General features: G+C 62.5%; 380 protein-coding genes, 3 tRNA genes, 1 other RNA gene and 33 pseudogenes (2 of these 417 cut by a window edge). 157 read left to right on the forward strand and 260 right to left on the reverse strand.

Annotated features, from left to right (window positions below; genetic code table 11):
• Positions 1 to 2,778 carry the 5' portion of a hypothetical protein gene (locus IPK59_19965; protein MBK8160937.1) on the reverse strand. Its footprint begins 3,120 nt before the window's first position, so 2,778 of the gene's 5,898 nt are visible here — the first part of the coding sequence; it begins with the start codon at positions 2,776 to 2,778; the stop codon falls past the left edge of the window.
• Positions 2,779 to 3,360: 582 nt separating this feature from the next.
• Here IPK59_19965 and IPK59_19970 point away from each other — a divergent pair.
• A complete protein-coding gene (locus tag IPK59_19970; protein ID MBK8160938.1) occupies positions 3,361 to 3,624 on the forward strand; it encodes a DUF1488 family protein in 264 nt (87 codons plus the stop codon).
• Positions 3,625 to 3,641: 17 nt separating this feature from the next.
• Here the strand turns inward: IPK59_19970 and IPK59_19975 are convergent, their stop codons facing one another.
• The 11 genes from IPK59_19975 to IPK59_20025 all read right to left on the reverse strand — a co-directional run bounded on the left by IPK59_19975 (position 3,642) and on the right by IPK59_20025 (position 16,265).
• Positions 3,642 to 5,564 (reverse strand): AsmA family protein, encoded by a 1,923-nt coding sequence (locus tag IPK59_19975; GenBank protein MBK8160939.1) that lies wholly within the window; start codon positions 5,562 to 5,564, stop codon positions 3,642 to 3,644.
• 146 nt (positions 5,565 to 5,710) lie between these two features.
• Positions 5,711 to 7,642 carry a helix-turn-helix domain-containing protein gene (locus IPK59_19980; protein MBK8160940.1) on the reverse strand — a complete coding sequence of 644 codons (1,932 nt, stop codon included), beginning with the start codon at positions 7,640 to 7,642 and terminating at the stop codon, positions 5,711 to 5,713.
• A 128-nt stretch (positions 7,643 to 7,770) separates the two neighbouring features.
• Complete coding sequence (locus IPK59_19985; GenBank protein ID MBK8160941.1) at positions 7,771 to 9,267, reverse strand: sugar ABC transporter ATP-binding protein; 1,497 nt, start codon at positions 9,265 to 9,267, stop codon at positions 7,771 to 7,773.
• Complete coding sequence (locus IPK59_19990; protein ID MBK8160942.1) at positions 9,264 to 10,271, reverse strand: hypothetical protein; 1,008 nt, start codon at positions 10,269 to 10,271, stop codon at positions 9,264 to 9,266. The genes IPK59_19985 and IPK59_19990 overlap by 4 nt, the downstream gene beginning before the upstream one ends.
• A 35-nt stretch (positions 10,272 to 10,306) precedes the next feature.
• Positions 10,307 to 11,206 (reverse strand): SMP-30/gluconolactonase/LRE family protein, encoded by a 900-nt coding sequence (locus IPK59_19995; protein ID MBK8160943.1) that lies wholly within the window; start codon positions 11,204 to 11,206, stop codon positions 10,307 to 10,309.
• Complete coding sequence (locus IPK59_20000) at positions 11,203 to 12,360, reverse strand: ABC transporter permease (GenBank protein MBK8160944.1); 1,158 nt, start codon at positions 12,358 to 12,360, stop codon at positions 11,203 to 11,205. The genes IPK59_19995 and IPK59_20000 overlap by 4 nt, the downstream gene beginning before the upstream one ends.
• Positions 12,361 to 12,440: 80 nt before the next feature.
• Entirely contained in the window at positions 12,441 to 13,253 is an 813-nt protein-coding gene (locus IPK59_20005) for a sugar ABC transporter substrate-binding protein (protein MBK8160945.1), read from the reverse strand.
• Positions 13,250 to 13,429, reverse strand: a complete 180-nt coding sequence (locus IPK59_20010) for a hypothetical protein (protein MBK8160946.1) — start codon at positions 13,427 to 13,429, stop codon at positions 13,250 to 13,252. The genes IPK59_20005 and IPK59_20010 overlap by 4 nt, the downstream gene beginning before the upstream one ends.
• Before the next feature lie 26 nt (positions 13,430 to 13,455).
• Positions 13,456 to 14,490, reverse strand: a complete 1,035-nt coding sequence (locus tag IPK59_20015; GenBank protein MBK8160947.1) for an ABC transporter permease — start codon at positions 14,488 to 14,490, stop codon at positions 13,456 to 13,458.
• Entirely contained in the window at positions 14,483 to 15,430 is a 948-nt protein-coding gene (locus IPK59_20020; protein ID MBK8160948.1) for a 3-keto-5-aminohexanoate cleavage protein, read from the reverse strand. Before IPK59_20020 ends, IPK59_20015 begins: the two co-directional genes overlap by 8 nt.
• Before the next feature lie 37 nt (positions 15,431 to 15,467).
• Positions 15,468 to 16,265 carry an SDR family oxidoreductase gene (locus IPK59_20025; GenBank protein MBK8160949.1) on the reverse strand — a complete coding sequence of 266 codons (798 nt, stop codon included), beginning with the start codon at positions 16,263 to 16,265 and terminating at the stop codon, positions 15,468 to 15,470.
• Positions 16,266 to 16,690: 425 nt separating this feature from the next.
• On the opposite strand from IPK59_20025, the pseudogene IPK59_20030 reads away from it, so the two are divergent.
• Positions 16,691 to 17,570 (forward strand): annotated as a pseudogene (locus IPK59_20030) (DMT family transporter).
• Between the two features lie 128 nt (positions 17,571 to 17,698).
• Here the strand turns inward: IPK59_20030 and IPK59_20035 are convergent.
• From IPK59_20035 to IPK59_20090, 12 genes are all read right to left on the reverse strand, one after another.
• A complete protein-coding gene (locus tag IPK59_20035) occupies positions 17,699 to 18,727 on the reverse strand; it encodes a proline racemase family protein (protein MBK8160950.1) in 1,029 nt (342 codons plus the stop codon).
• A gap of 64 nt (positions 18,728 to 18,791) precedes the next feature.
• The gene (locus IPK59_20040) at positions 18,792 to 19,487 is read right to left on the reverse strand and encodes a GntR family transcriptional regulator (protein ID MBK8160951.1); all 696 of its coding nucleotides are present in this window, start codon (positions 19,485 to 19,487) and stop codon (positions 18,792 to 18,794) included.
• Between the two features lie 98 nt (positions 19,488 to 19,585).
• Complete coding sequence (locus IPK59_20045; protein ID MBK8160952.1) at positions 19,586 to 20,671, reverse strand: ABC transporter ATP-binding protein; 1,086 nt, start codon at positions 20,669 to 20,671, stop codon at positions 19,586 to 19,588.
• Positions 20,672 to 20,682: 11 nt separating this feature from the next.
• A complete protein-coding gene (locus IPK59_20050; GenBank protein MBK8160953.1) occupies positions 20,683 to 21,471 on the reverse strand; it encodes an ABC transporter permease in 789 nt (262 codons plus the stop codon).
• Positions 21,471 to 22,391, reverse strand: a complete 921-nt coding sequence (locus IPK59_20055) for an ABC transporter permease (protein MBK8160954.1) — start codon at positions 22,389 to 22,391, stop codon at positions 21,471 to 21,473. The genes IPK59_20050 and IPK59_20055 overlap by 1 nt, the downstream gene beginning before the upstream one ends.
• A 107-nt stretch (positions 22,392 to 22,498) precedes the next feature.
• Positions 22,499 to 23,632, reverse strand: a complete 1,134-nt coding sequence (locus tag IPK59_20060) for an extracellular solute-binding protein (protein ID MBK8160955.1) — start codon at positions 23,630 to 23,632, stop codon at positions 22,499 to 22,501.
• A gap of 169 nt (positions 23,633 to 23,801) precedes the next feature.
• Complete coding sequence (locus IPK59_20065) at positions 23,802 to 25,454, reverse strand: choline dehydrogenase (GenBank protein MBK8160956.1); 1,653 nt, start codon at positions 25,452 to 25,454, stop codon at positions 23,802 to 23,804.
• Positions 25,451 to 26,488, reverse strand: coding sequence for a Gfo/Idh/MocA family oxidoreductase (locus IPK59_20070; protein MBK8160957.1), 1,038 nt, complete (start codon positions 26,486 to 26,488; stop codon positions 25,451 to 25,453). Before IPK59_20070 ends, IPK59_20065 begins: the two co-directional genes overlap by 4 nt.
• A complete protein-coding gene (locus IPK59_20075; protein MBK8160958.1) occupies positions 26,481 to 27,056 on the reverse strand; it encodes a DUF1349 domain-containing protein in 576 nt (191 codons plus the stop codon). The genes IPK59_20070 and IPK59_20075 overlap by 8 nt, the downstream gene beginning before the upstream one ends.
• The gene (locus IPK59_20080) at positions 27,056 to 28,552 is read right to left on the reverse strand and encodes an aldehyde dehydrogenase family protein (protein ID MBK8160959.1); all 1,497 of its coding nucleotides are present in this window, start codon (positions 28,550 to 28,552) and stop codon (positions 27,056 to 27,058) included. Before IPK59_20080 ends, IPK59_20075 begins: the two co-directional genes overlap by 1 nt.
• 38 nt (positions 28,553 to 28,590) lie before the next feature.
• Positions 28,591 to 29,499, reverse strand: coding sequence for a dihydrodipicolinate synthase family protein (locus IPK59_20085; protein ID MBK8160960.1), 909 nt, complete (start codon positions 29,497 to 29,499; stop codon positions 28,591 to 28,593).
• A 117-nt stretch (positions 29,500 to 29,616) separates the two neighbouring features.
• On the reverse strand, positions 29,617 to 29,817 hold the full coding sequence (locus IPK59_20090) for a hypothetical protein (GenBank protein MBK8160961.1): 201 nt from the start codon (positions 29,815 to 29,817) through the stop codon (positions 29,617 to 29,619).
• A 382-nt stretch (positions 29,818 to 30,199) separates the two neighbouring features.
• Between IPK59_20090 and IPK59_20095 the strand changes: the two genes are divergently transcribed.
• Positions 30,200 to 38,722, forward strand: coding sequence for a glycosyl transferase (locus tag IPK59_20095; GenBank protein MBK8160962.1), 8,523 nt, complete (start codon positions 30,200 to 30,202; stop codon positions 38,720 to 38,722).
• Here IPK59_20095 and IPK59_20100 read toward each other — a convergent pair.
• The 5 genes and pseudogenes from IPK59_20100 to IPK59_20120 all read right to left on the reverse strand — a co-directional run bounded on the left by IPK59_20100 (position 38,719) and on the right by IPK59_20120 (position 49,923).
• Positions 38,719 to 38,874: a hypothetical protein gene (locus IPK59_20100; GenBank protein MBK8160963.1), complete on the reverse strand. Its 156-nt coding sequence runs from the start codon at positions 38,872 to 38,874 to the stop codon at positions 38,719 to 38,721. The two genes, IPK59_20095 and IPK59_20100, sit on opposite strands and share 4 nt — an antisense overlap.
• A 67-nt stretch (positions 38,875 to 38,941) precedes the next feature.
• Complete coding sequence (locus tag IPK59_20105) at positions 38,942 to 40,816, reverse strand: hypothetical protein (protein ID MBK8160964.1); 1,875 nt, start codon at positions 40,814 to 40,816, stop codon at positions 38,942 to 38,944.
• A gap of 32 nt (positions 40,817 to 40,848) precedes the next feature.
• Complete coding sequence (locus IPK59_20110; protein MBK8160965.1) at positions 40,849 to 46,236, reverse strand: cadherin domain-containing protein; 5,388 nt, start codon at positions 46,234 to 46,236, stop codon at positions 40,849 to 40,851.
• Positions 46,237 to 46,328: 92 nt separating this feature from the next.
• Positions 46,329 to 47,765, reverse strand: coding sequence for an HlyD family type I secretion periplasmic adaptor subunit (locus tag IPK59_20115; protein ID MBK8160966.1), 1,437 nt, complete (start codon positions 47,763 to 47,765; stop codon positions 46,329 to 46,331).
• Positions 47,752 to 49,923, reverse strand: a pseudogene (locus IPK59_20120) (type I secretion system permease/ATPase). Before IPK59_20120 ends, IPK59_20115 begins: the two are co-directional and overlap by 14 nt.
• A gap of 1,105 nt (positions 49,924 to 51,028) precedes the next feature.
• Here IPK59_20120 and IPK59_20125 point away from each other — a divergent pair.
• Positions 51,029 to 51,331, forward strand: a pseudogene (locus IPK59_20125) (NAD(P)-dependent oxidoreductase).
• A 429-nt stretch (positions 51,332 to 51,760) separates the two neighbouring features.
• Here the strand turns inward: IPK59_20125 and IPK59_20130 are convergent.
• The 12 genes from IPK59_20130 to phnG all read right to left on the reverse strand — a co-directional run bounded on the left by IPK59_20130 (position 51,761) and on the right by phnG (position 62,047).
• Entirely contained in the window at positions 51,761 to 53,056 is a 1,296-nt protein-coding gene (locus IPK59_20130) for a hypothetical protein (protein ID MBK8160967.1), read from the reverse strand.
• A 49-nt stretch (positions 53,057 to 53,105) separates the two neighbouring features.
• Positions 53,106 to 53,897, reverse strand: a complete 792-nt coding sequence (locus IPK59_20135; GenBank protein ID MBK8160968.1) for a putative DNA-binding domain-containing protein — start codon at positions 53,895 to 53,897, stop codon at positions 53,106 to 53,108.
• Positions 53,894 to 54,757: a DUF692 domain-containing protein gene (locus IPK59_20140; protein MBK8160969.1), complete on the reverse strand. Its 864-nt coding sequence runs from the start codon at positions 54,755 to 54,757 to the stop codon at positions 53,894 to 53,896. Before IPK59_20140 ends, IPK59_20135 begins: the two co-directional genes overlap by 4 nt.
• A gap of 106 nt (positions 54,758 to 54,863) precedes the next feature.
• The gene (locus tag IPK59_20145; protein ID MBK8160970.1) at positions 54,864 to 55,118 is read right to left on the reverse strand and encodes a hypothetical protein; all 255 of its coding nucleotides are present in this window, start codon (positions 55,116 to 55,118) and stop codon (positions 54,864 to 54,866) included.
• A gap of 1,049 nt (positions 55,119 to 56,167) precedes the next feature.
• Positions 56,168 to 56,755 carry a phosphonate metabolism protein/1,5-bisphosphokinase (PRPP-forming) PhnN gene (gene phnN / locus IPK59_20150; protein MBK8160971.1) on the reverse strand — a complete coding sequence of 196 codons (588 nt, stop codon included), beginning with the start codon at positions 56,753 to 56,755 and terminating at the stop codon, positions 56,168 to 56,170.
• Positions 56,756 to 56,764: 9 nt separating this feature from the next.
• Positions 56,765 to 57,460 carry a DUF1045 domain-containing protein gene (locus tag IPK59_20155; GenBank protein ID MBK8160972.1) on the reverse strand — a complete coding sequence of 232 codons (696 nt, stop codon included), beginning with the start codon at positions 57,458 to 57,460 and terminating at the stop codon, positions 56,765 to 56,767.
• Positions 57,457 to 58,158: a phosphonate C-P lyase system protein PhnL gene (phnL, locus tag IPK59_20160; GenBank protein MBK8160973.1), complete on the reverse strand. Its 702-nt coding sequence runs from the start codon at positions 58,156 to 58,158 to the stop codon at positions 57,457 to 57,459. Before phnL ends, IPK59_20155 begins: the two co-directional genes overlap by 4 nt.
• Positions 58,159 to 58,160: 2 nt before the next feature.
• Positions 58,161 to 58,940 (reverse strand): phosphonate C-P lyase system protein PhnK, encoded by a 780-nt coding sequence (gene phnK, locus IPK59_20165; GenBank protein ID MBK8160974.1) that lies wholly within the window; start codon positions 58,938 to 58,940, stop codon positions 58,161 to 58,163.
• Positions 58,937 to 59,818: an alpha-D-ribose 1-methylphosphonate 5-phosphate C-P-lyase PhnJ gene (locus IPK59_20170; protein MBK8160975.1), complete on the reverse strand. Its 882-nt coding sequence runs from the start codon at positions 59,816 to 59,818 to the stop codon at positions 58,937 to 58,939. The genes phnK and IPK59_20170 overlap by 4 nt, the downstream gene beginning before the upstream one ends.
• Positions 59,815 to 60,906 (reverse strand): carbon-phosphorus lyase complex subunit PhnI, encoded by a 1,092-nt coding sequence (locus tag IPK59_20175; protein ID MBK8160976.1) that lies wholly within the window; start codon positions 60,904 to 60,906, stop codon positions 59,815 to 59,817. Before IPK59_20175 ends, IPK59_20170 begins: the two co-directional genes overlap by 4 nt.
• Before the next feature lie 2 nt (positions 60,907 to 60,908).
• Entirely contained in the window at positions 60,909 to 61,526 is a 618-nt protein-coding gene (phnH, locus tag IPK59_20180; GenBank protein MBK8160977.1) for a phosphonate C-P lyase system protein PhnH, read from the reverse strand.
• Positions 61,523 to 62,047, reverse strand: coding sequence for a phosphonate C-P lyase system protein PhnG (gene phnG / locus IPK59_20185; protein ID MBK8160978.1), 525 nt, complete (start codon positions 62,045 to 62,047; stop codon positions 61,523 to 61,525). The genes phnH and phnG overlap by 4 nt, the downstream gene beginning before the upstream one ends.
• Positions 62,048 to 62,182: 135 nt before the next feature.
• On the opposite strand from phnG, the gene phnF reads away from it, so the two are divergent.
• Positions 62,183 to 62,914, forward strand: a complete 732-nt coding sequence (phnF, locus tag IPK59_20190; protein MBK8160979.1) for a phosphonate metabolism transcriptional regulator PhnF — start codon at positions 62,183 to 62,185, stop codon at positions 62,912 to 62,914.
• 10 nt (positions 62,915 to 62,924) lie between these two features.
• Here the strand turns inward: phnF and IPK59_20195 are convergent, their stop codons facing one another.
• From IPK59_20195 to IPK59_20210, 4 genes are read right to left on the reverse strand one after another with little or no spacing between them, the layout of a single operon-like run.
• Positions 62,925 to 63,587 carry a class I SAM-dependent methyltransferase gene (locus IPK59_20195; GenBank protein MBK8160980.1) on the reverse strand — a complete coding sequence of 221 codons (663 nt, stop codon included), beginning with the start codon at positions 63,585 to 63,587 and terminating at the stop codon, positions 62,925 to 62,927.
• Positions 63,584 to 64,417: a phosphonate ABC transporter, permease protein PhnE gene (phnE, locus tag IPK59_20200; GenBank protein MBK8160981.1), complete on the reverse strand. Its 834-nt coding sequence runs from the start codon at positions 64,415 to 64,417 to the stop codon at positions 63,584 to 63,586. Before phnE ends, IPK59_20195 begins: the two co-directional genes overlap by 4 nt.
• The gene (locus IPK59_20205) at positions 64,410 to 65,258 is read right to left on the reverse strand and encodes an ATP-binding cassette domain-containing protein (protein ID MBK8160982.1); all 849 of its coding nucleotides are present in this window, start codon (positions 65,256 to 65,258) and stop codon (positions 64,410 to 64,412) included. Before IPK59_20205 ends, phnE begins: the two co-directional genes overlap by 8 nt.
• Before the next feature lie 11 nt (positions 65,259 to 65,269).
• On the reverse strand, positions 65,270 to 66,166 hold the full coding sequence (locus IPK59_20210; GenBank protein MBK8160983.1) for a phosphate/phosphite/phosphonate ABC transporter substrate-binding protein: 897 nt from the start codon (positions 66,164 to 66,166) through the stop codon (positions 65,270 to 65,272).
• Between the two features lie 240 nt (positions 66,167 to 66,406).
• Between IPK59_20210 and IPK59_20215 the strand changes: the two genes are divergently transcribed.
• The 3 genes and pseudogenes from IPK59_20215 to IPK59_20225 all read left to right on the forward strand — a co-directional run bounded on the left by IPK59_20215 (position 66,407) and on the right by IPK59_20225 (position 68,724).
• On the forward strand, positions 66,407 to 67,567 hold the full coding sequence (locus IPK59_20215; GenBank protein MBK8160984.1) for an alpha-D-ribose 1-methylphosphonate 5-triphosphate diphosphatase: 1,161 nt from the start codon (positions 66,407 to 66,409) through the stop codon (positions 67,565 to 67,567).
• A gap of 68 nt (positions 67,568 to 67,635) precedes the next feature.
• The gene (locus IPK59_20220) at positions 67,636 to 67,860 is read left to right on the forward strand and encodes a hypothetical protein (GenBank protein MBK8160985.1); all 225 of its coding nucleotides are present in this window, start codon (positions 67,636 to 67,638) and stop codon (positions 67,858 to 67,860) included.
• Positions 67,861 to 68,314: 454 nt separating this feature from the next.
• A pseudogene (locus IPK59_20225) lies at positions 68,315 to 68,724 on the forward strand (hypothetical protein).
• Here IPK59_20225 and IPK59_20230 read toward each other — a convergent pair.
• Together IPK59_20230 and IPK59_20235 are read right to left on the reverse strand one after the other, a co-directional pair.
• Positions 68,638 to 69,441 (reverse strand): annotated as a pseudogene (locus tag IPK59_20230) (class I SAM-dependent methyltransferase). The pseudogenes IPK59_20225 and IPK59_20230 sit on opposite strands and share 87 nt — an antisense overlap.
• Before the next feature lie 116 nt (positions 69,442 to 69,557).
• The gene (locus tag IPK59_20235; protein MBK8160986.1) at positions 69,558 to 69,962 is read right to left on the reverse strand and encodes a helix-turn-helix domain-containing protein; all 405 of its coding nucleotides are present in this window, start codon (positions 69,960 to 69,962) and stop codon (positions 69,558 to 69,560) included.
• 77 nt (positions 69,963 to 70,039) lie between these two features.
• Between IPK59_20235 and IPK59_20240 the strand changes: the two genes are divergently transcribed.
• The gene (locus IPK59_20240; protein MBK8160987.1) at positions 70,040 to 70,684 is read left to right on the forward strand and encodes a cation transporter; all 645 of its coding nucleotides are present in this window, start codon (positions 70,040 to 70,042) and stop codon (positions 70,682 to 70,684) included.
• A gap of 31 nt (positions 70,685 to 70,715) precedes the next feature.
• Here the strand turns inward: IPK59_20240 and IPK59_20245 are convergent, their stop codons facing one another.
• From IPK59_20245 to folE, 12 genes are all read right to left on the reverse strand, one after another.
• Complete coding sequence (locus IPK59_20245) at positions 70,716 to 71,726, reverse strand: nickel/cobalt transporter (protein MBK8160988.1); 1,011 nt, start codon at positions 71,724 to 71,726, stop codon at positions 70,716 to 70,718.
• Positions 71,717 to 72,394 (reverse strand): DUF1007 family protein, encoded by a 678-nt coding sequence (locus IPK59_20250; protein ID MBK8160989.1) that lies wholly within the window; start codon positions 72,392 to 72,394, stop codon positions 71,717 to 71,719. Before IPK59_20250 ends, IPK59_20245 begins: the two co-directional genes overlap by 10 nt.
• Before the next feature lie 139 nt (positions 72,395 to 72,533).
• Positions 72,534 to 73,928, reverse strand: coding sequence for an ABC transporter ATP-binding protein (locus IPK59_20255; GenBank protein MBK8160990.1), 1,395 nt, complete (start codon positions 73,926 to 73,928; stop codon positions 72,534 to 72,536).
• On the reverse strand, positions 73,925 to 74,719 hold the full coding sequence (locus tag IPK59_20260) for an ABC transporter permease (protein ID MBK8160991.1): 795 nt from the start codon (positions 74,717 to 74,719) through the stop codon (positions 73,925 to 73,927). The genes IPK59_20255 and IPK59_20260 overlap by 4 nt, the downstream gene beginning before the upstream one ends.
• Positions 74,716 to 75,642, reverse strand: coding sequence for an ABC transporter permease (locus IPK59_20265; protein ID MBK8160992.1), 927 nt, complete (start codon positions 75,640 to 75,642; stop codon positions 74,716 to 74,718). Before IPK59_20265 ends, IPK59_20260 begins: the two co-directional genes overlap by 4 nt.
• A 5-nt stretch (positions 75,643 to 75,647) precedes the next feature.
• On the reverse strand, positions 75,648 to 77,153 hold the full coding sequence (locus IPK59_20270) for an ABC transporter substrate-binding protein (protein ID MBK8160993.1): 1,506 nt from the start codon (positions 77,151 to 77,153) through the stop codon (positions 75,648 to 75,650).
• A gap of 78 nt (positions 77,154 to 77,231) precedes the next feature.
• The gene (locus tag IPK59_20275) at positions 77,232 to 77,744 is read right to left on the reverse strand and encodes a GNAT family N-acetyltransferase (GenBank protein ID MBK8160994.1); all 513 of its coding nucleotides are present in this window, start codon (positions 77,742 to 77,744) and stop codon (positions 77,232 to 77,234) included.
• 29 nt (positions 77,745 to 77,773) lie between these two features.
• Positions 77,774 to 78,139 (reverse strand): hypothetical protein, encoded by a 366-nt coding sequence (locus IPK59_20280; protein MBK8160995.1) that lies wholly within the window; start codon positions 78,137 to 78,139, stop codon positions 77,774 to 77,776.
• Between the two features lie 13 nt (positions 78,140 to 78,152).
• Complete coding sequence (locus IPK59_20285; GenBank protein ID MBK8160996.1) at positions 78,153 to 79,361, reverse strand: GTP-binding protein; 1,209 nt, start codon at positions 79,359 to 79,361, stop codon at positions 78,153 to 78,155.
• A gap of 14 nt (positions 79,362 to 79,375) precedes the next feature.
• Entirely contained in the window at positions 79,376 to 79,609 is a 234-nt protein-coding gene (locus IPK59_20290) for a hypothetical protein (GenBank protein ID MBK8160997.1), read from the reverse strand.
• A 110-nt stretch (positions 79,610 to 79,719) separates the two neighbouring features.
• On the reverse strand, positions 79,720 to 80,214 hold the full coding sequence (gene hisI, locus IPK59_20295; GenBank protein MBK8160998.1) for a phosphoribosyl-AMP cyclohydrolase: 495 nt from the start codon (positions 80,212 to 80,214) through the stop codon (positions 79,720 to 79,722).
• The gene (gene folE, locus IPK59_20300; protein ID MBK8160999.1) at positions 80,207 to 80,857 is read right to left on the reverse strand and encodes a GTP cyclohydrolase I FolE; all 651 of its coding nucleotides are present in this window, start codon (positions 80,855 to 80,857) and stop codon (positions 80,207 to 80,209) included. The genes hisI and folE overlap by 8 nt, the downstream gene beginning before the upstream one ends.
• On the opposite strand from folE, the gene IPK59_20305 reads away from it, so the two are divergent.
• From IPK59_20305 to IPK59_20340, 8 genes are all read left to right on the forward strand, one after another.
• Positions 80,857 to 81,405, forward strand: a complete 549-nt coding sequence (locus IPK59_20305) for a transcriptional repressor (GenBank protein ID MBK8161000.1) — start codon at positions 80,857 to 80,859, stop codon at positions 81,403 to 81,405. The two genes, folE and IPK59_20305, sit on opposite strands and share 1 nt — an antisense overlap.
• Positions 81,305 to 82,618, forward strand: coding sequence for a GTP-binding protein (locus IPK59_20310; protein MBK8161001.1), 1,314 nt, complete (start codon positions 81,305 to 81,307; stop codon positions 82,616 to 82,618). Before IPK59_20305 ends, IPK59_20310 begins: the two co-directional genes overlap by 101 nt.
• Before the next feature lie 23 nt (positions 82,619 to 82,641).
• Positions 82,642 to 82,920 carry a hypothetical protein gene (locus tag IPK59_20315; GenBank protein MBK8161002.1) on the forward strand — a complete coding sequence of 93 codons (279 nt, stop codon included), beginning with the start codon at positions 82,642 to 82,644 and terminating at the stop codon, positions 82,918 to 82,920.
• Positions 82,921 to 83,733, forward strand: coding sequence for a metal ABC transporter ATP-binding protein (locus tag IPK59_20320; protein MBK8161003.1), 813 nt, complete (start codon positions 82,921 to 82,923; stop codon positions 83,731 to 83,733).
• Complete coding sequence (locus IPK59_20325; protein ID MBK8161004.1) at positions 83,730 to 84,605, forward strand: metal ABC transporter permease; 876 nt, start codon at positions 83,730 to 83,732, stop codon at positions 84,603 to 84,605. Before IPK59_20320 ends, IPK59_20325 begins: the two co-directional genes overlap by 4 nt.
• 17 nt (positions 84,606 to 84,622) lie before the next feature.
• Complete coding sequence (locus tag IPK59_20330; GenBank protein ID MBK8161005.1) at positions 84,623 to 85,621, forward strand: zinc ABC transporter substrate-binding protein; 999 nt, start codon at positions 84,623 to 84,625, stop codon at positions 85,619 to 85,621.
• Positions 85,622 to 86,048: 427 nt separating this feature from the next.
• Entirely contained in the window at positions 86,049 to 86,225 is a 177-nt protein-coding gene (locus IPK59_20335) for a hypothetical protein (GenBank protein ID MBK8161006.1), read from the forward strand.
• Between the two features lie 124 nt (positions 86,226 to 86,349).
• Positions 86,350 to 87,312, forward strand: coding sequence for a GTP-binding protein (locus IPK59_20340; protein ID MBK8161007.1), 963 nt, complete (start codon positions 86,350 to 86,352; stop codon positions 87,310 to 87,312).
• A gap of 907 nt (positions 87,313 to 88,219) precedes the next feature.
• Here IPK59_20340 and IPK59_20345 read toward each other — a convergent pair.
• Together IPK59_20345 and IPK59_20350 are read right to left on the reverse strand one after the other, a co-directional pair.
• On the reverse strand, positions 88,220 to 89,341 hold the full coding sequence (locus IPK59_20345; GenBank protein MBK8161008.1) for a hypothetical protein: 1,122 nt from the start codon (positions 89,339 to 89,341) through the stop codon (positions 88,220 to 88,222).
• Positions 89,342 to 89,453: 112 nt separating this feature from the next.
• Positions 89,454 to 89,878: pseudogene (locus tag IPK59_20350) on the reverse strand (hypothetical protein).
• A gap of 193 nt (positions 89,879 to 90,071) precedes the next feature.
• Between IPK59_20350 and IPK59_20355 the strand changes: the two are divergent.
• Positions 90,072 to 91,082, forward strand: coding sequence for a recombinase family protein (locus IPK59_20355; GenBank protein MBK8161009.1), 1,011 nt, complete (start codon positions 90,072 to 90,074; stop codon positions 91,080 to 91,082).
• A 520-nt stretch (positions 91,083 to 91,602) separates the two neighbouring features.
• Here the strand turns inward: IPK59_20355 and IPK59_20360 are convergent.
• Positions 91,603 to 91,677, reverse strand: a tRNA-Gln gene (locus tag IPK59_20360).
• A 318-nt stretch (positions 91,678 to 91,995) separates the two neighbouring features.
• On the opposite strand from IPK59_20360, the gene IPK59_20365 reads away from it, so the two are divergent.
• The gene (locus IPK59_20365; protein MBK8161010.1) at positions 91,996 to 92,355 is read left to right on the forward strand and encodes a peptidoglycan-binding protein; all 360 of its coding nucleotides are present in this window, start codon (positions 91,996 to 91,998) and stop codon (positions 92,353 to 92,355) included.
• Between the two features lie 9 nt (positions 92,356 to 92,364).
• Here IPK59_20365 and IPK59_20370 read toward each other — a convergent pair whose 3' ends face one another.
• Positions 92,365 to 92,871, reverse strand: a complete 507-nt coding sequence (locus IPK59_20370) for a thioesterase family protein (GenBank protein MBK8161011.1) — start codon at positions 92,869 to 92,871, stop codon at positions 92,365 to 92,367.
• A 272-nt stretch (positions 92,872 to 93,143) separates the two neighbouring features.
• On the opposite strand from IPK59_20370, the gene IPK59_20375 reads away from it, so the two are divergent.
• From IPK59_20375 to IPK59_20430, 12 genes and pseudogenes are all read left to right on the forward strand, one after another.
• Complete coding sequence (locus tag IPK59_20375; protein ID MBK8161012.1) at positions 93,144 to 94,742, forward strand: ABC transporter substrate-binding protein; 1,599 nt, start codon at positions 93,144 to 93,146, stop codon at positions 94,740 to 94,742.
• A 76-nt stretch (positions 94,743 to 94,818) separates the two neighbouring features.
• Positions 94,819 to 95,829: an ABC transporter permease subunit gene (locus IPK59_20380; protein MBK8161013.1), complete on the forward strand. Its 1,011-nt coding sequence runs from the start codon at positions 94,819 to 94,821 to the stop codon at positions 95,827 to 95,829.
• Between the two features lie 10 nt (positions 95,830 to 95,839).
• Positions 95,840 to 96,737 (forward strand): annotated as a pseudogene (locus tag IPK59_20385) (ABC transporter permease subunit).
• A 12-nt stretch (positions 96,738 to 96,749) separates the two neighbouring features.
• Positions 96,750 to 97,766 carry an ABC transporter ATP-binding protein gene (locus tag IPK59_20390; GenBank protein ID MBK8161014.1) on the forward strand — a complete coding sequence of 339 codons (1,017 nt, stop codon included), beginning with the start codon at positions 96,750 to 96,752 and terminating at the stop codon, positions 97,764 to 97,766.
• Positions 97,766 to 98,799 (forward strand): annotated as a pseudogene (locus IPK59_20395) (dipeptide ABC transporter ATP-binding protein). Before IPK59_20390 ends, IPK59_20395 begins: the two are co-directional and overlap by 1 nt.
• A 559-nt stretch (positions 98,800 to 99,358) precedes the next feature.
• Entirely contained in the window at positions 99,359 to 100,249 is an 891-nt protein-coding gene (locus tag IPK59_20400; GenBank protein MBK8161015.1) for a VacJ family lipoprotein, read from the forward strand.
• A gap of 5 nt (positions 100,250 to 100,254) precedes the next feature.
• Positions 100,255 to 100,854, forward strand: a complete 600-nt coding sequence (locus IPK59_20405; protein MBK8161016.1) for an ABC transporter substrate-binding protein — start codon at positions 100,255 to 100,257, stop codon at positions 100,852 to 100,854.
• A 171-nt stretch (positions 100,855 to 101,025) separates the two neighbouring features.
• Positions 101,026 to 102,093, forward strand: a complete 1,068-nt coding sequence (locus tag IPK59_20410) for an FAD-binding oxidoreductase (protein MBK8161017.1) — start codon at positions 101,026 to 101,028, stop codon at positions 102,091 to 102,093.
• A gap of 585 nt (positions 102,094 to 102,678) precedes the next feature.
• Complete coding sequence (gene ugpC / locus IPK59_20415; GenBank protein ID MBK8161018.1) at positions 102,679 to 103,743, forward strand: sn-glycerol-3-phosphate ABC transporter ATP-binding protein UgpC; 1,065 nt, start codon at positions 102,679 to 102,681, stop codon at positions 103,741 to 103,743.
• Positions 103,744 to 103,820: 77 nt separating this feature from the next.
• Complete coding sequence (locus IPK59_20420; GenBank protein MBK8161019.1) at positions 103,821 to 105,134, forward strand: carbohydrate ABC transporter substrate-binding protein; 1,314 nt, start codon at positions 103,821 to 103,823, stop codon at positions 105,132 to 105,134.
• A gap of 272 nt (positions 105,135 to 105,406) precedes the next feature.
• The gene (locus tag IPK59_20425; GenBank protein ID MBK8161020.1) at positions 105,407 to 106,336 is read left to right on the forward strand and encodes a sugar ABC transporter permease; all 930 of its coding nucleotides are present in this window, start codon (positions 105,407 to 105,409) and stop codon (positions 106,334 to 106,336) included.
• Positions 106,336 to 107,218 (forward strand): annotated as a pseudogene (locus tag IPK59_20430) (carbohydrate ABC transporter permease). The gene IPK59_20425 and the pseudogene IPK59_20430 overlap by 1 nt, the downstream one beginning before the upstream one ends.
• Positions 107,219 to 107,225: 7 nt before the next feature.
• Here the strand turns inward: IPK59_20430 and IPK59_20435 are convergent.
• Entirely contained in the window at positions 107,226 to 107,720 is a 495-nt protein-coding gene (locus tag IPK59_20435; GenBank protein ID MBK8161021.1) for a winged helix-turn-helix transcriptional regulator, read from the reverse strand.
• A 138-nt stretch (positions 107,721 to 107,858) separates the two neighbouring features.
• Here IPK59_20435 and IPK59_20440 point away from each other — a divergent pair, with 138 nt between their 5' ends.
• The 3 genes from IPK59_20440 (at position 107,859) to IPK59_20450 (ending at position 109,981) form a co-directional block, all read left to right on the forward strand.
• Complete coding sequence (locus tag IPK59_20440) at positions 107,859 to 108,407, forward strand: PAS domain-containing protein (protein ID MBK8161022.1); 549 nt, start codon at positions 107,859 to 107,861, stop codon at positions 108,405 to 108,407.
• A gap of 80 nt (positions 108,408 to 108,487) precedes the next feature.
• Complete coding sequence (locus tag IPK59_20445; GenBank protein ID MBK8161023.1) at positions 108,488 to 109,459, forward strand: GNAT family N-acetyltransferase; 972 nt, start codon at positions 108,488 to 108,490, stop codon at positions 109,457 to 109,459.
• Between the two features lie 126 nt (positions 109,460 to 109,585).
• Positions 109,586 to 109,981: an MAPEG family protein gene (locus IPK59_20450; GenBank protein MBK8161024.1), complete on the forward strand. Its 396-nt coding sequence runs from the start codon at positions 109,586 to 109,588 to the stop codon at positions 109,979 to 109,981.
• A gap of 203 nt (positions 109,982 to 110,184) precedes the next feature.
• Here IPK59_20450 and IPK59_20455 read toward each other — a convergent pair whose 3' ends face one another.
• From IPK59_20455 to IPK59_20500, 10 genes are all read right to left on the reverse strand, one after another.
• Positions 110,185 to 110,934 carry a hypothetical protein gene (locus IPK59_20455; GenBank protein MBK8161025.1) on the reverse strand — a complete coding sequence of 250 codons (750 nt, stop codon included), beginning with the start codon at positions 110,932 to 110,934 and terminating at the stop codon, positions 110,185 to 110,187.
• Positions 110,935 to 111,135: 201 nt separating this feature from the next.
• Positions 111,136 to 113,277, reverse strand: coding sequence for an SAM-dependent DNA methyltransferase (locus IPK59_20460; GenBank protein ID MBK8161026.1), 2,142 nt, complete (start codon positions 113,275 to 113,277; stop codon positions 111,136 to 111,138).
• A gap of 913 nt (positions 113,278 to 114,190) precedes the next feature.
• On the reverse strand, positions 114,191 to 114,496 hold the full coding sequence (locus tag IPK59_20465; protein MBK8161027.1) for a hypothetical protein: 306 nt from the start codon (positions 114,494 to 114,496) through the stop codon (positions 114,191 to 114,193).
• 350 nt (positions 114,497 to 114,846) lie between these two features.
• Positions 114,847 to 116,148, reverse strand: a complete 1,302-nt coding sequence (gabT, locus tag IPK59_20470; protein ID MBK8161028.1) for a 4-aminobutyrate--2-oxoglutarate transaminase — start codon at positions 116,146 to 116,148, stop codon at positions 114,847 to 114,849.
• A gap of 204 nt (positions 116,149 to 116,352) precedes the next feature.
• On the reverse strand, positions 116,353 to 116,535 hold the full coding sequence (locus IPK59_20475; GenBank protein MBK8161029.1) for a hypothetical protein: 183 nt from the start codon (positions 116,533 to 116,535) through the stop codon (positions 116,353 to 116,355).
• A gap of 481 nt (positions 116,536 to 117,016) precedes the next feature.
• Entirely contained in the window at positions 117,017 to 117,934 is a 918-nt protein-coding gene (locus IPK59_20480) for a hydroxymethylglutaryl-CoA lyase (protein ID MBK8161030.1), read from the reverse strand.
• Positions 117,931 to 119,913: an acetyl/propionyl/methylcrotonyl-CoA carboxylase subunit alpha gene (locus tag IPK59_20485; GenBank protein MBK8161031.1), complete on the reverse strand. Its 1,983-nt coding sequence runs from the start codon at positions 119,911 to 119,913 to the stop codon at positions 117,931 to 117,933. The genes IPK59_20480 and IPK59_20485 overlap by 4 nt, the downstream gene beginning before the upstream one ends.
• Positions 119,914 to 120,078: 165 nt before the next feature.
• Positions 120,079 to 120,861, reverse strand: a complete 783-nt coding sequence (locus IPK59_20490; GenBank protein MBK8161032.1) for an enoyl-CoA hydratase/isomerase family protein — start codon at positions 120,859 to 120,861, stop codon at positions 120,079 to 120,081.
• A 6-nt stretch (positions 120,862 to 120,867) separates the two neighbouring features.
• A complete protein-coding gene (locus IPK59_20495) occupies positions 120,868 to 122,472 on the reverse strand; it encodes a methylcrotonoyl-CoA carboxylase (GenBank protein ID MBK8161033.1) in 1,605 nt (534 codons plus the stop codon).
• On the reverse strand, positions 122,460 to 122,762 hold the full coding sequence (locus IPK59_20500; protein MBK8161034.1) for a hypothetical protein: 303 nt from the start codon (positions 122,760 to 122,762) through the stop codon (positions 122,460 to 122,462). The genes IPK59_20495 and IPK59_20500 overlap by 13 nt, the downstream gene beginning before the upstream one ends.
• 418 nt (positions 122,763 to 123,180) lie before the next feature.
• On the opposite strand from IPK59_20500, the gene IPK59_20505 reads away from it, so the two are divergent.
• Positions 123,181 to 125,454 carry a PAS domain-containing protein gene (locus tag IPK59_20505; GenBank protein ID MBK8161035.1) on the forward strand — a complete coding sequence of 758 codons (2,274 nt, stop codon included), beginning with the start codon at positions 123,181 to 123,183 and terminating at the stop codon, positions 125,452 to 125,454.
• Between the two features lie 6 nt (positions 125,455 to 125,460).
• Here IPK59_20505 and IPK59_20510 read toward each other — a convergent pair whose 3' ends face one another.
• On the reverse strand, positions 125,461 to 126,957 hold the full coding sequence (locus IPK59_20510; protein MBK8161036.1) for a caspase family protein: 1,497 nt from the start codon (positions 126,955 to 126,957) through the stop codon (positions 125,461 to 125,463).
• A 263-nt stretch (positions 126,958 to 127,220) separates the two neighbouring features.
• On the opposite strand from IPK59_20510, the gene IPK59_20515 reads away from it, so the two are divergent.
• The 8 genes from IPK59_20515 to IPK59_20550 all read left to right on the forward strand — a co-directional run bounded on the left by IPK59_20515 (position 127,221) and on the right by IPK59_20550 (position 137,107).
• Entirely contained in the window at positions 127,221 to 128,360 is a 1,140-nt protein-coding gene (locus IPK59_20515; protein ID MBK8161037.1) for a DUF2336 domain-containing protein, read from the forward strand.
• Positions 128,357 to 129,937 carry a PAS domain S-box protein gene (locus IPK59_20520; GenBank protein ID MBK8161038.1) on the forward strand — a complete coding sequence of 527 codons (1,581 nt, stop codon included), beginning with the start codon at positions 128,357 to 128,359 and terminating at the stop codon, positions 129,935 to 129,937. Before IPK59_20515 ends, IPK59_20520 begins: the two co-directional genes overlap by 4 nt.
• Before the next feature lie 135 nt (positions 129,938 to 130,072).
• The gene (locus IPK59_20525) at positions 130,073 to 131,254 is read left to right on the forward strand and encodes a DUF2336 domain-containing protein (GenBank protein ID MBK8161039.1); all 1,182 of its coding nucleotides are present in this window, start codon (positions 130,073 to 130,075) and stop codon (positions 131,252 to 131,254) included.
• A gap of 353 nt (positions 131,255 to 131,607) precedes the next feature.
• Complete coding sequence (locus IPK59_20530; GenBank protein MBK8161040.1) at positions 131,608 to 133,200, forward strand: peptide ABC transporter substrate-binding protein; 1,593 nt, start codon at positions 131,608 to 131,610, stop codon at positions 133,198 to 133,200.
• A gap of 102 nt (positions 133,201 to 133,302) precedes the next feature.
• Positions 133,303 to 134,220, forward strand: coding sequence for an oligopeptide ABC transporter permease OppB (oppB, locus tag IPK59_20535; GenBank protein MBK8161041.1), 918 nt, complete (start codon positions 133,303 to 133,305; stop codon positions 134,218 to 134,220).
• Entirely contained in the window at positions 134,213 to 135,106 is an 894-nt protein-coding gene (locus IPK59_20540) for an ABC transporter permease subunit (GenBank protein MBK8161042.1), read from the forward strand. The genes oppB and IPK59_20540 overlap by 8 nt, the downstream gene beginning before the upstream one ends.
• Before the next feature lie 13 nt (positions 135,107 to 135,119).
• On the forward strand, positions 135,120 to 136,112 hold the full coding sequence (locus IPK59_20545; protein ID MBK8161043.1) for an ATP-binding cassette domain-containing protein: 993 nt from the start codon (positions 135,120 to 135,122) through the stop codon (positions 136,110 to 136,112).
• On the forward strand, positions 136,109 to 137,107 hold the full coding sequence (locus tag IPK59_20550) for a dipeptide ABC transporter ATP-binding protein (protein MBK8161044.1): 999 nt from the start codon (positions 136,109 to 136,111) through the stop codon (positions 137,105 to 137,107). Before IPK59_20545 ends, IPK59_20550 begins: the two co-directional genes overlap by 4 nt.
• Positions 137,108 to 137,110: 3 nt before the next feature.
• On the opposite strand, the gene IPK59_20555 is transcribed toward IPK59_20550, so the two are convergent.
• The gene (locus IPK59_20555; protein ID MBK8161045.1) at positions 137,111 to 137,371 is read right to left on the reverse strand and encodes a DUF2312 domain-containing protein; all 261 of its coding nucleotides are present in this window, start codon (positions 137,369 to 137,371) and stop codon (positions 137,111 to 137,113) included.
• A gap of 263 nt (positions 137,372 to 137,634) precedes the next feature.
• Here IPK59_20555 and IPK59_20560 point away from each other — a divergent pair, with 263 nt between their 5' ends.
• The 3 genes from IPK59_20560 to IPK59_20570 all read left to right on the forward strand — a co-directional run bounded on the left by IPK59_20560 (position 137,635) and on the right by IPK59_20570 (position 140,353).
• Positions 137,635 to 138,453, forward strand: a complete 819-nt coding sequence (locus IPK59_20560; GenBank protein ID MBK8161046.1) for a DMT family transporter — start codon at positions 137,635 to 137,637, stop codon at positions 138,451 to 138,453.
• A gap of 116 nt (positions 138,454 to 138,569) precedes the next feature.
• Positions 138,570 to 138,902, forward strand: a complete 333-nt coding sequence (locus tag IPK59_20565; GenBank protein ID MBK8161047.1) for a hypothetical protein — start codon at positions 138,570 to 138,572, stop codon at positions 138,900 to 138,902.
• A complete protein-coding gene (locus tag IPK59_20570) occupies positions 138,899 to 140,353 on the forward strand; it encodes a chemotaxis protein (GenBank protein ID MBK8161048.1) in 1,455 nt (484 codons plus the stop codon). Before IPK59_20565 ends, IPK59_20570 begins: the two co-directional genes overlap by 4 nt.
• A gap of 9 nt (positions 140,354 to 140,362) precedes the next feature.
• Here the strand turns inward: IPK59_20570 and IPK59_20575 are convergent, their stop codons facing one another.
• The 3 genes from IPK59_20575 to IPK59_20585 are packed head-to-tail and all read right to left on the reverse strand — an operon-like array spanning position 140,363 to position 142,603.
• A complete protein-coding gene (locus IPK59_20575) occupies positions 140,363 to 140,659 on the reverse strand; it encodes a DUF1244 domain-containing protein (protein ID MBK8161049.1) in 297 nt (98 codons plus the stop codon).
• A 13-nt stretch (positions 140,660 to 140,672) separates the two neighbouring features.
• Complete coding sequence (locus IPK59_20580) at positions 140,673 to 141,800, reverse strand: carboxylate-amine ligase (protein MBK8161050.1); 1,128 nt, start codon at positions 141,798 to 141,800, stop codon at positions 140,673 to 140,675.
• Positions 141,797 to 142,603: an N-formylglutamate amidohydrolase gene (locus IPK59_20585; protein MBK8161051.1), complete on the reverse strand. Its 807-nt coding sequence runs from the start codon at positions 142,601 to 142,603 to the stop codon at positions 141,797 to 141,799. The genes IPK59_20580 and IPK59_20585 overlap by 4 nt, the downstream gene beginning before the upstream one ends.
• A 131-nt stretch (positions 142,604 to 142,734) precedes the next feature.
• Here IPK59_20585 and IPK59_20590 point away from each other — a divergent pair, with 131 nt between their 5' ends.
• Genes IPK59_20590 through pyk form a run of 3 tightly spaced genes read left to right on the forward strand, consistent with a single transcriptional unit; the run spans position 142,735 to position 146,454 of the window.
• Positions 142,735 to 143,673: an EamA family transporter gene (locus IPK59_20590; protein ID MBK8161052.1), complete on the forward strand. Its 939-nt coding sequence runs from the start codon at positions 142,735 to 142,737 to the stop codon at positions 143,671 to 143,673.
• A gap of 36 nt (positions 143,674 to 143,709) precedes the next feature.
• Positions 143,710 to 145,020, forward strand: a complete 1,311-nt coding sequence (locus IPK59_20595) for a glycerate kinase (protein ID MBK8161053.1) — start codon at positions 143,710 to 143,712, stop codon at positions 145,018 to 145,020.
• Positions 145,021 to 145,035: 15 nt separating this feature from the next.
• Entirely contained in the window at positions 145,036 to 146,454 is a 1,419-nt protein-coding gene (gene pyk / locus IPK59_20600) for a pyruvate kinase (protein ID MBK8161054.1), read from the forward strand.
• Positions 146,455 to 146,464: 10 nt separating this feature from the next.
• Here the strand turns inward: pyk and IPK59_20605 are convergent, their stop codons facing one another.
• The 5 genes from IPK59_20605 to IPK59_20625 form a co-directional block, all read right to left on the reverse strand.
• Positions 146,465 to 149,137: a DUF2339 domain-containing protein gene (locus IPK59_20605; GenBank protein ID MBK8161055.1), complete on the reverse strand. Its 2,673-nt coding sequence runs from the start codon at positions 149,135 to 149,137 to the stop codon at positions 146,465 to 146,467.
• Positions 149,138 to 149,237: 100 nt separating this feature from the next.
• A complete protein-coding gene (locus tag IPK59_20610; protein ID MBK8161056.1) occupies positions 149,238 to 149,819 on the reverse strand; it encodes a sel1 repeat family protein in 582 nt (193 codons plus the stop codon).
• Complete coding sequence (locus IPK59_20615; GenBank protein ID MBK8161057.1) at positions 149,816 to 149,956, reverse strand: hypothetical protein; 141 nt, start codon at positions 149,954 to 149,956, stop codon at positions 149,816 to 149,818. Before IPK59_20615 ends, IPK59_20610 begins: the two co-directional genes overlap by 4 nt.
• Positions 149,925 to 151,547 carry a L,D-transpeptidase family protein gene (locus tag IPK59_20620; GenBank protein ID MBK8161058.1) on the reverse strand — a complete coding sequence of 541 codons (1,623 nt, stop codon included), beginning with the start codon at positions 151,545 to 151,547 and terminating at the stop codon, positions 149,925 to 149,927. Before IPK59_20620 ends, IPK59_20615 begins: the two co-directional genes overlap by 32 nt.
• A gap of 183 nt (positions 151,548 to 151,730) precedes the next feature.
• Complete coding sequence (locus tag IPK59_20625; protein MBK8161059.1) at positions 151,731 to 153,797, reverse strand: hydantoinase/oxoprolinase family protein; 2,067 nt, start codon at positions 153,795 to 153,797, stop codon at positions 151,731 to 151,733.
• A 300-nt stretch (positions 153,798 to 154,097) separates the two neighbouring features.
• Between IPK59_20625 and IPK59_20630 the strand changes: the two genes are divergently transcribed.
• The 7 genes from IPK59_20630 to IPK59_20660 all read left to right on the forward strand — a co-directional run bounded on the left by IPK59_20630 (position 154,098) and on the right by IPK59_20660 (position 161,353).
• Positions 154,098 to 155,465, forward strand: coding sequence for a hypothetical protein (locus tag IPK59_20630; GenBank protein ID MBK8161060.1), 1,368 nt, complete (start codon positions 154,098 to 154,100; stop codon positions 155,463 to 155,465).
• Positions 155,466 to 155,504: 39 nt separating this feature from the next.
• Positions 155,505 to 156,743: a FecR domain-containing protein gene (locus tag IPK59_20635; protein MBK8161061.1), complete on the forward strand. Its 1,239-nt coding sequence runs from the start codon at positions 155,505 to 155,507 to the stop codon at positions 156,741 to 156,743.
• A 110-nt stretch (positions 156,744 to 156,853) separates the two neighbouring features.
• Entirely contained in the window at positions 156,854 to 158,071 is a 1,218-nt protein-coding gene (locus IPK59_20640) for a FecR domain-containing protein (protein ID MBK8161062.1), read from the forward strand.
• Positions 158,072 to 158,092: 21 nt separating this feature from the next.
• Positions 158,093 to 159,688: a gamma-glutamyltransferase gene (gene ggt / locus IPK59_20645; protein ID MBK8161063.1), complete on the forward strand. Its 1,596-nt coding sequence runs from the start codon at positions 158,093 to 158,095 to the stop codon at positions 159,686 to 159,688.
• 287 nt (positions 159,689 to 159,975) lie between these two features.
• A complete protein-coding gene (locus tag IPK59_20650; protein MBK8161064.1) occupies positions 159,976 to 160,539 on the forward strand; it encodes a DUF882 domain-containing protein in 564 nt (187 codons plus the stop codon).
• Positions 160,540 to 160,621: 82 nt separating this feature from the next.
• Entirely contained in the window at positions 160,622 to 160,771 is a 150-nt protein-coding gene (locus IPK59_20655; GenBank protein ID MBK8161065.1) for a hypothetical protein, read from the forward strand.
• A 54-nt stretch (positions 160,772 to 160,825) separates the two neighbouring features.
• Positions 160,826 to 161,353: a hypothetical protein gene (locus IPK59_20660; protein MBK8161066.1), complete on the forward strand. Its 528-nt coding sequence runs from the start codon at positions 160,826 to 160,828 to the stop codon at positions 161,351 to 161,353.
• 175 nt (positions 161,354 to 161,528) lie between these two features.
• On the opposite strand, the gene IPK59_20665 is transcribed toward IPK59_20660, so the two are convergent.
• Both IPK59_20665 and IPK59_20670 read right to left on the reverse strand, forming a co-directional pair.
• Positions 161,529 to 162,356: a hypothetical protein gene (locus tag IPK59_20665; protein ID MBK8161067.1), complete on the reverse strand. Its 828-nt coding sequence runs from the start codon at positions 162,354 to 162,356 to the stop codon at positions 161,529 to 161,531.
• Positions 162,357 to 162,367: 11 nt separating this feature from the next.
• Entirely contained in the window at positions 162,368 to 163,168 is an 801-nt protein-coding gene (locus IPK59_20670; protein ID MBK8161068.1) for a carbonic anhydrase family protein, read from the reverse strand.
• A gap of 204 nt (positions 163,169 to 163,372) precedes the next feature.
• Here IPK59_20670 and IPK59_20675 point away from each other — a divergent pair, with 204 nt between their 5' ends.
• The gene (locus IPK59_20675; GenBank protein ID MBK8161069.1) at positions 163,373 to 165,394 is read left to right on the forward strand and encodes a response regulator; all 2,022 of its coding nucleotides are present in this window, start codon (positions 163,373 to 163,375) and stop codon (positions 165,392 to 165,394) included.
• Positions 165,395 to 165,429: 35 nt separating this feature from the next.
• On the opposite strand, the gene uraD is transcribed toward IPK59_20675, so the two are convergent.
• Both uraD and IPK59_20685 read right to left on the reverse strand, forming a co-directional pair.
• On the reverse strand, positions 165,430 to 165,951 hold the full coding sequence (gene uraD, locus IPK59_20680) for a 2-oxo-4-hydroxy-4-carboxy-5-ureidoimidazoline decarboxylase (protein MBK8161070.1): 522 nt from the start codon (positions 165,949 to 165,951) through the stop codon (positions 165,430 to 165,432).
• Positions 165,948 to 167,156 carry a urate hydroxylase PuuD gene (locus tag IPK59_20685; GenBank protein MBK8161071.1) on the reverse strand — a complete coding sequence of 403 codons (1,209 nt, stop codon included), beginning with the start codon at positions 167,154 to 167,156 and terminating at the stop codon, positions 165,948 to 165,950. Before IPK59_20685 ends, uraD begins: the two co-directional genes overlap by 4 nt.
• Positions 167,157 to 167,277: 121 nt before the next feature.
• Between IPK59_20685 and IPK59_20690 the strand changes: the two genes are divergently transcribed.
• Positions 167,278 to 168,201 (forward strand): LysR family transcriptional regulator, encoded by a 924-nt coding sequence (locus IPK59_20690; GenBank protein MBK8161072.1) that lies wholly within the window; start codon positions 167,278 to 167,280, stop codon positions 168,199 to 168,201.
• Between the two features lie 51 nt (positions 168,202 to 168,252).
• On the opposite strand, the gene IPK59_20695 is transcribed toward IPK59_20690, so the two are convergent.
• The 11 genes and pseudogenes from IPK59_20695 to IPK59_20745 all read right to left on the reverse strand — a co-directional run bounded on the left by IPK59_20695 (position 168,253) and on the right by IPK59_20745 (position 179,606).
• Complete coding sequence (locus tag IPK59_20695; protein MBK8161073.1) at positions 168,253 to 169,335, reverse strand: BMP family ABC transporter substrate-binding protein; 1,083 nt, start codon at positions 169,333 to 169,335, stop codon at positions 168,253 to 168,255.
• Positions 169,336 to 169,420: 85 nt separating this feature from the next.
• Entirely contained in the window at positions 169,421 to 170,347 is a 927-nt protein-coding gene (locus tag IPK59_20700) for an ABC transporter permease (GenBank protein MBK8161074.1), read from the reverse strand.
• Positions 170,347 to 171,423, reverse strand: a complete 1,077-nt coding sequence (locus IPK59_20705; protein MBK8161075.1) for an ABC transporter permease — start codon at positions 171,421 to 171,423, stop codon at positions 170,347 to 170,349. The genes IPK59_20700 and IPK59_20705 overlap by 1 nt, the downstream gene beginning before the upstream one ends.
• Positions 171,413 to 172,990: an ABC transporter ATP-binding protein gene (locus IPK59_20710; GenBank protein ID MBK8161076.1), complete on the reverse strand. Its 1,578-nt coding sequence runs from the start codon at positions 172,988 to 172,990 to the stop codon at positions 171,413 to 171,415. Before IPK59_20710 ends, IPK59_20705 begins: the two co-directional genes overlap by 11 nt.
• A 73-nt stretch (positions 172,991 to 173,063) precedes the next feature.
• Positions 173,064 to 174,074 (reverse strand): xanthine dehydrogenase accessory protein XdhC, encoded by a 1,011-nt coding sequence (xdhC, locus tag IPK59_20715; protein ID MBK8161077.1) that lies wholly within the window; start codon positions 174,072 to 174,074, stop codon positions 173,064 to 173,066.
• Positions 174,071 to 176,217, reverse strand: a pseudogene (locus IPK59_20720) (molybdopterin-dependent oxidoreductase). Before IPK59_20720 ends, xdhC begins: the two are co-directional and overlap by 4 nt.
• On the reverse strand, positions 176,204 to 177,649 hold the full coding sequence (gene xdhA, locus IPK59_20725) for a xanthine dehydrogenase small subunit (GenBank protein ID MBK8161078.1): 1,446 nt from the start codon (positions 177,647 to 177,649) through the stop codon (positions 176,204 to 176,206). Before xdhA ends, IPK59_20720 begins: the two are co-directional and overlap by 14 nt.
• A gap of 3 nt (positions 177,650 to 177,652) precedes the next feature.
• A complete protein-coding gene (gene uraH, locus IPK59_20730) occupies positions 177,653 to 178,003 on the reverse strand; it encodes a hydroxyisourate hydrolase (protein ID MBK8161079.1) in 351 nt (116 codons plus the stop codon).
• A 172-nt stretch (positions 178,004 to 178,175) separates the two neighbouring features.
• Positions 178,176 to 178,430, reverse strand: a complete 255-nt coding sequence (locus tag IPK59_20735; protein MBK8161080.1) for a hypothetical protein — start codon at positions 178,428 to 178,430, stop codon at positions 178,176 to 178,178.
• Entirely contained in the window at positions 178,427 to 178,990 is a 564-nt protein-coding gene (locus tag IPK59_20740; GenBank protein MBK8161081.1) for a CoA pyrophosphatase, read from the reverse strand. The genes IPK59_20735 and IPK59_20740 overlap by 4 nt, the downstream gene beginning before the upstream one ends.
• Before the next feature lie 103 nt (positions 178,991 to 179,093).
• Positions 179,094 to 179,606, reverse strand: coding sequence for a DUF1285 domain-containing protein (locus IPK59_20745; GenBank protein ID MBK8161082.1), 513 nt, complete (start codon positions 179,604 to 179,606; stop codon positions 179,094 to 179,096).
• Between the two features lie 72 nt (positions 179,607 to 179,678).
• Here IPK59_20745 and IPK59_20750 point away from each other — a divergent pair, with 72 nt between their 5' ends.
• Genes IPK59_20750 through IPK59_20765 form a run of 4 tightly spaced genes read left to right on the forward strand, consistent with a single transcriptional unit; the run spans position 179,679 to position 186,521 of the window.
• A complete protein-coding gene (locus IPK59_20750) occupies positions 179,679 to 180,722 on the forward strand; it encodes a MoxR family ATPase (GenBank protein MBK8161083.1) in 1,044 nt (347 codons plus the stop codon).
• A 23-nt stretch (positions 180,723 to 180,745) separates the two neighbouring features.
• On the forward strand, positions 180,746 to 181,660 hold the full coding sequence (locus IPK59_20755; GenBank protein MBK8161084.1) for a DUF58 domain-containing protein: 915 nt from the start codon (positions 180,746 to 180,748) through the stop codon (positions 181,658 to 181,660).
• Positions 181,657 to 184,440, forward strand: a complete 2,784-nt coding sequence (locus IPK59_20760; protein MBK8161085.1) for a DUF4159 domain-containing protein — start codon at positions 181,657 to 181,659, stop codon at positions 184,438 to 184,440. Before IPK59_20755 ends, IPK59_20760 begins: the two co-directional genes overlap by 4 nt.
• Entirely contained in the window at positions 184,437 to 186,521 is a 2,085-nt protein-coding gene (locus IPK59_20765) for a hypothetical protein (protein MBK8161086.1), read from the forward strand. Before IPK59_20760 ends, IPK59_20765 begins: the two co-directional genes overlap by 4 nt.
• Positions 186,522 to 186,525: 4 nt before the next feature.
• Here the strand turns inward: IPK59_20765 and IPK59_20770 are convergent, their stop codons facing one another.
• Complete coding sequence (locus tag IPK59_20770) at positions 186,526 to 187,002, reverse strand: hypothetical protein (GenBank protein ID MBK8161087.1); 477 nt, start codon at positions 187,000 to 187,002, stop codon at positions 186,526 to 186,528.
• 280 nt (positions 187,003 to 187,282) lie between these two features.
• On the opposite strand from IPK59_20770, the gene IPK59_20775 reads away from it, so the two are divergent.
• Positions 187,283 to 187,561 carry a hypothetical protein gene (locus IPK59_20775; protein MBK8161088.1) on the forward strand — a complete coding sequence of 93 codons (279 nt, stop codon included), beginning with the start codon at positions 187,283 to 187,285 and terminating at the stop codon, positions 187,559 to 187,561.
• 14 nt (positions 187,562 to 187,575) lie between these two features.
• Here IPK59_20775 and IPK59_20780 read toward each other — a convergent pair whose 3' ends face one another.
• Entirely contained in the window at positions 187,576 to 188,082 is a 507-nt protein-coding gene (locus IPK59_20780) for an Lrp/AsnC family transcriptional regulator (protein ID MBK8161089.1), read from the reverse strand.
• Positions 188,083 to 188,436: 354 nt separating this feature from the next.
• Here IPK59_20780 and trxB point away from each other — a divergent pair.
• Positions 188,437 to 189,404: pseudogene (gene trxB, locus IPK59_20785) on the forward strand (thioredoxin-disulfide reductase).
• A 91-nt stretch (positions 189,405 to 189,495) separates the two neighbouring features.
• Positions 189,496 to 190,392, forward strand: coding sequence for a LysR family transcriptional regulator (locus IPK59_20790; GenBank protein MBK8161090.1), 897 nt, complete (start codon positions 189,496 to 189,498; stop codon positions 190,390 to 190,392).
• A 6-nt stretch (positions 190,393 to 190,398) separates the two neighbouring features.
• Here IPK59_20790 and IPK59_20795 read toward each other — a convergent pair whose 3' ends face one another.
• Complete coding sequence (locus tag IPK59_20795; protein MBK8161091.1) at positions 190,399 to 190,656, reverse strand: YqaE/Pmp3 family membrane protein; 258 nt, start codon at positions 190,654 to 190,656, stop codon at positions 190,399 to 190,401.
• Positions 190,657 to 191,386: 730 nt separating this feature from the next.
• Here IPK59_20795 and IPK59_20800 point away from each other — a divergent pair.
• A complete protein-coding gene (locus IPK59_20800; GenBank protein ID MBK8161092.1) occupies positions 191,387 to 192,139 on the forward strand; it encodes a DUF1194 domain-containing protein in 753 nt (250 codons plus the stop codon).
• A 66-nt stretch (positions 192,140 to 192,205) separates the two neighbouring features.
• Here the strand turns inward: IPK59_20800 and IPK59_20805 are convergent, their stop codons facing one another.
• Complete coding sequence (locus IPK59_20805) at positions 192,206 to 192,991, reverse strand: transporter substrate-binding domain-containing protein (GenBank protein ID MBK8161093.1); 786 nt, start codon at positions 192,989 to 192,991, stop codon at positions 192,206 to 192,208.
• Between the two features lie 332 nt (positions 192,992 to 193,323).
• Here IPK59_20805 and IPK59_20810 point away from each other — a divergent pair, with 332 nt between their 5' ends.
• Positions 193,324 to 194,493, forward strand: coding sequence for an MFS transporter (locus IPK59_20810; GenBank protein ID MBK8161094.1), 1,170 nt, complete (start codon positions 193,324 to 193,326; stop codon positions 194,491 to 194,493).
• Here the strand turns inward: IPK59_20810 and IPK59_20815 are convergent.
• Complete coding sequence (locus tag IPK59_20815) at positions 194,490 to 196,598, reverse strand: HAMP domain-containing protein (protein ID MBK8161095.1); 2,109 nt, start codon at positions 196,596 to 196,598, stop codon at positions 194,490 to 194,492. The two genes, IPK59_20810 and IPK59_20815, sit on opposite strands and share 4 nt — an antisense overlap.
• A 279-nt stretch (positions 196,599 to 196,877) precedes the next feature.
• Between IPK59_20815 and IPK59_20820 the strand changes: the two genes are divergently transcribed.
• Positions 196,878 to 197,393, forward strand: coding sequence for a PAS domain-containing protein (locus IPK59_20820; GenBank protein ID MBK8161096.1), 516 nt, complete (start codon positions 196,878 to 196,880; stop codon positions 197,391 to 197,393).
• Positions 197,394 to 197,406: 13 nt separating this feature from the next.
• Here the strand turns inward: IPK59_20820 and IPK59_20825 are convergent, their stop codons facing one another.
• A complete protein-coding gene (locus IPK59_20825; protein ID MBK8161097.1) occupies positions 197,407 to 198,090 on the reverse strand; it encodes a TetR/AcrR family transcriptional regulator in 684 nt (227 codons plus the stop codon).
• A gap of 214 nt (positions 198,091 to 198,304) precedes the next feature.
• On the opposite strand from IPK59_20825, the gene IPK59_20830 reads away from it, so the two are divergent.
• On the forward strand, positions 198,305 to 199,405 hold the full coding sequence (locus IPK59_20830; protein MBK8161098.1) for an HlyD family secretion protein: 1,101 nt from the start codon (positions 198,305 to 198,307) through the stop codon (positions 199,403 to 199,405).
• Between the two features lie 82 nt (positions 199,406 to 199,487).
• Positions 199,488 to 201,028 (forward strand): annotated as a pseudogene (locus IPK59_20835) (DHA2 family efflux MFS transporter permease subunit).
• On the opposite strand, the gene guaD reads toward IPK59_20835, so the two are convergent.
• Positions 201,022 to 202,323 carry a guanine deaminase gene (gene guaD, locus IPK59_20840; protein ID MBK8161099.1) on the reverse strand — a complete coding sequence of 434 codons (1,302 nt, stop codon included), beginning with the start codon at positions 202,321 to 202,323 and terminating at the stop codon, positions 201,022 to 201,024. The pseudogene IPK59_20835 and the gene guaD overlap by 7 nt on opposite strands.
• A 92-nt stretch (positions 202,324 to 202,415) precedes the next feature.
• Complete coding sequence (locus IPK59_20845; protein MBK8161100.1) at positions 202,416 to 203,111, reverse strand: DUF2272 domain-containing protein; 696 nt, start codon at positions 203,109 to 203,111, stop codon at positions 202,416 to 202,418.
• A 96-nt stretch (positions 203,112 to 203,207) separates the two neighbouring features.
• Here IPK59_20845 and rlmH point away from each other — a divergent pair, with 96 nt between their 5' ends.
• The 6 genes from rlmH (at position 203,208) to IPK59_20875 (ending at position 209,753) form a co-directional block, all read left to right on the forward strand.
• Positions 203,208 to 203,678 (forward strand): 23S rRNA (pseudouridine(1915)-N(3))-methyltransferase RlmH, encoded by a 471-nt coding sequence (rlmH, locus tag IPK59_20850; GenBank protein MBK8161101.1) that lies wholly within the window; start codon positions 203,208 to 203,210, stop codon positions 203,676 to 203,678.
• Between the two features lie 148 nt (positions 203,679 to 203,826).
• Positions 203,827 to 205,428, forward strand: a complete 1,602-nt coding sequence (locus tag IPK59_20855; GenBank protein ID MBK8161102.1) for a 2,3-bisphosphoglycerate-independent phosphoglycerate mutase — start codon at positions 203,827 to 203,829, stop codon at positions 205,426 to 205,428.
• A complete protein-coding gene (locus IPK59_20860) occupies positions 205,425 to 206,717 on the forward strand; it encodes a peptidoglycan DD-metalloendopeptidase family protein (protein MBK8161103.1) in 1,293 nt (430 codons plus the stop codon). Before IPK59_20855 ends, IPK59_20860 begins: the two co-directional genes overlap by 4 nt.
• Positions 206,718 to 206,732: 15 nt before the next feature.
• Complete coding sequence (locus tag IPK59_20865) at positions 206,733 to 208,130, forward strand: S41 family peptidase (GenBank protein ID MBK8161104.1); 1,398 nt, start codon at positions 206,733 to 206,735, stop codon at positions 208,128 to 208,130.
• Between the two features lie 15 nt (positions 208,131 to 208,145).
• Positions 208,146 to 209,258 (forward strand): divergent polysaccharide deacetylase family protein, encoded by a 1,113-nt coding sequence (locus IPK59_20870; GenBank protein ID MBK8161105.1) that lies wholly within the window; start codon positions 208,146 to 208,148, stop codon positions 209,256 to 209,258.
• A 6-nt stretch (positions 209,259 to 209,264) separates the two neighbouring features.
• Positions 209,265 to 209,753, forward strand: a complete 489-nt coding sequence (locus tag IPK59_20875; protein MBK8161106.1) for an RNA pyrophosphohydrolase — start codon at positions 209,265 to 209,267, stop codon at positions 209,751 to 209,753.
• Positions 209,754 to 209,815: 62 nt separating this feature from the next.
• On the opposite strand, the gene acs is transcribed toward IPK59_20875, so the two are convergent.
• From acs to tsaD, 6 genes and pseudogenes are all read right to left on the reverse strand, one after another.
• Positions 209,816 to 211,753: an acetate--CoA ligase gene (acs, locus tag IPK59_20880; protein ID MBK8161107.1), complete on the reverse strand. Its 1,938-nt coding sequence runs from the start codon at positions 211,751 to 211,753 to the stop codon at positions 209,816 to 209,818.
• 253 nt (positions 211,754 to 212,006) lie between these two features.
• Entirely contained in the window at positions 212,007 to 214,262 is a 2,256-nt protein-coding gene (locus IPK59_20885) for a methyl-accepting chemotaxis protein (GenBank protein ID MBK8161108.1), read from the reverse strand.
• 3 nt (positions 214,263 to 214,265) lie between these two features.
• Positions 214,266 to 215,693, reverse strand: a complete 1,428-nt coding sequence (locus IPK59_20890) for a cell envelope integrity protein CreD (protein MBK8161109.1) — start codon at positions 215,691 to 215,693, stop codon at positions 214,266 to 214,268.
• A 129-nt stretch (positions 215,694 to 215,822) separates the two neighbouring features.
• Positions 215,823 to 216,236, reverse strand: a complete 414-nt coding sequence (locus IPK59_20895) for an EVE domain-containing protein (protein MBK8161110.1) — start codon at positions 216,234 to 216,236, stop codon at positions 215,823 to 215,825.
• A gap of 10 nt (positions 216,237 to 216,246) precedes the next feature.
• The gene (locus IPK59_20900) at positions 216,247 to 216,537 is read right to left on the reverse strand and encodes a YciI family protein (protein MBK8161111.1); all 291 of its coding nucleotides are present in this window, start codon (positions 216,535 to 216,537) and stop codon (positions 216,247 to 216,249) included.
• A gap of 37 nt (positions 216,538 to 216,574) precedes the next feature.
• A pseudogene (tsaD, locus tag IPK59_20905) lies at positions 216,575 to 217,635 on the reverse strand (tRNA (adenosine(37)-N6)-threonylcarbamoyltransferase complex transferase subunit TsaD).
• A 92-nt stretch (positions 217,636 to 217,727) separates the two neighbouring features.
• Here tsaD and hemC point away from each other — a divergent pair.
• The 4 genes and pseudogenes from hemC to IPK59_20925 all read left to right on the forward strand — a co-directional run bounded on the left by hemC (position 217,728) and on the right by IPK59_20925 (position 222,592).
• Positions 217,728 to 218,699 (forward strand): hydroxymethylbilane synthase, encoded by a 972-nt coding sequence (gene hemC / locus IPK59_20910; protein MBK8161112.1) that lies wholly within the window; start codon positions 217,728 to 217,730, stop codon positions 218,697 to 218,699.
• Positions 218,700 to 218,708: 9 nt separating this feature from the next.
• Positions 218,709 to 219,425 (forward strand): annotated as a pseudogene (locus IPK59_20915) (uroporphyrinogen-III synthase).
• 1,501 nt (positions 219,426 to 220,926) lie between these two features.
• Positions 220,927 to 222,462, forward strand: a complete 1,536-nt coding sequence (locus tag IPK59_20920; protein ID MBK8161113.1) for a hypothetical protein — start codon at positions 220,927 to 220,929, stop codon at positions 222,460 to 222,462.
• 55 nt (positions 222,463 to 222,517) lie between these two features.
• Positions 222,518 to 222,592, forward strand: a tRNA-Thr gene (locus IPK59_20925).
• 108 nt (positions 222,593 to 222,700) lie between these two features.
• Here IPK59_20925 and IPK59_20930 read toward each other — a convergent pair.
• From IPK59_20930 to IPK59_21025, 20 genes and pseudogenes are all read right to left on the reverse strand, one after another.
• Entirely contained in the window at positions 222,701 to 223,168 is a 468-nt protein-coding gene (locus tag IPK59_20930; protein MBK8161114.1) for a hypothetical protein, read from the reverse strand.
• Between the two features lie 7 nt (positions 223,169 to 223,175).
• Positions 223,176 to 225,224 carry an NAD-dependent DNA ligase LigA gene (gene ligA / locus IPK59_20935; GenBank protein ID MBK8161115.1) on the reverse strand — a complete coding sequence of 683 codons (2,049 nt, stop codon included), beginning with the start codon at positions 225,222 to 225,224 and terminating at the stop codon, positions 223,176 to 223,178.
• A gap of 53 nt (positions 225,225 to 225,277) precedes the next feature.
• Positions 225,278 to 226,957 (reverse strand): annotated as a pseudogene (gene recN / locus IPK59_20940) (DNA repair protein RecN).
• Positions 226,958 to 226,974: 17 nt separating this feature from the next.
• The gene (bamD, locus tag IPK59_20945) at positions 226,975 to 228,093 is read right to left on the reverse strand and encodes an outer membrane protein assembly factor BamD (protein ID MBK8161116.1); all 1,119 of its coding nucleotides are present in this window, start codon (positions 228,091 to 228,093) and stop codon (positions 226,975 to 226,977) included.
• Between the two features lie 206 nt (positions 228,094 to 228,299).
• Positions 228,300 to 230,096 carry a cell division protein FtsZ gene (ftsZ, locus tag IPK59_20950; protein MBK8161117.1) on the reverse strand — a complete coding sequence of 599 codons (1,797 nt, stop codon included), beginning with the start codon at positions 230,094 to 230,096 and terminating at the stop codon, positions 228,300 to 228,302.
• 40 nt (positions 230,097 to 230,136) lie between these two features.
• A complete protein-coding gene (ftsA, locus tag IPK59_20955; GenBank protein ID MBK8161118.1) occupies positions 230,137 to 231,393 on the reverse strand; it encodes a cell division protein FtsA in 1,257 nt (418 codons plus the stop codon).
• A gap of 21 nt (positions 231,394 to 231,414) precedes the next feature.
• Positions 231,415 to 232,428, reverse strand: coding sequence for a cell division protein FtsQ/DivIB (locus tag IPK59_20960; GenBank protein MBK8161119.1), 1,014 nt, complete (start codon positions 232,426 to 232,428; stop codon positions 231,415 to 231,417).
• Positions 232,416 to 233,339, reverse strand: a pseudogene (locus IPK59_20965) (D-alanine--D-alanine ligase). Before IPK59_20965 ends, IPK59_20960 begins: the two are co-directional and overlap by 13 nt.
• A 17-nt stretch (positions 233,340 to 233,356) precedes the next feature.
• Positions 233,357 to 234,313, reverse strand: a complete 957-nt coding sequence (gene murB, locus IPK59_20970; protein ID MBK8161120.1) for a UDP-N-acetylmuramate dehydrogenase — start codon at positions 234,311 to 234,313, stop codon at positions 233,357 to 233,359.
• On the reverse strand, positions 234,313 to 235,743 hold the full coding sequence (locus tag IPK59_20975) for a UDP-N-acetylmuramate--L-alanine ligase (GenBank protein ID MBK8161121.1): 1,431 nt from the start codon (positions 235,741 to 235,743) through the stop codon (positions 234,313 to 234,315). Before IPK59_20975 ends, murB begins: the two co-directional genes overlap by 1 nt.
• On the reverse strand, positions 235,743 to 236,885 hold the full coding sequence (murG, locus tag IPK59_20980; protein ID MBK8161122.1) for an undecaprenyldiphospho-muramoylpentapeptide beta-N-acetylglucosaminyltransferase: 1,143 nt from the start codon (positions 236,883 to 236,885) through the stop codon (positions 235,743 to 235,745). Before murG ends, IPK59_20975 begins: the two co-directional genes overlap by 1 nt.
• Positions 236,882 to 238,006 carry a cell division protein FtsW gene (locus tag IPK59_20985; GenBank protein ID MBK8161123.1) on the reverse strand — a complete coding sequence of 375 codons (1,125 nt, stop codon included), beginning with the start codon at positions 238,004 to 238,006 and terminating at the stop codon, positions 236,882 to 236,884. The genes murG and IPK59_20985 overlap by 4 nt, the downstream gene beginning before the upstream one ends.
• Positions 238,003 to 239,400, reverse strand: coding sequence for a UDP-N-acetylmuramoyl-L-alanine--D-glutamate ligase (locus IPK59_20990; protein ID MBK8161124.1), 1,398 nt, complete (start codon positions 239,398 to 239,400; stop codon positions 238,003 to 238,005). The genes IPK59_20985 and IPK59_20990 overlap by 4 nt, the downstream gene beginning before the upstream one ends.
• A 7-nt stretch (positions 239,401 to 239,407) precedes the next feature.
• Positions 239,408 to 240,514 (reverse strand): phospho-N-acetylmuramoyl-pentapeptide-transferase, encoded by a 1,107-nt coding sequence (locus IPK59_20995; protein ID MBK8161125.1) that lies wholly within the window; start codon positions 240,512 to 240,514, stop codon positions 239,408 to 239,410.
• Positions 240,515 to 240,544: 30 nt separating this feature from the next.
• The gene (locus IPK59_21000; GenBank protein ID MBK8161126.1) at positions 240,545 to 241,978 is read right to left on the reverse strand and encodes a UDP-N-acetylmuramoylalanyl-D-glutamyl-2,6-diaminopimelate--D-alanyl-D-alanine ligase; all 1,434 of its coding nucleotides are present in this window, start codon (positions 241,976 to 241,978) and stop codon (positions 240,545 to 240,547) included.
• Positions 241,975 to 243,432 carry a UDP-N-acetylmuramoyl-L-alanyl-D-glutamate--2,6-diaminopimelate ligase gene (locus IPK59_21005; GenBank protein ID MBK8161127.1) on the reverse strand — a complete coding sequence of 486 codons (1,458 nt, stop codon included), beginning with the start codon at positions 243,430 to 243,432 and terminating at the stop codon, positions 241,975 to 241,977. Before IPK59_21005 ends, IPK59_21000 begins: the two co-directional genes overlap by 4 nt.
• Before the next feature lie 4 nt (positions 243,433 to 243,436).
• Positions 243,437 to 245,365: a penicillin-binding protein 2 gene (locus tag IPK59_21010; protein MBK8161128.1), complete on the reverse strand. Its 1,929-nt coding sequence runs from the start codon at positions 245,363 to 245,365 to the stop codon at positions 243,437 to 243,439.
• On the reverse strand, positions 245,362 to 245,943 hold the full coding sequence (locus tag IPK59_21015; protein MBK8161129.1) for a hypothetical protein: 582 nt from the start codon (positions 245,941 to 245,943) through the stop codon (positions 245,362 to 245,364). Before IPK59_21015 ends, IPK59_21010 begins: the two co-directional genes overlap by 4 nt.
• A complete protein-coding gene (rsmH, locus tag IPK59_21020) occupies positions 245,940 to 246,896 on the reverse strand; it encodes a 16S rRNA (cytosine(1402)-N(4))-methyltransferase RsmH (GenBank protein MBK8161130.1) in 957 nt (318 codons plus the stop codon). The genes IPK59_21015 and rsmH overlap by 4 nt, the downstream gene beginning before the upstream one ends.
• Positions 246,893 to 247,399: a division/cell wall cluster transcriptional repressor MraZ gene (locus tag IPK59_21025; GenBank protein MBK8161131.1), complete on the reverse strand. Its 507-nt coding sequence runs from the start codon at positions 247,397 to 247,399 to the stop codon at positions 246,893 to 246,895. The genes rsmH and IPK59_21025 overlap by 4 nt, the downstream gene beginning before the upstream one ends.
• 504 nt (positions 247,400 to 247,903) lie before the next feature.
• Between IPK59_21025 and IPK59_21030 the strand changes: the two genes are divergently transcribed.
• On the forward strand, positions 247,904 to 248,878 hold the full coding sequence (locus tag IPK59_21030; GenBank protein MBK8161132.1) for a sel1 repeat family protein: 975 nt from the start codon (positions 247,904 to 247,906) through the stop codon (positions 248,876 to 248,878).
• A gap of 19 nt (positions 248,879 to 248,897) precedes the next feature.
• Here IPK59_21030 and rnpB read toward each other — a convergent pair.
• From rnpB to IPK59_21075, 9 genes and pseudogenes are all read right to left on the reverse strand, one after another.
• An RNA gene (rnpB, locus tag IPK59_21035) (RNase P RNA component class A) lies at positions 248,898 to 249,331 on the reverse strand.
• A gap of 50 nt (positions 249,332 to 249,381) precedes the next feature.
• Positions 249,382 to 250,358 (reverse strand): annotated as a pseudogene (locus IPK59_21040) (phosphoribosylaminoimidazolesuccinocarboxamide synthase).
• 76 nt (positions 250,359 to 250,434) lie between these two features.
• Complete coding sequence (locus tag IPK59_21045; protein MBK8161133.1) at positions 250,435 to 251,304, reverse strand: hypothetical protein; 870 nt, start codon at positions 251,302 to 251,304, stop codon at positions 250,435 to 250,437.
• Between the two features lie 108 nt (positions 251,305 to 251,412).
• A complete protein-coding gene (locus tag IPK59_21050; protein MBK8161134.1) occupies positions 251,413 to 252,528 on the reverse strand; it encodes a DSD1 family PLP-dependent enzyme in 1,116 nt (371 codons plus the stop codon).
• 3 nt (positions 252,529 to 252,531) lie between these two features.
• On the reverse strand, positions 252,532 to 253,203 hold the full coding sequence (locus IPK59_21055; GenBank protein MBK8161135.1) for an N-acetylmuramoyl-L-alanine amidase: 672 nt from the start codon (positions 253,201 to 253,203) through the stop codon (positions 252,532 to 252,534).
• Positions 253,204 to 253,205: 2 nt separating this feature from the next.
• Positions 253,206 to 254,087, reverse strand: coding sequence for an EamA family transporter (locus tag IPK59_21060; GenBank protein ID MBK8161136.1), 882 nt, complete (start codon positions 254,085 to 254,087; stop codon positions 253,206 to 253,208).
• 22 nt (positions 254,088 to 254,109) lie between these two features.
• The gene (locus IPK59_21065) at positions 254,110 to 254,490 is read right to left on the reverse strand and encodes an EamA family transporter (GenBank protein ID MBK8161137.1); all 381 of its coding nucleotides are present in this window, start codon (positions 254,488 to 254,490) and stop codon (positions 254,110 to 254,112) included.
• Between the two features lie 109 nt (positions 254,491 to 254,599).
• Positions 254,600 to 254,992: pseudogene (locus tag IPK59_21070) on the reverse strand (DMT family transporter).
• Between the two features lie 182 nt (positions 254,993 to 255,174).
• Positions 255,175 to 256,485: an ammonium transporter gene (locus tag IPK59_21075; protein ID MBK8161138.1), complete on the reverse strand. Its 1,311-nt coding sequence runs from the start codon at positions 256,483 to 256,485 to the stop codon at positions 255,175 to 255,177.
• A gap of 395 nt (positions 256,486 to 256,880) precedes the next feature.
• On the opposite strand from IPK59_21075, the gene IPK59_21080 reads away from it, so the two are divergent.
• Entirely contained in the window at positions 256,881 to 257,462 is a 582-nt protein-coding gene (locus IPK59_21080) for a heme NO-binding domain-containing protein (GenBank protein ID MBK8161139.1), read from the forward strand.
• Positions 257,459 to 258,688: a hypothetical protein gene (locus tag IPK59_21085; GenBank protein MBK8161140.1), complete on the forward strand. Its 1,230-nt coding sequence runs from the start codon at positions 257,459 to 257,461 to the stop codon at positions 258,686 to 258,688. Before IPK59_21080 ends, IPK59_21085 begins: the two co-directional genes overlap by 4 nt.
• Here the strand turns inward: IPK59_21085 and IPK59_21090 are convergent.
• Positions 258,651 to 259,466 carry an alpha/beta hydrolase gene (locus IPK59_21090; protein ID MBK8161141.1) on the reverse strand — a complete coding sequence of 272 codons (816 nt, stop codon included), beginning with the start codon at positions 259,464 to 259,466 and terminating at the stop codon, positions 258,651 to 258,653. The two genes, IPK59_21085 and IPK59_21090, sit on opposite strands and share 38 nt — an antisense overlap.
• Before the next feature lie 152 nt (positions 259,467 to 259,618).
• Here IPK59_21090 and IPK59_21095 point away from each other — a divergent pair.
• Positions 259,619 to 260,190: pseudogene (locus tag IPK59_21095) on the forward strand (GNAT family N-acetyltransferase).
• Here the strand turns inward: IPK59_21095 and IPK59_21100 are convergent.
• A complete protein-coding gene (locus IPK59_21100; GenBank protein MBK8161142.1) occupies positions 260,187 to 260,795 on the reverse strand; it encodes an FMN-dependent NADH-azoreductase in 609 nt (202 codons plus the stop codon). The pseudogene IPK59_21095 and the gene IPK59_21100 sit on opposite strands and share 4 nt — an antisense overlap.
• Before the next feature lie 125 nt (positions 260,796 to 260,920).
• Between IPK59_21100 and IPK59_21105 the strand changes: the two genes are divergently transcribed.
• Positions 260,921 to 261,844, forward strand: coding sequence for a LysR family transcriptional regulator (locus IPK59_21105; protein MBK8161143.1), 924 nt, complete (start codon positions 260,921 to 260,923; stop codon positions 261,842 to 261,844).
• Here IPK59_21105 and IPK59_21110 read toward each other — a convergent pair.
• The 8 genes and pseudogenes from IPK59_21110 to IPK59_21145 form a co-directional block, all read right to left on the reverse strand.
• The gene (locus IPK59_21110) at positions 261,834 to 262,229 is read right to left on the reverse strand and encodes a rhodanese-like domain-containing protein (GenBank protein ID MBK8161144.1); all 396 of its coding nucleotides are present in this window, start codon (positions 262,227 to 262,229) and stop codon (positions 261,834 to 261,836) included. The two genes, IPK59_21105 and IPK59_21110, sit on opposite strands and share 11 nt — an antisense overlap.
• 59 nt (positions 262,230 to 262,288) lie before the next feature.
• Positions 262,289 to 262,654 (reverse strand): VOC family protein, encoded by a 366-nt coding sequence (locus tag IPK59_21115; protein MBK8161145.1) that lies wholly within the window; start codon positions 262,652 to 262,654, stop codon positions 262,289 to 262,291.
• Between the two features lie 28 nt (positions 262,655 to 262,682).
• Positions 262,683 to 263,542: pseudogene (locus IPK59_21120) on the reverse strand (helix-turn-helix transcriptional regulator).
• Between the two features lie 77 nt (positions 263,543 to 263,619).
• Positions 263,620 to 264,165, reverse strand: coding sequence for an MOSC domain-containing protein (locus IPK59_21125; GenBank protein MBK8161146.1), 546 nt, complete (start codon positions 264,163 to 264,165; stop codon positions 263,620 to 263,622).
• A protein-coding gene (gene prfB / locus IPK59_21130; GenBank protein ID MBK8161147.1) for a peptide chain release factor 2 occupies positions 264,162 to 265,290 on the reverse strand; the annotation gives its coding sequence in 2 pieces (ribosomal slippage) (positions 264,162 to 265,220 and positions 265,222 to 265,290; 1,128 coding nt in all). The genes IPK59_21125 and prfB overlap by 4 nt, the downstream gene beginning before the upstream one ends.
• A 670-nt stretch (positions 265,291 to 265,960) precedes the next feature.
• Positions 265,961 to 268,348, reverse strand: a pseudogene (locus IPK59_21135) (penicillin-binding protein 1A).
• A 253-nt stretch (positions 268,349 to 268,601) separates the two neighbouring features.
• Positions 268,602 to 269,363, reverse strand: coding sequence for an ion transporter (locus tag IPK59_21140; GenBank protein ID MBK8161148.1), 762 nt, complete (start codon positions 269,361 to 269,363; stop codon positions 268,602 to 268,604).
• Positions 269,364 to 269,389: 26 nt separating this feature from the next.
• Positions 269,390 to 270,832, reverse strand: a complete 1,443-nt coding sequence (locus IPK59_21145) for an N-acetylmuramoyl-L-alanine amidase (GenBank protein ID MBK8161149.1) — start codon at positions 270,830 to 270,832, stop codon at positions 269,390 to 269,392.
• 487 nt (positions 270,833 to 271,319) lie between these two features.
• On the opposite strand from IPK59_21145, the pseudogene IPK59_21150 reads away from it, so the two are divergent.
• Positions 271,320 to 271,589 (forward strand): annotated as a pseudogene (locus tag IPK59_21150) (S1 RNA-binding domain-containing protein).
• A 354-nt stretch (positions 271,590 to 271,943) separates the two neighbouring features.
• Positions 271,944 to 274,609: pseudogene (locus IPK59_21155) on the forward strand (Rne/Rng family ribonuclease).
• Positions 274,610 to 274,749: 140 nt separating this feature from the next.
• Here IPK59_21155 and IPK59_21160 read toward each other — a convergent pair.
• The gene (locus IPK59_21160) at positions 274,750 to 275,982 is read right to left on the reverse strand and encodes an EAL domain-containing protein (GenBank protein ID MBK8161150.1); all 1,233 of its coding nucleotides are present in this window, start codon (positions 275,980 to 275,982) and stop codon (positions 274,750 to 274,752) included.
• A gap of 157 nt (positions 275,983 to 276,139) precedes the next feature.
• Positions 276,140 to 276,808, reverse strand: coding sequence for a transglutaminase-like cysteine peptidase (locus tag IPK59_21165; GenBank protein ID MBK8161151.1), 669 nt, complete (start codon positions 276,806 to 276,808; stop codon positions 276,140 to 276,142).
• A gap of 245 nt (positions 276,809 to 277,053) precedes the next feature.
• Here IPK59_21165 and IPK59_21170 point away from each other — a divergent pair, with 245 nt between their 5' ends.
• Positions 277,054 to 279,144 carry a PAS domain-containing protein gene (locus IPK59_21170; protein ID MBK8161152.1) on the forward strand — a complete coding sequence of 697 codons (2,091 nt, stop codon included), beginning with the start codon at positions 277,054 to 277,056 and terminating at the stop codon, positions 279,142 to 279,144.
• A 50-nt stretch (positions 279,145 to 279,194) separates the two neighbouring features.
• On the opposite strand, the gene IPK59_21175 is transcribed toward IPK59_21170, so the two are convergent.
• On the reverse strand, positions 279,195 to 280,664 hold the full coding sequence (locus tag IPK59_21175; protein ID MBK8161153.1) for an alpha/beta hydrolase: 1,470 nt from the start codon (positions 280,662 to 280,664) through the stop codon (positions 279,195 to 279,197).
• 299 nt (positions 280,665 to 280,963) lie between these two features.
• Here IPK59_21175 and IPK59_21180 point away from each other — a divergent pair, with 299 nt between their 5' ends.
• The 9 genes from IPK59_21180 to IPK59_21220 are packed head-to-tail and all read left to right on the forward strand — an operon-like array spanning position 280,964 to position 289,515.
• Positions 280,964 to 283,603: a YdbH domain-containing protein gene (locus IPK59_21180; protein ID MBK8161154.1), complete on the forward strand. Its 2,640-nt coding sequence runs from the start codon at positions 280,964 to 280,966 to the stop codon at positions 283,601 to 283,603.
• A 39-nt stretch (positions 283,604 to 283,642) separates the two neighbouring features.
• Positions 283,643 to 283,888: a YnbE family lipoprotein gene (locus IPK59_21185; protein MBK8161155.1), complete on the forward strand. Its 246-nt coding sequence runs from the start codon at positions 283,643 to 283,645 to the stop codon at positions 283,886 to 283,888.
• Between the two features lie 17 nt (positions 283,889 to 283,905).
• On the forward strand, positions 283,906 to 284,256 hold the full coding sequence (locus IPK59_21190) for a YdbL family protein (protein MBK8161156.1): 351 nt from the start codon (positions 283,906 to 283,908) through the stop codon (positions 284,254 to 284,256).
• 48 nt (positions 284,257 to 284,304) lie between these two features.
• Positions 284,305 to 285,246 (forward strand): MoxR family ATPase, encoded by a 942-nt coding sequence (locus IPK59_21195; GenBank protein MBK8161157.1) that lies wholly within the window; start codon positions 284,305 to 284,307, stop codon positions 285,244 to 285,246.
• Positions 285,247 to 285,250: 4 nt separating this feature from the next.
• On the forward strand, positions 285,251 to 286,486 hold the full coding sequence (locus IPK59_21200; GenBank protein ID MBK8161158.1) for a VWA domain-containing protein: 1,236 nt from the start codon (positions 285,251 to 285,253) through the stop codon (positions 286,484 to 286,486).
• Positions 286,483 to 286,809 carry an XdhC family protein gene (locus IPK59_21205; protein MBK8161159.1) on the forward strand — a complete coding sequence of 109 codons (327 nt, stop codon included), beginning with the start codon at positions 286,483 to 286,485 and terminating at the stop codon, positions 286,807 to 286,809. The genes IPK59_21200 and IPK59_21205 overlap by 4 nt, the downstream gene beginning before the upstream one ends.
• Positions 286,806 to 287,480: an XdhC family protein gene (locus tag IPK59_21210; protein ID MBK8161160.1), complete on the forward strand. Its 675-nt coding sequence runs from the start codon at positions 286,806 to 286,808 to the stop codon at positions 287,478 to 287,480. Before IPK59_21205 ends, IPK59_21210 begins: the two co-directional genes overlap by 4 nt.
• Positions 287,477 to 289,108 carry a molybdopterin-binding/glycosyltransferase family 2 protein gene (locus IPK59_21215; protein MBK8161161.1) on the forward strand — a complete coding sequence of 544 codons (1,632 nt, stop codon included), beginning with the start codon at positions 287,477 to 287,479 and terminating at the stop codon, positions 289,106 to 289,108. The genes IPK59_21210 and IPK59_21215 overlap by 4 nt, the downstream gene beginning before the upstream one ends.
• The gene (locus tag IPK59_21220) at positions 289,105 to 289,515 is read left to right on the forward strand and encodes an iron-sulfur cluster assembly scaffold protein (GenBank protein ID MBK8161162.1); all 411 of its coding nucleotides are present in this window, start codon (positions 289,105 to 289,107) and stop codon (positions 289,513 to 289,515) included. Before IPK59_21215 ends, IPK59_21220 begins: the two co-directional genes overlap by 4 nt.
• Before the next feature lie 117 nt (positions 289,516 to 289,632).
• On the opposite strand, the gene IPK59_21225 is transcribed toward IPK59_21220, so the two are convergent.
• From IPK59_21225 to ftsE, 4 genes are read right to left on the reverse strand one after another with little or no spacing between them, the layout of a single operon-like run.
• Positions 289,633 to 290,343, reverse strand: coding sequence for a 1-acyl-sn-glycerol-3-phosphate acyltransferase (locus tag IPK59_21225; GenBank protein ID MBK8161163.1), 711 nt, complete (start codon positions 290,341 to 290,343; stop codon positions 289,633 to 289,635).
• Positions 290,340 to 291,086 (reverse strand): YdcF family protein, encoded by a 747-nt coding sequence (locus IPK59_21230; GenBank protein MBK8161164.1) that lies wholly within the window; start codon positions 291,084 to 291,086, stop codon positions 290,340 to 290,342. The genes IPK59_21225 and IPK59_21230 overlap by 4 nt, the downstream gene beginning before the upstream one ends.
• Positions 291,087 to 291,107: 21 nt before the next feature.
• Positions 291,108 to 292,043, reverse strand: a complete 936-nt coding sequence (locus IPK59_21235; GenBank protein MBK8161165.1) for a hypothetical protein — start codon at positions 292,041 to 292,043, stop codon at positions 291,108 to 291,110.
• Positions 292,043 to 292,786 (reverse strand): cell division ATP-binding protein FtsE, encoded by a 744-nt coding sequence (ftsE, locus tag IPK59_21240; protein ID MBK8161166.1) that lies wholly within the window; start codon positions 292,784 to 292,786, stop codon positions 292,043 to 292,045. The genes IPK59_21235 and ftsE overlap by 1 nt, the downstream gene beginning before the upstream one ends.
• Positions 292,787 to 293,057: 271 nt before the next feature.
• Here ftsE and IPK59_21245 point away from each other — a divergent pair, with 271 nt between their 5' ends.
• Together IPK59_21245 and IPK59_21250 are read left to right on the forward strand one after the other, a co-directional pair.
• Positions 293,058 to 293,834, forward strand: coding sequence for a zinc-ribbon domain-containing protein (locus IPK59_21245; protein MBK8161167.1), 777 nt, complete (start codon positions 293,058 to 293,060; stop codon positions 293,832 to 293,834).
• Between the two features lie 399 nt (positions 293,835 to 294,233).
• Complete coding sequence (locus tag IPK59_21250; protein ID MBK8161168.1) at positions 294,234 to 294,614, forward strand: response regulator; 381 nt, start codon at positions 294,234 to 294,236, stop codon at positions 294,612 to 294,614.
• A gap of 74 nt (positions 294,615 to 294,688) precedes the next feature.
• Here the strand turns inward: IPK59_21250 and IPK59_21255 are convergent, their stop codons facing one another.
• From IPK59_21255 to argH, 4 genes and pseudogenes are all read right to left on the reverse strand, one after another.
• Positions 294,689 to 297,190 (reverse strand): TIGR02302 family protein, encoded by a 2,502-nt coding sequence (locus IPK59_21255; protein ID MBK8161169.1) that lies wholly within the window; start codon positions 297,188 to 297,190, stop codon positions 294,689 to 294,691.
• Positions 297,191 to 297,202: 12 nt separating this feature from the next.
• Complete coding sequence (gene lysA, locus IPK59_21260; GenBank protein ID MBK8161170.1) at positions 297,203 to 298,534, reverse strand: diaminopimelate decarboxylase; 1,332 nt, start codon at positions 298,532 to 298,534, stop codon at positions 297,203 to 297,205.
• Between the two features lie 27 nt (positions 298,535 to 298,561).
• Positions 298,562 to 298,732 (reverse strand): lipoprotein, encoded by a 171-nt coding sequence (locus tag IPK59_21265; protein ID MBK8161171.1) that lies wholly within the window; start codon positions 298,730 to 298,732, stop codon positions 298,562 to 298,564.
• 2 nt (positions 298,733 to 298,734) lie between these two features.
• A pseudogene (argH, locus tag IPK59_21270) lies at positions 298,735 to 300,149 on the reverse strand (argininosuccinate lyase).
• Between argH and IPK59_21275 the strand changes: the two are divergent.
• Positions 300,139 to 300,711, forward strand: coding sequence for a TlpA family protein disulfide reductase (locus tag IPK59_21275; GenBank protein MBK8161172.1), 573 nt, complete (start codon positions 300,139 to 300,141; stop codon positions 300,709 to 300,711). The pseudogene argH and the gene IPK59_21275 sit on opposite strands and share 11 nt — an antisense overlap.
• 12 nt (positions 300,712 to 300,723) lie before the next feature.
• Here IPK59_21275 and IPK59_21280 read toward each other — a convergent pair whose 3' ends face one another.
• The 6 genes from IPK59_21280 to IPK59_21305 all read right to left on the reverse strand — a co-directional run bounded on the left by IPK59_21280 (position 300,724) and on the right by IPK59_21305 (position 305,026).
• Positions 300,724 to 301,245: a hypothetical protein gene (locus tag IPK59_21280; protein ID MBK8161173.1), complete on the reverse strand. Its 522-nt coding sequence runs from the start codon at positions 301,243 to 301,245 to the stop codon at positions 300,724 to 300,726.
• 17 nt (positions 301,246 to 301,262) lie between these two features.
• On the reverse strand, positions 301,263 to 302,138 hold the full coding sequence (locus tag IPK59_21285) for a 3-hydroxybutyryl-CoA dehydrogenase (GenBank protein MBK8161174.1): 876 nt from the start codon (positions 302,136 to 302,138) through the stop codon (positions 301,263 to 301,265).
• A gap of 82 nt (positions 302,139 to 302,220) precedes the next feature.
• Positions 302,221 to 303,156, reverse strand: a complete 936-nt coding sequence (locus IPK59_21290) for an electron transfer flavoprotein subunit alpha/FixB family protein (protein MBK8161175.1) — start codon at positions 303,154 to 303,156, stop codon at positions 302,221 to 302,223.
• A 10-nt stretch (positions 303,157 to 303,166) separates the two neighbouring features.
• Positions 303,167 to 303,919 (reverse strand): electron transfer flavoprotein subunit beta/FixA family protein, encoded by a 753-nt coding sequence (locus IPK59_21295; GenBank protein MBK8161176.1) that lies wholly within the window; start codon positions 303,917 to 303,919, stop codon positions 303,167 to 303,169.
• Positions 303,920 to 304,268: 349 nt separating this feature from the next.
• Positions 304,269 to 304,829: a cob(I)yrinic acid a,c-diamide adenosyltransferase gene (locus tag IPK59_21300; GenBank protein MBK8161177.1), complete on the reverse strand. Its 561-nt coding sequence runs from the start codon at positions 304,827 to 304,829 to the stop codon at positions 304,269 to 304,271.
• Positions 304,830 to 304,834: 5 nt separating this feature from the next.
• Positions 304,835 to 305,026, reverse strand: a complete 192-nt coding sequence (locus IPK59_21305) for a twin transmembrane helix small protein (GenBank protein ID MBK8161178.1) — start codon at positions 305,024 to 305,026, stop codon at positions 304,835 to 304,837.
• Positions 305,027 to 305,132: 106 nt separating this feature from the next.
• Here IPK59_21305 and IPK59_21310 point away from each other — a divergent pair, with 106 nt between their 5' ends.
• Entirely contained in the window at positions 305,133 to 305,966 is an 834-nt protein-coding gene (locus IPK59_21310; GenBank protein MBK8161179.1) for an aldo/keto reductase, read from the forward strand.
• Positions 305,967 to 306,148: 182 nt separating this feature from the next.
• A complete protein-coding gene (locus IPK59_21315; GenBank protein MBK8161180.1) occupies positions 306,149 to 306,649 on the forward strand; it encodes a GNAT family N-acetyltransferase in 501 nt (166 codons plus the stop codon).
• Here IPK59_21315 and IPK59_21320 read toward each other — a convergent pair.
• Entirely contained in the window at positions 306,639 to 307,949 is a 1,311-nt protein-coding gene (locus IPK59_21320) for a methyl-accepting chemotaxis protein (GenBank protein ID MBK8161181.1), read from the reverse strand. The genes IPK59_21315 and IPK59_21320 overlap by 11 nt on opposite strands.
• Positions 307,924 to 308,448 (reverse strand): PAS domain-containing protein, encoded by a 525-nt coding sequence (locus IPK59_21325; GenBank protein MBK8161182.1) that lies wholly within the window; start codon positions 308,446 to 308,448, stop codon positions 307,924 to 307,926. The genes IPK59_21320 and IPK59_21325 overlap by 26 nt, the downstream gene beginning before the upstream one ends.
• 406 nt (positions 308,449 to 308,854) lie before the next feature.
• Here IPK59_21325 and IPK59_21330 point away from each other — a divergent pair.
• Positions 308,855 to 309,357: pseudogene (locus tag IPK59_21330) on the forward strand (GNAT family N-acetyltransferase).
• Positions 309,358 to 309,704: 347 nt separating this feature from the next.
• A complete protein-coding gene (locus IPK59_21335) occupies positions 309,705 to 313,127 on the forward strand; it encodes a class I SAM-dependent DNA methyltransferase (protein MBK8161183.1) in 3,423 nt (1,140 codons plus the stop codon).
• A gap of 270 nt (positions 313,128 to 313,397) precedes the next feature.
• Here IPK59_21335 and IPK59_21340 read toward each other — a convergent pair whose 3' ends face one another.
• The 13 genes and pseudogenes from IPK59_21340 to IPK59_21400 form a co-directional block, all read right to left on the reverse strand.
• The gene (locus tag IPK59_21340) at positions 313,398 to 313,850 is read right to left on the reverse strand and encodes a PAS domain-containing protein (protein MBK8161184.1); all 453 of its coding nucleotides are present in this window, start codon (positions 313,848 to 313,850) and stop codon (positions 313,398 to 313,400) included.
• Between the two features lie 39 nt (positions 313,851 to 313,889).
• On the reverse strand, positions 313,890 to 315,296 hold the full coding sequence (locus IPK59_21345) for an FAD-binding oxidoreductase (GenBank protein MBK8161185.1): 1,407 nt from the start codon (positions 315,294 to 315,296) through the stop codon (positions 313,890 to 313,892).
• A 41-nt stretch (positions 315,297 to 315,337) separates the two neighbouring features.
• Positions 315,338 to 315,589 carry a DUF2061 domain-containing protein gene (locus IPK59_21350; protein ID MBK8161186.1) on the reverse strand — a complete coding sequence of 84 codons (252 nt, stop codon included), beginning with the start codon at positions 315,587 to 315,589 and terminating at the stop codon, positions 315,338 to 315,340.
• A gap of 102 nt (positions 315,590 to 315,691) precedes the next feature.
• Positions 315,692 to 316,507, reverse strand: a complete 816-nt coding sequence (locus IPK59_21355) for an aminotransferase class IV (protein ID MBK8161187.1) — start codon at positions 316,505 to 316,507, stop codon at positions 315,692 to 315,694.
• Positions 316,504 to 317,935, reverse strand: a pseudogene (gene pabB, locus IPK59_21360) (aminodeoxychorismate synthase component I). The gene IPK59_21355 and the pseudogene pabB overlap by 4 nt, the downstream one beginning before the upstream one ends.
• A 51-nt stretch (positions 317,936 to 317,986) precedes the next feature.
• Entirely contained in the window at positions 317,987 to 320,497 is a 2,511-nt protein-coding gene (locus tag IPK59_21365) for a PAS domain S-box protein (GenBank protein ID MBK8161188.1), read from the reverse strand.
• A 5-nt stretch (positions 320,498 to 320,502) separates the two neighbouring features.
• Positions 320,503 to 321,036 (reverse strand): alpha/beta hydrolase, encoded by a 534-nt coding sequence (locus IPK59_21370; GenBank protein ID MBK8161189.1) that lies wholly within the window; start codon positions 321,034 to 321,036, stop codon positions 320,503 to 320,505.
• Positions 321,037 to 321,400: 364 nt separating this feature from the next.
• On the reverse strand, positions 321,401 to 321,784 hold the full coding sequence (locus tag IPK59_21375) for a LysR family transcriptional regulator (GenBank protein MBK8161190.1): 384 nt from the start codon (positions 321,782 to 321,784) through the stop codon (positions 321,401 to 321,403).
• A gap of 3 nt (positions 321,785 to 321,787) precedes the next feature.
• A pseudogene (locus IPK59_21380) lies at positions 321,788 to 322,940 on the reverse strand (acyl-CoA--6-aminopenicillanic acid acyltransferase).
• 75 nt (positions 322,941 to 323,015) lie between these two features.
• A complete protein-coding gene (locus tag IPK59_21385) occupies positions 323,016 to 323,738 on the reverse strand; it encodes a gamma-glutamylcyclotransferase (protein ID MBK8161191.1) in 723 nt (240 codons plus the stop codon).
• Between the two features lie 140 nt (positions 323,739 to 323,878).
• Positions 323,879 to 324,862, reverse strand: a complete 984-nt coding sequence (locus IPK59_21390; GenBank protein MBK8161192.1) for a 3-keto-5-aminohexanoate cleavage protein — start codon at positions 324,860 to 324,862, stop codon at positions 323,879 to 323,881.
• A gap of 28 nt (positions 324,863 to 324,890) precedes the next feature.
• Entirely contained in the window at positions 324,891 to 325,631 is a 741-nt protein-coding gene (locus tag IPK59_21395; protein ID MBK8161193.1) for a GntR family transcriptional regulator, read from the reverse strand.
• An 18-nt stretch (positions 325,632 to 325,649) separates the two neighbouring features.
• Positions 325,650 to 326,975, reverse strand: a complete 1,326-nt coding sequence (locus IPK59_21400) for an aminotransferase class III-fold pyridoxal phosphate-dependent enzyme (protein ID MBK8161194.1) — start codon at positions 326,973 to 326,975, stop codon at positions 325,650 to 325,652.
• 171 nt (positions 326,976 to 327,146) lie between these two features.
• Between IPK59_21400 and IPK59_21405 the strand changes: the two genes are divergently transcribed.
• From IPK59_21405 to IPK59_21420, 4 genes are read left to right on the forward strand one after another with little or no spacing between them, the layout of a single operon-like run.
• Complete coding sequence (locus IPK59_21405) at positions 327,147 to 328,199, forward strand: ABC transporter substrate-binding protein (protein ID MBK8161195.1); 1,053 nt, start codon at positions 327,147 to 327,149, stop codon at positions 328,197 to 328,199.
• Between the two features lie 28 nt (positions 328,200 to 328,227).
• Entirely contained in the window at positions 328,228 to 329,487 is a 1,260-nt protein-coding gene (locus IPK59_21410; GenBank protein ID MBK8161196.1) for an ABC transporter permease, read from the forward strand.
• Positions 329,487 to 330,296, forward strand: a complete 810-nt coding sequence (locus IPK59_21415) for an ABC transporter permease (GenBank protein MBK8161197.1) — start codon at positions 329,487 to 329,489, stop codon at positions 330,294 to 330,296. Before IPK59_21410 ends, IPK59_21415 begins: the two co-directional genes overlap by 1 nt.
• Positions 330,293 to 331,138 (forward strand): hypothetical protein, encoded by an 846-nt coding sequence (locus tag IPK59_21420; GenBank protein MBK8161198.1) that lies wholly within the window; start codon positions 330,293 to 330,295, stop codon positions 331,136 to 331,138. Before IPK59_21415 ends, IPK59_21420 begins: the two co-directional genes overlap by 4 nt.
• A 170-nt stretch (positions 331,139 to 331,308) precedes the next feature.
• Here the strand turns inward: IPK59_21420 and IPK59_21425 are convergent, their stop codons facing one another.
• From IPK59_21425 to IPK59_21510, 18 genes and pseudogenes are all read right to left on the reverse strand, one after another.
• A complete protein-coding gene (locus IPK59_21425) occupies positions 331,309 to 331,683 on the reverse strand; it encodes an energy transducer TonB (GenBank protein MBK8161199.1) in 375 nt (124 codons plus the stop codon).
• 69 nt (positions 331,684 to 331,752) lie between these two features.
• Positions 331,753 to 332,142 (reverse strand): hypothetical protein, encoded by a 390-nt coding sequence (locus IPK59_21430; GenBank protein ID MBK8161200.1) that lies wholly within the window; start codon positions 332,140 to 332,142, stop codon positions 331,753 to 331,755.
• A 10-nt stretch (positions 332,143 to 332,152) separates the two neighbouring features.
• A complete protein-coding gene (exbD, locus tag IPK59_21435) occupies positions 332,153 to 332,614 on the reverse strand; it encodes a TonB system transport protein ExbD (protein MBK8161201.1) in 462 nt (153 codons plus the stop codon).
• A gap of 8 nt (positions 332,615 to 332,622) precedes the next feature.
• Positions 332,623 to 333,594: a tonB-system energizer ExbB gene (exbB, locus tag IPK59_21440; GenBank protein MBK8161202.1), complete on the reverse strand. Its 972-nt coding sequence runs from the start codon at positions 333,592 to 333,594 to the stop codon at positions 332,623 to 332,625.
• A 101-nt stretch (positions 333,595 to 333,695) separates the two neighbouring features.
• On the reverse strand, positions 333,696 to 334,904 hold the full coding sequence (locus IPK59_21445) for a PepSY domain-containing protein (protein ID MBK8161203.1): 1,209 nt from the start codon (positions 334,902 to 334,904) through the stop codon (positions 333,696 to 333,698).
• A gap of 14 nt (positions 334,905 to 334,918) precedes the next feature.
• The gene (locus tag IPK59_21450; GenBank protein ID MBK8161204.1) at positions 334,919 to 335,599 is read right to left on the reverse strand and encodes a Fe2+-dependent dioxygenase; all 681 of its coding nucleotides are present in this window, start codon (positions 335,597 to 335,599) and stop codon (positions 334,919 to 334,921) included.
• Between the two features lie 95 nt (positions 335,600 to 335,694).
• Positions 335,695 to 338,229, reverse strand: coding sequence for a TonB-dependent siderophore receptor (locus IPK59_21455; protein MBK8161205.1), 2,535 nt, complete (start codon positions 338,227 to 338,229; stop codon positions 335,695 to 335,697).
• Between the two features lie 166 nt (positions 338,230 to 338,395).
• Complete coding sequence (locus tag IPK59_21460) at positions 338,396 to 339,334, reverse strand: DUF4880 domain-containing protein (protein MBK8161206.1); 939 nt, start codon at positions 339,332 to 339,334, stop codon at positions 338,396 to 338,398.
• Positions 339,335 to 339,418: 84 nt separating this feature from the next.
• Positions 339,419 to 339,928 carry an RNA polymerase sigma factor gene (locus IPK59_21465; GenBank protein MBK8161207.1) on the reverse strand — a complete coding sequence of 170 codons (510 nt, stop codon included), beginning with the start codon at positions 339,926 to 339,928 and terminating at the stop codon, positions 339,419 to 339,421.
• An 86-nt stretch (positions 339,929 to 340,014) separates the two neighbouring features.
• Positions 340,015 to 341,475: an efflux transporter outer membrane subunit gene (locus tag IPK59_21470; GenBank protein MBK8161208.1), complete on the reverse strand. Its 1,461-nt coding sequence runs from the start codon at positions 341,473 to 341,475 to the stop codon at positions 340,015 to 340,017.
• An 8-nt stretch (positions 341,476 to 341,483) separates the two neighbouring features.
• Positions 341,484 to 343,478, reverse strand: coding sequence for a MacB family efflux pump subunit (gene macB, locus IPK59_21475; GenBank protein ID MBK8161209.1), 1,995 nt, complete (start codon positions 343,476 to 343,478; stop codon positions 341,484 to 341,486).
• Between the two features lie 121 nt (positions 343,479 to 343,599).
• Entirely contained in the window at positions 343,600 to 344,877 is a 1,278-nt protein-coding gene (locus tag IPK59_21480) for an efflux RND transporter periplasmic adaptor subunit (protein MBK8161210.1), read from the reverse strand.
• Between the two features lie 157 nt (positions 344,878 to 345,034).
• Positions 345,035 to 345,852, reverse strand: a pseudogene (locus IPK59_21485) (sulfite exporter TauE/SafE family protein).
• A 225-nt stretch (positions 345,853 to 346,077) separates the two neighbouring features.
• Entirely contained in the window at positions 346,078 to 346,776 is a 699-nt protein-coding gene (locus IPK59_21490) for a fumarylacetoacetate hydrolase family protein (protein ID MBK8161211.1), read from the reverse strand.
• Between the two features lie 68 nt (positions 346,777 to 346,844).
• Positions 346,845 to 347,597, reverse strand: coding sequence for an ABC transporter permease subunit (locus IPK59_21495; protein MBK8161212.1), 753 nt, complete (start codon positions 347,595 to 347,597; stop codon positions 346,845 to 346,847).
• 8 nt (positions 347,598 to 347,605) lie between these two features.
• Positions 347,606 to 348,406: an ABC transporter ATP-binding protein gene (locus tag IPK59_21500; GenBank protein MBK8161213.1), complete on the reverse strand. Its 801-nt coding sequence runs from the start codon at positions 348,404 to 348,406 to the stop codon at positions 347,606 to 347,608.
• Positions 348,393 to 349,154, reverse strand: a complete 762-nt coding sequence (locus IPK59_21505) for an ABC transporter permease subunit (GenBank protein MBK8161214.1) — start codon at positions 349,152 to 349,154, stop codon at positions 348,393 to 348,395. The genes IPK59_21500 and IPK59_21505 overlap by 14 nt, the downstream gene beginning before the upstream one ends.
• A 74-nt stretch (positions 349,155 to 349,228) precedes the next feature.
• Positions 349,229 to 350,203, reverse strand: coding sequence for an ABC transporter substrate-binding protein (locus IPK59_21510; GenBank protein MBK8161215.1), 975 nt, complete (start codon positions 350,201 to 350,203; stop codon positions 349,229 to 349,231).
• Between the two features lie 174 nt (positions 350,204 to 350,377).
• On the opposite strand from IPK59_21510, the gene IPK59_21515 reads away from it, so the two are divergent.
• Positions 350,378 to 351,112: a FadR family transcriptional regulator gene (locus IPK59_21515; GenBank protein ID MBK8161216.1), complete on the forward strand. Its 735-nt coding sequence runs from the start codon at positions 350,378 to 350,380 to the stop codon at positions 351,110 to 351,112.
• A gap of 69 nt (positions 351,113 to 351,181) precedes the next feature.
• Here IPK59_21515 and IPK59_21520 read toward each other — a convergent pair.
• Together IPK59_21520 and IPK59_21525 are read right to left on the reverse strand one after the other, a co-directional pair.
• A pseudogene (locus tag IPK59_21520) lies at positions 351,182 to 352,639 on the reverse strand (histidine ammonia-lyase).
• A 99-nt stretch (positions 352,640 to 352,738) separates the two neighbouring features.
• On the reverse strand, positions 352,739 to 353,629 hold the full coding sequence (locus IPK59_21525; protein ID MBK8161217.1) for a LysR family transcriptional regulator: 891 nt from the start codon (positions 353,627 to 353,629) through the stop codon (positions 352,739 to 352,741).
• 92 nt (positions 353,630 to 353,721) lie between these two features.
• On the opposite strand from IPK59_21525, the gene IPK59_21530 reads away from it, so the two are divergent.
• From IPK59_21530 to IPK59_21565, 8 genes are all read left to right on the forward strand, one after another.
• The gene (locus IPK59_21530) at positions 353,722 to 354,528 is read left to right on the forward strand and encodes a phytanoyl-CoA dioxygenase family protein (protein MBK8161218.1); all 807 of its coding nucleotides are present in this window, start codon (positions 353,722 to 353,724) and stop codon (positions 354,526 to 354,528) included.
• Positions 354,529 to 354,619: 91 nt separating this feature from the next.
• Positions 354,620 to 355,411 (forward strand): transporter substrate-binding domain-containing protein, encoded by a 792-nt coding sequence (locus IPK59_21535; protein ID MBK8161219.1) that lies wholly within the window; start codon positions 354,620 to 354,622, stop codon positions 355,409 to 355,411.
• A 247-nt stretch (positions 355,412 to 355,658) separates the two neighbouring features.
• Complete coding sequence (locus IPK59_21540) at positions 355,659 to 355,748, forward strand: potassium-transporting ATPase subunit F (protein MBK8161220.1); 90 nt, start codon at positions 355,659 to 355,661, stop codon at positions 355,746 to 355,748.
• A 14-nt stretch (positions 355,749 to 355,762) separates the two neighbouring features.
• Complete coding sequence (gene kdpA / locus IPK59_21545; protein MBK8161221.1) at positions 355,763 to 357,490, forward strand: potassium-transporting ATPase subunit KdpA; 1,728 nt, start codon at positions 355,763 to 355,765, stop codon at positions 357,488 to 357,490.
• A gap of 12 nt (positions 357,491 to 357,502) precedes the next feature.
• Entirely contained in the window at positions 357,503 to 359,554 is a 2,052-nt protein-coding gene (gene kdpB / locus IPK59_21550) for a potassium-transporting ATPase subunit KdpB (GenBank protein MBK8161222.1), read from the forward strand.
• 11 nt (positions 359,555 to 359,565) lie between these two features.
• On the forward strand, positions 359,566 to 360,135 hold the full coding sequence (gene kdpC / locus IPK59_21555) for a potassium-transporting ATPase subunit KdpC (protein MBK8161223.1): 570 nt from the start codon (positions 359,566 to 359,568) through the stop codon (positions 360,133 to 360,135).
• Between the two features lie 59 nt (positions 360,136 to 360,194).
• Entirely contained in the window at positions 360,195 to 362,894 is a 2,700-nt protein-coding gene (locus IPK59_21560) for a sensor histidine kinase KdpD (protein MBK8161224.1), read from the forward strand.
• Positions 362,891 to 363,589 (forward strand): response regulator transcription factor, encoded by a 699-nt coding sequence (locus tag IPK59_21565; GenBank protein ID MBK8161225.1) that lies wholly within the window; start codon positions 362,891 to 362,893, stop codon positions 363,587 to 363,589. The genes IPK59_21560 and IPK59_21565 overlap by 4 nt, the downstream gene beginning before the upstream one ends.
• Positions 363,590 to 363,643: 54 nt before the next feature.
• On the opposite strand, the gene IPK59_21570 is transcribed toward IPK59_21565, so the two are convergent.
• Complete coding sequence (locus IPK59_21570) at positions 363,644 to 365,158, reverse strand: pentose kinase (GenBank protein MBK8161226.1); 1,515 nt, start codon at positions 365,156 to 365,158, stop codon at positions 363,644 to 363,646.
• A gap of 167 nt (positions 365,159 to 365,325) precedes the next feature.
• On the opposite strand from IPK59_21570, the gene IPK59_21575 reads away from it, so the two are divergent.
• From IPK59_21575 to IPK59_21595, 5 genes are read left to right on the forward strand one after another with little or no spacing between them, the layout of a single operon-like run.
• Entirely contained in the window at positions 365,326 to 365,946 is a 621-nt protein-coding gene (locus IPK59_21575) for a glucose-6-phosphate isomerase (GenBank protein ID MBK8161227.1), read from the forward strand.
• Positions 365,943 to 366,893 (forward strand): shikimate dehydrogenase, encoded by a 951-nt coding sequence (locus IPK59_21580; protein MBK8161228.1) that lies wholly within the window; start codon positions 365,943 to 365,945, stop codon positions 366,891 to 366,893. The genes IPK59_21575 and IPK59_21580 overlap by 4 nt, the downstream gene beginning before the upstream one ends.
• 7 nt (positions 366,894 to 366,900) lie before the next feature.
• Positions 366,901 to 367,851: an oxidoreductase gene (locus IPK59_21585; GenBank protein ID MBK8161229.1), complete on the forward strand. Its 951-nt coding sequence runs from the start codon at positions 366,901 to 366,903 to the stop codon at positions 367,849 to 367,851.
• Entirely contained in the window at positions 367,841 to 368,698 is an 858-nt protein-coding gene (locus IPK59_21590; protein ID MBK8161230.1) for an MBL fold metallo-hydrolase, read from the forward strand. Before IPK59_21585 ends, IPK59_21590 begins: the two co-directional genes overlap by 11 nt.
• A gap of 1 nt (position 368,699) precedes the next feature.
• The gene (locus IPK59_21595; GenBank protein MBK8161231.1) at positions 368,700 to 369,560 is read left to right on the forward strand and encodes an SIS domain-containing protein; all 861 of its coding nucleotides are present in this window, start codon (positions 368,700 to 368,702) and stop codon (positions 369,558 to 369,560) included.
• Here IPK59_21595 and IPK59_21600 read toward each other — a convergent pair.
• The 6 genes from IPK59_21600 to IPK59_21625 are packed head-to-tail and all read right to left on the reverse strand — an operon-like array spanning position 369,557 to position 375,679.
• The gene (locus IPK59_21600; GenBank protein MBK8161232.1) at positions 369,557 to 370,189 is read right to left on the reverse strand and encodes a cysteine hydrolase; all 633 of its coding nucleotides are present in this window, start codon (positions 370,187 to 370,189) and stop codon (positions 369,557 to 369,559) included. The genes IPK59_21595 and IPK59_21600 overlap by 4 nt on opposite strands.
• Before the next feature lie 32 nt (positions 370,190 to 370,221).
• A complete protein-coding gene (locus IPK59_21605) occupies positions 370,222 to 371,043 on the reverse strand; it encodes an N-formylglutamate amidohydrolase (GenBank protein ID MBK8161233.1) in 822 nt (273 codons plus the stop codon).
• A gap of 14 nt (positions 371,044 to 371,057) precedes the next feature.
• On the reverse strand, positions 371,058 to 371,945 hold the full coding sequence (locus tag IPK59_21610) for a branched-chain amino acid ABC transporter permease (protein ID MBK8161234.1): 888 nt from the start codon (positions 371,943 to 371,945) through the stop codon (positions 371,058 to 371,060).
• A gap of 1 nt (position 371,946) precedes the next feature.
• Entirely contained in the window at positions 371,947 to 372,654 is a 708-nt protein-coding gene (locus IPK59_21615) for an ABC transporter ATP-binding protein (protein MBK8161235.1), read from the reverse strand.
• 32 nt (positions 372,655 to 372,686) lie between these two features.
• The gene (locus IPK59_21620; GenBank protein MBK8161236.1) at positions 372,687 to 373,850 is read right to left on the reverse strand and encodes an ABC transporter substrate-binding protein; all 1,164 of its coding nucleotides are present in this window, start codon (positions 373,848 to 373,850) and stop codon (positions 372,687 to 372,689) included.
• A complete protein-coding gene (locus IPK59_21625) occupies positions 373,847 to 375,679 on the reverse strand; it encodes a branched-chain amino acid ABC transporter ATP-binding protein/permease (protein ID MBK8161237.1) in 1,833 nt (610 codons plus the stop codon). The genes IPK59_21620 and IPK59_21625 overlap by 4 nt, the downstream gene beginning before the upstream one ends.
• Positions 375,680 to 375,903: 224 nt before the next feature.
• Here IPK59_21625 and IPK59_21630 point away from each other — a divergent pair, with 224 nt between their 5' ends.
• From IPK59_21630 to IPK59_21645, 4 genes and pseudogenes are all read left to right on the forward strand, one after another.
• Positions 375,904 to 376,791 carry a MurR/RpiR family transcriptional regulator gene (locus IPK59_21630; GenBank protein MBK8161238.1) on the forward strand — a complete coding sequence of 296 codons (888 nt, stop codon included), beginning with the start codon at positions 375,904 to 375,906 and terminating at the stop codon, positions 376,789 to 376,791.
• Positions 376,792 to 376,823: 32 nt separating this feature from the next.
• A pseudogene (locus IPK59_21635) lies at positions 376,824 to 378,107 on the forward strand (glutamine synthetase).
• A 20-nt stretch (positions 378,108 to 378,127) separates the two neighbouring features.
• Positions 378,128 to 379,441 carry an aspartate aminotransferase family protein gene (locus IPK59_21640; protein ID MBK8161239.1) on the forward strand — a complete coding sequence of 438 codons (1,314 nt, stop codon included), beginning with the start codon at positions 378,128 to 378,130 and terminating at the stop codon, positions 379,439 to 379,441.
• Between the two features lie 28 nt (positions 379,442 to 379,469).
• The gene (locus IPK59_21645) at positions 379,470 to 382,514 is read left to right on the forward strand and encodes an aminotransferase class III-fold pyridoxal phosphate-dependent enzyme (protein ID MBK8161240.1); all 3,045 of its coding nucleotides are present in this window, start codon (positions 379,470 to 379,472) and stop codon (positions 382,512 to 382,514) included.
• A 34-nt stretch (positions 382,515 to 382,548) separates the two neighbouring features.
• Here the strand turns inward: IPK59_21645 and IPK59_21650 are convergent, their stop codons facing one another.
• A complete protein-coding gene (locus IPK59_21650) occupies positions 382,549 to 383,307 on the reverse strand; it encodes a DUF861 domain-containing protein (protein MBK8161241.1) in 759 nt (252 codons plus the stop codon).
• A gap of 282 nt (positions 383,308 to 383,589) precedes the next feature.
• Here IPK59_21650 and IPK59_21655 point away from each other — a divergent pair, with 282 nt between their 5' ends.
• The 3 genes from IPK59_21655 to mgrA all read left to right on the forward strand — a co-directional run bounded on the left by IPK59_21655 (position 383,590) and on the right by mgrA (position 386,788).
• On the forward strand, positions 383,590 to 383,979 hold the full coding sequence (locus IPK59_21655) for a GFA family protein (protein ID MBK8161242.1): 390 nt from the start codon (positions 383,590 to 383,592) through the stop codon (positions 383,977 to 383,979).
• 337 nt (positions 383,980 to 384,316) lie between these two features.
• On the forward strand, positions 384,317 to 385,681 hold the full coding sequence (locus IPK59_21660; protein MBK8161243.1) for a HAMP domain-containing histidine kinase: 1,365 nt from the start codon (positions 384,317 to 384,319) through the stop codon (positions 385,679 to 385,681).
• 69 nt (positions 385,682 to 385,750) lie between these two features.
• Positions 385,751 to 386,788 (forward strand): L-glyceraldehyde 3-phosphate reductase, encoded by a 1,038-nt coding sequence (gene mgrA, locus IPK59_21665; protein ID MBK8161244.1) that lies wholly within the window; start codon positions 385,751 to 385,753, stop codon positions 386,786 to 386,788.
• On the opposite strand, the gene IPK59_21670 is transcribed toward mgrA, so the two are convergent.
• Positions 386,789 to 387,595: a DUF72 domain-containing protein gene (locus IPK59_21670; protein ID MBK8161245.1), complete on the reverse strand. Its 807-nt coding sequence runs from the start codon at positions 387,593 to 387,595 to the stop codon at positions 386,789 to 386,791.
• Between the two features lie 149 nt (positions 387,596 to 387,744).
• Between IPK59_21670 and IPK59_21675 the strand changes: the two genes are divergently transcribed.
• The 10 genes from IPK59_21675 (at position 387,745) to IPK59_21720 (ending at position 399,148) form a co-directional block, all read left to right on the forward strand.
• The gene (locus IPK59_21675) at positions 387,745 to 388,905 is read left to right on the forward strand and encodes a LytTR family transcriptional regulator DNA-binding domain-containing protein (GenBank protein MBK8161246.1); all 1,161 of its coding nucleotides are present in this window, start codon (positions 387,745 to 387,747) and stop codon (positions 388,903 to 388,905) included.
• A gap of 188 nt (positions 388,906 to 389,093) precedes the next feature.
• The gene (locus IPK59_21680; protein ID MBK8161247.1) at positions 389,094 to 389,966 is read left to right on the forward strand and encodes a xanthine dehydrogenase family protein subunit M; all 873 of its coding nucleotides are present in this window, start codon (positions 389,094 to 389,096) and stop codon (positions 389,964 to 389,966) included.
• 4 nt (positions 389,967 to 389,970) lie between these two features.
• Entirely contained in the window at positions 389,971 to 390,483 is a 513-nt protein-coding gene (locus tag IPK59_21685) for a (2Fe-2S)-binding protein (protein ID MBK8161248.1), read from the forward strand.
• Complete coding sequence (locus IPK59_21690; protein MBK8161249.1) at positions 390,480 to 392,888, forward strand: carbon-monoxide dehydrogenase large subunit; 2,409 nt, start codon at positions 390,480 to 390,482, stop codon at positions 392,886 to 392,888. Before IPK59_21685 ends, IPK59_21690 begins: the two co-directional genes overlap by 4 nt.
• 25 nt (positions 392,889 to 392,913) lie before the next feature.
• Positions 392,914 to 393,786 carry a MoxR family ATPase gene (locus tag IPK59_21695; protein ID MBK8161250.1) on the forward strand — a complete coding sequence of 291 codons (873 nt, stop codon included), beginning with the start codon at positions 392,914 to 392,916 and terminating at the stop codon, positions 393,784 to 393,786.
• Positions 393,787 to 393,856: 70 nt separating this feature from the next.
• Positions 393,857 to 394,975 carry a VWA domain-containing protein gene (locus tag IPK59_21700; GenBank protein MBK8161251.1) on the forward strand — a complete coding sequence of 373 codons (1,119 nt, stop codon included), beginning with the start codon at positions 393,857 to 393,859 and terminating at the stop codon, positions 394,973 to 394,975.
• An 11-nt stretch (positions 394,976 to 394,986) separates the two neighbouring features.
• Complete coding sequence (locus tag IPK59_21705; protein ID MBK8161252.1) at positions 394,987 to 395,814, forward strand: XdhC family protein; 828 nt, start codon at positions 394,987 to 394,989, stop codon at positions 395,812 to 395,814.
• A gap of 11 nt (positions 395,815 to 395,825) precedes the next feature.
• The gene (locus tag IPK59_21710; GenBank protein ID MBK8161253.1) at positions 395,826 to 396,494 is read left to right on the forward strand and encodes a carbon monoxide dehydrogenase subunit G; all 669 of its coding nucleotides are present in this window, start codon (positions 395,826 to 395,828) and stop codon (positions 396,492 to 396,494) included.
• A gap of 322 nt (positions 396,495 to 396,816) precedes the next feature.
• Positions 396,817 to 397,980 carry an acyl-CoA desaturase gene (locus IPK59_21715; protein MBK8161254.1) on the forward strand — a complete coding sequence of 388 codons (1,164 nt, stop codon included), beginning with the start codon at positions 396,817 to 396,819 and terminating at the stop codon, positions 397,978 to 397,980.
• Between the two features lie 178 nt (positions 397,981 to 398,158).
• A complete protein-coding gene (locus IPK59_21720; protein MBK8161255.1) occupies positions 398,159 to 399,148 on the forward strand; it encodes a phosphate acetyltransferase in 990 nt (329 codons plus the stop codon).
• Between the two features lie 346 nt (positions 399,149 to 399,494).
• Here IPK59_21720 and IPK59_21725 read toward each other — a convergent pair.
• From IPK59_21725 to IPK59_21735, 3 genes and pseudogenes are all read right to left on the reverse strand, one after another.
• Positions 399,495 to 399,587: transfer RNA gene (locus IPK59_21725), tRNA-Ser, on the reverse strand.
• A gap of 148 nt (positions 399,588 to 399,735) precedes the next feature.
• Entirely contained in the window at positions 399,736 to 400,443 is a 708-nt protein-coding gene (locus IPK59_21730; GenBank protein ID MBK8161256.1) for a glutathione S-transferase N-terminal domain-containing protein, read from the reverse strand.
• A 13-nt stretch (positions 400,444 to 400,456) separates the two neighbouring features.
• Positions 400,457 to 401,085, reverse strand: a pseudogene (locus IPK59_21735) (glutathione S-transferase N-terminal domain-containing protein).
• A 213-nt stretch (positions 401,086 to 401,298) separates the two neighbouring features.
• On the opposite strand from IPK59_21735, the gene IPK59_21740 reads away from it, so the two are divergent.
• Positions 401,299 to 401,694: a PaaI family thioesterase gene (locus IPK59_21740; GenBank protein ID MBK8161257.1), complete on the forward strand. Its 396-nt coding sequence runs from the start codon at positions 401,299 to 401,301 to the stop codon at positions 401,692 to 401,694.
• 12 nt (positions 401,695 to 401,706) lie between these two features.
• Here the strand turns inward: IPK59_21740 and IPK59_21745 are convergent, their stop codons facing one another.
• Both IPK59_21745 and IPK59_21750 read right to left on the reverse strand, forming a co-directional pair.
• The gene (locus tag IPK59_21745; protein ID MBK8161258.1) at positions 401,707 to 402,147 is read right to left on the reverse strand and encodes a DUF962 domain-containing protein; all 441 of its coding nucleotides are present in this window, start codon (positions 402,145 to 402,147) and stop codon (positions 401,707 to 401,709) included.
• 166 nt (positions 402,148 to 402,313) lie between these two features.
• Positions 402,314 to 403,090: an enoyl-CoA hydratase/isomerase family protein gene (locus tag IPK59_21750; protein MBK8161259.1), complete on the reverse strand. Its 777-nt coding sequence runs from the start codon at positions 403,088 to 403,090 to the stop codon at positions 402,314 to 402,316.
• Between the two features lie 163 nt (positions 403,091 to 403,253).
• Between IPK59_21750 and IPK59_21755 the strand changes: the two genes are divergently transcribed.
• From IPK59_21755 to IPK59_21765, 3 genes are all read left to right on the forward strand, one after another.
• Positions 403,254 to 404,591, forward strand: a complete 1,338-nt coding sequence (locus IPK59_21755; GenBank protein MBK8161260.1) for a redoxin domain-containing protein — start codon at positions 403,254 to 403,256, stop codon at positions 404,589 to 404,591.
• A gap of 98 nt (positions 404,592 to 404,689) precedes the next feature.
• A complete protein-coding gene (locus IPK59_21760) occupies positions 404,690 to 405,370 on the forward strand; it encodes an orotate phosphoribosyltransferase (GenBank protein MBK8161261.1) in 681 nt (226 codons plus the stop codon).
• Between the two features lie 65 nt (positions 405,371 to 405,435).
• Positions 405,436 to 406,338, forward strand: a complete 903-nt coding sequence (locus IPK59_21765; protein ID MBK8161262.1) for a hydrogen peroxide-inducible genes activator — start codon at positions 405,436 to 405,438, stop codon at positions 406,336 to 406,338.
• A gap of 15 nt (positions 406,339 to 406,353) precedes the next feature.
• On the opposite strand, the gene IPK59_21770 is transcribed toward IPK59_21765, so the two are convergent.
• The 3 genes from IPK59_21770 to IPK59_21780 form a co-directional block, all read right to left on the reverse strand.
• Complete coding sequence (locus IPK59_21770) at positions 406,354 to 406,812, reverse strand: PAS domain-containing protein (protein ID MBK8161263.1); 459 nt, start codon at positions 406,810 to 406,812, stop codon at positions 406,354 to 406,356.
• A gap of 126 nt (positions 406,813 to 406,938) precedes the next feature.
• Positions 406,939 to 407,415 carry a PAS domain-containing protein gene (locus IPK59_21775; GenBank protein MBK8161264.1) on the reverse strand — a complete coding sequence of 159 codons (477 nt, stop codon included), beginning with the start codon at positions 407,413 to 407,415 and terminating at the stop codon, positions 406,939 to 406,941.
• A 75-nt stretch (positions 407,416 to 407,490) separates the two neighbouring features.
• Positions 407,491 to 408,453: an aldo/keto reductase gene (locus tag IPK59_21780; protein MBK8161265.1), complete on the reverse strand. Its 963-nt coding sequence runs from the start codon at positions 408,451 to 408,453 to the stop codon at positions 407,491 to 407,493.
• A 233-nt stretch (positions 408,454 to 408,686) separates the two neighbouring features.
• Here IPK59_21780 and IPK59_21785 point away from each other — a divergent pair, with 233 nt between their 5' ends.
• Together IPK59_21785 and IPK59_21790 are read left to right on the forward strand one after the other, a co-directional pair.
• Positions 408,687 to 410,099, forward strand: coding sequence for a hypothetical protein (locus IPK59_21785; protein MBK8161266.1), 1,413 nt, complete (start codon positions 408,687 to 408,689; stop codon positions 410,097 to 410,099).
• Positions 410,078 to 410,605, forward strand: a complete 528-nt coding sequence (locus IPK59_21790; protein MBK8161267.1) for a hypothetical protein — start codon at positions 410,078 to 410,080, stop codon at positions 410,603 to 410,605. Before IPK59_21785 ends, IPK59_21790 begins: the two co-directional genes overlap by 22 nt.
• 24 nt (positions 410,606 to 410,629) lie before the next feature.
• Here the strand turns inward: IPK59_21790 and IPK59_21795 are convergent, their stop codons facing one another.
• Positions 410,630 to 411,637 carry an FkbM family methyltransferase gene (locus IPK59_21795; protein ID MBK8161268.1) on the reverse strand — a complete coding sequence of 336 codons (1,008 nt, stop codon included), beginning with the start codon at positions 411,635 to 411,637 and terminating at the stop codon, positions 410,630 to 410,632.
• A 230-nt stretch (positions 411,638 to 411,867) separates the two neighbouring features.
• Between IPK59_21795 and IPK59_21800 the strand changes: the two genes are divergently transcribed.
• Complete coding sequence (locus tag IPK59_21800; protein MBK8161269.1) at positions 411,868 to 413,124, forward strand: hypothetical protein; 1,257 nt, start codon at positions 411,868 to 411,870, stop codon at positions 413,122 to 413,124.
• A gap of 25 nt (positions 413,125 to 413,149) precedes the next feature.
• On the opposite strand, the gene IPK59_21805 is transcribed toward IPK59_21800, so the two are convergent.
• The 20 genes and pseudogenes from IPK59_21805 to IPK59_21900 all read right to left on the reverse strand — a co-directional run bounded on the left by IPK59_21805 (position 413,150) and on the right by IPK59_21900 (position 428,651).
• Positions 413,150 to 413,986, reverse strand: a complete 837-nt coding sequence (locus tag IPK59_21805; protein ID MBK8161270.1) for a methyltransferase domain-containing protein — start codon at positions 413,984 to 413,986, stop codon at positions 413,150 to 413,152.
• 71 nt (positions 413,987 to 414,057) lie between these two features.
• Positions 414,058 to 414,963: a methyltransferase gene (locus IPK59_21810; protein MBK8161271.1), complete on the reverse strand. Its 906-nt coding sequence runs from the start codon at positions 414,961 to 414,963 to the stop codon at positions 414,058 to 414,060.
• The gene (locus IPK59_21815) at positions 414,960 to 416,249 is read right to left on the reverse strand and encodes a DUF4910 domain-containing protein (protein MBK8161272.1); all 1,290 of its coding nucleotides are present in this window, start codon (positions 416,247 to 416,249) and stop codon (positions 414,960 to 414,962) included. Before IPK59_21815 ends, IPK59_21810 begins: the two co-directional genes overlap by 4 nt.
• Positions 416,250 to 416,350: 101 nt before the next feature.
• Positions 416,351 to 417,112, reverse strand: a complete 762-nt coding sequence (hisF, locus tag IPK59_21820) for an imidazole glycerol phosphate synthase subunit HisF (GenBank protein ID MBK8161273.1) — start codon at positions 417,110 to 417,112, stop codon at positions 416,351 to 416,353.
• A gap of 10 nt (positions 417,113 to 417,122) precedes the next feature.
• Positions 417,123 to 417,737: an imidazole glycerol phosphate synthase subunit HisH gene (gene hisH / locus IPK59_21825; GenBank protein MBK8161274.1), complete on the reverse strand. Its 615-nt coding sequence runs from the start codon at positions 417,735 to 417,737 to the stop codon at positions 417,123 to 417,125.
• A gap of 24 nt (positions 417,738 to 417,761) precedes the next feature.
• Positions 417,762 to 418,910, reverse strand: a complete 1,149-nt coding sequence (locus tag IPK59_21830) for an N-acetyl sugar amidotransferase (protein MBK8161275.1) — start codon at positions 418,908 to 418,910, stop codon at positions 417,762 to 417,764.
• Positions 418,911 to 418,921: 11 nt separating this feature from the next.
• Positions 418,922 to 419,923: a UDP-N-acetylglucosamine 4,6-dehydratase (inverting) gene (pseB, locus tag IPK59_21835; protein ID MBK8161276.1), complete on the reverse strand. Its 1,002-nt coding sequence runs from the start codon at positions 419,921 to 419,923 to the stop codon at positions 418,922 to 418,924.
• A 223-nt stretch (positions 419,924 to 420,146) separates the two neighbouring features.
• Complete coding sequence (locus tag IPK59_21840) at positions 420,147 to 421,031, reverse strand: SMP-30/gluconolactonase/LRE family protein (protein ID MBK8161277.1); 885 nt, start codon at positions 421,029 to 421,031, stop codon at positions 420,147 to 420,149.
• A 153-nt stretch (positions 421,032 to 421,184) separates the two neighbouring features.
• On the reverse strand, positions 421,185 to 421,793 hold the full coding sequence (locus IPK59_21845) for a sigma-70 family RNA polymerase sigma factor (protein MBK8161278.1): 609 nt from the start codon (positions 421,791 to 421,793) through the stop codon (positions 421,185 to 421,187).
• Between the two features lie 206 nt (positions 421,794 to 421,999).
• Positions 422,000 to 422,236 carry a hypothetical protein gene (locus tag IPK59_21850; protein ID MBK8161279.1) on the reverse strand — a complete coding sequence of 79 codons (237 nt, stop codon included), beginning with the start codon at positions 422,234 to 422,236 and terminating at the stop codon, positions 422,000 to 422,002.
• 111 nt (positions 422,237 to 422,347) lie between these two features.
• The gene (locus IPK59_21855) at positions 422,348 to 422,779 is read right to left on the reverse strand and encodes a hypothetical protein (protein ID MBK8161280.1); all 432 of its coding nucleotides are present in this window, start codon (positions 422,777 to 422,779) and stop codon (positions 422,348 to 422,350) included.
• A gap of 29 nt (positions 422,780 to 422,808) precedes the next feature.
• Positions 422,809 to 423,066 (reverse strand): hypothetical protein, encoded by a 258-nt coding sequence (locus IPK59_21860; GenBank protein MBK8161281.1) that lies wholly within the window; start codon positions 423,064 to 423,066, stop codon positions 422,809 to 422,811.
• A 52-nt stretch (positions 423,067 to 423,118) separates the two neighbouring features.
• Positions 423,119 to 423,274 (reverse strand): DUF1328 domain-containing protein, encoded by a 156-nt coding sequence (locus IPK59_21865; protein MBK8161282.1) that lies wholly within the window; start codon positions 423,272 to 423,274, stop codon positions 423,119 to 423,121.
• A 368-nt stretch (positions 423,275 to 423,642) separates the two neighbouring features.
• Positions 423,643 to 424,026: a hypothetical protein gene (locus IPK59_21870; protein MBK8161283.1), complete on the reverse strand. Its 384-nt coding sequence runs from the start codon at positions 424,024 to 424,026 to the stop codon at positions 423,643 to 423,645.
• A gap of 38 nt (positions 424,027 to 424,064) precedes the next feature.
• Positions 424,065 to 424,319, reverse strand: coding sequence for a CsbD family protein (locus IPK59_21875; protein MBK8161284.1), 255 nt, complete (start codon positions 424,317 to 424,319; stop codon positions 424,065 to 424,067).
• 97 nt (positions 424,320 to 424,416) lie between these two features.
• A complete protein-coding gene (locus tag IPK59_21880; GenBank protein ID MBK8161285.1) occupies positions 424,417 to 424,626 on the reverse strand; it encodes a CsbD family protein in 210 nt (69 codons plus the stop codon).
• Between the two features lie 122 nt (positions 424,627 to 424,748).
• Positions 424,749 to 424,994 (reverse strand): MoaD/ThiS family protein, encoded by a 246-nt coding sequence (locus tag IPK59_21885; GenBank protein MBK8161286.1) that lies wholly within the window; start codon positions 424,992 to 424,994, stop codon positions 424,749 to 424,751.
• Between the two features lie 9 nt (positions 424,995 to 425,003).
• Positions 425,004 to 427,293: pseudogene (locus IPK59_21890) on the reverse strand (xanthine dehydrogenase family protein molybdopterin-binding subunit).
• 2 nt (positions 427,294 to 427,295) lie between these two features.
• Positions 427,296 to 427,790, reverse strand: coding sequence for a (2Fe-2S)-binding protein (locus tag IPK59_21895; protein ID MBK8161287.1), 495 nt, complete (start codon positions 427,788 to 427,790; stop codon positions 427,296 to 427,298).
• Entirely contained in the window at positions 427,791 to 428,651 is an 861-nt protein-coding gene (locus IPK59_21900; GenBank protein MBK8161288.1) for a xanthine dehydrogenase family protein subunit M, read from the reverse strand.
• Positions 428,652 to 428,885: 234 nt separating this feature from the next.
• Between IPK59_21900 and IPK59_21905 the strand changes: the two genes are divergently transcribed.
• Complete coding sequence (locus IPK59_21905; GenBank protein MBK8161289.1) at positions 428,886 to 429,374, forward strand: gluconokinase; 489 nt, start codon at positions 428,886 to 428,888, stop codon at positions 429,372 to 429,374.
• 19 nt (positions 429,375 to 429,393) lie between these two features.
• Here the strand turns inward: IPK59_21905 and IPK59_21910 are convergent, their stop codons facing one another.
• From IPK59_21910 to IPK59_21925, 4 genes are all read right to left on the reverse strand, one after another.
• Positions 429,394 to 430,344: an ABC transporter permease gene (locus tag IPK59_21910; protein MBK8161290.1), complete on the reverse strand. Its 951-nt coding sequence runs from the start codon at positions 430,342 to 430,344 to the stop codon at positions 429,394 to 429,396.
• Between the two features lie 9 nt (positions 430,345 to 430,353).
• A complete protein-coding gene (locus IPK59_21915) occupies positions 430,354 to 431,334 on the reverse strand; it encodes an ABC transporter permease (protein ID MBK8161291.1) in 981 nt (326 codons plus the stop codon).
• On the reverse strand, positions 431,327 to 432,874 hold the full coding sequence (locus tag IPK59_21920; protein MBK8161292.1) for a sugar ABC transporter ATP-binding protein: 1,548 nt from the start codon (positions 432,872 to 432,874) through the stop codon (positions 431,327 to 431,329). Before IPK59_21920 ends, IPK59_21915 begins: the two co-directional genes overlap by 8 nt.
• 82 nt (positions 432,875 to 432,956) lie before the next feature.
• Complete coding sequence (locus IPK59_21925) at positions 432,957 to 434,105, reverse strand: ABC transporter substrate-binding protein (protein MBK8161293.1); 1,149 nt, start codon at positions 434,103 to 434,105, stop codon at positions 432,957 to 432,959.
• Between the two features lie 258 nt (positions 434,106 to 434,363).
• On the opposite strand from IPK59_21925, the pseudogene IPK59_21930 reads away from it, so the two are divergent.
• The 7 genes and pseudogenes from IPK59_21930 (at position 434,364) to IPK59_21960 (ending at position 441,894) form a co-directional block, all read left to right on the forward strand.
• A pseudogene (locus IPK59_21930) lies at positions 434,364 to 435,377 on the forward strand (LacI family DNA-binding transcriptional regulator).
• A 400-nt stretch (positions 435,378 to 435,777) separates the two neighbouring features.
• A complete protein-coding gene (locus IPK59_21935; protein MBK8161294.1) occupies positions 435,778 to 436,392 on the forward strand; it encodes a hypothetical protein in 615 nt (204 codons plus the stop codon).
• A complete protein-coding gene (locus IPK59_21940) occupies positions 436,389 to 437,606 on the forward strand; it encodes a hypothetical protein (GenBank protein MBK8161295.1) in 1,218 nt (405 codons plus the stop codon). Before IPK59_21935 ends, IPK59_21940 begins: the two co-directional genes overlap by 4 nt.
• On the forward strand, positions 437,578 to 438,534 hold the full coding sequence (locus tag IPK59_21945; GenBank protein ID MBK8161296.1) for a MoxR family ATPase: 957 nt from the start codon (positions 437,578 to 437,580) through the stop codon (positions 438,532 to 438,534). The genes IPK59_21940 and IPK59_21945 overlap by 29 nt, the downstream gene beginning before the upstream one ends.
• Positions 438,531 to 439,844 carry a DUF58 domain-containing protein gene (locus IPK59_21950; protein MBK8161297.1) on the forward strand — a complete coding sequence of 438 codons (1,314 nt, stop codon included), beginning with the start codon at positions 438,531 to 438,533 and terminating at the stop codon, positions 439,842 to 439,844. Before IPK59_21945 ends, IPK59_21950 begins: the two co-directional genes overlap by 4 nt.
• A gap of 8 nt (positions 439,845 to 439,852) precedes the next feature.
• Positions 439,853 to 440,902 carry a stage II sporulation protein M gene (locus tag IPK59_21955; protein ID MBK8161298.1) on the forward strand — a complete coding sequence of 350 codons (1,050 nt, stop codon included), beginning with the start codon at positions 439,853 to 439,855 and terminating at the stop codon, positions 440,900 to 440,902.
• 74 nt (positions 440,903 to 440,976) lie between these two features.
• Positions 440,977 to 441,894: an RDD family protein gene (locus IPK59_21960; protein ID MBK8161299.1), complete on the forward strand. Its 918-nt coding sequence runs from the start codon at positions 440,977 to 440,979 to the stop codon at positions 441,892 to 441,894.
• A gap of 24 nt (positions 441,895 to 441,918) precedes the next feature.
• On the opposite strand, the gene IPK59_21965 is transcribed toward IPK59_21960, so the two are convergent.
• From IPK59_21965 to IPK59_21975, 3 genes are all read right to left on the reverse strand, one after another.
• Complete coding sequence (locus tag IPK59_21965) at positions 441,919 to 442,701, reverse strand: hypothetical protein (GenBank protein MBK8161300.1); 783 nt, start codon at positions 442,699 to 442,701, stop codon at positions 441,919 to 441,921.
• A 152-nt stretch (positions 442,702 to 442,853) separates the two neighbouring features.
• The gene (locus IPK59_21970; protein ID MBK8161301.1) at positions 442,854 to 443,903 is read right to left on the reverse strand and encodes a lipid A deacylase LpxR family protein; all 1,050 of its coding nucleotides are present in this window, start codon (positions 443,901 to 443,903) and stop codon (positions 442,854 to 442,856) included.
• A gap of 223 nt (positions 443,904 to 444,126) precedes the next feature.
• Positions 444,127 to 445,146 carry a zinc-dependent alcohol dehydrogenase family protein gene (locus IPK59_21975; protein ID MBK8161302.1) on the reverse strand — a complete coding sequence of 340 codons (1,020 nt, stop codon included), beginning with the start codon at positions 445,144 to 445,146 and terminating at the stop codon, positions 444,127 to 444,129.
• 169 nt (positions 445,147 to 445,315) lie between these two features.
• Here IPK59_21975 and IPK59_21980 point away from each other — a divergent pair, with 169 nt between their 5' ends.
• From IPK59_21980 to IPK59_21990, 3 genes are all read left to right on the forward strand, one after another.
• A complete protein-coding gene (locus tag IPK59_21980) occupies positions 445,316 to 446,233 on the forward strand; it encodes a LysR family transcriptional regulator (GenBank protein ID MBK8161303.1) in 918 nt (305 codons plus the stop codon).
• Between the two features lie 120 nt (positions 446,234 to 446,353).
• On the forward strand, positions 446,354 to 447,562 hold the full coding sequence (locus IPK59_21985) for an efflux RND transporter periplasmic adaptor subunit (protein MBK8161304.1): 1,209 nt from the start codon (positions 446,354 to 446,356) through the stop codon (positions 447,560 to 447,562).
• A gap of 11 nt (positions 447,563 to 447,573) precedes the next feature.
• Entirely contained in the window at positions 447,574 to 450,741 is a 3,168-nt protein-coding gene (locus IPK59_21990) for an efflux RND transporter permease subunit (GenBank protein MBK8161305.1), read from the forward strand.
• A 125-nt stretch (positions 450,742 to 450,866) separates the two neighbouring features.
• On the opposite strand, the gene IPK59_21995 is transcribed toward IPK59_21990, so the two are convergent.
• The 11 genes from IPK59_21995 to IPK59_22045 all read right to left on the reverse strand — a co-directional run.
• A complete protein-coding gene (locus IPK59_21995; GenBank protein MBK8161306.1) occupies positions 450,867 to 451,640 on the reverse strand; it encodes an SDR family oxidoreductase in 774 nt (257 codons plus the stop codon).
• A gap of 47 nt (positions 451,641 to 451,687) precedes the next feature.
• Positions 451,688 to 452,473: an L-iditol 2-dehydrogenase gene (locus tag IPK59_22000; GenBank protein MBK8161307.1), complete on the reverse strand. Its 786-nt coding sequence runs from the start codon at positions 452,471 to 452,473 to the stop codon at positions 451,688 to 451,690.
• Positions 452,470 to 453,474 (reverse strand): ATP-binding cassette domain-containing protein, encoded by a 1,005-nt coding sequence (locus IPK59_22005; GenBank protein MBK8161308.1) that lies wholly within the window; start codon positions 453,472 to 453,474, stop codon positions 452,470 to 452,472. The genes IPK59_22000 and IPK59_22005 overlap by 4 nt, the downstream gene beginning before the upstream one ends.
• A gap of 25 nt (positions 453,475 to 453,499) precedes the next feature.
• Complete coding sequence (locus IPK59_22010; GenBank protein MBK8161309.1) at positions 453,500 to 454,330, reverse strand: carbohydrate ABC transporter permease; 831 nt, start codon at positions 454,328 to 454,330, stop codon at positions 453,500 to 453,502.
• A 4-nt stretch (positions 454,331 to 454,334) separates the two neighbouring features.
• Complete coding sequence (locus IPK59_22015) at positions 454,335 to 455,207, reverse strand: sugar ABC transporter permease (GenBank protein ID MBK8161310.1); 873 nt, start codon at positions 455,205 to 455,207, stop codon at positions 454,335 to 454,337.
• Between the two features lie 190 nt (positions 455,208 to 455,397).
• Positions 455,398 to 456,708, reverse strand: a complete 1,311-nt coding sequence (locus IPK59_22020) for a sugar ABC transporter substrate-binding protein (protein MBK8161311.1) — start codon at positions 456,706 to 456,708, stop codon at positions 455,398 to 455,400.
• Between the two features lie 166 nt (positions 456,709 to 456,874).
• Positions 456,875 to 457,828, reverse strand: coding sequence for a sugar-binding transcriptional regulator (locus tag IPK59_22025; GenBank protein MBK8161312.1), 954 nt, complete (start codon positions 457,826 to 457,828; stop codon positions 456,875 to 456,877).
• Positions 457,829 to 457,832: 4 nt separating this feature from the next.
• Positions 457,833 to 458,525: an HAD family hydrolase gene (locus IPK59_22030; protein ID MBK8161313.1), complete on the reverse strand. Its 693-nt coding sequence runs from the start codon at positions 458,523 to 458,525 to the stop codon at positions 457,833 to 457,835.
• Positions 458,526 to 458,602: 77 nt separating this feature from the next.
• Positions 458,603 to 459,640 (reverse strand): Gfo/Idh/MocA family oxidoreductase, encoded by a 1,038-nt coding sequence (locus IPK59_22035; GenBank protein ID MBK8161314.1) that lies wholly within the window; start codon positions 459,638 to 459,640, stop codon positions 458,603 to 458,605.
• Positions 459,637 to 460,935 (reverse strand): hypothetical protein, encoded by a 1,299-nt coding sequence (locus tag IPK59_22040; protein ID MBK8161315.1) that lies wholly within the window; start codon positions 460,933 to 460,935, stop codon positions 459,637 to 459,639. Before IPK59_22040 ends, IPK59_22035 begins: the two co-directional genes overlap by 4 nt.
• 122 nt (positions 460,936 to 461,057) lie before the next feature.
• On the reverse strand, positions 461,058 to 461,373 hold the 3' portion of the coding sequence (locus tag IPK59_22045) for an acylneuraminate cytidylyltransferase family protein (protein MBK8161316.1). It continues 377 nt past the right edge of the window; 316 of the gene's 693 nt are visible here — the last part of the coding sequence; its start codon lies off the right edge, out of view; it ends in the stop codon at positions 461,058 to 461,060.

Here is a 461,373-nt window from a genome sequence, read left to right on the forward strand (position 1 = left end):
GACCACCGGGCCGCCGAAGAGGACCTGGTTGTCGACGAAGACGGTGATCTGGTTATCGACCACCGCGACCTTCAGTGTCATGTCGGCATTGAAGCGATAGCCGCCGACTTCGCTCGCCAGTACGGTTTCGACGCTGTCCTGCACCTTCACCAGTTCATGGGTGTTGGTTTCGGCATTCAGCACCAGGCGGTAGTGATTGTTGACATCGGTGTAATAGAACACCACGCCCACGCCGTCATTGTCAGTCGAGGTGATGCCGGTCTCAAAGACATAGTCGTGCCAGGTCTTGGCCGCGGCATCGCCCCAGACGAGGATGTTGCCGTCGCTGTCGGACTGGTCATAGAGGGCACCTTCCGGGGCCGGCATGCCGGCTTCCGCTGTGTCGCGGGCAAAGACGGTGCCCTTGACGATGAAGTTGCCGGTGGCGCCACCCTCACCGATGGTGAGCGAGGCGACGCCGAAGGTCGGCGACAGGGTTTCATTGTTGAAATCGAACTGGACCGAGGCCGGGGTGGGTGCGGCATCGAGAATACCCCCCGCCTTGGCCGTGCCGAGGGTCGCGATCTCCGCATCGGTGAACAGCTTATCGGTCACCAGCACGCTGTTGACATAGAGATCGCTGGTTTCGCCGTCTTCGTCGGTGAACAGCAGCAGGCCGGTGCCGGCATCGAGGCTGAAGCGGGCGGCATCCACTGTCTGCGTGCCGATCTTCACGCCTTCGACATACTTGCTGAGAGTGAGCGAGCCGTCGCCATTGTCAGTGAAGGTGACGGCGACGCGCTGCCAGACGCCGTAGGTGAAGCCGGCCGGGTAATTGCCGCTGATGCCGACGCCGCCGACGCCGTTGCCGATATCCTTCACGAAGAAGTCGCCGTCGTCATTGTTGTTCACATTGAGCTGGAACAGCGACGTATAGCCGGCGTGATTGACCGGGATCAGGATGTCGAAGACGATCGAATATTCCGGCACCTTGTAGCCCGCGGGCAGGCCGAGGTTCGGGTTGAGCACGAGCTTCTCGGTCGGCACCAGGGCGTTGACGAGGGCCACGGTATCGTTGCCGCCGGGCACTGCCGGGATGCCGAACTCAGCCGGCGTGCCGATGGTGATGACGTCGGCGCCGTCCTGGGCCGGCTTCACCCAGCCATCGGCGTTGCCGTCGTTGAAATTCTCGACCAGCAGCGTGTCGTCGCCCTGTACCACGGTCAGGAACCCGTCGGTGGTGACATGGTCTTCGCTGTCGGTGATGCGCAGGGTCAGCTGATGCTGGCCGACGCCCAGTTCGACGCTCGGCTTCTCGCCGGTCGCGATCACATTGCCGTCTGCATCCAGCCATTCATAGCTGACGATGTCATTCTGCGGATTGAGCGATTGCGAAGCATCAAGCAGCACCACGGCCTTATCGGCACCGGCCGGCGCGTCGACGAACAGATCGTCGCCGGCGCGGGCTTGCGCCAGAACGTCCGGGGCGCCGACATCGACATTCTCGAACACTTCCTGATGGCCACGATAGGGGCCGGTCAGGCCATCACGATCCAGCTCTTCCTTGATGCGAAAGCCATCGAGATAGTCGTCGAACTCGGTGAAATAGGTTTCCGTGGTGATGCGGTTATTGTCGGGATCGATCGTCACCAGGCGGATGGCGCCGTTGCCGCCGCGATTGCCCAGCGCCTCGTTGCCGTTGCCGGTGATCTCGCGCGAAACGCCGTTCTGGTAGTTCACCAGCATCTCGAAGGTCGGCGTGCCGTATTGCGATTCGACGACATTGGTCTCGGCGCCGTCGCCGAAGATGTGGCCGGAGAAGGTGAACGTGATGTTGGGATATTTCGACAAGAGTTCCCGATAGACCGTCTCGCCGTCATTGGCACCTTCGGGATCGCTGCCCATGCCGTAATCATAGCCGGCGCCTTCGTCATAGATGGGGGCACCCAGCGGGTCGTGCTGGCCGGCGAAGTTGGTCAGCGAATGCGAGGCGAGGATGACGCGGTGGTCGAGATGGGCGTCAAGCACGTCGCCGGCCCAGCGGATAACGTCGTCGCGCGGGCCGAACTCCAGCGAAAGGACCAGCCATTTGGTGCCGTCCGGCGCGGTAAAGGTGTGATAGTTGTTGGCGCTGCGGTCAGGTTCCTGGTCATAGACGCCACCAAACGTGTCACTGACAGCGGCCTGTTCCTCGGGCGAGAAGCGGTCGTCGAGATAATAGGTCGAATGATCCGCCGCCGACCCGCCCACTGCCTGGTCATGGTTGCCCGGCAGCAGCGAATAGGGAATGACACCGTCGAGGATGCGCAACGCCGGCTCGGCGACATTCCATTGCGATTCGATATTGTTGTCGGTGATGTCGCCGACATGGACCATGAACTGGATGTTGTGACTCTCTTTGTTGTCGACCAGCCACTGCGTCATGTCGGAGAAGATGTGGTTCAGTTCCGGATGCGAGGTGTAGTTCTGCGTGTCCGGAAAGACCGCGATGGTATAGGCGTTCTCGCCGGCAACTCGAACGCGGAAATCATCATAGACGCTTTGACCGTTGGTGTCGGTGGCGATAACACGTATATCCGAATGACCGAGCGCGCCCGGTTCGATGGTCAGAATGCCGCTTTCATCGATATTCGCGCCGGTGATCACCTCGCCGTTCGAGTTCTGAAGCGAATAGGTATGGCCGGCGCCACCAAACGCAGCATTGAGATCGATCGTCCCCGCGTTGCCGCCCGGATGAAGCATCAGATCCATGAGAACGCGTTGCGGAACGGCGGTGGTCAGCAGGGCTGAATCGGGCATATCTGGGAGTCCTTTTGATGTCGATTGCGCAAATGAAAGCAAGCGGCCTGAAAAATTGGCGAACGCACCCGTGCCCCACTGAGAGGTTTTTCAACGCATCTAACTGGAAGACTGGATCGCTCTGCAGGATTGATAAAATTGATTCGGAAATTTGTGTGTTAATGTTTCGTTAGGCAAATATTACCAATGCAATTCGTTCAATAAAGCGAACGCGATAAGGTGCTGCGCGTTGCCAACCTCACAATCGCGATCAGCCTCCCAAATGCCTATAGCGGGATGGCGATCTGCTTCCGCGCAAGGGCCCCAGATCGCCATGGCCGCCACGCTTCCGATCACCTCCCGGTGCTGGCCGAGTTAGCCTTCTCTGATGCCGAGTAAACCCGTCCGACAATCGATACCGAAAGGCGGAGCGCTGCTGCCAGTATCTGCCATCACGGAAATATCACAAATACGGCTTAGCTACTGCGGTGAAACGAGAAATGCCAACACCGCCACCTGTCGCCCAAACCATCGCGTAGGCGCGCATTGCGAGGGTGCCGGTCAGACTGCATACTTCTCGCTTGAGATCCAAGGGAGGGACTGTTGGCACTGACATTTCTCAACGAGACTCCGGTCTACAATCCCGACCGTGAAACTCTGCGCATGGTTGGCATTGCCGCATCCGGGCATGTCGTCTGCCGTGTGACAAAGCCCGCCATCCTCGCCTGCGAACAAGTGGCCGAGGCTTCGCCCACGCAATTGCTGGAAATCTTCTCCAGGCATCGAGACCTCTTCGAGAAGACGGCGCAGCAGAAATACCTCACCGGCGGACAGCAGCCGGACGGATCGATCCTGATCGGTTCCTGAACGGTCGCATCGGCGCCCTAGTTCTGGGGTGTGGTCGTCAGGTTGCCCAGCAATTGCGCGCAGGAAACATCCTCAGCATTGCCTGGTTCGATCAGCGGAATCGGCACACCCTTGCCGATCGAGATGTCCGGGTTGCGGATCTTGCCTTTGAGGGCGACTGGCGCATCGATGTCGAGCAGGCTGAAATCCTTGGCATCAGCTTCGATTTCCATGTCGATCACCTGGGTCCGAAGATTGGCATGACCGCGGACATAGAGGACCGAATCCGTGGTATCGACAATGAAGCGATCGAAGGCGGCGTCGCCCTTGTTGAGCACGATCCGCCCAGCGCCGCACCGGATCGGCACCTTGGCATCCTCGGTCACGTAGAGAATGAGCGCCTGACCAATATCGAGACCGGCCAGTTCGACTAGCAGCCAGCTGAGTGAGCCGCCTTTCATGCCGAGCCAGATATCTCCCTCTCCGGTCCCCATCACCTCGGCCAGCGATCTCCCGGCACCGGTCAGGTTGATCTGTGCATGTACCTTGCCATCTGTCGTGTCGAAATAGGGCGAGCCCTTGAAGAAGGCCCCAAGATCGAGATTGGAGAGGGCAAGATCGGCGCTGACTGTGGGCTGCTCCTGGCGTGCATTGAGCACCATCTCTCCCTGCACGATGCCGTTGGCGACACCCATCTTCAGCGGATTAAGCACGGCGCGACCGTTAGCGACCTTGACTCGGCCGTTGAGCGATTGAATGGGCAGATAGTTCGGCGCGCGAACCGTCTTCGCATCTAGGGTCACATCCATGTCCATGACGCGCAGTTTCTCTATCTTCAGCGGAACATGAGGAAACAGCTCGTCATCGGCCTCCAATTGCGCGGCACTCTGCTCCTGCTGCGCGGACGCGGATTCCTTTCCGTCGGTCCCTGGCGGCAGGCCGATGAGGGGACCGAGATCATCGAAATCGAGGGATTTCGACATCAACTTGGCGGTGAGGAAAGGCCGTTCTGGCACGTAATCGATTTTAACGTCGCCGGCTAGATCGCTGTTGCCGACGATCCCGGCCATCTTCTGGAACTGCCAGACCTCGCCCTTGCGCGTGAGATGGCCAGATAGCTTGTAGGGCGGCGTTGAAGGAGCCGGCACGCCGAGAACCGGAAAAATCTCGGCAAGATCCGGCCCTGCCAGTTTCATCTGAAGATCCGCCCCCTCCATCTTGAACGGGTCGTCGATCTTGCCGTCGACTTCGACCGAGGTCTTCCCGAAATCGATCGACAGTTCGAGCGGATATGGCTTGTGAGACTCCTGCAATTGTCGAATGGAACCGCCGGCAAAATCGACCTTCAGCGGTTTACCTTCGAGTTTCCCGGTGGCGTGGAATTCGACCTGATTGGTCCCTGACGCCTCGCCGGCACCGATCCTGATATCGCCGGTGAGCGCCAGGTCGCGCTGCCGGTCCAGAAAGGAGATCTTGCCCTTCGTGATAACGAGCTTGTTGATCGTCGGCGCCTCGGACCGCTCATCCGGCGCCGCCACCTCGGCTACGGTGGCGACCGCGGGGTTTTCTCCGAAGCTCCAATTCTTGGCGCCTTCCGCACTGCGTTCGAGGATGATGATGGGGCTCATGAGCTCGATGTTCGGGAAGACGAAATCGCCCAACAGGATCGGCAGGATCTCAACCTGGAAGTCCATCGACTGGGCCTCCAGCATGTGCGGCTTAGTGCCCCATTCGGCATTGGCGATTTTCACCTCCTTCAAGCTGACGTGCGTGGTCCACCCCCAATCGATTCTGGTATCGGCGATGCTGGTCTCGCGTCCAAGCGCAGCCCCCAGGCGCGTCTGCGCCTCATCCCGCAGCAGATCGGACTGCAGCACAGCATAGAGCGACACGCCGGTCAGCATCAGCAGGGCCACGATACTGCCAAGGATGATCGCCGCGATCTTGATGAACCTGCGCATCTGCCGCCTTCCTTGGGACGGATTGTCCCAATCTCACAATGCGGATCGCGCCGATGGGTTCCCCATAAACGTAGACGGCCCGCTGGCATGATGTTCCGAGCTGGGAACTCAGGGGCCAGCAGCGAGGCAGCCGGAACAATCCCCAGTCACGTCAGGATCGCGTTCAGCCTCAGCGCCACATGCAACTCGAGCGCCTTGACGGGGTCGTCCCATCCCCCCGTGATTTCGCGCAGTGTGTCGAGGCGCTGCCGCATGGTGTTGACATGTACTCCCAGGGTTGCCGCCGCGAGCTTGATATTGTGCTGGCTGTCGAAATAGCAAAGCAGCGTCTGCTTCAGCAATTCGCGCTGGCGAGGCGCCCGCGCCTCGATCGGCTCCAGCATTTCCTCGAGATATTTCGCAAGGCGTCGCGCATCACCAGCCTCGAACAGCTTTGCGAACATGTTCACGTCCGATTGATCAACGAACCGATCGAGCCGCTTCATATTGCGCAGCACGTGAAAAGCCTGGTTCATGCGGGCGAAATGATAGCCTGTCTGGCTGAGATCCGTGAACTGTTCCGACAGAATGCCGCCGGCCTCCCAGCCATTGCGCTTCTTCGTGAGGTTGTGCAGGAACGTCCGGATTGCCTCTTCCGGCCCGATGGCCAGATAGGTGTCGTCCAGCAGATCGACAAGGGCGTTGAGCTTGGCAGCACTTTCCCGGATGCGCGCTGTCTGATCTGCCCGGTCAAGCCCCGTGAGGACAATCTGTGCCAGCATGACCGGCGACTCCGTGCGCAGCCCGAGGCGATCCCGCACCGCCGAGATGGTAGATTCGTCGGGCGGCGAAACCATGACGACGTGCCGCAGCAAGGTCGAGGATGCGATCAGCTTTTCGGTTTCCCGCCTTTCATTCCACAGCTTGGCTATGGAGAGGGCAACTGTGCTGCGCTCCAGATTGCGGATCTCGATCGCGTCCAGTTCGCCCTGGTTGCAGATCACAAGGCTCTCCGCGCGCTCGGTGCCGCCATGCAGGACTATCGCACGGCATTGCTCATCGCCCTTGTTCACCACCAGGACCGCGCGGCCAGTGTGTCTGGATTGCGAATGCGCGTTGATTAGCAGCGCCGGCTCGACCTTGGCTGCCTTGAGGTCGCCCGCCAGATACCCACCATAGGTTTCAGCTACGAACTCCTCGCTGATTTCCAGCTGCTTGTCATAGAGGAAGACGGCGCCGTTGATCCGGCTCGCCATCCGTTTGAGAAAATGCTGCAGCTCGGCGCCTGACGCTAGCAGGTGAGTCATTTCGTCATGCGCGGCAGCCGACGCTTCGACACGCTGAATATGCTCGATCAGAGCATTGCGGTTCCGCTCCGCCTCGCCCAGCGCCTCGCTGAGCATGATGAACAGGTTGGCATTCCGCATGGCGACACCGGCGTGCAGTGCGAAAGATCCGAGAACCGATATCTCACGGCCAGAGAGCTTGCGGCCATAGCGATCGGCCACGAACAGGAACCCCAGGACCTTGTCTTCCGACAGGATCGGGAAGCCGGCGAGCGAGACGATGTTCTCGGTCCGGAACACGCGGTCAAGCTCCGGTAGATGCCGGAAGCGCCGATCATTGAGGTAGTCCTGGGTCTCGAAGAAGCTCTTTGAACTGAGGATCAGGCTGACGGCGCCGTATTCGACCCGGCTGGTCATGCCGGCCGTCGCCGGCGACAGATTTCCCTCCGCCGTGACGGTGCGAAACAGACCGCTCTCCTCGTCCAGGATCGTCACCCAGGCCACATTCGCGCTCACTAGGCTGCGGGCGCGCGTGACGATGGTCCGCAGCAGGTCCTGGACCGCTAGGGTGCTGGAAAGATCATGCGTCGTCTCGATAAGGAGGTTGAGGCCACGTTCAGCCAGGGCATGGCCGCTGATGATGCGCCTGATCGCGTTCACATGGCTCTGCAGGCTCTCGAATTGCTCGGCCTCGCCGGGTCGCGTCGACCGCGCCTTCATCCGCTCCAATGCGGCATCGATCTCCGCGTCGCCGCCCCCGAGCGCCACTTTTTCGAGGACCGACAGTGCGTCGGCAAACTGGTTTTGGGACACGGCTTGGCTCCAAGTCAAACTTGGCGGCGCCGCACGAGCGGCTCGGGATGTATCACTATCCCAAACAAGCCGTGTTTTCCAGGAATGTCGGATTTGTCATGGGTATGGGCAACCGCCCCACTCCGGGGTCAATGGATCGCGGCTTGCAGGATCTTGGCGGCGCTGGCTTCGGCGCGGGAGAAGTCTGCCGCGATTGTCCCGCTCTTGGCCACGAGAATTCGGTCGGAAAGATCCAGAATTTCTGGCAAATAGGACGATATGAGGATGACACCGACGCCGCTGTCGGCTAGGCGACGGATGATCTCGTGGATCTCGGCGATGGCGCCGACATCGACACCGCGCGTTGGCTCGTCGAAGATGATGACCTTTGGACTCTGGACCAGGGACTTCGCAATCACGACCTTCTGCTGGTTGCCGCCCGACAGATACAAGACGGATTGATCACCGCCGATGCTGCGGATCGACAGTCGCTCCGCCCATTCCCGCGCGATACTCCGCATCCTCCCAAGCGGGGCCAGCGCCTTGCCACGACCGCACTTTGCCAGCCAGCCGAGACCGATATTCTCCGAAATGCTCAGCGTCTCGAAGAATCCATCCAGCTTGCGGTCTTCGCTGACATAGGCGATGCCGTCCGCGATGGCTCGTGATGGCACGCCGTAGCGGATTTCCCGGCCATCCAGCCAGATACGACCGCCGCCGAAATTGCGCTTGGTATGCCCCATGATCACTCGGGCGACCTCGCTCCGGCCCGAGCCGATCAGTCCGGCAAGACCGGTGATCTCGCCTGGAAACACCGAGAAGGACATGTTGTTGACGACATTGCCCAGTCGAATGTTCTCGACCCTCAGGATTGGCAGGGCGGAGGAGGAACGACGCCCGGCGACGGGCACACTCGGCCGCGCCGAGATATCCTCGCCGATCATGTGATGGATCAGGCGCTGGCGATCGAACGCGCTGGCCGGTGCCGTGACCGTCAGTCGCCCATCGCGCAGCACCGAAATCCGGTCGGCATGCAGCAGCGCTTCCTCCAGCGCGTGGCTGATGAAGATGATCGCGACACCCTGTTGCCGCAAGGATTTCATCAGCTCGAATAGATGCTCCGTCTCTTCCGGCGTCAACGCGGCGGTCGGCTCATCGAGGATGATGACCCGCGCTTCGTTGAGAACGGCTCGGGCGATTTCGACCATCTGCCGTTTGGCCGCCGACAGCGAGCCGGCCAACTGTGCCGGATCCACGTTGAAATTGAGCCGCTGGAGAATCTGCCGGGCGGCACTCCGCACTTTGCGAACCGAATTGAACATGCGCTCGCGCCCCAGTATCATGTTCTGGGCCACGGTCAACTGCGGCACCAGGCTGGTCTCCTGAAAGACCATGGAGATGCCGCAATTCTTCGCATCCTTGGGCGTGGCGAAAGTCACCGGTTGGCCCGCGAACTTCAGCACGCCTTCGCTCGGCGAGATGACGCCGGCGATCAGCTTGCACAGTGTGGACTTTCCGGCGCCATTCTCGCCGGCCAAGGCATGGATCTCACCGGGATAGAGCTCGAAGCTGGCGTTATCAAGCGCCGAGATGCCACCATATTTCTTAGTAACGTTCTCCAGCGAGACGATGGGCTTGCCGGTCATGACACGGCGCCTTCTGGACCGAGATGGAGAATTTCGCCGCTGGCCTGGCTGACCGCGATGATATCCCCATGCCAGGACAGCGCATCGGTGATCGCATGCCGCCGCCCGTTGGCGCGCGAATGGGCGGATCTGACGGGCAACAGATGGCGATCCAACTCGATCACCAGCCCATAGGAGAAGGACGGAGCCCAGGGCTTGACCTCGCCGAAGAGGCGCGTGGCCCCGAGTTCGATCGGGAAATCATGGCTGAAGTCCGGCTTGAGGCGGGGCGAGATCCAGTTCCTGGGATCGATCGTTGCCGTCATCTCTGCAACAAAGGCCGGCTCCGTCTTCAGGAACTCGATCAGCGGATCACGCCTTGCGAGACAGGCCATCACATAACCAGAATTGGTCCGACGCAATCGTCCAGGATAAGCTGGATAGCCGGACTGGCGGGGTCGGCCGGTCGTCTCGACGATGCGGGCCAGTTCCAGTTCGGTGACGAGGACGTTGCCCTCGTCATCCTGGCTGATGCCCATCGGGCAATGCAATCCACTGGCAAGGACATTCACCCTGCCTACGGGCCTGACGACCGAAACCTGCCCGCGCGGCGTCGCATCCCACGGCGCCAGCGAGAGCGGGGCTTCGTCGGGCTTGTATCCAGTGTCGACGACCGCAAGCTCAGTTTCCGACAGGAACAGACAATCTGCGGCATGACCTGGTGCCAGAGACAACGACCAGGACGAAGAAACGTCTCCTGCCTGATCGAGAACCAGCACCGCGCCATCTGCGCAGCCAACGGCGACCAGGCCGCCAGGGCTGCAGCAAAGCGCTGTCACCGGGCTATCAAAGGTACGCCACAATCTTGGCGAGGCACCCCATTTCTTCAGGGCATGGAGGCTGTTGCCTGAGCTGAACAGCAATTGTTCATCCCGGGTGACGGCAAGTACGGCGGGAGCCGCCACCGCCAAGCCGGGCGCTTCGTCAACTCGGCTGTTGGGGCCTAGCACCCCTTCCAGCGTCATGGCGGGCGCTTGTTGCGGTCTCGATCGGAAAAACGTCACTCGCTCCTCCCCCAATAGCTGGCTGGCCCGGTCCAGTTCCGGTCGGCACCATCGAGCGGCAGGCGGCCGATCTTGTCGTTGGTGACGCCGCCGAGATAGAGCGCGCCCTCGTGTTCCCGCATCGAGGTGATCATGTAGAGCGGCCCGTCCGGCGCGTCCCATAGCGCATCGACGATCCGGCCCGACGCATCGATCTTGAGCACACCGCCGATATTGAGGTTGCCGAACAGCCAGTTGGTGGGCGGCACCCTTCGCGTCATGCGGCGCCGCAGATCGGGATACTTCATCGCCTGGTCGAAGACCGGATTGCGCGTACCGGCAAGCGCTATCCAATAGCCGCCATCGCTGGCGCGATTGATGTTGTCGGGATAGCCCGGCAGCCCCCGCACGAAGACACGGGGTCCCGCTGCGAGATTGCCAAGATCGAAGATCAGGATCGAACAGGTCCAACTGCTGGCAACCAGCAGATGCTTGGCGTCGTGAGTCACGCAGACACCGTTGGGAAAGATCAGATTGTCGCAGACGGTGCACGTCTTGCCGGTGCCGGGATCGTAGCTCAGCAGCCTTCCATTCGGCCGTCCCTCAAGCAGGTCCAGCCCCCAATCCTCGATATCGTAGCGCTTGGTCGCATCGGTGAAATAGATGGTTCCATCGGGGGCGATATCGAGATCGTCGGCCATGCGGATGGTGGTGTCGTCCTGGACGCTGAAGAAACTGCGCCCGGTCTGGTCCGTCAGCAATTCGACTGTACCATCCATCGCCACACGCACCAGTCCCCTCCCGGCGACACAGACGACGATGCGGCCGGCGCGGTCGGAGGCCATCCCCAGGGGCCTGCCACCGATCCGCGCGAAGACGCTCACCTCGGCATAGTCGGGCGCCAGCAAGCGCATCAAGCAGCCGTCCCGCGTCCCGCAATAGATATTGCCGGCAGCATCCAGCAGCACATCTTCCGGCCCGTCCAGTTTGCCCGCGGCCAGGATCTCGGCCCCGCGCAGCCTTGGTGCCACCTCATGCGGCATTGGAACTTCACATCGATGGCGATGATGACGACGATGATGGCGCCGAGGCTGAACTGAACAAAATCGCCCCTGAACCCCGCATTGATCAGGACATTGTTGAGGATGTAGACGGTGGCAAAGCCGATCATCACCGCGACCACCGGCCCCCGGCCGGGCACGAATCCGCCGAGCCCCACCACCAGCGCTGTGAGGGCGAAGAATTCGAGACCGATTCCGGTATCGGCGCCGATGCTGTTCTGCCGCGCCGCGAACAGAAAGCCGGCCAGGCCCACGATCAGTCCCGCCAGGGTATAGGCAAGGAACGCAGTCGTTTTCACCTGGATACCGCCGTGTCGGGCTGCCTTCCGGTTGCCGCCGACGGCCAGGATGTGCCAGCCGAGTCGCGTCTGGCGGAACATGACAAAGACCAGGATCGCCACCAGAAGCCAGATCCAGAATCCGATCGGCATCGACAGGAGTTTCTCGAACCCGACCCAGTCCCACAGATCGTCCACGCGGGCGCTGGTCGAGATCTCCACCAATTGCGCCTGGGAGGCGAGCGTAAACAGGCCGCGCGTGGTGATCATGGTACCGAGGGTGGCCAGCAAGGCGCCACAGCCGATCAGGCCGGCAAGAATCCCGTTGACGCTACCGATCAAGGCGCCGGTCGCCAGGCTGACGCCAAGAACAGCCGGCACCGGTAGATCAAGGATGTGGAAACAGAACAGCGCAGCAAAGGCCGACATGGCGAAATTCGATCCGACCGATAGATCGATCCCACCCACGGCGACGACGATCAGCAGCGCTAGCACGACAAGGCCACCATCGGCCGCATATTGGGCGAGGTTGCGCAGGTTGGCAGGTGCAAAGTAATCCTCGGTGGTCAGCAAAATGCCGATCACGACACAGGACAAGGCCAGGAACGGGATCGCACCTTCGACCCAACCCTTGGAGAGGATGTCGGCCAGGATTCTGCGCGGCGACAGCACGAACAGCGGCACCGCTTGCTTCGGTAGATTGGAAAAATCGATCTCGGCTGACATGTCCATGCTTCACAATCTCGAACGTGCGGGGGGCCGTCTGACCCCCCGCACGTCTCTACCACGACGTTCGATATCGGACCCGGCGATCACATCTTCCAGCAAAGGCTCGATGCGTTCGGGTCACCAGCCTTGATGATCTTCATCGGCGATTCGATCGAGAGCATCGAACCATCCGCTGCGGCAGCCCCCTGCAGCAGAAGATCGATCACCGTCGCGGCATCACGGCCCTGGCCATCTGCGTCATAGCTCCACACGCGATGCAACACCTTGTCCTCGACCGCCTTGCAGGTGACGTCGTCACCGCCGCCCGTCGCATAGACCAGGACCTTGTCCGAAAGGCCCGCATCCTTCACGGCCTTTCCGGCGCCCATCGTATGCACATCCCAATGGCCGAAGATCGCGCAGAGATCGGGATGCTGCTGCAACACGGTAGCCGTGATGGCTCGGGCCTTCTCCGGCTCCCAGTCCGAGGCCTGATTCGAGACGACCTGGATTTCCGGATGTCCTTCAAAGACCTTGAACGCCGCCTCGTTCATGATCACGCTGTCGGCCGCAGTCAGCTGGCCGGGGATGATCGCCACCTTGCCGGACTTCCCACTACCGGCGCCGCATTCCTTGACGATGTCCTCGGCGATTTCGCGGCCAATGCGATCCCAGTTGGCGCCGACAAAGGCGCTGGAGGGCTGGTTGGATTGCAGGTTGATCTGCAGCACTTTGATACCGTCCGCTTCCGCCTGCTTGATCTGGCGTGCCAGCAGCTGCACCGTCGGATTGTGCGCCACCAGGACATCGGGCTTTTCGCTGATGGCCTTGGCAAGCAATTCCGACATGGCGCCGGTATTGAACGCCGCATCGCGGATATCGAAGCTGTAGCCGTAGAGCGCCGCATGTTCCTTCATCCGTCGCGCCCAGCCTTCCGTGAGCGAGATACCCAGGAAATGGGCACGAAGATCACCTTCTTGCCCTTGATGTTGCTGTCGGCAAGCGCCGGCGCATTCAGCGACAATGCGATGCCGACACCCACCAGTGCGCCGATGCAGGTCCTGACCAGGTTACGTCCCAAGCGATGTTGCATGTTTTCCTCCTTGCGTTTCTAGCGTTTTATAGATCGCCCACGGTGTCGGTCTCGATTTCCCGTGGATTGAGATATTTGTCGACGATGATGGCGAGGATGAGGACCAGACCCTTCAGCATGTCCTGGGTCTGGGTCGTGAAATCGAGCAGCGTCATCCCGTTGCGCAGCACGGCGATCAGGGTGACGCCGACAATGATGTTGCGAATGCCGCCGCGCCCGCCGCGCAGTGGAATGCCGCCGCGCCCGCCGCGCAGTGGAATGCCGCCCAGCACGACGACCAGGATCACCTCGAACAGCAGGCTGCCATTCGTGACGGTGCGGAAATCGACGGCGCCGCTCGCTGCCGAAATCACCAGCCCAGCGAGCAAAGCCGTGAGGGCCGCGAAGACATAGACCAGCACGGTTGTCGGCCGCACCGGCAGGCCGGTGAGACGCGCCGCCTGGAAATTGTCGCCCATGGCATAGGTGATGCGGCCGGCCACCGTGTAGCGCAGGAACAGCCATGCCGCCACGAGCGCTGCGATCATCAGGGCGACCGGCACCGGTACGCCCGGCACGATGTCTCCCGCCAGGAAAATGACGGCCGGGTTGGTCTTTGGCAGCAGCAGCAGAAACTCGCCGCGCAGAATGGCAAAGCGGAACAGGCCCGTGATCAGCATGGCGGAGGCGAGGGTGGCCAGCATCGGCGGAATTTCGACATAGGCGATCAGCCAGCCGTTCACACCGCCCACCAGGACCATGGCCAGCACCGTCAGCAGCAGCCCGGCTGCGGCGGGAACACCTGGGCCGATCAGGATGCTGAAGGTGGCGGCACCGGCGACCATCTGGGCGATCAGGGAGAGGTCCAGCCCGCCTGAGATGATCACCACCGCCATGCCGCAGCTCAGGATCACCAGCGACGCGGAGTTGGCAAGGATGACCCGGAAATTGCCGACGGTCGCAAATCCCTCCGTCAGCACGGAAAAGGCCACGATCAGCAGCAGCGTCACGCCGATCACCACCATCTCAAGCAGGCTGCCCTTGCGGCGGTCGGTCTTGATGGTTGCGGCGATATCAGTCACGGAAGCTCACCTTGTCAGCACCCTTGGTCCTGAGGATCGCGCGCGCTTCGTCCGGGCTGGCAATCTCCAGGGACAATTCCTCCAGAATGCGCCGGATCTTCAGCACCTGATCTGCGCAGGTAGCGGCCAGCAAGCCGCGGCCGAGATAGAGGCTGTCCTCGAGACCGACACGCACATGCCCGCCCATGATGGCGCCCATCGTCACGAGCGACATCTGGTGTCGCCCCGCGCCGAGCACCGAGAATTCGTAGTTCTCGCGCCCGAACAGGCGGTCGGCCGTGCTCCGCATGAGATACAGATTCTCCGGATCGGCATTGAGGCCGCCGAGAATCCCCAGAACGCATTGCAGGAAGAAGGGTGGCTTGACCAACCCCTCTTCGGCAAGATGCGCGAGATTGTGGAGATGGCCCACATCATAGCATTCAAATTCGAAGCGCGTGCCGTGGGCGTCGCCCAAACGCGCGATAACCGACTTCATGTCGCGGAACGTGTTGCGGAAAATGAGATCTTCGGACCCCTCGACATAGGGTTGTTCCCAGGGGCACTTCCAGGTGATGATGCCGCGACCGGCCCGGTTAAAGGCGAAGTTCATCGAGCCCATGTTGAGCGAACACAGCTCCGGCTTGCCCTTCAGGGGATAGGCGAGGCGTTCCTCCAGCGTCATACGCGTACTGCCGCCGGTGGTGATGTTGACGATCGCATCCGTCTGCGCAGCGATCCTTGGCACGAACTGGTCGAAAATTTCGGGACTAGGTGTCGGGCTGCCATCCAGCGGGTTGCGGGCATGAAGATGCAGCACCGCCGCGCCGGCTCGCGCCGCTTCAATGGCTTGCTCGGCGATCTCCACGGGTGTCACCGGCAGATGTTCGGACATGGTCGGTGTATGAACCGACCCGGTCACCGCACAGGTGATGATGACTTTGCGTTTGCTCGACCTCATGTCCCGCTATCCGCCGTCCCCGTTCCAAAACCAGGCTTCACAGATATTCGACGTTGCCGTCGACGCTGATGGCCTGCGCCGTGATGTTGCGCGCCAGGTTGGACGCCAGAAAGAGCGCCAGATGCGCCACATCTTCGGCGTCGACCATCCGCCGCAATGAAATTTTCTTGAGATAGGAGTCCCGCATCTCCTCGAAGCTGACGCCGAGCGCGCGGGCCCGATCGGCGATAACGCCGTCCATGCGCGCGCCATTGACCACCCCCGGCAGGATGGCGTTGGCGCGGATGCCGTCGGGTCCAAGCTCGACAGCCAGCGATTTCACGAGGCCGACAAGCCCCCATTTGGTCGCCGCATAAGGCGTCCGATACCCGTAACCGAGCCTCCCCGCCACCGAACTCATCACCAGAATGGATGGATTGCGCGCCGACTTCTTCAGCAGCGGAACGCAGCGATTGAGAAGGTAGAAATGGGACTTGAGATTGACGTCGATGATGCGGTCGATGTCACGATCCGCGTAGGTCTCGATCTCGCCGGTCGGGCCGGCGATCCCGACATTATTGACCAGTACGTCCAGCCCACCCAGCCGAGCTGAAACTTCGTCGAGGACCCGGTCGGCATTTTCCGACGTCGCCGCGTCGCCGGCCGTGCCGGTCATAGCAATGCCGCCCGACAAGGTGTCGTGGAGCGCCTCTTCGCTGACATCGGTGATGTGGACCCGAGCCCCCGCCGCGGCGAACATCTCTGCCACCACCCGGCCGATGCCGCCGCCCCCAGCGGTGACCAGTACCCGGAAATCGCGGACGTCGATTGTCTGTAACCGTTCCCCTGTCGCCACGTCGCACCATTCTAAAAGGGCTTGTTTGTGACTGCTGGGTGGTAAGTAACTGATTTATTTGAAAGATACTATGTTATATAAATACATATCATGATAATACTTATGTGTGTTTCATCCATTTCTTATCACGCCCTTCTGTCAGGGGCCGGTTGGAATGCCTCGGCTGCAACCGGCCGACTCAGGGCCTAACCCGGTTCTCTTCGGGGAGCATGGTGAGATCGTCATTCAGTCATCACCCTGTCACCGCGGCGACAGGAGCTGGCAAAGGAGAGTGAAATGAGCTGGCAGGGGCGCCTGGGATCGCAGCCCAGAAGACGGCGAGCCTCACCTATTGAAATGATGCATCTGTCGATCCTTCCTGGCTTGGAACGAGGCACGCGGTCGCGCCTGTGGCCTAAACCCGGATTCACGGCTAGAAAGCTGGGATGAAATCCAAAGCACACGGCTACATTTTCGCACTCGCGGCCACCACGATCTTCTCCTTCCAGGACGCCGTCTCGAAGCATCTCGGCGACCACTATTCACCGATCTTCATCACCATGATCCGGTATTGGGCGTTCGGCGCCTTCTGCATATTGCTGGCGTCGCGGAAGCGGGGCAGGGCCTGAGAGCGGCGGCCACCACGACGCGCCCGGCGCTCCAGATCTTGCGGGGTGTGCTGCTTGCGACGGAGATCATGATCGTCATCACCGCCTTCGCACATGCGGGTCTGGCGCATTCGACCGCCGTACTGTCGGCCACGCCGCTCGTGGTCACCTTGCTCTCGATCCCTTACTCGGCGAACATGTCGGGTGGCGACGCTGGTCGGCGATTGTGGCCGGGCTGATCGGCGTGTTGCTGATTCTCAGGCCCGATGCCACTGGTTTTCTGGATCCCTGGCTGCTACTGCCGGTCCTCTGCTGCTTCATGTATGCGATTTATATAATTGCGACGCGGCTGGTCAGCCGAACCGATTCATCGGCAACCAGCTTTTTCTATATTGGCGTCGCCGGCGCGGTCACGGCTACCCTGGTGGGGCCATTCTTCTGGAGCGACCTCGAAGGCTGGGACAAGGCCTGGATGGGCCTCCTCTGCATCACCGGCATGACCGGCCACTATCTGGTGATCCGCGCCTATGAACTTCTCGATGCTTCCGCCGCCCAGCCCATTACCTATCTCGGCTTGGTCTATGCTTCATTGTTCGGAGTGTTTCTCTATGGCGAAACGCTGACCTGGAACACCGTGGCCGGCTCGATGATCGTCGTCGGCGCCGGCATTTTCACGTTCTGGCGGGAGTATGTACGCCGCCATCAAGCCTCGGACTGAGCCACGCCAAACCGCCGTAGAACCGAATGAGAGGGACAGGCAACCATCGCATCTCCGGACCGGAAGCTCCGGCATGTGCGCAATGTCACGGGCGGCTTCACCGACAAATTGTTCGGGGTCGCCCAACCTCACGCAAACCAGGTGTCGGACAGGCGATACCCCTCCGGGAATGGATCTTCCGGATCGACCCCGTAATGACTGACGCCCGTCAGCCAAGCGCGGCCCGACACTTCCGGGATGACCGCGGGCACGGCACCGGACCTGGTCGTTTCCAGGATGCGGCAATCGAACACCGTGTCGAGGATCGAGGTGTGGCGGAATTTCTCGCCCACCGCGAGCTCACCGCGCGCATGGAGCAGCGCCATCCGCGCCGAGGTGCCCGTTCCGCAGGGACAGCGGTCGAGCCGCCCCGGTGAGACGACGACTGCATTCTTCGAAGTCTTGACGCCGTCAATCACCTCCATCGGTCCGGCGAATTCGGTCTGGTTGATCGTGTGGATCTCCGGATTCTCCGGGTGCACCGAGGGCAATTGCACGGCCGCCGCCGCCTTGATCCGCTCACCGAGGCCGATGAGGTCGCGCGCCTCGTCCCGCGCCAGCGTCACGCCAACATCCTGCGCATTGATGATGCAATAGATCATGCCGCCATAGGCGACATCGACACGAAAGCTGCCCAATCCCGCGACCTCGATCATCCTGTCTCGGTGCATGACGAAGGACGGGATGTTGCGGAACGAGACGCGGCGGCATTTGCCGTTGACGCAGTCCGCCCGCACCTCGACCAGCCCGGCCGGCGTATCGACCCGCACGATCGTCTCCGGCTCGCGCATGGGAATGATGCCGGCCTCCAGCGCCACCGTCACCGTACAGATGAGGTTGGAGCCCGACATCGGCACGAAGTAATCAGATTCCATCACGATCATGCCGATGTCGGCATCCTCGCGGATAGGCGGCGTGATGAGATTGACCGCGGCGTTGACACTGCCGCGCGGATCGAACAGCAGCATGTTGCGCAGCCAGGCACTGTCGCGCTCCAGATTCACCATGCGCTCGAACATCGACCGTCCCTTGGGCGGCAGCACGCCGCCGGTGATGACGCGGCCGACCTCGCCTTCCGCATGGGCGCCGACAACGGTGATGACACGGTCCAGTTTCATGGTGCGACCCTTTGAGATCAGTGATGGGCGGCCGCCGACACGGCCGAATGGACGAGCGACCGCGTCAGGCCGGGCGGCCGACCCAGGCGTTCTGCTTCAGGCCGGAAATGACATCGTCCCGCGCCTCGGAGATATGCTTCTTGAGCAGCCGGCTGGCACCCGTCACATCGCGCGCGGCATAGGCATCCATCAGCGCGTTGTGATCGTCCATGGCGCGGGCCTGGGCTGACTTCGCATCGATCTGCAAACGCAGATATCGATCGGCGGAACTGTAGAGAGACTGCAACACAGCGAGGGTCCGTGGCCGGTTGGCCGGCAGCGACATCGCCGTGTGCAGCGCCCAGTTCAACCGGCTGAGCTCCGCCGGCTGCGCACCGGCGGCCAGCGCGGTCTCGTATTCGGCCAAGGCCACGCGCACCTTCGCAATGTCCTCAGCCGTCGCCTTCTCGATCGCGCGCTTGAGCATGAAGGGCTCCAGCAGCAGGCGCGAATCGAAAATGTCGACCGCGTCATCGATGGTGAGCGACGCCACCACGGCACCGCGATGGGTGTGGATGACCAGCAACCCCTCACCTTCGAGCTGGACCAACGCCTCGCGCACGGGGATACGGCTGACGCCGAGTTCGGCCCCCACCGCTTCCTGGCGGATCTGATGCCCGCCCGGATAGATACCGGACACGATCCGCTGCCGGATCGTGTCGGCCACCGACGATGTCACGGTGTTGCGTTTGACGCCCGGTTCTGCCGCTGGCCTAGCCATTCCTCGACTCGCTGCAATGATCGCGCAAATTGGATATTGGAGTCATTATTGCCATCATAACCCCATGTTTCGCAAGGATCACCGATCACACCAAGGCGTCATGCAACCGGCAGGACCGTGACACTTTCAGCATCCCAGAAAACCTGCGTCGTCTCGCCCACATGGGGCAGCCTGGCACGCGGCGAGCGCTGCACCTGGACCCGCATGCGCGAGCCGTCGGCGAGGCGCATCGCATAGAACGACCGGCTGCCGGTGAAGACGACATCCTCGATGACACCGCTGGCCGATTGCCGGCGCGCATCCTGGCCCTGGTCGAACGACACGGCTTCCGGCCGCAGCGAGACGGCGACCTTCGCGGTAGCGCCGGCACTCATCGATTCGCTGGACAGGAATCGCCCCGCCCCCGTCTCGACCAGCGTGCCGTGCCCGTCGGACGAGACGACCCGCCCTTCAAAGATGTTGATCTCGCCCAGGAACTTCGCCGCGAACAGCGATTTGGGTTTCGCATACATCTGCTCCGGCCGGTCGATCTGCACAATGCGCCCCTTCTCCATCAGCACCACGCGGTCGGACAGGATCATCGCCTCATCCTGGTCATGGGTGACGTAAACGAAGGTAGCGCGTGTCTCGGCATGGATGCGCTTCATCTCGGCCAACATATGCTGTCGGATCTTGAGATCGAGCGCTGCCAGGGGCTCGTCCAGCAGCAGCACCTTAGGCTCATTGACCAGAGCGCGCCCCAGCGCCACGCGCTGGCACTGTCCGCCGCTCAGTTCGTCGATATAGCGATTGGCAAAGCTCTCCAACTGCACGATCTGCAGCATGCGCTGCACGCGGGCGCGCATTTCGTCCCGCGCCATGCCTTTGACCTTGAGGCCGAAGGCGATGTTCTCGAACACGTCGAGATGCGGGAACAGCGCATAGCGTTGGAACACCATGTTGACCGGCCGCCGCTCGGGTGGCAGATCGGCCACATCCTGGCCGTCGATGCGAATGATCCCGCCGCTCAGGTTTTCGAAACCGGCGATGAGCCGCATCAGGGTCGTCTTGCCGCAACCGCTCGGCCCCAGCAGCGTGATGATCTCGCCCGGCATGATGGCAAGATCGATATCGTGCAGCGCCTGGAACGACCCGAAGCGTTTCTGGCCGCCGGAAATCTCGATGATCGGAATCTGTGCGGTCATGTCGCTTTCCTTCAGGAATCGGTGCGGTCGGTGATGGCTGCGTTCCGGCGCAACCTTCCCACCATCCAGGCACCCAGCAGGATGAGGATCGAAAACAGCAGGGCGAGAGTCGAAATCGCGTTGATGAGCGGCGTCACGGTCCGGCGCATCATCGACCAGATATACATGGGCAAGGTCGTCTCGGTGCCGGACACGAAGGAGGTCAGCACGAATTCATCGAACGAGATGGCGAGCGCCAGGATCGCACAGGAGACCAGCGTGGGTGCAATCAACGGCAGGGTGACCCGGGCAAAGGTCTGCGACTGTGTGGCGCCGAGATCCCGCGCCGCTTCCTCCAGCGACGGGTCGAACAGCGTCAGACGCGCCTTCATCGCGACCACCAGGATCGGCAGGGTCAGCAGCACATGGGAAATGACGATGGTGACCGCGGACAGCGAGATGCCGAGTTCGGCAAACATCACCAGCAGTGCCACACCCAGGAACAGGCCCGGCAGCGCGATCGGCGTGATCGACAGCAATTCAAGAACGGCCCGTCCACGGCGCTTCAGGCGCAGCCAGGCAAGCGAGGCGCCGGTGCCCAATATCAATGTCACCACCGCCGTCCAGAGCGCGATCCACATGCTCTTGACGAGCGCCGAGCCCAGCTGAGCGTCGGAAAATACCTGGACATACCAGCGCAGGCTGAACCCGGCGAAGGGGAAGGACAGCGACGGCGTCGCGTTGAAGCTGAACAACACGATGATCAGCAGCGGCGCCAGCAGGAAGGCGAGTGTCGCAAACACCACGATGCGCAACAGGATCATGACACGACCTTCTGTGTCGCCAAGGTCCGCTGTTCCGCATGCTGCGTCACCGGCGCCTGCTTCGGTGCGCGCTTCTCCAGCGGCCGTCTTTTGACAGACAGCCCGGTCAGCCGGCACAGATAGAGGATGCACAGATAGACGCCGATTGACACCAGGAACATCAGGAATGCCTGTGCTGCCCCCAGCGGCCAGTTACCGGTCTTGCGGAACTGATCGGCGATGAGCAGGCCGGTGGTCTGGCCGGAGGCGCCACCCAGCATCTGCGGCGTCACGTAATCCCCCGCCACCAGGATGAAGGTCAGCATGAATGCGCCGATCAAACCGTTGACCGCATTGGGCGCGATCACCCGGAAGAAGGCGCCGAGGAACGAAGTACCCAAATCGCGGGCGGCGTCGATCAGATCCTTCTTGATCTCGCTCAGGGTCGAGACCACCAGCAGGATCGAGAACGGCAGATAGATATGGATGAGCGTGATGGCAACGGCGAAGGGGCTGAACAGGAACGCACTCACCGGCGTGTCGATGATGCCCGTCTGCAGCAGCACGGTATTGATCAGCCCGTTGGTGCCCAGCAACGTACGCCAGGCATAGATCCGCACCAGATAGCTGGAAAACCAAGTGATGAGGATCGCATAAAGAATGATCCGCGACTTGCTGACATAGGCCAGGTAATAGGCCACCGGAATGGAGAGCAGCAGGGTCACCGTGGCCGTCACCAGTCCGATGACGATTGCGTTCCACGTCACCTTCAGGAACAGCGGCGAGGTGACCGAATTGATATAGTTGGTGAAGACGAAATCCGGCGTGATCTTGAACGAGGCCGAGGTCCAGAAGCTGTAGACGAACAGCAGCAGTCCCGGAATGACGAAGAACAGCAGCATGTACAGCACAGCTGGCGCCGCCAGAAAACTACCGATGCGATGTGCAGAATGCCGCAAGTGTCTTTGCCTTCAAATTGTGTGACCATGCAACGGACCGCCGGCATCGCCGGCGGCCCCTCGCATCTTATCGCAGTTGCCAGAGGTTACATCCCGGCTTTGAAACCTTGCCAGGCCTGTATCCAGTCGTCATAGGTCGCATGCGTCCCGTCGCTTTCCAGCGGCGGAATGCCCGGCAGACCGGCCGCGAACATGGCATCGATCTGGGAATAGTCGATCCGCTTCTGCGATTTCTCATCCATCAGCGCGACCGCCTTCTTGGAGACCGGCGCCTGCACGACAGCCATCGCCACCTTGGCCTGGACTTCCGGGCTGAGCGCCTCGTTCATGAAGGCCTGCGCGGTTTCGACATTGTCGGCCGAGATCGGCAGGAACCAGGCGTCGACCCACAGCACCGGCCCTTCTTTCGGAATGGCCATCTCCAGCGTAACACCCTGTGCCACGGTCTGGTTCAGGATGGAGGGATCGGCGCACAGAACGGCCACGACCTCGCCCGACACCATGAAGTTGACGAGATCGCCCTGGTTGAGCGCGATCAGACGGGCCTGGTCGCGGTATTTGGTGAGCTCGGTAAAGGCAGCGCTCAGCTCGTCCTTGGTCAGCAACGGATATTTGTCGCCCAGCCCCGCAACACGCGCCGCAACCGGCCAGGTGCTGACCGTATCGTCCATGATGGCGATCTTGCCCTTGAATTTTGGGTCGAGCAGGTCGGTGTAGGATTTCGGTGCTTCGGTTGCCGTCGGATTATAGAGGATGGTGTTGAAACCCCACAGATACGGCGCCCCCCACAGCTTTCCGTCGGAGAACCAAGTCGGCTTGTTGTAGAACACATCGAACAGATTATCGGGGTTGTAGTTCGGCACCTTCGAGGCGTCGATCGGCTTCACGATCTTCATCGTCTTGATATAGAGGTCGCTATAGGCCTGATTGTATTCAGCAAGATCGATCGGCGGCGGATTACCGGCGATGAACTTGGTCTGCACATCATCCTGCACGGCGATCGATGTCGAGGTGACGGTGACGCCGTTCGCTTCGCGCCAGGCCGCAAGCTCGTTGGTGAGGTCATAGCCTTCCCACGCCATCACCTGCAATTCGCCACCGACGGCCGCCTGTGCCGGCGTCGAGAACAGGCGACCGAAAAAGACGCCCGATGCCAGACCCGTCATGCCCAGCACGGCATGGCGCCGCGACAGATTCAGTCCTTGGTTTTCTTTGGTCATAACTCACCTCCCTCTTTTCATGATGTGACTTGAAACGCGGTTCTTGGGTAAGTTTCATATCCAGTATATTGGATACAATAACAAAGCCGAGTCAATCCCGATGGGTTATCTTGGCGTCGATTCCCGAAACGTCTAACTCCTTGTTAACATGCCACTATGTCGGAAGCGCCTAGCTTCTGACGACGACGCCCTGGTCGGCATAGTCCAACGAAATTGCCGCCATCGCGGGCCGCCCGCGCACCGCATCCGACAGCTTCTCGGCGATCATCGTCGTCGGGCAATGCAGGTTGCCGCTGGTGATCCGCGGCATGATCGACGCATCGATCACGCGTAAGGCTTCCACGCCGTTGACCTTCCCCGCCGCATCGACCACCGACAGATCGTCCGCACCCATCCGGCAACTAGCGCAAGGGTGATACTGCGTGCCCACATTCGCCTTCAGCCAGGCCAGTACCTCAGCATCAGTTTGCTTGCGCAGGCCGGGATTGAGCGCTTCACCGCGCATGTCGTCCCAGCCGCGCTGCTGGATGATCTCGTCGGTATGCCGCACGCCGTCGATGAGTTGGCGCTGATCGCGCGGGTCGGAAAGATAGTTCACGACGATCCTGGGCAGGATGCGCGGGTCGGCGGATTTCAGTGTGACGGCGCCTTTGCTGTGCGGCCGCATCAGGCAGGTCTGGTATTGGAAACCTTCCTCGATATTGACCTTGCCATGCATCAGCTCCCCCAGCATCGGCAGAAATTCGTGCTGAATGTTGGCATAGTCCATATCGGCGCTGCTTTTGAAGAAGGTGCCGACCTCCCACAGATTGGTGATGCCGAGGCCGGAACGCAGGAACATCCATTGCGCACCGATCAGGCCCATCTTCAGCATGTTGAGATTCATGGCCGGCGAAATGCCGGAACGCGATCCGCGATAGCGCACCGACACCGCACAATGGTCCTCGAGGCCCTGCCCGACACCCGGCACATCCGCCACGCAGGCGATGTTTTGCTCAGCCAGGTCGGCCCGCGCGCCTATGCCCGACAGCAACAGCAGATGCGGCGAATTGAACGCACCTCCGCACAGGATGACTTCGCGGTCGGCCTCGACATGATGCTTCGTGCCGTCGACCTCGTATTCGACGCCCACAGCGCGCTTGCCGTCAAAGGTGACCCGGTGGACCAGCGTGTTCAGCTTCAGCTCGACATTGCCTTTCTTTAGCGCAGGCCGCAGATAGGCGCGGCCACCGCTCGCCCGGATCCCGTTGTCGATATTGGCCTGGTAGATGTGCACACCTTCCTGGCGGAAGGCGTTGTAATCAGGATTGAGCGCATGCCCCGCCTGCTGGCCGGCTTCGAGAAAGGCCTGAAACACCGGCAGATCGCCCTTGAGCGTGGTGATGCCCATCGGTCCCTCGCCGCCGCGATAGGCGGTTTCGCCGCCGTCATAGCGCTCGAGTTTCTTGAAGTAGGGCAGGCAATGGGCATAGGACCAATCGGGCAGCCCCTGCGCCGCCCAATTGTCGAAGTCGCGCGGATTGCCGCGCACATAGACCATGCCGTTGAGCGAGCCGGACCCGCCCAGCATGCGGCCGCGCAGGTGGATCATCGTCCGGCCATCGAGCGCTGCTTCCGGCCCGGTCTCGAAATTCCACACGCGCTTGGCATCGGTCAGCGGATAGGACATCGCTGCCGGCATGCGCACATAGATCGAATTGTCGCTCGGTCCCGCCTCCAGCACCAGCACGCGTGTGTTGCAGTCTTCACCGAGCCGTGCCGCGACGACCGATCCGGCCGCACCTGATCCGACGATCACATAGTCATAGGCCTTGCGGGTCATGTGCGCACCCCGCTCGCAAATTGCGGAACCGCAACCTTCTGTCCCGTGCGGCAGGATTCACGCACGGCCAAGGCCGTCGCCAGCGATCGTACGCCATCCCAGCCTGTGGCCGTCGGCGAACCGCCATCCAGCACCGCCGCGTTGAACTGCGAAACCGTGCCTTCGTAGAGATTGACCGGTGTCACCGGGATCTCCGTCATCTCCTTGCCACGCCGCAGATAGACGTGACCCGACGGCGCCTCGTCCATGATCCCGCGGCCATAGATACCGCCCTCTGAACCATGGATCTCCAGCGCCGTTTCATGATGGGCGAAGGCATAGCCTTCATGGGAATAGGCGATGAGATCGTTCTCGAACCTGATGACTGATTGCGTCTGGTCCTCGACCCCGTTCTGGCCGATCAGGCTCGACGCCTTCATCGACATCACCTCCTGCGGTTCGAGGCCGAGCGCAAAGCGCAGCGCATCGACATTGTGGACGGTGAGGTCATAGATGACACCACCCTGGCTCGGATCCGTCGTGCGCCAGGTCTGCAGTTCCACCGGCAGATATTCGCAATACATCGCGCGGGCCGCCAGCGGCTTGCCGATGGCCCCGCTCTTCACCAGATCGCGGATCGCGATATGCGTCGCCGCCGCGCGCATGTGATGGTTGGTTGCCATGACAACGCCGGCCTTTTCGCAGGCCACCGCCATCTCGATCGCCTCGTCGAGTTCGAGGCTGAGCGGCTTCTCGCACAGCACATGCTTGCCGGCGGCAGCTGCTGCCACCGCGATCTCCCGGTGCCGGGCATTCGCGGTCGAGATATAGACCGCGTCCACCCCGGCATCGTCCCAGACGCCCTCAAGGGACGTCACGACCTTCGGGATGCCGAATGCCTGGGCGAAGTCCTCGCCCCGCGCCTGGTCGCGGCTCATCAGGCTGACCAACTCGCCCCGGTTGCTCGCCTTGATGGCGCCGGCGACCCAGGATCGAGCGATCTGGCTCGCCCCGATGATCGCCCAGCGGACCGAGTTTCGGCTGTTGCTAGTCATGCAATTGCCTTGCGATCGCCGCGCCGACAATCAGGTTCCTGAACAACACTTCGAAGCCTTCCCGCTCCGGCGAGCAGCACATGATGCCCACCTGGATCGTCTCCCGCGGCGGCAAATAACCCAGCCGCGCGATCTTCCAAGCGCCCTCGGAATCGACATATTGGACCCGGATGGATTCGGCATGACGGGTCAGCCGAATCCGGATTCCTGATGGATTTACAGGGCATTGGAACAGCGACCAATCCGACTGGCCATTGGTGATCACGACCGACAGATGGAGCGCACCGTCGGTGAACTCGACCCCCGTCTTGACCCAATGCGTCTCATCCAACCGCGCCATCAGGCCCGCCTGGTCATAGAGATGGTCGTACTGCCCCACCACCGTGACCTCGGCCGAGAAATCGCCTGTCACAGTTTTGTGCAGAAAGTGACCGCTGTGCCGTTGAAATCCATAGAACGTCTTGTGCCAGAAATCGGTCGCATTCTTGGTGCGGACGAACAGATCCTCGCCACGCAGCTCGCTGTGCAGCGGTGGGTTGAGCCAGGTGAGATCGGCAAAATTGGTCATCAGACCGCCCACCAGACACTCTTCGTGCGCGAATACTGATCCAATGACTGAATGCCCTTATCCTTGCCGCCGAAGCCGGAGGTCTTGAAGCCGCCGAAGGGGGTCGTGAAATCACCCTCGCAGAATGCATTCACCGCGACAAATCCGGCATCCAGTTCCGCCGCCGCATCGCTGATTGACTTGCCGTCCTTGCCAAAGACATAGGCGCTGAGGCCATAGATCGTGGCATTGGCGCTGGCAACGGCGTCGGCGACCTCGTCATAGAAGCGCACCGAGAGGACCGGCCCAAAAATCTCGTCGGTCCAGGCCGGCGAGGTCTCGGCCACATTGAAGAAGACGACGGGCGAGACCAAGCGTACCGAGTTGCCGGTCAACGCCGCGCTTGAGATGATCAGATCATTGTTGTGGCGCTTTTCACTATCGATCGCGCGGTCGACCTTGGCGGCATGGATGTCGCTGACCAGCGGCCCGATGCGGGTCCGGGGATCGAACGGATCACCGATCGGCCACTCCGCCATCTTGTTTGCGAGGAGCTCACGCACCTCTGCCTCGCGGGCGCGGGGGGCGAGAATGCGGGAAATGGAGGAGCAGAGCTGGCCGGAATTCATAAGGAAGCCGGTTGCAATTTCATCACCCACACGGGCGAGATCGGCATCGGGCAGAATGATGGCGGGATTCTTGCCACCGCATTCGAGCGAGATTTCCTTGAGATTCGATTCCGCCGAATAATGCAGGAACTGCCGACCCGTCGCGGTCGAGCCGGTGAAGTTGATGGCTGCCACATCGGGATGGAGGCCGAGCGCCCTGCCCGCTTCCTTGCCGGTGCCCGGCACGACGTTGATGACGCCTGCCGGAAAGCCGATCTCCGTCGCGAGCTGTGCTAACCGGATCGTGGTGAGGGGCGTGTCATCAGCGGGCTTGCACACGACGGTGTTGCCGGCCGCAAGTGCCGGACCCAGTTTCAGCGCCAGCGTCGTCAGCGGATAGTTCCAGGGGAGGACAATGCCGACGACACCCTGCGGCTCCCGCGCGATCTGCACAAGGACACCATGGCGCCGCGTCGGCGCCATGTCATAGGCGGTCTCGACCAGACTCGCATACCAGCGCAGGACGCCGACCGTGGTCGGCACATCATCGTTCAGTGCATGCTGTATGGGTTTGCCGACATCGAGGCTTTCCAGCAGCGCGAATTCCTGGCCCTGCGATTCGACGGCATCCGCGAGCTTGCGCAGCAGAGATGCGCGGCCTTGATGGCCCATCTCGCGCCAGGGCCCTTTCAGCGCCTGCCTTGCCGACTGCACGGCGGCGTCGACTTGCGCCGCATCCGACATCTCGACCGCGGCAAGCACCCGGCCGTCATAGGGCGAGAGATCATTCTGGCGTGCAAGCCCCTTGCCGGAGACAAGCCTGCCGCCGATCCAGGCCGCGTTGAGACGCGCCGCGATGTCGCGGACGCGGTCAATGTCAGCAACAGTGATGGATAGACCCGCATGCATGGCGAAAGACGTCTCCGCAGGAGAGATGGATAGAGGAATCAGGCAGCGCGACGTGCGCGCGCTTCCAGCTGCTTGATGGTCTTGTTGATGACCTCGGTGACGCGGGCGCGCTCCTCGCCCGCCAGGGCTAGACGCGGTGCGCGGGTCCATTCCGGCGCGCCGTAGACCAGATGCTCAGCGAATTTTATGTACTGCACCAGCTTGACATGGGTATCGAGATGAAAGGCCGGCGTCATGATGTGATAGATCTCGCGCGCCTCGGCAAACTTGCCTTGGGCACACAGGTTGAAGATGCTGACGCATTCCTTGGGCCAGGCATTGGTCATGCCGGAGACCCAGCCGATGGCGCCCAGCGCCATGCTCTCGACAATCTGGTCATCGACGCCGCAGAAAATCTGATAGCGGTTGCCGAGCTCGATATACATGTCGGTGACGCGGCGCACATCGCCGGTCTCTTCCTTCACCGCAACGATAGTCGGCAGGTCGGCGAGTTCCTTGAGGATCGCCGGCGTGACGTCGACCCCATAGGCGATCGGGTTATTGTAGATCATGATCGGCAGATCGCTTGCCTTGGCGATGGCGCGATACCAATTCGCCGTTTCACGCGGGTCGGATTTATAGGCAATACTGGGAAACACCATCAGGCCTTCGGCGCCATAACTCTGGAAATTGCGCGCGGCGGTCGCCGCAACCTCGGTGGTGATCTCGGCAAGACCAGAGAGCAGCGGCACCCGGCCGGCGACGACTTCCTTCGCTGCGCGGATGACGCGCTCCTTCTCCGCCGGCGCAAGCGAGGCGTTTTCGCCCAGCATCGGCAGAACGATGACACCCGAAACGCCGGCATCGATCAGGCGATTGAGGCTCTCCTGCGTCGCCTTGATATTGATCGATCCATCCTGATCGAGCTTGGTCGTCACCGCCGGGAAAACCCCTGTCCACTTTGTCATCGAAGCACCCTTCTGCCTTTAGCGGCGTTCTCCGCTGCGCTGATATTGGATCCAATCTACAATATGAAATAAGAATGGTCCAGAAAATTTTTTAGACTCTCTCAATATCTGAGAACATCAGAAATCACTTAAGTCGTTGATATTAATATAGATATTTTCACCATCGAATGTTCCTTGCTTCACAAATTGCATCCAATATTCAATTAAAGCAGACAATTTTTTCACACCTAGGCGAGTGCTGAAGGAACAGATTTGCCGCAGGCTGACAGCGCGTGCCCCGTTCTGCAGTGTTGGCGATAGACCCAAGCCGTTGCGCATTCGAGCCCTCCCGCGAATGAACCGGTCGTCACTGAAATGCCCATGCCGTCAGCAGATATCTGCGGCTCGCGTGGATTGTGCGGGCCAGCGCCCGAGAGAACTCTATGCCCGAGATAATTGCCCGGCATGGCTCAAAGTATGACAGTATCTATGAAGCAGATCTCAACACCTCCCGCGAAGCAGGTTTGAGAGCATTGGATAGCCGACATTCTGCGGCACAAACGGGCTAATCACGGGCGACGGCAGAATTGTCGTTCGCGGGCAATCTCTCGCCAATCGACGCATCTGGCATCTGCATCGCCGGCAGTAAGTCACCCACTACACGACCTGAGGAACAGATGGCGCCCGCCCTTTGCCTTTCTCAGGCGAAAAAGGGAACATTTTGATCGCATCCTTCCTTGCTTCGTTCCGAACTGTCGGTAGTTACTCGCCCTGGGACAGCGATGTGCCGATCCGCGAAGAACTCTTCAGCGTCGATCGACTGGAGCAGCACGCCGAAACGCTGGCCGCGGCCCAAGCCATCTCGGTCAAATCGCGCCGCGTCCCCTCCTTGGTTCGGCGTCTGACGGCCAATGCCGCAATCTTGCTGGAGGCCCATCAGACGATCGCGACCGCGCTCGATCAAGGCCGCTTCATCACGCCGGCCGCCGAATGGCTGGTCGACAACTATCACGTCGTCGCAGCCCAGGTGCGTGAAGTTCAGACCGATCTGCCGGACGGGTACTACCGCTTGCTGCCAAAACTCGCGGATGGCCCCTTTTCGGGATATCCGCGGGTCTTCGGAATTGCCTGGGCCTTTGTGGCGCATACTGACAGCCATTTCGATGCAATCGCTTTGCAACGCTTCGTCCAGGCCTATCAGCGCGTCCAACCATTGACGATTGGCGAACTATGGGCGATCGCCATCACGCTCCGTATCGTTCTTGTCGAAAACCTGCGTCGCTCCGCCGTTCGAATCCTGACCGCCCGGGCCGGACGTGAAGAGGCCGACGCATTGGCAGATCGCCTGCTCGGCACCAAGGATATCGAACCGGAAGCCGTCGAAACCGTCCTCGGACCGCTGGATGGGCCAATGCTGCCACCAGCGCTCGCGGTCCAACTCGTCCAGAGACTGCGCGATCAGGACCCAAGGGTAACACCCGCCTTGGTATGGCTGGAGACGCATCTCGCTCGATGGAACACGTCATCCGAGGTGATCGTCCGCGAGGAACAGCACCGCCAGGGTGCATCAAATCTGACCGTACGCAATATCATCACCAGCATGCGGCTGGTTTCCGCCGTAAACTGGTCGGAACTGGTCGAGAGCGTCAGCCTTGTTGACGCCATCCTGGGAAGAGATAGCCAGTTCCAGCAGATGGACTTTCCCACGCGCAATCTCTACCGGACCGCCATCGAAGAACTGTCACGTGGATCGCAGGTTCCGGAAATTGATATCGCGACCCACGCCCTGGTACTTGCCGCCACCTCCAGATCGCTTTCGACTGCCGTCGGCAGTGGGTCGCCGCGACGGGCGGACGAACCCGGATTCTATCTGATCGCCGACGGTCGTGACGCCCTCGAATCCGCGATCGGATTCCGCCCTCCACTGCGGTTGCGGCTGCGACGCTTCCTGGTGGAGCGTGGCATCGGCGGCTACGTCGCCAGTACGATTGCTCTTGCCTTGCTCCTCCTCGCCCTGCCCATGGTCGCGATCGCTGGCTATCCCATCAGTGGTTGGATGACGACCCTGCTGATATGTCTCGGCTTCATGCCGGCACTTGATCTCGCCACCGCTCTGATCAACCGCGACGTCACCAAAGGCTTCGCGCCCGTGATCCTGCCGGGCATGGAACTGGCCGACGGCGTTCCAGATCATCTCCGCACCATGGTTGTCATTCCAACTTTGCTCACCAGCCCTACGGCCATTGCAGAACATATCGAACGCCTGGAAATCCACTACCTGACCAGCCCAAAGGGTGCGCTCCATTTTGCCTTGCTGTCCGATTGGAAGGACGCCGCCACCGAGCAGACTGGGAAAGACGCGGCACTTCTTCAGATTGCCGTTGACGGTATCGCAACACTCAATCGCCGCTATCCCGATGGCAGTTTTCTCCTCCTGCACCGTCGGCGGCTCTGGAACGAACCGCAAGGTCGATGGATGGGTTGGGAGCGCAAGCGCGGCAAGCTGCATGAACTCAATCGTTTGCTACGCCTGGCGACAGATACCAGCTTCATGGGCATCGGCGGTCCGCTCCCGATCGTTCCCCAGGGTGTCCGCTATGTCATCACCTTGGATTCCGATACCAGGCTGCCGCGCGAAGCTGTCCGACGACTGATCGGCAAGATGGCACATCCCCTCAATCATCCGGCATTCGATGGTGCCTGCGGCCGTGTCACGGAAGGCTACGGCATCTTGCAACCGCGCGTGACGCCCTCTTTGCCGATGGGCCGGGAGGGATCGCTGTTCCAGCGCATCATCTCCGGGCCCGGTGGGATCGATCCCTATGCGACTGCCACGTCTGACATCTATCAGGATCTGTTCGGCGAGGGTTCGTTCACGGGAAAGGGAATCTATGACCTGGACGCGGTGGACACCGCCCTGCTGGGTCGCATTCCGGAAAACACCGTGCTCAGCCACGATCTGTTCGAGGGCATCTTCGCCCGCGCTGGCCTTGCCTCCGATATCGAGGTCGTCGAAGAGTTTCCTGCCCGCTATGACGTGGCCGCGGCGCGTCAGCATCGCTGGGTGCGGGGAGATTGGCAGTTGCTCCCCTGGCTGCTGCGTCACATCCGCCACGCCAAGACAGGGCAGCGCGACGCACTTTCGGCCATTGGCTTCTGGAAGATGGCGGACAATCTGCGGCGTTCCCTCGCAGCACCTGAAATTCTTGCCGCGCTGATTGTCGGATGGACATTGCCCCTGCCGGCGGCCGCGATCTGGTCATTATTTCTGTTGGCGACCATCGCAATGCCGCCACTTGTCCCACTGCTTGCCGCCATCTTTCCCCAGCGCCTCAACGTCACGCCACGTAGCCATCTGCGCGCGTTGGGCAGCGATTTTCGCCTGACGATCCTGCAGGTCGTCAGTCACATCGTCTTTCTGCCGCATCAGGCTTGGTTGATGTCTGACGCGATCATACGCACGTTGTACCGGGTCTATGTCAGTCGGCGAAACCTGCTTGAATGGACGACCGCCGCCCAGGGAAAAATCGATCGCCAGTTAACGGTCAGCGGCTTTTTTCGGCAAATGGCAGGCGGCGCGATACTCGCCGTCGGAGCAGCCCTTGTCATCTGGCTGACGGCCTCGCCTGCCTGGTCGATCGCCCTGCCGATCATCCTGTGCTGGGCTGCGTCACCCGCTGCGGCATATTGGATCAGCCTCTCGCCCCGCGACGCTGGCCGTCTGGCAATCCCCGCGTCGGACGCGCTGACCCTGCGGCTCATCGCCCGCCGGACCTGGCGCTACTTCGAAGCCTTCGTCACGGCCGACGATCACATGCTGCCGCCGGACAACTTCCAGGAAGATCCGAAGCCAGCCCTCGCCCATCGCACATCGCCCACCAATCTTGGACTCTACCTGCTTTCCACCGTCAGCGCGCGGGACTTTGGCTGGTTGGGTTTGTGCGAGACCACCGAACGGCTGACTGCGACGCTCACCACCATGGAGTCGCTGGAGAAATACCGTGGACATTTCTACAATTGGTACGACACGCGCGATTTGCGTCCGCTCGATCCCAGATATATTTCGACTGTCGATAGCGGTAATCTTGCCGGGCACTTGATTGCCCTCTCCAATGCCTGCCGCATTTGGCGGGAACAGCCCCGCCTGGATACGAGGCAACTCTTTGACGGCCTCTCCGACGATCTGCGGCTGGCGCAGGAGGCTCTACGCGCGCTCAATCAGGACGCATCGCTCGACCATACATTCGCGGCATTGGTAGATCATATTCGACGCGGCCGGATCGAGCCCGACGTCACGGTTACCATTCTCACCGACATGCTTTCACTGACGATTGCCGCGCGATCAGAGGCTGAGACGCTGGGTGACCATGTCGATCTCCTTTTCTGGATCGATTCGCTGCGGCGCGCCATCCACGCTCATCTCCAGGACCTCACATTGTCAGCCGAGGCCGCGGATGCTTGCGAGGATGAGCTCACGGGGATCGAGGAGATGTCGCGACGTATGGCCTTTGCCATGAACTTCTCGTTCCTCCTCGACGAGGAACGAGAGCTGCTCTCCATCGGCTATCTGGTGAATGATGGCAAGCTCGATCCCAGCTCTTACGATCTCCTGGCATCGGAGGCTCGTTTGTCCAGCCTGTTCGCCATCGCCAAGGGCGACATCCCGACCAGCCACTGGTTCCGGCTTGGCCGAACTGTCACACCCATCGGGTCCGGCGCTGCCTTGATCTCGTGGTCGGGGTCGATGTTCGAGTATCTGATGCCGTCCCTCGTCATGCGCGCACCCGCGGGCACATTGCTGGAGCGCACCAATCGCCTCGTTGTCCGCCGTCAGATTGACTACGGCAAGCAGTTGGGCTTGCCGTGGGGTATCTCGGAATCCGCATACAATGTCCGCGATCTGGAATTCACCTATCAATACTCGCCATTCGGCGTTCCCAGTCTCGCCTTGAAGCGAGGGCTTGGAGAAAACGCCGTCATCGCTCCTTACGCGACGGCCCTCGCACTGATGGTTGACCCGGCAGCCTCGCTGCAGAACTTCACCCATCTCGCCAGCATCGGTGGCTTGGGACGATATGGCTTCTATGAAGCTCTGGACTTTACCCGTAAGCGCCTGCCCATCGGAGAAGACGTTGCCATCGTTCGCGCCTTCATGTCCCATCACCAGGGCATGAGTATCGTTGCCGTCGCCAATGCCCTCTTTAACGGCGCCATGCGATCTCGGTTTCATGCGGAGCCGGTCATCCAGGCATCCGAGCTTTTGTTGCAGGAACGAACCCCCAGGGACGTCGCCCTCGAGCGACCGAAAATCGAGGAAATCGCACCACTGGGCAGGGGCCTGGATTTCCCGCCCGCCAAGAACCGCCGTTTCAATTCTCCGCACAGTATCATTCCGGAGACACATCTCCTTTCCAACGGCCGCTATGCCGTGATGCTGACATCCGCCGGCTCCGGCTACAGTCGCTGGAAGGATCTTGCGGTCACCAGGTGGCGCGAAGACGTCACACGGGACGATTGGGGCAGCTATATCTTCCTGCGTGACGCTCAGAGCGGCAAGAGCTGGTCGGCCAGCTACCAGCCCAGCGGCATCGCGGCTGACCGATATCGTGTCGCTTTCTCGGAGGACCGGGCCGAGATCCAGCGCCGCGATGGCACGCTGACGACAACCCTGGAGGTCGTCGTGTCCGGCGAAGACGACGCGGAAGTGCGCCGCCTGTCCATCACGAACACCGCCGGACCGACACGGGTAATCGACGTCACGTCCTATCTTGAGCTGGTGCTGGCACCCCAGGCCGCGGACGCGGCTCATCCGGCTTTCTCCAAGATGTTTGTTCAGACCGAGTATCTCGCTCATTTAGGCGCCTTGATCGCCACGAGGCGGCGGCGCTCACCCTCGGAGCCGGAAATCTGGGCAGCCCAGATCATGGTTGTTGAGGGTGAAACACTGGGTGAATTGCAGGTCGAGACCGATCGCGCGGTATTCATCGGACGCGGCAACAATCTTCGATCGCCCATCGGTGTGACGGAAGAATCCCTGTCTGGAACAGTCGGTACCGTGCTCGATCCGATCTTCGCCATGCGTAGACGCCTGCACATCGACGGCCGCAGCACGGTTCGGGTGGCCTATTGGACGATCGTTGCGTCCTCCCGGCAGAAGCTGCTCGACCTTATCGACCGACACCAGGATGCCAACGCCTTCCAGCGCGCCGGGACCCTGGCCTGGACGCAGGCGCAGGTCCAGTTGCGGCACCTCAATATCGATCCCGAAGAGGCGAACACCTTCCAGCAGCTCGCCAGCCATCTGCTTTATGCCAACAACGCCTTGCGCCCTGCCGAGGAGATGATACGTCGCGGCAGCGGGCCGCAATCTGGCCTTTGGCAGCATGGCATTTCCGGCGATGCGCCGATCGCCCTGCTCCGCATCGACGACATCGAGGATATCGCTGTCGTGCTTCAGGCACTCCGGGCCCATGAATATTGGCGCATGAAGCAGATTTCGGTTGATCTGGTCATTCTCAACGAACGGGCGACGTCCTACACCCAGGACCTCCAGCTGGCGATCGAGGCTGCCGTCCGGGCGAGCCAATCGCGCCCGACGCCGGGCGAGACGCCGGGCCGCGGATCTGTCTTTGCGCTCCGCGCGGACATCATCTCGATCGAGGCCCGCAGCCTGCTGGCAGCCGTCGCGCGCATTCTTCTGATCGCGCGGCGCGGAAAATTATCGGCGCAACTCGACCGCATCAAAGCGATGCCGGAACCGGCGGAACCAAGGAAAACCGAAACCCGCGCCCCGGTTGCCGACGATCTGCCGGAACGCGACCCGGACACATCCACGCTGGAGTTCTTCAACGGTTTGGGCGGCTTCTCCGACAATGGCCGGGAATACACGGTCCTTCTGCAGGCCGGGCGGACAACACCGGCACCCTGGATCAACGTGATCGCCAACCCCCACTTTGGCTTCAACGTCGCCGCCGAGGGTACCGGCAGCACCTGGTCAATCAACAGCAGGGAACATCAGTTGACGCCCTGGTCGAACGATCCGGTGAGCGATCCCGCCGGCGAAGCGATCTACATCCGCGACGAGGAAAATGGCGGCATTTGGGGACCGACCGCCCTCCCCCTGCACCGCCACGGAGCGCGTTACACCGCCCGTCACGGCCGCGGCTTCAGTCGTTTCGAGAACACAACTCAGGGGATAGCTGCGGATCTTTTACAATTCGTCCCACTCGCCGATCCCATCAAAATATCCCGGCTGAAACTGACCAACACCACCGACCGCATTCGCTACCTGTCGGTAACGTCTTATGTCGAATGGATTCTGGGCGCACAGCGAGGCACGACGGCACCCTTCATTGTCACCACGATCGATCCTGAAACCGGCGCGCTGTTCGCGCAGAACGGCTGGAATGCCGCGTTCCAGAACAGGGTCGCCTTCGTCGACCTTGCCGGGACACAGACAGAATGGACCGGAGACAGGCGCGAATTCCTCGGGCGCAATGGCACTCTTCAGTCACCTGCCGCATTGAATAACGGTCTGGTACTCTCGGGCAATGTCGGCGCCGGCTATGATCCATGTGGCGTCCTCAAATCGGATATCGAGCTGGCACCCGGTGCCAGCCGCGAAATCACCCTTGTTCTAGGTGATGCCGACAACGGCGCGGCGGCGAAAGAACTCGTCAAGCGCTATCGCGCCGTTGACCTAGACACGGTCTTTCAAGAGGTCGCCCATCACTGGGACGATGTGCTGGGCACGATCCAGGTCAAGACGCCTGACCGCGCCATGGACATCATGCTCAACGGCTGGATGCTCTACCAGACGCTGGCCTGCCGCTTCTGGGCACGCTCCGGCTTCTATCAGGCGAGCGGCGCCTTTGGCTTTCGTGACCAGTTGCAGGATGGCATGGCACTCGCCATGACCAGACCTGATCTCACGCGCGCGCATCTGCTGCATGCCGCGGGCCGCCAGTTCCGGGAAGGCGATCTTCAGCATTGGTGGTTGCCGCCCCTGGGACAAGGTGTGCGCACAAGGATTTCAGACGACCGTATCTGGCTGGCCTACGCCACCGCGCAGTATATCGACACGACGGGCGACCGAACCGTTCTGGACGAGATAGTGCCGTTCCTGGATGGACCGGCCCTGGCGGCCGGAGAGCATGATTCCTTCTTCCAGCCGATGACGTCGGAGGACAGGGCCTCCCTTTACGAACATTGTGTCCTGGCCCTCGATCGCAGCCTAGAAACGGGCGCACACGGCCTGCCCTTGATCGGCACCGGCGATTGGAATGACGGCATGAACCGGGTCGGCGAGGACGGCAAAGGCGAAAGCGTCTGGCTTGGCTGGTTCCTTTACGCGACACTTATCGCCTTCGCCGATCTCGCTGTCTCGCTCGGCGATCTGGCACGCGCCGGGGCCTGGCGGTCTCACGCCAAGGATCTGCAGGCAGCCTTGGAAACTGAAGCCTGGGACGGGAATTGGTACAGGCGCGGCTATTTCGATGACGGCAGCCCCCTTGGTTCCGCCCTCAGCACCGAATGCCGGATCGATTCCATTGCCCAGTCCTGGGCGGTTCTGTCAGGTGCCGCGGCGACGGATCGGGCCAATCGCGCCATGGCCTCGCTCGAGGAACATCTGATCAAGCCAGAGGACAAGCTGGCCCTGCTGTTCACGCCACCTTTCGATCATTCGCTGCCGGATCCCGGTTACATCAAAGGCTACCCGCCCGGCATCCGCGAGAATGGTGGCCAGTACACCCATGCCGCAACCTGGACCGTGCTTGCCCTGGCGAAACTCGGCGATGGCGACAAGGCGGCACGCCTCTTCAACCTCCTCAATCCGATCAATCATGCAGGCACCGCGGCCGAAGTCGGGCGCTACAAGGTGGAACCCTATGTTGTGCCCGCGGATGTCTATTCGGTGGCGCCGCATGTCGGTCGCGGCGGCTGGACTTGGTACACGGGATCGGCGGGGTGGCTTTATTGCGCCGGGATCGAAGGCATCCTCGGCATCAGGCAGCGTGGCGCCGACCTGCTGATCGAACCCTGCCTACCAAAGGACTGGCCTGGATTTGAGGCCACCGTCAAGGTCGGGTCGGCCAGCTACAACATTGTCGTCTCGACGTCCACAGAAGGTCGCGACAGCACCCCACGTGCAACGCTGGACGGGCGCGACTTGCCTGACAGCCCCATTCGAGTGCCATTGACGGACGACGGTGCAAGCCATGCGGTATGCGTGTTTCTGACTTAGAACGACCGCACTTTCGCCTGGCCTGATGTCATCCAGTTAGGAAGGGCCTGCAAAAAAAGCCGGCGATTCATGACGCTGCGCAACGCTGCAGACATAGACATGCCGAGGCGTTCCTGAAGCTCGGCGCGGCGCTCATCCTCCACGCTCTCCATTCAGCCCTCTACCTTCCTAACTTGGAGATTGGATGGGATGGCCCCCTTCGGCCACCCCATCTCCTTCTCAGTGCCAACTGACGGCAAGTACCGGCGCCAGTGCCTGCTTCGTCGTGTTGTCGAGATTGATTTGGCCGACCGGCGGTGGCGTAAAGCTCGCCATCGCCATAACCAGCTGCTCGACATCGGCCGTAGTTGCAAAACGGCCATCGGCCAGCTGCACCTGATCGAGCTTGTAGCCCGTCCCCGCGTACCAGCCCTGTATAGTGGCTCGGTCATCTGTCCCCACGACAGACACCATCAGATCATCCCCATTTCGACTGAACCAAAGCTGGTCATTTGCAACCGATGCAGCAATGACGAGGGCATCTGCTCCACCGTCGGTGTCATAGGACTGGATCAGGTCCTGGCCCGTTCCCCGGCCGATCTGATAGCGGTCCGCTCCATCACCGCCGACCAGCGTATCGTTGCCAGCCCCGCCGATCAGAAGATCGTTGCCGTCAAAGCCTTGCAACGAGTCATTGCCGCCTGCGCCTGAGAGATACTGATTGGCGGACGATCCCGTGAGGATGTTGTCGCCGTCATCACCTGCAAGGATTGTCCCATCGCTATAGGTCCGTGTGGTGATAACACCGCTCGACCCCGTATAGCTGACGGTGAATCCGCCATTGGGGAGAGCCGTCACGAACGGCTCCGTGCCGCTCGATGCGACCAGCAATTCGCCGCCGACCTTGGCCCCCGTCGCGTCATAGCGCTGGGCGTAGGTCGAGCTGACACCACGCCAGACGATGACATAGCCGCCATCGCTCAGCCCCGCGACCTGCGGCTGGTACTGGTTCCCGGCAACTGTCGTGTTGACCAGGAACTCAGCCCCGACTGCCGCCCCCTGCGCCGTATAGCGCCGGGCATAGACACCCCAGCCATCGCCATCCTGGTTGTTGTACGACCCCCACACCGCCAGGAACCCACCATCGGACAGCGCCGTCACCGCCGGCGTGGTCTGGGTGTCGGTACCGCCCGAGTTGATCAGGAAATCCCCACCACCCACCTGGTTGCCCGAGGCATCGAAGATCTGGCCGCGGATATTCTGGTTGCCGGCCGAGTCATCCGACCACACCACTGCAAAACCGCCACCGGTCAACCCGATGATGTCCGGCTGCGTCTGGTTGGAGGCTGTTGTTGTGTTTATCAGGAACGTCGTCCCGATGGTCGAGCCATCGGCCGCAAAACGTTGACCGCCAATACCGGTGCTGCTGGTATCGATGCCCGGGAGATGCCAGGTCAGCACATAGCCGCCACCCGACAGGGCCGTGATCGACGGTGTCTGGTTGACCACGCCCGAGGCCGCTTGCACCCACAATGCGCCAACCGCCGCACCACTGGCGTCATAGCGCTGCAGGTCGATCGTGTTGTTCCCCGTCGCCCGCGCCGTCACGAAGCCACCACCGGGCAGCGCCGTGACGCCCATCCCGCCACCGGACGAGTACACGCTGTTCAGGCTGAACTCCGCCCCCAGCACCTGACCCGCCGCATTCAGGAAACGTCCCTTCACCGCACCACTATTCAGCCATGTCACCAACTGACGACCATCCGACAGCGTCGTCACCGTCGAGTTTGTGCCCGACGTCGAACCCGACACCGCCGTCTGGTTGAGGAAGCCGGTGGCGATGACCACGACACTGCTGAGAGGCTCGACTTCGAGGTAGAAGGCCTCGCTACGAGTCAAGCCGCCGGCATCCGTCGCAGTAACGGTGATCGCCACATGCGGCTCAGCAGCAAGATCCAAGCTAACGCCGACTTTGAGTTTCAACTTGCCGTTAACAACCTCGAATCTACTATCAGAGACCACGAAGCTATGAGTGTCCCCGACGTCGGGATCCGCTACGCTCAACGTTCCGACCTCTGCGCCCGGGCTCGTTTCCGGTACGGTCAGCTTGGACAAGGCAATCGCCGTCGGAGCCTCATTGACATTGCTCACCGCAATGGCAAATGCCTGTGTCTTCGAAAGCCCCCGCCATCCGTCGCCATTACTGTGACGTTAACGCTTGGGGCCGACTCATAGTTAAGGCTGATTCCGTCCTTCAGCTTCAGCTGATTGGCTACTACTTCAAAGCGGCTATCGGAGACGCTGAAACTGTGCGTGTCCCCAGCATTCGGATCGCTGACGGCGAGAGTCCCGACCACAGCACCGACATCATTCTCAGCCACCGACGCATTTGAAAGAGCGACAAGGGTCGGCGCATCGTTCCCATCCATAACCTGAATGGTAAAGCTACGCGTCACAAATAGACCACCGGCATCGGTCGCCTTTACTGTGATATTGTGACTCGTAGCAGTTTCAAAATCGATGAGCGTACCATTGGCAACACTTACGATGCCGGTCACTGCATTGATGGTGAACCGACCGCCCGCATTGTCGGTAAGGCTGTAGGTCAGCGTGTCTCCCAGATCAGCATCGGTTGCCAGAGCGGAAATGCCAACCAGGACTCCTGCGGCACTCTCTTCAACTACCGCATTTGGTGCGGAATTGGCGTCGATTAGATTGAAGGGAGATGCATTCGTGTTCGTGACGCCGAAAGTCCGCGTATGAATGACCCCACCAGACGCGGTCCAACTGACAACGAAGCCGCCGCCCGGCAACGCCGCCACAAACGGCTCCGACCCACCGGCGCCAGGTGTGTCTATGCTGAACTCGCCGCCAATCTTCTGACCCGCCGCATCGTAGCGCTGCCCATAGACCCCGCTGCCCGTGGTCGAGTACCAGACAACGGCGAACCCGCCATCGGTGAGGCCGGCTGTCTGCACGTGATATTGATTGCTGGCGATCGTCGTGCTGATCAGAAACTCGCCACCAACTTTCTGGCCGGTGCTATCGAATCGCTGACCATAGACGCCCCAATCGTTGGGCAGATCCTGACCATAGGAGTTCCAGACGGTAACAAAACCTCCATCCGAAGTCGCCGCAAGGGCCGGCGCGAATTGATCGGCAGTGGTCGTCGTGTTGATGAGAAAGCTGCTGGTGCCAATTTGCTGGCCCTGGGCATTGTAGACTTGGCCCCTGACGTCCCCATTATTGGTACCATAGTCGCTCCATACGGTGACGAAGCCACCGCCCGCCAGAGCAATCACGTCGGACAACGATTGATTGCCGGTGGTCAGGTTGTTGATCGAGAATACCCCACCGACCGGCGTTCCACTACTGTCGAACTTCTGGCCGGCGATGCCGGAACCATTTGCATCGGCCCCGCTTGCTCCCCAGACCACAATGTAACTGCCATCGGAGTAGCTCGTCACTGAGACTCGGTCTTGATAGATCGCATACCCATAGGTACTGCTGACAACAGACGCGCTGAGTGTCCAGGCGGTTCCGATCGGTTGATTGGTCGAATCATATCGCTGCACGCGGAGCTGGCCGCTTGTGCCAACTTGCGCTGTCACGAAGCCGCCGCCGGGTTGACTGGCGACGGCACTGAAGCCAATGGCAGTCCCCAGCGAGAACTCGGTGCCCAAGGCGACACCCGCCATGTTGTAGTAACGGCCTTTGGCTCCGCCGCTGGTGAGCCAGGTTACCAATTGGCGACCATCCGACAGCAGTGTGACACTTGAACGGCTGCCGCCGCTTGCAACTATGACATCGGCGCCGGGGCCAGATTGCTCGGTTGCGTTGACCACACTGATTGTAAAGACTTGCGCCTTGCTCAGAGCACCTGAATCCGTCGCCGTGATCGTCACCGCGACACTTGGTTCGGTCTCGAAGTCAAGGCTAATGCCAGATTTCAGTTTCAGCTTGCCGCCCACAATCTCGAACCGATTGTCCGAGACTGACAAACTATGCCTATCCCCGGCATCGGGATCGAACACGGTCAGCGTGCCGATTTCGGCGCCGGCAATGTTCTCGATGACATATCCGTTTGACAAGGAAATCGCTGTCGGCGCCTCATTGACATCGGTCACCGCGATGCTGAATGTCTCGCTCCTCGTAAGACCGCCGGCATCCGTCGCTACCACGGTGATGTTGTGGTTTGTCGCTGCCTCATGATCGAGCAAAGCACCGTTCGCCACCGTCACCACGCCGGTTGCGGCATTGATCTGGAACCGGCCGCCGGCATCGTCGCCGAGGCTATAGGTCAATGTATCACCCGAATCCGGGTCGCCCGCCAATGCCGTGATGCCGACGACCGTTCCGGTCGCTGCGTTCTCGGCAACACTGTTCGTCATGAAGTCATCGTCGACCAGTGTTGCCGGGGCCTCGTTGACATTGTTGACCGCGATCAAGAATGTCTCGCTCTTGGTCAGACCGCCGGCATCCGTCGCTACCACGGTGATGTTGTGGCTCGTCGCTGCCTCATGATCGAGCAAGGCACCGTTCGCCACCGTCACCACGCCGGTTGCGGCATTGATCTGGAACCGGCCGCCGGCATCGTCGCTCAGGCTATAGGTCAATACATCACCCGAATCCGGGTCGCTCGCCAGCGCCGTGATGCCGACCACCGTCCCGGTCGCTGCGTTCTCGGCAACACTGTTCGTCGTGGTGTCATCGTCGACCAGTGTTGCCGGGGCCTCGTTGACATTGTTGACCGCGATCGAGAATGTCTCGGTCTTGGTGAGACCGCCGGCATCCGTCGCCACCACCGTGATGCTGTGACTCGTCGCCGCTTCAAAATCCAGCAGGCCACCATTGGCAACCGTCACTACACCCGTCGTCGCGTCGATCTGGAACCGGCCGCCGGCATCGTCGCTCAGGCTATAGGTCAATACATCACCCGAATCCGGGTCGCTCGCCAGCGCCGTGATGCCGACCACCGTCCCGGTCGCTGCGTTCTCGGCAACACTGTTCGTCATGAAGTCATCGTCGATCAGTGTTGCCGGGGCCTCGTTGATATTGTTGACCGCGATCGAGAATGTCTCGCTCCTGGTTCGGCCACCGGCATCCCCCGCCACCACCGTGATACTGTGGCTCGTCGCCGCCTCACGATCGAGCAAAGCACCGGTCACCACCGTCACTACACCCGTCGTCGCGTCGATCTGGAACCGGCCGCCGGCGTCGTCGCCCAGGCTATAGGTCAATGTATCACCCGAATCCGGGTCGCTCGCCAGCGCCGTGATGCCGACGACCGTCCCGGTCGCTGCGTTCTCGGCGACACTGTTGGTCGTGAAGTCATCGTCGACCAGTGTTGCCGGGGCCTCGTTGACATTGTTGACCGCGATCGAGAATGTCTCGCTCCTGGTCAGACCGCCGGCATCCGTCGCCATCACCGTGATGCTGTGACTCGTCGCCGCTTCAAAATCCAGCAGAGCTCCGTTCGCCACCGTCACCACGCCCGTCGTGGCGTCAATCTGGAATCGACCACCGGCGGCGTCGCTCAAACTGTAAGTCAGGGTATCGTCAGCGTCCGGATCGCTTGCCAACGCCGCAATGCCAACAACCGTCCCTGTCGCAGCATTTTCATTCACGGCATTGATCGCTGTATCGCTGTCGGAGAGCAAGGCAGGCGCCTCGTTCACATTGGTGACGGAGATGTTGAAACTCTCGCTCCGGCTAAGGCCACCGGTATCCGTCGCGACGACGGTGATGCTGTGACTTGTTGCGGTCTCGTAATTGAGCAAACCACCGTTCAAGACTGTCACCACGCCGGTGGTTGCGTTGATCTGGAATCGCCCACCCGCATTGTCGCTTAATGAATAGGTGATCGTATCGCTGACATCCAGATCTTCCGCCAGCGCTGTGACGCCAATGACTGTGCCATTGATGGCATTCTCGGCTACCGTGTTCGTTCCAGTGTCGCCGTCCGTCAGCGAAATCGGCGCCAGACTCAATTGGGTACCGAGACTGTCGAACGATCGGCTGCGGATGGTGCCGTCGGACGACTGCCAAGTGACGGTAAAGCCGCCATCGGCGTCTGCCGTGATCGACGAGAGATTTTGCCCGCCGGCAAGATATGTATTAACAGTGAACTCCGTCCCCAGCTTTTCCCCGGACGTACTGTATCTTTGTCCAGATATATTGTATTCACCGGTCTTCGCGCTGTCCCAGGTCACCACGAAAGATCCATCCTTCAAGACCGTGACCGATGGGTTCCATTGATAGTCGGACAGCCCGGTATTCACCCTGAAATTGCTGATGACCGGCTGGCCGGCGGAATTGAAGACGCCAGCATAAATGTCCTGTGCCGAACCATTGACTGTCTCAAGCGAAAACCAGGTCGCCACGAAGCCGCCATTTGGCAGAGCTGACACACTGACGGTGCCCTCATTGCTGCCGGAGACATTTGCCAACGCGATTTCATTGCCGATCTTCACGCCGCCGGCGGTATAGATCTGTGCCTTGACGTCATACTGGCTAGCGATCGCGCCGCTTTGCCACGTGATGATGTAATTGCCATTGCTGAGTGTCGTGACGATCGGAAGGATCTGATAATCGCCCGTGACCTCATTGACCTGGAAAGATGATCCCACCGGCGCACCGGCACTGTCGAAATGCTGCGCACGAATCCCGTCATAGAGACCATCGCCGCCATAACTGTTCCAGGCAACGACACTGCTGCCGTCCGCAAGCACCGCGATGGATGCACGATAATTATAGCTGCCAAGGCCATTGGAAGCGCCGGCACCGGCATAGGGTGAGACGCCTGTGATCGTCTCGACGTGATCGACGCTGCCGCTGGCACTGTAGCGCGTTACCGACAAGATCGTGCCTGTGATGCGGGCTGTCACGAAGCCACCATTCGGCAACAAAGCAACATTGACCTTGCCGCTGGAAGAACCGAGTGGCAGCACGCCGGTAACAGCCTGTCCGTTCGCGGCGATAATCTGCCCTTTGACCGTCCCGTTCTCGTTCCAGGTATAGAGATGATGGCTATTTGCCAGGGTGACGACGTTGGCAAATTGCGCGCCCGCCGCAGTAGCGATGATCTGCTCAGCCGATCCAAACAGCAGTGGATTGCTGACCTGAACGACACTGGCGGGCAATGGGTCGTCCCCTAGAAACCGGATTTGATCTACATCGGCCAGGATATCGACGCCGTCCGGCGAACCGGACCGCAGATCCGTGACCTGGACCGTGCCATTGCCGAGATCCACGATCTGATAATCGGCAGAATGGCCGCTGAACACCGCAATATCGAAGCCACCGCCGCCTGTTAAACTGTCATTGCCGGCACCACCGACCAAGACATCATTGCCGACTCCACCAGCCAGCTCATCATTGCCCGCATCTCCCATGACGACATCGTTGCCATCGCCGCCATCAAGGCTGTCGTTTCCGAGCCCGCCGGTTAGCAAATCGTCTCCGCCGAGACCGCTCAGCGTGTCATCCCCGTTCGTGCCCGTCAGAGTGTCGTTGCCCGATGTACCTACGGTCATGATGTCCTCATATCATTGGGTCTAAGCGATACTTTTCATTGATAGAAAGACGATGCTTCAATTTCGAAAGTAGTGACAAATGAGGGGTGAAATCATCTCTCCCTCCCGGCCTCACCGCCCATGCGCATGAGCGGCGAGAGCACGAACTCGATGAGCTTCCTTGTTCCGGTCTTGATCTCGACCGCGGCGACCATGCCGGGGGAGAGTTGGACGTTCTTGCCGTCCACATTCATCACGTCTTTTTCGAGGCGGATGCGGGCGGTGTAGATGAGGCGCGGCGGCTGGCCGGCACCGCCGGGTTGTTCGACCGCGTCGCCGGAGATGGTGGCGACATGGCCCGTCAGGGTGCCGTAGCGGGTGAACGGGAAAGCATCGAGCTTCACGACCGCTTCCTGGCCCTCTGCCACGAAGCCGATGTCCTTGTTTTCGATCTCCGCTTCAATCTCGATGCCAGCATCCTCGGGCACAATGACCAGGAGGGGCTTGGCTGGCTCGACGACGCCACCGATGGTGTGAAGCTGCAACTGCTGCACCGTACCGGCGACTGGGGCGGTGAGACGCTGCAGGGACTGGCGCTGGGTCGCCTTCTTCAATTCCTCGGTCAATTGCGCGACCAGGCTCTCGGCTTCGGTCAATTCCTTGAGGCGGTCGCGGTCGAACTCCTCCTTCGCCTGGGCGATCTGGCGCTGGATGGTGGCGAGGGCCGCATGGCCTTCATTGGCCTTGGCCACCGCCATCTTGCCCTCGCCTTCGAGGGCGATCAGCTCCTGCTGCATCTCGAGGAATTGTTGCTTGGGCGTCAGGCCCTTTTCAAGAAGGCCGCGGCGGGCTTCCACCTGTTCGCGCTTCAAGGGCAATTGCGCTTCGATTTTGGCGATCTCGGCCTGGGCACCCATCGCAATGGCGCGCTGGCGCTCCAGCTCACGCGCAAGGGCCGCCAGCTTCTCCGCCTGCTCGCCCAGTTGCGTCGCTCGGAAGGAACGGGCCAGAGCAACGGTCGCCTCGTCGTAACCGGATTCCCCGCCGGACGGGGCATCGAGGATCTCGCCGCCGGGCAAGCCAAGGATCGAGCGCAACCTGGCGACGTCGAGGCGCTGACGGTTGAGTTCGCTCGCCAATCGGTCCGTATCGGCGCCGGTCGAGGTCGAATCCAGTTCCACCAGCAAATCGCCCTTGGTGACCTTCTGCCCTTCCTCGACCGCGATCCGGGTTACCACCCCGGTCTCAAACGCCTGGATGAGCTTGGTGCGGCCTGAGGGCACGATCTTGCCCTGGCCCACCGCCACGATGTCGATCTCGCCGACACAAGCCCACAGGAGGGCGATGGCGACGAAGCCGGAGATGGCCAGCGCCACGGCGCGCCCCAAGGGCGAGGGCGGCGTTTCCAGCACCTCGACCGCGGCGGGCAGGAACTCGTGCTCGTAGCCGTCGGGGGCGAAGATGCCGCCGAGGCGGCCCATCGCCTTCCGGACGCGGGAGGCGGGAAGAGCGACGACGTTATCGGCTGTGGTCGCTTCACTGGGCGGCATGCTGCCCTCCCTGCGGCTGCACGACCGGCATCGCTGCCTGTGCATCGGCCGCCTGATAGCGATAGAGTTGGGCATAGCGGCCATTGCCGCGCAGCAATTGCTCGTGGCTGCCATCCTCGACCAGCCGCCCCTTCTCGATGGTCAAGATGCGGTGGCAGGCGCGCACCGCCGAGAGTCGGTGGGCGATGATCAGCACCGTGCGGCCCTTGGCGATCGCCGCCATATTGTCCTGGATGATGCGCTCCGATTCATAGTCAAGTGCCGAGGTGGCCTCGTCGAAGATGAGGATCTTCGGGTTGGTGACCAGCGCCCGGGCGATCGCCATGCGTTGGCGCTGGCCGCCGGAAAGGCTGGCGCCACGTTCGCCCAGCACGGTGTCGTAGCCCTGGGGCAGTTCCAGGATGAAGTCATGGGCGCCGGCAAGCTTGGCCGCCGCCACCACGCGCTCCATCGGCATGCCAGGATCGCTGAGGGCGATGTTCTCGCGGATCGAGCCGCTGAAGAGCACGTTTTCCTGCAGCACAACGCCGATCTGTCGCCGCAGCCAAGCCGGATCGATGAGGGCGAGGTCCATGCCGTCGACCATCACCCTTCCCCGCTCCGGCACGAAGAGGCGCTGCACCAGCTTGGTCAGCGTTGATTTGCCTGAGCCGGAGGAACCGACGATGCCGATCATCTGCCCCGGCTGGATCTCGACGCTGAGGTCGGACAGCACCTCCGGCGCGTCCGGCCGATAGCGGAAGATGACATGGTCGAAGGTGATGCGGCCGGTGAGGCTGGGTGGTGTTGCCTTGTCCGCCCGGTGCAGGGGCTCCGTCGGCGCATTGAGGATGTCGCCCAGCCTACTCACCGAGATGCGCACCTGCTGAAAGTCCTGCCACATCTGGGCAAGACGCAGCACCGGCCCATGCACCTGGCCCGCCAGCATGTTGAAGGCGACCAGGGCACCCACAGTGAGATCGCCGTTCAGCACCGCCTTGGCGCCGAGATAGAGTGTTAGCAGCACTGTCATCTTATTGATGAGCTGCGCTGTCTGGCTCGCGGTGTTGCCGAGCTTGGTGACCCGGAAGGCTGCCGAGACATAACCGGCGAGCTGTTCCTCCCAGCGCCGCTGCATGCGGGGCTCGACCGCCATGGCCTTCGCCGTCTCGATGCCGGTCACGGTCTCGACCAGGGAAGACTGGTTCTCCGCCCCGCGCGCGAACTTTTCATCGAGCCGTCGGCGAAAGATCGGCGTCACCAGCAGCGAGAGGACCACATAGGCCGGGATCGCGGCCATCACCACCAGCGTGAGGGTCGGGCTGTAATACCACATGACCGCCAGGAATACGGTGGTGAATACCAGGTCGATCACCAGAGTGAGCGCATTGCCGGTGAGGAAGGAGCGGATGTTCTCGAGCTCACGCACCCGGGCCACGGAATCACCCACGCGCCGCGCCTGGAAATAGGCCAGCGGCAGCGACAGCAGATGGCGGAAGAGCTTCGCCCCCAGTTCCACATCGACCCGGTTGGTGGTGTGGCTGAAGATGTAGGTGCGCATGCCCCCCAGCAGCACCTCGAACAGCGAGATGACGGCAAGCCCGATCACCAGCACGTCCAATGTCGTGAGGCCGTGATGCACCAGCACCTTGTCGATGATCACCTGGAAGAACAGAGGGGTCACCAGCGCAAAGAGCTGCAGCACGAAGGAGGCAATCAGCACCTATATGAGGATGCGCTTGTATTTGAGGATCGCGGGGATGAACCAGGCGATGTCGAACTTCGTGAAGGTCTCGGAAAGCGAGGCCCGCTTGGTCATCAGGAGCAGGCGGCCGGTCCAGCTCTTCTCCAGCTCCGCGCGCGTGAGTGCAATCGGCCGGTTCTCCTCCGGATCGTGCACCAAGGCCTTGGCTTCGTCGCCCTCGCTAGATGCGACTTTCGCGAGAACAAAGAACCGTCCGTCCTTGGTCTCGGCGATGGCGGGCAGTGGTGTTTTGCCGAGTTTCTGCCAGTTTGACGCGACCCAGCGCGCCTTGAGACCGGATTCCCGGGCGGCGCGAAGCAGGTCTGAATCGGTGAGCCCGTTTGGACCCGGCGCAAAGCGATGTGACAGCGCGTTAGGATCGACCGCCATGCCGTGGAAGCGCAGAAGGAGAACAAGACAAAGTAGCCCAGTATCAGAGGCTTGCTGGATATCCGCTGCCGCGACACCCGATTGATCCGGCGCTGCATCTGCGACCACGCCCTACCCCCGTCTGGCGATTCGACGCGGAACCTCTTCCACGTTTTGTGTCGCAAAATATGTCTGAATACCTAGGCTCGAGCAAGCAAGAATTCTACTCAGACGCGATCCATCGACAAATCGTCACGTACAAGATGTGGCAAATATCCACAATCAATGCGAGAATTATAGGTGCATTTGATAAGTATTCGCCCGATACAAATGTACAATTCATCGCCTGCCCGCGGATAGCGATCGCGATCGCCCACCAACGCGTCTTGCCGCCTGCGGCAATCCACCCATCAATTTCAGAGTGTCCGACTGGTGATTCCAAATGGGAGCTGTAGCGGCACAAATGCGCCTCAGCCCTGGGCGACGCACTATGTTCGTTGCGCCAGCCAGCAACAATCCATGATCTTCGCCGGTTGCATCCCGCCGGCCTTTGTTAGGTATTCAGCAGAAGTTCGATTTGATCTCACCCTACCAACCTAATTCGCTGGGAAATACTCGCGCCGAAACAAGCACTCGGCCTCCCTTACGTTGTTGCTGCCAGAATAGCCGATCCCACTTCCATCGCAGATGATTGTGGCACCGCCCCGCAATCGCGCTCGCCCAGCCGGAAGTGCGTTGGGATCTAGATGCATCAAGACCGGATAGCTACAGCAGTGATTATCGGGCCTTGGAATGGTTGCATCATCCACCGAAGACTCGGTGCCGGGCTGACATTCCGAGGTCGCCCCACTGGCGTTTCCTGCAGTTGACATAGTTGGATAGTGACCTCTGGGGAAAGAAGCCGCCTTGGCGCCGGCTGACAATTGACCATGCTTGTCAACACTGTTCACCGTTGGCGCCGCCATTTCTGTTATGCTGGCAGCACGTGATGTGCACTGCGGTAAGCTCATCTAGTAATGATCTTCGCTATGTGCGGCGCTCGCCTGCACATTCTCAACGTGCAATCAAACCGGAGTAGAATCGCATGTCGGGCTCGGTCATCGGCTTTGTCGGCATCGGCCGCATGGGTGCGCATATGGCGCCTCGCCTGCACGCGGCCGGCTAAAGGCTCTGTACTTTCGACACCAACGCAGCGGCACCGACTGAGTTTGAGACAAACGACGCCGTGGCGGTTGCCTCGGCCCAGGAGGTTGGCGACCGTGCTGGGACGGTATTCGTCAGCCTGCCGACGCCCGATATCGTCCATGCGGTCGTCCTCGATGAAAACGGGGTGTCTAAAGGATCGCGCGTCAAGACCGTGATTGATCTTTCGACCATTGGCCCAGGCATGGCGACGCGCGTTTCCACGGCCCTCGGGGATAGGAACATCGCCTGGTTGGACGCCCCCGTCAGCGGTGGGCTCGCCGGCGCCTGAGGCGGCAAGCTGGCATTCATGGCCTCTCGGCCCAAGGCAAGCTTCGATACATTGGAGCTGGTTCTGTCCAATTTTGGCAAATTGTTCTTCGTCGGCGAGAAGGCGGGGATCGATCCGAAAGTCCTCCTCGACATCATCAATTCTGGCAGCGGCCGCAACAGCGCCACCCAGGACAATTTCCCCCGCTCCTTCCTGACGGCCGGAAGCCGATCGATCGGGCGAGGCGCACTGAACACTGAAGGTCAGTCCAGATTGTGTTCGGACTTGGACCTCTCGTCAGGCGCGTACCATTCCTTCAGAGAACCTGGCGGATCAAGTGTACCGATCATCGCTCTTGCTAGCGCAATACGCTCCAGAAGCTCTGCGCGACGCCCGATTTTCAGATTCTGCAGGCGTCTCTTGGATCAATCTGAGGCCGGCAGTTCCACCTTATCGCCCTTGCCCAATCGGCGGCCATTCCACTTTATCGCCCCAGACAATGCTCTGGCGAACAACGGCAAGTGGCGCTGTGTCATCGTAGTGAATGGCACCGTCCTTCCCTAAGCTCACACCGAGATCCCGCCACACCTGATCGAGGTCCAGCGGATGGTGCCCATAAACATATTTCTGCGCCAGGGAGTTCAACACCCCCGTATGGCCGGTCGCCGCCTCGCAGGCCGACAACATGGTCGCGGTTAGCCAGCGCTGGCGCACATCGGCGCCCTCTTTGAGAACCGCTCGGAGGCAATCTTCCGTGCCGACCCGACCGCCGCTGCGATGGCGCAATTGGATATCCGCCAGCAATAGGAACAATGCGCCACCCCAATAGGAGCGCCGTGATGGGGCTCTATTGAGCCCGGTTTCGGTCAGGGCCGGCAGGCCGCGCTGCATGTTGAGAAGCCATTCCTGCCAGACCGCATCCTCGTTCTTCCAGCCCGCGCGTGCCCGCAGGATCGGTTCAAAGTAGGTGGCGATGCCTTCATTGAGCCAGATTCCGGTATCACGCATAAGCGGCGATCCCAGATGCAGGAACTCATGCACCAGAACCCATTCATCATATAGCTGGCTGAGACTTGTCTCGGCACCGAGCAGCAACAATATCGTCGCACCACCACCAGCCATCACGCGGCCGAAGGGCAGGCCCTTCTTGCCGGTAACCGGGATGATCGCGACCAGCGCCGGGGCAACCGGCACGGCACCCCAGAAGCGTCGGTTGCTGGCGGCCACGTCACCGATCCAACGTCGCAGCTCTTCTTGCGACAGGGCAATGGGCGCATCGAGCGTGGCGACCTGCATATCGCTTTCTTCGGCGAGGGAAAAATGCTCGAACTGGCCGAGCACCCATTCACCCGCGTCTTCGACATCGCCGGACCGCAGAACAAACGCACCGCTCGAATCCTGTGGCAGCGCAATCGCAAAATCGGCGCCGTCCATCGCCTTTATGTGCAGGCGCAGGTCAATATCCCCGGGCTGTGGAATCGGCAGGATCGCCGACGGCGACACCAGCAGCGACCGCCCGATCCGCAGGGCACCATCATAGTCATCGCTCTGCGCGGCAAACGCCGCCAGGTCGATGTGAAAGTGCGCCGTCTCTGCGGCCGCCACCTTCCGGGTTATGAAAGCTGAGGCTGCGGAGTCGGCAACGCGCAACCCATCAAGCGAGACCTCATCCGCGCAGGTGATGGTGATATCCAGAGAATTGGCGGCGACGCCGTGCACGATGATTTCATAGTCGCATCCGGCCATCTCTGCCTGCGCCGGGAGCGCCGTCAATGACAACAGGGCGCCAAAGAGGCTAGACCGAAACGGTGGCATCGTGCGCAATCTCGGCCACCAAACCCCGATCGAGCCAATCCTTCAGGATTTCGGCGCTGCGCACGGCCGCAGCGGGATGACGGCAATGATCGGACAAATGCTGGCACATGACCCCGAAGGTCGCGCCGTCGCGTATCAGATCGAAGGCCGCTGCTTCGTCGTCAGCCACAGGACGATACTGAACGTCTTCATCTTGACGCCAGACGATCCAGCGTTGGCCGATTTCCCTGGCCGCCGGCATCTCGCCGGCGTCATGCAGGATGGCTCGGCGCAGTTCGCCGATGGAAGAATCCGCGACCAGGTCGCTCACTGCATCGGTAAAGGTCAGTCGGAGGGATTCCCAGGCAGTTGGCGGCAGCGCCAGGATATCGGTCATCGTGACGGCTATCTGATCGCGTGCGTCGAAAGCCTGCGCCACGGCCCAATCGAACCGCGCCATTCCGGCCGCCAGCGGCTGCGCCTCGACCGGAAATTGATCGAGATGACTTGCGATGCCACGGCCGAGCCAGCGCAATGATGGATGACGTGACGGGTTCGCAGCTAAATAGTCGCGGCTCAGCCGATCGAAGGCATCAGCGCCGAGCAAGCCGCAAAGACCCGGAAAATCATTGGCCAGGGCCTCGACCAGCCGGGCCCAATAACCGTGCCGGTAGACATGGAGCAAATCGGATTCTCCGATCCGCGCATTTCCCCTGACTTGCTCAACGATGGAAGTTGAACACCCAAGGAGAAAATTCTGAAAATCCGTCTGGGTACGGTCGAGCGACGTCATGCGACCCGCCCCACGCGCGCGGCCAAGGCCGACTTCTGAGTGCTGCGCGCCCGGTCGAGTTCAAGAATGAGGTCGTTCAGCGGCGGAATGTGATCATCCCGCTCGATCATCGTCGCCACTGCGCCGAATCGCGCCACCGCCTCGGCATAGAGATCCCAGACTGCGTCGACCACATCGTGATCATGCGTGTCGATGATGTGGCTTCCGTGGTTCTCATGACCAGCCAAGTGAATCTGACGCACGGTATCGGGCGGGATCGCGTCCAGAAAAACCAGCGGATCGAAGGAATGGTTGAAAGCATTGACATAGACGTTGTTGACATCAAGCAACACGTCGCAACCGGTGCGGCGCGACAACTCGGCGATAAACTCCCACTCCGGCATTGCCGAATGGACATAGGTGACATAGCTCGACGTATTCTCAAGCAGGATCTGCCGGTCGAGATACGCCTGCACGGCATGAACACGTGCTGCTACATGATCTAGCGCTTCTTCGGTAAACGGCAGTGGCAACAGATCATGCATGTTGAGCCCGGCAATGCCGGTCCAGCACAGATGGTCCGAAATCCAGGCGGGCTCCAGGCGCGCAGCCAGGCCTTTCAGATCCTTGAGAGAGTCAAAGTCCAGTGGCTCGGTCGAGCCAATCGACAGGGAGACGCCATGCATCACCATGGGGTAGCGCGCTCGGATCTCCATGAGATGGCGCAATGGCCTGCCGCCGCCGATCATGTAATTTTCAGAGATGATCTCGAACCAGTCGACCCGCAGGTCGCCGTCGGGTGACCCTGCCAGAATATCGGCATAATGGGTGGACCGCAGTCCCAGCCCAAATCCGGCAAGATCAGACCGCCGACCAGGCATTTTAACGCTCATCCGCGCATCGCATACCGCGCTCCCGCATCAGAAAAATGGCATGGGTGGGCATCGGAAACGGGGATTCCGAAACCCACCCATGCAACGCGCTGCGTTATTCCACGACCATGCCACCAGCACTGGTGCAGGCTTCGGCGCTCGGCTGCTCAACCCAGCCGTGACCTTTGCAGGAGTTCTGACCCTTGCAGGAATTGCTGGCACTTTTGCACGAACCTTGGCCCTTGCAGGCATTGATTCCGGAACAATGCACGGCGTCGGCATGAGCGGGCGCCGTCGTCAGGGTAATCGTGCCACCGGCCAACAGAGCCATAGCGGCCGCGGCGATCGTGGCGGAGGTGAGCTTGGTCATCGCTGTCATGTAAGTCTCCCTTGGAGTATTGCGCATTTTCGCGGGCCAATTCTTGGTCCCGAAGGCATCCGGGAACCTGGCTCCGGGGGCCTTGAAGGGGTTTTCGTCGGCAGGTGGGAGTTTGTTACATGCCCTTGCCATGCTGCCGCCGGCAGCAGCTCGAGGCCAACGACGTAATGGTCCCGGCACGTCAAGACCTCTTCCTCCGCACAAACCCTGGATCACTCGATCACGCATTCCTCCAGTATCAGACGACGGGGTTCCCGGAGGCTGTCCCCCTCTCGGTCGTTGGCAGGCGTCAGCTTTTGAAGCTGCATCAGAGCCGGAAATTATTCGAACCTCAACGACGCCAAACAGCCATGTCGGCGTGATTCCTTCGGATTCCTGATGATCAGGGAGAGACGCGCTTGTCCTCAGTCGAATGCGGCAGCGAACTCGGCGGGCACGCAGCGACGCCCGTAGAAGACGCCACCGCGGAAAAAATGTACCAGCTGGCCATAACGAGGCACCCGCCTTATCGACAAATGGGGCCGGACGATCCAGGTTTGCCACAGCGATTTGCCACACCTTTGCGACTGACCGCAGAGCGACGAACTCGGACCCTATCAATTTCAATTGGTTGGCTGAAAAACTGGCTGTGCTGGCAGTCCGAGACGAACCGACCTCTGGCTCGTTTTCCCTGTTTTTCAGGGAATAAACAGGGAACTTCGCCAAATTGGCGTTCCTGCGCCGACCCCGAGCATTTTATTGCCAAATGCCATATGGTTAGCACCGTATTCCCTATCGCGCCGAACAGGGAGATTCTGCCAAGCTACAGGGGGCCCGTTCGCGGAAACAGGCAAACGAATGTGAGCATCCGACGGTGACACGGTTGCTTGACGTCCTCTGGGACCAATCTTCTTCGTTGCGTTGATACAGGTGACGAAGAAGGAGGCGGCAATACGGCATGGGCTGCTAGACCGTCGCTGCGCGCTTCGTCATTTTGTCCCATCATATGGCTATCTGAGACAATGGGCCGATCTCGACCGTCAATATCCTATCACCTGGGTTCAACTTCGCTCGTTGATACCCGGCAACCGCCGGATCACATCCAGGAATGCCTCGCTGGCGCCGGATATAGGGCCATCGTTTTGAATGACCTGGAGTGTCGGGTGCTGGACCGTCAAATGACCGGCCCGCGCGATCCGTGCGGCAATCTCGTCGGCGCTTTCCCGGCCCCGCGCAAGCAACCGCGCTTGAAGCAGGATCGGGTCGACTACGATCAGGATAGGAAGCGCGGTCGGGTAGCGGCCCACTGCTTCCGGGAAATGGGCACGGGAGCCGTTCACAATGACATGCCGCCCGGAACGCAGGCTGTCGTCAATCTCACGTCCGATGCCATACTCGAGCCCGTTCGCCGACCATGACATCGCAAAATCACCGGCCAGCTGACGTGCCGCAAAACAGGCTGGAGAAAGCGCCAGATGCCTCTCACCCTTGGTCTCCGGCGGACGCGTGATGTAGCGCTGCGCGATGACAATGCAATCATCGCGCCGCTCTGCCAGTCTCTCCCTGACATAGTTGATCAGGCTGTCTTTGCCGGACCCTGACGCCCCCATGACATAAATCAGGCGGCCAGCTTCAGCGGGTCTGCGCATGCCCGGCGCCTAAGCCTTCAGTGGATAGCGATCGATGATGCGAAAGGGCTCGCTGCGATCGGCTTGGGCAAACAGGCAAAGATCGGCGATTCTGATCGGCCCCGCCAGAACCGTGGCGAACAATTCCGCAAGTGCATCGCCGAGCTTCCGGCGCAGCGCATCATCGGCGATCCCATCGGTCAGCGTGACATGGAAGCGGTACTGGTCCAATACATAAGGATATCCCCATTCAGCGACGAGGACCTGCTGTCGTGGCGTGAGGCAGGTTGAGAGGCGTTGCGTGGTTTCCTCCGCCAGAGGGGTCGCTCGAAACCGATCGAAATGGCGCACGCATTGCGCGGCAAGATCCTGTGTTTCCCTGGCAGCATTCGTGGGGACCAAGGCCAGGAACTTGCCGATAACCGACAACTCCATTCGGTCAATTTGTATTGCCGAGCGCGTCGCAGCGAATTTGGCGAGCGCATCTCGCAGATCCGCTTCCTGCAGTCTGGGCACCAAGCGAAACGGCGGCTTGAGCGTTGCGTGAAGACCGTAATGGCGCGGTGCCGCGGTCAGGGCGCGCAACAGGTCGGGCGAGAGGTCGGGAATCCGCGGCTGCGGCAGAAGGCACCCGCTCGCGGCATCGCGGCCAAGCCAGGCATTCCCGATCAGTTGCAGCGCTTCGCCCAGGCGTGGCGCGAAATAGACGGCATAGCGCGGTGTCATGCCGCCGCCTTGAAAGGTGCCAGTTCAAATAAGTGATCACACACCCTGGCGCGGATTGCGGCGTCATGGAAAATGCCGACGATCGCGCGACCTTGCGCCTTGGCCTCCAGGATCATCTCCGCGACGATGGCACCGTTCTCAGCATCCAGGGCAGCCGTCGGCTCGTCCAGCAACAGGATCGGAAAATCGGCAATGAATCCGCGCGCGATATTGACGCGCTGTTGCTCGCCACCCGAGAATGTCGACGGCGCCAATTCCCAAAGCCGTTCCGGAATGTTGACCCGGCGCAGCAGGATCGCGGCCTGTTCCCGCGCCGCGCCATCGGCGACGCCGCGCTGGCGTAACGGTTCAGCGACAATATCGAGGGTGGCCACGCGCGGTATCACGCGCAGGAACTGGCTGACATAGCCGAGACTGCGCTGCCGCACCGCCAGAATTTCGCGTGGCGCCGCGCGTGCCATATCCACCCAGCCACCGTCATGGCGTACACCTATCGTGCCGCGATCGACCCGGTAATTGGCGTAGAGCGCCCGCAGCAGGGTTGATTTCCCGCAGCCGGACGGACCGTGCAGCGCAATGCAGGAACCGAAATCGACGCTGAGCGAAAGTTCCTGAAAGACGCCGAACTCCACATCGCCCTGGGTATGGAGGCGGAAGCTCTTCGCGATACCGCGAACATCGATGGCTTGGTTTATCATGGTCAGGCCTGAAGCACGGAGGATACCAGTAACTGGGTGTAGGGATGCTGCGGATCGTCGAGGACCTGATCGGTGAGACCGGATTCCACCACCCGCCCGCGCTGCATCACCATCAATCGGTGCGCCAGCAGCCGGACGACCGCAAGATCATGGGTCACCAGCACGACGGACAAATGCAGGCGAGTGACCAGCCCGCGCAACAGATCGAGGAGACGCGCCTGAACCGACACGTCCAAGCCACCCGTCGGTTCGTCCATGAATACAAGGCGAGGTCCGGTGACGAGATTGCGGGCAATCTGCAGTCGCTGCTGCATGCCACCGGAAAAGGTCTGCGGCAGATCGTCGATGCGCGCCGTATCGATCTCGACTCGCCCCAGCCAATCCAGCGCCTTATCCCGGATCTGGCCATAATGGCGTTCGCCGACCGCCATCAGGCGTTCACCGATATTGGCACCCGCCGTGACCCCCAGGCGCAAGCCGTCGCGCGGATTCTGATGCACCATGCCCCAATCGGTGCGGATCAGGAAACGGCGCTCCGCCTCGCTCAATGCATAGAGATCGACCAAACCATGATGGCGCCGGTCATAGAAAATCCGACCGGCACTCGGCTGCAATCGCGCCGACAGGCAATTGAGGAGCGTGGTCTTGCCTGAACCGGATTCACCGACGATGCCGATGATCTCGCCCGGCCACAGATCGAATGACACGTCGAGGCAACCAGCGCGGTCGCCATAGTAGTGGCTGACATTCTGGACACTGAGCAGCGAATGATCGGATGTCATTCCGCCGCCTCCGACGCATCAACCGTCTGAGGGGCTGCTTCGCGGCGGTCAGCACAGTAATCGGTGTCAGAACAGACATACATGCGAGTACCCAGATCGTCGGTCACGATTTCGTCCAGAAACGAATCCCTTGCGCCGCAGAGAGTACAGGCATGATCCCATGTCTGAACTTCAAAGGGATGGTCGTCAAAATCGAGACTCTTCACCTTGGTGAAAGGCGGCACGGCATAAATGCGCTTCTCTCGCCCGGCGCCGAACAACAACAATGCGGGATTGTTGTCGAGCTTGGGGTTGTCGAATTTCGGGATCGGCGAGGGTCGCATAATATAGCGATCATTGACCCGGACCGGATAATCGTAAGCCGTGGCAATGCGACCCAGCAGGGCGATATCCTCATAGAGGCGGACATGCATGATGCCATACTCGCCCAAGGCATGCATCTTGCGCGTCTCGCTCTCGCGCGGCTCCAGCCAGCGCAACGGTTCCGGGATCGGCACCTGGAAAACCATGATCTGGTCCGTCCGCAGCGGCTTCTCGGGGAAGCGATGGCGGGTCTGGATGACACTTGCCTCCTCGGTCCGCGACGTCGTGGTAACGCCCGTCGTCTTGGCAAAGAAACTGCGGATCGAGACGGCATTGGTGGTGTCATCGGCGCCCTGATCGATAACCTTGAGCGTATCGTCGCGGCCGATGATGCTGGCCGTCACCTGAATACCCCCCGTCCCCCAGCCATGCGGCATCGGCATCTCGCGCCCGCCGAACGGTACCTGATAGCCGGGAATTGCCACGGCCTTCAGGATCGCGCGGCGGATCATCCGCTTGGTCTGTTCATCGAGATAGGCGAAATTGTATCCCTCAGCTTCGGATGGCTCGCTCATTCTGCGGCCTCCTGCCTTTCGGCGCGCAGGGCACGCAAGGTGCCGAGTTCAGCCTGGAAGTCGACATAATGCGGCAGTTTCAGATGCTGCACGAAACCGGATGCTTCCAGATTGTCGCAATGATTGAGGACGAATTCGGCATCCTGGGCCGGGCTGTCGGTCGCCTCGCCGAGTTCCGCCGCACGCAGGGACCGATCGACGAGGGCCATCGCCATCGCCTTGCGCTCGCCCTGGCCGAAGGCGATTCCATAGCCACGGGTGAACTGTGGCAGTGTCTGGGCGGTGCCCTTGAATTGGTTGATCATCTGGCATTCGGTGAGTTCGACCTCGCCGATATCGATCGGAAAGGGCAGTTCCTCCGGCTGGATCTCGACCGATACCGCACCCATGCGAATCTCGCCGGCAAAGGGATGGCTTCGGCCATAGCCCCGTTGTGTCGAATAGCCAAGGCCGAGGAGAAAGCCCTCATCGGCACGCGCCAGGGCCTGCAGGCGCGCATCCCGGTCCGCCTGAAACGCCAAAGGCTCGCGCGTGAGATCAGCAATTGTATCGCCCGAGCCGATATCAACCTCCGGCGCCAGGATTCCTTCCGCTGCCAAAATGTCCGTGACGCGCGGCATCGGCGGGATTGGCGCTGGATTGTGGATCGACGGCTGTTGCGGTGGCGGAACATACGACCCTTCGGCGGCCAGGGCGAAATCGAGCAGACGATGAGTGTAATCGAAGGTTGGACCGAGCACCTGGCCACCCGGTACATCCTTGAAGGTCGCTGAAATGCGCCGCCGCACCGCCATCCGGCCGGTATCGATTGGCAAGGTGTGCCCGAGACGCGGCAAGGTCGTGCGGTAGGCGCGGATCAGAAAAATCGCTTCGACCAGATCGCCGCGCGCCTGCTTGATAGCGAGGGCGGCAAGATCCCGGTCATAGAGAGCCCCCTCGCTCATCACACGGTCGACCGCAAGAGACATCTGCAGTTTGATCTGGGCAATCGACAGTTCGGGCACCGCGGGATCGCCGCGCCGTTCCTCGGCCAACAGCTGATGTGCTGCCGCGATGGCCCGTTCACCACCCTTGACGGCCACATACATGATCAGGCCTCCACTGGGCGGGTTACCGCGACGGTCGAGCGCGGCAAGGCCACAATTGCGTTGTCGTGCACCAGAATCGTATCGAAGCCGAGCGGGAAACGATGCTGGTTGACGGCGAAGGCTACCCAGAACGCTTCATCCAGGCCGCGCGCCGACAATTCCGTGGTGCCGTCGACACCAGGCCCTCGAAGTATGTGCCACTGCGCGCCGTCAAACCCCGCCACCTGGATAATCAACGTTGCCCCGCGCTCGGGATATTCCGCATCGCCATGCGGGAGACGCGACAGGTCCGGCAGTACATTGCCATCAGCGATCAACGTGAAAGCGGCTTCATCCATTTCGGCCAGCGGCGCGCCGGTGTGAAAAGCGATATGCTGCCGCGCGATAGTCAGCGTGGGGCCATCGAGGCAAAACGACGTATCGTGATCGAGCAAGGCCAGGCACAAGGCAATGCTGGCCGCGTTGAGACCCACTGGCGCCGGCGACAAGGGATCCAGCGTCACGACGCAGCCCGGACGCGACACAGCCTGCAGGATCTGGCGAAAGATCCGCTGGCTATCATCGACCGGGTCGGCGAATCCTTCGAGCATCAAGAGGCCGCCTTGACCTTGCGCCATCATGCCGGATTCTCCCCGCGCACCAAGGTGAAGAACTCGACTTTTGTCGGCGCTGATTTGTCGACCCGCCGGCGCGCGCGCGCCGCCTGTTCAGCCGACAGTGGATCGATCGCCAAGGCAATCAGCCGCTCACCGTGATCAGGATCCTGGAGAAGCACATCGATCAGGGCCGCCAGACGCGCCTCATTCTTCTTGCGTCCACTCATATAGGCGCAACCGAGCCGGCCATCGGCCAATTGCAGGGTGCAGCGGGTCATCGTGATCTCACTGAAATTGAATACCTGCCCGGTGCCGCCCATGCGACCGCGCAGCATCGTCATGCCGATCTCGGGTTGGCGCAGCAGGCGCGGCGTCGCATGGTCACCGATCACGCCCTCGATCGCGCCGCGAATAGCCTCAAGCTCGGCGAGGCTGGCCCGCGCCAACACAGCCAGCCAGCGCCGTCGCGCCGCTTGCGCGGGCGACAATGGGCTGCCATCGCGGCATCGCACTATTTCGTCGTCTTTGATACCGGATTCACGCATCACGCCATTGCCCGTCTCTGCCGATGCTCGACAACATCAAAATTTGTCTAGACATCTATATCTATTACGCTACGATCCAAACAATGATCTGTCAAAATCCGATTGTTGACCCTTTTGTGACATTGCCACCAAGGAATGCCGCTCATGGAAATCACGCGCGAAGCTGGCTTGTCCGTCTGGCGACAGATTCAGCAGATCATCGAAAGCGAAATCCGCGAGAAGCTCTATGTCCCTGGCACGCGGCTGCCGACCGAAGCCGATCTTGCCAAGCGCTTCCAGGTCAACCGACATACTGTCCGCCGCGCCCTGTCGCGGTTGGAGGAACGGGGATTGCTGCGCACGGAACAAGGACGCGGTACCTTCGTGCAGGAAGCGATCATCGACTACAAGGTCGCCAGCCGCACGCGCTTCAGCGAAAATCTGACCAAGCAACACCGTGCGCCCAACCGCACCCTGCTCGCTGCCATGGACATGCCCGCCCCGACAGAGGTTGCGCGAGCCCTTCGCATCCGGCGCGGCGCGCCGATCGTCTATCTTCTGACCACCGGCGAGGCAGACGGTCGTCGCATCAGCGTCTCGGCACATTATTTTCCCAAGCCCCGGTTCGATGGCATCGCCGAATTAGTGGCCGAAACTCGCTCGATCAGCACTGCCATCAAGCGTTTGGGGATCGACGAGTTCACGCGGGAAACAACCCGTGTTCTCGCCCGCATGCCGACGACCGAGGACGCGCGCCAGCTGGAAATGCCCAGGAACCGCCCGATGGTGGTCACCGAAGGCATCAATATCGACGCCGATGGCGTGCGGATCGAATTCAGCGTCTCGCGCTTCTGCAGCGATTGGGTGCAGATCGTCGTCGAACCCTGAACCATTAGCCTCATAGCCGATCGGCGACCAGGTGCCAGTGATAGCTGCCGGGCTTCTGGTGCGGCCGGTCGATCAATGACTGCAGTTCGAAGCCTTGAAATAGATCGATGAGTTCGGCGGCGTTGCAATAGAAATGCGGATGCGCCTTGTCGCTCTCCTCAGAGATGACGAAGGTATTCGGCGCCACCTCCTCGCCCTTTCCATAGCGACCATTCCGCTTGGAGAGCATCGTCCCCTGATAGATGCCGCCGGGCTTCAGGACGCGCCGGATCTCATCCAGGCATTGCCGGACCACGTCCCGGTCACCGTGATAGATGACGTTCCAGGCGAGCACATAGTCGCAACTCGCATCCGCCAGGGGCAACGCCAGCATGGAACCCTCCCGAAAATCGATGTCGAGTTTCTCGGCCGCAGCCTGGGCGCGGGCGAAGTCGAGACCGCTCGCACTCCCGTCCAATGCCGTGACACGGCATCCCAGCCGCGCCAAAGCCAAGGCATGGCGACCAACGCCGCAGCCGATATCCAGCACCGTTTCAGGCCCGGTAGCGGTGACCGTCGCTATCACCTCTGCCTCCGGTTCCAGCCAATCGACGCGGCCGGCGTCGATCGACCAGCGTCGATCCCATTCCGCGACGGCTGTCGCCAAGGGATGGAGGGCAGATTCCGACGTCATGTCGATGGCCTCAGGATGCGCTGACGCAGCATGGAGCTCAGCCGTTCCACCACCAAGACCAACAAGAAGACGCCGATGATGATGGTTGCCGCCTGGTCGTATTGGAAAAGGTCCATGGCGACCTTGAGCTCGATGCCGATGCCGCCGGCACCCACCAGCCCCAGTACGACCGAGGCGCGCGTGGCTTTCTCCAGGGTGAAGAGCGCCGAATTGATCATGGATGGCATGGCGGCGGGCAATACCGCGGAGAAGACAATGCCGGACTTCCGGGCTCCTAGGGCCGTCAAGGCTTCCTGTGGCCCCTTGTCGGTTTCCTCCATCGCTTCGGCGAAGAAGCGACCGCAGAAGCCGATCGCATCGACGACCAGGGTCAGCATGCCGGCAAAAGGGCCGAGACCTACCGTCACCACGAAGAACAATGCCCAGACCAGGTCCGGCACGGTGCGAAACAGGGCGGTCAGCCAGCGCGCCATATAATAGAGGCCGATATGGGGCGTCAGGCTGCGCGCCGCAAGAATGGCCAGCGGCACGCTCAGGATGACGCCGATGACAGTGCCGGCGAAGGCCATCTGGAACGTCTCCAGCATGGAGACGCCGACCGATTGAATGCGGGCCAGGCTGGGCGGGAACATCTCGCCCACCAGCCGCGCCATATTGGGCAGGCCCTCGACGAACGACCGAACAGAAATGTCGCTGCCCTGGAGCGAGAACAGGAAGAAGCCACCTGCCGCCACATAGAGCGCAAACATGCCAGCACTGGGCCGCATGAGCCGCGGCGGCGGCGTCACGCCCGGCCGCAGGATCGGTGCCGCCAAGGTGGTATCACTCATAGACGCCTCGCAGATCCCTGGCATCAAGTGACGCCGACATTGCATCGATATCGATCCGCCCACCGCGCAACGCCACGACCCGGTCGGCAAAGCGCAGCGCGTGGTTGATATGATGCGAGGTGAACACCAGCGTCAGGCCCTGCTGGCGGATCAGCTCGGCAAAAAGCTCCATCACTTCTTCGCCAGCACTGGGATCTAGGCTTGCCACGGGTTCATCGGCGAACATCAGTCGGGGGCGCTGCATCAGCGTGCGTGCGATCGCCACGCGCTGCGACTGTCCGCCAGAGAGCTGGTCGGCCCGGCGACTGGCGAAATCGGCGAGGCCCACCAGATCCAGGCAGTGCATTGCCTCGTCGCGCAGCGCGCTGGGCGCCATAAAATGAAACCAGCCCCGTGGACCGCTGACGCGCGATTGCGCACCGTGCAGGACGTTGCTCAGCACCGAAAGCTGGCCAACCAGATTGTGGCGCTGGAAGACGAAGCCGATCTGGGCGCGCAGACGCCGCAGGGCACCTTGATCAAGGGCGCGAACATCCTCACCCAACAGGTGAATGCTGCCACCACTGGGTTCGATAAGACGCAGACAGCAGCGGAGCAAGGTCGATTTGCCGGCGCCGTTGCTGCCGATCAAGGCAACCGCCTGTCCGCTCGGCACCACCAGAGACACACCATCGAGGACGGTCGTGGTGACCTGATATGATTTCCGGAGGTTGCTGATATTGAGCTCGATCGCCGCCGTGGCGCCGCGAGCGTGGACGCCATCCAACGGGCGGCGAACCGCTGCGGCATAGGCCGCAGCGATCCGTGGTTTCCCCGTTCTGGCGACGGATGCGACCGTCATGGCCAATGCCCCTATTGGCCGACGAATTCAGCGTATTCAGGATAGCCGATGGTCGCATACATACGGCGGACATAATCGTAGTCCTTGTCCTCGATCGAGGCCAGGAAGTGCATGCCCTTGTACTTCTGGGTGTCCTCACCCTTCAGCAGGGCCTCGATGAGCGCAGGCTGATTGTCGATGAAGGCCTTGCGCACCTTGTCGATCATGGCCGGATCGACATGCTTGCCGGCCAGCACCGGATCGTTGGGCAGGTCGCGGCCACGGGCGATGACCTTGAATGCGGTATCGGGGAATTTCGCCCGCACGCTGGCAAGATGGGTCGCATTCATGCCGATGGCCGCGATGTCACCCTTGATCAGGCTTTCAACGGCAACATTGCGGCTGACATGAAGCGGCTCGATATCCTTCATCGGGTCTACGCCGAAATCGGCCAGCACCTGCATGGGACCGATATGGGCCGAGGTAGAACCGATATCGCCAAAGGCGACTTTCTTGCCCTTGAGATCTTCGGGGCCGGCAATCGGGCTGTCGGCCAGTGTCACGATCATGGCGAAGTAATCCGGACGTTGAAAGCCAACCACTACCTGGGCGTCGGTCCGTTTCTTGAAGACCACATATTCGGCCGGTCCGGTGAGGACGAAGTCGACCTGTTCAGCGCGCATCGCCTCGACGGCGGCGGTGCGGCTGCTGACTGGGGTGAATTTGATTTCATAGCCCGTGGTCTGGGCAAGAGTCTCTGCCAAGGCGCCATACTCGCGCTGCAGGTCCTCAAGACCGGCGATGTCGGTCACGGCGAAGCGAATGGTGTCGACAGCTTGGGCGAAATTCGCCTGCACCAGCAAAGGCAAGGCCGCAGCGGCGGCAAGCACGGCGCGGCGCGCATATTTGGTCCCGGCAAGACAGATCATAGCGGCTCCCTTTCAAAACATCCCAGCGGCACAATTCCGTGCCCCGCCAGAGCATGGGAGCGACACGTGACTCCTTTAAGACTCCGATGTTTCAACAATGTGACGACCGGTAGACAAGCCGGAACCCAGTCCAAGAAATCGCGCCAGACGTCGATTCTTCTCGATCCTTTCGCTGGATCATCCCGGGGAAAGTCCCGATCATCCCGACATCAATTGGGATCGATGATGGAGTTGAGTGTGATGGATTTTGTGATTGCCGGCGGCAGTGCCATGCTGCCCGATGGAACGATCGCACAGGCCGATCTGCGGGTGTCGGCCGGGAAGATCGTCGCCGTCGGCCAATCGGACAGCGCATCAGCGCGTCGCTGGCGCGCGGATGGTCTCATGGTGCTGCCCGGCATGATTGATTTGCATGGCGATGCCTTCGAGCGCCAACTGATGCCGCGGCCCGGAGTTCGCTTTGCCGATGACATGGCATTGCTCGATACCGACCGGCAGCTTGTCGCCAATGGCATCACCACGGCCTATCATGGTCTCACCTATAGCTGGGAACCCGGCCTGCGTGACGCCGATTCCGCCAGGCGATTTGTCATGGGCCTGCGGCAATTGCGCCCGCGCCTCTCCTGTGACACCCGCCTTCATCTTCGCTTCGAAACATTCAACCTTGATGCGATCGATGAGGTTATCGGGTGGATCGAGGCCGGCCTGATCGACCTTCTGGCCTTCAACGACCATACCGACGATATCGCCGAGAAGCTCTCAGACCGCCACAAGCTGGCGGCCTATGCGTCGCGGACGGGCCTCACCGGCGACGACTTCGCAGAGATGCTGCGGCAGACCAAGGCACGGGCCCCGGAGGTTCCGGCGTCCATGCTACGCCAGTCGGATGCCGCGCGCGAAGGATCCCTGCCGATGGCATCTCATGACGATATCTCGCCGGAGATGCGAGCCGGTTATCTGGCACTCGGCTGCCGCATCTGTGAGTTTCCGCTGGATCGGTGCACGGCGCGGGCAGCACTCGATCACGGCGGCATTACCATTCTGGGCGCTCCCAATGTGGTCCGTGGCGGGAGTCATGCAGCACGGCTCGGGGGTCGGGAAGCGGTCGCCGAGGGCCTCTGCAGCGTCTTGACCTCTGACTACTATTACCCTGCCCTGATGAACGCGGCGTTTACGCTGGTCAATCTGGGCCTGGCGGATATCGGCACAGCGTGGAACCTGGTTTCAGCGAATGCCGCCGATGCGGTCGGCCTGGCGGATCGCGGCCGGCTGGCTGCCGGTCAACGCGCCGATCTTCTGCTGGTTTCGTGGGAGGCCGGCAGCCTCCCTCGACTCATTGCCACCTTCGTCAACGGCGAAGCCGTGTTCACCGCGGACAACCCGCTGCGCATGATTGCCTGACCGCGCTTCCCACGGCCGCCTCCAGCACCGATCGGTGGTTCATCCTTGACGCCGCCGCCGTCAATGCCTTGGACAGCACCGGCATCGCGGCCCTGGGCAGCATCCGAGGCGATCTCCCCAGGCGCAGACTAGCCTTCGGCAACGCAGATGTGAACAGCGAGGCCAAACACATCGTCGAGCGGGCCGGACTCCAGGACTGGCTGGGCCAGCAGATGCTGTTGCCGAGCGCCGAGGCCGCCGTTGCGGGGTTCGAGGCCGTCGGCCTGAGCGATACGTCAAAGAAGAGCGGATGACTGACTACGCGGTCAGGATCCCCCTTCTAAAGCGCACCAAGGAGACACCGAAGAATAAGAACGTGGTCGCAGCGACACTGCAAAGCTGCGGCCCCTCGTGTCTCAACACTCTGACGACGGACAGTCACCGAGTTGCCTATGCGGCGAGGAAGTGTGTGGCTGTGCTGGCAGTCAGAGGCTAACTAGTCTCTGGTCGGTTTCCCTGCTTTTCAGGGAAATAACAGGGAATACAGTCAAATTAGCTCGTACGAGCCGGCTCAGATATAGCTTTTGCCGTCTGATTTCAAGCTGTTAGCCAGCCAACTCCCTAGCCAAAATAACAGGGAATTAATGGCGGGCTTCAGGGAGGACCTACGTTAGAGCAGCCAATTTCGTAAGTTCCGGTGCTGGCGCGGTTGTTTGGCCGCCTCTAAGGCTGCTCTCCTTCACTGCGGCGATATCCCCTCCGTAGTAAATGACAATGCCGAGACTGAAACCGGAAAGTCAGCGGAACTTGAAGCTTTCTGGCGGCCCAACCGGTCGCGGCGACTAAATTGGCGGCATTGTGGTCACCGCGGGAATCGAAGAGATCACCATCGCCGAGCGTTTCGAACGCGCGAACGATGATTACGCCTCGATCCTTGTGAGGTCCTGGCCGACCGTTTCGCCGAGGCGATGCACCAACGCGTACGGCGCGAGTTCTGGGGCTATGCGCCGGATGAGACATTCCTCCCTGACGAGCTGGTGGGGAGCCTTACCGCGGCATTTACACCGCCGCCGCGGGTGCTGCAAAGCAGATCATTTCGACGCCTTTCTGCCAAATACAACGTAGTTGTCGAAGTGCTGCCACGCCGTCCCAACTTCCACGAAACCGCCGCTGCGTAGGGCGGCGAGGTGAAAATCGACCGGACAATCCTCCCCGCTCGCCGAGCGCTTCGGCGGTCGCGTCGCGAAGAAAGCATCGCGACGTTGCTTCAGGGCTGCCAGTCGCGGCGTCGCCTCCGCGCGGTTCCACCAAGCTTCCCAATCATCCTCTCCGCGGTCAACGGCCGCCTGCTCGACACGTTCGCGGAGCGCCTGGGCAACATCGGCGAGGGTCGACCAGCGACTGTCGAAGCGCATATGGTCACCGTTCATGAGAATCCCGCCTGGAGCCAGCAACTCGCCAGCTTCGCCATAGAACTCGACCAAGTCACCCGGCGATAGCCAATGCAGGGCCGTCGTCGAGACGATCGCGGCCGGCGCGCTTCCGCACAGCGATTCAACCGCCGTTGCCACGCCTTGCCGCCAGGCGGAATTGGAAAGATCGGCCTCGACGATACGCACCCTGTTTTCGTGGCCTGCCAGCGCGACTCTTGCGATTTCGAGCAGCATGACATCCGCATCCACGGCGATGACCTTCGCGGCCGGAAAGCGGTCGAGGAGGCGTCGGCTCAGGGAACTCGGCCTGCAAGCGGCGTCGATCGCCGCGAACCCGTCCTCGAAGGCCTGCTCCAGAATTTGAAACATGGCTTCAAACCGTGCCTCGCGCTACTCGATATAGCCTTCCTGCTGCCGATCCCAGCGCTCGAGCAAAGCGATTATCTCTTCGTCAGCCGACATAAAAATCCTCTTCAGACTTCGCCCGCGCTGGCATCGCTGTGCCATAGTTGCATGAAGGGCCATGTTCACTAACTGATGGCCGCCGCATGCGCCGCCATCCATTTGACTGCCTCAATCTAGTCTCGTGGCGCCAGCGCTTCCAGGATGCGGCACTCTGCAATCCTGCCGCTATGGCATTGCCGGACCAGCGCGTTGAGTTCGCGCCGCAACTCCTTGAGGTCGGCAATCTTGCGATCCACGTCGGCGAGGTGCCCGCTCGCGATGGCATCGACGCTCTCGCAGGATTGCTCCTTCTGGTCGGCCAAACCAAGCAGATTTCGCACCTGCTCGATCGAGAAACCGAGATCACGGGCGCGCCGGATGAAACTGAGGCGGTTGAGATGGCCGGTTTCATAACTTCGATAATTGCCCGCGGTTCTCTTCGGCTTGGGCAGCAGTTCGACTCGCTCGTAATAGCGGATCGTTTCAACCTTGGTGTCCGTGGCGGCCGCCAATTCGCCAATGGAATAGCTTTGCCTCATCTCTTGACCCTGTAGTTGCTACAGGGTCCATATATAGGGCCTGTGCCCGGAATTGACCAGTAGAACCGAGGATAATCATGGCGGGTTGCTGCGCGAAGGATCATTGCTCCGAACAAGCCGCTAAGGCATTGAACAGCACCGTCTGGCGACGCGCCCTCTGGATCGCGCTCTTGGTGAATGGCGGAATGTTCGCGGCCGAGATGGTCGCCGGCCTGGCCTCGGGCTCGGCGTCGCTCCAGGCGGACGCGCTCGACTTCCTGGGCGACGCCGCCACCTACGCGCTCAGCCTTGGCGTGGCGGGGCTGGGCCTTGCATGGCGAGCCGGCGCGGCACTAGTCAAGGGCTGGGGCCTGTTGATGCTCGGCTTGTGGGTCATCGCGTCAACGGGTTGGCATGCCTATTTTGGCACCCTGCCCGAGGCCCAGATCATGGGCGTCGTGGGGTTTGTGGCGTTGGTGGCAAACGCTGCCATCGCATTGATGCTCTATCAGTTCCGGACCGGCGATTCCAACATGCGCTCGGTCTGGATCTGCTCCCGCAATGACGTGATCGGCAATATCGCCGTCATGGGCGCTGCTGCTGGCGTATTCGGCACCGGCACCAGCTGGCCGGACCTGATCGTGGCGGCAATCATGGCCAGCCTCAGCATGAGCGGCGGCTGGCAGATCCTGCGCCAGGCTCGTACCGAGCTCAACACGGCGCGGCGCGCGGCCGCGGGCTAGGAGCAACTGACGAACCACGGGAAACTGCCCGCTAAAGCAGCGGGTGCTGCTGCAGCATGAGTGCCGATTGCAGCAGGGCCAGGCCCGCCGCCAGGATCACTACGCCACCGAAGACCGCGATGGCGTCGAGAATGTTGGCGATCCCGGTGGATTGCACCGGAAGATTGCCCATCACCCCCAGGATCATCTGCCGGGCATAGACCGACAGGGCGGCAAGAGCGAAGACGGTGAGCCCTGTCCCCAAGGACATGGCGAGGACCGCCCAGATGCCGGCGAGGGGAAGGTTCATGGCATGGGCCGCCAGCAGGACCAGGATCGCGCCGCTGCAGGGGCGAATGCCGACGGAGAGGACCAGGGCGAAAAAGGTTCGCAGCGACAGCGGTTGGGCGAGATCGCTTCTGGTCGGGCCGTGGGAATGGCCGCAATGCGCGCAATCGTCGTGATCAGGATGGCTGTGACCATGTCCATGATCCTGATGGTGATGATGATGCCCGTGGTGGGCATGGCCGCCGCCTTTGCGGCGGAAGATCCGGCGCAACCTTGAAACCACCAGCATCAAGCCGACGATCGAGATCAGTCCGTAACTGATGGCCTCGAAGGTGATGGCCGTCGTCTCCGCCCGCCGAAGACTGAAGTCGAGGAGACTGACGGTAGCATAGACGAGGACGATCGCCGTCAGGCCCTGCACCAAGGAGGCAACCATAGACAACAGGACACCGCGCCGGAACTCGCTTTCCTGGGTGAGCAGATAGGTCGAAATCACGATCTTGCCATGACCGGGCCCAGCGGCGTGGAAGATGCCATAGAGAAAACTGAGAGTAATGAGACTCCAGGTGGCGGCCCCCTGCCGTTCGGCAACGGCATGCATGGCGGCGGTCAGCTGTTGATGCAGCGCACGCTGGATCTCGGCCACCCTGATCAGCAGCCGCGCCCAGAGATCGCCGCCGGCGCCGGCGTGAGATGCATTGAGGTGGATCACCACGGTCGCCACCAGCACGCCGACGAACAGCGCGCCAAGGAACACACGAAGCCTCACTGGCATGTGACGATCACCCGTTCGGCGAAGATGGCACCGAGCGACACGTCGGGCGGCGCATTTCGGTCCAGTGCCGCCGCCAGCAGGGAATCCTCGGCCGTCGGGCTTGGCGACTTGATTTCACCGAGGCATTTCTCGGCACCCTTGCCCCGGAACGCGATCAAATCACCTTCCAGATGCAGCATCTCGATATAATAGGTGGGATCGAAGATCGAATAGGACACCTCGTTCGTTTTGAGGTCGACCGGCTGTGCCAGCGGCAGGATGAATTGCAGCCACAGGCGCCCCTGGCGCATTTCGGTCTTGAAAGACGTCACCGTCCCGAGATCGAGACGCTTCTCCGCCGCCCGCACCTCGGTGAAGTAGTTGTAGTCTTTGAGGTTGTGCAGGTTCTCGTTGGCAAGTTCCTTCAACTGCGCCTCCAAATCCTTGCCTTGCTTCTGCCAATCGTCGAGGACGAAGAGTGTATAATATTCATCGAACAACCATTCCTCATCGATGGCGGTCATCTTGCCGGTCTCGTCCAGCACCACCGTGCTGCGCACATCGATCCAGGCATGCGGGTGCGCCATGGCGGGCGTGAAGGACGCGTTTACCAGGCATATCAACAGCCCCAGCAGAACCGAGCGCAGGATGAAGGCTTGCAGGGACGAAAAGCGTTGGTACGGCTTCATTTTGTAGCAGAGAATCCAGTGCGGGTTCCGCCCACGACGGAACTCGAAAGATGCTAGACTGAATTCCCGGGTGTCTGAAGCGGTAAAAAGACGGTTCTATCCCCCTCCTTCGGGCGCGGATTGCCGCAGGTAAGCTGGTTTACTTGGTTTCGGAAAGAGCCAGAGTCGCGTCGGCCATTTTCCCGAGCAACGCCAAATCATGACTGACCAGAATGATGGCGCAGCCACCGTCGGCAAGGTCGCCCAATACGTCCATGACCGTCTTCTGCGTGATCGGGTCGAGCCGGGATGTCGGCTCGTCGGCGAAGATCAGTTTCGGATGGGTCAGCATCACCCGGAGCAGCGACAATCTTTGCAGCTCACCCCCGGATACCTGATCGGGAAAACGATCCAGCAGGATCGGGAACAGGCCGAGGCGATCCATGAGGCTGGCTATGTCGGCATCGCTGCTGCCAAAGCGCTTGGCCACATCGTTGATGGTCTGCTTCAGAAATCGCCTCGGCGGAAACGCCGCGACCGGATCCTGGTACAGCTTCTGGCGCGCAATGCCCTGAATTTCGGCTTGATACGTCATGCGCCCGGCGTCAGGAGCGTGCAGCCCGAGTATGACGTCACCCAAAGTCGACTTGCCGCAGCCGGACGGCCCCGATATGCCGAGGATCTCCCCCGCCTTGATCTCGAAGGCGAGATCCCGTGCCAGATTCCGGCCGCCACGGGCGAAGCCGAGGCCGGTCGCCGTTGCCACAGGCTGCCCCGATCTGGTGGATCGTTTCGGCCAATGCACCGGATCGGACTGGACCAGGTGTCGCGTATATTCCGTCTGGGGGTTGTCAAACAGATCGGCGGTGGCATTGGCTTCCACCACCCGGCCATCGCGGATCACCATGGCCCGGCCGCCGATCATTTGTGCCAGCGCCAAATCATGGGTAATCACCAGAAGGCCACCCGTCGCCCCCATGCCACTCAACAGCAGGCGCGCCACCTCGTCGCGGCGCGCGGCATCCAGGCCCTTGGTCGGCTCGTCGGCGATGACGATGTTCGCCCCGCCCGCCCGCGCGGCAGCAAAAGCGACGCGCTGCGCCATGCCGCCGGAAAGCTGATGCGGATATTTGCCGCCCGCCCCGGCGAGATCCAGGGAAGTAAGATCGGATTCTGCGCGATCCGCTGCCGCCGGGCCGGGGAAACCGCCCACCAGTTGATGGACTTCCGCCACCTGTTTCTGCGCGCGCATCAGCGGGTCAAGGGAAAGCCAGGGCTCCTGGGGAAGAACGGATACGCGTCGGCCCCAGAGGGCGCGGAACCCGGCGGGTTTCGCGGCATCAAGCTGCCGGCCGTCGATCGACACGGTCCCCTCCGCCCAGAGATCGTCCGGCAGCGTTCCCATGATGGCCTGCACGAGGAGGCTCTTGCCCGACCCGGTTTCTCCCAGCACCACGAGTGGCTCGCCAGGCTCAAGAGTGAGAGAAACGGGGTGCAGGATGGTGTCGTTTCCGGATGTCGATACCGAGATCGCGTCCACATGCAGCAAGGTCATGAGCGATTGCCCACGATCAGGATGAGGCTCAAAAGCAAAGTGAAGATGGCGAGCACGGGTGTCAGCAGGGCCATCGGCGCCTCGCGCCAGTACGGCAGCAATTCGACCATCATGAGGCCCAGTTCCGGTATCGGCGCGCGCATGCCGACATTGACAAAGCCAAGGGCCGCAATCGCCATGATCGCCGTGGCCATCCCGAAGGCACCGACGGTGAGCATGACCGGCGCGATTTCCGGCCAGAGGTGATGGCGGAACACATAGCCCGGTCCGAAACCGAGCAGGCGCGTTGCCTGCACCGCGGGCGAGGCCAGCACCGACCTTGCCGTCGCGCGCGTCAGCCGGAAGAACTCGACCCAGAGAACCAGCGACAATCCAGCCCAGAAGCCGAGCGCCGTTCCCGGCACGATGGCAAGGACGATGAGGATCATGAGCAGGCCCGGCAGGGCCAGCAGGGAATCGGCTACAAGGGCAAGGACCCGGTCGATCCAGCCACCGCGCGCGGCCGCCACGGCACCCAAGGCCAGGCCAGCCGCACCAGCCGTCAGCACCGCCGCGACGGCGATCAGCGGGGACAGGCGAAGCGCATGCGCCAGGCGGTGATACAGGGATCTGCCAAGATGATCGTATCCAAACGGTCCGGCGGCATCCGGCCCGGCCAGGGATTTGACGAGGGATTGCGACAATGGATCGCCCGGCACGATGCTGGGCGCAATCAGCGCGAACCCGACCACGGCCGCCAGCAGCACCGCGCCCACATATCCGGGTGCGGCAAATCTTGACTTTAAAATCATGCGGCACCCCGGGGGTCGATCCGGCGCAAGGCCAAATCGATGATTGTGTTGACCAGGACAAAGCCCAGCCCCAGAACCAGCGCCGTCCCCTGCACCATCGGCACGTCGCGGGAAAACACGGCATGCACCAAGGCATGACCGATGCCCGGCCAACCGACGATGCTTTCCACGACCACGACACCTTCGACGAGTGTCACGAATTGCAGGCCAAGATAGGTCAGAAGCGGTACCGACACATTCCTTAGGCCATGCCGCCACAGAACCTGTGACCGCGACAGCCCTTTCCATTCGGCAAAGTGCCAGTAACTGGATCTCGCGACCTGTTCCGTCGCATCGCGGGCAACGCGCGCGGAGACGGCCGCAAGGCCGAGGGCAAGAGCCAACGCCGGAAGAAGGAAGTGGCGGGCCTCGCCATAGCCGGCGGCCGGCAGCCAGCCCAGTTCGACGGCCAGGATCACGATGAGGACCAGCGCCATCAGGAATTGCGGGGTCGCCTTGAAGGCGGTCGAGACCGTAAGGAGAGCTCTATCCGTGATCCCGCCAGGACGGAGGCCAGCCAGAATCCCGATCGGCGGCCCGATGAAAATGGAGAGCAGGACAGCGGCGATCGCCAGCTGCAGCGATGCGCCGAGTTGGTGAATGATTTCTTCCATGACGGGACTGCCGGATACCAGCGAGACGCCGAAATCCAGGCGCGCGAGGTCGCCCATCCATCTCGCAAGCGCCGGGAGGGCCGAACCATTCAGGCCCAGCTCCTCCCGCACGGCATCGGCCGCCGCTGCGTTCACGTTGTCATAGCCATAGCGACCGGCGGCGATCCGCCAGGCGGCATCTCCCGGCAGTGCCCGCATCATGGCGAACGTCGCAATGCCGACGATGAGGGCTACCATGAGCGCCTGGAACAAACGTGACAGCAGCGGCATTGTGGTCAATCCGCCCAGGTAATATCCGAGAGACCGAAACTCCGCTCCCAGGGATCGATGCGGGCACCCTTGATGGTGTTCGAGACGGCAAGGGTCTGCTGGTACCAGGCGATGGCAATGACCGGCAATTCGGCCTGGAGGATGCCGGCGATCTTGGCGCGGGACTCGTCGCCGCCATCGCCGCGGGCAAGGCCCTTGGCCAGGTCGACGATTTCGGTGTTGTTCCAGCCCATGGCGCCCCAATCCCCGTTCGGCGCGTAATCCTGGAGTACCGTACCGATCGGATCCGGAACCAGTGCGAAGTTGCGCGCCACCAGCCCCAGTTCAAGGGTCCCGGCGGCATGACGGGCCGGAATCTCGGACGAATTGGTGCTGTCGATCTTCACCTCGATGCCGATCTGCCGAAACTGCTGCTCCAGCACGGCAGCGACGAGCGGCAATTCTGGCCGGTCCGGATAGGTGGTGAGGACCAGCGAGAAGCGTTCGCCATCCCGCTCAAGGATACCGTCCGGCCCGGCCTTCCAGCCTTGCGCTGCCAGCATCTCGGCGGCCTTGGCCGTGTCATAGGCAAGCGGCTCCAGCGCCGTCACATGCCAGCCGCCGACCGACGGCGGGAACAGCTGCGTCGCGGCGGCGGGATAGCGCAGGATGGCCATCGCCAGGCCGGGCCGATCGATGGCAAGGCTCAGGGCCTGGCGGGCCTCGACCGTGTTCAGCTTGGGATGCGCGGCGTTGACCTTTAGCATGAGAGACCGCGGGACATCCGCCTTCAGAACGTTGACCTTGTCGGATTGGGAAAGGCGGGTATAGCTCGCCGGATCCAGGCCATAGACGAATTCCGCGTCACCCGATTCTGCCATGAGGGCACGGGTCTCAGCGCGCCCGACGGCGGTATAGCTCGCCTTCTCGATCTGGGGCTTCTCTCCCCAATAGGCCGGGAAGGCTTCAGCCGTCACCGATTGCGGCGGCGTCATCGTGACGACGCGATAGGGTCCCGTGCCGATGGCATTGACCGCCTGACCATCCGGCCCATAGGCGGCAGGTGCCAGGATCTGCGAGCGGTACTCGGCGAGATATGCCGGCAAGGCGGCCAGCGGCTCCTTCAACGTGACGATCAGACTGCCGTCGCGTGCGGTGATATCGGCGATCAGCGCCTTCTCCAGTAGCCCGGGCTTGGCTTTGGCGATGTTGAGCGCATTCGCCGCCGCCGCCGCGGTCAGCGGCGTACCGTCGTGGAACTGGACGTCCGGTCGGATGGAGAACGACCATTCCAGTTTGTCGTCACTGACCTTCCATTCGGTTGCGAGACCGGGATAGAGCCTGCCTTCGCTGTCGGCGTTCACCAGGGTCTCGACAATGCCCATGTTGGTGAAGATCGTACCGCTGGTGGTCGGGTCGGCCGACACGACCTCGAATGCCGCGACGACATCCAGCGAGCCATCGCCGGCGGCCCAAACCGGTGTCGACAGGGACAGAAGGACGGAAAGCGAAGCCGCAAATTTCAGATTCATATCAGGTTTCCTGTTCATTTCAGACTGTTATAGAAAGTCAGTTCCTATTCAGATATTCGGGCGGATGAGCCGAGAAACTTATTGATGAATTTCTTTCCGCAGCGCCTTTGTCATGTCGATCATCTCAATTTCCAGTCCACCTCGTGTCTTCCACTGGTGAGTGCCAACCCGTTCATAGCCTTTGGATTCGTAAAACTTGCGACCCGATCGACTCGCTTTGATCTGCACTCTTTCGGCACCCCGCGATTGCATCTCTTGTTCAGCGCGCTGCAAAAGCGCGCTTCCCAGACCCCGACCTTCAGAATTGGGCGAGACATAAAGTCCAGTCAGTTCGTCACCGTGATAGGAGGCGAATGCACAGACAATTCCGTATTCGCCCGCTGCAACCAGGAATGTCTCGCCCTCTTCTTTGATGCAGCGAATGTAGAAGTCGGGCGAGAGTCCGGCCGCCCAACTCCTGGCCTCTTCGAGCGTGTAGGATCGACTGCCCAGTTCAAGAATTGAACTCTCATGCACGTGATGTATGGCTGGGGCATCATCCAGACTTGCAATCTGTATAGTAAATTTACGAGACATTTCCCCATCACCCATGGAATGACCGGCAGGTATCTTTCTGAACTTCACGTCAGGTAAAGCGAGCTCGCGCCACGCTTCCGATCTCGAATCCGCTGAATGATATGACGACGAAGATGGCTGGGGATGCTTTGTCTGTTCGGCCAATGCAGGGGGCATCCTGCAAGCCGGCACTCTGCTGCAACCTCGCGCCCGTTTTCATATCGATGCTGGTCCAGTTCGTTCCAGCCATCAAACTCTCGGTAGTTGCAGGCATTCCCGGCAACGGCATCCTGGAAGCCCCTGTAGAAAGCCGGGTGCAGCAACACGCGGCGCGCCCGTTCCCAGGTTTTTGCGCCCTTGAACTGGTCGTTGGTCGTGAGCCAGCCATCGTTCTGGCTTAGGCGACGAATTGCAGTATCTTGGACTTGCATGACCGCGCCGCGCTCAGGCTACCGACCAGACGGGGAACGGATCGGACAGCTCGCGCCAGGCGTCCGGCTTCATCCCGCCCTCATCCACGAGGCATTCATCCAGTTGCCGACGGATCGAAGCCTCGTCCATATCGGTGCCGATGAAGACGATCTCCTGGCGCCGATCGCCATAGGCCTTGTCCCAGTTCTTCTCGATGGCCTGCCGCCAGGTCGGCTCCGTCGGCCATCGCTCGGCTGGTACATTCACCCACCAGAAACCCATGGCCGATGTCTGGACAAGGGCGCCGGCCTGGCTGAGCTCGCCGACCCAGCGCGGCCGTGTTGCCAGCCAGAAATGTCCCTTGGCGCGGACGACACCCGGCCAGGGGCGATTGATGAATGCGTGCAGGCGCTCCGGATGGAATGGCCGGCGCGCGCGATAGACAAAGCTGCGGATGCCGTATTCCTCGGATTCAGGCTTGTGATCGGCGAAACCGTGCAATTCCTTGAACCAGAGCGGATGCTCCTGGGCTTTCTCATAGTTGAAGCGGCAGGTATGCAGGATCCGGTCGAGCGGCGCCCGGCTCATATTGGTTTCCACGAGATCCGCGTCCGGGTTGAGGGCGCGGATGATCTTCCGTGCCGTGGCAAGCTGGTCGGGTGTCGCCGACTCCACCTTGTTCAGAATGACGACATCCGCGAACTCGATCTGGTCGACGAGCAGATTGACCAAGGGCCGATTGTCGTCCGGGCCCAGGGATTCGCCGCGATCCGCCAGGAAATCACTGGATGCGTAATCCTTCAGCAGGTTGACGGCATCGACCACGGTCACCATCGTGTCGAGACGAGCGACGTCGCTGAGGCTGACGCCAGCTTCGTCGCGGAAGTCGAAGGTCGCAGCAACCGGCAGCGGTTCCGAGATGCCGGTGGATTCGATCAGCAGATAGTCGAAGCGGCCTTCGCCGGCCAGCCGTCGGACCTCCTGGAGAAGATCGTCCCGCAAGGTGCAGCAGATGCAGCCATTGCTCATTTCGACGAGTTTTTCGTCGGTGCGGGAAAGATCGCTGCCGCCGCGGACGAGATCGGCGTCGATGTTCACCTCGCTCATGTCATTGACGATGACGGCGACACGCTTGCCATCGCGGTTGTTGAGCACGTGGTTGAGCAAGGTCGTCTTTCCGGCACCAAGGAAACCGGAGAGGACGGTGACGGGAAGTCGTTCGTCTACAATCGGTCGTTTCATGAGATTGCCTTATGTCAATGGGCGTTGCCAGGTCCGGTGGCGTCGGCCAGAACCTCGTCTGCGAGCTTGTTCAAGAGGAAGGCGCACTTCTGGTGACCGAATTCGGCGACCAGCCGGGGCAGGATTTCCACGAGCAATGCCGAGGTGATGGCCGAGGCGGGGAGTGCGGACTTTTCGGCCCGCGCGATGGCATCGGCGAGGATGTTCCGCGCCGGAATGAACTGAGCGGGCACCTCGGTGCCAGGCACAGTGCTTTCCGGCAATGATGTTTTCTTGCGCCCCGCCTTTGTCGTTGATTTCGAACCAGGTCTTTGTTCTCGGCCAAATGGCCCACGAATATGTTTCATGTTTTGGCCTGTCATAGAATGGTGGGATTGTCGGCATCCCCATAGACATCAGAGGGGTCGAAGAGCTTCTGCTGCTCCTGGAAACGCAACGAGACCGGCCGGTCGGCGGGAAGGCCGAGATCGACGGACCGGTAGAAACAGGATCGGTAGCCGACATGGCAGCTGCCGCCGATGCCGCCCACCGCCACGCGAGGCCAGACGCTGTCTTGGTCGTCATCGATTCTCATCTCGACGATCTTGTGAACCTGGCCGCTGCTGGCGCCCTTGTGCCAGATGCGCTGCCGCGTGCGGCTCCAGTAATGGGCCTCGCCCGTATCGATGCTGCGGATGAGGGCCTCGGCGTTCATGTAGCCGAGCATCAGGACTTCGCCTGACGTGGCGTCCGTCACGACGGCGGGGAGCAGGCCTCGCTGGTCGAATTTGGGCGCTAGGACGCCACCTTCCTCGACCTGCGCCACGGTGGCGCGGATGGCGAGCCAGGGTGACCAGCGGCTGTTGTCAGCCATGTTTCGCCCCCATGCCATACCCGGTCAGCATGAGGAATTCCTGGCGCGTGGCAGCGTCGGTCCGGAACGTGCCGAGCATCCGGCTGGTCACCATTGAGACACCGGGCTTCCGGATGCCTCTGGTCGTCATGCATTGATGCGCGGCCTCGATGACGACCGCGACGCCGTGCGGTTGCAGCGCCTTGAACAGGGTGTCGGCGATTTGCGCCGTCAGGGCTTCCTGGATCTGAAGCCGCTTCGCGAACACCTCCACCAGCCGCGCAAGCTTGCTGATGCCGATGACGCGCCCTTTGGGCAGATAGGCCACATGGGCCTTGCCGATGATGGGCACCATATGGTGTTCGCAATGGGATTCGACCCGAATGTCCCGCAGCAGGACCATTTCGTCGTAATCCGACGTCTCGGCAAAGGTCGTCGCGAGAGAGTCCTGCGGATCGCTGTCATAGCCCGCGAAAAACTCCTCATAGGCGCGCGCGACCCGGGCCGGTGTGCCGCGCAACCCTTCTCTGTCGGGATCGTCCCCGGCCCACGCAATCAGTGTGCGGACGGCTGCCTCGGCAGCTTGACGGGTCGGGCGGGGCCGCCCAGCGACCTCTTTCAGGCGGTCAGGCGGGCGGCCACTTGAGATAACGGGTAGGTCCATTGTCTACAGGCATGTCATTGTTGCTCTTTGATACGTTATGTTATAACATTACATCGCAAGTCAAGGAGGCGCTTATGTCGCGGGATCGTCCTTCCAGCGGCTCGGCAGAGGCAAAATCGGAAAGCATGGCCGAGATGCCTGCTTTGTCGAGCCGGACGCGGGAGGCCGCTCTGGAGGTTCTGAGGGACGCCCGGATTCCGCTTGGCGCCTATCACCTGATTGACCGAATGGAGGGGAGATTGGGGCGTAAAGTGGCTCCCCCCACGATCTACCGGGCGCTGGAATCGCTCCAGGCCCAGGGGCTGGTGTCGCGGATCGAAGCCCCCAGCGCCTATGTTGCATCTTCGCATCCCGGCGAGGTTCGGAGATGCGTCTTCTTTGTCTGTGGCGAATGCAGCCACTCAGTCGAAATCGAAAATCCAGTCCTCGACAACCTCCTTGCCCAGGATGCCGATCAATTGGGCTTCCGCATCGCTCGGCGGGTTCTGGAACTGGAAGGTACCTGCGCCAGTTGCCAGCAGCAAAAATCGGTGGACCGCGGAGACTAGCGTGAACAAGAAACTGAAGAGTGACCTCGTCGATCTGGAAAGATTGGCGACACCGATTTCCCTGCTGACCGGATTCCTGGGCAGCGGCAAGACCACCGTGCTCAACCACCTGCTGGGGCAGCCGGATTTGTCCAGCACCGTGGTGATCATCAATGAATTCGGCGAGATCGGCCTGGATCACGAGCTCGTCGAAAGCACCAGCGAGGAGATGGTCCTCCTGCAGAGCGGCTGCCTCTGCTGCACCATCCGAGGCGATCTGGTCGATACCATCCACGCGCTGATGCGGCGCCGAGTGAAGGGCGAAATCCGCCCATTCGAGCGCATCATCATTGAAACCACGGGTTTGGCCGATCCGGCGCCGATCCTGCACACGCTGATGACAGAGCCGACGATCGCGACCTGCTTCCGTCTCGATGGCGTCATCACCACCATCGACGCGGCAACGGCCATGGCGACCTTCGACCGTCAGATAGAATCTGTGAAGCAGGCGGCGGTTGCCGACCGCCTGCTGCTAACCAAATCCGACCTCGTCGACAAGGAGGCGATCGAGGCCCTGAAGCAGCAGCTGCGGGCGATCAACCCGGCGGCGCCGATCATCATGACCACCAACGGCGCGGTGAGCCCGCCCGCGATCCTGGACGCCGGCCTGTACAACCCCAAGACCAAATCACTGGACGTTCAGCGCTGGCTGAAGAGCGAGGCGTTCGAGCGGGACGCGCATAGTCACGACCACCACGATGATGACGAATCACACGGCGGGCACGACCACTCCGGTCACGGCCACCATCACGGTCACGCACATGACGTGAACCGTCATGATGCGACGATTTCCGCCACCTGCCTGGTCGCCGACGCCCCCTTGAAGCTTGTGGCCTTCGAGCTCTGGCTCGACAGTCTGCTCTATCTCAAGGGACCGGACATCTATCGGATCAAGGGCATCCTGAACATCGAGGGCGCCAAGGGTCCGCTGGTCATTCACGGCGTCCAGCACATCTTCCATCCGCCCGTGATGCTGAAGAAATGGCCGAGCGAGGACCGCCGCTCGCGCATCGTCTTCATCGGCCGCGATCTCGATGAAAGCGCCCTCAGGGACACGCTCAAGATTTTCACCGACGGCGACAAGATCGCCCGTCTCGACCTGGCCAAGAGTCCGCTCCTGAAACCGGTCGCGGTGCCGGGCGACGACATCGCTATGTTCCAGGTCGAACTCTAGACATCGAACCAAGAGGATTTTCCATGAACCGCGCGGCGGATTCGACGGCTTCCCTGAAGCTGGAAACGTTTGAAGACTGGCAGCACTGCATCACGCAGATCTGCGGCATCCCCCTGACCCCGGCCTTTGTCGAGGAACGCATCGCCGCTCTGGAAAACCCTCGTTCCTCGGCTGCGGAAAAGTTCGAAAAGACCTGGGGCCGGACTCACCGGGAGAAGGTCGTTGCCTGGTTCAAGACCGCGCGCGAGCAACTGGCGGACGACGCGTCAACGCCATCCTCGATTTCGGGACGGCCTTCCTAAATGGCTGCGGTTTCGTTCACGACGATCGCACAAGCCGACCGAGCGCCGCCCGTCCAATGGAGCAACCTGACCCTCGGCTACAATCGCCGCCCTGCCATTCATCATGTAACGGGTGATATCGAGGCGGGCTCGCTGACCGCGCTAGTCGGCCCGAACGGTTCGGGCAAATCGACACTGCTGAAGGGCATCGTCGGCATCCTGAAGCCGATGACGGGCAAATGCACGGTTCGGACAAAGGCCGGTCTTGCCTATCTGCCGCAGCAATCCGAGCTGGACCGGACGTTCCCCACCACCGTCGGCTGCCTCGTGGCGCTGGGTCTCTGGTCGCGGCGCGGTCCCTTGGGGCGCCACAACGCCGCGGACAGGATGGCGGTCGCCGGGGCCCTCACCGATGTCGGCCTCGTCGGCTTTGAAGACCGGCCGATCGACTCGCTCTCGGGCGGACAGCTTCAGCGTGCCCTGTTTGCCCGGGTTATGGTGCAGGATGCCGACCTCATTCTCCTCGATGAGCCGTTCAATGCCATCGATGAAAGCACCGTCCACGACCTCCTTCATCACCTGAAGCGCTGGCATGCAGATGGCCGCACCGTCATCGCCGTCATGCATGATCTCGACCTGGTCCGGTCGCATTTCCCCGCGACCCTGCTGCTGGCCCGCGAGCCGATCGCCTGGGGAAGTACGAAGCAGGTTCTGACCGCCCCGAACCTCGCGAAGGCCGGTGCCTTCAGCGCCGCCTGGCAGCCGGACGCGCCCTGGTGCGGTCATGAACCGGATTCCACCCGGGACCAAAGACATCTGCGGGTGGGACAATGACGACCATCTACGATTGGCTCGTCGGCCCCTTCGCCGATTACGCCTTCATGCGGAAGGCGCTCTTCGGCTGCCTCCTCCTTTCCCTTTCGTCTTGCCCGGTCGGCGTCTTTCTCATGCTGCGCCGGATGAGCCTCACCGGTGACGCGATGTCGCACGCGGTCCTGCCCGGCGCCGCCCTCGGTTTCCTCCTCTATGGCCTGAAGATCGTGCCGATGACCATCGGCGGCCTCATTGCCGGCGCCCTCGTCGCCGCCTGCGCGGGTGCGGTTGCGCGCCTCACCATCCAGCGGGAAGACGCCTCCATGGCGGCTTTCTATCTGATGTCCCTGGCAGTGGGCGTCATGATCGTCTCGCTGCGCGGATCCAGCGTCGACCTCATGCATGTCCTCTTCGGAACGGTACTCGCGCTTAATACCGAGGCCCTCACTTTGATCCTGGTCATCGCCGGAACGACGCTCGTGGCCCTGGCCGCCTCCTGGCGGACATTGGTCGCGGAATGCCTCGACCCCCTATTCCTGCGGTCCGTATCGACCCTGGGTCCAGTCGTCCACTTCGTCTTCCTGGCCCTGGTCGTCCTCAATCTGGTCGGCGGCTTCCAGGCCCTGGGAACGCTGCTTTCCGTCGGCCTCATGATGCTGCCGGCGACGACCGCGCGGTTCTGGGCGACGCGCGTCACCACCATGTGCGTGATCTCCGCGGCAATCGGCGCTGTCTCCAGCCTGGTCGGATTGCTGCTGTCCTATCACCTCGAACTGCCTTCCGGCCCTTCCATCATCCTCGCCGCCAGCAGCCTCTACCTCGTTTCCCTGCTCGCAAGCCCGCGAGGCCTCATCGCCTACAGGTTTCCACCAAGCGCGCATCGACGCGCGTGATTGCAAAGGAGTGACCCATGTCAAAGATAGCATCCATCGCAGCGGCGGCGACGATCGCCACCCTCTCGTCTCTCTTCATCAAGAGTGCGGCGGCCGACAACCTCAAGGTCGTCTCGACCTTCTCGATCATCTCCGACTTTGCCAAGAATGTCGGCGGTGACCGTATCGATCTCACGACCTTGGTCGGCCCAGATGGCGACGCCCATGTCTACGAGCCGAAGCCGGCGGACGGGGCGGCCCTCAGCGAGGCCGATGTCGTTCTCGTGAACGGTCTGCAATTCGAGGGATTCCTGGATCGTCTGGTCGAGGCCAGCGAGACCAAGGCGCCGATCGTGGAACTCACCAAGGGCGTCGAGCCACTGAGGGCAATGGATGAAGAGCACGAGCATGAACATGAGCATGAGGGCGAGGCCGCGGAAGGCCACGATCATGATCACGAGCATGAGGAGGAGCACGAGCATGAGGAGGGACATCATCACCACGGTGAATTTGATCCCCATGCCTGGCAATCGGTCCACAATGCCGAGATCTATGTCACCAACATCTCGGCCGCCTTCTGCTCCGTCGATCAGGCCGGGTGCGATGTTTATAAATCCAACGCCGAGGCCTATCTCGCCAAGCTGAAGGCGCTGGAGACGAGCGTCAAGGCCGAGCTCGCCGACATTCCGGCCGACAAGCGGACCGTGATCACTTCACATGACGCGTTCGGCTATTTCGAGCACGAATACGGCCTCAAATTCCTGGCGCCGGAAGGCATTTCCACCGAGGCCGAGGCGTCGGCCGCGGACGTCGCAAAGCTCATCGACCAGATCAAGGAAGACAAGGCGTCAGCTCTCTTCGTCGAGAACATCACCAACACGGCGCTGATCGACCAGATCTCGGCCGAAACGGGTCTCAAGGTCGGCGGAACGCTCTATTCCGATGCGCTCTCCGGCCCGTCGGAACCGGCCGCCACCTATATCGACATGATGAACCACAACGTCGCGACCCTGAAGAAGGCCATCACGGGGAACTGAGGATCAGGGTTGTTGGGTTTTGATCTCGTCTCCACACGTCAGCCGATGACGGGATCAAAACCCTCCCTTCCCCCAGCCCTGTAACCTCTACTTTGTAGACCATGGGTTGTGCGAACATCTGGCTGGGCGAACAACCTTGCGGATTGAGCGGTGCGACATTTTGGGACGACGAGAAATCCAGCGTCCGGGCAAGGGCCGGAAACGAGACAACCAACGCAACGACGAAACTTTAGGCCAGCACCGTGATGAGTGCCCTGGCGACGGCGGATTCTGTTTGCCTTGAAATTATTATGTTATAACGTTACATATTCATAAACTACCTTCGCGTCGAGGGAACATGAACGCTGAGCCTCCCTGCCCGCTCCCCCTTGGAACTGACGAGGCCGTGCTGCCGGCCGGGTTCGCGAGGGCCCGCGAACTCTTTTGCTTGGCGCTGGATGATTGCGCGTTCGAAAAGCTGCCGAACCACAGTGTGCTCGCGGCGATGACGACAGAACTCGTGCCGAGGCTGGTGGCGCTGTATGGCCCGCTCGGCGCCTCCCACATTCTGGAAACATTGGCGCAGACAGCTCTTTCCGATAAGTCCAGCCACACCCAGCAATAGACGCTTGCCACGGTGGGATACGCGCTGAACGGAGTTGAGCACACCCCTGGCCGGCGCTGGTGCTCGCGCGGCAAAGGGCAAACGGCACACGTCAAAACTAACCTAAACCGAGGAAAGAGAAATCATGAACAAGCAAACCCCGGTGACCGTGCTGACCGGCTTCCTCGGAGCCGGTAAGACCACGCTTCTCAACCGGATTCTGACCGAGCAGCATGGCAGGCGATTTGCTGTCATCGTCAATGAATTCAGCGAGACCGGCATCGACAATGAGCTTGTTGTCGATGCCGATGAAGAAATTTTCGAAATGAACAACGGCTGTATCTGCTGCACTGTCCGAGGGGATCTGATCCGGATTCTGTCCGGATTGATGAAGCGCAAGGACTTCGACGGCATCATCGTCGAAACGACCGGAATGGCTGATCCGGCGCCGGTCGCCCAAACTTTCTATGTCGACCAGGATGTTTCCGGGAAAACCCGTCTCGACGCCATCGTGACAGTGGTCGACGCGGTGAATTTCTCAACCCATTTGGACGAGGCACATGAGGCAGCCGAGCAGATCGCCTTCGCAGACGTGATTCTGCTGAACAAGGTCGATCTTGCACAGGAGGAAGCACTGAAGGCGACCGAGGTGCGCATCCGCGCGATCAACCCGTATGCGAAAATCGTTCGCACGGAAAAATGTGCGGTCGACCTCGATCAGGTTCTCGGACTTGATGCCTTCAGCCTCGATCGCGTTCTCGAAATCGAACCCGGCTTCCTGATCGAGGAGCACGAACATGAGCACGATGAGGAGATTACGTCCGTCTCGTTGCACAGCGAGGCACCGCTGGACCCGAACGCATTCAGTACTTGGTTCGGGCGACTGATCCGCGAGAGAGGGCAAGACATCCTTCGATCCAAGGGCATCCTAGACTTTCAGGGAGAGGATCAGCGCTATGTCGTGCACGGGGTTCATATGCTGACGGATGGCAGCTTTCTCGGCCCCTGGCCTGACGGGAAAGCGCGCAACTCGAAATTGGTCTTTATCGGGCGCAATCTTGACGAAATGGGCCTGCGCGAGGGGTTCGAGGCCTGTCGCGCAGCATGATACGCGATACGAGCATCAGTATGCTCCGGGCCGATGTCGAGCAACGCGGACGAATCTTCCAGACTGGTGCCGTTCCAGTCGGAAGTATCTGCGTTGGCGATGCCGTCGTCTCCGCATGGGGCGATGGACGACTTCGCATTTTTCGGCCTGATGAAGAGCCGAAAGTCGTGAACGTCCACCGGGGCGCGATCCTCTCTTTGGCGCAGGCGCCCGATGGCGCGATCTTGACCGGAGGCGATGACGGGTTGTTTGCGCGCGTCCAAGCTTCCTCAACTGCAAGCCACTATTCCGGTTACCTACCTATTCGCCCGCATGCCCAGTAATCGCCCGGCAAGAAGCAGTGCTCTCCCGGCTGCCCTCAAGCGCACAAATGGTTTTGATATCTCTAGGACCGATAAGCTGGAACTGACTAGGCGAGCTGTTCAAATCGGTTCGCGGGACTGCTGGCTACTGGATTGTGACGCGATCGTGCCGATGCCAAGCACCAGCGATCTGGTGATGCGTATATGTCACGTGTTGCAAGCGAGGCTACCAGGCCATCCGCCGATACTGCAGCTTCTCCGGAAACGGAGCAACGCCGAGGTCCTCGCCGTCGCGCCCAGCATTCTCGAAATCTCGGAGCCGCAGCGCGAGATCTATCAGAAGGAATGTCGGCGCCTAGCCAAATCGCAAGGATCTCACTCGTTTGAAGCGAAGCGGGTGCCGGTGCGACTCAGACGGTATTTCTCACCACTCGAACTGAGTGAGCAGTCCATCCCACCAAGTATTCGCTCACTGCTGATCGTTGACGACGTGTTTTCGACGGGTTCGTCGTTTTCGTACAGCAGCAACATTGCTTCTCACGGCGTCGGTTGCTACGTATGCGAAGGGACTAGTGCTATTCGGTCCTGTACGTAAGTCGTGCTCTCTAATCATCTAGAATACTTGAATGTTCTGGCCCTAAAGGAATGACTACTCCTCTGATATCGTCGTCAGTCCAATGCGACGTGGATAGACTTTTGTCATCTGGATGAGCTCTGGTTGCGCTGCGAATGCTATCAAGCTTGCCTGCAATCGCACTGACAAGTTTTTTCCTACCGATGCCAACAAATGTCGGTCGAAAATCAAGTTTCGACAGCACCTCTTGATCTTGGATTGTCACTTCGCGCGCTTTGACGACACCAGCTCGCGTGACAACACGCCCAATCAAATCGTCCCTTTCTTCGCCACTAGGCGTCTTCAGTCGGACGCGCTTCCCGGCATGCTCTACTTCCTGTAAGGCGATCATCTTATCAGTCGCTTCATCAGACTCAGTAAGGTTGATCAGTGCACGGGCGATGGACTCGTAGCCTAGCGGCTCCAATAGATTTGCTAGATGCAGCCGAACGAGACCTATGTGAACAGCGTCCATCTCTTCTGGTGAAATATTGTCACCATCATCTAAAGGATCATGCACACTAATAATCGGCTCAGACACAGATGGATTTTCGTATCCCCAGCGAGTGGTTATAGCGATCCGTTTAACGGGAACTCGCTTACCATTGAGAACGACCTTGCTCCGAGTTGTTTGCTTCCATGCGCGTGCTAGCGACTTTTTTGGTCCGGCGCGATCGTGACACCCCTTGGCTTCCGCAATCAGAATCTCATTGTAAGACGAGTTGGTAACCACCCAATCCGGTAAATCACCTTTTCTTGCACGCATGACCCATATGTTCTTCTTCTTGTTCAAGAGAAATGACGGCGAGACATGATTAAAAGCTGCTGAGTTGAAATATTTTTCCAGATACGCACGAGCAACAGAACGTCCAAATAAGCCCGACAGAGCAACTTTTACCTCCCGTGCTTGACCAAGTGGTTCAATGAAGGAAAAGGAATCTGTGGGCGCAAGAAGGCTCTCAAGAAGTGCCCATGTTCCAAACTTTGCACCTGGCGTCTGCAGTACCTCACGCAGGCCCGCGTTTTCGATACTCTCAACACTGAGAGAGATCTGTGCCCCTTCAGTTGGGTCTTCAGCTTTTGGATTGAATGTGTGAGTGAACTTCCTATCCATGGCTTAATGCTCCGCGCGGCATAGAGAAGCCGCCCCGATCAATACTCACGACAACGGCACTTGTTGTCCACGAGTTAGTTGAAAGCATTTGCTTAAGCGATCTTGCAGGAGGTTACAGAAAATCTCTGAGTCGACTTTTTATCGTTAATCTATCGCTTTCCGTACTTCGCAGAATCCTTTGTCGGCGCTGAGCAAACTCACTAACGGATATAGTTACAAGCCGAATTCCATGAAGAGGGAGAACTGTCGCCCGGCGCTGATCATAGATTTTCCTTTGCTCTGATCTGGCCCACCAGTACCGGTAATCCGCCGATCAAAGAACGGAACTTCTTCAGAATGCTGACGCTCCACAAACTCTACAACTAAGCTCATTTCACGATAGTAAGCATCAACAGGGAGTCGTGCACATCTCCCAGATAGGATGCTGGGATCACCCAGAAGAAAATCGAACCGATGCTGCCGCGATGCCTTACATCCAAGAACATCGTCGCAAAGGTCGATCACGTAGTATTCGTCGGACGTACCTCTAGCTGGCATATCGAGGGATCCCGCTCACCACTTCGACTAACATTGGTCTCTCCGCCGAGGTCACTCTATGGCTTCATCCCAAGCGCCATAAAAATCACAGTAACAATACCCATTGCGACGGCCGCTATTATCGCAACGACGGCATTGCTGCTATTCGTCCCTTTCGCCCAGTTCGAACGCGAGGTGGCCGGAGAGCGCATCCGTGACAAGATCGCTGCTTCCAAGCGCCAGGGCATGGATGGGTGGACGACCACCCATCGGCTATGACGTCAAAGACCGGAAGCTGGCCGTTAACGAACCGGAGGCCGAGACCGTCCGGCACATTTATCGCCGCTATCTGGAGCTCAGATCGCTCAACGCCCTTCAAACCGACCTCAAGAAGGCCGGCATCCGGTCAAAGGTCCATATCGGGACCGATGGCCAGCCATTTGGCGGCTGCGTCATCGGCCGGGGCGCCCTGGGCTACATCCTGACCGGCCAGGTCTACCGGGGCATGGTCTTGTTCAAGGGGGAGCTGTACCCCGGCGAGCATCCGCGCATCGTGCCGGAAGATCTGTTTCAGGAGGTCCAAGCTGCCCTCAATGCCCAGGGACCTGGCGAGGCTGCCCGCACCAAGCGACCGTCCACTTCCCTTCTGAAAGGCCTGGTCTTTGATGAAGAGTGCGTCTCGCTGCAGGTAAGCCATACCAATAAGAAGGGTCGGAAGTACCGCTACTATGTCTCGGCGACCAAGATGCGAGGCCCCACCCAGGCAGGAGACGGCTTTCGCATTCCGGCATCGGATCTGGAGAAGGTCGTCGTTCAGTCCCTCACCCATCATCTACGGGACCAGCATTGGCTGGACCAAACATTCAAAGCCCGTGTCGACGTCACGAAGTTCCAGCGTTTCACCTCATTGGCCGGCAACCTCGCCAAAATGATCGAGGAGGAACTGGCCCATAACACTGGCCTTATTCCCACCGTCATCGATCGCATCGTGGTGGCGAAGAAGACCATCGTAATTAAAGCTCAGCCTGCTCGCCTCATGTCACTTTTACTCGGCCAAGCCAGCGAGGCCGACCAATCTCAGCAACCGATCGAGATCAAGGTCTTCGGTCAGTTCATCCGTTGTGGCAAGGAAGTCCGGCTCGTGATCGGCCAAGACGATGCAAAAGATGCCAAGGTCGACAGCCGCTTGGTGCGAGCTTGTTCAGGCGCGTCAGTGGTTCAATGATCTCACCAACCGGCGCGTTGCCAGCATCGCAGACCTCGCACGAATATCTGGCGTCAGCGCGCCCTATATCAGCAAAAAGATCTCGCTCGCATTCTTGGCGCCGAACATCACTGAGATGATTGTCGCCGGGACCCAGCCGATGCGCCTGACGCCAGAGGCGCTGAAGCGTGCTTGCCCGCTACCACTATCTTGGGAAGAACAGCGGGCACTGCTGATCATCTAGCCTCGCGCGTTTTCTTCATCGCGCCGGCTTGAGCTCGTGCGCCCTCACGCCGAACACTCTCACCAAGCTGGTCTTATGTCGGGTGATAAGAGCGCGCTTTGGCTCATGATCTGTAGCCATTCAGCCCACGAGCCATAACCGGAATTTTGGCATTCAGAGACGGGAACGCGAGAAAGCGCCGAAAAGCCTGATTTTCTCGAGATCTCTGTTATGCGCGGCGGTGATCTACCGGCTAACCCCCGGAAGCACGGCACAATTCCTGATTGTATCTCTTGATATACACACTCGTAGAGAGTGTGGCTGGGGCGCCAGGGATCGAACCTGGGAATGTCGGTACCAAAAACCGATGCCTTACCGCTTGGCTACGCCCCAATCTGCGGCTTCCCCGGTCGGGGGGTCGCGCGGCGGGCGTAACATATGCAAAGCCCCGGCCACGCGCAAGGCATGCGTTAAGGCTGGCCGCATGGCCGGAATCCGCCAAAAAAACGCCGGTCGCACACCAGATTGGCAGCCTGCGGCGCAGCCCGAATCTTGCTCCGGCCCCCCATCAACCCTATGCTCCCCCGCGCAGGCTGGATCAGGCGGGAGTGAATCGGATGGATGAGGTGCGGAGCCCCAGGCTCGGCGTGCGGCTGAGTGCCGCCGATCGCCTCGGCGCAGCGGTTTCAACCGATTCCCGGGCGTCGCCTGATGATCAATTTAGGCGTTGCCACTGCCGTCGTCGCCATGGCGATCGGCATCACCCTGATTATATGGCACGATGTCGGCGTCCCCGCTGCAACCGCGCCTGCCTCCCAGGAACCGAGCCCAGCGGAACCGGTCCCGGCGGAACAGATCCCGGCGGAACGGGCCCCGGAAGTGAACGCCCAGGTACAGGAGATCGAACGCCTGCTGGGCATCCTCAGTTTTGGCCCCGGCCCGGCCGACGGCGTCTTGGACAGCGAGACCGAGGCGGCCATCCGCGCCTTCCAGCAGGCGGCGGGCCTCCCCGAGGATGGCCGCGCCACCCCCGAACTGCTCGATGAACTGAAGGCCGTCGCCGGCGAATAACCGGCTGCGTCAGCCTTTGCGGTTGCGGATCGAAATCGTGCGCCCAAGCGGCACCGGCAGGCTGAGGCCCGCATGGGCCGCCTTCACCTGCTCCAGCCTGGCATAAATCTCGGCCGGCATTGCCGCCACGCGGCGCTTGTTCATGTCGATCGACATAATCAGCCATTCGGCGGTCGCCGCCAGATAGCCTTCCTCGGCGTGATACATCGCCTGGATCCAATGCGCGCGCTTGGGGTCGCAATCGACCAGCTGGCAGGTGATGCGCAGTGGCGCCCCCAGCAACAGCTCGCGGTGATAGGAGACATGCGTGTCGACCGTCATTGTCGAGAAGCCGTGCGTCTTGATGAGGTCGTAGCCCATGCCCACCGCTTCATAGGTCGTGTCGAAGCCGGCATCGAAAGCCAGCAGGTAATAGCCGACATTCATATGGTCGTTGCCGTCGATCCAGCCGGGCAGGACCTTCTGGCCGAGGCTGACGAACGGGGCGGGAATCGGGGAATCGGGCGTGATCTTCATGGCGCGACGATGCCCTTCCGCCCCTGTCTCGGTCAAGGCGGCCCTTAATACTTTTACGTTTGGGCAGCCCCGGCAATCTGGTGGAATAACCCGGCGAATGGGTGGAAGCACCGGACGCACGCCGGAATTGTAACCAGACGGTCAAGGGCATCGTTGACTTATACCTTTCATCAAGCCTAGGTTTTTCCGCAAGGCAGCCCCCCAATGAATGAAGAGATGGGGCTTAAACAGCGGGCTGCCCTATCACTGCTTTATTTTTGGGAGAATCCACGATGAAACATCGCCTGCTTGGGGCCGTTGCGGCCGCAGCGCTTGTTGTCGGTTTCGGCGCCGTCGCCGCTGAAGCCAAAACTCTGGTCTATTGCTCGGAAGGCAGCCCGGAGAATTTCAACCCACAGATCAACACCACCGGCACCAACTTCGACACCGCCTATCCGATCTTCAATCGCCTGGTCGAATTCGAACCCGGCACCACTACAGTGAAGCCGGGTCTCGCCGCATCCTGGGAAGTCTCGGATGACGGCCTCACCTACACCTTCAAGCTGCAGCCCGGCGTGAAGTTCCATGCCCGCGGCGATTTCGCGCCGACGCGCGATTTCAGCGCCGATGACGTCATCGCCACCTTCAACCGCATGTGGAAGGCCGACGATGCCTACGCCAAGGTGTCGGGCGGCGCCTATGACTACTTCAACGACATGGGTATGCCGGACCTGATCAAGTCGATCGACAAGGTCGACGACCTCACCGTGAAGTTCACGCTCACCAAGCCGAACGCGCCCTTCATCGCCAACATGGCGATGGACTTCGCGGCTATCCACTCGGCCGAGTATATGGCAGCGATGCTCAAGGCCGGCACGCCGGAACGCGTCGACCAGGAGCCGATCGGCACAGGCCCGTTCATCCTGCAGGCCTATGAGAAGGACGCGCGCATTCTCTACAAGGCGAACGTCAACTACTTCCGTGGCAAGCAGCCGATCGACAAGCTGATCTTCGCCATCACCCCCGACCAGGCCGTTCGCACCGCCAAGCTGCTGGCTGGCGAATGCGATATCGCGCCTTATCCGGGCCCGGCCGATGTCGAGAAGCTGAAGGCGGAACCCTCGCTCAACGTGCAGGAGCAGGAAGGCCTCAATGTCGGCTACCTCGCCCTCAACGTGAAGAAGGCGCCGTTCGACAACAAGCTGGTGCGTCAGGCCTTCAACATGGCCTTCGACAAGGACGCCATCGTGAAGGCGGTCTATCAGGGCGCTGGCCAGCCGGCCAAGAACCCGATCCCGCCGACCATCTGGTCCTATGACGACAGCGTCACCGCCTATGCTTACGATCCGGAAAAGGCCAAGGCCATGCTGGCCGAAGCCGGTGTGAAGGATCTCTCGATCGACCTCTGGTACATGCCGGTGCAGCGTCCGTATAACCCGGACGCCAAGAAGGTCGCCGAACTGATGCAGGCGGATCTGGCCAAGATCGGCGTCACCGCCGAACTCAAGACCTATGAATGGGGCGAATACCGCAAGCGTCTGCAGGCGGGCGAGCACCTCACGGGCATGCTCGGCTGGACCGGCGACAATGGTGATCCCGACAACTTCCTCGGCGTGCTGCTGTCCTGCGGCTCGGCCCGTGACGGCGGTCAGAACATCGCCAAATGGTGCAACGAGGACTTCACCAAGCTGATCGACGAAGCCGCTGCCATCTCGGACGTCTCCAAGCGCACCGAGCTCTACAAGCAGGCCCAGGCGATCTTCCACGAGGAAGCGCCGTGGGTGCCGATTGCGCATTCGGTCGTCTACATGCCGATGAGCAAGAAGGTGAAGGGCTACAAGATCCACCCGCTCGGCACGCATATCTTCGAAGGCGTTGATATCGACGAGTAGGTTTTTAGCAACCACCGGGCGGCGGGGAGCGTCTAAGGCTCCCCGCCGTCTCTTTTTTTTGTGATATAGTCAGCTCATGGTCCGTTTCCTCCTGACCCGCGCCAGCCTCGTCATCCCGACCTTTCTCGGGATCGTCTTCCTGGCCTTCATCCTGATCCGCCTTGTCCCCGGCGATCCCGTCGAAGTGCGCGTCGGCGAACGAGGCATTTCGCCCGAGCGTCACGCCCAGCTGCTCCATGACATGGGCCTCGACCGGCCGCTTTACGTGCAGTTCTTCGACTATGTGGGCGGCGTGCTGCAGGGCGATCTCGGCACCTCGGTCATCACCCATCGGCCGGTGCTGGACGAATTCCTGGCCCTGTTCCCGGCCACCCTCGAACTCTCCTTCTTCGCCATGGTGCTGGCGCTGGGCGTCGGCCTGCCGGCCGGCATCATCGCCGCCGTGAAGCGCGGCTCGATCTTCGATCACGCCATCATGGGGGCGTCGCTCACCGGCTATTCGATGCCGATCTTCTGGTGGGGCCTGCTGCTCATCCTCACCTTCTCGGTCGGCCTCGGCTGGACCCCGGTCTCGGGTCGCATCGGCAATGATTTCTTCTTCGAAGGCACTTCCGGCTTCATGATCTACGATGCGTTCATGAGCGACGAGGAAGGCGCTCTCACTTCCGCCTTCTCCCATCTCATCCTCCCCACCATCGTGCTCGGTACCATTCCGCTGGCTGTGATCGCGCGCATGACGCGCTCTGCCATGCTGGAAGTGCTGGGCGAGGATTACATCCGCACCGCCCGCGCCAAGGGCTTGTCCACCTGGCGCGTCGTCGGCGTGCATGCCTTGCGCAATGCGCTCATTCCCGTCGTGACCGTGATCGGCCTCCAGGTCGGCGTGCTGATGGCCGGCGCGGTCCTCACTGAAACCACCTTCTCCTGGCCCGGCATCGGCAAATGGCTGGTGGAAAGCATCAACCGCCGCGACTATCCGGCGCTCCAGGGCGGTGTGCTGCTTATTGCGAGCCTCGTCATGGCGATCAATCTCGGGGTCGATCTGCTCTACGGATTCCTCAACCCCCGCATCCGGCACAAGCGTTGAGGATCATCAGATGACCACCGCACCCGCCACCGCCGCACCCAAGGTCGTCTCGCCCCGCCGCGAGATTTGGCTCTCCATGCGCGCCAACAAGGGCGCCATGGCCGGCCTCATCGTGATCGTGTTCCTGATCCTGACCGCGATCTTCGCCGACATCGTGGCGCCCTACAGCCCGGTTGAGCAGTTCCGCGACAACTTCCTGCAGCCGCCAGCCTGGGTCGAGGGCGGCTCCTGGGCTTTCCCCTTGGGCACCGACGATGTCGGCCGCGACATGCTCTCGCGCATTATCCATGGGGCGCGGCTCTCGCTCATCATCGGCTGCATCGTCGTCACCATTTCGCTGGCCTTAGGGATCTTCTTCGGCCTCATGTCCGGCTTCTTCAAGGGTGTGGTCGACATCGCGATCATGCGCTTCATGGACATCATCCTCTCGATCCCCAGCCTCCTGCTCTCGATCGTCATCGTCGCCATCATGGGCAAGCCCGATATCGCCAAGGCCATGATCGCCATCGCCATCACCTATGTGCCGCACTATGCGCGCTTGGCACGCGCGGCGGTGCTCACTGAACTCTCCAAGGATTACGTGACGGCATCCCGCGTCGCCGGTGCCTCAACAAGGCGCCTGATGCTGGACACCGTGCTGCCCAATTGCATGGCACCCCCTGATCGTGCAGGCGACGCTCTCCTTCTCGACCGCCATCCTCGACGCAGCCGCCTTGGGCTTCCTGGGGCTGGGCGCGCAGGCGCCGACGCCGGAATGGGGCACCATGCTGGCCGACAGTCTGAAGTTCCTGCAGCGTGCGCCCTGGGTCGTGACCTTCCCGGGTCTTGCCATCCTCATCACGGTGCTGGCCTTTAACCTCATGGGCGACGGGCTGCGCGATGCGCTTGACCCGAAGCTGAAGCGCTGAGGGGAAGCGATCATGGCACTACTCGAAATCCGCAATCTCTCGGTCCAGTTCCAGACCCATAGCGGCCCGTTCCGCGCGGTGGACGGCATCGATCTCGACCTCGACAAGGGCGAACTCCTCGGCGTCGTCGGTGAATCCGGCTCCGGCAAGAGCGTCACCATGCTGGCGGTGATGGGCCTTATCCCCTGGCCGGGCAAGGTCACCGCCGACCGCATGATGTTCGACGGAATCGATCTCATGTCCCTGAAGCCTTCCGCGCGCAGGAAGATCGTCGGCAAGGACATTGCCATGATCTTCCAGGAGCCGATGACCAGCCTCAACCCCTGCTTCACCGTCGGCTTCCAGATCATGGAGACGCTGCAGGTCCATGAAGGCGGCTCGCGCCGCGAACGTCGCGACCGCACCGTGGAACTCCTCGAACAGGTCGGCATCCCGGCAGCGTCCACCCGCCTCGACAGTTTCCCGCACCAGCTCTCCGGCGGCATGTGCCAGCGCGTCATGATCGCCATGGCGATCGCCTGCAACCCGCGCCTCCTCATCGCCGACGAACCGACCACCGCCTTGGACGTCACCATCCAGGCGCAGATCCTCGATCTCCTCGTCAGGCTGCAGCGCGAGCGCGGCATGGCGCTGGTGCTGATCACGCATGACATGGGTGTGGTCGCCGAAACGGCCGAGCGCGTCATGGTGATGTATGCGAGCCAGCAGGTCGAGGAGCAGAAGGCCGCGGACCTCTTCGCCAACCCGCATCATCCCTATACCGCGGCACTCCTCGAAGCATTGCCGGAACGCAGTGTCGGCAAGCGTCGCCTCTCCACCATCCCCGGCGTCGTCCCCGGCATTCTCGACCGGCCCACGGGCTGCGTCTTCAACCCGCGTTGCGGCTTTGCCGATGCGCGCTGCCGTGCCGAACAGCCGGCCTTCACCACGCACAGTTCCTTGACCGCGACCGGCGGCCGTGTGCGCTGCCACTATCCGCTGGAGGCCGGCGTACCCACAAACCGACCTTCCTCGCAGGAGGCTGCATGATGTCCCCCACCTCTCAGACGACCACCACCGACACCTTCATCGATGTCCGCGACCAGAGCGCCGGCAATCCCCTGGTGCTGGAAGCCAAGGAACTGCACCGTCATTACCGCATCGGTCGCGGTCTGTGGAAAGGCCATGCGGAGCTCCGGGCCGTGAACGGCGCGAGCTTCACCTTGGCCGCCGGCAGGACCCTCGCCGTGGTGGGTGAAAGCGGCTGCGGCAAGTCGACCCTCGCCCGCCTCGTGACCCTGATCGAGACGCCCACATCCGGCAGCCTCGCCATCGACGGCGTCGATGTGGCCAGCGCCTCCCCGGAAACGGTCAAGGCCCTGCGCCGCAAGGTGCAGATGGTGTTCCAGGATCCCTATGGCTCCCTGAACCCCAGGAAGCAGGTGGGCGAGATCCTTGAGGAACCGCTTGAGATCAACACCAGCCTCAACGCCGCCGCCCGGGCCGAAGCCGCCCGCGCCATGATGGCGAAGGTCGGCCTTCGCCCCGAACAGTACAGCCGCTATCCGCACATGTTCTCCGGCGGCCAGCGCCAGCGCATCGCCATCGCCCGCGCGCTCATGCTCAGCCCCCGCATCGTCGTGGCTGACGAGCCGGTCTCGGCGCTCGACGTCTCGATCCGCGCCCAGGTCCTCAATCTCCTCATGGATCTCCAGGCCGAGCTCAACCTTGCCTACCTCTTCATCTCCCATGACCTCAGCGTGGTCCGCCACATCGCCGACGATGTCATGGTCATGTATCTGGGGCGGCCGGTGGAACAGGGGCCCAGGACGTCATCTTCGCCGGCCCCCGACACCCCTATACCGTGGCCCTGCTGGCCGCGACCCCCTCGGTCGATCCCAAGGCGCGCTCGAAGCGCCTCACCGTGAAGGGCGAGTTGCCCTCGCCGCTCGACCCGCCCTCGGGCTGCGCCTTCCACAAACGCTGCGCCTATGCGACCGAGATCTGCGCGGTGGATCGTCCGGAACTCCGCCCCGTCGCAGGCCGCGCGGTCGCCTGCCACCACGCCGAAGAGCTGGCTTAAGGCTCGGTCGGCCAAAAAAAACGAAGCCTGAGCGAAGAAATTCGAAGGCGGCTTCCACAAATTCTGGTGTGAGGATTTGGGAATGCCCCGGTATTTTTGCCCAAAAATGTGGCATTGCCGGGAAACCAGGCGGGCTTCCGGGGCGCCATCGCGCCGCCCTGGACGGAAATTCGGCCTTTCTTAGGAAAGATTACCAGGAATCCCGCGTGTCCTGCGGCAATTTTGTCACATCACTGTCAAGGTTGCGTAAGGCGCTGTCCTGACTCGCCTTTCGCTCTTAAAACACGTGTGTTATCAAAGCGCACGGGTTGGCCGATCCGAGTCCGTCCGATGGGCGGTTCACGGTCGGTTAAGTTTTCGCCGGGACAATGTGACAGCGACGATGTGGCTTGGCTGCACCGTCATCATGGCGCGGATGGATCGACGGGGACTTGGGACCAGCACGTTCAGATTTTGCGACCGGGGAAGACGGAGGTCGCTTTGGGGGACGGTGCAACGGTTCGCTAGAAGAGCAGATCAACTTTTCGAAACCGGGCTACCGGAAAGGGTTAGGGGTTCTATGTTCAAGGTCATGAATTTTACGAAGAAGACGCTGGCTGTCACCTCGGTGGCGCTGGGCCTCTTGGCTGCCGGCTGCGCGACGGCGCCGGATCCCAGCGACGAAGCCGCTGTTCAGGCGTTCAACGAGGCGAACGACCCGTTGGAGCCGATGAACCGTTACTTCTTTGAAGTGAACCACGGTCTCGACGAACTGCTCGTGAAGCCGTTCGCCGGCTATTACAACATCGCTTTGCCTGATCCGGCCAAGGACAGCATCCGCAACTTCCTCCGCAACCTGCGCTCGCCGGTGATCCTCGCCAACGACCTCTTCCAGGGTGAAGGCAGCCGCGCCGGCACGACCGCGTCGCGCTTCCTCATCAACACCACGCTCGGTGTCGGTGGCCTGCTCGATGCCGCCAGCTGGTTCGGCATCAATTATCACGACGAAGATTTCGGCCAGACCCTCGCAGTCTGGGGTTCGGGCGAGGGCATCTATCTGCACCTGCCGCTGCTTGGCCCCAGCAACCCGCGCGACGCCGGCGGCAAGCTCGTGGACTACGTCCTCGATCCGCTCACCTGGGTCGGCTACGTCTATAACGTCTCCTGGATCAACACGACCCGCTTCATGGTCGAGGGCATCGATACGCGCGCCCGCAACCTTGAGACGATCGCCGAACTGCAAAAGGGCTCGGTCGACTTCTATGCGACCATCCGCAGCCTCTATCGCCAGCACCGCAACGACGCCATCGCCAATGGCGAGGATCCGGAAGCGGTGATCAGCAAGGTGACCAACGAGGAGATGATCCCGGAAGATGGCGCGGAAGTGCCGTCCGTCCTGCTGCCCACGGCTCCCTCGGCAGCGACGCCGCAGCCGGCGACGACGGGCGACCAGCTCTCGGAGGCTTTCTAACTTCCATGCTGACTCGTAGATCCCTTCTGGCGGCGGCGGCATTTGCCGCCGCCGTTTCCACATTCAAGCCACTTGCCTCGGCCGATCAGGCCAGTCTTGAGGCGTTCATCAACTCGCTCTCGCAGCAGGCCATCACCGAACTCACTTCGGCCGGCACCGACAAGGAACGTGCGGCCAAGCTGCTGCCGATCCTGCAGAAGTATTTCGACATGCCCAAGCTCGCCAAGCATACGCTGGGTCTCTATTGGAAGCTGGCGACGCCGGAAGAGCAGCAGGCCTATGTCGCGGTCTTCACCGAATACATGAGCGCCTTCTACGGCAAGCGCTTTGCCGAATATTCCGGCCAGTCGCTGGCCGTCCAGAAGGTACGCGAGAACGGCGACACCTCGACCGTCTTCACCATCGTCAAGGGCGCCGAAGGCGAACCCCGCGTCGATTGGGACGTCAACACCAATGGCGGCAACAATATGATCACCGACGTCCGCGTCGAGGGTTTGAGCCTCGCTGAAACCCACCGCCAGGAATTCGCCTCGGTCATCAGCTCGAACGGCGGCAAGGTCCAGGCCCTGATCGACATCCTGAAGAAAAAGGTCGCCTCGATCTAGGATCGGCGCTTCCTCGAACAGCATCTGACAATCCCCGCCGCCAGTCATGTCGGCGGGGATTTTCGTCTCGGGCTTGCCTGGGGCTTGCCTGGCACCCGCCAGATCACCCACACTGCCGCTCCCGCCTGCCACGAGAGCAACATGCCCAACCAATCCAAGCCCGCACAATCCATGCCCGACCAACCCAGCATCATCGTCATCGGCGCCGGCATCATCGGTGCTTCGCTCGCTTTTCACCTGGCCAGGAGCGGCGCCCGCACCACCCTCATCGAAGGAGCGGAGCCCGGCGGCATCGCCACGCGCAACTCCTGGGCCTGGATCAATGCAAGCTGGGGCAATCCCGAACCCTATTTCCGCCTGCGCCGGCAATCGATGGCCGATTGGCGCCGCCTCGCCGCCGAGGTGCCGGAGATCAAGGTCGATTGGACGGGTGGCCTCATCTGGGATCTGCCGCGCCCGGAACTCGAAGCCTATGCCGCCGAACATGGGAGCTGGGGCTATGGCATCCGCGCCGTGGACGGGCCCGAGGCGCTGCGGCTCGAACCGGCGCTGAACAATCCGCCGGACTTCGCCCTGCATGTCGCCGAGGAAGGCGCTGTCGATCCCACCGCGACGGCGCTGGCGCTTGTGGCCGCCGCACAAAGCCAGGGCGCCATCCTGCGCCGGGAACGCGTGCTGTCGCTTGATGTCGAAGCCGGCCGCGTCACCGGCATTGTCACCGCTTCCGGCCGCCTGCGTGCCGACACCATCGTCATCGCCGCGGGAGCCGAGACCGCGACCCTTGCCGCCACCGCCAACATCGTTGTGCCGATGTCGACGCCGCCGGGCCTGCTGGTGGCGACCAAGCCCCATGCGAAGCTCCTCAACGGCCTCGTCATGTCACCCTCGATGCATGTCCGCCAGCTGGCTGATGGCAGCCTGCTGGCGGGTGCCGATTTCGGCGGCTCGGATCCTGGCCGTGACGCCGCCGCCACGGCCGCCACGGTATTCGCGGGCCTGCAGCGCCTGCTGAAGACGAGCGAGGCGCTTGCTTACGATCGATATCAGATCGGCTACAGGCCGATGCCGGCGGATGGCTTTCCGATCCTGGGGCCAGCCCGCCCCGGTCTCTATCTCGCCATGACTCATTCCGGCATCACCCTCGCCCCCATCCTCGGCCGGTTTGGCGCGGCCGAGATCCTGGGCGCGGGGCGCGATCCGCTGCTGGCCCCTTACGGCTGGGACAGGTTCGGCGCCTGAGGCGGCTCCACCAGGGATTTCGGTAACCAGCCGGGCCGGTTGCCGGTCGAGGCCATGTACCACAAGGTCGACATCAGCACAGTCCCGTTGAGAGCCGCGAGACCCACGCAAGTCAGAGCGATTGTTTGCATTTTACTTAATCCCTCACTGGTTGTGGTGAGGTTCATGGTGTGAGGTTGCCGGAAAGTGGGCAAGTGGCATTTCGCCGAGACCTGTGGATATGGTCACTATTTTTCGTTTTCGACGGACTTAGGTGTGAGAATGAGTATCACGATCGCCTCTCGCTCCGGCCGATAGTCTCGTGATTCGACAGGCGGCCACGAACGCACGCACACTCAAAACCACGAGGCAGCTACCGCGGCACGGGCTGGCCAGGTACTCATCGTCAAGCGCCTGAACCGCTGAGAACCTCGGAAATCCGCCTTATGCGACTGTAAAATAGCCTTGGCGGGTGTTCTTTGGTTGCGCTGTCATTTTGCGACCTATATTGTCATACTTAATAACCAGCGCTTGGTCAGGGTTAATCGGCGGAAAGCCGGCCGGACCGATCGAATAACGGCGCGGTTGACGGGAGGATTGATACGGATGGCGGCAGTCGGAATCCGCGACGTGCGCAAGGCATTTGGGCCGGCGCAAATTCTACACGGTGTGTCGATCGATATCGCGGATGGCGAATTCGTCATTCTGGTGGGGCCCTCCGGTTGTGGCAAATCCACCCTGCTCCGCATGATCGCCGGCCTTGAAAGCATCACCTCGGGCGAAATTGCCATTGGCGGCCGCGTGGTCAACGATGTGCCGCCCAAGGAACGCGACATCGCCATGGTGTTCCAGAATTATGCGCTCTATCCGCATATGACGGTGGGCGCCAATATGGGTTTCTCCCTGAAGCTGAAGAAGGCGCCGGCAGCCGAGATCGACGCCCGCGTCAACCAGGCGGCCGGTATTCTCGGCCTCACCCCCTATCTCGACCGCTTCCCGCGCCAGCTCTCGGGCGGCCAGCGCCAGCGCGTCGCCATGGGCCGCGCCATCGTGCGCGATCCGCAGGTGTTTCTGTTCGACGAGCCGCTCTCCAATCTCGATGCCAAGCTCCGCGTCGCCATGCGCGCCGAGGTCAAGGAGTTGCATCAGCGCTTGAAGACAACCACCGTTTACGTCACCCACGACCAGATCGAAGCCATGACCATGGCCGACAAGATCGTCGTCATGCATGATGGCAAGGTCGAGCAGATCGGCCAGCCGCTTGAGCTTTACGATCGGCCCTGCAACCGTTTCGTGGCGGGCTTCATCGGTTCGCCGGCGATGAACTTCATTCCCGGCCGCATCGAAGGGGCCGATGGCCGCATGCTGACGGGCAGCGGCGGCCTGCGCCTGGCACTCGACGCCGATGCAGCACGCCATCAGGGCCGCGAGGTCACGCTCGGCGTGCGCCCGGAACATCTCACCCTCGGCGAGGGCGGCCTCACGGCGGAAGTCGTGGTGGTCGAACCGACCGGTTCCGAGGTGCAGGTCAATGCGCGCTTGCAAGGCGGCGAGGAAATCGTCGCCGTGTTCCGCGAACGCCACATGTTCAAGCCCGGCGAAAAGATCGGGCTGAAGCCGCTACCGGGCCTTACGCATCTCTTCGATGCGGAATCCGGTGCGCGTCTCTAAGGCTGCTGACTGTCGGAGTGGGAAAAGACGGAAGATCGTCAGTCACAAGAAACGAACCCAGATGGAGGATTAGGACCATGAGTTTCACCAGACGCGACCTTTTGAAAACCACGGCCGGTATCGGCGCCGCGAGCCTGGCACCCTCTCTGCTCGGCGGCCGCAAAGCCTTTGCCCAGGATCTCAGCTACAAGCCGGAAGAAGGCGCAAGCTTGCGCCTGTTGCGCTGGTCGCCCTTCGTGAAGGGTGACGAGGCAGCCTGGCTCGCCAACACCAAGAAATTCACCGAAGCGACCGGTGTCGAAGTCCGCGTCGACAAGGAAAGCTGGGAAGACATCCGGCCCAAGGCTGCGGTGGCTGCAAATGTCGGCTCCGGCCCAGATCTCATGATGGTCTGGTTCGACGACCCCCATCAATATCCCGACAAGCTCCTCGATGTGACCGAGCTGGCCGACTATCTCGGCAACAAATATGGCGGCTGGCATCAGGGCCCGAAGGATTACGCCTCGCGTGACGGCAAGTTCATCGGCCTGCCCACCGCCACCATCGGCAACGCCATCGTCTACCGCGAAAGCTGGGTCAAGGCCGCCGGCTGGTCGGAATTCCCGACCAAGACCGACGACTTCCTGGAACTGTGCAAAGCCATGCAGAAGAGCGGCCATCCGGTCGGCTTCACCCATGGCCATGGTGTCGGCGACGGCAACAACTACGGCCATTGGCTGCTGTGGAGCCATGGCGGCCAGATGGTAGACGAAAAGGGCAATGGCACCATCAACAGCCCCGAGACCATGAAAGCGATCGAATACGCCCAGGAGCTCTACAAGACTTTCATCCCGGGCACCGAGAGCTGGCTCGACGTCAACAACAACCGCGCCTTCCTGGCCGGTGAATTGTCGGTCATCGCCAACGGCATCTCGGCCTATTACACGCCCAAGAACGATCCGGCCCAGGCCGAGCTCGCCGCCGACATCCGCACCTGCCCGCTGCCGATCGGCCCCGTCGGCAAGTCGATCGAGCTCTACCAGGTCACCAGCTCGGTCATCTTCAAATACACCAAGTACCCGAACGCGGCGCGCGAGTATCTGCGCTTCATGTTCGAACAGGAGCAGATGGACAATTGGCTCCAGGGCTCGTCCGGCTATTGCTGCCAGACGCTGAAATCCTATGACTCCAACCCGATCTGGACCTCCGACCGCAACTACGCGCCTTACGCCAAGGCGTCCGCCACCCTGCGGCCGAACGGCTATGCCGGCCCGCTGGGCTATGCCTCGGCGGCGGTGATGGCCGACTATGTCCTGGTCGATCTCTTCGCCGAAACCGTGACCGGCGCCGCCACCCCGGCGGAAGCCATCGAGAAAGCCGAGAAGCGCATCAACCGCTATTACCGCGTCTGACGCGTCGCACGCGACTGGTGGCGCCCTCTGGTACTGGGCGCCATCAGTCGCTCTTCTTTTCGAAGCGGCATTTTTGAGAGCAACTGATGTTTTGCTGGAAGCAAGCCCCCCTCACCCCCACCCTCTCCCCGCCCGGAGGCGAATGCCGACCTTCGTCGGCGGGGTCGCGGGGCGAGGGAGCCGATGAGTATGCTCAAAGCCCCTCGCCCCCCTGAAATGGGGAGAGGGGTTGGGGTGAGGGGCGCCTTCTCGAAGTCAGGTACCGAATTCCGATGACCGCAACCACCCACCGCAGCAAGCCGCTCCTCGCCCGCATCGGCGAGAGCCGCGGCGCGCTCGGCTTCCTTTTCATGCTGCCGGCCGCAATCCTCCTGCTGCTGTTCCTCACCTATCCGCTGGGCCTGGGCATCTGGCTGGGCTTCACCGATGAGAAGATCGGCCGCCCCGGCATCTTCATCGGCCTCGAGAATTACGAATATCTGCTGGATGACAGCGTGTTCTGGCTCTCGGTCTTCAACACACTGCTCTATACCAGCGTCGCCTCCGCCCTGAAATTCGCCCTCGGCCTATGGCTGGCCCTGCTGCTCAACGAGAATCTGCCGTTCAAGGCCTTCTTCCGCGCCATCGTATTGCTGCCCTGGGTCGTCCCCACCGTGCTCTCCGCCATCGCCTTCTGGTGGATCTATGACGCGCAGTTCTCGATCGTCTCCTGGGTGCTGGTGGATTGGGGCATCATCGACCAGCCGATCAATTTCCTCGGCGATCCCAACAATGCGCGCGCCTCGGTGATCGCAGCCAATGTCTGGCGCGGCATTCCCTTCGTCGCCATCACGTTGCTGGCCGGCCTGCAGACCATTCCGCCCTCGCTCTATGAGGCAGCGACGCTCGACGGCGCCGGCTCCTGGCAGCGCTTCCGCTTCGTGACCTTTCCGCTCTTGACGCCCATCATCGCCATCGTGATGACCTTCTCGGTCCTCTTCACCTTCACCGATTTCCAGCTCATCTATGTGCTGACGCGCGGTGGTCCGGTGAACGCTACGCATCTCATGGCGACACTCAGTTTCCAGCGCGGCATCTCCGGCGGCAATCTCGGCGAGGGGGCTGCCATCGCCGTCGCCATGATCCCGTTCCTGCTGGCAGCCATTCTCTTCAGCTTCTTCGGCCTGCAGCGCCGCCGCTGGCAACAAGGCGGGGGTGAGTGATGGCCGTGAATATCAAGACGGGCGACGACGGCGGCATGACTTACCTCAACCGTCTGCCGCGGCGGCTCGTCACCATCTACCTGCCGCTCGCCGTCTTCGTCTTCGTGCTGCTGTTCCCGTTCTACTGGATGGCGATCACCGCGGTGAAGCCCAACCAGGAACTGACCGACTACAAGAATTTCAGCCCCTTCTGGGTGGTGGAACCGACCCTCGACCACATCAAATACCTGCTGTTCGACACCTCCTATCCGGGCTGGTTGTGGAACACGGTCGTGATCTCGGTGGTGGCGACGATCCTGTCGCTGGCGGCCTCCGTCTTCGCGGCCTACGCCATCGAACGGCTGCGCTTCCAAGGCGCCCGGCAAGTGGGCCTCGGCATCTTCATGGCCTATCTCGTGCCGCCCTCGATCCTGTTCATTCCGCTTGCCGTGATGGTGTTCAACCCTCGGCCTCTACGACACCAAATTCGCGCTCATCCTGACCTATCCGACCTTCCTCATCCCGTTCTGCACCTGGCTGCTCATGGGCTATTTCCGCTCGATCCCCTACGAGCTCGAGGAATGCGCCCTCATCGACGGTGCGACACGCTGGCAGATCCTGACGCGGATCGTGCTGCCTTTGGCGGTGCCCGGCCTCATCTCCGCCGGCATCTTCGCCTTCACCCTGTCGTGGAACGAGTTCATCTACGCCCTCACCTTCATCCAGTCTTCCGAGAACAAGACGGTGCCGGTGGGGGTGCTCACCGAACTGGTGCGCTCCGATGTCTATGAATGGGGCTCGCTCATGGCAGGTGCCCTCATCGGCTCGCTCCCCGTGGTGATCCTCTATTCCTTCTTCGTCGAGCATTACGTCTCGTCGATGACCGGCGCGGTCAAGGAATAGCCGCCGCTCACGACAGTGCCAGGAGATCCTTGCGCAACCGATCGGGGGCAGAACTCGGCAACTGCGTCTCCACCAGGGCGTGCTGCTGCTGCCAGATCGGCAGGGCCTTCGCCAGCAATCTGCGCCCAGCGGCGGTGAGCTTCAAATTCCGGCTGCGCTTGTCGTCGGGATCGACGCTGACCTGGATGAGCTTGCGCCGCTCCAGGGGCTTCAATGCCGCGGTCAAGGTCGTGCGGTCCATCGCCAGCAATTGCGCGACCGACCCCATCCCCGCCGGCACCGGCCGATTGAGCGACATCAGCAGTGAGAACTGCCCGTTGGTGAGATCGAGCGGCCGCAAGGCCTCGTCGAAGCGCCGGGCCAGGGCGCGCGCCGCCCGCTGCACATGGAGGCAGAGGCAGCAATCGCGCACATGGAGCGTGGTGGCATAGGGCACCTCGCCTGCCAGGAGAGGCGGCGGGTCCTTGAGACTCCCGCGCGGCTGCGTCGCTGCTTTGCTCATGGCAATGACTCTGTTGATATCAACCTTTTCTGTCAAGCGATGGCGACCCAGGCGCCAGCGACAAAAGCGCGCGTGGCATGAGCACATCTGGTGAACGAACCCCCTTGCCGACCGCCCGCGGCCTTGCCATGATCGGCGATGCCTCCGGACAGCGATCATCCCCAGCCCTATCCCCGCACCACCGACATGGCGGAGATGGCGCGCCGTTGCGCGCCGGAGACCTTGGGCTTCTACCGCTATTGGGACAGCAAGCGCCGGAACCCCGACGGTTCGCCGCGCCGGATGCCGAGGCGCAGCGACATCGACCCGCTTGAGATGAAGCGCTGGCTCCCCTTCCTGCAACTGATCGAGGTCCATGACCACCCCGACGGCCGCAGCCTCGTCTACCGGCTGGTGGGCCAGGCCGAGGTCGCGGTGCGCGGCTACAACCCGACCGGCCGCACGATCGCGGAATGTGCCATCGGCAAGGAAAGTTCGGATCCGATGGGCAATTACAATCTGGTCATCGATGGCCGCACGCCGGTCTATGACTGGTCGCGGATCCCGCACCCGGCCGGGTTCCTGGTGAGCCAGGAATGCATCCTCCTCCCGCTCTCCGATGACGATGCAAGCGTCAACATGGTGATCACCTTCGGCAAGATCGTCTCCACCCTCGACCAGGTGCGCAACCGCCCACCCAGACTGTGATCCGGATCACTGCCCGGCATCGCCGCAGGCTGCATGCTCGTCCCACCCGCCCCCAAGCCAACCTGACGAGACCTGCCCACATGACCCAGCCCACCCTTGCCCTCGCCGCCGATAACCCTGACGCCGATACCGCTGACGCCGGGGCCGCGCCCGGGGCCGGTCCCTTCGTCATCCCGACACTCTCCACGGCGCGCCTCGTTCTCAATGCCTTCACGGCGGAAGACGTGCCGGCGCTGGCGCGGATTCTTGCCAATCCCGAGGTCGTCCGCGGCATCACCGCCAACAGCTCGACCCCGGCGCGTGCCCGCAAGGTCGCTGCCCATCGCATCGGCTGGCACAACAAGAGCTGGGACAGCCACGGCCATGGCATCTGGGCCGTGCGCCTCCCAGAACACGACACAGCGGGCGACACCGCGCCCGGCAATGCTGGCACACCTGGCGCCCTCATCGGCTGGTGCGGCTTCTCACCGCCCGATCTCGGCACCGATCCGGAACTCCTCTACGGCCTCGATCCCCGGTATTGGGGCCAAGGCCTCGCCCATGAAGCGGCCAGCGCCGCCATCGACTGGCTGTTGGCGCAAGTTGCGCCGCAAGCCCCTCATCTTCCGGCCGCGCAATACCGGACGCCGCAGCAGAAGCCGCGGCCGCGCTTCCAGGGCATCTCGCTGGTGGTGTTCGGCCGCCTCAACCCGGCCTCGCTGGCGCTGGCGACAAAGCTCGGCTTCGAGCGCAAGGGCCGCATGAGCATGGCCGATTTCATGCCCGACCGCGTCTTTGCGAAGGAGGTGGTGGAGTATGAGATCTGGCGCCTCGGCAAATCGCGCAGCGACGATCCGGTTTTGTTGCTGTTCCAGGCCGCGTTCAAGGCGGGCCAGATCGCGAGCCTCCTCCCCAGCCAGGCCGCGCGCATCGAGCTTGCCCTGTGCGATGCCGCCTGCCAGCGCCGCGACATGCCCGACATGGACGCCTCCGAACGCCTGATGCGCACCCGCATCGCCTTCCAGGCCGGGCTCAACGAGCCCCATCTCGACTGGCTGCACCGGAAGAGATAAGGCTGGGGGAGATAGGGCTGGGGGCGCTAGCCTGGCAGCTCGGCGCGGCTGAGCGATCCACCAGGCCCCCGGCGCCGTAGAGTGGTGAGCAACCCAGCAAGGCGAGGCAGAGCCATGATCCTGACGATGAGCATCACCCCGCTTTATGCCGGCCCGCTCGCCCTCTTGTTCCTGATCCTCTCTTTGCGCGTGATCGGCCGCCGCCGCACGCTGCAGGTGGGGCTTGGCGATGGCGGCGATGCCGACCTCGCCCGCCGCATCCGCGTCGCCGCCAATTGCGGCGAGTATGTCCCGCTGGTCCTCATCCTGATGGTTCTCGCGGAACTGCAGGGCGCACCCCACTTTCTCCTCCACGCCACCGGCGCCGCCTTGCTCGCCGGCCGCGCCCTGCACGCCTATGGCGTCAGCCACGCACCGGAGAATTACCGCTACCGCACCACCGGCATGATCCTCACCATCGCCGCCCTGGTGACGGCCATGAGCGCCACGTTCACCCTGGGCGTGATGCAAGCGTTGGGGTGAGCAGGCGCCCCGCTTCTTCTTTCTCCTCCCACCTTCAGGGGGAAGGGGCGTCGGCGGTAGGGGGCGCAACTGAAAGTTCTTGCCCCCGGGCACCTCATCCCCTCTTCCATTGAGGGTGAGGGGTATGGCATGACGGCCCTCCGTCGTTCTCCGTACTTTGTCTGCGCCATATAGCAACGCTCGCATAGAGATGTTGCGTCGGGTCACGACGTTCGGAACTGACAGTGAATCAGCTCTTGCTTTAGATATTTAATGCAAGCTGAAACCCATCGCGTTAGACCCACCTCGGCATCCGGTGCGTTCTGATGAATTGGTTTAATATCTGTCGCTTGTCCGATCCACCATGGTTCAGCGCTTGCAAAATGCATGCGTTCAATCGTAGCGAGACTTGTTAGGCTCATTACATCAGAATCCGCTGAAGCTTTGGCGAAATCCTCCACTAGATCGGACTCATCAGAAGAAAAATCTGTTTGCTTTTTGACAAATGTCTCTCTGAGAGTTTCGAACAAGTCGAATTGCCAGTGCGGATGACCGGCGCCCGCACTCTGAAAGGACAATCCTGCGCCATTCCAGTCACGAATCCCTGACCACTCTGCTCGGAAAATCTGTGGTTTAACTGGATCCCCAACAAATCCGAAATGCACGGTCAAACCGATGTGGCGAAACGTAAAGGGCCTAGGGCCTTTGTCCATGTTCCAAACTTCATTGAAACCCAGCCACGCGTTAATGCCATGTGACAATTTCATGAGCGGCACGACAGAATGAGTCCCGCCTTTATTGCGCTCTATGCGCTCACTGGCTGTACCGATTAGACCCGCCCAAACACCTTCAGATTGGTATTCCGGCTCAACAAGAACCTCGCCGCGATCAAGCTCCAATAGGGCACTAAAGTCTCGGCTGAGGCCCATCCAGCGGTGATCAAGGGCCGCTCTGGTCGCTGTCAGCGGCGACAATCCATGCTCAGAGGTCTGTGAGGACGCGCGTGCCATACAAAACCGTTACAAAGTTGATCTACGGGATCTCCAGACCGGGTCTGCTAGATTGATAGACAGACCAAGCGTGGCAAGCTCATTTATAATTCGCCCCCGTTCGGGATCAATGCTGAGATCCTAAAATTTAGTACTGGTATAGATTCTACGTGACGAGTGCTCAAGTCATACTGCCCCCTGCAACATGTGGAGCATAGAGGCCAAAATCCGAACAAATACTGTTGAATTGAAAAAGGCGACGTAAGCAGCAAGAATTTGTGTGATTGGAAGCGATTCTTCCATTGCATTTGAAAGGGCATCTTTTGGAAACCAAGCGTGTCCCATAACAGGAACGTATGTTGCTTCGTAGTCACCCGCAAACCCACCTTCGGCTGCAAAAAACTTCGATACGATCTTCGGTGTCGGCGAGAAACTCCAGGCACGAGGGCGCATTAACCCCCACCAATCTGACCGTCGCGCCCTAACTATCGAGGCACGCTTCATTAGTCGGTCGCGATATGGCTCAAGGAAACGATCAAAATACCTAGGCACCGCGGCTCTTACTTTCTGCTCATCACTAAAAAGTGGGCCAGATTCGGAGTGCGGGAAAAATAGCCGATACGGTTTTTTGACGAGCCCATTCTGAATAGAGTCCGACATTGTAGCCAAGCGAAAGAAATGTCGTTCTTTCAGAGGCAACTTTTGCCAATCATCTTCAACTAGTAGCAAGGCCTCATTTAGGCCGGTTTGAATGCCTTGGCGAACATCGAACAGGTGACTTAAGGCAGGCAGTTGAGTGTCTTGTAGCGCCCGCAAAATGCGATCACTGCTTGGAGATGGGAACCGCCAAGTTGAACGCCGCCTCAAACCGGATAGTGGTATGGGAAACAGACTCCATTCTGTTTCTGTTATTGGCGTGGAGGGCGTCTTGTAGTTCAGCTTACGAAGCCATCGGAGAGCACCTCCCGTCGCCTTTGGATCATTTCCAGAAACAAGCGCCGTCGCGTCTTCCGGGTGCAATGACTTGCCATTTCGGATCACTGCACACGCCACCTGTACCATCGCGTGGCTGAACAATCCAAAATCACCGATCGAGGCCAGCAGTTGAATTTCTCCCAAGTCTAGTAGCATTTCGCGCCATGGCGCTGCGGCTTTTAGCGACAAAAGACTAGCTGGGAATAATGCACCCAACACACCTCCTGGCTTGAGTGATTGGAGCCCCTTTATGATAAACGCCATACTTAAATCGCCGCGCGCAGTCCCGGCGCCGGCCATCGCCGCGCGCAATTGCTCACGTTGGAGCGGCGTCTGCGATCCAAATGCGAGGAATGGTGGATTCATGACTATGAGATCGGCTTTAGGAACCCCGAGGTCTGCAAGCGAATCGCCGGCGTGTAACTTAAGCTTAACCCCACCGGCTGGCGACCAATCTCGTAAGGCAGTATGCAGGACAAAACCGGCCATCGCGATGGCCGCTGTGGAAATGTCCTGCCCAACTATAACTAATTGCCCCTTGAACTCTGAACGCCGCAACGCGCGGAGCACCTCATGAAGAAATGCTCCTGAACCACAGGCCGGATCGCATATCGTCAGTTGTTTGCGAGTATGTATATGGCCTAACGCACCCAAAGCCTGCTCCACCACGCTACGAGCGAGCGCTGGAGGGGTGTAGTGTGTGCCCCCGCGCGAGGAAACCTTTACGTCTGGGGCACCAATCAAGCCAAATAAATCTAGGGAGTTAGGAGCGCGAAGCAATTCAAAGTGGGCTTCTTGAAATAATTGTCCGCCGGCGTGTCGCACGGCTAGCGCCGGATGCAGTTTCAACAAAGAAAGAGACCCAGAGGCACGAGAAATTTCATCCTGTGCAGCGGCGAGCCCAACTGAATCGAGGCTAGCTTGTAAGTCCAAAACATCTGGCGCTAAACCGAAACGCTCTGGATGCCCCAGAACTTCTTCATGCGCGATCATTCCCGCAAGAGTAGCCACGAATATGTCGGTCGTACGTTCATCGGCAATTCCAGCAGCATGACTCAATGACCTTATGCGGCGGAATAATCCTAGAAGGTGATCAACTACACTCTTGTTGGATCTCAGCCGATCGTCTGTTAGGTAGCTATAGAACTTGATGAGACTGCGCTCCACCCCACCGCGCTCAAAAATTCTCGGCTCGTTTGGCCGATCCCACCGAACGACAGCAACACGATTTACCGTCACAGTGACATGATGGGGAATGTCGCTCGACCAGGCCCATGCGGCGGGATCACCTTGCCGCCACAAATCTTCTTCCGAAGTAGACAAAGCAAAGGTTCCGTAGCCACCATCAAGCATGACGTGGTGTTGCCCCGGCGCTACCGATTCTCCGTGCTCAAACAGTGGTGCTATCGCCAGTCCGAATTCACGGCCCCAAGAACTGGCAATTTCTGAGATACTCATCGATGCACCACGACAGCTGGAAATAAGCCTAGTTGGTCTGGACGCCCTGGTAGTCTCAGTCCAATTGCTAGTGCGCTCAAATGCGCATCAAGAGGTACCGCAAGGTAGGAAGCACTGAAAACTATCTCACTCTCTGCAACCAAAAGTGCATCATTGGTGCTTGGAAAGATAGCCCAGGTATTCCAAAGGCTGGGGAAAGATCGAGCTTGCAACTGTGTCTGGCAGCAACCGATTGCCATTGTCCAAGCACCCACTTCGACACCAAAGTTGTCGTGTAGGTCCTTTAGGAGGCGCAGCGCGAGAATTGTCTGCCAAGAATAGAGAGCGTGCCGTCCGCGCCCGGCGGCGCGAACATCAGGCATGACTACACCGCGCCTCCCACACCACTCTTTTAGTTGGTGCGGCGAAAGGCCGGATAGGGCTATGGCATCGGCGGCTTGCATAAGTTGCATTTATGAGTGGTATCATACCGCTCATCAAGGGGCAACTGCCAATCCTTCAATAGTGCTTAAAAGTGCCGCAGGTTCCCGGGCCATGTTTTCTTGATCTCCCGCCCCAATCGAAAACCCCATTTTCGGTTGCTCGCATATCTGAGCCAAACCCGCGGTTGATTTCGGATGACGCTGGCGAAGTTGCCCATCGGGCTTGTCGCTGGCAATACCGCGGACAACCGCCAGTTGATAGCGTGATACAATACATCATTTTTGGATCAGCTACGTTCTGAGTATTGCTGTGCTTCTTGACGACCAAGGAATTGGCCTACCGCTTCCGGGTCGGCCTCGCCCGACCCCTGAATCGCAGCACCGCGTCATTTGATATTCTGAATGATCGCGTTCTGCGTATCCGAGTTCTTCTTGAGCAGGTTGGAGCTGGACTGGCTGGTCGTGCTGCGGCGCGCCGTCTGTTCCTGGACGGTCAGCTGCCCGAGTTCATTCCCTGACGGTGCGGCATTGCCGCCGGTGCGGGTTGCCTCGTCCGGGTCCGTCTTCAGATTCGAGATGCTCCCCAGCAGACGGATGCCGTCTCCGGCGGCGGCAGGTGCGGCCGGGATGGCGAGGGTGCCCAGCGACAGGGCAAGAGCGAGGGCGCGCGAGACTGTTGAGGTGCGTGACATGGCCTATCTCCTTGAACCTTGTGGAACCGGGATGGACGATCAACTGGGGGTGAGTTGCGTGTGGGCACGCTCCCGTTCAAGGGTCGGCGCGCGCGGCTGTGCGCGGCGTCACGCTCGGAGCGCAAAGTCGGATAAAGAAGCCCCCCACCCCGACCCTCCCCCTGAAGGGAGAGGGAGAAGGGGAGATCGGGACTGTGGCGGCCCCCACCCCTTCCCTCCCCCTGAAGGGGGAGGGGGCTGGCAAACGGCGGAGTTCCACGCACAAAGAAAAAGCGCGCCGGGCACTCCGCCCGACGCGCTTCATTCTTCAACCACCCTACCCCTCGGGCCCGCCCGAGGGATAAGCGCAGCTACGCCACTTTCGTCGCGCCCTCGATCGCCTGGGCGATGGTCTTTTCCAGGATGTCGAAGCCTTCGGAGATCAGCTTCTCTTCCGCCACCAGCGGCATGAGGAAGCGGAGCGTGTTGGCATAGACGCCGCAAGAGAGCAGGATGAGGCCGTTCTCGCCGGCCTTCTGGGTGATGGCCTTGGTGAGCTCGGCATCGGGCGAGCCGTCCGACTTCACCACGTCGCAGGCGACCATGGCCCCTAAGCCCCGGATGCCGCTGATGCGGTTGCCGAAGCTGTTGCGCTTCTTCATGTCGTTCAAGCGGTCGGTCATCTGCTTGCCGATGATGTTGGCGCGCTCGACCAGCTTTTCCTCTTCCATCACGTCAAGGACCGCGTTGGCAGCGGCACAGCCGATGGGGCTGCCGCCATAGGTGCCGCCTAAGCCACCGGCCGCGGGGCCGTCCATGATCTCGGCCTTGCCGATGACGCCGGAGAGCGGGAAGCCGCCGGCCAGCGACTTTGCCACCGTGATGAGGTCGGCTTCGATGCCGCTATGCTCATGGGCGAACATCTTGCCGGTGCGCGCAAAACCGGTCTGGATCTCGTCGACGATGAACATGATGCCGTGCTTGGTGCAGATGTCGCGAAGTGCCCGCATGAACTCGAACGGCACCACGTTGAAGCCGCCCTCGCCCTGCACCGGCTCGATGATGATCGCCGCCACATTGTCCGGGCCGATATCGGCCTTGAACAGGGTCTCGAGGATCTTCAGGCTCTGCGCGCCGCCATCGTTCAACGCCGGGTCCGGGAACGGCACGTGGAATACGTCCGAGGGGAACGGGCCGAAGCCGGTCTTGTAGGGGGCGACCTTGCCGGTCAAGGCCATGCCCATCAGGGTGCGGCCGTGGAAAGCGCCGGAGAAGGCGATGATGCCGCTCCGCTTGGTGTAGGAGCGCGCGATCTTGACCGCGTTCTCGACCGCTTCGGCACCGGTGGTCAGAAAGATGGTCTTCTTCGGCGTGGAGCCGGGCGCCAGCTTGTTGAGGCGTTCCGCCGAGCGGATATAGCTCTCATACGGGTTCACCTGGAAGCAGGTGTGGCTGAACTTGTCGAGCTGGTCCTTCACCGCCTTGATGATCTTCGGATGGCCATGGCCGGTGTTCATGACGGCGATGCCGCCCGCGAAATCGATATGGCGCTTGCCTTCGACATCGGTGATCTCGGCGCCCTTGGCGCTCTCGGCAAAGATCGCATAGGCGTTGCCGACACCCCGTGGCACGGCCGCCACGCGGCGCTGCTGCAGATTCGCATTCGACGTCATGTGATATCCCTCTTCATGATCTGGGCGCGGCTGATGATCCGGCGCCTTTTGGAAAAGCCGCGCGGACTATATCCCAGGTGCCGGGCACGCCGAAACCCCGCCGCCCCGCAATGCTGGGCTGTGGCGGATTCATCCCTCTGGCAGAAAATTACTTGAGGCGCTGACTCGGGATTGGTTGCCGATCCACCCCAACTTTATGTTGGGCTAGCCGCGCAGGCGGCGGATCGCATCGGTCATCGATTGGCTGCCCTGGGCGTCGCGGAGCCGCCGGTCGAACATCTGGCGGGCTGCTTCCGCCTCATGGGCGCGGTCGGTCACCCGGACCGGGATCATCTGAGGGGCCGGCGTGCCGGCGATCATCTCCATTAACCACTTGCCGATCTTCATCACGCCCTCCCGCCCTGGGGTCCAACAGACGCTCAAGGTACGGGACGGGCGTTAATGAAGTCTGAAAGTCGACAATATCCCTCGAAAAGTCGCAAATATCCCCGTCTTTGGCGACGGAATCTGCGCCTTTGGGCCTCTCTCAGGCCGCGCGGACCAGGTCCTGGCGGGCTGGCCGGTCACTTGAACTCATGGGCCATCAGCCCACGGATCATCTGATTACCCTCGAGCATCGCATCATATTCCTCGACGCCACGCCGAACGTTCCAGCAACGGCCGGAAATAGCCGCGCAAACCGTTCTTCAGGCGAATGGGGGTGGTGAGCTCGAGGACGTCGTCGAATTCGTATCTGCTACGCATGATCTTAACCAACCTTTTGTGCAAGTGAGCGCCGGAGACTCCGGCAAAACAACTTGCTTCGACAGATATGCCTAGATTCCATAAATGGCGAGTGACGGCAATCACCAATCGCGTGATAGCGCGTTTAGGCCTGTGATTTCTGCTGTTTCTGCCACATCGCCCGCGAGACGCGCGCAGTCGGTTCGCGTCCGATGTGATGGAGAACACGCCAGCCTGCGGCGGCAAGTTTGTCGAGATCGATGCCGGTTTCAATACCCATGCCGTTAAGCATAAACACGACATCCTCGGTGGCGACATTGCCGGTCGCCCCTTGCGCATAGGGACAGCCGCCGAGGCCAGCGACCGATGCATCGACGACGCCGATCCCCATCTGCAGCGCCATCAGCAGATTGGCCAAGGCCTGGCCATAGGTATCGTGGAAATGCGCGGCAAGCTCAGCGGTCGGCACGTGGCTGGCCACCGCCTCGATCAGCCGGCGGGTCGCCAAGGGCGTGCCGACCCCGATCGTATCGCCCAGTGAAATCTCGTAACAGCCCATGTCTTTCAAGGCTTTAGCGACATCCGCCACGGCCCTGGGCGCGATCTCGCCCTCATAGGGACAGCCGAGCACGCAGGAAATATAGCCACGGACAGGAATCCCAATTTCCGCCGCCCGCACCATCACAGGCCGGAACCGCTCAAGGCTTTCGGCGATAGAACAATTGGTGTTCCTGCGCGCAAAGGATTCCGAGGCCGCCGCGAACACCGCGACCTCGCGCGCACCGGCAGCGATCGCCGCCTCAAACCCTTGCAGATTGGGCACAAGTACCGGATAGCGCTTCGCCGGATCACGCTTCAAACCCGCGAGCACGGCCGCGGAATCCGCCATCTGCGGCACCCATTTCGGCGAGACGAAGGCGCCGGCCTCGATCTCCGACAATCCAGCAGCCGCAAGATCTTCAATGAGTTCAATCTTCACAGCGGCCGGCACCGCGACCTTCTCGTTCTGCAAGCCGTCACGCGGCCCCACCTCGACGATGCGGACCTTGGCAGGCAGGGTCATGTCGCCACCGAAGGCGCCGCGTTGATGCGGATGAGTTCCGCGCCTTCCACCACCTGGTCGCCATTGCCGACCAGCAATCCGGCGACCTCGCCGGCAATATCGGCAGCGAGGTTATGTTCCATCTTCATGGCCTCGAGCCGCAGCACGATCTGCCCGGGTGCCACCACATCGCCCTGATTGACCAGCACAGCGACAATGCGCCCCGGCATCGGCGCCAGCACCACCGAGGTGCGCGCACCGCCGGCATCCTTGCGCACCGGTGGCCGGCCGAACGGCCCCAGCGCCCGCACCCGCCAGCGACCAGCGCCGATCTGCAACCAGCGCGTGACGCCATCGGCATGGAGATGGGCGCAGATTTGCCGGCCGTCGACCTCTACCAGCAGGCTGTGCCCATCACGCGAAACGAGGCGCAGATTGTGCGATGGCGTGCGCCAGCCATCGGCCGTCACCTGCAGCGAAACGGTGTAATCCACACCCCCCAGTTCGAAATGCCAGTCGAGCGGCGCCGGGCCGCCCAGGCGCCAATTGTCGGTGGCGGCCCAGGGCGATGGATCATTGCTGCCAAGCTGAAGCTGCTCGCCCAGAGCCAGGATCGCCCAGCCGGCATCATCAAGCGGCGTTGGCGCCAGCAATTCCGCGGCATGGTCGGCGATGAAACCGGTATAGACATGACCGGCACGGAAATCGGCATGCGCACAGGCACGCGCCAGCAGATCAAGATTACTGGCGATACCGGCCAAGCGCGTCTGTTCGAGTGCCGGCGTCAAGCGCGCCAGCGCCTCAGCGCGGTCGGCACCGGAGGCAATCAGCTTGCCGAGCAGGGAGTCGTAATGGCTGCCGATGGCGCTGCCTGTCTCGATACCGGCATCGAGACGCAGGCCCGGACTTTGCGGCACCTGCCAATCCAGAATCAGACCGGTTTCCGGGCGGAAATCGCGAGCCGGGTCCTCTGCGCAGATGCGCGCCTCGATGGCATGGCCACAGAGTTCAATCTGGTGCTGCAGGCGCGGCAGTTTCTCGCCGCTGGCGACGCGCAATTGCCATTCGACGAGATCCAGGCCGGTCACCATCTCGGTCACCGGATGTTCTACCTGGAGCCGCGTGTTCATTTCCATGAAGAAGAACTGCGTGAGGTCATCGGCATCGGCGATGAATTCGATCGTGCCGGCGCCGACATAATCGATCGCTTTGGCCGCAGCGATGGCGGCATCGGTCATGCGCCTGCGTGTCTGCTCATCAAGGCCGGGAGCCGGCGCTTCCTCGATCACCTTCTGGTGGCGGCGCTGCAGCGAACAATCGCGCTCATAGAGATGCACCACATTGCCCTGGGTGTCAGCGAAGACCTGAACCTCGATATGCCGCGGGCGGGTGAGGTATTTTTCGATCAGCACCGCAGCATCGCCGAAAGCGGACTGCGCCTCGCGCCTGGCGGAGGCCAGCGCTTCGGCGAGATCCTCGGCCCGGTCGACCCGGCGCATGCCGCGACCACCACCACCCATCACCGCCTTGATCAGCACCGGATAGCCGATCCTGGCCGCGGCCTTCAACAGCGTCGCATCATCCTGCGTATCGCCTTCATATCCGGGCACGACGGGCACACCGGCCTTGCGCATCAGAATCTTCGCCGCATCCTTGGCGCCCATCGCCTGGATGGCCTTCGCCGGCGGCCCGATGAAGACAAGACCTGCCCTGGCCACCGCCTCGGCAAAACCTGCATTCTCGGAAAGGAACCCGTAACCGGGATGAATGGCTTCCGCCCCGGTCTGCTTGGCGGCCGCAATGATGCGTGCACCATCGAGGTAGGATTCGCGCGCCGGCGGCGGACCGATCAACACAGCCTCATCGGCCAGCGTCACATGGCGCGCCAACGCGTCGGCCTCGGAATAGACCGCCACCGTCGCGATCCCCATCCGCCGCGCCGTCGTCATGACGCGACAAGCGATCTCGCCTCGGTTGGCAATGAGGATCTTGGTGAACATGTTCGTCCTAGGCCTCTTCAATATTCGACGAAATACCCCTCACCCCCACCCCTCTCCCCATAAGAATGGGGCGAGGGGCTTCATATCGATCTCGCCCGAACCTCCCTCGCCCCACGAAGTGGGGAGAGGGTCGGGGTGAGGGGTGGAGCGCCGTGCGCATTCCGATCAATCCTTGCGCCATGACGGCGTGCGCTTTTCAAGAAAGGCGGTCAGGCCTTCCTTCCCCTCGGCGCTGGCGCGACGCTTGGCGATGCGCTCGGCGGTGCCATCGATGACCGCGCGGCCCAGCGGCAGCGAGGACACGAACTGGACCAGTTCCTTGGCCTCCGCCATCGCTTCCGGCGCATTCTCCAGCAATTGCTTCGAAAGCGCCTCGGCAGCAGCGTCAAGTTGATCGGCCGCCACTACGTCGCTGAGCAGCCCTAGGCGCTGCGCTTCGGCTGCGCCGAACTTGGCGCCGGTCAGGAACAGGCGCTTGGCGGCATTGGCGCCGATCGCGCGGATGATATGGGGGCTGATCACCGCGGGGATGAGGCCGAGCTTTACTTCAGAGAGTACAAATTCCGCAGTCGGTGCGGCGATTGCGAAGTCGCAGGCCGAGACGATGCCGATGCCGCCGCCATAGGCCGGCCCATTCACCACGGCGACGGTCGGCATGGTCATGAAGGCGATCTTCTCGAACAGGCCGGCGAGGCGCTTGGCGTCGGCGATGTTGCTGGCCGCGTCATATTCCGCCATGCGGCGCATCCAGTTGATGTCGGCACCGGCGCAGAAGCTGGTGCCGCGGGCGCGGATTTGCAGGACACGTATGTTCTTGTCCGCTCCAACCTGGTCGAGCGCGCCGTGGAACTCGTCGATCATGGCGATGTCGAGGGCGTTGTGGCGTTCCGGCCGGTTGATGATGATCTGGGCGACGCGGCCGGATTTCTGGAAATCGATATCGGTCATGAGGACTCACATGCGGAAGAGGCCGAACCGGGTCTCCGGGATCGGCTGTTGCAGAGCGGCAATCAGGCTGAGGCCCAGCACACGTCGCGTGTCAGCGGGCGCGATGACGCCGTCGTCCCACAGCCGGGCCGAGGCATAATAGGGATGACCCTGCTTTTCATATTGCGCGCGGATCGGCTGCTTGAAGGCATCTTCCTCCTCCGCCGACCACGCTTCGCCTTTGATGGCGAAATTATCGCGCTTCACCTGGGCCAAAACCGAGGCTGCCTGCTCGCCACCCATGACCGAGATGCGCGCGTTGGGCCACATGAACAGGAAGCGTGGGCCGAAGGCACGGCCGCACATGCCGTAATTTCCGGCACCGAAGGAACCGCCAATGATGCAGGTAAGCTTCGGCACCGCGACGGTCGAGACCGCCGCTACCAGCTTTGCGCCATCCTTGGCGATGCCGCCCGCTTCATACTTCCTGCCCACCATGAAACCAGTGATGTTCTGCAGGAAGAGGAGTGGAATGCGTCGCTGGCCGCACAATTCGACGAAATGCGTGCCCTTTAACGCCGATTCCGAGAACAGGATGCCGTTATTCGCGATGATGCCGACCTGATGACCGTAGAGATGGGCAAAGCCGCAAACCAGCGTCTCGCCGTAGTGTTGCTTGAACTCGTCGAACACCGAGCCGTCGACAATGCGGGCGATGACGTCACGCACATCGTAGGGCTTGCGCGCATCGGTGGGCACGATGGCACCCAGTTCATCTGGGTTGTAGAGGGGCTCCTGCACGGGAAGATGCGGCGCTATTGCCGTGTCGCTGCCCAGCCGGCCGACGATGCTGCGGCACCGTTCCAGCGCATCCCAATCGCTGTCGGCGAGGTGGTCGACGACACCGGAGCGGCGCGCATGGAGATCGCCGCCGCCAAGATCCTCGGCGGTGACCTCTTCGCCGGTGGCCGCCTTCACGAGGGGCGGGCCACCCAGGAAGATGGTGCCCTGGTTGCGCACGATGATACTTTCGTCGGACATCGCTGGCACATAGGCGCCGCCGGCGGTGCAGGAGCCCATCACCACCGCGATCTGCGGGATACCGCGCGCCGACATGTTGGCCTGGTTGTAGAAGATACGACCGAAATGATCACGGTCAGGAAAGACCTGATCCTGGTTGGGCAGATTGGCACCACCGGAATCGACGAGATAGATGCAAGGCAGATTGTTCTCGGCAGCGATTTCCTGCGCGCGCAGGTGCTTCTTCACCGTCAGCGGATAGTAGGTGCCGCCCTTGACCGTCGCGTCATTGCAGACGATCACACACAGTCGACCAGAGACGCGGCCGATGCCGGTGACAAGGCCTGCCGCCGGCACATGGTCGCCATAGACGCCGTGTGCAGCGAGAGGCGAAAGTTCAAGGAAGGGCGTACCGGGATCGAGCAGGCGCTGGATGCGTTCACGTGGCAGCAGTTTGCCGCGCGCCACATGGCGCTTGCGCGCATCGGCACCACCACCTTCCGCGATCTCGCCGAGGACACGATCAAGATCATTGACAAGCGTCGCCATCGCCGCGGCATTGGCCTGGCGCGCGGGGTCTTGCGCATTCAAGGCGGATTTCAGAACGGGCATTCGAGTTCCTCCCAGATCGCTTCTGCGACGATCCTTGGTTGGTCGACCAGCGATACGATACAGGGTGACGTATCACTCGTCATCCTCCGCGACAGCGCCTCACGAATGGATCGGTGCAGGCCGGTCGGCAGCAGCTTGGACGCCGGACAACCCAACTCAGATTGTTTCAAATCACGCCCCGGCAGATCGACATTGTTGCCGGGTCTTGTGCAGGCGCGGCATTTTGTTGTCGGCGCATCCACATTGGTGAACCACCCGGCGCGAGGATCCTGCTCGTTCCCGAGATGCAACCTTGCGCGCCGTCATTGACTGATGGACCCGGCCACATCCGCATGGGACTGGCCGTATTGAGGACACCTAAACTCCTGACACGCCATCAGGCGAGGAAGCCGAGACCGGGAAACCTGGTGGCTCCAGCCCCTCAAACCCAGGGCAAGAGGGTTGCCGCACCGCTGTGCCTTGGACAGGTCCTCGACGATCATCCTTTTCAATCCCTTAACGCCCCCAAAATGGGTTACGGACGCAGCGTTGCCCCGGTGATTGAACGTTGGCCGCCAGGGCCTCCCCACCCAAAAAACCCAGATCTCCATAGGTCACTCCCCTGGCGAGGGTAAACAGTTGTTAATCGAACCTACCTAGGATTACGCCGACGCATTGAACGATAAATGCCAGAGGGTCATGGCCGATAGCGGGTCCAACGAGAAGGAGATGGCGAACGGAGGTCGGCTTCATGCCGCCGCCGAGCGGCAGGCCGTCTCGTCGCTGGTTGATTTTCACCTTCCCGGACGGGCGCCCTTTGGCCAAGTATTCCTGTCGCGTTTTGCGGGCAGCAACAAGCCGCTATTGATCCTGACCCTTGGCGCGATCACCTTGCTGACGCTGGTGTCATTGATGCTGGCGATCATGCTGGTTCCAGGGTGGGCGGGAGAGATACTGCCAGTTGCGTTCGTGGTCCTGGGCAGCGTTACCGCTTACACCGTTCTGCGCATGGCTGGGACCGGCGAGCTTACCATCAAGGCGCAGCGCCAACTGGTAGAGGCGGGATTTGAAGCGGCCGATGCCATCGTTATCCTTCGCTCCGCCGAAGGGCGGCTGATGCAGGCGAATGCCGTGGCCGAGCGCGTATCGGGATACAGCGATGCCGAACTGGCGCGGCCGGAAATCTGGCAATCAACTTTCCTGCCCGGCGAGCTTGGCGCCGAGAGGGCGGTCGAAGCCGAGGCCCTCAGGGGCGACCGGCCCGTTTTCCGCGAAGGGTCGTGGGTCGCCAAGTGCGGCAAGCGGCATCTGATCCGCTGGTCCAATGTTCGCCTGCAGCTCCGACCGGGCGGGGCCCCGGTGCTCCTCAAAGTCGGACTTGACCTTACCGAGTTACGGCGCAGCGAATTCGATCTGTTGCGCAATGAAACCTATCTGCGCCTCGCCCATCGCATGGCCAAGCTGTGTCATTGGTACTGGCGGCCGGATGGTATCGAATGGCATCTCAACCCGACGAATTCACACGGCCATTACACCTATTCCGACGAGGTCGAAGACCTGTTCGGCTACCCGCCGGAAAGCCTGCCCAACCAGGGTGATCCGTTCGCCAAGATGATCGCGCATCCGGAAGACGAGGAGATGCTGCGCAGCCATTACAAGCGATTCCGGGAGGGCGGCGACGATACCTATTCGATCGAGTATCGTGCGATTCATCGAACCGGACGGCTGCTCTACGTTCGCGAGACCGGAGAACGGCGGCGCGATGAAGCGGGCGACATTATCCAGATCGCCGGCACCTTTCAGGACGTAACGGAATTGCGGGCCTCTGAACGCAGCCTGCAGCGAGCCGAGGCGGAATTGCGCCGATCGTTGCGCATGTCCGGCCTGTGCCACTGGTCCTGGCAATTGTCGCTTGATAGTCCCGACGGCATGCCGGGCATCTATCAGTCTTCGGGCGATACCGCCGACCTCCTCGGCCTCGCGCCGGAGGATGTGGCTCTCAACGATCATGACTGGCATCGCCAGGTGGTCCATCCGGATGACGCCGATTGGAGCTGGCAGAGATATGAAGAATTTCGCTGGGGTCCCGCGGCGACACTCACCCAGGAATACCGCATCGACTCCCGTTATCGCGGTTTGCGCTATGTGCGCTCGATCTGCGAGAAGACGTTCGACGCCGAGGGCCGGTTGATCGAAATCAGCGGCGCGCTTCAGGACATCACCGAACAACGCCAGCGCGAGCATGAACTGCTCAGGGCCAAGAATGCGGCCGAGATCGCCAACCGATCGAAAACCGAGTTCCTGGCTAATATGAGCCACGAACTGCGCACACCGCTCAATGCCGTGATCGGCTTCTCACAGGTGATCCGTGACCAGTATTTCGGCGATGCGCCAGATCGCTATGCGACCTATGCCGCCGATATCTACAAGAGCGGGCAATGGTTGCTGAAGCAGATCAGCGACGTGCTCGACATGTCAAAGCTGGAAGCCGGCAAAGAGGAACTGACCGAAGAGCCGGTCGATATCTTGGTCGTGGCGGAAGAATGCGTGAAGATGCTGCGCGCCAAGGCGGAGGAAGGCCAGGTTCGCATCGAGTGCAACTGGGCGACCGATCTGCCACTGCTCACCGCCGATGCACACAAGGTATCGCAGATTGTGCTCAACGTGCTCACCAACGCCATCAAGTTCTCGCCGCCGGACCGGGTCGTCTTTCTGTCGAGCCGTCTCGACGATGGCGGCGACCTGCTGATCGTCATCCGCGATACCGGCATCGGCATGTCGAAAGAGGCGATGCAGCATCTGTTCTCCGCATTCCACCAAGCCGATGCCACGATCAGCCGGCGCTTTGGCGGCACGGGGCTTGGCCTTGCCATCACCAAGCGGCTGATGGAATTGCATGGTGGCTCAATCGACCTGAGCAGCGAGGTCGGTCAGGGTACGCGCGTGGTCCTGCGCTTCCCCAGCAGTCGCGTGGCACGGCGCGAGACAGCCCGCACTGCTTGATGCGGCCTATTGTGCGGCCACCGAGTAAGGGAGCTTTTCGTCGTCGCGCACGAACAGGATGACACATTCCTGTTTCGCGAGACCGCGGCATTTCTGCAAGGCGGTCTTCTGTGCATAGCCGGGGTCGACATTCTGCGGCAGGCCGCGCTTCCCGGGCACGCATTGGCCGACTTCCTCGCAGGTGAAGGACCCGGCGAACAAGCCGTCCGGCGAAACGGCGAAGGCGCCCTTGCGGTTCTGCAGCTTCGACAGGTAGCTCTTCAGCATGCCGCCCACTTTCGGAGAAAGGATCATGCTGCCATCGCTGCTGACGGGCGGAGGTGCCGGGGCGATGGAGGCCACCTGCGTTTCCGGTTCAGGAGCAGGTGCCGGTTCCGGTGCTGCCGATGCAACCTTCACTTTGGTCTCCGGCACAGCCGGCTGGCTGGCGCTGGCCGCCGCGACCGGCGCAGACGCGCTACGCAACCCTGCCGCTCGAGCCCGCGCGACACCGGCATAGTAACCATCCGGGAAGCTATCAAGAAAGGCTTCGAACTCGCCTGGATTCTTGCTGTCTTTGACCAGATCCCACAATTTCTCCTCAGCGGCGCTGGCCTCGACCGGGGCCTTCTTGGCAGCCGGCTGCGGCGCGGCAGCGACCTGCGCGGCACCCGTCTTGAAGAAGAACGCACCTGTGAGCGAGGAAGATTCCCACGGCACCTGCTGGGCGCCGGTGGTTTCCATCACCTTGACCCGGACATTGCGGAACGCTTCTTCGATGGCGATGCCGGGCTTGGTCATCTCGGCCGCGAGTGCCGCAGTATAGGGCGAGTTCTTGCCATCGCCATCGGCAGCCACATTGCCGGGGGCGGTCGAATAGCCGATGAAGCTGCCGGTCGGCGCATCCATGCGGGCAAGGCCGCTGCCCGCGGAACGCATCGAGCGCGGCAGCGGGTTGTTGCGGCAGGCGTCGAGGATGACGATATTCACCCGCGCGCCGGCAAATTCCATCTGCTTCAGCACCGCTTCCGCAGAGACCGCTTCGAGGTCGACATCGGCTTCGGCACCGATCGCGGCACCGACGGGGATGAGATAATTGGCGCCATCGACCTGGATACCGTGGCCGGCATAGAAGAACAGGCCGACGGCATCGGAACCCGCCGCCGACAATTGCTGGCCGAAAGCCGAGATCGCCCGCTTCATGGCCTTCTGGTCGCCATTGACCAGCTTGGTCACCTTGAAGCCGAGGCCGGTCAGCCGCTCTGCCATGAGATTGGCATCGTTGGGTGGGTTGATGAGGGAGCCGACTTCTGGGCCGTATTTGCCATTGCCTATCACCAAGGCGAGCCGTGTCTCGGCCAAGGCCGGTTGTCCGGCGCCAAGCAGCAGGGCCAGGAGCAACAGGGTGGCGCAAGCACGCCCTATATAAGGTGTGGTCGTGAACATACCGGCAATGTAGCGCGCTTGAGGGGGAAACGGCAGTGCGCTGGCGCACATTTCAGCGCGCTCGACCAAGTCAGTCACGAAATGGCAATTTAACCGAAAATACACAGCATTTAGTCGTATCATCCGCAATCGGCCAACGATCTAGTGGTTATCTTGCATTTTAGATAAAAAAATACTCAAAGAAATCATATGTATAGATGTCATTCTTCGGAAATTAGGTTGACTTTAACCATTACCAAACCCTAGCATTCCTAAATCGGGGCTAAGCGGGGGGATCTGCTAAAGGATCGATGGGCATGCCATAGCGTGTAGGGCGCCCACGTATCCGTTGCAGCACGGTGATGGCGAACGACAGCATCGACGGCGAGCAATTGCTGGCATTGGCGCGGCTCCGCTCCGACGAGAGCCGGGCAGAGTTGTTTGCTGTCATGGGCGATCTGTTTCATGATCGCAGCGATGTATTGAGCGCGCAGGAACGCGCGCTGATGCTCGATATCCTTGAAAAATTGATGCGTGATGTGGCGCGGGACGTGCGCCGGAAGCTCGCATTGCGCCTGGTCGACGCGCCGGGGCTGCCGCGCGAACTGGCCGTCATGCTCGCCAATGACGAGATCGACGTGGCTACGCCCATCCTGTTGCGCTCGGCCGTGTTGCAGGATGTCGATCTCATCGAAGTCATCCGCCACCGCTCGCGTCAGCACATTCTCACCGTCGCGATGCGGCGCGACGTGAACAGTGCCGTCACCGATGCGCTGGTCGAAACCGGCGACCGTGACGTCATCCGCACCCTCCTTGAAAACCAGGACGCGCAGATCTCACGCGTAACGCTGGCTTACCTGGTTGAGCAGTCGAAGAGTGTCGACGAGTTCCAGGAACCGCTCGTGCGGCGGCGCGACCTGCCGGTAGACCTTGCGCGGCGCATGGTGCTTTGGGTGGCGGCAGCCTTGCGCCAGGCGCTGATGGAGCGCTTCGATATCGACCCCAACATGCTCGACGATCGCCTGGAGCCGCTGGTCAGGGAAGAAGTAGCCGAGGCGGAGGCCGAAGCTGCGACCGATTCCGCGGCCGACGTACTTTCAAGGGCGCTGGGCGATGCGCGCCAGCTGACGCCGCGCCTGCTGCTGCAGACCCTGCGCAAGGGCGAGGTGCAGCTTTTCGAGGCGATGTTCGCCGAGATGAGCGGACTGCGCCTGAAGCTGGTCAATCGCCTGGCCTATGAGCCCGGCGGCCAGGGATTGGCGGTCGCCGCACGCGGCATGGGGCTCAACCGCGAGGAATTCGCCACCATCTTCCTGCTGACGAGACGCGCCCGCGCCGGACAAGCGGGCTTCGCCCCGGCCGAACTCGGCCGCGCTCTCGAGTTCTTTGATCGCCTGACGCATGCGGCAGCCGAAACCGTGTTGACGCGCTGGCGTCGTGATCCTGATTACCTGTTTGCCATTCGCTCGATCGAAGAAGGGCAGGAGAAGAAACGCGCATGAACAAAGTCACGCCCTTGGCGCCAAGTTTCCAACAGACCACCGCGCATGTGAGTTCGCCGCGCGCGAACCCGGCCAACGAAGCAACACCTTCTCCGACCCGTCTCAACGATCTGTTCCGGCAAGAACTGCTCGAATTCGGCCCAGCCATGATGATGTGCGATCCCAAGGGATTGATCACCTGGGCCAATCCTTCCTGCCGCCGCATCTCTGAGACGCGCATTGATGGCGGCACGATCGGAGAACGGCTGCGCCTGACCGAGATAGCCGAGGAAGTGGATCTGCGGCGCACGACCGTGTTTCGCGACTGGGATTTTCCGGCCGGCGGTGCGCTGCAGCGGTTGCGCGCGCGATTTGAGCCGATGGCAGATCCCAGTGGCGTGCTGACCGGCTTTGGCGGCATGCTGACATTGCTGCAGGATGGCCGCTCCGGTCTCGATGAAGCTGCCATCGCCCTTGACCGGCATATGGATTTCATCCGCCTTTCCTCCGATTGGATGTGGGAGACGGATGCGGCCCTCAACCTGCGCCTGGTGACGCAGCGCGTGGTCGGTGCCTTGGGCATGGTACCGCAGCAGCTCATCGGCCGGAACCTCCTCGACCTGGTGGCATCTGATGCCTTGCGCCTCAATCTGCAGCGGCGCCTGCAGAAACTGTCGCCGTTCCGCGACCTGCCGTTCGATGCGGAAGATGCGACAGGCAAGCGCAAGCTGTTTCTGATGAGTGCATTGCCGGTTTTCGATCCGGCAACGGGCGCCCTCACCGGTTACCGCGGCGCGGCCTCCGACATCACCGAGCTCACCCGGCGCGAAGAGAATCTGCGTGCCGCCAAGGAAACGGCCGAAACCGCCAACCGCGCCAAGAGCCAGTTCCTTGCCAATATGAGCCATGAACTGATGACCCCGCTCAACGCCATCATCGGCTTTGCCGACGTGATGCGCATGGGCCTGCTTGGGCCGGTGGAGAATCCCGACTACCGCACCTATGTGCGCGACATCCACGGCAGCGCCGTCAATCTGATGGGCATCATCAACGATATCCTCGACGTCTCGCGCATCGAGAACGGCCAGGCCGATATCAACGAGAGTGCCTGCAATATCGAGGAACTGTTCGATTCCGTGTCGCGCCTGATCCAGGACCGGCTGCAAGCGCAGGGATTGGCACTCACCCTCGACCTGCCGGCGCGCCTGCCGCGGGTCCATGCCGACAAACGCAAGCTGAAGCAGATCCTGGCGAACCTCCTGGCCAATGCGGTGAAATTCACGCCGCGCGGGGGCCGGATCACGCTGGGTGCCGGCGTCATGCGCTCGGGCGATATCGCCCTTACCGTGACCGACACCGGCATCGGTATCGCGCTCGAGGATATCGACCGGGTGATGCATCCCTTCTCGCAGGCTGATAGTGGCCTCAACCGCAAATATGAAGGGACCGGCCTCGGCCTCACCTTGTCGCTGGGTCTTGCCAAATTGCATGGCGGCGATCTGCGGCTTGAGAGCACCCTGGGCGAAGGCACCCGCGCCATCGTCACCCTGCCAGCCAGCCGTGTCATCGACGGGTCGCATCTGACACCGGTGAAGTAGGGGGCCTTGCCGCCCACCCCTTCCCAACCCCTCGCCCCGACCCTGCGGCCCCTGCGCCCAGTCAAATCTTTACCCGCACCTTGGCGCGGGTTACCAATGAAGCTCATGATCCGTTGAGTCGGGGAGCGATTGAGCGTGAGCGACGGCTTCGACCTCAAGGAACTGGCCCTGGTGGCCCGCGACCGGTCGCCGGAAGGGCGCTCGCGCATGTTCGCCCTGCTGGCCCGGCTGTTCTGGCGGCGCGGCACCATCATGAAGCCCAAGGAACGGGTCATGCTGGCCGAGATCCTGCGGGTGTTGCGGCCCAAGACCCTGGCCGAGGCGCGCATGGAACTCGCCTATGAGATCGCCGGCTCGACCCTTGCCGAACCCGAACTGCTGAAAGTCTTCGCCGAGGACGAGATCGAGATCGCCTCCCCTGTCCTCTTTGCCAGCAACCGCCTGGAGCCCAGTGATCTTGTCGCGGTGATCGAGAGCAAGGGCAGTGCCCATGCCGCCATCATCGCCAAGCGCAAGGGACCAACCATCGCCATGGTGGACGCCATGGCGCGGTTGGAGGAGCCCACGATCCTGCGCGAACTGCTCGCCAATCCCGAGGCGCCCTTCTCCATTCCGGCCCTTTCGGCAGCAGCCCTTGTTGCGATGACGGATGTCGAATTGCAGGCCCTGGTGGCTGAGCGCCGCGAATTGCCGGAGAGTCTTGCCGAGGACATGATGACCTGGGCCGATCCTGCGGTATGCGAGACGCTCAACCAGCGTTTTCTGTTCGATGCCCAGGCCGCCTCGCCGCAACGCCCGGTCTATGGCCAGAAGGCCCAGCCGATGCCGCCGGCCGAGAACATCGCATCACTCGCTGTCGAGGAAGGCGCTGCGGAACCGGCGCCTGGCGAAATCGAGTTGACGCCGGTCTCGATGATCAGCGCCCTGCGGTCCGGCAACCTTGCCCTGTTCCAGGCACAGATGGCGCATCTGGCCAATTTGCGCATGGGGCTGGTGCGCAAGCTGATGAACGAAAATGGTGGCGACAGCATCGCGCTCATCGCGCGCGCCATCGGCCTTCGGCGCGACGAGTTCGCACAGATCTACCTGCTGGCGCGCAAGCTGCGCAGCAAGGCGAGCGGGATCGGCGCTGCCGATCTTGGCCAGGCGCTCGATTTCTTCGACCGGACGGAGGCTACGCAAGCCAGCGCCATCATGTCCCGCTGGCGGCGCGAATCGGCGCGCGAGACGCTTACCGAGAGCGACGACGCGGTCCCCTTGGTGGCCGAGGAGCCGCCGACAGCGGAACCTGCGACCCAGCCCGCCGAGCCGGTCTGACAACTTTCCCTATCGTACGGATGTTTACCAATTGGGCCGATGTTCGCTGGCACCGGCGCTCTGGCCGTTGCGCGCTGTACCGACCGGCGAAGTGCCGGGCCGATGCGCAGAACGCCTAGGCAGCATCACCTCGGGTCAGGGAAAGGACCCGACATTGAGAACAAAAGAGGCCCCCCGCCGACGAGGCACAAACGCGCAGAAACCTGCGTCAAATCAGCTAAATCTATTGAACCATTACAATTGTTGAAGAAAGATGACGCCAGCTGAGTGCAAGGGGTCAGCGACGGATGCGCTCCGTGGACAACGTCCCCTTCATGCATTCGAGCTTTTGATCGACAGAGGAGGTTAAAAAAATGAAACACGCACTGAGGAAATTTCTGCTGCCGGCCTTTGCGGCCGCGGCATTGATGGCGAGCACATCGCTCGTGCAGGCCGAGATGGTGTTCCATCGCGGCAATGGCGCCGAACCGGAGACCATCAACCCGCACAAATCGACGGGCGTCACCGAAGCCAATATCGAAGCCGATATCTTTGAAGGCCTCACCACCTATGCGCCGAATGGCGACATCATTCCAGGTGCTGCCGAGAGCTGGGAAATCAGCGATGACGGCAAGACCTATACGTTCAAGCTGCGCCAGAACGCGAAATGGTCGAACGGCGATCCGGTGACGGCGGCTGACTTCGTGTTCGGCCTGCAGGATGCGGTCAATCCTGAAACCGCCGCCGACTATGCGCCGATCCTTGATGTCATCGTGAACGCCACCGCCATCCGCAAGGCCGAAGAGAAGGATATGTCCAAGCTCGGCGCCACGGCGGTCGACGACCACACGCTGAAGATCGAACTCACAGGCCCGACGCCCTATTTCCTCGGCCTGTTGCGCCACCCGATCTCCTACCCGGTGCACAAAGCGACCGTGGAGAAGTTCAAGGATGATTGGACGAAGCCCGGCAACATCGTCAGCAACGGCGCCTACCAGTTGACCGAGTGGACCCCGCAAGCCTCGCTGACCTATGTGAAGAACCCGAACTATTGGGACGCCGCCAATGTGAAGGTCGACAAGGTCGTCATGTATCCGACGGAGGATCTGGCGGAAGAATTGAAGCGCTTCAAGGCCGGCGAGCTCCACGCCACCTATGACGCGCCGTCAGAGCAGATTCCGGACCTCGAGGCCAACTTCGCCGACGAGTTCAAGAACACGCCTTATCTCGGCACCTACTATTATGTTGTCAACCTGACCCGCGAGCCGTTGGGCGCCCAGCCGGATCTCCGCAAGGCCCTATCCCTCGGCATCAACCGCGAGATCCTGGTGTCCAAGATCACGCAGGGCGGTGAAGCCCCGGCCTATTCCTGGGTTCCTCCGATGACGAACTACAAGCAGGCCTTCGTCGACTTCAAGGACATGCCGCAGGCGCAGCGCCTTGAGGAAGCCAAGGCTCTCCTGGCCAAGCATGGCTATACCAAGGAGAATCCGCTGAAGGTCGAACTGCTCTACAACACCAGCGAGAACCACAAGAAGATCGCTGTCGCTGTCCAGAGCATGTGGAAGCAGATGGGCGTCGAAGCGACCCTCCGCAACGAAGAGTGGAAGGTCTATCTGGAAACACGCGACAAGAAGCAGTTTGACGTCGCCCGTGCCGCCTGGATCGCCGATTATGACGATCCCATCAACTTCCTCGACATGTTCCTGTCGGATGCCGGCGAGCGCAACGATGCCGGCTACAACAACGCGAAGTACGATGAGTTGGTGAAGGCCACCGCTACGGAAACGGATCCGGCGAAGCGGATGCAAATGTTCCACGATGCGGAACAGGCCTTCCTTAACGACAGTCCGATGCTTCCGATCTACCACTACACCTCGCAGCATATGGTCTCGAAGAAGGTCGCAGGCTGGGAATACAACATCCTCGACTTCCATCTGGCGCGATTCATCTCCATTTCGGAGTAAGATTGCGAACATGGCGACCCGGTGGCATCATGCCACCGGGTCGTTTCTCATTGACCCTGATCGCCTCGGCACCGTTTATCGGCACCGATGGGAGGCGGCCGCATGTTGCATTACGTTTTCCGGCGCCTGTTGGGCGCCATACCGACCCTTTTCATCATCGTCGCGGTGTCGTTCTTCATGGTGCGCATGGCACCGGGCGGCCCCTTCGACAAGGAACGCAAGGTTCCCGCCGAAGTCGAGGCGAAGCTGATTGAGCAGTATCATCTCGATGAGCCATTACCACAGCAGTTCCTGCGGTATCTGGGCGGCCTCGCACAAGGTGATTTCGGCCCGTCCTTCAAATACAAGGACTTCACTGTCTCGGAACTGATCTGGCAGGGGTTTCCGACCTCGCTGGCGCTGGGCCTGTCGGCAATTGGCATCGCCGTCCTGATCGGCGTGACACTCGGCATTCTTGCGGCGCTGCGTCAGAATAGCTGGATCGACTACCTGGGTGTCGGTACCGCGATGCTGGGTATTGCCGTGCCGAACTTCGTCGTCGCTCCCATCATGACACTGGTCTTCGGCCTGATGTTGCATTTGGTCCCGGTCGGCGGCTGGGGTAAGCCCAGCAACTGGATATTGCCCATCATTGCGCTGGCCATTCCGCAGATCGCAGCCTTCACACGCCTCACCCGCGCCAGCATGCTGGAGGTCCTGCGCAGCAATTTCGTGCGCACGGCGCGTGCCAAGGGTCTGCCGGAAATGGTCACGCTTACGCGTCATGCCATTCGCGCGGCTCTCATGCCGGTTGTCTCCTATATGGGTCCGGCCATCGCCAATATCGTGACCGGCTCGGTGATCGTCGAGCAGATTTTCGGCATTCCCGGGATCGGGCGTTACTTCGTGCAGGGCGCCATCAACCGCGACTACACGCTGGTGCTGGGCGTCACCATCCTGTTCGGCGCGCTCGTCATTCTTTGCAACCTCCTAGCCGACATCTGTTACGGCCTGCTCGACCCCAAGGTGCGCTATGACTGACCTCGCCCTCCTCGCCAAGCAACCGGAGGTCAAGGGCCGCAGCCTGTGGGTGGATGCCTATCGACGCTTCACGCATAACAAGGCCGCGGTCGTCGGCCTTATCGTGCTGACTTTCATCACCGTCGTCTGCTTCAGTTCACCCTATCTTGGACTGCGCGATCCGGAGGAAGTGGATTGGAGCCTGCCCAATCTGAGTATCCCGCCCGATTTCGCTCTCGGATACTATTTTGGCACCGACCAGAATGGACGCGACCTCTTCACACGCACGCTTTACGGTGGTCAGGTTTCGCTCATCGTCGGCTTTGTAGCAACGATGGTCAGCCTGGTTATCGGTACATTGTGGGGCGCCTCAGCCGGCTTCGTCGGCGGCAGGGTCGACAATATCATGATGCGTATTGTCGACATTCTCTATTCGATCCCCTTTGTCTTCTTCGTCATCCTGCTGACTGTGGTGTTCGGCAGGAACATGGTGCTGATCTATGTTGCCATTGGCGCGGTGAGTTGGCTCGACATGGCGCGCATTGTGCGTGGCCAGACGATCGGGATTCGGCGCAAGGAGTTCATCGAAGCGGCTCATGCCAGCGGCGTTTCGAATTGGCGTATCATCACGCGCCACATCATTCCAAACTGCCTGGGTCCGGTGGTGGTTTACATGACCCTGACGGTGCCCGCGGTCATCCTGACCGAGAGCTTTCTCTCCTTCCTCGGCATGGGCGTACAGGAGCCCAATTCCTCCTGGGGCACATTGATCAGTGAAGGTGCCCGGTCCATGGATATCGCGCCGTGGGCCGTTGTGTTTCCGAGCGCGGTCATGGTCGTAACCTTGCTCGCTCTTAACTTCGTTGGTGATGGTCTGCGCGATGCGCTCGACCCCAAAGATCGCTGAGGGCGACACGCAAATGAGCAATGTTCTCGAAGTCACCAACCTCAGCACGACTTTCTCGACACCGGAAGGGAACGTCAACGCCGTCAACAATGTGTCGTTTCACATCAATCGCGGCGAAACTCTGGGCATTGTCGGTGAGTCCGGCTCTGGCAAGAGTCAGATTTTCATGTCGATCATGGGCCTGCTTGCCAGCAATGGCCGCGCCACCGGCTCGGTCAAGGTGACGGGCCAGGAAATCCTGGGTGTCGCCAGATCGGACCTCAACAAGGTCCGCGGCGCGCGCATGTCCATGATTTTCCAGGACCCGATGACCTCGCTCAATCCCTATCTTACCGTGCGTCGGCAGATGACCGAAGTACTGATGACTCATAAGGGAATGGACGAGGCAGCAGCGGCGGCGGTTTCGGTGCGCCTCCTCGACCGGGTGCAGATCCCGGAGGCCCAGCGGCGCATCAACATGCATCCCCATGAATTCTCGGGCGGCATGCGCCAACGCGTCATGATCGCCATGGCCCTGCTGTGCGGGCCGGAACTGCTCATCGCCGACGAACCCACGACGGCGCTTGATGTGACCGTCCAGGCGCAGATCCTTGATCTCCTTTCCGAATTGCGGCGCGACACCGGCATGGCGATTGCGCTCATCACCCATGATCTTGGCGCCATCGCCGGATTGGCCGACCGGGTGATGGTGATGTATGCGGGCTCGATCGTCGAGGAAGGTGCCGTCCGCGACATCTTCAAGCGGCCGCAGCATCCCTATACCGAGGGCTTGCTGAAATCGATGCCACGCCTCGACTCCCATGGCCTCAATCGGCTTGAGACGATCGGCGGACAGCCACCCAATCTGCAGAACCTGCCGACCGGCTGCGCGTTCCGCGACCGCTGCCAGTATGCGTTCGAGCGCTGTGCCGAGGAGCGGCCGATGCTCCATGAAATCGGCACCGGCCGCGCCAAGGCCTGCCATCTGGAACGACCGCTAGGTCCCATCGTCGGAGACGCCGCATGAGCACCGCACCCTTGCTCTCCGTCAACGACCTCAAAGTTCATTTTGATGTCGGCCGCAAGCGCCTGTTCGGTGGTGGCCATCCGGCCATCGTGAAGGCAGTCGATGGCGTGTCGTTTGATCTCAAACCCGGCGAGACGCTGGGTCTGGTCGGTGAATCCGGCTGCGGCAAGTCGACCCTGGGTCGTGCGATCCTGCGCCTGTTGCCCCTGAAGGGCGGCCGCACGGTATGGCTGGGGCAAGATCTCTCGAAGCTTGAGCCGGATGCCATGCGCAATCTGCGGCGCGAGATGCAGATCATCTTCCAGGATCCGCTCGCCAGCCTCAATCCCAGGATGACGGTGGGCCAGATCATTGCCGAGCCGATGACCACCTTCCAGCCAAACCTGAAACCGGCCGAGGTGAAGGACAAGGTCAAGGCGATGATGGCGAAGGTCGGCCTGCTGCCCAACCAGATCAACCGCTATCCGCATGAATTCTCAGGCGGTCAGTGCCAGCGCATCGGCATCGCGCGCGCCATCATCAACAATCCGCGTCTTATCGTCTGCGACGAGCCGGTCTCGGCCCTCGACGTCTCGATCCAGGCGCAGATCGTCAACCTGCTGATGGATCTGCAGCAGGAGCTGGGCATGTCGCTCATCTTCATCTCGCACAATCTTGCCATCGTGCGGCATATCAGCCACCGGGTGATGGTGCTCTATCTGGGCAAGGTGATGGAGATCGCGGACCGGGATTCGCTCTACAGCAATCCTCTGCATCCCTACACGCAGGCACTGAACTCTGCCGTACCGGTGCCGGACCCCGATGTCGAGCAGAGCAAGACGCGCATCGTGTTGAAGGGCGACCTGCCTTCACCACTCAATCCGCCAAGTGGTTGCCCGTTCCGCACCCGCTGCCCGAAAGCCACGGAAATCTGCGCCCAAATGATGCCGGATCTGGTGTCAGCCGGACCCGATCACTTGGTGGCGTGCCACCATGCCGGGCCGATCGGGGGATAGGCCCTAAGCCACCATCCCGACAGCGCGCATGTAGATGTCGAGCAGTTCTTCCTGCTCGGCGCGGTCATTCGGTTCCATTTTCCGCAGGCGGATGATCTGGCGCATGATCTTGGTGTCGAAGCCGGTACCCTTGGCTTCGGCATAGACTTCCTTCACGTCATTGGCGATGGCGGCCTTTTCCTCCTCGAGGCGCTCGATGCGCTCGATGAAGGATTTGAGGTGGTCAGCAGCAATGCCACCGGAATCGGCGCCTGAATCGGCCATGGGGAAGTCTCCTTGTCACGTCAGTGCGTGGGCAACGTTTTCTCGAGTCGGCGGGACTCTATCTGCGGCACCCCTCGGGAACAAGGCGCAGCAGCCTGTGGATAACGGGGATAACGGGGCCATCTTGCGGCGACCGGCGGTTCCGGGCAGAGTGCCGCCGCAACAGCTGTGGCATTTCTGCCGCCGGAAGCCGAGATTTCGATGCCCCTCCTGCATATCGCGCTGGCCGTGTTCATCCAGATCCTGTGGGGCCGATCTATACTTTGGCCAAACCCGCGGTCGAGGACTGGTTTCCACCGGTGCTGCTGGTCACCATCGTCTATGCGGTCGTGGCAGCCATCCTCACGCCGTTCTATCCGCGCGCCAAGACCCCGCGAAAGACACTGTTCCTGCTGGCCTTCTTCGGCGGCACCCTGCAGAGCACCGCTGTCTATTACGCGCTGATGCTGCTGCCGGCATCGACCGCGGTGCTGCTGATGCAGCTCTCCGTGCCCATTGCGATCATCGCGTCCTGGTTCCTCGGCCGCGACAAGCCGAATTTCAAGAACGGCTTCGGGGCGCTGCTGTGCCTGGTCGGCGTCGCGGTGGTAGTCGGCAAACCGGATGCGACATCGGATTATCTTGGCATCCTCGCCATGCTGGTCTGTGTCACCTCCTGGGCGACGACCCAGGCGGTCATCCCGATCGTTGCGAAGGATCACGGCACCGGGCTCTATGCCGCGATCGCCCGCTACGCGACGCCGCAGATGATCGTGATGGCGCTGCTGGTCGAGGGTGAGAAATTGATGCCAACCATCACTGCCATCCCGTTTCAGGGCTGGCTGGGCGTCATCGGCATCGCCGTGTTCGGCTTCGCCCTGCCCTATTCGATCTGGTACTGGCTGCGGATGCGGCAGCGGATCGACGAGCTGACGCCGTTCACCCTGCTCATGCCGGTGTTCGGGGTGGCAACCGCCACGTTTCAGCTCGGCGAGAAACTGTCGGAAGATCTGGTTCTAGGCGGGATCATCATCCTCGCTGGCCTCAGCATCGTGGTGTGGCGGTGGAAGCCGAAATCGGAGCCGATCCCACCCGCGGAATAAGCGTGCGATGCTGCAGTGCGGAATGGCAATTTATTCCCTTTCGTTAATCATGTCTTTGTAAACATCCTTTAATCTGCGGTCAGTCGCGTTTCGTCAATTTCACGATCGGTCACCGCATGAACGCCAGACCAGCCACATGGCGGCCATTCCTGCCAGCCTTTGCGCTCGCCATCCTCGGCATCGGCGCGCTGGGCGTGGTGCGCGTGATGCCGACGGCCCAAGCGGCGCAGCCGGTCGCCGTCTTTGACCTCCAGGGCGACGCGCTGGCCGCCGTGATTAGCGCCGGGGGACGCATGCTTGGCCCAGGTGGGGCGCCCGGATCGATCATCGCCATCAGCGACAGCGCCGATTTCATCGACCGACTCTATGCCGCCGGCGCCAGCCTGGTGCTGCGTGCCAATGACAGCCTTGGCTGCGTTTCGCCTACATCTGCGAGGACAGAATCATGAATTCGATCGACAGTTTGCGCGCCAAGGTAGCGCGGATCCTCGCCGTCTATATCTGCCTGCATCTGCCGCTCGTGGCGCTGCTGGAATGGCTGGTGGTGGGCGGTCTCGGCTGGCTGTCCGGCATCGCGCTGGTAATCGCCCTCGCGGTCGCGGTGTTCAGCTGGTTGAGCACGGGCACCAGCCTGCAGCTCTTTCAATCGGTCGCCATGATGCTGATGATCGGCCTCATCGTCGCGGTGATGGAGAACCAGCCCTGGCAGATCGATATCCACATGTATTTCTTCGCCTCGCTTGCGATGTTGACCGCATTCTGCGATTGGCGCGCCATCCTCGCCGGGACGGTCACCATTGCACTTCACCATCTGTCACTCAATTTTCTGCTGCCGGCAGCGATCTTCCCGGGCGGCGGCGATTTTTTCCGCGTCGTGCTACATGCGGTGATCGTGCTCATCGAGGCCGGCGTGCTGATGTGGGTGTCGCAATACCTGGCCCGCACACTCTCCAATGCGGCCTTGGCCCTGGGCGAAGCGGAAGCCGCTCATCGCCAGGCCGAACATGCCGCCCAGCACGAACGCGAGACCGAGGCGCGCGCGAAATCCGAACAGCGCGCCGTCCTTGGCCGCATCGCCAGCGATTTCGAACGTGCTGTGCAGTCGGTGATCAATGAAGTGACGACGGGGACCAGCCGCGTGGCGACACTTGCCGGCGGCATGACCCATGTGGCGCAAGAAAACGCAGCCAAGGCAGCGCAGGCGGCGGAAGCTTCCGGTGCCACGACGGGCGATGCCCAGGCCATTGCCGCGGCGGCCGAAGAACTTACTGCCTCGGTCTCGGAGATCCAGCGACAGGCGCAGCGATCGAACGAGATCACCGCGCGCGCCGTCGAGCAGGCGACCGTCACCTCATCGTCGGTGGCGGACCTTACCAGTGCCGCGCAGAAGATCGGCGACATCATCCATCTCATCAACGATATCGCCAGCCAGACCAACCTTCTGGCGCTCAACGCGACCATCGAAGCCGCCCGCGCGGGCGAGGCCGGCAAGGGATTTGCCGTGGTGGCCGGCGAAGTCAAATCGCTGGCCGGGCAGACGGCCAAGGCCACCGAGGAGATCTCGGCCCAGATCAACGCCATTCAATCGGCGACCGGCAAATCGGCCGAGGCCATCCGGACCATCAGCGACATCATCGGCGAGATCAGCGGCATCGCCCATGAGATCAGCTCATCGGTCGAGCAGCAGAACCAGGCGACACGCGAAATCGCCAGTTCGGCGCAGTCCGTTTCGCAGCGCACCGGGGAAACCACCGAGATCATCTCGAATGTTCAGGTGGTCGCAAACGATACCGGCGTCACGGCGACCGAGGTTTCCAACGCGGTCCAAAGCCTGGTCGCGCAATCGACCCATCTGCAGACCGAGGTGCAGAACTTCCTGCGCTCCTTGCCGACGGACTAGCCTTCGACGTCAATCCTTCGGCTTGTTCTGCTCGAACGCGGCCTTCTTCTCGGCTGATGCCTCGGCCTGGTACTTCGTTTTCCAGACGTCATACGGCATGCCGTAGACGATCTCGCGGGCGGCCGGGTCCGGGACGCTCAGGCCACGGGCATCGGCAGCCTCGCGATACCAGCGCGACAGACAATTGCGACAAAAGCCGGCCAGATTCATCATGTCGATGTTCTGCACGTCGGTGCGTTCCTGGAGATGCTGCACCAGGCGGCGGAAGGCGGCAGCTTCGAGTTCAACCTTGGTCTTGTCGTCCATCAGTCCATTCCTTCTAGAAGCGCGTCGTTTCCTCGATCAGCCCATCGACCACGCGCATGAGGGCCGCGCGCTGGTCGAGGCCGGCGGCGATAGCCGCATGATAGACCGCCAATTGCCGGTGCGCACTGGTGCCGCGGTCGAGGATTGCGCGGGTATGCGCCAGCTCGGCGGTGCAGCCGAAGAACTCGGCATCCTCCTGGAGAAGCACCAGCATTTCCCCGATGAGGTCGCGCATCGGCACGATGCGGCCCTTGCCGAAATCGACCAGGCCTTCGTCGATGCCGTAGCGCTGCGCGCGCCAGCGATTCTCATTGAGCAGCATGGCCGAATAGCGCCGCCAGCGCTGGTTGCCGCGGCGGAGGCGATAGAGCATGCGCAGGACACAGCGGTACATGGCGGCAATGGCCAGCGTATCCTCAAGGAGGGTGCAGGCGTCGGCGATGCGCATCTCAAGGGTCGGGAAACGAGCCGAGGGACGCAGATCCCACCACAACTTGCTGCCATCCTCGATAAGGCCAGCGCTGATGAGCACGTCGAGATGGCGCTGATATTCGCCGAAGGAATCGAAGATTTCAGGAAGGCCGGTGCGCGGCAGCTCGTTGAACACGGCCAGGCGATAAGATTTGAGCCCGGTATCGGCGCCCCGCCAGAATGGCGATGAGGTGGAAAGCGCCAGGAGATGAGGCAGGAAGTAGCTTGCCTGGCTCATCAGATCAATGCGCAGTTCCGGGTCCTCGATCCCGACATGGACATGCATGCCGCAGATGAGGAGGCGCCGCACCGGCCCGCCGATGTCACGCGCCAAGGCATTGTAGCGCTCCTTGTCGGTATGCTTCTGCCCACCCCAATCGGCGAAGGGATGGGTCGACGCCGCAACGATGGCGAGGCCGTGATGCGCTGTGATCTCGGCCAACGTCGCGCGCAACCGGCGCAGTTGCTCGCGCGCCTCGCCCAGCGACGTGCAAATGCCGGTACCGATCTCGATCTGCGAACGCATGAATTCAGGACTGACATGGACGCCGAGCTGCGCCTGCGCCTCTTCGAACAGGGCGCGTGGTGGGTCAACGACGAGATCGCGGCTGGCGCGGTCGACCAGCAGATATTCTTCCTCGATCCCCAAGGTGAAGGCTGGCTCGGTCATTTTGCAGCGGGAGAATAGAACACGTTGGGGTCGGCGAGCAGGCCTTTAAGTGTGCCTTCCAGCTTGGCTGTCCAGCGCGAGACGCCGGCATCATCGCTGATAAGGTCCTGGCGGATCTCAATAAGCGCATGGGGCAGGCTCATCTCCTCGGCATGGGCGATGATGGAAAAGCCATGCTCGTCGCGGCCGGAATAGGGCTCGTTGTCACCGACGCAGACATGGGGCAGTTGCGCGAGCCGCGTCATCAGCGGCAAGGGCAATCGCGGATCGCGGTTCCACAGGATACCGAAATGCCAGGGGCGCTGGAATCCGTTCATCACCGGCGTGAAGCTGTGCAGCGACAGGATCGCCGGCAGCACGCCACTAGTGAGTTTCGCCTTGATGAGCTTGTCGACAGCGATGTGATAGGGACGGAAGATTTCCGCCGCACGCTGGTCACGCGCCTTCTGATCAAGCCCATGATTGCCGGGAATGAAGATCCGGTCAGATTCCTGCGCGATCGAGGTCGGATCGTCGAGGCGCCGGTTGCAGTCGATCACCAGGCGCGAATAATTGGCCAAGGCACAGGGCGCATCGAGATTGCGCGACAGAATGGCAGCCACATTGGCGATGCCGATATCCCAGGCGATATGCTGGTCGAGAGCGGATTGGCTGAGGCCGAGATTGCCGAGCTTGCGCGGAAAGGCGCGGCCGGCATGGTCGCAGAACAGGATCAGGGGCGCCTTGCCCGTTTCGTTGAGCAGGGTGAAGGGGGGTGGATCCGCGGGACCCAGCAGTTTGTCGTTGTAGTAATCGATAGACATCAATTGCGACTTTGCCCCGTCGATATCCCTTCCGAAGACCGGAAGCGCCGTTGACCAAATAGCCGGCTCAGCATAGAAGACGCCGCATCATCTGTCATCCGACGCAAGCAGCCAGAATTCAGTCCGATCTCATGAAATCAGGTCCATCAGCCGACCGCTTTGCCTTGCCCGTGCTGATCCTGGGGGCGGTGATGATTTCCTTTTCCGGCATCTTCGTGAAACTTTCCGAAGTCGGCCCGACCATGACCGGCTTCTATCGCATGGCACTTGCGCTGCCCATTTTTGCGATCTGGGTCTGGTGCCATCGACCAGCGCGGCGCTCGACCGCGCCGGAGCGCCGGAAGGCGTTCCAGGTAACGGGATTCGCCGGCCTGTCTCTCGCCATCGATCTCATCGCCTGGCATTGGTGCCTGCAATTTGCCAGCGTCGCCGCCGCAACCTTGATGGGCAATACCGCGCCGCTCTGGGTCGCGGCCTTCGGCTTCCTGTTCTTCGGCGAGCGATTCGGGCTGAGGTTCATCATCGGCATGGCAGCAGCCTTTGGCGGTGTATGGCTGTTGCTGGCCGGCGGCGACAAGGGCTTCGACATTCATAACAGCCTTGCCTTCGTGCTCGGCATGGTCGGCGCCATCACCTATGCTGGATATCTGCGTGGCGGCAAGGAAGCACGGCGGCATCTGTCGACCGCGGAGGTGATGCTGTGGGGGTCGCTCGTCGCCAGCCTCGTCCTGCTGCCAGTGGGACTCCTGACCGAGGACCGGGTCCTGCCGCAAAGCTGGTCCGGCTGGGGCGCCGTGCTGGGCCTCGCTTTGGTGAGCCAGACCATCGGCCAGAGCCTGATCAACTGGGCCGTGGCGCATCTGCCGGCGGCCTTCTCCTCGCTCACCCTGCTGATCAACCCGTTGGCCTCGGCCGTCTTTGCCTGGGCACTTCTGGGCGAGGGGCTGGGACCCTGGCAGATCCTGGGTGGGGTGGTCGTGCTCGGCGGGATTTTTCTGGCTAAGCCCAACGGCAGAAACGAGGGAAATGGGCAGGAAACCGGGCCCCGGGACAGTTCGCGCGCCGCCTAGGGGACTAAAAGCGTCGCAGCCTTGCTTGACCCCGGCATGGCACCATTCCTACTGTCGCAGCAGAAAAGTCAGGGGAAGTCCGTGAGCGTTATCGAAACCGACTTGTTGAAGCGGATGTTTGCCGCCGCCATCGCCGCGGTCGACCCATTGCAGATCTTGGCGCCCCATCTGCCACCGCGGCCCAAAGGCCGCGTGATCGTGGTGGGCGCCGGCAAGGCCGCCGCCGCCATGGCCAAGGCGGTCGAGGCCGCATGGCCAGGCGACATCGACGGGCTGGTGGTGACCCGCTATCAGCACGGCCTGCCCTGCCGCTCGATCGAAGTCGTTGAAGCTGCCCATCCGGTGCCGGACGAAAAAGGTCAGCAGGCGGCGCGGCGCATCCTCGACAGGGTCCGCGGCCTCAGCGCTGACGATCTGGTGCTGTGTCTCATCTCCGGCGGCGGCTCGGCGCTGCTCGCCATTCCGGGCGATGGATTGACACTCGCCGACAAACAGGCCGTCAACAAGGCACTGCTCAAATCCGGCGCCAACATTGCAGAAATGAACTGCGTTCGGAAGCATCTCTCCCTGATCAAGGGCGGGCGCCTTGCCGCCGCCGCCTACCCGGCCAAGGTGGTGAGCCTGCTCATCTCCGATGTGCCAGGGGATGATCCTTCGGTGATCGGATCCGGGCCGACCGTGGCTGATCCCAGCACGCGCGAAGACGCCATCGCGGTATTCGCGAAATACAGCATGGCGATGCCGCCTGCGGTCAAAGCCCATCTCGACAATCCTGCCTGCGAGACGCCCAAGCCCGGTGATCCTCGATTGGCAAGCGGCGAAACCCGCATGCTGGGAACCCCGCAGCATGCCCTTGAGGCCGCCGCCAAGGTCGCCAAAGCGGCTGGCTATACGCCGCTCATCCTCGGTGATCTTGAAGGCGAGGCGCGGGATGTGGCCCTGGTTCACGCCGGGATTGCCCGACAAGTGGCGGCCCATGGCCAGCCTGCGCCGGCCCCTGTGGCCCTGATATCCGGCGGCGAAACGACGGTCACCGTGCGGGGCAAGGGCCGGGGCGGCCGCAATGCCGAGTTCCTGCTGGCTCTTGCCGTGGCGCTCCAGGGCCAGCGAGGGATATATGCCGCTGCCGGGGATACCGACTGCATCGACGGGACCGAGGACAATGCCGGCGCCCTGCTGACCCCCGATAGTATCGCCCGCGCCGCCGATAAGGGCTTGAGTGCCAAGGCCATGCTGGCAGACAATGACGGTTACGGCTTCTTCAAGGCCCTGGGAGATCTCATTGTCACAAGGCCGACACGAACCAATGTCAATGATTTCCGCGTCATCCTGATCAACCAAGCATAAGAACTGGGCGAAAAAATGAGACGACAGCGCAAGGCCAAGATCATCGCAACCCTTGGCCCCTCTTCCACCTCCCGTGCCGAGATCGAAGCATTGTTCCTGGCGGGCGTCGATGTGTTTCGCCTCAATTTTTCCCATGGCAGCCACGAAGACCACAAGAAGCGCTACGACATCATCCGCGATATCGAGAACACGACCAAGCGGCCGATCGGCGTGCTGGTCGACCTGCAGGGGCCAAAGCTCCGCGTCGGCCAGTTCAAGAACGGCTCGGTCGTGTTGCACCCGGGCCAGAAGTTCACCTTCGACCTCGACAAGGCCCTGGGCGAAGAACAGCGGGCACCCCTGCCGCACCCGGAGATCCTCTCTGCCCTGATGCCGGGCGTCACCCTGTTGCTCGATGACGGCAAGCTGCGCATGCGCGTGCTCAAGGCCGCCAAGAACGCCGCCGAATGCGAAGTCGAGATCGGCGGCAAGCTATCCGACCGCAAGGGCGTCAATGTGCCGGACGTCGTGCTGCCCTTGTCGCCGCTCACCAAGAAGGATCTAACTGACCTCACCTTCGGCCTCGATCTCGGCGCTGACTGGATCGCCCTTTCCTTCGTGCAACGGCCCGAGGATGTGGCCGAAGCGCGTAAGCTCATCCAGGGCCGCGCCCGCATCATGTCGAAGCTGGAGAAGCCCGCAGCCATCGAACGGCTGGACGAGATCGTCGATCTGTCCGACGCCGTCATGGTGGCGCGCGGCGATCTCGGTGTCGAAATGCCGGCGGAAGACGTGCCGAGCCTCCAGAAGCGCATCATCGCCGCCTGCAGGCTTGCCGGCAAACCGGTGGTGGTGGCGACCCAGATGCTGGATTCCATGGTCAACGCGCCGACGCCGACCCGCGCCGAGGCATCCGACGTGGCGACTGCCGTCTATGACGGCGCCGATGCGGTGATGCTGTCGGCGGAAACCGCGAGCGGCCATTTCCCGCTGGAATCGGTGGCCATGATGAACCGCATCGCCGAACGCGTCGAACGCGACCCGTTCTACCGGCGCATCCTGGAAGCGCAGCGCCTCGACCATGCGGCGACTGAATCGGATGCGATCAGCCAGGCCGCGGCCCAGGTCGCCCACACGCTCTCGGCGGCAGCCATCGTCACCTATACGACGTCGGGCTCCACGGGTCTGCGCATGGCGCGCGAGCGACCGGAAGTGCCGATCCTGTGCCTCACCTCCAGTCTGCAGACGGCGCGCAACATGGCGCTGGTCTGGGGTACGCATTGCGTGGTGACCGCCGACCTCAAGCGCTTCTCGGAGATGGCCGACAAGGCCTGCCGCCTTGCCCTTCGCGAGGATTTCGCCAAGGCCGGCGAGCGCATCGTGGTGACGGCCGGCGTGCCGCTGGGCACACCGGGATCCACCAACATCCTGCGCGTGGCCTGGGTCGAGGAGTAGACCTCTCCGCCTACGCCTTCACCTTGAACAGGATGCGCTGGTAGAGATAGCCGATGCCGATGAGGGCGATACCGAGGCCGAGGAAGCTCGCCACCCGATAAAGCCCGGTGAGATCGGACGCATCGACAAGCCCCACTTTCAGCACCGTCAGCAGCACCACCGCGGCCGAGGCATAGCGGAGTGCCTGCGAGCGCATCTTCACCCCCAGCATCAGCAAGGCGACGCCATAGAGCGTCCAGGCCGCGGAGTAGCCGTAGAGCTCGGCATCGGTGCTGCTGTGGTTCCAGAACTCGATGATGCCGCCATGGACCAGCTGGCGCACCCAGAGGGTGACACAGACGAAGCCAAGGAAGAGACCATAGACGCCGGCGATGCGATAGCCGATGACGCCCTTCTGACCGAGGTCGACGCGACGCATCAGGGTGGCGGCAAAGCCCAGCAGCAACAGGCAGGGCAGGCCATAGACGAGCCCGATGCGGTTGAGGAACGGTGTCTCGCCGACATATATGGTGTTGAACATCGGGTGATCGAAGAAAAGCGGGAATAGCAGCAGCCAGACACCTGCGATGGCAGCCACCACCAGCGCTGCGTCATAAAGCACCGGTGATTTGCGGCGATCGCCAATGAGCAGCAACAGATGAGCGACACAGAGCCAGGCGATCGCCTGCACGCCATGGGCCGGGAAGTCCGGCGTCGGCACGTTGATATGGGCGTAGAAATGCTCGATCTCCAAGCCGAGCAGGCCGAAGCCCAGGGCCGAGGCCAGGATCTGCAGCGTGCGACGCAGCTTCTGCTCCGGTGAGTTGGTGAGGAGATAGGCCGTCACCACAAAGCCTATGAGGGGAATGCCTAGACCATAGAGCAGCCAGTTGAAGATAAGCGTCTCCCCGGCCGGAAAGCCGGAATACCAGATGCCGCCAAGAACAAGCGCAATGCCGACCCAGATCGCGCGACGCAGCCAGGCGAGGTCGAGGCGGTTGGCGACCCAGGCGATGATCGGCAATTCGAACGACCAGGCGATAGCGGTCCAGGATTTCTCCAGCTGCATCGGGATGGCGATGGCAATGAAGCCGGAGACGGCAAGGCAATGCAGGGCGAAGGCGCCGACATAATGCGGATCCTGCCGGCGCAGATGATCCAGCCGCTGTGCCAGCGCCATGTGGATGGCGGCGAGGCTTACGGCCAGAATCGGCCACGAGATCAGAAATTCGTGATGGCGCAGCTGCAGATACGCGCCACCGAAGATGAAGCCGGAGCCCAGAGTCGAAAGCGCCGCCCAACGGGTCGGATGCTTGGCCCCATGGGCGAAGTACCAGCCGCCGAACAGGAGCAGGCCGCCGAAGATGAGGCCCGTCACGATCATCTCGAAACTGCGGTCGATGACGGTGGCGGTCTCGTAATCCCATGTGGTGGCCGGCCACAGCGCGTAGGCGGCCACCATGATGGCGGCGCCGATATAGGCCGGCACGTCCTCGGCGGTCCAGCGCCGCGCGGCGACGAGATGGCTTGTCACGAGCAGGAGGGCGAAGAACCAGTTCATCGTCGCGTATTCACTGGCAGCGATGAGGAACGCCATCAGGCCGAAACAGGCGATCGAGGTCGCCCGTGTGGTCCACAGCATCTCGACCGAGCGCAGGGCGCCACCACGCGATTCCAGCGCCCAGATCGAGGTCCAGGACGTGCCGATCAGGAACAGCGGGATGGCATAGCTGCCGGCCATGCTGCGGTCGAAGGCGAGGACCGAGATCAGGAAGGCCGCCCATAGCAGGCCGCCGGCATTGGCGATCGCCGCCTGATACCACCAGCCGCGCTGCTTGAGGAGCATCAGAGCGCCCCATTGCAGCAGATAAAGGAAGCCGAACAGCACCGGCAGGTTGGGCGTATCCGAGGCGACGAACAACGGCGTGAGGAAGCCGCCGGCCAAGCCCACCAGGCCGACGAAGGGACCGTCGCGCAGCGATAGCGCGATCGCAGCGAAGGTGAGCGCTGCCAGGACAATGAAGGCAAACGCGGTCGGCAGCAGGTCATAGAGCGCGGTCGCGGCAAAGAGGGCCGCATAGAGCACGGCCACCGAGGCTGCGGTAAGCGCCTGGCCCAGATTATTGGAGCGCTTGCGCATCCATTGGGCGACACCCAGCAGCACGAAGCCGAACAGGATGCCGAGCGAGACGCGCACGGCCGGCGACAGCCAGCCCTGCTCGACCGAGTATTTCACCAGGAACACGCCCGCGAACGCGAGCGCGATACCACCCAGCCAGCCATAGATGCGGCCACCGAGGCGACCCTCAAAATCCTTGCCCTCGCTGGATGGTGCCGGGGCGGGCGCCGGTGCCGGCTCAGGTTCAGCCTGTCGCGACGTCCCGGATTCGGCATGAATAAAGGGCGCTTCAACCGGGGCGGGCTCCACAATGGCCGACTCCACAATCGCCGGTTCAGGGATCGGCGCGCTCGACGCTGCCACGATCTCGGGCTCGACGGTGGGAGCCGCTTCTGGGGCAGGCGCTGGCATGGTGATGCCCTGGCGCTTCAGTTGTAGCACTTCCTGGCGCAGTGCCCGCAGCTCCCGGTCAAGGCGCAGGCCCCGGCGCCAGGAGATGAAGGAGACGAACGGCATCACGAACACCGCAAATCCGCCAAGCGCGACACCCAGCAGCCAGAACAGGATCTCGAAGACTTCATCCATGGGAAGGACGCCATTCAGTTGGAGCAAGGCGATACAATATCACGGCGCGGCGAATGCCGGCGGCGCTGTAACGCAAGACCGATTCACATTGCGGGAAAGATCAGTTGCTGGGCTGCCAAGTCTGCAGCAGCGCCTGGGCGCGGGCCTTTTCCTCAGGGGACATTTCGGTCGCCAACTGGTTCAGGAGCGCCTGGCCTTCCGGGTCGCCCTGCTTGGCGCACAAGGCGGCATAGAGGAAGCTCTGCGCCAGGTCCCTGGGCACCCCCTGGCCGGCATAGAAGCGCAAGGCCATGAAGCGTTGCGACTGGCGCACATTCTGATTGGCCGCCTTCAGCAGCCAATAGGAGGCCTTCATCTCGTCCTGCGGCACGCCCGTGCCGGTCGCATAAAGCGCGCCTATCTGGGCGCGGGCGCGGGCATTGCCGCCGCCCGCAGCCTTCTCCAGCCAGGCCGCGGCCAACGCCGGATCCTTCGGCACGCCGAGCCCGTCGAGATACATCTGCCCCACCGCCGCCTGGGCGGATGCCTGCCCTGCTTCGGCCAGCGGCAGGAACTCCCTGAGGGCGGTGGCATAGTCACCGGCCTGATAGGCTTTCAGCCCGGCATTGCCATCGGCCTGGGCCGCGGGCGACGCAATGAGAAGAAGGGCTGCGATTCCGGCAGCTAAGCCAAGCCGGCTCATTTGCCCTTATCCTCATTGAGAACTGCAGCCGGTGCAGCCAGCTGCGGTGCCTGCGCCGAAGCCAGCAGCTGCTCGGTGATGCCGCTGGGCAGGCTCGGCAGATCGTCATAGCTGTAGGCGTCCTTGCGGAACTGCATGATGCCGGCCTCGTCGACCCAGGCGGTCATGTAGGTGATATGCACCGGCAGCGGGTTCTTCAGCTTGACCAAGGTGGTCTCCGCGGTCTTCAGCACCTCGTCGATGCGCGTCGCCGGCCATTCGGGATCGTCCTGGAGCAGGAACTTCGAGGTCGACCGGCTGCTGCGTGCGCACACAACCAGAGCTGAAGAATCGGTCCTGCTTGTCGAACAGCTTCACTGTCGGCGTGCCATGCAGGAACACGGCATGGTCGTTGGGGAAGTCGAACTTGACAGGACCCAGGGCATTTTCCGGCCCTGGCGCCTGGCGCAGCGTATAGGGGAAGTTGCCAGGCCCGACCGAATGCCAGTCGATTGAATCTGCGCTGACGCGGTTACCGCTCCTGTCATAGATGGTGAAGCCCTTGGCATCGAGGAATCCAGGATTGGCGCGTTCACGCTTCACTTCGTCGATGGCGGCGATCTTGGCGGGCGCCGTCCAATCCGGGTTGAGCTTCACGGTGTGGATGACCGAGGACAATGTCGGCGATTTTCGTTCAAGTTTGCCGAAGATGGCCTTGGTATAGAACGTGACCTTGCCGTCCTCGATCACCTTCACTTCCTGCGAGGGAATGTTGGCGATGAGATGGCGGGGTTCGTATTTCGGCCCCTCGTCGCGCATGCGCTCGAGATTGAGGAGGACCTGCTGGACGCGTTCCTCGGCGCTGACGTTCATTTCCTCGATGGTGCGGCCGCCGATGACGCCATCATCATTGAGGCCATGGTTGCGCTGAAACAGCTCCACCGCCGCCACCAAGGTCGGATCATAAAGCTCGCCGGCGGCCATCTCGGTCAGCGGCAGTTCACCGGTCACGCTGAGGCGCGCGCGAATGGCCGGGACGGCGCCATCGCTTTTGCCCGGCTCCAGCTTCTTGACGGACGGCACTTTGGGCCAGCCGCCATGTTCGAACAAGGCCACTTGCTTGGGCAGATAGTTGAGCAACGCCCAGAAGCGATAATAGGTCGGCAATTGATCGTTGAGGAGCGCGTCGATGCCCTCGCTGCCCTTGCCCTGCGCATCGCTGATGGCGGCAAGAATCTGCGCGCCGCGTTCATCCGCTTCGCCGAGATAGGAATTCGCATCGACCGCCGTACCCACAAAGACCGCGGCAAGGATTGCCTCGGCGAGAGCCTGGTTGTCAGGCGAGGTCGGCACCGGCACGGCTGCCACCGCAGCCTGCACCGGCAGGGGAATCTGAAGACCGGCAGCGATCGCCTTGGGCAGGCGGTCATGGAATTTCTGGCCGAGTTCGGAGAGACCCGTCGGCGTGGTGAAGAGCGCCAGCCCGCCATTCTCGGCATAGAAATTGAGGAGACCGGTCCAATCGACCGGCAGCCCGTCGAACAGCGGATCCTTGGCCAGTTCAGTAAGTGCGGAATCGAGATTGGGAAGATGCATCAAGGCCGGTGCCACGGTGCCGGTATCGACAGCCACGGATGGCGGCGCATCAAGCGGATCGGGGCGCTCGGCAAAAGCGGGGTACAGCGGGGCAAACGCCAAGCCTGCGGCAAGGATCGCTGCCGGAATCAGTGATTTGGTCGAACGATTCATGTCAACTTCATCCCACAATACGTCGTGCGCTCAGGGCATCCCGGCGCTTTGTCGTCCCCCGCTATATATAAGCTGCCCCCGGCTGTCACCGCTAGTCCCGCGACCTTGTGATGCGGGTCACGCGCAAGAGTGGCGGCAAGGCCGGATCGCGCCTTGTTCCAGGCCTTTTGCCTAAATTTGTCGCTAACCCTGGGCCAGAGCAGGACGACCGAACGCTGTCACGGAAACCATCGATTCCATGAAAATCCTGAGGCCGCCGGCCTGTTCGAAGACCTTGTCGGCCCGCTCGTGATTGAACTCGATATCGACGGCGCCGGCCTTCTTGGCCATGGCGCCGGCCTCCTCGCCCGCCACGTCGCGCGCAAAGGCGGCGGCGGTCTCAAGGTCGATGAAGTCCTTGAGCCCGTTCGGCAGATGCGCGCGGAAAACGCCCTCGGTCGGTTGCGTGATCGTGATGGCAACGCGTTGCATGACACCGCCAGCCACCGCCCCCACCGCGTTCGACACATCGGCGTGCGGCGGGATGATGAGTTCGGTGCGCAGTCGGCGCGCAATCTCGCCGTAATAGCTGCCGACCGGAGCCCCGATCGCCACCAGCGGGAAATTGAGCTTGAGCGCCACGTCAATGAGGCTGGCGGCCCCCTGATCGGGGCTCAGTGAGCGGTCGACCAGATAGCGCCCAAGCGTGCCCCAATGATGCGTATCGATCCCCGCCTGCTCGGCGATGGCGGTATCGAGAATGACGCGGCCCGATTGCACCACCACCTGTTCGACGATGGCATCGGCCAGTTCCTTGCCGTCCTTGGGTGGAACCCAGCCGGCGAAGGGTGCGCGGCGCAGGAACAATTCGGCGCCGATCTCAGCCGCTTCGACACACCAGCTTGTCTGGCGCCCCAGCACATGGGCGGCGTCGGATGGTGTCAGGCCGCTGATGATGACGAGGCCGCGATCGACAAGGCGCGCCAGATGCCGGCCGATGGCCGGGCTGAAGATGAGGTCCGCCAGCGCCACCGGCCCGCCGCCAAGCGCTTCCCAGACTTTCATCTGGCCCTCGCTCAAGCCTTCGCTGCCGGTATCGAGCGGTCGCTGGCGCAAGGCCAACTGGCCGCGATAGGCCATCACGTCTTCATTGGCCAATTGTGCACGCAGCGTATCGAGCACTTTGGGATAGAGCTGGGCCAGCAGGCTCAGCGCCACGACGCGGCGCGGGCCGACCATGAAACCATGATGTTCGTCGATACGCACTTCGCTGTCGCCGCCCAGACCATAGGTGTGGACCGCGACCGCTTCGACCATCGTGCGCCAGCCACCGACCACGGCGCCTTCCTTGTTCAGGACGGGCCGCCCATGGCGCAGCATGGCAATGTCGGTGGTGGTGCCACCCATGTCCGAAACCATCACGGTATCGGCGCCCGAGAGATGCCGCGCGCCGACCAGGCTGGCGGCCGGACCGGAGAGGATAGTTTCAACCGGACAGGTGAGCGCTACCTGCTGGTCGATGAGCGACCCATCGCCCTTCACCACCATCAGCGGTGCCTTGATCCCCTGTTCGGCAAGAAGGCCGCTCACTGCGCGGATTAACTGCTGCAATTGCGGGATGAGCCGTGCGTTGAGTGCCACGGTGAGGGCGCGGCGCGGTGCATCCAGCTTAGAGGTCAGTTCATGGCCGCAGCTCACCGGCTTGTCGGTGAGTTCGCGGATCATCTGCCGGACCGCAATTTCATGAGATGGATTGCGTACCGAGAAATAGCCGGAGACGGCAAAGGCCGCGACCTTGGGTGCATGCGCAAGGATCGCACCGCGGATCGCCTCGACATCGAGGGGCGCCTGTTCGTCGCCGGTGGGCCTATGACCGCCCGTCGCAAACACGACCGGATCCGACCCCAACGCCTGCTTGAGGCCGGCGCGCTCCAGTGCCTTCACATCGTAACCCAGCAGAATGAGGCAGATGGGCGCCCCATGGCCTTCGACAATGGCATTCGTCGCCAGTGTCGTTGACATCGACACCAAGGCGATGTCGGCAGGTTTCACCCCCGCGGGCAGACGCGGCAGGACAGCCTCGATGGCGCCTTTCAGGCCGATCGCCAGATCATGCTTGGTGGTCAAGGATTTTGCCGTCGCCAGTACACCCCCGTGGACGAGCTTGGCGTCGGCATGGGTGCCGCCACTGTTGGCGGCTCCCTTTGCCTGGTCGAACAACACGGCATCGGTATAGGTGCCACCGGTATCCAGGCCGAGCAGAATGGGCACGATTCTTCCTTCACATACTTGAGCAGATTGGTCGGGTTTGGCCCCGATATGGCGTCATCCCATGGGCGCGGTCAAGCGGTCCGGCGGCGAAATCTGGCCTATTTTTCCCATCTTGCCGCAGGTTTTGGTCGGGCCGGGCCTGCTGGGGGCGCTTGCTCCCTGGTTCTTGCCCCATATGATGCGGGTGCGGTCGATGGTCTGAACGCGTAGAGTGTGGCGAACGGACCAGGAAGGCGATTCGGGCGGGGGACGACCCGGTCGAATGCGTCGGTCCGCATGCCACTATTGGGGAATGGCAATATGATTTGCGATCGACTGCACCGGCATTTCTGCGGCGACCAGACATGGCGGATCGTCCTGCCGCTGCTGGTCTTCAGCCTGTGCCTCGCTCCGCCCGCGCACGCTGAGACGGCGGACGGCCTGCCGGCAGCCGAGGCCGTGACCTATGACCAGGTCCTGGCCGACCCCGACAATATCGAACTCAGTTATCTCTACGCCATCAGCCAGATCCGCAGATCGGATCTGCTCGGTGCCTCGGCGACGCTGGACCGCCTGATCCTGCTGGCGCCGAAGGAACCCAATATCCGCGCGTTGCGCGCGATCGTGCTCTACCGCCTCGACAACCTGCGCGAGGCGGAGAAGGAGTTCGCTGATCTGCTGACGCTCGACCTCGACCCGGAATTGCGCAGCGGCATCGAACGCTACGCGGCCGAACTGGACAGGCGCGGTCAGCAGACCCGCATGAACCTGCTCACCAGCATCGGCTATCAATATGATACCAACCGCGCCGGCGCACCCAATTCCGGCCAGGTACGCACCTTCCTCGGCACTTTCGATCTCGAAGGCGAAGGCCGCAAGGAAGACGATCACAGCCTGACCAGCCTCATCCGCTTTGGCATCGAACACGACCTTGCCACACAGAACCGCAACACGCTGTTCGGCTCGGTGAGCGGCTATGGCGCGGATCAGTTCCAGCTGGATGATTTCGATACTGTAGATCTCAGCGCGCAGGTCGGCGGCCGGTTCGAGTTCGGCGCTATCTTCCTGACACCATCGGTCAGCTATGATCACCTGATCATGGATGGCGACAGCTATATCGACAGCATCGGCGCCAGCCTGCGCGCCGACATGCGCATCAACGATCCTGTCAATCTGTGGATCCGGGGCGACATGGCGTGGATCGACTATGCCAACACGACGCTCTATCCGACCGGCGATTTGCAATCCGGCGGCGATGTCGGTATCACCGTTGGCAGTGACTTCTATCTTGGCACTGATCATAGACTGACCGTCAGCGCCACCCATCACGGCTACAATTCGGACCAGGATTGGGAGAGCTTCGTCGGCGAAAGAGTGAACGTCAACCACACCTGGCTGATTGGCGGTGGCGCCTTCCTGCTCACCGACGTGTTCGCCGAATATGACAATTACGACATGGCTGATCCGATCACCGGCGAGACCGAGCGTGACGACTGGATCTATCGCGGTCGCCTGACCTTGGGCGTGCCGGTGCAGACTCTGGTCGGTGCCAAGGAATGGCCGACCTTGCTTGATGGCCTGACGCTCTCGATCTACGGCGAGTATTACCGGGCCGATTCCAACATCACCAACTATGAATACGACAATGCGCGCGGTGGCATGACCATCAGCAAGCGGTGGCAGTTCTAGCTATTTGCGCGATGACATCTGTGTTGAGGAGGAGCTGATATGCGATCCGCACGACAGATACTGATCTTTGGCAGTGTCGCCGGCCTTTTTGCCGTGCTCGCTCCGGAAGGGGCAGCGGCAGAGGTGGGTGCGCCCGCCGGCGTCGCCGGCGCCGTTTCCGGTTCGGTCGGGCTGGTTTCGCCGGCCAAGCAGATTGCAACACCGGTCGCGGTCAGTTCCGGCGACGGCATTGTCATGGGTGATGGCTTGAGCACCGGGACTGAATCGCGCCTGCAGGTCATGCTGCTGGATGAATCGGCGATCACGCTTGGGCCCGACGCACAACTGACAATCGACGAATTCGTCTTCGATCCAGCCAACACAAATGCCAATGCCTTGAGCGCCAGCCTGGCCAAAGGTGCCTTTCGCCTCGTGACGGGCGCCATCGCCCGGCAGAATCCTGATGGCACGACGCTCACCCTTCCCAATGCCGTGCTCACGATCCGCGGCACGACTGTGATCGGGGCCTGCGCCGCCACCTGCGTCGTGGCACTGTCCGGCAGCGGCGACGAAAACACTGTGGGCAAGAAGCCCAGCGTGGTGACGCTCAAATCCGGCAAGTCGGAAGTCGTGCTGAAGCGTGCCGGCTTCTTTGTCGAGATCGACGCCGATGGCGACATCAGCGCGCCGCAGGAACTGACCGAGGCGGTCGAGGCGAGATTTGCCGGTCTGTTTACTGCCGTCAATGCGCCTGGCGATGGGGCCTTGCGCGACACTGTACAGGGACCACGAGGTGGCGAGGTCATCCTCGCCTCCGGCCAACCGGTGCAGGAAGGCGGGCCATTCGCCCATGACCAGCGCGATTTCGAAATGGCCGATCGGCTCGATGGCAATGACACTTTCGAAGCCACGTCGAACTTGCCGATCAATCAGGTTCGCTACTATACGGACACTGTGCCGATTGCCTTTGCTGGCGCGTCCGGTGGTGGCAATTACGGCATTGATTACACGCTCAACCTCGCCGAGCGAAGCTTCACCGGCAATCTGCTGCTCAATTGCGCGACCTGCTCCGCCGGTGCCTTCACCACCACGATTCCGCTGCTGGTCAGTCCTTTCGACAACGGCTTGCATCTGGTCGAGAGCGGTTTCGTGCTCGACCCGACGGCCGCCAATGATACCTTCAACATCAATTACGTGATCGGTCCCAAGAATATCGGCGCGGTGGTGCAATATGATGTCGATGGGACAGGCGGTACGCTGCCGTCTGTTGGCACCGGGGTCGCGCCGATCGTGCCGTGATTCCGGCCCGTTTGCCGAAAGCGTGGCCTTCGGGCTTGCCGAAATCCGCAGCTTCAGGCCATGCTGCGGCAATGACCGAACATGACGCAAGCTCAAGGAGCTCTCTGAGAATGCCCAGCAACAGACATCTGCTACCAATGGGCGTTATGCTGGCTTTGTTGATGCCCTGCACTGCCTTTGCCATGGGAGAACCAGCGGGCGTCGCCGGTGCCGTTTCCGGCGCCGTTGGATTGGTCTCTCCAGCCAAGCAGATCGTAACGCCGGTCGCGGTCAGCTCGGGTGACGGCATTGTCCTGGGCGACGAGCTGTCGACTGGCGCCGATTCACGCCTGCAGGTGATGCTGCTGGATGAATCGGCGATCACGCTCGGGCCTGATGCCGAACTGACCATCGACGAATTCGTCTTCGATCCTGCCAGCACCAATGTAAATGCCTTGAGCGCCAGCCTCGCCAAGGGCGCCTTTCGCCTGGTGACCGGCGCCATCGCCCGGCAGAATCCGGAAGGCACCGCCCTCGCCCTGCCCAATGCCGTGCTCACCATTCGAGGCACCACGGTCATCGGTGCCTGTGCAGCGACCTGTGTGGTTGCGCTGGGTGGAACCGGTGATGCCAACAATGCCGGGAAGAGGCCGAGCTCAGTCACCCTGAAATCCGCCAGAAACGAAGTGGTGCTGAAGCGCGCTGGCTACTTCGTCGAGATCGACGCCGATGGGCAGATCAGCGAACCGCGGGAGTTGACGGCCGAGATTGAACAACGCTTTGCCGATCTGTTTGTACCAATGACGACGCCTGGCGGCGGGGCCGGCAATTTTCAGCCGGCTCCCGCGAGCATCATCGGCCTTTCTGGCCAGCCGACCCAGGAAGGCAGCCCCCTTGCCGTCAACCAACGTACCTTCGAGGATGCCGATCAGCTCGACGGCAATGACACCTTTGAAGCAACCACCAACTTGCCGGTAAGCGAGATCAATTATGCGAGCGGTGCCATCGGCTTTGCCGGCGGCTCGGGCGACGGAGACTATTATGTCAACTATTCGCTCAACCTCGCGGCCCGCAGCTTCGATGGCAGTCTGACCATTGATCACCAGGATGAAGGCTTCATCACCACCCTGCCGCTGCTGGCCGATCCCTTCACCCAAGGTCTCAGCCTGGTGGAGTCAGGTTCCGTGCCGAATGCGCTGCTCTCGGCTGCACCCAACCCCGACGCCACCTTCAACTTCGCCTACACGATCAGCCAAAGTGGTATTGATACCGCCTTCCAATACGATCAAGACGGTCCCTTGACCGCGCCACCGTCCACCGGTACCGGCGTTGCGCCGGCCGTCCCCTAAATTGAACAACCAGGATTGATCATGCGTGATTTCCACAAGCCCGGCCGCTCCGCCATCTATGCGAGCGACGGCGCCGCCGCCACCTCTCATCCGCTGGCCACCGTTGCCGCCCTCGACTGCCTGAAGGCCGGTGGCAATGCAATCGATGCGGCTATCACCGCCTCCGCCGTGCTGGCCGTGGTCGAACCGGCGATGACGGGCATTGGCGGTGATTGCTTTGTATTGCTCTCGAAAGGCGGCAGCGACGACATCATCGCCTATAACGGCAATGGCGCCGCCCCCCTGAAGGCCGAGCCGGGTTTTTTCCAGGAGCGCGGCATCACCGAGATCGCCGCGGATTCGGTTCATGCGGTGACGATACCCGGCGCCATCGAAGCCTGGTGTCGGCTCGCGGCCGATCACGGCACTTTCGGCATCGACCGCCTGTTGCGCCCCGCCATCCATTACGCCGAGGCGGGATTCCCCGTGGCACCGCGCGTCGCCCATGACTGGGCGCAGGAAGAAGAAAAGCTGCGGCGCGACCCGGCGGCTGCCGGCAGCTACCTCGTCGATAGCCATGCGCCCAAGCTCGGCGACAAAGTACGGCTGCCCCTCCTCGCCAAGACACTGCGCGAGATCGCGACCAAAGGTGCCGCCGGCTTCTATCAAGGCTGGGTGGCCGAGGACATGGCATCCTCCATGGCGGCGCAAGGCGGGCTCCATGCATTGGAGGACTTCGCCCGCCACAAGGGCGAATACGTGAAGCCGATCGCCACCGACTATCACGATGTGAAGCTGTGGGAATGTCCGCCGCCGGGCCAGGGCCTGACCGCGCTCCTCATGCTCAACATCCTCAAGGCCTATGGGCCAGAGCATGCCGGCAGCGATCCGCTCGGACCTGACCGCCTGCACCTGCAGCTGGAAGCCGCCAAGCTGGCCTATCGCGAGCGCAATGCGCATATCGCGGACCCGGCCTTCGCCAAGGTGTCGGTCGAGGGCCTCCTGTCTGGATCGCATGCCAAGGCGCTGGCCGGGCTGATCAAGGCCGACAGGGCCCTCGATCTCGGCGCCATCGGCCAGTTCCCCAAGCATCCGGACACTATCTATCTCACAGTCGTTGACCGCGATCGCAACGCGGTGAGCTTCATCAACTCGGTCTATTACGGTTTCGGCAGCGGCCGCATGGCACCCAAATCCGGGGTGCTGATGCAGAATCGTGGCGCCTGCTTCGTGGTCGATCCCCAGCACCCGAACTGCATCGGGCCTGGCAAGCGCTCGATGCACACGATCATCCCGGCGATGGTGACCAAGGGCGGCAAGGCGGTCATGCCTTACGGCGTCATGGGCGGCGATTACCAGCCGGTGGGCCAGGTCCATGCGCTGACCAACATGCTCGATTACGGCATGGACCCGCAGGCGGCGCTCGACTGCCCCCGCGCCTTCTATGATGAGGGGACCTATCTGGTCGAAACCGGTATTCCAGCCGCGACGGTCCAAGCATTGTCGGCCCGCGGCCATAATGTGCAGCTGAGCGAGGACCCGTTAGGGGGCGGTCAGGCCATCTGGATCGATTGGCAGCGCGGTGTCCTCATTGCCGGTTCCGATCCCCGCAAGGACGGCTGCGCCCTGGGATACTGACATTAACCATCAGGATTTCTCAACGAATCCAGAACGTTGCGGCGATTTCGGGAATTTTACTTTGCATTTGCGGCAAGGCTGTGTCACCTTTCGGGCATAGCTTGGTCGTCTGTCTTTGGCGGCGGCCCGGTGATCAGTTCGGGGATAATGTTAACCATTATGAGGAATGATCCGGTGGAGCCGGATTTTGGCGTGGAGATCGTGGGGACGATTCGCGCCGGTCTTACCTAGCAACGCGATATGTGGCCTCCGGGGGTGTCCCGGGCGCCTAGGGAGATTGGAAAGATATGTCATCACGTCACCAAGCGGCCAATTTGGGCCGTCGCTCTTTTCTCGGCCTTGGGTTGGCGGGCGCTGGCGCCCTCACCTTCCTGCCGCGCACCGTCATGGCGAAGACCACCGCCAATGACAGCCGGACCCTCGGTTTCTTCAACACCCACACGAACGAAATCCTGAAAGCCACCTATTGGCAGAACGGCGCCTATGACCGTTCCGCGGTGGAAGATATCAACTACATCCTGCGCGATCACCGCAGCGGCGATGTCTATTCGATGGATCTGAAACTGCTCGATTTGCTGGTGACGCTGCATCGTCGCGTCGACAGCAAGAAGCCGTTCGAGATCATTTCCGGTTACCGCAGCCCCAAATCCAACGCAACCCTGGCGTCGGCCAGCAATGGCGTTGCCAAGCGCAGCATGCATATGGACGGGAAGGCGATCGACATCCGCCTGCGCGATGTAAAGCTGGCCGATCTGCGGCTTGATGCCCTGGCCATGAAGGCCGGCGGCGTCGGTTACTATCCGAAATCGGATTTCGTCCATGTCGATACCGGGCGCGTTCGCCACTGGTAGGACTGGGCGTTCCTTTTTCCTCGACTTGAGCAGGCCCGCATCCCATCATCGATGCGGGCCTTTTGCTTAGGCGGGAAAAATCATGACTGACGATCTAGAAGAGCTTAGAGCGCGCGTGGCTGCCGCACGAGACCAGCTCGCCAATGACGTCGATTACGCGCAGAAAGTGGAACTGCGGCTCAACGACCTTGCGCGCATCGTCGATGGCTCACTGGCACGACAGAGTGCCTAACTTGAAGCAGCGCAAGCCCGTATCGCCGTCCTCGATATCGATCTCACCCGCGCGTTGGCACGGGCCGAACAGGCTGCCGGCGATGCTGCGCGCAGCGATTTGCTGGCCAAGGAGAACGGCGATCTCCGCACCATGGTGATGACGTTGCTGGAGGTCATCGAAGGCCGTCAGAAATCGTCCTTCAGCAGCGTGATGCAGAAGCTGGAAGAGAATGTGAGTGCGCTGGTAGCTGCGCCACCGATGCCAGCGGCTGAAGTGCCGGTGTCTGAAGTGCACGCGCCTGAAGTGCCGGCACCAGCGATAGAAGAAACCGCTGCCGCGGAACCGGAAACCGAGCCAGAGCCAGAGCCAGAGCCAGAGCCAGAGCCAGAGCCGGAAGAGCATGATCTCGGTCCCGAACCTGCCGGCGATGTTGAACTCGAGGCCGAACCGCAGTTGGAGTCGGAAGATGTGGCGATTGATGCAGCGCTGGATGAGACCGCGCGCGCTGCGACCGAACCGGTCGATGACGCCATTGAGGATTTGAGCGAGATAGCGCTTTACGATGCGTCGGAAGAAGTGGTCGAGCCCGGCAAGGTTTGACCCGGGCTGGGCTTATGGATTAAGCGCGCAATAAGCTTTCTTAGCCTTCAATGCGTTGCAGATTTTGGCAAGTTCCGCCTCGCTTGCCCCACCAGCATAGAGGCGAATGATCGCCCCTTTGCCCGGGACGTCGACCGCCACATAAAGCGGCGAGAGCGGATCGAGCTCGTCATATTCACCGAGCAGTATCTTCCAGCCGCGCTTGGCGGCACTTTCGCCTTTGTAGCTGGCGAGATGAATCGCCGTTCCCAATGGCGGAAGCTTTGGCTCCTTCCGGGATGCTGACCTTGGCAACCGGCTCTGACTGCGAATCAGCAACAGGGCCCTCGGGAACCGGCGCGGGTGGCATCGTCGGCGTGAGTTCGACTGGCGCCCCGGCATTGTGGCTTTGAGCGCTGGAGTCTTCATGCGCCGGAGCGGTCATGCCATGTGCCGATGTTGCTGCGGCATCCATCTGCGGTGGCGGCACCACTTCACTGGGCAGACGGTGCATTACGGCACCGGCCTGCTCGAGCAGATAAAGCCCTTCGCGGCGCTGCTGCAGCAAGGCCGCATTTGCCCCCGGCTGATCCGGCAGGCGGAGATAGACCGCGAAGTCCTTGCCCTCGCAACGCACCACCAGGCGGTTCCAATTTCCGGCAACAGCGGCTTTCAGGCCGGTCGCCGTGGCGTCTATCTGATCACTATTGAAGGTTGGACTGATGCAGCGTTGGCCGTTGATATCGCTCACTTCGTTGGCGGCTATGGTGAGTGCGGTCCCAAGATGCGGGTCTGCGACACTGGCCTGTGTCATCGACGTCGGAAAGACACCGCTGACATACCAGATACCGGCAAAATCACTGCCAGGACCAGTTTCCGCCACCGCGGACACATCACCCTGCACCGCATCGACCGGCTCCGGCGGTGTCGGATTGATGGCGGTTTCCACTGGCTTGGCACTGGCGCAGGCTGCCAAGGCAAGCAGGGTCATGAGCGACGCGGACCGGCGGATAAAATGCTGCATGGCCCGGCTCCTCAAAACAGGTCCAGCGCGACGCCGCGCTGGAAGCCGGATTGCAACGGTCGCGCATTCATCGGAAAGAGCCGGGCGAAGCTTTCGATCTGCCCGACCGCCGCCTCGACCGGTTCACGGAACACAATCCAACTGACGATTTCGCTGCAGGGCGGCGTCGTCAGCGATCCGGCATAGCGATAGGTCGCCGCAGATGCCGGCAGAAAGAGGTTCATGTCGATCGGCCTGGCAATCGCTGCCTTGCCCTTGCTGCGCGGCGCTGGGGCGAGAACGGACGCTAGTGCGTCATTTTCACGCCCCGGTCGAAAGACGATTCCCGTCACGGCGAGGTCACCGGCCTCGCCCTTATGGACCATATGGACTTCGAGCGGCCAGCGACCACCGGCGACGGCATGCTCACTGGGATGATGAAAATGAAACTGGAGGAAGCTGTATCTCTTGCCGCCCAAAGTGAGCTGGCTGTCGGTCGGTCCAACCGCGGCCACCTGCAGGGTATGGCCGTTGTTTTCCACTGTGCCCTCGAAGGACTGCCAGGCGAGCGCGAGATCAGGACCGGGAGCGAGGCCGGCACTTGCAAGGTCGATCGGGGATTGGCGCTGTCCGGTGGCACAGGCCCCGAATTCCGGCGCCAAACTGCCCCACTCCGCGGGCCCGCCATGACCTTCATAAGTCCAATGCGGCGCCTCTTCGGCTTGAGCAAGGCGCCAGGGCGAAACAAGACCCGTGACCCCAGAACCCGCCGCAAGCGTCCCAAGCGCGATGTTCTGCAACAGATTGCGGCGACTGACCTGACGGTCCGGCATCGATCTTTCCCCTGTTTTGGGGACTTTAGCGAACCTGCTCGATTCGGCCCAAGGCCCGATTGGCCACGTCTCGGCACCTTTAGACCCTACCTGGGGGATGCCGCGACCGCGCGCGGGCCGGAAACTGCTGAAAATGCTTCGTTTCGACACTCGGAAACTGCAAAATACATATTCTGTTAACCGCGTCTGGACCATTCTCCATCCATGGATAAGCGCTGGAAGGGCTTCGGTCTGAAAACCAGAGTGGTGTTGGCCTTGGCCATCGTCATTTTGGCGATCCAGGCTGCCTATGTCGTGCTGGAGGACAGCCGCTTCGTCGGCCGCCAATCCGCCGAATTGCAGGATCGTGCCGACAACCTGGCCTTGCTCTACGCCGGGGCCGTCGCCAATGCCGTCTGGGAGTATGATCGCGAAGCAGCGCGCGGCCAGTTGCAGGCGATGCGGGTGATCGGTGGATTTGCGCGCGCCGTCATTCGGGAGTCCAGCGGACAGGAGTTTGTTGCCGTCGACGCTGCTGACACCATGCCGGAAGCGCCGCCCTTCGCAACCCACGCCACGGTCGAAGGCAACGCCGAAATCCGAATTGAGGAGCGCCCCGTCGGCACTATCAGCGTGACCCTTTCCAAGGCACCCTTGGAACTCGCCCGCGCCGCCTATCTTCGCACGCTGGTTGTCACGAATGGTGCCCTTGCAATCGTACTGCTGGGCCTGACCTTGCTGGCGCTCCACCTGGTCAGCCGACCGCTCGACCGCATGACTGCGCTGATGCAACGCTTCTCCGCCGGCAACCTCAATTCGCTGGTGCCCTTTACCGATCGTACCGACGAAATCGGCCGCATGGCGCGGGCCCTGGAAGTTTTTCGCGGCAACGCGATCGAGCGGCGCCTGGCGGAAGAAGCGCTGACCAAGCGCAGCGAAGAACTCGCCGTCCTCAATCAGGATCTCCGGAAGGCGCGTGACGTCGCCGACACCGCCAATCGCATCAAGTCCGAATTTCTCGCCTCGATGAGCCACGAGATCCGCACGCCGATGAACGGCGTCATCGGCATGGTGCATATGCTGAAGAACACGGCGCTCACCGACGACCAGCAGGACAAGTTGCAGACGCTGGAAAGCTCTGCCCGCGGTCTGCTGTCGATTCTCAATGACATCCTGGACATTTCCAAGATCGAGGCAGGCAGGCTCGACCTCAACATGGCTCCCTTCTCGGTCACCGATATGATCGAGGATCTGGTCGCCCTGTGGCGGCCCTCGGCGCTCTCGAAGAAACTCGACCTCACTTATGAAATCGGCGCGAACGTCCCCCAGGCCCTCAATGGCGATTCGGCGCGCATTGCCCAGGTGCTGGCAAATTTTCTCGGCAATGCGGTGAAGTTCACGCATCGGGGCGGCATCCACGTGAAAGTCGAAGCTCACCCGCTTGGCCACCGTACCTGGGATCTCGAGATTGCCGTGCGCGACACGGGCATCGGCATCGACAAGGACGTCCAGGCGCGCTTGTTCCAGAAATTCACCCAGGCCGATGCATCGATGACACGCCGATATGGCGGGACCGGCCTCGGCCTCGCAATCTGCCGCGAGTTGATGCAACTGATGGGCGGGTTGGTCGGCGTTGAATCAGACCCTGGTGAAGGCTCCCAATTCTGGATGCGGCTGAGGCTCGAAGAAGCCGACACCCTGCCTGAGGCTGCCAGCCAGTTCCGCAGCAAGGACCAGGCACTCCTTGACCACCCCGGCTCCCGCAAACTTCGCCTGCTGGTCGCCGAAGACAATCTTATCAACCAGAAAGTCATCTGTGCCATGCTGGAGGCTGTCGGCCACGACACGGCACTGGCGGGCGACGGTGTGGAAGCGGTTGCCGCCGTACAGCGCGAATCCTTCGATGCCGTCCTGATGGATGTGCAGATGCCGAACATGGACGGCATCATGGCAACGCGCGAAATCCGCAGTCTGGGCGGCGATTTCTCGACCCTGGCGATCATCACCCTTACCGCCAATGCCATGGCCGGTGACCGCGAACGCTATCTGAGCGCCGGCATGAACGCCTATGTCTCGAAGCCGATCGACCCCAAGCTGCTGTCGCTCGCACTCCGCCAGACCTGCGGTCCGGACGTTGCCATTCTGCACAGCAACGAAATCACCATGACGCAGCCCACGGCCACGCGGAACATCACGCCCTCGGCGGAACAGGAAGCGGCCCTGTCGGCGTTGCTATCGAAGCTATAGCTACTGCGGCGTTCACTTCGCAAGGGTATCACCGTTCAGCACATATCCCGCAGACGCAGAAAGGCGATGCGGTGGACCTGGTCCAGGGCCGTGCGAAACTCCGTGGCAGAATCATTCTGAATACGCTGCTCGAATGCGGCCAGTATCTCGGCGCGCAACTTGCCTTTCACAGCCATGATGAAGGGAAAGCCGAAACGAGCGCCATAGGCGGCATTGAGTTCCTGGAACTTGTGGTATTCAGCCGGCGAACACTGGTCGAGCCCGGCACCGGATTGCTCACCGCGGGATTCAAGGGTGAGGCCACCCGCCAAGGCCAGCCTGCCGGCGAGGTCAGGATGGGCGCGCAACAATGCCAGTTGAAGTGTCTCGCCGCCCTCTTCGACGATGCTGTAGAAAGCATGCGCCAAGCCTTCAAGACTGTCATGGTTTGCATCGAGGCCGCGCTTGAAAAGGATTTCTGCGATCCAGGGCGACTGCTCGTAGACGCGGCCGAAGGTGGCGACGAAGGTGGCGCGATCGAGATCGCGCGGCCGTTGACGGAATTGCATTTCCATCATTCCGGACCTCCATGATCATCTGCAGCGCTGCCGGCAATCCAGGCGCCCAGAAGGGCACGCTCCTCCTCCGTCATGCCGGTCTGGTTTCGGAGCGGCATCATTTTGGTGGCGACGGCAACGCGCGCAATCATCGGCGCATAGCGGCGGATATCCGCGGCGCTGTCGAAGGCGATGCCTTTTGGCGGCACCTTGAAGAAGGCGTCGGTCGGGACCGAGGAGTGACAGGTGACGCAGCGTTGCTGGACAATGGCGGCGGCCTCGACGAGTTCAACCCTGCGGTCGATGGCAATCGCATTCGTCTTCAAACCGGGAATGGCGGCAAGGCACAGACCTAACCCCAGGGCCAGCACCAGAAGATAGATGACCTTGTCGCCGGAGATGCCGGCATTCCTGGCATTGGCATAGGCGCGCAGCAGGCCGCTCAACAGCACGGCGCCGATCACGAAGACCCAGCGATAGGGACTTTCATACATGATCGGGTAGTGATTGCTGATCATCATCAGCACCACCGGCAAGGTGAGATAATTGTTGTGCAGCGATCGCTGCTTAGCCTGCTTGCCCAAAGCCGGGTCCGGCGCCTCACCGGCGAGCAAGGACTTCACCACCTTGCGCTGGTTGGGGATGATGATGTGGAAGACGTTAGTCGCCATGATCGTGCCAATGAAGGCACCGACATGGAGATAGGCGGCACGGCCGCTGAAAAGCTCGGTGCAGATATAGGCCGCCAGTGCCACCAGGATGAAGACGCCAATGGCGAGCGCCGTTGTGTTGCGACCGATGATTGAACGGCACATGAGGTCATAGACGATCCAGCCGCCGATCATCAGACCAAGGCTCACCAGGATGGCCTTGCCCGATGAGATGGAGCTGACCGCCGGATCGATGAGGTTCTGCTCGGCGCCGTAGTAATAGATGAGCGCCAGCAGAAGGAAGCCCGAGAACCAGGTGAAATAGGCTTCGTATTTGAACCAGTGCAGCTCCTTGGGCATCGTGCCGGGCGCCACCAGGAATTTCTCGACCGCATAGAAGCCGCCGCCATGGACCAGCCAGCTTTCGCCGGCGATACCGGGCTTGGGTGCCGCGTAATGGCGAAGGCTGGCGTCGAGCCAGATGAAGAAGAACGAGGTACCGATCCACATGATGCCGGTCATCACATGGATCCAGCGCAAGGCGAGGCTGAGCCATTCGGCCAAGATCGGGTCCATGGGGCGCCGGCTCCTTCGGGTTTGAATGGCGCAGAATAACAAACAAGGTCGCCCGCGCCGACCTTGCCAGCGGCGAAATCATGGATAATGATCTTCAAGAAACCGGCGATAATGAGGATTCATGCCGCATACCGAGGATCTTGCCATCTTCGCCCGGGTGGTCGAACTGGGCAGCCTGTCGGCCGCGGGGCGCGATTTGCGCCTGTCACCGGCCGTGGTCTCCAACCGGATCGCCCGGCTGGAGGGAGATCTCAAGGCGCGCCTCCTCAACCGCACGACCCGTCGCGTCAACCCGACCGAGGAAGGAGCGGCCTTCTATCAGCATTGCCTCTCCATCCTCAACGAGCTGGAGCAGGTCGAGAATCTGCTGTCACAGCGCACCGACGAACCCAGGGGGCCGATCAAGGTGTCGCTGCCGGTGGCGTTCGGCCGCCAGTATGTGGCGCCGCATATCGGCGCCTTCCTCGCCCGCTATCCGCAGATGCAAGTGCGGCTGCAGTTGACCGATCGCTTCTCGGACCTCATCCAGGAGCGCATCGACCTCGCCATCCGCATCGGCGCGCTGGAGGATTCGTCGGCCATTGTGCGCAACCTCGCCACCGACCGGCGTGTCATCGTGGCGGCACCCGACTATCTCGATGCGCGCGGGATACCGAAGGCACCAGAGGATCTGCTGGAGCATAATTGCCTGCTGCTGCGTTTCCCCGGTTCCAAGCAGTATCGGTGGACGCTGACCGGGCCGGATGGACCGCAGACGTTGCGCGTCGCCGGCAACATGGACAGTGACAATAGCGAAGTGCTCCTGGATTGGTGCCTGGCCGGCCATGGCCTGGCGCTGAAATCGATCTGGGAGATCGTCGATCATCTGAACGCCGGGCGGCTCAAAGTGGTGCTGCGCGATCATCCGCCGGTGGCCGATGCGATCCATGCGCTCTATCCGCACGGCGCCCATGTGCCGGCCCGCGTACGCGCCTTCATCGACTTCCTGGTCGAAATCCTGGGGCCTAAGCCCATCTGGGAACGCGCGCTGAAGGTGACGATATAGAAACGGCCCCGCCTCCCTTGCGGAAAGCGGGGCCAATCCAGTTCAGGCGACTTACTTCGGCAGATCGCCTTCGACGCCTTCGGCGAGCCAGTTCATGCCGGCGATGTCGCCGTCATTGAGGGTCGTGCCATCCGCCACCTTGACGCTGCCATCCTGGGCATTGATCGGCCCCTTGAAGATGGTGAGCTTGCCGGTCCTGATGGCCTCTTCCGTATCCATCGCCATCTTCTTCACATCATCGGGCATGTTGGCATAGTCGGCCATCTTGAGCATACCGGTGTCGAGACCCTTCCACACATCCTCGCTCTTCCACGTGCCGTCCATCGCCGCCTTGATGCGCTCGGTGTAATAGCCGTCCCAATGGTCAATCGACGAGGTGAGCTGGGCATTGGGGGCAAACTTGATCATGTCGGAAGCCTGGCCGAAGCCCTTGAGGCCGCGTTCCGCCGCGACCTGCAAGGGAGCCGGTGAATCCGTGTGCTGCGCCATGAGGTCGGCGCCCTGGTCGAGGAGAGCCTTCGCCGCATCGGCTTCCTTGCCGGGATCGTACCAGGAGTTAATGAAGACCTGTTTCAGCTTGGCATTGGGGTTGATTGTGCGCATGCCGAGGATGAAGGCGTTCATGCCCATGATGACTTCGGGGATAGGGATAGAACCGATATAGCCGACGACACCGGCTTTCGACATCTTGCCGGCGATGATGCCCTGGATGTAGCGACCCTCATAGAAGCGGATATTGTAGGTGGCGACATTGTCGGCGCGCTTATAGCCGGTGGCGTGCTCGAACTTTACATCCGGATAATCGCGCGCAACTTTCAGTGTTGCATCCATGAAGCCGAAGGAGGTGGTGAAGATGACGCCGTGGCCGGTCTCGGCCAGTTCCCGGATGACGCGTTCGGCGTCCGCACCTTCCGGCACCTTCTCGACATAGGTTGAAGTCGTGCCGAGCGCCTTGTCGGCGGCAAGGCGGCCCTGGTCATGCTGATAGGACCAGCCGAAATCGCCGATCGGACCCACATAGATATAGCCGGCCTTGAAATCGGCGGCGCGCGCCTTGCCACCCAACAGCGGCAAGGAACTGGCAGCGAGGCCGGCACCGGCGGCCTGGATGAAGGTTCTGCGTTTGATCGACATGATGGAAGCCTCCTGCTTTTTCTTGGATTGACAAATTGTGGATCGAAAGGGGTCGGGAACACCATAAAATTCCGCGTGAGGTCGACTATCCCGTGACGTGGAACGGGCGGCCGAGGCAGGCCGGGGCGTTGAGCCGGATCTTGGAGCGGTCGGTCGAGATCACGACCAGAACGATGATGGTGGCAAGATAGGGCAGCATCGAGACCATCTGCGCCGGGATGCCGAACCCCAGGGTCTGCACATGGAACTGCAGAATTGTGATGCCACCGAAGAGATAGGCGCCGAGCAGAAGCCGCAATGGCCGCCAAGTCGCGAACACAACGAGTGCAAGCGCAATCCAGCCGCGGCCGGCGGTCATGTCCTCGGCCCACATCTGCGTGTAGCTCAAGGACAGATAGGCGCCACCAAGACCGCTCATAGCGCCGCCGAAGAGCGTAGCACCATAGCGGATGGCGATGACCGGATAACCGATCGCATGGGCGGCATCGTGGGAATCGCCCACCGCGCGCAGCACGAGACCGGCATGGGTGTGAAAGAGGAACCAGATCGTGCCGCCCAAAGCGAGGAACGAGAAGTAGACGAGACCATCCTGGCCGAACAGGATGCGGCCGATGACCGGGATCTCCGTGAGGTAGGGAATTTCGAGCGACGGCAGCCGCGGCACCGGCTGGCCGACATAGCTGGCCCCCATCATGGCGGCAAGGCCGATGCCGAAGATGGTGAGGGCGAGGCCCGTCGCCACCTGATTGGCAAGCAAAGTGAGCGTCAGCACGCTGAAGATGAGCGCCATCAGCGCGCCGCCAAGTGCTGCCGCCACGATCCCGATGAAACCGTTCCCGGTCGTCAGCGTGACCGCAAAGCCTACCACCGCTCCCACCAGCATCATGCCTTCGACACCGAGATTGAGAACGCCCGATTTCTCGGTCACCAACTCGCCGGTCGCCGCCAGCAGCAGCGGCGTCGAGGCCGAGATGACCGACAGCACGATCGAAGTGAAGACCACGCTGTCCATCAGGCGTCCTTTCGCGTCGGCGATACGACTCTCAACCGATAACGGATGAGAAGGTCGCAGGCGAGCAGATAGAAGAGCAGGATGCCCTGGTTGATCATGGTGACCGCGGCCGGCAGGCCGAGCGCGATCTGCGCCTTCTCGCCACCAAGATAAGTGAGCGCAAGCACCAGGCCGCCAAAGAACACACCCACCGGATGCAGACGGCCGAGGAAAGCGACAATGATCGCGGTGAAGCCATAGCCGGTCGGCAAAGCGGGCGTCAGTTGGCCGATCGGCCCCGCAATCTCGAACATGCCGGCAAGACCGGCCAGACCACCGCCTACCAAGAGGGAGAGCCAAGTGAGTGACTTGGTCGAGAAGCCGGCATAGGCGGCGGCGCGCGGTGCCTGCCCCGCCACCTTCAGCTTGAAGCCGAGCAGCGATTTAGAGAGCAGGAACCAGCCAAGGGCGACGACGATCAATGCCGCCACCACGCCCACATGAATGCGCGTACCCGGGATGAGATGGGGCGAACTCGCGGCCAAGGTGAGGAGGCGCGACTGCGGGAAGCCGTAACCTTCGGGGTCTTTCCAGGGGCCGACCACCAGATAGAGCAGCACCAGCTTGGCGACATAGGTCAGCATCAGGCTAGTGAGAATCTCGCTCGCATTGAAGCGCGTCTTGAGCAGCGCCGGGATGGCGCCCCAGAACATGCCGCCCAGAATGCCGGCCGGGATCATCAGCAGCCAGATCGGAAAGGTCTCGATGTCATAGAAATAGAGGGCAACGCCGGTGGCAAAAATGGCGCCCATGACATATTGCCCCTCGGCACCGATGTTCCAGACATTGGCGCGGAAGCCGAGCGACAGACCGACGCCGATCATGATGAGCGGTGCTGCCTTGACGAAGAGTTCTGAGAAGCCGCGCTTGGTCAGCAGCGGGTCGATCCACATGACGCGCAAGGCCTCGATCGGTTCCTTGCCGAGCAGCAGGAAGATGATCACTGTCGTGGCGAGTGTCAGGGCGATGGCGAGGATCGGCGAGGCATAGGTCCATAGACGCGAGCGTTCGCCACGCGGGATGACGTCAAGGCGCATGCGTCGCCTCCATCTTTGCCGGCGGCGATGCACCACCCATCAACCGGCCGATGGTCTCGATGGTCGCCTCCGCCACCGGGATGGCCGGTGACAGGCGGCCGCCGGCAATGACGGCGATGCGGTCAGCAAGGGCCATGATCTCATCGAGGTCCTGCGAGATGACGACGACAGCAGCCCCCGCCGATGCCAGATCGAGCAAGGCCTGGTGGATGGCCGACGCCGCACCGGCATCAACGCCCCAGGTCGGTTGTGATACGACAAGGACGCCGGGCTTCTGCAGGATTTCGCGGCCGACGATGAATTTCTGCAGATTGCCGCCGGAGAGTGAGCGCGCCTCGGCCTTGGGGCCGGTGGTGCGGACGTCGAAGCCCTTTATGACCTCGCCGGCGAAGCTCGTCGTCCGGCTGTCGTCGATGACGCCGATCTGCACCAGGCCGCGGCGGCGATAGCCGGAGAGAAGCGCGTTCTCCGCCAGCGTCATGTCGCGGATGGCACCATGGCCGTTGCGTTCTTCCGGCACAAAGCAGCCGCCGGTTGCGCGCCTGCCATCCGGACCAAGCTTGCCGATCGCGACGCCGTCGAGCGTGATCGTGTCGGCGGTGGCGCTCAGCGTTTCACCGGAGAGGGCGGCCATCAATTCATTCTGGCCGTTGCCGGCAATGCCGCCAATCCCCAAGATCTCACCGGCCTTGACCTCGAAGCCGATCTCCTTGAGGTCCGTCCCGAATTGCTGATCGGATTTCAGCGACAGATTGCGCACGGCGAGGCGAATAGCCGCCGCGGCATCCGCCTGGCGGCCATGGATCGGCGCCCGCAGGGTGGTGCCGATCATCAATTCAGCGAGGTGCCGGGCGCTTTCCTGGCGTGGATCACATTCCGCGACGACCCTGCCCAATCGCATGATCGTGGCTTTCTCACAGAGCGCGCGGATCTCTTCGAGCTTGTGGCTGATGTAGAGGATGGCGCAGCCTTCGGATGCCAGGCGACGCAAAGTGGCGAACAGCTTCTCCACCTCCTGCGGTGTCAGCACCGAGGTTGGCTCATCCATGATGAGGAGCTTCGGGTCCTGCAGCAGGCAGCGCACGATCTCGATCCGCTGGCGCTCGCCGACAGAGAGATCATGGACGGCTCGGTTGGGATCGAGCGGCAGGCCATAGGCTTCCGACACCTCGACAATGCGCGCGGTGAGATCCTTGCGCAGCTTCTTGTCGTTGATGCCGAGCGCGATGTTCTCGGCGACCGTCAGGGCCTCGAACAATGAGAAATGCTGGAACACCATGCCGACGCCAAGATTGCGCGCATGGGATGGGCTGTGGATCTCGGTCGGCTGGCCGCGCCAGGAAATCTCGCCCGCATCCGGCTTCTGCACGCCGTAGATGATCTTGACCAGTGTCGATTTGCCGGCACCGTTTTCACCCAGCAAGGCGTGTATTTCGCCCGGCATGATGGCGAGGTCGACATGATCGTTGGCAAGGCATCCCGGGAACTGCTTGACGATTCCCGACAGGCGCAGCAAAGGCTGCGCCGAAGGCGCCCCGCCGGACCCGATCCCACCCGCCAAAACCATCCCTCATCCTCCGCCCGATTCGTCCTGGGTTTCGCCCAGACCGGGTCTTTTCCGCATGCGAACTTATAGGCGATCAGCCGGACAATTGCATCCCTGCTGCTGGTAATTGCACCCCCGCTGCTGGCCGCAGCAGCAGTTCCGCCGCCACCGCGATGGCGATCGCCGCCGGTATCTTGCTCTTGATGCCGGCAAGGCCAATGGGGCACTGCAGGCGCGCAAGATCGACCGCCGGCACCCCGCCTTCGCGCAGGCGCTGCAGGAATCGTGCCCGCTTGGTGTCGCTGCCGATCAATCCCAGGCTGGCAAAGGAACCGCGCAGCAGAATGGCCTGCACGATCTCGAAATCGAGGGCATGGCTGTGGGTCATGACCAGGAAATGGGCATCCGCTGGCGCGGCGTTGATCATCTCGGCGTTCGCAGCGCCGGCATCGATTGCGACATTGTCGGGAATCCTGTCCGGGAAAATGCCTTCGCGCCCATCGCTCCAGGTGACGTGGAAGGGAAGATCGCCCAGCAGGTTGACCAGCGCGCGGCCGACATGGCCGGCGCCAAAGAGATAGAGCTGCGGCCAGCGGATCCCGGACGTCTCGCTAAGGATCATGCCGGATTCGCTCTTGCGCAGCCGCGCCGTGCCAGGATCCGTCGACGGTGCGTCGAGCGGGTACAGTTCCCGCGCCGTGCTGGGTTGCCCCAAGATGAGAGTGCCGGTCCAATACTGACCGGCCTGTTCCCAGGCGATCACCTGGCCGAGCCAGGACGCGGCATCCGCAGCGAGCGGTTCGAGGACAATATCGAGCGCGCCACCACAGCATTGGCGCAAATCGGGGCCAAGGATGAAATGCTGATGTGAACTTGCCGTGGCCCCTTGCGCGATGAGAGCGCGGGCCCCGGCGATGATGTCGAATTCCAATTGCCCGCCGCCCACCGAGCCGACGATTTTGTCGGCATCAACCAGCATGCGGGTGCCCGGCACGCGCGGTGTCGAGCCCTTGGCGGCAGCGATGGTGACCAGCACGGCTGGTTTCCCCGCCAGCGCGAATGCATGCGCAGCGGCAAGGACCGGATCTGCTGGGCGGCCGGTCATGCGATCCTCGCCCGCAGCTCGTCGATTGCTGCGAGGACACGTTCCGGTGTCGCCGGGGCGTCCAGGGCCGGCAAATGGCGATGATCGGCAAGGCTGGCGATGGCATCGGAGAGGGCGCGGAAGACCGAGATCGCCAGCATCAAGGGCGGCTCGCCCACCGCCTTGGAACGATGGATCGAGTCCTCGATATTCTCGGCGAAGTCCTGCAGCTTGACGCGAAAATCCGGCGGCCGGTCGCTCATGGTCGGGATCTTGTAGGTGCTGGGGGCATGGGTCCGAAGACGGCCCTGATCGTCCCACCACAATTCCTCCGTCGTGAGCCAGCCCATGCCCTGGATAAAGCCGCCCTCGATCTGCCCCAGATCCACCGCCGGATTGAGCGAGCGGCCGACATCGTGGAGGATATCGACCCGCGTCACGCGGTACTCGCCGGTCAGCGTGTCGACGGCGACTTCGCTCACGGCTGCGCCATAGGCGAAGTAAAAGAAGGGCCGTCCGGTTGACGTCTTGCGGTCGTAATGGATTTTCGGCGTCTTGTAGAAGCCGGTCGCCGACAATTGCACCCGGTCGAGATAGGCGAGCTTCACCAGCGCATCGAAGCTGATTTCCTGCGCCCCGGCCCGGATGCGGTTGGGCAGGAAGGCGACATCGGACCTTGCCACCTGGAAATGCCGCGCGGCGAATTCAATGAGTCGATCCTTCAAGGTCAGCGCTGCCGCCTGTGCCGCCTTGCCGTTCATGTCCGACCCGGAGGACGCCGCCGTGGCGGAGGTATTGGGCACCTTGCCGGTATGCGTCGCGGAAATCTTGATGCGATAAAGATCGACCTGGAATTCCTCGGTGCAGCATTCTGTTTCGATATCTCGCGGCGCCGCGCCCGGTAATCGCTGCTCAGCTCCAGTTCCGCCACCAGGTCGCCGATGATGCTGTCTTCGACCACCATGTGATAGGGCGTGATGTTGCGGCTGCCTCGGTCATAGAAATTGACCTTGCGGACATCAAGCGGATCCATGCCCAGATGCCGCGAGATGGCATCGATCACTTCCTCGATCCCCAGCATGCCCTGCGGCCCGCCGAAGCCGCGGAAGGCGGTGTTCGACACCGTGTGCGTCTTGCAGCGATGCGAGAGGATATGCGCGTGGTCGAGATAATAGGCATTGTCCGCATGGAACATGGCGCGGTCGGCGATGGCGCCGCTGAGATCGGCGGAAAAGCCGGCGCGGGCGGCATGAACAAAATCGATCCCTTGAATGACGCCGTGATCATTGAAGCCAACCTGCCAATCGATGATGAAATCATGGCGCTTGCCCGTCATGATCATGTCGTCATCGCGGTCGAGGCGGAACTTGGCCGCACGGCCGGTCTTGACCGCCACCAGTGCCGCGAGCGCCGCCCATTGCGTCGCCTGCGATTCCTTGCCGCCGAAGCCGCCGCCCATGCGCCGCACCTCGACCGTGACCGCATTGGCGGGGCGGCCGAGCACCTGCGCCACATTCATCTGCACTTCTGTGGGATGCTGCGTCGAGCAATGGATATGCACATCGCCATCTTCGGTCGGGATTGCGAGCGACACTTGCCCTTCCAGATAGAAATGATCCTGCCCGCCGTGACGGAAGCGGCCAGCAAGCCGATGCGGTGCGGCCGCGATGGCAGACGCGGCATCGCCCTTGCGCAGGCGCTGATCATCGAGCACGAAACTTTTCGCCGCGAGGGCGTCCTCGATGGTGAGAATGGCCGGAAGATCCTCGTAGTCGATTTCCGCCAAGGCGGCGGCTGCACGCGCCTCAGCCACCGTCTCGGCGGCGACACAGAACAATGGCTGTCCCCAGAACATGACCTCGCCCGCACAGAGCAATGGATCGTCATGGGCGTGGATCGGACTGATATCGTTTGTGCCCGGTATGTCGGCAGCGCTGAGAACACAGGCGACCCCTGGGGCTGCACGCACGCGCGCAAGCTCCAGCCTTGTCACACGCGCATGGGCGCGATCCGCGGGAAAGGCATAGAGTTGCAGCGTGCGGGCCGGTTCCGGCAGATCGTCGACATAGCGGGCCGTGCCGGTCACATGCTTCACGGCGGAATCATGCGCCCGCGCTTCGCCCACGCCGCCCGAGATTTGGTCCGCCGCGCTAGCCATGGGCATGCCTGCCGGCAAAGGTGACCCGCGTCTCGGCAACAGAATCGCTGAGTTCAATGAAGCATTTGCGCAAGAGATTGGCAGCGACCTTGCCGCGATAGGCGGCACTTGCCCGCATGTCAGCGATCGGCTGATAGTCCTGCGCGAACAGAGTCGCGACTTTGTCGATCGTGGCCGCGCTCCAGGTCTGGCCGCGCAAGGTGGTTTCGACGGCGGCAGCCCGCTTCGGAACGGCCGCCATGCCGCCAAAGGCGATGCGGATATCCACGACTTTGCCATCCTCGATCTTGACGTGAAAGGCGCCAAGCAAGGCCGAGATGTCCTGATCGAAGCGCTTGGAAATCTTGTAGGCGCGGAACTCCCAGCCAGCTTCCGGCTTGGGGAGGCGGATCGCTTCGACAAATTCGCCGGGCTGGCGGTCCTGCTTGCCATAGGCAAGGAAGAAGTCCTGCAGCGGCATCTCCCGGCGCGCATCTCCCCGGCGCAACATCAGTGTGGCGCCAAGCGCTATCAGGCAGGGCGCACCATCACCGATCGGCGAGCCGTTGGCGATGTTGCCGCCGACCGTTGCGACATTGCGGATCTGGGCGGAGCCCAACCTGCGGATGATCTCGGCAAAATCCGGCCAATGCGGCGCCACGACCGGCAGCAGTTGCGCATAAGTAACACCAGCACCGATGACGATTTCCGAAGCCGTCTCATCGATGCTTTGCAGATCCGCGACCTCGGCCAATGAGATCACCGGGTCGAGCTGGCGACGTTGCTTGGTGACCCACAGGCCGACATCGGTCCCGCCGGCGACCAACGTGGCGGAAGGATTCCTCTGGTAAAGCGACGCCAATTCATCGCTGCTGCGCGGGGCGAAATAGCCGGGATTGTCGGTGGTTCCATCCGCCATCGCTTGCAACTGCGCAATGGTCTCGCTGGCACGGACGTCAAACTGGTCCGGCTTACGATTTTTCAGCGCGATTTTCGCCGCCGCCAGAATTGGTCCATAACCGGTGCAGCGACAAAGATTGCCGGCGAGCGCGTCGGTCGTCTCCTGGTCATCGAAGGTCGCCGCATTCCGGTACTGCGCAAAGAGCGACATGACGATGCCGGGGGTGCAGAAACCGCATTGCGAACCATGTGCCTGGACCATCGCCTGCTGGACCGGGTGCAGGCTACCATCCTCGGCCTGCAGATCCTCCACCGTGATGATTTGCTTGCCATGCAGAGTGCCAACAAACTGGATGCAGGCATTCACCGCGCGATAGCGCAAGGCACCATCCTGAAGATCGGCGATCACCACAGTACAGGCGCCGCAATCGCCTTCAGCGCAGCCTTCCTTGGTGCCGGGGCGATGTTGCTCGCGCCGCAGATGGTCGAGTACCGTCTCGGTCGGTGAAGCCGGCTCCACAGATCGCATGTCAGGCCCTAGGAGATAACGGATGGCCATGCCCTAAGAGCCGCGATAGGTGGAATAGGCAAAGGGTGAGACCAGCAGCGGCACGTGATAATGCTGCGTGGGATCGCTCACCCCGAACCGCAAGGTCACGATGTCGACAAAGCGCGGTTGCGGCAGGTCGAGACCGCGGCCGGCGAAATAGTCCCCGGCATGGAAGACCAGTTCATAGGTAGCAGCCGTCAGCGCCGCATCTTCCAGCAGGGGGCGGTCGCAGCGGCCGTCGGCATTGGTGATGGTCTGCGCCACCAGGACACGCTCCGCTCCCAGGCGATAGAGTTCCAGGCGCATCGCCGCACCCGGCACGCCATGCGCCGTGTCGAGGACGTGGGTGGTCAGTCGACCCATAAATCACAGCCCCTGTTGCCATCGCCGATCCGTGCCATTGATGCCGCGGTCCCGGCGCTTTCCGCCATTTTATCGATCAGCATCGCATAGGCGGCCACGGGCACAATCGCCGGCTTGTTCATAAACATTATCAAGGAAGCTTAGATAATCGACCCCGGCACCGCAAAATCACCTATTCGAAGTGACCGGGCACCACGACGCCATCGACCACCTTGGGCGGGACATATTTTCCGGTGGGCGGTTCGCTGCTGGCAAGCCACCCCGCCCCCAGCACGATCAGCAGCAGGATGACGCCAAGAACCGCGAGCCAGGAGAGCGGAACCTCGCGCACGGTGATGCCACGCCGCTCCTGGAACTTGAGGTAAAGCCAGTAGAGCAACGCCGGCAACGCCAGCGGAATGATTACCTCGAGAAACGCGCGCATCATGTCCCCTTCAGGGCCGTGTCGAATTTCCCCTTTGGGGCGGGACCGGCGCCGAGAATCTCGGCCAGGTTGTTGAGCATGCCGGCGGTCGCGCCCCAGATGTAATAGTCGCCATAGGGATAGACGTAGAAATAGCGCGTGCGGCCTTGCCAGACGCGGCTTTCCATGCGGCGACTGTCCGGTGCCAGAAAGAAGGACAACGGCACCTCGAAGATCTCGGCCACTTCGAAGGTGTCCGGACTGAGGGTGAAACCGGGCCTTACCAGCCCCACAATCGGAGTCACCTCAAAACCGGTCCGCGTCACATAGATGTCGAGCTGGCCGATGAGATCGATATGGGCGCGGTCCAGCCCCGTCTCCTCCTCCGTCTCGCGCAAGGCGGCGGCGATGGCGTCGGCATCCTCCGGATCGATGCGGCCGCCGGGAAAACTGATCTGGCCGGCATGGTCATGAAGATGATCGGTGCGCTTGGTGAGGAGGACTGTCATTCCTTCCGGCCGGTCGACCAGCGGCACCAGGACGGCGGCCTGCTTCAGTGTCAGGCCGGCCATATCCGGTTTCATCTCGGGATTGAGATCGTCGTCGCCACGCGGCTGCTGACTTTGGGGGCGAAGCGGCGGCCCGGAAGGATACCGCGGAAGCGGTCGATGACGAGGTCCCGTGGCATCAGGCGGTCTCGACCTGGCCGAGCGGAAAATAGCTGCCGCCGCTCCAGACGCCCAGTTCCGCGCCCTTCGTCTCGGCGAGATCGACCAGTTGATAGAAGACCGGACGGCTGATCAGCGCATCCAAGGCGCCGCGCACCCTTATATAGGGCGATGGCTGATCGCCCTCGGCAAGGTCGATGCGAATCGGATGGTCGGCATCGGCGGTCACCCAATCCTCGACATTTGTGCGAAAGGCCAGCTTCTGGTCCTGGCCAGCGCCTGTCACAGTCATCTCCACGGCGACGAAGGGGGCGTCGTCGACGGTGATCCGGCCACGTTCGACCGGTGTAACAAGCCAATAGGATCCGTCATTTTCTCGCCGCAATACCGTGGAAAATAGGCGCACCAAGGATTTACGTCCGATCGGCGAACCGCGGTAAAACCAGGTGCCGTCCCGGGCGATGCGAAAATCGAAATCGCCGCAGGAGGGCAACATGCTGAAATCAGGTGAATTCAAATCGTGGTTGGACATCGCCCCTTGCCTGGCGCTACGCTTCTGAAATCTAAAGATAAGTCATAATCATACGAGTGCAAGGAGGCCGTCTTGGCAACCACTGAAACAGCATCCACCGGGCCGGTCAGCGGATTTCCAGCCGGTGCCGCGCCCCAGGGAGGCGATCTCGGCGCGGAAATCGAGACGCTTTCAGGTCGCCTGGCCCGGGTGAAGACGAATATCGGCCAGATCATCTTCGGTCAGGAGGAGACTGTCGAACAATCGATGATCAGCCTGCTGGCCGGCGGCCATGTGCTGCTGATCGGCGTGCCGGGCCTGGCCAAGACGCGGCTGGTGGATTGCCTGGGCAAGGTCCTGGGGCTGGATGCCAAGCGCGTGCAATGCACTCCCGATCTCATGCCAGCCGACATCATCGGCTCCGAAGTGCTCGAGGAGAGCGATACCGGCAAGCGCGCCTTCCGCTTCATCGAGGGACCGGTCTTCAGCCAGTTGCTGATGGCCGACGAAATCAACCGCGCCAGCCCGCGTACCCAATCGGCGCTGCTGCAGGCGATGCAGGAGCACAAGGTCTCGGTCGGCGGCCACACCTATCCGCTGCCGCAGCCCTTCCATGTGCTGGCGACCCAGAACCCGCTGGAGCAGGAAGGCACCTATCCGCTGCCCGAAGCCCAGCTCGACCGTTTCCTGCTGCAGATCGACGTGCATTACCCGAGCCTGGACGCCGAACGGCAGATGCTGATCGTCACCACCGGCTCGGTCGATGCCGAAGCCGCCACCGTGCTGAGCGCCGCCGAATTGATGGCAGCGCAGCGCCTCGTGCGACGCATCCCCATCGGCGACAAGGTGGTCGAGGCCATCCTGCGGCTGGTGCGCGCCGGTCGTCCCGAAAGCAGTGACATCGAGGATGTGAAGAAGAACCTTGCCTGGGGTCCGGGGCCGCGGGCTGGCCAGGCCCTGATGCTGGCAAGCCGAGCGCGGGCCTTGCTGCAGGGTCGCTTCAGCCCGTCGATCGACGATGTCGCTGCATTGGCGCATCCGGTGCTGCGCCATCGCATCGCGCTCAATTACGGCGCGCGGGCCGAAGGTGTGACGCTGGGCAACATCATCGATCGCTTGATCGGGCAATTGGGCTGAGCATCCGCGTGGCCGCAACGACCATCGCCCAGACGCTCAAAGACACCCGCGACCGGGACCGCAACAAGGCGGAAGCGGCGGCGGTCGCAGAGCGCCTGCCGCCCTTGCTGTTGGCGGCGGAACGCATTGCAGCGACCGTCGAACAGGGTGTTCACGGCCGCCGGCGCACGGGTCCCGGCGAGGTGTTCTGGCAATACCGCAACTATTACCCCGGCGACGAACTGAAGCGGCTCGATTGGCGCGCCTCGGCAAAGACCGACCGGCTCTATCTGCGCCAGTTGGAATGGTCTGCCTCGCAAAGCGTTTATCTGTGGTGCGATCTCTCGCCCTCCATGGTCTATGCCAGCCGCCGCGACCTCGCGACCAAGGCCGAGCGCGCGCAGGTGCTGGGCCTCGCTGTTGCTAGCGTACTCGCGCGCGCCGGCGAACGTGTGGGCCTCCTTGGCCATGCCGTACCACCGAGCGCCGGGCGCAACGTGACCGAGCGGCTTGCCGAGCAACTCTTTATCGATGCCCGGACACCGGCTCAGGCCGCAAGCCTGCCGCCGCCGGCCGATCTGCCGGCGCATTCCCATGCCCTCCTCATCAGCGATTTCCTCTCGCCGCTTGACGAATTGCAGCGCGTCATCGCGCGTTTTGCCGGACGCAACATCCATGGCCATCTGTTGCAGGTGCTGGACCCGGCCGAGCAGGCGATGCCCTTTACCGGGCGCGTGCGCTTCGAGGGATTGGAACAGGAAGGCGACATGCTGATGAGTCGCGCCGAAGCCGTGCGCGAGCAATATGTCGAACGTCTGGTCGCCCATCAGCAAGCGCTGCGGGATCTCGCCCGCCATGCCGGCTGGAGCATGACCGTGCATGTGACCGACAGCGCACCCGCAGCCTCCGTCATTGCCCTCTATCAATGGCTCGCTGCAGATCGCAGGTTGCGCCGATGAATTTTGGCAATCTCAGCATTCTTGTTCCGGGGCTGCTGGCGGCCTTCATCGCCCTGCCGATCCTGTGGTGGCTGCTGCGCCTGACCCCGCCCAGCCCCAAGCGCATTCATTTTCCCGCTATCCGACTTCTGTTCGGCCTCATCCCCAAGGAAGAAACGCCGCATCGGACGCCGTGGTGGCTGATCCTGTTGCGCGTCTCGATCGCCGCCTTGATCATCGCCGCCTTGTCGCATCCGGTCTGGAATGCCGGCGAGAATCTGAGCCGGCCAGGATCGATGCTGCTGGTAGTCGACAATGGCTGGGCCGCGGCCCCCCATTGGAGCCAGACCAGCTTGATGGCGGAAAACCTGATCGACCAGGCCGATCGCGAAGGTCGCACGGTCTTGCTGGTACCGACGGCACCGGCGCTGGGTCAGGCCGCGCTTACTCCGCCTGACAGCCTCGCGCCGGCGCAGGCCAAGGCAGCCATCGCCAATCTCGTCCCCCAGCCCTGGACGAACCGGCGCGATCTGGTGGAAACCATGCTGCGGCAGATGGCCGAGAACGGTGCTCTTGGCCAGGATCTCAACATCACCTGGCTGAGCGACGGCACCACCGGTGGCGACAGCGACAAGACACTGGCGGCGCAACTTGGCACGCTCGGTGCCTTGCGGATCGTGGGGCCGCGCGATCTGCCCCTCATCCTGCGCCCCGCCAAGGTCGATGCCGGTGGGCTGAACCTGCAGGTCGAACGCGCCATGGTGGGCGCTTCGCAGGCCGTCGGTCTGCGTGTTCTCGATGCCGAGGGCCGCACCATCAGCCTCGCCACCGCGCGCTTTGCCGCCAACCAGAATGCGGTCGAGGCGAAGATCGAGCTGCCGCTTGAACTGCGCGGCCGCGTTGGCGCGATTGCGCTTCAGCAATCGGGTGACGCCGAATCGGGTCATGCCGGCGGCATCGTGCTGCTGGATGACGCCGCCGGATCGAAGCCGATCGGTGTTATCACGGATAACGCGACGGCAGCGCGCCAGCCGCTGCTGGGCGAACTCTATTACGTCGAACGCGCCATGCAGCCCTTCAACGAATTGCGCGTCGGCAATGTCAGTACCTTGGCAAAGCAACCGCTTGCGGTGATGATCCTGCCCGATGGCAGCAATATCAGCGACAGTGACCGGGTGAGCCTTGCCGCCTGGGTTGAAGCCGGTGGCATGCTCATCCGCTTTGCCGGCGAACGCCTGGCCCTCGCCGCCGGCGACGACAATCTGCTGCCGGTGCGCTTGCGTCAGGGGGACCGCGTGCTGGGCGGTGCGCTCAGCTGGTCGGCGCCGGCGAGCCTAGCGCCCTTCCCCACGGCCTCGCCTTTTGTCGGCCTGGCAACGCCCAAGGATGTGACGGTCAATCGCCAGGTCCTGGCACAGCCAGACATCGATCTTGGTAGCCGCACCTGGGCAAGGCTCAGCGATGGTACCCCGCTGGTCACCGGAACCAAGCGCGGCGAAGGCTATATCGTTCTCTTCCATGTCAGCGCCAACACGGCCTGGTCGAACCTTGCGCTCTCGGGATTGTATGTCGAGATGCTCAACCGCCTCTTGTTGCTGGCGGCCGGCGTGCCCAACAGCGGCCAGGATAAGGCGACACCCTTGCCGCCCAGTCAGTTGCTCGACGGCTATGGCCGCCTCGTGGTGGCACCGACCAGCATCACGCCGCTCTCCCCAGAGGACTTCAAGGAGCAGCGCACTGGACCGCTGCACCCGCCCGGCCTCTATGGGGCGCAGCAGGCTCGCCGAGCGCTCAATCTTACGGCGACATTGCCCGCTGTGAGCCCGATCAGCTTGCCGACCGAGCCGTTGGCGCGGTCGACGGCGATCGACTGGAAACCTTGGCTGCTGCTCCTGGCGGCATTGCTGCTCGCCGGGGATTGTCTGATCGGCCTCTATATGCGCGGCCTGCTCAGCCGGGGTGGTCGCGGCGCGGCTCTGGGGCAGGCTGCCAAGGCCGCCAGCATGGCCCTGCTGGTAGCGTTCAGCCTGATCGCCACGGTCCCGCAGGTCCGGGCGCAGGACGTGGTACAGCCGATGAGCGATGAGGAAATCATCGCCGCCGCCGAGACCACGCATCTCGCCTATGTTCGCACCGGTATTCCCAATGTCGACGCCACCAGCCGCGCCGGCCTCTTCGGGCTGACCAACAGGCTGCTGGAGCGGACCTCGGCCGACATGGGCGAGCCGGTCGGTGTCGACCTCAATGTCGACACGCTCGATTTCTACCCCATCCTCTATTGGCCGATTGCCGGATCAAGTCAGGCCCTGGGTGACCGGGCGATCACCGAAATCAATCGCTATCTCGCCGGCGGCGGCATGATCCTGTTCGATACGGCCGATCAGAACGTCGTCGGAATTACCGGCGGCCTCGGGCCAGGCGCCATGCGCCTGCAGGAAATCACCGGCGGCCTCGAAATTCCGCCGCTGGCACCGGTCGCAGCCGACCATGTGCTGACGCGCTCCTTCTATCTGCTCAAGGATTTTCCCGGGCGCTGGGTCGGCGGCACGCTTTGGGTCGAGAATTCGCAAAGCCGCGTCAATGACGGCGTTGCCTCGGTCATCGTGGGGAGCAACGACTATGCCTCGGCCTGGGCGATGGATGATTACGGGCAACCGCTGTTCCCGGTAACACCCGGCGGCGAGCGGCAACGCGAGTTCGCCTATCGCTTCGGCGTCAATCTGGTGATGTATGCGCTCACCGGCAAGTACAAGGAAGACCAGGTCCATGTGCCGGCGATCCTGGAAAGGCTGGGGCAATGATGCCGGCCTTCTCCTGGGATGGACTCTCGGTTGTCCTCAACCCGCTCTTGCCGGACTGGATCATGGCGGCCTTCGCCATCCTGTTTGCGTCCCTGTTCCTGCTGTCGCTGTGGCGTCGGGCGCGGGGGGCCTTCTTGCGGCTGCTGGCAGTCCTCACCATCCTGCTGGCGCTGCTCGATCCCAGCATGGTGCAGGAGAAGCGCGCCTATCAGAAGGACATCGCCATCGTCCTGGTCGATCGCTCGCCTTCGCAGACGATCGACGAACGGGATGCGCAGGCCGCGCGCGGCCTCGCCCTCCTCAAGGACAAGCTTGGCAAGATCGACGATCTTGAAGTCAAGGTGATCGAAGGCGGCGCCGGACCCGATACGGCGGAGAAAGGCACGCTGCTGTTCGAGGCGCTGCGGCGCGGGATGGCGGATCTGCCCTTGGCCCGCATCGCCGGCCTCGTCATCGTCTCGGATGGACAGATCCATGACGTGCCCAACGCGCTCACCGATCTTGGCATCGATGCCCCCATCCATCTGCTGCTGACCGGCGATCCGCGCACCGGCGACCGCCGCATCGAACTGGTCGAAGCGCCGAGTTTCGGCCTGGTCGGCAAGCCGGTCGAGGTGAAGTTGCGCGTCGACGACCTAGGGCGCAATGCCGGGGCCGCGACGACGATCCGCATCAAGCGCGATGGTGTTCCTTTGCCGCCGGTGCCGGTCGTGACCGGGCGCGAGACGACATTGTCGCTCGACCTCGAACATGGCGGGCAGACGGTATTCGAGATCGAGACCGATGACGGTCCCTCGGAACTGACCCGCCTCAACAACCGCGCTGTCCTTTCAGTGAATGGTGTGCGTGACGAGTTGAAGGTACTGCTCATCTCCGGCGAGCCCTATCCTGGCGAGCGCGCCTGGCGCAACCTCCTCAAATCCGATCCATCGGTCAGCCTCATCCACTTCACCATCCTGCGCCCACCCAACAAGCAGGATGCGACCCCAATCAACGAATTGGCGCTCATCGCCTTTCCGATTGACGAGCTATTTGACATCAAGCTCAAGGAATTCGACCTCATCATCTTCGATCGGTTCGAGCACCTCGGCATCCTGCCGGATGAGTACTTCCAGCACATCGCCGACTATGTCGCCGGTGGTGGCGCCGTCTTGGAAGCCGCCGGGCCACGCTCTGCCGGCCAGTTTAGTCTTTATCGCACGCCGATGGCGTCGATCTTCGCGGCGATGCCGACCGGCGATATCCTCGCCCAGGGTTTCAAGCCGAGCGTGAGCGAGATGGGCAAGCGCCATCCCGTGACGGCCGACCTCCTCGCCGATCTCAATGCGGCACCCACCTGGGGCCGCTGGTTCCGCCAGCTGGTCACCATCAACCAGGACGGCGAAGTGCTGATGAACGGTGCCAACGATCTGCCGCTGCTGGTGCTGCAGCGTGTCGGCGAAGGACGCGTGGCACAGATTCTCTCCGATCATCTCTGGCTGTGGTCGAAAGGATTCGAGGGCGGTGGGCCGCAGGCCGAACTGGTCCGTCGCACGGCGCACTGGCTGATGCAGGAGCCGGATCTGGAGGAAGAGGATCTGCGCGCAACCGCGATCGACGGGAAGCTCGAGATCGAGCGCCGCAGCCTCAGCGCTCAGGAAATCGATGTCACAGTGACCCGGCCAGATGGCCGCACGGAAACCGCGCGCCTCCGAGACATCGGCCGTGGTCGCGCCACGGCGTCACTGCCGGCCGTGGACCAGGGTCTTTATCGCGTCAGCGATGGCACTCGCGATGCCTTCGCTGCCTTGGGCGAGATCAATTCCAAGGAGTTCAACGATCCCCGCGCCAGCGCTCAGCCACTGCAGTCGCTCCTCACCGCATCGGGCGGCGGTGTTGCCGTGCTGCCGGGCAATGACTTGCCCGATCTGCGCCGCGTCGGCAAAAAGGGCGACCGGTCCGGCAATGGCTGGTTCGGCCTGACGCGCAACGAGGATTATGTGGTGACGGGCGTCAGTCAGGCGCCGATGCTGCCGCCCTGGGCGGCCCTCATCATCGCCATCGGCTTCGTGCTCGCTGCCTGGCGCCGCGAAGGGCGCTGACCGATCAGACGATCTCCGCCGCGCGCGCAATCTCGCCGCGCCACAGATAGATCGCCGCCAATGGCTCGGCACCACTTTGCGTGGCGTGGCCGCACAGGGGCGGGTGGTGGATGACGGCGCCCGCCTTGAGCTCGCGCCAGGAATCACCGGCGCGCCACCAGCGACCCGGCCCCAAAGGCAGATAGATCTCCTCGGCCGGATGCTGGTGGGGCGGATAAAGCGTCGCCGGTCCCAGCAGCAGCAAGCCCAGGCGCAAATTGACCGTGCGGACCGGTGCCTCGGGCCCGGCGCATTCGAGATAGCCGTAATTGTCGAGAAAGCCGGCGCTGGGCGGATTGGCGCGGTAGTTGGGATTTTGCCGCCAGCCGATATCGAGCTGGGCATCGAGCGTCGCCAGCGTCTGCCCGAGCGCATCGCCGCTGCCGGCAGCCGGCCAATAGCGCTGTACCGGCAGCAAGGCATTCCGCTCAACGCAGGGCATCAGCATCTCTCCGGGAAGATTCTCAAGCAGGGGCAAAAAGCCAACGGCTGACGAATGCCCGGACAAGCGGGCCGCAATGCCACTGACCAGCGAGCTCCAGATCGTCAAGGTTCTTCCCCCTCCCCTCTGCAGCGCTCGGATCAGCCGGACCAGGCTCCAGGCGACCGCGCATGACTGTGAACAGCATCACAAACCCAATACCCCCTCGCCGCCACTAATGAATCAAGTCGTGGAGACGGCGCCGCTGAAAGGCGCGCCAAGAGAGAGAGTGGAGCGTTTCATGGCAATGGCAATGGACATCATGGCTGACCCACGGGTGACGCGGTGCAGTGCCGGACCGGCCCTTGCTGCCTCGCTGGCAGCCCTGCCGCCGGCACCCAAGCGCAGCTGGGTGTTGCGTTTCGCCGATCTCTTTATCGACGGTTGCGACGTGAAACTGCTGCAGGGAATCGATTGCCATACACAGGCAGCCTTGCCCGACGGCAGCCTGGTCGATCTCGGCGCCATTTTTCGGGGCAACCAGCAACCGGCCGAGTTCGGCTTCGAGTATCGCGCCTGATCCCCCCGGAAAGGCTAGATATCTTCGCCTTTCGGCTCCTCGCCGCCCTCGACGTCGATCGGCACACCGGGCTGGTTCTTGCCGGTGCGGATGGCCAGCGCCGATTTGACGTGGCTGACATTGGGCGCCGCGGTGAGGCAGGTCGTCAGGAAGCGCTGATAGGAATCCCAGTCATGCGCCACGATTTTCAGCAGGAAATCGGTTTCGCCGGCCAGCATGTGGCATTCACGCACCTGCGGCCAGGTCAGGACCCGCGCCTCGAAGGCCTTGAGGTCGTTCTCGGCTTGGCTGGAAAGACCGACCTGGGCGAAGACAGTGACGCCAAAGCCCAAAGCCTCGGCATTGACGTCGGCATGGTAACCTTTGAGAAAGCCAGCTTTTTCAAGGGCGCGGACACGGCGCAGGCAAGGCGGGGCCGAGATCCCGGCGCGCTTGGCAAGGTCGACATTGGTCATGCGGCCATCGGCCTGCAGATCGGCCAGGATTTTCAGGTCGATCTTGTCGAGCTTTGCGCGCCGCATGTAACGATCCCCTCGATTCGAACCAGATGACGCAACTATATTGCAGGTAATTTCATTTCGCCAGTGCGAGATCAAGTTCCGGGTGTTCTGGCGTTTCGTGCGGTGAGGTGCCAGGGATCGATTTCTGAGATCGATAAAATCCGCCCTGTTCGATGCAGCCTTTAATGCCAATGACATAGCTCGAACTGGCGGAATTCCTATCGCTGACGGGCCGGTTTTTACCCGTATGCCACAATTGCATGGCTTGGATTCAAGGTCGCCCATCCCTATTCTTTAACAATCATATCGATTGCTGCCCGAGTCTGGCCCGGAAATGGGGCGGTTCGGCCGTCTTCACCCAAGGAACGACCTGTCATGCCCCAGGAAATCAAGACCAAGGCCCTCATCATCGGTTCCGGCCCCGCCGGCTATACCGCCGCGATCTACACCGCGCGCGCCAATCTGAAACCGATCCTGGTCCAGGGCATGCAGCCGGGCGGGCAGATGACCATCACCACCGATGTCGAGAATTTCCCCGGCTTTGCCGACGTCATCCAGGGTCCGTGGCTGATGGAGCAGATGCGCAAGCAGGCCGAGCATGTCGGCACGCGCACCATTTTCGACACCATCCTCGACATCGATTTCAGCCGGCGGCCGTTCCGCTGCACCGGCGATCCGGCGATGTCTATGTCGCTGAAACACTGATCATTGCGACCGGCGCCCAGGCGCGCTGGCTGGGGCTGGAGTCCGAGAAGAAATTCCAGGGATTCGGCGTCTCGGCCTGCGCTACCTGCGACGGTTTCTTCTTCCGCGAAAAGGAAGTCGTGATCGTCGGTGGCGGCAATACCGCGGTCGAAGAAGCGATCTATCTCACCAACCACGCCACCAAGGTGACGATGATCCATCGCCGCGATCATTTCCGCGCCGAGAAGATCATGCAGGATCGCTTGTTCCGAAACCCCAAGATCAACGTCGTGTGGAACAGCGTGGTCGAGGAAGTGCTGGGGGATACGGATCCCTTGGGCGTGACCGGCGTCAAGGTGAAGAACGTGCTGACCGGCGAGGTCACCACCATCCCCGCCGACGGCTTCTTCGTCGCCATCGGGCACAGCCCGGCCACCTCTCTCTTCAAGGGCAAGCTTGAGCTGGATGCGGAAGGCTACCTCATCACCAAGCCTGACAGCACGGCCACCAATGTACCGGGCGTTTTTGCCGCCGGCGACGTCAAGGACAAGGTGTTCCGCCAGGCGGTCACCGCCGCCGGCATGGGTTGCATGGCAGCGCTCGAAGCCGAGCGATTCATCGCCGCCCATGAACATGAGACCGCGCAAGCCGCGGAGTAGAACCGGCTGCCGCATCACCGGGGGTGCTGCGTAACGCTGTTGGAAAGGGGAGCTGGCATCGCAAAGCGGTGTCCAGCGAAGGCAGATGGCGATGGATTGGGACAAGCTGAGGATTTTTCATGCCGTGGCCGAAGCCGGCTCTTTCACGCATGCCGGTGAGGTGCTCAATCTCAGCCAGTCGGCGGTGTCGCGGCAGATATCGTCTCTGGAGGAGAGCCTCAATGTGGCGCTCTTCCACCGCCATGCCCGCGGACTCATCCTCACCGAGCAAGGCGAATTGCTCTATCGCACTGCCCATGAAGTATTCTCGAAACTCGCCATGGCGGAAGCGCAGCTGGCCGAATCGAAAGATCGGCCCAAGGGCCAGTTGAAGGTGACGGCGACCCAGGCCTTCGGCTCGTCCTGGCTCACTCCGGTGCTGCTCGAATTCATCGATCTATATCCCGATGTTGATGTGGATCTGGTGCTTGAGGATCGCGAGCTCGACCTCTCCATGCGCGAGGCCGACGTTGCCATCCGCATGGCGCCGCCGCGCCAGCCGGAGCTGATCCAGCGTCATCTGATGACGGTGCATCTCAATATCTATGCAGCGCCCTCCTATCTTAAGCGCCATGGCATTCCCAAGGTGCCGGAGGATATCGACCAGCACCGGGTGATCGTCTATGGCAACGACATGCGTCCGCCGGTCGAGGATATCGATTGGCTGCTGCGCGCCGGCACCAAGAAGGACAAGCCGCGCCGCCCGATCCTGAAGGTAAACTCGGTCTATGCCATCCTGCGCGCCGTGCAGAGTGGTCTCGGCCTTGCCAGCCTGCCGGAATTCATGGTGACGGAAGGGGCGAGCCTGGTCCGGGTGCTGCCCGAATTGCAAGGTCCGCGCATCGACGCCTATTTCGTCTATCCGGAAGAACTGCGGAATTCGAAGCGTATCCAGGTCTTCCGCGACTTCCTGCTGCGGAAGGTCGCCGAAGGCAAGATGCAGTCGTAAGACTGCCTAGTCCCGGCTGGACCGAACTCCCCCGGCCAGGAAGGCCGCTGTCCGCGCATTCTTCTTCACATCGTTGACCACGAAGATGGCGTGCAGCGCCGCGATCAGCCACAGCACGAATCCAGCCGAACCGCCGAACAACAGGCTCGCAAAGAAAGCGACCCATGCGAGCACATAAAGCAGCAGGTTGAAGACCGCCTGGAACACCTTCCCGTAGAGCAGGAGGGCCAGCGGCGGGAGGATCAGCGCAACAAGATAAATCATGGCGGGGCGAGGCTCCGGGACGGATCGATCCCTCTTAAATAGGGTCTCCGAACCACGGCGCAACCATTTCCCGCTTCACCAAGCTTGCTCGATAAAAAGGCTGTGCGGTGCAGCAAAATCAGGCATTTCTGCGCAGTCGCGACATAGGCGTCGCGAACCAAAAACTCTGCCGACTCGCTAGAGAATTCAGGAATGCCACAATGGGAGCGCTGTCAGAGACCCGCGAAAAGTGCAATCCCATGCCCTGCGGCGGATTGGCTCGCCCTTGGCTTCGGCACCGCAGCAATCTCCTAACTAATTGTGACAGATATGTTTTATTGGTATGCAACTGCTGCATGCCGCGTCTGTGAATTTGACTCTGGTAGGGTCCGCCGATTCCTCTATTCTGCGCCTATGCCGGGCAGCCACACTGTTGCAGTTTAGCAACATACGGAGCGTAACGTTCCCGACGGGGTTGATACGGTCATGATGGCGCCATATTTGGCAGACAGAGTGATCCGGTAAGCGAGTTTCGAAGCGATAGCTTCACACTGAATTCGGGCGCGATGCCCGGATGGGGTCTTCGGACCCTACGTCTCCCAGACGTAAAGCCTCCCTGTTTAACTTGCCGGGCCCTTGTGGCCCGGCGATTTTCTTTTGGGGCGCTGACAGGCCCCTTGGGTCTTCTCCCGGCACTGCACAAACAGCTCATTCGCGGTCACAATGGCGCTTCTTGAAAAGGGAGGGCGAGATGGCCGATTCCCAACTTCACATCAGGACCGCGGCGGCCCTGCTGTGTCTTGCCTGGCTGACCCCTGCCGCCAGTGCCCAGGACGCCGCGCCCCCGGTCGATCTCGCCCTGGTTCTGGCCGTCGATGCCTCGGGTAGCATCGATCCCGCCGAGTTCCAACTGCAGAAGGAAGGCATCGCCGCTGCCCTCCTCAGCGACGAGGTGCTGTCGGCCGTCCTGAGCGGACGCCATGACCGCATCGCGATCGCCCTGGTCGAATGGGGTAGTCCTGGCGGCGCCACCCTGGTCGTTGACTGGATGCTCATAGGCGACCGCGCCGGCGCTGAAGCATTTGCGGCAACCCTGCTGGCCGCACCGCGTTCGCAACAGAGCTACAATGCGCTTGGCGATGCCATCAGCCTCGCGACCGCGCTGCTCGGCGCCTGCCCCTGCCAGCCGACGCGGCGCGTGATCGATATATCAGGCGACAATCCGGACAACCGCAGCCAGCTTCCGGCCCCGCTCGCCCGGGATGCGGCCGTCGCTGCCGGCATCACGGTGAATGCCCTGGCCATCCTCAACAGCGACCTCCTCGGTCCCAGCGGCCGGCCCTATCTGGTCGAACGCTATGAAAGTGATGTGATCGGCGGCTTCGGCGCCTTCGTTGCCACGGCCCACACGCGGGCAGATTTCGCCCGTGCGCTGCGGCAAAAGATGATTCTGGAAATTGCCGGCACCAAATCGCCCGATGTGACCGCGGCCGAACTCGACTGAGTTATGCGGCAGGCGGCAGGCGGTATTCAACAGGCGGGCAGCATGGCTGGGTAAAATCTGTTGCGCTTATTGCGCCTGCCAGAGCTGGATGGCATCGGCAATCAATCGGTCCATGACCTTCTCTTCGGCGAACCGGTTCATCGCCTCCGCGATCATGCCGCGCAGGGCGCCGCTGTTGCAGGCGGAGCGATGCGACAAGGTGAGATAGAGGTCCTCATTGCTGATCGAGTCAGGCGCTTCCATCAACCCGTCGATGCCGAGTTGGGCGGCAATGGCCCGTGCCGGCGCATCCTCATAGATGAGATAGTCGGCCCGCCTGTTTTCGACCATCCGCAACGCGTTCTCGAGCTTGGAGACCTCATCGATCGACAGGTTCTTCCTGGCATATTGATCGAATTCCTCGCCAAAGCTGTTGTTGATCACAGTGACGCCGCGATGGCCGACAAGATCCGACCTTTGGCGATACTTGACGGCGCTGTCGGGCATCGTGATGACGACCGAGCGTGTCGTCGCGATCGTAGGATGGATGTAGTCCATATAAGCCAGTCGCTCCGTCGTGAGGAACGCGCCGCTGATGAGGTCGATATGGCCGTTCTTCATTTCTTCCTGTACGCGCGCCCAGGAACCGATATAGCGAACTTCGATCGGGATGCCGATCTCGGCCGACAGCATCGCCATCAGCGCGGCATTGGCGCCGATCAACTGGCGCTCATTCTCTGGATTGCGCCAAAGGTAGGGTGGGTACTCCGGATTGCCCGACGCCACGAGCAACTTGCACGCCTCAGCGCGCGCGCCACCCATGCCGAGGCCGGGACAAAGGAGCGTCGTCATCGCCATGACAAAGGCGGCCATGTGACTCAGGATACGTGGTCTTGGATATGATCGCGCACACCCGGCCATTTTCGGTCCTTCTATCGCCGACACCCTTCGCCGACTGACAACATGCCGGCAGGATAGGAAACTCCCTAGCTCTCGGCAAACGATGATTGTAACCCACATGAGGCATGGACCAGATGAAGCGATGATTAATTGTGGGTCGGAGAACATCTATCCGGTCTGGGTAGCACTGCATTCATTGCACTGGCATGCCTCCCGGGTTTCAGGCAGTCTGCCGGCCTCGATCGATCGGCCATTGCTTCTGATGCGTCCCGGCCTCGAACGGTCAAAGGCTGCGGAGCGATTGCGTGACCCCTTCCCCGGACAATGACACCATCAACTGGCGCAATCTGATTGCCGCCTGCGCCGCGGTCTGCGTCTTCGCGTTCTCGCTGGGCGAGATGTTTCCCCTGCTCTCACTCAACATGGAAAGCTGGGGGGTCAGCGAGACACTGATCGGATTGAACACTGCAATGGCGCCGATCGGCATCCTGATTGCCGGGCTGATCATTCCGCGCCTGTCGCATGCCTTCGGCCCAAAACGCGTCGCCATCTTCATGGCGACGGCAACCGGTGTGCTGTTTCTGCTCTACCCCACATTTCCCACCTTGTGGGCCTGGTTCCCGATCCGCCTGCTGCAAGGGATCTTCGTCGCCACCCTGTTCGCGTTGAGCGAAGCCTGGGTCCTCAGCAACGCCACCGGTGCCTCGCGGGGACGCGTGGTTGGAATCTATGCGACCTGCATCTCCGCCACCTTCGGTGTCGGTGCGGCGGTTGCCGGCTGGACGGGGATCGAGGGCTATCTGCCCTTTGTCATCGGTGCCACGGTCCTGTTTCTCGCCACGATACCGATCTCGTTGGTCTCGAAGGATGTCGGTGGAACGGAAGACCATCCCCATGTCTCGATCTTCGCCTTCGCGCCCAAGGCCCCGCTGTTGCTGACCGCCGTCTGCGTCCATGCCATGTTCGATGGCGGGATGCTGGGGCTGTTGCCGGTTTATGCACGCGACATGGAGATGAGCAAGGAAGCGGCCGCCTATACCATCACCGCCTTGTCGCTGGGCAATGTCTTCTTCCAGATCCCGATCGGCTGGATCGCCGATCGCACGTCGAAGCGCAAGACGATGATCGCCTGCTTCATCGTGACCGCCCTGGGTCTCGCCGCACTGCCTTTTGCCATCACGACGATCTGGCTCTGGCCGTTGATGCTGGTGACGGGTGCTGCCGGATTTGGAATCTATACGGTCAGCCTGTCGGAACTCGGCGATCGCTTTCGCGGCGCCGATCTCATCGCCGGCACATCGGCCTTTTCCACCGTCTGGGGCCTGGGCGCATTGGTCGGGTCGATTGTGTGCGGTCTGGCCATGGATCTGTTCGGACCCCATGGGTTCCCGGGCATCCTGCTGGCGTTCTTCATCGCCTTCATTCTGATCCAGGCCCTGCGCAGCTTCCGCCAGTCTCGGCGCGCAGCCGTCTAGGCACTCTTGACGCCTTCCAGGAAGTGCTGCACGTGACGGCGCAGCTCGTCCGATTTATCGGTGAGTTCGCGCGCCGCATCGAGCACCTGTTTGGCCGCGACCCCGGTCATGTCCGCTGCCTGGTTGACCCCGGTGATGTTCTCATTGACCTGGTTGGTGCCGTCGGCCGCTTCCTGGACATTGCGCGCGATCTCCTGTGTCGCAGCCCCCTGCTCGACCACGGCCGAGGCGATTGAGCCCACGATCTCATTGATGCGCGTGACGGTGCCGGCGATGGTGCGGATCGCTTCCACAGCCTCTGACGTCGCTGTTTGCACTGCGGAGATCTGGCCGGCGATCTCGTCGGTCGCATTGCCGGTCTGGGTCGCGAGGTTCTTCACCTCGGATGCCACGATCGCGAAGCCACGGCCGGCGTCCCCGGCGCGCGCTGCCTCAATCGTGGCATTGAGCGCCAGCAGGTTTGTCTGGCCGGCAATATTGTTGATCAATTGCACCACGGCACCGATCTTGTCGGCCGCACTGTAGAGCCCTTCGACCAGTTGATTGGTCGAGTTGGCCTGACTTGCCGCTTCACCGGCAATGCGCGAACATTCGTTGACCTGACGCGAGATCTCCGAGACCGAGGCATTGAGTTCCTCGGTGGCCGAGGCCACTGTCTGGACATTCGACGTCGCCTCGGCCGAGGCGGTGGCGACAGCCCCGGCACGGACCGCGGTGTCGCTGGCTGTTTCCGTCATCGAATTGGCGGTGCCCTGCATGCGCTCGGTGGCGTTGGCGACGGTAGCAAGGACCTCGCGCACGGCGGTCTCGAAATGATCGGTGAGGTGGTTGATCTTCTTTACCCGCGCCTCGCGCCGCGCCTGGGAGGCCGCTTCCTTTTCGGCGAGATCGCGGGCCTGGATCATGCCGTCCTTGAACACGCTGACCGCCTGCGCCATGGCGCCGATCTCGTTGCGCAATTCGGTATCAGGCACGGCAACATCGAGATTGCCGCGCGAGAGTTCGCCCATCACGCCGGTCATGCGCCCGATCGGCCGGGAGGTGACACGGATGATCCAGACGGCGATGCCGAAGGCGGCGCCAAGGCCGATCACCAGCAGCACGATCATCACCATCTGCAAATTCCTGGCAGCGGCAATGGCGCTCTCGCCGTCGCTGGCCAACAGCAGGGCCTGGCGATCGACCAGACCACCGCGGCGCACCCCGTCATCGCCGCGCGGTCCACTCAGGAGATCGAGAATTTCATTGGCTTGCGGCGTGACGACACCGTTGAGCTGTTCCTGCGCAAGGTTCCAGCTCGGCGATTTGCGAATCTCGATCATCTGCCCCGGCAACGGCGTGAATTTCTCATGATTGACGACCAGCGTCTTGTAGGAGGATTTCTGCCCGACCGTGAACAAGGCCGTCATCTTTTCCAGAGTCTTCAGCCGGCTGCTGGTCACCTTCCAGTTTTTGTCGAAATCCTTCTGGAACTGCTCGTTGCCGGTCATCACCATGGCGCGCAGGCTCGCCTGGGCAAGCGAGAAGGCATTGCGCAGGTCCGAAAGCGCAATCAGCAGTTCCTTGCGCTCTTCGGTGGCGGGTTGCGCAAACTCCTCATTCATCATGCCAGAGACGCTTTTGAGGATGGTCGAGATCAGCTTTTCGCCCTGCTCGTTCAGCATCTTCAGGGCCGGCTGCTCGTCCTTGCTGTTGGCAAGCAATTCGGCCTTGTCCTGCGATGCAGCAAAGCTCGCCAGCAATTCCTTGATCGTCGACCAGTCTTCAAGATCGCGGGGATCCCGCCAATGGGCGGCAAGCGCGTCGATCTGCTGGATGTTGGCCCCGATCTGGGTCCAGACATCGGCCCGGTCGTGCTTGAAGGTTTCGGTACCGCTCAGCATCCAGTCGCGCAAGGCGGTGAGGGAGCCCTGCACATTGGCCACCAGGGCGTTCCCGGCCGTGGTCATCGGCAGCCGTTCGGCCACCATACGCTGGGTAATGTCGGCATTGCCGCGGACCTGCCAGAAATTGACGGCGATCACCACGACCAGCAGGGCGGACACGCTGCTGAAGCCGACCAGCAGCCATGTCTTGATGCGGAAATTTGCCAGCCAATCGAACATCAAGCCCAACCCTCATTCCTGGAAGTGATCTGAGGGCGGCAGCGTAATGGGAAATTATTAACAGAAGAAAAGTGCGCGCTGCCCCCAGGCGCTCGCGCAGAATCGCCTTGAACCATCGAGGACTCTCGCCTGAAAGCGCCCCAAGCGTGGCACCTCGCCGACGCAGGGGCCGCCAATAGTTACCATATTATAAGATACGCACACCATTGTGGATGATCGGATTTGATCCGGCCGGGCGCAGGGGCCGTATCAGTTCGAAACAGAATAAGGGTCAGATCCGTGTCACTCGTCCATTTCGCCCAATCGGTGCGCCAGCATCGTGATATCCCCCTGAATGAGATCAATCGATATCCCGACCTCGCCACCGCGTTGCATTGCTGGCAGCAAACAGGTGACCAGGGTATCCCGCGCGAGGTCGACCCGCTGTCATTGCCGAGGGCCTTGCTGCCCTATGTCATGCTGCTCGATCTGGAGGAAAATCCCTCGCGGTTGCGCGTACGCCTCGCCGGCACGCAGGTCTGTGAGAAATACGGCGCAGAATTGAAAGGCCTCACCACCGACGACTTCTTTTCCCCGCAAGATGCCCAGTGCGTGGTCGACGCCGCGCTGAAGGTGGCGCATTTCGGGATACCGAGCCTGGCCGAACGCCAATACGTCAATCTCGACGGGGGTCTGTGGTCCTATGTTCGGTTGATCGCCCCGCTGTCGCGGGACGGCACGAAGATCGACGGATTCTTCAAAGTGCTTGACCCTGCCACGCTCTACAACGACGCGGCCGTGCTGGCTGCGGAATGAACATTACCCAGCCTTATCCGGCCTTTGTGGCGCCCGCCCCGTAGCTGCGCAGGAACACCTCTACAGCGCCATCGATCACGGTGTCAGTGTCGAGCAGGTCCGGGTCGTCCTTGAGGCCGAGCAGGACCTGCATGTAGAGCGGGCCACGAACCATCGAGCAGAACTGCTCCGAGGCCAGGCGTGGATTGTCGATCTTCAACAAACCTTGCGCGACAGCGTCCGTCAGGTACTGCGTAAGCAAGCGCTTGAAGGTGCGCGGGCCGGTTTCGTAATAGCGCCGGGCGAGATCGGGAAAGCGTGGCCCTTCCGCGACGATCACGCGGTAGATCGCCATGGTGCGGGGTGCCATCAGGAAACCCGCGATGCTGCGGCCGACGCGCGTGAGCGCACTGCGCATGTCCGGCGCATCGCGTACTTCCGGCATGACGTTCTCGGCATAGGAGAGGCAGGCCGCCCGCACGATGGCAACGAACAACTGCTCCTTGCTCTGGAAATGGGCATAGACGGTGGCCTTGGAGACACCGGCGGTTTTTGCCACCTGGTCCATGCTGACTGCGCCAAAACCCTGCTCGGTGAAGAGCTTGCTGCCCGCCTCCATCACCTGCGCGGCCTTGGCCGGCATTTCCTCGCCCGTTTCTGGATCCACAACATGCTGAAAGCAATTGCTGGTGGGATCAGCGTTGGCTGACTCGTCCATTTTCTCTATTGATTTCAGGATAGTATTCATAGGGTCCAGCGATTTGGCTAGAGTGACAGGGAATTAGACTGATCCGTTTAGTTTACCCTTGACATATGGCCAGGGGCAAGCCAATTTCAAGCTCAATTGAACTGAACAGTTCAGTCCAGATTCGCCGCCCCGGCGTTTTTCAACGTTCCGGTGGCCGGCCAAGATTAGAATGAGGAGTTACATCATGCGCAAGCTGATCCTGCGTTCCGTCGTCAGCCTCGCCGCCCTCGCGGCCGTTTCTGGCGGCTGGTATTGGTGGCAGACCGCGCGCTTCCTGGAAAAGACCGACAACGCCTATGTCGAGGGCGACATTTCCATCATCAGCCCGCGGATCGAGGGCTATGTCGCCCATGTGGCGGTCGGCGACAATCAGGCGATTCGCGCCGGTGACGTGCTGCTCACGATCGAGGATTCGGATTTCCGGGCGCATGTCGCACAGGCCGCGGCGAATGTCGCCGGGACCGAGGCCAGCCTGATCACCATCGACAGCCAGATCACCTATCAGAATGCGCGTATCGCCCAGATGGTGGCGTCGCAGCGGTCGGCCGAGGCCGAGCTCAACCGCGCGCACCAGACCTATAACCGCTACAAGAAGCTGGTGGCCGACAAGATTGTCGGCACCCAGGAAATGGACGACGCCACGGCCGTGAAATTGAAGGCCGAGGCCGAATCGTCGCGCATCGCCGCCGAGCTCGTCGCGGAACGCGCCCAGATCGGCGTGCTGGAAGCCAACCGCGCCGAGGCCATCGCCAAGGTCGCCGAAGCCAAGGCCGAACTGCTGCTGGCCCAGAACGATCTCGACAAGACCGTGATCCTGGCACCCATTGACGGCGTCATCGGCAATCGCGCGGTGCGCGTCGGCCAGTTCGTCAGCCCCGGCACGCAGCTCCTCTCGCTGGTGCCCAATGACGTCCATGTCGTTGCCAATTTCAAGGAAACCCAGATCGGCCATATGCAGCCGGGGCAGAAGGTCTCGGTCGAGATCGACGCCTTCCCCGGCCAGGTGCTGACTGGCACCCTGGAGAGCCTCTCACCGGCCTCCGGCGCCGAGTTCAGCCTGCTGCCGGCCGAGAACGCCACCGGCAATTTCACCAAGATCGTGCAGCGCGTGCCCGTGCGCATCGCCTTGCCTGAGAACTCGCCGCTCCATGGCCTGCTGCGGCCGGGCCTTTCGGTCGAGGTCGCCGTCGACACCGCCTCGACCGCCGACCCGGCCCTGGCCAGTGCCGGCGGCTGGCTGTTCGGTGCGGCCAATGCGGCGCCGGACGTCAAGCAAGGCGACTGATACCGCCCGACCCGCAAAATTTCATCGGCCAGACGTCGAGATGACTCGCCGCCCCTAGGGGCCGGCGACAGGAGTGTTTCCCATGCCCGAGCGGGCTCTTACCATGCGCGACTGGATCGGCTTCATGACCATGGTCGTGGGCATGTTCATGGCGATCCTCGATATCCAGATCGTCGCCAGCTCGATCAGCGATATCCAGGCGGGCCTGGCGGCCAGCGCTGACGAGGCAAGCTGGATCCAGACGTCCTACCTCATCGCCGAAGTGGTGATGATTCCGCTCTCCGGCTTTCTCACGCGCCTCTTGTCGACGCGCGTGCTGTTCACGATCTCCGCGGCTGGCTTCACCCTCACCAGCGTGCTGTGTGCCCTGGCCTGGGACATCAACTCGATGATCGTGTTCCGGGCCCTCCAGGGCTTCATCGGCGGGGCCATGATTCCCACCGTGTTCGCCGCTGCCTACACGGTCTTCCCGCCATCGAGGCGCAACATGCTCTCGGTGCTGATGGGCCTGGTTGCGACCATGGCGCCGACCCTGGGTCCGACCCTGGGCGGCTATATCACCGAGATTTCCAGTTGGCATTGGCTGTTCCTGGCCAATCTGTTGCCGGGCGCATTGGTTACCATCTCGGTCTGGCTGCTGGTCGATTTCGACAAGCCGGACTGGTCCCTGCTGCCGGGGTTTGACTATATCGGCCTGGCCTTCATGGCGGTGTTCCTGGGGTCCCTGGAATTCGTGCTGGAAGAGGGCCCCGCGATGACTGGTTCGACGACCACACCATCGCAACCTTCGCCGTCATCACAATGGTGGCCGGCATTTTCTTTCTGTGGCGCGTGCTGCGTTATCACCAGCCGATCGTCGATATCCGTGCCTTCGCGAACCGCAATTTTCTTATTGGCTCCACCTTCAGTTTCATCATCGGCATCGGCCTCTATGGCTCGACCTATCTGATGCCGCTGTTCCTCGGTCGCGTCCGCGGATACAGCGCGCTCGACATCGGCACGGTCATGTTCGTGACCGGCGCTTTCCAGTTCATGTCGGCACCGATCGCCGGGCGCCTTGCCAGCGTGCTCGATCCCCGGGTGATGCTGGCTTTCGGCCTCGCTTTGTTCGGCGCCGGCGCCTATGCCCAGTCGCTGATGACCGCGGAATGGGGTTTCGCCGAATTCTTCCTGCCGCAGGCCCTGCGTGGCTTCGCGCTGATGTTCCTGTTCATCCCGATCAATGCGGCAGCACTCGGTACCTTGCCGCCGGAGCGCATCAAGAATGCGAGCGGCCTCTACAATCCGATGCGCAATCTGGGCGGCGCCATCGGTCTTGCCGCCATCAACACCGTGCTCAACGACCGCATGGCCCTGCATTGGACCCGCCTGGTCGAGGGGCTGCCGGCAGGCGATCCCGTCGTGCAGAACTTCCTGACCAATGCACGGGCGGGCATGTCGGGGGCGATGGGAGCTGCCAGCGACAATGCCGCCATCAAACTGCTGGCCAACACCGTCTACCAGCAGGCGGAGGTGCTGACCATGGCGGATGCGCAATACCTGCTGAGCGCCATCTTCATCTGCGGCCTGCTGCTGGTGCCGATGCTGCGGAAACCGCGCGCCGCCGTGGCCGCGGATCACTGAGCGCGTTGATAGGCCGGCTGCCCCATCACATATGTGGCGGCCACGACCCGGTCATCGCCCAGGATCATCAGGGCGAACAGCCGCTCGGCAAAGTCGCTGGCGATTTCGCTGCGATGCTTGAGAAGCGGAATGGCCGAGAAGTCGAGCACCGTGAAATCCGCTTCCTTCCCCGGCTGCAGATTGCCGATCCTGTCCTCAAGATAGAGGGCCTCGGCCCCGCCAAGCGTCGCCAGATAGAAACCGCGCCACGGGTTGAGGTTTTGACCCCTTAGCTGCAGCACCTTGTAACCTTCCGCCATGATCTCGAGCATCGAGAGCGAGGTGCCACCGCCGACATCGCTGGCGAGGCCAACGCGGGTGCCCGCCGCCTTCGCCTGTTCGAGGTCGAAAAGGCCGGAGCCGATGAAGAGATTCGAGCTGGGGCAGAAGGCGATCGCCGTGCCCGTTTCGCTCATGCGCGCCCGATCGGCATCGTCGATATGAATGGCATGGCCATAGATGGCACGCGGCCCCAGCAGGCCATGATGCTCATAGACATCAAGATAGGAGCGGCGGTCCGGGAACAGGTCGGCCACCCATTTGATCTCGTCCGCGTTCTCGGCAAGATGCGATTGCAAATGGAGGCCGGGAATCTCGTGAAACAGCCGCCCCGTCATCGCCAGTTGCTGTGGCGTCGATGTCGGCGCAAAGCGCGGCGTCAGCGCGTAAGTGAGCCGGCCCTTGCCGTGCCAGCGGTCGATAAGTTCGCGACAATCCGCCTCGGCTCCCGCGACATCGTCGCGGAGATAGTCCGGGCAGTTGCGATCCATCAGCACTTTTCCCGCCACCATGCGGAGATTGCGCGCCGCCGCTGCGGCGAAGAAGGTCTCGACCGACTGCTTGTGAATGGTGGGATAGACCGACGCCGTCGTGGTGCCGCTGGCCAGCAGGCGGTCGAGGAACATCTCCGCCATCCGCGCGCCATGCTCGCCACTCTCGAACCTGCGTTCCGCGGGAAAGGTGTAGCGGGTCAACCAGTCAAGCAATTGCGTGCCGTAGGAGGCGATCACATCGAGCTGCGCCGAATGCACATGGGCATCGACGAAGCCCGGGACGATCAGCTTGCCGCGGTAATCGATGATCTCGCCGCCGGCCGGCAGGGTGGCCTTGATAGCCGCGAAATCGCCGACGCGCAGCACATGGCCGCCTTCTACCAGCAGCCCGCCATCTTCGAACAGCTCCCACGCCGTAGCATCCGGGATGGCCCCCGGATCGCGCAGGAAATGCAGGATGGTGCCGCGAAAGAGAGATTGCATGTCGACCACCCTGGAATCACGTTCGCCCGAACCTACCCCAGAACGGCATGGGGGATTTTCAAGGAATGCGCAAGGCTGCTTGCGGCGGCTCTTTACGGATAGCGGTTCTCCAGCACCAGGAACCAGGGCCGGTCGTCATTGCCGGCAAGACGCCCGTCCGGCCCCAGGCGACGCTCCGACTTGGTGACCGAGTTGCGGACATTGCCGCCGATCGATTGCAGCATGCCGGGTTCAACCGTCACCACGATGTCGCAATGGAGTGTCGCACCCGGCGGTACCGCGTCAAATCGTTCGACCTTCTGTCCGGCCCGCGTCGCACAGATGAGGTCACCCGGCTGCGGTGCGTAGGCGTCCGGCGGATAGGCCCGCCAATGCCCCGAGCCGGCGGCAATGGCTGCACGCAGATAGCTGGCATGGGTGGCCGATGCCGGCATCTCCTGATCGGACACGCCGGCTTCCGCCATGACCCAGGAGATGAAGGCCGCCGACCAGGGCTTGTTGCCATCCAGGCCGGTCCAATCCTGGCCGACGCTGCGCCAGTACTTGGCGACCAATGCCGACCCCTTGCGCTCATCCTCCCAGACACCGACCGGATCGATGATCTCGTGACGGTCCGGCGCGCGGCGGACGATCTGGCCACCGAAGGCGCGCCATTCCTGTTCCGCGAGGCGAAGGATGCTGGCTCGGACAGACTCGCTGGGGGCAATGACGCGCGGCGGCACAGACGTGGCGCAGGCGGCGAGCAGCAGCGAGCAGATGAGGGTGGGGAGAAATCGGACGATTTGCATGGCGGTGAGGTCAATCCTGCAGCGGACATGCATTGAGCTTCAACAGCCGCTGCCCCACTATAGCGCCGCTGTGAAAACCGGAAAGCCGACATCGACATGAAGATACGCATCATCGCCCTGGGGCGCGCCAAGGCAGGGCCTGAGAAGACACTGGTCGAGACCTATCGCAAGCGCCTCACCTGGCCCAGCGAGTTGATCGAACTTGAGGCCAGGAAGGGAATCACCGGCGCCGAGCTGATGGCGGCGGAAGCCGAGCTTATCGAGAAGGCGCTGGGCACCAAGGCCAGCGCCAAGCGCGTGATCATCGCGCTCGACGAACGCGGCCAGAGCCTGCCCAGCCGCGACTTTGCCAAGCGCATCACGGCGCTTGGCAATCAGGGCTATGGCGAGCTGGTCTTCATCATCGGCGGCGCCGATGGCCTCGCCCCCAGCATCCGCGACCGGGCGGGGCTGCTGCTGTCCTTCGGCTCGATGACCTGGCCGCATATGCTGGTCCGCGTCCTGCTGATGGAACAGATCTATCGCGCCCAGAGCATCATCGCCGGCCATCCCTATCATCGTGACTAGGCCTGTTCTGCCCTAATTGCCTGTCATATCTCGATAAATTTGGCATGCGGCAACCTGCGTCGCAGTGCCAAGACTCTGGCGCTGCCCGCCGGATCGGGTTAAATCTTTCAGGATCCCTTTATCCTGTTGCGAGCCCGAACTGAGACCCATGACTCAAAGCCCCATCGCCAAAGCCCGTCCGAAGCCCGTGGTTCTCTGCATTCTCGATGGCTGGGGCCATCGGCATGAGAGCGCGGACAATGCCGTGCTGCTGGCGAAAACGCCGAACTGGGACCGTCTCACGGCCGAGAATCCCTGGAGCCTGGTCGACGCGTCGGAGCTCTATGTGGGCCTGCCCGAAGGGCAGATGGGCAATTCCGAGGTCGGCCATATGAATATCGGCGCCGGCCGGGTGGTGATGCAGGACCTGCCGCGCATCGACCGGGCGATCGCCGATGGCACCATCGCCAAGTTGCCGGAACTGGAAACCTTTGTCGCCAAGATGCGCGCCAGCAAGGGCGATGTACAGTTGATGGGCCTGCTCTCTCCGGGCGGGGTGCATTCGCACCAGGACCATATGGTGGCGCTGGCGAAAATCCTGTCGGCGGCCGGCATCGGCGTGGTCATCCACGGCTTTCTCGATGGACGCGACACGCCGCCGCAAAGCGCCAAGGGCTTTGTCGCCGATTTTGAGGCCAAGATCGCGAACCTGCCGAATGTCCGCATCGGTACGCTGGGCGGCCGCTTCTACGCCATGGACCGGGACAAGCGCTGGGAGCGCGTGACGCTCGCCTATGACGCCTTCCATGGTGACGCGCCACGCGTCGCCACGGCCCAGGCCGCCATCGCCGAAGGTTATCTGCGGGGCGAGACCGACGAATTCATCAAGCCGACGCTCATCGGCAACTTTCCGGGCTTCCGCAATGGTGACGGATTGCTGATGGCCAATTTCCGCGCCGACCGCGCACGGCAATTGCTGACGACACTCATCGATCCCGCGTTCAAGGATTTCCCGCGCAAGAAGGTCACCTCGTTCGCCGCCATCCTCGGCATGGTCGAATATTCGGCGGAGCTTGCCAAGCTGATGCCCTGCCTGTTCCCGCCAGTCGAACTCACCCGCACCCTGGGCGAAATCGTGTCCGACCATGGCATGAAGCAGTTGCGCATGGCGGAGACCGAGAAATACGCCCACGTCACCTTTTTCTTCAACGGTGGAGAAGAGAATCTCTTCCCTGGCGAAGAACGCATCATGGTGCCGAGCCCGAAGGTCGCGACCTATGATCTGATGCCGGAAATGTCGGCCTATGAACTCACCGACAAATTGGTAGGAGCGATCGAATCCGATGCCTTCGACCTCATCGTCGTCAATTACGCCAATGGCGACATGGTTGGTCACAGCGGCAACCTTGCCGCCGCGGTGAAGGCGGTCGAGGTGGTCGATGATTGCCTGGGCCGGGTGCGCGCCGCGATCGAGAAACAGGGCGGCGCCCTGCTCATCACCGCCGATCACGGCAATTGCGAAATGATGAAGGACCCGATCACCGGCGAGCCGCACACCGCCCACACGCTCAACCGCGTGCCGTTCATCCTGGTCAATGCCCCGGCCTGGGCGCACAAGCTCCACGACGGTCGCCTGGCCGATGTGGCGCCGACAATCCTGGCCCTGCTCGGTATCACCCAGCCCAAGGAAATGACCGGCCAATCACTGGTGACGCCCGAACCGGCGCTGCCCGGCGATCTGCGCCGCAACGCGGGTGTTGCTTCGGCGTGACGTCAACCAACCTGATCCGTCATCTCTGCGCGGCCGTAATGCTGACGGGCCTCTGCTGGCCTATCGAGAGCCTGGCTCAGACGGCCAGCGACCTGGAGAATGTGCAGCAGGAATTGCAATCGAGCCAGAAGAAGGCCGAGGAGCTCGCCAGCCAGGCGGCAGCCCTGAGCCGCGAGGTGGCGGATCTGCAGACGGCGTTGATATCGGCCGCCGCCGACGTCCAGCGCCGCGAACGCGAGGTGACGGAGATCGAAAACACCCTGGCGACGCTGAGCGAATCCGAACGCGACAAGGAAGCGGCGCTGAAGCGCGGCCGCAAGGAACTGGCCTCGACCCTGGTGGCGCTGCAGCGCCTCTCCGCCCTGCCGCGCCAGGCATTGCTGTTCGGCCCGGAACAGCCCATCGACATGGCGCGCTCGGCTCGCCTGCTGGGCATCGTCACCCCCGTGCTGGACGGCCGTGCCCGTGCCTTGCAGAGCGAGCTCAACGAGATCAAGGAACTGCGCCAGGAGATGGCACGGCGGCGGGACGATCTCACCGCGGCCCTGGCGAAGCTCGCCGGCGAGAACCAGCGGCTCTCCGACCTGGTCGCCAAGAAATCGGGCCTGCAGCAATCGACCTTGGCCGAGACCGAGGCCACAAGGCAGCGCCTGGCCCGTCTCGCAGACCAGGCCAAGAACCTCCAGGATTTGATCACCCGACTGGAACAGACGGAAACGGAGAATCCGACTCCGGCCGACGAATCACCCACCGACGATGACCAGGTAGCGTCCCTGGAGCCGGATGCGCCGAAAAAGCCGGCTGTCACCAAAAAACCGGCCGATCTCCGGGCTTTTCCCAAGGATATCACGCGGCCGACCGTCCCCCCGCGCCGCACAATGGTAAAAAAATTCGGCTCCAAGACCGAGACGGCCGGCACCATGAAGGGGGTCGAGATCGAAACCCGCCCCGGCGCCCAAATTGTGGCCACATTTGATGGTCAGATTGTGTTCGAAGGTCCTTTTCGTGGATATGGCCAAATATTGATCATCGAGCATTCGGGTGGGTATCATACAATCCTGGCTGGTCTAGACCGGGTGGCGGTCGATGTCGGCCAATGGCTGAAGGCCGGCGAACCCATCGGTCGGATGGGGGCGGCAGCCCAGTTGGAGACCACGCAGCCAGAAAACGAGCCAGAAGAATCTGGCAATGACACAGGAACCGGCCGGCCAAGACTTTACATAGAGATGCGCCATGACGGCCAACCCTTCGATCCGGCGCCGATATTCGATACCAGCAACAGCAACTAAAGGTCAGTGATTCACATGTTCCGCCAATCGCTCCTCGTCGCCACCGCCCTCGCCGCCGGCATGGTCATCGGCACGCTTGCATTTCATCCAGGCCCCTCGCAGGCTGAATCGACGGCGGATGCACCGCCGGTCAACACCTACGAGCAGCTCAATCTGTTCGGCGAGGTTTTCGAGCGCGTGCGCGCGGCCTATGTCGAGCCGACCAAGGATGACGAATTGGTCGAAGCCGCCATCAACGGCATGCTGACCTCCCTGGACCCGCATTCGAGCTACATGAATGCCAAGGAATACCAGGACATGCAGGTTCAGACCAAAGGCGAGTTCGGCGGTCTTGGCATCGAAGTCACCATGGAAGACGGCCTCATCAAGGTCGTGACGCCGATGGACGATACCCCCGCCGCCAAGGCCGGCATGCAGCCGGGTGATCTCATCGCCCAGATCGACGGCCAGCCGGTCCAGGGCCTGACCCTCAACGAGGCGGTCGAGAAGATGCGCGGCGAAATCGGCAGCAGCGTCACGCTCACCGTGCTGCGCGGCCAGCAGGAGCCGTTCGAAGTCACCCTGAAGCGCGCCGTCATTCAGCTGAAGTCGGCACGCTGGGAGCTCGAGGACGGTAATATCGGCTATGTCCGCATCACCTCCTTCAGCGAGAAGACGGATGCGGGCCTTCGCGCCGCCGTCGACGAGCTCAACAAGGCGACCAAGGGTGAACTGGCTGGCGTCGTCCTCGACATGCGCAACAATCCGGGTGGCCTCCTTGACCAGGCGATCGCCGTATCCGACGACTTCCTGGAAAAGGGCGAGATCGTCTCGACCCGCGGCCGTGACCCCAACGACGCCCAGCGCTGGAATGCCGAAGGCGGCGACATCATCGGCGGCGCGCCGATGATCGTCCTGATCAACGGCGGTTCGGCATCGGCATCGGAAATCGTCGCCGGCGCCCTGCAGGACCACAGCCGGGCCGTCCTCATCGGCACGAAATCCTTCGGCAAGGGCTCGGTGCAGTCGATCATGGCCATTCCGGGCCATGGCGCCATGCGCCTCACCACGGCGCGCTACTACACGCCGTCCGGCCGCTCGATCCAGGCCACCGGCATCGATCCCGACATCATGGTCGAACAGGCCAAGGTCGAGAAGCTGGGGGCCGAAAACCGGCCGCATGAATCCGACCTCAAGGGCGCCCTTACCAACGGCAACGCCGAGGAAGGTGCTGCACCCAAGGCCGAGCCGGAAGCCGACCAGAATGCGGCCGCTGAACCCAAGGCGGACGAGCCGAAGAAGGAAGAAGCCGTGCCCTTCGTCGGCTCCGAGCGCGAGCAGATTGCGCGCCCGGATGACGACTTCCAGTTGGCTCGCGCCATCGACCTGTTGCGCGGCCTGGCACTGATCCAGGGCAAGTCGGCCGCCAACTGACGCGTCATCCGCGCGATGCGTGACGATAGATTGCCGGAGCCCGGTGCCATCGATCCCTTGCGACCTGTCACAAGCAGGCGCGGCAGCTGGATCGGTGGCCCGGGCTTCATCTTTTTCCTGCTGCTGGTTCTGATCGCGGCCGGCGGCGCGCTCTATCTGCAAGCGACCGGTGGGCTCGATGAGATGCTGGCAAGCGGCAATCTCATCGATCTCGGCACCACGCCAACCCCCACCCCCGCCGGTGAATCTGCCGAAGGCCCCGACCTGCAACCGATGGGGTCGTTCACCGCCGACAGCCCGGCAGCGCCGGCCAAGCAGTTGGTCCTGACGCCGCTCTCGGCGACGGAATTGCTGGCCACGCGACCGGCGCCGCGCTCCTTGCGCCTCGTACCCGGCGAATTCGACCAGCCGCCGGTCAAGCGCTTTGCCCGACCGGCCCTGTTCCTCGGCACCAAGCCGCGGATCGGCATCGTGGTGGTGGGGCTCGGCCTCAACCAGGGTGTGACGGGTGCCGCCATCGCCGATCTGCCGCCCGAAATCACCTTGAGCTTCAGCCCCTATGCGCCGGACCTTGCTGCCTGGATCGACGCCGCCCATGCCTATGGCCATGAAGTCATGGTCGATCTGCCGCTCGAACCGCTCAATTATCCGCAGGACGATCCCGGACCGCTCGGCCTGCTGACCGCCCTCAACAAGGACGAGAATCTGCGCCGCCTGGATCTGTTGCTGGAATCGGCTGCCGGCGTCACCGGCGTTGCTACCCAGTTCGGCGATCGGTTCCTTGCTGATCGTGCGGCATTGCGGCCGATCCTCTCTGAACTCGGCCAGCGCGGGCTGGGCTTTCTCGATACCAGCGGCCATGCCAGCGCCCTTAGTGCGGCAAGCAAAGGCCTTGCGGATGCGCCGCTCGGCGTCACCACCGACATGGCGATCGCCCAGGATGAATCGCGCCAAGCCCTGGCAACGCAGATCGACGCCGTAATGACCCTTGCCCGCAGTCGCAAACAGGCCCTGATGGTGGTGCAGCCTTACCCGCTGAGCATTGCCGCCTTGACGAGCCTGGCGCCTGCCGCCAAGGATCGCGGGCTGGTGCTGGTGCCAGCCAGCGCCTTTCTGACGAAGGATTGAGTGACCATGAAGAAGCTGACCGATGCCGAGATCGACGCGCTGCCCTATCGCCGAGGTGTCGGCATCGTGCTCCTCAACGGCAACGACCAGGTCTTCGTGGCCCAGCGTCTCGACAATCCGGAGCCTGCTTGGCAGATGCCGCAGGGTGGCATCGACAAGGGTGAGGAACCCCTGGCCGCCGCCTGGCGCGAGCTTTACGAGGAGACGGGGGTCAAGTCAGCCGTGCTGTTGGAGGAAACACCGGGCTGGCTGCGCTACGATCTGCCGCACGAACTCGTTCCCAACATCTGGAAGGGCCAGTATCGGGGGCAGAAGCAGAAATGGTTCGCCTTCCGCTTCAGCGGCAACGACACCGAGATCGACATCAATGGCGAGCATCCGGAATTCAGCGCCTGGCGTTGGGCGGATCTGAAGCAGACCCCGGACTTCATCGTCGGCTTCAAGCGCCCGCTCTATGAGCAGGTGGTCGCTGCCTTCAAGCATCTCGTCGGCTAGAAAAAACCCCTCGCTCCTTTTCACGGGAACGAGGGGTCATAACGACGGCCCGTTAAGAAGCCCTACTTGTTCATCCGGTTGTCGACCAGATCCGTCACCACATTGGGATCGGCGAGCGTCGAGGTATCGCCGAGGCTGCCGAACTCGTTCTCGGCGATCTTGCGGAGGATGCGGCGCATGATCTTGCCGGAGCGCGTCTTGGGCAGGCCTGGCGCCCATTGGATGAGGTCGGGTGCCGCGATCGGGCCGATTTCCTTGCGGACCCACATCACCAGTTCCTTGCGCAATTCCTCTGTCGGGGTGACGCCGGTCTTCAAGGTGACATAGGCGTAGATGCCCTGCCCCTTGATGTCGTGCGGATAGCCCACGACCGCGGCCTCGGCCACTTTCTGGTGCGAGACCAGCGCGCTCTCGACTTCGGCCGTGCCCATGCGGTGGCCGGAAACGTTGATGACGTCATCGACGCGGCCGGTGATCCAGTAGTAGCCGTCCTCGTCGCGCCGGCAGCCGTCGCCGGTGAAGTACTTGCCGGGATAGGCGCTGAAATAGGTCTCGGCGAAACGCTTGTGATCGCCATAGACGGTGCGCATCTGACCCGGCCAGGAATCACTGATGCACAGATTGCCCTCGCATTCGCCATCGAGCACGTTGCCATTGGCATCGACGATTTCCGGCATGATGCCGGGCAATGGCCTTGTGGCCGAACCGGGTTTCAGCCGCGTGGCGCCGGGCAAGGGCGAGATGAGAATGCCGCCGGTCTCGGTCTGCCACCAGGTATCGACGATCGGGCAGCGATGCTTGCCGATAACGCGGTGATACCAGAGCCAGGCTTCCGGATTGATCGGTTCGCCGACCGAGCCCAGCAGGCGCAGGCTGTTGAGCTTGCACTTCTGCACCGGCTCTTCGCCTTCGCGCATCAAGGCGCGGATCGCGGTGGGGGCGGTATAGAAGATGTTGACCTTGTGCTTGTCGCACACCTCCCAGAAGCGCGAGGCGTCCGGATAGTTGGGAACGCCTTCGAACATCAAGGTGGTGGCACCGTTGGCGAGCGGCCCGTAGACGATGTAGCTGTGGCCGGTGACCCAGCCCACATCCGCCGTGCACCAATAGATATCGCCCTCGTGATAGTCGAAGACATACTGATGGGTGAAGGATGCATAGACCAGGTAGCCGCCGGTCGTGTGCAGCACGCCCTTGGGCTTGCCGGTCGAACCGGAGGTATAGAGGATAAACAGCGGATCCTCGGCGTTCATCTCCTCCGGCTTGCAGTCCGGCGATACCTTGGCCGCTTCCTCATGATACCAGACGTCGCGCCCCTGCTTCATCTCGATGCCGCCGCCGGTGCGCTTCACCACGATGCAGGAGGTGACATCGGGGCATTGCTTGAGGGCAGCGTCGACATTGGCCTTCAACGGCACCGTCCGACCGCCGCGCAGTCCCTCATCCGCGGTAATAATGACGCGGGAATCGCAATCGACGATGCGGCCGGCCAGACTGTCCGGCGAGAAGCCGCCAAAGACGATCGAATGGACGGCGCCGATGCGGGTGCAGGCCAACATGGCATAGGCTGCCTCGGGGATCATCGGCATGTAGATGGTGACGCGGTCACCCTTTTTGACGCCCCGTGCCTTCAGCACATTGCTCATGCGGCCGACCTGCTCGGCGAGCTCGGCATAGGTGATGTGCTTTGATTCCGACGGGTGATCGCCTTCCCAGATGATCGCCGTCTGGTTCGCGCGCTTGGGCAGGTGCCGGTCGATGCAATTGGCCGAGACGTTGAGCGTGCCGTCGTAATACCAGCGGATGCGCACGTCGCCGGCGTAATCGACGTCCTTCACCTGGGTATAGGGCTTGATCCAGTCGATGCGCTTGCCGTGCTCGCCCCAGAAACCGGCATTGTCGGCGACCGACTGCCGGTACATCTCGTCATACTTGGCTGGAGTCACGAGGGCGCGCGCGGCTGCCGCGGGCGGCACATCAAATACAAGCTGATCACTCATGCGCGTCGGGCCTCCCAGGTCCCGGAATCTACTTATTTTTTCGGGCACCGATTGGCGCGGTGGCCGCATTCAGGGCGGATTATCGACAGAACCCCACGCAGTTACAAGACCTTGACCAGATGCAGGAACATGCGCGCAAGGGACAGCAAAACCCGGCTGCCATGATAGCAGCCGGGTTGGCCGGAAAAGGAAATCCCTACAAAAGGAGGGTCTTGTCCTTGGAAAGACGGAACGTGTGGCCCAATTCCGGGGATCAGCGCGCCTGGACGCGGGTCAGGAACTCTTCCACCGCCTGTCGCAGGTTGCCCTGTTCTCGCAACATGCCCTCGAGCGACGTGGCCACATCGGTCGCAGCCGACCCCGTGCGCTGGCTCGATTCGGCGACAACGGCGATGGTGTGAGTCACCTCCTGGGTGCCCTGGGCAGCCTGCTGCACACTGTTCGCAATCTCGCCGGTCGCGGCACCCTGCTCTTCCACCGCCGCGGCGATGGCGGTTGCACCCTCGCTGATCGCGTTGATCGAGACCGTGATGTCGCGAATGGCGGTGACGGCAAGATTGGTGTTCGACTGGATCTCGGTCACCAGTTCCGAAATCTCCTGCGTCGCTTTCGAGGTCTGGCCGGCGAGGTTCTTGACCTCGCTTGCCACCACGGCAAAGCCCTTGCCGGCATCGCCGGCGCGCGCTGCCTCGATCGTGGCGTTGAGAGCAAGGAGGTTGGTCTGCGCCGCGATTTCGGAGATAAGGCCCAGCACGTCGCCGATCCTTTGCGCCGATTTGGCCAGCGCGTCGAAAGTGCGGTTGGTTTCTTCGGCCTTGGAGACAGCGGCGCGCGAACCATCGGCGCTGGTGGTGACGCGCTGCGAAATCTCGGCGATTGAGGCTGACAGTTCCTCCGTCGCAGCCGCCACGGTCTGCACATTGCCGGCCGCCTGGTTGGCGGCATTGGCGACCGTTTGCGCCTGGGAACTGGAATTGGTGGCCGTATCGCGCATGGTGTCGGCGGTCTTGCGCAGCGAATCCGTCGACTGACCGATCGCCACCAGCGATTGCTTCACCTGGCCATCGAACTGCCGACACATTTCCTGCAACTCACGCGCCTTTTGCAGTTCGACCTCGGACCGCTCACTGGCCTCCCGCTCAAGGCGCTCGGCTTCCTGAGCACTCAAGCGCAAGCTTTCCAGGGCGACTGACAGCTTGCCGAGTTCGTCCGGGTGTTTGGGCTGAGGCACGGCGTCCACAAAATTGCGGTCCGCCAAACGCCCAACGGCGCCCATCAGAACCTGGATCGGCCGCGAGAACCGATTCAGGACCGCCCAGATGCCAATAGCCGCGAGAACAAGCGTGGCGGCAAGACCGGCTATGGCCATGATGAGGACCCAAAGGGCGTTGCCTTGTTTTGTCTCGACATGTGCCTTGGCCTGATCAAGGGCCGCGAAGCTGATCGCCAGCATCACCTTGAACGGAACGTTACAGAGATCGGTGAAGGCCTTGGCTTCCATGGCCGGCTTCCCGCTGCCGTCAAATTTCGCGGCCAGTTCATTCAATTGCTTTTGGACGGCATCGGTCTGGGTGCGGGCGGTCGCGACCGCTTCCTTGATCTGGGGCAGGGTGCTGGGCGTCGCCAACAATTCGTCTATCACGATCCAAGCACCTTGATAAACGCCAACACCCTCATGCCACTCTTTCTGTTTTTCTAGCGACAGGGGCTCACTTTTGGCGTTTGCCGAACGCAACAAAACACATTGGGGACCGTAATTGTCCCGCAGCATCCAACCGATTCGGCGTACCTGTACCATCTCAGCCAGGAACGCATCCTGCTGGCGAACCACATTTCCCATGGCGATCGAGATTTCATTCAGTGCCCTGAAACCAGCAAAGACGGCTTCCCGCCACTCCATGGTCTTCTGCAGGTCGCGCTTATCCTTCGCTAGCGCGGCTTGCTCATAGATCGCTGGTTCGACAACTTTAATAGCCTTGAAACTGCTATCAAACTCCGTCAGGAGTTTTTCTTTACCCTCCAGTTCGAGGGCCTGGACCGCATCGATCGCCGTCTTGGCGCTGGCCTCGGCCTTGGCAACGACCTCGTCAATGATGGCTTTCGGATCATCCTGGGTTTGGAGAGCGGTTTGTGACGGGCTGATCTGGGCGCGGATATCGATGACCGACTGAAATACGACCCGATCGGTATTGACCGCATCCAACGCATAGGACGCCGCTAGATAGTCCCTCAAGGCGTTGATGGCGAACGTGCCCATCGCGGCCACCAGGCCGGTCAGAATCACGATCTGCAGGGTGATGAGCAGGCGGGAAATCGAAGTGCGGAACATGGTGATCCTCGTCGACACGGGGTGGGACATCCACCCCCGAATTGTCAGACTATTGATATTGATATGGACCAAATCTATCGATTTCGTTAATTCTGCTGCCGGTGCGAAGGCAAAAACGGGCAGATATCGTTTGATATCTGCCCGCCTGGTCAAAAAAAACGCTTGCGCGTCGAAAGCCAAGCTTTAAGCGACCAGCTGCCGGTCCTGCCCTGGCAGGCCGGCATCTTCGCCAATGGCGTACCAATCGACCTTCCGGGTCGCCACCATGATGAGCACCAGGATGAGCAGGAGCCCGATCGTGCCGGACAGCAGCGCATAACTTTCCATCTGCAGCAGCACGAACATGTAGCCATGCAGGGCCGCGAGAATGAGCCCGGTGAAAACGCCCACCACATGCCGGATGGTGGCGCCTGCATAGGCGGCGACGATCGTGATGTCGACCAGACTGGCAATGAGATAGGCGCGAGCGAAGGTCATCTGTTCTGCCAGCGACAACAGCAGCAGATAGAACAACGAGATCGCGGCGCCGATCAGCAGATACTGGACAAGATGCACGCGGTCACGCTTGAGGAGCCCCATGATGAAGATGGTGCCGAAGGTGAGCGCCACCACCAGCAGGCCGTATTTGACGATGCGATCGGTCTGCTGGTGAACATCGCCAGGCTCGGTAAGGCCGACGCCAACCCGGTCGATGGCATTGGGATCCAGGGTGAACTCGCCGTCGCGCCAGGCGAGCGGTATGCCGGTCGCCAGATGATTGATCGACCAGCTTCCGGCAAAACCCGTCTCTGAAATTTCGCGTGATTTCGGCAGCGGGGAACCGAGGAAATTCGGGTGCGGCCAATCACTCGACATCTCGATCTCGGTCTGGCCGCCCAAGGGCAGCATGCTGAGCGCGTCGCGCCCATTGACCGCGAGCTTGATGGCGAAGCTGAATGGTCGAGCGCTTGCCAGATTGAGATCCGCGCGCAGTCCCTGCCCGCGTGGATGCTGCGGCAGCAATCCGGCCTCGACCGTCAGCGGTTTGCCATCGACCGCAAGGGCGATCGATTGCAGGGCGCGTGCGCCCGGCAGCAGCACGGCAAGGCTCGCCTCATTCCAATGGATCTGGTCCGGCGGCACGCTCCAGCGCGCAAAATCCGGGCTGGCGAAGGTGCCGCTGATGTCGATCGCGGCACCATAGACGAGGATTTCATAGATGCTCTTGTGCCGCTTCTCGACATGGCTCTGGGCCTTCATGCTGGTCGTCGCTGGCAGGAAAGTGGCGAAATGCCGGACCCGGAACAGCGCCTCGCTCCCATCGGCCTTGGGCCGCGTCTCCAGCATGTCATAGGGCACCACCAGGATGGGGGCACTCACCGATTGCACCGGGCCCCATTGCTCGCCCACTTCATCCATCACCAGCTGCTTGCGCCAGCTGCGCTCCTGCACGACACCCTCGACCATGCCGAGCGGGATCAGCATCAGGAGGATGAGCGCACCCAGGAACAGGATGCGCTTGGCCGCTTCGAATCCGGAGCCGCGCCAGCGATCGCGCCATTGGCGCGGGTCGATGCGGCCGCGTTCCGGTGGCCGCAGGCTGGCAAAATCGTCATTGTTGAAATCGGTCATGGAAAACCCCTGTCATGAGAATGAACAGGGGTTTTGTGACGCCGCATCTGGGCGCGGCCGCGACCGGATCATGGCGGGACCGCGGCCATCTTGCGGTGCGGAGGCCCTGCGATGTCAGGGCCAGCGGTGTTACGGCTTGATGCCGCCCATCTTGCAGATCAGCTTCCATTGCGCCGGCGTGATCGGCATGACCGAGAGGCGGGACTGCTTGATCAGGGAAATGTCGGCCAGGGTCGGCTCGGCCTTGATCGCCGCCAGCGTCACCGGATTCTTCAGGGGCCGCGCAGGTTTCACGTCGACCATGCCGAACCTGCCGCTCTCATCGGTATGATCCGGGTAATATTCCTTGGCGATCTCGCAGATACCGACGATCTCCAACCCCTCATTGGAATGATAGAAGAAGGCCTGGTCGCCCTTTTTCATGGCCTTGAGGTTGTTGGCCGCCTGGTAGTTGCGGACGCCATTCCAGAACGTCTTGCCGTCCTTGACCAACTGGTCCCAGGCATATTTGACGGGTTCCGATTTCACCAGCCAGTAATTCATGCGCCGCTCCCTACTTCGCCGCGCGCGGGAAGACGTTGCGATAGGGCGTGACGGTGACGGATTGGAAGAGCCCGGCCTTGCTGTAGGGATCTGCCGCCAGGAACGTATCGACAGCGGCGCGGTCCGGCATGTCGACCACCAGCAGGCTGCCGATCATCGTCTCGCCGTCGGGCGAGAGCAGCGGACCGCCGGTCACGAGCTGGCTTTCGTGTTTGATGAGGTGCTCGACATGCGCCGGCCGGTTGGCCATGCGCACCTCAAGATGATTCGGCTTGTCGAGACAATAGATCATGAACGCCATGTTGCTTTTTCCATTTCCTGCAAAGGATCGATCTTCATTATGCCTTTACGCCGGCACCGGCAAGAACCGGCGCCGCCTCATCGAGCGGCCAGCGCGGCCGCGGCGCATAGTCGAAGCCGCTTCGTTCGCCCAGCCGCAGCCGCTCGATTCCGGCCCAGGCGATCATCGCGGCATTGTCGGTGCACAGGCGCGGTGGCGGCGCCACCAGGGCCACACCAAAATCTGCCGCCGATTTGATGAGGCTCGCGCGCAGATGCTGGTTGGCGGCAACACCACCCGCCACCACCAGCGCACTGAGATTCGGATGTTCCGCCTTGGCGATTTTGAGGGCATGCCGCGTGCGGTCGATCAGGCAATCGACCACCGCCTGCTGGAAACCGGCGGCAAGATTGGCGCGCGTCGCATCGTCGAACGCCTTCTCGGCGCGCAACGCATCGACGCGCTGGCGCAAGGCGGTCTTCAGGCCGCTGAAGGAGAAGTTGCAATCCGGCCGCCCCTTCATCGGGCGCGGCAGGTCGCGATAGGGTGCCGTGGCGCTTAGTGCTGCCGCCGCCACCGCCGGTCCGCCGGGGAATCCGAGGCCCATCAACTTGGCCGCCTTGTCGAACGCCTCGCCGGCAGCATCGTCGATGGTGGCACCCAGGCGCTGATAGCGCCCAACGCCTTCGACCACCAGCAATTGGCAATGGCCGCCCGAGACCAGGAGCAGCAGATAGGAAAGGCCACATCATCGGTCAGCCGGGCGGTGAGCGCATGGCCTTCCAGATGGTTGACGGCGATGAAGGGCTTGCCATGGGCAAGGGCGATGGCCTTGGCCATCATGACGCCGACGATGACTCCGCCGATGAGGCCCGGTCCGCCGGTGACCGCGATTCCGTCCAGATCCTCGAAACCGAGCCCCGCCTGCCGCATGGTGGCCGCGATGGTGTCGTCGAGATGGTCGAGATGGGCCCTTGCGGCGATCTCCGGGACCACGCCGCCAAAGGGGGTATGCTCGGCAATCTGGGCGAAAATGGTATCGGCCAGGATGCGCCGGTCGTCGGCGACAATGGCCGCCGCCGTCTCGTCGCAGGAAGATTCGATACCCAAGACAATCATTTCAACCGCATGGCACCAATTGCACTGCCCAATCATTGCTTTCGACTGCCGGCGCCGCTAGGAAAGGGCGGCCAGCAGGAGGCGAGGTAGTTATGGCCGGTTCGCAAGCAGGGATCAACCAAGGTGCTAAGCCCGGTTCGGGGGCATTGGCACGTATCGGCACACGTGGCTCGCCCTTGGCGCTGGCACAGGCGGAAATGGTGAAGGCGGCCCTGGCTGCGGCCCACCCCGCCCTCGCCCGGCCCGACGCTATCGAGATCGTCATCATCAAGACGACCGGCGACCAGATTCAGGACCGCGCTTTGTCCGAGATTGGCGGCAAGGGGCTTTTTACCAAGGAAATCGAAGAAGCCCTACTGGCCGACCGGATTGACCTTGCGGTCCATTCCATGAAGGACGTGCCGACGCATCTCCCCGACGGGCTTGAAATCTGCTGCCTCCTCGAACGCGAAGACCCGCGCGATGTGCTCATCAGCCGCCGCGGCAATTCCATCGCCACCCTGCCGCAGGGTGCCGTCATCGGCTCCGCCTCGCTCCGGCGCCAGGCGCAGTTGATGGCGCTCCGCCCCGACCTCAAGGTGGTCAACCTGCGCGGCAATGTCGGGACGAGGCTCGCCAAGCTCGCCAAGGGCGATGCCGATGCCACGCTGCTGGCACTCGCGGGACTGAAGCGTCTCGGCAAGGCCGATGTCGCCACCGCCATTCTCGATATGACGGAAATGTTGCCGGCCGTGGCCCAGGGCGCCATCGGCATCGAAATCCGCGCGACCGATCGCCGCATGCGCGACCTGTTGCAGCCCCTGCACCATAAGCCAACCGAAATCGCCGTCACCGCCGAACGCGCCTGCCTTGCCGAGCTGGAAGGCTCCTGCCGCACGCCGATCGCGGCCTATGCCCATCTCACCGCCGATGGCCAGTTGCACCTCAGCGCCCTGATCGCCAGGCCGGATGGCAGCCAGGTATATCGCGATGTGCGCCAAGGCACGGCAAATGAGCCAGAACGGCTGGGCCGCGACTCGGGGCGCCACCTGAAGTCACTAGCCGGACCGGACTTCCTGGCTTAGTTTTCCCCAATGCGCATACTCATCACGCGACCCCGGCAGGATGCCGACAGCTTCGCCGCCACCCTGGTTGCGCGCGGCATCGAGGTCACCGTCGAGCCGTTGCTGACGATCCAGCCGGTGGCGTCACCTGTCATCGACCTCGACGGTGTCCAGGCGATCCTCTTCACCAGCGCCAATGGCGTGCGCTGCTTCGTAGCGGCCGAACCGCGCCGGGACCTCAAGGTCTTCGCGGTCGGCGACGCCTCGGCCGTGGCGGCGCGCGACGCCGGCTTTGCCGCGGTCGAGAGTGCCGCCGGCGATGTCGCGAGCCTTGCCACCCTGGTCACGGATCGCTTGCACCCGCGCGACGGTGCCCTGCTGCATGCCGCCGGTGCCAGCCTTGCCGGCGACCTTCGGGGGCAGCTGGAAGCAGCGGGCTTTGTGGTCAGGCGCACAGTGCTCTACGATGCGGTGCCGGCGCAGGAATTGTCGCCCAGCACATTGATGAATCTGCGGCTCGGCGGGATCGATGCGATCGCCCTCTTCTCGCCCCGTTCGGCCCGCACCTTCGCGACACTCTGGCGCAAGGCGCAGTTGCCGGGGATGACGGCGCCGGGATTGCAGAAGGTGACGGCGCTTTGCCTCAGCGCCGCCGTCGCCCGCGAGATCAAGGATCTGGATTGGCGCCGCAGCGAAATCGCGGCGCGGCCGGATTTGGAATCACTGCTCGCTTTGGTCGAGGGCGAACAGCAAAGGAGAGATGCGGAGATGGCAAATCCAACTGAGGGCTCCACGCAGGAACCCACCGGTGGCCCCAACGGTGGCGCGGCCCCGGACAATGCCCGGACCTCGACCACCATCGACGCTGAAATGCGCGCAGCCGCTGCCAGCGATGCCGCGGCGGGAGCCGCCATTGTCGCCGCCATGCCCAAACCGGCCAGCGGCGGTCGCGGCGGCAGTCTCTTTCTCGGCCTCCTCGCCGGTGCTGTCGCCGGCGCCGGCATGGTGGTGGCCGAGCACTATTGGCGGCCCTATTTGCCCTTCCCCACAACCGAGATCAGTGCAACGAAACTGGCCGATCTCGCCGACGAGATCGCCCTGCTCAAGCAGCAGATCGCCGGCAAGCAGAATGTCGATACCGAAGCGCGCCAGAACATCGAGGCGCTGCAGGCCGAGATCACCAACTGGAAAGACCAGTTGGCGCAAGCAAGCGGCGTCCCTGCCAACAACGCAACGCCGATCGATCTCGGCCCCATCGAAATGCGCCTTGCAGCCCTCGAGGCAAAGCTCCAGGAACTGGCCGCCGCGCCGGCCAACACTGCGGGCGCCACCGCCACGTCCGGGACCACGGGCAGCGAGGCAGCCGCTGCACCTTCTGCCGATCCGGCCCTCCTGGCCGATCTCAACGCCCGCCTCGCCCAGCTTGAGGGCAGGCTCACCGCGATCGGTGACACCACGACCAGGCTCGACTTCCTCAGCAGCGAAACGGCAACGCAAAAGGCCGAGATCGAAACCACCAAGGCGAAGCTGGAGACCGTGACATCGCTTGCCGAGCGCCTTGGTGCGCTCGAAAATGAGGCCAAGACACTCGGCGCCGATCTGAGCGAAATGAGCGCAGAGAAAGCCGACCTCTCGTTGAAGCGTCAGCGCGCCGCGGCCCTCATCCTCACCCTCGGGCAGTTGCGAGCGACCTTGTCGAGCAACCAGCCCTTTGCTGCCGAGCTGGCCTCGGTCGAGGATCTCGGCCGTGCCGATGCGGACCTTGCGGCAAAGCTCCAGCCCACGCTGGATGTGCTGCGCCCCTTCGCCAATGACGGCGCGCCAACGCTCTCGCAATTGCAGGCCGACCTGCCTGTGGCGACCATCGCCCAGGCCGCCGCGGCGGATGCTACCGGCGAGGCGCTCGGCGTCGAGAGCAGCTGGCTCCAGCAGACCCTCAACCGCCTCTCCGAACTGGTCACCGTGCGCCCCGTGGGCGAGGTCGAGGGCGACAGCGCGCTCGCCTATCTCGCCCGCGCCGAAACGCGTCTCGCCGCCGGCGACCTTGCCGCCGCCGTCGCCGAGGTAAAAGGCCTTACCGGCCAGGCAGCGACCGCTGCCGAAAGCTGGCTCGCCCATGCTGAAGCGCGCCTCACCATCGACGCGACCGCCGACCGCCTTGCCAGCCTGTCGGCCGAGGCATTGGCGCCGGTGGTCAATGATGCCGGGGCCATTCTGCCCGAACAATCGAATTGATGAGGGGCGGCCAATGACCTTTTCCCGCGCCCTCTGGTTTGTCATCAAGCTGGCCCTGCTCATCACGGTCGCTGTTGTTCTGGCCAACCGGCCGGGCAATCTGTCGCTGGTCTGGTTCGGCTATCGCCTCGATCTCCACCCGATCGCTCTTTCCCTCCTCGGCGTCCTGTTCTGCGTGGGCGTGCTCTTTGTCGTTGGCCGGATCATCGCCCGCATCGTCGCCGTGCCCGGCGAGATCGGCGCCATGCGCGGCCATGCCCGCGAGGCCAAGGGCTACCAGGCGCTGACCCGCGGCCTGGCTGCGGCTGCGGCCGGCGATGCCCGAGAGGCCAAGCGCCTGTCGCTCACCGGGCGCAAGATGCTCACCCGTGGCGACAAAGAACCAAGGATCACAAGGCTGCTCGCAGCCCAGGCCGCGCAATTGGAAGGCGATGACGCAGCAGCGCAAGCCCATTTCAAGGCGCTTGCCGAAACGCCGGAGACCGCGATCCTCGGCCTACGTGGTCTGGCGCTGGGTGCGCTCAAGGAAGGCAACGAGGTGGAAGCGCGCCGATTGGCCGAACGCGCGCTCGCGGCCAATCCCAATGCGCAATGGGCCGGTGAAACCGCCTTGCGCCTGCAGGCCAAGGCCGGACATTTCGATGCCGCCGATGAAAGCCTGAAGGCTCTGGTCCGTGCCGGCGCCCTCAATGCCAAGGCCGGCCAGCGCCGCCGCGCCGCCCTCCTCACCGAGAAGGCGCGCCAGGCGCTGATCGTCGACGGCACCGATGTCTCGACCGACGTGGCGCTGAGTGCCGCGCGCGAGGCGGTAAAGATGGCCGGCGATTTTGCGCCCGCCCGCTTCGTGCTGGTGCGCCTCCTGGTCCGTCAGGGCAAGCGCAAGGAAGCGATGCGTCTCATTGAACAGATCTGGGACAGCCATCCCCACGAGATCCTGGGCGAAGCCTATCTCGCCGCCGGCGACAATGAGCGGCCGCTTGAGCGCACCCAGCGGCTGGAACGGCTGCAGAGGCAGAATCCGGATCATGCCGAGAGCCACCGCATCCTGGCCGAGGCCGACCTTGCCGCCGAACTGTGGGGCGAGGCACGCCGTCATGTCGACCGGCTGAGCGAACTTGAGACAGAGACCCTGGGCGGCCCCAGCCGGGCCACCTGCCGCGCCATGGCACAGATCGAAGAGCGCGACCGCAACGACCCGGCCCGCGCGCGACGCTGGCTCGATGCCGCGAGTTCGGCCCGGCCCGATGCCGCCTGGATCTGCCGGCAATGCGGCACGCGGGGCGAGGCCGGGCCGGAAAGCGGCCACTGGCAACTGATCTGCCCGCATTGCGATGCGGTCGACAGCCTGGAGTGGAAACACCCGGTCGGCAGCCGCAGCGGCGGCACCGCCCTGGCCCTGGCGCCGACCTCCGGGCAACCGGCTAACCCCGTTGATCGGCCAGCAGAATTCGAGATTCTGCCAGCGCCATCCGGCGGCGGTGGCGGCGAGAACAACCCACCGCCAATTTCCTCCGCCGCATCAGTTGACGCGGCCCGGCTGATAAACTAGCTTCCGGCCCGCGCAGTGAGCATTGGGGCAGATTTGGCCCCGACGTCTTGTCGGCGCCGCCTTAGCTCAGCGGTAGAGCAACTGATTCGTAATCAGTAGGTCCGCGGTTCAAGTCCGCGCGGCGGCACCATTCTCTCCCTCAAACGCTCAATCGATTGCCGGCACCTGCGACTTTCCGGAAAATGGTCGCAAAATGGGCCGCGAGGGCATTGCGTTGTCGATTGGTCGCAAAGCGACATCAACGCCCCGCCCCGATAAAATCGACCACGAACATCAGCATATCGACCCTGTCGCCATCGTCGGCCAAAGGCAGGATGATGCTTTCGACAAACAGGAAGTCCTTGTGCGGGCCGATATAGGGTGGACGGGCAAGCAGGGGCCGGCGCTCCCGCGTCACCAACTCGTTATTGTCCCACACGGTTGACCCGATGCGCTGGAACGGAATCTCGCTCAGTTTTTGCCCGGTCCAATCCTGCGCCATGTGCCGGCGCAGCGCCGTGCCAACCAGGCGGTAGCGGAAGTCGAGCGGATCCTGCAGCACATCCATCAACATGATGCGCGGTGCCAGGCGTGGTACGTCGATCAGGGGATCGAAATCCCGGCGGGCCGGCAGCAGGCTCGGATCGGCCAGGGCACGCGCTTTTCCCAGCCAGTAATCATAGCCGGTCAGGACATAGGCGGATCGGATGTCATCCCGGTCGATCATGCCGTGGTTACCCCCCGATCAGATCCAACCACTCCTGTTCCGACAACACAACCACCCCGAGTTCCGCCGCCTTGGCAGCTTTCGAGCCGGCATCCGATCCCGCAATCAGATAGTCGGTCTTCTTCGATACGGAGCCAGCCACCTTGGCACCCAGGCTTTCCGCGCGCGCCTTGGCTTCGTTGCGCGTCATCTGTTCGAGTGAGCCGGTGAAGACCACCGTCTTCCCCGCCACTTTCGAGTTGCCGGTCTTGGGTGGCACGAAGGGCTGCACGGCAACGAAGCCGGCAAGGTCCGCGACCACCTCCAGATTGTGCTCCTCGTCGAAGAAATCGATGAGGTCGGCACGGATCGACGGGCCAACCCGGGCGATCGTCGCAAAATCCTGATAGGCCGCACTTTCCGGGTCCTTCGCCGCCACCATTGCCGCGCGCCAGGCTTCGAAGGTCAGATAGTGGCGGGCAAGCAGTTTTGCCGTCTCCTCGCCGATCTGCGGGATGCCCAGCGCATAGATGAAGCGTTCGAGCGAGATCTGCCGCCGCGCCTCGATCGCGCGCAGCAGATTGTCAACCGACAACTCACCCCAGCCCTCGCGCTGCAACAGCAGGTCGCGTTTGTCTTTCAGGCGGAAGAGATCGGCCGGCGATTTGATGAGGCCGTCGGCGAAGAAGGCCTCGATATGCTTGCCCCCGAGTCCATCGATATCGAAGGCCATGCGCGACACGAAGTGACGCAACCGCTCCACCGCCTGCGCCGGGCAGATGAGCCCACCGGTGCAACGCTTGGCGACTTCGCCTTCCTCGCGCACGACATGACTGCCGCAGACCGGGCATCGGTCCGGGAAGCGGTAGGCATGGTGGCGGCCTTTGCGGTCGGCATCGAGGACCGCGACGATCTGCGGAATGACATCGCCGGCGCGCTGCACGATCACCCGGTCACCGACGCGGATATCCTTGCGCGCAATCTCGTCTTCATTGTGGAGCGTGGCGCGCGACACCATCACACCGCCGACATTGACCGGCTCCAGTTCGGCGACCGGCGTCAGCACACCGGTGCGACCGACCTGGATGGTGATGTCCTTCAGGATGGTGTTGGCCTGTTCCGCCGGGAATTTGTGCGCGATCGCCCAGCGCGGCGCCCGGCCGATGAAACCGAGGCGCTCCTGCCAATCGATGCGGTCGACTTTGTAGACGACGCCATCGATATCGTAATCGAGCGTCGCGCGCTCATTCTGCACGGAGTCATAGAAGGCCAGCGTCTCTTCGAGATCATCGGTGACACGGCGGCGCGGATTGACCGCAAATCCCCAGGCAAGCAACTGGTCATTGAGCGCGTGCTGGCTGTCCGGGCGCTTCTCCAGTCCCTCGACGGCACCAAAGGCATAGGCGAAGAACTGCAGCGGCCGCGTCTTGGTGATGCCGGAGTCAAGCTGCCGCAGCGAACCAGCGGCGGCGTTGCGAGGATTGGCGAAGACCGGCTCACCTGCCGCAGCGCGCGCGGCATTCAGCTTCAGGAAGCCGGCTTTCGACATGTAGACTTCGCCGCGGATCTCGATTCGGGCCGGATGATTGCCATCCTTCAGCCGGTGCGGAAGGCCGGCGACATGCTTGAGATTGGCGGTGATATCCTCCCCCACCGCACCGTCGCCACGCGTGGCGCCGCGCACGAACACACCGTCTTCATAGAGGAGATTGGCGGACAGGCCGTCGATCTTGGGTTCCGCCGCCAGCGGTACCGCCGTCCCGGCCGGAAGGCCCAGGAAGCGGCGGATGCGGTCGACAAAATCGGTGACGTCCTCGGCCGCGAAGGCGTTATCGAGCGAGAGCATAGGCACCAGATGCGGCACCTTGGCGAAACCCTGCGCGGGTTCCGCACCGACCTTGTCGGTAGGAGATTCAGCCAGCTTCAATTTTGGAAAGCGCTTCTCGATCGCCTCATTGCGCTGCATCAGCGCGTCGAATTCGGCATCCGTGATCTCGGGATCGTCCTTCTGGTAGTAGCGTGCCCGGTGGTGCGCGATCTCCTTGGCAAGATGCGCGAGTTCGAACTGCGCTTCCATTCGGTTAAGATCCTCGACCGGCTTCTGTTCCGGCGTTACCTTCGGCGCCTTGCTCACGCGGCACCTTTCAGGAGCTTGTCGGCCGCCGCCCGCGCCTCGTCGCTGATCGTGGCGCCGGACAGCATGCGGGCGATTTCCTCGCGCCGCGCCTCGGCGGACAAGGTCGCCACAGTGGTACTGGTGATGCCCTTGGCTATCTTCTTCTCGACCCGCCAATGCTGCGCGCCCAAGGCCGCCACCTGCGGTGAATGGGTGATGACCAGGACCTGCAATTGATCGGCAAGGCGCTTCAATCTTGCGCCCACCGCCGCCGCCGTGGCGCCGCCGATTCCGGCATCCACTTCGTCTCACACCAGCTTCGGCACGGGTTGCGCGCGCGACAGCGAGACTTTCAGCGCCAGCATGAAACGCGCAAGTTCGCCGCCCGACGCAATGCGCTGGATCGGCCCCGGTTCCGCACCGGGATTGGTGGCGACCTCGAAGGCCACGCGGTCGGCCCCACCCTCGCCCAACTGGTTCTCCGAAAGCGCCTCGATCCTCGTGGCAAAGCGCGCCTTCTCAAGCTTCAACGGCGCCAATTCCTTGGCGACCGCCGCATCCAATGTCCTGGCTGCCTTTATCCGCGCCTGGGTGAGGGCCGCCGACGCGGCGAGATAGGCCTTGCGTGTGGCTGAGGCAGCGGCTGTCAAGCCGGCAATGTCGCCGCTCTTGCCGTCGATGAGGTGCAGGCGCTTGGCAAGGTCGGCCAGCAGTTCCGGCAAAGCGTCGGCGCGCACACGGTGCTTGCGCCCGAGGTCGCGCAGCAGATGCAGCCGCTCCTCGACCTTGTCGAGCCGCGCCGGGTCGGCGTCCAGGGACGATTGCAGGGCCTGGATGCCGGCAATGGCATCGCGCAATTCGACGCCCGCGCGATCGAGCGCGCCAGCGACGGCCGCCAGTTCCGGCGCCAGCGCATCGCCCAGTTTGTCGCCCAACCGCTGCAGCCGGCGCTCGGCGGCGATGAGGGCTCGGTCGGCGCCGCGATCGCCGGCCAGATCCTGGTGTGCTGCGTTGATCGCCTCGATCACCTGCGCACCTGCCATCAGCAGTTGGCGCTCCATGGCGAGCCTGGTTTCCTCGTCCGGCTGCGGATCGGCAAGTTCCAGTTCCGTCACCGCATGGCGCAGGAATTCCTCGTCGGCGCGGGCCTGGGTCAATATCTCCTGTGCCTCGGCCAATGCCGCTTCGGCGGCGCGCCAGGCACGAAAGGCGTCGGCCGTCTTCGCGAGCTCGGCCCCATGCCCACCGAATCCGTCGAGGAGATCGCGGTGGGTTGCTGCGTCGAGCAGGCCGTGGGATTCGAACTGTCCCTCGATCTCGATGAGATGCTCGCCGAGATTCCTCAGGAAGGCCACCGAGACCGGCTGGTCGTTGACGAAAGCGCGGCTGCGGCCATCGCTGCCCAATTGCCGGCGCAGGATCAGGTTTTCATCGCGCTCGATCCCCTGTTCGTCGAGCAAGGCCAGCGAGTCATGATCGCGCGGTACGTGGAACTCCGCCGTCACCATCGCCTGGGGCGCGCCCGTGCGCACCAGACCGCTTTCCGCCCGTGCCCCCAAGGCAAGTCCCAGCGCATCGAGCAGGATCGACTTGCCAGCGCCGGTCTCACCCGTCAGCACGGTCAGGCCCGCCGCAAAGGCAAGCTCCAGCTTTTCGATAAGGACGACATTGTGAATCGTGAGGCCGACCAGCATGGCCTGCCGATCACGCGTTATTGCGGTGCTGGGGCATCGTCGCCCAGCGGGATCAAGATCTGGTCGCCGCTCGGTTGGTCTTCCGATTCAGGTGCCATCAGATCCTCGGCCGAAGTCGTCGACAGCGCGGGGGCTTCGGTCGGTGCCGTTACCGGTGCTTCGGGCGCGCTTGCGCTCGGCAGCTCCAGGCCGGTAACCGGATCAACCGGCACGGCGTCCGGGGCCGGCGCCAGATCCGAGGCCGGCGCGTCGGCCGGCGGTGTCGCGAGGTCGGGCGACGGTTCGGCGCCTACGACAGCACCTGGATCGACCAGAGCGATCGGCGGTTCGGCTTCATCGCCTTCCGGCGTCAGGCCTTTGCTGACCAGGAGGTTGTAGGCATCCTGATACCAATCCGATCCCGGATAATTGTAGCCGAGCACGGCCGTGGCCTTCTGCGCTTCGGCGAAGACGCCCAGTGCCACATAGGATTCGGTCATGCGCTCCAGCGCTTCCGGCACATGGCTGGTAGTCTGGAACTTGTCGACCACCACCTTGAATCGGTTGATGGCGGCGAGATACTGCTTGCGCTTCAGATAGTAGCGACCGACATCCATCTCCTTGCCGGCAAGGTGGTCGCGCACGAGATCGAGCTTGACCGTGGCGTCGCGCGAATAGGGCGTGTTCGGAAAGCGCGCCACCACGTCGGAGAGGGCGCGCTGCGCCAGCTCGGTGTTGCCCTGGTCGCGCGTCACATCCTCGATCTGCTCGTAATAGCAAAGTGCCCGCAGGTAAAAGGCATAGGCCGTGCTGCGATTGCCGGGATGGAGTTCGATGAACCGCTCCAGTGCCGGAATGGCATCGTCATAGGCGTCGACCAGATAATAGGAATAGGCCGACATCAGCTGGGCCTGCGTCGCCCATTTCGAATAGGGGTGCTGGCGTTCGACTTCGTCGAACAGCTTTGCAGCCTTGCGCGTCTCGCCGGCCTGCAACGCATCCTTGGCATTGTTGTAGAGTACCTCGACCGGGGTCTCCGGAATCTCGGGCTCCGGGCTGGAACAGGCGGTCATCAGGTATCCGGCGAAAACGGCCGCGAGCACCCGGGCGTGGCCATTCCGCCAAGCGTTTGATTTGTAACCGTTTCGAATCGCCATCTATCCAATTTCCCCGGGGCCGAAGCGGCTCGACTATAGGCGGGCGGGGCGTCCTGCTCAAGCCCAAGGGTGGGCGTCCGGGATTTTGGCCAAGTTATTGTTCGGCGGATAAAAAAGGGGCCCGGACGGCATCTGCCATCCAGGCCCGCTGAAGTCTAAAGACACCTCAAAAGAGCCGCCGGGGCGGCCCCTAGCTCAAACCAGCCTCAATTCGCCTGGCGACGCAGGAAGGCCGGAATATCCAGCATTTCCTCTTCCTGGCGATTCTGGCTCAGCCGGTCGGTGGGATCGAGGTTGAGCGAGGGCTGGATCGGCTGCTGCGGTTCCTGACGGCTGACCCGCGGCTCCGGCCGCTGCACACCCGCCGGCACCGCGTCGCGACCCGGCATCCCACCCTTGCTCTGACCGGCAAAGCGGCTGGTCATCTTTTCGAACAGGGTGGGCGCTTTCTTGCGCGCTTCCGCCTGCAGGGTGGGCGCCGCCTGCAGCGCTTGCGGCGCGACCGGCTCCGGGGCAAAGCGCGGCTGCTCGCTGGTGGCGGCGACACCCAGGTTCAATCCCGTGGTAGGAGCCGTCGGCTGGGGGGCCGGCTGCTGTTGCTGGACGACCGGCTGCGACACCGTCGGCTGCGTGCGGGCTTCCATCGCCGGCGGCGCGACGAAATTGCCGGCCGTGTTGCGTTCGGCCTGGCGTTCGGCCGGCTTCTGGGCAATCCGGTCCAGCGCCGACATTTCGTCGCGCAGGATCGGACGCGCCGGATGCGCCTGCAGCGCGGTAGCGCCCATGGTCGGCGTCATCATGCTGGTGTGGCCCATCTGCGGCTGGCCCATGCCGGACGCGCGCTGCGCCGAGGCCGTGACCGACTGCATGCTGACCGGCTGCGCCGTCATCGCGCTGGACGCGACTGCATCGCTGCGACCACCGTCACCTTGATAACCGCCCGCCTGAAGTCCACTGGCCTGCGGGTTGGGGTTGCGGGCGACGATCGAGAGGTTGGTCCCGCCCATGATGCCCGGACGCGGCTGCACCTGGCTGATCGATTCGATGCCGGTCGCCACCACCGAGATGCGGATCTTGCCGTCCAATGCCTGGTCGAAGGTCGAGCCGAAGATGATGTTGGCATCGGGATCGACCTCGTCGCGGATGCGGTTGGCGGCTTCGTCGACTTCGAACAGCGTCATGTCCATGCCGCCGGTGATGTTGATGAGAACGCCGCGGGCGCCCTTCATGCTGACTTCATCGAGCAGCGGGTTGGAGATGGCGGCCTCGGCGGCTGCAATCGCGCGGTTTTCGCCGGTGGCTTCGCCCGTCCCCATCATCGCCTTGCCCATCTCGCTCATGACGGCGCGGATATCCGCGAAGTCGAGGTTGATGAGGCCCGGCATGACCATGAGGTCGGTAACACCGCGGACACCCGAATAGAGCACTTCGTCGGCCATCTTGAAGGCGTCGGCGAAGGTGGTCTTTTCATTGGCGATGCGGAACAGGTTCTGGTTCGGAATGATGATCAGCGTATCGACATATTGCTGCAATTCCTGGATGCCCGATTCCGCCAGACGCATGCGGTGGGCACCTTCGAAATGGAAAGGCTTCGTCACCACGCCAACGGTGAGGATACCCTGCTCGCGCGCGATCTGCGCCACGACGGGGGCCGCACCAGTACCCGTGCCACCGCCCATGCCGGCGGTGATGAAGGCCATGTTGGATCCGGCCAGTTGCTCGGCGATCTCGCGCACGGCTTCTTCCGCCGAAGCACGACCGATATCGGGACGGGCGCCGGCACCAAGGCCCTTGGTGACCGTGTTGCCGAGCTGGATGCGGCGTTCGCACAAGGATTGCTGCAGGGCCTGGGCATCGGTATTGGCGACCATGAACTCGACGCCTTCCAGCTTCGAGCGGATCATGTTGGAAACGGCATTGCCGCCCGCACCACCGACACCGATCACGGTGATCTTCGGCCGGATGTCGAACGGATCCTGGGGCAATGAAAGATTGAGTGACATGAGGTGCCTCCTTTTGAGTTTGCATATTCGGGTCGCAAGGTCAGAAATTGTCTTTGAGCCAGGTGCCGAACCGGCCGATGAGGCCGGTCGACGCCTGTTCGCGTGGTTTGCCGGGGCGCAAGGCATCGGCATCGGTTTCGAGGGCGTAGGAAAGCAGGCCGGACGCGGTGGCAAAGGCCGGGCCGTTGGTCGCATCGGCGAGGCCGTGAATGCGCAAGGGCCTGCCCATGCGCACCTGTTTGTCGAGCACGAGAGCGGATAGCTCGCGCACCCCGGAAAGCTGGCTTGCGCCGCCGGTCAGCACGACGCGGCGCCCGGCGACCTTGTCGAATCCCGAGCTCTCCAGGCGCGAGCGCACCAGCTCGAAGGTTTCCTCAAGGCGCGGCTGGATGATGCCGATGAGGATCGAGCGCGGAATGGCGTTCATCAGCCCGTTCTCTTCCTCGCCCACCTGCGGCACCTGGATGATCTCGCGCTCATCGGCCGGCGTCGCCAGGCAATTGCCATAGAGCGTCTTCATGCGCTCGGCATGGGTGAGCGGGGTGGAAAGGCCGCGGGCGATGTCGTTGGTGACATGGCCGCCGCCGATCGGCACCGAATCGGTATAGACGACATGGCCGTCGAAAAAGACGGCAAGCGAGGTCGTGCCGGCGCCCATGTCGATGACAGTCACCCCCAGATCCATTTCGTCATCCACCAGAGTCGAGAGACCGGACGCGAAAGGCGATACCACGAGTGCCTTGATATCGAGGTGACATTTTGCAACGCAATTGGTGAGGTTGCGCACGGCACCCGCCGCGGCGGTGATGACATGCATGTCGACGCCGAGTCGCTCGCCGAACATCCCGCGCGGATCGCGGATGCCCTTCGAGCCGTCGATCGAATAGCCGACCGGGATCGAGTGAATGAGGCGCCGCTCCGAATTGCCGTTTATCTGGCTGCCATGCATCAGCACGCGTTCGAGATCATGCTCGCCCACTTCGCGCCCGGCCAAGGGCACTTCGACGCCGACTGTCTGCGAGGCGGGGTAGCCGCCCGAGAGATTGAGCACCACCTCGTGGATCGTCTCGCCCGCCATCTGCTCGGCCGCGTGCACGGTCGAGAGCACGGCCATCTCGGCCTGCTCCATGTCGACGATCGAGCCGGCCCGCACGCCGCGCGACACCTGATGGCCGATGCCGATCACGTTCGGCCTTCCGTCATCGGCCACCCGCGCGATGAAGCAGCAGATCTTGCTGCTGCCGACGTCGATGGCGGCGATCAGGCCGTTCTTGGGGGCGATGCGAGGCTTCTTCATGGTCTCGGTCTTCCTCGCCCGTCAGGTTGCGTTGTTCTTGTCGACCGATGTCGACAAGGGCGTTGCCGCCGGGGTGAGGATGGGTTGTTCTTCAGGCGCCGCCTTGCCAGCCGGCGCCGTCTGATCGGATTTCTTCTTGGCACCCTCGGCATCCTCGGCCACCGCCGGATGTGCCTGGCGCACGATCAATTTATCGTCCTGCCGCAGGTCGATGACGCTGATATCCTTGTCGAGCAGCCGGTGCTGCCGTTCGAGGCTCGCAAAACGCGCCCAGGCAGCCTCTGCCGCCAATTCCGGCAGCTTCACATCGACACCATTGTCAAGGCGCAGGTTCCAGCGGCGATTACCGACCAGGACAGCAGCCGTCACGCGCTGCTGGAGGCTGGGTTCCAGCGCCAGCATGGTAAAAAGCTCGCCGGCCTTCTGCGGAGCGGCGTCGCCGACGATGACGGGCAGCTTGCCGAAGCGCGCCACATCCTTCACCGCGAGCACGTCGCCGGTGCGGCTGACAAGATAGAAGGTGCCCTTCTTCTGCCACAGCGCCAAGGGCTCAGCCTCGGTCAGCGTGACACGGAGAGTATCTGGCAGGCGCCGTTCCACCGCGGCCGCCGTCACCCAGGGAAGATCAACGATGCGCTGGCGCGCCGCTTCAAGATCGATGTCGAGAATGGCGTCGCCCTTGAGCGCGCCCAAAGCCAGCATGACGTCTTCCTTGGGCGTTTCCTTGCGGCCTTCGACTTCCAGCGATGCCAGCGCATAACCCGCATCGGCGGTGGTTGCGACAAAGCGCTGGCCGGCGAGGTCGGCGAAATAGCCGGTCCAGCCGCTGCTGATGGCCCAATAGCCGATGCCGCCCACCGACATGCCGAGACCGAGCACGATGCCGACCGTCATCAGGTGCCGCTCCAGCGCCGTCTTCGGGCGCTTGCGCACGGGCACACGCTGCGTGCTGCTGATCGGGCGCTTACGTAACATGCCGCCCACCATCGGCATGGTGGCGGCCGCCGCACCCTGATGCGCGGTTACGCGTCGCATTGCGCGTGCTCCACCATCCAGGACACCAGTTCGGGATAGGACATGCCGAGATACTTGGCCTGTTCCGGCACCAGGCTGAGTTCGGTCATGCCCGGCTGGGTGTTGGTTTCCAGCAGGTAGATCTCGCTCGTTCCACCTTTGCCGGTATCGTCATAGCGGAAGTCCGAGCGCGAGACGCCGCGGCAGCCCAGCGCCTGATGCGCCGCCAAGGCCATGCGCAGGCATTCGGCATAGACATCGGACGGCAGCGGTGCTGGCACCAGATGCTCGGTCATGCCGCCGGTATATTTGTTGGCGTAGTCGTAGAAGCCGGATTTGGGCCGCAATTCGGTGACGGCCATCGCCTTGTCGCCCATCACGCCGCAGGTCAGCTCGCGGCCCGGGATGAAACGCTCCGCCAGCACCACATCGCCGAACGGCCAATCGATGCCGGCGAAGGGCTTCGCGTTGTCGCCGGCCTTGATGATGGTGACGCCGACGCTGGAACCTTCATTGTAGGGCTTCACGACATAGGGGCGCGGCAGCGGATCGCCCGCCACGACCTCGGCCCGGCTGAGCAGCTTGCCTTCCGGCACGCGCAGGCCCGCCGCCACGAACAGGCGCTTGGCCATCGTCTTGTCCATGGCGAGCGCTTAGGCCATCAGCCCGGAATGGGTATAGGGAATCTTGAGGAGGTTGAGCACGCCTTGAATATTGCCGTCCTCGCCGAAGCGGCCATGGAGGGCGTTGAACACCACGTCGGGGCGCTGTGCCTTCAATTGCGCGATCACGGCGCCAAGCTCGACGCCCGCATCCAGGGTCTCGACGGTATAGCCGGCTTCCTTAAGCGCTGCCGCGCAATTGGCGCCGGAGGCCAATGAGACCTCGCGCTCTGCCGACAAACCACCCATCAGGACCGTGACGCGCTTCATACTCGGGTCAACTCCACTTAAGCTTCAGATTTCGGGGCGATGGCGAGCGAACTGTCCGCCGGCACACCGATGCGCTTGATTTCCCAGGCCAGATCCACGCCGCTCGTTTCCTTGACGCGGCGCCGCACCATCTCGCCCAGCGCCTCGATATCGGCAGCGGTGGCATTGCCCGTGTTGATCAGGAAGTTGCAATGCTTCTCCGACACCATGGCACCGCCCAGCATCAGGCCGCGGCAGCCGGCCTTGTCGACCAGTTCCCAGGCTTTGCCGCCCACGGGATTGACAAAGGTGCTGCCACCCGTGCGGGCCCGCACGGGCTGGCTCTCTTCGCGCGCGGCCTGGATTTCGTTGAGCCGCTGCTGGATGATGGCGGGATCGCCGGCATGGCCGATCAGCTCGGCGCCGCAGAAAATCCAGTCATCGGCAACGTTGCTGTGGCGATAGGTAAAGCCCATGCCGGCCTTGTCGAGACGGTGCAGGTTGCCCTTGCGATCGACCGCCGTTGCCGCCGCCAGTACCTGCGACAGATCGCTGCCATAGGCACCGGCATTCATGCGGCAGGCACCGCCGATCGTGCCCGGAATGCCGGACAGGAATTCAAGGCCGGCGATGCCGGCACCCCGCGCCGCCAGCGCCACATTGAGATCGAGCGCCGCGGCGCCGGTATAGACATGCGTGCCTTCGGTGCGGATCTCGGCGAAGGCGCGACCCAGCCGGATGACGACGCCGGGGATGCCACCGTCGCGCACCAACAGGTTGGAGCCGACACCCAGCACGGTGACCGCGACATCGGCCGGGCAACCGGCGAGGAAGGCCTGCAGATCGGTAACATCGGCCGGCTTGAACAGCACTTCGGCCGGACCGCCGACGCGGAACCAGGTGACATTGGCCAGGCTCGCGCCCTCGCTTAAGCGACCGCGCACAGCGGGCAGTCGTTCGAGCAGGCTTGGCTGTCTGGTCATGGCCGGCCTCATCATTTCGCCTCGAGCAGCGGTTTGAGTTCAGCGGGAAGGGCATGGGCCCAGGTCGTGATGGTGCCGGCACCCAGGCACACGACCAGATCGCCGGCATGCACCAGCGGCGCCACCATGGCGGCGAGATCCTTGGGGTCGACGAGATGCTCGACATGGCGATGGCCGCGCTCGCGCAGGCCCTGTACCAGCGCCGCGCCGTTGATGCCCTCGATCGGCGTTTCACCGGCGGCATAGACATCGGCGATGATGACGTGGTCGGCATCGTTGAAGCAGGTGCAGAAATCCTCGAACAGGTTCTGCAGGCGCGAATAGCGGTGCGGCTGCATGACGGCGATGACCTTGCCGGGCGCGGTGGCGCTCGCCGTAGCCTGGCGTGCCGCCTTCAGCACGGCGCTGATCTCGACCGGGTGATGGCCGTAATCGTCGATGACCGTCACGCCGGCCACTTCGCCGGTGCGGGTGAAGCGGCGCTTCACGCCACCAAAGCCGGCAAGTCCCTTGCGCAGCGTGTCGTCGTCGACGCCCATCTCATTTGCCACCGCGATGGCAGCGAGGCTGTTCTGCACATTGTGCTGGCCGACCATGGGCAGGCGCATGCCTTTGATCTCCCGCTCCGTCTCGCGGAAGCGGTCGCTCACCACCACGGTGAAGGTCGAGCCGGACGGTGCCATTTCAAGCTCGGTCGCACGGATATCGGCCTGCGGCGAGAAGCCATAGGTGATGATGCGCCGGTCGGCGAGGCGCGGGATCATCGCCTGCACCACAGGATGGTCGATACACAACGCGGCAAAGCCATAGAAGGGGATGTTCTTGACGAACTCCTCATAGGCGCGGTTCATCGCCTCGACCGAGCCGTAATGATCGAGATGCTCCGGGTCCATGTTGGTGACAATGGCGATGGTAGCCGGCAGTTTGACGAACGTGCCGTCGCTCTCATCGGCCTCGACCACCATCCAGTCGCCAGCGCCCAGGCGCGCATTGGTGCCGTAGTTGTTGATGATGCCGCCATTGATGACTGTTGGGTCGAAGCCGCCGGCCTCCAGCAAGGCCGCCACCAGCGAGGTGGTCGTCGTCTTGCCGTGGGTCCCACCGATGGCAACCGACCATTTGAGGCGCATGAGCTCGCCCAGCATCTCCGCCCGGCGCACCACGGGCAGCAGCTTGGCGCGCGCCGCCAGCACTTCCGGATTATCGGGCTTCACGGCCGATGAAATGACGATGACCGCGGCGTCGGCCAGATTCTCGGCCCGGTGGCCGATCTCGACCGGGATGCCTTTGTCTTTGAGGCGCTTGGTGTTGTAGCTGTCGGCAAGGTCCGAGCCGCGCACCTTGTAGCCGAGATTGTGCAGGATCTCGGCAATGCCGCTCATACCGATCCCGCCGATGCCGACGAAATGGATGACGCCGATGTCGAGTGGTAGGGCGCGCATCACGCTGTCTCCGCTTGAAGAATTTTCTGCCGGCTCGCCGGAACGAGGTTCATCACCACGTCGGCCAGGCGTTCGCTCGCATCGCGCCGCCCCAGCTTGCGCGCGGCCGTGGCGGCGAGGTCGAGCCGGTCGGGATGGCTGAGGATGGTGGTGAGCCGCTCGGCGATCGAGGCCGGCGACAAGGCTGTTTCGGTGAGCACCCAGCCGGCACCGGGGCCTTCGAGGGCACGGGCATTGGCCAATTGGTGATCGTCGATGGAACCGGGCAGCGGGACCATCAGCGACGGGCGGCCCGCTGCGGTCAGCTCCGTGACGGTCGAGGCGCCCGAGCGGCACAGCACCAGATGGGCTACCGCAAGGCGCGCCGGCATGTCTTCGAAAAAGGGCTTCAACTCGACCTGCAGGCCGGTCGCCCGGTAAGCATCGGCCACGGCATCGAGATCTTCCGGCCGGCATTGCTGCACGATCCGGAGGCGATTGCGCAACTCACTTGAGATGAGGGCGATCCCCGCCGGAATATGGCGCGAGAAGGACCGCGCCCCCAGGCTGCCGCCGAAGATGAGGAGATTGATCGGTTCGAAACCGCGTGGCGCGCGATAGGGCTGGTCAGCCAGGGCCGCGATCGCCGGGCGCACCGGGTTGCCGGTGACGATGCGCTTTTCGGCCGGCAGATCATCGGCAAAGCGCACCTTGGGAAAGCTCAGCGCAATCTTGCTGGCGCGCTTCATCAGGAAGCGGTTGGCGCGCCCCGCCACGGCATTCTGTTCATGCAGCACGGTGCGGCACTCGCGCTGCTGGGCGGCGAGCAACGGCGGCACGGAAGGATAGCCGCCGAAACCGACCGTCACCACCGGATCGAGGCGCTTGATGAGGCTGCGGCACTGGAAGTAGCCGAGCGCCAGGCGCGCGAGGTTCTTGAGTTTCGGCACCAGCCCCTTGCCGGCGACGCCACCGGACGATACGTGATGCACCACCACCTCAGGCAGGCGGTTGCCGAAACCCTGGCCCCGCTCGTCGGTAATGAGATCGACGCGGCAGCCGCGCCGCAGCAGGGCCTCTGCCAGCGCTTCCGCCGGGAACATGTGGCCGCCGGTGCCGCCGGCTGCCAAGACCACCTGGATGCGGTTATCGTTCGCGATCATGGCTCGACGCTCCCCGGGAAGCGCCGGCGGGTGAGCGCCAGCAGCATGCCGACGCCAAGGCCGATGGCCACGATCGACGAACCGCCATAGGAGATGAACGGCAGCGTCATGCCCTTGGTCGGCATCAGGTGCAGGGTCGATGCCATGTTGACGATCGCCTGCAGACCGAACGAAGTGATGAGCCCGGTCGCAGCCAGGATGATGAAGTGATTGTGCTCGCCCAACAGCCGCGACAGGGCGCGCAGCACGATGAAGGCAAAGAGCGCCACCAGGATGAGGCAAACAATGAGGCCGAATTCCTCGCCGGCCACGGCAAAGACGAAGTCGGCATGGGCGTCCTGCAGCACCAGCTTTACCGACCCTTCGCCCGGACCCTTGCCATATAGCCCGCCATTCTGGAACGCCTCGAGCGCGCGATCGATCTGATAGGTGTCGCCGCTGGCCGGGTTGAAGAACTGGTCGATGCGCTCGGTCACATGTGGCAACGCGAAATAGGCGCCGACCAGGCCGGCCACACCGGCACCCACCAGCAACAGCACCCAGAAGATGGGGAGGCCCGCGATGAAGAACTGCGCCGCCCAGGTCGCGGTGACGACGGCGGTCATGCCGAGATCCGGCTGCTTGAGGAGTACCAGCACGACGGCAAGATAGGAACCGATGGCGATGAAATTGCCGGGAATGCCGGGCGAGGTCTTCTGCAGCGAGAACATCCAGGCGGCAAAGACGGCAAAGCAGGGCTTGAGAAACTCGGAGGGTTGCAGCGACAGGGGCCCGACCGAGATCCAGCGCGTGGCGCCCTTGATCTCGGCACCCATGAACAGGGTCATCGCGGTCAACACGAAGAACACGAAGAACAGGATGACGCCGAGGCGCCGCACCTGTTTGGCCGACAGCATCGAGATGAACACCACCGTGCCGATCGCCAGCGGCAGCATCAGATAATGGCGCCGCACCAGGGCGAAACTGTCCATGCCGATGCGCGTCGCCACCGCCGGGCTCGCCGCCAGCACCAGGATGGCGCCGATGAAAGCAAGCGCGATGACCGCCGCAAGCATCCAGCGGTCGACCGTCCACCACCATTGGGCCACCATCGAGCGGTCGGTGCGCGCAAAGCCCCTCATGCGGCCCCCTTCTTCGCGACCAGGTCTTCGACCAGGGCGCGGAACCGGTTGCCGCGGATTTCGAAGTTCGGGTACTGATCGAAAGAGGCGCAGGCTGGCGACAGGAGCACCACGGCACCGGGCTTTTTTTCGCGCTGCGCCAGCGCATGTGACTCAGCCACGGCCTTTTCCAGCGTGCCGCTTATCGTGGTCGGAAAGGCGCGGTTGATCTGCTTGGTGAAAGCCAGTGCCGCCTCGCCGATCAGGAAGCCGTGGCGGATCTTCTTGTAGTAGGGCTCAAGTCCGGCCAATCCGCCTTCCTTGGCCTTGCCGCCGATGATCCAATAAATGTTGTCATAGCAGGCCAGCGCCTTTTCGGCGGCATCGGCATTGGTCGCCTTGCTGTCATTGATGTAGCGGATGCCGCCCATTGTCGCGACCAGTTCCTGCCGGTGCGCCAAACCTGGATAACTCTGGAAACCAGCCACGATCTCATCCGCAGAAAGGCCCAGCGCCTTCGCCGCTACATAGGCGGCGGCGGCATTCTGCCAATTGTGCTTGCCCGGCAAGGCGGCGATGGTCTTGAGGTCCAGCACGTTACGCGGTGCGCCCTTGATCGCATCGACCAACTGGCCGTCGGCCGTGACATAGACCCCGCCCTCGACCTTCTTCTCCGCCGAGATGGACACCAGGCGGCGGCCTTTATCCTTGAAGGCGGCAAAGGTCTGGCTGCTGGGCGCATCGTCGAGACCGACAATGCCGAGGCTCGACTGGCCCTTGGGCGCCAGGACCTTCTGCTTGGACGCGATATAACCCGCCATCCCGCCATGGCGGTCGAGATGGTCCGGCGTGATGTTGAGCAGGATCGCGATGTCGGCAAGCGGCGTTGGCGTGATATCGAGCTGGTAGGAGGAAAGCTCCAGCACATAGATGCCGTCAAGTCCGACCGGCGCCAGTGACAAGGCCGCCTGGCCGAGATTTCCGCCCACTTCGACGCGGCGCCCGGCGGACTTCAGCACATGGGCAATGAGCGTCGTCGTGGTCGACTTGCCGTTGGTGCCCGTGATGCAGACGAAGCGCGCCTGCGGCTGCGCCTTGCCCAGCATCTCGATGTCGGAGATGATTGGCTTGCCCGCCGCCATCGCCGCGGCCGCCACCGGATGCGGCGCCGGGAAAGTGGTGGGGATGCCGGGGCTCATCAGCAGCGCATCGATGTCAGCCCAATCGGCGTTCTTCAGGTCAAACAGGATGTCGGCCGGCGCCGCCGCGCGCGCGGTTTCGGAATCGTCCCAGGCCAGAACCCGCGCACCCGACCGGATCAGGGCTTCCGCCGTCGCAGCACCGGAACGGCCGAGGCCCAGCACCGCATAGGTGTGGCCGGCAATTCCGGGAATGCTGAGGCTGAGGTCGGCCATCTCGTCCCTACCTCAGCTTCAAGGTGGCAAGGCCGACCAAGGCGAGGACGGCGGCGACGATCCAGAAGCGGATCACGATGGTGGGTTCGGCGAGGCCCTTCTTTTCATAGTGATGGTGCAGCGGCGCCATGCGGAAGACGCGCTTGCCGGTCAATTTAAAGCTCATCACCTGGACGATCACCGAGACGGTCTCCAGAACAAAGAGGCCGCCGATGATGGCCAGCACCAGTTCATGCTTGGTGATGACGCTGATGGCACCCAGAGCACCGCCCATGCTCAACGACCCGGTATCGCCCATGAACACCATGGCCGGCGGCGCATTGAACCAGAGGAAGCCGAGCCCCGCGCCGCACAGCGCACCGCAGAACACCGCAAGTTCGCCCGAACCCGGCACGAAATGGAGCTGCAGATACTCCGCGAACACCGCATTGCCGACGAGATACGCAATGAGGGCGAAGCAGGCGGCAGCGATCATCACCGGCACGGTGGCGAGGCCATCTAGCCCATCGGTGAGGTTGACGGCGTTGGACGCCCCCATCATCACCAATGCGCCAAACAGGAAGAAGCCGAATCCCAGCGGAATGAGCACATCCTTGAAGAAGGGCAGCGCCACGCTGGTGGCAAGGCCCGCCGGCTGCGGGATGGTGGCGTTCTGGTGATAGACGATGATGACCGTGGCGATGAGGCCGATCGATGCCTGACCTACCAGCTTGAAGCGCCCATTGAGGCCTTTGCTGTTGCGCTTGGTGAGTTTCAGGAAATCGTCGGCAAAGCCGATGCTGCCATAGCCGATGGTGACGAACAGCACGACCCAGACATAGATGTTGGCGATGTCCGCCCACAGCAGAGTGGTGATGCTGGCCGAGAGCAGGAACATGAGGCCGCCCATGGTAGGCGTACCCTTCTTGGTCAGGAGATGGCTTTCCGGCCCGTCGCTGCGGATCGGCTGGCCGTCACGCTGCAGCTTTTTCAGCCAGCGGATCATGCCCGGCCCGATCACCAGGGTGAGGAAGAAGGCGAACAGGATCGCACCGCCGCTCCGGAAGGTGAGGTAGCGGAACAGATTGAAGACACGCATGTCTTCGGCCAACGGTGCGAGCAGATTATAGAGCATGCCTCCCCTTCACTTCCCCTCTGATCCCGGTCAATGACCGTTCGCGGCTTTCGGCCGCGCTGTTGCGTGAATATCCATATCGCGGATCGCCTCGACGATCGGCGCCATGCGGGTGCCCAACGACCCTTTCACCAGGACGATGTCCCCTGCCCTGATGTCGGCCGTCGCCGGTGCCACCATCGCGGTTGACTCCGTGGTATGACCGGCCTGCATCGACGCCGGCAAAAGTGCATAGAGGTCGCTCATCAGCGGCCCGACCAGAAAGGCGCGGTCGATGCCGGCCGAGACGAGATCATCCTTGAGCCCGCGATGGAGCGCCGGACCTTGCTCACCCAACTCCCGCATGTCGCCCAGGATGGCGATGCGGCGGCCACCCTTTGCGATAGGCAATCCAGCCAGCACGGTGAACGCCGCGCGCATGGCGGCGGGGCTCGCATTGTAGGATTCGTCGATGAGGGTGAAGCTGCCTTGGGGCAGCGCGATCTCCTCGCGGTGGCCGCGCCCCTTCAGCGCCTTGGCGCCGGCGAGATCATGAGCTGCCCGCGTCACATCCGCACCGATCGCCTGCACGGCCGCCAGCACGGCAAGCGCGTTGATCGCCTGGTGACGGCCAGCTAGACCCGTCGAAAACGCCATCCGCACGCCAAAAACGTCGGCGCTGACATCGTTGCCGGTGGGCGATGTGTGGCACGCGATCAATCGCACGTCGCTCGCGGCATCGGCGCCGAAGCCGGCGATATGGGTAACACCCAGCGCCTTGGCGCGCGCCGCCATGCGGGCGAAATAGGCGTTGTCGCGCGGCAGAATGGCGGTGCCACCCGGTTCCAGCCCTTCAAGGATTTCCGCCTTGGCATCGGCGATCTCGGCCACAGAGCCGAAGAACTCGATATGCACCGCCTCGACGATGGTGATGATGGCGGCATGGGGCCGCACCATCTTGGCCAGCGGCCGGATCTCATTGGCGTGGTTCATGCCAAGCTCGAAGATGCCGATCTCGGTGTCGCGCGGCATACGCGCGAGCGACAGCGGCGCACCCCAATGATTGTTGAGATTGCCTTCCGAAGCAAAGGTCCGCGCCTGGACGCTGAGCACCGTCTTCAGCGCTTCCTTGGTGCTGGTCTTCCCCACGCTGCCGGTGACGGCGATGAATTTCGCGGCCGACCGGTTGCGCGCGGCCGCACCCAGATCCTGCAGCGCCTGCAGCGTATCCTTGACCAGTACGATCGGCGCGTCCGCTGCGATGCCGGCCGGCAGGCGGTGGGCGATGATGCCGGCTGCACCCGCTGCCAGCGCCTGGCCGATATACTCATGGCCGTCGAAGTTAGGTCCCTGCAAGGCGATGAAGAGATCGCCCTTGCCCACCTTGCGGCTGTCGATGGAAACGCCGTCAGCCACGAAAGCGGCCTGGGCCGTGCCCTTCACCGCAGTGGCGATCTCGACCGACGTCCAGAGGGGCTGCGTCATGCGGCACCCCGGCTCAATTCCTCGGCGCAGGTCCGCGCCACGTCGCTGTCGTCGAAATCGAATTTCTGGTTGCCGACGATCTGATAGGTTTCGTGACCCTTGCCGGCGATCACCAGCAGATCACCCGCCTTCAGATCCTGCATCGCGGCCCGGATGGCTGCGGCACGGTCGCCGATCTCTATGGCGCCGGGAGCCGCCGCCAGGATCTCGGCGCGGATGGTGGCCGGGTCTTCGCTCCGGGGATTGTCGTCGGTCACGACCACGCGGTCGGCCAGACGGGTCGCCAGTGCACCCATCTCCGGGCGTTTGCCCTTGTCACGATCCCCACCGCAGCCGAACACCACGACGAGGCGGCCGCTGACATGGGGGCGGAGCGTGCCGAGCACGGCTTCGAGGCCCGCGGGCTTGTGGGCATAGTCGACATAGACCGCGGCACCCGATGGCGTCGTCGCCACGCGCTCGATGCGGCCATGGACGCCGGTCAGCCGGTCGATCATGCGCACCGCCATGGCCGGCTCCTCGCCTTCACCGATGACGAGGCCTAGAGCCGCCAGCAGATTTTCCGCCTGGAACAGGCCTGCCACGGAGAAGGTCACGTCGTAGCGCGTGCCGAACACGTCGAGCGACAATTGTTGGCCGGTTGCCAAGGGCTGCTGCTTGACGAGGCGCAGATCGCCGCTCTTGCGGCCGAAGGTGATGATCCGGTGATGCCGCGCCTTGGCCAGCGCCACGATGCGGTCGCTCTCCGCGATATCGGCATTGATGATGGCAGCGCCACCCGCCGGCAGCAATTCACCGAACAGGCGCAGCTTGGCCGCGAGATAGGCTTCCATCGTGCCGTGATAGTCGAGATGGTCGCGGCTGAGATTCGTGAAGGCCGCGGCCGAGATTTCGACGCCGTCCAGGCGGAACTGGTCGAGCCCATGGCTCGACGCCTCCATCGCCAAATGGTCGATGTCCTTTTCCCGCAGCTCGGCCAGCAATTGATGCAGCTTCACCGGGTCAGGCGTGGTGAGGCTTTCGTCATACTGGATGCCAGGACCGATGAGGCCGATGGTGCCGAGGCTGGCCGCGCGGTGGCCGAGCAGCGTCCACAGCTGGCGCGCAAACACGGCCGTCGAGGTCTTGCCGCTGGTGCCCGTCACGGCCGCGATGATCTTGGGTTGGCGCCCATAGAAGCGCGCCGCCATCTTGGCCAGCGCCAGGCGCGGATGATCAGCCTCGATCACCGCGACATGGGGCGGCACATTGGGATTCTGCCCCGTGCTCACCAGGATCGCATTGGCGCCGGCCGCCACCGCCGCCGGCACGAAGGCAAGGCCGTCGAGCTTGGCACCGGAGAGAGCCGCGAACAGATTGCCCTGCACCACGGCGCGCGAATCCAGCGCCAGGCCGGAGATGCTGATGGCGTTGACCCCGAGACCGGGCCGTGCGATGCGGGCATGGCCGCCAATGAGCTCACTCAACCGCAAGAGGGATTCCTTCGCTCTCCGTCGCGCCGCTCTCGGCAGCCGGCGGTGTCGTCACATCATTGCTGGTCGCCGATACTGGCGTCGCCGCGAACGGCTTTGCCTTCATGATCGGTTCGCCGTTCGAATCAAGCAGCGGCGCGGCCACCGGAATGACTTTGGATTTTGCCTTTTTTGAGGCGGCGGAATCATAGTCCGCGACCATTGCAACCAGCGGGTTCTGTGCCAGTGGTGACTCGTCCGGAATGGGGGAAATGCCCATCAACGGCGCCATGCGCTGGACCAGGGCACCCACGACGGGCGCTGCCACCCAGCCGGCCGTCGCATAGCCGTAGGAATGTGCATTGGGCTTGGGTTCGTCGATCATCACCACCACCGCGTAACGCGGTGCGTTCATCGGAAAGGCGGCGACAAAGGCTGCCATGCGCGAATTGTCGCTATAGCCTCTGCCTTCCTGCTTGTCGGCGGTCCCGGTCTTGCCGCCGACCAGATAGCCCGGCGCATTGGCCTTCTTGCCGGTGCCGACCTGGACGACCAGGCGCATCAACTGGCGGATCTGCGCCGAAGTCTGTTCCGACACCACCCGGGTGCCGCTCTCAACTTCATGAGCGGCGCGCTTCAACAGGGTCGGCTGGCGGAGGATGCCGCCATTGGCGACGGCACCCACGGCGGAAACCACCTGGATCGGCGCTACCGACACGCCATGGCCATAGGAAATGGTCATGGTGTTCACCCGGCGCCAGTTCTTCGGATATTGCGGCACACCCACCTCGGCAAGTTCGATCGTCGACTTGCTGAGGAGGCCCAGGCGCTGCAGGTAGGTCTTCTGCACCTCGGCGCCGAACGCATCGGCGAGCTTCGCCGAGCCGATATTGGAAGAATAGGTGAAAATCTCTGGAATGCTCAGCCAGCGATGCTTGCCGTGGAAATCGTCGATCGAAAACCGACCGATCTTGATCGCATGCGTCGCGTCATAGCCACCGGCCAGGGTCACCGTGCCGCTGTCGAGGCCGATCGCCGTGTTGAACAGCTTGAAGGTCGAGCCCATCTCGTAGGTGCCGAGCGTGGCGCGGTTGAAGCGTGCATCGTCGCTGGCCTCGCCCGGGCGCGCCGGGTCGAAATCCGGCAGCGAGACCAAAGCCAGCATCTCGCCGGTCTGGATATCCATCACCATACCGGCGCCGCCGATGGCGGTGAAATCGGCGATGGCGCGGGAAATTTCTTCATGGAGGATATGCTGGATGCGCACGTCGATCGAGAGCTGCAGCGGTCGCTGGCCACCCGCGAGCACATCGTCGAACGACCGCTCGACACCGGCAAGGCCGCGTGAATCGACATCCGAGAAGCCGACCACATGGGCCGTGAGATTGCCCTGCGGATAGACCCGCTTGGTCTCGTACTGGAAATAGAGCCCGGGAATGCCGAGGCGGTTGACCGCCTGCTGCTGCTTGGGCGTCAGGTTCCGCTTCAGCCAGATGAAGGTCTTGTCGGCCGAAAGCTTGGCCGAGGTCGGCTCCTGCGGCATGTCGGGCAGCACCTGGGCAAGCTGCGCTGCAATCGCATCCGGCTCGCGGATCTGGTGCGGATTGGCATAGAGCGAGGCCGTGGTGAGCGAGGTCGCCAGCACCACGCCATTGCGGTCGAGAATATCGGCACGGTCGGCATTGGGTGCCGCCGCCACGCGCAGCGTCTCATGCTCGCCCGGCATCAAGGTCACCATGGCGAGGCGCGCCGCAATCACCACGAAGGCGACCGTGAACAGGCCGAGGCCCAGCATCAGGCGGCTATGGCTGACTTCCAGCGCGCGGCGCTGCACGCCATCGGGTTCCGGCTGCAGGGCAATCGGGTTGATGACCGGCTGGGCGCGCTGCGCCTTGTAGCTCGGCTGCTGGGGCGTGTTGTTGCGCAGGCGGATCATTCGACACCTGCTTCATTGGCAGGCAGGCTCTTGCCGCTACCGGCCGCTGGTTCCGCATCGCCGCTCTGATGCGACTGCATGTCCTGCAGGATGGCGCGGATGGTGGCATCGTCGTCGGCCGCAGGTGCCTCCATCCCGGGCGCTTCCGCCCCGGCCGAGGTCTGGAACACCGGGTCGTTGGCAGGCGTTGGCGCCACGGGCGTGGTCACCACGGCCGATGCCGGAATGGCGGTGACAGCAGCGTCACCCGCAGGTGCTTGGCCCGGCAGGGCGGCGAGTGGCGGCAAGGCCGGCATCTCCGCCGGGCGGGGTGCCAGTCCCTCGATGGTCGCGATCTGGCTCGCCATCACCGGGGCAAGATCGGTGTGCCGGCGCGTAAGGTCGGCCAGGCGCACCGGATCGTTGAGATAGCTCCACTCGGCTTCCAGCACGCGCATGGCTTCGCGGTCGGCAATGATCTGCCGGTTGACCGTGCGCAGCTCGCGCTCCTTCGACTGCACGGCGTATTTGACCTGGAAAAGGCCGACGCCGAGCATGGCCAGCACGACGAACCAGACGATGGTGCCGATCCGGATCATGCGGCCACCTCATGAAGGCGCTCAGCCACCCGCAGCCGTGCCGACCTTGCACGCGGATTGGCGTGGATCTCCGAGTCAGAAGCCGTGATGCCCTGCGGATCGAGGAGGCGGAGCGTCGCGACCGTCTCGGAGATTTCCGGCATGTGGCGCGAGCCCTTCGGGTTGCGCCCGGCATGCTCGCGCATGAAATGCTTCACGCGGCGATCTTCCAGCGAATGGAACGAGACGATCGCCATGCGGCCGCCCGGCGCCAGCAGTTTCTCGGCTGCCTCAAGCCCGCGATCGATCTCGCCCATCTCGTCATTGACCGCGATGCGCAGCGCCTGGAAGGTGCGTGTCGCTGAATCGATGCGGTCGGGACCGGCGGGGCCAACCGCGCGACGCACGATCTCGGCAAGACGTCCGGTTGTGGTGATGGGCGCCAAGGCTCGCGCGGCCACGATGGCCTTTGCCACACGGCGCGCCTTCTTCTCTTCGCCGAAGGTGAAGATGAGGTCCGCCAGCGGCCGCTCGGCCATCTGGTTGACGATGTCGGCGGCACTTTCGCCGGCCTGCTCCATGCGCATGTCCAAGGGGCCATCGAAGCGGAACGAAAAACCGCGCTCTGCCTCGTCGAGCTGCATCGAGGAGACGCCGAGATCGAGTGTGACACCCGCCACCGCGGTGATGCCGCGCTCGGCCAGCAAGTCGACCATGTCGCCGAACCGGCCTTCGATCACATGAAGGCGACCCGCGAACTGGCGCACCAGCGCATCGGCGCCGGCGATGGCGTCGGGATCACGGTCGATCGCAAAGACCGTGCAATTGGCAGCTTCCAGGATGGCGCGGGAATAGCCGCCGGCGCCGAACGTGCCATCGACATAGATGGCGCCGTCTTGCGGCCCCAAATTGTCAGCGCCCAGGGCCGCGACCACTTCGGCCAGCAGCACCGGTTGATGACGGACGTCGCTCATTGCGCACCGCCGCCAGTCTTGTCACTGCCGGCATTGCTCCCGCCCGCGTTACGAAGAGTCATGCCCTTCTCCAGCGCACGTCGACGCGCTTCGGCGCGATGCTCGGCGAATGTCTTGGGATGCCAGATCTCGAAGATCTCGCCGCGACCGACGAAGGCCGCTTCATCCTTCAGCTTGGCGTGCTCCAGCAGCATCTCCGGCAGTACGATGCGGCCTTCGCCGTCGAACGAAAGCTGCTTGGTGTCGGAGAACAGCGTGGTGCTGAGATCGTCATGGACGTCGGAGAAGAGATCAACCTTGCCCATCTGGTCGACCAGAGTCTGCAGCCAGTCGAGTCCGGCGCATTGCAGCGCATCGTAGCGGAAGGCCGGCAGCGCGACGATGCCGCTGAAATTCTGGCCAAGCGTATTGGATGTCGCCAGGGCAGCACGGAACGTCGCCGGGACGGAAACGCGCCCCTTCTTGTCGATCCGGTTGACGAATGTGTCGATGAACAGAGCCATCGGACGCCAGACACCCCATGCGCGCGTGGCCGGCTTGCCACCCATTCCCCTCGACGTGAACCGCTTTGCCATGCGGTTCTGGGAAATTACCTAGTGGCAATGGGATACCATGGGATGGCATGGGCGTCAATGGGAACGAGCTGTAAAGCCATGGAAAATATTGGATTTTTCCGTTTTGAGGCGAATTCGGAGAATCCCGATATGAATATTAACAAAGGCTTGGCCGACACCCCTGACAGGGAAAGTTAACGAGTCATATCAGCGACTTCGGCTTGAAACTCTTTTTGTTTGTCAAATGTTCTCTTTTGTTCTGTAGTGTTGACCGCGTCACTTGGGTGATAAGTCGCTGACAGGATTCGGGCAAGCCGTCGTTTGAGACGATCGGCAGAGGGGGGATCGCGATGGACAGGATTTATCTTCAAGTACTCTTATTACGACAAATATTTGTTTCGACAGCTTCCAATGCATGCTGAAACGCAGCACTGATGGTCGAGGGGGGACAGCATGGACAGATGGCGCCAAAAGTTGACCGGCATGAATGCGCGCAAACGCGCGCGGATCTTTCCCAACATCATCCCGCTTCTATCCGGACCGGGACCGAAAATTCTTGGCGCCCTGCTGCTCATCTGCATCGCCGCCGTCGTCAGCAACCGCGGAAACATCATCAATTTGCGCGAGGTCGAACCCATGACCGTTGTTGAAACACCGCCAGCGCAAAGCGCGGAAACACGCGATGGCTTCGCCCTCTACGACCAGGGAAGATACGACGCCGCCCTGAAGGATTTGTTGCCCCTGGCGGATCAGGGCGACACCCGCGCGCAATGCCTCGTCAGCGAGATCCTGGCGCGCGGATTGGGCGGCGTCACCCCGGACCATGTCGAGGCCACGAAATGGCTCGATCAATGCATCCGCAGCATCGATTTCGATGAGGATGATGCCGCGCGGGATTTGATCGACCATCTGATTGTCACGGATGGCTGGGACGTCGTCGGCGAAGGCAAGTTTCGCTCGTTCCAATGGCAGCAGCGGCAGATGAACAACGAAATGGGCCGGCCCAACGGCGCGCCTGAATCTGTGCTCGCCGATCTGCCGACAATGGGTGGCGACGCCGCCTTCCGGCTGGGCGCAGCCCTCTATGAGGGTGACGGGATGCCGGTCGATTTCGAGAAGGCCGTGCCCTGCTTCCACCGCGCGGCCGCGTTCAACATCCCGGATGCCGCCTTCAACCTCGGCATCGCCTATTACACCGGCAAGGGCGTCAGGGCCGATCCGGTCCAGGCCAGGCATTGGCTGCAGATTGCCGCCGATGGCGGCTTTGCCAAGGCAGCCACCGTGCTTGGCGTCATGGCCGTGCGCGGGCACGGCTCCGAGAAGGATGTCGATCTGGCGCTGGCCTATCTGCAGCAGGCCATCGACCTCGGCGATCCGGAGGCGTCGATGCTGCGCGAAGCGATTTCGGCAGGGGCCGAGCCGCGTTAGCGGGCCGACGAAGGAATAAAGCGCCAGACGGCCTGTAAGCCGGGTTCTGTCTTGGGCCGCAGCCGCGCACGATATGGTGGCGAACCACCATCACTCACGCGCGTCCGGCCCATGGATGACCATTCATCTGGGACGTTCGTTACCGAACGCCTCACGCGACCTACCCGAGGATCGGTGCGGAAAACACCTGTTCAGGTTGCCCTGAACGCGCCCTCCTATCTGGTCTTGCTCCCGGTGGGGTTTGCCATGCCGCTCGCCGTTGCCGGGAGCGCGGTGCGCTCTTACCGCACCGTTTCACCCTTACCGCTCTCGAAAGAACGGCGGTCTGCTCTCTGTGGCACTGTCCCTAGGCTTGACGCCCGCCGGACGTTATCCGGCACCGTTTTTCCGTGGAGCCCGGACTTTCCTCCCCGATCCCATCACTGGGACCAAAGCGGTCATCCGGCCATCTGGCTGAGGGCAGGAGGTAGGGGTTTGCCCGTGCGGAGTCAACCCCAGCAGACCTAGGCCTTGGCAAAATAGGGCTGCAAGTTCCGCCGGATGCGCGCCAGCACCGGTTCACCCGCGGGCTGCCGCTGAAACACCTCGCCCGTGATCGTCTCATAGGCGTGGATGTAGACTTCCGCCGTCTCCAGGATGAGTGCTGCCGGGATCTCGGGGATCGCATCCTTGTAGGGATCGCAACGTGCCGACACCCAGCTGCGCACGAAATCCTTGTCGAAACTCTCCGGCCGAGTGCCTGACGCGAAGCGTTCCGGATAGCTTGAGGCCAGCCAGTAGCGGCTGCTGTCCGGCGTATGGATCTCATCGGCAAGGATGATGCGGCCGCTCTTGTCGACTCGAACTCGTATTTGGTATCGACCAGGATCAGCCCGTGCTTGGCGGCCAACTCCTGCCCGCGTGCAAAAAGTGCCAGCTCATATTTGGCGAGTGTCTGCCATTGCTCGGCCGTCACCAGTTTCTTCGCCACGATCTCGTCCGGCGTCAGTGGCTCGTCATGGCCGCCATCGAACGCCTTCGAGGTCGGCGTGATGATCGGCTGCGGCAGCTTCTCATTGTCGCGCATGCCGTCCGGCAGCGTGACGCCGTACATCCGGCGCAGGCCCTTCTTGTAGAGGGTGAGGATCGACGTCCCCGTGGTGCCGGCAAGATAGGCGCGCACCACGATCTCGACCGGCAGGATGTCGAGCCGCTGGCCGATCACGACATTGGGGTCGGGATAATCCAGCACATGGTTGGGGCAGATGTCCTTGGTGGCCTCGAACCAGTAGCGCGCGGTCTGCGTCAGCACCTGGCCCTTATAGGGAATGGCGGCGAGGATCCGGTCAAAGGCCGAGAGGCGGTCGCTGGCGATGATCACGCGCCGCCCGTCGGGCAGATCGTAATTGTCGCGCACCTTGCCGCGGTAATGGTTGGGCAGTTCCGGAATGGTCGCATCGGCCAGAATCTGCGCCGGATCGAGTTTCGCGTCGGTCATCATTTCCATGTGGGCAAGCTGTGGGATGCCCACTTGTGCGCGGCCCGGCGGCAAAAAGCAACGATGCGTTTTTGCGACCCTATTGTCCCTGCAGCGACAAGGTGACCGTGCCGATATCGCCCGAAACCGTCTTCTTGTCCGCACCGAAATTTCCCGGCATCGGACCGATGACCTGCGGCAACGCGGTGGAGCCCATCAACTGAACCTGCCGCTGTCCCGCCCCCTTCAGCGAACTCGTTGCCGGAAAGGAACCCATCGCAGTGGTGGCGAGGCGGTAGCGCGTGGTGTTGGCCAGCGAATCCGTCTCCGCCTCGAACACAATCGCCTGCGGATCGACCGGTGCCGAGCCTTTCACCGTCGTCGTATCGGTATAGGCGCCGACGCCGCCTTCGCCGCCCGGATCGCTGTCGACATAGGTATCATCGACACTGAGCGTGCCGCTGCAATTCTGCGCCGACCAGGTCTGATAGCGCGCCGGTCCGAGATCGGGCATGAGGCCGGCGACATCGGCCGCGGCCTGACCTTGCTTGGCAGCCATGTCCTGGATTTCCTGGGTCTGCGACATCTGCTGCACGGCGGCCATGAGGCAGGCCTCGTCCTCACCGCATTTTTCGACCATGGCCTCCATGTTCGCCACCGTTGCCTCGCTCGGGGCGTAGTTCTGCTCGAATGCCTGGCCATTGGCCTGCGCCTGCGCCGTCGCTGCCTCCTGTGCCGCCGTCGGACCATCCCAGCTGATCTGAACGGCCGGCCCGGCGATGAGGACGCATTGCGCGTTCAAGACGCGCGCAATGGCGGAACTCGCCCATTCGCCTTTGCTCTGCTCTTTCACCGCCACGCTGAAATTGAGCGTCTTGGCGGTGCCTTCCGGGGCCGGATCAGCGAGCGCCATGCCGGCTGAAATGGGCAGGCTCAGAACGGCAAGTGCGGTAGCCAGATTGCGGTGCATGAGATGTCCCCTCTCGAATCTGATCCGGTCGAAACAAACCCTCTGCTCACTCTGCCAAAGCAGGGCCGGCGACGCAGTGACGCCCATCACACAGGGGGGCTCACAGGATCAGGTCAGCGCGCCACGTCCGTCAACCGGCCAGATTTCGGCCACCCTGTCGCCGCGAATGGCGATGATCCAGTCATGGAGATTGACCGTGGGGTCGCAATGGCCGGGGACGAGCCGAAGCCTCTCCTCCAGCGCCGGCAGAGCCGGCGCCGCACCCCGCAGCACACCATGCTCATCGGACGGTGAGTCGAAGCTGAGGTCCGGTCGCCCGAAAACGGTCGGATAACCGGAATCGACCGAATGCGCCTTCAGGCCAGCATCGATCACGGCAAAATCAGCGCGCCGGCTCATCACGGCGGTGAGCACGAACAGGCTGTGCTGGAAGCGTGGGCTCTTGGGGTCCCACATATTGTCGGCATAGTCCCGGTCCATGAACACATAGGAGCCTGGCTGGATTTCGTTGTAGACGCCGCTGGCGGCTTCGATCGGGAAGCTGCCCGTGCCCGCCCCCGTCACCACCGGCACCTTGATGCCGCGTGCTGCAAGGGCCGCCACCAACTCGGTCGCCCGACCGGCAGCAAAATCGATCGCCGCCTTGCGCTCCTGCGGCGTGCGCAGATGCTGCGCCATGCCGTGATAGGCGTGGATGCCGCCAAAGCGCAGACCGGCCGCTTTGTTGATCTGCTCGACCAGCGCCACCGCATCCTCGATGCGGATGACGCCGCAACGCCCGGCGCCGACATCAAGCTCGACATAGGCCTCGATCGGCTTGGGTGCCGCAGCGGCCGCCTCGATCAACTGCGCAAGCCCAAGATCGCTGTCGACACAGATGCCGATCCGCGCCTTCGCGGTGAGCGCCGCAAGGCGCGCCAGCCGGGTCCTGCCCAACACCTCATTGGTGACCAGCACATCGGTGACCCCGCCCGCGACCAGTGCCTCGGCCTCGCTGACCTTCTGGCAGCAGAGGCCGACGGCGCCCAATGCCATCTGCCTTTTGCCGATGATGGCGCTCTTATGCGTCTTGCCATGGGGGCGCAATCGCATGCCGCGCGCCTTGGCAAATTCCGCCATCGCCTGCAGGTTGGCCTCGAATGCGTCAAGATCGACGATCAGCGCCGGCGTCTCGATGGCGCTGATCGGGTCACCGGGGGAAAGCTCGGGTCGACGCGCCGCCATCATTCACCTGCCCAGAAGTCCGTTGAGAATCGCCGCCAGTTCCGCATCCGGCACATCGCTCAAGCGGCCCTGCCGGAAATGGCGGCAGAAGGCGCGCGTCGCGGCCGCACGGTCGCTGGTCTCATAGCCATAGCGCTGGAGGGCCGCGAAGAAGGCGTCATCCGACCATTGCACCGGCTTCGGGCTGGGCCACACACCCACACCTGCAGCGGCCAGTCCCTGCCAGTCGAACAATTCGCCCGGATCTTCCTTGCGCAGCGGCGCCACGTCGCTGTGGCCGATCACCCGTGCTGCCGGAATGCGATGCCGCGTGATGATGCCCAGCGACAATTCCAGCACCGCCGTCATCTGCGCCGCCGGAAAGGCGCGATAGCCGAATTCATGGCCCGGATTGACGATCTCGATGCCGATCGAGCGCTGGTTGATGTTGGCGGCCCCCAGCCAGGACGAGACGCCAGCATGCCAGGCGCGCCGATCCTCCGGCACCAGATGGAACACGCGCCCATCTTCCTCGACCACATAATGCGCACTCACCTTCGCCGCCGGATCGCGCAGCCGGCTGAGCGCCATCTCGCCGCTCGGCATACCCGTGTAATGCAGCAGCAGGATATCGACCGCCTGCCCATCGCGGCTGTCATGGTTGGGTGAGGGTGCCTGGATCAACGTTGGGGGCATGCTCAGATACCGGTCTTGGTCGAGGGCGCCACCACGGCCGGGCGGCGGATGACGACGATGGCGACACCGGCCAGGGTCGCAAGCCCGCCCAGCAGCATCTGCCAGGTAATCACTTCATCGAGGAAGATGTGACCGGAGAGCACGCCGATCATCGGCAGCAGCAGGGTGAAGGGCATGACCTGGTTGACCGGATAGCGCCGCATCATGTTGTACCAGATCCAATAGCTGAAGATGGCGACGACGATCGATTGGAACAGCAACGCAGCCCAGCCCTGCCAGCTCACATCCATCACCATGGGCCATTGATTGCCCTCGATGAGGTAGGAGACCACGAGCAGCTGCGGTGCGGCAAGGATTGCGATATAACCGTTGAGCGTCACCGCATCGAACTCGTCGCCCAGCGCCTTCACCTGCACATTGGCCGTGGCCCAGACCAGGGCCGCACCGACCACCGAGAGGAGCGGCCACAGATTGCCGACGAAGCGCGGCTCGCCGGCGATGAGCACCACGCCGGCGAACGCCACCACCATGCCGGTCAGGCGCCGCCAGCCCAGCGTCTCCTTGAAGAAGAAGGCGGCAAGGATCGCCGCGAACGGCACCTGCAGCTGCACCGCGATCGAGCTGGTTGCGGCATCGAGATAGCGCATGCCGGTGAAGATGAGGCAGAAATGCATGACGCCCATCGTCATGGAAAGAGCAAGGAGCTGCAGCAGCTTGCGCCTCGGCAGGCCGACGAAGGGCAGCAGCAGCAAGGCCACCAGGCTGAAGCGCAGCGCCACGAAAAACAGCGGCTCGAAATGCATGAGGCCGATCTTGGCCGCCACGAAATTGACGCCCCACAGGAACTGGCACAGCAGCATGAGGGCGAGATGTTGCGGCTTCATGTTCGTCCCCTAAGCGCCATCCTCATGCACCCGGCCCAACCGGCTGCGTCACGACCTGCGGCCGCCGGATGATGATGATGGCAAGCCCGGCCATGGTCAGCAGCGCACCCGCGACCATGCGCCAGTCCCAGCCCTCGCCCAGCAGCAGCACCGCCGTGGTGGCGCCGAAGATCGGCTCCAGCAAGGTGAAGGGCATGACCAGGCTCACCGGATAGCGGCTCATCATCGCATACCAGATCCCATAGCAGAGGGCGGTGACGATCAGCACCTGATAGGCCATGGCGCCCCAACCGGCAAGGCCGGCCGCCGACACGGCGGCAAGCTGCCCGTCCTCGGTGGCGAAGGACAGCGCCAGCATGGCCGGCCCGGCGACCAGGCCCCCAGGCGTTGATGCGCCAGCCATCCATGTTCTCGGCCATTTTCTTGATGAGGAGGTTGGAGGCGACCCAGGAGAGGGCCGCCATCAGGATGAAGCCGGTGCCCAGCCAACCGCCGGCAAATTCCGGCCGTCCCACCAGCACGACGATGCCGACGAAGGCCAATGCCATGCCGCTCCAGCGCCGCCAGCCGATCCTGTCGCCGAACAGCAGACCCGCGACCAGGGCCGCGATCGGCACCTGCACCTGGATGAGGATCGAACTGGTGGCAGCGTCAACGCGCGAGATGCCATGGAAGATGCAGGCGAAATGCACGACGCCAAGGATGAAACCCAGGGTCAGGACCGGCTTCCAATCGGCGCGCTTGGGCAGGCCGACGAAGGGGCAGATGAGGGCCGCCACCGCGATCATGCGCAAGGCGGCGAAGAACAGTGGCGGCCAGTCGGCCAGGCCCCATTTGACGACGGCGAAATTGGCGCCCCACAGGATCTGGGAGAAGACCAGCAAGGCGATATGGCGGGCGGTCATCAGGGACTCTGGGCGGTGGCGGGACTGGTGGTGCCATCTCTAGCCCAAGCCACAGGCCCTTACCACCCGCCCCCACTGCATAGGTGCCCGTCGATGGCGCAAGTGGGGCCTACAAAAAAGAAAACGCCGCCGGAGCGTCCCTCTCCGGCGGCGGTGCAGTCTTTACGCTCTGGGAAAACGAGTTACTGGACAGCCTCGCCATGAAGGGCGAGATCGAGTCCATCGCGTTCCGCATCCTCAGGCACACGACACCCGATGATGAGGTCGACGATCTTGTAGATGACGGCCGTGCCAATGGCGACGAACACGATCGACACCACCACACCCTGGACCTGGGTGACGAACTGGGCCGAATTGCCTTCCAGCAAGCCGGCCGGCGTATCGCCGCCCTTGATCGCCATGGTGGCAAAGACACCGGTCAGCAGCGCGCCCAAGGCACCGCCGACACCGTGGATGCCGAACACGTCGAGGGCGTCGTCATAGCCCAGCGCGTTCTTGAGCGTGGTCGAGGCGAAGAAGCACACCACGCCGGCCGCAAGACCGATGATGAGGGCACCGGTCGGATCGACGAAGCCGGCGGCCGGCGTGATGCCGACCAGGCCCGCGACGATGCCGGAGATACCACCGAGGATCGACGGCTTCTTGTGGACGATCCATTCGACCGCCACCCAGGAGCAGCCGGCCGCGGCCGCGGCGATATGGGTCACCACCATCGCCATGACGGCGTTGAAGTTGGCAGCGAGGGCCGAGCCGGCATTGAAGCCGAACCAGCCCACCCACAGGAAGCCGACGCCGATCACGCTGTAGACCAGGTTATGCGGCGTGAACGGCACCTTGCCGTGGCCACGGCGCTTGCCGATCATGAGGGCGATGACGAGGCCCGAGACGCCCGAGGCGATGTGGACCACGGTGCCACCCGCGAAATCGAGGACACCCCAGCCGAACATCAGGCCGGTCCCCGCCCAGACCATGTGGCAGAGCGGCGAATAGACCAGCAGCGACCACAGGATCACGAACACCACGATGGCGGAGAACTTCATCCGGTCGGCGAAGGCGCCGGTGATCAGGGCCGGGGTGATAATGGCGAAGGTCATCTGGAACAGCATAAACAGGCTTTCCGGAATGGTGCCGAGCCCGCCCAGCGTGTCGATGGCCATGCCGGAGAGGAAGATGCGGCTGAAATCGCCGAAATAGGCATTGCCGGGCCCGAAGGCGATGGAATAGCCGAGGATGAACCACACCACGGAGAGCACACAGGCGCAGGCGACCGACTGCATGACGATGGTGAGCACGTTGTTCTTGCGGACGAGACCGCCATAGAACAGCGCCAGGCCCGGCATCAGCATGAACAGGACCAAGGCGGTGGCAACCATCATCCAGACGGTGTCACCCTTGTCCATGGTCGGCACGGCGTCCTGCGCGAAGGCAGCGGCCGGTGCCAGCGTGGTCGCCATGGCAGCAAGACCGATCCCGACGGCGCGGCCACGATTCATAACCCGACCGCTTTGTTGGTCCGGCCGTTCAATATCGGCGGCTCCCCCGATCCCGATCTTCCCCAGTCCGGCTTTCCAGCCCCCGATTTCCCCAATGGTGCGCATGCGCCTCTCCTGATTGTCGCGAATTATTCTTGCTGCAAAGCAGCACCAGGAGAGCAACCTTCATGCCAATTATAGGATTTATTGATTCATAATAAGAATTTAGCTCATCCGTCATGGTGCGTGCCCGCAATTTAGACATCACCACGAGATCTGCCTAAAATTTAATCAAACAAGCTGACTTTCGTCTCGGTGGACTGTCGCGCGCAGCACGCTACAGTTTCGCGACCCCTGGGAATGGCCCGGATCAAGGGCTCCCGGGTCATGGCACGGACCTTTACCGAGGAATACCCATGTATGGTCTCGTCAACATCGCCGCCAAGGAGCTGATCACCGGCGAGTTCGGTGCCGCGGCCTGGGACGAGATCCGCCACAAGGCCCATATCGTCGACGATGATTTCGTCGGCATGCAAGAATACCCCGACGCCTTGACCTATCGCATCATCGAGGCGGCGAGCGACCTGCTGCGGGTACCCGGCGCCGACCTCCTCAAGGCCTTCGGCACGTACTGGACCCGTTTCGTCGCCAGGCGCGGCTACGGCGAGCTCCTGGAAGTCTCCGGCAATTCGCTGGTCGAGTTTCTCGAGAATCTCGACAACATGCACGCCCAGGTGGGCCTGATCTTTCCCGCCTTGCGACCGCCTTCCTTTCGCGTCACCGATATCGGCGAAGACCGCCTGACGCTCCATTACTTCAGCGCGCGCCAGGGCCTCAGCCCGATGGTGATCGGCCTCCTCGAAGGGTTGGAAGCGCATTTCCGGCTCAGCATCAGCGCCCGCCAGGTGGCCGACAAGGCGGCTGGCGACGATCACGACATTTTCGAAGTCCGCTTTTCGCAGCAATCCGGCGTGCCGGCGAACGGGGCAGCCGCGTGAGTGTTCTCAGCCTCGACGCGGCGGCTCTGGCCACCCTCTTCCCGTTCCATTTCCGCCTCGATTCTTCGCTCCGCTTCATCGCCGTGTCGCCGGTCCTTGCCCGCCTCATGCCGGACCTCAGGCATGGCGCGGACCTGCTCGATCATTTCCAGATCGAGCGTCCGGTGCTGCGGCCGAGCTTTGCGACACTCGCCGATTGCCACCGTGTCATGTTCCTGCTGCGCGCAAGGCGCCGGCCCGGTCAGCCGGAACTGCTGCTGCGCGGCCAGGTGATGGCCTTCCCCGAGGCCGGTGAATTGCTGTTCGTCGGCAATCCGCGCCTGCGCGAGCTGGCCGACATGAAGCAACTCGGCCTCACCATGCGCGATTTCAGCGTCGATTCGACGCTCACCGATTATCTGATCCTGATCCGCACCCAGCAGACCGCCTTGGCCGAGGCGCAGCGTCTCGCCACCGATCTCGCCCAGGCGCGCGACGTGGCGCAGATGGCGTCCAACTCGAAATCCGAGTTCCTTGCCAATATGAGCCACGAGCTGCGCACGCCCCTTAACGCCATCCTGGGCTTCTCCGAAATGATCAGCAACCAATTGGCCGGCCCCATCCCGCCCAGATATCAGGCCTATGCCGCCGACATCCACAAGAGCGGGTGCCTGCTGCTCGCCATCATCGACGATGTGCTCGACATGGCGCGCATCGAGGCCGGCTATCACACGCTGGAAGACGATGTGATCGAGGTGGATGACATCGTGCGCGACTGCCTCCACCTGCTCGAAGCCCGCGCCGAGGAGCGCGAGATCACGCTGGCTTATGCGAGCGACCTGCCCGGCGCAAGGATCCGCGCCGATGGGCGGGCGATGAAGCAGATCTGCCTCAACCTTCTCTCCAACGCGGTGAAGTTCAATAAATGGGATGGCAATGTCGACATCCGCTTCACCCGCAACGGCGCCGACCACCTCGCCCTCATCTTCAGGGATACCGGCCTCGGCATCCCGACCGAGGATCTGCCGCGCCTCTTCCGCCCCTTCCAGCAAGCCGGCGCCACGACGACACGCGCAACTTCGGCGGGACCGGGTTGGGCCTCTCGATCACACGCACGCTGGTGGAAATGCACGGTGGCCGCATCGAGCTCGCCTCCGAACTCGGCGCCGGCTCGACCTTCACCGTGCTGCTGCCGGCGGAGCGGTTGGTTTAATACGCCCCCACAATCCCCTCGATCACCTTGTTGATCTCATCATGTTTGTGGCCGTACCAGGAGCCGTGGCCCATGCCCTCGAGAAGATGAAACTTCGCACCTGGAATGAGGTCCGCCACTTCGGCGCCATCCTGGGGCGGGGCCTGGACATCCTCGGCGAAGCCCAGCACGTGGCAGGGCACGCGCACTTGCGGCAAGCCTTCACGCTGGTCGAAGCGCAACGATGCATCCCATTGCGGCACCAGTGATTCCTCGTTCGCGCCGCTCTCCATCCATTCCAGCATGAGGCTTTTCAGTTTCGGCCACAGCACCCGGTCGCCCAAGGCGCGTGCCGGATAGAGCATGGCGGCGTAATGGGTCACCCCCATCATGCCGTCGAGGCGGCCGCCGGCTTTCCGGAACTCGATCTCGGCCGCCTGATAGTCCCAGCCCCAGCCGGTGCTCCAGGCGCCGGTCCCCATCAACACGGCGACGCGGAGGAGCTGCGGATGGTCGATCATGACCTGCTGCGCAATGGCCGCCCCCAGCGAGGTGCCGATGATGGCCACGGGGCCGTTGCAGACAGCTTCGATGAGGTCGGCCACATCGCCGGCGAAATCCTCGATCGTCCAGGGCATGGCGGCCGTGCAGCGTGTGTCGCCGATGCCGCGATTGTCGAAGACCGTGCTGCGGAAACCGGCGTCGAAATGCGGCGTCTGGAAGCGGTGCCAGTCTTCGCCGCGCGTGCCGCCGCCGCCCACCCAGACGATATCGGGGCCGGATCCGCTCTGCTGGTAGAAGATCTCCGCCGCCTTCCCTGTGACATACGGCATGGCGTGTATACTCCCAGGCAATTGATGTAGGGGAAATTTGTTATTTCACATTCGTATAATCTCGTTAGGATGATCGTCAACCTCGCCCAGGTTGCAGAAGATGGGCTAGAAGGGTCGGCGCAAATGCCTCTCAACGATTCGCGTGATGGATGATGCTGGAGGTACCTGTCCTGGAAACCGCCCGCCTTTTGCTGCGGGGCCATAAAATCGGGGATTTCGAGGATGCGGCGGCGATGTGGGCCGACCCGCTGGTGACGCGCCATATCGGCGGCCGCGCCTTCTCGCGCGAGGAGAGCTGGGCACGACTATTGCGCTATATCGGGCACTGGCAGCTGCTGGGCTATGGCTTCTGGGCCGTCTTCGAAAAAGCCAGCGGCCGCTTCATCGGCGAAGTGGGCTTCGCCGATTTCAAACGCGATTTCGACGCCCGCAGGATCTGGAGCTCACCGGCCATCATCCGGAGATCGGCTGGGCGCTGGCCTCGGCCTTTCAGGGCAAGGGCTTCGCCACCGAGGCGGTCCTGGCGGCGCTCGGCTGGGGCGATCGCTTCTTTGCCGACGCCCGCACTGTCTGCCTCATCGATCCCGACAATCTCCCCTCGCGCCGGGTGGCCGAGAAGGCCGGCTACCGCGCCCTTGGCAGCCTGACCTACAAGGGCAACCCCATCGCGCTTTTCGGCCGCGACCGGATTGCCCCTGGCGTGGTCCGGGCGGCCGGTAACTAGGCCGCGAGGGCTGCGATTTCGCTGGCGGCCTTCTGGAGCGAGGCCGCCTTCTGGTCAGCGCTGATGTTGAGGCCTTCGGCCGCGACGAAGGTGATCTCGCGGATGCCGAGGAAGGTGAACACCGCCTTCAGATGGCTTTCCTGGTGCTCGAAGGCGTTCATGCCGGAGTCCGGACCATAGAAACCACCGCGCGACAAAGCAAGGAACACTTTCTTCGCGCCGGCGAGGCCCTCCGGCCCCTTTTCGGTATAGCGGAACGTCTTCCCCGCGACGGCGATGCGGTCGATCCAGGCCTTCAACTGGCTGCTGACGCCGAAATTGTACATCGGCGCGCCGATGACGATGGCATCCGCCGCCATGAATTCGGCCAGCACCTCGCCGCCGGTCTTCAGGTCCTGGGCCAGCTCGCCAGTCACTTCCTGCGGGCCCTGCGCCGCGGCCAGCACCGCGCCCGAGAGATGCGGCAGCGGATGGGCGCCGATATCGCGATAGGTCACCTCGGCACCGGGATGCGTCGCCTTGAGCCTGGCCGCGATTTCGGCCGAGAGCTGCCGGCTGACCGACGCGCCGCCCAGGATGCTGGAATCGATGTGCAGAATCTTCATGTGAAAATTTTCCTTCTTTGCCGATTGATCCGATGCATTGAAGGTATGGATGGCGATAATCGGCGATAAGCTGGCTATTTTCCAACGCCTTGTTCTATATTTGGAACAATAAGCCCGAGGACATCATGCGCGACCTCAACGACCTCGCCTTTTTCGAAGCCGTCGTGCGCCATCGGGGCTTCGCATCCGCCGCCCGGGCCATGGGCATCCCGAAGTCAAAATTGAGCCGCCATGTCACCAGGCTGGAGGCCGAGCTTGGCGTGCGTCTGCTGGAACGCTCGACCCGGCGCTTCGTGGTCACCGAGCTCGGCCAGGAATTTTATCGCCACTGCCAGGTGGTGATCGCCGAAGCGGAGGCGGCCGATGAAGTGGCGGCGCGCATCCAGGGCGAGCCGCGCGGCCTCGTCCGCGTCAGCATTCCGATGGGTCTGTCACATGCGCTGAGCCAGAAGCTGCCCGGTTTCCTGAAAGCGCATCCCAAACTGCGCGTGCAATTGCTCATTGCCAATCGCCGCGTCGACATCATCGGCGAGCGCGTCGATATCGCGCTCCGCATCCGCCGCCGCCTCGACACCGACGCCAACCTCACCATGCGGACCTTCGGCTACAGCGCTAATTTGATCGTCGCCAGCCCCGATCTGGTGGCAGCTTTCGGCTTGCCCGCGACACTCGATGACCTGCGCAATTTCCCGACGCTCGGCCACGACGAAGAGCCAGGCGATAGCCAATGGGTTCTTGCCGGCCCGGATGGGATCGAGGAAGCCTTTGCGCATGAGCCGCGCCTCGCCTGTCTCGATTTCAATATCCTGGTCGAGGCGGCGGTGGCCGGCATCGGCATCGCCTGCCTGCCGGAGGAAGCCTGCCGCCAGGAACTGGCGACGGGTCATCTGCTGCACATCCTGCCCGATTGGCATGGCGGTCGCGGCATCCGCCACCTGGTCTTCACCTCGCGCCGCGGCATGCTGCCCTCGGTGCGCGCGGTGATCGATTTCCTGCTGGCAAACGTGCCGGATATGACGGTGGACCGGATCAACCAGCCTACGGCGTAACCGTCTCCACCGGCCCCGACGCCGCCTTCCAGGCGCTGAACCCGCCCGAGAGATGCGCCACATGGTCGAGCCCCATATCCTGGGCAGTCTTGGTCGCCAGCGCCGAGCGCCAGCGGCGGGCGCAATAGAACACGAAGCGCTTGGGTTCGGCGAAGATCGGCTTGTGATAGGGACTCTCGGGATCGATCCAGAATTCCAGCATGCCGCGTGGGCAATGGAAGGCGCCGGGGATCTTCCCTTCGCGCGCCAGCTCGCGCGGATCGCGGAGATCGACGAACACCGTCGCCGGATCTTGCTGACGCGCGATGGCGGCCGAAGGCTCCACTGCCGTGATCGCTGCATTGGCCTCTGCCAGCAAAGCTTTGTAACCCTTGGTGATCGGCATGATGCTCGTCCTGCAGGATGGGTGGGAACCCATCCTGCAGTCCAGGGTCGAGACGTCAACTATTTCCCCATATAGACCGCTTCGACATTATTGCCGTCGGGATCGGTGAGGAAGGCTGCGAAATAGGTCGGGCTGTAATCGGCGCGCAGCCCCGCCGGCCCGTTATCCACGCCCCCGGCCTTGAGGCCGGCCGCGTGAAACTTTTCCACCGCTTTGCGATCGGGCGCCGTAAACGCCACATGCGTGCCGGGCCCCTTGGCACCCTTATGCGCATAGAGCCACAGCACGGCGTTGCCGTCGGGGCCTAGCCCCGCGCCGCTCTCGTCCTGCGAACAGACCTTGGCACCGAGCGGCGCCATCACCGCCTTGTAGAAGGCGACGCTGGCGGCGACATCCCGCACATGCAAACCCAGATGATCGAACATGGTGACCTCCTTGATTGAGGTCGGGAAACTAGGCCGCGCGGGCCAGTCTTTCTTGGAGGATCTTGCGCTCTTGGGCCCCATGCCGCTTTGGGCAAGACGGCGGAAGGCGCGCGGCGACATGCCGGCGGCACGGTGGAACGTGCGCACGAAATTGGAAAGGTCACCGAAGCCGATCTCGAAGGCGATATCGGTGATGGGCTGGTCGTCTTCCGCCAGCAGCCGCGCCGCCTGGCGCAGGCGCGCACGGATGAGATATTGATGCGGCGTCACGCCGACGACCTTGGCAAAGAGGCGCAGGAAATGGAATGCACTGAGCCCGGTCTCGCGCCCGGCGGCCGCCAGATCGATCTCCTCCTGGGCATGTTCCTCGATCCAATGCGCGGCCGCCACGATGCGGCGGCGATCCCTTGCACGGATTTTGCCCAAGCCATGCCGGTCGCCGGCTGCCAGCGAAACGACCTTGGCGACCAGAGCCAGGCCCGCTTCTTCAAGGGCGACGTTGCTGTCACCGGCCGCGGCCGCCTCGGCCAGGGCACCCAGCACCATCAATTCGGCCCGCGGCGCTACGGCGCCGCGCTGCCAGCTTTCGGCGTCATCACCCAACGTCTCGACCAGTTCGGGCTTCAGCTTGAAGCAGAGGCACTCGTCGCCGCCATCGTGATGGTCGTGGGTGCAGGTATATTCGTCACCCGGCCGGCCGATGAGGATCGAACCCGGCACCATGTCGAAATGCCGGCCGCGATTGAGATAGCCGAAACTGCCGCGGCGCACGAAAGCCACCGAATAGGATTCATGCGCTTCGACAAACGGCCTGTCCTCCGGACCGGCGGTGCACCGGTAGAGGTTCGCGGCGAGGTTCGAGGTGTTGCACAAGGATGTCAAAAGCATGATCCGCCGAGGTTAGAACGGCCGAAGAGCTTCCGGCAAATCACAATCCGGGACTTGGCAAATCTTGCTGTTTGGAGTCAGACCGGTGCCAGGGCGCGGTGCGGTCCACTTGGCAAAGTGACGGTAATGGCATCGCCCGGCCGGACATCGCCACCCTGGATGACCACCGCCATCACACCGGCCTTCCGGATGAGCGCGCCGGCCGCGTCCTTGTCGAGCACGGCTTCCATGAGGCCCTTTTGGAAACGGTCGATCTGGACGCAGGGATTGCGCAGCCCCGTGATCTCGACCACCGCCTCCGCCCCCAATTGCAGGCGTGTGGCCTCCGGCAGGGCCAGGAGGTCGATGCCGCGCGTCGTCACATTCTCGCCCATCTCGGCGGGCGCCACCGTGAAGCCGCGGGCCGCCACGTCGTCGAAGAGTTCCGATTGCAGCAAATGCACCTGCCGCAGATTGGGCTGGGTGGGATCCTTGGCGACGCGGCTGCGGTGTTGCACCGTCTCGCCCATATGGGCGTCACCCGCGACACCCAATCCCATCAGCAATCGGATCTCGAAGGCCGGTTGTTTGGAAAAATTGTGCCCGCGCGCGAGGCTGACGCCGATGACGGTGGCAGCACTCACGCCTTGGCGCCTTCCTCTTCCTCGCCCCCATGCACCTTGGCCGCGAGCGAGGCCGACAGGAAAAGATCGATGTCGCCATCGAGCACACCCTGGCTGTCGCTGGTCTCGGCGCCCGTGCGCAGGTCCTTGATCATCTGATAGGGCTGCAGCACATAGGAGCGGATCTGGTGACCCCAGCCGATATCGGTCTTGGCATCGGCCACGGCCTGCGCCTTTTCCTCACGGATCCTGAGTTCGCGCTCATAGAGCCGCGCTTTCAGCATATCCATCGCCATGGCGCGGTTGCGGTGCTGCGACCGGTCGGCCTGGCACGAGACCACGATGCCCGTGGGCTCGTGGGTGATGCGGATGGCGCTGTCGGTCTTGTTGATGTGCTGGCCGCCCGCACCCGAGGCGCGGAACGTATCGACCCGCAGATCCTTGTCGAGGATCTCGATGTTGATGTTGTCGTCTATCACCGGATAGACCCAGACCGAGCTGAAGGACGTATGCCGCCGCGCGTTGGAATCGAAGGGCGAGATGCGCACCAGCCGATGGACGCCGCTTTCCGATTTCAGCCAGCCATAGGCATTGGGGCCCTTGATCTCGATGGTCGCCGATTTCAGGCCCGCTTCTTCGCCGGCACTTTCTTCCAGCCACTCGACCTTGTAGCCATGCTGTTCGGCCCAGCGCGTGTACATGCGCAGGAGAATCTGCGCCCAGTCCTGCGCCTCGGTGCCGCCGGCCCCGGCATGGACTTCGAGATAACAATCGTTCTGGTCGGCTTCGCCCGAGAGCAGGCTTTCAAGTTCGCGCTGCCCGGCCTTGGCCTTCAATTCCTTGATCAGCTTTTCGGCTTCGTCGACCGAGGCTTCGTCGCCTTCCATCTCGCCGAGCTCCGCGAGCGTCAGCGCATCCTCAAGCTCGCGCTCCAGCGCCTTGTAGCCGTCCATGGAACTCTGCAGATGGGTGCGCTCGCGCATCACCTTCTGCGCCTTCTCAGGCTTGTCCCAGAGTGTCGGATCTTCGGATAGGGCGTTCAGTTCGTCGAGACGACGCAGGGCGTTGTCCCAGTCAAAGATGCCTCCTCAGCAGGGCCAGGGAAGATCGGATCTCCCCCGCCGCCGCCTCGATCTCAGCGCGCATGTTCTTGGCCTTTGGATTGCTTCAGTGTCGAATTCGGGCCGGAACATGCCCATTGCGGCGGGTGACGTCAACCACCAGCGCCGCGGGGCACCGCCCCTCACCCCAACCCCTCTCCCCAGAGGGGCGAGGGACTCTGGGGCGCGCCATCAGCTCCCTCGCCCCGCACTTGCGGGGAGAGGGTGGGGGTGAGGGGCGTTTACTCCTAATACAGCCCGGAATCCCCACCGCCACCGGCAGGCGGCGGGATCAGCACCGGGGCCTGGGGCTGCTGCACCGGATATTGCGGCTGGACCGGATAGGCCGGCTGCGGAACCTGAACCTGTGGCAACTGCCCCCCCGGCAACTGACCCTGGGGCTGGGGCTGCGGCGGAATGAGGACCGGCGCCTGGCCTTGCACTGTCGGGAATTGCGGTTGCGGCTGCGGATAGACCGGCTGTTGCCCATAGGTTGGCTGCTGCCCATAGACCGGTTGCTGGCCATAGGCCGGCTGCTGCTGGCCGCCATCCTGGTAGACCCCGGTCGAATCGATGATCGTCGTGCCGCTGTCGTTATAGTCGCCCTGTCCCTGGCCAAAGGGGCCGGTCGGGATGACCGAGCCATAGCCCGCATCCTGCCCGTAATTGGCATAGCCTTCGATGATCTGCTGCTGGCCGGTGGGTTCGGTGCCAGGTTTGAACGCTTCCCAGATCGCCAGACCCTCATCGCCCGCGACCCAGCGCTCGCCAGTGGCCTCGTTGACCTTCACCAGGCGCACGCCGGGCGGCACACGGAACGGAGTCGCCGGTTCGTCCTTCAGCGCCTCGATCATGAAATCGCGGAAGATCGGCGCCGAGAGGCGGCCACCCGTGGCCTTGGCCCCCAGGGAACGCGGCTGGTCGAAGCCGAGATAGACACCGGCCACGAGATCCGGCGAAAAGCCCACGAACCAGACGTCGCGGCCGTCATTGGTGGTGCCGGTCTTGCCGGCCAAGGGCTTGCCGACGGCTTTCACGGCACTTGCCGTGCCGCGCTGCACGACGCCTTCCAGCATCGAGACCATCTGATAGGCATTGGCGGGGTCGAGCACCTGCGCGCGTTCGTCGGGCAGTTGCGGCGGCGGCGCGCCGTCATAGGCCGATGCCTGGCAACCATCGCATTTGCGTTCGTCATGACGATAGACCGTCCAGCCCTGCGCATCCTGCACGCGGTCGATGAAGGTCGGCACCACTTTCTTGCCGCCATTGACGATCTCGGCATAGGCGCCGACCATGCGCAGCGCCGTCGTTTCCTGCGCGCCCAGCGACATCGCCAGCGTCTGCTGCAGCTTGTCGACGGAGCCCATCCGTTCGGCCACTTCCGCGACCTTGGCCATGCCGATGGTCTGCGCCATGCGGATGGTCATGAGGTTCCTGGAATGCTGCAGGCCCTGGCGCATCGTGGCCGGGCCTCTGAAATTCTTCTCGTAATTCTCCGGCTGCCACAGCGGCAGGCCCGGCCCCTGGTCGATGGCAATGGGCGCATCGAGGATGATGGTCGAGGGCGTATAGCCCGCCTCAAGCGCCGCCAGATAGACGATCGGCTTGAAGGATGAGCCCGGCTGGCGCATCGCCTGCGTCGCCCGGTTGAACTCGCTCTGCTTGTAGGACCAGCCGCCGGTCATGGCGAGGACGCGGCCGGTATGGGGATCCATGGCGATGAGCGCGCCGGAGATTTCCGGCACCTGGCGCAGGTGATAGAGCGGCAGGCCTTCCGCCTTCAGCTGCTTTTCGACCTTGTTGCCGTTTACGTCGAGCTCTTCGACATCGTCGAGCTTGTCCTTGTCGGAGACCTTGGCCTCGACCGCGATGACATCGCCCACCTTGAAGACGTCGGCGGCACTCTTGACGGCACCACTCAGGCGGCCTTCCGGCGACCGGCGCCTGGCCCAGGCGAGATCGTCGAGCTTGATCAACCCTTCATGGCCGTCGATGAAGCCGATCTTGGCCTCGCCTTTCTCGACCGCCAGCACCATCGCCGGCTGCCATTCATAGAGCCAGGGAATGGCGCCGAGCTTGGCCAGCGACGCCTGCCAGCCGTCGAGGCTGTCGGTATGGCCGAGCGGCCCGCGATAGCCCTGGGTGCGGTCATAGGAGACGAGATGCTTGTGCAGGATCCGGTCGGCGATCTCCTGGAGGCGCGGATCGACCGTGGCCTTCACCGTGAGGCCCTTCTTGTAGAGCCCATCCTCGCCGAAGCGCTGCACCAGTTCGCGCCGCACTTCCTCGGCGAAGTAGTCCGCCTCGAACCGCTCCTCGCCGCTCCGGGCCTTCTGCACCAGCGGCGCCGCGGTGGCTTCCGCCGCTTCCGCCTCGGTGATATGGCCGTCTTCCAGCATGCGCGAGATCACCCAGTCGCGCCGTTCCTTGGCCGCTTCCGGATATTTCGTGATCGAGTAGTTGTTGGGCGCCTTGGGAAGGGCCGCGAGATAGGCCGCCTCCGGCACGGTCAGTTCATCGAGCGACTTGTTGAAATAGTTGAGCGCTGCGGCGGCCACGCCGTAATTGCCCTGCCCCAGATAGATCTGGTTGAGATAGAGCTCGAGGATGCGGTCCTTTGAGAACGCCTTCTCGATGCGGAGCGCCAGGATCGCTTCCTTGATCTTGCGGTCGATCGAGCGCTCGTTGGTGAGCAGGAAGTTCTTGGTCACCTGCTGCGTGATGGTCGAGGCACCTACCGGGCGCTTGTCCGAGCCGTAATTCTTGAGGTTGACGATGACCGCGTTGATGAGGCCCGGAATGTCGATGCCGGCATGGCTGTAGAACGATTTGTCCTCGGCCGCGAGGAAGGCGTTGATGACCCGCTTCGGGATGACCTTGATCGGCACGAAGACCCGGTTCTCGATCGCATATTCCGCGAGCAGCCTTCCGTCGCCGGCATAGATGCGCGTGGTGACGGGCGGATCATAGGCCGCCAGCTGGTAGTAGTCTGGCAACCCTTGCGAATAATGCTCATAGACCAGCCAGGCACCGATGGCGCCGATGGTCGCCAGCACCATGACGATGCCGACCAGGAAGGAGAGGATACGCGTCAATCGGGTCATGCTTTGGCTTTTCGTCGCATTCTTGGGTGGTCCAGCTGGCCGCTGCACCGGATATAGCACCAGTCCGACCATATTGTCGTCCCGGACCTCCGGGCTACCCGCCTTCCGGGCGGCCCTCGGGTAAGCCAGGGATGCCGCAAGATCAAGGCAATTTTACGGCTCCGGCCGATCCCGGCCCGCACCGCCCGGCCCATCTAACGCCGGCCGGCACTTGGCTATAATAATCAACGGGATAATTGGTTCCGGCCCGGCCTCAGACCAGCCCCTCATCCTCGATATTGAGGATCTGGCCGCAGGCCTTGCAGTGGACGGCGTCATGGTCATGGCGCTTCAGGCCGCATTGCGGGCATTTGTGCACCACCTTGTGGGGCCGGATGATGACCTGCACCAGGCGCAGGAACAGCGACACGCCGAAGATCATGATCAGGACCGAGATCATCTTGCCGCTGGTCCCCACCAGGGTCACGTCGCCAAAACCGGTGGTGGTCAGCGTCGTCACGGTGAAATAGAGCGCATCGGCGTAATTGGCGACCTTGTCGTTCACCAGATGCTGGGTTTCATAGACAAAGGCCGTCATCACGAACAGGAATACGGCAAGGTTCATCGCCGCCGAAATCGTCTGCTCGTTCCGCCGGAAAAAGGCGAAGTCCTGCCGCAGGCGTTTGAGGAGCTGGTAGGACCGGAGCAGGCGCAGCATGCGCGCCACGCGCAGGAAGGCAAGGCCCTCGCCCAGAATCGGCGCCAGCAGCGAGATGATCACGATGATATCGGCGATACCCAGCGGATTGACGAGATCGGCGGTCCGGTGGCGGCTGATCCACAGCCGCGCCGAGAAATCGGCGACGATGCCGACACCGATCACCGCATCGGCGATTTCCAGCGCCAGCCGGTCGCGGACGAAAGAGGAGCCGACCAGGAACAGGATCGTCGCCACATCGAACACCAGCAGGCCATAGCGGAAACGCACTGCCCGCCGGCTGTCGCCTTCGTAGAGATCGATCAGGAGATTTTTCATGCGGCCGCGCTGATCCTACCCAAGCCTTACGTCCGCTTGATGCTGTCCTGCCAGTCGAAATAGGTCTGGATCGCCCGCGAAATGGCCTTGGCGAGGCCCTTCTGGTGGGTCTTGCTGGTGAGCAGGCGCTGATCCTCGTCGGAGGAGATGTAGCCCATCTCGAGGAGGATCGAGGGCACGTCCGGTGCCTTCAGCACGGCAAAGCCGGCGAAACGATGGCTCTGCTCCAGCATAAGGGTGTCGCGCTTCAGCGACTTCACCAGCATCTTGGCAAAGCGCGCCGACAGATTGGTGGTCTCGCGCTGGGCGAGGTCGATGAGGATGCCGGTCACCACCTTGCTCTCGTTCGAGAGATCGACGCCGGCGATGACGTCCGATTTGTTTTCCTTGGCGGCGAGCGCCTCGGCTTCCGAATCCGATGCCGTCTCGGAGAGCGTATAGACCGAGGCACCGCGCGTCTTTGAATTGGCATGGGAATCGGCATGGAGCGAGATGAACAGATCCCCCTCGCCGTCCCGCGCCAGCTTGAAGCGGTCGCGCAACGGGATATAGACATCCTTGTCGCGCGTCAGCACCACGCGGAAGCGCCCGGTCGCCAGCAATTCCTTTTTGAGTGCCTTGGCCACGGCCAGGGTGATGGTCTTTTCCATGGTGCCGTTGCCGATCGCGCCGGGGTCGATGCCGCCATGGCCGGGATCGATGACGATGAGCGGCTTCTTGTGCACCTGCTTCTTGAGGCTCTGGTCGCTGGGCTTCAGTGTCGGTACCAGGATCGCCTGTTCGGAAGCGTCCGGCACCGGAACCCCGACATCCGTCCCGCTCTTGGCGGAAACGGTCGCGGCCAGCGGATCGGGATCGGCTGAGATGGCGCCACCCTTGGCGGCCACGGCATCGCCGGGCTTGGGCGCCTGTTCTTCCTCGGCGACGGGCTGTTCCTGGACCAGCGCCGCGATGGTCGCCGGCGCCGCGGTGCCGTCAGACGCAAAAAGGGTGCGCCGGATCTGGCCCATGAAGGACACATCGTCGGTCGGCTTGAGGTCGATGAGCAGGCGGCGCGGCAGCGAATCGGTCTTTTCCACCAGCGTCACCTGGGCAACCTGGGCGGGCGCTGCGAGATCGAGCACGATTCGCGAGGTGCCGACCTTGAACAGGCCATAGCGCATGGCCGCTACCAGGCCACGACCCTGCAGCTTGCGGCCGGCTGGAATCTGCCATTCCACCTCGTCGAGGTCGATCACGACACGGAACGGATCGGCCAGCGCGAAGACCTTGAAACCGGTCTCGGCGGTGAGGTCGAGCACCACGCGGGTGAGGTCCGGCTCGACGCCGAGCTTGGCATCGGTGACCGCGGGCTTCGCCCAGGCAGCCGGAATCACGCCGCCGGACAAGCCCAGGGCGGTCCCCAGCAGGCCCGCGAGCAGCAGGAAGCTGACCCGCAGCAGCGACATAAAAGTGAGGCTCTTCCGCATGTTGCCGGTTCGTTGCGTGAATCTCTCACAATATAATCTCGTAACCTGCTGAAAGGCAACAAGATATTGAAATTGCCTGAATTTTAAGCAAGCGGCGCGCACTGCGCCGTCAAATGCCCCCTGTCGCCGGGCAATTGCAGTTGTGTTGCAGGTCCCGCGCCAGTATGGTGACTTTCCGCGACCGCCGATGTCGGTCCCAAACCGCTGCTATAGCTGGCCTGGGGCGTAAACCGGCGGTCGGTCGTGAACCCGGGCCACCGACCATAAATGCTCCGACTCTTGTATTTCGGGGCTGGCTGGTTACCCGGGCAGCGCATGTGCGCAAGGCAAGGTCGCTCCCGACCTGAGACGGACCGGAGCCGAGACTTGTTTTGTCGCCAAAAACAACAGGTTGACATGACGCCACCCTGCAATTCACCAACCCTCTTCGCGCCGCCGATCGCTGCGAATGCGATCGACGCTGGGCGCGTCACGGAGCTATGCATCTATGACCAAAATTATGCTGATCGACGCCACCCACCAGGAAGAAACCCGCGTCGCGGTGGTGGACGGCCGCAGGCTTGAAGAATTCGACGTCGAAGTCGCCAGCCGGCACCCGCTCAAAGGCAATATCTATCTCGCCAAGGTAACCAGGGTAGAACCCTCGCTGCAGGCTGCCTTTGTGGAATATGGCGGCAACCGCCATGGCTTCCTGGCCTTCAGCGAAATCCATCCCGATTATTACCGCATCCCGGTCGCCGACCGCGAAGCGTTGATGCGCGAGGATATCGAGGAAGCCGAGGCCGACGACCACAAGCCGCGCCGTGGCAGGGATCGGGACCGGGATCGGGACCGCAATCGCGGCCGCAATGGCCAGCGCCACCAGAACGGCCAGGAACACGGCGCGGGAGCATCCGGCCAGGAAGTGGCCGAAGGCGACCGGCCGCAGATCCAGGATCATGACCACGGCGCCGAACCTGACCATCATGACCTTGAACAAGGGCATGACGATCATGGCCACGACGACCATGCGCAGGACATCCATGTGCAGGACTTCCATGTGCAGAACATCCATGTGCAGGACGGGCAGCCGGAACCGACCGACGCCAGCCCCGCCGAACCCGGCAATGTGATGCCGCTCGCGACCAGCTATGACAGCCTGCGCAGCGAACCCGTCACAGACGAGCCCGGCGAGGGGCCGGCCCCCGATTCCAGCTCGGACGACGCGCCCCGGCAGGATGCGACCATCCTCGACTTCCCGACCGATCACCGCGTCGAGACCCATCAGGCCGATACCTATCCCGGATCACGCGCCGAGTTCGGCGCGGCTGACGCCGGTGCCCCGGATTTCAGCATCGATGCCGAATTGCCGGCCGCGCCCCACGGCGACATCGTCGAAGTGGCGCAGCCGCCCGAAGTGATCGACACCGTGGGCGGCGAAGAAGCCAGCCATGGCGACGACGCCGAGGAAGATGAGGAGGAGGATGACGATTCCGATCGCCGCCGCCGCCAGCGCCACATGCGCCGCTACAAGATCCAGGAAGTCATCAAGCGCCGGCAGATCCTGCTGGTCCAGGTGACCAAGGAAGAACGCGGCAACAAGGGTGCCGCCCTCACCACTTACATGTCGCTGGCCGGCCGCTATTGCGTGCTGATGCCCAACACCGATCGTGGCGGCGGCATCTCGCGCCGCATCACCTCGGTCGCCGACAGGAAGCGCCTGAAGTCGATCGTCGATGAACTCGATCCGCCGGAAGGCATGGCGGTCATCGTGCGCACCGCCGGCATGGAACGCCAGCGCAGCGAGATCAAGCGCGACTTCGAATATCTGCTGCGCCTGTGGGACGAGATTCGCGAGAATACGCTCCGCTCATCCGCCCCGGCGCTCATCTATGAAGAAGCCAGCCTGATCAAGCGCTCGATCCGCGATCTCTACACCCGCGACATCGGCGACATCGTCGTCGCCGGCACCGAGGCCTACAAATCGGCGCGCTCCTTCATGCGCATGCTGGCCCCGGCCATGCCAAGCGCGTGCAGTTCTACCGCGACCCGTCGCTGCCCCTCTTCCAGCGCTACCAGATCGAAAGCCAGATCGCGGCCATCCATCACCCGGTCGTCAATCTGCGCTCGGGCGGCTATATCGTCATCAACCAGACCGAAGCCCTGGTGGCGGTCGACGTCAACTCCGGCCGCTCGACCCGCGAACGCAACATCGAAGAGACAGCGCTCCGCACCAATCTCGAGGCCGCCGAAGAGGTGGCACGCCAGTTGCGCCTGCGTGATCTTGCCGGCCTCATCGTGATCGATTTCATCGACATGGACGAAAGCCGCAACAATGCGGCGGTCGAACGTCGCATGAAGGATTCGCTCAGGAACGACCGCGCCCGCATCCAGATCGGCCGCATCAGCTCGTTCGGCCTGCTGGAAATGTCGCGTCAGCGGCTCCATGCGAGCCTCCAGGAAGCCTCGACCGAGATCTGCCCGCATTGCCATGGCACCGGCCGCATGCGCTCGGTCGATTCGACGGCCCTTCACGTGTTGCGCATGGTCGAGGAAGAAATCACCCGCAACGCCAGCCCCGGCGTCACGGTGTTCGTTCCCTCGTCGGTTGCCCTCTACATCCTCAATCAGAAGCGCCACGCCCTCTCGCAGCTTGAGCTGCGCCGTGGTGTCCGCATCTATCTCAGCGCCGATGATGAACTGATGCCGCCCGACTACCGCCTCGAGCGCATCAAGATGCTGGCGCCGGGCGAGGAATTGCCGGAAGCGCCGGAACCTGAGGTCATCGACGTCGATTTCGCCGAGATTGAAGACGACAATTACGTCGAAGAGATGGACGAAGTCGAAGGTACGGCCGAGGACGATTCCGAAGGCGATGCCGGCAGCGATGCTGACGACGAAGCCGCCGCCGGCGACGAGACGGCCGAGCGTGGCCAGGGCCGCAACAACAAGCGCCGCCGCCGCCGTCGTGGCCGTGGTGGCCGCTTCCAGGCCGACGAGTTCACCGAACAGGCTGAAGCCGGCGCCACCGAAGGCGAACCGGAACAGCGTGGCGAGAGCCAGGGCGAAAGCCCGCGCCGCCGGGCGGGTGCCGACACCGTGGCCGGTGCCGAGACCTTTGCCGCCGATGAGGGCGAAGATGCCGAAGACGGCGACGATCTGGCCGAGGGCGATGATGCAGCCGAAGGCCCGGTCGATGCCAACGGCGTCAGCACCGAAAGTGAAGAACATCGCCGCCGCCGCCGCCGTGGCCGCCGTGGCGGTCGCCGCCGTTCGCGCCGCCCCCAGGACGGCGCCCAGGATGGTACGGCCGAAGGCGCCCAGGCCACCGAGGGCTCGATCGAGGCCGGCAATCTGCCCGGCATGGGCGATCAGCCCGATCTGCCGCGCAATGCCGATGATCTGCCGCCTTTGTGGCGCGCCGAGGGAAGCCAGGAATCAGCCGGCGATGACGGCGACGGCCTCAGCGCCAAGGAAGGCAAAAGCGACCGGCCGCGTCGCCAACGTCGACCACGCCGCGATCGCACCGGTGAAGACGGTGTCGACACCATCGTCGAAGCCCCGGAACGGCCGGCCAACGCCGCGCCAAGCGCTGCCCCCGCCCAACCGGCGGTGGCCCAGGCGACCATCATACCCGCCATGCCGACGCCGGCAGCCGCCAGCGGCGACCTTGCCCTGGCCGCACGCCCGGTCACGGTCATCGAAGTGAAGGATACCGGCGAAGCCATTGCCGCCAGCGCCGAGGAAGATCCGAATCAGCCCAAGAAGCGCGGCTGGTGGCGTCGCCTGATCGAATAGGCCTGATCGAAAAATGGCGGACCGCGCTCGGTCCCGTCCTTTAAATCAACAAGGCCTGATGGAACCCCATCAGGCCTTGTCTATTTCTGGTGATGGATCGCCAGTCTTACCTCTTGGCCAGTCTTACGTCTTGGCCAGTCTTACGTCTTGGCCTGTGCCATGGCATCGAGCAGGCGGCCCTGATAAAGCGAAATGCCGAGCTTGCCGCCGATCTCCAGCCCCTGCTCCGAATCGACCCGGCACAGGATGATGCGCTCGCGGCCGAAGCGCTCGACCGCCGCCTGCATGCGCTCGCCCTGGGTGGTGGTGCAATCGTCGTAAAAGGCCGGCGTCCAGATCACCTTGATGAGATCGACATTGAGCTGGTCCCGGTCGAGCATCGGCAGGAGCTGGTATTTCACCTGGTCGAGAATGATCTTGTAGCCGCGTTCTTTGAGGAAATCGCGCGCAAAGGCGAAATCCTCCGGATCGCTGAAATAATCGGTTGCCGGCAATTCGATGGCCAGCGGCCCGCGTTCCTTGTTGTTGGTGGCGCGGTCGAAATCGATGAATTCCGGCGACAGCACCGTACCCAGCGACAGGTTCAAGCTGGCATTCTTCAGCATCGGCTGATAGTCCTGCCGCGGCATCAGCGCCAGCATGCGCGCATCGAGCACCCGCGCCAGATGCTGGAACAGCGCCTTGTCGGCCGTGACGTTGTAGCCCGGCGCCACGGTCTGGGCCAGGAACGGCATCGAGAAGAAAAGCTCGGTCAGGATCGGTGCCGGCTTGGCCCCGGGGATAATCGCGAACACCTGCTGGCGGCGCAGGACGTTGGCGAGATCCGCGTTGATGATGGCTTTTTCCAGCTTCTCCAGGATGGCCGGATTGATCATCGTGCCGCGCCCATCCTCCAGCGGTGCACCGCTCTTGGCAGCTGCGACCGCTTGGGCACTGGCCTTGCGGCGGTCGTCGCTGTGCCGGCGCGCCAGGTCGACGAAATTCTCCCATTCGACTTCGATGTCGTACCACGAGCAGAAGGGCGGCGGGCTGCGCGATGGGCTGGGCGGCGCCGAGAACAGGGGGTCCTCTTTGAACATCGCCTTGATATGGCGCACATATATATCGATATCGTCTTCGCTGGCGCCCTTGGTCAGCGCCACCACATCATTGTTCCACAGCTGATAGACACCGGCGTCGAAGCGCTTCACCAGCGGCTCCAGGATCTGCTTGGCGACGCGGATATGATGCGGGCGCTGGTTATAGGGCCGCAACTGCGACAGGTGAATCTGCACCGCCCGCCAGCCGGCGCGATGCCGCTCCAGCCGTTCGGCATAATCGAGGAGCAGCTCCTCGTCGGTTGTCGTGCGCCCGTCTTTGGCCCGCTCGTTCATCCCCCAACCCCTGACCTTGTTCCCAACCCGGTACCGATTACCCACAACCGTTCAGCCCGGCGGGCCGGCGGCAAGACAGGAAGCCTAGGCTGCCCGAGTCGCTGCCGAACCCGCAACAAACGGTCGATTCTTATACCCTTGATTCGGGGCACGCGCCTCAGCGTCGATGCAGCCACCAGCCCTTTTCGTTGATCGAATAGACCGGCTGGTAATGCTTGATGCTGTTGGCCGGCACCACACTCTTGATCTGGTTGTCGAGCAGCAGGGCATCCGAGCCATTATAGACGATCAGCACGGCATGGCCGACGCCAAGATTGAGGTCCTGCAGCGCCACCACGCGCATGTCCTCGATCGGTATCCCCAGTGCTTTGAGGGCCATGAACTTGGCGATGGCGTAATCCTCGCAATCGCCGTTTTTCTTGAGGAACTGGAACGGCGTCGCCCAGTAATCCTCCTTGCCCCAGTTCCGCATGTCGATGATGTATTTTTTGGAATTAAGGAGCTTGTTGACCTCTTTGATCTGGGTCAGCCGGTCCTTGTCCTTGAGGTCCTCGATCAGGCCCGACCAACCCTTGGTGGTGCAGGTATCCGAACTGCACGGAGCGCCATCCTTCCAGCGCCCGATCATGTCGAGCCATTTGGGAAATTTCTTGAGGTTCTTCGACGGCAGCTCGATCGAGCTGAAGATTTTCGGATAGGTGCGCGCCTCGGCGCTGCCGACAAGGAGGGCCGGGGCAAGGGCGAAAGCCAGGCATGACAGGACCACGGCACGGACGCCGCGACCGGTCCAGCGCCGCCACCGTCGCTTTTGCGCTTGCCCCGGCATTCCCCCCGGCCTCATCCTGTCACCTGTCCTGAAACGATCACGATGCTACACGCAGCGTGTGACCGGCAAAATTCATTGGCAACCAATATTAACACCGCCGGGACAACTGCCTTTTCGCAAAAGCCTCAATTGGCGACGCCAAAAAGCCATGCTAATGTATCATCTTGAATATTTCTGCCAACCCATTGATTCAGCGATCATGAACCGGGAGATTTGACGTGGCCGAACCATTGCCGGGGGATTCTTTGACCGCCACCAGCCCCGAGGAAACGAGGTCCAAATACGACCTCAGGGTCATTTTTCCGGCCATCATCCTGGTCCTGCTCGCGATCATCGGCCTGGTTGCCGTCAGCTATTTCGTGGCCCAGGAGCGCGAGCGCGAGGAAACCCAGTGGCAGTTGCGCATGGGCATCGTCGCCGACAGCCGCTTCACCGACATCGACCGCTGGCTGAACCGCCAGCTCGATGAGCTCACCGGCCTCGCCAAGAACGAATCCCTGCAGATCTACACCGACCAGATCAACGAATTGTCGGCCGATTCCACCCAGACCGACCAGGTAGAGGCGCTGCGCGACTATCTGCGCAATCTCCTCACCGTCACGGCCGACCGCACCGGCTTTGCCCTGCCCAACACGGACGGCAGCGATGTGCCGGCCAATGTCTCGGAGACCGGCGTCGCCGGCCTCATGATCATCGACAGCCAGGGCAATGTCGTGGCGGCCTCGCCCGGTGCCCCGCCTTTCACCGGCGAATTGCAGGCCTTCGTCTCCGGCCAGACGCAGGGCCAGCGCGTCATCGGCGACATGCGCCTCAACAGCCGCGGGGTTCCCAGCATGGCCTTCGTCGTGCCGATCCTCGCCGCGCAAACCGAAGGCGCCCAGGCGACGCAGATCGGCATCATCCTCGGCGTCAAGGAAGTGGGTCCGGAAATCTTCCCGCTGCTGAAGCAGCCGGGCGATGCCAGCGCCACGGCCAAATCCATCCTGGTGCGCTTCCAGGACGGCAAGATCACCTATCTCTCGCCCGATGAGAACGGCAAGCCGATGGCGGTCGAGCTCGATGCCGACACGCCCGATCTCGATACCGCCTTCGCAGCACAGAAACCCGGCGCCTTCGCCACCGACAAGCGCAACGCCGCCGGCGACCGGGTACTGGTGACCGGCCGTGCCTTCACGCTGGTGCCCTGGGTGCTCGCCCATACCATCAACTATGACGAGGCGCTGGGTGCCGCCGAGGCACGCTTCCGCAACCTCACCATCTATCTGTTCCTCGCGGTGGCGCTGGTCTTCGTGATCATCATCGCCGTCTGGCGCCATGGCTCCTCGCGCCGCGCCAGCCAGGCAGCGCATCTGTTCCAGAACATGGCCAACAAGTTCGAAAGCCAGAAGAACCTGCTGCAATTGGTGACCGACAGCCAGCCGACGCAGATCTTCATTCTCGACGACAAGGACCGCTACCAGTTCGCCAACAGCCAGGCCTCAAAGGCCGCCGGCATCCCCACGGCCGAGATGATCGGCAAGCCGATCGCCAACGTGCTGGGGCCGCAGGCGGCCAAGCGCTACATCACGCTGAGCCATGAGGCGATCGAACTGAAGCACGAGGTCTCCGACGTTGCCCGGTCCGAGGAGAACGGCAAGGTCAAGGTGGTTCAATCCGAGCACATCCCGCTGAAGGACCCGAGCGGCATGCCGAAATCGGTCCTGACCGTCGAACGCGACATCACCGACGTGGTGACCGAACGCGAACGCCGCGCCCGCATCCTCAATCAGTTGGTGAAGACACTGGTCGACGTGGTCGACAAGCGCGACCCCTTCGCCGCCCAGCATTCCTCGCGCGTGGCTAGGGTGGCCCGCGCCGTCGCCAAGGAAATGGGCCTGACCGAGGTCGAGACCGAAACCGCCGACATCGCCGGCAACCTTCTCAACCTCGGCAAGATCCTCATCCCCGAGCAGGTCCTCTCCAAGACCGGCCAGCTCACCGAGGCCGAGCGCGACATGATCAAGAACTCGATCCAGACCAGCGCCGATCTGCTGCAGGGCATCGAGTTCGACGGCCCGGTCGTCCTCACCCTGCGCCAGGCGCAGGCCAATTGGGACGGCACCGGCCAGCCGCCGGGCCTTGCCGGCGACGATATCATCGTCACGGCCAGGGTGATCGCCGTCGCCAACGCCTTCATCGGCATGATCAGTGAACGCGCCTTCCGCTCGGCACTCAGCATCGACGACGCCATCGAGAACCTGATGAAGGGATCCGGCAAAGCCTTCGACCGCCGCGTCGTCGCCGCCATGGTCAATTATCTCGACAACCGAGGCGGCCGCGCCGAACTGGAAAAGTAGGTCATTTGGCGCAGCCCGCATCCCTCCCCTGATGGGGGAGGGTGCATGCGTTACTCCACTGGCTTGACGAATTGCGGCGGAGTCGATTGGACCATGCAGATGTCGCGCGGTGCCGCGTGTGGTTCGTCGAGGAATTTCTGGGCGACATCATTGGCGCAAGGCTCGTTGCCCAGCACGTCATGGCCGATCCCGTCGAATTCCAGATAGAAGCTGTTGACCAGATGCGCGGCTGCGAGGCGCGCATAGGCCGGCGGCGTCACCGGATCATAAAGCCCGGTCAGCAGCAGCGTCGGTAGCTCGCTGATGACGGGTTCATTGTCGCTGGCGCGCAGCGGCTGCGGCGGCAGGGCCGCGCGCCAGGCAGCGCAGGTCTCGGCAAAGCTCTCGCTCTCGCCACCCACGGCCAGCCCCGCCAGCAGCGGATAGCGGCGATAGGCGTTGAGCGCCTTCGCCATGTCGTTGAAAGGCACCTCTTCCTGGCAGTGCACGCCCAGGAACATCGCATCGCCGAAATCGGGCCGGCCGAGATAATCGGCGATGTACTGGTCGACATCGCGCGTGATCTCGGCCTCGATATGGCGATCGTAGAAATCGATCACCTGCGGCACGAGCTCGATATCGGCACGGTTATAGAGGAGGTTGAACAGGCGGTTGATCAGAAAATTGCCGTCGACCACGATCTTGACCGTGCCATCGCTGTCTGGCTGCGGCCGCGTCAGCTTGAGCGGCTCGGCATCCAGCCGCTTCACGAGAGCGGTGAGCCGCGCGCCGAGATCGGCATATTGCAGGTGGCACAAAGCATCCCGCGCGCAGGCGTCGAACACCATGCGGAATGCCCGGTCAGTCGTGGCAGCATCGCCTTCGAGGAACTGCGCCTCGGGCGGGATCACGGAATCGAGGATCACGCTGCGGATGTCTCTTGGATATTGCCGCATGTATTCGAGGCCGAGCCGCGTGCCGTAGGAAAGGCCGTAGACATTCCAGGCCGGTACCTTCAGTGCCCGGAAGAGATCGTGGAGGTCGGCCGCGCCGTCGCGGCTGGTATAGGCACCCGGATTGTGGCCCTCCATCACCAGCCGTTTGGCGCAGGCGGCTGCCGCCTCGCGCTGCAGCTTGCCGGCCATGGCCGCGTCCGACATGGTGAGAAGCTCGAGGGCGATCGCCTCCAGCTCCACGCAATCGATGCGCGGTTCGACGAGGCCCGAGCCGCGCTGGTCATAGAGGATGAGGTCGCGCTGGCGCGGCCATTCGGTGTTGGCGACGAACTCCCACCACCATTCGATCCGGTCTGGGTCGAGCCAGGCCCCGTCGCCGGGGCCGCCTGCCAGATAGACGACCGGATCCGGCTTCGCCCCCGCGCCGGCGCGAATGATGGCGACCGGCAGGGACAAGGTCTGGCCCGGACCCACCGCCAGGTCGAAACCCCGCGTCTCCGGCACGTTGAGCCGGTAGCAGTCGACCGTCACATGGGCGGGTGCGTCAGACCAGCAATCGACCTTGGCCAGCACCGACGGTTCCACCGAAGGCGCGTCCGCCCACGCGGCCAGCGGCAGGGCGAGGACGACAAGCACAGGAACGACAAGGACAGGGAACCAGCCGGCAAATCGCATTGTTACCTACAATCGGGCCACATCACGCATGCGTGACAGGGGCACTTTGCTTGCAGCCGGCGCCCTCGGCAAGGCCGATCATCGGCACCGGGCATCAGCATCTGTGGCAAAGCAGCCGCCCGATGGCTAGACTGCGGCCAACGTCAAAATACGAGACCTCCCGCCCGGCGCTGCCCGCGTCCGGGACGGGAGCGGGAAAAGAAACAGGGATGGTGCCTTCGGATTCGATCAGCGACCAGCCGCCGGCTCCGGCGCCGGAATCGCCGCCGCCGCTCGCCGGACGTCGCCTCGGTTGGGGCCGGCGCCTGTTGCGGCTGGCGCTGCGCATCATGGCGCTGCTGCTCCTCGCCATGGCGGTTTCGCTCGTCTTTCGCGTCGACCTCCTCAACCGTGCGGCACCCTGGCTGCTCAGCCGCGAGCTGTCCCTGCCGGTCGACCTCGCCGTCCATAATCTCGACTGGCGCGGCGCCCATATCGACCGGCTGGTCCTTGGCAGCCAGCGCGACCTCGTCATCGAGGATATCAATCTCACCTACGATCCCTGGAACGGGCGGCTGGAGGCGGTCGAGATCGGCCGTGTCGCTTTGCTGGCGCGCTACGACACGCATTTCAGCCTGGGCGAGCTCGACCCCCTCATCGACCAGCTCCGCGCCATGGCGGCGGCACCCAGTGATCCCGCAGCGCCGGGCGCGCCCCTGCCCGACGTGCTGGTGAAGTCGATCGATATCGGCCTCACCTCGCCCGTGGGCTTCATCACCGGCAGCGGCCAGGCCAATCTCAATGCCCAGGCGATCATTGCCCAGTTCACCCTGCGCGAGCAGCAGGATTACGCCCGCATCGACATCAGCCTCGCGGCCCCCCTGGTGAAGGACGGCAAGCCGCCACTGGGCGATCTCACCTTGGTCATGGATGCGCATTCGGCCCTCTGGCCGCTCTTCGGCCTCGCCCAGCCGACCGGCGGCAACATCAAGGCCAGCGCCCATCTCCGCATGCCCGAAAGCGATCCCGCCAACACCAGCGCCGATGCGCCGCTGGCCCTCGCCGAATGGTCGCTGGAAGCGGTCGATTTCGCCTATCCGGGCCTGGCAGCGCCCATCGCCGGCACCCTCACGGGCGAGGCGGCCTACGGTCAGGACTGGCTCACCCTCGACAAGATCTCGGGCGGTTTCAAGGGCGGCCTCAGCGCGCCCTTTGCCGCCAAGCTCGGCGGCAATCTGCGCGTCTCCCCCCTGCTGGCGGCGCAGGAAATCAGCGGCGACCTCGCGCTGGCGGCCGATGGCGGCGATCTTTCCTTTCCGGGCGTTGTCGCCAGGCAGGTGAAGCTCGCCCTCGACCTGGCACTCACAGGCAAGGTCGATGCCGCCGCCGGCAGTTACCTCGACCTCACCTTGACCAAGCCCGGTTCGCTCAGCGTGAACCATCTCAACCTGAGCGAAGGCGCCCTCGTTCTGCCCAAGCCGACCACACTCGCCCTCCGGCCCGAGCCACTGCCGGCGGCCCATCTCACCTTCGCCGGCGGCAAGGCCCTCGCCGCCGATATCAAGCTCGCATTGGGAAAATCGACCCTGACCGTCGAACCGAAAGGGTCTGCCGAGCGACTGTTGATAGCGATGACCAGTGCCACGCTCAGCGGCCGCTATGAAGACGCCGCCCCACTCGCCCTCACCTTTGCCACCAAGGGCGCGCAGGTGGTAGCGCCCACCCGTGGCCTGACGCTCGGCAATGTGGCACTCTCCGTGATCTCCGATGCGAAAGGTATTGCCGCCAAGCTCAGCACCGGTGCCTTGGCCGGCCTCGGCGCCTTCACCCCCGTGCGCGGCGAGGCGGAAGCGACTCTGCTGGACGGCAAGGCCAGCTTCAAGGCGCGTTTCACCGGCGACGACCAGCCGCTCGATCTCCAGCTCAGCGGCAAGGGCGATCTCGCGAAATCCAGTTTTGCAATCGACCTCAAACTGAGTGCGCTCGATTTCGCCCTGGGCGGCCTGCAGCCCTATAATTTCTTCCCGCCCTTGCGCGACTATCTCGACGACGTCTCCGGGCGCATCGAACTTGAAGGCCCCGTGCGCTATGCCGGCGGCGCCTTCACCTCGGACCTCAAATTCGGCCTCACCAATTTCTCCGGCAAGGTCGGCCCCGTGCTGCTGACCAACGTCAATTCGGTGATCGAGATCGACAAGCCCTGGCCGCTCTCGACCAAGCCGGACCAGGTGGTGGCGGTGGAACTCGCCGATATCGGCCTGCCGCTCACCAACGCCCTCTTCCGCTTCAAGGTGAGCGACGGCAACCGGCTCGATCTCCAGGAATCGCGCCTCGAGATGGCCGGCGGCAAGGTCTCGCTCGATCCCGCGGTGGTCCTGTTCGACGCACCGGCCCATAACCTGAAGCTCACCGTCGACAGCATCTCGGTGGGCGAGTTGTTCGACACGCTGGGCATTGCCGGCCTGACCGGCGAAGGGTCAATTTCCGGTGAAGTGCCGGTCACCATCTTCCCTGGCGGCATCGCCATTCCAGCGGCCACACTCGCGGCGACCGCCCCCGGCGTGCTGCGCTATGACCGCAATCAGGCCCCCTTGGCCCTGCAAAGTGCTGGTGAATCGGTCGCCATGGCCTTGGAAGCCTTGGCCGATTTCCATTACGAAAAATTGATCCTGGATCTTAGCCGCAGCCTCGCCGGCGATGTTACCCTGGGCTTGCATATCAGCGGGCGCAATCCCAGCTTCTACGACGGCTACCCGGTCGAGTTCAACCTGACGGTCGAGGGCCAGCTCGACCAGGCCCTCAAGGAGGGCTTGGCCGGCTATCGGGTGCCGGATATGATCCAGCAGCAACTTGAGAAGCTATCGCCCTGACGGGAATCAATCCGATGGGCATTATTGAAGGTTCGCATCATGACAGGCCGTCCCCCTCAAGATCACCCGCAGCCGCAAGGTGCGGCATTGCAGCCCGGCATACTTCACATCGGCGCCGCATGCCTGGCACTGAGCCTGCTGGCCGGCTGTAACCCGACCGTGAAGGTCGAGGCGCCGGACAAGCCGATCGTGATCAACCTCAACGTGAAGATCGAGCAGGAGGTCCGCATCAGGGTCGACAAAGATGTCGACAACCTCGTCAGCTCGAATCCGAACATTTTCTAAGTCAGAAAGACAAAACGATGCGTAACGCCTTTCGCTCTCTCCTGGCCACCCTGCTGCTGATTGGCGGCCTTGGCCTTGCCAGCGCACCGGCCCATGCCGACGCCTTCGACGATGCGCGCGCTGCCGGCCAGGTCGGTGAGCGCGCCGACGGCTATGCCGCCGTGGTCGATCCCGCGGCACCTGCCAATGTGAAGAACCTGGTCAACGACATCAACGCCAAGCGTCGTGCCGCCTATCAGAAGATCGCCGATGAAAAGGGCGTGCCGATCGAACAGATTGCCGCCATCACCGCCGAGAAGATCATCCGCGAGATCCTGCAGCCCGGCATGTACTACATGGACGCAAGCGGCAGCTGGAAGCAGAAATAGCCGCGTCCCGTTTGACGCCATCTTTGCCGGGAAGGGGACGCCTCGCAGATGAGCCAACGCAGCCTGCCCGCTGATATCGACGAGACCCTCGCCCTGTTGGGCGAGGGTCATTACGTTGCCGATCGCAGTCTCGCCACGGCGATCTTCCTTGCCCTCAAACTGAAGCGGCCATTGTTCCTCGAAGGCGAGGCCGGCGTCGGCAAGACCGAGATCGCCAAGGTGCTGAGCCAGACGCTCGGCCGCGACCTCGTGCGCCTGCAATGCTACGAAGGCCTTGACGTGGCGGCCGCGGTCTATGAATGGAACTATGCCCGCCAGATGCTGGAGATCCGGCTCGCCGAAGCCGCCCATGAGGGCGACAAGAGCAAGATCGCGGCCGACATTTTCTCGGAGCGATTCCTCATCAAGCGTCCCCTGCTGCAGGCCCTGGAGCCCAATCCCAAAGGCCCGCCGGTCCTCCTCATCGATGAGCTTGATCGCACCGACGAGCCGTTCGAGGCCTTCCTCCTCGAGATCCTCTCCGATTTCCAGGTGACCATCCCCGAGATCGGCGTCATCAAGGCGGCCGAACCGCCGCTCGTCATCATCACCTCCAACCGCACGCGCGAGATCCACGATGCGATCAAGCGGCGCTGCTTCTATTACTGGGTCGACTATCCCAGTGCCGCGCGCGAGCTTGAAATCCTGCGCATGAAGGTGCCGGCGGCCTCACGCGATCTCGCCCAGGAAGTTGTGGCCTTCGTGCAGCGCCTGCGCGGTCGCGAACTGTTCAAGCTGCCGGGCGTCGCCGAGACGATCGATTGGGCGGATGCGCTCCTCCAGCTCAACCAGACCTCGCTCTCGCCGGAGGTCATCGACAACAGCCTCGGCGCCCTCCTCAAATACCAGGACGACATCCAGAAGATCCGCGGCAGCGAAGCGGCCAAGATCCTGGAAGAGATCAAGCTCGAGGTGCAGACCGCCCGCCTCCACGCTTCGCTGTCTGTGTGACGCCATGGGCGCCGATCAGCCCACCCAGGATCAGCCCCACCAGGATCAGCCGAGTGAAGGCCGCCTGTTCGAGAACATCATGCATTTTGCCCGCGTGCTGCGCGGGGCGGGTCTCCCCATCGGTCCAGGCCAGGTGTTGGATGCGCTGGCGGCAATAAAGGCCGCCGGCATCGGCAGCCGCTCGGATTTCTACTGGACGCTGCACGCCGTCTTCGTCAATCGCCGCGACCAGCGCGAGCTTTTTGACCAGGCCTTTCATGTCTTCTGGCGCAATCCGCAACTCCTCAACAAGGTGCTGGGCCTGCTGCTGCCGCGCTTCAAGGGCGACGAACCTGATCCGGCGCAGCCGGAACTCGCACCGCGCGTCGCCGATGCCTTGACCGGTGATCGCCCGCAACAGGCGCCAGACGCCAATGACCAGGAAGAAGTGACGATCGACGCCAGCCTCACTTATTCCGAACGCGAACTGCTGCAATCCAAGGATTTCGAGCGCATGACCGCGGCCGAGATCGTGGCGGCGAAGAAGCTCATCAGGAATTTCCGCCTGCCGATCATGGAAGTGCCGACCCGCCGCTACCGCCCCCATCCCGGCGGCCAGCGGGTCGATCTGCGCGCAACACTCCGCGCCAGCCTGCGCAGCGCCGGCACCATCCCCTTGAAGTTCAAGAAGCAGAAGCGCCGTCATCCGCCGCTGGTCGTGCTGTGCGACATCTCGGGCTCGATGAGCCGCTATTCGCGCCTGTTCCTGCATTTCCTCCACGCCGTCACCAGCGACCGCGACCGCGTCCACACCTTCCTGTTCGGCACGCGCCTCACCAACATCACCCGTGACCTCAAATCGCGCGACATCGACGTCTCCCTCGACCGGGTGGCCAAGCACGTCCAGGATTGGTCGGGCGGCACCCGCATCGGCCCGAGCCTTGCCGAATTCAACAAGAAATGGGGCCGCCGCGTGCTGGGCCAGGGGGCGCTTGTCCTCCTCATCACCGACGGCCTCGACCGCGACGCCGTGGAGCAGCTCGAGGAATCGATGGAGCGGCTGCACAAATCCTGCCGGCGCCTCATCTGGCTCAATCCGCTGCTGCGCTATGACGCCTACCAGCCGATCAGCCAGGGACCGCGCGTGATGATCCGTCACGTTGACGATTTCCGGGCAATCCATAATCTCGAATCCATGCATAATCTGACCCAAGCCCTGGCCACGCCGGGCAGTCATCGTTTGGAAATGAGGGCCGCATGAGCCACATGCAGGAAGAAGATTTGCTGCAGGTCGCAGCCGATTGGAAACGCGCCGGCCGCCAGGTGGCGCTCGCCACCGTCACCGCCACCTGGGGTTCCAGCCCGCGCCAGCCGGGCAGCCAGCTCGTGGTCGACCATGAAGGCCGCATGCTGGGGTCGATTTCCGGCGGCTGCGTCGAGGGCGCCGTGGTGCGCGAGGCGATCGAGGTCATGGCGGACGGCAAGCCGCGTCTGCTCGATTTCGGGGTCACCAACGAACAGGCCTGGGAAGTGGGCCTCGCCTGCGGCGGCAAGCTGCAGATCTTCGTCGAGCGCGTCGAATGAAACTCACTCTCATCGACCAGCTGGCCGATCTTGCCGCGGCAAGGCAGCCGGCGGCCCTGGTGACGCATCTGGCGACCGGTGCCCAGACCATCTTCACCCCCGACACCGGCGATGACGCGGTGGCAGCCGCCATCGCCGACGACCGCAGCGGCGAGCTTGAGATCGACGGCCGGAAATGTTTCGTGCTGGTGCGCAACCCGCCGGCGCGCATCATCGTCGTTGGCGCCGTGCACATCACCCAGGCCGTGGCGCCGATGGCGCAACTGGCCGGCTACGAGGTGATCATCGTCGATCCGCGCGGCGCTTTTGCCACCGCCGAGCGTTTCCCCGGTGTCACCCTCTCGCAGGATTGGCCCGACGAGGCGCTCGAGAAGCTGAAACCCGATACGCGCTCCGCCGTCATCACCTTGACCCATGATCCCAAGCTCGACGATCCCGCTTTGACCGTGGCGCTGCGCAGCGAGGCTTTCTATATCGGCGCGCTCGGCAGCAAGAAGACCCATGCATCGCGCGTTGAGCGCCTGCGCGCGGCCGGCTTCGCCGACAGCGAGATCGCGCGCATCCACGGCCCGGCCGGCCTCGATATCGGCGCCAAATCGCCGGCGGAAATCGCCCTCTCCGTCCTCGCCCAACTCACCGCCGCGCGCCGCCAGAAGCCGACATCGCGATGATCTTCGCAGAATTGCCGCTTACCGATTGCGCCGGCGCCATTCTCGCCCACAGCCAGCGCGTCGGCGCCGACATGTTCCGCAAGGGCCGTGTCCTCACGGAAGCCGACATCGCCGCCCTGCGCATGGCCGGCCTTGTCCATGTGACGGTGGCCAAGCTCGACGCGGATGACGTGGCGGAGAACGCCGCAGCCCAGCAATTGGCCGAGGCGCTTGCCGGTACCGATCCCCATCTCACCCTCGATCCGGCCTTTGCCGGCCGCGTCAACATCCATGCGGCAAGTGCCGGCGTCCTCGCCCTCGATGTGGGAGCGATCGATGCGCTCAATGCGCTCGACGAGGCGGTGACCCTGGCAACCCTGCCGCCTTTCGCAGCGATGGTGCCGGGGCAGATGGCCGCGACCATCAAGATCATTCCCTATGCCGTGCCGCGCGCTTTGCTCGACCAGGCACTCACCCGCATCCGTGCCGCATCACGCCCGCTGCTGCGTCTCCATCCCTATCGTTCGCAGCGCATCGCCCTCATCCAGACCGAGCTTCCCGGCCTGAAACCCAGCGTGCTGGAAAAGACCGAACGCGTCACCGGCGATCGCCTCGCCGCCATGGGGCAGTCAGCCCCCATTGCCACGCGCTGCGCCCACAACAGCGACGCCCTCGCCGCGGCAATCGCCGATGCACGCCGGACTGAAGCCAAGATGATCCTCATCATCGGTGCTTCCGCCATCAGCGACCGCCGCGACGTCATCCCCGCCGCCATCACGCGCCAGGGCGGCACGGTCGATCATTTCGGCATGCCGGTCGATCCCGGCAATTTGCTGCTGCTCGCGCATATCGGCACTATCCCCGTCCTCGGCCTCCCCGGTTGCGCTCGCTCGATCAAGCTCAACGGCTGCGACTGGGTGCTGCAGCGCCTGCTGGCGGGGCTGGAGGTCGGCCCGGCCGATATCCGCGCACTCGGCGTCGGCGGTCTGCTGGCCGAGATCCCCAGCCGCCCGCTCCCGCGCGAGGCGCGGCCCTTGGCCGCCGCCGCGCCGAAGACCGCCGCCATCGTGTTGGCAGCCGGCCGCTCCAGCCGCATGGGCCGCAACAAGCTGCTGCTTGATCTCGGCGGCAAGCCGATCGTCGCCCATGTGCTGGACACCGTCGCGAAGGCGGGCTTTGCCGAGATCGTGGTGGTGACCGGCCATCAGGCCGGCAAGGTGAAGGCCGCGCTGGCACACCATGCCGGCGTCAAAATCGTCGAGGCGCGCGATTACGCGGCCGGCATGGCAGCCTCGCTGAAGACCGGCCTGAAGGCGCTCTCGCCGGAGATCGATGCCGCCATGGTCATCCTCGGCGACATGCCGCAGGTCTCGCGCGATCTCCTCCACCGCCTGATCGCCGCCTACCAGCCGTTGGAAGGCCGCGCCATCGTGCTGCCGGTGGCCGACGGCAAGCGCGGCAATCCCGTGCTGTTCGACCGCCGCTTCTTTGCCGACATGGCAAAGGTCGACGGCGATGTCGGCGCCCGCCATATCATCGGCGGCAACAGCGAATTGGTGGCTGAGATTCCGGCCGAGGCCGCCGAGATCTTCGTCGATGTCGACACGCCGGAAGCCTATCGCCAGTTGCTGGCAGGCAACCCGACATGAGCACCGCGCTCTATCACGACGCTCTCGTGGCCAAGGCGCGCTCGGGCGCCGGCAAGGGCCGCCTGGCGCAAGCCACCGCGAGTGCCAGGCTCGACAACCCGCTCTGCGGCGACCGCGTGACGCTCGACCTTCATCTCACGGATGGCCGCATCGATGCAGTGGGGCATGAGGTGAAGGGTTGCCTGCTGTGTGAAGCAGCGGCGGCCAGCATCGCCGACCTCGCCCTCGGTCAGACACCGGACGAAGCCCGGTCGCTTGCCGCCGGTATCACCGCCATGATGAAGGAAGGTGCGGCAGTCCCCCTGCCGGCACTCGACATCTACACGCCGGTGCAGACAGCCAAATCCCGCCGCGACTGCGTGTTGCTGCCGTTCGGCGCGCTGACCAAGGCGTTAAGTGGATTGTGAGAACCTCTCACCCCAACCCCTCTCCCCGCAAGCGGGGCGAGGGGCTTTTGAGCAAGCTCGATCGGAACTCCCTCGCCCCGCGATAGCGGGGAGAGGGTCGGGGTGAGGGGTTCTAACCTAAGGCTCTTTCGCCAACCGCTCCGCCGCTGTCTCGATGCGGGATTCCAGTTCGCGCATGAAGCTCTTGCGGTCGAGGCCGGGGGGAATCGGCGGCAGATATTCGATGGTGATGACGCCCGCCTTCTTGACGAAGGCCTGCCGGCCCCAGAACAGGCCCGAATTCAAGGCGATCGGCACCACCGCGACACCCAACTGCGCATAGAGGGCGGCGATACCCGGCTGGTAGGGCTTGCGCGCACCGGGGGCGACACGGGTGCCTTCCGGAAAGATCACGACCGGTCGCCCTTGGGCGAAGATCGCCTTGGCATCCGCCACCATCTTTTTAAGGGCGCTCGCCTTGCCGCTGCGGTCGATGGCGATCATGCCGACCCGCGCCAGGAACCAGCCGAAGACCGGGATCATCAGCAGTTCTCTTTTGAGCACGAAGGCCGGATGGTTGAGCCGCCAGGAAAGATAGAGCGTCTCCCAGGCCGATTGATGCTTGGCGGCGACCAGCACGGGCCCTGCCGGCAGGTTCTCCGACCCCACTTCGCGCATGGTGAGGCCGACACAGACTTTCAGCAGCCACAGGCTGCCCGCGATCCAGATCTTGCCGGCGGCATGGATCGCCGGCGCCGGTGCCACGAGCAGCGGCAGGCAGACGATATGCATGAAGACCGACCACAGGAAATAGAGCGCGTTGAAGATGACCGCGCGCAGCGTCGTCATGGCAGCTTCAGCCAGTCGGGCCAGGAGAAATTGATCTCCGGCCAGCTCATTTCCGGCAACGACCAATCGCCTGTTTCCTGCATCTGCCCGGTCCACAACATCAGGTCCTGCAGCACCCCGCGGCCCCAGGCACCGACGAATTTGTGATACTCGCCGACGATGAGGGCCAGCAGGCTCGGCTTCACGAACCACCAGTCATCCTGCACTTCCTTGGGAAAGACCGGATGTGGAATGATGGTGATGCCGGGCAGCGTGCGATGGAATTCAAGCTGGCTGCGCTTCATGTGATAGTTGGCCGTCACCAGCCGCACCGACTGCACCTTGTTGTTGCGCACCCAGGCCGCGGTCTCGACCGCGTTGCCGACCGTGTTGCCGGCCTCGTAGCCCAGTGTCACACAGCAATCGAGCAGGTTCTGGGGGGCCACACTCTTGTCGGCGCCCATGTTCTCGATCACCTGCTGCAGGGTAACGCCTTGTGCGACACCGGTGATCAGCAGGCGTGGCGACAGGCCGGCACCCAGCAAGCGGAAGCCTTCGGCCAGCCGGTCGCCGCCGCCCGTCAGCACGGCGATGGCATCGGTCTTCGTCTCGGGATCCTTCACCTCGCGCGGGATGAACCCGGCAAAGATCAGGAAGCCGATGAACCAGACGAATCCCAGCAGCAGCAGCAGATGGACGAGCTTGCGCCCCAGCCCTTCGCGCTGTGCGTGCGGATCGCGGAAATTGATGCGGTTGACCCCCATGGCGCGCCCTATCTAGCAGGTTCAAATAAACCGCGCCAGCGACCGCAGCACGGTCCAGCGGGCGGTCACCATGGCGATGAGGGCGGTGGCAAAGGGCAGCAGGCCCAGCACACCCCATTGCCAGGGCAGCAAACTGAGATCGAGGGAAAGGCCGGGTGCGGCCAGATCGTCGCCGCCCGCGCCAATACTGGCCGGCGCGATGCTGCCCGTCACCTGCAGCAGATGCTCGGCGCCCAGCAGCGTCCCCACGGCCAGCAGCGTGCCGACGATCCCGCCGACGATGCCAAGGCGCAGCGACTGCGCCTGGAACTGCTGCGCGATATAGGCATCGGGCGCGCCGATGAGATGCACGATCTCGATGACGCTGCGATGGATCGACAGGCTGGTCCGGGTCACGAACACGATGGTGATCGCCGTGGCCGCCAGCACCAGGGCGGTAAGCAGCGTTGCCAGCAGCTTGAGGCCGCGCAGGAACGAGAGCGCATCGGCGATCCAGGCCGCGTGATCGTCGACCCTGGCCCCCGGCTGGATGGCATTGAGGTCGCGCTGCAACTGCGCCTGGTCCAGCACCGCATCCTCGCGCAGGTTGACGGCGATCATCGCCGGCAAGGGAATATCGAGTTCGGTCGCCTCCGCCCCCAGCCACGGCTCCAACAGCCGGGCGATCTCGCGGTCGTCGAGGAGCGTGGTGCCGGCGACACCTGGCGTGGCACTGAGCAGATCGATCACCTGGTCGAGGAGCGCGCTCCGTTCAGTAACACCGATATCGTCGGTGAACGGCACCTCGACCGTCAGGTTGCCGGTCAAGCCCGTCTGCCAACTGGCGGAGAGGCGATCGACCACCATCGCCGTGCCCACCGCGAGGGCCGCGAGATAGACCATGAACCCCAGGATCCAGGGCAGGAACTTCGCCGCGGCATCGCGGTCGAGCGGCAGGTCGGAGCGCAGGCCCAGCATCAGGCGTCACCCGCCATCGTCGTCCCCGCCGGTACCGCTCCCGGGGGCATCGCATAGGGTGAGTTGGGCTGCGAGACGCCGGCCGGGTCGAAGATCCGCACCGAGCTCTGCTCGAGCCGCAATTGCCGGTGCGTGAAGCGGCTGACCAGCGCGTCGTTATGCGTCGCCACCACCACCGTGGTGCCGAGCTTGTTGAGTTCCTCGAACAGATACATGAGCCTGAGGCCGATCACGTCGTCGACATTGCCGGTGGGCTCATCCGCCAGCAGCAGATTGGGCCGCGCGATGACCGCCCGCGCAATGGCGACCCGCTGCTGCTGCCCGCCCGAGAGTGTCGCCGGCAGTGCGTTGAGATGCTCCGCCAAGCCCACCCAGCTCAAAAGCTCGCTGCAATGCCGCTTGATGTCGGCCTCGCGCACCCCGGCGACACGCAGCGGCAGCGCCACATTGTCGAGCGCCGAGAGATGCTCGATGAGGCGGAAATCCTGGAACACCACGCCGACGCGGCGGCGGATCGAGGGAAAATCCTTGGGCTGCAGCGTGGCGACGTCGCGCCCGAACAGGTTGACCAGGCCCGACGTCGGACGCAGGCCCAGATACATGAGCTTCAGCAGCGACGATTTGCCGGCGCCGCTCCGCCCGACCAGGAAATGGAACGAGCCCGGCGCCAGGGTGAAGCTGATATCTCTGAGGATCTGCGGCCCGGCGCCGTATTGCACCGAGACCTGATCGAATAAAACCACTGTCGCCTATCCAAACTGGCCGGGACCCGTGACGCTGGGTCGAACGAAGAGGGCGCCGAACGAGGGCGCTGGTCGGCGCTAACATGGCATAGCGCCTTTGCCTTCGTAAAGCCGATGCCACCCGGCGCCTGGCCGTCGACTCGGGGCGAAGAATAGCGATTTTTCAGGCCCTTGCGCAGCGGCCGGCCCGATGATCTGCGGCGCTTGGGCTTGTCCGATGGCATTCCCGGACCTATAAAGATCACGGGTTTTAGAGCGAGCGGACGAATCAGTGATTGTTTCCTGCCCAGCCTGTGCCACCCGGTTTTCCCTGGATGCTGCGTTGCTTGGAGACGCCGGGCGCAATGTGCGTTGTGCGAAATGCGCCCACAAATGGAAACAGCTGCCACCCAAGCTGGAGAATCCCGATGGGACGCCCGCTGAAATCGCCGGCTTAGGGCCAGCAACCGACTCGCCGGCCGAAGCCCCGTCAGAGGGACATGCGCCGGCTGAGGCGGCGGCTGGCGAACCCTCGGTCGAGATCCCGGCAGCACCGCCCCGGCCGCGCACGCCGCAGCGCCCAACCGGCCCGATCACCGTCCCGCCCAAGCTCCGCCCGATGATGCCCAAGCGGCGCTTCGCCTTCCGCCCGGCCTATCTGCTGGCGGGTATTCTGGTCGGCCTGCTGGCAGCAGCCTTCCTGTTCCGCGCCGAGATCGCCCGCACCGTGCCGGCCCTCGACCTCGTCTACAGCCTGATGGGCATCTCGACCAGCAGCCCGGTCGACGATCTCGAGCCCGCCAATCTGGTCTACAGCAAGCGCAACGAAGACGGCAAAACGATCTTCTCGGTCCAGGCCGACGTGTTCAACAAATCCGAATTTCCGGTCAAACTGCCGCAATTCGCCGTGGTGCCGCTTGATGCCAGCCGCAAGCGCCTCTTGCCGGAACATGTGTTCCGGCTGGAGCAGGAAATGATCGAACCCGGCGAGACCATCACCTTCCGCACCTTTACCGAAAGCCTGCCCAAGGGCACCAAGACCCTGCGAATCGAGTTCCGTCCCAAATAGGCCGGGCGGCGAAGCTCTCCACGGCGGCCATTTCAGCCGCTAAGATCCTGAAACCAGGATAAACTCCCTCATTTCGCCCCTTTTCCCGCCGCAAATCCGCCATCTTTGCCTGGCGGAATGATGTCCCAGGAAGCCATATCTCACCAAAAATTAACGGTTTGATCCTAAGCTCATCTGGAAATTGAGAATTGCTTGTCCCCCTCACACCAGCGAAGCTGGCGGACTGGTCGGGGCAGGTGAAGGGAACCGGGCCCGGACGAGTTTGTTCAATCGCCGCTGCCGCCATGTCGGCGCAGCATTTGGGACACGCTTGGTCGTGGTTGCTGATGGAAGTGGTGAATGATGTCGGTCATGTCTCTGCGCGCTGCGAATTACAGAACCAGAAGGGCTGAAAATACAGTGTCCGCGATCTTGCTGGCTGAAGACGACGAATCGGTGCGCGCCTTCGTCACCCGCGCCCTCACCCATCGTGGCCATGAAGTGACCGCCGTCAGCGACGGCGACGCCGCCATCGAGGCCCTGAAGGCCCAGACCTATGACCTCATGCTGACGGATATCGTCATGCCCGGGCTGGATGGCCTGGCGCTCGCCGAGACGGCGGCCAAGATCAATCCGCGCATGACCGTGCTGATGATGACCGGCTTCGCCGAAGCCCGCCAGCGCGCCGACGACGCCCGCGGCCAGAGCCCGGTTGCCGACATCATCACCAAGCCGTTCAGCCTTCAGCAGATCTGCAACGCGGTCGACGCCGCCTTGGCCGGCCAACGTCCGGCAAGCTGAACGGCCCCTCACCTCTCCGGAAAAACAGCACCAACCCCTCAGAACTGCTTCAGCAGCCGGTCGAGATAGTCGCGCTAGGGTTTCGGGCGGTTGGGCGCGTTGCGGCGCTGGCGCAGTTCTTCGAAAATGTCGCGGGCCTTCTGCGGGTCCTCGCCCTTGCCGATATCGACATTGGAATTGTCGATCGGGTTGCCACTGGATCCGTCTTCATCGGTGGGCCTCCCTAAGGGATCCATCTTGTCGCGGGCACCCCGGCCCGGCACCTTGCCCGCCTGGCGCTGCATCATTTCCTGCGCCGCCTGCAGCCCCTGCTGCAATTGACTGAGCGCGTTGTTCTGGTCGTCGGCCGCGGCGCCGAAATCCTGGTTGCCGAGCTTGTCGACGGCACCGCGCATGTATTGTTCGGCTTCGCCCAACCCCTTGGGCAGATCGCCCAGCGCATTGCCGAAGCGCTGCATGAGATTGCCGAGGTCGCGGCGCAATTGTTCCTGCCCCATGGCGCCCGACCCGGTGCCCTGGCCGTTGCCGCCATCGCCCATCTGGCCTTCGCCCATCTCGCCTTCGCCCATGCCCTGCTGGCCGGGCTGCTGGCCTCGCTGGGCGTTATAGCTCTCCTCCAGCAGCTTCTGCTGGCGCTGCATCAGGCGCCCGAGCTCGCTGCTCAGCTCCTGCTGCGCGCGACCTTCCGGGCTCATCATGGCGGGGACGCCGGCCTGCAGGTTCTCCATCAGCTTCTGGAGCTGGTCGAGCATTTGCTTCGCGGAATCCTTCGCCCCCGAGCGCGCCATGTTGCGCGCATCGTTGAGCATCTGGTTGAGATCCTGCTGCGAGAGCTTGAGGCCGTTGGGCGAGAGCTGGCGCAAGGGTTGGCCGCTTTCCATCGCGCGCTCCAATTGCTGCTGGAGGTCCTGCATGTAGCGGTTCATCGCTTCCTGCAGCTGGTTCATCAGCCGCTCGATCTCCTCATCCGAGGCGCCGCGATCAAGCGCATCCTGCAATTCCTGCTGCAGGCGGCGGAACTCGCTCAGGGCCAGCGACGTGCCGCCATCCTCGAGATCGACCGCGGTGTCCCACATCAATTGCAGGATCGGCGGCAGATGCGAGGGGGCAAAGCCCGGCGTGGTCAGGCGCCGCGCTGCGAAATCCATGCCCATGAAGGCCACGATCCGGTCCTCATAGGTTTCAGGCTGCGACTTCAGCACGTTGAGTTCCTGCGCCACCGAGTCATGGAACTGCCAGTCGCTGGCGACGCGCTTCCTGAGTTCGATGATGGCGCGCGCCACGGGATGGAAGAATTTCCGCTCCGGCAGCGTCAGCGCCATCGGTGCCGAGGCGCCGATCTGCCCCATGGCATCGCGCGCCACCAGGCGGAGTTCCACGTCAAGCCCGGCCCAGGCATGGGCGGTCAAATCCTGGAAGCTGCCGCCTTGTGCGGTGTGTTGCCCTTCCGCATCGATGCCGCCCTGGGCCAGCGCCAGCTTGAATTCCATGTTCTCTGATCCGCGGCTGACCACGAGGCGGAGATCCGTGACGCCGTAATCGTCGCGCGCGGTATAGCCGAGGCGCAGCACGCCGCGCTCGGTGACGCCGGGCTGCCCGCCGAACTGCGCGCTGGGCGCCATGTCGGGCACCACCTCAACTGGCCATTCGGCGACGGTGGTAAGGCCCGATTGCACGCCGATGCGATCGCCGGCGGTAAGCGTCGCCTCGGCGCGTTGCGTCGTGGCGTCGAGCGCGTCGAAGGGCAGCTTCTCATTGTTGGCGACCAGCGTCGCCGGACCGCCCATGCCGCTGGTGGGCAGGCCCTGCGCCTGCATCAGCAGGCGCGATCCCGACGGCACGACCAGCGGTTTCCCGGCTTCCGCCCCACTCACTTCCGATTTGGCCGCCATGTTGAGGCTGACCGGCGGCAGGCCGGTGTAATCGGGCGGCGTGATCGAGGCCTCGACGCTGATGAGGTCGCTGTCTTCGAGGCCCGAGAAATTCGCAATGACGGCCTGCTCGAGGCGGCGCTGCCAGGCTTCGCTCGCAATGAAGAAAGCCGCCACCGCCAGCAGCCGGCAAAGCTGGCGCAGGGCCTGCGGATCGCGCTTGGCTAGGCCGCTATCCAGCCAGCGGAGATCGAGCCGCCCGATCGAGGCCATGAGCCGCGCCCGATGCCGCTGCCACAGGCTGGTGGCGCCGGGGTCGATGAGGTTGCTGACCTGGGCGTCGTCGATATGGGTGAGCGGGCGGTGGCTGAGGCCGCTATCCTGTTCCAGGCGCCGCAGCGCGTCGCGCCAGGCCGGCAGGCGGAATCCCCGAAAACCGCGATAGAGCGCGTAGCCCAAGGCAAGGGTGGCAAGGACCAGCAGCGCGATATGCCCCCAGACCGGCAGCAGCCGCGGCAGGCCGATCCAGGCAATGGCGAGACCCAGCGCCAGGACGGCCACCGGCGGCGTCAGCGCCGCCCACAGCCGTTCGACCAGCAGGGCACCCCAGGCGAGAACCGCCATCGCCCGCACGCGCGCAGGCAAGCCTGTCGGTGTCGTGGGCGTCTTGGCCGTCTCTTCCCCGAGAACCGGGCGCCTTGCCATCTGTCCTCCTGGTTATCGCCGATGCCCCCACCTAACCCTCCCCCTGAAGGTGGAGGGAACAGAGCGAGCGCTGCCTCTTAAATCCTCCAGCCAGCTCGGCAGAATGTCTTGACCGATGATTGCGTCATAAGTTTGGCGCGGCCTAACCACTTCGAACTTATCGCCTTTTACCAGAACCTCCGGCACCAGCGGCCTTGTGTTATAGGTCGACGACATGACCGCGCCATAGGCCCCGGCCTCGCCGAAGGCGATGAGGTCGTCGGTCCCCAGCGGCGGCAACGGCCGCTGCTCGGCAAACTGGTCGCCGGTTTCGCAGATCGGCCCCACCACATCCACCCTGACAACCGGCGCATCGTCTGCCGGTTGCCGCACCGGCAGAATTTGATGATAGGCGTCGTAAAGGGTCGGGCGGATGAGGTCGTTCATCGCCGCATCGACGATCACGAAGCTGCGGCTGACCCCTTCCTTCACATTGATGACGCGGGAAACCAGAATGCCCGAATTGCCGACGATGGCACGGCCGGGCTCGGCTTCCAGCTTCAACCCCATATTGCCGAAATTCTCGGCGACCGCCGTCGTGTAGTCGGCAAAGCTGATGGTCTGCTCCTCGCGGTAGGTGATGCCGACGCCACCACCGAGATCGACCCGCTCCACGGTGAGCCCCTTGCCGCGCAGTGCCTTCACCAGATCCGACATCTTGCGGAAGGCATGCTTGAACGGCGTGATGTCGGTCAATTGCGAGCCGATATGGCAGGCAAGCCCCTTCACATCGATACCCGGCAGGCCCGCGGCCTCGGCATAGATCGCCGGCGCATGGTCGATATCGATGCCGAACTTGTTCTCGGACTTGCCCGTGGCGATCTTGGCATGGGTCTTCGCATCGACATCGGGGTTGATGCGGAGCGCCACCGGCGCGCGCTTGCCCAGCATCAGCGCGACCTCGTTGAGGGCGCGGAGTTCACCCTGCGATTCGACATTGAACTGATAGATGCCGGCTTTCAGCGCTTCCGCCATCTCGGCCCGCGTCTTGCCGACGCCGGCAAAGACGATGTCGCCGGCAGGGATCCCGGCTTTAAGTGCCCGGTACATCTCGCCCACCGAGACCACGTCGGCCCCGGCGCCGAGAGCGGCCAGGGTCTTGATCACCGCCTGGTTTGAATTGGCCTTCAGCGAAAAATAGAGCCGCGCATTGAGCCCGCCCAGCGCGCTCTCGAAATTGCGGTAATTGTCGCTGAGCTTCGCCGTCGAATAGCAATAGAAGGGCGTCCCCACCTCGGCCGCGATGCGGCTCACGGGAACGCCCTCGGCATAAAGCTCGCCGTCCTGGTAATGAAAATGGCTCATGGAGATCTTTCTGGAAACGGAGAGGCGTCAGCCGCTGAAAATGCCGGTCTGCGGCTTCACGGTCTTCGGGTACTGCTCGGGGTACTGGTCCTTATGCACTTCCTTGGGCAGCACCGGATCGCCCTTGCGACCGCAGGCGCTGATTCCAGCCGTAAGCGCCAGCACCGCCGCCAGCATCAGAATGGAAAATTTCGACATCTTCATAGAAAACGCTCCCTGGCGGCTTTGGCGGCTTCACGCACATTGTCGGGGGCGGTGCCGCCCTCGGATTTGCGCCCGGCCACCGAATTCTCGACTTTCAACACCGGATAGACATCCTGCGTGATGCGCGGCTCGACCGCCTGCATTTCCGCAAGGCTGAGATCGCTCAACCCCTTGCCCTGGCCCTCGGCCTGCTTCACCAGCGTGCCCGTCACATGATGGGCGTCGCGGAAAGGCAGGCCCAGATTCTTCACCAGCCAATCGGCCAGATCGGTCGCGGTCAGGAACCCGCGCTCGCAGGCTTCCCGCATGCGCGCGCGGTTGGCCGTGAGGTCGCGCACCATCCCGGTCATCGCCGCCAGCGAGAGGAGCATGGTGTCGGTGGCCGCGAAAGTCGGCGCCTTGTCGTCCTGCATGTCCTTGCCATAGGTGAGCGGCAGGCCTTTGAGGATGATGAGGAGCTGCACCATGAGGCCGATGACTTCGCCGGCCTTGGCGCGCACCAGTTCGGCAGCATCCGGATTCTTCTTCTGCGGCATGATGGAGGAGCCGGTGGTGAGGGCGTCAGACAAGCTGATGAATCGGAAGCCCTCACTCATCCAGATGACGATCTCCTCGGCGAGGCGCGAGAGATGCACGGAGAGGATCGAAAGGGCGCCGAGATATTCCAGCGCAAAGTCCCGGTCCGATACGGCATCGAGTGAATTCGCCGACGGCCGGTCGAAGCCCAGGGCTTTCGCCGTCATCTGCCGGTCGATGGGAAAGGTCGTGCCGGCAAGGGCCGCCGCCCCCAGCGGGCTCTCATTCATGCGCTTGCGCGCGTCCGAAAGGCGCCCAAGATCGCGTCCCAGCATTTCGACATAGGCCAGCAGATGATGCCCGAAGGTCACCGGCTGCGCCGGCTGCAGATGCGTATAGCCCGGCATCACGGTCGCGGCCTCTTCCTCGGCGCGGTCGATGAGGGCTGCTACCAGCGCGCGCGCTTCGTGGGCCACCTCGTCGCAGGCGCGTCGCACCCACAGCGGAAGTCGAGCGCCACCTGGTCGTTGCGCGAGCGCGCGGTGTGCAACCGCCCTGCCGGTTCGCCGATCAGTTCCTTCAACCGCTGCTCGACATTCATGTGAATGTCCTCGAGCGCCACTTTGAACTCGAATTTCCCCGCCTCGATCTCGGCCTTCACGGACGCCAGGCCCTTGGCGATCGCCGCCCCGTCCACCTCGGTGATGATGCCCTGTTTCACCAGCATCGCGGCATGGGCCAGCGACCCCTCGATGTCCTCGGCATAAAGGCGCTTGTCGACGCCGATGGAGGCATTAATCTGCTGCATGATCGCTGCCGGGCCTGCAGCAAAACGACCGCCCCACATGCTGTTGGCGGAATCCGGTGACGGTGAGGATTGGTTCTTGGCACTCATGATACTGAAAAAAACCGCCTTTTTGGCCATTTTCCTGGGAATCCTGCTGGGGTCCGCCCCCCATCAACCGGCTCTGGCCGACGGCGCCGCCCCAAAACCCGGCGACTTTAGCCCGTTCGATCCGCCCCTGCCAACGCCCAATGAGCCCTTCCAGGACGCGCTTGGCGGCAAGGTCACCCTCGCGGAGTTCAAGGGCCAGGTCGTGGTGCTGAATTTCTGGGCCAGCTGGTGCGCGCCCTGCGTCGCCGAAATGCCGACCCTCGACGCCCTCCAGGCCTCCCTTGGCGATCAGGGCTTGAAGGTCATCGCCATCAGCCTCGACCGCGACGGCATCAAGAAGGCGGCCCCCTTCTTCCGCCGCACCGGCGTCAAGAACCTCACCCTCTACACCGACCGCATGAGCGATCTATTCCAGGAGCTGAAAGGCAACGCGCTCCCCACCACCTATGTCCTCGACCGTGACGGCAACGTCGTCTCCATCTATATCGGCGCCACCAATTGGAACGCGCAGCCGATCAAGGACGTGCTGAAGAAATATCTCGATGTGAAGCCGGCCGGTTGAGGCGAGCGCCCGTCAAACATCTTCCATCGGCGGCAATGACAGAATAAGCGGGTATTTCTCTGCCAGTTCCGGGCAGCCCGCTTCGAAATTCCGGCGCATGCGTCGGCGCAGGTCGAAATCCAGATCCGGCACGGGCTCGCCGTCGCTGAAGCGCAGGCGACCATCAAGCGCCGGCGCGGCGTCGGGCGTACCCGGCCAGACGATCTCGCCATTGGTCGGCGAGTACCAGAAATAGCGGATATAGAGCTCCCGTGCGCCGCCGCTGAAATCCTGCGCCTTGAGCGACTGCACCAGGATTGACTGATCGGTAAGGGGTATCTCCGCCAGGATAGCCGGGATGAGACAGTCCTGGGTCGCCGGCCAATCCGCAACACCTTCCAGCGCCGGATAGTCGCGGGCAAAACCGTTGCGCATCGCGGTTTCCAGATTGGCGCCGTAATAGGTGGCGTTGAGACCGTGCGTCTCGCAGGCCGCCAGCACCAGCGCCGTCAGGCCGGAGAAGAATGCCTTGGAAAAGGTAGTGGCGCTCCGCATCGCGCGCCGTCGGTCGCTTAGCGGGTGGGGACCGGCGTCTCGCCACTGTAGTCGTAGAAGCCGCGGCCGGCTTTCTTGCCGTACCAGCCGGCTTCGACATATTTCACCAGCAGCGGGCACGGGCGGTACTTGCTGTCGGCGAGGCCCTCATAGAGCACCTGCATCACAGCAAGGCACACGTCGAGGCCGATGAAATCGGCAAGCTCCAGCGGACCCATCGGATGGTTGGCGCCAAGACGCATCGCCGTGTCGATGGCATCCACATTGCCGACACCTTCATAGAGCGTATAGACCGCCTCGTTGATCATCGGCAGCAGGATGCGGTTGACGATGAAGGCCGGGAAATCTTCCGAGGTCGCCGTGGTCTTGCCGAGCTTTTCGGCCAAGTCGCGGATCTGGGTGAAGGTATCGTCATCGGTAGCCAAGCCCCGGATCAGCTCGACCAGCTGCATCAGCGGCACCGGGTTCATGAAATGCATGCCGATGAACTTCTGCGGCCGGTCGGTCGCGGCGGCAAGCCGCGTGATCGAGATCGAGGAGGTGTTCGAGGCGAGCAGCGTCTCGGCTTTGAGATGCGGGCACACGGCGCGCATGATCTCCTTCTTGATCTCTTCCTTCTCGGTCGCGGCTTCGATCACGAAATCGCTGGGGCCGAGATCCTTCAGGGACTGGCTGGTCTTGATGCGCTTGATCGCCGCGTCTTCATCGGCCTGGGTGATGAAGCCGCGCTTCACCTGGCGGTTCATGTTGGCGCGGATCGTCTCCAGCGCCTTGTTGAGCTGCGCCGGGTTGTTGTCGACCATGATGACGTCGAGCTTGGCCAGCGAGCAGACATGGGCGATGCCGTTGCCCATCTGACCCGCACCGATGATGCCGACTGTTTCGATCGTCACGTCTGGACCTCTTCTTTTCGTTGCTCCGGAACAAGGCGGCCCGCCGATCTTTCAGCGGGCCGCCCGTCCGGTTCGTTTTGGCTCACTTGCCGAGTTCTTTCGCCAGTTCCGGCACCGCCGTGAACAGGTCGGCGACCAGGCCATAATCGGCGACCTGGAAGATCGGCGCGTCTTCATCCTTGTTGATGGCGACGATGACCTTGCTGTCCTTCATGCCGGCCAGGTGCTGAATGGCACCCGAGATACCGACCGCGACATAGAGGTCCGGCGCCACGATCTTGCCGGTCTGGCCGACCTGGTAATCGTTGGGCACGAAGCCTGCATCGACCGCCGCGCGCGACGCGCCAACCGCGGCACCCAGCTTGTCGGCCACTTCCTCGAGCATCTTGAAATTCTCGCCGGACTGCATGCCGCGGCCACCCGAGACCACGATGCGCGCCGAGGTGAGTTCCGGCCGCTCGGTCTTCTGCACTTCCTGGCCCAGAAACTTCGAGAGACCCGCATCGCCACCCGAGGCGACCTTCTCGATCGCAGCCGAGCCACCGGTTTCGGCAGCGGCGTCAAACGCCGTCGCACGCACGGTGATGATCTTGATCTTGTCCGAGGACTGCACCGTGGTCATCGCATTGCCGGCATAGGTCGGGCGCACGAAGGTATCGGCGCTTTCGACCGCGGAGATTTCCGAGATCTGCTGCACGTCCAGGAGGGCCGAGGCCCGCGGCAGGATGTTCTTGCCGTTGACGGTCGCCGCCGAGAGGATGTGGCTGTAATTGCCGGCCAGGCCCACGATCAGCTTGGCGACGTTTTCGGCGAGCGCATGGCCGTAGATCGCGTCGTCGGCCAGCAGCACCTTGGAAACGCCGGCCACCTTGGCGGCGGCGTCCGCAGCGCCCTGCGCACCGGCGCCGGCCACCAGGATATGAATGTCGCCGCCGATCACTTTAGCGGCGGTAACGGCATGCAAGGTCGCCGATTTCAGCGACGCGTTGTCATGCTCGGCAAGGACGAGAATGCTCATGGATTGATCCTCAGATGACTTTTGCTTCATTCTTCAGCTTGTCGACCAGCTCAGCGACCGACTTGACCTTGATGCCGGCGGAGCGCTTGGGCGGCTCGGCAACTTTCAGGGTCTTCACACGCGGGGTGGGGTCGACGCCGAGCTGCTCCGGGGTCAGCGCATCAATCGGCTTCTTCTTCGCCTTCATGATGTTGGGCAAGCTTGCATAGCGCGGTTCGTTCAAGCGGAGGTCGGTGGTCATGACGAAGGGCGTCTTGACCTCGATCGTCTCCAGCCCGCCATCGACTTCGCGCGTCACATTGGCGGTGTTGTTGTCGTTCAAGACCAGCTTCGAGGCGAAGGTCGCCTGCGGCCAGCCGAGCAGCGCCGAAAGCATCTGACCGGTCTGGTTGGCGTCGTCGTCGATCGCCTGCTTGCCGAGAATGACCAGACCCGGCTGTTCCTTGTCGACCACGGCCTTCAAGAGCTTGGCGACCGCGAGAGGCTGCAGTTCGACATCGGTCTGCACATGGATGCCGCGATCGGCGCCCATGGCGAGCGCCGTGCGGATGGTCTCGGCGCATTGCGCATTGCCCAGCGAGACAGCGACGATTTCCGTCACCTTGCCGGCTTCCTTGAGGCGGACAGCCTCCTCGGTCGCGATTTCGCAGAAGGGATTCATGGACATCTTGACGTTCTGGGTTTCGACGCCCGTGCCGTCCGCTTTGACGCGAACCTTCACATTGGCATCGATCACCCGCTTAACAGCGACGAGGACTTTCATCTTCAAGGACCCGGATGAGACAGTGTTTGAACAACTGTGGTTGCAACGGCCGATACCCCCGCACACCGCTTTAATACGGCCGCGAGGCAGCAAATTTCGCATGCGCAAAATAGGGGCATGGCATCTTTGTGTCAACGTGGCGAGGGAACTCGCCAAGAAACGTCAGCCTTGCGCTTAATTGCGCAATATCAAGCACTTCACAGCAATGCCGCGGACCCGATTAACCACAATCCGCGAGCGCCTCGGCCAGCTGCATGCAGCTTCCTTGGGCAATCGCTGCCAGGATTTTGGGCAATCCGGCGCCATTTGAGAGCGAGTCTCCCGCACCTGCTTTGGTGCTTTTGCCGCTCTATCGGTTTTTCCCCGGCACCCACAGCACATCCGCCTTCCCCTTGTCATTGACGTAGCGCGCCATGACAAAAAGGAGGTCGGAGAGCCGGTTGATGTAGCGCAGACCCGCCGGATTGACGGTTTCCACATCCATGAGCGCCGTGATCTCGCGCTCGGCGCGCCTCGCTATCGTGCGCGCAAGATGGAGATAGGCCGCAGCCGGCGTGCCGCCGGAGAGCACGAAGCTTTTCAGCGGCTGCAATTCGGCATTCAGCCGGTCGATCTCCTGCTCCAGCCGCTCGACCTGCGCCTCGACCACACGCAAGGGCGGATAGTCTGTTGGATCCTCCGGCTGGCAGAGATCGGCCCCAAGATCGAACAGATCGTTCTGGATCCGGTTCAGCATTGCATCGATGTCGTCACGGGTATGAAGCCGCGCCACGCCGATCGCGGCATTGGCCTCATCGACCGTGCCATAGGCACTGACGCGCAGGTCATGCTTCTTCACCCGCTTGCCGGAGCCCAGCGAGGTCGAGCCCTTGTCGCCGCCCTTGGTATAAATGCGCGTGAGCTGGACCATGGCGGCTAGCGTGCCATCAGATAGAGCACCAGCAAGGCGACGGCCCCGGCCTGGAACACGACGCGGTAGCGCATCAGCTTGTTGCTGTTGTTCTTGTTGAATGTGCCGCCCTTGCCCATGTTGAAGACGCCGACCAGCAGCGACCCCAAGGCGAGGATCATGAAGATGATGAGGAGGATGAGGAGAATGTTTGTCATGTTCCGATGATAGCGGCGTGATAGCTGCCGCGCTAGAGTGAAGGGGAAGCACCCCGGAAATGGGGTCTGGGCACAACACCCTACGGGACCCACAAGGAAACGGACCATGCGACGTATAGTCCTGCCGGACGGCAGCAGCATTCCCGCGATCGGCCAGGGCACCTGGCGCATGGGCGAGAAGCCCGCGCAGCGAGAGGCGGAAGTCTCGGCCCTCCAGGCCGGCATCGATCTCGGCCTGACGCTCATCGACACCGCCGAGATGTACGGTGATGGCGGCGCCGAGGTGGTGGTGGGCGAGGCCATCCAGGGCCGCCGCGACCAGGTCTATCTAGTGAGCAAGGTGCTTCCCAGCAATGCAAGCTTTGCTGGGACCGTGGCCGCCTGCGAGCGGAGCCTCAAGCGATTGCAGACCGACCGGCTCGATCTCTATCTGCTCCACTGGCGCGGTGGCGATCCCTTGGCCGAGACGTTGAAGGCGTTTCTGCACCTCCAGGCACAGGGCAAGATCAAGAGCTTCGGCGTCAGCAATTTCGACAGCAACGACATGAAGCAATGGCTGGCGATCTCGGGTGCCGCCGCGACGCAGACCAACCAGATCCTCTACAATGTCGGCGTGCGCGGGCCCGAGCATGATCTCGTGCCCCTGATGACCCGGCACGGCATCGCCCTCATGGCCTATTGCCCTCTGGCGCAAGGCGATGTGACGGCGTTCGCGAAGCTGCAGCCCATCGCCGCCCGCCATGAGGCGACCGTGGCGCAGGTGATGCTGGCCTGGGCGACGCGCCACAAGCTGAGCTTTGCCGTGCCGAAAAGCAGCCATGTGGCACGTCTCAAGGAAAACGCCGCCGCCATGGACCTTCGCCTCACCCCAGAGGACTTGGCCGAGATCGACGCCGCCTTTCCGGCTCCGAAGAAGGCGGTGCCGCTGGAGATGATATGAAGCGCCCCCCTCACCCCAACCCCTCTCCCGCGAGGGGAGAGGGGCTTGGTGCGTCGTCGGCAGTAGTCTTTGGTCGCCGCGAGTCTATTGTTTCCGCAAAATCCTCATCCCCTCTCCCCCTGTCGGCGAAGGCCGACATTCGTCGGCGGGCGGGAGAGGGTCAGGGTGAGGGGGAGCAACTGATGGCAGAAGCCACTTTCACCCTCCGCCCCGCCCGCGACGATGAGCGCGCGCTCCTCGACGACATCTGCTACCGCTCCAAAGCGCATTGGGGCTACGACGCGGCCTTCATGGCAAGTGTGCGGGATCAGATCCGCGTCCAACCCGACGCCATCAGGTTTGGCCGCGTCTGGGTGGCCGTCGACAATGCCGACCGGCCGCTGGGCGTGGTCGAGGTGGACCCCCTCGACGCGGCCAGCGCCGATCTGACGCTGCTCTTCGTCGCCCCGGAAAATCTCCGCCGCGGCATCGGCCGCGCCCTCTATGACAAGGCCCGGGCGCTTGCGCGGCAATTGGGGGCCTGCGAACTCCTGATCGACTCAGATCCGCAAGCCGCCACCTTCTACGCGTCCATGGGCGCCACCAGGATCGGTGCGGAACCCACCGGCTATCAAGGAAGATTGCTGCCGAAGTTCAGCGCGCCGATCGCAGCCCAAGCCCCATCGCCACCCCTTACCCGTTGATCGATTTCAGGAAGGCCGCCACCTCGGTCTGCAGCACCTCGACCTGAGCGTTGATCTGGCCGGACACATCCTTGACGCGCGAAGCCGATTTGCCGGTATCCAGCGCCGCCTCGGTGATGCCGACAATGTTGGCCGATACCTCGGTCGTGCCGGCCGACGCCTGCTGGACGTTGCGCGCGATTTCCTGGGTCGCCGCACCCTGCTCTTCCATCGCCGAGGCAATGCCCGTCGATATCTCGCTCATCTGGCTGATCGTCTGCCCGATATGCTGCACGGCCTCGACCGATTCACTGGTCGCGCGCTGCATCTCCGTGATGTTCGAGCTGATTTCCTCGGTTGCCTTGGCCGTCTGGGTCGCGAGATTCTTGACCTCCGATGCCACCACGGCGAAGCCCTTGCCCATCTCGCCGGCCCTCGCTGCCTCGATCGTGGCATTCAAAGCCAGCAGATTGGTCTGGCTGGCGATATCGCTGATCAGCCTGACCACGTCGCCGATCCGCTGCGCCGCGACGGACAGCATCTGAATCTGCTTGTTGGTCTGCTGCGCCTCGTCGACACCCTGATGGGTGATGGTCATCGATTGCGTCACCTGGCGGCTGATCTCGGCAATCGAGGAGGAGAGTTCCTCGGCGGCGCTGGCAACTGTCTGCACATTGACCGATGCCTCTTCCGACGCCGCGGCGACGACCGTCGATTGCTGGCTGGTTTCTTCGGCGGCACTCGACAGGGTCTGGGCATCGACCGCCAGTTCCGTGGATGCTGCTGTCAGGATCCGCACCACCTCATCCATCTTGGAACCGAAACTCTGGGCGAACTTCGCCAGGTCCCGGACGCGCTGGTCCATCGATGCCGTGCCGGCATTGATGGTTTCGGCGCCATTCTTGAACGCTCCCGGCAGGCCCCTGGTCAGCACCTTGCGGAAGGTCTTGCCCTGGCTCGCATATTCCATGGACGCCGCAGATTCGCGCACGAACGCATCGACGATATCGAGCATGTTGTCGGTGTTCGCCTGCAAGGCGCCGATCTCCCCGCCATCGCGCGGTGCGAGGATGCGGGCTTCGAGATTGCCGTGAAAGGCATTCTGGCAGACGCGCACGGCATCATTGATCCCGAGGCGTGCCCGGCGCAGCCACCAGATGGCAAGGACCGCCAACACCGCGACGAGGGAAAATTCACCGGCGGTGATCCAGATGTCAAATTGCGCATCCAGCAGAAAATGCAGCAGCGAGGCGAGCACGACCGTGGCGACCAGTCCGGCAACGGCGCCGATGGCTTTAGAGAGAGAAGACAAATTCGTCATAGTCGAGCCCCTTCCCTTGCAACATGTTCATCAGCATGTCGTGGCCGCGCAGCATGCCGTCCTTGCGGTTGTCATGACGGTTTTCTTCCGCCAGCAGGTCGGCATAGATGGGCTTGATCTTGTCCAGTTGCGCCTTGTCGGGTTTACGCCGGTTGGAATGGAAGCCGAGGACGTTCCGGTTGGCGTCGAAGGTCGGTGTGACATGGGCAAAGACCCAATAGTGATCGCCGTCCCGCGCGATGTTGACGATATAGGCGAACAATTCCTTCTTCGTCTGGATGGTGTCCCACAGCAGCTTGAAGACGCAGCGTGGCATGTCGGGATGCCGGATCAGGCTGTGGGGTGCGCCGATCACCTCGGCTCGGGGAAACTTTGCAAGCCGCAGGAAGACATCGTTGGCATAAGCGATCCGCCCTTTGAGGTCGGTCTTGCTGACGATCAGCTCCTCTTCGTCATAAGGGCATTCGATACCGGTCGGCCGCACTGCAGATCCCGCCATGATCCCGCCTCCTGGAATGCTTCCAAAATTGGTACTGTCCAAGAATTTAGGTCTCAATTTATGTAAATATACTTAAGTACGACATCCTACTTAGGTCGCGGATTCATTTAGGAAAAATAGGGCGAGAGTCAGGAATAATCTCCGCCTCCAACACAAATATTCGGATAAATTTCTCAAGAGAGAGGCTGAAGGCGGGCCGGAGCCAAGCTCGTTCCTTAAACCACCTTCCCCGGATGGCGTATCCTCTTGGAGTCGAAGGAGACCGAGCGCCGTCAGCCACGGCATGATCCAACCCCCAGCAATTGGACATCCGCCTGCAAACCTGCCAAAGGGGGGCTCCGCGGCGGCGCCCATGCAGCCGTGAAAAATCGCGCGACCTCTGGTTCCATTCATCGAGAGACCCGGAATGCTTTTGGAGGCAACGGAATCCTGCTTCGCGGCCCTTGTCATCGGACAGGCGCCGCCAGGATTTTCACTGGCCGAGGGTGGCATCGACTCGCCGGAGACGATGGCGATGTTGCGCGATCTTGCACAGAGCCTTCGCGGGACGTCGGGACCAGCGGCCTGGATGATCGTCGAAGCGGGCGAGATCGTCGGCCTCATATCCCTCGTCAAACTGCCGACGCGGGATGGCGAGATTGAAATCGGATACGGCGTCGCCGCCTCGCGGCGCGGGCGCGGGATCGCGTCGCGGGCCCTTGCCGACTTCCTGATTCTGGCCGGCCAGAACTCTGCCGTGACAGCCGTTCTTGCGGAAACATCTGTCTCGAACCGACCATCACGGCGGGCCTTGGAACAAATGCCTTCCGTCGTTATGCCGGCCGTGTCGACGCGGCGGATGGCGAACTCGATTGCTGGCGACATGCCTTCGACCACCAACCCGAAACAAGCCTGCCTGAAACAAGGTAGGCCGAAACAAGATAGGCGAGCCTTACGCTGCGTGAAGTGCTTGCTGTGTTGTGAGAGAGCGGGACTGAGCGCAACCCCCCTCCCCCCTGAAGGTGGGAGGAGTTCAGAGCGAGGTGGCCGCAGCGAACTCAAGCAGAAAGCCCTCCCACCTTCAGGGGGGAGGGTTGGGTGGGGGGCCGGGGCCAAACGGGCTCCCTCAATCCACCCTCAGCGAACGCCCCCCACCAACCCCAACACGACGCCCAATTCCCGGTTGAACCCCAATCCCCCACGCGCCATTGTTGGAAGCTGCCAAAACCCTTAAAACCAGAACCGTCAAGCAGACCGCGACCATCCGGGGAAGCAAATTGACCGCCCGAGCCGAGACCTTCATCACCCGCTGGGCGGCCTCCGCCGCAGCCGAGCGGGCCAACTACCAGCTTTTCCTGTCGGAACTGTGCGACCTCCTCGACGTCGGTCGGCCGGACCCGTCCCAGGCCGACGACTCACGGAACACCTATGTCTTCGAGCGCGCCGTCACCTTCCCGGAAGGTGGCACCGGCCGCATCGACCTCTACAAGAAGGGCGCCTTCGTACTCGAAGCCAAGCAAGGCAGCGACCGGACGCAACAGGCCGAATTCGACCTCGCCCCGGCGACGGCTGCCAAACCGAGCAAAAAAGGCACCGCCACGCGCGGCACCAAGGGCTGGGACGACGCCATGCTGCGGGCACGCGGCCAGGCCTTTGCCTATGCCCAAGCCCTGCCCGCCGCCGAAGGCTGGCCGCCTTTCCTGATCGTGGTCGATGTCGGCCACACGATCGAGCTCTATGCCGACTTCACCGGCATGGGCAAGCATTACGGCCCCTATCCCGATTCATCCAGCTTCCGCATCGCGCTCAAGGATCTGGCGGACAGCGATATCCGCAAGCGCCTCAAAGCTGTGTGGGAAGATTCGCTCTCCCTCGACCCGGCGCGTCATGCAGCCAAGGTGACGCGCGAGATTGCCGACCGGCTGGCGCGTCTTGCCAAGTCGCTGGAGCAGACCCATGCCCCGCACACGGTCGCCATTTTCCTGATGCGCTGCCTGTTCACCATGTTTGCCGAGGATGTGGAACTGCTGCCCAAAGCATCGTTCCTCAACAAGCTGAAGAGCCTCAAGGGCAACGCCAAGGCCTTTCAGTTCACGATGCGCGAATTGTGGCGGGCGATGGACCGGGGCGACGATTGCGTCGCTCTCCAGGCCAAGGTGCTGAAATTCAACGGCGGCCTGTTCCAGGATGCCGACGCCCTCGCCGTCACCGAGGAACAGCTGGGCCTCCTCATCGAAGCAGCCGAGCGCGAATGGAAGGATGTCGAACCCGCCATCTTCGGTACGCTGCTGGAACGGGCCCTCGACCCCAATGAGCGGCATCGCTTAGGTGCCCATTACACACCGCGCGCCTATGTCGACCGGCTGGTGCTGCCCACCATCATCGAACCCCTGCGCGCCGATTGGGATGCCGCCAAGGCCGCCGCCGTGACGCTCGCCAACCGAGGCGACATGGACGGCGCCAAGGATGAGGTGAAGAAGTTCCACCACGCGCTTTGCGAAATCCGCGTGCTCGACCCCGCCTGCGGCTCCGGCAACTTCCTCTATGCGACGCTCGAGCATATGAAGCGCCTGGAAGGCGAAGTGCTCGACTTCCTCACCAATGAACTGCACGAGGATCAATCCTTCCTTGAGCTGGAACGCCATTCAGTCGATCCGCATCAGTTCCTGGGGCTGGAGATCAATGAGCGCGCGGTTCACATTGCCGAGCTGGTGCTATGGATCGGCTATCTGCAATGGCATTTCCGCACGCGCGGCCGCGTTCTGCCGGTGGAACCCATCCTGCGCAACTTCCATAACATCCAACGCCAAGACGCCATCCTCGCCTACGATGCCGAAGAATTGGCGAGAGACGAGCATGGCAAGCCGCTCTCGCGCTGGGACGGTGTCACATTCAAGAAGCATCCTGTGACGGGTGAAGACGTACCGGATGAGACGGCGCAGAAGCCGATCTATCGGTACATCAACCCGCGCAAGGCCGACTGGCCGCAGGCGGATTTCATCATCGGCAATCCGCCGTTTATTGGGAATAAGCGAATGAGGAATAGGTTGGGTGACGGCTATGTCGACGCCCTTAGAGCCTCGCACATCAACGTCCCAGATTCTGTTGATTTAGTCATGTACTGGTGGGATATCGCCGCCACCAAATCTAAATCGGGATTGGTTCGACGCTTTGGACTCATCACAACCAATAGCATTCGACAATCTCTAAATCGGAAAGTTCTTCAGACGCATATTGATTCGCCAGATGGCTTGACCCTCACTTATGTAATTCCTGATCACCCGTGGATCGATGCTGCCGACGGCGCGGCGGTGCGTGTCGCAATGACAGTAGCATCTTCAACCAGGGGTACCGGTCGCCTAGACCAGGTTTGCAGGGAAACTTTCGGTGCCGACGACTACGCCAGTGTTGAACTAGTTTCGAAAACAGGAAGAATTCACGCTGATCTGACCGTGGGAGCAAATCTCACCGAGTCTGCAGCGCTGAAAGCGAACAAGGGACTCGCGCATCAAGGCATTATTCCGGTGAGCGAGGGCTTTCGTGTTTCCAAGGCAGAAGCGGAAGAGATCATTAGGGTCAATCCCAAGAGCGCAGACATACTGAAACCATACATTATTGGGGATGACCTAACCGAAAGAAGTGAAACTCGGTTAATTATCGATACCTTCCTGCTGAGTGAAGACGTGATCAGAAGGGAATACCCCGTAATCTTTCAGATTCTGTTGGACAGAGTAAAGCCGGAACGCGACACAAACAGCGACCCAAAGTTCCGCGACAATTTTTGGGAGTTTGGCCGGCCACGTCCGAAGATGCGCCTCCAGATTGAGCAGCTCTCCCGATACATTGGGACTTGCCGCACAGCAAAACATAGAGTGTTCATGTTCCTAGAACACACAGTTATTCCCGATGCCAAAGTCATAGCAATAGGTTCCGACGACGCATTCTTGCTTGGCTGCCTGTCGTCCTCATTTCATATGACTTGGTCGCGCAACTGGGCACGCCTCGGCAAGGGGAACGACCAGAATTACAATCATTCGGAATGCTTCGACAAATTCCCTTTCCCCGTCTGCGACGACGAGACGAAGGCCCGTATCCGCGCACTCGGAGAGGCGTTGGACAAGCATCGCAAGGATCGACAGGCGCTCCATTCAGACCTCACCATCACCGGCATGTACAATGTGCTGGAGAAATTGCGCGCGGGTGTCGCGCTGGATGCCAAGGAGAAGATCATTCATGAGCACGGCCTCGTCTCCGTGCTGAAGCAGATTCACGATGAGCTCGATCTGGCCGTGGCCGAAGCCTATGGCTGGCCGGCGGATCTTTCCGACGACGAGATCCTGACGCGCCTCGTGGCGCTCAACCATGAACGCGCGGCCGAGGAGAAGCGCGGCCTCATCCGCTGGCTGCGTCCCGACTTCCAGGCACCGACGGCGCCGGGCCTCCAGGCAGATCTCGGCATGGAAGAAGCGCAGAAGAAAAAAATCGCCAAGGGCAAGGTGGCAAAGCAGGCCTGGCCGAAGACCTTGCCCGACCAGGTGCAGGCGATCCGCGCCACCCTTACCGCCAGCGCCGCCCCCACGGGTGCCGGCGACATCGCCAAGACCTACACCGGCGCCCGCACCGACCGCATCGAAGAAGTGCTGGCGGCCCTGGTGGCACTGGGCCAGGCGCGCAAAGTTGGCGAACGGTATGCAGCGTGAGGTGATGTTCGGATGGAGAGAGCGGGACTGAGCGCGGCCCCCCTCCCGCCCTCCCCCCTGAAGGTGGGAGGAGTTTAGAGCGAGGTGGCCGCAGCGAACTCAAGCAGAAAGCCCTCCCACCTTCAGGGGGGAGGGTTGGGTGGGGGGCCGCGCCAAACTCGATCCCTCAAACCACCTTCCCCGATTTGAGGATCCCCAACGTCGCTTTCAATCGCCGCATTACCGCAATCTCCGCCGGCGAGCGCGACGTCACACGCCTCGCCGCCGCTGTCAGTCGGCGCCGTTGAACGCCCATTCGAAGACGCAACCACCGATCAGCTTGTCGACCACCTTGCCGTCGCTCGACAACGGCAAGGCCAGGCGTTCATAGCGCAAATGGCGCCCATCCTTCCGCTGGTACTCCCAGGTCGAACAGGCTGGCGCGCCGCTTTCGGCAACGCGCTCGTATTCCTGCGTGATCTGGCTCTGATGGTTGTTGAGGTCCATGCCATCGAGGAATTGGCCGGTGACTTCCTGGCCATATCCCCTGGTGATTTCGGTTCCCGCCAGACGGTATTGAAAGCGAAACGGTGCGCGTTGGATGTCCACCAGACCCAGATAGGGCAGAAGCTCCTTGATCTCCGCCGGATCGATATCGGCGCGCGTCGGCGCCATGCGGGCGCCTTTCTTCAGGCGCCAATAGGCGAGAAGCTGTCGCAGCGGCTCGCTGTTCGGTTCGTCCATCGGTGTGATTTCCTGGCTGAAGCCGAAAATGTGTGAATTCTATTCAATTATACCGAGTTCGCCCTCACCTTGGCAAATCACCTTCCCCGGATTGAGAATTCCCCTCGGGTCGAGCGCTGCTTTCAAGCGCCGCATCACGTCGATCTCCGCCGGCGTGCGCGAATAGGAGAGATAGTCGCGCTTCAACGTGCCGATGCCATGTTCCGCCGAGACCGAGCCCGCAAAGTCGCGGACACAGGCATAGACGATCTCGTCGACGTCATGCATGCCTTCGCCCGCGGCGTAAGATACCGACGTCGTGATGTGGAGATTGCTGTCGCCGATATGGCCATAGAAGAAGAACTCACCCTTCGGCCAGCGAGCCGCCAACCTTGCGCGGCAATCTTCGGCGAAGGCGCCGATGCGGCCGACGGCCAGGCTCACATCAAAATTGACGATCTCGGGCAGCGTATCCAGCGCATAGCCTTCACGCACCTTCCAGAAGCTCTGCGCTTCCTTCTCGGTCTGCGCGATGACGGCGTCAACGAGGAGACCTTCTTCCAGGGCCGCTTCCAGCAGCGCCTGGAACCGCGCCGGATCGTTCGCCGCGTCATTGCCCTGGTGCTCGATCAGCACATAGAAGGGATGATCGGGGCTGAGCGGCTGCGCGCCCGTCATCTTGTGCCCGCTCACGAAGCGATAGAAATCCGGCCACATCACCTCGAAGGCCGAGGGGCCGCCGAGATCGGTCCCCGCCCGGCCCAGCAGGGCAAGGACCGCCTCGAAACTGGTAAGCGCGCAGAAGGCCGTGCTGGTCGAGCGCGGCAGGGGCCGCAAGCGGAACACCACGCGCGTGATGATGCCGAGCGTCCCTTCCGAGCCGATGAACAATTGCTTCAGATCGAAGCCGGCATTGTTCTTCAGCATCTTGTTGAGGCTGCTGATCACGGTGCCGTCCGCCAGCACCGCCTCAAGCCCCAGCACCTGGGCGCGCGCCATGCCATAGCGGATGACGCGGTTGCCGCCGGCATTGGTCGAAAGATTGCCGCCCACCTGGGCCGAGCCGCGGCTGCCGAGATCGAGCGGCAGCAGGAAACCCTGTTCGGCGGCGGCCAATTGCGCGCGTTCCAGCGGCGTCCCCGCCAGCACGGTCAGGGTGGCGGCCTCGGCGTCCAGTTCCTCGATGCCGGTGAGGAGGTCGAGCGAGAGGGCGATATCGTCGGGTCCCGCATTGGCGCCGCCGGCCAGTCCCGTGAGCCCGCCCTGCGGCACCACGCTCTGGCCATGGGCGTGGCAGATCCGGAGTGCTGCCGCGACCTCATCCGTGTTGCGCGGCCGCAGCAGGGCCTTGGGCAGATGGCGCCCCGTCATGCTCATGTCGGAGCGATGGCGCGGGCCGATATCGGCACCGGTGAGGACGGCGCCCGTCCCCAATGCCGCGCGCAACGCCTCGATCGCCTTGGTCATCCCTGCCGCCCCCTCAATTGAGGGCGGCATGCTAGTCGATCTCAGCCCGGCAGCGCCATCTGCCTCAACTGCCGACAGGCATGATGGTCCTCGACCCGCGGCGCTTTCCGATCAGCCGGCACCTTAGCCCAGGCACGCTCGTGGAAGAAGAACACCACCGTGTTCACCGCGGGCTCGATCAGCGCCACACCGAGCGCCACCGGCAGCGAGCCGGAGATGAGATAGGCAACGCCGAAGCCCACCGTGAAATGGAGCGTGGCGAAGGAACCGGTCTTCAAGAGATCGCGTAACATGATGACCTCCAGTCATTTGCGAATCATTCTCATTAGCAATATGAAGAAGGAGATCGATCGATTCAAGTGACTTATACAGATGCTATTGATCGACCCTGTCGATCAATGAACCAGCTGCGCCAGTTCCGCCGTCAGCTCGGCGTCGAGGGGGATTTCCTGGCCGTCGAGACGGGTGATCGGCACGCAGCCGAGCAGGGAATTGGTGATCCAGAGAGCGCGAAACTTGCAGATATCCCCCTTTTCGATGACATTATCCGCCGTTTCCCGACCGATTTTCGCGGCATTCTCCAGGATCCGGCGGCGCACGATACCGTCCAGCACACCTTCCGTCAGAGGTGGCGTCACCAGCGTGTTTCCCAGCAATGCCAACAGGTTACCCCGCGCAAAGCCAGCAATCCGGCCCTGATTGTTGAGCATCAGGGCCTCCTCGGCCCCGAGCGCCTGCGCCTGCTGCTGCGCCAAAATATTATCCAGGTAATTCAAAGACTTGATGCGGCTCAGGGGCGATCCCTCATTGCGCCGGATCGGCACGATCGCCCCCTCCAGATGCCCCGGCACCACCGGATGCAAACCCGCCGTAATCACCAAAACCGGTTTCGGATCAAGGGGTAACAGCAGCCCGCGTGAACCGACCCCGCGCGACAGGGTGATGCGCAAGGCAGCGCGACCCTTGGACAATCCATTGGCAACAAGCACTTGTTCAATCGCCGTTGCAATCTCGGTCGCCTCCACCGGCAACGGCAGGTCGAGCACCGTCGAAGCCCGTGCCAGGCGGTCAAGATGTGCAGCCAAATCAAGGGGATGGCCATCCAAGGCGGCGAGGGTTTCAAACAAGCCATCGCCCAGGGTGAAACCGCGATCGCGCGGATCGATGCGCGCCTGATCTGCCGGCAACAACGCGCCGTTGATCCAGATCATGCGGCCGATCCCCCGATATCGGATTGCGCGGTGCCGTCATAGGCCAGCGTTTCAATGAGCGCCTTGGCCTTGGTCAGGCTCTCGTCGAGTTCGAGAGCCGGGTCGCTGTCGGCAACGATGCCGCCCCCGACCTGGAAGGAGAGATCGTCGCCCTTCACACAATAGGTGCGGATGACGATGTTGCTGTCCATGCAGCCATCAAAGCCAAGATAGCCAATGGCGCCGCAATAGGGTCCACGCGATGTGGGTTCCAATTCGGCAATGACTTCCATGGCGCGGATCTTGGGGGCGCCGGTCACCGAGCCACCCGGGAACGTCGCGCGCAGCAGGTCGACGGCGGTCAAGTCGGGCAGCATCTCGCCGGTCACGACAGAGACCAGGTGATGCACCGTCGCGTAGGATTCGAGCCCCCACAGCACAGGCACTTTCACGCTCCCCATGCGGCAGACCCGGCTGAGATCGTTGCGCAGCAGATCGACGATCATCAAATTCTCGGCACGATCCTTTTCGCTGGCCCTGAGCTCGGCTGCCAGGGCTGAATCTTCTGCCGAACTCCTGCCGCGCGGGCGCGTACCCTTGATCGGCCGCGTCTCCACCATGCCATCGCGCAACGAAAGAAAGCGTTCCGGCGATGAGGAGAGGATCGCAATGTCATCGAATTCCAGGAAGGCCCCGAATGTCGCGGGGTTACGTCGCCGAAGCGCGCGATAGAGGTCAAGCCGGTCGATTCCGGCGTGGAGTTTGGCGCGGAAGCGCTGCGTAATGTTGGCCTGGTAGATGTCGCCGGCCTCGATATAGTCAATGGCTCGGCGGATCATCGCCCGGTATTCAGCGCCAGGCAATTCTGGCCGGGCCGCGATCGCCCAAGCGGAGCGGGCAGCCGTCTGGCTGTGCGGTGTCGGCAAAGAGAGCAAGCGCCCAATCAATGCGCGCGCGTGCGCGGACCCCTCGCGCCTCGCCAGACGCCGGCAGACCGCTGGAGATCAGCCAACCGCGCTTGGCCACGTGATCGATCGCCACCACCAGGTCATAGGCGCCGAGCAGCAGGTCGGGAATATCCTGGTCGTCGCGGCGATGCCGCGGCACGCGTTCGAGATGATGTCGCAGCCCGTAGCCGAACGACCCGGCAACCCCACCCTGAAACGGGGGCAGTCCGGGAACACTTGGCAGTTCGTAGCGCGCCATCATACGCGACAGTGTCTCAAAGGGATCGCCGCGCGTCGCCTGGCCGTCCAGCGACACCAGATTGCCATCTGCACTCAGATGGTGGAACGGGTCCGCCATGAGGAAAGAGTAGCGACCAAGCGTGTCATGCGTGAGGGCGCTATCAAAAAACACCAGCCCCCCGGCCGGACGCAATGCGGCGGCCCAGCGCAATGGGTCGAGGGCGGTCGGCGGCAGGTCGTGCGTAAGCGGCAGCGTCGTCATGGGAGGCAACTTGGCATGCCGGCCACATTCTGAGCACCCAATAAGCGTCCGTCATTTTCCTGATTCTGCCAGGCCGCCGATGTCGCCGGCGGCCCCCGCGGGCGCCGATGCCGATCTGCCGGCCGGAAGGCTGAGGTGCGCGACGGTGCCCTTGCCAATCTCGCTTTCCAGTGTCACTTCGCCAGACATGGCCTTGGCCAGCAACACGCAAATCGCGAGGCCGAGACCAGTTCCGCCGACATCACGCACGTAGCTGTCCGCCACCTGTTCGAAGGGGCGCCCGAGGCCGGGCAATCTATCGGCCGGAATGCCGCGGCCATTGTCCTTCACTTCGATCACCACCATGCCCGTATCGCTTTGCTGGAACACGCGCACGTCGACTGTGCCGCCGGCTTGCGTGAACTTTACGGCATTGGAGAGGAGATGACCGAGAATCTGCGCCAAAGCGGCCTCGTCCGCCCAAATCCGGCAAGCGGGATCTATCGCCGCTATCCGCAACGTCAGGCCGGCATCGAGTGCCCGCGCCCGGATCTGACTGATTGCATCATCCACTGCGACGTTGGGATCGACCACCTTGCAATGAAGATCGTACTTGTTGTTCCCAATCCGCGATAAATCCAGGACTTCACTGATCATGGAGAGGAGATGCATGCCGCTCTTGCGAATGTCCTCCGCAAATTCGACATATGGTCGCCGTTCAATCGGACCCAGTTGCTCGCGCGCAATCAACTCGGAAAAGCCGATGATGGCGTTGAGAGGCGTACGCAGCTCGTGGCTCATATTGGCAAGAAACTGGCTTTTGGCGACATCGGCGGCTTGCGCCCGCTTCGCCTCCAATTCCTTTTCGCCTACCAAACGCTCAAGGTCGCGTTCGCGATCGACGATTTCAGTCATGTCGCGGAAGATGACGGTCATGGTCAGGCTGCCCGCCACCTCGACCTTGGAGATCACCGCCATCATCTGGAAGATGCTGCCATCCCTGCGCACTGCCGTGACCGAGCGCCAATTCGACATTTTCTGCCGATCAATGCTGCCCGCAGCGAAACCGGCAATGAAGCCCTGGTGTCGCTGCCTTTTTTCCTCGGGCAAAAGTCGATCGAGCCGCTGGCCGATCATGTCGCCGGCGGTATGGCCGAAAATCACTTCCGCCTCTCGATTATAGGAGATGATCCGCCCCGCCTGATCGACGGAAATAATACCGACCATCGCTGAATGAAGGATCGAAGCATAGCGCGCCTCGGCATCGCGCGAATGCGCCAATGCCGAACGCGCCAGATCGAGCGCATCAGCCAGCGCCTTGGCCGAGATCACCCTGTCGGTCGCATCACGCAAGACGCCAACATATTGTTTGACCTCACCAGTGTTGTCGAAGAGCGGTGTGATGGTGAGATCGTTCCAGAACGTCGACCCGTCCTTACGGTAGTTGAGGACGTTGCCGGAGAATATCAGTGCCCGATCCAGCTGATAGCTAATGGCATCCAGGGTGTCGCGCGACGTATCCGGGCCATGCAGTATTGAGCAGCTGATGCCAAGCATTTCCGCCATGCAGTAGCCCGTCAGGCGTTCGAACCCTGCATTGACATAGATCACCCGTTGTTCGGCGTTGGCGATAACGATTCCATCTCCGGTTTGGTTGAGCGCTTCTTCGCGCATGACGAGATCGCGATTGGCCCGTTGCTGTCGTTCGGCAAATCCGACCAGAATCCAGGCCAGGGCAACCGCTGCACCCATGAAGAGCAACACTTCATTGACGGCATCATCGATCGAGACGGTTTCTTCGAGGAACGGACCGTAGCCATGGGCAGTTGCCCAGACCATTGCCAGCGGCACCAGGATGGCAGCCAAGGCGGTACCAAAGCGACCGACCGCGATGGCCGGCCAGACCATCAGCACGAGAGGGACAGAGATCAGCAGATGACCGCTGCTCGCGTCAGTCTGCCGCGCCAGGCCGACGAGAAACAGAATGAAGCCGGCAAGCCAGAGAGCTGCATGAAGGCGATTGCGATGTTGCGCCGCTAAATGCCGTCGTTCGCACATCACCACAAGTGGCGCCAGAATGATGACGCCGGCAACATGGCTGAGCCACAGATCAATCCAACCCGAGATGTCCGTAATCTGGATCGCAACATTGCCGCTGACAATCAATGGGGCGGCGATCATCGCGAAGACGGCACCTCCCAGGGCCGAAGCCAATAAAAACAGCAGCGCACTGCGCCAGTCGACCTGCCGCAAGGAGACATCGAGACGCCGAAGAATACCGTAGGTGACAAGGCAGGCGATCATGCTGCCAACGGCGGCAACGCTGGCCAGCCATAGATCGGTTCCGTGGATGAGGCCCACGCCCAGAATGCCGAGGGCGGCACACGCCCCTCCGCCCCAGCCGCGCCGCAGCAGCCAGCCGACCATGAGGCCAGCCGGCAACCAGATCGGCGGCTGCAACTCAGCACCTCTTTCCAATTGGAATGACAGCAGTCCAAGGAGGGTCGTCGCCGCGCCGATGGCGACATCCAGCCGGAAATCGCGCCGGCGGCGGCCGAAGCCGTTGAGTCCGACGGCGGTCAAGTCGCTCACCCGGTGCCGACGGTCGCTGCCGATCGCGTGTCGCGCAAATGGCGATGCAAGGCCCCAAGCACGATGTCCGGCGAGGTCATATGTGGCATGTGTCCGCTGGTCTCGAGTATTTCCAGCACGCTGCCCTTGAGATGATCGTGCAGGTATTGCGCCGCAGCCAGCGGCACGGCTGGATCAGTACGCGTCTGAAGAACAACCGTCGGCACTGTCATCGCATCGAGCCGGTCGCGGTAATCGCCAAGGAGGATCATCTGAGCCGTCGTCAGCGCGATATCGTTGCGCATTGCCATCAGGCTGTTGCGAAAATCGAGCGCCGCCGGATGTTCCGGGGGACGGCTGACCGCGTGATTGGCGTAAGCTTCAGCCCAAGCGTGGTAATTGGAGCCGATCGCGAGAAAAAGCTGGTTGAGCTGGTCGCGGTCGAGGCCGCCTTCATAGCCGTCGAGATTGAGATAGCAAGGCGAAGCGCCGAGGGTGATGATTTTGTCAAAGCGGCCACGCTGCTGTTCTGCTGCCAGCAGGCCGATCATGCCGCTCACGGAGTGGCCGACGAAGGTGCAGCATGTCAAAGAACTCAGGATCTGCCGCGGCGGAACAAGCCAGGTCATAGGTCACGACACGGAAATGCTCCGCCAGGATTTCGCGATAAGGCTGCCAAACATCCTGATTTGCACCGAATCCGTGTCCCAGGAGAAGAACCCTAGGACCCGATCCGAGTTGCCGCAGATTGAGACATTTAGCCGTCCAGGAAGGCATAAAATCCGATCCCGCGAGGTATTCCAATGATGGAGATTATTGTAGCCTGCCAATTCTTAAGCTGTGATTGACGCAATCAACAATAAATTGCGGCAATCGGTCAGCCTGGGGCGGCACGCGACGATCTGTTCCGGGTCGTCACTTCTGGCGCTGGTTGCGCTTGATGAGGGTCCGCAAGGCCTGGACATCGGCGGCAATCGCCGTTCGGCAGGCGGCTTCCATGCTGCGATAGCGAGTCAGCACTTCGTCGCCAGTGCGTGTCAAAGCTGCACCGCCGCCCTTCGCACCGCCGGTCACGGCATCGACCACGGGCGCCCCAAGATGCTGGTTGAGTTCGTCGACCAGCAGCCAGGCGCGGCGATAGCTCATGCCGAGCTTGCGGCCGGCTGCCGAGATCGAGCCGGTGTCGCGGATCGCTTCGAGGAGGTCCGCCTTGCCGGGTCCGATGGCGACGTCGGGTTCGATGACGACCCGCAGCCTTGGACCGGCAGGGCGTGGCCTGGGCGTTGAGGGTTTCGCCATCTGCTATTCCGCCGCCCTGGCAAGTGACACCGGCGCGTCTCTGAGGCTGTAGCGGGTGAAGTCGCGGCAATGCGCCGGCAGCGGCGCCACATCCATGGTACCGCCTGTCGTATCCATGATGATCATGGCGACGGTCGCCGAAAGATCGCCGGCGGAATTGGGCAGGACCGGCCGGCAGACCGCGAACGGGGCTGCGAAATCGTCGAAGAAGGCCGCCTTGAGATCGTCCGGCGAGATCTTGCCGTCACCCAGCAGTTTGCGGACGCGCCAGTCGCGATAGAAGCTGTCGCCGAGCAGGCCCGCATCCTTCAGTTTGGCAAGGGCCACCGGGCTCACCCAGTGATTGGCGTGCACGATCATGCCGTCGCTCGGATAGATCGGGAAGACCTCGTCGGGCGCGCATTCGAAATCGATGCCGAAGCCTTCCGCCTTGCTCAGCATCATGTTGTTGGAGCAGGCCTTGGGTGTCGCCGCCACCGCACGGACGGCCATGGCGAAATGGCGCTGCTCCAGCACCTTGCGGCGGATCAGCACCAGCGGGATGCCGGATTGCCGGTAGTCGCGCTCCGATTCCAGATAGTTCGCCGTGATGGCAATGCCGGCTTCGTTCATGCCGCAACGGGCGAGCGCCCCGGCTTCGACAAAGGTCATGAAATCCGGTCCATCGTCGCGGCTGACCCGCAGCACGATCGCCGTGTCGGCGCATTCGGCGCGCCAATCCCAGTTCATGCCGTGAATGACACGGCCGGTGCTGCTGCGTTCCTGGAGGATAATGGCCCCGGTGCAGCCATCTACAAGAGGGGCATCCCGCATCGTCCTCGGCCTCCGGCTTGTTCTTCTCACGCCGCGCCTGTGCCACGATCTCGGTCCGCGCATTCACCAGCACGATGTCGTCGACGCTCACACCGGCGCCGTCGGCGATGCCTCGCATCTCTTCCAGGTAATGCGCGCCGAAGGCCGCGATCTCCTTGGCAAACTGTCCGATGAGGCGCGCCTTCTCCCTGGCATCAAAGCCCAGTTCATCAAGCGTGCCACCATAGAGACCGATGCTGCGCTTCACCCGCTCCGGCACGGCCTTGCCATATTGCAGCCCACGCTCATAGGGAGAGCCGCTGACGGCGACGAAAGGAAAGGGTTGCGGATTAGGGGCGGTCATGGCGCTGCTCCAGCGATGTATACATCACTCTTAGCCAAAGTGCTGAGCGGTGACAATCGTGGCGCGTTTGATGACCTATTTGGTGGCTGTGGGCGACCGCATCGCCAATATCTCCTTGGCCACCATTTCCTGCAGGCGCCAGAGGTTGCGGTCGTAGATGCCGTGCTCGGCGAGCTTGCTCACCGTGTTGTAGAGATAGGCGGCACCCGAGCCCAGATGGCCGCAGGCCCGGGCCAGCATGTGAGCGGCAAGATTGAGTGTCGGCGGCTCGGGGAGATGGAAACCCTTGGGATGCGCCCAGAACACGAGCGCGCGGCGGATCTCGGCGCGGTCGCGTTCTGGGCGCACATTGATCCAGCGGACATAGGCGATATCCTCATGCCCATCGGTTTCGCGCTGCAGGGCGCGCGCCAATTCCTCGACGGTGCTCTCCTCAGGCAGGCGGAACAGGATGCCGTCGCAGGAGCCGCCGCGCTCCAGGGCCAGCATCAGCCCCGGCTGTTCCGGCGTGCCGCGCCAACGGGTCAGCTTCATCGAGAACTGCCGGTGCCAGCCATGAGCGGTGCCGCGCTGGTGTTCGACCGACGTAAAACCGGGGTTCCAGATGAGCGAGCCATAAGCGAAGACCCAGAGCGGCCCAGGACCGTTCTGCTCCACATATTCCCGCGCCAGGGTGAGATAGCCCGCCTCGTCGAGATAGGTGAGATCGGGCCGTGGGCCGGGATCCGGCACCATTCGCTCGCACAGCGCCACCATCTCGGCAGTGAGTGACATCGCTCTGCTGGTGGGTGGTGGCATGCCCTGGTCCGGTCGTCCTGCTGCCGCGTCGGGGCGGAGACTAGCAAGACGACAGGGCCACAGCAATCGGCACCAATCTCACATCAAAATCGCGAATTCCTCACAGGCGGGCAGGGATTTCCGGCCCGGCCCCGCCCTTCTCAGAAGGCGACCTGGTCGCCGCCTTTCAGCTTCAGCATGGCGCGTGCCTCGGCCGGCGTGGCAATTTCCAACGACAAGCCCTCGAGGATGCCGCGGATCTTGCGTACCTGGTCGGCATTGCTCTTGGCCAACTGGCCCGGCCCCAGATAAATGCTGTCCTCCAGCCCCACCCGCACATTGGCGCCCATGGTGGCACCCATGGTGGCAAGGTTCATCTGGTGGCGGCCGGCCGCCAGGATCGACCACTGGTAGTCAGGCCCGAACAAGCGGTCAGCCGTGCGGCGCATATGGGCAAGATCCTCGGGATGCGGGCCGATACCGCCCAGCACGCCGAAGATCGTCTGCACGAAGAGCGGTGGCTCGAGCAGCTTGCGGTCGAGGAAATGCGCCAGCGTGTAGAGATGGCCGATATCGTAGCATTCACATTCGAAGCGCGTGCCGCAACCATGGCCCAGTTCCCGGATCACCCGTTCGATCTGGGCGAAGGTATTGCTGACAATGCTGTCGCGGGTCTTTTCGATATAGGGCTTTTCCCAATCGTATTTCCATTCGGTGATCTTGTCGCCGGCGTGGAAGATGCCGAAATTCATCGATCCCATGTTGAGGGAGCAAAGCTCGGGCTTGGCGCGCAAGGGGGCGGCCAGCCGGTCGTCCATCGACATGCCGAGCGAGCCGCCGGTGGTGATGTTGATGACCGCGTCGCAGGATTGCTTGATGCGCGGCAGAAACTGCATGAACACGTCCGGGTTCGGCGTCGGCCGTCCGTCCTTGGGATCGCGCGCATGGAGATGAATGACCGAGGCGCCGGCCTCGGCAGCGGCGATCGAATCCTTGGCGATCTCGTCAGGCGTGATGGGAAGATAAGGCGACATGGTCGGCGTATGCACCGAACCGGTAACCGCGCAGGTGATGATCACCTTGCGGCTTTTGCCTGCACCCGGCTTCGCAGCACCCTGTTTGCCGGTTTCCTGATTGACGCTCATCTCCCCACCCTCTTCTTCAGTTCGTTGTTCAGTTCGCGGATTCCGGGAGCAGCCGCAAGATGATGTCAGCGGCTTCGGAAATGTCTTCCTGCAGGGCGACGCGCGCGCCGGCGCCATCTCCCTTACGCAACGCGGCGATCATCGCCTCGTGATGATCCATGCCAAGTCCCAGCGTCGCCTCGCCACGCATGGTGTTGAGGCAAGGCCCCACCTGCATCCACAGGCTTTCGATGATCGGCAGGAGCAGCGGCGAGCGCGCCGCTTTGTAGATGGCAAAATGGAAATCAAGATTGAGGTCGAGATAGCCTTCGGCGCTGCCAGCTCCCGCAGCGCGGTTCATCTCCGCCTGGATATCGGCCAGGCGCGCGAGTTCGGGCTTGGTGATGGTGAGGGCTGCCCATTCGGTGGCCTTGCCCTCGATCTCGCAGCGCACGCGGCGCAAATCCATGAGCCGGCCGGCGGTCATCTGCGGTACCTCGACCCCGCGATTGGGGTTGTTCTGCAGCGCCTGCTCAGCCACCAGGCGGCGCAGCGCCTCGCGGACCGGCATGGCGCTCGTGCCGAACAGCTTTTCCAGCTTCGAGACCACCAACCGTTCACCCGGTATGTAATGCGCCGACATGATGGCCCGCTTCAACCGGGCATAGATGTCCTCATGAGTCGTCCCATGGGGCACGTCACCCAAAGCCGCCATCTTCGTGCTGGCGATGCGCGGCTTTTTCCGCAAGGTCGTCGCGCGCCGCTTCGCTTTGGTCGGGCCGGTTGCCATGATGGTCCGTCTAGCTCCTCAATGCCGCGTCGGCAGGATCGAGCGGTAGTCGCTGAGGAAGTCGTCGAAGATACTTGTGAACACGCCGATATCGGCCCGGGTGAAGGGCAATGACAAGGCGATCATGCCGCGCGGCGTCACATATTGGCCGCGCAGCAGCATTTCAAGCTGCCATAGATGCAGGAAGCGGTGATCCGCCGCCTCGACATCATGGGGTGAGGTAACCTCGCCCTGGACGAAATGCAGATTCATCAGCGATCCAACCCCGGTGACGGTGCCGGCCACGTTCCGCCGCGCCAATTGCTCGTTCATGGTCGCGCGCAGATCGTCGCCCAGGGCGTTCATGTTCCCCAGCGCCGATTCGGTCAAGACCTGAGTGAAACCGGTGAAGCCCGCCGTCATGCTGAAGATGTTGTTGTTGAAGGTGCCGCCATGGCCGAAGGCATTGGGGGCGGACGGGTCGAACCGGTCGAGGATGTCGGCGCGGCCGCCGAAGGCGCCGAAGCTGCAGCCGCCGCCGATATATTTGCCCAGCGACACCATGTCCGGCTTGATCCCGGCCTTGCCGTGATAGCCGCGATAAGAGAGGCGCGAGGTCATCACCTCGTCGAAGATGAGGAGGATGCCGGCCTTTTCCGTCTCGGCCCGCAGCATGGCGAGAAAATCGGCCTTGGCCTCGATGCAGCCGCCACCGCCCATCATCGGCTCAAGGATCACAGCGGCCAGTTCGCCTGCATGCTGCTGAATGAGCGCCTTCGTTCCGGCAATGTCGTTGTATTGCGCGAAGATGAAGGGATAGGGCGCGTTCAGGGGCGAGCCACCATGGGCGAAGGTGAGGATGCCACCGTGATAGCCGCCATCAAAGACCAGGATGGCGGGTCGCCCGGTGACGGCACGCGCGGTGGAGAGTGCCATGAGGTTGGCCTCGGTTCCGGAATTGCAGAAGCGCACGCGCTCGATCGCCGGATAGCGCGCGACGATCGCCTCGCCGAGCTTCGCTTCATAGGGGTTGGGGCCACCCAGCACCCAGCCGGAATCGGCGACACCCTTGATCGCGTTGGCGATGAGTTCGTTGCGATGGCCGTAAAGACCAGCGGTATATTCGCTGACGAAGTCGACATAGGTATGGCCGTCGAGATCGCTGAGGCGATTGGACTCGCCGCCCGTGATGGTGAGCGGAAAGGGTTCGTAATAGAGCACGGCACGGGTGTTGCCACCGGGCAAGGCTTTCTTGGCGGCCTCATGGCGCGCGCGGCTTTCCGGATTGGCCTTGGTGAAGCGCTGGCGCGTGTCGGCGATGGCCGCATCGAGCTCGATATTGGTGCCGGGAGCTGGGGCTTGCATGTCTCACCTATTTGATCAAACTTCTTAAAAACTAGTCGGCGATACCGCTCCTGTAAAGAGCCGGCATTGATTCTGTCGCCATATTGTTGGCATTGACAGCTTTAAATTCGCACCGTAGCATTTGATCAAATCGACCACCAAAAAACACCAAACAGGAGAAGGAGCCGAGCAATGACGTCGAAAGTTATTTGGGCCGCGTTGGGCATGGCGCTGGCTGGCACGGGTGCCATGAGCAGCGCATCTGCCGAAGAGAGCTTCACCGCCGTCGGCTGGGGCGGTTCCTGGAACGAGGCCTATGACAAAGGCGTGTTCCAGCCCTTCACCAAGGAAACCGGCATCAAGGTGGTCGTGGATGAATGGGAAGGCGAGCTCGCGAAGGTGCGCGCCCAGATCGAAAGCAACGCCATCGTCTATGATTTCGTGAGCGTGGAAGCGCCGCAATTGGAGATCGGCTGCGCCGAGGGTCTGTTCGAAAAGCTGCCCGACGCCATCTATGCCCAGAAAGACGAGTATCTGCCGGGCACCATCCATCCCTGCGGGCTCGCCTCCGACACTTGGGCCACCGTGATGGTCTATGATGGCAACAAGATCAAGGACGGGCCGCAGAGCTGGGCCGATTTCTGGGATGTCGAGAAGTTTCCGGGCAAGCGCGGCCTGCTGGGCGGCGCGCAATACACGCTGGAAAACGCCATGATGGCGACTGGCGTCGCCCCGGCCGATGTCTATACCGAACTCCGGAAGCCCGACGGCGTTGACCGTGCCTTTGCCATGCTGGACAAGATCAAGCCGCATGTCGTCTGGTGGACCAGTTCCACAAAGGCCCTGCAGAACCTCACCGCCGGCGAAGTGGTGATGACTGATCTCTACAATGCCCGCGTCACCTCGGAAAACGAGAAGAACAAGACCAATTACGTGATCGCCTGGAATGCCGGCTTCTTCTACGGCACCGACATGTGGGCGGTGGTGAAGGGTGCGCCCAATGCCGCTGCGGCCGAGAAGTTCCTCGACTTCTTCGCCAAGCCGGAGAACCAGGCGGGCTTCCCGAAGCTCTATGCCTATGGCGTCGGCCACAAGAAGGCGGCCGATTTCCTCGACGCGGCGCAGCAGGAGCGTCTGCCCACCTCGGCGCAGAACCTGCCCCACGGCGCGGTTTACGACACCGATTTCTGGGCTGAGAATAAGGAAGCACTGGAACAGCGTTTCCAGGCCTGGCTCGCCCAGTAATTGTGACGTTCAGAATTGGTAGGGTGGTTTGACACAAGCGGGCTCTACCATCGTCGAAAGGTACCGGGCGCCAGGCTTCTGGCGCTCGGTCTTTTCCAGGCTGTTGTTCAGCGCTGAGGCGCGGCATTTTGCGCTGGTGCTGCCCCTTCTCCTGTTCATCCTGGTCACCGTGGTGGCGCCGGTCGGGCATTTCCTTTACCGCGCCATCGACAATTCGACCGTGGCGGAGAACATGCCGCGCACGGCGGCATCGCTCGGCGATTGGCAGCCGGCCGATGGGGTGCCGGGTGACGCGGCCTTTGCCGCCTTTGCCGAGGATATCCGCGCCGCCGCGAGTGCCGAGACGCTGGGACAATTGGCGCAGAGCCTCAACCAGCAGCTCACCGGCACGCGCAACATGATCCTGAAATCCGGCCTGGTGGTGGATGACAGCGTCACGGCCGACAATGCCAAGGCGATATTGCTGGAAAAACTGCCGGGCCTCGCCAAGCCGGAGCTCTGGGCTTTGTTCAAGGCGGGCGGCTCCGCCTATACCGATTTCTATCTGCTGCAATCCTTCGATCTGGAGCGCGACGTGTCGGGCGAGATCCGGATGGTGGGGGCAGACCGCGCGATTTTCCTTGCTGCCATCTGGCGCACCATCGTGATCAGCATCAATGTGACGGTCATCTGTGCCCTTCTCGCCTTGCCGGTCGCCCATGTGCTGGCGAGTGCGCGGCCACCTTATGCCGGCATCCTGCTGGCTTTGGTGCTGTTTCCACTGTGGACCTCGTTGCTGGTGCGCACGGTCTCCTGGATCATCATCCTGCAGGGCGAAGGGCCGGTGAATACGAGCTTGCTTTATCTGGGGCTGATCGACGATCCGTTGCATCTCGTCTATACCCGCGGCAGCCTCTATATCGCCATGGTGCAGGTGTTGCTGCCGCTGATGATCCTCTCGATCCTTGCCGTGGTGGTGAAGCTGCCCAAGGAATTGGTGCGCGCCGCCACCTCGCTCGGCGCCGATTGGTGGCAGGCTTACTGGCGGGTGCAATTGCCGCTGATTGCACCGGGCATCGTGACGGGTGCCGGCATCGTGTTCGTGTTTGCGCTGGGCTATTACATCACGCCGGCGCTGATCGGCGGTCCGCGCGACCAGATGCTGAGCTCCTACGTGGCGCTCTATACCAACAAGACCCTGAACTGGGGCTTGGCCGCGGCGCTCGCCCTCCAATTGCTGCTGGTGCTGGTCGTCGCCATGCTGGGCTGGGCGGCTTTCCAGAAACTCAGCAAAGGAAAGGGCGCCTGATGCATTTCTGGCCGCGCTTCCGCGCGCAGCTTGCCGGTTTCCATACCGCCCTGGTGCTGCTGTTCATCCTGGCGCCGATTGCCATCATGGTGCCGATCTCGCTCACCGCCGGCACGATGCTGACCCTGCCGGTGCCGGGCTGGTCCTTACAATGGTACGAGGTGGTGTTCACCGATCCGCGCTGGACCGGCGCCTTTATCAACTCATTGATCATCGGTGCCGCATCAACGGTGCTCGCCACCATCCTCGGCACGCTCGCTGCCATCGGCCTCACCTGGGGACAGTTTCCCGGACAGCGCATCATGCTGGCCGTGATCTCGGTGCCGCTCATCCTGCCCATCATCATCATGGGTGTGGCGTGTTTCAGCTTCTATGCGACCATGGGCCTGGTGGGGTCGCGCTTCGCCCTCGTCTTCGCCCATGCGGGCCTCGCCGCCCCGGTCGTCGTCACCACGGTGATGGCCAACCTCAAGAGTTTCGATCGTACCTTGATGCGCGCCGGGGCCTCGCTGGGAGCGAGTCCGCTTCTATCCTTCCGCCGCATCCTGGTGCCGCTGGTCTTGCCCGGCATATGTACGGGCGCGCTCATTGCCTTCCTCATCTCCTTCGATGAGGTGGTGATCGCCAGCTTCATCACCACCGCCGACCAGCGCACCCTGCCCCGCCAGATCTTCAGCGGCGTCCGCGAATCGATCAGCCCGGCGATCGCGGCGGCGGCGGTCATTCTCATCCTCTGCTCGGCCCTGGTCCTGGCGCTCACCGCCGAGATGCAGCGCCGCGCCCGCAAACTTCAAATGAAGCCGAGATGAAGGACGACTGCCCCATTCTCGATCTGCGCGGTGACGCGCGTGCCCGCGGTCGTGTCCACGGCGAAGCGGCCCGCACCCTCATCGCACAACATATCGACGGCTGGCGGACCGCGTCGGAAAAGCAGACCAGCCTCCCCTATCGCGACATCATCGGGCAGATGCTGAATGGCACCCGCTTCCCGCAGGCAGCGCAGAGATGGACACCGCATCTGTGGCATGAGATCGAAGGCATCGCTGAAGGGTCGGGCCAGGCGTTCGAGGATGTGCTGGTTCTCAACCTCACCGACGAACAATGGTGGTTCTTCGCCCAGCGCCAAGCCGAGGCCTGCACCAGCTTCGCCTATCGCCAAGGTGGCGCGGTGTGGTCGGGACAGAATCTCGACATCACCGGCTGGATGGACGGATTGCAGGTGGTGCTGCGCCATGACCTGGAACCAGCGACCGGCGGCACCAGCCTGGTAGCAACTCTGGCAGGCACGATCGGCATGACCGGGATCAATTCCTTTGGTGTCTCGATCTGCTGCAACACCCTGCTGCAACTGCCCCCGGCAAAGGACGGGCTGCCGGCTTTGATGGCGATCCGAGGCTTCCTGGACCAAACGAGCCTCGCCGCGGGCGAAGCCTTCCTGCGACGCGTCGAGCATGCGTCGGGTCTACATTATCTGGTGGCCGGGCCGGAGGGTTGGCTTGGATTGGAATGTGACGCCATTGGCGTGCGACGCATTGCCAGTGGCCCTGACTGGTACTGCCACACCAATCACCCCAAGCGCGCCCCGGAGCTTGGTTCCCACTCTTCGACCATCCGGCTTGAGGCGATGGAAGCAAGCTTTGTCGGGCAGTGAAGCGGCGCTGGCTTTGGCGACAAAGCCCATCTGCCGCGACGGCACGTCGCCCACCGACCCTATCGGATTCACGATCTTTCGACGCTGTGGCGCAACGCGCCGGGCACCGTTCCGCGCGTCGCCCCCGGCCCACCGAGCCAGTCGCGCTATCGCGACATTCCGCTCCTGGACTAGTTGGTCAGGATGAAATCGAGCCGGACCGGGTATTTCAGCCTGTCTGCTTCGATCTCCGGCGGGATCGGCGGCAAGGGCGAGGCGCGCTCGAAAGTCGAGATCGCGGCTTCGTCAAGCGCGGCAAAACCGGAACTTCGCGCGATGCGCGCCTCCAGAACATTGCCCTGACGATCGAACACGAACTCGACCACCGGCGACCCCTGCTGGTTCTTGCGTTTCGCGGACTTCGGATACTTCTGGTATTTCTTGATGTGCTTGCGGAAGGCCTGTTCCCACAAGATCTTGGCCTGCGCCACGCGCGCTTCATCGGCCGCGGTCGGGCCGGCAGCGACAGGAGCCGCGGCGACCGCCGGCTGCGGCGGCGATTCCACCTTGGTGGTCGACGGCGCGTCGGCTGCGCTCTTGAAGATCTTCGGTTGTGGCGGCTGATCCAGCTTCTTCTAGACCTTCTTGGTCTTGGTCGGCTCCTTTTTCTTCTTTTTCTTTTTCGGCTTGATCTTTTCCGGCACGGCAACCGCAACCTTCACCTCCGGCGGCGCCGGGGGAATGGCATCGAGTTCGGCAAGGGGCGGCAGCACGATGTCGGGCTCGACCTCAGGTTCGGGTTCCACCACCTTGGGCGGTGGCGGCGGCGCCACGGGAGCGGGCGCCAGTTCAAAGGCGATTACGGTCGCCGATGGCATGATGAGTTCCGCGGGTTCGCGTTCCCAATAGAAATAGCCGGCGGCACCACCGGAAACATGGAGCCCCACCATCAGCACGCCGGCCGAGAGCCAGCGCCGGACAGTGAGGCCAGGACTGTCGAGCGATGTTGACGGTTGCGGCGACATGGCCAGCGCCTCAGGGTGCCGGCGCAACGGCCGGTGCCGCGGCATCCGGTGCGAGTTCCAGGCCGACCAGGGCGATCTTCAGATAGCCGACCTCGCGCAGCATGTTCATCACGGTCATGATCTCGCCATACTCGACCGACTCATCGGCGCGCAGGAAGATGCGCGTCTCCTTGTCGCCCTGGGTGAGCGTTTCGAGGGAGGGGCCGAACGTATCGCGCGGCACCTTGTTGTTGCCGAGGCTGATTCCAAGCTGCGCATCGATGGTGAGGAAGAGCGGTTTGTCCGGGCGCGGCGACGGCGTCGCGGTCGAGGCCGGCAGATCGACCGCGACATCGACCGTCGACAAGGGGGCGGCCACCATGAAGATGATCAGAAGTACCAGGATGACATCGATGAACGGCGTCACGTTGATGTCGTGGTTCTCTTGGAGATCGTCGCCGGAATCGCCGCCGTGATTGAGCCGGACCGCCATGCCAGCCCCTATTCCGCCGCTTCGCGGAGATGGCCGCGGCGTTGGTCAAGATCGCGGCTGGTGAGACGCAGGATCTCTGCCGAGATGTCGGCCAGCAGGGCGCGGTAGCCGGAGATCGAGCGGGCGAATTTGTTGTAGATGACGACGGCTGGGATGGCGGCCACCAGGCCCAGCGCGGTTGCCAGCAGGGCTTCGGCGATGCCGGGCGCCACCACGGCAAGGTTGGTGGTCTGCGCCTTCGAGATGCCGATGAAGGCGTTCATGATGCCCCAAACCGTCCCGAACAGCCCGACGAAGGGGGCCGTCGATCCGATCGTGGCAAGTATGCCGATGCCGCGCGTGACATGGCGCGTGGCAGCGGCCTCGATCCGCTCCAGCCTTGAAGCGACCCGCTCCTTGATGCCGTCCGACGGCAGGCCGAGCGAAATCTCGACCTCGTGTGCCGCTGCGGTGATGAGGTCGCGGGCCGGGCCTTCCTTCAATTGAACGGTCACAACACCTTCGGCAAGCGACCCGACGCCGGCCAGTGTCTTACGCACCAGTCGCGCCTGGCGCCTGGCGCCCATCAGTTCGAGACTGGTCACCAGCCACACCGTCCAGGTGACAACCGAGGCGATGGCCAAGCCGATCATGACCGATTTCACGATCCAGTCGGCCTGCATGAACATGCCCCAGGGCGACAGGTCATGCGGCAGGATCGCGGGCGCGCCCACAGGCAGCGGCAAGCCATCCGGGCCAAGCACAACCTCGTCCGTCGCCGCGACCGGCAATGCAGGATCGGTCTGCACGGCAGTGCCGGGCACTGCAGATGGAACATCCGACGGCGCTGCCACGGCTGGTGCCGTCGGTGGGGCCGCCGTCTCCTGACCCGTCGCCAACTGTGGCGCCAGCACCAAGCCAGCCATGACGAAGAGCGCAAGGACTCTGGACTGCCCCCACACTCCCCAGCCCCAAGATTGGCCGATATGCTGTTGCTGCATAATATTTTTCAATCTGATCATTGACTTAGATGGGTCAGCCACCGCTGGCGCGCAATCCGCGTTTATCCTTATGATAGGAATGAGAATTAATTGCAATAGACTCATTCCGCCACCCGCGCCTCGGCCATTTGTCGGGCGAGCAGTCGTTCTGCCTCGCCCCTTTTGCGGCGTTGGCGCTTCATCCACCACATGGTGAGGCCAGTGATCGAGAAGAGCAGCGGCAGCAGGCCGGAGAGGAAGACCAGGAATTTCCAGATTTCGCCCCAGCCGAAGCCATAGTGGAGCGGCCGCTGATAGGCGGCGAAGGTGTCGCCTGCGTTGAAGTTCGCAGGATCGCGTATATCGATCACCTTCCCCGCCCAAGGGTCGATGAAGACGGTCGCATTGAGCATCGGTGTTTCCTGGTTGGGCCGCGCGTAGCTCAGGCGATAGGGCTGGTCGGGGCGCTGCGGCAGGAACAGGCTTTGGAGGGTGAGATCAGGTGCCACCGCCGCGTCGGCCAAGGCACGCGCCATGGTGACATCAATCGGCGTGGCGCCCGCCAACGGCTGCACGGTCACCGCATTGGGCCGCAGATCGCGCACCGGTGTCGCCAGACCCACGATCCAGTTGATCGGCTGCGGATAGACGATGTAGAGACCGGTGAAGCTGACGATGACAAAGACCGTGAGGCTCCAGAAGCCGAAGGTGTTGTGAAGATCGCGGTTGAGCCGCAAAGCGGTGGCGTTCTTCTTGATGGTGAGCTGCTGGCGCCACTGGCCCGGCCGCGGCCACCAGATGACCAGGCCGCTGATCCCTAGGAACAGCATCACCACACCGAGCCAGCCGACGATGTCGCGTCCGACTTCGGGGATCATCAGCGAGCCATGAAGCTGGTGCATGACACCCAGGAATCCGCCCTGCCGGTTCATGCCCTTCTGGACATCGAGAACGGCGAGTGAGACGGGATCGATCTTGACCGACCCGCCACCGCCCATCCCACCGGGTCCGGCCGGCGCCGCGCCGCCTGGATTGGCGCGGGCGAAACGGATGGTCGCTGGTTGTCCGGGCTCGGTCGGCAGCATCACAGCGGCGGGCTTCACCTTGTCCCCCATGGCCGGGATGGCGGCGGTAATCAGATCGGCCAACGGTGCCGGGCTGCCGGTTGCAAGTTCATAGCGCGGTTCGTCGCTGCCGAACCAGACCGGGAAATCGTCGTGATAGACCAGCACCGACCCAGTGAGGCCGAGAATCACCAGCGGCAGAAACAGGATGAGGGCCAGCCAGAGGTGGATTTCCTGCAGCAGTTGGCGGAACGTCATTTTCTTCATGGTCCTGCTCTCGACTAGAGATCCGCCCAACGGCGGAGGAGATTGTGATAGACGCCGGTGAGCGGCACGACCGAGGCGTGGTTCGGCACATCGACACCGACCTGCTGGATGGCACGGTCGAGATCGAACAGAAGGGTGCGCTGGCCGTCATCACGGATCATGCTCTGCAGCCAGAAGAAGGCGGCGATCCGCGTCCCCCTTGTGACGGTCGTGACAGCATGCAGGCTGGTCGAGGGATAGAGCACCATGTCGCCGGCGTTGAGCTTGACATGGTGGGTGCCGTAGGTGTCGTCGATGGCGAGTTCGCCGCCGTCATATTCTTCCGGCCCGCTCAGGAACAATGTGCAGGAGAGATCGGTCCGGATGCGCATCTCCGGCTGCAGCCCCTGCCGCACCGCGTTGTCGACATGGGCGCCGAAGCCGTCACCGGGGCCATAGCGGTTGAACAACGGGGGAAAGACGCGCGACGGCAAGGCGGCAGCAACGAAGAGCTTGTTGCTCTCGAGGGCACCCAGGATGAGATCGCCGAGTTCCTCGGCGACGGCACTTTCTTCCGGCAGTTGGGTGTTCTTTTTCACCTTGGCCGATTCATATCCGGCCGTCACCCGGCCATCGACCCACTCGGCCTTTGACAGCCGATCGCGGCAATAGGCGACCTGGTCGGGTTTGAGCACCCCAGGAATTCGCAGCAACATGTGGCAAGTCCCTCAAATTGGCTAAGCCCCGGCCGCGCGCGCGGCCGGGGTTTTGCTGTCAGTCAGTCGCTCCCAATCAGAACTGGCGCCCCCAATCAGAACTGGAAGCTGGTCGTGAGCAAGGCAGTGCGTCCCGGGCCGGGGGTCTGGAAACCACCACCGACCTGTTCGATATAGAACTCGTTGAAGATGTTGTTGACGTTGACCTGGATGTCGATGTTCTCGGTCAGGTGATAGGTCGCCATGGCATCGACCAGTATGTAATCGTCGATCTTTGATTCCGACTGATTGCCGAAACGATAGCGACGGCTGCTCATATAGGTGACGCCGGCGCCGAGATCGACGTCCCAGGGCAGCGCATAGGTGGTCCAGAACGACATCGAATGTTTGGGGACGTTGCGGAAGGTCGCGCCATCGGTGGCGGCCGTCGGTCCCTCTTCCAGGATCTTGTCCTGCATGTAGGTGTAGCCGGCGAAAACCGCCCACTCATCGGTGATGTTGCCGGCGACGCCCAGTTCGACGCCTTCGACGCGCTGCTTGCCGAGGAGGACATAGTCGGGTTCTGCGGCCGTGCCCCGGTTCTGCCGGACGCCATCGCGATCGGTGCGGAACAAGGCTGCGCTCAGCATCAGCCTTTCCTCGAACAGGTTCCACTTGGTGCCGATTTCGTAGGAGACCGATTCCTCAGGGTCGGCGCCGGCACCGTCCGAGGTAATGGCGACATCGGCCGCCAGCGGCGTGAACGACGTGCCATAGGCTGCGTAGATGCTGCCATAGGGAACCGGCTTGTAGTTGATGCCGGCCTTCCAGCTCAGCATGTTGTCGCTCTGCTCGAAATGGGTGGTGGCGCCGGTCGAAACAGTGTGCGTTGTTTGGGAAGCGTCGAACATTTCATAGCGGACGCCACCGCTGAGCTCGACCGTGTCCAGGAGGTTCATCGTCTCGAAGCCGTAGACGGCAACGGTATCGCCCTGATAGCCGATCTGGCTGGCCGGCGCCGAGGCGTCGGCGAGATCGCGGTCCGGATCCGGATCAAAAAAATCCGTGTTCGATGCGACCGACGAGTAGGTCTTGGTATCACGCTGCTCCAGGCTGTAGTCGATGCCGAGAACGAGCGCGTGATCGATATACTCGGTGGTGGTGAACTCCGCGGTCGCCGTCGTCTGGTTGTTGATCGTGAAATTGTCATAGGTGCGCAGCCCGTGGTTCACGTTGACCGTCGGAAAGGTCACGCCACTGCTGTCGGTGCGAACATGGCCGGCGATGCCATAGAAATCGTCCCATTGCACCCGGAGGATGTTGTTGAAGGTCAACCAGTCGTCGGCTTCCCACTTGGCGCGCGCCGTGATGATGTCGGAATTGGTATCCTCGGTCGCCACGTCCGCGATGTGATAGAAATTGTTCCGATCGAAATCATTGTCGATGTTGTTGCTGGCTTTGGTCGGAATGCCATAGTCGGGCACACTGCTCGCTTCGAAATGCTCGTAACCCAGGGTCACTTCGAGCGGCGTACCGAGGCCGATTGCGAGCGACGGTGCAAATCCCCAGCGGTTGCTTTCGGTGACGTCGCGCTCGGCCACTTCGTTGTGGTGCCACACACCATTGACCCGAAAGGCCATACCTTCGGCATATTCCTCCGGCGCCACCTGGTTGACGTCGATGGTGACACGGCGTGTATCGTCGGTACCGACCTGCGCGGAACCCGCATAGAAGCTCTCCAGCCCCGGCGTCTTGGTCACCTGGTTGATGCCGCCACTGATCGATCCGCGGCCGGCGGTGACCGAGGACGGTCCCTTGGTCACCTCGATCTGTTCGATATTGTAGACGTCGCGGAAGCTGCTGCTGGTGTTGTCGCGCAGGCCGTCCACCGAATTGTCGCTGCGATTGGCTTCGAAACCGCGGATGCGGAAGGTGTTGCCGCGGGTACCGCCCTCGCCCGACGCCACGGTGACGCCCGGCACGTTCTTGATGGCATCGCGCAGCGAGCTCTGACCGCGATCCTTCAACACCTTCTGTGGGACGACGACGATGGTCTGCGGCGTATCCAGCAATGGCTGGGTGTATTTGTTGGAACCGATGCGCAGCGGCTGGTAGCCCTCGCTCAATGGCGGGGCGGCTTCAGCGCTGTCCTCCACCGAAAGCGGCGCCAACTCGCCGTTGGCCGCCGTGCTGCGCTCCAGGGTCACGGTATTGTCGGCTGTCTGCCGATAGGCAAGGCCGGTCCCCGCGAGCAACGCCGCGAGCGCCTGATCCGGTGCCAGCGCACCGCTGAGCGGCGCCGAATTGAGGTCGGCGATGAGGGCCGCATCCGCGATGACGGCAATGCCGGTCGCTTCCGAGAAAGCAATCAACGCCTGGCCGAGTGGTTGGGCGGGGATGTTGAATTCGACCACGCCACCTGACTGCGCCACCTGCGTCACGAAAGTGTCCATCCGCAGGGCATCGCCGCTGGAAATCTCGCTCAGGCGCTTCTGCCAGTCAGTGCCCGGCGTTGCCTCCTCCGCCTGTGCGTGCCCCGACCCGGCGATCGCCGCCCCCCCCAGCAACATCGCCACATTGAGGTTGAACTTGCCCCCGCGCGCCCGCGCCGATTTGTGCGCAGCCCCACGCGCCCGCCCATCTTGATACATTGTTCGTCGCCCCATCCCACGGACCGGCTATTGGCCGGCTTCCCCTACAAACGCGAATTATTCGCATTTGCATCACGACCTCTAGGACGACTGCGACTGGCAGGACCATTACAAAGATTCTTAAGATTCTTTCGGTCGGACACGGTCGCTGGCCGGAGGCGACCCGTCAGGCGCTGATAAGGACCGTGAGGGCAGACCCAAAATTCAACGATTTCAAAGAGAAGGTCTCGGCGATGGCCAGCAGTGCCGCGTCTCCGCCATCGGATTTGAAGGTGCCAGTCACCAGCAAATCGTCGAGCCGCGGGTCGCCGATCAGGACACGGCCGGCACGATGGCGGTTGATGTCATCGACGACATCGACCAGCAGGGCACGGTCGAAGATCAGCCACCCGTCGCGCCAGGGGGCGATGCGATAGGCCGGCAACACACGGGGTTGCTCGACCAGGACGGGGCCAAGGGCAAGCTCGGTATTCGGCCCCATTTCCAGCGCGCCGCCGCTCTGCCGCCTGACCAGAACGCGGCCGGACTCCACCGCCACCAAGGCGCGCCGCCGCTCCAGCTTCAGGTTGAAGCTGGCTGTTGCGGCCTGCACCCTGCCAAAGGGCAGACGCAGGATTACTTCCGCGCCGGCCGCACGCTCGGTCGTCACAAACATCTGGCCCTTGCGCAGCTCAGCCATGGGATGCGGTTCGCCGGGCGCCATATCGATGGCGGAGAGGCTGTCGAGTTCGAGCGAGGCATTTGCCGCGAAAATCACGCGCCGGTGTTCGCCCCGCTCGGTCGCAACATCGCCGATGCGCCATTGGCTCCAGCCGACTGCGCCCGCCAAGGCGGAAAGACCAGCGCCCACAAGCACATGACGACGGCTTAAAACTCGCTGCGGCGCAGGGGCTATCTCGGTTCGGCGCGGATCAGGCAGCGTGTTGAGGCTGTCCCAGATGGCGCCCATCTCCTGCATCGCCGCAGCATGATCCGGCTGCTGCTGGAGCCAGTCGGCGAAGGCGACGCGCTCGGCATCCGACAAGGCCGGATCGCGCAGGCGCGCAAACCAGGTCGCGGCCTCGTCCGCCGTGGCGGCCGTGTCGGTGGGATGGGCGCGCGCCATACTGGTCCTGCCGATGATGTTCCCTTGTCCCTAATAGACGAATGGGGACGAGATCCGATTACTCCAGGTGGGAAAAAATTTTGCCTAGCTGCCATTGCCCCGATGCCGCAGCAGCGCCGCACGGCAATGGGCCAGCGAACGCACCATATGAACCACCACGGTATTCTTCGCAATTCCGAGGCGCGTGGCGATCTCGGCATAGCTCAACTGGTCGATCTTGTGGAGCAGGAACACCTCTCGTCCACGCGGTGGCAGGCTGGCGATCGCCTGTTCCAGGACCCGGAGTTCCTCGCGCGATAAAGCGCTGCGCTCGGCCGAGGGCTGTGGATCGGCAAAATCCGCGATCGCCTGTTCCTCGCCGGTGCTGGTCTGCTGGCGGCGACGGTGGCGGTTGTGATCGATGGCGAGATTGGCTGCCGTGCGGAAGAGATACGCCCTGGCGTCGACGGCATCCGGGGCGTGATCCGAGCGCATCACCCGATAGAACGCTTCCTGTGCCAGGTCTGCCGCTGCCTCCTGGCTCGCGACGCGGCGCGTCAGGAACAGGCGCAAGTCCTTGGCATATATGCGAAAAAGGTTGTCGAAATCGATCATAGGTGCGGCCGGACTTCTCCACCGGGTGAGGTGGCCGCAATCTATCGATAATGCGAATTAGTCGCAATAAACTTATCAGGCGGGTTTCAGCCAGCGGCTGCCTTCTGGTCTTGCCAGCCGCCACCCAGTGCCTTGTAGAGGGTGACGATGGCCTGGAGTTGCTGCAGTTTGATCTGGCTCAGCGCATCCTGGGCGTCGAACAGGGTGCGTTGCGCGTCAAGGAGGGTGATGAGGTCGTCGGTACCGCCCTTGTAGCGCGCGCTGACGATGCGGAAGGCGATGTCGGCCTGCTCGACCTGGACCTGCTGCAGGCGATACTGCTCATCCAGCGCATCGACGGCGCCCAGCGCATTCTCGACCTCCGAAAACGCCGTGATGATGACGCTGCGGTAGCTGAGGATCAGTTCCTTGCGCTGCGCCTCAGTAAGATCGGCATCCGCCGCCAGTTTTCCGCCATCGAAGATCGGCTGCATGATGCTGCCGGCAACGCTGTAAGCGGCGCCGGCCGGCCCGAACAACGTGGAGAGCACCGCGGTCTCCAGGCTGAGCGCGCCGGAGAGATCGACACTGGGCAGCATGGCAGCCCGCGCCGCCACGACATTGGCGTCCGCTGCGGCGAGATTGGCCTCGGCCTGGGCGATGTCCGGCCGGCGTTGCAGCAGGGCGGAGGGGATGCCGCTGGTAATCGGCGGGACCGGGAGTTCCGTGAGGGACCTGCCCATGATCTTGAGGTCTTCCGGGTTGCGCCCAAGCAACACAGCCAGCGCATTGAGGCTTTCGCGCTCCTGCTGGATGAGTGGGGCCAGAACTGCTTCCTGCGCCGCCACCACGCCGGTCTGCTGTGCGAGATCCGCTGGCGACACCGCGCCCAGCCGCGCCTTCGCCTCCACCACGCGCAGCACGTCGCGGGCATTGGCGAGGTTGTTGTCGGCGATGGCGATCTGATCGCGCAAAGACAGGATCTGCAGATAGGTGGTGGCGACCGCGGTGGTCGCGGTCAGCGCCACGGTTTGCTGGTCGTATTCGCTGGCGCGGAGCGATTCCTGTGCTGCCGTCCGGTTGGCGCGGTTGCGGCCCCAGAAATCGACCTCATAGGAGGCCGAGAGCGAGAGGCCGTAGGATTCGGTATGCAGCGACGAGCCGCTGCTGCCGCTTGAACTGCCGTTGCTGTTGCCGCTGCTGCCGGAATTGCGTTCCTTGGCGGCGGCACTCTCATCAAGTGGGCCATTGCGCGAGACATCCGCACCCAGGGAAAGCTGCGGCCAAAGGCTGGACGACGTCGAGCGCATTTGTGCCTCCGCCTGTTCGACCCGGGCGGCGGCCATGCCGATGTCGAGATTGTCGGCCTTGGCGGCGAGAATGAGGCTGTCGAGTTCGGGACTGCCGAAGCGGCGCCACCAATCGGCGGCCGGCCAGATCTCGGCTGTGGCGGGCACCGGTGCCACCCAGGCGACCGGCGTCTTGATCGGCGGCTCGGTCGGATCGGCGAGCAGATCGCAGCCGGCGAGCAGCAGGGTCGAGGCGAGCAGGACGGATAGGAGACGCATCGTTGTTCTCATTCGCTGGCCAGTGCTTTGACCGGATTCATGCGGGCGGCCTTGATCGCGGGCGCCATGCCGAAGACGAGGCCCACGGCGGCGGCGCAGGCAAAGGCCAGCACGATGGTCGGCACGGAAAACTGGATGCTCATGCCGAAGGCGCCGATGATGATGGCGGCGATGATGCCGAGCGCCACACCGATGAGGCCGCCGAGCGCCGAGACGATCACCGCCTCCACCAGGAATTGCTGCAGGATGTTGCGTGTGCGGGCGCCGGTCGCCATGCGGATGCCGATCTCCCGCGTGCGTTCGGTGACGCTCACCAACATGATGTTCATGACGCCGATGCCGCCCACCACCAGCGAGATGGCGGCGATCGAGCCCAGCAGGATGGTCATGGTGCCCGCGGTGGCGGTCGCCGCCTCGACGATCGCCGCCATGTTGCGCACCTGGAAGTCTTCCAGCCGGTGGCGGTCGATGAGCAGTGCCGTGATCTTGGCCTGCGAATCCTCCATCATCGATTCATCGGCGACCGACACGGTGATCGAGCGCAATTTGGTCTGGCCGAACAGGCGCAGACTGGCCGTGCTCAGCGGCACGAAGACATTGTCGTCCATATCCTGGCCGAAGGCGGCGGCACCCTTGGGCGCCATCACGCCGATGACCTGGAACGGCACATTGCTGATGAGCACCACCTGCCCCACCGGTTCGACGCCAACGGGGAAGAGGTTCTTCACCACCGTCTGGCCCAGAACGGCGACGGCAGCGATCGCGGTCACGTCTTCATCTGTGAAGAAGGTGCCTTGCGCCATCTTCCAGTCGCGGATGATCGGCAGGCCGTCATTGGTGCCGGTGACCTGGGTCAGGTAATCGGCATTACCATAGCGCAGGGTGACGCTGCCATTCATTTCCGGCACCGCGGCACGGATGTTGGAAAGTGTCTCGATCGCATCGGCATCGGCCGCCACCAGCGAGGTGACGCCGGCGGCCGAGGGGCCGCGCTGGTTCGGCATGCCCGGGCGGATGACAAGCTGGTTGGAGCCCATGGCATTGATGCGCGCCATCACGTCCTGCTTGGCGCCCTCGCCCACCGCCATCATGGCGACGACCGAGCCCACGCCGATGACGATGCCGAGCAGGGTGAGGATCGTGCGCAGCAGGTTGCGGCGGAGCGCGCGAAGCGCCATCTTGGCGGCCTCGCAGGCATCGGCGAGAAGACCGATCCGGCCGGTGCCGGCCAGCGCAAAATCGCCGCTGGTCGCAGGGAGACTGGCGAGATCACGGGTGCCGCTGTCGGATGAAATGACACCATCGGCGATTTCGATGAGCCGGTCGGCATGGGCCGCGACGTCATGATCATGGGTCACCAGGATGATGGTATGACCGGCGTCGGCCAATTGCCGCAGCAGGGCCATCACCTCGGCACCGGAGCGACTATCAAGCGCGCCGGTCGGTTCGTCGGCGAGGATGATGCGTCCGCCGTTCATCAGCGCCCGGGCGATGGAGACGCGCTGCTGCTGGCCGCCGGAGAGCTGCATCTGCCGGTGATCGAGACGGTCGGCGAGGCCCAGACCGGTGAGCAGCATCTCGGCGCGTTCATGCCGGTCGACTCGCGCAAGGCCCGCATAGATGCCGGGGATCTCGACATTCTCCAGCGCGGTCGCGGTGCCGATGAGGTTGTAGCTCTGGAACACGAAGCCGAAGGCGTCGCGGCGCAGTTCGGCCAATTCGTCGCGGTCGAGGTCGGCGGTGTTACGCCCGCCGAAGGCATAGCTGCCGGAACTCGGCTGATCGAGACAGCCAAGGATGTTCACGAGCGTCGACTTGCCGGAACCCGACGCACCCATGATGGCGACGAATTCGCCCCGATGGATGGCGAGTGAGACGCCATGCAGCACCTCCACCGCATAGCCGCCGCCGGTGACATAGGTCTTGCGCACATCGCGGATGTCGATGAGCGGCGTTACGCCCAGCTGCGGTAGCGCTTCTTCGGGAAGGCGAGCAATGTTCATGTTCGAAATTCTCGACCGTCATGCCCGGGCTTGGCCCGGGCATCCACGAGTTTGCGAGTGCGATAGAGAAAGTCGTGGATCCCCGCACCAAATGCGGGGATGACGGTGATAGGGAGCTTCATCACGGAAAGCCCCGCAACGCGCTGCGGTTGCCGCCGGGGGCGGCGGCTTCCTCGCTGTTGCGCTGGCCGACCACCACCCTGTCGCCGGGCGCCAGGCCTTCCAGCACTTCGGCGACACTGCGGTTCTTGACACCGATCTTCACATCGCGTGGTGCGAAACTGCCGTCGGCCTGGGCGAGGAGCACCTGATGGGTCTTGTCAGGTCCCGAGCGCAAAGCGACGCTGGGCACGGTGATCGCGTTCTTGGCTTCCGCCACCATGAAGGTGACCTGGGCGCTCATCTGCGTCATCAGGCGCTGATCGGGATTGGCGACGTCGAACAGCGCGTTATAGAGGATGACGCCGTTTACCTCTTCAGGTGTTGGCAATATCTGGTGCAGCACGCCGCTCCAATTGCGTTCCGGCTGGCCGAGCGTGGTGAAGGTCGCAACCATGCCGAGATCAAGACGCGAAATATCCGCCTCCGACACCTGGGCTTTCACGGTCATCGTGTTGAGATCGGCGATCCGCATCAGGAGCGGCGCCGATTGATTGGCGTTCAAGGTCTGGCCGAGACGCGCATCCAGGCTCACCACCGTACCCGACATGGGCGCGAAGATGCGGGTGTAACCGAGATTGGCCTCGTCACCCTCAAGCTCGGACTGGGTCTGCTGGATCTGCGCCTTGATAGCGGCGATCTGGGCCTTGGCGGCACGGAGATTGGCATCCGCCGTGTCCAGCGCATCCTGGCTGGTCGCGTCCGCAGCCATCAGGCCGGACTCGCGCTTGAATTGTTCGCTTGCGAGCTGAAGCTGCGCCTGGCGCTCGTCAAGCTGAGCGCGGAGATTAAGCAATTGCGCCTGGTTGGCGGCGACCTGGGATTTCAGGACGGCAGCGTCGAGCTCGGCCAGGAGTGCGCCTTTTTCCACCTCGTCGCCGACATCGACCGGGAGATTCACGATCTGCCCGGAGACTTGGGCGCCGACATCGACATAGTCGCGTGGCTCGATTTCGCCGACCGCAGAGACCGTATCCGTAACGTCGCCTACCGCGACGTCGGCAAGAATGTACTGGCTGCCGGGCGCGGCTTTTTCGCGGTTCATGAACCAATAGGTGCCACCGCCGGCACTGAGCACGAGCAGCGCAAGGACCACCCAGGGCCAGCGCGCAGGCCTGCGCCGGATGCGCGGCGCGTGAACACCCGGCGTGAAACCGGCGTTCAGAATCGGGTCGGCACGGCTGGTGCTGTCCAGCGGCTTGCCGGGGCGGATGGTTCGAGACTCTGGGGTAACGGTCATGATGTTCCGGTGTCAGATGATCCTGGGTCAAACCCAACCCATTGATCGCGTGACAGAATTGGCTGGACGACCGGAACGGATCGTCATCTGGCGGCCTGTCGGCGGCGCGAGCAATGCCAAGATAGCACGGGCAGAAGTCGGATTCCCTGCGCAGCTTTCAGCCGAGGAGGGTCAGACACATTTTGACACCGGTGGCGCCGAGGAAGAGTGCGAAGGCTTTGCGCAGGAGGCCGACCTTCATGGTATGGGCGGCACGGCGCCCCAGGGGGCGAGCAGGAGCGAACTGGGCACGATCGCGGCAAAGCCGATCAGGCTGACATAGCCCAGCGAGAAGGGCGGCAAGCCTTCTGCCTGCCAGCCGTTGATCGCGAACCCGACGGTGCCGGGCACAGCGATGATAAGGCCGATCGCCGCCGCCGTGCCGATGGCGCGGCGGAGCGGGAAGTTGAACAGCGAGAGGATGGGGACTGAGAGTGTCCCGCCGCCGATGCCCATCAGGGTCGAGAGCGTGCCGATCACGACGGCAATGAGACTGCGCCAGGGCTGGCGCGGGAGATCGTCGCGCAGGCGCGCCCCTTCCGGCGTGAACATCATATGCGCACAGACAATGAGCGCCACCGCCCCGAAGATGCCGGTGAGCGCCGCGCCGTCGATCCAGGCCGCGATGATGACGCCGATGAGAACGCCGATGGCGACAGCGGGCGCCCAGCTTTTGAGCAGGCCGGTATCGACCGAGTTACGTTTGTGATGCGCGCGCAGCGAGATGATGGAGGTGGGGATGATGGTGGCGAGCGACGTGCCGACCGCCAGATGCGCCCGCACGCTCTCATCAATATCAAGAAAATCGAACACGTAGAACAGCGCCGGTACGATGACGATGCCGCCACCGACGCCGAGCAGGCCGGCGAGGAAGCCGGACAGGCAACCGACCGCCGCCAGCGCCGCAATGAGCAGCGCCATTTCGGTGGGAGTCATATCGAACAAGGGGGACCTCAGACTACTCGGACAGCACGCCGATTAAAATGCACGGGAGTTGCCGGTGATGCACGCCCCCTCTCCCCTCGCGGGAGAGGGTCGGGGTGAGGGGGTGCATCAACGCGCTCGTTACCGCCACCCCCTCACCGCTCGCTCCGCTCGCCGCCTCTCCCGTCCGTCTGCGACGGCCGACATGCGTCGGCGGGGGAGAGGCAAACAATCGCCTTACCCGACCTTGATCTTGATTTCGCCAATGCCCTCGACCGTGCCGAGCATCTCGTCGCCGCGCACGACGGGGCCGACACCGGCCGGGGTGCCGGTATAGATGAGGTCGCCGGCTTTCAGGTCGAACAGGCCCGAGAGGTAGGAGATCATCTCCGGCACTTTCCAGATCAGCTGGTCGAGATCGCCCTTCTGCTTCACCGCCCCGTTGACCTTGAGCGTCACAGCACCCTTGGCCGGGTGGCCGATTTCGCTCGCCAGCACCAGTTCCGAGCACGGCGCCGAATATTCAACCGCCCTGCCAACTCCCCAGGGACGGCCGGCCTTCTTGGCCTCACCCTGCAGCTCGCCCCGCGCCATGTCGAGACCGACGCCGTAGCCCAAAATATGATCCAGCGCCTTCTCGATCGGAATGTCCTTGCCGCCGGATTTCAGCGCGATGACCATTTCCAACTCGTGATGCACGTCGTTGGATTTGTCCGGATAGGGGAACACACCGCCCGAGAGCACCAGCGTGTCGGGGTTCTTCTGGAAAAAGAACGGCGCTTCGCGGTTGGGATCATGGCCCATCTCGATGGCGTGGTCGGCATAGTTGCGCCCCACGCAATATATCCGGTGCACCGGGAACACCTTGGTTGAGTTGCGGATCGGGAGATGCGGGACCGCGTGGGGCGGAAAGGCATAGCTCACATTGGGGTTCATCGCGGTCATCTTCTTACTCCTGCATGCTATTGAACGTGGATTTCGACATAATCATCGGGCGGCGCCTGCTATCGCTTCGCCGCGTAATAGGCGACGCGGCGCTCGAGATAGGCGAGAACTTCCGAGATGGAGAACGCCATGGCGAACAGGACCACCAGCACGGCCCAGAAATGTGTCATCAGGAAGTTCGAGGAATAGAGCTCGAACAGGGCTCCGAAGCCGACGATCGAGATCAGCAACTGCCCGATGATGACGCCCTTCACCGCACGGATAACACCGATGCGCACGCCGCCCAGAATTTCCGGCAAGGCCGCCCAGAAATAGATCTTGAAGAAGGCTTCCAGCGGCTTGGCACCGAAGCTGCGGGCCATCTCGACCATCGAGCGGTTGATCTGCATGACGCCCGCCCGCGTGTTCAGGATGATGATCCAGATCGCAAACAGCGTCGTCGTAATGATGATCGACGTCATGCCAAAGCCGAAGAGGACCATGAGCACGGGCACCAGCGCCGTCAGCGGTGCGCTGAGGAAGATGTTGACCCAGGGCAGGATCATTTCATCGAGCAGCCGGCTCTTGCCGATCAGGATGCCGACCGGAATGCCGATCACGATCGATGCGACCACACCGCCGAAGAAGGCATAGGCGGTTTCTGACAATGCCTTCAGAAAGGCCGGGGTACCGATGATGTCAAACAGCGTGACGATGACGTGGGAAAGTGGTGGGATGAAGAAGGTCAAATCGACACGGCCGATGATTTCCCACAGCAGCGCCCAGATGACGAGCGACGACATCGCTGGCAGCCTTAGTCCGAATGCTGTCATCTCGTCCTCTACTCGACGTAATTGCGCAGCGACGCCCAGATCCGGTCAATGATGTCCAGATATTCCGGGTCCCGGCGGATGTTGGCAGCGTCCTTGTGGCGAAAGCTCGAGGGTCGGATCACTTCCGAGACGCGACTCGGGCGCGGCAGCAGGACCGCGATCTGATCGGACACATAGACCGCTTCCTCAATGGAATGGGTCACGAATATGAAGGTCTTCTTCTCCTTTTGGACCAGTTCCAGCATGTCTTCCTGGAACTTACGGCGGTTCTGCTCGTCGACCGCCGAGAAGGGTTCATCCAGCAACAGGACCTGTGCATCCACGGACAACGCGCGTGCCAGACCGACCCGCTGACGCATGCCGCCCGAGAGTTCATGGGGATAGCTCTTCTCAAATCCGGCGAGGCCCACATTCTTGATGTATTTTTCGGCAATCGCCTCACGTTCCGATTTCGCGGTCCCGCGCAGCTCCAGGCCAAAGGCGACATTGCGCATGACATTGGCCCAGGGCAGCAGGGCGAAATCCTGGAAGACGAAGGCCCGGTCCGGGCCAGGTCCTGCGACCTTGACGCCATTGACCTCGACATCGCCCGAATCCGCCTTGAGCAGGCCGGCGATGATTTTGAGAAGCGTCGTCTTGCCGCAACCGGATGGCCCGAGCAGCGATGTCAACTGGCCGCGCGGAAACTCCAGCGACAAATCGCGCAAGGCTTCGACCTTGCCGTATCCCTTGGACACATTGCGCACGGACACGGCACTCTCGGGAGCGACGACCTGCAGGTTGTCGTAGGACTTTTCAATCTGATGCATAGCCACGGTTGTTTCCTGCAAACAAGAAGTTTTCAAATCGCTCAAGCACGTTCAGAAACACGACCGCCAGCGCGATGATCGAGAAAATCGCCGCATACATGCTGGGGTAGTCAGCGATCGAGCGGCTATAGGTGATGATGTCGCCGACACCTGTCGGGGTGATCTTCAATTCGGCCAGAATGGCCCCGATGAACCCCGCCGAAATGCCCAACCGCAAGCCTGAGAAAATGACCGGCGACGCGGCGGGAATGATGATCTTGAGAATGACGTCCCGATCGCTTGCCAGAAATGAGGTCGCCATCTCCTTGATCGAGGCCGGGGTGTTGCGGACCGCGCCGCTGGTGTTCAATACGATCACCGGCATCGCCATGATGCAGACGACGAAGACCTTTGACGTGAGGCCGATGCCGTAAGCCATCACCAGCAGCGGAATGAGGGCGGCCAAGGGTGCTGCCTGCATGACGATGAAAACCGGCGAGAATAGCCAGTCGAAGCGCTGGCTGAGGCCAATCCAGAGTCCAAGGCCGATGCCGAAGACGGCCGAGATAGCTATGCCGACGACCAGGGGCTTCAGGGTCTCGCCATATGCGACGAAGATCCTGCCGTCCAGCGTCATCGCGAGGAGGGCCTGCATCGCTTCGAGAAATGTCGGGAAGGCGAAGCTTACCGGAATTCTGCCCGCAATCTCCCACGCCCCGAACACGATGAGCGCAGAGAGGAGCTTGAGGAGCAGTGGTCTGTGTTTCATGCGCGAGCCAACTTTGCCGTCTGGAAATAACGGCGGCCATCCGGCGGACTGCCGGCATGGCCGCCGTCCGTTGCCTACTTCAATGCCGCGTCGAGCGGCGCGAAGTACCAGAAGTCATCGATGTTGAGCGTCTTCGGATCGCCCTCAAGCTGGCCGGCGCGGGTATACCACTCCAGATCCGCCGTCGCCGCCTTCCGGCCGCCGCCATTGGGGTCATAGAGACCGCCTTCGACGGCTTCCGCGTAGAAGCCATCCAGTTCATCGAGGACTTCCTTGGGCAGCTGGCCGATGGGACCTTCCGGGTTGGTTTCGCGGCGAATGATGGTCGGATCCTTCGCCATGTCCTGCCAGACGCTGACCAGGGCCTTTACGAAGATGTTCACCTGTTCTTCGTTCGACTTGATCCAATCGAGATTGGCGAACAGGGCCTCGTCGCTGGCATCGACATCGAACATTGGCAGGGAGTGGAACTTGTCCGGAGCTTCCTTGACGATCTTGTTCTTGTTGGAGATGTCGAGAATGGTCGCTTCGCCCTGGCCGGCCAGCAGTGCTGCGACGCGATTGCCGGAACCCGGCACATAGGAGCGTTCGCCGAACTTGATGCCTTCGCGTTCTTCAATGACGTTGGCAATGGAATCGGTGCCGCCGCCGCGCGAATGCAGCATGATGGGCTCGCCGTTCAGATCCTTCAGCGTCTTGTATTTCATGGTCGTGACCGGGAAGAACTTCAGCTTCGAGAGCTGGAACACGATCCTGACCGGCGCCTTCGACCGCTGCATGATGGCATAGGGCGTGCCGAAGCCGATATTCATCTGCCCGCTGAGCACGGCCTGAATAGCCAGCTCTTCGTCGGCAAAGGCCGTCCATTCATAGTCGAGGCCGGCGGCCTTGGCCCGGTCCAGGGCCACAAAGAAGGCGGCCATCTCGTCAGATGGCGTTTCGGCGAGGGCGATCTTGAGCGTTTCGGCCTGAGCCGACGACATCATCAGCCCGACCGCTAATGCTGTTGCGCTGACGAAACCCGCGAATCTCTTCGATAGAGTCTTCATTTCATCCTCCCACGGACGGTTTGGCGCCTTGCTGGCGGTGGTTCTTTCTGAACCAATTGCAGATTGGTTATATTTGGTTTTGACTTAGAGTCAACTGGGCACGGATAAATCGCTTGAAAGCCCGCCGTGTTTCGGGGATATTCGCCAAACCAATCATCAAATTGGTTTTGACCGATGACTTCAGGACTTGCCGAAGACGGTGGCGCCCTCACGCAGCTCCGGGCCTATCTCGCCCAGATGGAATTGCCGCCGGACAGCCGCCTGCCGCCCGAACGCGACCTCGCTTTGACGCTGGGTGTGAGCCGCGCTGAGCTGCGCAAAGCGCTCGCCACGCTGGAAAGCGAGGGGCAGCTGTGGCGCCATGTCGGCAAGGGCACCTTCGTCGGCAGCCGCCCCATCGACACGCTGGCCGACATCGCCGCCATCACCCGTCGTACCAATCCGACCGAGGTGATGCGCACGCGCCTGTTGCTGGAACCGGAGGTGACGCGCGCCGCGGCTCTCATGGCGACGTCCGGCCAGATCGCCGAGATGCGCACCTGCCTTGCCAAGATGAAGAACGCGCAGACCTGGCGGCAATATGAGGCGTGGGACAACCGCCTCCACCGCGTGGTGGCAGAGTCCAGCCAGAACTCGCTGTTGCTGGCCTTGCTCGACACCTTGAACGCCGTGCGCCGCGCGGTGGTGTGGGGGCGCTTACGTGCCAACAAGGTGAAGCCCGATCCCGACCATCACAGTTTTGCCGAACATGAGGCGATCGTGGCGGCGATCGAGGATCGCGACATGGACCGCGCCGCCGGCGCGATGCGCCGCCACTTGCAAAGCGTCGAACGCAAGCTGATGAAATCGGACAGCGACGAAGGTCAGCCGACAGGGGTATCCAACGCCGATCTGGCGCTGGCGCGCTAAGAGGTCTTTCGGCAGAGTCGCCGCCACTGTCTCGCCCCAGGCGCTCTCACCCATGCGCTTTGCCACCAATGCAATATCCGGCGAGAGGAAGCGGTCCTCGTTATAGGGCGCAATCTCCTGGCGCAAGATTGCATAGGCGGCCTCGGTGCCGCGGCCGCGCTTCAAGCCCGGATAGAATTCCATCGCCTGGGCCGCCAGCAGATATTCGATGGCGAGGATGTGCCGCGTATTGGCGATGACCTGCAGGCATTTCAGCGCCGACGGCGTGCCGAGGCTCAAGTGGTCCTCCTGCTGCGCCGAGGTGATGTAATTGTCGGTGACATAAGGATGCGAGAGCAGCTTGTTCTCGGCCGCCAATGAGGCTGCCGCATATTGCGCGATCATCATGCCGGAATTGACGCCGCCTTCCGCCACCAGGAAGGCCGGCAAGGTGCTGACCGCCGGGTTGATCAACCGGTCCAGGCGACGTTCCGCGACGGAACCCAGTTCCGCACTCGCCATGGTGAGGAGATCCATCGCCATGCCCAGGCTCTGCCCATGCGGATGCGCATTGGAGATGACGCGGTAATCGTCAGGCGTGCCGATCACCAGCGGGTTGTCGGTGGCCGAACCCAGTTCCACCTCGATCTGGCGGCGGACATGGTCGATCTGGTCGCGCGTGGCGCCATGGATCTGCGGAATGGAGCGGATGGAGAGCGCATCCTGGGTGCGGAAACCCTGATACTTGGCAACGATCTCACTCTCTGCCAGCAGCGCCCGCAAGCGCTTGCCGACATGGAGGAGGCCCGGATGCGGCTTCAGCGCCAGCACCGCTGCGTCATAGGCGGCAAGCTGGCCCTTCAAGGCCTCGAAGCTCATGGCGCCTATGATATCGGCCCAATCGGCGAGCTGCTCGGCCTCGGCCAAGGCAAGGCAGGCGAGCCCTGTCAGACAGCGCGTGCCGTTGACCAGGCACAAGCCATCCTTCGCGCCAAGCTCGATGGGTGGCAGGCCCGCCATCTTCAGCGCTTCATTGGCCGGCATCTGCTTGCCATCGACGACAACATCGCCGATGCCGATCAGGGCGAGGCCGATATGGGCACCATGAACGATGTAGCCGACCGACCCCTGGGACGGCACAACCGGCGTGATGTTGTGATTGAGCAGCGCCGCCAGTTGACTGACCACCGCGACATTGACGCCGGATTTGCCGTGGCACAGATCGTTGATCAGCGATGCCATGATGGCCCGGGTGGCCGTGATGGAGAGCGGCACGCCCACGCCGCAGGCATGGCTCATCAGTGTGTTGCGCGACAGCTGCGCCTGCTGTGCGCCGGTCAGCATGATCTCGGACAGCGCGCCAAGCCCGGTGCTGATGCCATAGGCGCGTTCGCCGCTGGCAATGATGCGCTCGACAATCGCGCGGCCGTTCTTGAGCTGGGCGATCGCCGCACTGCCAATGCTGATCTGCGCCGCACCCTGGGCAACGGCAACCAACTGCTTGTAGGTGAGCGCACTGTCGCGCCGTTCCAACGTCACTGCCGCCATGATCCCGCTCCGCTTGTCTTGACTGTACCTGTATATACAGGTGGCGAAATCGCGGCAAGCATCGCCGGATGAGCTTTCCGAACAGGGCAATGCGATCCGTTACTTCTCGCGTGCGAAGGCCACGAAGGCGGCGGCCAAGGGCGATTGGCGGGCCGCGTCCAATTGGGCCAGCACGACCCGCTGCGGCGCCAGCTTTTCCGTGATCGGACGGCAGGCGATGGCAACACCGTCATAGCTGCGGTCGCCAGCGGGGCGTGTGCAGGACAGGGCCACACCTGCACCATGGGCCACCAGGCCGCGCTGCATCTCGAATGTCTGGGTGTATTGGCTGACCCGCGGCTGATGCCCATGGGCCCAGAACAACGACATGAAATACTCGCGCGACTGGGCCATGTCCTCAAGGATCAGCTTCTCCTTCGCCAGCGCCGCCAGCGAGACACTGCGGCGCCTGGCCAAGGGATGCGTCGCCGGCAGCAGCGCATAAGGCGGCAGTTCGGCCAGTACCCAGCGCTTGATATCGGCTTCGATGCCCAGTTCATAGGTGACGGCCAGCTCGCTGCGGCCGCCGACCAGGCTTTCGCGCACGGCGGTGAAATCGCCTTCGAACAGATCGACGATGGCATCCGGATGCAGCTTGCGGAAACCGGCGAGCAGGCGCGGCAGGATATAGGGCGCGAGATCCTTGAAGCAGCCCAGCGTCAGGCGCCCCTTCAAGGGACCAGCCGGCGGAATGGCGGCGCTCGACATCTGCGTCGCAAGCGACAGGAGGGCGCGCGCCTGGTCGAGCAGGATGCGGCCGGCCGGGGTCAGCGTCAGGCCATGGCCGGCGCGGCGATGGAACAGTTTCTCGCCCAGCAAAGTTTCCAGCTGGCCGATTGCCATCGACATGGCCGGCTGCGCCACGTGCCGCGCCCGCGCCGCAGCGCTCACATTGCCGTGCTCGGCGGTGGCAACGAAGTAATCGATCTGGCGGAAGGTGAATTGTATCATTAATACCTTATATCTCTCTATCAAGATCATCTATTTCTCATGATGCCCGGCATCTGGCAAGTCTGGGGCGAGATGAATTAAATGAGGTCGTAATGAAGATCGGTGCGGACGAGATCGCAGCCTACGCCCGGGACGGCGCCATTGTGCTGAAGGGCGCCTTCAAGGATTGGGTCGAACCCTTGCGCGCCGGTGTCGCCCGCAACATGGCCGAGCCCGGCCCGTTCGGCACCGAGAATGTCCGCCCCGGCGATGGCGGCGGCAGCTTCTTCGACGATTACTGCAACTGGCAGCGCATCCCGGAATTCAGCGACTTCGTCACCAACTCGCCGGCGGCGAAACTGGCCGGGCAACTGATGGCCAGCCGCACGTCGCAGATCTTCCATGACCATGTGCTGGTGAAGGAGCCGGGCACGGCGAAGAAGACACCCTGGCACCAGGACATGCCTTATTACTGCGTCGACGGCATGCAGACCGGCAGCTATTGGATTCCGCTCGATCCTGTCACCAGCGACAATACCCTGCGGCTCGTGCTGGGCTCGCATCTGTGGCCGAAACTGGTGCGCCCGAAGCGCTGGGCGGGCGGCGAGGATTTCTACGCCGACCAGGATCAGTTCATGGATATGCCGGATGTGGAGAGCGCAACTTTCGGCATTCTCGCGCCGGCGCTTGAACCGGGCGACGCGATCCTCTTCAACTATCGCACCGTGCATGGCGCCAACGGCAATACTGGCACAAACCGCCGCCGTGCCTTCTCCTGCCGATTCCTCGGCGATGATGCGGTGTTCATAGAGCGCCCCGGCCGCACGTCGCCGCCTTATCCCGGCATCAACCAGCAAAGCGGCGAGCGGCTGCGCGAAGACTGGTTTCCCATCATTTGGCGACAGGACGCCACAGCCTGACCAGAGACGTTAACTTGCCCGACCGTTCAGACTGAGGCAAGCTCACCCGCATCTCCGTGCCGACGATTGACGCAGCGTTGCAGGTGCTGGAATGCCATTTCGATCGCTGATCTTGGCCGGCCTCCTCGCCGGCTTCTGCACGGCGTCGGCGCAGGCCGATCCTGTGACCTTGCGGCTTGGCTATTCCGATAAGGAATCCGCCTATTTCCTGGTTGGCAACGGTGCAGCTATCCCGGAAAGGCCGGGCGTTGCCATCGAGATGGTTCAGGCGGCGGCGGCGAGCTGCGATGTCACGCCGGAATTCACCCGCTATCCCGGCGGGCGGCTGGTGGCCCTGGTGACCGATAATGTCATCGATGCGGTTGTGATGCTGTCCTTCAGCCCGGAGCGTCTTGCGATGGGCGCCTATCCGATGAAGGGCGACAGCGCCGATCCGGATTTCCAGATCGCAACGCTGAGCTATGCCTTCTATGTGCGCAGCGACAGCGACATCGCCTGGGATGGCAAGACAATGACCGGCCTTGCCCGGCCGATCGGCGCCAATCTTGGCTGGTCGATCGTGCAGGATCTCATGAAGATGGACCTGCCGGTGGAGCCCGCCAAGGACACCCAGAACAACTTCAACAAGCTGCTGCTGGGTCGCATCGATGCCGTCGCCATGCACACGACAATCGGCAATGCCTATCTCGAGGATCATGCCCTCGCTGGGAAGGTAAAGTTGCTGCAGCCGCCGATCACCAGCAAGCCCTATTACCTGGTTTTCAGCCGCGCTTGGCATGCCGCCCACCCTGCGATTGCCGATTGCATGTGGCAATCCATCGCCCGGCAACACAAGACAAGCCTGCCGGACTTGCTGGCGCGCTACCGGAAAACCATCAATTAATCGAACGAACAAAGGCTTGGAGCAGGAAGGCGACCCCGGGGGCCGCCTTTTTCTTTATGCGGGCTTTATGCCCTGCCGGCGCAACTCATCTCGATTCCTTATGTCGAAATGCCGAAATTACCGTGGATGACAGTCAGTTCACGGAATGCGTCATGGTTGATGTTTTCTACACAGCAATAGCAGCGGCACTGTTCATAGCCGCCTGCTTCTACGCCTGCGCCTGCCCGCATATCTAGAGAGGTGAGCGATGACGCTTGATTTCTTCCTCGGTGGCGCCGCAGCGGCTCTGCTGCTCGCCTACATGACCTTTGCGGTCGTGTGGCCTGAAAAACTCTAATCCGGTGATGTAAGATGACGGCCAACGGTATTCTCCAGATCGCCCTGTTCTGTGTGCTGGTCATTTTACTGACTAAGCCGCTGGGCGCCTACATGACCCGCGTCTTCTCGGGCGAGTCCAATTTTCTTTCCCCCGTCTTGCGGCCGGTCGAGCGCCTGATCTACGCCATCAGCGGTGTCAATCACCGGGACGATCAGCATTGGACGATCTATGCGATCTCGATGCTGCTGTTCAACGGCGCCGGCTTTGCGCTGCTCTTTGCCCTCTTGCGGCTGCAGAATCTGCTGCCGCTCAATCCGCAGGACTTTGGCGCGGTACCAGCCGACCTCAGTTTCAACACCGCCATCAGTTTCGTCACCAACACCAACTGGCAGAATTATGCTGGCGAGTCGACCCTGAGCTATCTGACACAGATGATAGGCCTTACCGTCCAGAACTTCGTCTCGGCAGCAACCGGCATTGCACTCGCCATCGCCTTGATCCGCGGATTTGCCCGCAAATCGGCGAGCGGAATCGGCAACTTCTGGGTCGATCTCACCCGCTGCACCCTTTACATTCTGCTGCCGCTTTCCTTTGTCATCGCCATCTTCCTGGTGACCCAGGGCATGCCGCAGAATCTGAATGCCTATGTCGAGGCAACGACGGTTGAAGGCGCCAAACAGGTCATCGCCCAAGGACCGGTCGCGTCTCAAGTCGCTATCAAGATGCTGGGCACCAATGGCGGTGGCTTCTTCAATGCCAACGCCGCGCACCCATATGAAAACCCGACCGCGCTGTCCAATCTGGTGCAGATGCTGGCGATCTTCGCCTTGGGAGCGGGCCTCACCAATGTGTTCGGCCGCATGGTCGGCAATCAGCGTCAAGGTTGGGCCGTGTTCACCGCCATGGGTGTGCTGTTTCTCCTCGGCGTCGGCATCTGCTACTGGGCTGAAAGCCAAGGGAATCCGGCCTTCGCCGCCTTCGGCATCGACCAGGCGCCTGGCCTGTTGCAGAACGGCGGCAACATGGAAGGAAAGGAGGTGCGCTTCGGCATTGCAAACTCTTCGCTCTTTGCCGTCATCACCACGGCAGCATCCTGCGGCGCGGTCAATGCCATGCATGACAGTTTCACCGCCCTGGGCGGCATGGTGCCGATGGTCAACATGTTGCTTGGTGAAGTCATCATCGGTGGTGTGGGTGCCGGCCTCTATGGCATGCTGCTGTTCTGCATCATGACGGTATTCATCGCCGGCCTGATGGTAGGTCGCACCCCGGAATATGTCGGCAAGAAGATCGAGGCACGCGAGGTGAAGATGACTATCCTCGCCCTGCTCTGTCTGCCGCTCGTGGTGCTTGGTTTCACCGCCATCGCCACAGTGCTCCCCGAAGCTCTCAAGAGCGTTCAGGACGCCGGCCCGCATGGGTTCTCGGAGATCTTCTATCTCTTCACATCGAGCGCAGCCAATAACGGCAGCGCCTTTGGCGGCTTCACCGGCAACACGCCATTCTACAATATCACTGGTGGCATCACCATGTTCGTTGGCCGCTTCTTCGTCATTCTGCCGATGCTGGCTATCGCCGGCTCATTGGCCGCGAAGAAGGTGACACCAGCCAGTATCGGCACCTTCCCGACACATGGGCCGATGTTCATCGTGCTGCTGGTCGGCGTTGTGCTGATCGTCGGCGGCCTCACCTATTTCCCGGCCCTCGCCTTGGGTCCGGTGGTCGAGCATCTGATGATGCAGACCGGCCAAGTGTTCTAACAGGACAAAATCATGTCAACGCAATCACGTAATATCTCTCTGTTCGATCGTCAGATCCTGATCGAAGCGGCCGCGGCATCATTCCGCAAGCTGGACCCACGCCAGCTCTTCTCGAATCCGGTGATGCTGGCGGTGGAGTTGGTGGCGGCCGTCGCCACGATCCTGGTCGTGCGCGACATCCTGCAGGGCGCCAGCGTGCTGTTTGGCAGTCAGATCGTGGTCTGGCTGTGGTTTACTGTGCTGTTCGCTAATTTTGCCGAAGCGGTCGCTGAAGGTCGTGGCAAGGCGCAGGCCGACGCGCTCCGGAAGACGCGGACCAAGGCAACGGCGAAGAAGCTTACGGTATCGTCACACCAGCATGAGATCGTGTCGGCGCTGACCCTGGAGCCGGGTGATATCGTCCTGGTCGAAACCGGCGATCTCATTCCCAGCGACGGTGAAGTGATCGAGGGCATTGCATCGGTCGATGAATCGGCGATCACGGGTGAATCGGCGCCGGTCATCCGTGAAAGCGGCGGAGACCGTTCGGCCGTCACCGGCGGCACGCGTGTGCTCTCCGATCAGATCAAGGTCAAGATCACCGCGGCCCAGGGGTCGACTTTCCTTGACCGGATGATCGGACTGGTAGAAGGCGCCAGGCGCCAGAAGACGCCAAACGAGATAGCCCTCGGCATTCTCCTCGCCGGCATGACCATTATCTTCCTGTTCGCGGTGGCCAGTATTCCTAGCTTTGCTCACTACGCGGGCGGCAATGTCTCGATCATCATGCTGATCGCCCTGTTCGTGACACTGATTCCAACCACGATTGGTGCGCTGCTGTCGGCCATCGGCATCGCCGGCATGGATCGGCTGGTGAAGTTCAACGTTCTTTCCATGTCCGGCCGCGCCGTCGAGGCGGCGGGCGATGTCGACACCTTGCTTCTCGACAAGACCGGCACCATCACGCTGGGCAATAGGTTGGCGGCGGAGTTCGTGCCCGTGAGCGGCGTCAACGCCGAGGAATTGGCAAAGGCGGCGCAGCTCTCCTCTTTCAGCGACGAGACACCTGAAGGTCGCTCGATCGTCGTCCTGGCCAAGGAAAAATATGGCTTGCGGGGGCGCGACATGGCACCGATGCATGCTGTCTTCGTAGCCTTCACCGCACAGACCCGCATGAGCGGTGTCGATCTTGACGGCAAGAGCATCCGCAAGGGCGCCGTCGACGCGGTCATGGACTATGTGCGGGCACGCAAGGGCGGCGTCAGCATCGTCTCGCAGGAACTGACCGAGATCACCGAGCGGATTGCCAAGAGTGGCGGCACGCCGCTGGCCGTGGTCGAAGATGACCGAATCCTCGGCGTCATTCACTTGAAGGACGTGGTCAAAGGCGGCATCCGCGAGCGATTCCAGGAACTCCGCCGCATGGGCATCCGCACGGTGATGATCACCGGCGACAATGCTCTCACGGCCGCCGCTATTGCCGCAGAAGCGGGGGTCGACGACTTCCTCGCCCAGGCGACACCGGAAGCAAAACTCAAGCTGATCCGCGAAGAACAGGCCAAGGGAAAACTGGTCGCCATGTGCGGCGACGGCACCAATGATGCCCCGGCTCTGGCTCAGGCAGACGTCGGTGTCGCCATGCAGACAGGAACGCAGGCCGCCCGCGAAGCCGGCAACATGGTCGACCTCGACAGCAATCCGACCAAGCTCATCGAGATCGTCATGATCGGAAAGCAGCTGTTGATGACGCGCGGCGCCCTGACCACCTTCTCGATTGCCAACGATGTGGCAAAGTACTTCGCCATCATCCCGGCGATGTTTGCGGCCTTCTATCCGCAGCTGAGACTGCTGAACATCATGGGCTTGGAAACACCGAAAAGCGCTATCCTGTCGGCCATCATCTTCAACGCGCTGATCATCATCGCCCTCATCCCGCTATCCTTGCGCGGGGTCCACTATCAACCCAAGAGCGCCGCCAGCCTGCTTGCACGCAACCTGGTGATCTACGGTCTTGGCGGTCTGATCGTGCCCTTCATCGGCATCAAGCTGATCGATGTACTGATCAACGCCGTTCATATCGTGTAATGGAGACTTCCATGTTAGCCCAATTTCGGCCCGCCCTTGTGCTACTCATTCTCCTGACTGTGATTACCGGCATCGCGTATCCGCTGGCAGTCACCGGGGTGGCTGGCCTGCTCCTGCCGGAAAAGTCTAATGGCAGCCTCATGATCCGCGATGGCCAGGTGATCGGTTCCAGTCTTATCGGTCAGAAATTCGCCGGTGCAAACTACTTCAACTGTCGCCCCTCTGCCGCCGGTGCCGATGGATATGATGCCGGTGCTTCATCTGGCTCCAATCTGGGACCGACCTCGAAGGCGCTGGTCGACCGGGTGTCGGCCGCGGCCGCGGCCGCGCATGCCGATTCTCCGGCTCCGGTGCCTATCGATCTGGTCACCGGTTCGGGCAGCGGGCTCGATCCGGACATCACGCCGGCGGCTGCCTATTTCCAGGTCCCGCGGATTGCCAAGGCGCGTGGCCTCACCGAGGCTCTACTCAATGAACTGGTTCTCGCCCATACCGAGGGTCGCACTTTCGGCATCCTTGGCGAGCCACGCGTCAATGTGTTAGCGATTAATCTGGCGCTGGATGGGTTGAGTGCCAAATGACGTGTAACTGGGCGCGGTTTCTTCCATGACCATGCCTTCGATCCGGGTATGGGAGTGACATGGCTGCAACACCCGATCCAAGCAACAGGCCTTCCGCCGACGCCCTTCTCGACACGGCCCAGCGGGAACAACAGGGGCGCCTCAAGGTCTTTCTGGGGGCTGCCCCAGGTGTTGGCAAGACCTATGAGATGCTGCTCGCTGGCAGGAAGCGACGGGCTGAGGGCATCGATGTCGTTATCGGAGTTGTCGAGACGCATGGCCGTGCCGAGACCGAGGCGCTGATCGAGGGCGCTGAAATCGTCCCGCGCAAGATGGTGAGCTATCGGGGCCGCGAACTGCCGGAGATGGACATAGATGCCATCTTGGCACGCAAGCCTCAATTGGTGCTGGTCGACGAGCTGGCGCACACCAATGCGGAAGGCAGCCGCCACACCAAGCGCTATCAGGATGTCGAGGAACTGCTCGAACATGGCATCGATGTCTTTTCCACGCTCAATATCCAGCATCTGGAAAGCCTCAACGATGTGGTGGCGCAGATCACTCATGTGCGGGTGCGCGAAACCTTGCCCGACCGCATCATCGACCGTGCTGACGAGGTCGAGCTTATCGATCTTACGCCAAAAGACCTGATCCAACGCCTCAAGGAGGGCAAGGTCTATATGCGCGACGCTGCCGATCGCGCATTGCAGCATTATTTTTCCGAAGGAAATCTCACCGCATTGCGCGAACTGGCCCTGCGCCGCACCGCGCAACGGGTCGACGACCAGATGCTCAACTATATGCAGGCCCATGCCATCGCCGGACCCTGGGCGGCGGGTGAGCGGGTGCTGGTGTGCATTGACGAGCATCCGGCCTCCTTCGGCCTGGTGCGCTATGCCAAACGAGCTGCCGACCGCATGCAGGCACGCTGGACGGCCATTTATGTCGAGACAGTTCGCTATCATCACCTTTCCGAGAAGGAGCGCGACCGGGTCGCCGAAGCCCTGCGTCTTGCCGAACGTCTGGGCGGCGACGCAGTGACGCTGCCGGGCAACCAGATCGCCAGCGATCTTATCGACTTTTCCCGCGCCAACAACATCACCCAGATCATCATCGGCAAGTCGACGCGATCCCGCTTGTTTGAGCTAATGCATGGGTCCGTGGTGCGGGATCTGGTCCGGGCGTCGGGCGACATCGGCATTCATGTCGTCCCCGGCACACCATCTAAGGAAGACAGCCCAACGCGCGACGTGGCAGAGGCGGCATCCACGATTTCGCTCGCACCCTTTGTCGGCAGCGCGGTCACTGTGGGATTTGCCCTGATCGCCAGCCTCACTATCGACCGATTTATCGATTTGCCCAACATCTCGATGATGTTTCTGGCGGCTGTCCTGTTCTCTGCCGTTCAGTATGGACTGTTCCCTTCGCTCTTCGCATCCATCCTCAGCACGCTGGCCTACAACTATTTCTTCCTTGAGCCGATCCATACCTTCACGGTCGCCGATCCCTCCAATGTCATCGCCCTCTTCTTCTTCCTGATGGTGGCGATCCTGACCAGTAACCTTACGGCCAGGGTGAGGGCTGAGGCTCAAGCCTCGCGGCAGCGCGCTGCATCAACCGCCGCGCTCTATAATTTCAGTCGCAAGGTCGCGGCGATCGGTGAGATGGACGATCTCCTCTGGGCGGTGGCGCACCAGATCGCCCTCATGCTGCGAGTCCACGTTATCCTGCTCTTGCCTGATGACCGGGGAGGGGGGAAGGAAGACATCTCCGTGCGCATCGGCTATCCGCCGGATGACGAACTCAATGAAGCGGACCTCGCTGCGGCACGCTGGGCTTGGGATCATGGCAAACCGGCTGGCCGCGGTGCGGGTACGCTGCCCGGGGCGAAACGCCTGTTCATCCCCTTGGCGACTGAGCGCGGCAAGATCGGCGTCATGGGGCTGGACCGCGAGGAGGCCGGCCCGATGTTCACGCCAGATCAGAAGCGCCTTCTGGATGCGCTCTGCGATCAGGCGGCCGTGGCCATCGAGCGCATCAGTCTCATGCAGGATATCGACAAAGCGCGGGTGGTGAGCGAGACAGAACAATTGCGCACCGCCCTCCTCAACTCGATTTCGCATGACTTCCGCACGCCTTTGGCCTCGATCATCGGCTCGGTCTCCAGCCTGCGCTCGCTCTGGCACCGTTTTCCGGAGGAAACGCGCGAGGAATTGCTGCGCACGACGCAGGAGGAGGCCGAGCGACTAAACCGGTTTATCGGCAATATCCTCGACATGACTCGGCTGGAAGCCGGCGCCCTTGCTCCACGCCTGCAGCCGGCCGATCTCGGCGAAATTGCCGCCAACGCGATTTCCCAGGCAAAGCAGATTCTGTCACAGCATATTGTCAAACTCGACATTCCTGAAAATCTGCCCATGCTGTTGATCGATGCGACCTTGACCGGACAAATTCTCATGAACATGCTCGACAACGCGGCCAAATACGCCCCGCCGGGAAGCGAAATCCGCGTGAGCATAGCCGAGGATCGGGAAGCCATCTCGCTCACCGTACGTGACGAGGGGCCGGGCATCCCGCCGGGTGACCTGGAACGCATCTTCGATCGCTTCTTCCGGGTCGAAGGTGGCGACCGCCGCCGTGCCGGCACTGGTCTCGGCCTCGCCATCTGCCGCGGCTTCGCCGAGGCGATGAGCGCTGATATCAGTGCCACGAACCGTACCGACCATAGCGGCGCCCTCTTCACCGTGCGCTTTCCGGCACGTTTGAAAACCGCACCATGACCGCTGCACAGGAGATCCTCATCATCGATGACGAACCGGCCATCCGCCGCTTCCTCAAGAGCAGCCTCCTCGCCCATGGCTTTGCCGTGACCGAAGCCGACACCGGCGCGGCCGGCCTTGCTGCTTTGACGCGCGGCAACTTCGCGCTGGCCGTGGTCGATCTTGGCCTTCCGGATATAGACGGCCACGCGCTGGTACACGCCATCCGCACTCAATCACCGCTGCCGATCATCGTGTTGTCGGTGCGCGACGACGAGGCCGGCAAGGTCGCCGCGCTCGATGGTGGCGCAGATGATTACGTGACCAAGCCTTTCGGCATCGAGGAATTTATGGCGCGCATCCGCGCCGCCCTTCGCCATCGCCTGCAGGAGCAGGGTCGCACGGCAGTTTTCCGCAATGGCGATCTCACCATCGATATTCTCGCCCGCGAGGTGATGATGCGCGGCGAAGTCGTGAAGCTGTCACGTCGCGAGTTTGACCTGCTGCTCTACCTTGCCGAACATGTCGGCAAGGTTGTGACACACAGTCAAGCACTCAGTCACGTTTGGGGGGCTGCGCACGGTGAAGACGTCGAGTATCTACGTGTCTACATCCGCCAATTGCGGCAGAAGATCGAAGCCGACCCGCAGCAGCCGGCCCTCATCCTGACGGAGCCGGGCGTAGGCTATCGGATGAAGCTTGCGGACGCAATTTGAGAGCCGCCATGTTGGTGGTTGATGGGGTCGAACAGCGAGCTCTTTGTTTAGGCCCTACCGAGGTCGTTCGACATCGAGCCTGTCGAGGTCATCATAAAGCGACTGGGAATGCTGGTAGATCTTGTTGAAGACCAGCTGCATGCGGGCATAGGTCTCGGCCCATATCGGGTCTGGGTAGACTTCACCGGTATAGTGAACAAGGGCCGCTGCCGCGTCTTCGGTCCGTGAGAAGCGGCCGGTCGCTGTGGCGGCGATCGCCGCACATCCGACCACGCCGCATTCCGCTTCCTGGGGCACCAGGATCGGGATGTTATAGGCACTGGCCTTGATCTTGAGCCAGAGCGGCGTCTTCGCCCCCCCTCCCGAGGCAATCACCCGCTCAATCTTCCGCCCTGCCGCCTGTTCCATAATGTGCATTTGGCGCGTGACGGCAAATGCGACCCCTTCCATCACGGCGCGGTGAAGATGCGGCAGTCCATGTTCCGCACTGATACCGAAGAACTGAGCGCGCGAATTGCGGTGGCGTCCAAAACGTTCACCGGTCAGATAGGGGAGAAAGAACAGGCGATCGGCGCCGGCCGGCGCAAGTGCTGCCTTCGATACAATCTCTTCATAGCTCAGTGTCTTTTCATGGAAGGCGCGACGCGCCCAGCGCATGGAATCACCACCTGATTCCAGCAGCACAAAGCCGCCCCAGCCACCCTCGACCGTACCGATGTTGGAGATCTCAGGATCCAGCAACGGTGTCTCCGACACCAAGGTAATAATGGAGGAGGTGCCGGTGACATCAGAACAGAGTCCAGCGCGGGAGACGCCTGACCCCAGCAAGGCCACGGGAAAGTCGCCGCCGCCAACCAGCACGGGAATGCCTTCAGGCAAGCCCGTTTCGCCTGCGGCCGGTCTATTGACGGCACCCAATATGTCGGTCGGCTTACGGATAGTGACCAGCTTCCGGATATCGAGACCGAGCATATCGCACATATGCGGCGACCAATTCCCATCCGCCGGGTTCATGAGAAAGCTGCAGGCGGCCTCGGTTCGGTCCATGGCGATCTCGCCGGTCAGGCGAAAATTGACATAATCCTTCGGCATCACCACGGCGGTGGCGGCCTCATAAGCGGCGCGGTCATGATCGCGCAGCCATTGCAGCTTGAAGCCCGGCCAGGCCGGCGTCGGCGGGTTGGCGGATTCAGCCAGATAATCGGCTGGCATGTGCGCCGCCTCGAATGCGCGGACCAAGGCCGCCGTGCGCTTGTCATTCCACAGCGGCACAGTACTGCGCGTGAGATTGCCATTGCCGTCGAGCAGGGTCGTGCCATGCATCTGCCCGCAGGCGCAGATGGCGGCGATGCGCGAGCCGGCATCGGATTCCTTGCTCAGGAGCGCACGGATCGCCAGCACGACGCCGGACCACCAATCGAGCGGCCGCTGCTCCGACCAGCCATATTGGGGCACGATCTGGTCGTACTCCTGGGCGGCGATCGCGCGAATGCGACCGCTGAAATCGACCAAGGCCGCGCGGGCGCTGCCGGTGCCGATATCGATGGCGAGGTAAAGATCCTGTGGCAAAGGCACTTCCCTGACTTGGCAGTCTTTTCAGTAGCATAATTACAGGAATTCCGTCGTCAATCCAGTCTATTGGCGCTCTGCGGTGCAATGTAGAAATATTTCAGCCGCTGTTCTTGCTTCCCATACGGTCATTTGGTAGTATTACTACGGAAATCGGGAGCGAATGGATGGCTTTGATGGAACCGGCGGCCTGCCGCGTCGATATCGCCCACGGCACCATGTTCGGCGCTACCGGAAACTACCAGAAACGGCTGGGCGATCTTGCCGGACTCTACGCCGATGCGGCGGCATTTTCAGCGAAGCTCGCGACCGAGGCCAATCCGGTCGTCTATGACGTCGCCGATTTCCGTCCCTCGGCTGCTGCCGGTGATCTCATCTTCGGGATCACGCGCATGTCGCCGGGCACGATCGCAGCGGAGTTCTACCTGACCCGTGGCCATATCCACGCCCAGGCCGACCGCCCGGAGATCTATTACGGTCAGGCCGGCCAGGGCCTCATGCTGATGGAATCCCCGGACGGTGAAACCCGCATCGTGGAGATGGCGGCACAAACCATCTGCTATGTGCCACCCTATTGGATCCACCGCTCGATCAACACCGGTGATTCCGATTTCATCATGGTGTTCACTTATCCGGCCGATGCCGGGCAGGATTACGGCATCATCGAACGATCGAACGGCATGCGGCACCGGGTTATGCGCGGCGGTGACAAGGGCTGGCGCCTAGTCGAAAATGCCGACTATCGCGGTCGCAGCCGGGATGTCGTTGCCGGGTTGATGGCGCGATGAGTTATCAGCCGGCCACGCGAACGACGCTCTATTTCATCGGCGTCACCACGACCAAAAGTTCAATCATGCAGGTCTTTCCGGCCTGGGCAGATCATCTGGGGCTGAAGGATGCCGCTATTGTCGGTATCGACTTTCCGCTCCATGCGGACCCCACCGCCTACCGGGAGGCCGTGGCTTTCATCAAGAGCGATCCTTTGTCCCTGGGCGCGCTGGTGACGACCCACAAGATCGACCTCTACGCGGCCGCTCGCGATCTCTTCGACGAGATCGACCCGTATGCCGCCTTGATGGGCGAGACCTCTTGCATTTCCAAACAAGGCGGCAAGCTCATCTGTCATGCCAAGGACCCGATCTCCTCCGGGTTGACGCTGGACGGCTTCCTCCCGCCGGACCATTTCCGGAAGACCGGGGCGGAACTGTTCTGCATCGGCGCCGGCGGGTCGACCATCGCCATTACCTGGCATCTGATGCAGGCCAGCCGCGGCGCCAATGTGCCCTCCCGCATCATCGTCTCCGACCGCGACCAGCATCGCCTGGACGAGATCATCCGCATTCACCGGGACTTCAAGGGCGTCGTGAAGGTCGAGTATGTGAAGGCCGACAATGCCGGCGCCAATGATTCGATCTCCGGCGGATTGCAACCGCACTCACTGGTGATCAACGCCACGGGTCTCGGCAAGGATCGCCCAGGTTCGCCAATGACCGACGCCGCGCGCTTCCCGCACCAAGGCATCGTCTGGGACCTCAACTACCGCGGTGACCTCATCTTCCTGGAGCAGGCCCGGCGCCAGCAGGCAGAAAGAGGCCTGCGGATCGAGAATGGCTGGAGTTACTTCATCCATGGCTGGACCCAGGTGATTGCCGAAGTCTTCCATGTCGACATTCCCACCAGCGGCGCCGGGTTCGACACCATCTCCCGCATCGCGCAACGTGCTACCAACGGCTAAGTGACACATGTCGAACCGCATCCTCATCACGCCACGCTCCCTCACTTCCGGCCCACATCCCCAAGTGGAGCGCCTCCATCAAGCCGGCTTTGAGGTCATCACCTGCAAGCCCAATGCGCTGCCGACCGAGGACGAATTGATGACATTGCTGCCGGGCTGCGTCGGCTGGCTGGCAGGGATCGAGCCGGTTTCGACCAAGGTCATCGCGGCGGCACGCGACCTCAAGATCATCAGCCGCAACGGCACCGGTATCGATAACCTGCCGATCGAAACCCTCAAGGCTCGTGATATCAAGATCGCCGTCGCCGGCGGAGCAAACGCAGCCGGCGTCGCCGAGCTCGCGGTGGCCCTCATCTTCAGCGCGCTTCGCAACATTCCCCAGGCCGATGCCGGCATCAAGCAGGGTGCGTGGCCGCGCCGGCGCGGGCGTGAATTGCGCGATCGAAATGTCGCCGTCATCGGCTGCGGTGCCATTGGCGGCGAGGTAGCGCGGTTGCTGTCAGCCCTCGGTGCCAAGGTACTGGGCTACGATCCAATGCAACGGGATATGAACCTGCCGGCCGACAGGTTCCGCTGGGTTGATCTGCCGACTGCCTTGCGCGAAGCGGATGTGCTGACCCTGCATTGCCCGCTGCAGCGAGACGGCAAGCCGATCCTCGACCAGACTGCAATCGCCAACCTGCGGCGTGGCGCCATCATCGTCAATACCGCACGCGCAGCCCTGGTCGACGACTCCGCGATCCTCGCCGCTTTGCAGTCCGGGGCGCTCGAAAGCTACGCAACCGACGTGTTTGCAGAGGAACCGCCGAAGGATCTCATCCTCACCGGCCATGAGCGCGTGATCGCCACCAGCCATATCGGCGGCTTTACCGATGAGAGCGTCGAGCGCGCCACCTCCATCGCCATCGACAATCTGCTGGCCGAGTTGCAGCCGGCCCCCCACGCCCATGTCGGCTGAGCTGATTGCAACTGGTTTCGCCGGCGATCTGCGCTCGCAGCTGGCGCAGCCGCCCGGCCAGCGCCCGACACTCTATTGGTTGGGCCAGGCGGGATTCGTGATCGATGCCGGCGGCTACCGGCTGGTGATCGATCCCTATCTCTCGGATTCGCTCGCCGAAAAATATCGCGGCAGGCTTTATCCCCATCAACGCATGATGGCGGCTCCGATCGACACGGATGGTCTGGGGCATGTCGATCTCGTCCTCAGTACTCACCAGCACACCGATCACATGGATCCGGCCACCCTGCAGCCGCTGCTGGCAGCGCGGCCAAAGACGAAGCTGGTGGCGCCGCTAGCCGCTGAAGCTGAGGCCCTGAAACGGGCGCAAGTCTCCCCGGATCGCCTGATCCTCGTCGATGCGGGACAACGCATCGCCGTCCTTCCCGGCGTCTTCGTGACGGCAACCCGCGCCGCCCACGAGACGCTGGAGCGCGACGAACTCGGCCGCTACCGCTTCCTCGGCTATCTCATCGATATGGGTGGTGTGCGCATTTGGCATTCCGGCGATACCGTGCCGTTCGATGGCATTTCGGCGGAAGTGGCGGCACTCAAGCCCGACATCGTGCTGCTGCCTGTCAATGGCCGCAGCGCGGAGCTGCTTGCCAACGGTGTCCCCGGCAATCTTGCGCTTGATGAGGCGATCGACCTCGCCCGCGATGTCGGTGCACAGGCCCTGATTGCCCATCATTTCGGCATGTTCGACTTCAACACCGCCGATCCAGCAGTGATCGATGCCCGCGCGGCGGAGGGACTCCGCCTGCGCCTGTTCCGTGCCAGTCTCAACACGATCTATCATTGGGGATGAGATGATGGCCGACGCGCCCAACCAGAACATTCTCGAAATCGTGCGTGTCACACAGGACGCCCTGCGCAAATCCGACCGCAAGGTGGCCGAGGCGATCCTTTCCGATCCGCATCGCTTCCTCAGCGCGACGGTCGCCGAGACAGCCAGCATTGCCGCCGTGAGCCAACCCACCGTGATTCGCTTCTGTGCGGCGATCGGCTGTGCCGGCTTCCAGGATTTCAAGCTGCGCCTCGCGCAATCCCTGGCCCTGGGCACACCCGCCACGCATTCCGTGCTGCTGGAGAGCGACGGGCCTGAGACGATCTTTGAGAAGATCTTCGACTACACCATCACCAGCCTTGATTGGGCCCGGAATCGCATCGACACGGTGGCCCTCTCCCATGCGGTCGACCTGCTGGTCGCCGCAAAGGGTATCGAATTCTTCGGCTTCGGCGCCTCAGGTATCGTAGCACAGGACGCGCAGCAGAAGTTTCCCCTGTTCGGCATACCCTGTGGCGCGCAGACCGACGCCCATCAGCAGATCATGACGGCGAGCCTGATGGGGCCGGATCAGGTCGCGGTCGTCATCTCCAACACCGGCAGCACCAGATCCATCATCGAGATCGCCGACCTCGCGCGCGGCACCGGCGCCAGGGTGATCGGCCTCATCGGCATGCCGTCACCGCTGATGGCGCATTGTGACGTCACGATCCTCATCGAGACATTGGACAATACCGACGTCTATACGCCGACCATCTCGCGGATCGCGGCCCTCACCGTGATCGATGTATTGTCGACCGCCGTCGCCATGCGGCGCGACCCTGCGCAACGCGCGCGTATCGCCGCGATGAAACAGCATCTGCGCGATCTCAGGTGCGCCTAAAGTTTCGCCATTTCCGCCAGCAATTCGTCGGTCGAGCGCTGCCGGCAATAGCCTTTGATCGCCTGTTCGGAAAAGGCCTGGCGTTCCGGCGTATAGGTGGCGCAGGCGTCCGGCACCAGGGTGACGAGATAGCCGAGATCGCCGCCGCCCCGCACCGTATTCTCCACACATTGGTCGGACAGCACACCGAACACGATGATCTGCTCGAAGCCCATGTTGCGCAGGATGTAGTCGAGATTGGTGGTACCCCAAGGCCCCGACGCGGTCTTGCGGATGATGATATCATCATCTTCCGGCGCCACCTCGTCGATCACCTTGGCTTCCCATGATCCGCGCGGATTATTGATGAAAGAGGCCTTGTGATCGACGCCGCGGTCACGACCATCGAGCGTCAGGCTTTCGATGATGACATAGATACTCTCTAGCCCAAGCTTGCGCGCCGCTGCATGCAGGCGCTGCTGATTGGGGATGGCGAGATTGTCGAGCCGGTCATAGAAATAGCGGTACTTCTCGCTCTCCGGCGAGCGCGCCTGGCGCTTCGCAGCGGCACAATCGGCATTCTGCATGTCGACGCTGATGAGTGCCGTTTTCGCCGGCACGATCGCCCGCTGCCGATAGGCGGGGCCCATGATCTCGGGGCGATCGGCGGAGGTGGTCTTGGTCATGGCTTTGATCCTTTGCGAGGCAGCGACTCTTTGGCAAGGCGGTCGATCTCCGGCTTCAACCGGTCGATGAGGGCAATCAAACGTTCCGACCACGTGCCAATGGCGGTCGGGGTCGCCAGCGTGTCCTGGCGAATCTCCACCAGTACATGCGGCAGACCACGACGCTCACCATGCTGTGGAATGGTCTGGTCACTGTCATCCTCGACCGCATAAGGGAGATTGTCGCCGACGACAAGGCCGGGTACGTCGATATTGTCCAGCAGCAGGCCAGCGAGACGCCGGTCACGGTGGTAGGCGAAATCGACATGCCAGGGCCGCTCTTCGCCGGGGTAATCCGGTGTGAAGCTGTGGATGGCAAAGAGCGCGGTCGGCACATCTCGTGCCGCCCTGCTGTCGAGCAGTTCGCTGATCGCATCATGATAAGGGTGAAAAAAAGCATCCTGCCGTTGCTTCTGGGCGGCCGCAGACAGTTCGGTATTTGCAGCGATCGCGATTCCGGCACTGGTGCGGGGAATTGAGCCGTCGCTCACCAGCGGCCTGTTGCAATCGATCACCAGGCGCGAATAGCCGGTCAGCACCAAAGGTGCTGCAAAGGCCGAAGCGAGGCTGCGGGCGAGTTGTGCTGCACCAATATCCCAGCCGATATGAGCCTCGATCTCCACACGCGACAGCCCAAGGTCATGTAACGCGTGCGGAATGCGGTGACTGGCATGGTCACAGACGAACAACAGCGTCGCATCGCTGTCGCGATTGACGATTTCGACGGCCGGCGGTTCGTCGGCTCTAAGCAGGGGCGGCAGGTTCGTATGATGCAGCATGATGTCGGTTCTGGTTACGGGCGCACGCTGTGGGCGGTGCCGAAAAGTCCCTGCGGACGGTAGAGCAGCACCAAGACGACGAGGCTCAAGGCGATGGCGTCGCGAAACGGCTGTACCGATTCCGGCAACACGGCCTGGAGGCCGATTTCGATGGCGCCGAGGAAGAAGCCACCGATGACAGCACCTGTTAGGTTGCCGATACCGCCCAGGATCGCCGCGATGAAGGCTTTGAGCACCGGCAGGAAGCCCATCAGCGGATCGACCGAGCCGCGCTGGGCGATCCATAACAAGCCGGATACGCCGGCAAGCAGGCCCGAAATCGCAAACGCCGCCAGGATCACGCGATTGGCACGCAAGCCCATGAGGCGCGTGGTCGGGAAATCGACCGCCGCCGCTCGAATGGCGATGCCAAGCATGGTGCGCTTCAGGAACAGCGTCAGCAATCCCACCATGGCGAAGGTCGCGAAAATCGACAGGCTCTGAATGACCCCGATATGGAACGGGCCCACATTGAAGGCACCGGTAAGAGCCGCCGGGATCGGCACTGGCCGCGGTCGTGCCGAGATAAAATTCTGGAACAGCATCTGCAGGATGCCACTCACCGCAAAGCTGGTGATAAGGAGCGAAGTCGGACTGGCGCCTCGCAAGGGACGAAAGGCGATGCGCTCCATCAGGGCCGCCGACGCCATCGCGACGAGAAGGGCGAGGGGGATGATCAGGATCGGCGGCACCGCGCTGATGATACTGAAAAACACGGTGTAGCCGGCGATGGTGAGGATCTCGCCATGGGCGAAGTTGATCATGCCGAGCACGCTGAACACGACGGCCAGGCCCAGCGCCAACAGGGCATAGGTGCCACCGAGGCTCAGGGCATTGACGCATTGCTGGATCAGCGTTTCCATATCAGGCGTGCCCCAAATAGGCTTTCTGGACGTCGGGTGAGGTCTTCAGTTCGGCGGCACTCCCCGCGAGGACAACCGTGCCGCCGCTCACTACATAGCCGCGGTCGGCGATGTCGAGGGCCTGGTGCACATCCTGCTCCACAAGCAGGATGGTGAGCCCCATCTGCCGCAACCGGCCGATGAGGTCGAAGATCATCTCGACCACGATCGGCGCCAGTCCCAGTGAGGGTTCATCGAGCAGCAATAAGCGTGGCTTCGACATCAACGAGCGGGCGATGGCGAGTTGCTGTTGCTCGCCGCCCGATAATGTGCCGGCCAATTGCTTGCGCCTTGTGGCGAGGATGGGGAACAGCTCCATCATCTGGTCCCACAGCTGCGAGGTGTCGCCGCTGTTCTTCTGCGTCGCTGCACCGATGCGGAGATTCTCTTCGACCGTGAGGGGCGCGAAGATGCGCCGCCCCTCCGGTGTCAAGGTGAGGCCCCGGCGAACGATCCGTTCGGTGTTTTCGCCGGTCACAGCGACACCATCGAACCGCACCCGCCCCTGCTGGATCGGCAGCAGGCCGACCATGGCCTGCAGGCTCGTCGACTTGCCGGCACCATTGGCACCCAGCATCGTGACGATCTCGCCGCTTTCGACAGTCAGGCTGACGTCACGGACCGCTTTGATCGGTCCGTAACTGACTGCCAGACCCTCGATTTCCAACAGGGGCATGCGCGTAGACCTCAGAGTTCTTGGCCTTAGAGCTTAGGCGCCGGGATGAGCGCTGCGTCAGGCGCTTCCTGCAGCACCAACTCGCGGCCGCCCTTCACCACCTTGATGAGCGAGACCTGGCGCAACGGCACGCCGTCGGTCCCCTTGTAGGTGATGGTGCTGGTGGCACCCTGGACATTCTCCAGCTCGCGCACGGCCTCCCAGACCTTAACTCGGTCAACCGAATCCGCCTTCAGCACGGCGGCCTCCAGCACCTTGATAAGGTCGTAGCCAATGGCGATGTAGATCGTATCCGGATCGGCGCCGGTCGCGGCCTTGTACTTGTTGTTGAAGGCCTCGAGCGGGCTGCCCGGGGCAGCGAAGCCCGCGGTGGAGAAGACGACGCCCTCGGCCACGTCACCCAGCGCAAAGGTCGTCGGCGAATCGATGCCGTCGGAGCCGATCACCGGCGCCGTGATGCCGGCCGCGCGCAGCTGCTTGATGAAGGCCGGGAAATCCGGCTCATAGGCCGCTGTCATGATGACGTCGGGGGCTGGCGACAGGGACTTCACCTTGGTCACCTGGGCGCTGAAATCCTGCTGACCCATGCTGTAGTTGTCCTCGCCCACCACCTTGCCGCCGAGCTTCTCGAACACGGTCTTGAAGTAAAGCGGCAGCTGGGTATAGGCGGTGTCCGGTGAGATCAGGATGTAGGCATTTTTGTAGCCGCTATCGATCGCGTATTTGGCCGAGACCGTGGCCTGGACATTGTCACCGGGGAAGTTGGTGAACATGTGATCGCCCACCGCCAGCGGCAGGTTTGGCGACGACGCGCAAGTCGAGAACGCCGCGACGCCGGCGGCTTGCGCCATCTGACCGGCGCCAATCGACGGATCGGCATCACAGGGTGTGACCAGGACCGCTGCGCCGTCGTCAATCAGTTCCTGTGCCGCGATCGAGGTCTGCGCCGGATCGGAGCGCGAATCCTTGAGACGCAGATCGATCTTGTACTTGCCGCCAATGCCGCCGGCCGCATTGATTTCGTCGATGGCGAGCTGCATGCCCTTTTGCGCGGGCACATCGGCATAGGCGAGACCGCCGGTCAGGCTGATGGCGGCACCCACCACCAGATCCTCGGCGGCTGCCTGTTGCGGGGCAAGTGTGGCGAGGCTCAGGACCCCGGCCAGGGCGTAGATGGGAACAAGTTTCATGACACGCTCCTCTCTGTGGTGGTGATGTTGGAATGGTCGACAACGGGTTTGTGGTTGCGGCCGATATAGGCTTCGATCACAACCGGGTCATTCTGGACATCGGCCGGCAGGCCGGTCGCAATCATCTGGCCTTTGTTGAGCACGACAATGCGGTCGCACAGCCGCATGACCAGGTCGAGATGATGCTCGACCAGCAGCAGGCCGAGCCCGTATTTGTCGCGGATCTGGCGCAGCAGGCCCATCAGAGCCTGGGTCTCGGCGGAGTTCATCCCGGCGGCGGGCTCATCCAGCATCAGATAGCGCGGCTTGGTGGCGAGTGCCCGCGCGATCTCGACCCGGCGCTGTTCGCCATAGGCCAGCGCCCCAGCCCGGCGGTCGGCAAGATGCGCCACACCCAGCTCGGTCAGGGCCGCCATCGCCTCAGCACGAATGTCATCGCCGCGCCCACTCGCGGAAACGGCGACCTCGATATTCTCAAGGACCGTCATCTCCTTGAAGAGGCGGATGTTCTGGAACGAGCGACCGAGGCCGAGGCGCGCGATGCGGTGCGCCGGTAGGCCCTGCACAGCGATTCCGTCCAGCGTCACCGTGCCGCTGGTGGGCGGCACAGCGCCGGAGATCGCATTGAGCATCGTGGTCTTGCCGGACCCGTTTGGCCCGATCAGGCCGACGATCTCGCCCGGACGGAGGTCAAGGCTGACTTGGTCGAGCGCTTTCAACCCAGCAAAATTTTTGGAAACGGCGCTGACCTGAAGCAACCCGTCCTTGGTACTGGCGACAAAGGATGTCGCCGCCGGCTTCACTGCCGCAACCAGCCTGTCCTTGAACCAGTGATCCACTTCGGCCAAGCCCAACATGCCGCCTGGCCGCCTGTACATGACGAAAAGAATGCCAAGGCCAAGCGCCAGCTGCGTGAGACCGAAGATCTGCGGCAGGCCTAGCGCCGGCAGGATCGGCCCCTCTTCCAGCCGCCGCGCCAATTCCATGACGATGGTGACTAGGGCCGTGCCGGCGACAGCACCCGACACCGAGCCGATGCCGCCGATGATGAGCATGGCGAGGATGCTGAAAGTGTCGACGAAGAAAAACTTCTTGGGGCTGAAGGCGCCCAGAAAATGGGCAATCATGGCGCCGGCCACCGCCATCATCATGGCGGACAGAACCCAGGCTACCAGTCGCCGACGCGAGATGTTGACGCCCATTGCTTGTGCGGCGAGTTCATCCTCCCGCGCCGCCCGCACTTCGAGTCCGGCTGGCATGTCGCGGAACACGCGGGCGACCAGGATGGCTGCCGCCACCCAGAACAGCAGCGACGGCAAGGTCACCAATCGGTCGACGCCAAAAAAAGTCTGGCTGCCGCGGGTGAAATCCTTGGCGCCGTTGAGGACGCTGTGCACGATCACCAGAAAGGCCAAGGTCGCGATCGAGGCCGCGGAACCTGTGAGGCGTGAAATCGGCACGCCGGCCACCAGCGCAAAGAGGCCAACCACGACGATGCTGACCAGGCAGGCCTCGTTGAGGCTCATCTGCGCCTGCATCAGGAAATCCGGCAAATTGGGCAACGTCATCGCCTTTTTGGCCGGCGCCATGGTGAGGATCGAGGTGAGATAAGCGCCGATCCCCATGAATCCGACATGGCCGAAGCTCATGATCCCGGAATTGCCGGAATAGAGGCCGTTCGCGACAACGGCGATGAGATTGATGAGGAATATGATGACAATGCGCTGCTCGGACGCGCCGAACAGATGGCCCGACGCCAGCGTCAGCAGCGCCACGGGCAGGATCAGCAGCAGCGATCCGGCGACAGCCGGCCGCGCACGACTTGGCAAGGCGAAATCCACGATCTGTTTGATCGCCGGTCTCCCGATTCTAACTTGGTGATCGTCTTTGGCGTCCCTGCGCGGCCTCTCCGGGTCGCTGTTCAATAATAGTAGGTATTTCGTTCTTGCTGTCAATCGTCGTTTCTGTAGTATTCACTACGTCACGTGGCGGGGAGGCGAAAACGGCCAAGTCAGCATCACATCCGGTCACCATCGAGCAACGCGTCCGCGCATTGCTGCCGCAACTGACGCCCGGCGAAAAGCGCGCGGCACGTGCTGTGCTGGCGGCCTATCCCATCGCGGCCCTTGGCACGATCGCCGAACTGACCACCCGCGCCGACGCCTCGGCACCCACCATCCTGCGCCTCACGGCAAAGCTCGGCTTCGACGGCTATTCGCATTTCCAGCGGGCGGTGCGCGAAGAAGTGCAGGAAAAGATGCAGTCCCCGCTGACACTCATGGACAGCGCGCCACGCGTGCCCAATGCCAAACGCGGCTTCTTTGGCGCCTTTATCGACGACATCATTGCAGCACTGCAGCGCACGCAGCGCTTGCTCGACAATGATGTGCTGGAAAGCGCCATCGCGACGCTCGCCGACCCGACCAAGCGGATCTATGCACTGGGTGGCCGCTCCAGCCATGTGCTCTCGAAACATCTTGTCTTCCATCTCCATCAGTTGCGCCCGGCCGTACAGGAAATCACGGCGGGTTCGGTGCCGATTTATCACCAATCAGCGGATATGAATCGCGCCGCCGTGATCGTCGTGTTCGATTTCCGCCGCTATGAGCGCCAGACCATCGAATTCTGCCAGCAGGCAGCGAAACAGGGGGCCAGGATCATCCTGGTGACCGATCCCTGGCTGTCGCCGGTGGCCGAAATCGCCCATTGGGTGCTGCCGGTCGAGGTCGATGTCCCGTCGCCCTTCGACAGTTCCTTGGCGGCCATGGCGGTGGTCGAGGCGATGCTGGCCGGCACCCTCGCGCGCCTCGGGATCGCCGCGCGCCAACGGATGGAACGGCTGGAACAGGTCGCCGGCGTTGATAAGGTAATCGGCGGGACCGAGACTACAGCGCCGGAATCGGCGCAGAAGAAAACCCAGGCGCGGAGAAAATCGCGGTGAGCCAATCCTCTGACCTAGCCATCTTCCTGACCAACGACCTCACCGGCATCAGCCGCGGCCGCGCCTTTCCGGCAGCCGATCTCAAGGACCGCATGCGCGCTGGCGTGGGCTGGGTCCCGGCCAACCTCGCCCTCACACCCTTCGGCGTGATCGGCGCCAACCCCTTCGGGCCGTTGGGTGATCTGCGCCTGCAGCCTGACCCCGACAGCGCTGGTTTCCAGATGACCGGTATCAACGGTGAGCCGGATCTTCACGCCTTCCTGTGCGACATCGTCGAAACCGACGGCTCGCCCTGGGGTGGCTGCGGACGCGGCTTCGCCAAGAAGGCGCTCTCTGATCTCGCCGCTGAATTCGGCCTGACGGTGAAGGCTTCCTTTGAACATGAATTCTTCCTGCTCGGCGACAATGAGATCGGCGATGCCGCCTTCACGCTCCAGGACTTCCGCAGCCAGCAGGGCTTCCTGGGTTCGGTCATCGCGGCACTGACCAGGGCCGGCGTCGATCCGGAGATGATCCTGCGCGAGTATGGCCCCAAGCAGTTCGAAGTCACCATGAAGCCAGCGCGCGGGTTGTTGGCTGCCGACCGCGCCGTGATCCTGCGCGAGATCACGCGTGATATTGCGCGCCAGTTCCGGCAGCGAGCTTGCTTCTCCCCTATCATCGATCCGCTCTCGGTCGGCAGCGGCGTGCATGTGCATTTCAGCCTGGAGACCCTGGACGGCAAGCCGATTACCCATGATCCGACGCAACCCGGCGGCATCAGTGCCCAGGTAGGCAGTTTTGTGGCCGGTGTGCTGAAGCACATGCCGGCCCTTTGTGCTTTGACGGCACCCAGCACCATTTCCTATCTGCGCCTGACGCCGCATCGCTGGAGTGCCGGCTACAACTGCTTCGGCTACCGCAATCGCGAGGCGGGTGTCCGCATCTGCCCGGTCGACGACACGCCAGGCCATGACATTGCCAAGCAGGTGCATCTTGAATTCCGCGCCAGCGATGCCACTGCCAGCCCCTTTATGGTGCTGGGTGCTCTGGTTCGCGCCGGTATCGAAGGCTTGCGCGGCAAGGCAAAGGCGCCGCCGCTGGCCGAGGGCGATCCTGCCGATCTCTCCGCCGCGCAATTGGCTGCCATGAACATCCGCCGCTTGCCAGACTCCCTCCCCATGGCCTTGCAGGAGTTGGACAAGGACACAGTCGTCTCCTCCTGGCTGCCGGTGCCGCTCATGCAAGGTTACCGTGCGCTGAAGCATGCCGAAATGGAGAAGACCGCGGGCCTCGATGCGCATAAGCAATGTGACCTCTATGCCGGATATTACTAGCAATGCCCCCTCTCGATAACATGGGCCTGATCGCGCGCGATGCCGGCGCCATCGCCGGCATCGAGAAACTGCGCTTCGGCCCCTTCGCGCTCAGATCCGGCGAGGGCAACCAGCTCATCGCCGAAGATGGTCGCAGGCTCATCGACTTCTCTGCCTCCTGGGGGGCAGCGAGCCTTGGCCATGGCCATCCGGCCTTGGTCGATGCTGTCACCCGAACGGTCAGGAACATGCCGGGAGCGAGCATCCTCTCCACCGTGCATGAACCCGCCGTGGCGCTGGCCGAGAAGCTGCTGGCACTGACGCCCGGGAAGGATGATCGCCGCGTCTGGTTCGGCCATTCCGGATCTGATGCCAACGAAACCATCATCCGTGCGGTCGAGGCGGCTACGGGCAGGAAGCGCGTCATCGCCTTCATCGGCGCCTATCATGGCGGCACGGCGCTCTCGATGTCGGTCTCCGGCCACACCGCACAGGCCCATGCCGCACCACGCCCAGGCCTTTTCCTGCTGCCCTATCCGAACATCTACCGTCCGCATTTCCCGGGTGCCGTAGGCGAGGTGGCGCTGGCACAGCTCGACTATCTCCTGGCCACCGTCTGCCCGCCCCATGACACGGCGGCCATCATCATCGAGGCGATCCAGGCCGATGGCGGCCTGCTGGTCCCACCACCCGGATTCCTCGCGGCCATCGCCGAACGCGCCAGGCGACATGGCATCCTGCTGGTCTGCGACGAGGTGAAGGTGGGCCTTGGCCGCACCGGCCTGATGCATGCGTTCGAGGCCGACGGCATCACGCCGGACCTCATCAGCTTCGGCAAGGGCCTGGGCGGCGGCCTGCCGCTCTCCGCCGTGGTGGGGCCAGCCAGCATCCTCGACCGTCAAACAGCCTTCGCCATGCAGACGTTGTGCGGCAATCCGATCAGCTGTGCTGCCGGTCTCGCTGTCCTCGATACCATTGCCAATGAGAACCTCGTCGCCAATGCGGCCGCGCGCGGTCGACAGCTCGATGCCGGCCTCCGCAAACTCGCCGAGAAGCACACGCTCATCGGCGATGTGCGCGGGCGGGGTCTCGCTATCGGCGTCGAACTGGTGAGCGACCTTACGACCAAGGAACCCGCCGCCAAGGCCTGCCAGAAGACTGTCTTCCGCTGCTTCGAGCTCGGTCTCTTGGTCTTCTATGTCGGCATGAAATCGAACGTCCTTGAACTGACACCGCCTCTGACCCTGACCGAAGGCGAGGCTGCGGGCGGCCTGGCGATTCTCGACCAGGCCCTTGACGATGTCGCAGCTGGTCGCGTACCCGATGCTGCCCTTGCCGATTACGCTGGCTGGTAACCACCCTCACCCGAAGTTGAAAGAAGCCATGTCCGTCCTCACCGCCCTGCCACCGACCTTCACCATGGAGAAGGTGGAAGCCATCGTCCGTGACCTCTATGGGATCGGGGGCACTTTCACGCCGCTCGACAGTGAGCGCGATCAGAATTTTCGGTTGAAGGAGGCGACGGGGCAAAGCTGGGTGGTGAAGATTGCCAACCAAGCCGAGGATCTGCAAGCCCTCGATTTCCAGGCGGGCCTGCTGCGCCATGTCGCAGAGATCGATCCGACTCTTCCCTTGCCGCATCTCAAGATGACTCTGGGTGGCGAGATTCTCGGTCGCTGCCAGGGTGCGGACGGCCGGTCGCATTTCGTCCGCGTCGTCAACTATCTGCCCGGCAAACCCTTCGCCAAGGGGCACAAATCGCCACCCTTGTTTGCAAGCTTCGGCGACGTTCTCGGCCGCCTGACGCGGGCTCTCCAGGGCTTCGGCCATCCGGGCGCCGCGCGCGTGTTCGACTGGGACGTGGCCCAGGCCGGCCGGTCGCGACTGCGCGTCTCCTTCATAGATGATCCGCAGCAACGTGAGATCGTGGAGTACTTTCTTGGCCGTTTCGACCGCATCGTGGCACCGGCCCTGCGACGTTGCCGCGCCCAGGTCATCCACGGCGACGCCAACGATTACAACGTGCTCGTCGACGAGGCGACTGGCGAGCGCATCGCCGGCGTCATCGATTTCGGCGATGCCATCCACTCACCGCTCATCAACGAACTGGCCGTGGCCGCCGCCTATGCGATCATGGACCGGGAGGCACCGATCGACGATGCGGGCGTCATTGCAGCCGCCTTCCACAAGGTCAACCCGCTGCTGGCCAGCGAGCTCGACCTCCTCTTCGACCTTATTGCGCTTCGCCTCGTCATCAGCGTCACCATGTCCGCCTCGCGCCGCGACCGGGTAAAGGATAACGAATATCTCAGCATCAGCGAGGCGCCGGCCTGGAACCTGCTGAAGCGCCTGCGCGCCATGGACCCGCTGATCGCGACCGGCATTCTGCGCCAGGCCTGCGGCTTCGAGGCCGCCCCCGGCGCCCGCGCCCTCATCGCCTGGCTTGCCGACAACCGGCGCAGTTTTGCGCCCGTGCTGGACCATGCGCCGGCCTTGCAGGCCAAGGGACTGGTACCCTTCGGCGACAAGCAGCATCGAATTGCCATCGCCTCGGCCGCACGCCAACCGGATGAAGCTGAAAAACTCTGGCTGGAGATGGCGGCCAAGAATGGCGTCGACCTCGGCATCGGCCCCTGGGGCGAGGATCGGCCGGTCTATACCGCAGATGCCTTTGCCTCGACGCTCGTCACCGGCCAGCGCCGGTCGCTGCACCTGGGTCTCGATCTGTTTCTGGCGGCGGGCGCCAATGTGCGCACACCCATCGCCGGCCGCGTGGTCGACGTCTATGCCTCCGACCTGCCGCTCGATTACGGCCATGCCATCCTGCTCGAACATGCGCCGACACCGGACCTCACCTTCTACAGCCTGTGGGGCCATCTCTCCGCCGCCACGGCGAAGACGCGCAAGGTCGGCGAAGAGTTGAAAGCCGGGGACGTTGTCGGCCAGCTCGGCACAAATCAGGAAAATGGCGGCTGGCAGCCTCATGTGCATCTGCAGTTGATCAGTTATCGCCCGCAAGGTGCCGCCGACGTGATCGGTGCCGGCGAGCCCGGCTACCGCGCCGTTTGGGCGGAACTCTTCCCCGATGCCATGCATTTCGCGGGCCTGCCGCCGGAGACCTTCACCCATGCCGGTCGCACCTCCGACGACTTGCTGAAAGTGCGCAAGGAAAAGCTCATCCGCAACCTCTCCATCTCCTACAAGACACCGATGAAAATGGTGCGTGGCGAGGGCGTCTATCTCATCGACGATCATGGTCGCGCCTATCTCGACTGCTACAACAATGTGGCCCATCTCGGGCACGCCAACCCCGAAATCGTGGCGGTACTAGCGCGCCAGGCCGCCATCCTCAACACTAATACGCGGTATCTCCACGACAACATCATTGCCTATGCCGAGAAGCTGACCGCGACACTGCCGAGGAATCTCACCGTCGCCGCCTTCGTGTGCAGCGGCAGCGAAGCCAACGATCTTGCCTTGCGCATGGCGCGCAATCATACCCAGGCACAGGGCGTGGTGGCGCTGGATTGGGCCTATCATGGCCATGCCACCTCGCTGATTGAGGTCAGTCCCTACAAGTACAAGCGCAAGGGCGGCAAAGGTCGCCCCGCCAGCACCGGCGAAGCGATGCTGCCCGATGCCTATCGCGCCCCCGCCGATTGGCCGAAGTCAGAGATCGCACAGCGCTACGCGGTGTCGGTGACGGCCGCGGTGGCACAACTCGCTGAAGGTGGCCACAAGCCGGCAGCCTTCATCGCCGAGTCACTACCTAGTTCCGCCGGCCAGATCGTGCTGCCGGAAGGCTACCTGCCCGCAGCCTACGCCGCCGCGCGTGCTGCCGGCGCCGTGGTGATCGCCGACGAAGTGCAGATCGGCTTTGGCCGCGTCGGCTCTCATATGTGGGCGTTCGAAGCGGAAGGTGCCACGCCCGACATCGTCACCATGGGCAAGCCGATCGGCAATGGCCATCCGATGGCGGCCCTCGTCACCACCCGCGAAATCGCCGACAGCTTCTATAACGGCATGGAATACTTCAATACCTTCGGCGGCAATCCGGTTTCCTGCGCAATCGGCCTGAAGGTGCTGGAGATTCTGGAGCGTGACAGTCTCCGCGCCAATGCGCTTTATCTCGGCAACGATCTTCTCAAGCGCATGGGCAAGCTGATGGACAAGCACGATCGCATCGGCGATGTGCGCGGTCGTGGCCTGATGCTGGGCATCGAACTGGTCGAAGACCGCAGGACCAAGACGCCCGCCACCGCCTATGCCGGCCGCATTGTCGAGAAATGCCGCCAGCTCGGCGTTCTCCTCGGCACCGACGGTCCCCATGACAATGTCATCAAGATGCGGCCTGCCATGGTGTTCACCGCAGCACATGCGGATCTGCTGATGCATGTGCTGGAGACGGCCTTTGCCGAGGTGGAATGAATTGGGGCGGCGCTGTTGTGGCGCCGCCCTCCCCTCACCCCTTCGGGATCATGATGCAATAGTATTTCTTCACATACTCGGTGCTGTGCCATTCGACATTGGCGCCCATCGGTACGAAGAAGGTGTCGCCGGCCTTGAAGGTCTGCTGCCAGCCATCCGGATCGGACAAGGTCACCGATCCCTCCAATAGATGCATCAACTCATGGCGCGGGAATGGCATCGCCTTGCGGCGATAGGGTGTCGAATCCCACACACCCATGGTCCATTGCTGGCTCGCATCCTCGAACCAGTTGCGCCCGCTCTGCTCGGGGCTCGCGCTCAGCAGCATGTCGGCCGCCGGTGACGCGGTCTTCGTGCGCGGCAAGGACGCGTCGATCTTCAGGATCTGTTGCGCGCTGCCCTTGGCCGGGTCGACGCCGGAAGCATCATCGAAAATCACGTAGTACTTCTTGATATAGCCGCTCTGCCGCCATTGGCAGACCAGCCCCTTGGGGATGACGAAGCTTTCACCGGCGGAGATTGTCGTCTCGCGCCCATTGCCCTCGACCATCGTGACCGCGCCTTCCAGAACGATCATGAATTCGTTGACCGGATAGGGCCCCATTTTGGTCGTGAAGGCTGTGCAGTCCCAGACACCCGCCGTGAGGCCGATCTTCGGATCATGGAAATACTCGATGCCCCGCTGGACCGGCTTGCCGCTCTCAAGATCGCTTGCCGGAATCTCGCTCATCGGCGCGAGGCCCTCGTTGTTGACGCCGTTTTCGGCGAATTTGGTCACTCGTTGGATCGTCACGTCCCGCTCCCCTAGCCAGTTCGGCAGGCATTTGACGTGGGAAGAGGCCGGTGGGTCAACCCCACATCGTCGAGGGAGAAACGTTCAACGCGGCCAGCTTTCGCCACCTGGCTGTCGCTTTGCGCCCACTCCGCCCTGCCGTCGATGACACGTTCGATTTCTTGCCCACACGGATGGTCAAGTGGACGTGCGATTCCTGACGCCGGAGACGTACGATACGCTTTGAGATCGGCGCGGGCATCACTTAGCCTCGTCATCATTCACTTGAACGAGGAGTACGGGATGGCGGCAAGACAGAAACTTTACTCCGGCGGCTGCCTTTGCGGGGCAGTGCGGTTCGAGGCCAGTGGCCCCGCCGCCAAGCCGCACACCTGTTCCTGCAAGATGTGCCAGCGTCATTCCGGCGCGCTCACCACGGCCTGGGTTGAATTTCCACGCGCTGCCGTGCGGTGGGTTGGGCCTAGTGGCGCGCCCGCGCAATTCCGCTCGTCTGACTATTCGAGCCGCGCCTTCTGCCCGGCCTGCGGGAGTTCGCTGGGTGCAATTGACGATGCACCGGTGATTGCCTTGCTGCTCGGCGTTTTCGATGCCCCGAACCGCGAGGAACTGAGGCCGACAGCACATTCTTTTCGTGGCGGGCGGCCGAAATGGTGGCATGTCGAAACCGCCTAGGGATCTCTGCGCGAATGCGTGAATTGGGTCGGCAGTGAAGCCGCTCCTACAGACACATTACTAAGACAATAGCCCTAGTATACTTGACTCGCGGACTATGGTGCCGGGTAAGTCACGCGACTGAGGGCGCATTGATTCAATGCCTTAGGAGAGGTTTTGACGCGACTCAAATTTAAGGTTAATAGTTTGTTAAGGGGATTGGGCGTTCCTACCACGATCGGGCTGGGTCGGGGTCCGGGCCGCCCGCCTTCAGAAGGACATATCAACCCGGTTTGAGCCCGCTTTGGCTAAGCGCTCGCGCTGGTCCGCGGCCGGGCTCGGAAGTGACATCCAGGCGATGAGCACAGCGCGCAGGTATTGGCTGGTCGTGATGGTGGTCATCACCTTTCTGGCCGCGCTCGGCATCAGCGTGCAGATCCTCATTTCCAGCGCTGTCGATGGCCATCGCAGTCTCAAGAACGTGGCCTGGGCCGCAGCGCAGCTTGAGATCGAGTATCTGCAGTTCAAGCATGCCTTCAGCGGCTATGTCGGCGCCACACAATCGGTGCCCGTCACCTTCATGAAGACGCGCTTCTCCGTATTCCAGAATCGCATTCGCGTACTCAAGCAGGAAACGGACCCGACCGAACTTGGCGCCGATCCCGCCTATGACAAGCTGATCACCGACCTCAACAACGCCATCGCCACCAACTCGCCCATTCGCCAGGCGTTGGCCAGCGAAGACGAAGAAACACGGAAGATGGCGCTCAACAAGCTGGCACAGCTTGATTCGCCCATCCGATCCTGGGTGCAGGATGTGATGCTGCACAGCAATCCCGACCGGCAGAAGGAAGAACTGATCGAGGCGGAACTGCAGGCGGCGGGGGTGATGGCCGTGGCGATCTGCGCGGGTGTCGCCCTCATCGCCATCCTGCTGCGCAGCATCAAGCGGCTGGAAGCCTCGCGCGAGCGAGAACGCGAGGCGCGCATCCGCGTCGACCAGGCAAGCCGCGTCAAGGATACGTTCCTCGCTGTGGTGACGCATGAACTGCGCACACCGCTCAACGCCGTCATCGGCTTTTCCGAACTGATGAAGTCGCGCACCGGCAAGACCCAGGACAAGGAAATGGACGCCTGGACCGACGAGGTGCTGCTCGCCGGCAAGCATCTTCTTACCCTCGTCAACCAGACCATCGACATGTCAAAGATTTCGGCCGGCAAGCTGGCTCTGTCGCCGGCGCAGTTCGACCTCAGGATGCTCATCGCCGACAGCGTGACCAGCATCAAACGGCAGATCAACCACGATCCCTCCCTTGACCAGCGACAGGAATTGACCGCCAGCCTGCCGCAGCAGGATGTCATGATCTGGGCCGACGAAGGCTGGCTGCGTCAGGCCCTGCTCAACACCATCCTCCATGGCCGCCGCCATTTGGCCAACGCCAAGCCGATCGAGATCACTGTCCTCCATCAGGGTGCCAGGGCGAAGATCCATATCGGCAATGATCTGCGCGCCGGCGACCAGCGCATGGTGGCCGACGCCGATGGCGCTTTTGATCCCTTCCTGCAGGGCGAACTCGGACTCAACCGTGGTGCGCGTGGGCTGGGGCTGGAACTGCCCATCGCCAAGGCCATCGTGGAGGCCCATGACGGCACGCTGCGTTATGAAACAGCCCCCAATTTTTTCCGGGTACTGATCGATCTGCCGTTGAACGCGACGGCATAGCGCCGGTTTGGTTGAGGTTGGGCCGGGAGCCTTCTATGATAGCGCTATCATTCAAATGAGGATCGCCCGATGCCCTATCTTGCAGCCGAGAACCGCTACGAATCCCTGCCCTATCGCCGGAGCGGGCGGAGCGGGCTGAAACTGCCGGCGATTTCCCTGGGCCTGTGGCAGAATTTCGGCGGCATCGATGCGCTGGAAACGCAGCGAGCGATCATCCGTCGAGCCTTCGATCGCGGCGTCACCCATTTTGATCTCGCCAACAATTACGGCCCCCCGCCGGGCTCGGCCGAAGAGAATTTCGGCGTCATCTATGCGCAGGATCTCAAACCCTATCGCGACGAGATTCTGGTCTCGACCAAGGCCGGCTACCTGATGTGGCCCGGGCCCTATGGCGAATGGGGTTCGCGCAAATATGTTCTGGCGAGTCTGGATCAAAGCCTGAAGCGCATGGGCCTCGACCATGTCGACATCTTCTATTCGCATCGGCTGGATCCGGAGACGCCGCTCGAGGAGACGATGCAGGCGCTGGATCACGCGGTGCGGTCCGGCAAGGCGCTTTATGTCGGCATCTCGTCTTACTCGCCGGACGCGACCCGCAAGGCGCAGGCGATCCTCAAAGATCTCGGCACGCCGTGCCTCATCCACCAACCTTCCTATTCGCTGCTCAACCGCTGGGTCGAGGATGGCCTGCTGGGTACGCTCGCAGAACTCGGGCTAGGTTGCATCGCCTTCTCGCCCTTGGCGCAGGGCTTTCTCACCAACAAATATCTCAAGGGTGTCCCGGCGGATTCGCGGGCGGCGCTCAACGGATCGTTCCAGCAGAGCTTCCTCACCGACGCCAATCTCCAGCGCATCCGTGGCTTGAACGCGATTGCCGAGAAGCGCGGGCAGAGTTTGGCGCAGATGGCGATCGCCTGGGTGCTGAAGGACCCGCGCATCACCTCCGCCCTCATCGGCGCGCGCAACGTGGCGCAGCTGGATGACTCGCTGGGCGCCCTCGACAAGCTGACCTTCAGCGAGGCTGAGCTCAAGGAAATCCATGCACTGGCGACCGATGGCGGCATCGACCTGTGGCGCAAAGGGTCCGGCGACAAGCCGCTCGTCTAGCTAGCTCAATCGCTTGATGATCGCCATGGCGGCCGCGGGGTTGGAGACCTTGTGACCACTGATCACGTAAAGAAAGACGTCGCGCTTGGTCTTGTCGGGCTTTGCCGCCAGCACATAGTCGAGATCCTTGGGCGCGCCACCTGAAGCCCATTCAGCCGCGCGTTGCGCCCAGAGGTCGAGAGCCTTCTTGGCATAGCCGAACTTTTCGCCCTCCTTGGTGCCCATGATGCGGGCATAGACGAAGGGTGCTGTAAGGTCGGCGATCTGCGGAAACTCCCCGTCCGCTGCAATGATCACGGCGACACCATATTGCCGCGCCAAGGCGATGAAATCCGGATCTTTGAAACTGTCATGGCGGACCTCGACGGCGTGCCGCAGCGCCAGGCCATCATGGGATTTCGGCAGCAGTTTCAGGAAATTCTCGAAATCTGCCGGATCGAACTTCTTGGTCGCCATGAACTGCCAGTTGATGGGACCGAGCTTGTCTTTCAGTTCGGTAATCCCACTGCTCAAAAAGCGCTCGATCGAGGAGCCAGCTTCGGCCAGCACGCGGCGGTTGGTGGCAAATCGCGGGCCTTTGAGCGCGAAGACGAAATCGTCCGGCGTTTCGGCATGCCATTTGGCGAAGCTCTCCGGCTTCTGCGAACCGTAATAGGTACCGTTGATCTCGATTGAGGTGAGCGCGCGGCTGGCATGTTCCAGTTCCCGCTTCTGCGCGAGACCCTCTGGATAAAAGGGGCCGCGCCAGGGCTCGAAAGTCCAGCCGCCAACGCCGATCCGAATGCCGGTCCTGGGTTGTTTCGCCACGTCCGAACGCTCCCGCTGTTGGTCAAAAAGATAGGTAGTTGAGGACTTTATCAATCGAATTGTTCCATCCTAGCGGCTGGGATACATTTGTCACGATCGGAACGAGATGCCGGCCACGGCACAGGCGTCGAGACGGAGGAAATGCACCGGTGGTTCCCGCACACGAGCCATGGCTCGTCGCACTCTCATTGTTGGTGGCGTTCCAGGGCAGCTATGTCGGGTTGCATCTGGCGCGGCAGATTCGCGGCGCGCGCAATGGTACTCAGCGGGCGCTGATCACCGGATCGGCGCTGACCCTGGCGCTCGGGATCTGGACCATGCATTTCGTCGGTATGCTGGCGGTGCAATTACCCGTGGCGATCGATTTCCTGGTGCTGCCCACGCTCCTTTCCTTCCTCATCTGCGTGCTGGTGGTGGGTTTTGCCGTGTTCGCCGTCGGCACGGGCGCCCCAAACCGCCTGCGCGCGGGCCTTGCCGCAATCTTCATGGGCGGAGGAATCTTCAGCATGCACTATCTTGGCATGTATGCGCTCCATGCCAGCACCCACATGACCCATGATCCATTCTACGTCATTGCCAGTATCGTGATCGGCGTCGGCGCCTCGGGCATCGCGCTGTGGTTCGGTTTCGGCCTTGGCGTCAATCGATCGATCCTCATCCCTTCCTGCATCATGGCGCTTGCCATCTCGGCGATGCATTACACGGCCATGGCGGGAATGGAATTGCATCTCCACGGCGGCGTGGTCGACATGCCGGCGCTGTCGCCAGGGCTCCTCGCCATCGTTGTCTCCGTGGTAGCCTTTGTGGTTTCGGGCCTGTTCCTGCTGACCCTGGTCCCGGTGCAAAACCGGATTGAGGCAGAAACGGCGGTGGAGGCACCGCCGATGGCGCAGTTGCTTACGGTGCCCGCACCGATCCCAGCGAAGGATCACGGGTCGGGCCATGTTGCGTCGCAGCACGCAACGCAGCGCAGCCTGCCGGTGGAAAAGGACGGGCGGCGGCTGCAACTCGACATCGCCCGGCTGGTCGCCGTGCAGGCACAGGCCCATTACACCAGCCTGTTCGATGGCGAGACGATCTGGTTCTGCCCGCTGCCGATCTCGGAAGTCGAGGCTGCCCTCGATCCGATGGTGTTCGCGCGGGTCCATCGCAGCCATATCGTCAATCTCGATCGGGTTGCTTCGGTCAGACGTGCCGCCGATTCGGATGTCGTCGCCATGGCCGCCAAGATTCCCTACCAGGCACCGGTCAGCCGATCACGCCGCTCCTGGCTGAAGCAACAGCTCGATGCAAGGGCAAGCGCCGCCTGACCTGCTGGCTGACACTGCCGCAGATACGGCAGATCGCTTGACGCAATTCGTACAGAGAGACCGCCATTCGTGCACGGAAACCACCTTCCGTGCAGCTTGCGTTGTTGCTGCAGCGCAACCGTTTCTATCGTCGGAACAACGAAAAGAGTTGCTACCCAACCGGCAGCCAGTTCCACGGAGGAAACAAATTGATCCCGGGACCCTTTACCTACCACCGCCCGTCCAGCGTTGCTGAGGCGCTCGCGGTGCTCGCGGCCCATGGCGATGAGGCACGACCCCTCGCCGGCGGCCATTCCCTCATCCCCATGATGAAACTGCGCATGGCGACACCGGAACATCTGGTGGACCTTGGCGCCATCAAGGAGCTTGCCGGCATCCGTGCCGACGGAGCGGAGATCGTCATCGGCGCCACCACCACCCAGGCCGAACTGATCAAGTCCGAGCTGCTGGCCGCGAAGGCGCCGATCATCCGGGAGACCGCGATGCAGATCGCCGATCCGCAGATCCGCTCCAAGGGGACGCTGGGCGGCAATGTCGCCAATGGCGATCCCGGCAACGACATGCCGGCGGTGATGCAATGCCTGGATGCCCGCTATGTGCTCCAAAGCAAGGGGGGCGAGCGCATCGTGGCGGCCCGCGACTTCTACCAGGGGGCCTATTTCACGGCCCTGCAGGAGGGCGAGATCCTGGTCGCGGTGCGCATCCCCACGCCGGCGGCGGGCCATGGCTCGGCCTATGAGAAGCTGAAGCGCAAGATCGGCGACTATGCGACCGCGGCCGCCGCCGTGATCCTGACGGTGAGCGGCGGCAAGGTTGCGAGTGCGGCCATCACCCTCACCAATGTGGGCTCGACGCCTCTCTTCGCGGAAGAGGCCGGGAAGCTGGTGATCGGCACCAATTGCGATGCCGCCACGGCGAAGAAAGCCGCCGAGGCCGCGATGGCGATCACCGACCCGGCCACTGACGGCCGCGGGACCGCCGCCTATCGCCGCGCGATGGCCGGTGTGATGACCGCCCGCGCCCTTGCCAAAGCCTTCGCCCGCGCCAAGACCGGAGCTTAAGACCATGACAGATACAATCGAACAGGTGGCGGTAGCCGTCACCGTCAACGGCAAGCGCGTGAAGCGCTTCGTCGACCCGCGAACCCTCCTCATCCATTTCCTGCGCGAGGAAATGAACCTCACCGGCTCGCATATCGGCTGCGAAACCAGCCATTGCGGCGCCTGCACGGTTGAAATGGACGGATTGTCCGTGAAGTCCTGCACAGTCTTCGCCGTCCAGGCCAATGACACCGAGGTCAACACGGTCGAAGGCATGGCCAATGCCGACGGCACGCTCCATGCACTGCAGGAAGGCTTCCGGCAGATGCATGGGCTGCAATGCGGCTTCTGCACACCGGGCATGCTGATGCGCGCCAAGGTCCTTCTGGCGGAAAACCCGGATCCATCCGAGGACGAGATCCGCTTTGGCATCGCGGGGAATTTGTGCCGCTGCACCGGCTATCAGAACATCGTCAAAGCCATCCAATACGCCGCCGACAAGTTGAACGGCCGCGCTCAGAAGGAGGCCGCGGAATGAACGACATGACTCCGGCACAACGCGAAGCCCGCCTCGAAGGCGTCGGCTGCAAACGGAAGCGCGTCGAGGATGTGCGCTTCACCCAGGGCAAGGGCAATTATGTCGACGACATCAAGATGCCCGACATGCTGCATGGCGATTTCGTGCGCTCGCAGTACGGCCATGCGAAGATCAAGAGCATCGATACCAGCCGCGCCAAGGCACTGCCCGGCGTCATCGCGGTCCTCACTGCCGAGGATCTGAAGCCCTTGGGCCTGCATTGGATGCCGACATTAGCCGGCGACGTGCAGGCGGTGCTGGCCGACGGCCGCGTCTCCTTCCAGAACCAGGAAATCGCCTTCGTCATCGCGACCGACCGCTATATCACGGATGATGCCATCCAGCTGGTCGATGTGGAATATGAAGAGCTGCCGGTCGTCGTCGATCCGTTCAAGGCGATGCTGCCGGATGCACCGGTCCTGCGGCCCGATCTCGAAGGGAAGATGACCGGCGCCCATGGCCCCCGCAAGCATCACAACCACATCTTCGAATGGGTGATCGGCGATAAGGAAGCGACCGATGTCGCGTTCTCGAAGGCCGATGTGACGATCAAGGAATTGATCTCGTACCACCGCACGCATCCCTCGCCGCTCGAAACCTGCCAGTGCCTGGCCAGTTTCGACAAGATCAAGGGAGAGCTCACCGTCTATGGCACCTTCCAGGCGCCGCATGTGATCCGCACCGTGGCCTCGCTGCTCTCCAAGATTCCGGAGCACAAGATCCACGTCATCGCCCCCGATATCGGCGGTGGCTTCGGCAACAAGGTCGGTGCCTATGCCGGCTATATCTGCTCGATCGTCGCCTCCATCGTTACCGGCCTACCGGTGAAATGGGTCGAGGACCGGATGGAAAATCTCTCCACCACCTCCTTCGCGCGCGACTATCACATGACGACCGAGATAGCCGCGACCAAGGACGGCAAGGTCACGGGATTGCGCGTGCATGTGCTGGCCGATCATGGCGCGTTCGATTCCTGCGCCGATCCCTCCAAATGGCCGGCGGGATTCATGAACATCGTGACCGGATCCTATGATTTTCCGGTGGCGCATCTCTCCGTCGACGGGGTCTATACCAACAAGGCGCCGGGCGGTGTCGCCTATCGCTGTTCGTTCCGCGTGACCGAAGCCGCCTATTGCATCGAGCGGGGGATGGACATCCTGGCGCAGAAGCTCGGCATGGATCCGGCCGATCTCAGGATGAAAAACTTCATCCGCCGCGAGCAATTCCCCTACCAATCAGCCTTGGGCTGGGAATATGACAGCGGCGATTATCATGTCGCCATGCAGAAGGCGATGGATGCCATCGGCTACAAGGCCCTGCGTGCCGAGCAGAAGGCCAAGCAGGAAGCCTTCAAGCGCGGCGAGACCCGCGAGATCATGGGCCTCGGCGTCAGCTTCTTTACCGAGATTGTCGGTGCCGGCCCGTCCAAGAATTGCGACATTCTCGGCATCGCCATGTTCGATTCGGCCGAGATCCGCATCCATCCCACCGGCTCGATCATCGCCCGCATGGGATCGAAGAGCCAGGGCCAGGGCCATGAGACGACCTGGGCGCAGATCATCGCCACCGAGCTGGGCATTCCGTCCGACGACATCATGATCGAGGAAGGCAATACCGATACGGCGCCCTATGGTCTGGGGACCTATGGCTCGCGCTCGACGCCGGTTGCTGGTGCTGCCATCGCCATGGCGGCGCGCAAGATCAAGAACAAGGCGCAGATGATCGCCGCACACCTGCTGGAGGTGTCGGAATACGATCTCGAATGGGATATCGACGGCTTCCGGGTGAAGGGCAATCCCAGCCGCGCCAAGACGATGAAGGAAATCGCTTGGGCCGCCTATAACTCGCCGCCGCCGGGTCTCGAGCCGGGGTTGGAAGCGGTGAATTACTATGATCCGCCCAACATGACCTATCCCTTCGGCGCCTATTTCTGCGTCATGGATATCGATGTCGATACCGGTGTCGCCAAGACACGGCGCTTCTATGCGCTCGATGATTGCGGCACGCGGATCAATCCCATGATCATCGAAGGCCAGGTGCATGGCGGCTTGACCGAAGCCTTCGCCATCGCCATGGGCCAGGAGATCAAGTACGACGAGATGGGCAATGTCGTGGGAGCGTCCTTCATGGACTTCTTCATCCCCACCGCCGTCGAGACGCCGAAATGGGAAACCGATTTCACCGTGACCCCCTCGCCGCATCATCCGATCGGGGCCAAGGGTGTCGGCGAAAGCCCGAATGTGGGTGGCGTCCCGGCCTTCTCCAACGCCGTCAACGATGCGTTCCAGTTCCTGGGGTCGACCCATATCCAGATGCCGCATGATGCCTGGCGGATCTGGGAGACAGGCCAGAAACTCGGTGCCTGAAGCGCCGGCAATGGATCGTCAACTGATGGAGCAAAGACAGGACATCGCGGATCGCCTGGCCGCCATCGGCTATATTGCCGATGGCGAGCTGGCGACAGCACTTGTCCTCATGGAGATGCTGCAGCGGCCGCTGCTGGTCGAGGGTGCGGCAGGTGTCGGCAAGACCGAGATCGCCAAGGCATTGGCCGCCCTGCACGGCACGGAACTCATCCGCCTGCAATGCTATGAAGGGCTCGACCGCAGCGACGCTCTCTATGAATGGAATTATCAGCGCCAGCTCCTCGCCATCAAGGCGCGCGAAGGGCAGGATGCCGCCGCCACCGAGGCGCATGTCTTCTCGGAAGACTATCTGATGGAGCGACCGTTGCTGGCAGCGATCCGTCGACCCATCGCCCCGGTGCTGCTCATTGACGAGATCGATCGTGCCGATGAGGAGTTCGAGGCCTTCCTGTTGGAAGTGCTGTCCGATTTCCAGGTATCGATCCCGGAATTGGGCACGATCCAGGCAATGACCATTCCGCGCGTGGTACTGACGTCGCACGACACCCGCGAGCTGTCCGACGCGCTGCGGCGGCGCTGCCTCTATCACGCGCTGGATTTTCCCGATGTGGATCGCGAGGCGCGCATCCTGCTCACCCGCCTGCCTGGCATCGACACAACGCTCGCCTTGCAGATCGCGCGCCTGATGGAGCAGATCCGCCGCCAGGAATTGAGCAAGGTGCCAGGGATTGCCGAGACGCTGGTTTGGGCCGCGGCTTTGGTCGGACTCAAGGTCACGAGGCTCGAAGAAGACCGCGCCGCTGTCTATGAGACACTGAGCTGCGTATTGAAGACCCGTGAGGACCGCGCGCGCATCAGCCGCGAAGTGGCGGACCGCCTCATCGGCAAGGTAGCTTGAGGTGAACCTGGAACGCGCAGACGATTTGGGTCCGGCCGTGCGCCAACGGCTGGCCGGCTTTGTGCGCACGCTGCGCGACAATGGATTCAAGGTGGGACTGGCGGAAAGCAGCGATGCGCTGCGCGTGCTCTCCACAAGCGGCATAGATCGCGCCGTTCAAGCGCGCCCGGCCCTGAAGGCATTGCTCTGCGGGCGCCGGTCGGATTGGGACGGTTTCGACACCCTGTTCGACGCCTATTGGAGCGGCCGCAATGTGAAGCTGCGCATTCCCATGTCAGGCAATGCAGCACTCGCCAGCCAGCGCACCATCAAGACCTTGTCCGAGCAGACATCGCACGCTGGCGAGACGGCACTCGCCAGCGATGTCGAGCGACGCGAAGCGGATGGCGCGGGCGAAGCCGCACCGGCCGGCAAGCGCGAAGGGGCCAGCAGCTTTGAGACGTTGACGCGCACGGATTTCCGCAAGATCGCCGACCCGGATGCCATCGCAGCCGCGCACAAATTGGCCGAACGCCTGTCGCACAAGATGCGGACACACCTCACGCGGCGTGAACGCATCGCCAGACGCGGGCGACACATCGATCTTCGCCGCACCATTCACGCCAGCCTCGGCACTGGTGGAACACCGATGCGTCTCGTCCTGCGCAGGCCGCGGCACAAGCCGCTGCGACTCGTCATCCTGCTTGATGCCTCCGGCTCCATGAGCCTCTATACCGGCGTATTCATCCGCTTCGTCCATGGCGTCCTCGATCATTTCCGCGAGGCAGAGGCGTTCCTGTTCCACACGCGACTGGTGCATGTCTCCGATGCGCTCCGCGAAAAGGACACGGTACGCGCGCTCGACCGATTGGGCCTGATGGCGGAGGGCGTGGGGGGCGGGACGCGCGTTGGCGAAGCGATGGCGACGTTCAATCGCTGGCACGCCGCCCGGGTCGTTCATTCGCGGACCTGTGTCATGATCTTCTCTGACGGATATGACACGAGTCCGCCGGAACTTCTCGGCGCCGAGATGGCGCATTTGCGGCGGCGCTGCCGACGTATCGTCTGGCTCAACCCATTGATTGGCTGGGAAGGCTACGAACCATCCGCGCGCGGCATGGCGGCGGCGCTGCCGCATATCGACCTATTCGCGCCGGCGCACAATCTTGAGAGCCTGGCGGCCCTCGAACCCTATCTTGCGCGTTTGTGACGGAGATCAACATGCCGACACATCCCGAAATTCTCGATCTCGTCGCGAGCCTCAAAGCGAGGGGGGAGTCCTTCGTCCTGGCAACCGTGGTGCGGACCGTGTCGGTGACTGCCGCCAAGGCCGGGGCCAAGGCGGTGATCCGCGCCGACGGCGCCATCTCCGATGGCTGGATCGGCGGGGGATGTGCGCGCGCCGCCGTGCTGAAGGCCGCCAAGGAGGCGCTGGCCGACGGCCAGCCGCGCCTTGTCTCGATCCAGCCCAGGGATCTGCTCGCGGAACAGGGTTTGCGCCCGGGCGAGGAGCGCGACGGGATCCGCTTCGCCCGCAATGCCTGCCCCAGCCAGGGAACCATGGATGTGTTTGTGGAACCGATGCTGCCTCGCCCCAATCTCATTGTCATGGGTGCCAGCCCCGTCGCCGTTGCCATGGCGGACCTCGCACCTCGTTTCGGCTATCAGCTGACCATCTGCGCCGGCCGCGAGGACCAGCATCTGTTCGCCGAAGCCGATGCGCGCGTCGAAGGCTTCGAGCTACCGCCCAGCAACGAGAAGCAAGGCTTCATCGTTGTCTCGACCCAGGGCCGCGACGATGAAGCGGCGCTGAAAGCCGCCGTGCTCAGCCGGGCGGACCATATCAGTTTCGTCGGCAGCCGGCGCAAGCTTGCCGCGATAACCGAAGGTCTCATTGCGGAAGGTGTCGACGCGGCCTTGTTCTCCCGCGTAAAAGGGCCTGCTGGACTTGATATCGGCGCCATCACGGCAGACGAAATTGCTCTCTCCATTCTTGCCGAAATCATCGCGTGGCGCCGCCGGGGCGAGCGCGCTTCCATCACGACGTAAGGACGATCGACATGCAGATGACCGACAGCCAGCGCATTCCCGCATCCCGCGACAAGGTTTGGGCAGCTCTCAACGATCCCGTTATCCTGCAGCGCTGCATTCCCGGCTGCGACAGTCTCGAAATGACCTCGCCCACCGAGATGAGTGCCAAGGTGACGTTGAAGGTGGGCCCGGTGAAGGCAAGTTTCGGCGGCAAGGTGACCCTGTCGGAAATAGATGCTCCCAACGGCTATCGTATCACCGGCGAAGGGTCGGGCGGTGTTGCCGGTTTTGCCAAGGGCGGCGCCCTCATCAGCCTCAAGGAGGATGGACCAGACGCGACCATCCTCACCTATGAAGCCGATGCGCAGATCGGCGGCAAGCTCGCCCAATTGGGCAGTCGTCTCATCGATTCCACGGCGCGGAAACTGGCTGGCGATTTCTTTACGAGCTTTGCCGCGGCTCTCGGCCCGGTAGCTGCCGAGACGGTGCCTGCCGAAGCCGCGCCCGTGGCGGATGGCGAAGCGGTGGAACCGGAAGCCAAGAAGGGCTGGTTCAAGAACCTGTTCGGCAAATCGGATGTGGTGGTGCCGGTGCTGGCTTTGTTGGCCCTGAGCCTGGGGGCGGTCCATTTCTGCTGCCTTGGTCCAGCCCATGCGGAGATGGACTTCCCGATCTGCAGCGCAGCACAGGCGAGTTGATGGAATAGACCGCAGTTCGACAGCGACGGCGGCAGTAAATGTCTTGTTAACCAAGAAATGCCGCGCGCACCATCTTTGGTCGAATATAACCCGGGTATCAGCAGGGCCTTGCGAAATGGCTGCATCATCGCCATATCTAAGGGATCGAGTTTCGGCCGAATACCTTGGCTATGCGGTACCATCCCGCGCCTGACGAGCGACTTCCTCCCCAGACCTCGATGCGCTTCATCGGCCACCTGCTCGTGTCCGGATTGTCATGCAGATGAGAGGGATGCCGTCGCGATGCCAGGTCTTCTGAAATTGCCGTTGAAGGATCGCTGACATGTCTCAGGACAGCAGCGCCGTGGATGGCTCCAACCGCATCAATTATCCGTCGGCCGTGCCCTTTGTGCTGGTGCATCTCGCCTGCTTCGCGGCGATCTGGACCGGTATTACTTGGCAAGCCGTGGTACTGGGCGTGGCACTCTACTGGCTGCGCATGTTCGGCGTCGTCGCCGGCTATCATCGCTACTTCTCGCATCGCGCATACAGCACCAGCCGTGTCATGCAGTTCCTGTTGGCCTTTCTCGCCCAATCCAGCAGCCAGAAGAGCGTATTGTGGTGGGCGTCGAAACATCGCCACCATCACCTCTATTCCGACACCGAAGAGGATGTGCACTCGCCCCGCCGCAAAGGCTTCCTCTACAGCCATATGGGCTGGATATTCGACCAGAAGCACGACCTTGCCGATCTGACCAAGGTGGCCGACCTCACCCGCTTTCCCGAACTGCGCTGGCTGCACAAATACGAGCAGGTGCCGGCCATTGCGCTCGCGCTATTCTGTTTCGCCATCGCCGGTTGGCCTGGCCTGGTGGTGGGATTCTTCTGGAGCACGGTTGTGCTCTACCACGCTACCTTCTGCATTAACTCCCTCGCGCACGTGCATGGCAGCAAGCGCTATGTGACCGGCGACGATTCCCGGAACAATTGGTTGCTGGCGATCTTCGCCATGGGCGAAGGCTGGCATAACAATCACCACGCCTATCAGAGCAGCGTACGCCAGGGTTTCAAATGGTGGGAGGTCGACCTCGCCTACTACCTGCTCTGCGCCATGTCCTGGGCGCGTATGGTTTGGGATTTCAAGTCGCCGCCGGCGCAGGTCCTGCGCAACGAACAGCGCCTGGGGGCAAAAGTCATCAACCGTGCCGCCGAGGAACTGGCCGAGCGTTTCAATGCCGAGCGCATCGCGCTTTCCATCACCGCGGCGCTCCATGGCCCGGATCTATCCGCGCTGCAGGAAGCGCTCACCCGTGCCCAGAACCGCACGGCGGAAGTGCTGGCCAATCTCTCCCTGCCGCATCTCCCCAGCCGCGAGGAGTTTCTGGCCGAGGCCAAAGCCATGTTCGCCCGTACCATGTCTCTCAACGAGATCGTCGACCGTGCCTATGAACAGCTGCTGGCCGCGGTCGGCACGCGCCTCGCCACGGCCAAGGCGCAGGCGTCATAGCGACGTTTGACGCGCCCGCCGGCCGATACGACCTTGGGCACCTCAGGAAGGCCTCCTGTGCAGCCAAGCCGGGCGGGTTCCAACCCGAAATTGCGTGTGGCTTGACGCAAGTCAATTGTTCCATGCGTCGACGCGCCGTAATATTGCGAGGTTATGATCGCCCGGAATTTGGCCAGGGATGGTCAACAGCGTTAGAAAGCCGGAATCCGCAATGCTCCAGAAACCGATCGATCGACCCCATGACAAATATCAGCGATTGCTGGAGGCGGCGCGGGGCGAAGCACCGATTCCGACCGCGATCGCCCATCCATGTGACTCGGTCTCTCTGGAATCGGCACTCGAAGCCGCCCGCCTGAATCTCATCGCGCCGATCCTGGTCGGCCCGAAAGCCAAGATCTCAGCGGTGGCCGCCAAAGCAGGCCTCGACATTTCGGCCCTCCCGCTGATCGACGCCGCGCACAGCCATGACGCCGCCGACCGGGCCGTGGCCCTGGTGCGCGAAGGCCGGGCCGAGGCACTGATGAAGGGCAGTCTCCATACCGACGAGCTGATGGCGGCGGTCGTGGCACGGGAGACGGGCATACGCACGGCGCGGCGCCTCAGCCATTGTTTCATCATGGACATACCCGGCCATCCCTTTCCCTTGATCATCACCGATGCGGCAGTCAACATCGCCCCCTCGCTCGAAGACAAGGTCGACATCGTCCAGAATGCCATCGACCTTGCCCACGCCCTCGCCTTCGGCGAAGTGCGCGTCGCCATCCTCAGCGCCATGGAAACGGTCAATCCGAAGGTTCCCTCAACACTGGAGGCTGCCGCCTTGTGCAAGATGGCAGATCGCGGCCAGATCACCGGCGCGCTCATCGACGGGCCGCTGGCGCTCGACAATGCGATCAGCGAAAGTGCCGCCGAGATGAAGGGCATCAAATCGCCCGTGGCCGGCCGCGCCAACGTCCTGGTGGTGCCGGACCTTGAGGCCGGCAATATGCTGGCCAAAAGCTTGTCCTTCCTGGCGGGCGCCGACGCAGCCGGCATCGTGCTGGGCGCCAGGGTCCCGATCATCCTCACCAGTCGCGCCGATTCCCTCACGACCCGCCTCGCCTCCTGCGCCGTCGCTGATCTCTATGCTGCGTGGCGCCGAAGAAATGCAGCGCGCGCCATCGCCTGACGTTTGCGCGCGCAGGCTCGTCGGTCAAAAGGGGTGACACCAGCGCGTACGGCTGTTCGATGCCGCCCTGGATCTTGCTGAAATTGCGCGCCGCGCTGTTGCCGAGTTGAAAATTCTTCATCTCAATTGCTCAGCGGGCCGCCATGTCAGCAGCAGCGGCGGCGTTGCCGCGCACCAACCATGCAGTGACCTGACATTGGGGAGCAGCCCATCACGGCCGCGGATCTGGCGTTCCATGCAGCCCAGGCAACTGGCCGAGGCGGCCGACGATCCCTGGAGGTGCCGCTCCGTCAGTGCAACGGCAACTCAAACCAGGATATCGGGGAAGCAGCGAGTTCAAGAAAATTGGCGGAGGGGATGGGATTCGAACCCTCGTTAGGGGTTTACCCCCTAAAACGGTTTAGCAAACCGTCGCCTTCAGCCACTCGGCCACCCCTCCGCGCTCCGTAAACAATCGAGTGGCGCGTTTTCACGACGTATGCGGGGCCTTTACTAACGGTGACCTCGCGGAATGTCAAACCATCGTCTCGGATGCTGGTTTGGTCGTGAAAAATTACGCTGGATCAGATGCTTGGGGAAGGGAGGGGTCAGGAGCGCCGATCAAGCTGGCCAGCCCCGAACAGGATCTCGCGTTCCTGCTCGGTGAAGGGCTTGGTCCGACTGCGATCGGCCAGGACCTGGAGGCCGCGGATCACGGCCGGACGTGCGGCTATGGTATCGAACCAGCGCTGAAGGTTCCGGTGCGCGGGGAGGTCCTGCCCCTGCTTGTCCCAATAGCGCAGCCATGGCCAGGTCGCGATGTCGGCGATGCTGTAATCGGCACCGGCAAGATAGGGACTCTCGCCCAGCCGGGCATCGAGCACCTTGTAGAGCCGTGTCGTCTCATCGGTGTAGCGCTTGATGGCATAGGGCAATTGTTCCGGGGCGTAAGTGCGGAAGTGATGGGTCTGCCCGAGCATCGGGCCGACGCCACCCATCTGGAACATCAGCCACTGCAGCACCGCCATGCGGCCGCGTGCATCGACCGGCATCAGCTTGCCGGTCTTCTCAGCGAGATAGAGCAGCATGGCGCCGGATTCCATCATCGCCAAAGGCTTGCCATCATGACCCTCGGGATCGACCATGGCCGGAATCTTGTTGTTTGGGCTGATTTTGAGGAAGGCTGGCTTGAACTGGTCGCCGGCGCCGATATCGACCGCATGGGCGACATAGGGGAGTTCCATTTCCTCAAGCGCAATATGGATCTTGTGGCCGTTCGGCGTTGGCCAAGTATAGAGATCGATCGGTGCAGGCATGGCGGCTCCCTCCTCACGCAGCCGCGCTGAACGCATTGAGGCCACGTTGCACCGCCGGCCGCGCCGCGATGCTGTTGATCCAGCGCGTGACTTGGGGAAAGTCCCGCATATCCTGACCATATTTCTCGCTGCCCTTGACCCAGGGCCAAGTGGCAATATCGGCGATCGAGTATTCGGGTCGCCCAGATAGGCACTGTCCGTCAGGCGATGCTCCATCACCCGGAGCAGGCGGGTCACCTCATTGGTGTAACGATCGACCGCATATGGCAGGCGCTCAGGCGCGACGCTGCGGAAATGCCAAGCCTGGCCGTACATTGGGCCGATACTGGCCACCTGAAACATCAGCCATTGCAGCACGTCATAGCGGCGTCGTGGCACGGTGGGCAGGAACTTGCCGCTCTTGTCGGCGAGATAGATGAGGATGGCGCCGGATTCGAATACTGTGATCGGTTTCCCGTCCGGTCCATCGTCATCCACAATGGCCGGAATCTTGCTGTTGGGATTGATCGCCACGAAGTCCGGGCGGAACTGTTCGCCCTTGCCGATATCGACCTTGTGCAGCCGAAAGGGCAATCCCGTTTCCGCCAGCATGATGTGGGCCTTGTGGCCGTTGGGCGTGGCCCAGGAATAAAGATCGATCATCGGAAGGGTCCGCTCACATTTGGTCGTCACTGCCTGCGCGATATCCGCAGCATTGAGGATGAAGAACACTGTCGCGGGAAAAATCAGCCCGCGCAAGAGCCGCTTTACCCGCCGGGTGCAAACAGGCAGTGTGACTTTGAAAAGAGGCCACCCGGCTGCGGTCGCCGCCGCTTGGGGAGCGCGCTTCTAGCAATAGTGTGTGACGGTTTGACGATGGAAAGACCCTATAGCGGCTATGCCGACTTGATCGGCTACCAGCTGATCGACAAGGCTAAGGATTTTGCCCGCATTGAACTCATGGTGGGACAGCAGCATCTCAACCGGATGGGTGTGCCCCATGGCGGGGTGCTGGCCACGCTTTTGGACACAGCCACTGGGTTCGCTGTGGCCTTTGCCGATGGGCCGGACCGGGTACTGCGCGCGGTCACCTTGTCCATGAACGTTCAATTCATCGGCCAGGGAAAGGCGGGGGAGCGGATTATCGGCGAGGGGTATCGGATCGGCGGCGGCAAGACCGTGGCCTTCGCCAAGGCGGAACTGCGTACCGAGGCCGGGCTGGTGCTGGCACGCGGCGACGCAGTCTACCGGTTCCTGGACAAGCCCAGCTGACCTGTATGGCGTCTATTCTGCCGGCTGACGGTGGTGGCGTGGTTCCGGAGCACCGAGGCCCAAGCGCGCATACTCCGCACCGATGCGGCCTGTCAGGGCCAGCCAGCACATGCGCAGATCGGCGAGCGCGCCGTAGAAGGCGTTGACGCGGATAAGCGGCCGGTTGTGCTCGACCCACCAATGCGAGGTGACCGCCATGGTGACGGCGAAAGCGATGCCAGCCACACAAAACAAAGCTTGCTGGTGCAGGATGGCCAGCGTCGTCGTGATGATGCCCACCACGGTGGCCGAATAATGCATGCCCCGGGTCATCGGGTGGCGATGGGCGTCGAGATAGAGGCGCCAGAATTCGTGAAAGGGCATCTTCAAACCGTCACGGAAGGTCTTGTCCGTGAGCACGCCCTGCGCTGACCGCTTCAGTTTAGGTCCTGGTGCCGCCGCTTCTTGATTCATTGGGGCATCTCCCGTCCTTTATGGGCTCTTGCAAGCCCCTCACCGCCATCCCTGATAATGATGTTAACGCCTAATTCTGACAGCTGTCTAACATTCATCCATGTTTTTCGCTGTTCCTCACTTGCCTGTGAATTCGCTGAAATCATGGTTTATTTCACCCCGACCGTCATTGGCCGGTGAATACCGGGCGCCGCTTGGCAAGAAAGGCTGCAATCCCTTCGCGATAGTCGGCGCTGGCCACAGCAGCATAGCTCTCCTGCAGCTCGGCGGCGGTCAAGGGCTGCCCGTCCAGACAGCGCAGGGTGAACTTCTTGTGGTTGCGGTGGCTCTGGGGCGAGCCCGCCAGCAAGCGTTCGGTGCTGCTGGCAACTGCAGCGGCAAGGTCGCCAGATGCCACCAGCCGTGTCACCAAACCTCGACGCAGCGCCCAGTCGGCATCATGGATACCCCCTTCCAGGAGCATTTCCAGCATGGTGGCGCGCCCGACAAGGTCGACCAGCATGCCCAGTTCTGGATAGGGCATGGTGATGCCGACGCGTTGGATCGGGATGCCAAACTTGGCATTGTCTGCCGCGATCCGGAGATCGCACATGGCCGCGATTTCCAACCCGCCACCGAGGCAGTTGCCGTCGATCCGGGCAATTGTGGGATGCGGTAGCCCGCGGATGCACCGCAGCGTCTCCAGCATCATCTCGCCATAGTCTCTGGCCGCGTCAGGCGTGTCACGGTGGGCGGCAAATTCGGCCATGTCGGCGCCGGCGGCGAAATGCCCACCCGCCCCCTGCAACACGACGCAGCGCACGGTGCCGTCGGCAGCGAGATCACGCAGATGGCTGGCGAGGCCGCGCCACATCTCGGCATTGAGCGCATTGCGCTTTTCCGGCCGGTTGAGGGTGAGGATCGCCACTGCGCCATCGCGCGTATGCAAGATCAAACTGGTCATCGTCGGTTTCCATCTGGCAGATGCAGCTGCCGAATCGTAAGCGATTCGCCGGCGCAATGGTTAACATTCCTGACGTGTGGCTGGCAGCCAGCGACTTGCCGAGTGCAGGCGTTTCCAGCATGTTGTCGCCGACTTTCATCAGCCTTCCAGAGCAGTTCGTAACATGAGCACCGGCAAGCCCACCCTCACCCTCAGCCAACCCAGCGCCGCACGCGTGATCGATCCCCGCCTGCAGGTCGGCGATCCGGCCCCGTGGTTCGTCTGCGCCAGCAACGTCAACCCGACCTTCGATTTCTCGACCGCCGCCGGGCGCTATGTGGTCCTTTCCTTCTTCGGCTCGACCGCTCATCCGGTTGGAAAAGCGCTGGTTGAGAGCTTCCTCGCCGCGCAGGAACTGTTCGCGGAGCCCGATTTCTATTTCTTCGGCGTCTCCGTCGACGGCAATGACCGCAACCAGGAAGCCCTCACCCGGATCCGCCCGGGCCTCGACATTTTCTGGGACAGCGAGCGCAAGGTTGCTCAGCGCTACCACATCGCCTCCAGCGAAACGCCACTTGCCGCCCTGCAACCGGTAACGTTCCTGCTCGATCCCACCTTCCGCGTGCTCGGCATTTTCGCCACCCATGATGGTCGCGTGCAGGCGGATTCGGTCCTGCAGGTGCTGAAGCGCCTGCCCAAGCTGGGATCCCCGCGGCCGGCTCAGATGCAGGCACCGGTGCTGGTGCTGCCCAATGTGTTCGAGCGCGACCTGTGCCAGCGCCTGATCGACGGCTATCGCAACGGCAACCCGACGGAATCCGGCTTCATGGTCGAGCGCGACGGCAAGACCGTCCAACTGCACGATCATCGCCACAAGCGACGCAGCGACTGGATCATCAACGACCGCACCTTGATCGAGGCCGCGCAGGAGCGCATCCGCCGCCGCCTGGTGCCGGAGATCAAGCGCGCCTTCGCCTTCGACGTGACCCGCATGGAGCGCCATATCGTGGCGGGCTATGACCAGAGCGGTGGCTATTTCCGCCCGCACCGTGACAACACCACCAAGGGCACGACGCATCGCCGCTTCGCCGTCACGATCAATTTGAATGCCGAGGATTATGTCGGTGGCGACCTGATGTTCCCGGAGTTCGGCCGCGCCACCTACCGTGCACCGACCGGTGGCGCCGTGGTGTTTTCCTGCTCGCTGCTGCATGAGGCGCTGCCGATCCTGCGCGGCCAGCGCTTCGCCTACCTGCCCTTCCTTTATGACGAGGCGGCGGCGCAGATCCGCCAGGCCAACAACCCGCATCTGGGCGAAGGGGTCCAGGTCTACCAGATGGCAACGCCCCGCCCGGCTCTCGCCCCCCAGGATCGACCCAAGGGAGACAAACCACAGGGCAAGGGCCGGCCGCAAGGCGAGGGCCGGCCTCAGGGCAAGGGCGGACCTCGCGGGAAGCAGGACCGAAAGTCAGGCGGCGGGGGCAAGCCGGGCCGGCCGCAGCCGGGGAATCGCGGGCGCTGACAACAACCCAGCAGCCCACCCTTGCGGCCGCCGTGCGCTCTGCTAAAACCCCATCTCACTCGACTTGGCAGCGAAACTTGGCAATTGGGGCATGGGGCATGGCGCAGACAACCAACCTTTCCGGACCGATCGTGGCGCGAATCCTTCTGGAAATCGCCGCGGTACATTTCCGCCCGGATGAGCCCTTTACCCTCACCTCCGGCCGCAAGAGCCCGGTCTATATCGATTGCCGCAAGATCATCGCCTTCCCGCGCGCCCGCGCCAAGGTAACGGAACTGGCCGCCGACCTCGTCGGCCGCGAGATCGGCTTCGAGAGCCTCGATGTGGTGGCGGGCGGCGAAACGGCCGGCATCCCCTATGCGGCATGGCTTGCTGACAAGCTCCATCTGCCGATGGCCTATATCCGCAAGAAACCGAAAGGCTTCGGCCGCGGTGCCCAGATCGAGGGCGATATGAAGCCGGGTGCCCGAACGCTGCTGGTCGAGGACCTCGCCACCGATGGCGGCTCCAAGGTCAATTTCATCAATGCCATCCGCCAGGCTGAGTGCGAGGTGGCCCATGCCCTCGTGGTGTTCCATTACGGCATCTTCCCGCAATCGCTGACCACATTGGGCGATCTCGGCGTGAAGCTGCATGGTCTCGCCACCTGGTGGGATGTGCTGGAGGCGGCCCGCGATACGGGGCGCCTGGATGCCGGCGAGACCGCGAAGATTCGCGCCTTTCTCGACGATCCTGAAGGCTGGTCGACGGCCCGCGGCGGGACCCTGAAGGCCGAGTAATCGGCCGCCCTTGATTAATCGATCCAACTTGCTATTTTAGTCCTGTCAATCGATAGGATCGATCAATGCGTGCCCTCCCCACCCTGCGGCAGCTTCGCTATCTCGTGGCCCTTGCCGAGCACAAGCATTTCGGCCGGGCGGCCGAGGCCTGTTTTGCCACGCAATCGACCCTGTCGGCGGGCCTGCAGGAGCTTGAGAACCTGCTCGATGTGAAGCTGGTCGAACGCTCCAAGCGCCGGGTCATGCTGACCCCGCTGGGCGAGGCCATCGTTGCCCGGTCGCGCATTGTGCTGCGCGAGGTGGAGGATATTGCCGAACTCGCCTCTGCCTCCAAGGATCCGTTGTCGGGTGCACTGCGCCTCGGCGTCATTCCCACCATCGGGCCCTATCTGCTGCCGCGCGTACTGCCCCCCTTGCGCCAGACCTATCCCAATCTGCGCCTGTATCTGCGCGAGGACATGACGGCGCGCCTGCTCGACTCCCTTAATGACGGCGATATCGATGTAGCGCTCATAGCACTCCCCTTCCAGACCGATGAGCTTACCGTGCGACCGCTCGGGCGCGATCCGTTCCAGCTTGCCTGCCGCAGCGATGACCCACTCGCCAAGACCGCATCGCTGGAACTGAACGCCCTGCCGGATGAGCGATTGCTGCTGCTCGATGAAGGGCACTGCCTGCGCGAGCATGCACTCGCTGCCTGCCGGCTGGAGCCGTCACGCCACCGCGACGATTTCCGCGCCACCAGCCTGCCCACTTTGGTGCAGATGGTGGCTAACAATCTGGGCGTCACTCTGCTGCCCAAGATGGCTGTCGATTCCGGCCTGCTGGCGGGGACCGGTCTTGTCGCTCGGCCCTTAGCCGAGAATGCGCCGGCGCGGGAGATCGCCTTGGTCTGGCGCCCGACCACACCGCGCGTGGTCGAGTTCAACCTGCTTGCCGACATGCTGGCGGAATTCGCCCCCGGCTAGGCGCCACAGCCCCTGCTACAGGGGCATGTCATAAAGGTCGCGGTTGATCGAGAAGACCAGAATCTTGTTTACCGCCAAGCCATCATCCGAGAGCGGCAGGAACAGGTTCTCCTCGCCGACATAGCGGTCAACCACCTGAAAATTGTCGCGTTCGTGGAACGGCGCGCGGGTCGCGCAAACGCCGTCATACTTGGCCATCACATTCTCGAGGGAGTGGCCAAAATACGCCTCGGCGATCGATCTGCCGGTGGGGTCGCGACCGCGGAGGGCCACTTCCTTGGTACCGACCAGCCGATAGACATAGCGCCGGTCATCGTCGACGACATCAACCAGGGTGACATAGGGGAGGAAACGGCGAATCTCGTCAGGGTCGATGTCGTTGCGGGCGGGCATTGACTGACCGGCACATTTATCCTGCCAGTATCGCAGCATCACGAGAATGTCCGGATGACATGTTTCGATCCAGTCAAGCATTGCTCCACACCAATCGCTCCCCATCGATCCTGGCACGAGCATGTGACCTGCTGCTGTCTCCGTCAATCGGCTTTGGCAATCCACGTTTTCCGCCTGGGCCGAATTGATGCCGATTTCGTTGTGCAGCTAGGCGTCGAGATCCTCGCCAGCAGGCGGTGTGTACAAGTCGCGCGCGATGGAAAACACGAGAATCATGTTGACCGTGACGCCGTCATTTGACAGCGGCAGAAACAGATCCTCCTCGCCGATGAAGCGGTCAACCATCTGAAAGGGATCGGCCACGTAGCGCGGCTTCTTCTCCACCCTGGTCGTTTCGTATTGCAACAAGGCAGCATCGGCGGAACTGGCAAAATAGGCATCGGCCACAGATTTGCCGGTGGGATCGAAACCTCGCAACTCGACCTCGCTGGTACCGACCAGCCGGTAGACGAAGCGCCGCGGATCGTCGACCACATCGACCAGCGTGATATGCGGCAGGAAGCGGCGCAGATCGCCAGGATCGATATCTGCCCGCGAGGGCATCGCCCGGCCAGCACATTTCTGCTGCCAATAGTCTAGAACCAGGCGGATATCTGGATGGCACGTGTCACGCCAATCGGGCATTTCATATCCTGCGTTGGCCGGACCCGGAATCGTATCCCCCGGGACCCAGTCAATGATATTGGGAAATTTAGCCCATTACGAGGCGGGCGAATAGGCGCTTGCTGCCGTCAGGTCCGACATATCCGTCGGGTCGAGCTTGAGCTCGGCAGCGGCGGTGAGCTCGGCGAGTTGGCCGGGCGAAGTGGCGCTGGCGATGGGTGCGGTCACCGCCGGCTGTGCCATCAGCCAGGCCAATGCCACCCGTGTCGCGGTCGCCTGGTAACGCAGAGCTACAGCGTCCAGCGCCGCCAGGATGCGCAGGCCGCGGGCATCGAGGTATTTTGCGACGTCGCTGCCCCGCGCGCTTTTGCCGAGATCTACCGTGCTGCGATACTTGCCGGTGAGGAAGCCGCCGGCGAGGGAGAAATAAGTAATGACGCCGACCTCGTTGCGCCGGCAGAGGTCGGACAGTGCGCCTTCAAAACCGGCGCGCTCATAAAGATTGTATTCCGGTTGCAGGCATTCATAACGCGGCAGGCCCTGGGTTGCATGTGCAGCCAGTGCGGCGCTGAGGCGCTCCGGACTGAAATTCGAGCAACCGATGACTCGCACCTTGCCGGCCTTGATGAGAGCCTGATAGGCCTCCAGCGTTTCCTCGACCGGCACCGCCGGATCGTCCCAATGTGATTGGTAAAGGTCGATGTAGTCTGTTTGCAGGCGCTGGAGTGAGCGCTCCACGGCGCGGGCGATATAAGCCTTGGAAAGACCCTTTTCGCCGTCGCCCATGTCCGAGCCGACCTTGGTCGCGACGACCACCTTGTCGCGGTTGCCGCGGGCTTTCAGCCAGGCCCCGATGATGGTCTCGGATTCGCCGCCTTTGTTGCCGTCATGCCATTTGGAATAGACATCGGCGGTGTCGATGAAGTTGAATCCGGCATCAACGAAGCCGTCCAGCAAGCGGTGCGACATGGCCTGGTCCACCGTCCAACCAAAGACGTTACCGCCGAAACAGAGTTTCGAGACCAGCAGGCCCGATCTGCCCCAACCAACTCGCGACATTACCCTTCCCCCATGTCGATATTCGCCACCCTGGCCGGGAACCCCGGTCATCCAGCTGACAGGCAGACAAACGAGCCTGCGAGGAGCCGGCGGTCAAGGGGTTTTATCCGCCGGCCGCGACGAAAAGTCCCTCCCTTGTCCCGGGGTTTGGCGGCCTGCACGTCTGGCGCCGCTGAGCCGCTTCCTCTACTATTCCGGCGTCATTTGAGAAAAGACGTCGATAGGGCCGAACCATGCTGACACTGCTCGAAAACCTGTTCGCCAAGAAAAAGAAGAAGGTGGCGAGAGCCGATCGCGCGCCGGGTGCGCCCAAGGATGGCCAGGGAACGCGCCTTGCCAGCGACTGGCCACGCGTGCGTTCCAGCCTTGCCGAAATCGGCGCCAAACATGTCCTGCTGCATGGCGATGCCGAATCCTTTGCGACGGCCAAAGCCGAACTGCCCGGTGTTGCCCTATTGTGGGTGAGCCATGCTCTGGGCGATGTCGCGGCCGGCGCCAAATACGCCGAAGACCAGGCTTGGGGTGATTTCGACGCTGCCATTTGCGTGGGCACGGAGTTGCCGGCGCGCTATCGCCAGGCACTGCGCCTGATGGTGGCGCGGAATGCCTCCAGACCGGTGCTGTGGGTCGGTGCGGGTTTCGAATATTGCGGTGGCACGCTGAGCGCACCCTTGGAAGCGGACGAGGTCGAGGGCCTGCTGTTCAATCATTTCCAGGAGTTCTTCGGCGTAAAGGACGCGCTGCAGTTCCGCATCGAAGTCTATCACGGTCCTGAGGTGAAGCGCTTCTACCGGATCCTAGAGCCAAATCAGTCACTGGTCATTCGCCTCAGCGACCATTTCAAGGCACGCCAGCATCCCGTCAGCCTTGCCGCCTTCGTCGAGCATCCGGTATTGACCCGCGACCGGCACTATCGCCTGCGCTTGTGCGCCGATGTGTTCTGGAAGGATTCCTTCACCACCCTGCACAGCGCCCACGAATTCAACCGCAGCCCGGACCGCAAGGTCGAATTCCGGGCGCCCGCCTGGATGGTACGTGACGGTGCCATGGCGCTCACCATTCCCAATTTCGACCGCAAGGCAATGAACGCCCAGGAGGTCGAAGCCATCGCGGGCGACAAGAGCAGCAAGTCACCACGTAACAGCGGGCTCTATATCGAGCAGTCGACCCTCGCGCGCAACGGGATCGCCGATGACGGCATGTTCGGCTGGCGCTATCGTGGTTTCGGCGGATCCAACTGGTTCGTACTTGAGAACGGCGCAGCACTCTCAGCCGGTCATGAAGGCAATATCGCCGGCAATCACCACGCCAGTTGTCCGATCCTCGACCGCGACGACCTCGCGGCCGACGCCGAAGACCTCGCCCGCTTCCGCAAGATCGAGGAGGCCGGCTTCATCCTCGAGCCACATGCCGTGCCGATCACGCCGGCCGGGAGCGAACTCACTTTCGCTTATGAGTCAGATGCCGCGAATCCCGACCAGCCGCATCTGCGTATCGATTTCTTCGCTGCCGATGGTGAACATCTCGGCACGCATCGTTTCACCAAGACGCAGAAAGGTCCGCTCTTCACCGACGACATGCTGCGGCTGTGGGACGACCCGGCGGGGGAAAGGCTTGCCTCGCCATGGTCAGCCATGACTGGTTGAGGGCTGGCCTGCGCTTCAAGGGCTTCAAGCCGATGGCCAATCTGCTGGTGCGCAACCGGCATACGCTCGACCAGGATTTCACCGAGTTTCAGTCGAGCTGGCGAAATTTGGGTGCGGCCGTGCCGGGTTTCCCGCATTGGCTGACCGACCAACTGGCGATCGTCGGGCGCACCAACATTTTCGGCCGTGTCCGCTGCGATCACGGTCTGCGCACGGGCGTCGTATTGGTGAATGGATCCGGCCGCCTCAATTACCACGGCACCGCCAGGGTCGACCTTGTCGTCCTCAACAACGAGGGCGTGCGCCAACAGGTGCGCGTCAACGTCCCGGCCTTCACTTGGCGCATGGTCTGGCTCGATGAAGTGATGCCCGGCCTCGCCGCTCATCTGGGTGAAAGCGGCAATGGCGCGTTGCTGGTCCAGTCGGGCGATGCCGATCTCAACGCCGACATCGTCACGACCTCGCCCAAGGGAGCGGTCGCGTTGCAGCATCTCTGGGGCTATTGACGACCCCGGACGGTTGCGGCCGGGTCAGAAATCCCAGGAACGGTCGAGCCAGAAATCGATCTTTCGGCGATGGCCGATGCCTGTCTTGCGGCTGATTTTCCGCGCGAGCTTGCCGAGCCAATCGGCGCGCTGCAGCAGGCCTGGCTTGGGCGCTGCCGATTTCACCAGCGCGATGAGATCGCCTTCATCCGTTGCACTGATATGGCCGGCCCTGCGCGTGGCTTCCGCCAGCCACAGCGCTTCATCCAGGAAGCGATAGAGCAGCAGAATGACAAACAGCTTGAGAATGGCAGCTAGATCGCCACTGGCCAGCACTGTCTCAGGCGGGCGCAGATAGAGGGCGTCGCCCGCGATCAGTCGGCACGAGATATCATGACGATTTTTCTGGAGGTTGAGATGCCGGCGCAACTGGGCGTGCGACTTTTCGCCCTCGAAGCGATAGGAGCGCACCGGGAGCAAGTCGAATAGGATGAAGCCGCGCGCACGCAGATGGCCATCGATGTCGCCGAACAAAGGCTGGCCAGCATAGAGTTCAGCAAATTCCACTTCGGTCTGAATGGCCAGTATGTCGTGCCAATGTTCCGGCTTGGTGCTCTGGAAGATTGCCAGTTCAGCGCCCTGCACATCGAGCTTGATCAGATTGGGCAAGGGCCGCGCATGCTTGTCGATGAAATCGGACAGCGTCATCAGCGGCACGTCGATGACCTTGTCGAGGGTGCCATAGCTGAGAGGCCCGAAGCGGAACATGAGGTCGGGATTGGGCGGGAACAGCGAGGAGCCGGACGGCTTAGCGAGGACGTGCAGCTTGGCGGTTTCGGTTTCGTTTTTCAGGGCGACCGGGAACCAGGATTCGTTGGCCGGCGCGCGCTGTTCCTGCAAGCGGCAGGCGGCGGCGTCGGGCTCGAACAGGTCTATCCGCATGAGGTCGGCATAGGGCCTCCAATGGTCCTGCATGCCGCCGCGCGCACCTACATCAATGCAGTGTAGGGGATCACCGGTGAGCCGGTCAGCCAGAAGTCTGGATTTACTCATTTTGCGCGTTCCCACCGACGACCCATTTACCTGAGCCGAGTAGCGCGTGGCGGCACCGAGGTCAAGGCTGCATCACTTGACAAATATGCCCAGCAAAGCGTTTTCAGGGCACCGGTTCGCTTGATCCAACGGGTGACAATTGGCAAACTCGGCTGAGAATCTAGATTTAATGGAAAATCAGGCAGTTAGTAATGGTAGTTAGATTTTGGCAGTGGGCGACTCTGTCGGTGATGCGCGCCTTCGCCCCGGAACGCGCCGCCGGCATCGCCTTGGCGCGGCGAATTGACTGGAGTTCGGCCAAGCTTGGTAAACTCACCGTCCTCTGCTTGGAACGCAGCCAGTTCATCAAAGACATCGAAGAGTTGCGGCGCCTCACCGACCTCAATTGGGTGACGCTCAATGCCGTGCGGCTGCGTCTGCAGCAGGAACCCTGGGTCCCGGAGGCCGCGCGCCAGCAAGGCTATTTCACGGCCTGGCTGAAAGCGGGTGAAGGTGCGCGCATCCGGCCGATCCTGGAATCGTTTGCCGTGGCATTGCTGGAAGAGGCGCAGCGCACAATGCGGGTCGACGCCGTTGCCACGGCCAACATCGACTACTGGCAGGACGAGGCGATGAAGCTCGCCTGCCGGCAACTGGGCATTCCATTCGTGGTGCTGTGCCGCGAGAATTATTCGATTCCCTGGACGGTGCCATGGATGCACGACCATCTGGTCAAGTCGCATTTCCATTTTGAAGGCGCCGGGCTAGCCGTCTTTAGCCAGCATACCAAGAACGCCTTTCTGCCGGCCTTCGACGATCCCAACGATGTATGGGTAACTGGGGCGCCGCGCTATGACCGCTGGCTGCACCTGGAACCTCTGCCCGAAAGCGACAAGACCTTTATCAGCCTTGTCACCTTTAACGATCCTGGCTACATGGCCGTCAACACGTTTCTGGAAACCGCCGAGATATTTGATCGCGTGGCGCGAGCCGAAGCGAAAAGTGGCCTTACCTGGCTGGTGAAATGCAAGAAGCGCGGCGACCGCAATGAAGTGCTGCAGCGGGTCGGTTCGCGCGATGATTCACCGCTAAAGTTCGAATTCGACACGCCACTTTTCACTCTGTTTCCACGCTCGCGTGTTGTCGTCGGTTGCAATTCACTCGCGCTGGTGGAGGCCATGCTGACCGACGCACCGGTCGTGGTGCCCTGCTGGGGCGAAGCGCATGCCGAACGTCACAACGTCATGCTAGACTACAACGATCCCTTGACCTGCCGCGTCGTTACCTTCGCGAAATCTCCCGAGGAATTCACCGAGTTGCTTACGCGCGCCGCACGCGGTGAGCAGCTCAAGACCGGATCACCAGAAGACCGGCGCGCGTTGTTCCAGGCTCACCTTCATCTGCCTGGATCCGACGACGGCCCCTTGACAGCGTCATCCGCGACGGAAGCCTTTGTCCGACATTACGTCGAGAAATATCGTCAGATGCAAAAAAGCCAAGCAGCCTGAACGCACTCGCCGCGCCTAACGCACACTACTTCGTCGCGATCAGGACGTCTTGGTAGAACGAGGTTGCACCGGGACGCCCACACCAATAGCCGTAGACGAAGGGCGCGCGGATATTCAGCTTGGTGCCGACGAACAGGCGGTCAAGCTGCTCAAGATCGAAAGCAACCGCAAACTCGGGATTGGTCTTGCCCGGTGCGTAGTAGTCGTCCGTCTTCTGGCGGAACACACGCTTGGCCAACTTTTCGCCGGTATCGATCGTCTTTTGCTGTTGTGCTTGCGCGAAATCGTCATTGATGAAAATTGACGCGAACAAGCGACCGCCAGGCTTCAGCTGCCGCTCGATCAACTTCACATAGTGGGCGATATGCTTTGGATACATGTGCGTAAACACACTGAACAAGAACACCACATCGAACTGTTCTTGGCCCGGGAATGGAAACTCCACCGTATCGGCCGAATGCGTACCAGTCGGGTTGTAGGCCGAGTTATGGATATCAAGATGGTAGAATGAGAAATTCGGGTGCTGGGGCGCATAAGCTTTGCGCATCCACTGAACAGAACGATCGACGATGTCGATACCCACATAGGACCCTTCTTTGGAAAGGTAGGCCGCCAGCGGCTTGGCCACCCGGCCGATGCCACAGCCAACATCGAGGACTCTGTCCGATGGCTTGAGTCCAGCATAATCACGCAGCATCGCCAGATGTTCTTCGCCACCTTCAAAACCGTGATTGTGGTCCATCCTGCGTGGCGGCACCAGGGAGTCGCGCGCACCCGTGACAGAATCCCTGGTATCCTGGAGCCACCAGGAAAATTGGGTTGCGCACTTTCGCAGCGCGCGTTTCACAGTCATCTTCTTCACAGCTGTACCCCAGTACTATTGATCAGGCCATCAGGAATGCCATCATATAGCATTCCTGATCGGTCGCCGATTCAGCTACCGGTCGGCCCCAGTTCCGCCTCGATGATCCCCGCCGAACAGAGGAACATGCCGCGCCAGCTCGCCTCATGCTCAAGTCGAACGGATTCTGAACGGAAGCCGGCGCCTATGCCCTCCTCCAGCAGCGGCGGAGCGGCATGATAGTGATACCAATGGAATCCAAATGTCTTGAATCCGTGTCTGGTCACGGCTTCTTCGAGTTCGAAAGGATTGTGGAACTTGGCCAGGATCTGGTCGTAGCTCGGCCGGTCGACATCTTCATGCCCGCGCACCGGCGGCAGATTGGTGGCCAGACGGCGATCAAGCTCGGCGGCTACATGCTTCTTCACATCGGCGGAGACATCGGAAAGCAAGTCGTCGAGGATAAATTCCTTGGTGTACCGATTGAGGGTGAACATTGAAAACAGCTTGTTACGAAACTCGACGAAGATGCGACCACCCGGGCGCAACAGCATTTTCAGATTTTCGAAGAAGGCAGATTCCTTCTGAATATGCGGCAAGACGCCGTTGGCGATGATGGCGTCATAGCCGCCGCGCCGCAGCGCCGGCGCCAGGGTCTTGGCATCTTCGGCGTCACCGACAAAGAGGATCGACTCCTTGGCGCCGCCGCGATCGAGCCTGGCACGCGTCGCTTCAACCATGGGCTGCGATAAATCGCAGCCGGCGACCTCGATGCCCATCTGACTCCAAGTGAGAAGTGGCGTTCCTTCACCCATTCCGACTTCGAAAAGGCGCTTGGCGCCAAACTGGGCGAGGCGATTGCTGAGGATACCAAGGCGCACATAGTTCGACGGATATTCACCCGTGCGCTCCAGGTAAGCCTTGTCATACATATTTGTGTAAACTTCAACTTCACCATCGTAATGCGCCGTCACGGCTGCTTTTGTTGCATCACTCATTGTCTGGCTCCTAACTTTCGCTGGTCAGTGTGTCGGGCAATCAGCCCATGAGATTGCAGGTCTTTTGCGGCCTGGGCGAGTTCCCAGATCGGCATGTCGAGCAGGTCGGCGATGCTCAAAAGATCACGCGAACCGTCTGAATAGGCAAATAAATTTACCAGCCCAAAGACGATCTTGAAAGTGTCCTTGGTTGAAATGGTCGGATAGAGACCGCGCGATCCGAGATTGGGCTCGCCGAGAACCTGGGCCACATAGGTCTGGTTGGCCTCAATGCCCTGGATGGCGCGCTGGAAGGCCTGCAGCCCGCCTTGCAGACCGGTCGGCGTCACCAGGGTCATGTCGTCGAGCGACGTATGATATTCGGGATAGGTGTCGTACTTGCTGCGGAAGAGCGACGCCACCGGCAGGTCGACGCCGGGGCTGCAGTATTGCCGCTCGTCGCTGCCGCGGGTGAGAAAGCTGTGTTGCTCGAAAGTGCCGGCATGATGCCTTAGAGCATGGAGGCCGGCCCGGTCGGAGAGGGAATTTCCCTGCCGGCTCGGCATGAAGCCATAGGCGCGATCGTCGCCGACACAGTTGATCATGAAGCCGGCCACGACACGGCGCTTCATATCCTCCAAATTGCGGCTGAGATAGACAATCGAGCCTATCGTTTCCGGGATGAATACGAAGCGATAGGTATAGCGGCGGCGCGCGATGTCGCCTAGCCATTTGGCAAGTTGCGTCGCCACCACCGGGCCGGAAAGCTCGTTGTTCGCCATAGACGGATGGCAGATGTAGGTCGAGAGCAGAACCTCTTCGTCGCTTTCGCCCGGAAGTACCAATTCAGCATAGTCAAGTCTACCGGGCGCGAGCGAGCTTTGGATGACGGCACGATAACGGCCTGGCGCCAGGCTCTCGCGCTCCTCGTGGCTGAGGCAGAAGCCCCAGCGCTTCTTGTAATAGGATGTGACGTAGGGAATGGCGGTCGGCTGCTCGGGCAACGAATAGAGATGAGCCTGCAGGTCTTCGAGGTCCAGCTCCTCATCGACCGGCAGCGAATAGCCCATTACATGGAGGTTGTTCTGCTTGAACTCGCACAGTCTCCGTCCGTCCGGCGCCACGATATAGGCATCGCGGATGTTCCATTCATCCGGCACCAGCCAATCCAGACACTTTTCGCCACTCGGCACATGGAGTTGTTTCAATCCCTGGATTTCCTGCGCGAGAATCGCCAATGAATCGCGGACCCCCTGACCCGAGATGCTGCGGCAGATCGGCCAAAGCCTGCCCATCAAGGCATGCATGGCTTCGCCCACTGGCGGCGCCGCGATTGGTGCGAGCACAACATCGAGCGGCAGGTCAGAATGCACGCTCATCCGACCATCGCCCTTTTGTGACGTTTCGCTCATAGCCGCACATTGAAGCCTTGCTCCTTCAGAAACTGCTTCGCTTCCTTCGGCGTCTGCTCGGTGAAATGAAAGATGCTGGCGGCTGCGACCGCGGCGGCCTTTCCTTCGACCAGAACTTCGGCCATGTGCTGGTAGCTCCCGCAGCCGCCGGACGCGATCACGGGGATTTTGACCGCATTGACCACTTGCCTGGTCAGGGCAACGTCATAGCCGCTGAAGGTGCCGTCGCGATCAACCGAGGTCAGCAGGATTTCGCCGGCACCCATCTCTTCGGCCTCCTTGGCCCATTCGACCGGATCGCGGCCGGTCGGCATCTTGCCGCAGTGACTCATGACCTCGGTGCGACCATCGGGATGGCGCAGCACGTCGATCGAGATTACGATGCATTGGCTGCCATAGCGCATCGCCCCCGACCGGATCAGCTGCGGGCGCAGCAGGGCTGCGGTGTTGATGGCGACCTTGTCAGCACCGACAGCAAGCAGGCCACCGATATGATCGGGATCGCTCACACCCCCACCCACCGTCATCGGCATGAAGCATTCATCTGCCAGTTCATCGACCTGGGCATAATCCGGGGTGCGGCCCTCTGGTGTCGCACGGATGTCGAGGAACACCAGCTCGTCGACCTCGCGCATGTTGTAGACCTTGATCGCTTGCAGCGCGCTGCCGGTCCGGCGCCATGAATCGAAGCCGACGCCCTTGACGAGGCCGACGTCGCGGAACAGCAGGGTCGGCATCACACGGATCTTGACTGTCATGACATTGCCGTCAGATCTTCAAGAAATTGCGCAGGAGCTGAAAGCCGGACTTCTGGCTTTTTTCCGGATGGAATTGAACTCCCATCAGGTATCCGCGCGCGACTGCGGCCGTGAAGCCGCCATAGGAAGGACAGGTCGCCATGACGTCGACCTTGGCGCATTCATAGTGGTAGGAATGCACGAAGTAGAAATCGGACCCGTCAGGCAGGCCCTGCCAGAGCGCTGTCTGCGGACGCGGAAAGGTTTCGTTCCAGCCCATATGCGGAATGCGCTCGCCGGCCTGTGTCGCAACCAGCGGAACGATCTCGCCGGGAATAAGGTCGAGCCCTTCGGTTATGCCAAATTCGCGGCTGCAGGTGGCCATCAGCTGCATGCCGAGGCAGATGCCGAGGAAGGGCAGATCGCGCTTCGCAAGCAGGTTGCGCAAGCCGGCCGCGAGGCCCTTGGCGTTGAGCGCCTGCATCGCGGCAGCGTAGGAGCCGACGCCGGGGAGGATAACGCGGTCCGCACCTTCTACCAAATGCGGATCATCCGTCACGAGCGGATTGCCGCCGCATTCCTCGACTGCGCGTCGGATGGAGTCCAGGTTGCAGACACCAGAATTGACAATGACGACGGAGGACATGTGCAGACTGGTGGCCCTTCTCGCTCAACCGTTGTCGATATGCAGTTTTTGCAGGTTGCCGAAGCGATCCTTGATTAGCTTGCCCTGGTTATCGCACTTGAAAAGCTTCCTGTTGGTCCAGCGATCGCAAATATCGACGAATTCGTGGACCGGCATATCCAATGGCGCGAGGATATCCTCGATCTTCTTCCCGAGATAGGTCCACGGGAATTTGCCGTCATGGCGCTTGACCAGTTCCAGTCCGTCACGCCGGCTAAGGCGACCGCGGCGGATATGGTTGCAGGCAATATCCGTGGCCCTGCCGAAGCCGTATTTCAGAAATTTGAAGTAGTCGTGCAGGCCCATCTGGTGGTTGTCGAGATTTTCGTAATTGGCAAGCGCCCCTTCCACCATCGTCGGGAAGGTCTCGAAGCCATAACCCTGGGCGTAGAGCGCATTGCGGTAGCCATCCCAAGGGAAATAGTAGCCGAGGAAAATCCCGGTGACGCCCACCCGCGCCAGTTCCTCGTCGGAGGGGTAGGTGTATTGGATCATGTCGTGGCGACTGACGCCGATCTGCCCGATGATATCGGAAACCCGCAGCCCCAGGAGGCCACCGAACTCTTCCAACCAGCGCCGGTCGAGCACGTTTTTCTGCGTCGAAGCGGCGGGACCGCCATATTCATGCTGTGGATTTTCACCCCAGACAATCAGGCGGATATTGTGCTGGACGGCGACCCGGACCGGAATAGTGAAGATAGTGACATGCTCGGGCCAGGAAATGTCGCCGACCGTCTCCAGGGTAAAGCGGTTGATGCGTCGGCGCACGACTGGATTGGTGGTCACTTCAATATAGTCGACGCCGAGCTTCTTGATGTTCTCGATGTTGCGGCGGCCGATATCGGAGAGGTCGTCAGTCGTCGCCGTCACGCAGAGCGGATTCATGCCGACTTCAAGCAGCCGCAGCAGCTGGTAGGTGCTGTCCTTCCCGCCGGAAACTGGCACAAGGCAGTCATAATTGTCGCCGTTCTTGCTGCGATAGGTATCGACTACGCGCAGGAACTCATCTTTGCGCTGATCCCAATCCACTTCGGCGCGATAATGGTAATTGAGGCAGGCGTTGCAGACGCCTTGCTCATCGAAGGAGAGATCGGGCTTAGTCTCGGGATACAGGCAGAGTTTGCAGTAGCGCATGTTGCTGTGCCTCAGATCATTTTCTTGAGGGAGGCTGCGTCCAGCCATTGGGTGTTGATGTCGCTGGCGAAGCGGAAGCCGTCGGCCACCTTGGGGGAGCCGTCCTCGGCAAAGGAACGACGGGTCCAATAACTGAACACCGGCTCGATCACATAGCGATCCTTGAGCTCAATCGTGGAGCGGCTGTCATCCTCGGTGATCATCACCTCGTGCAGCTTCTCGCCCGGGCGGATGCCGATGATGGTGTGGGGCAGGCCGGGCGCCAGGCAATTGGCAAGCTCGGTCACCTTCATCGAGGGAATCTTGGGCACGAAGATCTCGCCGCCGCGCATGATCTCCATGCTGGAGAGCACGAAGGCGACACCCTGGTCGAGGGTGATCCAGAAGCGGGTCATGCGATCATCGGTGATGGGAATCGATTTGGCGCCCTTGGCGACCAGTTCCTGGATCACCGGCACGATCGAGCCGCGCGAGCCGATGACGTTGCCGTAGCGCACGACCGAGAAAATGGGGTCATGGCCGCCGGAGAGCGCATTGGCGGCGATGAAGATCTTGTCGGAGGCGAGCTTCGAGGCGCCGTAGAGATTGACCGGGTTGGCGGCCTTGTCGGTGGAGAGGGCCACGACCCGCTTCACCTTGTTCTTGATCGCCGCCTGCACCACGTTCTCGGCGCCGTGCACATTGGTGTTGATGCATTCGAACGGGTTGTATTCGGCCGTGGGCACCTGCTTCAGGGCGGCGGCATGGATGATGTAGTCGACATCCCGCGTCGCCATCTCGAGCCGCTGCCCATCGCGCACGTCGCCGATGAAATAGCGCAGGCACGGATACTTCTCCTGGCTGAGGTCCTGCTGCATCTCCCACTGCTTCAGCTCGTCGCGCGAGAAGATGATGAGGCGCTTCGGCTTCCAATCCTGGAGCACGCGCTTGATGAACGCCTTGCCGAACGAGCCCGTCCCACCCGTCACCAGGATCGATTTCCCGTTCAGATCGGGAAGTGCCGTCTCAAACATGTCAAATTGCCCCAAAGGATGCTTGCCGGCCTTTGGCCGGACAAAATTTTATGGCTAAAACTCAAGGAGTTGGCGGATCTCACCCTGACCCGCCGGCGCCTTTGCTTCGTGCCGGATCGTTGCACGGGTTAACAGCAGCCCCGTCAGTCTGTCAACCGGCCCTTGCCAAAGCTCGGATCAGGGGCCGCCAAATGAGAGATAGGTTCTTATTCCCGTTCCAGGGTCATCCGAAAACAGGTTCCGGCAGCCCCTTTTCACCCGGTATGAGGGCAAACAGGCTACCAGCCAAGGGCGCCTTGGCCAAGGTCTCGGCAGCAAGGTCGACCCGGGCCGTCGTGATGTAGAGCGTATCCAGCGCCTCGCCGGCAAAGGCGCAGGAGGTCACCTGCGGCACCGGCAGGCGGATGGAGCGGTCGAGGGACCCGTCCGGGCGGAAGCGGCTGATCTGCCAGCCATCCCAATGGCAGATCCAGACCCCGCCGGCGGCATCGACCGTCATGCCGTCGGGCATGCCCTGTGCCTCCGAAAATTCGGTAAACAGGCGCTGATTGGTGAGCGTGCCGGTCCTGGTGTCGAGATCATAGGCATAGACCTTGCGCACCATCGTGTCGGAAAAATAAAAGGTACGGCCATCGGGGCTGAAACCCGGACCATTGCCGCAGGCAAAGCCGCGATCATGGATCTCGCTCTTGCCGTCTGCGGTGAGGCTGTAGATTCCGCCGATGGGATCGGTCTCCTTGTTGTCCGAGGTACACAGCCACAGGCGGCCCTGGCGGTCGACCTTGCCGTCATTGAACATGGTGAGTTCGGCGCGGTCGTTGGGATTGACCCAGGGCGTGAGCTTGCGCGCCGCGACATCGACCTTGAAGGTCCCTTCGCGCCCGGTGAGGATGAAGCCTTGCCTGGCACGCACCAGGGTGCCCATGGGCACGCCGAGCGATAGTTTCCAAACATCGGCCGCCTTGGTGGCAGGATCATAGATATGAAGGGCCGGACCCTTCAGGTCTAGCCAGTAGATCTTCTTGTCGACCGGGTGCCACAGCACCGATTCACCCAGGATCGCGGGTGTGTTGACGACGCAGATCGGCTCGGCAGATAGGGCGGACATCAGCAACTCCCGGAATGAGGCAGGGTTGTCCGATTGTCCCCATCCAGCCTGCATTAGCAAGCGCGCATCATTCAGGTTCACGCTGGATAAACGCCGCCGCCGGGGCGAGTCCTGGCGGCGGCGCGGATGGAGTTTGTTGCAGCGGGTGCGGAACTAGCTGGCAGCGCGCAGGCCGGCCAGATGATCTGCTTCCAGGCTATGGCGGGGTTGGCTGTGCCGGGTCATGCCGCGACGAAGCGTGCGCGCGGCGCCATCATCAGGCACCGGCATCGCCACTTCGCCGGACAGCATGCGTTCAAGCTCGCGCCTGGCACGGGCAAGGCGCGAGCGCACGGTGCCGATCGGACAGCCGCAAATCTGAGCCGCTTCCTCATAGGAAAGATCCTGGCCAACCACCAGCAGCAGAACTTCGCGCTGATCGGCATTGAGGCCGTCGATGGCGCGGAACAACTCCTTCAGCACCAGGCAGTGCTCCTGGTTGGGCGCGACACTGGCGAGGTTGGGCAGCAAATCGTCATCGATCTCGACCAGGCGCGAACGCTGGCCGGCGCGGATAGTGTTGACGTGGATATTGCGCATGATCGTGAACAGCCAGGCCTTGAGATTGGTCCCCATGGCATAGAGGTCTTCCTTGCGCAGGGCGCGAAGGACGGTGTCGTTGACGAGGTCGTCCGCCGATTGGCGATTGCGGGTAAGCATAACCGCAAAGGCCTTCATGGCCGGCAGCAATGCGACGAGCTGGTTTTGGAATGTATCGGCCATCGGTTGTCCTTTCGGTCGATTCAGTCGGGATGCCACGCGTCGATAGTCGGGTGACGGATGCTGACGCCGAGTCGGGCGCCAGTGAGCAATGCGCCGATGGGCGCTGGATTGAAGATGGGGTGGGACGGGTGACAAGCCGAGCGACAAGGCCGGGCACAAACTGTGACCAAAACCCCGACTTCCAGGATAAAAATGGCGGACTGGGACTAATCCGTGACCTTGCCATCACGCTGCGCGCACGCGCGGCGGATGAGATCGACAAGCTTCTGATCGGGTTCCTGATCGCAGGCCGCGAGCAGTGTCTTCATCTGCCGCTCCAGCCACATATCGAAAGCAGGTGAGGTCGTCATCGACAGCGGTGAGAGCTGGGAAACCGGTTTCTGCCCGTTGACGGCCGGTCCACATTTGTCCGGGTGACCTGATCCGTTCGGCTTGCGCGACATCTCGCGGAGGACTCCTCAAAACCGGCCTGAGCCGGTGCAAACTTTCGCCCCATGAGGTTGTTAACGACGGCGCTGGTGCCTCAGTTCCCCTACCCCGAAAGATTTGTGGGTTTAACGGGTGAACTGCCGCAGGACCTGCTGTATCAGCGCATGGTCGAGGTCGGGCCGGCTTTCGAGGATGAAGCCGATGGCCCCCGCGCCGAGCATGGCACCCAGGGGGTCAGCCCTGACCGCATCGCCCGCCGCCTCGCTGGCCATTGCGGCAAGCGCAGGTATGCTGCCGCCACCTGCGCCCAACTGGGCCGCCTGTGCCACCCTGGCTTTTCTGCCGCCTTGGGCTGCCAAGGCCAGGATCAGGGCCGCGATCAACAGGACGACGGCGACCAGGCCAAATGCCTGGGGCTGCGGCATCCAGGCCAGCAGCCAGAAATAGAGGGCCGCCGCGGCCATACCGGCCGCGGCGATTGCCAAGCAGGCTGACATGGCGAGCAGAATGGCCCGGCGCGCCAGCCGGTCGGTCAGACGCTCAATCGATGCCAACATGTGTCAGGTCCCACTCTTGGTGATGTCGATCAGCGGTGGGTGATCTTGCCCAGCATGATGCCGATGCCGAAGGCCAGCAGCAGGCTGGTGAGGGGGCGCGCCGTCACCTGGTCTTCAAGCACGTTGACGCCGGCCTGGACCCGGGCCTTGCCGCTGTCGACCGCATCGTTGAGCTGCGCCGAGCCCTTCCTGGCCAGCAGCTTGGCGATGTTCGAGACATCGTCCTTGAGTGTGCCGAGATCATTCTTCAAGACGTCGAACTCTTTTTCCAAGCTGCGATCAGCCATAGCGAAACTTCCTTCTTTCATGATTGGAACTCCTCTGTCGGTAAGCGTGGGGTCAAACGTAGGTGGCGACCAGGGAAACCAGGAACAGCACGATGAAGATCAGGAACAGGATCTTGGCAATGCCCGTGGCCGCCTGCGAAATGCCGCCGAAGCCGAACACACCGGCGATGATGGCGACGACAAGAAAGATGACTGCCCAATAGAGCATGCTCGATTTCCTTCTGACGTGAATGTCCTGCGAGGCGCGCAACAGGCGCTGCCCGCCGTTCTTGTGATCGATGATCTTTGGTGTCGATCGAGTTGAAAGTGGCCCCGTGCGCCACATTGTCACCGCCGCACGAAAGGGAGCGCGCGGCGCTGACAGGGCGACAGCACGGGGCCGTCTTGGGTGGGCGCAGGACCAGAGCTGTGATCGCCGGGGTCGAGCGCTGGCTCATTGGATCTGATGAGCCGGCATACGATGGCTAGTTGGGGGATTAGCCATCGTGGCGATCGCGGGGGGCTGCTCCAGTCATACGGCAACCACGTTTGAGAAACGCCCCTCCCCCGGAATGGTTCCGGGGAAATGTTCCAGGATTAGTGCCGTGCCGGTTTGCGGCCGATTTCTTCGGCCCGCTCCAACTCGGCGCCTTCCGGGCTGTCAATCGCCCGCTTGGCTTCATCGGCCTTGCGCTCGGTGCGGCCTGGATTCTGGGCAGATTGCTGGGCGGCTTCGTTGTAGTGGCGGGCGGCTGTCTTGTTGCCCTCGCCCTCGTTGACCCCCGCGTTAGCCTGAGGCTGGCCGCCCTGTTGACGCCGCTTGTCACCGCTGCCCTGCTGCTGACCCGGCAGGTTGACCGGATCGGAAATGGAATGCCCCTGCTCGTGATTGTCGCCGGGTACCTCCGTCGGTGTTTTGCCGGGATTTGTGTCTGGATTTGAGCCTGGATTTGTTTCCGGGGTTGGGTTGTTATTGGTCATCTTGCAATACCTTCTTGGGGGTTAAGTGAGAGGATGGATCAGGGACCGACGACGCGGTTTTCCCAATCGGTCACTTCCTTGTTGGCCTGCTCGACACTGATGCCGTAGAGCGCCTGGATGCGCCCGACGAGCTGCTCGCGCTGGCCTTGGATCTGCGTCAAGTCATCATCGGTGAGCTTGCCCCATTGTTCCTTGACCTTGCCCTTGAACTCGACCCAATTGCCTTCGACCTTGTTCCAGGTCGAACCTGCCTCGGTGGTGATGGTAGGGACCTCATTTTCGGCCAGCGCCATCGGCGCCGCCGTCAGCAGAAAGGCGAGCGAACTCGCCACCGCAAAACACTTGCGCATGCTGTATCTCCTTGATTTTGACGTGGTGCGTTGATGGCGCTCAGTGACGCTTGTCGTAGCTGCTGACGAACGTCTCGATCTGCTTCTCGACCTCATCCTTGGCCATGCCATAGCGTTCTTGCAGCTTGCCGGCGAGTTGATCCCGCTTGCCGCTGATCGTGGCGAGGTCGTCGTCGGTGAGCTTGCCCCACTGCTCCTTGACCTTGCCTTTGGCCTGGTTCCAATTGCCTTCGACGATGTCCCAGTTCATGGCTGCTGCCTCATATCTCTCTTGATCGATCAGTTCGATCACTGAAGAGACAAACGGAAACCCGCGCCGATGGTTCCGGCGCGGGTTGGCAATGTCCGTGAATGTCGTGCGTTTTCGGAGGCTTAGCCGCCCTGCATGCGCGGCAGCAGGAAAACCTCGCTGTCGGCTTTCAGCGGTTCCAGCCAGCCTTCGCGGTAGATGAGCCCGTCGATCGAGACGGAGACACCCCGCTTGATCTGGTTTTGCAGGCCCGGATAGGTTTCACCCAGCCGGGCCAGCAATTCCTGAACGTTCCTCGCCTCAATCTCGACTGTGGTCTTGCCGCCGGTATGCGGCTTCAATGAACCCCAGACGATGACCTTGGCCATGCGCTTCCCTCAGGCTGCCTTCTTCGCACCGCTGGCCTTCGCGTCCTCGATACCTTTGAGAATGCGCGGCGGCGACATCGGCAGCTGCGTGAAGCGGACACCGGTCGCGGCGGCAACCGCGTTGGCGATGGCGGCCAAGGGCGGCACGATCGAGGTTTCGCCGACGCCGCGGACACCGTAGGGGTGCCCCGGATTCGGGATCTCAAGGATCATCGTGTCGATCATCGGAAGATCGGAGCAGACCGGAATGCGGTAGTCGAGGAAGCCGGCATTCTGCAAGCGCCCGTCTTTGCCGTAGATATACTCCTCGTTCAGCGCCCAGCCGATGCCCTGGACGGCGCCACCCTGGAACTGGCCTTCGACATAGGCGGGATGCACCGCCTTGCCAGCATCCTGGATGACCGTGTAGCGCACGATCTTCGAGGCACCGGTTTCCTTGTCGATCTCGATATCGCAGATATGTGTGGCGAAGCTGACGCCCGCACCATCGGCCGAAAATTCGTGATGGCCGGCGACCGGACCGCCGGTCCCCGGTGAAGCCGCGGCGATTTCCTTCAGGGAGAGCGGTGCGAAGTTGCCGGCATTGGCGCCGGCGGGCTTGGCATAGCCCTTTTCCCAGGTAACCGCGTCCTCGGGGATGCCCCAGGTCGCGGCGGCACGGGCACAGAGCTTCTTGATGGCATCGCGGGCCGCCAGGATGCAGGCCATGCCGGTCGCGAACGTCGTACGGCTGCCGTCAGTGACGTCGTTATGGCCCAAAGAGCTGGTATCGGCGATGATCGCCCGCACCTGGTCGTAGCCAATGCCGAGTTCCTCCGCCACCATCATGCACATCGAGGCGCGGCTGCCGCCGATATCCGGCGAGCCCACCGACACCGTGATGGTGCCGTCGATGGGAATGTTGAGGCTGACGCAGGACTGACCGCCGAAATTGAACCAGAAGCCGGCCGCCATGCCGCGGCCCTGATTGGGACCAAGCGGCGCCTTGAAATGCGGATGGTTCTTGGCGGCTTCGAGCGTGGCACCGAGGCCGATCGGCCCATAAACAGGACCGTAGGAAGACCTGGTGCCTTCGCGCGCCGCATTCTTGATGCGGAAATCGATGGGCGCCATGCCGAGCTTATGGGCCAGTTCCTCAATGACGCTCTCGACCGCGAAATTCGCCATCGGCGCACCGGGCGCACGATAGGAAATCGTCTTCGGCCGGTTGCACAGCACATCAAAGCCGATGGCCCGGACGTTGTCGAGATGGAACTGCGCGAAGGCGCTCATGGCGCCGAACTCCGCCGGTGAGCAACCCGCGAACGGGCCACCCTGATAGCGGAAGGTGCCGTCGGCCGCGGTGATGAGACCGTCCTTGGTGACACCGATCTTGATGTCGATCGAGGTGCTGGAGGTGGGGCCGGTCGCCTTGAACACTTCGTCGCGGGTCATCACGACCTTCACCGGGCGGTTCGCCTTGCGCGAGAGCGCCAAGGCCACCGGTTCGATGAAGACCGTCGTCTTGCCGCCGAAGCCGCCGCCGATTTCCGACTGCGTGACGCGCAGGCGCGAGATGTCGATGCCCAGGATACGGGCGCAGACGTCACGCACCATGTAATGGCCCTGGGTGCAGCACCACAGTTCCGCACTGCCGTCCGGCGACATGCTGGCCAAGGCAGCATGGGGTTCGATATAGCCTTGATGCGTCGCTTCGGTCTTAAAGCGGCGCTCGACGATAATGTCGGCTTGTTTGAAGCCGGCGTCGACATCGCCATGGCCGAATTCAAAGCGGCGGGCGACGTTGGATGCTCTCTTCGGCTTCGGATCGACGCCGTCGGTGAACATTTTGCTGTTGATCAACGGGGCGTTGGGCTTCATCGCCTCGTCGACGTCGGTCACATGGGGCAGAATTTCGTAATCGATCTTGATCATCTTCAAGGCCTGACGCGCGATGGCGGGCGTCGTTGCGGCAACGGCCGCGACGGCATGGCCCTCATAGAGCGCCTTTTCGCGCGCCATGATGTTGTACATCGTGTCGTAGAGACCTGAATCACCGTTGGTATGATCCGGGAAAATCCTCCCGCGTGATCACGGCTTTCACGCCGGCAAGCTTCTCGGCCTTGCTGGTATCGATGCTCTTGATCTTCGCGTGGGCGTGTGGCGAGCGCAGGATGCGACCGACCAGCTGGCCCGGTGCCGTGGCGTCGGCGCCGAACTTGGCACGACCGGTTACCTTGTCAATGCCGTCCGGGCGCAGCGGGCGGGTGCCGACGACGTTGAATTTGCGCTTTGAATCGGGTGCGTTGTCGAGCGGCATGATCAGGCCCCCTTACGGCTATTGGATTTACGCATGTCCTTGGCGGCATCCTGCACGGCGCGCACGATCTTGTCGTAACCGGTGCAGCGGCACAGATTGCCAGCAAGGCCGAAGCGGATTTCGGTTTCGGTGGGATCCGGGTTCTTGTCGAGGAGCGACTTCGCCGCGATCAGAAAGCCCGGCGTGCAGACGCCACATTGGAGGGCGGCATGCTCGATGAACTTCTTCTGCAGCGGGTGCAGTTCCTCGCCATGGGCCATGCCTTCGATGGTGCCGATGTTGTGGCCTTCGGCCTCGGCACCCAGAACCAGGCAGGAGCAGGTGAGACGGCCATCGACGGTCACCGAACAGGCGCCGCAATCGCCGGTGCTGCAACCTTCCTTGGCGCCGGTGAGGCCCAGGCGGTTTCTGAGCACATCGAGCAAGGTCTCGTCGGGCTCGCACATGAACTCGACGGGATCGCCATTGATCTTGGTGTTGACTTTAATGCCAGACATTTACTTGCCTCCAGCGCGCTTGCGCGCGATCACTGCGGCGCGGCGTGCCAGTACGCCAGCAACCTTGATGCGGAAATCGCGCGTGCCGCGCTTGTCGTCGATCGGGCTGCAGGCAGCCGAGCAGGCCGCGGCCATCGCGTCCAGTGCCGCCTTGTCCATCTTGGTGCCGATCAGCGCCTTGGCGGCGGCCGGAACCAGACGCACGGTCGGCGCCACGGCACCCAGCGCCACGCGCGCCTTGGTGACGACACCCTTGCCGTCCAGCGTCAGGCTGACGCCCACGCCGACGACCGCAATGTCCATTTCCGTGCGCGGAATGAACCGCAGATAGGCATCGCCCGATTTCGGCGGGCGCTTGGGCAACACGATGCTCTCGATGATTTCGCCCTTCTTGAGCGAGGTCTTGCCGGGGCCGACCGGAATTTCCTCGACGGCCACGGTGCGCTTGCCCTTGGGACCGACGATGACGGCCTTCGCAGCTGCAGCAACCAGCGCCGGGACGCTGTCGGCGGCCGGCGAGGCGTTGCACAGATTTCCCGACATGGTGCAGCGGCCCTGCACCTGCTTGGATCCGATGAGATTGGCGGCTTCCACCACCCCAGGCCATGCCTTCTTCAAGGCGGCATGTTCGCCGAGCTCGGCACCCGAAACCGCAGCGCCGATCTTGAAGCCGGTCGCGGTCTTCTGGATCGCCTTGCTGCCGTTGATACCTTTGATGTCGACGATCAAGTCGGGTTCGATGAACCCGGTGCGGAGGCGGACCAGCAGGTCGGTGCCACCAGCGAGGATAAAGGCCTGGCCTTTTTCCTTGGCCAGCATTTGCGCCGCTGCCTTGAGGGTTGTCGGACGCTCGTATCTCATTCCTGGCTTCCTTTGGCTTGAAGGGCTGCTCCGATCTACTCCGGCCGGACCCCTTTGCACAATACCCCTGCTGGTGGATAAGCGCCGATAATGCCCCTTGCCACCCCCCGGGCATGGCTCAGAAATCGGCTGTTTTCCGTACTAAGTTGCTGGTGCGGGCCTAACACTTTGGATAATCTGAAAAATGCATCCCGGCAGCCAGGGGGACGCGCTTTTGGGACGGCAATGAGCGGAATGATCGTTCTGGTGATGGGCGTCAGCGGCGCCGGCAAGAGCACCATCGGCCGGGCACTTGCCGAAGCCCTCGATGCCGCGTTCCTGGAAGCCGATGCCTTTCACTCCCCCGCCAACATCGCCAAGATGAAAAGCGGGGTGCCCCTCACCGATGACGACCGCTGGCCCTGGCTGGAGGCGATCAGCGCGGCTCTTGACCGTTCGGTCATGAAGGGTGGCAAGGTCGTGCTGGCCTGCTCGGCTTTGAAACAAGCCTATCGCGACCGCTTGCTGAAGGATGGCGGGAGCCAGGGCTATACCGTTTTCCTGCGGGGGAATGTCGATCTGATTGCCGGTCGCCTCGCCGGCCGCAGCGGCCATTACATGCCGCCTGCCCTGCTACCCAGCCAATTGGCAACCCTGGAGCCGCCACTAGACGCGATCGTGGTCGATATCGCCGACGCACCGGAGGTCATTTTGCAGCAGATTCTGGCGAAGTTGCCGGTTTGACAGGCGATCAATACCCAATCTAATTCGCCTTCTTCTGCCGGCCATATACCAGCAGCATGCCGATGATGACGGCGCCGTAGATGAGCTGGCGGCCAGCCTCGTCGATCTGCATCACCGAGAGGATCGATTGCAGCAGGGTGATGAGGATCACCCCGGCGATGGTGCCGATATAGGAGCCACGACCGCCCAGGATATTGGTACCGCCCAGCACCACTGCCGCCACCGCCGGCAGCAGATAGGGATCGCCCATGCTCTGATAGGCCTTGGTCGAATAACCGGCGAGCAGCACGCCGGCGAAGGCCGATAACCCACCCGAGGCCATGAAGGCCAGCATGATGACGCGCTGGGTCGGCAGGCCGGACAGATAGGCCGCGCGTTCCTTGTTGCCGATGGCATAGACCGTGCGGCCGAAGGTCGTACGGCCGAGCAGGAAGATGGTGGCCGCCCCCACCGCGATCCAGACGAAGAGGGCGTTGGGGATGTTGAGGATGCTGCGCCCGGTGGCCAGGAAATGCATCGTCTCGGTCGAATGGTCCTGGGGGGCGAACCCGCCGGTCCTGAGCACCATCAGCCCCTGCGCCACGGCATTCATGCCGAGCGTGAAGATCATCGAGGGGACGCGCAGATAGGCCACACCGAAGCCGCTGATGAGCCCCATGATCATGCCGCAGGTGATGCCGAAGGGAATGGCCAGCGTTTCGCCCAAGGGACCCCAACCGGCAGCAGCGGTCGACATCATGCCGCCCACCGTCACCACCCATGGCACCGAGAGATCGATCTGACCCAACAACACGACCAGCATCATGCCGGTGGCGATGAGCCCCAGGAAGGACGCCACCTGCAACTGCTGCAGCAGATATTCCGGCGAGAGGAAGCTCGACGAATAGAGGCTGCCGACCAGCAGCAGCAGGATGATGCAGCCAAAGGCGGCGAGGACCGGCTTGTCGAGGCGGGCGAGAAAAGCGGGCATGGTCATGACTCAGCCGAACAGATCGAGGCGGTTCTTGACATTGAGCAGCCGCAGCGACCCCAGGGTCACGGCGCCCAGCAGGATGACGCCCTGGAACAAGGGCTGCCACAGCGGATCAAAATCGAACACGAACAGCAGATCGCCGATGGTCCGCAGCACCAAGGCGCCGAAGATGGCGCCGATGGCGCTCCCCGCCCCGCCGAACAGCGAGACGCCGCCGATAACGACCGCGGCGATTGAATTGAGGGTATAGGAGCCGCCGATCGTGGCCGAGGCCTCGCCGGAATAGGTGATGAAGGTCAGCATCAATCCACCACAGGCCGAGAGCAGGCCGGAGACGATATAGGCCACCAGCCGCGCGCGGTCGATATTGACGCCCGACATGTAGGCCGCCGGTTCCGAGGAGCCGATGGCATAGATGGCACGGCCGATCTCCGAGCGCCTGAGCGGCACCCAGACCACCAGCACGACGCCGAGCAGCACCACCAGCGACGTGGGAATGCCGCCCGGTAATTGTTCCGTCAGCGCATCGGCAAGATCAGAATTCACGTCACCGCCCGGGATCGGCCGCAGCCACAAGGCGATCCCATAGAACATGGCGCCCGTGGCGAGCGTGGTGACGATCGGCTGCAGGCGGCCATAGATGACGATGATGCCGTTGATCGCACCACAGAGAACGCCGGCCAGCAGGACGACCACGACCCCGAAAGTTGTTTCCAGCCCGTCGCCCACCACCAATTGCGAGGCGAGGCAATTGGCCAGCACGAACACCATGCCGACCGAAAGATCGATACCGGCGGTGAGCACCACCAATGTCTGCGCCATGGCAACCAGGGCCAGCAGCACGCCCTTGTTGGCGGCGGTGGTCACCACCATGCCGCTGAAGCCGGCGCTGTGATTGCCGGTATAGATGCCGAACATGACAATGAACACGAGGACGGCAAGCAGCGTGCCCCTGTTCTCGGCCAGCCAATAGCGGAAATCACCCAACCTGCCGTTCCCCCGTTTGATCGATACTGCCAGCTTCGATACTGAAGGCGCTGCTGACCAGCGCGTGTTCCGTAATGTCCACCCCCACGAGTTCGCGCGTGATGGCGCCGTCATACATCACCAGCACGCGGTCGCAGCAGCCGATGAGCTCGTCATAATCGGTCGAATAGAACAGGATGGAGGCACCCTCATCGGCAAGCTTCCTCAGCAGTTGATAGATTTCCTGCTTGGTGCCGACATCGATGCCGCGGGTGGGATCGTTGAGCAGGATGATGCGGGGCGCCACCATCAGCCATTTGGCGATCACCACTTTCTGCTGATTGCCGCCCGACAGCGCCCCCACCGGAATGTCGAGATTGGCCGCCTTGATGGCAAGAAGCTTGACCATCCGGTCGACGGCATTCTGCTCGCGCGCGCGGTCGATGACGCCAAACCGTGCCAATGAATCGAGCGCCGGCAAGGTGAGGTTGTCACGCACCGACATGGGCAGCATCAGCCCCTCGGTCTTGCGGTCCTCGGGGATGAGCGCCATCGCCATGGCTGCGGATTTCGCAGATCGTGGCCCCCGCGCATGGCGCACCATGCCATTGACGGCGACATCGCCTGTGACGCCGCGCAACACACCAAAGAGGGCCAGCAGCAATTCACGCTGGCCCTGCCCGTCCAGCCCGCCGAGGCCGACGATCTCGCCTGGCCGCGCCGCAAAGGAAATATCGTTGAGCCGGTGAGTCCATTTGAGGCCGGCCACTTCCAACGCCGGGGCACCGGCCTTGGCCGCGACGGGTTTGGCTGGAAAGACGTGGCTGTATTCACGCCCGATCATCATCTCGACCACGTCGTTCCGGGATTTGGTGCCGGCCTGATAGCTTGCGACATGGCGGCCGTTGCGGAAGACCGAGCAATCATCGGCCAGCTCGTCGATTTCCTGCATGCGGTGCGAGATGTAGAGGAGTGCCAGGCCTTCGTCGCGCAGGCGCTTCAGCACGGCGAAAACCTTGGCGACATCGCCGGCGGTTAGTGCCGAGGTGGCTTCGTCGAGAATGAGAATGCGGGGTTTACGCGCCAGCGCCTTGGCGATTTCCACCATCTGGCGGCGTGACAGCGGCAGATCCTTGACCTGGGCCAGGGGATGGATGTCCTCCGCCCCGGCCCGCGCCAATGCCTCTTCCGCAAAGCGACGCTGGGCCCGCCGGTCGATGAGACCGAAGCGGCGCGGCGGATTGGCGATGGCGATATTGTCGGCCACCGACAGATCTGGGATGAGGGAGAGTTCCTGGAAAATACAGGCGATGCCCGCCGCATTGGCGGATTTTGGCGAAGGGAACACGACCTTGGCACCGTCCAGCATCATTTCGCCGGCATCGGCCTGGACCACGCCGGACATGATCTTGATGAGGGTCGATTTGCCCGCGCCGTTCTCGCCCAGCACCGCATGGATGCGGCCGGTTTCGACGCGGGAGATGGCCTCCTCTAGCGCGCGCACGCCGCCATAGCTCTTGGCGACGCCCTGCATCTGGAAGAGTGGTGTATTGGCGCCCATCAGAGTGCTTCCCGAAAGATCACCGCCGCCCCTCAGCGATCAGATCGCAAAAGGGCGGCGGCGCGCAACAGGTACTGTCGGCTTACTGATCGGTTTCCGACTGACCCATGATTTCCTGGGCCGTGAAGTTGATGCCGCAGGTCGGGAAGGAATTGCCGACGAAGAAATTGTCGGATTGATCCTTGTAGAAATTCTCGCCGTCCTTGAATTCCGGGTCATTGACCTTGGCCAAGGGCAGGCGGATCGATTGCGGGACAACCTGTCCTTCAAGCGCCGCGATCGCGGTCTTGATGGCGACCGCCACCTGGGCCGGACCGGTGCCGCCGGAGGCGCATTTCAGACCCTCGCCGGTATGCTCGGCGCAAAGCTTGCGGAAGCCGTTCTCCGTTTCGCCGCCGACCGGCACGAAGGCATGGCCGGCATCCATCAGCGCGCGCACGGTCCCTGTCGAGCCACCCTGAACGGTGACGCCGACAAAGCTCTTGTGCACGGCGACCGCATCGGCGGTCACTTTCTGCGCTGTGCCGTCATCCCATTTACCGACGACTTCGACGGTTTCCCAGGGCTTACCCGACGCCTTGAGGGTTTCCTGGATACCGTCATGGCGATCGCGGTCGACCGAGGTGCCCTCAACACCGCGGACTTCCAGCACCTTGCCGCCGCCAGGGATGTTGTCGATCAGCCACTGCGCCCAATAGACACCGAGGCCTTTCTGGTCGACGTTGACGTTGATGGCTTCGTCGGTGTCGAGCGTGTTGTCGAACGCCACCAGCACGATGCCTGCCTTGGCAGCGCGCTTGATGACCGGCTTGAAGGCTGCCGGATTCTGGGCATTGACGACGATGGCGTCATAGCCGGAGGCAATGAAGTTATCGACCGCCGCCAGCTGGGCCGCGAGGTCTTCGCCGGTCGACACGACCTTGAATTCCTTCAGCTTCGCCTTGACGTCCGGCTGCTCGGCATAGGCCTTGGCCGTCTTGATCATCTGGATGCGCCAGGTATTTCCGATGAACCCGTTGGCAAGGGCGATCCGGTAGGGACCTTCCTTTTTCGGATACTGGAAGTATTTGGTCTCAGGGGTCCAGGGGGCGAAGCATTCGGGCTCGGCGCCCGGGCCGGCCACGACCTCCTGGGCGATGGCCGAGGTGGCAAGCGAGGTCGAAATAGCAGTTGCGGCCAGCAGCTTCAGCGCGCGCTGAAGGCCGGACCGCCGGAATGTCGGCGTGAACATGGTGTCCTCCCAATGGTCATTCTTGTTTGAATTCCCAATCCCGGGTGGATGGTGACGATCGAGTCGCCCAATTTTCCTGGTCCACACCGGCAAAATATGGATACGGCCAAATGACAGCGCTGTCAATTGGTGCGATTGCCTGCTAAATAGGCAAAGGGGTAGTTTGCCGGGCCAGAGGATGGACCGAGTCGGCCAAACCGCCCCGCAACCATCCCGCCCCCGAAAATCGGGGAATGGCTATTTGGGGAGGTTACCATTCGCAGGAAGCGCAGCACGCTTGCCGACGTCGCCAGCTTGGCCGGCGTCAGTGCCGTCACCGTCTCCCGGGCACTCCGGCGTCCGGACATGGTCTCGCCCAAGCTTCAGGAGCGCATCCAGGCCGCGGTGCGGGAACTGGCCTATGTGCCGGATGTGGCCGCCAGCCGCCTTGCCTCGAACCGCACACACACGATCGGCGTCATCGTCTCATCGCTCACCAACGGCGTGTTCGCCGATTACATCAACGCACTTCACGACAATCTGCTGCCGGCCGGCTACCAGGTGTTGATCCTCTCGACGCGCTATTCGGCAGAGGAGGAGGAGAAGGCCATCGGCACGCTCCTCGGCCAGCATCCGGAAGCGATCATCATCGTGGGCGTCGATCAATCGGCCCATGCGCGCCACCTGCTGGAACGTTCCGGTGTGCCCGTGGTGCAGACGTTTCAACTCACCGACGATCCGATCGACATCAATGTCGGCCTCCACCAGCGCGAGGCGGCCTATGAAGCCACCAAGGCGCTCATCGATCTGGGACATCGCAGGATCGGCGTCATTGCCTCAAAGCTCGATGCCCGAGCCCGCGCCCGCCTCGACGGTTATGGCCGGGCCATGCGCGAGGCTGGCCTCTATGACGCGAAATGGGTGGCGACCAAGCCGCAACAGACCGCTGTCATCGCCGGCGGACAATTGCTGGGCGAGATGATCGAGCGCGGCGACCGGCCCGAGGCCGTCTTTTGCTGCGACGATCTCCTGGCGCTTGGCGTGCTGTTCGAGTGCCAGCGCCGTGGCATCAAGGTGCCCGACGAGATGTCGATCATCGGCTTCAATAATCTGGAGTTCGCGGCCTGCGCCTATCCGGCCTTGGCCACCGTGGTAACCCCGCGCTACGAGATGGGTCGGCTCGCCGCCGAGATCGTGCGCAAAATCATCGAATCTGGCGAGCGGCCAACGGACAACCGCATCGATGTGGGCTATTCCCTGGAACTGCGCGGCAGCGTGCGCCGGCCACATTGACAACACCAACTTGCCGCCGAGATGCCACTTGGCAAGGGACCTGGGGTGCGGATAGTCTCCCCATACTCTGGGTAGTAATTCTGTCATCAACAGGTCCCGCTGGTATGCGTTTGAATTCAGGAGCGCCCGCAGGCGTCGCGACTCGCGGTTTTCCGCGCACCGCGACCCATGGCAAGCCGGAGTCGCGCCGCTGATCCAGTTTTCCGGCACGGCCAACATTCATCCAAGGCGCCTCGTCGCTGGCCTGATCCTCGCCTGCATCGCAGTTGGCGCGCCGACGCTGGCATGGCCTCAGGAAGCTCATGCACAGCAAACTGGCGCGGGTGACAGCAAGGCGACCGTCGACAGCATTCTCAGCAACCCAGCCTACCAGACCGATTTCCCAGGCGATCCGCCGGTGATGCCGGAGGGCGACAGCAGCCCAAATCCGCCGCCGACTGCGCCCTCGACACAAGACAGCGAACCCCAGAGCGTCGACCGCACCCCCTCGCCGCCGGAACCATCGGCAGCGGCGAACTGGTCCTTGCCGGACCTGCGCTATCTGCTGCTGGCGGTAGCGGTCGGCGGCTTCCTGATCCTCGGCATCTATCTGCTGATGAAGCGCTCGCCGCTTCCGGCGGCGGCGGCGGTGCCACCCGTTGCCGCCAGAGTCGCCACCGCGGCTCCGGCACCCATGCCGGTGGCCCCGGTCGGCCCGATCGACGATGCCGAACGCCTCGCCGCCGCGGGCCGGTACGGCGAAGCCATCCACGTGATCCTGCTGCGCTTCCTGGGCGAATTGCGGCACAGCGCCCAGGTGACCATGACGGATGCATCAACGAGCCGCGAGATTCTGCGGAGTGGCGCTGTACCGGTTACCATGCGCGGCGGCCTTGCAACCGTGATCGGCGCAGTGGAACTCTGCCATTTTGGCGGCCGCGACGCCGACGAGAAGCTGTTCCGCCATTGCGCGCAAGCCTATTACGAAACACAAGCCGGTTACGCGACGCCAACAATTTCGGCGACGGGACCATGAAGCAGGACCGGACCCTGTTCCGACCACGCCAGCTCCTGGCGCTGATCATGGTCGGGCTGACCGCCTTCATCGGCTTCACCTATCTGATGATCTTCGGCGAGAACCTGATCTCGGCCGGCAGCGACACCTTCTCGCATTCCGCCATCGGTCATAAGGCATTCCAGGAATCGCTGCAGCGCCTGGGCATCCCCGTCAGCATCAGCCGCTTCCAATCGCTGGAGAAGGCCGGCGCCGCCACCTTGCTGGTTCTGGCCGAGCCGGACAATCTCGACCACGGCACCAGGCCGCTCGACGCCTTGAAGGGCGAGGAGATCGTGCTGGTGGTGTTGCCGAAATGGCAAGGTCGCGCCAGCATCAGCAATCCGGAATGGTTGCGGCAGACCAAACTGATCGACGTTGGGGACGTGACCGGCATTCTGACGCGCGTTGTGCCGGGCGCAAGCCTCGTCCGCGCCAAGACGGGAGCCCCTTACGAATCCGGGCTCGGTTACACACCGGCCGTAAGCCAGATGCAACTCATGCGCTCCGACGCGCTCTCGCCGGTCGTCGCCTACGAGCAAGGCATGCTCATCGGCGAAATCCGCGTTGGTCGCGCCAAGGTGTGGCTGCTGTCGGATCCGGACATCATTGCCAATGCCGGCATCGGCAAGGGCGACAATGCGCCCTTCGCCGTGGCCATGATCCGCGCTTTGCTGCCGGCCGGCGGGTCGGTCATGTTCGACGAAACGATTCACGGCTTCGAGCAGCCGCCCAACATGCTGCGGATGGCCTTCGAACTGCCCTTCCTTACCGCGACCGTCGCCTTCGCGGTGGCGACCCTTACCGCCATCCTCGCGGGGATTACCCGGCTGGGTGCCCCAGCGCCGGCGGCACCGCCGCTCGCTGCCGGCCGGGAGACATTGCTGCGCAACATCGCCGAGCTGCTGGAGTATGGCCGCGGTGCGCCGGCCATCATGGTTCGCTATCCGCGCCTGGTGGTTGCCGATGTGGCCCAGCGACTGAAAGTTCCAAAGGCGCTCGACGAAAGCGGACAGGTGGCCTGGCTCGACCGGCGCGCCAGGAAACTCGGCCTCAGCCTGACCGCCAGCGATCTGCTCGCGCAAGGTGCGCCCCTGGCCCGACATGGCGATCGCGGTGTCGCAGAACTTGGCCGTCTGGCCGATCAATGGAAACAGGAGATGTTACATGGGACTCGACGCCGCGCGATCGATTAGCGAGCGCCTCAAGGACGAAGTGCGCAAGGCGATCATCGGTCAGGATGACGCGCTCGACCTCATGCTCGTGAGCCTCCTGTCGGACGGGCATATCCTGCTGGAAGGCGTGCCGGGTACTGCGAAGACCCTGCTGGCACAGGCCTTTGCGCGGGCGCTGTCGCTCGATTTCGGCCGCATCCAGTTCACCCCGGACCTGATGCCGGGCGATGTCATGGGCACCAATCTGTTCAACTTTCAGACCAATGTCTTCACCTTCGTCGAAGGGCCGATCTTCACGCAGCTTCTGCTGGCAGACGAGATCAACCGCACGCCGCCCAAGACCCAGGCTGCCCTGCTGCAGGCGATGCAGGAGCGCGCCGTCACCATCGATGGCAAGACCCACAAACTGGCCGACGGCTTCATGGTGATCGCGACACAGAACCCGATCGAGCAGCAGGGCACCTATCCGTTGCCCGAGGCGCAGCTCGACCGCTTCCTGTTCAAGCATGTGCTGAGCTATCCCAGCCGGGACGAGGAGCGCAGCATCGTGCGCCGCCACGGCCATCGCACCACCATGCCCAATCTCGACGATCTCGGCCTGCGCGCGGCCGTGACCCTGGCAGAGCTCCTTGAGGTGCGCAGCGCCATTGCCACGGTCAGGATGAGCGAGGATATCGTCGATTATGTGGTCGATCTGGTGCGGGCAACACGCGAGAACGCCTCGCTCGATTACGGCGCCTCGCCGCGCGCCGCCAACATGCTGGCGACCGCCGCCCGTGCCTATGCCGGCCTTGCCGGCCGCGACTATGTCATTCCCGACGACGTCAAGGTGCTGGCCATTCCGGCGCTGCGCCACCGCGTGGTGCTGGCGCCAGGCGCCGAGATCGAAGGGCTCAACGCCGATCAGATCATCCAGCAGATCATCGACCAGGTGGCTGCCCCCAGATGATCCGGCCGACCAAACGCGCCGCTGCCCTGTTGGCATTCGGTTTCCCCTTCTGCCTGGTACTGGGAATTGCCGATGCTGGATTGTGGCCGCTGGGTGCCGCCTATCTGGTGGCGGCTCTGGTCCTCATCGCGGCCGACGCCGCCATGTGCCTGCGTGTGGGGGAGCTTCGCATCAGCATCGATCCGCCGCGTGTCATCTATATCGGCGAAACAACCGACCTCACCGTCCATCTCGCTTCGCCCAGGGCCCGCGCCGCTGCCGTTCTCGAGCCGCGAGGTGAGATCGATCCGATCATCGCTGCGCCGATCATGGAACGCATCCTCTACCAGCCGGGCACATTGGCGAGCTTCACCCTGCCCCTGCGACCGCACCAGCGCGGCATCGCCAGGTTGCACCGGCTCTGGCTGCGCTGGGCAGGGCCCCTCGGCCTCACCGTGCGCCTCAAGACAATCGAGATCGGCAGTGATATCCGCATCACGCCGAACATCCGTGCGGTACGGCAGGGTGCTATCGACCTCTCCAACCGCGATGCCTTTTTCGGCTCCAAGGCTGTCGACCAATCGGGCGACGGCAGCGAATTCGATGCCCTGCGCGACTACACGTCGGGCCTTGATCGCCGCACCATTGAATGGAAACACTCGGCCCGCTCGCACAAACTGGTCTGCAAGGAATTCCGTGTCGAGCGCAATCATCAGATCATCCTCGCTTTCGATACCGGCTATCTGATGCGCGAACCCCTGGCCGGCATGGCGCGACTGGACCATGCCATCAATGCCGGCCTGCTGCTCACCTACATGGCGCTGAAAAGCGGCGACCGCGTTGGCATGTTCGCCTTCGCCGGCAAGCCCTATCTGTTCGCAGCGCCGGGCGCCAGTATGAACGCCTTTTCCCGCATGCAGCGCCTCTCCAGCGATCTTGCCTATCTGCCGGAAGAAACCAACTTCACCCTGGGCCTCACTGATCTTGCCGTACGCCTCAACCGCCGCTCGCTCATCGTGCTGATGACCGATTTCGTCGACACCGTCACAGCCGAGCTGATGCTGGAGAATGTCGAGCGGCTGGCCGCCCGTCATGTCGTCCTGTTCATCTGCCTGCGTGATCCGCAACTTGCGGCGACTTTCGACGATAGGGTGGCCGACGTCCACCGGATGGCACGCGCCACCGTTGCCTACGATATCCTCCGCGACCGGCAGATACTGCTCGAGCGCCTGCGCCGTATGGGGGTGCATTGTCTGGAAGCAGATCACCACCAGGTCGGACCCGATCTCATCAACCGCTATCTCCGCATCAAACGCCGGGAACTGATATGAGCGACGCAATGCCAGGAAATGGCGGGGCAGCAACCGGATTAGCGGGCGGCACACAGCTCAAGAGCGCGCAGTTCCGCCGCGAACGGGAGGCGAACTGGCGCGCCCTCGAAAGCTTGCTCGCCCAGGCCGAAAGCAGTGGCCTGCGCAGCCTGTCCGGCGACAATCTGCTGCGCCTGCCCAGCCTCTACCGCGCCACCCTGTCGGCCCTGTCGGTGGCGCGCAGCATCTCGCTCGACCGCAATCTCGTGACCTATCTGGAGACCCTTGCCGCCCGTGCCTATTTCCATATTTACGGACCACGCGCCGGATTGCCCGCCGCCATTGGCACGTTCCTCAGGCACACGCTGCCTGCCGCCATCCGACAGATGAAATGGCCGATTCTGCTGTCGGCCGCCGTGCTGTTCCTGGGTGCGGGCAGCGGCTATGCTGTGACACTTGCCAATGTCGACTGGTTCTACACCTTCGTCGATATCGACCTTGCCGCCGGCCGCACGCCGTCAGCCAGCACCGAATATCTGCGCTCGACCTTGTTCGACCCGCCGCCCGCCACCGACCGCCTGGCGGCATTCGCCTCCGAACTCTTCACCCACAATGCCAAGATCACCCTGCTCTGCTTTGCGCTCGGCATTGCCTTCGGCATTCCCACCCTGCTGCTGTTGTTCTCCAACGGGTTGATGATGGGCGCCTTCGTCGCCCTGTTCGCCTCGCGCGGCCTGGGGACCGATATGCTGGGCTGGCTTTGGATCCACGGCACGACCGAAATATTCGCCATCATCCTGGGTGGTGGTGCCGGTTGCGCCATCGGCGAAGCGGCCTTGTTCCCGGGTGAAAAATCGCGCATCGACAATCTGGCCGAGCGCGGCAAGCTTGCCGGTGTCATCGCCCTGGGCGCCGTGCTGATGCTGTTTGTGGCCGGTGGGCTTGAGGGAATCGGCCGCCAGATGATCAACGACACCATGCTGCGCTACGGTATCGGCAGCGTCATGCTGGTTGGCTGGCTCGCCTATTTCAGCCTCGCCGGCGCCAGCAAGCAACCTGACCGGGAGACCGGCCGATGATGCCGGCCACCACCCTGCACCCGGCCACCACCCTGCACCCGGCCGACACCGTGCCGCGCGGCAAGCACCGGATCATGACGCCCGAAGGCGTGCAACTGACCTTCGACCTTGCCGATTCCGGAGAGAGGCTCGGCGCCTTTCTGCTCGATGCGTTCTTTATCGTGCTCATCATCGTCGGCCTGGTGATTGGCGCCCTCGTCGCCGGCATGTCGGGGCTGTTCGACGATGGCGGCGGCTGGCTGCTGGCCGCGCTGGTTGTCGCCCTTTTCCTGGTGCGGACCTTCTACTTCGCGGTGTTCGAGCTGCATTGGCGTGGCGCCACACCCGGCAAACGGGCGATGAAGCTGCGCGTCATCGACCGGGCGGGCGGACCGTTGCGGGCCGACGCCATCCTGGTGCGCAACCTGATGCGCGAGATCGAGGTGTTCCTGCCTCTGACCGCCCTCCTCGCCGGTCAGGGCAGCATCGGCGATGAAAGCTGGATGATCCTGTTCCTGCTGGCTTGGAGCGGCCTCTTTACCTTGTTTCCGTTGTTCAACCGCGACCGATTGCGATTGGGCGATCTGGTCGCCGGCACCTGCGTCATCGCAGCACCGCGCGCCATGTTGCTGCGGGATCTGGTCGAGCGGACCGCCAAGCGCACCAGCGCCGGTGAGGCGGCCGCTGCCGCGCGCTACCGCTTCACACAGCAGCAGTTGAACGTCTACGGCATCATGGAATTGCAGACCCTGGAAGAAGTCCTGCGCCGCGGTGATCTGCACGCCGCGGCGACGCGCCATGAGGTGGCGCTCCGCATCCGCAAGCGCATCGGCTGGCAGGACGACCCGGCCGCGGCGACGCCGTTCGATGCCGGAGCCTTCCTCAACGCCTTCTATGCCGCGCAACGCGGCCGGCTGGAACGGGACATGCTGTTCGGCGTCCGCCGCAAGGACAAGAACGATCGCGGCGAGGGATCCGCCAGGAAATATGGCCGTCGGCCGGACGGGCGTTGATCGACCCGCCCGGCTAACGATCCCTCAGTCAAACAGCCTGGCAATATCCTCGATATCAACGCCTTCCTTGTCGGCGCGGAGATAGTAATAGGTCACGGCATTTGAGACCGAAAAGAACGCACCGATGATGGCATTGAGAGCGTAGCTGACGATGACGATCATGTTGACGGAAGCCATTGCGCCCAACATGACTGCGCCGAACCCGACCAGCAACTCGATGCCGATCGAAACCAACCCGACCAGCAGCAGGATAGCGAAGATGGACCAGCGCTTACCCTTGGTCAGTTCGCCAGAACGGGTGAACGCCGCGCCGAGACCTTTCTTTTCAACGACGATGGCCGGCACGTATAGCCAGTACACAACGGCGATGATGATGCCCGGAATGACCAGCAACATGGTGCCGAGGCCGACCAGCAGGCCATAGCAGACGGCGCCGATGGCGATCATCGGCAGAACGCCGATGGCACGCGAAAAGCATTCGCCCAGGCCGATTTTCTGCCCACGCAGATCCTGAAAGGAACCGTAGACCAGCGTCGCGGTGGTGAAGCCGTTGGCGATGGCCGAGACCAGCACCAGGATAGCGACATAGGTGAAAGTGGCGCCGGCATCCGGCACGACCACCGTGGCCGAATTGGCGTTGAGATTGGGATCCAGATACAATTGCGTGAGCAACGTCGGCAACTGCACGACAGTGGCGATGATGGCAAAGGGTATGAAATTGCGACCGAGAATGGCGAGGCTGGTGCCCAGCACTTTGCCTATGCCAAATTGAGCCCCCAGCGCCGGCGGCGCGATATCCTGTGACATGTTCCCCCCAAATGATGCAAACCGCCCCACCGGGGCCGCTCAACCGAAGATGGTTGCATGAGGAAAGTTGCCGTATTGCGGGTTCAAGCGCAAGCCACCCGGCACAAGTGTCACAATTGCCTAGCATGCGAGATATCACGGGTGGAGAGGGGTTAGAAGCCGACTGTCAGATTGATGTTGGCGAATTTGGCGGCATCATCCTGGCCTTCAAACTCCTGGGTGCGGTAGGTGAACCCGGCATCGAGCTTGATCGCGTTAGACCAGAACAGGGCGACGCCACCGGTGATGTCGCCGACAAAGACCTCCTTGTCGACCGAACGGCTGTCGCGAAACGTGTTGCCGTCGAGAAAGATGTTCTGTGCCACGGCGCGCCCCTGCGCGCCGACATAGACATAGAAGCCGAACGGATCTTCGAGATAGTCGGCATTGAAATAACTGGTGCCGGACAAGGACGGCCGGATGCGATTCGGACCGTAATCAGCTTCGAGGTTGCGCCCGAAACGCAGCATGGTGCCGACCTCGCCATAGGTCATGACGTTGCCGAGAGTTACGCCTGCCTCAGGAATGGCATCGACGGCGAAACCGCCGACCAAGGGCTGGATGAAGCGGTATTTGCGCTCATAGCTCAGCATCAACCCGGGTTCGTTGTGAACCTGCCGGTCCCAGCCATTGGCTGTGTCGACGCCGATGAACTGATGGTAGTCATTCTGCGCCGGCCTCGCCTGTGCCGCCGGGCCGACGATGCCGACCAGCAGTTCGAGATTGTCGAGGCGGCGGCGGTCGGTGTCCTGCACCCAGCCGATACCAGCATAGGTCCAGCCGGCATAGGGACGGTCCTCTGGGTCCGGATCCTCGGCGTCGGTATCGGTCGGCGTGAAGATGCTCTGGCCGAAGATCACCTGGTAGCGGCGCGACACCTCGCCGCCGGATTCTCCCTCGGACTCCGGCGTACCGAATATGCCAATCGAAGCGAGCCCCGAAAAAGGCGAGGCAAAGGCGCTGTCGCTGGCCACATCCGGACCGAGATAGGCGAATTCAAACCCCTGCGTGTAATAGCGGTCCGTCGGGAAGACGATCGAATCGTTTTCCTCGGTGAGCGTGATGCGGCCGAACTCGTCGGCCTGCGCGGCTCTTCCCAGGGCAGGCGCACAAAGAATCAGAGGCGCCAAGAATGCCGCGTAGCAGGCCGATTGGGTCTTCATGATGGGCATGGACTCTCATGGGAATGAGGACGCAGAAGCAGCGCCTGGACGGGTGCTTAACGGCCCTGGGCGTCCGAAGTTCCCCGTCCGGCGGACATGGCCTCGCTATTTCCATTTTTCGGTGGAAATATCAATTCACGTCAACGTGTTGATCTCCCCCGGGATAAAGCAGGATCAGGCTAGAATTGGCGAGGATCGGATGATCACAACGCGCATGCGCCACCTATATCTTCATCACCACGCGGCCGAGGGAGGGGAAGGCTTCGATATGGCGATGCGCCTCGACGAAGTCATCAAAGGCAAAGACCCGGTCGATAATCGGCCGCAGCATGCCTTGCGCCGTCATGCGGTTGATCTCCTCGAGGGCGGCCTTCACCGCGACATCGTCGGCCTTGATGCCAAGTTCGGCATGGCCGGTGAAGTCCAACAATGAAAACCGATGGAACTGAAGATGCTTGCGGAACGCCGCCCAGGCCGGGAAAGCCGCCTCGTTGCCACCGTCGAGACCGTAGAGAATAAGCTTGCCACAGGGGGCTGCGACATCGCCCAGGAGCGCCATCTGATGGCCGCCGCAACCATCGACCACCACCTCGACACCCTTGGTGTGCGTGAAGTTGCCGACGGCGAGGCTGAGATCCTGTTCTTCGGTCAGCACGACCTTGTCAGCGCCGAGCCGGATCAGCGCGTCATGTGGTGCTGCGTCACGCGTTGCGGCGACGACATGGGCGCCGAGTGCTTTAGCCATCTGCACCATGGCACCGCCCATGCAGCGCGCGGCCTCGGTCACCAGCACGGTCTGGCCCGATTTCAGCCGCGCGAGATTGGCCAGAGCAAAATAGGCACTGAGCTGTGGCGTGTAGTGGACGGCGGCATCGGTCGCCACGAAATCCGCAGCGACGGGATAGCGCGTGAGCGCTTCGCGCGGCATCAGGACATGATCGCCATAGGCTGGGTAGCGGTTCGGCGTGTGCGCCCGAAAGCTCGCAACCTTGTCGCCGAGAGCGAGGTCGGTGACGCCCTCGCCCAAGGCCTCGACCTCTCCCGCCAGTTCCGAACCAATTCCGGCCGGCAGATTGGCCTGCTCGGAAGCGAGATTCTGCCGCCACAGCACGTCTTCCCAACTGACGCCAATAGCCTCAACGCGCACAAGGACTTCGCCCGCACCCGGTTTGGGTGTCGGCACGTCTTCGCATTTGAGGACCTCTGCCTCACCAAAGCGGTGAAAGCGGATCATTCGGGACATAGCAACCTCGACGACAGCGCCTGGGACAATGACGCAGTTCATATGTAAGGCCGACAGAGAGCCATAACTATTCACCCCGGTCGATAGTCGTCATGTGCGAATCTGATAAGAGTGTTGGATTGGCCGCCGTATCCGGGCATTATTTTGCACTGCAACCACGGGTTTTCTGATGAACCGAAACGATTTGCGGCGCATCGACTTCAATTTGCTGATCGTCTTCGAAACGCTGATGCATGAGCGCAGCGTGACCAAAACGGCGGAGAAACTGTTCCTGGGCCAGCCGGCGATCTCTGCCGCGCTGGTGCGTTTGCGCGCGCTGTTCAATGACGAATTGTTCGTCCGCACCGGCCGGAGCATGGAGCCGACCACCCGGGCGCTGGAGATTTTCAGCCTGCTGACCCCGGCGCTCGATTCCATCTCAACGGCACTCAGCACGTCGCAGGAATTCGATCCGGCGACCGCCACCAACATCTTCCGGGTCGGCTTGTCGGACGATGTCGAGTTCAGCCTGCTGCCGCTCCTCCTGCGCCGCTTGCGGGCCGAAGCGCCGGGCGTCGTGCTGGTGGTCCGGCGAGTCAATTACCTGCTGGCCCCTGGCATGTTGGCCTCGGGAGAGATTTCCGTCGCGGTGAGCTTTCTCGATGATCTGCCGGCTAATGCCAAGAAGAAGACCGTGCGCCGCATCCGCGCCAAGATGCTGCGGGCGGACACCACGCCGGGCAAGCTGACCCTGGACGAGTATTGCGCGCGACCCCACGCGATCGTCTCCTTCGCCGGTGACCTCAATGGCTATGTGGACAATGAACTTGCCAAAATTGGCCGGACCCGCAAGGTGGTCCTGGCGGTGCCGCAGTTCAACGGGCTGGGCAGTCTGCTGGCCGGCACCGACATCATCACAACCGTGCCGGATTACACCGCCGACTACCTGGCGGCCAGCGGTGGGTTGCGTATCGAGGAGCACCCGCTGAGCCTGCCGCCCGGCAGCCTGTCGATGGCCTGGCGCGGCGCCCAAGACAATGATCCGGCAGAGAAATGGCTGCGATCGCGCATCACCATGTTTGTCGGTGACGAGGAATCATTAGGCTAGGCTTGAGGTTTCCGGCACATATCACTCCCAGTGATATTCATCTTCACGCCGTTCTATTCGTCCCTGGCGCTGCACCTGCGCACATTCCACCGATATTGGAATCATTCGTCGGAGCCGGGTATGAATTTCCCCTCGAAGCTTGTGTATATTGCTGCTGGCCTTGCTGCCCTCGTCACGCTCACTGCCTGCGAGAAGCCGCAGGCAGCCCAGCAAGAACGGCCGCTCACCAAGGTGAGCGTCGCCGAGGTCATCCAGCACCCGGTCAATGAATGGGACGAACTCACCGGCCGCCTGGAGGCACCGCAATCGGTCGTGATCCGCGCCCGGGTATCCGGCTATGTCGACAAGATCGCCTTCGAGGAAGGCGAATTGGTGAAGAAAGGCGATCTCCTCGTGCAGATCGACCCGCGCCCATTCGCGGCCGAGGTGAAACGCCTCGCCGCCCAATTGGATCGTGCCCGCGCCACCGCCAAGCGCGCCGATAACGAAGCCAAGCGTGGCGAGCAACTGCGCTCCGGCAAGATCATCGGCGGCGAAGAAGCCGATGCGCGCAACAGCACGGCGGCGGAAGCTAAAGCCGCGGTCGCCGCAACCCAGGCCCAGCTCGATATCGCCAATCTCAACCTCAGCTTCACCGAAGTGCGCGCGCCGATCGATGGCCGTGTGAGCCGCGCCGATCTGACCGTGGGCAACCTGGCCCAAGCCGACGAAAGCCGCCTCACCAGCGTCGTCTCCACCGACAAGGTCTATGCCTATTTCGACATCGATGAAGCGGTCTATCTGAAATACGAGAACCTGACCCGCCTGGGTGAACTCACGGCGACGGCGCCGGTCTATCTCGGCCTCTCTAATGAAGTGGGCCATCCGCATCAGGGCCAGATGGATTTCGTCGACAACCAGGTCAATCCGAAGACCGGCACTATCCGCGCGCGCGCCGTGTTCGACAATTCGGAGGGCGTTTTCACGCCGGGCCTCTACGTCCGCGTCAAGCTGGTCGGCAGCGCCAACTATACAGCGAGCCTGATCAGCGACGCCGCCATCGGCACGGATCTCGGCAAGAAGTTCGTGCTGGTGCTCGACAAGGACAACAAGGTCGCCTACCGCAGCATCGACATGGGGCCGAAGCTGGAAGGCCTGCGCATCGTGCGTTCCGGTCTGGCGAAGGGCGACAAGGTCGTCGTCAACGGCTTGCAGCGCGTCCGCCCCGGCATGCCGGTCGATCCGCAACTGGTGCCGATGGCCGATGACAAGACGTTGGCCGGCTTTGCCACCTCCGCAGGCTCCAACCAGGTCGCCGCAAAGCTTGCGGCCGAACCTGCCGCGAACTGAAAGACAAACCGATGAACTTCTCGCAATTCTTCATTCAGCGGCCGATCTTTGCGGCGGTGCTGTCGCTCGTCATCCTGATCGGCGGCGTCATATCGCTCTTCCAGCTGCCGATCAGCGAATATCCGGAAGTGGTGCCGCCCACGGTCGTGGTCCGCGCCACCTTCCCGGGCGCCAACCCGAAGGTCATCGGCGAAACGGTGGCGGCTCCGCTTGAACAGGCGATCAACGGCGTCGAGAACATGCTCTACATGTCCTCGCAATCGACGGCTGACGGCAAGATGACTCTGACCGTCACGCTGGCATTGGGCACCGATCTCGACAACGCCCAGGTGCAGGTGCAGAACCGCGTCACCCGCACCCTGCCCAAGCTGCCGGAAGAAGTGCAGCGCATCGGCATCACCGTCGACAAGGCGTCGCCCGACCTCACCATGGTGGTCCATCTCACCTCGCCGGATAAGCGCTATGACATGCTCTATCTGTCGAACTATGCCCTGCTCAATGTGAAGGACGAACTCACTCGTCTCGAAGGTGTGGGCGATGTGCAGCTGTTCGGCCTCGGCGACTATTCGCTGCGTGTCTGGCTTGATCCCAACAAAGTGGCCTCGCGCGGCCTCACCGCCAGCGACGTCGTGCGCGCTATCCGCGAGCAGAACCGTCAGGTGGCGGCCGGTGCGCTCGGCGCCCCGCCCTCCCCCGGCGAGAATGCATTCCAGCTCTCGATCAACACCCAGGGCCGGCTGGTGACGGAAGAGGAATTCGAGAACGTCATCATCCATGTCGGCGACAATGGCGAGATCACGCGGCTGCGCGATGTGGCGCGGATCGAGCTTGGCTCCAGCCAGTATGCGCTCCGCTCGCTCCTCAACAACCAGCCCGCCGTCGCCATTCCGATCTTCCAGCGCCCGGGCTCCAACGCGATTGCCATTTCCGATGCCGTCCGCGCCAAAATGGCCGAGCTGAAGCAGAACTTCCCGGAAGGCGTCGACTATTCGATCGTCTATGACCCGACCGTCTTCGTGCGCGGCTCGATCGAGGCGGTGGTGCATACCCTCCTCGAAGCCATCGCCCTCGTCGTGCTGGTGGTCGTCCTCTTCCTGCAGACCTGGCGCGCCTCGATCATTCCGCTGGTGGCCGTGCCGGTCTCGCTCATCGGCACCTTCGCGGTGATGCATTTCTTCGGCTTCTCGCTCAACGCCTTGTCGCTGTTCGGCATGGTGCTGGCTATCGGCATCGTGGTCGATGATGCCATCGTCGTCGTGGAAAACGTCGAACGCAACATCGAACTGGGCCTCAAACCGGTCGACGCTACCAAGCGGGCCATGCGCGAGGTGACAGGACCGATCGTCGCCACGGCACTGGTGCTGTGCGCGGTGTTCATCCCGACGGCTTTCATCTCCGGTCTCACCGGCCAGTTCTATCGCCAGTTCGCGCTCACCATCGCCATTTCGACGGTGATCTCGGCGTTCAACTCGCTGACCCTTTCGCCCGCCTTGGCGGCCTACCTCCTCAAGGGTCATGGCGAGAAGAAGGATGGTTTCTCGCGGCTGCTCGATTTCATCTTCGGTCGGTTCCTGTTCCGCCCGTTCAACCGGTTCTTCGAGAAACTGAGCTTTGGTTATGTCGGCACCGTGCGGCGCGTGCTGCGCGGTTCGGCCATCGCCCTTTTCGTCTATGTCGGGCTGGTGGCGCTGGGGTGGACCGGCTTTGCCAACACGCCGACCGGCTTCGTTCCGCAGCAGGACAAGCAGTATCTGGTGGCCTTTGCCCAGTTGCCCGACGCAGCGACCCTCGACCGCAGCGAGGAAGTGATCAAGAAGATGTCGGACATGGCCCTCAAATATCCGGGCGTGCTCGACACGGTCGCCTTCCCGGGTCTCTCCATCAACGGCTTCACCAACAGCCCCAATAGCGGCATCGTCTTCGTCACGCTGAAACCGTTCGAAGAGCGGCGCGATCCAGGTCAGTCGGCGGGTGCCATCGCAGGTGCCCTGAATGGCCAGTTCGCCGGGATCCAGGACGCGTTCATCGCCATCTTCCCACCGCCCCCGGTGCAGGGCTTGGGCACCATCGGCGGCTTCCGCCTACAGATCGAGGATCGTGGTCAGCTGGGTTACGAGGAGCTTTATAAGGAAACACAGAACATTCTCGCCAAGGCGCAGAGCATGCCGGAACTGGCCGGCCTCTTCTCCAGCTACCAGATCAACGTGCCGCAGATCGATGCTGATATCGACCGCGATAAGGCGAAAACTCATGGCGTGGCCATCAGCGATATCTTCGACACGTTGCAGGCCAATCTCGGCTCGCTCTATGTCAACGACTTCAACCGGTTCGGCCGCACCTTCCAGGTCAATGTCCAGGCCGACCAGCAGTACCGCCTGGAGCCAGAACAGATCGGCCAGTTGAAAGTGCGTAACGACCAGGGTGAAATGGTGCCACTCTCGACCTTCGTGAAGGTCACGGACAGCGCCGGTCCCGACCGCGTGATGCATTACAATGGTTTTGCGACCGCGGAGATCAACGGCGGGCCGGCCCCCGGCTATTCATCCGGCCAGGCGCAGGCCGCGATCGAAAAGCTGCTGGCGGCGGAACTTCCCAACGGCATGACCTATGAGTGGACGGAAATCACCTACCAGCAGATCCTGGCCGGCAATACCGCGCTCTTCGTCTTCCCACTGTGCATCCTGCTGGCTTTCCTGGTGCTGGCGGCGCAATACGAAAGCTGGGGCCTGCCGCTGGCGGTCATCCTGATCGTCCCGATGACGCTGCTCTCCGCCATTACGGGAGTCATTCTGTCGGGCGGCGACAACAACATCTTCACGCAGATCGGCTTGATCGTGCTGGTGGGACTTGCCTGCAAGAACGCAATTCTGATCGTGGAATTTGCCAAGGACAAACAGGAGGAAGGGATGGACCGCCTCGCGGCGGTGCTTGAAGCCTGCCGTCTGCGCCTCCGGCCGATCCTGATGACCTCGATCGCCTTCATCATGGGGGTGGTACCCCTGGTGCTGTCGACCGGCGCCGGTGCCGAGATGCGCCATGCCATGGGTGTGGCGGTGTTCTCCGGCATGCTAGGTGTCACGTTCTTCGGCCTGCTGCTGACGCCGGTCTTCTACATGCTGATCAAGCGTATCAGCGAAGGCCGCCAGCCGGTAGTCGTGGCTCACGCGCCAGCGGAGTAGCGCCCTCTCACCCCAACCCCTCTCCCCGCAAGCGGGGCGAGGGGCTTCGAGGCGAGGCTCGGTCGGAACTCCCTCGCCCCGCGATAGCGGGGAGAGGGTCGGGGTGAGGGGCTAAAAGCTCGATCTCACCAGCAGGTATAGCCGCCATCGACGACGACGACGCTGCCGGTCATGAGGCTGGCCGCTTCGCCGGCGAGGAAGAGGACGACGGAGGCGATTTCTTCGACCTCGCCGAGCCGTGCCATCGGTGTGCCGCCGATCCAGGCGTCGTACATCGCCGGCTTCGACTTCACGAAGGCATTGAGCGGCGTGTTGATATAGGTCGGTGCCACGGCGTTGACGCGGACGCCACGGGCGCCCCATTCGGCGGCGAGCGACTTGGTTAGATGATGCACGCCGGCCTTCGAGGCGTTGTAGAAGGCCTGTTCCTGCGGCTTGTTGACGATGAAGCCGGACATGGAGCCGATATTGATGATATTGCCCGACTTGGCCTTCAGCATGTAATTGCCAAAGGCACGGCAGCACCAGAAGGTGCCGTTGAGGTTGACGTCGATGACATTGAGCCAATGTTCGTCCGCGACCGTCTCAGCCGGTGTCTCAGAGCGCGCGATGCCGGCATTGTTGACCAGGATGTCGATCTTGCCGTAGCGCTTCACCACATCGTCGGCGACCTTGTTGACCTCGGCCGTCTTGGTGACGTCCATCTGGACCACGTCGACCTCGAAGCCCTTCTTCTTCATCTCCGCCTGGCCTTCGGCAGCGACCTTGAGATCGTTATCGGCGATGATGACCTTGGCGCCGGCTTCCGCCAGCGCTTCGACGCAAGCGAGGCCGATGGCACGGCCGCCACCGGTCACCAGGGCCACGCGATTGTCGAGTTTGAATTTGTTGAGATACATCTTGCTTCTCTCTATTCCTAATGGAGCCGCGCCGCTTCAGCCGCGCGTCAGCTCATCCAATTACCGCCATCGACATTGAGGGTCTGGGCGACGATGTAATCCGCATCCGCCGAGGCCAGGAACACAGCAGCACCGGTATGATCCTCCGGCGTGCCCATGCGGCCCAGCGGTACCGCTTCCCCGACCAGGCGTTTCTTTTCTCCCAGGGGTCGTTTTTCATATTTGGCGAACAGCGCATCAACTTGTTCCCACATCGGCGTATCAACCACGCCGGGCGCAATGCCGTTCACATTGATTTTGTGCTTGATGAGATCGAGACCAGCGGACTGCGTGAGGCTGATGACAGCGGCCTTTGTGGCGCAATAGACCGAGACCAGCGCCTCGCCACGTCGCCCGGCCTGGCTTGCCATATTGATGATCTTGCCACCGCGATTGGGCGTGACCAGATTCTGGGCCATCATCTGCTGTGCCACGGCTTGCAGCGTGAAGAACAGGCCCTTGGTGTTGACGTTAAACTGCAGATCCCAGCTCTTCTCCGTCACATCGACGATCGGGGCGAGATCGAACACGGCGGCATTGTTGACCAGGATATCGATGCCACCGGCCTTGGCCACGACCTCGTCGACCATGGCCTTGATTGAGTCCATCCTGGTCACGTCGAGCGATACCGCAAAGGCCTTGCCGTTCAATTTCGTCGCCAGTGCCTCGCCATCGGTGACAGCCAGATCAGCGATAGCGACGGTGGCGCCTTCCGCGACATAGCGTTCGACGATGGCGGCACCGATGCCACGGGCACCGCCGGTCACGATGGCGACTTTATCGGCGAGTTTCACGAGCGGAGAGCCTTTCCCTCTTTGTCGAAGCGATGGAGACGCGTGGGATCCGGGGCAAGACCGATATTTTCACCGACCTGGACATGCATCTCGCCCGGGCAGCGGGCGGTCAGCGTGCCTATCTCCGGCACGTCGACATAGAGGAAGGTATCTGAACCCAGATGCTCGGCCACCGCGACGCGGCCGGCCCAACCATGGCCATCGCGGTTGACCACCACATGTTCCGGCCGGATGCCGATGGTGGCGGCACCCTGTGCCTCGGCCAGCTGTCCGGCGATGAGGTTCATTTTGGGCGAACCGATGAAGCCAGCCACGAACAGATTGTCCGGTCGCTCATAGAGCTCCAGCGGCGAGCCAAATTGCTCGATCTTGCCGGCGTTGAGCACGACGATCTTGTCGGCCATGGTCATCGCCTCGACCTGGTCATGGGTGACATAGATCGCGGTCGTCGCCAATTGCCGCTGCAGGCGCGTCACCTCAAGCCGCATCTGTACGCGCAGGGCGGCATCAAGATTCGAGAGCGGCTCGTCGAACAGAAAGGCCTTGGGTTCGCGCACGATGGCACGGCCGATGGCGACGCGCTGGCGCTGGCCGCCGGAAAGATCGCGCGGCTTGCGTTCGAGATACGGGGTCAGATTGAGGATGGCCGCCGCACTCTCGACCTTGCGGTTGATCTCGTCCTTGGGCAGACCCGCCATCTTGAGGCCGAAGGCGATGTTGCCGCGCACACTCATATGCGGATAGAGCGCATATGACTGGAACACCATGGAGAGGCCGCGCTTTGCCGGGGGCACGCCGACCACGTTGACGCCGTCGATGAGGATGCGGCCGTCGCTGACGTCTTCCAGCCCTGCGATCATGCGGAGCAAAGTCGTCTTGCCGCAACCGGATGGACCGACGAAGACGACGAAGGATCCATCTGCGATCTCGAGGTCAGCGCCTTGGATGATCTCATGCGCGCCGAAGGATTTCCGCACGCCGTCGAGGGTGATGCTGCCCATGCTTAGATTCCCTTGATTGGCGTGATCATTTGACCGCTCCGAAGGTGAGGCCCCGGACGAGCTGCTTCTGGCTGAACCAGCCGAGAACAAGAATGGGGGCGATGGCCAGGGTCGAGGCCGCCGAGAGCTTTGCCCAGAACAACCCTTCCGGACTGGAATAGGAGGCGATGAAGACCGTGAGCGGTGCCGCTTCCGAGGTGGTAAGGTTCAGCGTCCAGAACGCCTCGTTCCAGGCCAGGATGACGTTGAGCAGGACGGTGGAGGCGATGCCGGGCACCGCCATCGGCGCCAGCACGAAGACGATCTCGCGCCACAGGGTGGCGCCGTCCATGCGCGCGGCTTCCAGGATATCCTTGGGGATTTCCTTGAAATAGCTGAACAGCATCCAGATCACGATCGGCAGGTTGCCGAGGCACAACATGAAGATGAGACCGGAGCGTGTATCGAGCAGGCCGAAATCGCGGAAGATGAGATAGATCGGCACCAGCACGCCCACCGGCGGCAGCATCTTGGTGGACAGCATCCACAGCAATATGTCCTTGGTGCGATGGCTGGGTGCAAATGCCATCGCCCAAGCGGCCGGGACCGCAATCAGCATGGCGATAAGCGTGGAACCGCCGGCAATGATGATCGAGTTCATCGCGTGGTGGAAATAGTCGCTGCGCTCCTGCACCGTCGCATAGTTCTCCGTGGTCCAGTCGAAGAACAGGAAACTGGGCGGAATGGAGAAGGCGTCGAGCTCTGTCTTGAAGCTGGTCAGCACCATCCACAAGATTGGGAAGAAGATAATGAAACCGACAATCCAGGCGGCGGCCGTGTTGACGATCTTGCGCTGGGTGGAGACTTGCCGTGCCATGATCTCAAGCCTCCAGGTTCCGGCCGACGATGCGGACCAGGAAGAATGCCAGGATGTTGGCAATCACCACCGCGATGAGGCCGCCGGCCGAGGCGCCGCCGACATCGTATTGGATAAGCGCCTTGGAATAGATCAGGAAGGCGATGTTGGTGGTCTGCAGGCCTGGCCCACCGCCGGTGGTCACGAAGATCTCGGCAAAGACGGTGAGCAGGAAGATGGTCTCGATGAGAATCACCACCGTGATCGGGCGCGCGAGATGCGGCAGCGTGATGTAGAAGAAGATCGAGAGGGCGCCGGCCCCGTCCATCACCGCTGCTTCCTTCTGCTCCTCGTCCAATGACTGAAGGGCGGTCAGCAGGATGAGCGAGGCGAAGGGCAGCCATTGCCAGGCAACGATCAGGATCACGGCGAAGAGTGGCGCCTCGGCAAACCAGTCGATGGGCGTCATGCCAAAAAGATTGGCGATCCAGGCAAAGAGGCCCGAGACCGGGTGCATCAGCAAATTCTTCCAGACCAGCGCACTCACCGTCGGCATGACGAAGAAGGGGGCGATGACCATCAGACGCACGATGCTCTGGCCATACATGACCTGGTCCAGTAGCAAGGCCACCAACGTGCCGAGGACGATGGTGATGGCGAGAACCGAGCCCACCAGGATGAGGGTGTTCTTGAGCGAGGCAAAAAAGGCAGGCTCAGTCAGGAAATAATAGTAGTTCTCGAACCAGACGAACGTCTCCATGCCCGGATTCAAGAGATTGTAGTTGAGCGTCGAGAAATAGATCGTCATCGCCAGCGGGACGATCATCCAGAACAGCAGCAGGGCCACTGCCGGGGTGAGCAGGATGCGGCCGACGGTCTTGGTCTGTTGTGTGGCCATCATGTCCTCCGGCCCATCGGCCCTGGAAAACGTTCCGGGCAGGAAGGGTGCCATCGGTTCCCAGGGGGAAACCGATGGCTGCAGTTAGTCGGGACTAGGAATACGCAGATATTGGGGCGGTCACCATCTACTGCCGTCCACCTGCGATGGGAGCCATCGCAGGTGCCCGACATCAGATCCCGTCGTCAGATCATTTGATATAACCGGCACGAGTCATTTCCCGTTCCGTCGCAGCCTGCGCGGCGGCGAGCGCCTCGTCGACCGTCATGTTGCCGGAGAGGGCAGCGGCAAACTGCTGGCCCACGGCGGTGCCAAGTCCCTGGAACTCCGGAATGGCGGCGTATTGCACGCCGACATAGGGCACCGGCTTCACCGTCGGATGATCGGGATCGGCAGAATTGATCGAATCGATGGTCGGCTTGGCGAAAGGTGCCGCCTTCAGATATTCCGGGTTGCTGTAGAGCGAGGTGCGGGTGCCTGGCGGCACGTTGGCCCAGCCTTCCTTGGAGGCGACGAGCTCGGTATAGGCCTTGCTGGTCGCCCAGGAGATGAATTTCTCCGCTGCTTCAACCTTCTGCGAGCCGGCCGGGATGGCAAGGCTCCAGGCCCACAGCCAGTTGGCGTTCTTGCCGAGACCCTTGTTCGGCGCGAGCGCAAAGCCGACCTTGTCGGCAACCTTCGATTCCTTCGGGTTGGTGACGAAGGAAGCGGCCACCGTCGCATCGATCCACATGCCGCATTTGCCGGCATTGAACAAGGCGAGGTTTTCGTTGAAGCCGTTCGAGCTGGCGCCCGGAGGACCGGATTCGTTCATCAGATTGACATAGGTGGTGAGCGTGTCCTTCCATTCCGGGCTGTCGAACTGCGGGTGCCACTGTTCGTCGAACCAGCGCGCGCCGAAGGAGTTCGACATGGCAGTCAGGAACGCCATGTTCTCGCCCCAGCCGGCCTTGCCGCGCAGGCACACGCCATAGGTCTCGGTCGTCTTGTCGGTCATCTTCTTCGCCGCATCGACGATGAAATCCCAGGTCGGCTGCTCCGGCATCTGCAAGCCGGCCTTTTCCATCAGGTGGGTGCGGTACATGACCATCGAACTCTCGCCGTAGAAGGGCGCCGCATAAAGCTTGCCGCCCACCGAGAGTGCCGCGCGGATCTTGGGCAGCAGGTCGTCGACGTCATAGTCGGCGCCCAGATTGTCGAGCGCGACCAGCCATTCCTTACCGGCCCAGATCGGCACTTCATAGGTGCCGATGGTGAGCACGTCGAACTGCCCGCCTTTGGTGGCGATGTCGGTCGTCACTTTCTGGCGCAGCACATTCTCCTCAAGCGTCACCCATTTGACCTCGATATCCGGATTGGCCTTGGTGAATTCCTCGGTCAGGCCCTGCATGCGGATCATGTCGCCATTATTGACCGTGGCGATGGTGAGCGTTTCGGCAAAAGCAGTGCTGGTCGCAAACAGCGACGCGGCCCCCATGAGGGCTGCAAGCATCTTGTTCATTTTCATCCTCCCAGATCCTATCGTGAGCATATGCTCCGATATTGAGCATATGCTCACACCACAACCAAGCCTTGTCAATGCAGATTCGATTTTGCGGCGCAGCAACCAGCACCGTTGCGGAGAATTCATCCGGAACGGGTCAGGCAGCCGGCCGCAACACGCGGGATCAGCGTACGAGGAGTTGCTTGGCGGTGGTTTCGTCGGTGATGAGGCCGTTCAGCAACCGGCCTTTGAGGGCGGCGCGGATGGCGGTGATTTTGGCTGGGCCCAGGGCCGCCCCGACCGTCAATGTCTCGGCCGGAATATGGTGCGGGACCGAGGTGACGCGGCGGTTGGTGCCGCCCTCGATGACACGCCCCTCGGCATCGAAGGCCCAGGCAGTGATTTCGCCCACGGCGCCGAGGCGCATGAGTTCGAGGAGTTCTTCGCGGGTGATGAAGCCGTCGACATGGAGCTGGGCACCCTGGTCAATCTGGCCAATACCGACCAGGCGCAGATCGGCATTCTCGGCGATGCTGCGCACGCGAGTCACCGCGGCGATGCGCAGCAGCTGTTCGCGTTCCGCTTCCGACGAGACGAAGACCGGCAGCGGCATCGGGTAGTGCCGCGCCTTGGTGAGATCGGCAAGCCGCGCCACCGTGTCGAAGAAGCTCGCCGAGCCATCGGGCGAGATGTTGCCGACCAGCGACACCACCTGATGGTTGGGGCAATCCATGGGGGCGATCTGCTCGACCGCGGCACGCATCACGCGACCGGTGCCGATGGCGATGATGGTGGGCTTCTCGGCGCGCAGCGTCTGCTCAAGAAGCGCCGCCGCCCTTTCGGCCAATCCAGCCAAATTAGCCGGATTGGCGGGATCGCTCGGCGCCACCTCGCAATAGCGCAGGCCGAAGACATCCTTGAGGCGCTTGGCGAGTTCCATGCAGGCGGCGATGGGATGCTCCAGACGGAAGGTTATCAGCCGTTCCGAGAGGCAGAGCGAGACCAGGCGCTGCGCGGTCGCCCGCGACACGCTCAGCTTCTTCGCGATCTCGTCCTGGGTATGGCCGGCGATGTAATAGAGCCAGCCGGCGCGGGCGGCATCATCGAGACGGGATCTGTCGCTGTCGCTGGCTGCCATGATTCTAGCCGGCGACGCTGGGGGCGATGAACAGCGCCTGTTCGATATCGCGCATGTGCTGGAACACTCGGTCTGCGCCGGCTGCGCGCAACAGGGCAGCGCCATCGCGATCCACATAGTGGCTGCCCCCGACAAAACCCCCCACTGTCATCCCCGCGGCCTTCCCGGCTTCCACGCCACTGATACTGTCTTCGATCACCAGGCTGCGCGCGGCTTCGGCCTTCATCTCGCGGGCCGCGAGCAGAAACAGATCCGGTGCCGGTTTGGCGCGCGCCACGCTGGCGGCGCTGAACACGCGCTCCTCGAAGTAGGGGGAAAGGCCAGCGAGATTCAAGGAGAAACTGATACGCTCAGGATCGCTCGATGAAGCCAGGCAATAAGTCCAGGGCAATCGTTGCAGCAGCTTCTCAACATCGGGGATGGCGCGCAGTCCATCTTCGAACGCAGCGCGGATCATCTGCCGCAGTTCGGTCACGAACAGCGGTGGCATCGGTCGACCGAGCGCCGCCTGGTAATGCCGCGCCACCTCGTCAATGCTGCGGCCGAGAAAACGCTGCATCACCGAGGGCAGATCCAACGCGATGCCATGCTGCATGAGCTGCCGGTGCAGGCAGGCGCAGGCCAGCATTTCGCTGTCGATGAGCACGCCGTCGCAATCGAAGATGATGAGGTCGATATCTCCCATGGCGCCGATCATATCCACAGTGTCAGGTCCGCAGGAGGGGCCGTATGGCCGGCCATGCGCCAGCACCAACATTAGAGCATATACCCAATTTATGGGCAATCGCCCGAAACTTCTCCCGACAACGAGATTGTCTTGCCGCTATGCGCGGCCTGTGCCGATGCCTCGACGATGCGGAGGGTGGCCAAGCCCTCGGCGAGACTGGCCAAAGGCTGCCGCCCGAACTTGCTGCAGGCGATGAGGTCCTGGAGCTCGGCGAGATAAATGTCGTTGATGGCGAAACCATCCGGCACACCATGTACCACCGGCGCACCTGCCACCGGGTTGAAGGTCAGCGTGGCGCGGCCGAAATCAAGCTCCGCGCTGCCGCCATCGCCATCGACGGTGATCCGCCGCCGCGGCACTCGACGGAAGAGGTCTAGATGAATGCTGGCCAGCGCCTCCTGCCCCGCCACGCGATGCCTGAGGATGATCTCGGCGATATCCTCGACATCGATCTCCAATTCGCTGATCCGGGCGGCCACAGCCGTCACCGCATGCGGCATGCCGAGCAGGCTGCGCACCAAATCGATCTCGTGGCTGAGTTCCAGCAAGGCGCCGCCGCCGAGCGCGCGTTGTGCCGTGACGCCGCTGCGATAGTCCGTACCCGGCCGCCAATTGGGCAGGTATTGCCCGACCTCGGCGCGCATATTGTAGAGGCGGCCGATAGCGCCGGCGGCCAGGCGCTCCTGCAAAATCGCCACCAGCGGATGGTAGCGCAGGCAATAACCGACCAGCAGCGGAACATCATTGCGCCGGCAAAGTGCCAACAGCTGATCGCATTCAGCCACCGTGACGGCGAGGGGCTTTTCGATCAAGGTCGGGATGCCCTGCCCAACCAGCGTCATGGCCTGCTCGACATGGAACGGCGCCGGCGTGGCGATGACGGCAAGATCGACCGGCACCTTCAGCGCTGCCGCAAGGTCTGTGTACTGCTCCGAGACCAGGGACTGGATCTCGGCGCTGATGCCCTTTCCCTGGGGACGCGACACCACAACGAGGATGGCTGCCGGAAACAGTTGCCGCAAGTTGCGGAGATGCCGCGTGGCGATGCTGCCGGTGCCAGTGACGATTGCGCGCATAACGGTCACGCCACCTTCCGGCGTCGCTCGTCCGCCTGCGCCAACAGACTGCGCACGAAGGTCTCGAACCGTTGCGACGCCGTGACGTCGGACGTCACAACCGAATGGCGGCTGAAGCGGGCCAGCCGCTCCTGTAGGCTCCCCTTGGGCGGCAAGGTACCAGCCTCGGCCTGCCCCAGAAGTGCCTCGAAATCGGCCGGATTGCGTGGGAAATAGCACACCCTGTCATCATCCGGATTGTCGGGATGCAGCAGGCTCGCCGATCGATCGCGCTCTGAATCGCTCCACACCGGCACGACCACGGCGCAACCGCCAAGCAGACCCTCCAGCACCGCCAGTGTGTTGAAACCGACGATCATGCGCGAGCGCGTCACGATATCCGGGAGCGGCATGTCGGCGAGGATCTCGATGCCGAGCGCGTCGAGATCGGGTCGGATGGCGCGGATATAATCATCCTCGTTGCGCTTCTTCATCTTGATGACGAAATGCAGGCGCTGTGCTTCGGGCAGTTCCAGTTGCCGCTCGGCCGCCTTGGCAAAGCTGTTCAGCACGTCGCGGAAATTGGCGGCAGCATATTGTACCTGGCGCGGGTCGCCATAGGCCATCAGCGTGATCCATTTGCGATCCTTGAGCGGCGGCATCGGGTAGTCTCGCCAGGCATCGTAGCGCGGCCAGCCGGTGGTGCAGATGACGGCGTCGCGCATGGCCGCCTGACCGCGCATGAAATCGGCACAGACATCGGAAGCCACGGCACAGCCGGTGCCATTGAAGTAGAAGTTCCCGCTCTTGTAATTGTTGGCGACGAAGTCGCGGCCGCGGCCGATGCCGTAGCTCTCGCGCGACAGGGCGATGAAGGGTATGCCAAGCCTGCGGCACCCCATGCGCAGGGCCTCGTCCTGCCAGTAATCGGTGTTGGCGGCGGCAACTGCATCGATCGGATGCTGGGCACGCGCCGCGTCCAGAAAGGCCACGCCGAATTCCTCAAGCCGGTTACGCAACGCCGGCAGCGCATTGAGATCGTGCCACAGATGCGCCTGGCGGCGCCACTTCGGTGCCACCCATCTTTCCTGTGGGCGCTTGATGGCAGTGACGTGGATGCAAGGGAGATTGAGGTCGGTGCGTTTTTTCAGTTCGGCGATATCCTTGGCGAACAGAGCGCGCCGCAGGCAAAGAACGGTCGGCCGCCCGGGCCGGTAATCCTCCCAGTCGATCTCCCGCGCAATCGCGCGCCCAGTGCGGGCAATGCCCCCGGTGATGCGGTCGACCAGCAATCTTGCGCTATAGGCCAGCTCGTCCAAGCTCATTTCTCGCAACATCTCCGAACCGGTGCCAGCGCCCGGCAGCTTGCCACGTGACCATATCAGAGGGAGAATCTGACCGGAACCGCAGAAATCCGAGCGAACCAGGCACCTCTTCGCCTACGGCCCTATTGGCTGGCCAGCGCCTTGGCCAGCGCAAGGTCCTCGGGCGTGTCGATATCGACGCCGGCACGCCAATCCATCGGCCAGAAGCGGTGCCCTGGACCATAGAAGGTGCGCGCCGCGGTGAGCGAACGGACTTTTGCAATCCAGATTGCACCAGACGGGCAATAAACCGTCTCCAGGTCCTGCGAGCGCTTGGTCATCGCCTCGGGAAACAGGGCGCGCGGCCTGCCGTCAGCCTCGATCGCAATGGCCCACCACGGATTCATCGGCCCATAATCGGTGCAACTGAGCAGGAAGGCGCCGTCGCCGGACTGAAAC

This window comes from Rhodospirillaceae bacterium, from assembly GCA_016712715.1.
Classification (GTDB): domain Bacteria; phylum Pseudomonadota; class Alphaproteobacteria; order Dongiales; family Dongiaceae; genus Dongia.

Excerpts from the sequence above, each read along its gene's own strand:
- IPK59_19975 (MBK8160939.1), bottom strand. The coding sequence starts at position 5,564 with ATGCGCAGGTTCATCAAGATCGCGGCGATCATCCTTGGCAGTATCGTG.
- IPK59_19985 (MBK8160941.1), bottom strand. The coding sequence starts at position 9,267 with ATGACCGGCAAGCCCATCGTCTCGCTGGAGAACGTTACTAAGAAATAT.
- IPK59_19990 (MBK8160942.1), bottom strand. The coding sequence starts at position 10,271 with ATGACGCTGGAAGGGGTGCTAGGCCCCAACAGCCGAGTTGACGAAGCG.
- IPK59_20000 (MBK8160944.1), bottom strand. The coding sequence starts at position 12,360 with ATGGACATGTCAGCCGAGATCGATTTTTCCAATCTACCGAAGCAAGCG.
- IPK59_20005 (MBK8160945.1), bottom strand. The coding sequence starts at position 13,253 with ATGAAGGAACATGCGGCGCTCTACGGCTACAGCTTCGATATCCGCGAT.
- IPK59_20010 (MBK8160946.1), bottom strand. The coding sequence starts at position 13,429 with ATGCAACATCGCTTGGGACGTAACCTGGTCAGGACCTGCATCGGCGCA.
- IPK59_20020 (MBK8160948.1), bottom strand. The coding sequence starts at position 15,430 with ATGAGGTCGAGCAAACGCAAAGTCATCATCACCTGTGCGGTGACCGGG.
- IPK59_20035 (MBK8160950.1), bottom strand. The coding sequence starts at position 18,727 with ATGAAACTGGACCGTGTCATCACCGTTGTCGGCGCCCATGCGGAAGGC.
- IPK59_20040 (MBK8160951.1), bottom strand. The coding sequence starts at position 19,487 with ATGGCTAGGCCAGCGGCAGAACCGGGCGTCAAACGCAACACCGTGACA.
- IPK59_20045 (MBK8160952.1), bottom strand. The coding sequence starts at position 20,671 with ATGACCGCACAGATTCCGATCATCGAGATTTCCGGCGGCCAGAAACGC.
- IPK59_20060 (MBK8160955.1), bottom strand. The coding sequence starts at position 23,632 with ATGACCAAAGAAAACCAAGGACTGAATCTGTCGCGGCGCCATGCCGTG.
- IPK59_20065 (MBK8160956.1), bottom strand. The coding sequence starts at position 25,454 with ATGACCCGCAAGGCCTATGACTATGTGATCGTCGGATCAGGTGCGGCC.
- IPK59_20070 (MBK8160957.1), bottom strand. The coding sequence starts at position 26,488 with ATGACTAGCAACAGCCGAAACTCGGTCCGCTGGGCGATCATCGGGGCG.
- IPK59_20075 (MBK8160958.1), bottom strand. The coding sequence starts at position 27,056 with ATGACCAATTTTGCCGATCTCACCTGGCTCAACCCACCGCTGCACAGC.
- IPK59_20080 (MBK8160959.1), bottom strand. The coding sequence starts at position 28,552 with ATGCATGCGGGTCTATCCATCACTGTTGCTGACATTGACCGCGTCCGC.
- IPK59_20085 (MBK8160960.1), bottom strand. The coding sequence starts at position 29,499 with ATGACAAAGTGGACAGGGGTTTTCCCGGCGGTGACGACCAAGCTCGAT.
- IPK59_20090 (MBK8160961.1), bottom strand. The coding sequence starts at position 29,817 with ATGCGCAACGGCTTGGGTCTATCGCCAACACTGCAGAACGGGGCACGC.
- IPK59_20100 (MBK8160963.1), bottom strand. The coding sequence starts at position 38,874 with ATGGAGAGCGTGGAGGATGAGCGCCGCGCCGAGCTTCAGGAACGCCTC.
- IPK59_20110 (MBK8160965.1), bottom strand. The coding sequence starts at position 46,236 with ATGACCGTAGGTACATCGGGCAACGACACTCTGACGGGCACGAACGGG.
- IPK59_20115 (MBK8160966.1), bottom strand. The coding sequence starts at position 47,765 with ATGCCGCCCAGTGAAGCGACCACAGCCGATAACGTCGTCGCTCTTCCC.
- IPK59_20130 (MBK8160967.1), bottom strand. The coding sequence starts at position 53,056 with ATGGCCGGATGCGACTATGAAATCATCGTGCACGGCGTCGCCGCCAAT.
- IPK59_20135 (MBK8160968.1), bottom strand. The coding sequence starts at position 53,897 with ATGACGTCGCTCGACCGTACCCAGACGGATTTTCAGAATTTTCTCCTT.
- IPK59_20140 (MBK8160969.1), bottom strand. The coding sequence starts at position 54,757 with ATGCCTGGTCGGCGGTCTGATCTTGCCGGATTTGGGCTGGGACTGCGG.
- IPK59_20145 (MBK8160970.1), bottom strand. The coding sequence starts at position 55,118 with ATGACCAAGCTCACCTCCGCCACGATCGCCGCGGCCGCTATGGCTCTG.
- phnN (MBK8160971.1), bottom strand. The coding sequence starts at position 56,755 with ATGCGCAGACCCGCTGAAGCTGGCCGCCTGATTTATGTCATGGGGGCG.
- IPK59_20155 (MBK8160972.1), bottom strand. The coding sequence starts at position 57,460 with ATGACACCGCGCTATGCCGTCTATTTCGCGCCACGCCTGGGCGAAGCG.
- phnL (MBK8160973.1), bottom strand. The coding sequence starts at position 58,158 with ATGATAAACCAAGCCATCGATGTTCGCGGTATCGCGAAGAGCTTCCGC.
- phnK (MBK8160974.1), bottom strand. The coding sequence starts at position 58,940 with ATGACATCCGATCATTCGCTGCTCAGTGTCCAGAATGTCAGCCACTAC.
- IPK59_20170 (MBK8160975.1), bottom strand. The coding sequence starts at position 59,818 with ATGAGCGAGCCATCCGAAGCTGAGGGATACAATTTCGCCTATCTCGAT.
- IPK59_20175 (MBK8160976.1), bottom strand. The coding sequence starts at position 60,906 with ATGTATGTGGCCGTCAAGGGTGGTGAACGGGCCATCGCGGCAGCACAT.
- phnH (MBK8160977.1), bottom strand. The coding sequence starts at position 61,526 with ATGATGGCGCAAGGTCAAGGCGGCCTCTTGATGCTCGAAGGATTCGCC.
- phnG (MBK8160978.1), bottom strand. The coding sequence starts at position 62,047 with ATGCGTGAATCCGGTATCAAAGACGACGAAATAGTGCGATGCCGCGAT.
- phnF (MBK8160979.1), top strand. The coding sequence starts at position 62,183 with ATGCCGCTCATGGAAATCACGCGCGAAGCTGGCTTGTCCGTCTGGCGA.
- IPK59_20195 (MBK8160980.1), bottom strand. The coding sequence starts at position 63,587 with ATGACGTCGGAATCTGCCCTCCATCCCTTGGCGACAGCCGTCGCGGAA.
- phnE (MBK8160981.1), bottom strand. The coding sequence starts at position 64,417 with ATGAGTGATACCACCTTGGCGGCACCGATCCTGCGGCCGGGCGTGACG.
- IPK59_20205 (MBK8160982.1), bottom strand. The coding sequence starts at position 65,258 with ATGACGGTCGCATCCGTCGCCAGAACGGGGAAACCACGGATCGCTGCG.
- IPK59_20210 (MBK8160983.1), bottom strand. The coding sequence starts at position 66,166 with ATGATCTGTCTTGCCGGGACCAAATATGCGCGCCGCGCCGTGCTTGCC.
- IPK59_20215 (MBK8160984.1), top strand. The coding sequence starts at position 66,407 with ATGGATTTTGTGATTGCCGGCGGCAGTGCCATGCTGCCCGATGGAACG.
- IPK59_20235 (MBK8160986.1), bottom strand. The coding sequence starts at position 69,962 with ATGAGGCAAAGCTATTCCATTGGCGAATTGGCGGCCGCCACGGACACC.
- IPK59_20240 (MBK8160987.1), top strand. The coding sequence starts at position 70,040 with ATGGCGGGTTGCTGCGCGAAGGATCATTGCTCCGAACAAGCCGCTAAG.
- IPK59_20245 (MBK8160988.1), bottom strand. The coding sequence starts at position 71,726 with ATGCCAGTGAGGCTTCGTGTGTTCCTTGGCGCGCTGTTCGTCGGCGTG.
- IPK59_20250 (MBK8160989.1), bottom strand. The coding sequence starts at position 72,394 with ATGAAGCCGTACCAACGCTTTTCGTCCCTGCAAGCCTTCATCCTGCGC.
- IPK59_20255 (MBK8160990.1), bottom strand. The coding sequence starts at position 73,928 with ATGACCTTGCTGCATGTGGACGCGATCTCGGTATCGACATCCGGAAAC.
- IPK59_20260 (MBK8160991.1), bottom strand. The coding sequence starts at position 74,719 with ATGATTTTAAAGTCAAGATTTGCCGCACCCGGATATGTGGGCGCGGTG.
- IPK59_20265 (MBK8160992.1), bottom strand. The coding sequence starts at position 75,642 with ATGCCGCTGCTGTCACGTTTGTTCCAGGCGCTCATGGTAGCCCTCATC.
- IPK59_20270 (MBK8160993.1), bottom strand. The coding sequence starts at position 77,153 with ATGAATCTGAAATTTGCGGCTTCGCTTTCCGTCCTTCTGTCCCTGTCG.
- IPK59_20275 (MBK8160994.1), bottom strand. The coding sequence starts at position 77,744 with ATGGGTGATGGGGAAATGTCTCGTAAATTTACTATACAGATTGCAAGT.
- IPK59_20280 (MBK8160995.1), bottom strand. The coding sequence starts at position 78,139 with ATGCAAGTCCAAGATACTGCAATTCGTCGCCTAAGCCAGAACGATGGC.
- IPK59_20285 (MBK8160996.1), bottom strand. The coding sequence starts at position 79,361 with ATGAAACGACCGATTGTAGACGAACGACTTCCCGTCACCGTCCTCTCC.
- hisI (MBK8160998.1), bottom strand. The coding sequence starts at position 80,214 with ATGGCTGACAACAGCCGCTGGTCACCCTGGCTCGCCATCCGCGCCACC.
- folE (MBK8160999.1), bottom strand. The coding sequence starts at position 80,857 with ATGGACCTACCCGTTATCTCAAGTGGCCGCCCGCCTGACCGCCTGAAA.
- IPK59_20310 (MBK8161001.1), top strand. The coding sequence starts at position 81,305 with ATGCCGATCAATTGGGCTTCCGCATCGCTCGGCGGGTTCTGGAACTGG.
- IPK59_20315 (MBK8161002.1), top strand. The coding sequence starts at position 82,642 with ATGAACCGCGCGGCGGATTCGACGGCTTCCCTGAAGCTGGAAACGTTT.
- IPK59_20320 (MBK8161003.1), top strand. The coding sequence starts at position 82,921 with ATGGCTGCGGTTTCGTTCACGACGATCGCACAAGCCGACCGAGCGCCG.
- IPK59_20325 (MBK8161004.1), top strand. The coding sequence starts at position 83,730 with ATGACGACCATCTACGATTGGCTCGTCGGCCCCTTCGCCGATTACGCC.
- IPK59_20330 (MBK8161005.1), top strand. The coding sequence starts at position 84,623 with ATGTCAAAGATAGCATCCATCGCAGCGGCGGCGACGATCGCCACCCTC.
- IPK59_20340 (MBK8161007.1), top strand. The coding sequence starts at position 86,350 with ATGAACAAGCAAACCCCGGTGACCGTGCTGACCGGCTTCCTCGGAGCC.
- IPK59_20345 (MBK8161008.1), bottom strand. The coding sequence starts at position 89,341 with ATGGATAGGAAGTTCACTCACACATTCAATCCAAAAGCTGAAGACCCA.
- IPK59_20365 (MBK8161010.1), top strand. The coding sequence starts at position 91,996 with ATGATCAATTTAGGCGTTGCCACTGCCGTCGTCGCCATGGCGATCGGC.
- IPK59_20370 (MBK8161011.1), bottom strand. The coding sequence starts at position 92,871 with ATGAAGATCACGCCCGATTCCCCGATTCCCGCCCCGTTCGTCAGCCTC.
- IPK59_20375 (MBK8161012.1), top strand. The coding sequence starts at position 93,144 with ATGAAACATCGCCTGCTTGGGGCCGTTGCGGCCGCAGCGCTTGTTGTC.
- IPK59_20380 (MBK8161013.1), top strand. The coding sequence starts at position 94,819 with ATGGTCCGTTTCCTCCTGACCCGCGCCAGCCTCGTCATCCCGACCTTT.
- IPK59_20390 (MBK8161014.1), top strand. The coding sequence starts at position 96,750 with ATGGCACTACTCGAAATCCGCAATCTCTCGGTCCAGTTCCAGACCCAT.
- IPK59_20400 (MBK8161015.1), top strand. The coding sequence starts at position 99,359 with ATGTTCAAGGTCATGAATTTTACGAAGAAGACGCTGGCTGTCACCTCG.
- IPK59_20405 (MBK8161016.1), top strand. The coding sequence starts at position 100,255 with ATGCTGACTCGTAGATCCCTTCTGGCGGCGGCGGCATTTGCCGCCGCC.
- IPK59_20410 (MBK8161017.1), top strand. The coding sequence starts at position 101,026 with ATGCCCGACCAACCCAGCATCATCGTCATCGGCGCCGGCATCATCGGT.
- ugpC (MBK8161018.1), top strand. The coding sequence starts at position 102,679 with ATGGCGGCAGTCGGAATCCGCGACGTGCGCAAGGCATTTGGGCCGGCG.
- IPK59_20420 (MBK8161019.1), top strand. The coding sequence starts at position 103,821 with ATGAGTTTCACCAGACGCGACCTTTTGAAAACCACGGCCGGTATCGGC.
- IPK59_20425 (MBK8161020.1), top strand. The coding sequence starts at position 105,407 with ATGACCGCAACCACCCACCGCAGCAAGCCGCTCCTCGCCCGCATCGGC.
- IPK59_20435 (MBK8161021.1), bottom strand. The coding sequence starts at position 107,720 with ATGAGCAAAGCAGCGACGCAGCCGCGCGGGAGTCTCAAGGACCCGCCG.
- IPK59_20440 (MBK8161022.1), top strand. The coding sequence starts at position 107,859 with ATGCCTCCGGACAGCGATCATCCCCAGCCCTATCCCCGCACCACCGAC.
- IPK59_20445 (MBK8161023.1), top strand. The coding sequence starts at position 108,488 with ATGACCCAGCCCACCCTTGCCCTCGCCGCCGATAACCCTGACGCCGAT.
- IPK59_20450 (MBK8161024.1), top strand. The coding sequence starts at position 109,586 with ATGAGCATCACCCCGCTTTATGCCGGCCCGCTCGCCCTCTTGTTCCTG.
- IPK59_20460 (MBK8161026.1), bottom strand. The coding sequence starts at position 113,277 with ATGCTTGATGGTGGCTACGGAACCTTTGCTTTGTCTACTTCGGAAGAA.
- IPK59_20465 (MBK8161027.1), bottom strand. The coding sequence starts at position 114,496 with ATGTCACGCACCTCAACAGTCTCGCGCGCCCTCGCTCTTGCCCTGTCG.
- gabT (MBK8161028.1), bottom strand. The coding sequence starts at position 116,148 with ATGACGTCGAATGCGAATCTGCAGCAGCGCCGCGTGGCGGCCGTGCCA.
- IPK59_20475 (MBK8161029.1), bottom strand. The coding sequence starts at position 116,535 with ATGAAGATCGGCAAGTGGTTAATGGAGATGATCGCCGGCACGCCGGCC.
- IPK59_20480 (MBK8161030.1), bottom strand. The coding sequence starts at position 117,934 with ATGACCCTGCCTGCCAAGGTCCGCATCGTCGAGGTGGGGCCGCGTGAC.
- IPK59_20485 (MBK8161031.1), bottom strand. The coding sequence starts at position 119,913 with ATGTTCACCAAGATCCTCATTGCCAACCGAGGCGAGATCGCTTGTCGC.
- IPK59_20490 (MBK8161032.1), bottom strand. The coding sequence starts at position 120,861 with ATGACCGATATCGATTTCCAGAAATCCGGCCGCGTCGCCCAGATCATC.
- IPK59_20495 (MBK8161033.1), bottom strand. The coding sequence starts at position 122,472 with ATGCCCGTTCTGAAATCCGCCTTGAATGCGCAAGACCCCGCGCGCCAG.
- IPK59_20505 (MBK8161035.1), top strand. The coding sequence starts at position 123,181 with ATGGCGAACGGAGGTCGGCTTCATGCCGCCGCCGAGCGGCAGGCCGTC.
- IPK59_20515 (MBK8161037.1), top strand. The coding sequence starts at position 127,221 with ATGGCGAACGACAGCATCGACGGCGAGCAATTGCTGGCATTGGCGCGG.
- IPK59_20520 (MBK8161038.1), top strand. The coding sequence starts at position 128,357 with ATGAACAAAGTCACGCCCTTGGCGCCAAGTTTCCAACAGACCACCGCG.
- IPK59_20530 (MBK8161040.1), top strand. The coding sequence starts at position 131,608 with ATGAAACACGCACTGAGGAAATTTCTGCTGCCGGCCTTTGCGGCCGCG.
- oppB (MBK8161041.1), top strand. The coding sequence starts at position 133,303 with ATGTTGCATTACGTTTTCCGGCGCCTGTTGGGCGCCATACCGACCCTT.
- IPK59_20540 (MBK8161042.1), top strand. The coding sequence starts at position 134,213 with ATGACTGACCTCGCCCTCCTCGCCAAGCAACCGGAGGTCAAGGGCCGC.
- IPK59_20545 (MBK8161043.1), top strand. The coding sequence starts at position 135,120 with ATGAGCAATGTTCTCGAAGTCACCAACCTCAGCACGACTTTCTCGACA.
- IPK59_20550 (MBK8161044.1), top strand. The coding sequence starts at position 136,109 with ATGAGCACCGCACCCTTGCTCTCCGTCAACGACCTCAAAGTTCATTTT.
- IPK59_20555 (MBK8161045.1), bottom strand. The coding sequence starts at position 137,371 with ATGGCCGATTCAGGCGCCGATTCCGGTGGCATTGCTGCTGACCACCTC.
- IPK59_20565 (MBK8161047.1), top strand. The coding sequence starts at position 138,570 with ATGAACGCCAGACCAGCCACATGGCGGCCATTCCTGCCAGCCTTTGCG.
- IPK59_20570 (MBK8161048.1), top strand. The coding sequence starts at position 138,899 with ATGAATTCGATCGACAGTTTGCGCGCCAAGGTAGCGCGGATCCTCGCC.
- IPK59_20575 (MBK8161049.1), bottom strand. The coding sequence starts at position 140,659 with ATGGACGACAAGACCAAGGTTGAACTCGAAGCTGCCGCCTTCCGCCGC.
- IPK59_20580 (MBK8161050.1), bottom strand. The coding sequence starts at position 141,800 with ATGACCGAGCCAGCCTTCACCTTGGGGATCGAGGAAGAATATCTGCTG.
- IPK59_20585 (MBK8161051.1), bottom strand. The coding sequence starts at position 142,603 with ATGTCTATCGATTACTACAACGACAAACTGCTGGGTCCCGCGGATCCA.
- IPK59_20590 (MBK8161052.1), top strand. The coding sequence starts at position 142,735 with ATGAAATCAGGTCCATCAGCCGACCGCTTTGCCTTGCCCGTGCTGATC.
- IPK59_20595 (MBK8161053.1), top strand. The coding sequence starts at position 143,710 with ATGGCACCATTCCTACTGTCGCAGCAGAAAAGTCAGGGGAAGTCCGTG.
- pyk (MBK8161054.1), top strand. The coding sequence starts at position 145,036 with ATGAGACGACAGCGCAAGGCCAAGATCATCGCAACCCTTGGCCCCTCT.
- IPK59_20605 (MBK8161055.1), bottom strand. The coding sequence starts at position 149,137 with ATGGATGAAGTCTTCGAGATCCTGTTCTGGCTGCTGGGTGTCGCGCTT.
- IPK59_20610 (MBK8161056.1), bottom strand. The coding sequence starts at position 149,819 with ATGAGCCGGCTTGGCTTAGCTGCCGGAATCGCAGCCCTTCTTCTCATT.
- IPK59_20615 (MBK8161057.1), bottom strand. The coding sequence starts at position 149,956 with ATGCAGTTCCGCAAGGACGCCTACAGCTATGACGATCTGCCGAGCCTG.
- IPK59_20620 (MBK8161058.1), bottom strand. The coding sequence starts at position 151,547 with ATGAATCGTTCGACCAAATCACTGATTCCGGCAGCGATCCTTGCCGCA.
- IPK59_20630 (MBK8161060.1), top strand. The coding sequence starts at position 154,098 with ATGATTTGCGATCGACTGCACCGGCATTTCTGCGGCGACCAGACATGG.
- IPK59_20635 (MBK8161061.1), top strand. The coding sequence starts at position 155,505 with ATGCGATCCGCACGACAGATACTGATCTTTGGCAGTGTCGCCGGCCTT.
- IPK59_20640 (MBK8161062.1), top strand. The coding sequence starts at position 156,854 with ATGCCCAGCAACAGACATCTGCTACCAATGGGCGTTATGCTGGCTTTG.
- ggt (MBK8161063.1), top strand. The coding sequence starts at position 158,093 with ATGCGTGATTTCCACAAGCCCGGCCGCTCCGCCATCTATGCGAGCGAC.
- IPK59_20650 (MBK8161064.1), top strand. The coding sequence starts at position 159,976 with ATGTCATCACGTCACCAAGCGGCCAATTTGGGCCGTCGCTCTTTTCTC.
- IPK59_20655 (MBK8161065.1), top strand. The coding sequence starts at position 160,622 with ATGACTGACGATCTAGAAGAGCTTAGAGCGCGCGTGGCTGCCGCACGA.
- IPK59_20665 (MBK8161067.1), bottom strand. The coding sequence starts at position 162,356 with ATGCAGCATTTTATCCGCCGGTCCGCGTCGCTCATGACCCTGCTTGCC.
- IPK59_20670 (MBK8161068.1), bottom strand. The coding sequence starts at position 163,168 with ATGCCGGACCGTCAGGTCAGTCGCCGCAATCTGTTGCAGAACATCGCG.
- IPK59_20675 (MBK8161069.1), top strand. The coding sequence starts at position 163,373 with ATGGATAAGCGCTGGAAGGGCTTCGGTCTGAAAACCAGAGTGGTGTTG.
- uraD (MBK8161070.1), bottom strand. The coding sequence starts at position 165,951 with ATGATGGAAATGCAATTCCGTCAACGGCCGCGCGATCTCGATCGCGCC.
- IPK59_20685 (MBK8161071.1), bottom strand. The coding sequence starts at position 167,156 with ATGGACCCGATCTTGGCCGAATGGCTCAGCCTCGCCTTGCGCTGGATC.
- IPK59_20690 (MBK8161072.1), top strand. The coding sequence starts at position 167,278 with ATGCCGCATACCGAGGATCTTGCCATCTTCGCCCGGGTGGTCGAACTG.
- IPK59_20695 (MBK8161073.1), bottom strand. The coding sequence starts at position 169,335 with ATGTCGATCAAACGCAGAACCTTCATCCAGGCCGCCGGTGCCGGCCTC.
- IPK59_20700 (MBK8161074.1), bottom strand. The coding sequence starts at position 170,347 with ATGGACAGCGTGGTCTTCACTTCGATCGTGCTGTCGGTCATCTCGGCC.
- IPK59_20705 (MBK8161075.1), bottom strand. The coding sequence starts at position 171,423 with ATGCGCCTTGACGTCATCCCGCGTGGCGAACGCTCGCGTCTATGGACC.
- IPK59_20710 (MBK8161076.1), bottom strand. The coding sequence starts at position 172,990 with ATGGTTTTGGCGGGTGGGATCGGGTCCGGCGGGGCGCCTTCGGCGCAG.
- xdhC (MBK8161077.1), bottom strand. The coding sequence starts at position 174,074 with ATGACCGGCCGCCCAGCAGATCCGGTCCTTGCCGCTGCGCATGCATTC.
- xdhA (MBK8161078.1), bottom strand. The coding sequence starts at position 177,649 with ATGGCCATCCGTTATCTCCTAGGGCCTGACATGCGATCTGTGGAGCCG.
- uraH (MBK8161079.1), bottom strand. The coding sequence starts at position 178,003 with ATGGGTCGACTGACCACCCACGTCCTCGACACGGCGCATGGCGTGCCG.
- IPK59_20735 (MBK8161080.1), bottom strand. The coding sequence starts at position 178,430 with ATGATGCGCGCGTTTCTCGAGGTAATCATTCCGCTGGCGTTGCCGGCG.
- IPK59_20740 (MBK8161081.1), bottom strand. The coding sequence starts at position 178,990 with ATGAAACCGGATATGGCCGGCCTGACACTGAAGCAGGCCGCCGTCCTG.
- IPK59_20745 (MBK8161082.1), bottom strand. The coding sequence starts at position 179,606 with ATGTCCAACCACGATTTGAATTCACCTGATTTCAGCATGTTGCCCTCC.
- IPK59_20760 (MBK8161085.1), top strand. The coding sequence starts at position 181,657 with ATGAATTTTGGCAATCTCAGCATTCTTGTTCCGGGGCTGCTGGCGGCC.
- IPK59_20765 (MBK8161086.1), top strand. The coding sequence starts at position 184,437 with ATGATGCCGGCCTTCTCCTGGGATGGACTCTCGGTTGTCCTCAACCCG.
- IPK59_20770 (MBK8161087.1), bottom strand. The coding sequence starts at position 187,002 with ATGCCCTGCGTTGAGCGGAATGCCTTGCTGCCGGTACAGCGCTATTGG.
- IPK59_20775 (MBK8161088.1), top strand. The coding sequence starts at position 187,283 with ATGGCAATGGCAATGGACATCATGGCTGACCCACGGGTGACGCGGTGC.
- IPK59_20780 (MBK8161089.1), bottom strand. The coding sequence starts at position 188,082 with ATGCGGCGCGCAAAGCTCGACAAGATCGACCTGAAAATCCTGGCCGAT.
- IPK59_20790 (MBK8161090.1), top strand. The coding sequence starts at position 189,496 with ATGGATTGGGACAAGCTGAGGATTTTTCATGCCGTGGCCGAAGCCGGC.
- IPK59_20795 (MBK8161091.1), bottom strand. The coding sequence starts at position 190,656 with ATGATTTATCTTGTTGCGCTGATCCTCCCGCCGCTGGCCCTCCTGCTC.
- IPK59_20800 (MBK8161092.1), top strand. The coding sequence starts at position 191,387 with ATGGCCGATTCCCAACTTCACATCAGGACCGCGGCGGCCCTGCTGTGT.
- IPK59_20805 (MBK8161093.1), bottom strand. The coding sequence starts at position 192,991 with ATGGCCGCCTTTGTCATGGCGATGACGACGCTCCTTTGTCCCGGCCTC.
- IPK59_20815 (MBK8161095.1), bottom strand. The coding sequence starts at position 196,598 with ATGTTCGATTGGCTGGCAAATTTCCGCATCAAGACATGGCTGCTGGTC.
- IPK59_20825 (MBK8161097.1), bottom strand. The coding sequence starts at position 198,090 with ATGGACGAGTCAGCCAACGCTGATCCCACCAGCAATTGCTTTCAGCAT.
- IPK59_20830 (MBK8161098.1), top strand. The coding sequence starts at position 198,305 with ATGCGCAAGCTGATCCTGCGTTCCGTCGTCAGCCTCGCCGCCCTCGCG.
- guaD (MBK8161099.1), bottom strand. The coding sequence starts at position 202,323 with ATGCAATCTCTCTTTCGCGGCACCATCCTGCATTTCCTGCGCGATCCG.
- IPK59_20845 (MBK8161100.1), bottom strand. The coding sequence starts at position 203,111 with ATGCAAATCGTCCGATTTCTCCCCACCCTCATCTGCTCGCTGCTGCTC.
- rlmH (MBK8161101.1), top strand. The coding sequence starts at position 203,208 with ATGAAGATACGCATCATCGCCCTGGGGCGCGCCAAGGCAGGGCCTGAG.
- IPK59_20855 (MBK8161102.1), top strand. The coding sequence starts at position 203,827 with ATGACTCAAAGCCCCATCGCCAAAGCCCGTCCGAAGCCCGTGGTTCTC.
- IPK59_20865 (MBK8161104.1), top strand. The coding sequence starts at position 206,733 with ATGTTCCGCCAATCGCTCCTCGTCGCCACCGCCCTCGCCGCCGGCATG.
- IPK59_20870 (MBK8161105.1), top strand. The coding sequence starts at position 208,146 with ATGCGTGACGATAGATTGCCGGAGCCCGGTGCCATCGATCCCTTGCGA.
- IPK59_20875 (MBK8161106.1), top strand. The coding sequence starts at position 209,265 with ATGAAGAAGCTGACCGATGCCGAGATCGACGCGCTGCCCTATCGCCGA.
- acs (MBK8161107.1), bottom strand. The coding sequence starts at position 211,753 with ATGAGTGATCAGCTTGTATTTGATGTGCCGCCCGCGGCAGCCGCGCGC.
- IPK59_20890 (MBK8161109.1), bottom strand. The coding sequence starts at position 215,693 with ATGACCGATTTCAACAATGACGATTTTGCCAGCCTGCGGCCACCGGAA.
- IPK59_20895 (MBK8161110.1), bottom strand. The coding sequence starts at position 216,236 with ATGAATTACTGGCTGGTGAAATCGGAACCCGTCAAATATGCCTGGGAC.
- IPK59_20900 (MBK8161111.1), bottom strand. The coding sequence starts at position 216,537 with ATGGCGTTCATGATCTATTGTCTCGACAAGCCGAATCATCTTGAGGTG.
- hemC (MBK8161112.1), top strand. The coding sequence starts at position 217,728 with ATGGCCGGTTCGCAAGCAGGGATCAACCAAGGTGCTAAGCCCGGTTCG.
- IPK59_20920 (MBK8161113.1), top strand. The coding sequence starts at position 220,927 with ATGACCTTTTCCCGCGCCCTCTGGTTTGTCATCAAGCTGGCCCTGCTC.
- IPK59_20930 (MBK8161114.1), bottom strand. The coding sequence starts at position 223,168 with ATGATCGACCGGGATGACATCCGATCCGCCTATGTCCTGACCGGCTAT.
- ligA (MBK8161115.1), bottom strand. The coding sequence starts at position 225,224 with ATGGAAGCGCAGTTCGAACTCGCGCATCTTGCCAAGGAGATCGCGCAC.
- bamD (MBK8161116.1), bottom strand. The coding sequence starts at position 228,093 with ATGGCGATTCGAAACGGTTACAAATCAAACGCTTGGCGGAATGGCCAC.
- ftsZ (MBK8161117.1), bottom strand. The coding sequence starts at position 230,096 with ATGTCACTCAATCTTTCATTGCCCCAGGATCCGTTCGACATCCGGCCG.
- ftsA (MBK8161118.1), bottom strand. The coding sequence starts at position 231,393 with ATGAAGAAGCCTCGCATCGCCCCCAAGAACGGCCTGATCGCCGCCATC.
- IPK59_20960 (MBK8161119.1), bottom strand. The coding sequence starts at position 232,428 with ATGCGACGCGTAACCGCGCATCAGGGTGCGGCGGCCGCCACCATGCCG.
- murB (MBK8161120.1), bottom strand. The coding sequence starts at position 234,313 with ATGAGGCCGGCCATGACCAGACAGCCAAGCCTGCTCGAACGACTGCCC.
- IPK59_20975 (MBK8161121.1), bottom strand. The coding sequence starts at position 235,743 with ATGCGCGCCCTACCACTCGACATCGGCGTCATCCATTTCGTCGGCATC.
- murG (MBK8161122.1), bottom strand. The coding sequence starts at position 236,885 with ATGATCGCGAACGATAACCGCATCCAGGTGGTCTTGGCAGCCGGCGGC.
- IPK59_20985 (MBK8161123.1), bottom strand. The coding sequence starts at position 238,006 with ATGAGGGGCTTTGCGCGCACCGACCGCTCGATGGTGGCCCAATGGTGG.
- IPK59_20990 (MBK8161124.1), bottom strand. The coding sequence starts at position 239,400 with ATGGCCGACCTCAGCCTCAGCATTCCCGGAATTGCCGGCCACACCTAT.
- IPK59_20995 (MBK8161125.1), bottom strand. The coding sequence starts at position 240,514 with ATGCTCTATAATCTGCTCGCACCGTTGGCCGAAGACATGCGTGTCTTC.
- IPK59_21000 (MBK8161126.1), bottom strand. The coding sequence starts at position 241,978 with ATGACGCAGCCCCTCTGGACGTCGGTCGAGATCGCCACTGCGGTGAAG.
- IPK59_21010 (MBK8161128.1), bottom strand. The coding sequence starts at position 245,365 with ATGATCCGCCTGCGCAACAACACGCCCCAGCAGCCGAGCTACAAGGCG.
- IPK59_21015 (MBK8161129.1), bottom strand. The coding sequence starts at position 245,943 with ATGATCCGGATCGGCACCATCGTCTGGTTCGTCGTGCTGGCCATGCTC.
- rsmH (MBK8161130.1), bottom strand. The coding sequence starts at position 246,896 with ATGAGCGACGTCCGTCATCAACCGGTGCTGCTGGCCGAAGTGGTCGCG.
- IPK59_21025 (MBK8161131.1), bottom strand. The coding sequence starts at position 247,399 with ATGGCTCTGTTCATCGACACATTCGTCAACCGGATCGACAAGAAGGGG.
- IPK59_21030 (MBK8161132.1), top strand. The coding sequence starts at position 247,904 with ATGGACAGATGGCGCCAAAAGTTGACCGGCATGAATGCGCGCAAACGC.
- IPK59_21045 (MBK8161133.1), bottom strand. The coding sequence starts at position 251,304 with ATGCACCGCAATCTGGCTACCGCACTTGCCGTTCTGAGCCTGCCCATT.
- IPK59_21050 (MBK8161134.1), bottom strand. The coding sequence starts at position 252,528 with ATGGCGGCGCGTCGACCCGAGCTTTCCCCCGGTGACCCGATCAGCGCC.
- IPK59_21055 (MBK8161135.1), bottom strand. The coding sequence starts at position 253,203 with ATGCCCCCAACGTTGATCCAGGCACCCTCACCCAACCATGACAGCCGC.
- IPK59_21060 (MBK8161136.1), bottom strand. The coding sequence starts at position 254,087 with ATGAAGCCGCAACATCTCGCCCTCATGCTGCTGTGCCAGTTCCTGTGG.
- IPK59_21065 (MBK8161137.1), bottom strand. The coding sequence starts at position 254,490 with ATGGCTGGCGCATCAACGCCTGGGGGCCTGGTCGCCGGGCCGGCCATG.
- IPK59_21075 (MBK8161138.1), bottom strand. The coding sequence starts at position 256,485 with ATGAATCGTGGCCGCGCCGTCGGGATCGGTCTTGCTGCCATGGCGACC.
- IPK59_21080 (MBK8161139.1), top strand. The coding sequence starts at position 256,881 with ATGTATGGTCTCGTCAACATCGCCGCCAAGGAGCTGATCACCGGCGAG.
- IPK59_21090 (MBK8161141.1), bottom strand. The coding sequence starts at position 259,466 with ATGCCGTATGTCACAGGGAAGGCGGCGGAGATCTTCTACCAGCAGAGC.
- IPK59_21100 (MBK8161142.1), bottom strand. The coding sequence starts at position 260,795 with ATGAAGATTCTGCACATCGATTCCAGCATCCTGGGCGGCGCGTCGGTC.
- IPK59_21105 (MBK8161143.1), top strand. The coding sequence starts at position 260,921 with ATGCGCGACCTCAACGACCTCGCCTTTTTCGAAGCCGTCGTGCGCCAT.
- IPK59_21110 (MBK8161144.1), bottom strand. The coding sequence starts at position 262,229 with ATGCCGATCACCAAGGGTTACAAAGCTTTGCTGGCAGAGGCCAATGCA.
- IPK59_21115 (MBK8161145.1), bottom strand. The coding sequence starts at position 262,654 with ATGTTCGATCATCTGGGTTTGCATGTGCGGGATGTCGCCGCCAGCGTC.
- IPK59_21140 (MBK8161148.1), bottom strand. The coding sequence starts at position 269,363 with ATGAAAAATCTCCTGATCGATCTCTACGAAGGCGACAGCCGGCGGGCA.
- IPK59_21145 (MBK8161149.1), bottom strand. The coding sequence starts at position 270,832 with ATGCGGAAGAGCCTCACTTTTATGTCGCTGCTGCGGGTCAGCTTCCTG.
- IPK59_21160 (MBK8161150.1), bottom strand. The coding sequence starts at position 275,982 with ATGAACGAGCGGGCCAAAGACGGGCGCACGACAACCGACGAGGAGCTG.
- IPK59_21165 (MBK8161151.1), bottom strand. The coding sequence starts at position 276,808 with ATGCCGGGGCAAGCGCAAAAGCGACGGTGGCGGCGCTGGACCGGTCGC.
- IPK59_21180 (MBK8161154.1), top strand. The coding sequence starts at position 280,964 with ATGGTGCCTTCGGATTCGATCAGCGACCAGCCGCCGGCTCCGGCGCCG.
- IPK59_21185 (MBK8161155.1), top strand. The coding sequence starts at position 283,643 with ATGACAGGCCGTCCCCCTCAAGATCACCCGCAGCCGCAAGGTGCGGCA.
- IPK59_21190 (MBK8161156.1), top strand. The coding sequence starts at position 283,906 with ATGCGTAACGCCTTTCGCTCTCTCCTGGCCACCCTGCTGCTGATTGGC.
- IPK59_21195 (MBK8161157.1), top strand. The coding sequence starts at position 284,305 with ATGAGCCAACGCAGCCTGCCCGCTGATATCGACGAGACCCTCGCCCTG.
- IPK59_21200 (MBK8161158.1), top strand. The coding sequence starts at position 285,251 with ATGGGCGCCGATCAGCCCACCCAGGATCAGCCCCACCAGGATCAGCCG.
- IPK59_21205 (MBK8161159.1), top strand. The coding sequence starts at position 286,483 with ATGAGCCACATGCAGGAAGAAGATTTGCTGCAGGTCGCAGCCGATTGG.
- IPK59_21210 (MBK8161160.1), top strand. The coding sequence starts at position 286,806 with ATGAAACTCACTCTCATCGACCAGCTGGCCGATCTTGCCGCGGCAAGG.
- IPK59_21215 (MBK8161161.1), top strand. The coding sequence starts at position 287,477 with ATGATCTTCGCAGAATTGCCGCTTACCGATTGCGCCGGCGCCATTCTC.
- IPK59_21220 (MBK8161162.1), top strand. The coding sequence starts at position 289,105 with ATGAGCACCGCGCTCTATCACGACGCTCTCGTGGCCAAGGCGCGCTCG.
- IPK59_21225 (MBK8161163.1), bottom strand. The coding sequence starts at position 290,343 with ATGACGACGCTGCGCGCGGTCATCTTCAACGCGCTCTATTTCCTGTGG.
- IPK59_21230 (MBK8161164.1), bottom strand. The coding sequence starts at position 291,086 with ATGGGGGTCAACCGCATCAATTTCCGCGATCCGCACGCACAGCGCGAA.
- IPK59_21235 (MBK8161165.1), bottom strand. The coding sequence starts at position 292,043 with ATGCTGGGCCTGCGCTCCGACCTGCCGCTCGACCGCGATGCCGCGGCG.
- IPK59_21255 (MBK8161169.1), bottom strand. The coding sequence starts at position 297,190 with ATGGCAAGGCGCCCGGTTCTCGGGGAAGAGACGGCCAAGACGCCCACG.
- lysA (MBK8161170.1), bottom strand. The coding sequence starts at position 298,534 with ATGAGCCATTTTCATTACCAGGACGGCGAGCTTTATGCCGAGGGCGTT.
- IPK59_21265 (MBK8161171.1), bottom strand. The coding sequence starts at position 298,732 with ATGTCGAAATTTTCCATTCTGATGCTGGCGGCGGTGCTGGCGCTTACG.
- IPK59_21280 (MBK8161173.1), bottom strand. The coding sequence starts at position 301,245 with ATGCGGAGCGCCACTACCTTTTCCAAGGCATTCTTCTCCGGCCTGACG.
- IPK59_21290 (MBK8161175.1), bottom strand. The coding sequence starts at position 303,156 with ATGAGCATTCTCGTCCTTGCCGAGCATGACAACGCGTCGCTGAAATCG.
- IPK59_21295 (MBK8161176.1), bottom strand. The coding sequence starts at position 303,919 with ATGAAAGTCCTCGTCGCTGTTAAGCGGGTGATCGATGCCAATGTGAAG.
- IPK59_21300 (MBK8161177.1), bottom strand. The coding sequence starts at position 304,829 with ATGGTCCAGCTCACGCGCATTTATACCAAGGGCGGCGACAAGGGCTCG.
- IPK59_21305 (MBK8161178.1), bottom strand. The coding sequence starts at position 305,026 with ATGACAAACATTCTCCTCATCCTCCTCATCATCTTCATGATCCTCGCC.
- IPK59_21310 (MBK8161179.1), top strand. The coding sequence starts at position 305,133 with ATGCGACGTATAGTCCTGCCGGACGGCAGCAGCATTCCCGCGATCGGC.
- IPK59_21315 (MBK8161180.1), top strand. The coding sequence starts at position 306,149 with ATGGCAGAAGCCACTTTCACCCTCCGCCCCGCCCGCGACGATGAGCGC.
- IPK59_21320 (MBK8161181.1), bottom strand. The coding sequence starts at position 307,949 with ATGACGAATTTGTCTTCTCTCTCTAAAGCCATCGGCGCCGTTGCCGGA.
- IPK59_21325 (MBK8161182.1), bottom strand. The coding sequence starts at position 308,448 with ATGGCGGGATCTGCAGTGCGGCCGACCGGTATCGAATGCCCTTATGAC.
- IPK59_21340 (MBK8161184.1), bottom strand. The coding sequence starts at position 313,850 with ATGGACGAACCGAACAGCGAGCCGCTGCGACAGCTTCTCGCCTATTGG.
- IPK59_21345 (MBK8161185.1), bottom strand. The coding sequence starts at position 315,296 with ATGACCAAGGCGATCGAGGCGTTGCGCGCGGCATTGGGGACGGGCGCC.
- IPK59_21350 (MBK8161186.1), bottom strand. The coding sequence starts at position 315,589 with ATGTTACGCGATCTCTTGAAGACCGGTTCCTTCGCCACGCTCCATTTC.
- IPK59_21355 (MBK8161187.1), bottom strand. The coding sequence starts at position 316,507 with ATGATCTGGATCAACGGCGCGTTGTTGCCGGCAGATCAGGCGCGCATC.
- IPK59_21370 (MBK8161189.1), bottom strand. The coding sequence starts at position 321,036 with ATGATCGGCCTGCTGGCAGCAGAACAGCAGCGTGGCCGCTTTGACAAA.
- IPK59_21375 (MBK8161190.1), bottom strand. The coding sequence starts at position 321,784 with ATGGCGAAACCCTCAACGCCCAGGCCACGCCCTGCCGGTCCAAGGCTG.
- IPK59_21385 (MBK8161191.1), bottom strand. The coding sequence starts at position 323,738 with ATGCCACCACCCACCAGCAGAGCGATGTCACTCACTGCCGAGATGGTG.
- IPK59_21390 (MBK8161192.1), bottom strand. The coding sequence starts at position 324,862 with ATGAGCGTCAATCAGGAAACCGGCAAACAGGGTGCTGCGAAGCCGGGT.
- IPK59_21395 (MBK8161193.1), bottom strand. The coding sequence starts at position 325,631 with ATGGCAACCGGCCCGACCAAAGCGAAGCGGCGCGCGACGACCTTGCGG.
- IPK59_21400 (MBK8161194.1), bottom strand. The coding sequence starts at position 326,975 with ATGCAAGCCCCAGCTCCCGGCACCAATATCGAGCTCGATGCGGCCATC.
- IPK59_21405 (MBK8161195.1), top strand. The coding sequence starts at position 327,147 with ATGACGTCGAAAGTTATTTGGGCCGCGTTGGGCATGGCGCTGGCTGGC.
- IPK59_21415 (MBK8161197.1), top strand. The coding sequence starts at position 329,487 with ATGCATTTCTGGCCGCGCTTCCGCGCGCAGCTTGCCGGTTTCCATACC.
- IPK59_21420 (MBK8161198.1), top strand. The coding sequence starts at position 330,293 with ATGAAGGACGACTGCCCCATTCTCGATCTGCGCGGTGACGCGCGTGCC.
- IPK59_21430 (MBK8161200.1), bottom strand. The coding sequence starts at position 332,142 with ATGTCGCCGCAACCGTCAACATCGCTCGACAGTCCTGGCCTCACTGTC.
- exbD (MBK8161201.1), bottom strand. The coding sequence starts at position 332,614 with ATGGCGGTCCGGCTCAATCACGGCGGCGATTCCGGCGACGATCTCCAA.
- exbB (MBK8161202.1), bottom strand. The coding sequence starts at position 333,594 with ATGCAGCAACAGCATATCGGCCAATCTTGGGGCTGGGGAGTGTGGGGG.
- IPK59_21445 (MBK8161203.1), bottom strand. The coding sequence starts at position 334,904 with ATGAAGAAAATGACGTTCCGCCAACTGCTGCAGGAAATCCACCTCTGG.
- IPK59_21450 (MBK8161204.1), bottom strand. The coding sequence starts at position 335,599 with ATGTTGCTGCGAATTCCTGGGGTGCTCAAACCCGACCAGGTCGCCTAT.
- IPK59_21455 (MBK8161205.1), bottom strand. The coding sequence starts at position 338,229 with ATGTATCAAGATGGGCGGGCGCGTGGGGCTGCGCACAAATCGGCGCGG.
- IPK59_21460 (MBK8161206.1), bottom strand. The coding sequence starts at position 339,334 with ATGGCGCGCGCCCATCCCACCGACACGGCCGCCACGGCGGACGAGGCC.
- IPK59_21465 (MBK8161207.1), bottom strand. The coding sequence starts at position 339,928 with ATGATCGATTTCGACAACCTTTTTCGCATATATGCCAAGGACTTGCGC.
- IPK59_21470 (MBK8161208.1), bottom strand. The coding sequence starts at position 341,475 with ATGCGTCTCCTATCCGTCCTGCTCGCCTCGACCCTGCTGCTCGCCGGC.
- macB (MBK8161209.1), bottom strand. The coding sequence starts at position 343,478 with ATGAACATTGCTCGCCTTCCCGAAGAAGCGCTACCGCAGCTGGGCGTA.
- IPK59_21480 (MBK8161210.1), bottom strand. The coding sequence starts at position 344,877 with ATGACCGTTACCCCAGAGTCTCGAACCATCCGCCCCGGCAAGCCGCTG.
- IPK59_21490 (MBK8161211.1), bottom strand. The coding sequence starts at position 346,776 with ATGAACCCCAATGTGAGCTATGCCTTTCCGCCCCACGCGGTCCCGCAT.
- IPK59_21495 (MBK8161212.1), bottom strand. The coding sequence starts at position 347,597 with ATGACAGCATTCGGACTAAGGCTGCCAGCGATGTCGTCGCTCGTCATC.
- IPK59_21500 (MBK8161213.1), bottom strand. The coding sequence starts at position 348,406 with ATGCATCAGATTGAAAAGTCCTACGACAACCTGCAGGTCGTCGCTCCC.
- IPK59_21505 (MBK8161214.1), bottom strand. The coding sequence starts at position 349,154 with ATGAAACACAGACCACTGCTCCTCAAGCTCCTCTCTGCGCTCATCGTG.
- IPK59_21510 (MBK8161215.1), bottom strand. The coding sequence starts at position 350,203 with ATGAAGACTCTATCGAAGAGATTCGCGGGTTTCGTCAGCGCAACAGCA.
- IPK59_21515 (MBK8161216.1), top strand. The coding sequence starts at position 350,378 with ATGACTTCAGGACTTGCCGAAGACGGTGGCGCCCTCACGCAGCTCCGG.
- IPK59_21525 (MBK8161217.1), bottom strand. The coding sequence starts at position 353,629 with ATGATACAATTCACCTTCCGCCAGATCGATTACTTCGTTGCCACCGCC.
- IPK59_21530 (MBK8161218.1), top strand. The coding sequence starts at position 353,722 with ATGAAGATCGGTGCGGACGAGATCGCAGCCTACGCCCGGGACGGCGCC.
- IPK59_21535 (MBK8161219.1), top strand. The coding sequence starts at position 354,620 with ATGCCATTTCGATCGCTGATCTTGGCCGGCCTCCTCGCCGGCTTCTGC.
- IPK59_21540 (MBK8161220.1), top strand. The coding sequence starts at position 355,659 with ATGACGCTTGATTTCTTCCTCGGTGGCGCCGCAGCGGCTCTGCTGCTC.
- kdpA (MBK8161221.1), top strand. The coding sequence starts at position 355,763 with ATGACGGCCAACGGTATTCTCCAGATCGCCCTGTTCTGTGTGCTGGTC.
- kdpB (MBK8161222.1), top strand. The coding sequence starts at position 357,503 with ATGTCAACGCAATCACGTAATATCTCTCTGTTCGATCGTCAGATCCTG.
- kdpC (MBK8161223.1), top strand. The coding sequence starts at position 359,566 with ATGTTAGCCCAATTTCGGCCCGCCCTTGTGCTACTCATTCTCCTGACT.
- IPK59_21560 (MBK8161224.1), top strand. The coding sequence starts at position 360,195 with ATGGCTGCAACACCCGATCCAAGCAACAGGCCTTCCGCCGACGCCCTT.
- IPK59_21565 (MBK8161225.1), top strand. The coding sequence starts at position 362,891 with ATGACCGCTGCACAGGAGATCCTCATCATCGATGACGAACCGGCCATC.
- IPK59_21575 (MBK8161227.1), top strand. The coding sequence starts at position 365,326 with ATGGCTTTGATGGAACCGGCGGCCTGCCGCGTCGATATCGCCCACGGC.
- IPK59_21580 (MBK8161228.1), top strand. The coding sequence starts at position 365,943 with ATGAGTTATCAGCCGGCCACGCGAACGACGCTCTATTTCATCGGCGTC.
- IPK59_21585 (MBK8161229.1), top strand. The coding sequence starts at position 366,901 with ATGTCGAACCGCATCCTCATCACGCCACGCTCCCTCACTTCCGGCCCA.
- IPK59_21590 (MBK8161230.1), top strand. The coding sequence starts at position 367,841 with ATGTCGGCTGAGCTGATTGCAACTGGTTTCGCCGGCGATCTGCGCTCG.
- IPK59_21595 (MBK8161231.1), top strand. The coding sequence starts at position 368,700 with ATGATGGCCGACGCGCCCAACCAGAACATTCTCGAAATCGTGCGTGTC.
- IPK59_21600 (MBK8161232.1), bottom strand. The coding sequence starts at position 370,189 with ATGGGCCCCGCCTATCGGCAGCGGGCGATCGTGCCGGCGAAAACGGCA.
- IPK59_21605 (MBK8161233.1), bottom strand. The coding sequence starts at position 371,043 with ATGCTGCATCATACGAACCTGCCGCCCCTGCTTAGAGCCGACGAACCG.
- IPK59_21610 (MBK8161234.1), bottom strand. The coding sequence starts at position 371,945 with ATGGAAACGCTGATCCAGCAATGCGTCAATGCCCTGAGCCTCGGTGGC.
- IPK59_21620 (MBK8161236.1), bottom strand. The coding sequence starts at position 373,850 with ATGAAACTTGTTCCCATCTACGCCCTGGCCGGGGTCCTGAGCCTCGCC.
- IPK59_21640 (MBK8161239.1), top strand. The coding sequence starts at position 378,128 with ATGGGCCTGATCGCGCGCGATGCCGGCGCCATCGCCGGCATCGAGAAA.
- IPK59_21645 (MBK8161240.1), top strand. The coding sequence starts at position 379,470 with ATGTCCGTCCTCACCGCCCTGCCACCGACCTTCACCATGGAGAAGGTG.
- IPK59_21655 (MBK8161242.1), top strand. The coding sequence starts at position 383,590 with ATGGCGGCAAGACAGAAACTTTACTCCGGCGGCTGCCTTTGCGGGGCA.
- IPK59_21660 (MBK8161243.1), top strand. The coding sequence starts at position 384,317 with ATGAGCACAGCGCGCAGGTATTGGCTGGTCGTGATGGTGGTCATCACC.
- mgrA (MBK8161244.1), top strand. The coding sequence starts at position 385,751 with ATGCCCTATCTTGCAGCCGAGAACCGCTACGAATCCCTGCCCTATCGC.
- IPK59_21685 (MBK8161248.1), top strand. The coding sequence starts at position 389,971 with ATGACAGATACAATCGAACAGGTGGCGGTAGCCGTCACCGTCAACGGC.
- IPK59_21690 (MBK8161249.1), top strand. The coding sequence starts at position 390,480 with ATGAACGACATGACTCCGGCACAACGCGAAGCCCGCCTCGAAGGCGTC.
- IPK59_21695 (MBK8161250.1), top strand. The coding sequence starts at position 392,914 with ATGGAGCAAAGACAGGACATCGCGGATCGCCTGGCCGCCATCGGCTAT.
- IPK59_21705 (MBK8161252.1), top strand. The coding sequence starts at position 394,987 with ATGCCGACACATCCCGAAATTCTCGATCTCGTCGCGAGCCTCAAAGCG.
- IPK59_21710 (MBK8161253.1), top strand. The coding sequence starts at position 395,826 with ATGCAGATGACCGACAGCCAGCGCATTCCCGCATCCCGCGACAAGGTT.
- IPK59_21715 (MBK8161254.1), top strand. The coding sequence starts at position 396,817 with ATGTCTCAGGACAGCAGCGCCGTGGATGGCTCCAACCGCATCAATTAT.
- IPK59_21720 (MBK8161255.1), top strand. The coding sequence starts at position 398,159 with ATGGTCAACAGCGTTAGAAAGCCGGAATCCGCAATGCTCCAGAAACCG.
- IPK59_21730 (MBK8161256.1), bottom strand. The coding sequence starts at position 400,443 with ATGCCTGCACCGATCGATCTCTATACTTGGCCAACGCCGAACGGCCAC.
- IPK59_21740 (MBK8161257.1), top strand. The coding sequence starts at position 401,299 with ATGGAAAGACCCTATAGCGGCTATGCCGACTTGATCGGCTACCAGCTG.
- IPK59_21745 (MBK8161258.1), bottom strand. The coding sequence starts at position 402,147 with ATGAATCAAGAAGCGGCGGCACCAGGACCTAAACTGAAGCGGTCAGCG.
- IPK59_21750 (MBK8161259.1), bottom strand. The coding sequence starts at position 403,090 with ATGACCAGTTTGATCTTGCATACGCGCGATGGCGCAGTGGCGATCCTC.
- IPK59_21755 (MBK8161260.1), top strand. The coding sequence starts at position 403,254 with ATGAGCACCGGCAAGCCCACCCTCACCCTCAGCCAACCCAGCGCCGCA.
- IPK59_21760 (MBK8161261.1), top strand. The coding sequence starts at position 404,690 with ATGGCGCAGACAACCAACCTTTCCGGACCGATCGTGGCGCGAATCCTT.
- IPK59_21765 (MBK8161262.1), top strand. The coding sequence starts at position 405,436 with ATGCGTGCCCTCCCCACCCTGCGGCAGCTTCGCTATCTCGTGGCCCTT.
- IPK59_21770 (MBK8161263.1), bottom strand. The coding sequence starts at position 406,812 with ATGCTTGACTGGATCGAAACATGTCATCCGGACATTCTCGTGATGCTG.
- IPK59_21775 (MBK8161264.1), bottom strand. The coding sequence starts at position 407,415 with ATGCCCGATTGGCGTGACACGTGCCATCCAGATATCCGCCTGGTTCTA.
- IPK59_21780 (MBK8161265.1), bottom strand. The coding sequence starts at position 408,453 with ATGTCGCGAGTTGGTTGGGGCAGATCGGGCCTGCTGGTCTCGAAACTC.
- IPK59_21785 (MBK8161266.1), top strand. The coding sequence starts at position 408,687 with ATGCTGACACTGCTCGAAAACCTGTTCGCCAAGAAAAAGAAGAAGGTG.
- IPK59_21790 (MBK8161267.1), top strand. The coding sequence starts at position 410,078 with ATGGTCAGCCATGACTGGTTGAGGGCTGGCCTGCGCTTCAAGGGCTTC.
- IPK59_21795 (MBK8161268.1), bottom strand. The coding sequence starts at position 411,637 with ATGAGTAAATCCAGACTTCTGGCTGACCGGCTCACCGGTGATCCCCTA.
- IPK59_21800 (MBK8161269.1), top strand. The coding sequence starts at position 411,868 with ATGCGCGCCTTCGCCCCGGAACGCGCCGCCGGCATCGCCTTGGCGCGG.
- IPK59_21810 (MBK8161271.1), bottom strand. The coding sequence starts at position 414,963 with ATGAGTGATGCAACAAAAGCAGCCGTGACGGCGCATTACGATGGTGAA.
- IPK59_21815 (MBK8161272.1), bottom strand. The coding sequence starts at position 416,249 with ATGCATGCCTTGATGGGCAGGCTTTGGCCGATCTGCCGCAGCATCTCG.
- hisF (MBK8161273.1), bottom strand. The coding sequence starts at position 417,112 with ATGACAGTCAAGATCCGTGTGATGCCGACCCTGCTGTTCCGCGACGTC.
- hisH (MBK8161274.1), bottom strand. The coding sequence starts at position 417,737 with ATGTCCTCCGTCGTCATTGTCAATTCTGGTGTCTGCAACCTGGACTCC.
- IPK59_21830 (MBK8161275.1), bottom strand. The coding sequence starts at position 418,910 with ATGCGCTACTGCAAACTCTGCCTGTATCCCGAGACTAAGCCCGATCTC.
- pseB (MBK8161276.1), bottom strand. The coding sequence starts at position 419,923 with ATGTTTGAGACGGCACTTCCCGATCTGAACGGGAAATCGATCCTGGTG.
- IPK59_21840 (MBK8161277.1), bottom strand. The coding sequence starts at position 421,031 with ATGTCCGCCCTATCTGCCGAGCCGATCTGCGTCGTCAACACACCCGCG.
- IPK59_21845 (MBK8161278.1), bottom strand. The coding sequence starts at position 421,793 with ATGGCCGATACATTCCAAAACCAGCTCGTCGCATTGCTGCCGGCCATG.
- IPK59_21850 (MBK8161279.1), bottom strand. The coding sequence starts at position 422,236 with ATGTCGCGCAAGCCGAACGGATCAGGTCACCCGGACAAATGTGGACCG.
- IPK59_21855 (MBK8161280.1), bottom strand. The coding sequence starts at position 422,779 with ATGTTGGCATCGATTGAGCGTCTGACCGACCGGCTGGCGCGCCGGGCC.
- IPK59_21860 (MBK8161281.1), bottom strand. The coding sequence starts at position 423,066 with ATGGCTGATCGCAGCTTGGAAAAAGAGTTCGACGTCTTGAAGAATGAT.
- IPK59_21865 (MBK8161282.1), bottom strand. The coding sequence starts at position 423,274 with ATGCTCTATTGGGCAGTCATCTTTCTTGTCGTCGCCATCATCGCCGGT.
- IPK59_21870 (MBK8161283.1), bottom strand. The coding sequence starts at position 424,026 with ATGACCAATAACAACCCAACCCCGGAAACAAATCCAGGCTCAAATCCA.
- IPK59_21875 (MBK8161284.1), bottom strand. The coding sequence starts at position 424,319 with ATGGCGCTGGCCGAAAATGAGGTCCCTACCATCACCACCGAGGCAGGT.
- IPK59_21880 (MBK8161285.1), bottom strand. The coding sequence starts at position 424,626 with ATGAACTGGGACATCGTCGAAGGCAATTGGAACCAGGCCAAAGGCAAG.
- IPK59_21885 (MBK8161286.1), bottom strand. The coding sequence starts at position 424,994 with ATGGCCAAGGTCATCGTCTGGGGTTCATTGAAGCCGCATACCGGCGGC.
- IPK59_21895 (MBK8161287.1), bottom strand. The coding sequence starts at position 427,790 with ATGTCTGGCATTAAAGTCAACACCAAGATCAATGGCGATCCCGTCGAG.
- IPK59_21900 (MBK8161288.1), bottom strand. The coding sequence starts at position 428,651 with ATGAGATACGAGCGTCCGACAACCCTCAAGGCAGCGGCGCAAATGCTG.
- IPK59_21905 (MBK8161289.1), top strand. The coding sequence starts at position 428,886 with ATGATCGTTCTGGTGATGGGCGTCAGCGGCGCCGGCAAGAGCACCATC.
- IPK59_21910 (MBK8161290.1), bottom strand. The coding sequence starts at position 430,344 with ATGCCCGCTTTTCTCGCCCGCCTCGACAAGCCGGTCCTCGCCGCCTTT.
- IPK59_21920 (MBK8161292.1), bottom strand. The coding sequence starts at position 432,874 with ATGGGCGCCAATACACCACTCTTCCAGATGCAGGGCGTCGCCAAGAGC.
- IPK59_21925 (MBK8161293.1), bottom strand. The coding sequence starts at position 434,105 with ATGTTCACGCCGACATTCCGGCGGTCCGGCCTTCAGCGCGCGCTGAAG.
- IPK59_21935 (MBK8161294.1), top strand. The coding sequence starts at position 435,778 with ATGCCGGAGGGCGACAGCAGCCCAAATCCGCCGCCGACTGCGCCCTCG.
- IPK59_21940 (MBK8161295.1), top strand. The coding sequence starts at position 436,389 with ATGAAGCAGGACCGGACCCTGTTCCGACCACGCCAGCTCCTGGCGCTG.
- IPK59_21945 (MBK8161296.1), top strand. The coding sequence starts at position 437,578 with ATGGGACTCGACGCCGCGCGATCGATTAGCGAGCGCCTCAAGGACGAA.
- IPK59_21950 (MBK8161297.1), top strand. The coding sequence starts at position 438,531 with ATGATCCGGCCGACCAAACGCGCCGCTGCCCTGTTGGCATTCGGTTTC.
- IPK59_21955 (MBK8161298.1), top strand. The coding sequence starts at position 439,853 with ATGCCAGGAAATGGCGGGGCAGCAACCGGATTAGCGGGCGGCACACAG.
- IPK59_21960 (MBK8161299.1), top strand. The coding sequence starts at position 440,977 with ATGACGCCCGAAGGCGTGCAACTGACCTTCGACCTTGCCGATTCCGGA.
- IPK59_21965 (MBK8161300.1), bottom strand. The coding sequence starts at position 442,701 with ATGTCACAGGATATCGCGCCGCCGGCGCTGGGGGCTCAATTTGGCATA.
- IPK59_21970 (MBK8161301.1), bottom strand. The coding sequence starts at position 443,903 with ATGAAGACCCAATCGGCCTGCTACGCGGCATTCTTGGCGCCTCTGATT.
- IPK59_21975 (MBK8161302.1), bottom strand. The coding sequence starts at position 445,146 with ATGTCCCGAATGATCCGCTTTCACCGCTTTGGTGAGGCAGAGGTCCTC.
- IPK59_21980 (MBK8161303.1), top strand. The coding sequence starts at position 445,316 with ATGAACCGAAACGATTTGCGGCGCATCGACTTCAATTTGCTGATCGTC.
- IPK59_21985 (MBK8161304.1), top strand. The coding sequence starts at position 446,354 with ATGAATTTCCCCTCGAAGCTTGTGTATATTGCTGCTGGCCTTGCTGCC.
- IPK59_21990 (MBK8161305.1), top strand. The coding sequence starts at position 447,574 with ATGAACTTCTCGCAATTCTTCATTCAGCGGCCGATCTTTGCGGCGGTG.
- IPK59_21995 (MBK8161306.1), bottom strand. The coding sequence starts at position 451,640 with ATGTATCTCAACAAATTCAAACTCGACAATCGCGTGGCCCTGGTGACC.
- IPK59_22005 (MBK8161308.1), bottom strand. The coding sequence starts at position 453,474 with ATGGGCAGCATCACCCTCGACGGCGTGCGGAAATCCTTCGGCGCGCAT.
- IPK59_22010 (MBK8161309.1), bottom strand. The coding sequence starts at position 454,330 with ATGGCACGGCAAGTCTCCACCCAGCGCAAGATCGTCAACACGGCCGCC.
- IPK59_22015 (MBK8161310.1), bottom strand. The coding sequence starts at position 455,207 with ATGGCCACACAACAGACCAAGACCGTCGGCCGCATCCTGCTCACCCCG.
- IPK59_22020 (MBK8161311.1), bottom strand. The coding sequence starts at position 456,708 with ATGAACAAGATGCTTGCAGCCCTCATGGGGGCCGCGTCGCTGTTTGCG.
- IPK59_22025 (MBK8161312.1), bottom strand. The coding sequence starts at position 457,828 with ATGGCAGCCAGCGACAGCGACAGATCCCGTCTCGATGATGCCGCCCGC.
- IPK59_22030 (MBK8161313.1), bottom strand. The coding sequence starts at position 458,525 with ATGATCGGCGCCATGGGAGATATCGACCTCATCATCTTCGATTGCGAC.
- IPK59_22040 (MBK8161315.1), bottom strand. The coding sequence starts at position 460,935 with ATGAGCTTGGACGAGCTGGCCTATAGCGCAAGATTGCTGGTCGACCGC.